The 461,373-nt window shown below is 39.6% G+C and carries 401 protein-coding genes, 32 pseudogenes and 4 riboswitches (2 of these 437 running past the window's edge); of the genes and pseudogenes, 126 read left to right on the top strand and 307 right to left on the bottom strand.

What is annotated here, in order from left to right; translation table 11 throughout:
* The 4 genes from NSQ44_RS07855 to NSQ44_RS07840 all read right to left on the bottom strand — a co-directional run.
* Window positions 1–1,209 carry the beginning of a dynamin family protein gene (locus NSQ44_RS07855; protein ID WP_340856405.1) on the bottom strand. The gene continues 2,397 nt to the left of window position 1, outside the view, so the window shows 1,209 of its 3,606 coding nt (coding positions 1–1,209); it begins with the start codon at window positions 1,207–1,209; its stop codon lies off the left edge, out of view.
* Between the two features lie 443 nt (window positions 1,210–1,652).
* Window positions 1,653–5,096 carry a pyruvate carboxylase gene (pyc, locus tag NSQ44_RS07850; RefSeq protein ID WP_063389662.1) on the bottom strand — a complete coding sequence of 1,148 codons (3,444 nt, stop codon included), beginning with the start codon at window positions 5,094–5,096 and terminating at the stop codon, window positions 1,653–1,655.
* 69 nt (window positions 5,097–5,165) lie between these two features.
* Window positions 5,166–6,338, bottom strand: a complete 1,173-nt coding sequence (locus NSQ44_RS07845; protein WP_066250250.1) for an FtsW/RodA/SpoVE family cell cycle protein — start codon at window positions 6,336–6,338, stop codon at window positions 5,166–5,168.
* Window positions 6,339–6,563: 225 nt separating this feature from the next.
* Window positions 6,564–6,848: a YlaN family protein gene (locus tag NSQ44_RS07840; RefSeq protein WP_063389660.1), complete on the bottom strand. Its 285-nt coding sequence runs from the start codon at window positions 6,846–6,848 to the stop codon at window positions 6,564–6,566.
* Window positions 6,849–7,128: 280 nt separating this feature from the next.
* Between NSQ44_RS07840 and NSQ44_RS07835 the strand changes: the two genes are divergently transcribed.
* Entirely contained in the window at window positions 7,129–7,626 is a 498-nt protein-coding gene (locus tag NSQ44_RS07835) for a peptidyl-prolyl cis-trans isomerase (RefSeq protein WP_340856402.1), read from the top strand.
* 282 nt (window positions 7,627–7,908) lie between these two features.
* Here the strand turns inward: NSQ44_RS07835 and NSQ44_RS07830 are convergent, their stop codons facing one another.
* On the bottom strand, window positions 7,909–9,255 hold the full coding sequence (locus tag NSQ44_RS07830) for a PhoH family protein (protein WP_445659498.1): 1,347 nt from the start codon (window positions 9,253–9,255) through the stop codon (window positions 7,909–7,911).
* Window positions 9,256–9,508: 253 nt separating this feature from the next.
* Between NSQ44_RS07830 and NSQ44_RS07825 the strand changes: the two genes are divergently transcribed.
* Together NSQ44_RS07825 and NSQ44_RS07820 are read left to right on the top strand one after the other, a co-directional pair.
* Complete coding sequence (locus NSQ44_RS07825) at window positions 9,509–10,108, top strand: YhcN/YlaJ family sporulation lipoprotein (protein WP_340856396.1); 600 nt, start codon at window positions 9,509–9,511, stop codon at window positions 10,106–10,108.
* Window positions 10,109–10,658: 550 nt separating this feature from the next.
* On the top strand, window positions 10,659–10,859 hold the full coding sequence (locus NSQ44_RS07820) for a YlaI family protein (protein WP_063389656.1): 201 nt from the start codon (window positions 10,659–10,661) through the stop codon (window positions 10,857–10,859).
* Window positions 10,860–10,946: 87 nt separating this feature from the next.
* On the opposite strand, the gene NSQ44_RS07815 is transcribed toward NSQ44_RS07820, so the two are convergent.
* Entirely contained in the window at window positions 10,947–11,267 is a 321-nt protein-coding gene (locus tag NSQ44_RS07815) for a YlaH-like family protein (RefSeq protein WP_232515525.1), read from the bottom strand.
* A 23-nt stretch (window positions 11,268–11,290) separates the two neighbouring features.
* Entirely contained in the window at window positions 11,291–13,129 is a 1,839-nt protein-coding gene (gene typA, locus NSQ44_RS07810; RefSeq protein ID WP_094245652.1) for a translational GTPase TypA, read from the bottom strand.
* Between the two features lie 149 nt (window positions 13,130–13,278).
* On the opposite strand from typA, the gene NSQ44_RS07805 reads away from it, so the two are divergent.
* Window positions 13,279–13,464: a DUF5325 family protein gene (locus tag NSQ44_RS07805; RefSeq protein WP_063389653.1), complete on the top strand. Its 186-nt coding sequence runs from the start codon at window positions 13,279–13,281 to the stop codon at window positions 13,462–13,464.
* Between the two features lie 462 nt (window positions 13,465–13,926).
* On the opposite strand, the gene NSQ44_RS07800 is transcribed toward NSQ44_RS07805, so the two are convergent.
* On the bottom strand, window positions 13,927–14,721 hold the full coding sequence (locus NSQ44_RS07800; protein WP_144596967.1) for an inositol monophosphatase family protein: 795 nt from the start codon (window positions 14,719–14,721) through the stop codon (window positions 13,927–13,929).
* 163 nt (window positions 14,722–14,884) lie between these two features.
* Between NSQ44_RS07800 and NSQ44_RS07795 the strand changes: the two genes are divergently transcribed.
* The gene (locus NSQ44_RS07795) at window positions 14,885–15,520 is read left to right on the top strand and encodes a YktB family protein (RefSeq protein WP_063389651.1); all 636 of its coding nucleotides are present in this window, start codon (window positions 14,885–14,887) and stop codon (window positions 15,518–15,520) included.
* A 51-nt stretch (window positions 15,521–15,571) separates the two neighbouring features.
* Here the strand turns inward: NSQ44_RS07795 and NSQ44_RS07790 are convergent, their stop codons facing one another.
* Entirely contained in the window at window positions 15,572–16,537 is a 966-nt protein-coding gene (locus tag NSQ44_RS07790) for an NAD(P)H-dependent flavin oxidoreductase (protein WP_340856392.1), read from the bottom strand.
* Window positions 16,538–16,735: 198 nt separating this feature from the next.
* Here NSQ44_RS07790 and NSQ44_RS07785 point away from each other — a divergent pair, with 198 nt between their 5' ends.
* Complete coding sequence (locus NSQ44_RS07785; RefSeq protein WP_063389649.1) at window positions 16,736–18,208, top strand: aminotransferase class I/II-fold pyridoxal phosphate-dependent enzyme; 1,473 nt, start codon at window positions 16,736–16,738, stop codon at window positions 18,206–18,208.
* A gap of 173 nt (window positions 18,209–18,381) precedes the next feature.
* Window positions 18,382–19,311 (top strand): DMT family transporter, encoded by a 930-nt coding sequence (locus NSQ44_RS07780; protein WP_340856389.1) that lies wholly within the window; start codon window positions 18,382–18,384, stop codon window positions 19,309–19,311.
* A 59-nt stretch (window positions 19,312–19,370) separates the two neighbouring features.
* On the opposite strand, the gene NSQ44_RS07775 is transcribed toward NSQ44_RS07780, so the two are convergent.
* A complete protein-coding gene (locus tag NSQ44_RS07775) occupies window positions 19,371–19,580 on the bottom strand; it encodes a hypothetical protein (protein WP_130158509.1) in 210 nt (69 codons plus the stop codon).
* A gap of 466 nt (window positions 19,581–20,046) precedes the next feature.
* Window positions 20,047–20,178 (bottom strand): GapA-binding peptide SR1P, encoded by a 132-nt coding sequence (locus NSQ44_RS07770; protein WP_082830423.1) that lies wholly within the window; start codon window positions 20,176–20,178, stop codon window positions 20,047–20,049.
* A 500-nt stretch (window positions 20,179–20,678) separates the two neighbouring features.
* Here NSQ44_RS07770 and NSQ44_RS07765 point away from each other — a divergent pair, with 500 nt between their 5' ends.
* Complete coding sequence (locus NSQ44_RS07765; protein ID WP_094245636.1) at window positions 20,679–21,053, top strand: hypothetical protein; 375 nt, start codon at window positions 20,679–20,681, stop codon at window positions 21,051–21,053.
* A 282-nt stretch (window positions 21,054–21,335) separates the two neighbouring features.
* On the opposite strand, the gene lpdA is transcribed toward NSQ44_RS07765, so the two are convergent.
* From lpdA to pdhA, 4 genes are all read right to left on the bottom strand, one after another.
* Window positions 21,336–22,751 carry a dihydrolipoyl dehydrogenase gene (gene lpdA / locus NSQ44_RS07760; RefSeq protein ID WP_340856385.1) on the bottom strand — a complete coding sequence of 472 codons (1,416 nt, stop codon included), beginning with the start codon at window positions 22,749–22,751 and terminating at the stop codon, window positions 21,336–21,338.
* 3 nt (window positions 22,752–22,754) lie between these two features.
* Window positions 22,755–24,053, bottom strand: a complete 1,299-nt coding sequence (locus NSQ44_RS07755; RefSeq protein WP_340856384.1) for a dihydrolipoamide acetyltransferase family protein — start codon at window positions 24,051–24,053, stop codon at window positions 22,755–22,757.
* A gap of 74 nt (window positions 24,054–24,127) precedes the next feature.
* The gene (locus tag NSQ44_RS07750) at window positions 24,128–25,105 is read right to left on the bottom strand and encodes an alpha-ketoacid dehydrogenase subunit beta (RefSeq protein ID WP_063389643.1); all 978 of its coding nucleotides are present in this window, start codon (window positions 25,103–25,105) and stop codon (window positions 24,128–24,130) included.
* A 2-nt stretch (window positions 25,106–25,107) separates the two neighbouring features.
* Window positions 25,108–26,229, bottom strand: a complete 1,122-nt coding sequence (pdhA, locus tag NSQ44_RS07745; protein ID WP_340856382.1) for a pyruvate dehydrogenase (acetyl-transferring) E1 component subunit alpha — start codon at window positions 26,227–26,229, stop codon at window positions 25,108–25,110.
* Window positions 26,230–26,744: 515 nt separating this feature from the next.
* On the opposite strand from pdhA, the gene NSQ44_RS07740 reads away from it, so the two are divergent.
* Together NSQ44_RS07740 and def are read left to right on the top strand one after the other, a co-directional pair.
* A complete protein-coding gene (locus NSQ44_RS07740) occupies window positions 26,745–26,879 on the top strand; it encodes a YjcZ family sporulation protein (protein ID WP_082829604.1) in 135 nt (44 codons plus the stop codon).
* A gap of 97 nt (window positions 26,880–26,976) precedes the next feature.
* Window positions 26,977–27,531: a peptide deformylase gene (def, locus tag NSQ44_RS07735; RefSeq protein ID WP_063389641.1), complete on the top strand. Its 555-nt coding sequence runs from the start codon at window positions 26,977–26,979 to the stop codon at window positions 27,529–27,531.
* Window positions 27,532–27,710: 179 nt separating this feature from the next.
* Here the strand turns inward: def and NSQ44_RS07730 are convergent, their stop codons facing one another.
* A complete protein-coding gene (locus NSQ44_RS07730) occupies window positions 27,711–28,481 on the bottom strand; it encodes a Cof-type HAD-IIB family hydrolase (RefSeq protein ID WP_144596957.1) in 771 nt (256 codons plus the stop codon).
* Between the two features lie 375 nt (window positions 28,482–28,856).
* Here NSQ44_RS07730 and NSQ44_RS07725 point away from each other — a divergent pair, with 375 nt between their 5' ends.
* Window positions 28,857–29,066, top strand: coding sequence for a DNA-dependent RNA polymerase subunit epsilon (locus NSQ44_RS07725; RefSeq protein ID WP_063389639.1), 210 nt, complete (start codon window positions 28,857–28,859; stop codon window positions 29,064–29,066).
* Between the two features lie 6 nt (window positions 29,067–29,072).
* Window positions 29,073–30,740, top strand: a complete 1,668-nt coding sequence (rnjA, locus tag NSQ44_RS07720; RefSeq protein WP_063389638.1) for a ribonuclease J1 — start codon at window positions 29,073–29,075, stop codon at window positions 30,738–30,740.
* Between the two features lie 333 nt (window positions 30,741–31,073).
* Here the strand turns inward: rnjA and NSQ44_RS07715 are convergent, their stop codons facing one another.
* From NSQ44_RS07715 to NSQ44_RS07690, 6 genes are all read right to left on the bottom strand, one after another.
* Window positions 31,074–32,318, bottom strand: a complete 1,245-nt coding sequence (locus tag NSQ44_RS07715) for an IS110 family transposase (protein WP_044899849.1) — start codon at window positions 32,316–32,318, stop codon at window positions 31,074–31,076.
* Between the two features lie 804 nt (window positions 32,319–33,122).
* Complete coding sequence (locus NSQ44_RS07710) at window positions 33,123–33,788, bottom strand: potassium channel family protein (protein WP_269467019.1); 666 nt, start codon at window positions 33,786–33,788, stop codon at window positions 33,123–33,125.
* A 27-nt stretch (window positions 33,789–33,815) separates the two neighbouring features.
* Window positions 33,816–34,277 (bottom strand): DUF6884 domain-containing protein, encoded by a 462-nt coding sequence (locus NSQ44_RS07705; RefSeq protein WP_063389636.1) that lies wholly within the window; start codon window positions 34,275–34,277, stop codon window positions 33,816–33,818.
* A gap of 8 nt (window positions 34,278–34,285) precedes the next feature.
* Complete coding sequence (locus NSQ44_RS07700) at window positions 34,286–35,011, bottom strand: NAD-dependent protein deacylase (protein WP_340856379.1); 726 nt, start codon at window positions 35,009–35,011, stop codon at window positions 34,286–34,288.
* Window positions 35,012–35,051: 40 nt separating this feature from the next.
* On the bottom strand, window positions 35,052–35,951 hold the full coding sequence (locus tag NSQ44_RS07695) for a LysR family transcriptional regulator (protein WP_063389634.1): 900 nt from the start codon (window positions 35,949–35,951) through the stop codon (window positions 35,052–35,054).
* 22 nt (window positions 35,952–35,973) lie between these two features.
* Window positions 35,974–36,747, bottom strand: coding sequence for a sulfite exporter TauE/SafE family protein (locus tag NSQ44_RS07690; protein WP_094245630.1), 774 nt, complete (start codon window positions 36,745–36,747; stop codon window positions 35,974–35,976).
* A 223-nt stretch (window positions 36,748–36,970) separates the two neighbouring features.
* Between NSQ44_RS07690 and NSQ44_RS07685 the strand changes: the two genes are divergently transcribed.
* Window positions 36,971–38,008 (top strand): metal ABC transporter substrate-binding protein, encoded by a 1,038-nt coding sequence (locus NSQ44_RS07685; protein WP_094245629.1) that lies wholly within the window; start codon window positions 36,971–36,973, stop codon window positions 38,006–38,008.
* A gap of 265 nt (window positions 38,009–38,273) precedes the next feature.
* Window positions 38,274–39,494 (top strand): MFS transporter, encoded by a 1,221-nt coding sequence (locus tag NSQ44_RS07680; RefSeq protein WP_340856376.1) that lies wholly within the window; start codon window positions 38,274–38,276, stop codon window positions 39,492–39,494.
* 232 nt (window positions 39,495–39,726) lie between these two features.
* Here NSQ44_RS07680 and NSQ44_RS07675 read toward each other — a convergent pair whose 3' ends face one another.
* Window positions 39,727–40,893 (bottom strand): acyl-CoA dehydrogenase family protein, encoded by a 1,167-nt coding sequence (locus NSQ44_RS07675; RefSeq protein ID WP_340856373.1) that lies wholly within the window; start codon window positions 40,891–40,893, stop codon window positions 39,727–39,729.
* Between the two features lie 147 nt (window positions 40,894–41,040).
* On the opposite strand from NSQ44_RS07675, the gene NSQ44_RS07670 reads away from it, so the two are divergent.
* Both NSQ44_RS07670 and NSQ44_RS07665 read left to right on the top strand, forming a co-directional pair.
* Complete coding sequence (locus tag NSQ44_RS07670) at window positions 41,041–42,273, top strand: aminopeptidase (RefSeq protein ID WP_063389631.1); 1,233 nt, start codon at window positions 41,041–41,043, stop codon at window positions 42,271–42,273.
* A gap of 296 nt (window positions 42,274–42,569) precedes the next feature.
* A complete protein-coding gene (locus NSQ44_RS07665) occupies window positions 42,570–43,196 on the top strand; it encodes a LysE family translocator (RefSeq protein WP_339212559.1) in 627 nt (208 codons plus the stop codon).
* A gap of 875 nt (window positions 43,197–44,071) precedes the next feature.
* Here the strand turns inward: NSQ44_RS07665 and ltrA (NSQ44_RS07660) are convergent.
* Window positions 44,072–45,529 carry a group II intron reverse transcriptase/maturase gene (gene ltrA / locus NSQ44_RS07660; protein ID WP_232515578.1) on the bottom strand — a complete coding sequence of 486 codons (1,458 nt, stop codon included), beginning with the start codon at window positions 45,527–45,529 and terminating at the stop codon, window positions 44,072–44,074.
* 705 nt (window positions 45,530–46,234) lie between these two features.
* Window positions 46,235–47,089 carry a DUF4349 domain-containing protein gene (locus NSQ44_RS07655; protein WP_340856370.1) on the bottom strand — a complete coding sequence of 285 codons (855 nt, stop codon included), beginning with the start codon at window positions 47,087–47,089 and terminating at the stop codon, window positions 46,235–46,237.
* 213 nt (window positions 47,090–47,302) lie between these two features.
* On the opposite strand from NSQ44_RS07655, the gene NSQ44_RS07650 reads away from it, so the two are divergent.
* Window positions 47,303–48,469, top strand: coding sequence for an FtsW/RodA/SpoVE family cell cycle protein (locus NSQ44_RS07650; protein ID WP_340856368.1), 1,167 nt, complete (start codon window positions 47,303–47,305; stop codon window positions 48,467–48,469).
* A gap of 83 nt (window positions 48,470–48,552) precedes the next feature.
* Here the strand turns inward: NSQ44_RS07650 and ltrA (NSQ44_RS07645) are convergent, their stop codons facing one another.
* The 6 genes from ltrA (NSQ44_RS07645) to NSQ44_RS07620 form a co-directional block, all read right to left on the bottom strand.
* On the bottom strand, window positions 48,553–50,010 hold the full coding sequence (gene ltrA / locus NSQ44_RS07645) for a group II intron reverse transcriptase/maturase (protein WP_232515578.1): 1,458 nt from the start codon (window positions 50,008–50,010) through the stop codon (window positions 48,553–48,555).
* A 738-nt stretch (window positions 50,011–50,748) separates the two neighbouring features.
* On the bottom strand, window positions 50,749–51,942 hold the full coding sequence (locus tag NSQ44_RS07640; protein ID WP_327855902.1) for an ABC transporter permease: 1,194 nt from the start codon (window positions 51,940–51,942) through the stop codon (window positions 50,749–50,751).
* A complete protein-coding gene (locus NSQ44_RS07635) occupies window positions 51,939–52,628 on the bottom strand; it encodes an ABC transporter ATP-binding protein (RefSeq protein WP_130157972.1) in 690 nt (229 codons plus the stop codon). Before NSQ44_RS07635 ends, NSQ44_RS07640 begins: the two co-directional genes overlap by 4 nt.
* Window positions 52,625–53,752: an efflux RND transporter periplasmic adaptor subunit gene (locus tag NSQ44_RS07630; protein WP_340856365.1), complete on the bottom strand. Its 1,128-nt coding sequence runs from the start codon at window positions 53,750–53,752 to the stop codon at window positions 52,625–52,627. Before NSQ44_RS07630 ends, NSQ44_RS07635 begins: the two co-directional genes overlap by 4 nt.
* 7 nt (window positions 53,753–53,759) lie before the next feature.
* A complete protein-coding gene (locus NSQ44_RS07625) occupies window positions 53,760–54,449 on the bottom strand; it encodes a Yip1 family protein (protein WP_340856362.1) in 690 nt (229 codons plus the stop codon).
* 231 nt (window positions 54,450–54,680) lie between these two features.
* Window positions 54,681–55,586: a hypothetical protein gene (locus NSQ44_RS07620; protein WP_340856359.1), complete on the bottom strand. Its 906-nt coding sequence runs from the start codon at window positions 55,584–55,586 to the stop codon at window positions 54,681–54,683.
* 174 nt (window positions 55,587–55,760) lie between these two features.
* Between NSQ44_RS07620 and NSQ44_RS07615 the strand changes: the two genes are divergently transcribed.
* Window positions 55,761–56,462, top strand: coding sequence for a Crp/Fnr family transcriptional regulator (locus NSQ44_RS07615; protein WP_340856358.1), 702 nt, complete (start codon window positions 55,761–55,763; stop codon window positions 56,460–56,462).
* A gap of 144 nt (window positions 56,463–56,606) precedes the next feature.
* Here NSQ44_RS07615 and NSQ44_RS07610 read toward each other — a convergent pair whose 3' ends face one another.
* The 3 genes and pseudogenes from NSQ44_RS07610 to NSQ44_RS07600 form a co-directional block, all read right to left on the bottom strand.
* A complete protein-coding gene (locus tag NSQ44_RS07610) occupies window positions 56,607–57,053 on the bottom strand; it encodes a transposase (protein ID WP_340856356.1) in 447 nt (148 codons plus the stop codon).
* Complete coding sequence (locus tag NSQ44_RS07605) at window positions 56,986–57,420, bottom strand: 4-hydroxyphenylacetate 3-hydroxylase N-terminal domain-containing protein (protein ID WP_340856354.1); 435 nt, start codon at window positions 57,418–57,420, stop codon at window positions 56,986–56,988. Before NSQ44_RS07605 ends, NSQ44_RS07610 begins: the two co-directional genes overlap by 68 nt.
* 670 nt (window positions 57,421–58,090) lie before the next feature.
* Window positions 58,091–60,207 (bottom strand): annotated as a pseudogene (locus NSQ44_RS07600) (thioredoxin domain-containing protein).
* Between the two features lie 186 nt (window positions 60,208–60,393).
* Between NSQ44_RS07600 and NSQ44_RS07595 the strand changes: the two are divergent.
* A complete protein-coding gene (locus tag NSQ44_RS07595) occupies window positions 60,394–60,597 on the top strand; it encodes a hypothetical protein (protein WP_340856351.1) in 204 nt (67 codons plus the stop codon).
* A gap of 190 nt (window positions 60,598–60,787) precedes the next feature.
* Here the strand turns inward: NSQ44_RS07595 and NSQ44_RS07590 are convergent.
* Together NSQ44_RS07590 and NSQ44_RS07585 are read right to left on the bottom strand one after the other, a co-directional pair.
* Window positions 60,788–61,333: pseudogene (locus NSQ44_RS07590) on the bottom strand (IS3 family transposase); the annotation flags it as partial.
* On the bottom strand, window positions 61,275–61,664 hold the full coding sequence (locus NSQ44_RS07585; RefSeq protein ID WP_340856348.1) for a cupredoxin domain-containing protein: 390 nt from the start codon (window positions 61,662–61,664) through the stop codon (window positions 61,275–61,277). The gene NSQ44_RS07585 and the pseudogene NSQ44_RS07590, both read right to left, overlap by 59 nt.
* A gap of 146 nt (window positions 61,665–61,810) precedes the next feature.
* Between NSQ44_RS07585 and NSQ44_RS07580 the strand changes: the two are divergent.
* Window positions 61,811–62,921, top strand: a pseudogene (locus tag NSQ44_RS07580) (IS4 family transposase).
* 459 nt (window positions 62,922–63,380) lie between these two features.
* On the opposite strand, the gene lgt reads toward NSQ44_RS07580, so the two are convergent.
* From lgt to asnB, 3 genes are all read right to left on the bottom strand, one after another.
* The gene (gene lgt / locus NSQ44_RS07570; RefSeq protein WP_340856345.1) at window positions 63,381–64,187 is read right to left on the bottom strand and encodes a prolipoprotein diacylglyceryl transferase; all 807 of its coding nucleotides are present in this window, start codon (window positions 64,185–64,187) and stop codon (window positions 63,381–63,383) included.
* Window positions 64,166–64,336 (bottom strand): Lmo0850 family protein, encoded by a 171-nt coding sequence (locus NSQ44_RS07565; RefSeq protein ID WP_340856343.1) that lies wholly within the window; start codon window positions 64,334–64,336, stop codon window positions 64,166–64,168. The genes lgt and NSQ44_RS07565 overlap by 22 nt, the downstream gene beginning before the upstream one ends.
* Window positions 64,337–64,997: 661 nt before the next feature.
* On the bottom strand, window positions 64,998–66,887 hold the full coding sequence (gene asnB, locus NSQ44_RS07560) for an asparagine synthase (glutamine-hydrolyzing) (protein WP_340856342.1): 1,890 nt from the start codon (window positions 66,885–66,887) through the stop codon (window positions 64,998–65,000).
* Between the two features lie 207 nt (window positions 66,888–67,094).
* Between asnB and NSQ44_RS07555 the strand changes: the two genes are divergently transcribed.
* Together NSQ44_RS07555 and NSQ44_RS07550 are read left to right on the top strand one after the other, a co-directional pair.
* On the top strand, window positions 67,095–68,279 hold the full coding sequence (locus tag NSQ44_RS07555; protein ID WP_340856339.1) for an IS701 family transposase: 1,185 nt from the start codon (window positions 67,095–67,097) through the stop codon (window positions 68,277–68,279).
* Window positions 68,280–68,576: 297 nt separating this feature from the next.
* The gene (locus NSQ44_RS07550) at window positions 68,577–68,801 is read left to right on the top strand and encodes a hypothetical protein (protein ID WP_340856337.1); all 225 of its coding nucleotides are present in this window, start codon (window positions 68,577–68,579) and stop codon (window positions 68,799–68,801) included.
* A 57-nt stretch (window positions 68,802–68,858) separates the two neighbouring features.
* On the opposite strand, the gene NSQ44_RS07545 is transcribed toward NSQ44_RS07550, so the two are convergent.
* From NSQ44_RS07545 to NSQ44_RS07525, 5 genes are all read right to left on the bottom strand, one after another.
* Window positions 68,859–70,079: an IS110 family transposase gene (locus NSQ44_RS07545; protein WP_044899176.1), complete on the bottom strand. Its 1,221-nt coding sequence runs from the start codon at window positions 70,077–70,079 to the stop codon at window positions 68,859–68,861.
* 501 nt (window positions 70,080–70,580) lie between these two features.
* Window positions 70,581–70,838, bottom strand: a complete 258-nt coding sequence (locus NSQ44_RS07540; protein WP_041846797.1) for a DUF5348 domain-containing protein — start codon at window positions 70,836–70,838, stop codon at window positions 70,581–70,583.
* Window positions 70,835–71,635 (bottom strand): ExeA family protein, encoded by an 801-nt coding sequence (locus NSQ44_RS07535; protein WP_044898957.1) that lies wholly within the window; start codon window positions 71,633–71,635, stop codon window positions 70,835–70,837. Before NSQ44_RS07535 ends, NSQ44_RS07540 begins: the two co-directional genes overlap by 4 nt.
* On the bottom strand, window positions 71,628–72,896 hold the full coding sequence (locus NSQ44_RS07530) for an IS481 family transposase (RefSeq protein WP_044898958.1): 1,269 nt from the start codon (window positions 72,894–72,896) through the stop codon (window positions 71,628–71,630). Before NSQ44_RS07530 ends, NSQ44_RS07535 begins: the two co-directional genes overlap by 8 nt.
* A 135-nt stretch (window positions 72,897–73,031) precedes the next feature.
* Entirely contained in the window at window positions 73,032–73,562 is a 531-nt protein-coding gene (locus NSQ44_RS07525; RefSeq protein WP_094244283.1) for a DUF6431 domain-containing protein, read from the bottom strand.
* 154 nt (window positions 73,563–73,716) lie between these two features.
* On the opposite strand from NSQ44_RS07525, the pseudogene NSQ44_RS07520 reads away from it, so the two are divergent.
* The 3 genes and pseudogenes from NSQ44_RS07520 to NSQ44_RS07510 form a co-directional block, all read left to right on the top strand.
* Window positions 73,717–74,320, top strand: a pseudogene (locus tag NSQ44_RS07520) (C39 family peptidase); the annotation flags it as partial.
* A gap of 174 nt (window positions 74,321–74,494) precedes the next feature.
* Entirely contained in the window at window positions 74,495–76,078 is a 1,584-nt protein-coding gene (locus NSQ44_RS07515) for a multicopper oxidase family protein (RefSeq protein ID WP_340856334.1), read from the top strand.
* A gap of 143 nt (window positions 76,079–76,221) precedes the next feature.
* Window positions 76,222–76,569 (top strand): four-helix bundle copper-binding protein, encoded by a 348-nt coding sequence (locus NSQ44_RS07510; protein WP_082816570.1) that lies wholly within the window; start codon window positions 76,222–76,224, stop codon window positions 76,567–76,569.
* A 57-nt stretch (window positions 76,570–76,626) separates the two neighbouring features.
* Here the strand turns inward: NSQ44_RS07510 and copZ are convergent, their stop codons facing one another.
* The 3 genes from copZ to NSQ44_RS07495 are packed head-to-tail and all read right to left on the bottom strand — an operon-like array spanning window position 76,627 to window position 79,577.
* Entirely contained in the window at window positions 76,627–76,830 is a 204-nt protein-coding gene (gene copZ / locus NSQ44_RS07505) for a copper chaperone CopZ (protein WP_042535809.1), read from the bottom strand.
* Window positions 76,831–76,851: 21 nt separating this feature from the next.
* Window positions 76,852–79,248, bottom strand: a complete 2,397-nt coding sequence (locus tag NSQ44_RS07500; RefSeq protein ID WP_340856327.1) for a heavy metal translocating P-type ATPase — start codon at window positions 79,246–79,248, stop codon at window positions 76,852–76,854.
* Window positions 79,249–79,265: 17 nt separating this feature from the next.
* Window positions 79,266–79,577 carry a metal-sensing transcriptional repressor gene (locus NSQ44_RS07495; protein ID WP_043968499.1) on the bottom strand — a complete coding sequence of 104 codons (312 nt, stop codon included), beginning with the start codon at window positions 79,575–79,577 and terminating at the stop codon, window positions 79,266–79,268.
* Window positions 79,578–79,764: 187 nt separating this feature from the next.
* On the opposite strand from NSQ44_RS07495, the gene NSQ44_RS07490 reads away from it, so the two are divergent.
* A complete protein-coding gene (locus NSQ44_RS07490; protein WP_340856322.1) occupies window positions 79,765–80,472 on the top strand; it encodes a cytochrome c biogenesis protein CcdA in 708 nt (235 codons plus the stop codon).
* A gap of 423 nt (window positions 80,473–80,895) precedes the next feature.
* Here the strand turns inward: NSQ44_RS07490 and NSQ44_RS07485 are convergent, their stop codons facing one another.
* The 12 genes and pseudogenes from NSQ44_RS07485 to NSQ44_RS07430 form a co-directional block, all read right to left on the bottom strand.
* Window positions 80,896–82,134 (bottom strand): redoxin domain-containing protein, encoded by a 1,239-nt coding sequence (locus NSQ44_RS07485; RefSeq protein ID WP_445659497.1) that lies wholly within the window; start codon window positions 82,132–82,134, stop codon window positions 80,896–80,898.
* 173 nt (window positions 82,135–82,307) lie between these two features.
* Window positions 82,308–82,508: an SHOCT domain-containing protein gene (locus tag NSQ44_RS07480; protein WP_340856319.1), complete on the bottom strand. Its 201-nt coding sequence runs from the start codon at window positions 82,506–82,508 to the stop codon at window positions 82,308–82,310.
* Window positions 82,509–82,532: 24 nt separating this feature from the next.
* A complete protein-coding gene (locus tag NSQ44_RS07475) occupies window positions 82,533–83,261 on the bottom strand; it encodes an urease accessory protein UreH domain-containing protein (RefSeq protein WP_340856318.1) in 729 nt (242 codons plus the stop codon).
* Between the two features lie 167 nt (window positions 83,262–83,428).
* Entirely contained in the window at window positions 83,429–84,886 is a 1,458-nt protein-coding gene (gene ltrA / locus NSQ44_RS07470) for a group II intron reverse transcriptase/maturase (protein ID WP_232515578.1), read from the bottom strand.
* A 661-nt stretch (window positions 84,887–85,547) separates the two neighbouring features.
* On the bottom strand, window positions 85,548–86,528 hold the full coding sequence (locus tag NSQ44_RS07465; RefSeq protein ID WP_340856316.1) for a F510_1955 family glycosylhydrolase: 981 nt from the start codon (window positions 86,526–86,528) through the stop codon (window positions 85,548–85,550).
* Window positions 86,529–86,621: 93 nt separating this feature from the next.
* Window positions 86,622–87,177: pseudogene (locus tag NSQ44_RS07460) on the bottom strand (TVP38/TMEM64 family protein).
* Window positions 87,140–87,859: a response regulator transcription factor gene (locus tag NSQ44_RS07455; protein ID WP_063389157.1), complete on the bottom strand. Its 720-nt coding sequence runs from the start codon at window positions 87,857–87,859 to the stop codon at window positions 87,140–87,142. Before NSQ44_RS07455 ends, NSQ44_RS07460 begins: the two are co-directional and overlap by 38 nt.
* The gene (locus tag NSQ44_RS07450; RefSeq protein WP_340856313.1) at window positions 87,837–89,234 is read right to left on the bottom strand and encodes a sensor histidine kinase; all 1,398 of its coding nucleotides are present in this window, start codon (window positions 89,232–89,234) and stop codon (window positions 87,837–87,839) included. Before NSQ44_RS07450 ends, NSQ44_RS07455 begins: the two co-directional genes overlap by 23 nt.
* 862 nt (window positions 89,235–90,096) lie before the next feature.
* Complete coding sequence (locus NSQ44_RS07445; protein ID WP_094245403.1) at window positions 90,097–90,336, bottom strand: hypothetical protein; 240 nt, start codon at window positions 90,334–90,336, stop codon at window positions 90,097–90,099.
* 1,135 nt (window positions 90,337–91,471) lie between these two features.
* Entirely contained in the window at window positions 91,472–92,755 is a 1,284-nt protein-coding gene (locus tag NSQ44_RS07440; RefSeq protein WP_445659526.1) for a cell wall-binding repeat-containing protein, read from the bottom strand.
* A 328-nt stretch (window positions 92,756–93,083) separates the two neighbouring features.
* Window positions 93,084–94,457, bottom strand: a complete 1,374-nt coding sequence (locus tag NSQ44_RS07435) for an IS1380-like element ISGsp2 family transposase (protein WP_044899598.1) — start codon at window positions 94,455–94,457, stop codon at window positions 93,084–93,086.
* 83 nt (window positions 94,458–94,540) lie between these two features.
* Entirely contained in the window at window positions 94,541–95,302 is a 762-nt protein-coding gene (locus NSQ44_RS07430; protein ID WP_340856309.1) for a hypothetical protein, read from the bottom strand.
* Between the two features lie 429 nt (window positions 95,303–95,731).
* On the opposite strand from NSQ44_RS07430, the gene NSQ44_RS07425 reads away from it, so the two are divergent.
* Genes NSQ44_RS07425 through NSQ44_RS07405 form a run of 5 tightly spaced genes read left to right on the top strand, consistent with a single transcriptional unit; the run spans window position 95,732 to window position 99,903 of the window.
* Window positions 95,732–96,457, top strand: a complete 726-nt coding sequence (locus NSQ44_RS07425) for a hypothetical protein (protein WP_340856306.1) — start codon at window positions 95,732–95,734, stop codon at window positions 96,455–96,457.
* Between the two features lie 15 nt (window positions 96,458–96,472).
* A complete protein-coding gene (locus tag NSQ44_RS07420; protein ID WP_066248497.1) occupies window positions 96,473–96,871 on the top strand; it encodes a GntR family transcriptional regulator in 399 nt (132 codons plus the stop codon).
* Window positions 96,871–97,746 (top strand): ABC transporter ATP-binding protein, encoded by an 876-nt coding sequence (locus tag NSQ44_RS07415; RefSeq protein ID WP_094245614.1) that lies wholly within the window; start codon window positions 96,871–96,873, stop codon window positions 97,744–97,746. The genes NSQ44_RS07420 and NSQ44_RS07415 overlap by 1 nt, the downstream gene beginning before the upstream one ends.
* Before the next feature lie 2 nt (window positions 97,747–97,748).
* The gene (locus NSQ44_RS07410; RefSeq protein WP_094245613.1) at window positions 97,749–98,684 is read left to right on the top strand and encodes an ABC transporter ATP-binding protein; all 936 of its coding nucleotides are present in this window, start codon (window positions 97,749–97,751) and stop codon (window positions 98,682–98,684) included.
* Window positions 98,677–99,903, top strand: a complete 1,227-nt coding sequence (locus NSQ44_RS07405) for an ABC transporter permease (protein ID WP_340856305.1) — start codon at window positions 98,677–98,679, stop codon at window positions 99,901–99,903. Before NSQ44_RS07410 ends, NSQ44_RS07405 begins: the two co-directional genes overlap by 8 nt.
* A gap of 89 nt (window positions 99,904–99,992) precedes the next feature.
* Here the strand turns inward: NSQ44_RS07405 and NSQ44_RS07400 are convergent, their stop codons facing one another.
* From NSQ44_RS07400 to NSQ44_RS07390, 3 genes are all read right to left on the bottom strand, one after another.
* Complete coding sequence (locus NSQ44_RS07400) at window positions 99,993–100,796, bottom strand: DNA-methyltransferase (RefSeq protein WP_144598367.1); 804 nt, start codon at window positions 100,794–100,796, stop codon at window positions 99,993–99,995.
* A gap of 873 nt (window positions 100,797–101,669) precedes the next feature.
* Entirely contained in the window at window positions 101,670–103,250 is a 1,581-nt protein-coding gene (ggt, locus tag NSQ44_RS07395) for a gamma-glutamyltransferase (protein WP_340856304.1), read from the bottom strand.
* A complete protein-coding gene (locus tag NSQ44_RS07390; RefSeq protein ID WP_340856303.1) occupies window positions 103,247–104,482 on the bottom strand; it encodes an MFS transporter in 1,236 nt (411 codons plus the stop codon). The genes ggt and NSQ44_RS07390 overlap by 4 nt, the downstream gene beginning before the upstream one ends.
* A 221-nt stretch (window positions 104,483–104,703) precedes the next feature.
* On the opposite strand from NSQ44_RS07390, the gene NSQ44_RS07385 reads away from it, so the two are divergent.
* The 4 genes from NSQ44_RS07385 (at window position 104,704) to ade (ending at window position 108,323) form a co-directional block, all read left to right on the top strand.
* Window positions 104,704–105,180, top strand: a complete 477-nt coding sequence (locus NSQ44_RS07385; protein ID WP_340856302.1) for an Lrp/AsnC family transcriptional regulator — start codon at window positions 104,704–104,706, stop codon at window positions 105,178–105,180.
* An 18-nt stretch (window positions 105,181–105,198) separates the two neighbouring features.
* A complete protein-coding gene (locus NSQ44_RS07380) occupies window positions 105,199–105,765 on the top strand; it encodes a chromate transporter (protein WP_340856300.1) in 567 nt (188 codons plus the stop codon).
* Window positions 105,762–106,301, top strand: a complete 540-nt coding sequence (locus tag NSQ44_RS07375) for a chromate transporter (RefSeq protein WP_340856299.1) — start codon at window positions 105,762–105,764, stop codon at window positions 106,299–106,301. The genes NSQ44_RS07380 and NSQ44_RS07375 overlap by 4 nt, the downstream gene beginning before the upstream one ends.
* A 128-nt stretch (window positions 106,302–106,429) precedes the next feature.
* A riboswitch (purine riboswitch) is annotated at window positions 106,430–106,531 on the top strand.
* 49 nt (window positions 106,532–106,580) lie between these two features.
* Window positions 106,581–108,323 carry an adenine deaminase gene (gene ade, locus NSQ44_RS07370; protein ID WP_340856297.1) on the top strand — a complete coding sequence of 581 codons (1,743 nt, stop codon included), beginning with the start codon at window positions 106,581–106,583 and terminating at the stop codon, window positions 108,321–108,323.
* A gap of 271 nt (window positions 108,324–108,594) precedes the next feature.
* Here the strand turns inward: ade and NSQ44_RS19005 are convergent, their stop codons facing one another.
* From NSQ44_RS19005 to NSQ44_RS07315, 12 genes and pseudogenes are all read right to left on the bottom strand, one after another.
* Window positions 108,595–108,780, bottom strand: coding sequence for a helix-turn-helix domain-containing protein (locus NSQ44_RS19005; protein WP_157727937.1), 186 nt, complete (start codon window positions 108,778–108,780; stop codon window positions 108,595–108,597).
* 426 nt (window positions 108,781–109,206) lie between these two features.
* Window positions 109,207–109,492, bottom strand: a pseudogene (locus tag NSQ44_RS07365) (4a-hydroxytetrahydrobiopterin dehydratase).
* 115 nt (window positions 109,493–109,607) lie between these two features.
* Complete coding sequence (locus NSQ44_RS07360; protein WP_340856296.1) at window positions 109,608–111,122, bottom strand: cobyric acid synthase; 1,515 nt, start codon at window positions 111,120–111,122, stop codon at window positions 109,608–109,610.
* 24 nt (window positions 111,123–111,146) lie between these two features.
* Window positions 111,147–111,323, bottom strand: coding sequence for a hypothetical protein (locus tag NSQ44_RS07355; RefSeq protein ID WP_157727936.1), 177 nt, complete (start codon window positions 111,321–111,323; stop codon window positions 111,147–111,149).
* Window positions 111,324–111,611: 288 nt separating this feature from the next.
* Window positions 111,612–111,749, bottom strand: a pseudogene (locus NSQ44_RS07350) (hypothetical protein); the annotation flags it as partial.
* A 715-nt stretch (window positions 111,750–112,464) separates the two neighbouring features.
* Window positions 112,465–114,330 carry a PTS fructose transporter subunit IIABC gene (locus tag NSQ44_RS07345; RefSeq protein WP_340856292.1) on the bottom strand — a complete coding sequence of 622 codons (1,866 nt, stop codon included), beginning with the start codon at window positions 114,328–114,330 and terminating at the stop codon, window positions 112,465–112,467.
* 13 nt (window positions 114,331–114,343) lie between these two features.
* Entirely contained in the window at window positions 114,344–115,258 is a 915-nt protein-coding gene (gene pfkB, locus NSQ44_RS07340; protein WP_340856291.1) for a 1-phosphofructokinase, read from the bottom strand.
* Between the two features lie 2 nt (window positions 115,259–115,260).
* Window positions 115,261–116,010, bottom strand: coding sequence for a DeoR/GlpR family DNA-binding transcription regulator (locus NSQ44_RS07335; RefSeq protein ID WP_340856290.1), 750 nt, complete (start codon window positions 116,008–116,010; stop codon window positions 115,261–115,263).
* Window positions 116,011–116,378: 368 nt separating this feature from the next.
* Window positions 116,379–116,888: pseudogene (locus NSQ44_RS07330) on the bottom strand (UPF0236 family transposase-like protein); the annotation flags it as partial.
* Between the two features lie 16 nt (window positions 116,889–116,904).
* Window positions 116,905–118,473, bottom strand: a complete 1,569-nt coding sequence (locus NSQ44_RS07325) for a plasmid pRiA4b ORF-3 family protein (protein ID WP_340856288.1) — start codon at window positions 118,471–118,473, stop codon at window positions 116,905–116,907.
* Between the two features lie 380 nt (window positions 118,474–118,853).
* On the bottom strand, window positions 118,854–119,291 hold the full coding sequence (locus tag NSQ44_RS07320; protein ID WP_340856286.1) for a DUF4275 family protein: 438 nt from the start codon (window positions 119,289–119,291) through the stop codon (window positions 118,854–118,856).
* 10 nt (window positions 119,292–119,301) lie between these two features.
* The gene (locus NSQ44_RS07315) at window positions 119,302–120,219 is read right to left on the bottom strand and encodes a tetratricopeptide repeat protein (protein WP_340856284.1); all 918 of its coding nucleotides are present in this window, start codon (window positions 120,217–120,219) and stop codon (window positions 119,302–119,304) included.
* Window positions 120,220–120,303: 84 nt separating this feature from the next.
* Here NSQ44_RS07315 and NSQ44_RS07310 point away from each other — a divergent pair, with 84 nt between their 5' ends.
* A complete protein-coding gene (locus NSQ44_RS07310; protein WP_340856283.1) occupies window positions 120,304–121,467 on the top strand; it encodes a M20/M25/M40 family metallo-hydrolase in 1,164 nt (387 codons plus the stop codon).
* A 58-nt stretch (window positions 121,468–121,525) separates the two neighbouring features.
* On the opposite strand, the gene NSQ44_RS07305 is transcribed toward NSQ44_RS07310, so the two are convergent.
* Window positions 121,526–122,392: a hypothetical protein gene (locus NSQ44_RS07305; RefSeq protein ID WP_340856281.1), complete on the bottom strand. Its 867-nt coding sequence runs from the start codon at window positions 122,390–122,392 to the stop codon at window positions 121,526–121,528.
* 449 nt (window positions 122,393–122,841) lie between these two features.
* On the opposite strand from NSQ44_RS07305, the gene NSQ44_RS07300 reads away from it, so the two are divergent.
* Window positions 122,842–124,044, top strand: a complete 1,203-nt coding sequence (locus NSQ44_RS07300; protein ID WP_340856280.1) for a transposase — start codon at window positions 122,842–122,844, stop codon at window positions 124,042–124,044.
* 236 nt (window positions 124,045–124,280) lie between these two features.
* Window positions 124,281–125,391 (top strand): annotated as a pseudogene (locus tag NSQ44_RS07295) (IS4 family transposase).
* Between the two features lie 167 nt (window positions 125,392–125,558).
* On the opposite strand, the gene NSQ44_RS07285 reads toward NSQ44_RS07295, so the two are convergent.
* From NSQ44_RS07285 to NSQ44_RS07275, 3 genes are all read right to left on the bottom strand, one after another.
* Entirely contained in the window at window positions 125,559–126,065 is a 507-nt protein-coding gene (locus tag NSQ44_RS07285; RefSeq protein WP_340856276.1) for a hypothetical protein, read from the bottom strand.
* 127 nt (window positions 126,066–126,192) lie between these two features.
* Entirely contained in the window at window positions 126,193–128,634 is a 2,442-nt protein-coding gene (locus tag NSQ44_RS07280) for a DEAD/DEAH box helicase family protein (protein WP_340856273.1), read from the bottom strand.
* The gene (locus NSQ44_RS07275) at window positions 128,627–128,953 is read right to left on the bottom strand and encodes a nucleoside triphosphate pyrophosphohydrolase (protein ID WP_015864194.1); all 327 of its coding nucleotides are present in this window, start codon (window positions 128,951–128,953) and stop codon (window positions 128,627–128,629) included. The genes NSQ44_RS07280 and NSQ44_RS07275 overlap by 8 nt, the downstream gene beginning before the upstream one ends.
* 554 nt (window positions 128,954–129,507) lie before the next feature.
* On the opposite strand from NSQ44_RS07275, the gene NSQ44_RS07270 reads away from it, so the two are divergent.
* The 4 genes and pseudogenes from NSQ44_RS07270 to NSQ44_RS07260 all read left to right on the top strand — a co-directional run bounded on the left by NSQ44_RS07270 (window position 129,508) and on the right by NSQ44_RS07260 (window position 132,393).
* A complete protein-coding gene (locus tag NSQ44_RS07270; RefSeq protein ID WP_340856267.1) occupies window positions 129,508–130,449 on the top strand; it encodes a Gfo/Idh/MocA family protein in 942 nt (313 codons plus the stop codon).
* Between the two features lie 40 nt (window positions 130,450–130,489).
* On the top strand, window positions 130,490–130,681 hold the full coding sequence (locus tag NSQ44_RS19000; protein ID WP_420534721.1) for an HAD hydrolase family protein: 192 nt from the start codon (window positions 130,490–130,492) through the stop codon (window positions 130,679–130,681).
* Between the two features lie 263 nt (window positions 130,682–130,944).
* Window positions 130,945–131,127, top strand: coding sequence for a hypothetical protein (locus NSQ44_RS07265; RefSeq protein WP_094245591.1), 183 nt, complete (start codon window positions 130,945–130,947; stop codon window positions 131,125–131,127).
* Window positions 131,128–131,155: 28 nt separating this feature from the next.
* Window positions 131,156–132,393, top strand: a pseudogene (locus NSQ44_RS07260) (MFS transporter).
* Between the two features lie 408 nt (window positions 132,394–132,801).
* Here the strand turns inward: NSQ44_RS07260 and NSQ44_RS07255 are convergent.
* From NSQ44_RS07255 to allC, 3 genes are all read right to left on the bottom strand, one after another.
* Window positions 132,802–134,151 carry an allantoinase gene (locus NSQ44_RS07255; protein ID WP_340856264.1) on the bottom strand — a complete coding sequence of 450 codons (1,350 nt, stop codon included), beginning with the start codon at window positions 134,149–134,151 and terminating at the stop codon, window positions 132,802–132,804.
* 160 nt (window positions 134,152–134,311) lie between these two features.
* A complete protein-coding gene (locus NSQ44_RS07250) occupies window positions 134,312–135,574 on the bottom strand; it encodes a pyridoxal-phosphate-dependent aminotransferase family protein (RefSeq protein ID WP_340856262.1) in 1,263 nt (420 codons plus the stop codon).
* A gap of 20 nt (window positions 135,575–135,594) precedes the next feature.
* The gene (gene allC, locus NSQ44_RS07245) at window positions 135,595–136,842 is read right to left on the bottom strand and encodes an allantoate deiminase (protein WP_340856260.1); all 1,248 of its coding nucleotides are present in this window, start codon (window positions 136,840–136,842) and stop codon (window positions 135,595–135,597) included.
* A gap of 178 nt (window positions 136,843–137,020) precedes the next feature.
* On the opposite strand from allC, the gene NSQ44_RS07240 reads away from it, so the two are divergent.
* From NSQ44_RS07240 to uraH, 4 genes are all read left to right on the top strand, one after another.
* On the top strand, window positions 137,021–138,637 hold the full coding sequence (locus NSQ44_RS07240) for a PucR family transcriptional regulator (protein WP_340856259.1): 1,617 nt from the start codon (window positions 137,021–137,023) through the stop codon (window positions 138,635–138,637).
* Between the two features lie 199 nt (window positions 138,638–138,836).
* A complete protein-coding gene (locus tag NSQ44_RS07235) occupies window positions 138,837–140,144 on the top strand; it encodes a nucleobase:cation symporter-2 family protein (RefSeq protein WP_340856257.1) in 1,308 nt (435 codons plus the stop codon).
* Window positions 140,145–140,164: 20 nt separating this feature from the next.
* Window positions 140,165–140,674, top strand: coding sequence for a 2-oxo-4-hydroxy-4-carboxy-5-ureidoimidazoline decarboxylase (gene uraD / locus NSQ44_RS07230; RefSeq protein WP_340856254.1), 510 nt, complete (start codon window positions 140,165–140,167; stop codon window positions 140,672–140,674).
* A gap of 271 nt (window positions 140,675–140,945) precedes the next feature.
* Entirely contained in the window at window positions 140,946–141,308 is a 363-nt protein-coding gene (gene uraH, locus NSQ44_RS07225; protein ID WP_340856250.1) for a hydroxyisourate hydrolase, read from the top strand.
* A gap of 352 nt (window positions 141,309–141,660) precedes the next feature.
* Here the strand turns inward: uraH and NSQ44_RS18995 are convergent.
* The 14 genes and pseudogenes from NSQ44_RS18995 to NSQ44_RS07165 all read right to left on the bottom strand — a co-directional run.
* A pseudogene (locus NSQ44_RS18995) lies at window positions 141,661–141,732 on the bottom strand (IS3 family transposase); the annotation flags it as partial.
* 290 nt (window positions 141,733–142,022) lie between these two features.
* Window positions 142,023–142,305, bottom strand: a pseudogene (locus tag NSQ44_RS18990) (IS3-like element ISEnfa5 family transposase); the annotation flags it as partial.
* Between the two features lie 168 nt (window positions 142,306–142,473).
* Window positions 142,474–143,004 carry a (2Fe-2S)-binding protein gene (locus tag NSQ44_RS07220; RefSeq protein ID WP_082829479.1) on the bottom strand — a complete coding sequence of 177 codons (531 nt, stop codon included), beginning with the start codon at window positions 143,002–143,004 and terminating at the stop codon, window positions 142,474–142,476.
* Entirely contained in the window at window positions 142,986–145,241 is a 2,256-nt protein-coding gene (gene pucD / locus NSQ44_RS07215; protein WP_340856247.1) for a xanthine dehydrogenase subunit D, read from the bottom strand. The genes NSQ44_RS07220 and pucD overlap by 19 nt, the downstream gene beginning before the upstream one ends.
* Window positions 145,242–145,291: 50 nt before the next feature.
* Window positions 145,292–146,161, bottom strand: coding sequence for an FAD binding domain-containing protein (locus NSQ44_RS07210; protein ID WP_340856243.1), 870 nt, complete (start codon window positions 146,159–146,161; stop codon window positions 145,292–145,294).
* 99 nt (window positions 146,162–146,260) lie between these two features.
* On the bottom strand, window positions 146,261–146,461 hold the full coding sequence (locus tag NSQ44_RS07205) for a hypothetical protein (RefSeq protein WP_340856242.1): 201 nt from the start codon (window positions 146,459–146,461) through the stop codon (window positions 146,261–146,263).
* 143 nt (window positions 146,462–146,604) lie between these two features.
* A complete protein-coding gene (locus NSQ44_RS07200) occupies window positions 146,605–147,630 on the bottom strand; it encodes an XdhC family protein (RefSeq protein WP_340856241.1) in 1,026 nt (341 codons plus the stop codon).
* A gap of 62 nt (window positions 147,631–147,692) precedes the next feature.
* Window positions 147,693–148,391 carry an NAD(P)H:quinone oxidoreductase gene (wrbA, locus tag NSQ44_RS07195; RefSeq protein ID WP_340856239.1) on the bottom strand — a complete coding sequence of 233 codons (699 nt, stop codon included), beginning with the start codon at window positions 148,389–148,391 and terminating at the stop codon, window positions 147,693–147,695.
* A gap of 93 nt (window positions 148,392–148,484) precedes the next feature.
* Window positions 148,485–149,747: an amidohydrolase family protein gene (locus NSQ44_RS07190; protein WP_340856237.1), complete on the bottom strand. Its 1,263-nt coding sequence runs from the start codon at window positions 149,745–149,747 to the stop codon at window positions 148,485–148,487.
* On the bottom strand, window positions 149,713–151,071 hold the full coding sequence (locus tag NSQ44_RS07185; protein WP_340856235.1) for an amidohydrolase family protein: 1,359 nt from the start codon (window positions 151,069–151,071) through the stop codon (window positions 149,713–149,715). The genes NSQ44_RS07190 and NSQ44_RS07185 overlap by 35 nt, the downstream gene beginning before the upstream one ends.
* Window positions 151,072–151,113: 42 nt before the next feature.
* The gene (locus NSQ44_RS07180; RefSeq protein ID WP_340856232.1) at window positions 151,114–152,124 is read right to left on the bottom strand and encodes an ABC transporter substrate-binding protein; all 1,011 of its coding nucleotides are present in this window, start codon (window positions 152,122–152,124) and stop codon (window positions 151,114–151,116) included.
* A gap of 123 nt (window positions 152,125–152,247) precedes the next feature.
* Window positions 152,248–153,588: an FAD-binding oxidoreductase gene (locus NSQ44_RS07175; protein ID WP_340856230.1), complete on the bottom strand. Its 1,341-nt coding sequence runs from the start codon at window positions 153,586–153,588 to the stop codon at window positions 152,248–152,250.
* Between the two features lie 52 nt (window positions 153,589–153,640).
* A complete protein-coding gene (locus tag NSQ44_RS07170; protein ID WP_340856227.1) occupies window positions 153,641–154,483 on the bottom strand; it encodes a creatininase family protein in 843 nt (280 codons plus the stop codon).
* 164 nt (window positions 154,484–154,647) lie between these two features.
* Entirely contained in the window at window positions 154,648–155,016 is a 369-nt protein-coding gene (locus NSQ44_RS07165; protein ID WP_063386888.1) for a Na-translocating system protein MpsC family protein, read from the bottom strand.
* A 176-nt stretch (window positions 155,017–155,192) separates the two neighbouring features.
* On the opposite strand from NSQ44_RS07165, the gene NSQ44_RS07160 reads away from it, so the two are divergent.
* Window positions 155,193–156,530 (top strand): 5'-deoxyadenosine deaminase, encoded by a 1,338-nt coding sequence (locus tag NSQ44_RS07160; protein ID WP_063386887.1) that lies wholly within the window; start codon window positions 155,193–155,195, stop codon window positions 156,528–156,530.
* Between the two features lie 140 nt (window positions 156,531–156,670).
* Here NSQ44_RS07160 and NSQ44_RS07155 read toward each other — a convergent pair whose 3' ends face one another.
* Complete coding sequence (locus NSQ44_RS07155; protein WP_340856224.1) at window positions 156,671–157,468, bottom strand: ABC transporter ATP-binding protein; 798 nt, start codon at window positions 157,466–157,468, stop codon at window positions 156,671–156,673.
* Window positions 157,469–157,688: 220 nt separating this feature from the next.
* Here NSQ44_RS07155 and NSQ44_RS07150 point away from each other — a divergent pair, with 220 nt between their 5' ends.
* Window positions 157,689–158,432 (top strand): DUF3784 domain-containing protein, encoded by a 744-nt coding sequence (locus NSQ44_RS07150; protein ID WP_327855953.1) that lies wholly within the window; start codon window positions 157,689–157,691, stop codon window positions 158,430–158,432.
* Window positions 158,433–158,883: 451 nt separating this feature from the next.
* On the opposite strand, the gene NSQ44_RS07145 is transcribed toward NSQ44_RS07150, so the two are convergent.
* From NSQ44_RS07145 to NSQ44_RS07070, 16 genes are all read right to left on the bottom strand, one after another.
* Window positions 158,884–159,516, bottom strand: coding sequence for a HoxN/HupN/NixA family nickel/cobalt transporter (locus NSQ44_RS07145; RefSeq protein WP_340856221.1), 633 nt, complete (start codon window positions 159,514–159,516; stop codon window positions 158,884–158,886).
* Between the two features lie 26 nt (window positions 159,517–159,542).
* Window positions 159,543–160,391, bottom strand: a complete 849-nt coding sequence (locus tag NSQ44_RS07140) for an urease accessory protein UreD (RefSeq protein ID WP_340856218.1) — start codon at window positions 160,389–160,391, stop codon at window positions 159,543–159,545.
* Entirely contained in the window at window positions 160,355–160,963 is a 609-nt protein-coding gene (gene ureG, locus NSQ44_RS07135; protein ID WP_094245569.1) for an urease accessory protein UreG, read from the bottom strand. Before ureG ends, NSQ44_RS07140 begins: the two co-directional genes overlap by 37 nt.
* 167 nt (window positions 160,964–161,130) lie before the next feature.
* Window positions 161,131–161,814 (bottom strand): urease accessory protein UreF, encoded by a 684-nt coding sequence (locus NSQ44_RS07130; RefSeq protein ID WP_094246483.1) that lies wholly within the window; start codon window positions 161,812–161,814, stop codon window positions 161,131–161,133.
* Window positions 161,807–162,256: an urease accessory protein UreE gene (locus NSQ44_RS07125; RefSeq protein WP_094245568.1), complete on the bottom strand. Its 450-nt coding sequence runs from the start codon at window positions 162,254–162,256 to the stop codon at window positions 161,807–161,809. Before NSQ44_RS07125 ends, NSQ44_RS07130 begins: the two co-directional genes overlap by 8 nt.
* Window positions 162,257–162,267: 11 nt before the next feature.
* On the bottom strand, window positions 162,268–163,977 hold the full coding sequence (gene ureC, locus NSQ44_RS07120) for an urease subunit alpha (protein WP_340856212.1): 1,710 nt from the start codon (window positions 163,975–163,977) through the stop codon (window positions 162,268–162,270).
* Window positions 163,974–164,297, bottom strand: a complete 324-nt coding sequence (locus tag NSQ44_RS07115) for an urease subunit beta (protein WP_063386862.1) — start codon at window positions 164,295–164,297, stop codon at window positions 163,974–163,976. The genes ureC and NSQ44_RS07115 overlap by 4 nt, the downstream gene beginning before the upstream one ends.
* A 13-nt stretch (window positions 164,298–164,310) precedes the next feature.
* Window positions 164,311–164,613 carry an urease subunit gamma gene (locus NSQ44_RS07110; RefSeq protein ID WP_063386861.1) on the bottom strand — a complete coding sequence of 101 codons (303 nt, stop codon included), beginning with the start codon at window positions 164,611–164,613 and terminating at the stop codon, window positions 164,311–164,313.
* Between the two features lie 206 nt (window positions 164,614–164,819).
* Window positions 164,820–165,521: an urea ABC transporter ATP-binding subunit UrtE gene (urtE, locus tag NSQ44_RS07105; RefSeq protein WP_066248741.1), complete on the bottom strand. Its 702-nt coding sequence runs from the start codon at window positions 165,519–165,521 to the stop codon at window positions 164,820–164,822.
* On the bottom strand, window positions 165,515–166,264 hold the full coding sequence (urtD, locus tag NSQ44_RS07100) for an urea ABC transporter ATP-binding protein UrtD (RefSeq protein WP_340856210.1): 750 nt from the start codon (window positions 166,262–166,264) through the stop codon (window positions 165,515–165,517). Before urtD ends, urtE begins: the two co-directional genes overlap by 7 nt.
* Window positions 166,239–167,303 carry an urea ABC transporter permease subunit UrtC gene (gene urtC, locus NSQ44_RS07095; protein ID WP_063386858.1) on the bottom strand — a complete coding sequence of 355 codons (1,065 nt, stop codon included), beginning with the start codon at window positions 167,301–167,303 and terminating at the stop codon, window positions 166,239–166,241. The genes urtD and urtC overlap by 26 nt, the downstream gene beginning before the upstream one ends.
* An 11-nt stretch (window positions 167,304–167,314) precedes the next feature.
* Window positions 167,315–168,217: an urea ABC transporter permease subunit UrtB gene (gene urtB / locus NSQ44_RS07090; protein ID WP_063386857.1), complete on the bottom strand. Its 903-nt coding sequence runs from the start codon at window positions 168,215–168,217 to the stop codon at window positions 167,315–167,317.
* A gap of 24 nt (window positions 168,218–168,241) precedes the next feature.
* Window positions 168,242–169,489 carry an urea ABC transporter substrate-binding protein gene (gene urtA / locus NSQ44_RS07085; RefSeq protein ID WP_063386856.1) on the bottom strand — a complete coding sequence of 416 codons (1,248 nt, stop codon included), beginning with the start codon at window positions 169,487–169,489 and terminating at the stop codon, window positions 168,242–168,244.
* 337 nt (window positions 169,490–169,826) lie between these two features.
* Window positions 169,827–170,624: an energy-coupling factor transporter transmembrane component T family protein gene (locus tag NSQ44_RS07080; RefSeq protein ID WP_340856207.1), complete on the bottom strand. Its 798-nt coding sequence runs from the start codon at window positions 170,622–170,624 to the stop codon at window positions 169,827–169,829.
* A gap of 11 nt (window positions 170,625–170,635) precedes the next feature.
* Window positions 170,636–172,093 carry an ABC transporter ATP-binding protein gene (locus NSQ44_RS07075; protein ID WP_340856204.1) on the bottom strand — a complete coding sequence of 486 codons (1,458 nt, stop codon included), beginning with the start codon at window positions 172,091–172,093 and terminating at the stop codon, window positions 170,636–170,638.
* Window positions 172,094–172,104: 11 nt separating this feature from the next.
* Window positions 172,105–172,686 carry an ECF transporter S component gene (locus NSQ44_RS07070; protein WP_340856202.1) on the bottom strand — a complete coding sequence of 194 codons (582 nt, stop codon included), beginning with the start codon at window positions 172,684–172,686 and terminating at the stop codon, window positions 172,105–172,107.
* A gap of 44 nt (window positions 172,687–172,730) precedes the next feature.
* On the opposite strand from NSQ44_RS07070, the gene NSQ44_RS07065 reads away from it, so the two are divergent.
* Window positions 172,731–173,776 (top strand): IS630-like element ISBs2 family transposase gene (locus NSQ44_RS07065; protein WP_015374552.1). Its coding sequence is split into 2 segments (ribosomal slippage): window positions 172,731–173,234 and window positions 173,237–173,776, totalling 1,044 coding nucleotides; the frame shifts between segments, so codons are not numbered across the junction.
* Between the two features lie 64 nt (window positions 173,777–173,840).
* Here the strand turns inward: NSQ44_RS07065 and tenA (NSQ44_RS07060) are convergent.
* The 6 genes from tenA (NSQ44_RS07060) to NSQ44_RS07035 all read right to left on the bottom strand — a co-directional run bounded on the left by tenA (NSQ44_RS07060) (window position 173,841) and on the right by NSQ44_RS07035 (window position 178,799).
* Window positions 173,841–174,521, bottom strand: coding sequence for a thiaminase II (tenA, locus tag NSQ44_RS07060; protein WP_063386852.1), 681 nt, complete (start codon window positions 174,519–174,521; stop codon window positions 173,841–173,843).
* 17 nt (window positions 174,522–174,538) lie between these two features.
* Window positions 174,539–175,216 (bottom strand): thiaminase II, encoded by a 678-nt coding sequence (tenA, locus tag NSQ44_RS07055; protein ID WP_063386916.1) that lies wholly within the window; start codon window positions 175,214–175,216, stop codon window positions 174,539–174,541.
* Window positions 175,217–175,248: 32 nt separating this feature from the next.
* On the bottom strand, window positions 175,249–176,514 hold the full coding sequence (locus NSQ44_RS07050; RefSeq protein WP_063386851.1) for an acetylornithine deacetylase: 1,266 nt from the start codon (window positions 176,512–176,514) through the stop codon (window positions 175,249–175,251).
* Between the two features lie 124 nt (window positions 176,515–176,638).
* Window positions 176,639–176,739, bottom strand: a riboswitch (TPP riboswitch).
* Window positions 176,740–176,804: 65 nt separating this feature from the next.
* Entirely contained in the window at window positions 176,805–177,473 is a 669-nt protein-coding gene (locus NSQ44_RS07045) for a hypothetical protein (protein WP_063386850.1), read from the bottom strand.
* A 229-nt stretch (window positions 177,474–177,702) separates the two neighbouring features.
* Window positions 177,703–178,158 carry a TlpA family protein disulfide reductase gene (locus tag NSQ44_RS07040; RefSeq protein ID WP_063386849.1) on the bottom strand — a complete coding sequence of 152 codons (456 nt, stop codon included), beginning with the start codon at window positions 178,156–178,158 and terminating at the stop codon, window positions 177,703–177,705.
* Window positions 178,159–178,250: 92 nt separating this feature from the next.
* Window positions 178,251–178,799 (bottom strand): peroxiredoxin, encoded by a 549-nt coding sequence (locus NSQ44_RS07035; RefSeq protein ID WP_063386848.1) that lies wholly within the window; start codon window positions 178,797–178,799, stop codon window positions 178,251–178,253.
* 350 nt (window positions 178,800–179,149) lie between these two features.
* Between NSQ44_RS07035 and NSQ44_RS07030 the strand changes: the two genes are divergently transcribed.
* Window positions 179,150–180,007 carry a mechanosensitive ion channel family protein gene (locus NSQ44_RS07030; RefSeq protein WP_340856199.1) on the top strand — a complete coding sequence of 286 codons (858 nt, stop codon included), beginning with the start codon at window positions 179,150–179,152 and terminating at the stop codon, window positions 180,005–180,007.
* Between the two features lie 97 nt (window positions 180,008–180,104).
* On the opposite strand, the gene NSQ44_RS07025 is transcribed toward NSQ44_RS07030, so the two are convergent.
* The 14 genes from NSQ44_RS07025 to NSQ44_RS06960 form a co-directional block, all read right to left on the bottom strand.
* Entirely contained in the window at window positions 180,105–181,232 is a 1,128-nt protein-coding gene (locus tag NSQ44_RS07025) for an N-acetyldiaminopimelate deacetylase (RefSeq protein WP_066248000.1), read from the bottom strand.
* A gap of 49 nt (window positions 181,233–181,281) precedes the next feature.
* Window positions 181,282–181,992 carry a 2,3,4,5-tetrahydropyridine-2,6-dicarboxylate N-acetyltransferase gene (gene dapD / locus NSQ44_RS07020; RefSeq protein WP_063386845.1) on the bottom strand — a complete coding sequence of 237 codons (711 nt, stop codon included), beginning with the start codon at window positions 181,990–181,992 and terminating at the stop codon, window positions 181,282–181,284.
* 74 nt (window positions 181,993–182,066) lie between these two features.
* Window positions 182,067–182,939: a LysR family transcriptional regulator gene (locus tag NSQ44_RS07015; RefSeq protein ID WP_063386844.1), complete on the bottom strand. Its 873-nt coding sequence runs from the start codon at window positions 182,937–182,939 to the stop codon at window positions 182,067–182,069.
* Between the two features lie 90 nt (window positions 182,940–183,029).
* Window positions 183,030–184,535, bottom strand: coding sequence for an MDR family MFS transporter (locus NSQ44_RS07010; RefSeq protein WP_340856196.1), 1,506 nt, complete (start codon window positions 184,533–184,535; stop codon window positions 183,030–183,032).
* Between the two features lie 183 nt (window positions 184,536–184,718).
* The gene (gene cbpB / locus NSQ44_RS07005) at window positions 184,719–185,174 is read right to left on the bottom strand and encodes a cyclic-di-AMP-binding protein CbpB (RefSeq protein WP_063386842.1); all 456 of its coding nucleotides are present in this window, start codon (window positions 185,172–185,174) and stop codon (window positions 184,719–184,721) included.
* A gap of 218 nt (window positions 185,175–185,392) precedes the next feature.
* A complete protein-coding gene (gene abbA, locus NSQ44_RS07000) occupies window positions 185,393–185,584 on the bottom strand; it encodes an antirepressor AbbA (RefSeq protein WP_066247994.1) in 192 nt (63 codons plus the stop codon).
* A 1,052-nt stretch (window positions 185,585–186,636) separates the two neighbouring features.
* Window positions 186,637–187,653: a FecCD family ABC transporter permease gene (locus NSQ44_RS06995; RefSeq protein WP_445659496.1), complete on the bottom strand. Its 1,017-nt coding sequence runs from the start codon at window positions 187,651–187,653 to the stop codon at window positions 186,637–186,639.
* A complete protein-coding gene (locus NSQ44_RS06990; protein ID WP_340856194.1) occupies window positions 187,650–188,654 on the bottom strand; it encodes a FecCD family ABC transporter permease in 1,005 nt (334 codons plus the stop codon). Before NSQ44_RS06990 ends, NSQ44_RS06995 begins: the two co-directional genes overlap by 4 nt.
* 83 nt (window positions 188,655–188,737) lie before the next feature.
* Entirely contained in the window at window positions 188,738–189,655 is a 918-nt protein-coding gene (locus tag NSQ44_RS06985; protein WP_066247990.1) for an iron-hydroxamate ABC transporter substrate-binding protein, read from the bottom strand.
* Window positions 189,606–190,451, bottom strand: a complete 846-nt coding sequence (locus NSQ44_RS06980) for an ABC transporter ATP-binding protein (protein ID WP_340786710.1) — start codon at window positions 190,449–190,451, stop codon at window positions 189,606–189,608. The genes NSQ44_RS06985 and NSQ44_RS06980 overlap by 50 nt, the downstream gene beginning before the upstream one ends.
* Before the next feature lie 970 nt (window positions 190,452–191,421).
* Window positions 191,422–191,661, bottom strand: a complete 240-nt coding sequence (locus NSQ44_RS06975) for a hypothetical protein (protein ID WP_094245557.1) — start codon at window positions 191,659–191,661, stop codon at window positions 191,422–191,424.
* A gap of 47 nt (window positions 191,662–191,708) precedes the next feature.
* On the bottom strand, window positions 191,709–192,926 hold the full coding sequence (locus NSQ44_RS06970) for an EAL-associated domain-containing protein (RefSeq protein ID WP_445659495.1): 1,218 nt from the start codon (window positions 192,924–192,926) through the stop codon (window positions 191,709–191,711).
* A 908-nt stretch (window positions 192,927–193,834) separates the two neighbouring features.
* Window positions 193,835–195,016 (bottom strand): IS701 family transposase, encoded by a 1,182-nt coding sequence (locus NSQ44_RS06965; RefSeq protein WP_340856192.1) that lies wholly within the window; start codon window positions 195,014–195,016, stop codon window positions 193,835–193,837.
* A gap of 235 nt (window positions 195,017–195,251) precedes the next feature.
* A complete protein-coding gene (locus NSQ44_RS06960) occupies window positions 195,252–196,472 on the bottom strand; it encodes an IS110 family transposase (RefSeq protein ID WP_044899176.1) in 1,221 nt (406 codons plus the stop codon).
* Between the two features lie 653 nt (window positions 196,473–197,125).
* On the opposite strand from NSQ44_RS06960, the gene NSQ44_RS06955 reads away from it, so the two are divergent.
* Window positions 197,126–197,983, top strand: a complete 858-nt coding sequence (locus NSQ44_RS06955; protein ID WP_340856191.1) for a metallophosphoesterase — start codon at window positions 197,126–197,128, stop codon at window positions 197,981–197,983.
* Window positions 197,984–198,112: 129 nt separating this feature from the next.
* Window positions 198,113–199,384, top strand: coding sequence for an MFS transporter (locus tag NSQ44_RS06950; protein ID WP_340856189.1), 1,272 nt, complete (start codon window positions 198,113–198,115; stop codon window positions 199,382–199,384).
* 505 nt (window positions 199,385–199,889) lie between these two features.
* Here NSQ44_RS06950 and NSQ44_RS06945 read toward each other — a convergent pair.
* Window positions 199,890–200,204 carry an ArsR/SmtB family transcription factor gene (locus NSQ44_RS06945; protein ID WP_063389325.1) on the bottom strand — a complete coding sequence of 105 codons (315 nt, stop codon included), beginning with the start codon at window positions 200,202–200,204 and terminating at the stop codon, window positions 199,890–199,892.
* Between the two features lie 140 nt (window positions 200,205–200,344).
* Here NSQ44_RS06945 and NSQ44_RS06940 point away from each other — a divergent pair, with 140 nt between their 5' ends.
* Window positions 200,345–200,821 (top strand): YkyB family protein, encoded by a 477-nt coding sequence (locus tag NSQ44_RS06940; protein WP_340856187.1) that lies wholly within the window; start codon window positions 200,345–200,347, stop codon window positions 200,819–200,821.
* Window positions 200,822–200,835: 14 nt separating this feature from the next.
* Here the strand turns inward: NSQ44_RS06940 and NSQ44_RS06935 are convergent, their stop codons facing one another.
* Window positions 200,836–201,777, bottom strand: coding sequence for a chemotaxis protein (locus NSQ44_RS06935; protein ID WP_340856185.1), 942 nt, complete (start codon window positions 201,775–201,777; stop codon window positions 200,836–200,838).
* A gap of 342 nt (window positions 201,778–202,119) precedes the next feature.
* On the opposite strand from NSQ44_RS06935, the gene NSQ44_RS06930 reads away from it, so the two are divergent.
* On the top strand, window positions 202,120–202,491 hold the full coding sequence (locus NSQ44_RS06930) for a hypothetical protein (RefSeq protein WP_063389454.1): 372 nt from the start codon (window positions 202,120–202,122) through the stop codon (window positions 202,489–202,491).
* A 115-nt stretch (window positions 202,492–202,606) separates the two neighbouring features.
* Here NSQ44_RS06930 and NSQ44_RS06925 read toward each other — a convergent pair whose 3' ends face one another.
* Both NSQ44_RS06925 and corA read right to left on the bottom strand, forming a co-directional pair.
* The gene (locus tag NSQ44_RS06925) at window positions 202,607–203,161 is read right to left on the bottom strand and encodes a TIGR00725 family protein (RefSeq protein ID WP_066247977.1); all 555 of its coding nucleotides are present in this window, start codon (window positions 203,159–203,161) and stop codon (window positions 202,607–202,609) included.
* Between the two features lie 350 nt (window positions 203,162–203,511).
* Window positions 203,512–204,480 (bottom strand): magnesium/cobalt transporter CorA, encoded by a 969-nt coding sequence (corA, locus tag NSQ44_RS06920; RefSeq protein ID WP_198318521.1) that lies wholly within the window; start codon window positions 204,478–204,480, stop codon window positions 203,512–203,514.
* Window positions 204,481–204,589: 109 nt separating this feature from the next.
* Here corA and NSQ44_RS06915 point away from each other — a divergent pair, with 109 nt between their 5' ends.
* Window positions 204,590–205,744 carry an aminotransferase A gene (locus tag NSQ44_RS06915; RefSeq protein WP_340856184.1) on the top strand — a complete coding sequence of 385 codons (1,155 nt, stop codon included), beginning with the start codon at window positions 204,590–204,592 and terminating at the stop codon, window positions 205,742–205,744.
* A 78-nt stretch (window positions 205,745–205,822) separates the two neighbouring features.
* Here the strand turns inward: NSQ44_RS06915 and NSQ44_RS06910 are convergent, their stop codons facing one another.
* Complete coding sequence (locus tag NSQ44_RS06910) at window positions 205,823–207,649, bottom strand: PAS domain S-box protein (protein WP_340856182.1); 1,827 nt, start codon at window positions 207,647–207,649, stop codon at window positions 205,823–205,825.
* 210 nt (window positions 207,650–207,859) lie between these two features.
* Here NSQ44_RS06910 and NSQ44_RS06905 point away from each other — a divergent pair.
* Window positions 207,860–208,905, top strand: a protein-coding gene (locus NSQ44_RS06905) for an IS630-like element ISBs2 family transposase (protein WP_015374552.1) whose coding sequence is annotated in 2 segments (ribosomal slippage) — window positions 207,860–208,363 and window positions 208,366–208,905 — 1,044 coding nt in all. Because the reading frame shifts where the segments join, the coding sequence is not laid out codon by codon here.
* A gap of 306 nt (window positions 208,906–209,211) precedes the next feature.
* Here NSQ44_RS06905 and NSQ44_RS06900 read toward each other — a convergent pair.
* Window positions 209,212–211,287 (bottom strand): peptidoglycan D,D-transpeptidase FtsI family protein, encoded by a 2,076-nt coding sequence (locus NSQ44_RS06900; protein ID WP_063389332.1) that lies wholly within the window; start codon window positions 211,285–211,287, stop codon window positions 209,212–209,214.
* Between the two features lie 345 nt (window positions 211,288–211,632).
* Here NSQ44_RS06900 and NSQ44_RS06895 point away from each other — a divergent pair, with 345 nt between their 5' ends.
* On the top strand, window positions 211,633–212,418 hold the full coding sequence (locus NSQ44_RS06895) for a CAP domain-containing protein (RefSeq protein WP_340856180.1): 786 nt from the start codon (window positions 211,633–211,635) through the stop codon (window positions 212,416–212,418).
* Window positions 212,419–212,554: 136 nt separating this feature from the next.
* Here the strand turns inward: NSQ44_RS06895 and NSQ44_RS06890 are convergent, their stop codons facing one another.
* The 20 genes and pseudogenes from NSQ44_RS06890 to NSQ44_RS06795 all read right to left on the bottom strand — a co-directional run bounded on the left by NSQ44_RS06890 (window position 212,555) and on the right by NSQ44_RS06795 (window position 236,913).
* Window positions 212,555–213,424: an NAD(P)-dependent oxidoreductase gene (locus tag NSQ44_RS06890; RefSeq protein ID WP_340856178.1), complete on the bottom strand. Its 870-nt coding sequence runs from the start codon at window positions 213,422–213,424 to the stop codon at window positions 212,555–212,557.
* Window positions 213,425–213,519: 95 nt separating this feature from the next.
* Window positions 213,520–214,305: an SDR family oxidoreductase gene (locus NSQ44_RS06885; RefSeq protein WP_340856177.1), complete on the bottom strand. Its 786-nt coding sequence runs from the start codon at window positions 214,303–214,305 to the stop codon at window positions 213,520–213,522.
* Between the two features lie 436 nt (window positions 214,306–214,741).
* Window positions 214,742–216,724 carry a methyl-accepting chemotaxis protein gene (locus NSQ44_RS06880; protein ID WP_340856174.1) on the bottom strand — a complete coding sequence of 661 codons (1,983 nt, stop codon included), beginning with the start codon at window positions 216,722–216,724 and terminating at the stop codon, window positions 214,742–214,744.
* Window positions 216,725–218,007: 1,283 nt separating this feature from the next.
* The gene (gene ptsP / locus NSQ44_RS06875) at window positions 218,008–219,723 is read right to left on the bottom strand and encodes a phosphoenolpyruvate--protein phosphotransferase (RefSeq protein ID WP_340856172.1); all 1,716 of its coding nucleotides are present in this window, start codon (window positions 219,721–219,723) and stop codon (window positions 218,008–218,010) included.
* Window positions 219,723–219,989: a phosphocarrier protein HPr gene (locus NSQ44_RS06870; RefSeq protein ID WP_063389338.1), complete on the bottom strand. Its 267-nt coding sequence runs from the start codon at window positions 219,987–219,989 to the stop codon at window positions 219,723–219,725. The genes ptsP and NSQ44_RS06870 overlap by 1 nt, the downstream gene beginning before the upstream one ends.
* Window positions 219,990–220,116: 127 nt before the next feature.
* Entirely contained in the window at window positions 220,117–222,186 is a 2,070-nt protein-coding gene (gene ptsG / locus NSQ44_RS06865; RefSeq protein WP_340856169.1) for a glucose-specific PTS transporter subunit IIBC, read from the bottom strand.
* 170 nt (window positions 222,187–222,356) lie between these two features.
* Window positions 222,357–223,196 (bottom strand): glucose PTS transporter transcription antiterminator GlcT, encoded by an 840-nt coding sequence (glcT, locus tag NSQ44_RS06860; protein WP_340856167.1) that lies wholly within the window; start codon window positions 223,194–223,196, stop codon window positions 222,357–222,359.
* Between the two features lie 217 nt (window positions 223,197–223,413).
* The gene (locus NSQ44_RS06855) at window positions 223,414–224,289 is read right to left on the bottom strand and encodes a cation diffusion facilitator family transporter (RefSeq protein WP_340856164.1); all 876 of its coding nucleotides are present in this window, start codon (window positions 224,287–224,289) and stop codon (window positions 223,414–223,416) included.
* 251 nt (window positions 224,290–224,540) lie between these two features.
* Entirely contained in the window at window positions 224,541–224,687 is a 147-nt protein-coding gene (locus NSQ44_RS06850; protein ID WP_063389342.1) for a YvrJ family protein, read from the bottom strand.
* A 66-nt stretch (window positions 224,688–224,753) separates the two neighbouring features.
* Window positions 224,754–224,972 (bottom strand): DUF2922 domain-containing protein, encoded by a 219-nt coding sequence (locus NSQ44_RS06845; RefSeq protein WP_063389343.1) that lies wholly within the window; start codon window positions 224,970–224,972, stop codon window positions 224,754–224,756.
* Window positions 224,973–224,991: 19 nt separating this feature from the next.
* On the bottom strand, window positions 224,992–225,210 hold the full coding sequence (locus tag NSQ44_RS06840) for a DUF1659 domain-containing protein (RefSeq protein ID WP_063389344.1): 219 nt from the start codon (window positions 225,208–225,210) through the stop codon (window positions 224,992–224,994).
* Between the two features lie 362 nt (window positions 225,211–225,572).
* Window positions 225,573–226,532: a 6-phosphofructokinase gene (gene pfkA, locus NSQ44_RS06835; protein WP_340856160.1), complete on the bottom strand. Its 960-nt coding sequence runs from the start codon at window positions 226,530–226,532 to the stop codon at window positions 225,573–225,575.
* A gap of 96 nt (window positions 226,533–226,628) precedes the next feature.
* A complete protein-coding gene (locus NSQ44_RS06830; protein WP_340856156.1) occupies window positions 226,629–227,324 on the bottom strand; it encodes a thermonuclease family protein in 696 nt (231 codons plus the stop codon).
* A 140-nt stretch (window positions 227,325–227,464) separates the two neighbouring features.
* Window positions 227,465–228,343 (bottom strand): IS982 family transposase, encoded by an 879-nt coding sequence (locus NSQ44_RS06825; protein WP_044899180.1) that lies wholly within the window; start codon window positions 228,341–228,343, stop codon window positions 227,465–227,467.
* A 446-nt stretch (window positions 228,344–228,789) separates the two neighbouring features.
* Complete coding sequence (locus NSQ44_RS06820) at window positions 228,790–230,694, bottom strand: heavy metal translocating P-type ATPase (protein ID WP_340856153.1); 1,905 nt, start codon at window positions 230,692–230,694, stop codon at window positions 228,790–228,792.
* A gap of 405 nt (window positions 230,695–231,099) precedes the next feature.
* Window positions 231,100–231,648 (bottom strand): TlpA disulfide reductase family protein, encoded by a 549-nt coding sequence (locus NSQ44_RS06815; protein ID WP_311067147.1) that lies wholly within the window; start codon window positions 231,646–231,648, stop codon window positions 231,100–231,102.
* Window positions 231,649–231,767: 119 nt separating this feature from the next.
* Window positions 231,768–233,093, bottom strand: a complete 1,326-nt coding sequence (locus NSQ44_RS06810) for an oligosaccharide flippase family protein (RefSeq protein ID WP_340856149.1) — start codon at window positions 233,091–233,093, stop codon at window positions 231,768–231,770.
* Between the two features lie 147 nt (window positions 233,094–233,240).
* Entirely contained in the window at window positions 233,241–234,308 is a 1,068-nt protein-coding gene (locus NSQ44_RS06805) for a Ger(x)C family spore germination protein (RefSeq protein ID WP_340856145.1), read from the bottom strand.
* Between the two features lie 2 nt (window positions 234,309–234,310).
* Window positions 234,311–235,405, bottom strand: a pseudogene (locus tag NSQ44_RS06800) (GerAB/ArcD/ProY family transporter).
* Between the two features lie 23 nt (window positions 235,406–235,428).
* Window positions 235,429–236,913 (bottom strand): spore germination protein, encoded by a 1,485-nt coding sequence (locus NSQ44_RS06795; protein ID WP_445659494.1) that lies wholly within the window; start codon window positions 236,911–236,913, stop codon window positions 235,429–235,431.
* Between the two features lie 265 nt (window positions 236,914–237,178).
* Here NSQ44_RS06795 and NSQ44_RS06790 point away from each other — a divergent pair, with 265 nt between their 5' ends.
* A complete protein-coding gene (locus NSQ44_RS06790; protein ID WP_063389353.1) occupies window positions 237,179–237,688 on the top strand; it encodes a sigma-70 family RNA polymerase sigma factor in 510 nt (169 codons plus the stop codon).
* 61 nt (window positions 237,689–237,749) lie between these two features.
* On the opposite strand, the gene NSQ44_RS06785 is transcribed toward NSQ44_RS06790, so the two are convergent.
* A complete protein-coding gene (locus NSQ44_RS06785; protein ID WP_340858173.1) occupies window positions 237,750–237,953 on the bottom strand; it encodes a hypothetical protein in 204 nt (67 codons plus the stop codon).
* Between the two features lie 135 nt (window positions 237,954–238,088).
* On the opposite strand from NSQ44_RS06785, the gene NSQ44_RS06780 reads away from it, so the two are divergent.
* Window positions 238,089–238,268 carry a YkvS family protein gene (locus NSQ44_RS06780; RefSeq protein WP_340786674.1) on the top strand — a complete coding sequence of 60 codons (180 nt, stop codon included), beginning with the start codon at window positions 238,089–238,091 and terminating at the stop codon, window positions 238,266–238,268.
* A 130-nt stretch (window positions 238,269–238,398) separates the two neighbouring features.
* Here the strand turns inward: NSQ44_RS06780 and queF are convergent.
* The 7 genes and pseudogenes from queF to NSQ44_RS06745 form a co-directional block, all read right to left on the bottom strand.
* Window positions 238,399–238,728: pseudogene (gene queF, locus NSQ44_RS06775) on the bottom strand (preQ(1) synthase); the annotation flags it as partial.
* Between the two features lie 377 nt (window positions 238,729–239,105).
* A pseudogene (locus NSQ44_RS06770) lies at window positions 239,106–239,273 on the bottom strand (preQ(1) synthase); the annotation flags it as partial.
* A gap of 24 nt (window positions 239,274–239,297) precedes the next feature.
* Window positions 239,298–240,026 carry a 7-carboxy-7-deazaguanine synthase QueE gene (gene queE, locus NSQ44_RS06765; protein WP_066247946.1) on the bottom strand — a complete coding sequence of 243 codons (729 nt, stop codon included), beginning with the start codon at window positions 240,024–240,026 and terminating at the stop codon, window positions 239,298–239,300.
* Window positions 240,026–240,463 (bottom strand): 6-carboxytetrahydropterin synthase QueD, encoded by a 438-nt coding sequence (queD, locus tag NSQ44_RS06760; protein WP_063389356.1) that lies wholly within the window; start codon window positions 240,461–240,463, stop codon window positions 240,026–240,028. The genes queE and queD overlap by 1 nt, the downstream gene beginning before the upstream one ends.
* On the bottom strand, window positions 240,463–241,161 hold the full coding sequence (gene queC, locus NSQ44_RS06755; RefSeq protein ID WP_340856140.1) for a 7-cyano-7-deazaguanine synthase QueC: 699 nt from the start codon (window positions 241,159–241,161) through the stop codon (window positions 240,463–240,465). The genes queD and queC overlap by 1 nt, the downstream gene beginning before the upstream one ends.
* A gap of 147 nt (window positions 241,162–241,308) precedes the next feature.
* Window positions 241,309–241,352, bottom strand: a riboswitch (PreQ1 riboswitch).
* Window positions 241,353–241,729: 377 nt separating this feature from the next.
* On the bottom strand, window positions 241,730–242,467 hold the full coding sequence (locus NSQ44_RS06750; RefSeq protein WP_340856135.1) for a metallophosphoesterase family protein: 738 nt from the start codon (window positions 242,465–242,467) through the stop codon (window positions 241,730–241,732).
* Between the two features lie 32 nt (window positions 242,468–242,499).
* Window positions 242,500–243,534, bottom strand: a complete 1,035-nt coding sequence (locus tag NSQ44_RS06745) for a YkvI family membrane protein (RefSeq protein ID WP_340856131.1) — start codon at window positions 243,532–243,534, stop codon at window positions 242,500–242,502.
* 243 nt (window positions 243,535–243,777) lie between these two features.
* On the opposite strand from NSQ44_RS06745, the gene NSQ44_RS06740 reads away from it, so the two are divergent.
* The 3 genes from NSQ44_RS06740 to motB all read left to right on the top strand — a co-directional run bounded on the left by NSQ44_RS06740 (window position 243,778) and on the right by motB (window position 247,628).
* Window positions 243,778–245,898: an ATP-dependent Clp protease ATP-binding subunit gene (locus NSQ44_RS06740; protein ID WP_340856128.1), complete on the top strand. Its 2,121-nt coding sequence runs from the start codon at window positions 243,778–243,780 to the stop codon at window positions 245,896–245,898.
* A 163-nt stretch (window positions 245,899–246,061) separates the two neighbouring features.
* On the top strand, window positions 246,062–246,856 hold the full coding sequence (gene motA / locus NSQ44_RS06735) for a flagellar motor stator protein MotA (RefSeq protein WP_340856126.1): 795 nt from the start codon (window positions 246,062–246,064) through the stop codon (window positions 246,854–246,856).
* Complete coding sequence (gene motB / locus NSQ44_RS06730; protein WP_340856124.1) at window positions 246,849–247,628, top strand: flagellar motor protein MotB; 780 nt, start codon at window positions 246,849–246,851, stop codon at window positions 247,626–247,628. The genes motA and motB overlap by 8 nt, the downstream gene beginning before the upstream one ends.
* A 13-nt stretch (window positions 247,629–247,641) precedes the next feature.
* Here motB and NSQ44_RS06725 read toward each other — a convergent pair whose 3' ends face one another.
* On the bottom strand, window positions 247,642–248,088 hold the full coding sequence (locus NSQ44_RS06725) for a MarR family winged helix-turn-helix transcriptional regulator (protein ID WP_063389362.1): 447 nt from the start codon (window positions 248,086–248,088) through the stop codon (window positions 247,642–247,644).
* Window positions 248,089–248,262: 174 nt separating this feature from the next.
* Between NSQ44_RS06725 and NSQ44_RS06720 the strand changes: the two genes are divergently transcribed.
* On the top strand, window positions 248,263–249,750 hold the full coding sequence (locus NSQ44_RS06720) for an ATP-binding protein (protein WP_340856122.1): 1,488 nt from the start codon (window positions 248,263–248,265) through the stop codon (window positions 249,748–249,750).
* A 205-nt stretch (window positions 249,751–249,955) separates the two neighbouring features.
* Here the strand turns inward: NSQ44_RS06720 and NSQ44_RS06715 are convergent, their stop codons facing one another.
* Window positions 249,956–250,408: a hypothetical protein gene (locus NSQ44_RS06715; RefSeq protein WP_094245532.1), complete on the bottom strand. Its 453-nt coding sequence runs from the start codon at window positions 250,406–250,408 to the stop codon at window positions 249,956–249,958.
* An 88-nt stretch (window positions 250,409–250,496) separates the two neighbouring features.
* Here NSQ44_RS06715 and NSQ44_RS06710 point away from each other — a divergent pair, with 88 nt between their 5' ends.
* Window positions 250,497–251,228 (top strand): ZIP family metal transporter, encoded by a 732-nt coding sequence (locus NSQ44_RS06710; RefSeq protein WP_340856120.1) that lies wholly within the window; start codon window positions 250,497–250,499, stop codon window positions 251,226–251,228.
* Between the two features lie 22 nt (window positions 251,229–251,250).
* Here NSQ44_RS06710 and NSQ44_RS06705 read toward each other — a convergent pair whose 3' ends face one another.
* Together NSQ44_RS06705 and NSQ44_RS06700 are read right to left on the bottom strand one after the other, a co-directional pair.
* Complete coding sequence (locus NSQ44_RS06705; RefSeq protein WP_340856118.1) at window positions 251,251–251,499, bottom strand: aspartyl-phosphate phosphatase Spo0E family protein; 249 nt, start codon at window positions 251,497–251,499, stop codon at window positions 251,251–251,253.
* A 418-nt stretch (window positions 251,500–251,917) separates the two neighbouring features.
* Window positions 251,918–252,232, bottom strand: coding sequence for a YbjQ family protein (locus tag NSQ44_RS06700; RefSeq protein WP_094245531.1), 315 nt, complete (start codon window positions 252,230–252,232; stop codon window positions 251,918–251,920).
* Window positions 252,233–252,411: 179 nt separating this feature from the next.
* Between NSQ44_RS06700 and NSQ44_RS06695 the strand changes: the two genes are divergently transcribed.
* Complete coding sequence (locus tag NSQ44_RS06695) at window positions 252,412–253,038, top strand: 5-bromo-4-chloroindolyl phosphate hydrolysis family protein (protein ID WP_094245530.1); 627 nt, start codon at window positions 252,412–252,414, stop codon at window positions 253,036–253,038.
* Between the two features lie 5 nt (window positions 253,039–253,043).
* A complete protein-coding gene (locus NSQ44_RS06690; RefSeq protein WP_340856115.1) occupies window positions 253,044–254,204 on the top strand; it encodes a toxic anion resistance protein in 1,161 nt (386 codons plus the stop codon).
* A 182-nt stretch (window positions 254,205–254,386) separates the two neighbouring features.
* Here NSQ44_RS06690 and NSQ44_RS06685 read toward each other — a convergent pair whose 3' ends face one another.
* Window positions 254,387–254,881, bottom strand: a complete 495-nt coding sequence (locus tag NSQ44_RS06685) for a methylated-DNA--[protein]-cysteine S-methyltransferase (protein ID WP_340856113.1) — start codon at window positions 254,879–254,881, stop codon at window positions 254,387–254,389.
* A gap of 1 nt (window position 254,882) precedes the next feature.
* Window positions 254,883–257,039: a PAS domain S-box protein gene (locus NSQ44_RS06680; protein WP_340856111.1), complete on the bottom strand. Its 2,157-nt coding sequence runs from the start codon at window positions 257,037–257,039 to the stop codon at window positions 254,883–254,885.
* 174 nt (window positions 257,040–257,213) lie between these two features.
* Here NSQ44_RS06680 and NSQ44_RS06675 point away from each other — a divergent pair, with 174 nt between their 5' ends.
* Complete coding sequence (locus NSQ44_RS06675; RefSeq protein WP_340856109.1) at window positions 257,214–258,215, top strand: acyltransferase family protein; 1,002 nt, start codon at window positions 257,214–257,216, stop codon at window positions 258,213–258,215.
* A 284-nt stretch (window positions 258,216–258,499) separates the two neighbouring features.
* On the opposite strand, the gene NSQ44_RS06670 is transcribed toward NSQ44_RS06675, so the two are convergent.
* The 4 genes from NSQ44_RS06670 to NSQ44_RS06655 all read right to left on the bottom strand — a co-directional run bounded on the left by NSQ44_RS06670 (window position 258,500) and on the right by NSQ44_RS06655 (window position 262,431).
* Complete coding sequence (locus tag NSQ44_RS06670; protein ID WP_340856107.1) at window positions 258,500–259,219, bottom strand: LutC/YkgG family protein; 720 nt, start codon at window positions 259,217–259,219, stop codon at window positions 258,500–258,502.
* On the bottom strand, window positions 259,216–260,649 hold the full coding sequence (locus tag NSQ44_RS06665) for a LutB/LldF family L-lactate oxidation iron-sulfur protein (RefSeq protein WP_063389373.1): 1,434 nt from the start codon (window positions 260,647–260,649) through the stop codon (window positions 259,216–259,218). The genes NSQ44_RS06670 and NSQ44_RS06665 overlap by 4 nt, the downstream gene beginning before the upstream one ends.
* A gap of 18 nt (window positions 260,650–260,667) precedes the next feature.
* Window positions 260,668–261,387 (bottom strand): (Fe-S)-binding protein, encoded by a 720-nt coding sequence (locus NSQ44_RS06660; RefSeq protein WP_063389374.1) that lies wholly within the window; start codon window positions 261,385–261,387, stop codon window positions 260,668–260,670.
* Window positions 261,388–261,684: 297 nt separating this feature from the next.
* Window positions 261,685–262,431, bottom strand: a complete 747-nt coding sequence (locus tag NSQ44_RS06655) for a FadR/GntR family transcriptional regulator (protein WP_327863591.1) — start codon at window positions 262,429–262,431, stop codon at window positions 261,685–261,687.
* Between the two features lie 491 nt (window positions 262,432–262,922).
* On the opposite strand from NSQ44_RS06655, the gene NSQ44_RS06650 reads away from it, so the two are divergent.
* Window positions 262,923–264,692, top strand: a complete 1,770-nt coding sequence (locus NSQ44_RS06650; protein ID WP_340856103.1) for a B12-binding domain-containing radical SAM protein — start codon at window positions 262,923–262,925, stop codon at window positions 264,690–264,692.
* Here the strand turns inward: NSQ44_RS06650 and NSQ44_RS06645 are convergent.
* Window positions 264,689–264,838, bottom strand: a complete 150-nt coding sequence (locus tag NSQ44_RS06645) for a hypothetical protein (RefSeq protein WP_340856101.1) — start codon at window positions 264,836–264,838, stop codon at window positions 264,689–264,691. The genes NSQ44_RS06650 and NSQ44_RS06645 overlap by 4 nt on opposite strands.
* A complete protein-coding gene (locus NSQ44_RS06640) occupies window positions 264,828–264,983 on the bottom strand; it encodes a hypothetical protein (protein ID WP_162877044.1) in 156 nt (51 codons plus the stop codon). Before NSQ44_RS06640 ends, NSQ44_RS06645 begins: the two co-directional genes overlap by 11 nt.
* A gap of 109 nt (window positions 264,984–265,092) precedes the next feature.
* On the opposite strand from NSQ44_RS06640, the gene NSQ44_RS06635 reads away from it, so the two are divergent.
* Window positions 265,093–265,236 (top strand): hypothetical protein, encoded by a 144-nt coding sequence (locus NSQ44_RS06635; RefSeq protein ID WP_340856099.1) that lies wholly within the window; start codon window positions 265,093–265,095, stop codon window positions 265,234–265,236.
* Between the two features lie 166 nt (window positions 265,237–265,402).
* Here the strand turns inward: NSQ44_RS06635 and NSQ44_RS06630 are convergent.
* From NSQ44_RS06630 to NSQ44_RS06620, 3 genes are all read right to left on the bottom strand, one after another.
* A protein-coding gene (locus NSQ44_RS06630; protein ID WP_015374552.1) for an IS630-like element ISBs2 family transposase occupies window positions 265,403–266,448 on the bottom strand; the annotation gives its coding sequence in 2 pieces (ribosomal slippage) (window positions 265,403–265,942 and window positions 265,945–266,448; 1,044 coding nt in all).
* 73 nt (window positions 266,449–266,521) lie between these two features.
* On the bottom strand, window positions 266,522–268,510 hold the full coding sequence (locus NSQ44_RS06625) for a penicillin-binding transpeptidase domain-containing protein (protein WP_445659493.1): 1,989 nt from the start codon (window positions 268,508–268,510) through the stop codon (window positions 266,522–266,524).
* A gap of 43 nt (window positions 268,511–268,553) precedes the next feature.
* Window positions 268,554–269,909, bottom strand: coding sequence for a TrkH family potassium uptake protein (locus NSQ44_RS06620; protein ID WP_340786640.1), 1,356 nt, complete (start codon window positions 269,907–269,909; stop codon window positions 268,554–268,556).
* A 234-nt stretch (window positions 269,910–270,143) separates the two neighbouring features.
* Here NSQ44_RS06620 and NSQ44_RS06615 point away from each other — a divergent pair, with 234 nt between their 5' ends.
* The gene (locus NSQ44_RS06615) at window positions 270,144–270,842 is read left to right on the top strand and encodes a DUF1836 domain-containing protein (RefSeq protein ID WP_340856095.1); all 699 of its coding nucleotides are present in this window, start codon (window positions 270,144–270,146) and stop codon (window positions 270,840–270,842) included.
* 46 nt (window positions 270,843–270,888) lie between these two features.
* On the opposite strand, the gene NSQ44_RS06610 is transcribed toward NSQ44_RS06615, so the two are convergent.
* A complete protein-coding gene (locus NSQ44_RS06610) occupies window positions 270,889–271,113 on the bottom strand; it encodes a hypothetical protein (protein WP_340856089.1) in 225 nt (74 codons plus the stop codon).
* Window positions 271,114–271,194: 81 nt separating this feature from the next.
* Between NSQ44_RS06610 and NSQ44_RS06605 the strand changes: the two are divergent.
* A pseudogene (locus tag NSQ44_RS06605) lies at window positions 271,195–271,701 on the top strand (IS1595 family transposase); the annotation flags it as partial.
* Here the strand turns inward: NSQ44_RS06605 and NSQ44_RS06600 are convergent.
* The 4 genes from NSQ44_RS06600 to NSQ44_RS06585 form a co-directional block, all read right to left on the bottom strand.
* Window positions 271,693–271,908: a DUF6366 family protein gene (locus NSQ44_RS06600; RefSeq protein ID WP_327863593.1), complete on the bottom strand. Its 216-nt coding sequence runs from the start codon at window positions 271,906–271,908 to the stop codon at window positions 271,693–271,695. The pseudogene NSQ44_RS06605 and the gene NSQ44_RS06600 overlap by 9 nt on opposite strands.
* Window positions 271,909–272,246: 338 nt before the next feature.
* Window positions 272,247–273,137 (bottom strand): glycine betaine ABC transporter substrate-binding protein, encoded by an 891-nt coding sequence (locus NSQ44_RS06595; RefSeq protein ID WP_340856086.1) that lies wholly within the window; start codon window positions 273,135–273,137, stop codon window positions 272,247–272,249.
* Window positions 273,138–273,187: 50 nt separating this feature from the next.
* Window positions 273,188–274,048, bottom strand: coding sequence for an ABC transporter permease (locus NSQ44_RS06590; protein WP_340856084.1), 861 nt, complete (start codon window positions 274,046–274,048; stop codon window positions 273,188–273,190).
* Complete coding sequence (locus NSQ44_RS06585; RefSeq protein WP_340856082.1) at window positions 274,038–275,240, bottom strand: quaternary amine ABC transporter ATP-binding protein; 1,203 nt, start codon at window positions 275,238–275,240, stop codon at window positions 274,038–274,040. Before NSQ44_RS06585 ends, NSQ44_RS06590 begins: the two co-directional genes overlap by 11 nt.
* Before the next feature lie 373 nt (window positions 275,241–275,613).
* Here NSQ44_RS06585 and NSQ44_RS06580 point away from each other — a divergent pair, with 373 nt between their 5' ends.
* The 3 genes from NSQ44_RS06580 to ku all read left to right on the top strand — a co-directional run bounded on the left by NSQ44_RS06580 (window position 275,614) and on the right by ku (window position 277,161).
* Entirely contained in the window at window positions 275,614–275,808 is a 195-nt protein-coding gene (locus NSQ44_RS06580) for an alpha/beta-type small acid-soluble spore protein (RefSeq protein WP_063389383.1), read from the top strand.
* Window positions 275,809–275,984: 176 nt separating this feature from the next.
* Window positions 275,985–276,152, top strand: coding sequence for a twin-arginine translocase TatA/TatE family subunit (locus NSQ44_RS06575; protein WP_063389384.1), 168 nt, complete (start codon window positions 275,985–275,987; stop codon window positions 276,150–276,152).
* A 166-nt stretch (window positions 276,153–276,318) separates the two neighbouring features.
* Entirely contained in the window at window positions 276,319–277,161 is an 843-nt protein-coding gene (ku, locus tag NSQ44_RS06570; protein ID WP_340733480.1) for a non-homologous end joining protein Ku, read from the top strand.
* Here the strand turns inward: ku and NSQ44_RS06565 are convergent.
* The gene (locus NSQ44_RS06565; RefSeq protein ID WP_340856080.1) at window positions 277,158–277,685 is read right to left on the bottom strand and encodes a D-glycero-alpha-D-manno-heptose-1,7-bisphosphate 7-phosphatase; all 528 of its coding nucleotides are present in this window, start codon (window positions 277,683–277,685) and stop codon (window positions 277,158–277,160) included. The two genes, ku and NSQ44_RS06565, sit on opposite strands and share 4 nt — an antisense overlap.
* 33 nt (window positions 277,686–277,718) lie before the next feature.
* Here NSQ44_RS06565 and NSQ44_RS06560 point away from each other — a divergent pair, with 33 nt between their 5' ends.
* Entirely contained in the window at window positions 277,719–279,518 is a 1,800-nt protein-coding gene (locus NSQ44_RS06560) for a DNA ligase D (protein ID WP_340856077.1), read from the top strand.
* Between the two features lie 75 nt (window positions 279,519–279,593).
* A complete protein-coding gene (locus tag NSQ44_RS06555; protein WP_063389388.1) occupies window positions 279,594–279,692 on the top strand; it encodes a YjcZ family sporulation protein in 99 nt (32 codons plus the stop codon).
* 133 nt (window positions 279,693–279,825) lie between these two features.
* On the opposite strand, the gene NSQ44_RS06550 is transcribed toward NSQ44_RS06555, so the two are convergent.
* The 4 genes from NSQ44_RS06550 to NSQ44_RS06535 form a co-directional block, all read right to left on the bottom strand.
* The gene (locus NSQ44_RS06550) at window positions 279,826–281,478 is read right to left on the bottom strand and encodes a GGDEF domain-containing phosphodiesterase (protein ID WP_340856074.1); all 1,653 of its coding nucleotides are present in this window, start codon (window positions 281,476–281,478) and stop codon (window positions 279,826–279,828) included.
* A gap of 94 nt (window positions 281,479–281,572) precedes the next feature.
* On the bottom strand, window positions 281,573–282,034 hold the full coding sequence (locus NSQ44_RS06545; protein ID WP_063389390.1) for a MarR family winged helix-turn-helix transcriptional regulator: 462 nt from the start codon (window positions 282,032–282,034) through the stop codon (window positions 281,573–281,575).
* A 198-nt stretch (window positions 282,035–282,232) separates the two neighbouring features.
* Window positions 282,233–283,960 (bottom strand): methyl-accepting chemotaxis protein, encoded by a 1,728-nt coding sequence (locus NSQ44_RS06540; protein ID WP_340856070.1) that lies wholly within the window; start codon window positions 283,958–283,960, stop codon window positions 282,233–282,235.
* A 593-nt stretch (window positions 283,961–284,553) separates the two neighbouring features.
* A complete protein-coding gene (locus NSQ44_RS06535) occupies window positions 284,554–285,909 on the bottom strand; it encodes an aspartate kinase (RefSeq protein ID WP_340856065.1) in 1,356 nt (451 codons plus the stop codon).
* A gap of 772 nt (window positions 285,910–286,681) precedes the next feature.
* Here NSQ44_RS06535 and NSQ44_RS06530 point away from each other — a divergent pair.
* The 3 genes from NSQ44_RS06530 (at window position 286,682) to NSQ44_RS06520 (ending at window position 291,536) form a co-directional block, all read left to right on the top strand.
* Entirely contained in the window at window positions 286,682–287,050 is a 369-nt protein-coding gene (locus NSQ44_RS06530; RefSeq protein WP_340856060.1) for a DUF2294 domain-containing protein, read from the top strand.
* Window positions 287,051–287,398: 348 nt separating this feature from the next.
* Window positions 287,399–288,898, top strand: a complete 1,500-nt coding sequence (locus NSQ44_RS06525) for an NADH dehydrogenase subunit 5 (protein WP_340858167.1) — start codon at window positions 287,399–287,401, stop codon at window positions 288,896–288,898.
* Entirely contained in the window at window positions 288,891–291,536 is a 2,646-nt protein-coding gene (locus NSQ44_RS06520) for a DUF2309 domain-containing protein (RefSeq protein ID WP_340856054.1), read from the top strand. The genes NSQ44_RS06525 and NSQ44_RS06520 overlap by 8 nt, the downstream gene beginning before the upstream one ends.
* 595 nt (window positions 291,537–292,131) lie before the next feature.
* Here the strand turns inward: NSQ44_RS06520 and NSQ44_RS06515 are convergent.
* The 15 genes from NSQ44_RS06515 to NSQ44_RS06445 all read right to left on the bottom strand — a co-directional run bounded on the left by NSQ44_RS06515 (window position 292,132) and on the right by NSQ44_RS06445 (window position 304,789).
* Window positions 292,132–293,427: a hemolysin family protein gene (locus NSQ44_RS06515; protein ID WP_340856051.1), complete on the bottom strand. Its 1,296-nt coding sequence runs from the start codon at window positions 293,425–293,427 to the stop codon at window positions 292,132–292,134.
* An 86-nt stretch (window positions 293,428–293,513) separates the two neighbouring features.
* Window positions 293,514–293,915 carry a MerR family transcriptional regulator gene (locus tag NSQ44_RS06510; RefSeq protein WP_257790178.1) on the bottom strand — a complete coding sequence of 134 codons (402 nt, stop codon included), beginning with the start codon at window positions 293,913–293,915 and terminating at the stop codon, window positions 293,514–293,516.
* Window positions 293,916–294,202: 287 nt separating this feature from the next.
* Window positions 294,203–294,922 carry an AIR synthase related protein gene (locus tag NSQ44_RS06505; protein WP_094245508.1) on the bottom strand — a complete coding sequence of 240 codons (720 nt, stop codon included), beginning with the start codon at window positions 294,920–294,922 and terminating at the stop codon, window positions 294,203–294,205.
* Window positions 294,888–295,397, bottom strand: a complete 510-nt coding sequence (locus tag NSQ44_RS06500; protein WP_340856041.1) for an ECF transporter S component — start codon at window positions 295,395–295,397, stop codon at window positions 294,888–294,890. Before NSQ44_RS06500 ends, NSQ44_RS06505 begins: the two co-directional genes overlap by 35 nt.
* 73 nt (window positions 295,398–295,470) lie before the next feature.
* Entirely contained in the window at window positions 295,471–295,905 is a 435-nt protein-coding gene (locus NSQ44_RS06495; RefSeq protein ID WP_340856038.1) for a bifunctional adenosylcobinamide kinase/adenosylcobinamide-phosphate guanylyltransferase, read from the bottom strand.
* Window positions 295,857–296,480: a histidine phosphatase family protein gene (locus NSQ44_RS06490; protein ID WP_340856036.1), complete on the bottom strand. Its 624-nt coding sequence runs from the start codon at window positions 296,478–296,480 to the stop codon at window positions 295,857–295,859. The genes NSQ44_RS06495 and NSQ44_RS06490 overlap by 49 nt, the downstream gene beginning before the upstream one ends.
* Entirely contained in the window at window positions 296,438–297,235 is a 798-nt protein-coding gene (gene cobS, locus NSQ44_RS06485) for an adenosylcobinamide-GDP ribazoletransferase (RefSeq protein ID WP_340856033.1), read from the bottom strand. Before cobS ends, NSQ44_RS06490 begins: the two co-directional genes overlap by 43 nt.
* Before the next feature lie 77 nt (window positions 297,236–297,312).
* Window positions 297,313–297,645: a hypothetical protein gene (locus NSQ44_RS06480; RefSeq protein WP_340856028.1), complete on the bottom strand. Its 333-nt coding sequence runs from the start codon at window positions 297,643–297,645 to the stop codon at window positions 297,313–297,315.
* On the bottom strand, window positions 297,623–298,750 hold the full coding sequence (locus tag NSQ44_RS06475; RefSeq protein ID WP_340856023.1) for a cobyric acid synthase: 1,128 nt from the start codon (window positions 298,748–298,750) through the stop codon (window positions 297,623–297,625). The genes NSQ44_RS06480 and NSQ44_RS06475 overlap by 23 nt, the downstream gene beginning before the upstream one ends.
* A complete protein-coding gene (locus tag NSQ44_RS06470; RefSeq protein ID WP_063389402.1) occupies window positions 298,747–299,316 on the bottom strand; it encodes a bifunctional adenosylcobinamide kinase/adenosylcobinamide-phosphate guanylyltransferase in 570 nt (189 codons plus the stop codon). Before NSQ44_RS06470 ends, NSQ44_RS06475 begins: the two co-directional genes overlap by 4 nt.
* On the bottom strand, window positions 299,310–300,389 hold the full coding sequence (cobD, locus tag NSQ44_RS06465; protein WP_340856019.1) for a threonine-phosphate decarboxylase CobD: 1,080 nt from the start codon (window positions 300,387–300,389) through the stop codon (window positions 299,310–299,312). Before cobD ends, NSQ44_RS06470 begins: the two co-directional genes overlap by 7 nt.
* On the bottom strand, window positions 300,349–301,332 hold the full coding sequence (gene cbiB / locus NSQ44_RS06460) for an adenosylcobinamide-phosphate synthase CbiB (protein ID WP_340856013.1): 984 nt from the start codon (window positions 301,330–301,332) through the stop codon (window positions 300,349–300,351). Before cbiB ends, cobD begins: the two co-directional genes overlap by 41 nt.
* Window positions 301,329–302,792, bottom strand: coding sequence for an adenosylcobinamide amidohydrolase (locus NSQ44_RS06455; RefSeq protein WP_340856011.1), 1,464 nt, complete (start codon window positions 302,790–302,792; stop codon window positions 301,329–301,331). The genes cbiB and NSQ44_RS06455 overlap by 4 nt, the downstream gene beginning before the upstream one ends.
* A 1-nt stretch (window position 302,793) precedes the next feature.
* A complete protein-coding gene (locus tag NSQ44_RS06450; protein ID WP_340856009.1) occupies window positions 302,794–303,855 on the bottom strand; it encodes a FecCD family ABC transporter permease in 1,062 nt (353 codons plus the stop codon).
* Window positions 303,818–304,789 (bottom strand): ABC transporter substrate-binding protein, encoded by a 972-nt coding sequence (locus NSQ44_RS06445; RefSeq protein WP_340856002.1) that lies wholly within the window; start codon window positions 304,787–304,789, stop codon window positions 303,818–303,820. The genes NSQ44_RS06450 and NSQ44_RS06445 overlap by 38 nt, the downstream gene beginning before the upstream one ends.
* Window positions 304,790–304,900: 111 nt before the next feature.
* Window positions 304,901–305,081, bottom strand: a riboswitch (cobalamin riboswitch).
* 195 nt (window positions 305,082–305,276) lie between these two features.
* Between NSQ44_RS06445 and NSQ44_RS06440 the strand changes: the two genes are divergently transcribed.
* Window positions 305,277–306,722: an N-acetylmuramoyl-L-alanine amidase gene (locus NSQ44_RS06440; protein WP_340855995.1), complete on the top strand. Its 1,446-nt coding sequence runs from the start codon at window positions 305,277–305,279 to the stop codon at window positions 306,720–306,722.
* A gap of 98 nt (window positions 306,723–306,820) precedes the next feature.
* Here NSQ44_RS06440 and NSQ44_RS06435 read toward each other — a convergent pair whose 3' ends face one another.
* The 4 genes from NSQ44_RS06435 to NSQ44_RS06420 all read right to left on the bottom strand — a co-directional run bounded on the left by NSQ44_RS06435 (window position 306,821) and on the right by NSQ44_RS06420 (window position 310,294).
* Window positions 306,821–306,979: a DUF1540 domain-containing protein gene (locus tag NSQ44_RS06435; protein ID WP_065095535.1), complete on the bottom strand. Its 159-nt coding sequence runs from the start codon at window positions 306,977–306,979 to the stop codon at window positions 306,821–306,823.
* A gap of 225 nt (window positions 306,980–307,204) precedes the next feature.
* Complete coding sequence (locus NSQ44_RS06430) at window positions 307,205–307,786, bottom strand: cell wall hydrolase (RefSeq protein ID WP_063389409.1); 582 nt, start codon at window positions 307,784–307,786, stop codon at window positions 307,205–307,207.
* Window positions 307,787–308,090: 304 nt separating this feature from the next.
* Window positions 308,091–308,654, bottom strand: a complete 564-nt coding sequence (locus NSQ44_RS06425; protein WP_063389410.1) for an FAD-dependent oxidoreductase — start codon at window positions 308,652–308,654, stop codon at window positions 308,091–308,093.
* 395 nt (window positions 308,655–309,049) lie between these two features.
* Window positions 309,050–310,294: an IS110 family transposase gene (locus NSQ44_RS06420; protein WP_445659525.1), complete on the bottom strand. Its 1,245-nt coding sequence runs from the start codon at window positions 310,292–310,294 to the stop codon at window positions 309,050–309,052.
* Window positions 310,295–311,297: 1,003 nt separating this feature from the next.
* On the opposite strand from NSQ44_RS06420, the gene NSQ44_RS06415 reads away from it, so the two are divergent.
* The 3 genes and pseudogenes from NSQ44_RS06415 (at window position 311,298) to NSQ44_RS06405 (ending at window position 314,647) form a co-directional block, all read left to right on the top strand.
* On the top strand, window positions 311,298–312,689 hold the full coding sequence (locus NSQ44_RS06415) for a polysaccharide deacetylase family protein (protein ID WP_094245495.1): 1,392 nt from the start codon (window positions 311,298–311,300) through the stop codon (window positions 312,687–312,689).
* Window positions 312,690–313,077: 388 nt separating this feature from the next.
* A pseudogene (locus tag NSQ44_RS06410) lies at window positions 313,078–313,593 on the top strand (IS110 family transposase); the annotation flags it as partial.
* A gap of 175 nt (window positions 313,594–313,768) precedes the next feature.
* On the top strand, window positions 313,769–314,647 hold the full coding sequence (locus NSQ44_RS06405; protein ID WP_340855981.1) for an IS982 family transposase: 879 nt from the start codon (window positions 313,769–313,771) through the stop codon (window positions 314,645–314,647).
* A gap of 266 nt (window positions 314,648–314,913) precedes the next feature.
* Here the strand turns inward: NSQ44_RS06405 and NSQ44_RS06400 are convergent, their stop codons facing one another.
* On the bottom strand, window positions 314,914–315,084 hold the full coding sequence (locus NSQ44_RS06400; protein ID WP_232515507.1) for an NAD-dependent epimerase/dehydratase family protein: 171 nt from the start codon (window positions 315,082–315,084) through the stop codon (window positions 314,914–314,916).
* 195 nt (window positions 315,085–315,279) lie between these two features.
* Between NSQ44_RS06400 and NSQ44_RS06395 the strand changes: the two genes are divergently transcribed.
* Genes NSQ44_RS06395 through NSQ44_RS06385 form a run of 3 tightly spaced genes read left to right on the top strand, consistent with a single transcriptional unit; the run spans window position 315,280 to window position 316,621 of the window.
* The gene (locus NSQ44_RS06395; RefSeq protein ID WP_094245494.1) at window positions 315,280–315,696 is read left to right on the top strand and encodes a hypothetical protein; all 417 of its coding nucleotides are present in this window, start codon (window positions 315,280–315,282) and stop codon (window positions 315,694–315,696) included.
* Window positions 315,697–315,749: 53 nt separating this feature from the next.
* On the top strand, window positions 315,750–316,013 hold the full coding sequence (locus NSQ44_RS06390) for a hypothetical protein (RefSeq protein ID WP_094245493.1): 264 nt from the start codon (window positions 315,750–315,752) through the stop codon (window positions 316,011–316,013).
* Window positions 316,001–316,621 (top strand): IS3 family transposase, encoded by a 621-nt coding sequence (locus tag NSQ44_RS06385; RefSeq protein ID WP_340855971.1) that lies wholly within the window; start codon window positions 316,001–316,003, stop codon window positions 316,619–316,621. Before NSQ44_RS06390 ends, NSQ44_RS06385 begins: the two co-directional genes overlap by 13 nt.
* Before the next feature lie 115 nt (window positions 316,622–316,736).
* Here NSQ44_RS06385 and NSQ44_RS06380 read toward each other — a convergent pair whose 3' ends face one another.
* Window positions 316,737–317,582 carry a hypothetical protein gene (locus NSQ44_RS06380; protein ID WP_094245491.1) on the bottom strand — a complete coding sequence of 282 codons (846 nt, stop codon included), beginning with the start codon at window positions 317,580–317,582 and terminating at the stop codon, window positions 316,737–316,739.
* Between the two features lie 142 nt (window positions 317,583–317,724).
* On the opposite strand from NSQ44_RS06380, the gene NSQ44_RS06375 reads away from it, so the two are divergent.
* Complete coding sequence (locus NSQ44_RS06375) at window positions 317,725–319,098, top strand: IS1380-like element ISGsp2 family transposase (RefSeq protein ID WP_044899598.1); 1,374 nt, start codon at window positions 317,725–317,727, stop codon at window positions 319,096–319,098.
* A 688-nt stretch (window positions 319,099–319,786) separates the two neighbouring features.
* Here the strand turns inward: NSQ44_RS06375 and NSQ44_RS06370 are convergent.
* Both NSQ44_RS06370 and NSQ44_RS06365 read right to left on the bottom strand, forming a co-directional pair.
* On the bottom strand, window positions 319,787–319,954 hold the full coding sequence (locus NSQ44_RS06370; protein WP_157727930.1) for an antitoxin VbhA family protein: 168 nt from the start codon (window positions 319,952–319,954) through the stop codon (window positions 319,787–319,789).
* A 92-nt stretch (window positions 319,955–320,046) separates the two neighbouring features.
* The gene (locus tag NSQ44_RS06365) at window positions 320,047–320,349 is read right to left on the bottom strand and encodes a hypothetical protein (protein ID WP_094245490.1); all 303 of its coding nucleotides are present in this window, start codon (window positions 320,347–320,349) and stop codon (window positions 320,047–320,049) included.
* A 70-nt stretch (window positions 320,350–320,419) separates the two neighbouring features.
* On the opposite strand from NSQ44_RS06365, the pseudogene NSQ44_RS06360 reads away from it, so the two are divergent.
* Window positions 320,420–320,834 (top strand): annotated as a pseudogene (locus NSQ44_RS06360) (transposase); the annotation flags it as partial.
* Window positions 320,835–321,555: 721 nt separating this feature from the next.
* Here the strand turns inward: NSQ44_RS06360 and NSQ44_RS06355 are convergent.
* Window positions 321,556–321,972: a universal stress protein gene (locus NSQ44_RS06355; RefSeq protein ID WP_063389413.1), complete on the bottom strand. Its 417-nt coding sequence runs from the start codon at window positions 321,970–321,972 to the stop codon at window positions 321,556–321,558.
* Between the two features lie 170 nt (window positions 321,973–322,142).
* Here NSQ44_RS06355 and NSQ44_RS06350 point away from each other — a divergent pair, with 170 nt between their 5' ends.
* The gene (locus NSQ44_RS06350) at window positions 322,143–322,700 is read left to right on the top strand and encodes a DUF420 domain-containing protein (protein ID WP_063389414.1); all 558 of its coding nucleotides are present in this window, start codon (window positions 322,143–322,145) and stop codon (window positions 322,698–322,700) included.
* Window positions 322,701–322,759: 59 nt separating this feature from the next.
* Here NSQ44_RS06350 and NSQ44_RS06345 read toward each other — a convergent pair whose 3' ends face one another.
* From NSQ44_RS06345 to dat, 3 genes are all read right to left on the bottom strand, one after another.
* A complete protein-coding gene (locus tag NSQ44_RS06345) occupies window positions 322,760–323,584 on the bottom strand; it encodes an alpha/beta hydrolase (protein WP_340855958.1) in 825 nt (274 codons plus the stop codon).
* A gap of 110 nt (window positions 323,585–323,694) precedes the next feature.
* Window positions 323,695–324,621 carry a dipeptidase gene (locus NSQ44_RS06340; protein ID WP_063389416.1) on the bottom strand — a complete coding sequence of 309 codons (927 nt, stop codon included), beginning with the start codon at window positions 324,619–324,621 and terminating at the stop codon, window positions 323,695–323,697.
* 78 nt (window positions 324,622–324,699) lie between these two features.
* Entirely contained in the window at window positions 324,700–325,539 is an 840-nt protein-coding gene (gene dat / locus NSQ44_RS06335; RefSeq protein WP_339194949.1) for a D-amino-acid transaminase, read from the bottom strand.
* Window positions 325,540–325,685: 146 nt separating this feature from the next.
* Here dat and NSQ44_RS06330 point away from each other — a divergent pair, with 146 nt between their 5' ends.
* Entirely contained in the window at window positions 325,686–326,102 is a 417-nt protein-coding gene (locus NSQ44_RS06330; RefSeq protein WP_340855947.1) for a DUF4395 domain-containing protein, read from the top strand.
* A gap of 63 nt (window positions 326,103–326,165) precedes the next feature.
* Here the strand turns inward: NSQ44_RS06330 and NSQ44_RS06325 are convergent, their stop codons facing one another.
* The 4 genes from NSQ44_RS06325 to NSQ44_RS06310 are packed head-to-tail and all read right to left on the bottom strand — an operon-like array spanning window position 326,166 to window position 329,904.
* Entirely contained in the window at window positions 326,166–326,672 is a 507-nt protein-coding gene (locus NSQ44_RS06325) for an RNA polymerase sigma factor (RefSeq protein WP_094245485.1), read from the bottom strand.
* Window positions 326,673–326,689: 17 nt separating this feature from the next.
* Window positions 326,690–328,648, bottom strand: a complete 1,959-nt coding sequence (locus NSQ44_RS06320; RefSeq protein WP_340855938.1) for a DUF6449 domain-containing protein — start codon at window positions 328,646–328,648, stop codon at window positions 326,690–326,692.
* Window positions 328,623–329,522 carry an ABC transporter ATP-binding protein gene (locus NSQ44_RS06315; RefSeq protein WP_094245483.1) on the bottom strand — a complete coding sequence of 300 codons (900 nt, stop codon included), beginning with the start codon at window positions 329,520–329,522 and terminating at the stop codon, window positions 328,623–328,625. The genes NSQ44_RS06320 and NSQ44_RS06315 overlap by 26 nt, the downstream gene beginning before the upstream one ends.
* Window positions 329,515–329,904 (bottom strand): GntR family transcriptional regulator, encoded by a 390-nt coding sequence (locus NSQ44_RS06310; RefSeq protein ID WP_063389422.1) that lies wholly within the window; start codon window positions 329,902–329,904, stop codon window positions 329,515–329,517. Before NSQ44_RS06310 ends, NSQ44_RS06315 begins: the two co-directional genes overlap by 8 nt.
* 840 nt (window positions 329,905–330,744) lie before the next feature.
* Between NSQ44_RS06310 and NSQ44_RS06305 the strand changes: the two are divergent.
* A pseudogene (locus tag NSQ44_RS06305) lies at window positions 330,745–330,945 on the top strand (hypothetical protein); the annotation flags it as partial.
* Here the strand turns inward: NSQ44_RS06305 and NSQ44_RS06300 are convergent.
* From NSQ44_RS06300 to NSQ44_RS06280, 5 genes and pseudogenes are all read right to left on the bottom strand, one after another.
* Window positions 330,875–331,954, bottom strand: coding sequence for a hypothetical protein (locus NSQ44_RS06300; RefSeq protein WP_340855931.1), 1,080 nt, complete (start codon window positions 331,952–331,954; stop codon window positions 330,875–330,877). The pseudogene NSQ44_RS06305 and the gene NSQ44_RS06300 overlap by 71 nt on opposite strands.
* A 20-nt stretch (window positions 331,955–331,974) precedes the next feature.
* On the bottom strand, window positions 331,975–332,640 hold the full coding sequence (locus NSQ44_RS06295) for a response regulator transcription factor (RefSeq protein WP_340855927.1): 666 nt from the start codon (window positions 332,638–332,640) through the stop codon (window positions 331,975–331,977).
* A 130-nt stretch (window positions 332,641–332,770) separates the two neighbouring features.
* Window positions 332,771–333,291, bottom strand: a pseudogene (locus tag NSQ44_RS06290) (GNAT family N-acetyltransferase).
* 19 nt (window positions 333,292–333,310) lie between these two features.
* Window positions 333,311–333,512: pseudogene (locus NSQ44_RS06285) on the bottom strand (MarR family transcriptional regulator); the annotation flags it as partial.
* 208 nt (window positions 333,513–333,720) lie between these two features.
* Window positions 333,721–334,698 carry an NAD(P)H-dependent flavin oxidoreductase gene (locus tag NSQ44_RS06280; RefSeq protein ID WP_208651366.1) on the bottom strand — a complete coding sequence of 326 codons (978 nt, stop codon included), beginning with the start codon at window positions 334,696–334,698 and terminating at the stop codon, window positions 333,721–333,723.
* A 146-nt stretch (window positions 334,699–334,844) separates the two neighbouring features.
* Between NSQ44_RS06280 and NSQ44_RS06275 the strand changes: the two genes are divergently transcribed.
* Window positions 334,845–335,315 carry a hypothetical protein gene (locus tag NSQ44_RS06275; RefSeq protein ID WP_340855918.1) on the top strand — a complete coding sequence of 157 codons (471 nt, stop codon included), beginning with the start codon at window positions 334,845–334,847 and terminating at the stop codon, window positions 335,313–335,315.
* Window positions 335,316–335,778: 463 nt separating this feature from the next.
* Here the strand turns inward: NSQ44_RS06275 and NSQ44_RS06270 are convergent, their stop codons facing one another.
* The 13 genes from NSQ44_RS06270 to NSQ44_RS06210 form a co-directional block, all read right to left on the bottom strand.
* The gene (locus tag NSQ44_RS06270; protein WP_327848707.1) at window positions 335,779–337,557 is read right to left on the bottom strand and encodes an adenine deaminase C-terminal domain-containing protein; all 1,779 of its coding nucleotides are present in this window, start codon (window positions 337,555–337,557) and stop codon (window positions 335,779–335,781) included.
* A gap of 143 nt (window positions 337,558–337,700) precedes the next feature.
* Window positions 337,701–338,792 (bottom strand): AMP-binding protein, encoded by a 1,092-nt coding sequence (locus NSQ44_RS06265; RefSeq protein ID WP_340855911.1) that lies wholly within the window; start codon window positions 338,790–338,792, stop codon window positions 337,701–337,703.
* Window positions 338,689–339,270 (bottom strand): class I adenylate-forming enzyme family protein, encoded by a 582-nt coding sequence (locus NSQ44_RS06260; protein ID WP_340855906.1) that lies wholly within the window; start codon window positions 339,268–339,270, stop codon window positions 338,689–338,691. Before NSQ44_RS06260 ends, NSQ44_RS06265 begins: the two co-directional genes overlap by 104 nt.
* 35 nt (window positions 339,271–339,305) lie before the next feature.
* Window positions 339,306–339,755 (bottom strand): acyl-CoA thioesterase, encoded by a 450-nt coding sequence (locus tag NSQ44_RS06255; RefSeq protein ID WP_340855903.1) that lies wholly within the window; start codon window positions 339,753–339,755, stop codon window positions 339,306–339,308.
* A 33-nt stretch (window positions 339,756–339,788) separates the two neighbouring features.
* The gene (locus NSQ44_RS06250; protein ID WP_094245477.1) at window positions 339,789–341,372 is read right to left on the bottom strand and encodes a benzoate-CoA ligase family protein; all 1,584 of its coding nucleotides are present in this window, start codon (window positions 341,370–341,372) and stop codon (window positions 339,789–339,791) included.
* Between the two features lie 109 nt (window positions 341,373–341,481).
* A complete protein-coding gene (locus NSQ44_RS06245; protein WP_340855898.1) occupies window positions 341,482–342,282 on the bottom strand; it encodes an enoyl-CoA hydratase/isomerase family protein in 801 nt (266 codons plus the stop codon).
* Between the two features lie 17 nt (window positions 342,283–342,299).
* Window positions 342,300–343,085 carry an enoyl-CoA hydratase-related protein gene (locus tag NSQ44_RS06240; protein ID WP_117017581.1) on the bottom strand — a complete coding sequence of 262 codons (786 nt, stop codon included), beginning with the start codon at window positions 343,083–343,085 and terminating at the stop codon, window positions 342,300–342,302.
* 9 nt (window positions 343,086–343,094) lie between these two features.
* A complete protein-coding gene (locus NSQ44_RS06235) occupies window positions 343,095–343,739 on the bottom strand; it encodes a Phenylacetic acid catabolic protein (RefSeq protein WP_395994395.1) in 645 nt (214 codons plus the stop codon).
* Entirely contained in the window at window positions 343,736–343,966 is a 231-nt protein-coding gene (locus NSQ44_RS06230) for a hypothetical protein (protein ID WP_063388948.1), read from the bottom strand. Before NSQ44_RS06230 ends, NSQ44_RS06235 begins: the two co-directional genes overlap by 4 nt.
* Window positions 343,963–344,289, bottom strand: a complete 327-nt coding sequence (locus NSQ44_RS06225) for a metal-sulfur cluster assembly factor (protein ID WP_066251029.1) — start codon at window positions 344,287–344,289, stop codon at window positions 343,963–343,965. The genes NSQ44_RS06230 and NSQ44_RS06225 overlap by 4 nt, the downstream gene beginning before the upstream one ends.
* On the bottom strand, window positions 344,289–345,224 hold the full coding sequence (locus tag NSQ44_RS06220) for a Phenylacetic acid catabolic protein (protein WP_066251026.1): 936 nt from the start codon (window positions 345,222–345,224) through the stop codon (window positions 344,289–344,291). The genes NSQ44_RS06225 and NSQ44_RS06220 overlap by 1 nt, the downstream gene beginning before the upstream one ends.
* Before the next feature lie 209 nt (window positions 345,225–345,433).
* Window positions 345,434–346,408, bottom strand: coding sequence for an MBL fold metallo-hydrolase (locus NSQ44_RS06215; RefSeq protein ID WP_340855888.1), 975 nt, complete (start codon window positions 346,406–346,408; stop codon window positions 345,434–345,436).
* A 22-nt stretch (window positions 346,409–346,430) separates the two neighbouring features.
* Window positions 346,431–347,306 carry a PaaX family transcriptional regulator gene (locus tag NSQ44_RS06210; RefSeq protein WP_066251023.1) on the bottom strand — a complete coding sequence of 292 codons (876 nt, stop codon included), beginning with the start codon at window positions 347,304–347,306 and terminating at the stop codon, window positions 346,431–346,433.
* 337 nt (window positions 347,307–347,643) lie between these two features.
* Here NSQ44_RS06210 and NSQ44_RS06205 point away from each other — a divergent pair, with 337 nt between their 5' ends.
* Entirely contained in the window at window positions 347,644–348,864 is a 1,221-nt protein-coding gene (locus NSQ44_RS06205) for an IS110 family transposase (protein ID WP_044899176.1), read from the top strand.
* 275 nt (window positions 348,865–349,139) lie between these two features.
* Here the strand turns inward: NSQ44_RS06205 and NSQ44_RS06200 are convergent, their stop codons facing one another.
* From NSQ44_RS06200 to NSQ44_RS06175, 7 genes are all read right to left on the bottom strand, one after another.
* A complete protein-coding gene (locus NSQ44_RS06200; RefSeq protein ID WP_339199470.1) occupies window positions 349,140–349,940 on the bottom strand; it encodes an enoyl-CoA hydratase/isomerase family protein in 801 nt (266 codons plus the stop codon).
* Between the two features lie 122 nt (window positions 349,941–350,062).
* Window positions 350,063–351,538: an aldehyde dehydrogenase family protein gene (locus NSQ44_RS06195; protein WP_420534691.1), complete on the bottom strand. Its 1,476-nt coding sequence runs from the start codon at window positions 351,536–351,538 to the stop codon at window positions 350,063–350,065.
* Between the two features lie 15 nt (window positions 351,539–351,553).
* The gene (locus NSQ44_RS06190; RefSeq protein ID WP_094245472.1) at window positions 351,554–352,753 is read right to left on the bottom strand and encodes a thiolase family protein; all 1,200 of its coding nucleotides are present in this window, start codon (window positions 352,751–352,753) and stop codon (window positions 351,554–351,556) included.
* An 85-nt stretch (window positions 352,754–352,838) separates the two neighbouring features.
* Window positions 352,839–353,564, bottom strand: a complete 726-nt coding sequence (locus tag NSQ44_RS06185) for a 3-hydroxyacyl-CoA dehydrogenase family protein (protein ID WP_066251107.1) — start codon at window positions 353,562–353,564, stop codon at window positions 352,839–352,841.
* Window positions 353,554–354,411, bottom strand: a complete 858-nt coding sequence (locus tag NSQ44_RS06180) for a 3-hydroxyacyl-CoA dehydrogenase NAD-binding domain-containing protein (RefSeq protein ID WP_340855883.1) — start codon at window positions 354,409–354,411, stop codon at window positions 353,554–353,556. Before NSQ44_RS06180 ends, NSQ44_RS06185 begins: the two co-directional genes overlap by 11 nt.
* Window positions 354,412–354,416: 5 nt before the next feature.
* Window positions 354,417–354,581 (bottom strand): PaaD-like zinc ribbon domain-containing protein, encoded by a 165-nt coding sequence (locus NSQ44_RS18985; protein ID WP_420534690.1) that lies wholly within the window; start codon window positions 354,579–354,581, stop codon window positions 354,417–354,419.
* 467 nt (window positions 354,582–355,048) lie between these two features.
* Window positions 355,049–356,341, bottom strand: a complete 1,293-nt coding sequence (locus NSQ44_RS06175; RefSeq protein ID WP_063389432.1) for a homocysteine synthase — start codon at window positions 356,339–356,341, stop codon at window positions 355,049–355,051.
* Window positions 356,342–356,941: 600 nt separating this feature from the next.
* Here NSQ44_RS06175 and NSQ44_RS06170 point away from each other — a divergent pair.
* Window positions 356,942–357,706: an IclR family transcriptional regulator gene (locus NSQ44_RS06170; RefSeq protein ID WP_094245469.1), complete on the top strand. Its 765-nt coding sequence runs from the start codon at window positions 356,942–356,944 to the stop codon at window positions 357,704–357,706.
* 86 nt (window positions 357,707–357,792) lie between these two features.
* Here the strand turns inward: NSQ44_RS06170 and NSQ44_RS06165 are convergent.
* Window positions 357,793–357,891 (bottom strand): annotated as a pseudogene (locus tag NSQ44_RS06165) (transposase); the annotation flags it as partial.
* 58 nt (window positions 357,892–357,949) lie between these two features.
* Between NSQ44_RS06165 and NSQ44_RS06160 the strand changes: the two are divergent.
* The 3 genes and pseudogenes from NSQ44_RS06160 to NSQ44_RS06150 form a co-directional block, all read left to right on the top strand.
* Window positions 357,950–358,144 (top strand): annotated as a pseudogene (locus tag NSQ44_RS06160) (SAR2788 family putative toxin); the annotation flags it as partial.
* Window positions 358,120–358,611: a DUF7878 domain-containing protein gene (locus tag NSQ44_RS06155; protein ID WP_066246766.1), complete on the top strand. Its 492-nt coding sequence runs from the start codon at window positions 358,120–358,122 to the stop codon at window positions 358,609–358,611. The pseudogene NSQ44_RS06160 and the gene NSQ44_RS06155, both read left to right, overlap by 25 nt.
* 230 nt (window positions 358,612–358,841) lie before the next feature.
* Window positions 358,842–360,203: an IS4 family transposase gene (locus tag NSQ44_RS06150; protein ID WP_328101957.1), complete on the top strand. Its 1,362-nt coding sequence runs from the start codon at window positions 358,842–358,844 to the stop codon at window positions 360,201–360,203.
* Between the two features lie 151 nt (window positions 360,204–360,354).
* On the opposite strand, the gene NSQ44_RS06145 is transcribed toward NSQ44_RS06150, so the two are convergent.
* Complete coding sequence (locus tag NSQ44_RS06145) at window positions 360,355–360,699, bottom strand: DUF1653 domain-containing protein (RefSeq protein WP_311067100.1); 345 nt, start codon at window positions 360,697–360,699, stop codon at window positions 360,355–360,357.
* Between NSQ44_RS06145 and NSQ44_RS06140 the strand changes: the two genes are divergently transcribed.
* A complete protein-coding gene (locus NSQ44_RS06140) occupies window positions 360,700–361,272 on the top strand; it encodes an ABC transporter ATP-binding protein (protein ID WP_205419953.1) in 573 nt (190 codons plus the stop codon).
* A 618-nt stretch (window positions 361,273–361,890) separates the two neighbouring features.
* On the opposite strand, the gene NSQ44_RS06135 is transcribed toward NSQ44_RS06140, so the two are convergent.
* On the bottom strand, window positions 361,891–363,480 hold the full coding sequence (locus NSQ44_RS06135; RefSeq protein WP_339199407.1) for a class I adenylate-forming enzyme family protein: 1,590 nt from the start codon (window positions 363,478–363,480) through the stop codon (window positions 361,891–361,893).
* 103 nt (window positions 363,481–363,583) lie between these two features.
* Window positions 363,584–363,985: an acyl-CoA thioesterase gene (locus NSQ44_RS06130; protein WP_340855870.1), complete on the bottom strand. Its 402-nt coding sequence runs from the start codon at window positions 363,983–363,985 to the stop codon at window positions 363,584–363,586.
* Window positions 363,986–364,289: 304 nt separating this feature from the next.
* Between NSQ44_RS06130 and NSQ44_RS06125 the strand changes: the two genes are divergently transcribed.
* On the top strand, window positions 364,290–365,534 hold the full coding sequence (locus NSQ44_RS06125; RefSeq protein WP_445659524.1) for an IS110 family transposase: 1,245 nt from the start codon (window positions 364,290–364,292) through the stop codon (window positions 365,532–365,534).
* A gap of 105 nt (window positions 365,535–365,639) precedes the next feature.
* Here NSQ44_RS06125 and NSQ44_RS06120 read toward each other — a convergent pair whose 3' ends face one another.
* Both NSQ44_RS06120 and NSQ44_RS06115 read right to left on the bottom strand, forming a co-directional pair.
* Window positions 365,640–366,488, bottom strand: coding sequence for a fumarylacetoacetate hydrolase family protein (locus NSQ44_RS06120; RefSeq protein WP_327863087.1), 849 nt, complete (start codon window positions 366,486–366,488; stop codon window positions 365,640–365,642).
* A 46-nt stretch (window positions 366,489–366,534) separates the two neighbouring features.
* Window positions 366,535–367,650: a cupin domain-containing protein gene (locus NSQ44_RS06115; RefSeq protein ID WP_340855865.1), complete on the bottom strand. Its 1,116-nt coding sequence runs from the start codon at window positions 367,648–367,650 to the stop codon at window positions 366,535–366,537.
* 971 nt (window positions 367,651–368,621) lie between these two features.
* Here NSQ44_RS06115 and NSQ44_RS06110 point away from each other — a divergent pair.
* A protein-coding gene (locus tag NSQ44_RS06110; protein ID WP_015374552.1) for an IS630-like element ISBs2 family transposase occupies window positions 368,622–369,667 on the top strand; the annotation gives its coding sequence in 2 pieces (ribosomal slippage) (window positions 368,622–369,125 and window positions 369,128–369,667; 1,044 coding nt in all).
* Window positions 369,668–369,916: 249 nt separating this feature from the next.
* Complete coding sequence (locus NSQ44_RS06105; RefSeq protein WP_340855862.1) at window positions 369,917–370,954, top strand: transposase family protein; 1,038 nt, start codon at window positions 369,917–369,919, stop codon at window positions 370,952–370,954.
* 194 nt (window positions 370,955–371,148) lie between these two features.
* Here NSQ44_RS06105 and NSQ44_RS06100 read toward each other — a convergent pair whose 3' ends face one another.
* Complete coding sequence (locus NSQ44_RS06100) at window positions 371,149–372,522, bottom strand: IS1380-like element ISGsp2 family transposase (protein ID WP_044899598.1); 1,374 nt, start codon at window positions 372,520–372,522, stop codon at window positions 371,149–371,151.
* Between the two features lie 133 nt (window positions 372,523–372,655).
* Between NSQ44_RS06100 and NSQ44_RS06095 the strand changes: the two genes are divergently transcribed.
* Entirely contained in the window at window positions 372,656–372,958 is a 303-nt protein-coding gene (locus NSQ44_RS06095; RefSeq protein ID WP_251249515.1) for a transposase, read from the top strand.
* 317 nt (window positions 372,959–373,275) lie between these two features.
* Window positions 373,276–374,496 (top strand): MFS transporter, encoded by a 1,221-nt coding sequence (locus NSQ44_RS06090; protein ID WP_340855858.1) that lies wholly within the window; start codon window positions 373,276–373,278, stop codon window positions 374,494–374,496.
* Between the two features lie 130 nt (window positions 374,497–374,626).
* Here the strand turns inward: NSQ44_RS06090 and NSQ44_RS06085 are convergent, their stop codons facing one another.
* Both NSQ44_RS06085 and NSQ44_RS06080 read right to left on the bottom strand, forming a co-directional pair.
* A complete protein-coding gene (locus NSQ44_RS06085; RefSeq protein WP_327848182.1) occupies window positions 374,627–375,121 on the bottom strand; it encodes a hypothetical protein in 495 nt (164 codons plus the stop codon).
* A gap of 761 nt (window positions 375,122–375,882) precedes the next feature.
* A complete protein-coding gene (locus NSQ44_RS06080; RefSeq protein WP_340855852.1) occupies window positions 375,883–376,698 on the bottom strand; it encodes a metallophosphoesterase in 816 nt (271 codons plus the stop codon).
* A 68-nt stretch (window positions 376,699–376,766) separates the two neighbouring features.
* On the opposite strand from NSQ44_RS06080, the gene NSQ44_RS06075 reads away from it, so the two are divergent.
* Complete coding sequence (locus NSQ44_RS06075) at window positions 376,767–377,057, top strand: hypothetical protein (protein ID WP_340855848.1); 291 nt, start codon at window positions 376,767–376,769, stop codon at window positions 377,055–377,057.
* A gap of 26 nt (window positions 377,058–377,083) precedes the next feature.
* Here the strand turns inward: NSQ44_RS06075 and htpG are convergent, their stop codons facing one another.
* The 8 genes from htpG to NSQ44_RS06035 all read right to left on the bottom strand — a co-directional run bounded on the left by htpG (window position 377,084) and on the right by NSQ44_RS06035 (window position 386,764).
* The gene (gene htpG / locus NSQ44_RS06070) at window positions 377,084–378,958 is read right to left on the bottom strand and encodes a molecular chaperone HtpG (protein ID WP_340855845.1); all 1,875 of its coding nucleotides are present in this window, start codon (window positions 378,956–378,958) and stop codon (window positions 377,084–377,086) included.
* 303 nt (window positions 378,959–379,261) lie between these two features.
* The gene (locus NSQ44_RS06065; RefSeq protein WP_130156759.1) at window positions 379,262–379,732 is read right to left on the bottom strand and encodes a DUF1641 domain-containing protein; all 471 of its coding nucleotides are present in this window, start codon (window positions 379,730–379,732) and stop codon (window positions 379,262–379,264) included.
* Window positions 379,725–382,670 (bottom strand): formate dehydrogenase subunit alpha, encoded by a 2,946-nt coding sequence (fdhF, locus tag NSQ44_RS06060; protein WP_094245451.1) that lies wholly within the window; start codon window positions 382,668–382,670, stop codon window positions 379,725–379,727. Before fdhF ends, NSQ44_RS06065 begins: the two co-directional genes overlap by 8 nt.
* 12 nt (window positions 382,671–382,682) lie before the next feature.
* Window positions 382,683–383,471: a formate dehydrogenase accessory sulfurtransferase FdhD gene (gene fdhD / locus NSQ44_RS06055; protein WP_340855841.1), complete on the bottom strand. Its 789-nt coding sequence runs from the start codon at window positions 383,469–383,471 to the stop codon at window positions 382,683–382,685.
* A gap of 402 nt (window positions 383,472–383,873) precedes the next feature.
* Window positions 383,874–384,662 (bottom strand): ABC transporter permease, encoded by a 789-nt coding sequence (locus tag NSQ44_RS06050; protein ID WP_063386393.1) that lies wholly within the window; start codon window positions 384,660–384,662, stop codon window positions 383,874–383,876.
* Window position 384,663: 1 nt separating this feature from the next.
* Complete coding sequence (locus NSQ44_RS06045; RefSeq protein ID WP_340855838.1) at window positions 384,664–385,440, bottom strand: ABC transporter permease; 777 nt, start codon at window positions 385,438–385,440, stop codon at window positions 384,664–384,666.
* On the bottom strand, window positions 385,430–386,410 hold the full coding sequence (locus tag NSQ44_RS06040; protein ID WP_311067090.1) for an ABC transporter ATP-binding protein: 981 nt from the start codon (window positions 386,408–386,410) through the stop codon (window positions 385,430–385,432). Before NSQ44_RS06040 ends, NSQ44_RS06045 begins: the two co-directional genes overlap by 11 nt.
* Before the next feature lie 57 nt (window positions 386,411–386,467).
* Window positions 386,468–386,764: a DUF3219 family protein gene (locus NSQ44_RS06035; RefSeq protein ID WP_340855834.1), complete on the bottom strand. Its 297-nt coding sequence runs from the start codon at window positions 386,762–386,764 to the stop codon at window positions 386,468–386,470.
* Window positions 386,765–386,909: 145 nt separating this feature from the next.
* On the opposite strand from NSQ44_RS06035, the gene NSQ44_RS06030 reads away from it, so the two are divergent.
* The 4 genes from NSQ44_RS06030 (at window position 386,910) to cydS (ending at window position 389,948) form a co-directional block, all read left to right on the top strand.
* Window positions 386,910–387,101 carry a hypothetical protein gene (locus NSQ44_RS06030; protein ID WP_339199383.1) on the top strand — a complete coding sequence of 64 codons (192 nt, stop codon included), beginning with the start codon at window positions 386,910–386,912 and terminating at the stop codon, window positions 387,099–387,101.
* A 402-nt stretch (window positions 387,102–387,503) separates the two neighbouring features.
* Complete coding sequence (locus NSQ44_RS06025; RefSeq protein WP_445659523.1) at window positions 387,504–388,811, top strand: cytochrome ubiquinol oxidase subunit I; 1,308 nt, start codon at window positions 387,504–387,506, stop codon at window positions 388,809–388,811.
* On the top strand, window positions 388,808–389,827 hold the full coding sequence (locus NSQ44_RS06020; RefSeq protein ID WP_063386398.1) for a cytochrome d ubiquinol oxidase subunit II: 1,020 nt from the start codon (window positions 388,808–388,810) through the stop codon (window positions 389,825–389,827). Before NSQ44_RS06025 ends, NSQ44_RS06020 begins: the two co-directional genes overlap by 4 nt.
* A gap of 13 nt (window positions 389,828–389,840) precedes the next feature.
* Entirely contained in the window at window positions 389,841–389,948 is a 108-nt protein-coding gene (cydS, locus tag NSQ44_RS18980; protein ID WP_445659492.1) for a cytochrome bd oxidase small subunit CydS, read from the top strand.
* A gap of 63 nt (window positions 389,949–390,011) precedes the next feature.
* On the opposite strand, the gene cydC is transcribed toward cydS, so the two are convergent.
* Entirely contained in the window at window positions 390,012–391,733 is a 1,722-nt protein-coding gene (cydC, locus tag NSQ44_RS06015; protein ID WP_340855829.1) for a thiol reductant ABC exporter subunit CydC, read from the bottom strand.
* The gene (gene cydD, locus NSQ44_RS06010) at window positions 391,730–393,463 is read right to left on the bottom strand and encodes a thiol reductant ABC exporter subunit CydD (RefSeq protein WP_340855826.1); all 1,734 of its coding nucleotides are present in this window, start codon (window positions 393,461–393,463) and stop codon (window positions 391,730–391,732) included. Before cydD ends, cydC begins: the two co-directional genes overlap by 4 nt.
* Window positions 393,464–393,812: 349 nt before the next feature.
* Between cydD and NSQ44_RS06005 the strand changes: the two genes are divergently transcribed.
* Together NSQ44_RS06005 and NSQ44_RS06000 are read left to right on the top strand one after the other, a co-directional pair.
* Window positions 393,813–394,247, top strand: coding sequence for a hypothetical protein (locus NSQ44_RS06005; protein ID WP_117017355.1), 435 nt, complete (start codon window positions 393,813–393,815; stop codon window positions 394,245–394,247).
* Window positions 394,235–394,528, top strand: a complete 294-nt coding sequence (locus NSQ44_RS06000) for a YxcD family protein (protein ID WP_063386402.1) — start codon at window positions 394,235–394,237, stop codon at window positions 394,526–394,528. Before NSQ44_RS06005 ends, NSQ44_RS06000 begins: the two co-directional genes overlap by 13 nt.
* Before the next feature lie 132 nt (window positions 394,529–394,660).
* Here the strand turns inward: NSQ44_RS06000 and NSQ44_RS05995 are convergent, their stop codons facing one another.
* The 3 genes from NSQ44_RS05995 to NSQ44_RS05985 form a co-directional block, all read right to left on the bottom strand.
* Window positions 394,661–395,425: a hypothetical protein gene (locus NSQ44_RS05995; protein ID WP_340855822.1), complete on the bottom strand. Its 765-nt coding sequence runs from the start codon at window positions 395,423–395,425 to the stop codon at window positions 394,661–394,663.
* A 232-nt stretch (window positions 395,426–395,657) separates the two neighbouring features.
* Window positions 395,658–397,232 carry a type I restriction-modification system subunit M gene (locus NSQ44_RS05990; RefSeq protein ID WP_063386404.1) on the bottom strand — a complete coding sequence of 525 codons (1,575 nt, stop codon included), beginning with the start codon at window positions 397,230–397,232 and terminating at the stop codon, window positions 395,658–395,660.
* Window positions 397,233–397,729: 497 nt separating this feature from the next.
* Window positions 397,730–398,137, bottom strand: a complete 408-nt coding sequence (locus NSQ44_RS05985; RefSeq protein ID WP_340855811.1) for a hypothetical protein — start codon at window positions 398,135–398,137, stop codon at window positions 397,730–397,732.
* Window positions 398,138–398,814: 677 nt separating this feature from the next.
* On the opposite strand from NSQ44_RS05985, the pseudogene NSQ44_RS05980 reads away from it, so the two are divergent.
* Window positions 398,815–398,931: pseudogene (locus NSQ44_RS05980) on the top strand (ATP-binding cassette domain-containing protein); the annotation flags it as partial.
* 276 nt (window positions 398,932–399,207) lie between these two features.
* Window positions 399,208–400,347: an IS110 family transposase gene (locus NSQ44_RS05975; RefSeq protein WP_340855805.1), complete on the top strand. Its 1,140-nt coding sequence runs from the start codon at window positions 399,208–399,210 to the stop codon at window positions 400,345–400,347.
* Between the two features lie 210 nt (window positions 400,348–400,557).
* Here NSQ44_RS05975 and NSQ44_RS05970 read toward each other — a convergent pair whose 3' ends face one another.
* The gene (locus NSQ44_RS05970) at window positions 400,558–400,752 is read right to left on the bottom strand and encodes a hypothetical protein (RefSeq protein ID WP_063386410.1); all 195 of its coding nucleotides are present in this window, start codon (window positions 400,750–400,752) and stop codon (window positions 400,558–400,560) included.
* 578 nt (window positions 400,753–401,330) lie between these two features.
* On the opposite strand from NSQ44_RS05970, the gene NSQ44_RS05965 reads away from it, so the two are divergent.
* A complete protein-coding gene (locus tag NSQ44_RS05965) occupies window positions 401,331–402,374 on the top strand; it encodes an LLM class flavin-dependent oxidoreductase (RefSeq protein ID WP_144597521.1) in 1,044 nt (347 codons plus the stop codon).
* Window positions 402,375–402,440: 66 nt separating this feature from the next.
* On the opposite strand, the gene NSQ44_RS05960 is transcribed toward NSQ44_RS05965, so the two are convergent.
* Complete coding sequence (locus NSQ44_RS05960; protein WP_340858162.1) at window positions 402,441–402,656, bottom strand: VOC family protein; 216 nt, start codon at window positions 402,654–402,656, stop codon at window positions 402,441–402,443.
* 1,119 nt (window positions 402,657–403,775) lie between these two features.
* Between NSQ44_RS05960 and NSQ44_RS05955 the strand changes: the two genes are divergently transcribed.
* Window positions 403,776–404,639, top strand: coding sequence for an SDR family oxidoreductase (locus NSQ44_RS05955; RefSeq protein WP_340855798.1), 864 nt, complete (start codon window positions 403,776–403,778; stop codon window positions 404,637–404,639).
* 429 nt (window positions 404,640–405,068) lie between these two features.
* Here NSQ44_RS05955 and NSQ44_RS05950 read toward each other — a convergent pair whose 3' ends face one another.
* The 12 genes and pseudogenes from NSQ44_RS05950 to NSQ44_RS05905 all read right to left on the bottom strand — a co-directional run bounded on the left by NSQ44_RS05950 (window position 405,069) and on the right by NSQ44_RS05905 (window position 422,695).
* Window positions 405,069–405,455 carry a retroviral-like aspartic protease family protein gene (locus NSQ44_RS05950; protein ID WP_327848800.1) on the bottom strand — a complete coding sequence of 129 codons (387 nt, stop codon included), beginning with the start codon at window positions 405,453–405,455 and terminating at the stop codon, window positions 405,069–405,071.
* Window positions 405,445–405,699 carry a hypothetical protein gene (locus NSQ44_RS05945; protein ID WP_327848799.1) on the bottom strand — a complete coding sequence of 85 codons (255 nt, stop codon included), beginning with the start codon at window positions 405,697–405,699 and terminating at the stop codon, window positions 405,445–405,447. The genes NSQ44_RS05950 and NSQ44_RS05945 overlap by 11 nt, the downstream gene beginning before the upstream one ends.
* 914 nt (window positions 405,700–406,613) lie before the next feature.
* Window positions 406,614–408,020: a restriction endonuclease subunit S gene (locus NSQ44_RS05940; protein ID WP_340855792.1), complete on the bottom strand. Its 1,407-nt coding sequence runs from the start codon at window positions 408,018–408,020 to the stop codon at window positions 406,614–406,616.
* Entirely contained in the window at window positions 408,017–409,498 is a 1,482-nt protein-coding gene (locus NSQ44_RS05935; RefSeq protein ID WP_340855785.1) for a class I SAM-dependent DNA methyltransferase, read from the bottom strand. The genes NSQ44_RS05940 and NSQ44_RS05935 overlap by 4 nt, the downstream gene beginning before the upstream one ends.
* Entirely contained in the window at window positions 409,499–412,744 is a 3,246-nt protein-coding gene (hsdR, locus tag NSQ44_RS05930; protein WP_340855782.1) for a type I restriction-modification system endonuclease, read from the bottom strand.
* A 781-nt stretch (window positions 412,745–413,525) separates the two neighbouring features.
* Window positions 413,526–414,818, bottom strand: coding sequence for a TIGR02679 family protein (locus NSQ44_RS05925; RefSeq protein WP_340855776.1), 1,293 nt, complete (start codon window positions 414,816–414,818; stop codon window positions 413,526–413,528).
* 12 nt (window positions 414,819–414,830) lie between these two features.
* Window positions 414,831–418,982 carry a TIGR02680 family protein gene (locus NSQ44_RS05920; protein ID WP_340855771.1) on the bottom strand — a complete coding sequence of 1,384 codons (4,152 nt, stop codon included), beginning with the start codon at window positions 418,980–418,982 and terminating at the stop codon, window positions 414,831–414,833.
* Complete coding sequence (locus NSQ44_RS05915) at window positions 418,972–420,102, bottom strand: TIGR02678 family protein (RefSeq protein ID WP_340858161.1); 1,131 nt, start codon at window positions 420,100–420,102, stop codon at window positions 418,972–418,974. Before NSQ44_RS05915 ends, NSQ44_RS05920 begins: the two co-directional genes overlap by 11 nt.
* A gap of 47 nt (window positions 420,103–420,149) precedes the next feature.
* Window positions 420,150–421,646 (bottom strand): TIGR02677 family protein, encoded by a 1,497-nt coding sequence (locus tag NSQ44_RS05910; RefSeq protein WP_327873826.1) that lies wholly within the window; start codon window positions 421,644–421,646, stop codon window positions 420,150–420,152.
* Between the two features lie 18 nt (window positions 421,647–421,664).
* The gene (locus tag NSQ44_RS18975; RefSeq protein ID WP_063386432.1) at window positions 421,665–421,928 is read right to left on the bottom strand and encodes a hypothetical protein; all 264 of its coding nucleotides are present in this window, start codon (window positions 421,926–421,928) and stop codon (window positions 421,665–421,667) included.
* Window positions 421,876–421,984 (bottom strand): annotated as a pseudogene (locus NSQ44_RS18970) (UPF0236 family transposase-like protein); the annotation flags it as partial. The pseudogene NSQ44_RS18970 and the gene NSQ44_RS18975, both read right to left, overlap by 53 nt.
* A gap of 588 nt (window positions 421,985–422,572) precedes the next feature.
* Window positions 422,573–422,695 carry a hypothetical protein gene (locus tag NSQ44_RS05905; protein ID WP_261308773.1) on the bottom strand — a complete coding sequence of 41 codons (123 nt, stop codon included), beginning with the start codon at window positions 422,693–422,695 and terminating at the stop codon, window positions 422,573–422,575.
* 409 nt (window positions 422,696–423,104) lie between these two features.
* On the opposite strand from NSQ44_RS05905, the gene NSQ44_RS05900 reads away from it, so the two are divergent.
* Both NSQ44_RS05900 and NSQ44_RS05895 read left to right on the top strand, forming a co-directional pair.
* A complete protein-coding gene (locus NSQ44_RS05900; protein ID WP_094245423.1) occupies window positions 423,105–423,623 on the top strand; it encodes a type II toxin-antitoxin system PemK/MazF family toxin in 519 nt (172 codons plus the stop codon).
* Between the two features lie 872 nt (window positions 423,624–424,495).
* Entirely contained in the window at window positions 424,496–424,834 is a 339-nt protein-coding gene (locus NSQ44_RS05895; RefSeq protein ID WP_094245422.1) for a thioredoxin family protein, read from the top strand.
* Window positions 424,835–425,466: 632 nt separating this feature from the next.
* On the opposite strand, the gene NSQ44_RS05890 is transcribed toward NSQ44_RS05895, so the two are convergent.
* Both NSQ44_RS05890 and glcD read right to left on the bottom strand, forming a co-directional pair.
* Window positions 425,467–426,783, bottom strand: a complete 1,317-nt coding sequence (locus NSQ44_RS05890) for a (Fe-S)-binding protein (protein WP_340858159.1) — start codon at window positions 426,781–426,783, stop codon at window positions 425,467–425,469.
* A complete protein-coding gene (gene glcD / locus NSQ44_RS05885; RefSeq protein WP_311067068.1) occupies window positions 426,783–428,195 on the bottom strand; it encodes a glycolate oxidase subunit GlcD in 1,413 nt (470 codons plus the stop codon). The genes NSQ44_RS05890 and glcD overlap by 1 nt, the downstream gene beginning before the upstream one ends.
* Before the next feature lie 133 nt (window positions 428,196–428,328).
* On the opposite strand from glcD, the gene NSQ44_RS05880 reads away from it, so the two are divergent.
* Window positions 428,329–429,459, top strand: a complete 1,131-nt coding sequence (locus NSQ44_RS05880) for a CdaR family transcriptional regulator (protein WP_130157612.1) — start codon at window positions 428,329–428,331, stop codon at window positions 429,457–429,459.
* A gap of 397 nt (window positions 429,460–429,856) precedes the next feature.
* On the opposite strand, the gene NSQ44_RS05875 is transcribed toward NSQ44_RS05880, so the two are convergent.
* From NSQ44_RS05875 to NSQ44_RS05860, 4 genes and pseudogenes are all read right to left on the bottom strand, one after another.
* Complete coding sequence (locus NSQ44_RS05875) at window positions 429,857–430,429, bottom strand: DJ-1/PfpI family protein (protein ID WP_063386439.1); 573 nt, start codon at window positions 430,427–430,429, stop codon at window positions 429,857–429,859.
* Between the two features lie 56 nt (window positions 430,430–430,485).
* Window positions 430,486–431,196 (bottom strand): iron-sulfur cluster assembly protein, encoded by a 711-nt coding sequence (locus tag NSQ44_RS05870; protein WP_327863125.1) that lies wholly within the window; start codon window positions 431,194–431,196, stop codon window positions 430,486–430,488.
* A gap of 52 nt (window positions 431,197–431,248) precedes the next feature.
* Window positions 431,249–432,277 (bottom strand): amidohydrolase family protein, encoded by a 1,029-nt coding sequence (locus NSQ44_RS05865; RefSeq protein WP_340855732.1) that lies wholly within the window; start codon window positions 432,275–432,277, stop codon window positions 431,249–431,251.
* A 230-nt stretch (window positions 432,278–432,507) separates the two neighbouring features.
* Window positions 432,508–432,714: pseudogene (locus tag NSQ44_RS05860) on the bottom strand (NAD(P)-binding domain-containing protein); the annotation flags it as partial.
* 396 nt (window positions 432,715–433,110) lie between these two features.
* On the opposite strand from NSQ44_RS05860, the gene NSQ44_RS05855 reads away from it, so the two are divergent.
* Window positions 433,111–434,310, top strand: a complete 1,200-nt coding sequence (locus NSQ44_RS05855; protein WP_066249901.1) for a GTP-binding protein — start codon at window positions 433,111–433,113, stop codon at window positions 434,308–434,310.
* 20 nt (window positions 434,311–434,330) lie between these two features.
* Window positions 434,331–434,435, top strand: a pseudogene (locus NSQ44_RS18965) (dCTP deaminase domain-containing protein); the annotation flags it as partial.
* Window positions 434,436–434,758: 323 nt separating this feature from the next.
* On the opposite strand, the gene NSQ44_RS05845 reads toward NSQ44_RS18965, so the two are convergent.
* On the bottom strand, window positions 434,759–435,004 hold the full coding sequence (locus tag NSQ44_RS05845) for a DUF7662 domain-containing protein (protein WP_340855715.1): 246 nt from the start codon (window positions 435,002–435,004) through the stop codon (window positions 434,759–434,761).
* Window positions 435,005–435,222: 218 nt separating this feature from the next.
* On the opposite strand from NSQ44_RS05845, the gene NSQ44_RS05840 reads away from it, so the two are divergent.
* From NSQ44_RS05840 to NSQ44_RS05830, 3 genes and pseudogenes are all read left to right on the top strand, one after another.
* Entirely contained in the window at window positions 435,223–436,401 is a 1,179-nt protein-coding gene (locus NSQ44_RS05840; RefSeq protein ID WP_340855709.1) for a phospholipase D family protein, read from the top strand.
* Window positions 436,402–436,727: 326 nt separating this feature from the next.
* Window positions 436,728–437,153 (top strand): annotated as a pseudogene (dcd, locus tag NSQ44_RS05835) (dCTP deaminase); the annotation flags it as partial.
* A gap of 57 nt (window positions 437,154–437,210) precedes the next feature.
* Window positions 437,211–437,423: pseudogene (locus NSQ44_RS05830) on the top strand (30S ribosomal protein S14).
* A gap of 232 nt (window positions 437,424–437,655) precedes the next feature.
* Here the strand turns inward: NSQ44_RS05830 and NSQ44_RS05825 are convergent.
* Window positions 437,656–438,900 (bottom strand): IS110 family transposase, encoded by a 1,245-nt coding sequence (locus tag NSQ44_RS05825; protein WP_044899849.1) that lies wholly within the window; start codon window positions 438,898–438,900, stop codon window positions 437,656–437,658.
* 304 nt (window positions 438,901–439,204) lie between these two features.
* Here NSQ44_RS05825 and NSQ44_RS05820 point away from each other — a divergent pair, with 304 nt between their 5' ends.
* Genes NSQ44_RS05820 through bioA form a run of 3 tightly spaced genes read left to right on the top strand, consistent with a single transcriptional unit; the run spans window position 439,205 to window position 441,853 of the window.
* On the top strand, window positions 439,205–439,768 hold the full coding sequence (locus tag NSQ44_RS05820) for a biotin transporter BioY (RefSeq protein WP_144597546.1): 564 nt from the start codon (window positions 439,205–439,207) through the stop codon (window positions 439,766–439,768).
* On the top strand, window positions 439,768–440,490 hold the full coding sequence (gene bioD, locus NSQ44_RS05815; protein WP_063386450.1) for a dethiobiotin synthase: 723 nt from the start codon (window positions 439,768–439,770) through the stop codon (window positions 440,488–440,490). The genes NSQ44_RS05820 and bioD overlap by 1 nt, the downstream gene beginning before the upstream one ends.
* Complete coding sequence (gene bioA, locus NSQ44_RS05810) at window positions 440,480–441,853, top strand: adenosylmethionine--8-amino-7-oxononanoate transaminase (protein ID WP_340855691.1); 1,374 nt, start codon at window positions 440,480–440,482, stop codon at window positions 441,851–441,853. Before bioD ends, bioA begins: the two co-directional genes overlap by 11 nt.
* 344 nt (window positions 441,854–442,197) lie before the next feature.
* Here bioA and NSQ44_RS05805 read toward each other — a convergent pair.
* The 15 genes and pseudogenes from NSQ44_RS05805 to ltrA (NSQ44_RS05735) all read right to left on the bottom strand — a co-directional run.
* Window positions 442,198–442,302, bottom strand: a pseudogene (locus NSQ44_RS05805) (transposase); the annotation flags it as partial.
* A gap of 236 nt (window positions 442,303–442,538) precedes the next feature.
* Window positions 442,539–443,510: a carbohydrate kinase family protein gene (locus tag NSQ44_RS05800; RefSeq protein ID WP_340855686.1), complete on the bottom strand. Its 972-nt coding sequence runs from the start codon at window positions 443,508–443,510 to the stop codon at window positions 442,539–442,541.
* Window positions 443,511–443,526: 16 nt separating this feature from the next.
* Complete coding sequence (locus NSQ44_RS05795) at window positions 443,527–445,008, bottom strand: glycoside hydrolase family 32 protein (RefSeq protein WP_340855680.1); 1,482 nt, start codon at window positions 445,006–445,008, stop codon at window positions 443,527–443,529.
* 79 nt (window positions 445,009–445,087) lie between these two features.
* Window positions 445,088–446,530 (bottom strand): sucrose-specific PTS transporter subunit IIBC, encoded by a 1,443-nt coding sequence (locus NSQ44_RS05790; RefSeq protein WP_340855672.1) that lies wholly within the window; start codon window positions 446,528–446,530, stop codon window positions 445,088–445,090.
* 96 nt (window positions 446,531–446,626) lie between these two features.
* The gene (locus tag NSQ44_RS05785) at window positions 446,627–447,625 is read right to left on the bottom strand and encodes a LacI family DNA-binding transcriptional regulator (RefSeq protein ID WP_066249868.1); all 999 of its coding nucleotides are present in this window, start codon (window positions 447,623–447,625) and stop codon (window positions 446,627–446,629) included.
* A gap of 907 nt (window positions 447,626–448,532) precedes the next feature.
* A pseudogene (locus tag NSQ44_RS05780) lies at window positions 448,533–449,449 on the bottom strand (hypothetical protein).
* A 320-nt stretch (window positions 449,450–449,769) separates the two neighbouring features.
* On the bottom strand, window positions 449,770–451,419 hold the full coding sequence (gene merA / locus NSQ44_RS05775) for a mercury(II) reductase (protein ID WP_340858152.1): 1,650 nt from the start codon (window positions 451,417–451,419) through the stop codon (window positions 449,770–449,772).
* 60 nt (window positions 451,420–451,479) lie between these two features.
* Window positions 451,480–451,611, bottom strand: coding sequence for a hypothetical protein (locus NSQ44_RS05770; protein ID WP_268753480.1), 132 nt, complete (start codon window positions 451,609–451,611; stop codon window positions 451,480–451,482).
* Window positions 451,612–451,768: 157 nt separating this feature from the next.
* Window positions 451,769–452,167: an Hg(II)-responsive transcriptional regulator gene (merR, locus tag NSQ44_RS05765; RefSeq protein WP_035067772.1), complete on the bottom strand. Its 399-nt coding sequence runs from the start codon at window positions 452,165–452,167 to the stop codon at window positions 451,769–451,771.
* Window positions 452,168–452,615: 448 nt separating this feature from the next.
* Window positions 452,616–452,855: pseudogene (locus NSQ44_RS05760) on the bottom strand (arsenical pump-driving ATPase); the annotation flags it as partial.
* 120 nt (window positions 452,856–452,975) lie between these two features.
* Window positions 452,976–453,755 (bottom strand): helix-turn-helix domain-containing protein, encoded by a 780-nt coding sequence (locus tag NSQ44_RS05755; protein WP_340855666.1) that lies wholly within the window; start codon window positions 453,753–453,755, stop codon window positions 452,976–452,978.
* 290 nt (window positions 453,756–454,045) lie between these two features.
* Window positions 454,046–456,184 (bottom strand): heavy metal translocating P-type ATPase, encoded by a 2,139-nt coding sequence (locus tag NSQ44_RS05750; protein WP_340855659.1) that lies wholly within the window; start codon window positions 456,182–456,184, stop codon window positions 454,046–454,048.
* Window positions 456,177–456,545 carry an ArsR/SmtB family transcription factor gene (locus NSQ44_RS05745; protein WP_340855652.1) on the bottom strand — a complete coding sequence of 123 codons (369 nt, stop codon included), beginning with the start codon at window positions 456,543–456,545 and terminating at the stop codon, window positions 456,177–456,179. The genes NSQ44_RS05750 and NSQ44_RS05745 overlap by 8 nt, the downstream gene beginning before the upstream one ends.
* A 350-nt stretch (window positions 456,546–456,895) precedes the next feature.
* Complete coding sequence (locus NSQ44_RS05740) at window positions 456,896–458,227, bottom strand: IS4 family transposase (protein WP_094245035.1); 1,332 nt, start codon at window positions 458,225–458,227, stop codon at window positions 456,896–456,898.
* A 155-nt stretch (window positions 458,228–458,382) separates the two neighbouring features.
* The gene (gene ltrA / locus NSQ44_RS05735; protein ID WP_340858147.1) at window positions 458,383–459,642 is read right to left on the bottom strand and encodes a group II intron reverse transcriptase/maturase; all 1,260 of its coding nucleotides are present in this window, start codon (window positions 459,640–459,642) and stop codon (window positions 458,383–458,385) included.
* A gap of 608 nt (window positions 459,643–460,250) precedes the next feature.
* On the opposite strand from ltrA (NSQ44_RS05735), the gene NSQ44_RS05730 reads away from it, so the two are divergent.
* A complete protein-coding gene (locus NSQ44_RS05730; RefSeq protein ID WP_340858142.1) occupies window positions 460,251–460,463 on the top strand; it encodes an immunity 22 family protein in 213 nt (70 codons plus the stop codon).
* A 226-nt stretch (window positions 460,464–460,689) separates the two neighbouring features.
* Here NSQ44_RS05730 and treR read toward each other — a convergent pair whose 3' ends face one another.
* Window positions 460,690–461,373, bottom strand: the 3' portion of a protein-coding gene (gene treR / locus NSQ44_RS05725; protein ID WP_144598512.1) for a trehalose operon repressor. Its footprint extends 63 nt past the window's final position; only the last 684 of its 747 coding nucleotides appear in the window; its start codon lies off the right edge, out of view — the gene reads right to left on this strand; its stop codon occupies window positions 460,690–460,692.

Genomic DNA, 461,373 nt, shown 5'->3' with positions numbered 1-461,373 from the left:
CCATACAATTTGCGATTCCACATTTTTGGCCAGCTCTTCATAAAATTGAATAAGTGCATTTCGTTTTGCCTCTTCTGTTTTCTTTTTTGAGAAAAACAAACCTACTTTAAAATCTTTTTTCTGGGTTTCAATTAATTTTGCCGCTTTTTCCCTTGTATCATAAGGCATAAGATTGGCGTTTCTCAACAAACCATCAAGTTCTTGATCAAATGCTGCTTCAAACTGTTTAATGTCTTCATCTATCAGTTTGAGCTTCTGTTCTATTTCCGACAATTTTTGCTGGCTGTTTTGAAGCAGCTGATCAAGCTGATTCCATTCATCCAATGAGAGATGAAGGCTCTCCGCTTTCTCTTTAGACAAATCCTCCTTCATTTGTTGAAGCAAAATTTTTGCCTGCTCCAATACATTTTTTCGCACTAAATGCTTTTTATTATCGACTAGCCCATTTAACCGCTCCTCTAACTGCTTAAATTCGTTTAAAGGATGCTCAGGCGATTTCGTTGTCGTATAATAAATATTTTCCTTTTCAATTCCGATAGCTGTCAGCGAGGCTTCAATGTTTGTTTTAAACGTTGAAAAAGGGATTTCATCTTCTTGATGCTTATCAATTTGGTTGATGATGACGATGATCGGTTTATTCATCTCCCTCAGCTTTGACAAGAAAGAAAAATTCAGCTCCGACTGAACGTGATGATAATCCGTCACATATACGATGTAATCCGCTAAATGGAGCGCCGATTCTGTTCTTTTGCGATGATCGTCATCCGTTGAATCAATTCCCGGCGAATCTGTTAAAATCAGATGTTCACGAATCGTAAAATAAGGCCGTTGAATAAATACTTTTTCAATTTCATTTTCTTGTTTGCACAGCTTGCTGATCAGCTCATTATCCAAATCGTCTTTCGATTCATACATTTTGCCATTAAACAGATGCACACGGGTCAAACGTTCGCCTTTCGCCAGCATGACGATATTGGAGCTGGTCGGAAGCGGACTCGAAGGCAAAATGGTTCCGTTTGCAAGCTTGTTTAACAGCGATGATTTTCCTGCCGAAAAATGGCCCATAAATGCAATTTGGATTTGATCCTGCATCTCTTTTTCAATTAATTCTTTCCATTTTTGTTTATAGGAAGCTTTGACTTCTTTAGGAAGCTTTTCAAATATTTGAATCAAGCTGCTGATTCGTTCTTGCTCAACTACATTTCCCATACCTCAGGCTCCTTTTCGTCAATTCCTCATGTTGATTTTACCATATTGCCCGTAAATGAAGGCAAAAAAATTATTTTCAGGAGCCTGGACAAGAAAAAACCTGCTTCGCTTCCTCCCAAGCGACTGTTAAAAAGCTCAGTTTTCCCATAAAAAAGAGATTGACTGTTTTTTGCCAATCCCCGCTATGTAATATATGAAAAATTTATTTATGAATTTGAATCGACTCGCTTCAAAACATATCCGATTAAAATGCTATAAATCAAAACCGTACTCCCGACAAAAAGCATTGTCATGTCGTCACAGCCTTTCTTGAGAATGATTTTCATCATTAATTAAAGAATAACATGAGTGAAAATCATTTTCAATAGTTTTTTCGAAACGAAGTTTTAAATTTTAAAATCTTACATAAAAAAACCAGCCAAAAATGGCTGGCACAAAATTTATTATTTAGTGATTTCGATTAACAAATCACCTGTTTGAATAGCTTCTCCGCTCTTCACATAAATATCTTTAATAACACCTGCAAATGGAGCTTGAACAGTCGTTTCCATTTTCATTGATTCAGTGATCATTAAATGATCGCCTTTATTTACTTTTTCGCCTTTTTCTACCAAGACTTTAATTACTGTTCCAGGCATAGACGCTCCAATATGTTCAGGGTTTTGCGGATCTGCTTTGACTCTTTGCTGAACAGTTGATTTGATGCTCTCGTCTTTAATGACAACCTCACGCGGCTGACCGTTTAATTCAAAGTACACGATCCGCGTTCCATCAGGCTGCGGTTGGCCAATGGAAACTAGCTTCACAATCAGCGTTTTTCCTTTTTCTATTTCCACTTCAATTTCTTCGCCTAAACGCATTCCGTAGAAGAATGTCGGTGTATCTAAAACAGAAATGTTTCCATATTGTTCATATGTTTTCAAATATTCCGTGAACACTTTTGGATACAGTGCATAAGCGATCGTCTCGTAAGGCGTCGGCTCACGATGGAGCAGCTGCTCCAGTTCTTCTTTTAATGCTTGGAAATTAACCGGCTCCAATAGCTCCCCAGGTCTAACTGTAATCGGCTCGCGGCCTTTTAAAATCACGCGCTGGAGCTCTTTCGGAAAGCCTCCGTACGGCTGGCCGAGATATCCGGCAAAAAATTCAATGACTGAATCTGGGAAGTCAAGCGATTCTCCACGCTCATATACGTCTTCTTCCGTTAAATTGTTCTGAACCATAAAGAGCGCCATGTCACCAACAACTTTTGATGACGGAGTTACTTTGACAATATCGCCAAACATTTGGTTGACGCGGCTGTACATTTCTTTCACTTCCTCCCAGCGGTCACCCAAACCTACAGCCTTCGCCTGCTGCTGTAAATTGCTGTATTGTCCGCCAGGCATTTCATGTACATAAACTTCTGAATGAGGAGCTTTCATGCCGCTCTCAAAGTCTTGATAATATTTGCGAACTTCTTCCCAATATTGAGACAGCTTTTCCAATGATTGAATGTTAACATTCGGTCTTCTTTCCGAACCTTCAAGCGCATAATATAAAGAATTGGCACTTGGCTGAGAAGTTAAACCGGCCATTGAGCTCAACGCCGTATCTATAATATCGACCCCTGCTTCGATCGCTTTGGCATATGTGTAAATGCCGTTTCCGCTCGTATCATGTGTATGCAAATGAATTGGCAGATCGACCGTTTCTTTTAACACTGAAATCAGCTCATATGCCGCCTGTGGCTTCAACAGTCCTGCCATATCTTTAATGCCTAAAATTTGTGCGCCCGATGCTTCCAATTCTTTTGCCATCTGTTTGTAATAATTCAAATCATATTTTCTTCTTGTTGGATCGAGAATATCCCCTGTATAACAGATGGCTGCTTCGGCAATTTTTCCGGTTTTACGGACGGCATCGATCGCAAGGGTCATCCCTTTTACCCAGTTTAAGCTGTCAAAGATTCTGAACACATCAATGCCTGCTTCCGCTGATCTTTCGACAAATTCTTTAATTACATTATCTGGATAGTTTTTATATCCGACAGCATTCGATGCGCGCAAAAGCATTTGCAGAAGCAAGTTTGGCACATGCTTTCTGACAATTTGAAGTCTTTCCCACGGATCTTCTTTTAAAAAGCGATAGGCAACATCAAACGTTGCTCCTCCCCACATCTCAAGCGAAAACAGGTTTGGAAGCAATCTCGCAGTAGGTTCAGCAATCTTTTTAATATCATTTGTACGCACGCGAGTTGCCAACAATGATTGATGAGCATCTCGGAAAGTCGTATCCGTCAACAGCACTTGTTTTTGTTCTTTTACCCATTTAACAAGGCCGTCGACTCCTTCTTTCTCTAAAATTTGTTTCGTTCCTTCTGGAATAGGCTCCGATAATTTTACGTGCGGAATCGGTGGCTCATCAAATACTGGTTTTTTCTTTTTCCCGATGCCTGGAAAACCGTTCACCGTCACATTCCCAATATATGTGAGCATTTTTGTTCCCCGATCTCGTTGTTTCGGGAAAACGAACAGCTCAGGTGATGAATCAATAAAGGACGTATCATATTCTCCAGATAAAAATTTCTCATGTTTAATGACATTTTCCAAAAAAGGAATATTTGTTTTTATTCCGCGAACTCGAAATTCTCTTAAATTTCGAATCATTTTTCTGGCAGCTTGCTCAAACGATAGCGCCCATGTCGATACTTTTACAAGCAATGAATCATAATAAGGTGTAATAACAGCGCCTTGGAAGCTGTTTCCGGTATCCAATCGAACGCCAAAGCCGCCTCCGGAACGATACGCCATAATTTTTCCAGTGTCCGGCATGAAATTGTTCAGCGGATCTTCCGTCGTCACCCTTGCTTGAATAGCATATCCCCATGTTTTAATGTCTTCCTGTCTTGGAATTCCAACTTCCGGGCTGTGAATTGAGTGGCCTTCTGCCACAAGAATTTGTGTTTGAACGATATCTATCCCTGTAATCATTTCAGTAATCGTATGTTCTACTTGAACACGCGGATTTACTTCGATGAAATAAAAGTCATCGCCGGAAACTAAAAATTCCACCGTACCTGCATTGACATAGTTGACATTTTTCATTAACCGTACAGCCGCTTCGCATATTTTATCCCTTAATTCCTGCTTTAAAGAAACGCTTGGAGCAACTTCCACGACTTTTTGATGACGACGTTGGACAGAACAGTCCCTCTCATAAAGATGAACAATGTTTCCATCGTGGTCACCAATGATTTGCACTTCAATATGCTTCGGATTTTCGATCAGCTTTTCTACATACACTTCGTCGCTTCCGAATGCAGCTTTTGCTTCCGATTTAGCTCGTTCATAAGAATCCTTTACTCCAGCCTTTGAACGAACTATGCGCATACCCCGGCCTCCGCCGCCAAGAGCAGCTTTAATGATAAACGGATACCCGTATTCTTCACCAAACTGAATCACTTCATCCAAGCTTTTGACTGGACCGTTGCTGCCTGGAATGACTGGAATTCCGGCCTTTTCCGCCTGATGTCTAGCTTTCACTTTATCGCCAAACATATCTAAGTGCTCTGTTCTAGGGCCGATAAAAATGATTCCAGCTTCTTCGCATTTTCTAGCAAATTCGATATTTTCAGATAAAAAACCGTATCCGGGATGAATAGCATCCACGTCATGAGCTTTTGCAATTTCAATGATACCGTCAATATCGAGATATGCTTCGATCGGTTTTTTTCCTTCGCCAACTAAATAAGCTTCATCTGCTTTATATCGATGATAAGAACCTGAATCTTCCCTAGAATAAATTGCAACGGTTCGGATATTCAATTCATTGCAAGCTCGAAATACCCGAATCGCGATTTCTCCACGGTTTGCTACTAAGATTTTTTCAATTTTTCTGTTCGTCATATAAATCCCCCTTGCAGTGTATATTAGATTTTCAAGAAAATAAAACTAGAGCAGCATATGGCGGAACGATTACATGCTTGCAATTTCTTTTTCTTTTTTATATTGCTCCCGGTAATTGACAAACATTGAAACATTCACTAACAATCCCATCGATATTAATAGTACTAATAACGATGAGCCTCCATAACTGACAAACGGCAATGTAACACCAGTGATCGGGATCAGTCCTGTCACTCCTCCCAAGTTGACGGCCGTTTGAATGGCGATCATGCTTGAAACTCCTACGGCAATCAATGTACCAAACGGGTCGGTGCATTTTCTTGCAATATAGAGGCCTTTTAAAACGATAAACGCCAAAAGCGTAAGAACAAATAATACACCGAAAATACCTAGCTCTTCCGCTACAACGGCCATAATAAAATCAGTGTGCGCTTCCGGCAAATATCCGTATTTTTGCACGCTTTCCCCCAGCCCCAGTCCAGTAAGACCTCCGGATCCGATCGCAATATATGAATTGACGAGCTGATAACCTGCTCCGTCTTCATGTTCAAATGGATCCGTATACCCTGTAAAGCGGGAAAGACGTTCTTTACTAAAAATATCATCGGCCTTAAATAAAATGAGCGGACTTAGCAGCAATAAGAAAAATAAAGCAAGCAATACTAACTTTAACATGTTTTTGATGCCCATACCTGAACATAAAATAATAGACAAGGCAATCATTCCAATAATGAATGATGTCCCAATGTCAGGCTGAAGCATAACAAAAACGCAAATCAATACGGTAAAGATTACCGGAGGCAATGCTCCCTTTCCAAAGTGCCATATGTACGATTGCTTTTTTTCGTATACAGCTGATAAATAAATAATGGCGGAAAGCTTGACAAATTCTCCCGGCTGAATGGCTCTTCCGGCAACTTTAAACCAGCTTTGCGAACCGCCGGCAACATGTCCAAAAATAAATAACAGCCCGAGAACAGCAATCGATCCAAAAAACAAAATTCTTATAAATTTTCCGTTCAGCAGAGCGCGGTACGGAAAAAACATCATTACTAGAAAAGCTATCGTTGCAAGCAGGAGCGAGGACAATTGCTTGCGAAAAAAATAATCGCTTTCCGTATAATACCTCGTGACAGCCATGATCATACTTGAACTGTACACCATGACCAAGCCGAAACCGCATAATAAGAAAACTGCTAAAATAAGCGAATAATCATATGATTTTAAAATTCGTTTCAACATGTTCATCTTCCTTACGACTTGCTGCTCTTCTTGTTGCAAAATAAATACACAGTCATTGTTTTCATAAGTGTAAAGAAAATTTATTTTCTATTATACTTTGAACAATTCATTTTCTCAATGGCAAAATAAAAATTGCGAAGGAACACCTAGTGGAAGGTCGATATGAGAAATGGAAAAGATAAAATAAAAGCCCAAACCTTTTTTTTACCGGTTTGAGCAAGCTTTTTATTTTCGTACAAATGCCTCGTGCAGAGCTGACAGCTCACGCTCAAGCTCATCAAGCAGAGCTTTTCCCTCGCGTTCTTCAATCAGGCCTAGTCTGACAGCAAAGTCAATTTCCCGAGATAATCCGAACATTTGCGTATCTAAAACCTCTTCATAAAGAGGACATTGAGGCATTGTCAAATTGTCCATTTGTACTTTAATCAATTTCATGATTTTATCTGCATCCGCCTTTAAAAGCGAAAGAGCCTTTTCCCGGTGACTAAGAACCATTTCAAATGATGCCATCTGAATCCCTCCGTTCCCCATTAAGGAATCCCTATTCTATCTATTAATATTAAATGTTATAAAGGAAAATTGCAAGGAAACACGCACCCTCCTTCCCTAATAATTTTAAAGTTGTTCATATATATGTATGAACCTTCCAAAAAAATGCTAGAAGAATTTGTCTGATTGATTTGCCGCGTCTGGACTCAGCCGCCTGACTGTCGCTTTTTTGAACTGAAATGGGCAACGGAATGTGACAAAATCCATAAAAGCGCTTATACTTTAACGTGGAGGGATGCTCATGAGCGATATTATTCAAATGAAAGGGAATGTAAAATTTCCAATTACTTTGGACCCAGGTGTTTGGATCTTTGATGACCGCCGCATTGATTTAAATACATATTTTGATCAAGGCCGCAAAGAGGAAAACATAGAAGAGGACTATGTGCAAAAAACAGCAAATCAATGGCAACGGGAGATTCAGGAGGGAGCTGTATTTCCGCCTACTTTAAAAACGGAACAAAAATTTGAAAAAGAAAAGGTGCTTACCGGGACTTTCGGCATGCCGCTTAAACCGTTTTTATCAAATGCTGAACCGTTAACGAACGCCAAAACGGTCGTTTTTGAAACCGAAAACGGCGAAGTCGAAATGCCGATTGAAAAAGCAGAAGAATGCATTTTGGCATTCAGCAAGGAAGGAAAACCGCTAAAAGAAGACGGCCCTGTCCACATCATTTACGGAGATGGCTCGAACCGCCATGATCCAATTAAAAAGGTGAGAGCAATAATCGTAAAATAATTTTTGGGGGTGTCTAATAAGTCGTTTTACGGCTTATTGACGCCCCCATGAATGTTTTAGAAATGTTGATATATTGGTGTTTATGATTTTTGTTTTCAATGGCGATTTGACTTTCTGGACAGTCCTTTTTTTTCCATTGCTCACAATTTGAGCAGAATCGCAAATGTTAGCGCAAAAAATCTTTTTGGATGCTGCAAAGAGCTTAAGATAAATCAGCTGCTGCAAAGCTCACACTTTTATCTCTGACCCCTGAGGCTTTTGAAACTACAACATCTCACTTTTTCATAACAAATCTGCTGCTATTTGCGCCAATTGGGATCGTTCGCCTTTCAGTAATTTTACATGCCCGGCAATTGCTTGATCTTTAAATTTTTCCACTACATAGGTCAACCCATTGTTATATTCATCTAAATAAGGATGATCAATTTGTCCTGGATCCCCCATCAACACAATTTTGCTTTTTTCGCCAACTCTTGTTAAAATCGTCTTCACTTCATGTTTCGTCAAATTTTGCGCTTCATCGATGATGATAAATTGTTCCGGGATGCTCCTGCCGCGAATATAAGTCAGCGCCTCCACCTCGATCGAATTCATACCTGCTAAAATCGCATCAAGCTCGCCAGCTTTTTTCGTATTAAATAAATATTCTAAATTATCCCATATCGGCTGCATCCAAGGCCTCAGTTTTTCTTCTTTTTCTCCCGGCAAAAAACCGATATCTTTTCCCATTGGAACAATTGGTCTGGCGACAAGAAGCTTTTTATATGATTCCATGTCTTCTGTTTGCATCAGCCCGGCCGCTAAAGCCAAAAGCGTTTTTCCTGTACCTGCTTTGCCGATCAAAGTCACGAGCTGAATATCGTGTCTCATTAATAGTTCGAATGCCATCGTTTGTTGAACATTTCTCGGCTGAATTCCCCAAACATGGTCATGCTGAAAAACAAGCTTTTTCAATCTTTTCCCTGTTTTATCGACAATCCCAATGGCAGATGATTTGCCTCCTAAAACATCCTTCAGCAAAATAAATTGATTTGGATAAAAAGGATGATTGGTTATTTCCGACAGCAGCAGCTCATTTTTCTCATAAAATCGGTTTAAGTTTTCCATACTTATGTAAAGGTCAAGAAACCCTGTATAGATATGGTCAATTTCTACTACACGATCGCTCAGAAAATCTTCAGTATGAAGTCCAATCGCATCTGCCTTCACTCTCACTAAAGCATCTTTGCTGACTAAAATTACCGATTTTCCATCTTTCTTTGATTGCTCTTCCAGTGATAAATTTTTGGCTACTGCCAAAATTCGGTTATCATTTGTTTTTTCTACGAAAATCTCCTGCAGATCATGAAACGAACGATGATTTAATTCAATTCTTAAAGATCCGCCGTTTGGCAGAGGAATTTTTTCGTGCAATTTCCCTTGTTCCCTCAACTGATCAATGATTTTTGAAACTTGGCGCGCATTTCGTCCAACTTCATCCATATATCTTTTTTTGGAATCCACCTCTTCAAGAACAACGGCAGGTATTACAACTTCGTGCTCATCAAAGGAAAAAATGGAATTCGGATCCTGCAACAAAACATTCGTATCCAGCACATATATCTTACCCAATCTTTCTTCCTCCCTCATCCGAAATTATTGGAGGCTTCCTTAGCTAAAATATATGTCTTTATGAATAAAGATAGAAGGTTTATTAAACAATAAATAAAGAAAGATGCTGCCAAAGCCGATGTCTTCTACAATCCAGTCGGGAGTTAACTCCGAAAGATTCAGGCTTCTTTATAAGTTTTGTAGCTAGAACCAATGTTATTCGTCAAAGACGGAAGCACGAAATAAGTAATGGACTACTTTACACCTTACTTGTAAGAAAAGGAGTGATAGCATGCGCAGCTTTTTGATGTTTATTTTGCTTGTCAGCTTTATTTTAAACGGTTGTTCCACAAACGAAAATGCACGAGAGGAAAATCGTGGTGAAAACTATTCAAGAACAATTACTGTCAAAGATTCCGTGCGGGAAAATGTTGATCGCAAATCCGGCCAGGAAATCGCCCGCCGCTTGGCAAAAATAGCCGAAAATGTTCCAGATGTAAATGATGCAACTGCAGTTGTTCTTGGAAATTATGCAGTCGTCGGAATTGATGTCGACAAAAAGCTGGATCGTTCAAAAGTAGAATCGATTAAGTATTCCGTTGCAGAATCATTAAAAAACGATCCTTACGGGGCTTATGCTGTAGTTATTGCCGATCCAGACACAAATGAACGAATCCGCCAAATTGGAGAGGAAATTCAAAACGGCCGGCCCATTGGCGGCATTCTAGATGAGCTCGCTCAAATCGTCGGAAGATTGATGCCGGATCTTCCTGGTGACGCGACAGACAATCAACAAAAGCAGCCGATGAATGAAAAAGATCAGCTTCCGAAGTCAAAAAATCAAGAGCTGAATAAAGAACAGCGTGATCAATCAAACCAAAAACAACAATAAAGACATTAAAACGCTTAAGTCCGAAGCTTAAGCGTTTTTCATTGCTTTCAACACCTTTTAGTCAAAATCCGATGATGTTTTATCATATTTAATAAAATAACAACTCATAAAACATTGTTTCACTATCGACCTGCGCGGCTGAAGATCAGTATGTCTATTCATTTTAATAGCTTGACTATCGCCGGATGATTCACGATCCCAAGTCGGAACGGAAATGCAAATGGCTCTGGTTTGGATAAAGAGTATTGACCTGTCTCACAATGTTTTTTGCAATGCTCGAAAGTGGCTCAATAGCTTATTTTTCTGTCTTTTCTTATAGAAATTGTATTGTGTGTAAGTCCTATAAAGCTGCTGCTGGCTTGATTCTTTTGCAAAGTTGCAAAAGAAATTGTGTGAGCGGAAGCAAAACGTGATATACTATGCGAGAGGCGAGCGAGTATAGAGGCGTGTTGTCTGGAAGCAATCCAAACTATCATCGAAGCCTTTTGATGCTGAGACGAACAACGTTGTACAAAGCTTAAAAATTTGATTAGAAAGTGTGAGAAGCAAGATGAAAGTCAAATGTGTTTTATGCGATAAAATCGAAACAATTGATGACGAATCATTGAAGGCAAAACAGCTGAGGAATAGACCGATTCATACATATATGTGCAATACTTGCTATAATCGAATTACGGAAAAAACAAACAAAAGACTATCAACCGGAAAGTTCCGTTTGTACCGCGAAAGAAAAAGGAATGAGCTTTTTTGAGAACAGAAAAATACTCAGAAAAAAGTTAAACAGATGAAGGTGGTGCGCACTGGCACATACCGACATCTGTTTGTATTTTCTTTAAAGCTATGTGTTGTTTTCATTTTTTTTCGAATAGTAAAGCCGAATTTTATATATGCTTAAAATAAGGACAGCGACTACCAATCCTTCTGCAATCGGCAGAAAAATTGCCAAAAACGTCAGCACCGTACAGCCCAAAGCGAGAAATAAATAGATTATAGCAGACTTTAAAATCGGGAGCTTCTTAGCAAATCCCAGTTTATATACAATAATTGATAAAATCAGAATGGTAATATACAAATACCACATTCCGACATCATGCTGCTCATGAACACGGAAAAGACGCGCAAAAAAAGACAGCCTTTCAATTACTTGTTCTTCTGTCACTACGTCCCTCCCCCTTTCACTCATTAGCTTTGACTTGACAGTTTTTTCTTTTTCGCTGCTTTTTCCCTCTCGTTTTTATCCAAGATTTTCTTTCTTAAACGAATCGATTGAGGCGTGACTTCACAATATTCATCATCATTTAAATATTCAAGTGCTTCTTCCAACGACATGATCCGAGCTTTTTTCATTCCGACCGTTTGTTCTTTCGTCGAAGAACGGATATTTGTTTGTTGTTTTACTTTACATATATTCACAACAAGGTCATTTTCACGATTATGTTCACCGACAATCATCCCAGCGTACACGTCTGTTCCGGGTTCAACGAAAATCGTTCCGCGATCTTCGACCTGTTGAATGCCATAAGAGGTAGCTTTTCCTGTTTCCATTGAAACAAGAACCCCTTGACGCCTTCCGCCAACTTGTCCTTTTTGCATAGGCTGATACGAGTCAAACGAATGGTTTATGATGCCGTATCCTCTTGTTAAAGACATAAATTCGGTCGTGTAGCCGATTAATCCGCGCGATGGCACCATAAAAATCAAGCGGACTTGTCCATTTCCGTTATTGATCATGTCGACCATTTCCCCTTTGCGCGCGCCCAATGATTCCATGACAGGACCTGTGTATTCCTCTGGAACGTCCACCTGCACCCGTTCAACCGGTTCGCAAAGTACTCCATCGATTTCTTTTACAATTACTTCAGGCTTCGAAACTTGCAGCTCATACCCTTCCCTGCGCATGTTTTCAATTAAAATGGATAAATGAAGCTCGCCTCGCCCTGATACTATCCATTTATCCGGGGAATCCGTCGGCTCCACTCTTAGCGAAACATCTGTTTGCAGTTGTTCATGCAGCCTTTCTTCGATTTTTCTCGCCGTCACATATTTTCCTTCTCTGCCTGCGAAAGGGCTGTTGTTAACTAAAAACGTCATTTGCAGCGTCGGTTCATCAATCCGAAGAACAGGTAGCGCCTCTTGATGATCAACCGGACAAACCGTTTCCCCGACATTAATGTCTTCCATTCCAGAAACAGCGACAAGATCACCAGCTTTTGCCTGTTCAATTTCCAATCGTTTTAATCCTTTAAATCCAAACATTTTCGTAACACGGAAATGCTTCACACTTCCGTCAAGCTTCATTAATGCGACTTGTTGTCCGACTTTCATCTCTCCGCGAAAAATGCGGCCGATGCCGATCCGCCCAACATAGTCGTTGTAATCCAGCAGCGCCACCTGGAATTGAAGGGGTTCTGAGCTGTTATCAACAGGTGCAGGAATATGTTCGATAATCGCATCAAATAGAGCTTCCATATTTTCATCCTGTTTAGTTGGATCTGTGCTTGCCGTTCCGTTGATGGCCGAAGCATAAATAACCGGAAATTCTAATTGATCATCGTTTGCATCAAGCTCAATAAACAGCTCAAGCACTTCATCGACAACTTCTTCAGGCCGGGCAAACTCTCTGTCAATTTTGTTCACGACGACAATCGGTGTTAAGTTTTGTTCCAACGCTTTTTTCAAAACAAATCTTGTCTGCGGCATGCAGCCCTCATAGGCGTCGACAACTAGTAGCACGCCATCGACCATTTTCATAATTCGTTCTACTTCTCCGCCAAAGTCGGCATGACCAGGCGTATCTAAAATATTAATGGTCGTTCCTTTATATTCAATCGCCGTATTTTTGGCTAAGATGGTGATTCCGCGCTCGCGCTCCAAGTCATTGGAATCTAATGCGCGCTCCGCCACTTGTTCATTTTCCCTGAACGTTCCTGATTGGCGAAGCAATTGGTCAACCAATGTTGTTTTCCCATGGTCTACGTGCGCGATAATAGCAATATTGCGTAAGTCGTTTCTAACTTTCACACTGTCATCTCCTATTTGCTAAACTGAACCTAGGCTATTATACCATAAATACTGTGGAAACGTTGAACGTTTTTCGATAAACTAAAGATGGAAAGAGGCTTAAAGGCTATTAATGGTTTTCGTCTTGGATTGATGAAAGGAGGATGGGAATGGGCAACGGAAAATGGATATTTTGGGTTCTCGCCACCATTGCGGCGCTGCTTATTGTGTCGGTCGGCTTTGCAATAGGGGCTGGCAGCCTGTTGGGAGTAGTTGTTAGCATCATTGGAATTATTATTGTATTTGGACTCGGCTTTACCCAAAAAAAGAAAATGCGAGAGAGAGGATTATTATAAAGAATTTACATCTTGGCATCGACCATTTTATACTTTCAAACGGTTTATGATACATAGATCGTCCCCTCTACTGATAGAGGGGCTTTATTACATGGCATTAGTTTCTTTCAAACCTACAAAGACCCATCTTTTGTTTCACAATATGTTCGGTTTTAGCTAAAACTCATTTACAATAGCCTTTTTTCAAAAGACCAGCCAGAAATGGAATGGATACAAAGAAGTTCCATTTTATGTAAATTTTTAAACAACCCGATTTTTAGCCCTATTTACAAAACGTTGATTGCTACAACATTTCATTGCTCCACACTTGTTCCATTTTTCTCGCCTGCCATCACGATGTGTAGTTTGCCGAACGATACCAACTCTTTCGTATTTTTATAAGAGACTTTTTATACTGCTTTCTTCATGCTTGTTTTTTAGTAAGCTGTGATGATCTATAAGCTGTCAACAGCATTTGCAGCTTTATATTTTCCCTTTAATATACTCCTCGATAATTTGTTGATGAATGGTTTGGTTAGCGGTGAAAATGCTTTGCTTTTTAAGTAAATCGACTGGTTTTCCGTCAAGCGTTGTCGTAACCCCGCCTACTTCGTCGACAAGGATTAAACCTGCCGCAAAATCCCAAGGAGCAAGTCTCATTGTAATATAGCCGTCCAGCTTGCCTGCGGCTACATAGGCAAATTCAAGAGCGGCTGAACCAAATGATCTCGTTCCTCTTAAACGTTTGACAAGCGGACTTAATATTGATGGGTCAATTCGTCTGTTTTCCACCAGCCATGATGCATTCAAGCCGATGATGGATTCTTCTATTGTTTTCTTTTGTAACGGCGGAAGCTCCGTTTTGTTTAAATAGGCGCCGTTCCCCCTTATCGCATGGTACATTTCATCTCTGACGACATCATAAATCAGTCCTATTTGACCGACACCATCCGCAAAAACAGCAACCGAAATGCAGAAATTCCGCTTTTGATGTACAAAATTCATTGTGCCGTCAATCGGATCAATTATCCAAACGATACCGTCCAATGATTTCAATTCATGACCGGAACCTTCTTCTCCTAAAATGCTGTGTTCCGGAAACGTTTTGCGAATATTTTCCCAAAAGAAATGCTCTACTTCCCGGTCAATATTCGTCACTAAATCGTTTGGACTTGATTTCGCTTCAACGACCAGCTTTTGTTGAAATGATTGGCGAATTCTTTCACCAGCCTCATAAATCCATTGCTTTGCTTTTTGATCTATTTCATGCCAGTTCATCTATCTTACCCACTTTCTATTCAATCACCTTTTTTAGCATACTGTAAAGAAATGGAGAAAATCAAGTTTTTCACCTTTTTCATTGCAATATTTCACCCACATTATTTTTCTTTCTCTGTCGGTTTGTGCTACAATGTGGACAAACAACACAAGGAGGATTTTTATGGATTTTGTGCCATTTGTGAAGGAAGATTTTGAAGTTTTTCAAATAGACGGTTTAGAAGCGAGAATGGATGAGCTAAAAAAGCGGGTGCGCCCAAAACTTGAAGCGCTGGGACAGCATTTTGCACCTACTTTGTCTGCTTTGACGGGAGATGAAATATTTTATCATGTAGCAAAACATGCCCGCCGTACCGTTCATCCTCCCAATGACACATGGGTTGCATTTGCAAACAGTAAACGGGGTTATAAGAAGCTCCCTCATTTTCAAATCGGATTATGGAGCACACACGTCTTTGTTTGGTTTGCCATTATTTATGAATCCCCTGTGAAAGAAGAAATCGGAAAACAATTTCTACAGAATTGGCAGCAAATTCGAAAGCAAATTCCTGAAGATTATTTCTGGTCAGCCGATCATACAAAACCAGATGCGGAAAAACAAAAAAATTTATCTGACGAAGATTTTCAACGAATTTTTCAACGTCTGCAATCGGTGAAAAAAGCAGAAATGTTATGCGGCATCAACCTTCCAAAAAATGAAGTTCTCTCCATGAGCAGGGAGCAATTTTTGGAAAAGGTTGACGAGACGTTTAAAACGTTAATGCCGCTTTATCAAATCACACAAAAAAGCACTGTTTAAAAATGGTCAGGATGCGCTGCATCGCTGACCATTATTTCTTTTGAAAAACAATTAAGCAATGCTGGACCATTTCCGCCTTATCTCCTTCGTCTGTTCAATGATTTCGTCAAACAGTTCCGCAACGGACGGAATATTTTTTACCAGCCCTATAGATTGACCGGCCCATGCGTATCCTTCCTCGATTTTGCCTTCATAAATATATTTTTTGTTCGCTTCTCCACTAATGAAATCTTTTAGCGACTCATAATCTCCTCTTTCTCTTTCAATTTCCAAAATTTTTTCGGTCCAATTATTTCGAAGTGCCCGACCTGGTGCCCCTAACGACCTTTTAATAATGACGGTATCAAGTTCAGTACCGTTGACAATTGCTTCTTTATATAACGGGTGTGCATGAACGCATTCCTTCGTTGCAATAAAACGAGTTCCCATTTCAATCCCTTCAGCTCCAAGAGCCAATGCTGCCATTAGTCCCCTCCCGTCCGCAATGCCTCCAGAAGCAATCACCGGAATGGAGACAGCTTCCACTACTTGTGGAATTAATACGAAATTGCCGATATCGTCTTTTCCTAAATGACCGCCGCCTTCCTGTCCGACGACCATCACTGCATCTGCTCCAAGCTCTTCCGCTTTCTCCGCTTGTCTTCTTGCCGCAACGAGAACTAGTTTTTTTACATCGATACCTTTTAATTGGTCAAAAAGCGGAGCCGGGTTCCCGCCAGTGATGGAAATGACCGGCACTTTTTCTTCAATCGCCACATCAAGCATATCGGAAAATGGACGGCCATGCTGACCGATGGCGAAGTTCACTCCAAACGGCTTATCCGTTTTTTGTTTCACCTTCCGTATTTCCTCTCGAAGCGCAGCTGGATTCGGAAGAGACATAGCCGTGATTTGACCGAGCCCTCCTGCATTGCTTACTGCACTTGCTAATTCTGAATACGCTAAATAAGCAAGTCCCCCTTGAATGATCGGATATTTAATCCCTAGCAATTCGGTAATTTTTGTTGAAAATACCATGTTTCCCCCTCCCCATTTCGTATTATTCTTTTTCCACGCATTAAATTCCTTCTTTATAAAAACGTAGCTCAAAACAAAGAGAAGCACAAAGATATTAAAAACCCTATTTAATGCCTTTTGCAGGTTTTAAAGGAAAGTGCTATAATTTCATTTGTTTTTAATTTTGGGGAACCTTTAAAAAGTAGGTGAAAAGGAAAATTGTCACAGCATGATACACCATTGTTTACAGGTCTTTTAGAACATATTCAAAAAAATCCAATTCAATTTCACATTCCCGGCCATAAAAAAGGAGCCGGAATGGAGCCAAAATTCCGAGAATTTATCGGACATAATGCTCTGGCGATGGACTTAATTAATATCGGTCCTTTGGATGATCTTCATTCGCCAAAAGGAATTATTAAAGAAGCACAAAAATTGGCTGCTGAAGCTTTCGGTGCCGATCACACCTTTTTCTCGGTACAAGGTACGAGCGGAGCCATTATGACAATGGTCCTGTCGGTTTGCGGACCTGGAGATAAAATTATTGTTCCAAGAAATGTTCATAAATCGGTCATGTCAGCAATCATTTTTTCAGGGGCTTCCCCCGTTTTTATACATCCTGAAGTGGATAAAAACCTCGGCATTTCTCACGGAATAACGACAGAATCAGTTGAAAAAGCTCTTCAGCAATATCCTGATGCAAAAGGGCTTTTAGTTATTAATCCAACGTATTTCGGAATCTCAGCTGATTTAAAACAAATCGTAAATATTGCTCATTCATATAATGTCCCTGTTCTTGTAGACGAAGCGCACGGCGTCCACATTCATTTTCATGACAAGCTGCCATTATCCGCCATGCAGGCAGGGGCAGATATGGCGGCAACTAGCGTTCATAAGCTGGGAGGATCGATGACGCAAAGCTCTATTTTAAATGTTCGGGAAGGTCTTGTGTCTCCTGACCGTGTTCAATCGATTTTAAGCATGCTGACTACGACATCGACATCCTATTTGCTTCTTGCATCACTGGATGCAGCTCGAAAGCAGTTGGCAACGAAGGGCTATGAATTATTAGAGCAAACGATTCAATTGGCGAATCAGACAAGATACGAAATTAACAAAATTGATCATCTATATTGTGTAGGAGAAGAAATTTTGGGAACGAATGCAACGTATGATTATGATCCGACAAAATTAATTATTTCTGTGAAGGAACTAGGCATAACGGGATATGATGCAGAGCTGTGGTTAAGAGAACAATACAACATTGAAGTGGAGCTTTCCGATCTGTACAATCTGCTCTGTCTGATCACGCCTGGTGATACAGAATATGAAACATCACTTTTAATAAAAGCGCTTCGTGCTTTGTCAAAAGAATTTTCCCATCAGGCAAACAAGCAAGCGGAAGTCTCTGTCCTTCTGCCCGATATTCCTGTTTTGGCGCTGACACCTAGAGATGCTTTTTATGCAGAGACGGAAATGGTGCCTTTTGAACAATCTGTCGGACGCATTATTGCAGAATTTGTCATGGTGTACCCACCGGGCATACCGATTTTCATACCAGGAGAAATCATCACTAAAGAAAATTTACATTACATCCGAAAAAATTTAGATGCCGGCCTGCCTGTTCAAGGTACAGAAGATCCAACTCTTTCCTACATTCGCGTTATTAAAGAGCATAAACCGATTAAATGAGAAATCGCTGAAGAAGCTTTATAAATCCATACATTCGAGGACAAGTCGAAAAACGGATGAAACCAAATTTTGCTGAAGATCGACCATAAAATAATTTTGCTGCGGTAATGGCTAAAACCATTACCGTATTTAATTTATAATAATATTCAATTCTTTTAAAAGGAGCGACAACAATGAAAGAATATCAATTTCCCGTTCCGCCTATTTTTATTTTACTAATTGGTGTTATTTCTATTTCATTTTCTTCTATTTTTGTTAAATGGTCTGATGCACCTGCATCTATATTAGGAATGTATAGACTGCTTTTTACGGTGATCGTTATGCTGCCGTTTCTCCCTTGGAAGAAAATCAAAACAGGAGCTATTAACATTCAATGGAAGGATTGGATTCAACTACTTTTATCTGGAATCTTCCTAGGTTTTCATTTCTTATTTTGGATGGATTCCCTTAGATATACAACAGTAGCAAGTTCAATGATTATAACTACATTAGAGCCTGTATTTGTTATGATCGGAGCTTATTTTATTTTTAAAGAGAGAACAAACCTTATTGGGATTGTGAGTATTATTATAGCTGTTAGCGGTTCAATCATTATTGCATGGGGAGATATTAATCTTTCTACAAAAGCATTATATGGAGATTTCCTTTCATTAGCAGGAACGTTAGCAGTAGCCATTCATATGCTTTTTGGACAAGTATTATGCAAAAAAATTCCAACATCAATATATAGTTTTTGTGTGTTCTTTATAGGTGGATTTGTATTATTGATTTACAATCTTAGTTACGAGATCCCGCTGATTCATTATTCAGTTCATGATTGGGGCATATTTGTACTTCTAGCACTAGTCCCCAATATTTTTGGTCACGCATTATTTAATTGGCTTTTAAAATATTTGGATGCTACGACGATTTCAATGAGTATTTTAGGTGAACCAATAGGGGCAATTATATTAGCATACTTATTTTTAGGAGAAGCTACATCTATTTCCCAAATGATTGGCGGAGCGTTATCTTTAATTGGAGTCAGTATGTTTTTGAAAAATAAAGGACTTTCTAATAAGGAATTGACTACGAATGCTTCTGTAAAAAGTGCTAATACATAACTAAAATATGGACGACGGCCTTCCTGCTTCGTGGGGAAGGTCTTTCATTAAAAAAATAGTTAATAGATGTAATGAAATATTTTTTGATAAACAAACGGTAAAACGGAAGCAATAATTAAACCTGTAACAATTGAAGATATGGTGAAGATGATGAACTCCCGAAGCGTTATTTCTTTCCTCTTAAAAGCGATGATGAATACCCTTATCATAGAAAAGACAGTAATAAATATAATAATTGCCGAAAAGACGCTTGCTGCCATTACCTCCATTGTAAAGCTCCTTTCACAAAAATCCTTTAGCTACATTTTACCGCCTAATGAATGGAATAGACACCACTTTTTATACTTTTATTGCAAAGACATCGATAACAAACTTCGCTATATCGAATTGCTGCCAGTTCCAATATTGGCTGCGAAATTTGTCGTAACTCCAATAAATTTTTCATCCAACCTTTTATGCACAAGTGACATTTGGTATATGTTTCATCAATCTTTACAAACCGCATCGCTGTCGTTTTAACACTTAAAAACCGCAATGACCGTACTTACTGAAAAAGACAAAGGTGAATTGATAAAAAATGAATTCAAACGATGTTTTTCTGTCTTAGCTCTCAATCACAATCCTGCAAGCATCCATTCCATTAAGATCACCAGCATTTGCTTTACATAAAAAAAAGCTGCCTTAAAGACAGCCCATTTATCTTAAACCCCTTTGTTACACGTGTTATTCAATATGTTATTGATGATTGCTTTTTTTACGATTCTTTTCTGTACAGCAATTGTTGCATTTACCATACAATACCGTAACTTTTTCATCATCAAAGAAATGAATTGTTGAATTGCAGTCTTGACAGACAATTGTTCCCATCCTGTATTCCCCTTTTCCATATAGCGTCATAAAGAATAAAGTGGAGACAAAATGACCTGATAGTTATATATTAATATGTCACATTATATTCGTCAAGCAGAAAATTGTATAACACATTTATTTTTTTATGCATTAAAAAATATGTAAATTGATTTTATCCGTTACAATTAAAGTTTTGTACATTTTATATGGGGATGGGGACATTTTTTTGGTTCAAAGTAGCTTTCAAATGACCTTTATCTTTATGATCATTAGCATTACATGATTGCTGAGTATGATCCATTACGTGCATCTAAAGTCTACAACCCAACAACTCAAACATTCGCTCTATATATCATACTTCTCGTACACGATTTGAATTTTTTAATTTGTTTAAATAATATTTTATTTTTGTAACATTTGCATAACATTCAAAAGTGGCGGAATTAAATATGTTAAAATGGCGTTAAGAAAAAATGAACACATTTTACCAGTTTTCTTTAAACGAAAGAGGTAGGACAATGGTGAAATTTATTGCATATACCTATACCGTTGCCGTACTGCTTCTATTGTCATCTTGTATTGCTGATCCGAAAGACGATCACTCGATTTCAAGCTCCGACAAAAAACAAATTCTTTTTTTTACCGACCAAAAAATGATGGAAAAAGAATCAATTTACTACGATGCTTTATTAGATTTAAAAAAACAATTTCCAGAGGAAATGGACAATATGATGATCTACCAAGCTGATCATCCTGAATCTAAACGGTTTAATATTAAAACATATCCTTCCATTATCGTGATGGATCATGACGGCATCATTTTGCATATTAAAGGATCAGTTTCAACAAAAGATGAAATTGTAGAGCCGGTCTCAGAAGTGCTTTCCGAATAATGAGAATGTCGGTTTGAGGTAATTAAGCGCTGAGAAGATTCTTTAGTTAAATAGGATTTGTGCTCAAAATCTCTGCACAACATATTTTTGTGAAAAAAACTTTCACAACAGTGAGAGAATTGTTCCATCATTTATTTTTCATCATAAAGGGGTTGTCCAAAAAGTCAAATCCCCATTGAAAACAAATAATCATAAACACCGATATATCAACGTTATTAAACATTAAAAGGGGCAGTCAATAAGCCGAAAAAACGACTTATTAGACTGCCCCTTTGGGCTGCATTACTTATTTATAATATGAATCGGTGTTCCAAGTGCAAGTTCGGCAGCTTCCATTGCAATTTCTCCTAATGTCGGGTGGCCATGAATCGTCAAGGCAATATCTTCTGCCGTCATGCCTGCTTCGATCGCAAGTCCAAGTTCAGCAATCATATCTGATGCGCTGACACCTGCGATTTGAGCCCCAATAACAAGGCCGTCTTCTTTTCGTGTAATCAATTTTACAAATCCATCGGTTGCATTTAATGACAATGCGCGGCCGTTTGCTGCAAATGGAAACTTAGCTGCCACAATGTCAATTCCTTCGTCTTTAGCCTGTTGTTCCGTATATCCGACAGAAGCCAACTCAGGTTCTGAGAAGACAATGACAGGAATTCCGTTATAATCGATTTCAGAAGGTTTTCCAGAAATCGCTTCTGCAGCAATTTTCCCTTCATATGAAGCTTTATGAGCAAGTGAAGGTCCTGGAACGATGTCGCCGATAGCATAAATATTTGAAATATTTGTCCGGCACTGTTTGTCAATTTTAATGTAGCCTTTTTCATCGATTTCTACTCCGACTTGTTCGAGACCAAGTTCATCAGTGTTTGGTTTGCGTCCTACTGTAACTAAACAATAGTCCGCTTCCACTACTTGCTCTTTTCCTTTCGCTTCAAATGTCACTTTTACTCCGTCTTTTGTTTCTTCAACACCTTTTGCAAGTGCGCTAGTATGAATTTCGACATTTCCTTTTTTCTTCAACGCTCTTTTTACAAGAGCTGTCATTTGTTTTTCAAATCCTGGAAGAATTTCTTTGTCTCCTTCAATAATCAAAATTTCAGTGCCGAAATTCGCATAAGCAGTTCCAAGCTCTATGCCAATGACTCCCCCGCCAATAATAACCATTTTTTTCGGAACTTCTTGCAGGGACAACGCTCCAGTTGAGTCAATGACTCGCTCAGAAAATTTAATGCTTGGAATTTCAATTGGACGGGAGCCAGTTGCAATGATTGCATTTTTAAATTTATACGTTTGAGCTGAATTCTCGTTTATGATTCTGACGGTGTTGCGATCAACAAAATATGCTTCGCCTTTTACAATTTCAACTTTATTTCCTTTTAAAAGGCCTTCAACACCGCCTGTAAGTTTTTTGACGACACTTTCTTTCCAAGCTTGCACTTTAGAAAAGTCTAGTGTTACATTTTCAGCTTTTATTCCTATATCTTCTGATTCTTTTGCCTCTACATAACGGTGTCCTGCACTAATTAATGCTTTAGAAGGAATACATCCAACATTGAGGCAGACGCCGCCAAGAGATCCTTTTTCAACGATCGTAACTTTTTGCCCTAATTGCGCAGCTCTTATTGCAGCCACATAGCCGCCGGGACCAGCTCCTATGACGAGAGTGTCAGTTTCAATCGGGAAATCTCCTACTACCATTTATTACGCCTCCATTAGTAATAATTGGGGATCATGCAATAAACGCTTAATATGGTTAAGCGCATTTTGTGCAGTTGCACCGTCGATCATTCGATGGTCAAAGCTTAAAGACAGCGCCAAAACAGGGGCTGCAACGATTTCTCCGTTTTTCACAACCGGTTTTTCAGAAATGCGTCCGAGACCTAGAATGGCTACTTCTGGATGATTAATGACAGGAGTAAACCATTGGCCGCCAGCGGAACCGATATTGGTTATCGTGCATGATGCGCCTTTCATTTCATTTGGAGTAAGTTTGCCCTCACGCGCTTTTGTTGCCAATTCATTAATTTCTGCAGAGATTTCAAAAATCGATTTTCGATCTGCATGTTTGACAACAGGAACTAAAAGTCCTTTTTCCGTATCAGCTGCAATTCCGATATTGTAATAGTGCTTATGAATAACTTCTTCTGTTTCATCATCAAATGACGTGTTTAATACTGGATATTTTTTAAGTGCCGATGTTAAAGCTTTGACAACATAAGGCAAATATGTAAGCTTAATGCCTTGTTCTGCCGCAATAGCTTTAAATTTCTTCCGATGTGCAACAAGCTCTGTTACATCGACTTCATCCATTAATGTTACATGTGGCGCAGTTTGCTTCGATTTAACCATCGCTTTTGCAATTGCTTTTCGAATACCGCTGATTTTCTCGCGGGTTTCTGGGAATTCTCCTTCAAGGACAACCGGAGCCGGCGCTGCTTTTTCTCCTGCCGATACGCCTGTTGCAGCTTCTTTTTCCACGTTTTCGACAGGTTTTGCTTCTTCTTGTCCACCTTTCAGATAAGCATCAATATCTTCCTTCAATATGCGCCCGCCGTTTCCTGAGCCTTGTACCAATCGAATATCAACGCCTTTTTCACGCGCATATTTTCGGACGGACGGCATTGCAATAACGCGTCGGTTAACATCTACGTCTTCTGAAGCAGACTGTGAAGCGTTGCTTTCCACTTTTTGCTCTTCTGTGGAAGGCTTTTCTTCTTTTGCTGCTTGACCGCTTTCATCGCCTTTTGATTGATTTTCATAACCTGGAGCATCAATTGTGACTAATACTTGACCGACAGTTGCAACTTCCCCTTCATTCACTTTTAATTCTAATACTTTTCCTTTTACAGGGGAAGGGATTTCAACTACTGCTTTGTCATTTTGCACTTCACAAAGAACATCATCTTCATTGATTTCATCACCAGGTTTGATAAACCATTTTACTATTTCACCTTCATGAATGCCTTCACCGATATCCGGCATTATAAATTCAAAAGCCACAGATTTCAACCTCCTAAATAATTTTCAGTTGATGGCCGAAAAGAAGAAAAGATGATGCTCCTCTTTTTAGCCAATTAGAAATTCAATGCTTTTTTAGCCGTTTCAACGATATCTTTGTAGTTTGGAAGCCATACATCTTCCGCTTGTGAGAATGGATAGACAGTGTCCGGAGCTGCCACGCGGAAAACTGGAGCTTCCAAGCTAAGAATCGCTCTTTCATTAATTTCTGCAACAACATTAGCAGCAATTCCTGCTTGTTTTTGGGCTTCCTGCACGACAATCGCGCGGTTTGTTTTCTCTACTGAAGCAATAATCGTTTCTATATCCAGCGGACTTACTGTTCGTAAATCGATCACTTCTGCTGAAAAGCCCTCTTTTTCAAGTTCGTCAGCAGCTTTTAAAGATTCATGCACCATTGCCCCGTAAGTGATGATCGAAATATCTTTCCCTTCACGTTTTATATCCGCTTTGCCGATCGGAATTGTATATTCTTCTTCCGGAACTTCATCACGGAAGGAACGATAAAGCTTCATATGCTCCAAGAAAATGACCGGATCATTATCCCGAATTGCTGAAATAAGCAACCCTTTTGCATCATAAGGGGTGGAAGGAATAACGACTTTTAAACCAGGCTGCTGCGCCATCAAGCCTTCCAAGCTGTCCCCGTGAAGCTCAGGGGTATGAACGCCGCCGCCGAAAGGAGAACGAATGGTGATCGGAGCATGCCAGCGACCCCCGGAGCGATAACGCAAACGCGCCATTTGTCCAGAAATGGAATCCATAACCTCATAAACAAAACCGAAGAATTGAATTTCAGCTACCGGACGAAAGCCTTGTGTGCTTAAACCGATTGCTAAGCCGCCAATTCCTGATTCTGCCAGAGGTGTATCAAAAACTCGGTCTGGGCCGAATTCTTTTTGAAGTCCTTCTGTTGCACGGAACACACCGCCGTTTACACCAACATCTTCCCCAAATACTAACACATTTTCGTCGTTTTTCAGTTCCGTACGCAACGCATCAGTGATTGCTTGAATCATTGTCATTTGCGCCATGCTCACTTCGACTCCTTCTCTTTATAAATTTCATATTGTTCTTTTAGGTTATAAGGCCAGCTTCCTTCTTCAAACATAATGTTGATTAAGTCTGTCACTTTTTGTTTTGGAGTTTCATCCGCTTTTTTGATTGCTTCTTTTATATCTTCTTTCGCCTTTTCGATAACTTCGTTTTCTTCTTCCTCGCTCCACAATCCTTTTGCTTGAAGGAAGTTTCTGAAACGAACAAGCGGATCTTTTGCCTCCCACTCGTCATCAAGCTCTTTTGCCCGATATCTCGTTGGATCGTCTCCAGCCATTGTATGCGGACCGTAGCGGTAGCATAATGTTTCAATTAATGTCGGACCTTCGCCGTTTATTGCCCGTTCACGCGCTTCCTTCACAGCTGCATATACAGCAAGAGGATCCATTCCATCTACTTGTATACCCGGAATTCCAGCTGCAACTGCTTTTTGTGCAAGTGTTTCAGCGGAAGTTTGCACTTCTACAGGTGTTGAAATTGCAAACCGGTTGTTTTGAACGATGAAAATAGCAGGTGCTTTAAATGCCCCAGCAAAGTTTATTCCTTCGTAAAAGTCGCCTTGAGACGTTCCTCCATCACCTGTATACGTAACAGCAACTGCTTTTTTGCCGCGTTTTTTCAAGCCTAATGCCACTCCTGCAGCTTGCACATATTGGGCGCCGATAATAATTTGCGGTGAAAAAGCGTTTACGTCTTCAGGTATTTGGTTTCCATGAAAATGCCCGCGGGAATATAAAAATGCTTGATACAAAGGCAATCCATGCCAAACTAACTGCGGTATATCACGATAGCCCGGGAGAATGAAATCCTCTTTTTCCAAGGCAAAATGAGAAGCAATTTGCGATGCCTCCTGTCCGGCAGTCGGTGCGTAAAAACCTAAACGACCTTGACGATTTAAAGAAATTGAGCGCTGGTCCAACACTCTGGTGAATACCATTCGTCTCATTAATTCCTTTAATTCTTCATCAGAAAGGGAAGGCATCGCATCTTCATTCACGACTTCGCCTTTTTCGTTTAAAATTTGGAACGTTTGGAATTCCTTGCGAATCGCATCAAATTGCTTTTCGCTGTCAACGACAACATTTTTCGCCTTTTTTGCCATTCAACACACCTCTTCGTTTCATTTTCTCAGCCTTTAAATTCATCCATAAAACTAGATTACCCCAAATTGTTCATGGAGACACACATAACGGAGCTTTTATTGCCAAAATCGTCAAGTACATTGCAAGATTGTTTGACAAACTGTATTAATTTTTTTATTAAAAATAGTAATACACATTTAATTCACTTCATAGTGTACACTCTTTTTTCACATGCGTCAATTAATTTGTTTATATTTAAAACAACATATAAAACGTTTTCAAAATTATTGGAAATATTTTTATTTTTAAATCTGTACTAATACAACAGATAATTCTGTATCACTATTACAGATACAGATTGGAGCAAATCATTTATTCGGGGAGCGTGTTGTTTTACCTAATAAAATGAAGAATTTATATAAATAAGGAAGTCTTCTAGGCAAACGTCTATACCTTTATTTTGCTTCATCATACGATGATATAGACATTTGACCTAAATAAGGCGATACAAAGTCCTTATGTGGAGGTGAAAGAGATGCATTATTATTCCAATCCGTCTTATCATTACCCATCATACGGATATTTTCCAGTTTCAAACTGGACATTTGTATTGATCGCTGTGCTTTTTATTTTGCTCATTATTGTTGGGGCTGCCTGCTTAAACTATTAATTGTTGATTGTCCGATTTTCGGGCAAGTCTTTTTTGTTTCTTTTAAAAGATTTATGTATAATGAAATTTGTTGATATAGGTTCAGGAGTGATTAGCAATGATTACAATGGAAGATATTATTAAGGAAGGACATCCAACTCTTCGTCAAGTTGCCAAGGAAGTGGAATTGCCCGCTTCTGAAGAGGAGAAAAAAATTTTAGCGGAGATGCTTCAATACTTAAAAAACAGTCAAGATCCAGAGATTGCAGAAAAATATGGATTGCGGCCTGGGATCGGTCTTGCCGCCCCGCAAATTAATGTATCAAAACGAATGATTGCCGTCCATGTGACGGATGAAAAAGGAAAATTATATTCGTACGGCCTGTTTAATCCAAAAATTGTAAGCCATTCAGTGGAACAAAGTTATTTAACAAGCGGTGAAGGATGCCTTTCCGTTGACAGAGAGGTTCCAGGATATGTTCCGCGTTATGCACGCATCCGCGTCAAAGGGGTTGACCTTGAAGGCAATGAAGTCGACCTTCGTTTAAAAGGTCTTGTCGCTATTGTGTTTCAGCATGAAATAGATCATTTAAACGGCATTATGTTTTATGATCGGATCAATAAAGAGAATCCTTTTAAAGAACCGGAAAATGCAACTCCAATTGACAGATGAAGCCAGAAGTTAGCGCCCGGCATCCAAGCCGCGGAATATTTTGAAGCAAAACGAAAATCCATGCAAAAAATCCCGAATAGTTCTTTCGGGATTTTTTGTTCATAAAGAGAAACTTTTTGTGCACACTACCATTTGAAATCGCCTTTGCAAGGCATTTTTTTTAAGTTTAGCTTCGGGATTTATATCAACTGCAATTGCTTTGCAGCATAAAATATTCCATCTTCATCAACAGGCTTTGTAACAAAATCAGCTACTTTTTTCACATGCGAAACAGCATTACCCATAGCAACGCCTGTTCCAGCAAACGAGATCATTTCTATATCATTCAAACCGTCTCCAAAAGCAACCACATCTTGACGGCTAACGCCAAGCATATCCATTATCTTTTTGATCCCTTCTGCTTTCGACCCTTTTTTTGGAACAACATCAGTTGAAAGCTGGTGCCAGCGGACAAATTTTATCTCTTCAGAAATATTGAACTGTTCTTCTTCTCCTTCTTTGCAAAACAAAAGCGCTTGGTAAATATGTTTTTCTTGAAAATAATCAGGTCTGCACTCAGGATGCGAGAGGTGCAAAGATTTCAAACTTTCATGAATAAACGGATGATCTTCCACATTTGCTTTCATATCTTCTTCACTCAAAAATACAAGCGGGTAATCAGTATTTTCAGTCGCTTCGATTAATTGCTCCAACGCATCGACCTTCAAAGGATTTTCATAAATGACTTCTCCTTCATGCACAACATACTGTCCGTTATAGCTGACATAAGAATGGATTCCGAGCTCTTCTCTTAGCTTTTTAAACATAAAAGGGCCGCGGCCGGTTGAGATGGCGACGTGATGTCCGGCTTTTTTCAAACGGGAGACCGCGTCAAGAGTAGATTCCGGCAAACGTTTATCATGATCCAATAAAGTACCGTCTATATCAAAAAAAATAAATTTTTTCCCCATGTTCAATCTCCTTTTCTCTTTCGTGAAAATCTTATTTATACTAAACAAAACGGTATAGTATGCAAACGCTTTATGTCAATAGAGCTTTTCCACGTTTAGCCATAAAAAAAATAAAAAAATAGCATATAATATTAGTAAATACAATCGGACTCGACTTTGACATCTTAATGAAGGAGGAGTTGATATGTTAAAACGTTTGAAGAAAAAAATTAAAAAACAGTGGAAGCAATTGCTTCGCAGAAAATCGATTGCTTAAAGAAACCGGGCGGCTTTAGCCCGGTTTTCGTTATTTTCAATGAAGGTTGGATTTGCCATCAGAATCGACTATAATAATAAAAGCTAGTTTAACATGGAAAGTAAGGAGAGATTACGCAAATGATGTTTAAAGTTTTTTATCAAGAAAACCCGAATGAACCGCCTGTTCGGGAAAGAACGAAAACATTTTTCGTTGAAGCGGAATCAGAAAGAGAAGTTCGTGAAAAATTAAAAGGCCGCTCCATAAACATAGAATATATTCAACCGATCAGCGGCCCGTTTTATGAATTTGAAAAACAAAGCGAAAATTTTTCTGTATTGGAGAAATGATAGTATATGAAATTTGTAAAAAGAGACCAAGTAGCAGCATTCGCCCTCGGCGGATTGGGCGAAATCGGAAAAAATACGTACGGTGTGCAATTTCAAGATGAAATCATTTTAATTGATGCTGGAATTAAGTTTCCAGAAGACGAACTTCTAGGGATTGACTATGTGATTCCGGACTATACGTACTTAGTAAAAAACCAAGAAAAAATTAAAGGCTTGTTCATCACACATGGCCATGAAGATCATATAGGCGGTATACCTTATTTGCTGCGGGAAATTAATGTACCAATCTACGGCGGTAAACTGGCAATCGGACTGATTCGCAATAAGCTTGAAGAGCATGGACTTTTAAGACAAGCTAAACTAAACATCATCCAAGAGGATGATGTGATTCGGTTCAGAAAAACTGCCGTAACTTTTTTCCGTACAACTCACAGCATTCCAGATTCATATGGAATTGTTGTCAAAACTCCCGCAGGAAATATCGTTCATACAGGAGATTTTAAGTTTGATTTTACTCCAGTCGGGGAACCTGCAAATTTAACTAAAATGGCGGAAATCGGCAAAGAAGGTGTGCTCTGTCTTTTATCGGACAGCACAAACAGCGAAATTCCTGAATTTACAATGTCTGAAAGACGGGTCGGCGAAAGCATTCACGACATTTTCCGAAAAGTAAGCGGCCGCATCATTTTTGCAACATTTGCATCCAATATTCATCGACTTCAGCAAGTAACAGAAGCAGCTGTTAAAAACAATCGAAAAATAGCTGTTTTTGGAAGAAGTATGGAAGCAGCTATCCAAATTGGTCAAGAACTCGGGTACATTCGCTGCCCGAAAGATACGTTTGTTGATGCAAATGAAATAAACCGTCTGCCCGCTCATCGGGTCGTGATTTTATGTACAGGAAGCCAAGGCGAACCAATGGCCGCTCTGTCCCGAATTGCAAATGGAACTCATCGGCAAATCCAAATTATTCCCGGCGATACGGTCGTTTTCTCATCATCGCCCATCCCAGGGAACACTTTATCGGTTTCAAGAACGATCAATCTGCTTTTCCGCGCCGGTGCGGAAGTAATTCACGGGTCGTTAAATGACATCCACACATCTGGCCACGGCGGACAGGAAGAGCAAAAATTAATGCTGCGGTTAATGAAGCCAAAATATTTTATGCCGATTCATGGAGAATATAGAATGCAGATCATGCATATGAAACTAGCTGTCGATTGCGGAGTTCCAAAGGAAAACTGTTTTATTATGGATAACGGAGATGTGCTGGCGATGAACGACCGCGAAGCATCCATTGCCGGTAAAATTCCGTCCGGATCCGTTTATATTGACGGAAGCGGAATTGGCGACATTGGAAACATTGTGTTAAGAGACCGAAAAATTTTATCTGAAGAAGGACTCGTAATCGTTGTCGTCAGCATCAATATGAAAGAGTTCAAAATTGCTGCAGGACCTGACATTATATCGCGCGGCTTCGTTTATATGAGAGAATCCGGCGATTTAATTAAAGATGCCCAAGAACTGATTACTAAGCACTTAAATAAAGTATTGGAAAGAAGAACTACGCAGTGGTCGGAAATCAAAAATGAAATAGCCGATACACTCGCTCCGTTTTTATATGAAAAAACGAAACGCCGACCGATGATCTTGCCAATTATAATGGAAATTTAAGTAATAACTTGTGATCGATCCCTCTTGTGTTGACAGTGGAACATACTGTTTAACATAAGAGGGATTTATTTTTTGCAAAAATGTCCAGTTGTTATTTTGTCGGCTCATAACACGAAGCATCCGGCCGCTCTTGCTTTTTTAGGTAGATGGTTTTAAAGCGGGCAGCCGTCAGCTAAAAGTTCTTATAAAAAACGAAAAAGTGAGTGCTTGCAGAGAAGAAAGACGGAGATCAAAGTCTGAAATAAATACTTTGGGTTCCAAGTAATAAAAATAGGCATAGCAAAACAAGCCATCCATCGATGACTTTATTGGAAATATTTGGTTGATTGATCATCAAGTTGTAACTGCCGTCACTCGAAAACCTTGACTTTTAGCTAATAAAATCGCTTGTTCTACCGTGATCTCACGGTTTACTGGAAGAACGTCTGATTTTTTATATAATTCTGGATTATACGGCTCTTTCTTTTTGAGAATGTTGTATATAGCTGTTAACAGCATTCGGGCAATTGCAATAATTGCTCGTTTGTGACCACGACGTTTTTTAAGTTTTAAGTAGCGGTTTCGAATTTCGGGATGCTTTTCACTTTTGACCACAGCAGTTGCACACTGTACCAAAAGAGGCTTGATGTAGCAGCCAGCTCTCGAAATTCTTACTGACTTTTTCTTGCCGGCACTCTCGTTATTCGTGGGTGTTAGTCCTGCCCAGGAACATAAATGCTTAGCTGTCGGAAACACGTCCATATTAACACCTATTTCCGAAACCACGGCAATGGCGGAAAAAATGTTCTTAAAGGACGGAACAGTTAAGATTAAGTTGATTTCTTCTGTGTAGGACTCGGCAAGAGAAAGGATAATTTTTTCAAGATCTGCTTTACGAGATTGAAGATCTTCATAGTGCTGTTTAATGACCTTTAATTTATCAGCCTGTTCCGGTGTAATATATCCGTCTATGGCGAGTTCCAAATCAGAAAGTTTCTTCTTCATGGAACCGTGAATTAAAGGTTCTATGTCAAAAGTGGTATCCAAGGGATTCCCTAAAATCTTGTCAATAATGTTCATGGAGCTTTTACCGAAGGTATCCGAAACAACATTTCCAAGTTGAATATTAGATACAGTTAAACAGTTCTGAAGACGATTCTTCTCACTCGACATAAAATTAGTCAATTTAAAACGATAACGCATAAGGTCACGAAGCTGTCTGATAGCCAGCGGTGGCATAAAGCTTCCAGCTACTAGATCATGCTTAAATAAATCGGCAATCCATTTGGCATCTTTTTTATCAGTTTTTTTACCACGGATAGCCTTAACATATTTTGGATGTGCAAGAGTAATGTTACAGGAATCCTCTAGAACATTAAACACGGGAATCCAGTATTTCCCGGTAGATTCCATACAAACATCCTTACAGTTATTTTCACAAAGCCATTGTGACAGCTCTTTCAATCCTTTTGTATAGGTAGAAAAGCGATGGCGTTTGTAAGTAGTGACACCTTTGTTGGTAGAAGCAATACAGGCAACAACAAAGGTTTTGTGGACATCAATCCCACAGCATATTGGATAAACAATCTTTAATCCCATAGGGATAACTCCTTTCACGTTATTAAAGGGATAGACAGCATTGACTGATTGCCCAGCAATAAACGAGTAGTTGTTTATACAAAGATAAGTCTGCGTGCTCGAAGTCACACTTATTTGTGCTTGGAAAGGCAATCTACACATATAAACATGCGGTCACCCTGCAACCAGAGTGGCCCACTCACCTCCGCGTGATTTGTAGTTGACTGTTATCCCTATGACTTTAGAATAATAAAAATAACGCCGGTGGCACAATTGTTTCATTACGTTTTGTGCCTTGAGCGAAGCGAAAGGAATGGGTATAAACATGTAAATGAAAAATACCGAAAAGTTTTATGGTTAATTTTTTCGATATACAAGTGTTTAATAGAAGAGCAGAAAGACATTTTATGTACGTTTGTGCCATCATATAAATTTATACGCAATCATTTGAAAAACATTTGATGAAAAAATTCGACTTGGATAATGTCATAATCAGAATTTTTCAGGAGCAGGTGCTGCAAGTGGCAGCAGTAAAGGGAGATAATAAAGAAATCAATTTGTAGTTAAAGAAGACATGTATTCGATTGCCAGAAAAAACAACGACATTCTTGCAATAAGCAAGGATTTTGAGCCGGCAAACAAAAAAAGAATGAGAAGAACTGTCTTTAGGCATTCTAGACAGCTGCTTCTCATTCAATTACCATGTAAGCTTCAAATGATTGTTTTTACTTGACTGGATAAGTTCAGTTCATTCTTCAGTAGATTTTGATTTTGCCCATGCGGATGAAACATTTAAAGCTCCGAAAGAATGTATATAAGTTTTCATTATTCTCCTAGCACTTTCTTTTCAAACCGATCAATATCGACGTCAGCTCCGATGACAATTAAAATATCTCCTGCCTTGATTACTTCTGTAGCTTGCGGCGATACGATAATTTCGTTATTTCGTTTAATCGCAACAATATTGATTCCGTATTTCGCACGAATATCGAGCTCGATGAGAGAATGGCCGGCAATGTTGCGGTTAGCAGCAATTTCAACAATGCTGTGCTCTTCCGACAGCTCAAGATAGTCCAACACATTGTTCGAAAGAAGATTATGGGCAAGCCGCCGCCCCATATCCCGTTCAGGGTGAACAACTGTATCTGCTCCTATTTTTGACAAAACCTTTTCATGATAGTCGTTTTGAGCCTTCACCGTTATATGCTTAACTCCTAGTTCTTTCAACATAATGGTTGTCAAAATGCTCGCTTGAATATTGTCGCCGATGGCTACGATCACATGATCAAAATTTCTGATTCCCAAGCTTTTTAATACGGCTTCATCCGTTGTATCCGCTACAACAGCATGTGAAACAATATTGGCAAATTCGTTTACTCGATCCTCATCCACATCAATGGCAAGCACCTCTGCTCCTTCTTCCGATAACGTTCGGCAAATGCTTCCGCCGAACCGCCCCAACCCGATTACGGCAAACTCCTTTTTCATCAATACTCCCCCATTACAACTTGAATGACATTATTCTTGTATTTCTTGGCCAAAATCAATCGCTTGTTTCAACTTTTGCTGCATAAACCCTATTCCTTTGCAATCGGAAAGAGGATAATGAAAAGCTGTCTTATTTGTAAACACTTGTTCTATATATGGACGGAATTTCTTTCCTCCCAAAAGAACAATATCATCTACATCTAACAAATTTTTTTCAACCGCTTGTTCCTTCAATTGGTTGATTGTCATTAATTCAGGATGCTTTTTCATGCTAAAGGAAACATTGTAAGGACCAGGCACAAAATCATTTGGCCGCAAAAAGCCATGCTTGGCAGACAAAATCACCCATTCATCGAAAAATTTTTTAGCATACGCCTGGCAAAGGCGGTGAAAAACTCCTATATACGCTTTTTCTGCGGAAACAGCACCTGCACTGGGCTCTTTATCCCATACTTTTTTTGTTCCGCAAGGTATGACACAAATCCTTCTCATTTAACATTTCACCTGTTCAATCGATTATTCAATTCATTCAAAAATTGTAAAATATCGTTATGAAAAACAAAATCAGCCCATTCATCGAAGTCTGTTTGTTCTTGGTTGACAATCACTAATACCGCTCCCATCCTTTTTGCCAAAAACGGTATTTCGTTCGCTGGCCGAACTGTTAAAGATGAACCAAGCACGATCATAACGTCTGCTTTTTCACTTTCAAGCTCCGCATCTCTAAAAGCATCTTCCGAAAGCAGCTCTCCGAACAGTGTAATGGAAGGACGAATAAAGCCCCCGCAGCCGCAATAATATTGATTTTTCAAGTATACATCATTTAGAAAGCGTTGGCCGCAATTGTGGCAGTGAAACGTTTGAAGTGTTCCATGAAGTTCAATAACGTTTTTGCTTCCTGCTAAGAGATGGAACCCATCAATGTTTTGAGTAATAATCGATTGAATCTTCCCTTCCTTTTCCCATTTTGCCAGCAAGTAGTGTCCTTCATTCGGAGATTTGCTTTTATATAATTGAAGGCGTTCTTTATAAAATTGAATAAATTCATCACGGTTTGTCTCCATCGCTTCAATGCTTGCCAATTTACTCGGATCCTTTTTGCGCCACAAACCAGTTTTTGAACGATAATCCGGAATTCCGCTGGCAGTGGACATTCCTGCGCCAGTAAATACAACAGCATGTTTAGATTGTTGCAAAAGATCAGCGATTTCGGATATCAAAGCCATCTTTTTTCATCCTTTTTTATTAATTGTGAAAACAATTATTTTAACCTGAACTTACCATTTTTTTATAAATGAAATCAATAAATTCGTCAACAATTTCTTTGCGGAACCGTTCAGTCCGAGACAATATCGATAAATGCCGTTTAATTTCCACATCTTTTATTTTCAATTCATGTAAGTAGCCGTATTTCAGTTCTCTTGACACCGTAATCCTCGGCAAAAAGCCGATTCCCAGCCCGGATTCTATAGCAGCTTTTACAGCCTGCGTGCTTCCTAGCTCCATATAATAATTTATTTTATCTAACACCCCATATTTTTTTAAAGTATTTTCGATAATGAGACGGGTTCCTGAATTTTTTTCTCTCCAGATCATTTTTTCTTTTGCCAGCTCTTCAATGTCAATTTGTTTTTTCTCCTTCAAAGGATGCTCTCTTCCGCATACTAAAATAAGCTCGTCATCGACAAGCTTTTTTACATGAAAAATGCTGTTTTCTACAACTCCTTCTACAAATCCGATATCAATTTTGCGGTCAACAAGCCGATCAATAATGCCCGGAGTATTAGAAATCGCTAATGAAAGCTTTACATCTGGCACTTCTTTTTTAAATTTTCCGAGCAGACTAGGCAAAAGATATTCCCCAATTGTCAACGTCGCTCCGACACTTAGTGTAAAATCTTTGTGTCCGGTTATTTCCTTTACTGCTTCTTTTGATTGTTGAATTTCTTCCACAATATTTTTGGCAATCGGATATAACATTTTGCCGGCTTTTGTCAAAGTCATTTTTCCGTTCGAACGGTCAAACAATGGGGTTCCATAATAATCCTCTAGTTGATGGATTTTTCTCGTAACAGCCGGCTGGGACACATAGACAAGCTTTGCAGCACGGCTGATGCTCCCTTCCTCAACAACAAGACAAAACATTTTTAAACTTTCCAAATCCAATTCGGAATCACTTCCTTACAATTTAAACACTTAAAAACAACTTCATGCTAACACCTATCAGCAAAAAAGACAACATTTGCAAAATCCATTTTCCAGGCACTTTTGTTGATAAGATAGCTCCCAGTTGAGAGCCGATCATCACTCCTATTCCGCCCCACAAGCAGGCCGTCCAATTAACATTCCCTAATGCAATTTGATTCAGCGCACCAACAAGTGAATAGATCGATAATGCAAAAAGAGAAATCGCAGTTGCGTCGTGAGGACGAATCTTCAATAAATAAATTAAAATGGGGACGAGCAACCATCCGCCGCCAATTCCAAAAAAATTCGATAAAGTTCCCAACAAAAGTCCGATGATGAATAAAAAAACAGCTTTTAAACGGTTTCTGCCCTCATTGAAAAAACCTGCTTTCATACTATGTTCCGGCTCTTCCGGAGCTTTTTTTAAAAGCAAAAACATCCCGAGCATGAATAAAGCAGCGGCAAATATCCAATAAAAAAAGTCGGGTGAAATAATTCCCAACAGCCAAGTGCCGATAAACGTTCCCGGGATGGAGCCGAAGATGATCGGCCAACTGATAGAAAAATGAACACGCTTTTGCCGTATATAATTCATCGACCCTGATATGGAATTGAGAAAAACCACAACAAGACCCGTACCAGCTGCAATTTCAGGAGGCAATTTCAACAGCAATAAGAGAGCAGGAACAAACACAAATCCTCCTCCTGCTCCCACCATTACCCCATAAGCGCCTGACAAAAGTCCAAGAGCGAGCAGCAAAACCATTTCCACCATTCAAGTTCACCTCTTTAATATCCTAATTAAAGGGTACCAGTGAGAAGGATTGGTGTGAAATGCTTATTCAACATGGGGTATAACAAAATGTTATAGTTTGTGATATTTTTGTTTTTAGTGCTTCTAGCCTTGCCCATTTAGAAAATGTTATATATAATTAAATCGAAATCATTACGATTTAATACAGCGGGGTACTCATATATTTTGAAAGGAGTTCAAATCGATGAAAAAAGTCTTTTTTGCATTTTTAATGGCAATGCTTGCAATCTTTCCTATCGGCTGCGGCCAAAATAACAACAATGCTTCCGAAACGAACAATCATAATGAGGACAAAAACAATCAAAAAGAAATTGAAATTTATACAACAATCTATCCACTGACAGATTTCACTAAAAAAATCGGCGGTAAATACGTTCACGTCGAGAGTGTTTACCCACCGAATGTAGAAGCCCACACGTATGAACCTACATTAAAAACTTTGGAAGCAATCGCGAAAGCGGATTTATTTATCTATACTGGAGCTGGTATAGAAGGATTTGCCGATAAGGCAGAAAAAACGCTGAAAGACGGCAATGTCAAAATTGTAAAAGCAGCTGAAGGAATCCCATTATTAAGTGCGTCCGAAGATGAACATGACCATGAAAGTGGAGAAGAAGAGCATTCACATCATGAAGAAGATTCAGATCATGAAGAAGAACATGAGAACCAAAACGAAGAGGAACACGATCATGCACATGGAGATGTTGACCCTCATGTATGGCTTGATCCAAATAGGGCCATTACTCTTGCGGAAAACATCAAGAACGCTTTAACGGAAGCGGCTCCTGATCAAAAAGAATATTTTGAACAAAATTTCGCTCAACTTAAACAAGATCTTGAAGAACTGGATCAATCATTTCAAGAAACAATTAAAAAATCGAAAACAAAATATATTCTTGTGGCTCATGCTGCTTATGGTTATTGGGAAGACCGCTACGATATTGAACAAATTCCAATATCGGGATTATCTCCAACAGATGAGCCTAGTCAAAAGCAGCTTGTCAAAATCATTGAACTATCGAAAAAACATCATTTAAAACATGTGATCTTTGAACAAAATGTATCTGAAAAGGTAGCAAAAATCATCCAACAAGAAATTGGTGCCAAATCATTAACGCTACATAATTTAGAAAGTGTTTCGGAAACAGATTTAAAAAACAACGAAGACTACTTCAGCATTATGAAACGCAATCTTGAAACGTTATCTGAAGCTTTAAATTAAATACTATTTGCACGCTTTTAGGGGGCTGTCCAATGAGTCTTTTTTGGCTTATGGATGCCCCCTTTCATGCTTTAGAAAACGTTCATATATCGATGTTTATGAGTTTTTTGTTTTCAATGGAAATTTGACCTTCTAGACAGACCTTTATATATAATAAGTCGACATAATAAAACTACTGTAAACTGTTAAACATTTTTATTTCATATTTTTGTAAAATCAAGTAAAATATTTAGACATACGAATAAATATGAGAGGAGAAACCACAATGGAAGCAGCTGTTCAAAAACAGAATACGGGGCAAATTACATTATACAGAATATTATTTATTATCGGATTTGTTCATCTTCTAAACGATTCGATTCAAGCTGTTATTCCAGCAGTTTTCCCTATATTGGAAAAATCAATGAATCTTACATATATGCAGCTTGGATTCATTACATTCAGCCTTCAGCTAACGGCATCTTTGCTTCAGCCTGCTGTCGGGTTTTATACAGATAAAAAGCCGATGCCTTATTTGCTGCCCATCGGGCTTACGTGTACGTTTTTCGGCATGCTGGGACTTGCTTTTGCACCTAATTATTGGATTGTTTTAGTTTCGGTATTTTTCGTCGGAATCGGTTCAGCCGTTTTTCATCCGGAAGGTTCAAGAGTGGTGCATTTAGCAGCGGGAGAACGAAAAGGGCTCGCCCAATCCATTTTTCAAGTTGGAGGTAATGCTGGACAATCTCTTGCTCCCATTATGACAGCTCTTATTTTCGTCCCTATGGGACAATTTGGCGCGATTTGGTTTACTTTAATTGCCGGCATGGCCGTCATCGTCCTTCTATACATTGCAAATTGGTATAAGGAAAAGCTCGACAACCACCGAAAAAAAACAAGCGCAAAAAAAGCCGTTGTGCAAGTTCCTGCCGCTCGAAAAAAGCAAGTGAAAATTGGACTTATGCTGCTCATCTTCTTAGTTTTTGCTCGTTCATGGTATCATGCAGCAATCACTAATTTTTACCCTTTTTATTTAATTCATGAACATGGACTTTCCATCAGCAAAACACAGCTATATATTTTTATATTTTTAGCAGCAGGTGCAATCGGAACATTTTTAGGAGGGCCGCTTTCAGATCGTTTCGGAAGACGGAATATCATTGCTTTCTCAATGCTTGGATCAGCTCCGCTGGCGGTCATTTTGCCTTATGTGAATGAATTTTGGGCAGTTCCAATAATGCTCATTAACGGCTTTATTATTTTGTCAAGCTTTTCTGTAGTTGTCGTATACGCACAAGAGCTGATGCCTGGAAAAATAGGAACTGCATCAGGCTTAATGGTCGGTCTTGCCTTCGGTTTAGGCGCTTTAGGATCAGTCGTGCTCGGCGCTCTCGCGGACTTATTCGGCTTAAAGCCAGTTATGATCGCGTGCGGCTTTCTTCCATTTATCGGCATGCTCTCCATGCTTTTACCTTCCGATCAAAAGCTGAAAGAATGGGCATCTTAACATTTTTACAAGACAGCATCTACTTTTCATTTGATGTGAAACAAAAGCCAAAGTTGTTTTGACAATAAAAAAAAATTGAATGAAGTTAAAGCCAATGAACAATTTTTGTTCAAATGTAATAAATGAAAGCTTTTATTTGTACTAAGAAACGAATGAACACAGAAAAATAATAAAAGGCGTTTTTCGGCTGTCCATCAACTTTTCAGCCTGAGAAAACGCCTTTTGTGTTCTTTTATTCTTGAAAAGCACGGTCACCGAAAATTTTTAACGTTATATCATCTGCTGGAGGATTATGAAGACCGCATCTGACATCCCGATAGTAGCGCTCCAATGGGAATTCTTTTCTTAAGCTTTGTCCGCCTGCAATTCGCATGGCTAGGTCAACGACTTTGATCGCACTGTTTGTGGCAACATATTTTACGGCAGCCAGCTCATGCCCCATTTGTTCGTGTAAATGCGGCTGTTCATCCCATTTTTTCGCCACACTGTACATAAAATGCCGTGCGCTTGTAAGCTCCAGATCCATTTCAGCTGTTTTTCGCCGCACTTCCGCAAGTTCTGAAATTGGATGAGAAAGACTGGCAGGTTGATACTCTTTTGCATATTTGACAGCAAAGTTTCTTGCGGCGATAGCGACCCCGAGGTAGCAGGCAGGAATATGTAAAAGCCATCCTTTCGGAGTGGAAGGACTGAATGTAGCTTGTCTGATCGAAACGAGAGCGTCTTTTTCGACCTTTACGTTGTGCAGTAATAAATCGTCGCTTCTTGTCGCGCGCATGCCGATTGTATCCCATGTTTCTTTTATGGAAAGCCCCTCTGCTCCTTTTGGGACTAAATATTCGCCAACCTCACCTGTTTCTTCAATTGTTGCGGTTACAATAAAATAATCTAGAATCGGGGCCAGTGATGTGAACGATTTATGGCCATTAATAATCCAGCTGTTTCCTTCTTTTCTTGCCGTTGTTTTTGGTTTTCCGCCTCTTGCAGGACTTCCGGCAGCCGGTTCTGATGCACAGCTATTGATTAATTTTCCTTCAGCGACAATTTCTTCGCAAATGCGCTCAAACGTGCGTTCATCCCATTTTTTTGATTCGGATAAATCCATTACGATTCCATTATGCCACCCTAACGATAAACCTGTTGCGCCATCTCCTTCTGCAATTTTTTCTTGCACAAGCAGAAATTCATATAAAGAAATTTCATTTCCTCCATATTTTTTTGGCACAGTTAATTTCAGAAATCCTTCCGTTTTTAAATCTGAAAAGTTTTCAAATGGAAACGAAGATTCCTGATCATTTTTCGCGGCTCGCTCCGCGAACTTCTCCGCAAGTTTTTCGGCTTTTTCTCTTAATTCTCGATGCGATTTGTTGACAATAACCATTTCATCTAAAAAATTCATATTCTTCACACACCTGTTTCTTTTTCTTTCTTTTCTATCTCTATTGTAGCTCTATTATTCATTTTCGTTAAGCAATCCAATTGGTTTTATTTTAATTTTTTTGGTAAAATACAGAAAAAAATATGTAGGAAATAAAGGAGAATGATGATGACAACTTTCAAACAGCAGCTTGAAAAATATGCAGAACTTGCCGTCAAGGTCGGAGTCAATGTTCAAAAAGGACAAGAATTGTTCATTTCTGCAAGCATAGATGCAAAAGAACTCGTCCGATTTATTGCGGAAAAAGCTTATGAGGTTGGTGCAAGGAATATTCATATCGACTGGCAAGATGATGTTTTAACAAGATTAAAATATGAAAAGGCTCCTGATGACGTGTTTTTAGAATATCCTGAATGGAAGTCTCTCGAAAGAACTGCCCTAGCAGAAAGAAATGCAGCTTTTATTTCTATTGTGTCCCAAAGCCCTGATTTATTAAAAGGCATTCAGCCTGAGAGAATCGCTAATTTCCAGAAAGCGTCTGGAACGGCTTTAAATACGTTTCGCAGATACATACAATCGGATAAAGTCAGCTGGACGGTTATCGCTGCCGCAAGCGAAGAATGGGCGGAGAAAGTTTTTCCAAATGAAGAAAAATCGCTTCGAGTTGAAAAATTATGGAATGCTATTTTTCAAGCAACACGCATTAATGAGGAAGATCCGGTTTCTGCATGGAAAAAACATAATGAAAGTCTTCATCAAAAAGTCGATTATTTAAATGCGAAAAAATATAGAAAGCTCCATTATCAAGCTCCTGGAACGGATTTAACTATTGAACTGCCTGAAAAGCACCTATGGGTGGGAGCAGGAAGCGTTAATGAAAAAGGCGTTTCTTTCATGGCAAACATGCCTACAGAAGAAGTGTTCACAGCTCCGAAAAAAGATGGGGTAAATGGTTATGTGACTAGCACAAAACCGTTAAGCTACGGCGGAAATTTAATCGAAAATTTTGTCATCACATTTGAACGAGGACGCATTACAAATGTAACAGCCGAAAAAGGCGAAGAAATTTTGAAGCAATTAGTCGAAACAGATGAAGGCTCTCATTATTTAGGTGAAATTGCTTTAGTACCTCATAACTCACCGATCTCAAAGTCAAATCTTTTATTTTATAACACGTTGTTTGACGAAAATGCTTCAAACCATTTAGCGATCGGCAGCGCCTATGCATTTTGCTTAGAAGGCGGAAAAACGATGACAGAGGATGAATTGAAACAGCATGGTCTCAACACGAGCATTACACATGTTGATTTTATGATCGGAAGTGCAGAAATGGACATCGACGGCATTCTTCCGGACGGCACACGTGAACCAATCTTCCGAAAAGGAAATTGGGCGTTTTAAAAAAGGGGCGGCTGATCGTTTCTCATGAAAGCCTTGCTTAAATATTGCACAACACTTATCTGAAACTGTATCGTACATCCTTAACGTTTGTTTCAGGCACGTCAGTAAAAGCTCTATATTTCTCGTTTTGCTTATTTGCTGCATCAACATCATCATAGTATTTGTCTTCTTTGAATCGAATCGTACTTTATCATGCTAATGGGCGGTCATTTGACTTTGCCCTTTTCATTCTTATTCAAAGAAAAAAACAGCCAAACTTTATAATGATCCACTATGCGAAAAGGAGAACGTAAAAAATGGAATTGTCCATCATTTTAAGTTTTCTTGCAGCTTCTATTTTATTAACCGTTGCACCAGGACCCGATAATTTATTTGTCATTGCACAAAGCATGTCTTACGGCTTTCGAGCGGGGTTCATCACTTCTCTCGGACTTTGTACCGGACTTATCGGACATACTTTAATCGCATCACTCGGACTGTCAGCCATACTCTATCAATCTACTGTTATTTTTACAGCTATTAAATCTGTCGGTGCGATCTATCTGTTATATTTAGCATGGGAATCTTATAAGGAAGGGAAATCAGCAGTTTCCGGTAAAATAGCAAATGTAAAAAGTCTTTCACTCTTTTCTTTATATAAAAGAGGCATCTTGATGAACCTGTTAAATCCGAAGGTGTCATTGTTCTTTTTAGCTTTCTTGCCGCAGTTTGTATCAACAAACAGCGTCCATGTTCAGCTCGACATGTTTGTACTAGGTCTTATTTTCATTGTACAGGCATTGGTATTGTTTTCCTTATTTTCAGCATTAGCCGGCAAAATAAAAATTCTGTTTCAATCTAAAAAAACAGTTTCTGCTATTCATTACGGCAAATCTATTTTATTTGCAGTTCTTGGTGGAAAGCTGCTTTTTACAAAAATTTAGTAGATACAATGAGGGGGAACGTCAGGAGCGAAATTTTTTTCGCTCCAGTTTTTTTACTCTGCCCCCTACTTCATTTGTTTAGAAGATGAATGTCCGAATCAACATCATTACTTTCCCGCGCATATCTTTCTTAAGGCAGTAAGATCGATTTTTTCAACATGTTTTAAAGCCGTCCAAACTCATTCTTTTTACAGCTTCTTTTGTCTGCTATAATTCTACGTTTATTAATCTATTTGTCCTCCTACATAACTGAATTCTTCCTATCATCCTTCTCCCAAAAACAAAATCGTCAAGCTGAATAATCATCATTCCAATCATTTGAAGGTGTTTATTCATTTTAACCTTCTAATTCGCATATATTTGTACAAATGAGAGGTGAACATGGTGAACGCAGAAAAAACTAAGCCGGCTCTACAAATAAAAACATTTTTTGAACATCGTTTGCAGCGGTTTCTTCAGCATCTTTTTTTATCGATCATTTGCGGATATATTTTATACTACTTAGTTAATTAAATGCAGAATAAACGCAGCGAATTCATAACAAAGAGACTTCACATTTTTAGTACGTGAAGTCCGAAACTGCCCATAATAAACAAACGATGACGAAAGCAAAAGCGCTGCAATCGGTATTTCCAGGGCTTTCCGGAAAGCCAAATCCTCAATATATCAACGTTTCTAAAACAATAATGAGGGCTTCTATTATGCGAAAAAACGAATTAAAGATACCCCTAAAAAAACATGCCTTGGCTCGCAAGCTTCTTTGAAGACGGAGTTAAAAAATTCAAATTATAGAGTAGGGTAACCTCTTTCAAGGCTACCCCCTCATCAAACCGTACGTGCCCTATTAAGGCATACGGCTTACCAATGTGTTACAATTAATACGTCGCTAACCTTTGCGCATATTGCATTTTACGGACACGGTCAGGAGTGTAAAACTCTTGACCCTCTTCTTTCGCTCTTTGTTTACGTCTTTCGAGTTCTTTTCGTTGTTTTTCTTTCATACGTTGAATGTAATTTTCTAAAGTAAATCCATAAATTTTATGATAGTAATACCAATATGCTGGTATTAAACCTATCCTCGCAAAGAATTCATTATTCCATTTTGTTTTCATAAGATGTCCTTTTCTTTGATTTGGATGACTGTGTATCATGGCAACTCTTAACCTTTTTCGTATGTAACCATCTATCGCTAATAACTCTTTTCCAAATGCTTGAAAGAAGCAAGAACTTTTAAATCCAAATTGTGCATTTGCCTTAATTGCTTCATAGATCGTCAGAAAATAGTTTACCTTGCCTCGAATGATTGGATTAACCTGCCCAAGCCATTTCTCTTTGCTGAGTGTGAGTGTTTTCCTTGTCTTTGCTTTTATTTTCTGACGAAAATCTTTCCAAGTTGCATCTTTTGGTTTAGCGATATAGTATGGTTTACCATCCTTTTTGCGTTTTCGCCAATGTTCAAATGTAAACCCTATGAAGTCAAAATCGTCATTATTGAAATCTACAAATTTCGTTTTCTCCGATGAGAGTTCAAGACCGAGTTCCGCTAGTTTCTCTTTCGTGACTTCTGCAGCTTTCTTGATGTCTTCCTCTGTTTTAGCAAACACCAGGAAATCGTCTGCGTATCTGACAAATCGAAAATTGTGCTCAGCCCACATCCAATCAAGCTCATTTAGATAGATATTGGCAAGTAGTGGAGAAATGACACCCCCTTGGGGTGTTCCTGAAGCTGTTGCATGGTATTTTCCTTCCTCCATGTATCCAGCTTTTAACCATTTCCAAATCATGTCTAATACCGTTCCATCCGCAATGTATTTGTTTAACACTCTCATTAAGTTCTTATGCGGAATATTGTCGAAGAAGCCTTTGATATCTGCATCATAAATGTAGTTATATCCTTGTTCGATATTAGCCATGATTATTTGTAGGACGCGCTTCGCGCCTAGATTTGGTCTATAACCACATGACCATTTATGGAAAAAGCCATTTTCGAATTTCGGTTGTAGCACATCTACTAGAGCTTGTTGGACAATTCGGTCTTCAATGTTAGGGATTCCTAAAGGTCTAAGTTTGCCGTTCTTCTTTGGAATGTAATGTCTTCTTACTGGGGAAGGTTTATATTCTTTTCTTCTTAACTTTTGTAAAAGTGAGTTTAGATTCTCATCTAAGTTATATCGATAGCTGTCTATCGTTTCACCATCGATACCGCCAGACCCACCGTTCGCTTCTACCTTATCCCAGGCTGCTTTTAATTTCCTGTCAAAGAGAATTTGTCCATAAATACTATGCCATTTTAAAGTTAACGCACGGTTCATTGCATATTCCACACCTTTCATTGTGTACATTCAGTTCGTTTTTACCGCAGTATCGTTTCCTGTTCGCATTACACACCTTTACAGATGTAGAGCCACAAGGTCGTTCCCCTTCCGTTCATACTTGGTTTGGTCCAAATACTACTTCCGTACTATGGGAACGTCTGACTTCTCCATTCACATTCATCATTTCGGATTGCCCTTATAGATGGATGTCCCTAAGGTAGAATGGAGACCTCACGGGGTCATCGTACCTTCCTTATAAGCATACCCAGCACCATCACTTGATAAGCCATCTCTATTCAGCTGATTTATCGAACAGAGACCACTACTCTCAGTAGAGGACTTCCCATTATTTCCGCATGGTCGTCAACTTACCCTGCCGCTGTGCTTCACGCTTATGCATTTGGGTCTGCCTAACCGACTACGGGTCTCTCGACTTTCCGCATCTCCTTCAGACACCACCTCACGATGATGCCCTAGATTAGTCTTCACTGGTTGTATCAGCACTCCAGTGGAAGGACTTTCACCTTCGAGAAAAAATGAGTCTTCCAGGTTATTCAGAGCCGTGTTTACCATAGGTATCGTGCTCCAGCCTTTAACGACTCATTCAGTGTAGAATCCCTACACAAAGTACGACTGCCCGTCGCACGAAAAAGACCGCACAATTTCATTAATAAATTGTGCGGTCTTCATCATTTTAACAGCTCGATCCATAAGTAAAAAAGATTACTCAGTCTTCTCCTGTTTCTTTTTAAATGTTCGATAGACGAAGAAAAATATAATAAGCGCCAATAAAACAATTGGTAAATTCCCTACAACGAGCACAACAATCCAAGATGCCGCCTGAACAATCCAATGAATGCTTGTCAAAAATTGTTCTTTCGTTTTTTCCCACGTATTAAAATCCTTTGAAAAATTTTCATGAGATTTTATTTCTGTTAATTGCAGTTCAACTGTTGCATAATCTGTTCTATTTTCAATATATTTGATTCTGCCCTTTAATTGTTCAATTTCTTCTTGGACAGCTGCCAAATCTTTCGAAATTTTCAACAAGTCTTCTGTTTTCTCAGCCGACTCCATAAATTTAAGAAGCCGAGCTTCAACCGCTTGCTTCGATTTCAATCGAGAGTTTAAATCGACATATTCTTCTGTTTGATCTTCACCAGTCATTTGCTCCGATTTGACTGATTTGCTTGCCTTTTTCACTTCCTCTATAAATCGTTGAAGTTCATTTTGAGGAATGCGGAACGTTACATATGCCTCGATCTTTCCATTCTGTTCCACTGCATTTGATTGAATGATATAGCCCCCTCTGCTTTCGGCCTTCTTTGTTAAGTTTGCAATCGTTTCATCATAGCTTACCACTTCTGCCGTTATATTCGCAGTGTACATAACTTTTCGTTCGTTTGAGTATGTGCTGGCAGCTGATTTCGCTTCAACTGTTTCCATTTCTCCTTTTTTTTCAATTTTTTTCTCTATCATGGTCTGATCCATTTTAGCACTTTCTACGGATGATTTTTGTTCTGAATTGCTGCAGGCGGCCAAGAAGAGCAGCAACAAACCAATCAAGACTTTCTTCATTTTCATCATCTCCAGTTAATGACAGTTTATGGATTAGACGAAATAATGAAGCAAAGGGATCTTAAATAGATGAATAAAATGTGTGCAAACAAATGAAAGTGTGCTACTATAATAAACGTACTTGCGCTTGAAACCTTTCGCTTTTACCATTCGTCTAACATAAGGAAATTCTACTCTTCTAAAAAAATCATTTTCATAAAGTTGGTGGGCTTCATGGATTCTAACAAAAAGGCGCAATCGCGGTTTGATTATCAATTAGCATTTATTATATTTCTACTATTTTGCGCGAGCTGCGTGGCCATTTACGGAGCGCAAACGACTTCAGGACAATATGCTGTGGATTTTATTTTTAGGCAAATTGCCTTCTATGCAGCCGGCTGTCTTATTGCCGGTGTTGTCATGATGTTCGATTCAGAACAAATTCAAAAAATGACATGGTATTTATACGGTTTTGGAATTTTTCTTCTATTTTTGCTAATGATTGCTCCCGAAAAAATCGCAGAAGAAAGAAATGGCGCCAAAGCATGGTTTACTCTTCCCGGTTTTTCGTTTCAGCCTTCAGAAATCATGAAAGTTTTCTTAATCATTGCGTTGAGCCATATTATTTGCAAGCATCATCAAAAGTATTTGCATCGAACTATTCAAACCGATCTCATTTTGTTATGTAAAATGGGTGTGACGACAGCAGTACCGGTATTGTTCGTTATACTGCAGCCTGACTTTGGGACTGCGCTTGTCATGTTTGCCATTTTAGCCGGCCTTATTCTTGTTTCAGGCATATCTTGGCGGATTCTTACATTAGGGTTCCTCATCGTAACCCTCTTTGCTGCAACAATTTTTTATCTTGTATTGCGAATGCCTGAAGTTCTTGCCAAATATTTAGGTGCCCAGCAATATCAGTTCGGCCGGATTTATGCATGGTTAAATCCCGAAGGATATAAAAGCGATGAAGGCTATCATTTGCTCAATTCTCTAAAAGCTATCGGATCTGGACAAATTTTCGGAAAAGGGGTTGGGCATGGACAAGTATATATCCCTGAAAACCACACCGACTTTATATTCAGTGTGATTGGGGAGCAATTTGGATTTATCGGCACTAGTATTGTCATTAGTTTATTTTTCTTATTAATCTATCACATCATTAAAGTGTCAATTGAAACAACTGAACCGTTTAACAGCTATCTTTGTACTGGTGTCATCAGCTTGTTTGTCTTCCATGTATTTCAAAATGTCGGCATGACGATTGGCCTTCTGCCGATCACAGGTATACCGCTTCCTTTTATCAGCTATGGAGGAAGCTCCCTTATTGGCAGCATGATGGCGATCGGATTGATTTTCAGTATCCGATGGCACCATCGTGTATCTATGTTTTCAAAATAGAGTAGGGTAACCTCTTTCAAGGCTACCCCCTCATCAAACCGTACGTGCCCTATTAAGGCATACGGCTTACCAATGTGTTACAATTAATACGTCGCTAACCTTTGCGCATATTGCATTTTACGGACACGGTCAGGAGTGTAAAACTCTTGACCCTCTTCTTTCGCTCTTTGTTTACGTCTTTCGAGTTCTTTTCGTTGTTTTTCTTTCATACGTTGAATGTAATTTTCTAAAGTAAATCCATAAATTTTATGATAGTAATACCAATATGCTGGTATTAAACCTATCCTCGCAAAGAATTCATTATTCCATTTTGTTTTCATAAGATGTCCTTTTCTTTGATTTGGATGACTGTGTATCATGGCAACTCTTAACCTTTTTCGTATGTAACCATCTATCGCTAATAACTCTTTTCCAAATGCTTGAAAGAAGCAAGAACTTTTAAATCCAAATTGTGCATTTGCCTTAATTGCTTCATAGATCGTCAGAAAATAGTTTACCTTGCCTCGAATGATTGGATTAACCTGCCCAAGCCATTTCTCTTTGCTGAGTGTGAGTGTTTTCCTTGTCTTTGCTTTTATTTTCTGACGAAAATCTTTCCAAGTTGCATCTTTTGGTTTAGCGATATAGTATGGTTTACCATCCTTTTTGCGTTTTCGCCAATGTTCAAATGTAAACCCTATGAAGTCAAAATCGTCATTATTGAAATCTACAAATTTCGTTTTCTCCGATGAGAGTTCAAGACCGAGTTCCGCTAGTTTCTCTTTCGTGACTTCTGCAGCTTTCTTGATGTCTTCCTCTGTTTTAGCAAACACCAGGAAATCGTCTGCGTATCTGACAAATCGAAAATTGTGCTCAGCCCACATCCAATCAAGCTCATTTAGATAGATATTGGCAAGTAGTGGAGAAATGACACCCCCTTGGGGTGTTCCTGAAGCTGTTGCATGGTATTTTCCTTCCTCCATGTATCCAGCTTTTAACCATTTCCAAATCATGTCTAATACCGTTCCATCCGCAATGTATTTGTTTAACACTCTCATTAAGTTCTTATGCGGAATATTGTCGAAGAAGCCTTTGATATCTGCATCATAAATGTAGTTATATCCTTGTTCGATATTAGCCATGATTATTTGTAGGACGCGCTTCGCGCCTAGATTTGGTCTATAACCACATGACCATTTATGGAAAAAGCCATTTTCGAATTTCGGTTGTAGCACATCTACTAGAGCTTGTTGGACAATTCGGTCTTCAATGTTAGGGATTCCTAAAGGTCTAAGTTTGCCGTTCTTCTTTGGAATGTAATGTCTTCTTACTGGGGAAGGTTTATATTCTTTTCTTCTTAACTTTTGTAAAAGTGAGTTTAGATTCTCATCTAAGTTATATCGATAGCTGTCTATCGTTTCACCATCGATACCGCCAGACCCACCGTTCGCTTCTACCTTATCCCAGGCTGCTTTTAATTTCCTGTCAAAGAGAATTTGTCCATAAATACTATGCCATTTTAAAGTTAACGCACGGTTCATTGCATATTCCACACCTTTCATTGTGTACATTCAGTTCGTTTTTACCGCAGTATCGTTTCCTGTTCGCATTACACACCTTTACAGATGTAGAGCCACAAGGTCGTTCCCCTTCCGTTCATACTTGGTTTGGTCCAAATACTACTTCCGTACTATGGGAACGTCTGACTTCTCCATTCACATTCATCATTTCGGATTGCCCTTATAGATGGATGTCCCTAAGGTAGAATGGAGACCTCACGGGGTCATCGTACCTTCCTTATAAGCATACCCAGCACCATCACTTGATAAGCCATCTCTATTCAGCTGATTTATCGAACAGAGACCACTACTCTCAGTAGAGGACTTCCCATTATTTCCGCATGGTCGTCAACTTACCCTGCCGCTGTGCTTCACGCTTATGCATTTGGGTCTGCCTAACCGACTACGGGTCTCTCGACTTTCCGCATCTCCTTCAGACACCACCTCACGATGATGCCCTAGATTAGTCTTCACTGGTTGTATCAGCACTCCAGTGGAAGGACTTTCACCTTCGAGAAAAAATGAGTCTTCCAGGTTATTCAGAGCCGTGTTTACCATAGGTATCGTGCTCCAGCCTTTAACGACTCATTCAGTGTAGAATCCCTACACAAAGTACGACTGCCCGTCGCACAGAATAGGTGTCCAATAAAGTTGGACACCTTTTTTGTTTTGTTTAAAAAACAGATTGTATTAGCATGAATTTTTCTCGCCTATGGAAGGCAGAGCCAGCAGCTTTCTGTATCACTCATATCTTAACGATTCGATTGGATCCAATCTTGCCGCCTTGTTTGCCGGCAATAGTCCAAAGAGAATCCCAATAAACATTGAGAATAAAAGTCCGCCGACGACAACCTGCCATGATACTAATGATGGCCAACCGGCAAAAATGGAAATGATGGATGCAATTCCTGCACCTAATAAAATCCCTAAAGTTCCCCCAATTAATGTTAATGTCATCGATTCAATTAAAAATTGCAGCAAAATTTGTCTCCTTGTTGCACCAAGAGCTTTGCGGATGCCGATTTCTCTCGTTCTCTCGGTGACGGAGACGAGCATGATGTTCATGACACCGATGCCGCCAACTACGAGGGAAATTCCGGCTATGCTTCCGATAATCATGGTCATAATACGGGTAATTTGGCCGATGGATTCTGCAATTTCTTCAAAATTCACCACTTGATACGAATCTTCTGTTTGATGCATGTCGTTTAGCAATTGCTCAGCTTTTTCCCCTGCAGCTTTGATTTCGTCTGCACTAACTGCTTCAAGCGTTACTTGCGTATAATTCGTTTGACCGAAAGCATTTCGATAAGCCGTCCATGGAGTGTAAATTTCCGACATGCCAAAGGCAAAAATTCCTGTCGGTTTTTCAAGTATGCCGATAATTTCGAACGGCTGATTCGATACCCAAACGACCTCGCCAATCGGATTATGTTTTTTAAATAAATCTTCTGCTAGTTGGTCGCTAATAATCGCAACACGTCTGCCGCCTAAAAAATCCGCTTCCGTAAACAGTCGGCCTTTATGAATGTTTAATTGATTGACATCCATATATGCAGCATTGATCCCATAGACCGTGGCATCGATTGTTTCTTCTTTATACCTTATTTGGTAAGAACTTGTCGTGGAAGCAACAACCTGTTTAACTTCAGGGATCTCTTTCAACGCTTCAACATCTTCTTGGGTAAACGGATCCACTAACATTGCGTTCGGATTTGCTTTCAACTCTTCTTCACTTGGTTGATAATACACTTCTATCGTATTGCTGCTGCCTGCAATTTGGGCTTTTAAGGCTTGTTCGCCCCCTTGGCCGATTGCTACAACTAAAATAACAGATCCGACACCGATAATTATTCCTAGCATTGTCAGAATTGAACGGAGCTTATGGGCAAGAATGGAGGAAAACGCCATCCGAAAATTTTCCATCAAATTCATAATGTGCTCCCCCGTCCCAAATCTTCTTGTAAAATTTCTCCATCTCTTACTACAATCGTACGCTTAGCAAATTGAGCCACTTCATGTTCATGCGTTACGACAATGATGGTTGTCCCTTCTTTATTTAGCATTGTAAATTGTTCCATAATTGCTTCGCTTGTTTTCGTATCCAATGCACCAGTCGGTTCATCTGCCAAAATGAGCTTTGGATTATTCACAATGGCTCGAGCTATTGCCACCCGTTGTTTTTGGCCTCCCGATAATTCGTTTGGCATATGCTGGATTCTATCGCCGAGTCCAACCTTTATTAAAGCCTGCTTAGCGAGTTCATCCCGCTGTTTTTTTCCAATGCCGGCGTAAATCATTGGCAGCTCTACATTTTTTAAGGCGCTCAACCGCGGCAGAAGATGAAACTGCTGAAAAACAAAACCGATTTTCTTGTTGCGTATTTTGGCCAATTCTTGATCATCAAGAGACGATATATCCTTCCCTTCAAAATAGTAAGCACCTGATGTCGGGCGGTCCAAACAGCCAATAATATTCATGAGAGTTGATTTGCCGGAACCGGACGGCCCCATAATGGCCACAAAATCCCCCTGCCGGATTTCTAAATTGATGTTTTTGAGCACATCCATTGTTTCTTTACCGTTTCTATAAGATTTCGTCACATCTTCCAGCTTGATCATTTGATTGTCACTTCCACGCCTGCTTTGATTTCATCAGATGGTTCACGAACAATTTCATCATCTTTTGTTAAACCGCTCGTCACCTCAATATATTCATCGGTTGAAGTACCGGTTTTAATTTCTTTTCTTGTTATTTTTCCGTTTTTCACTACATAAACATATTGTTGATCATCATCTTGTTGAACAGCGGTAAGAGGAATGACATTCGCTTTTTTTCTTTCCGTTTCAATTTCCATAATCAATTTAAAGCCAGGCTTCACAGGGATGTTCTGATCTTGGACAAGAACTTCCACTGGATACTGGACAGCCTCGTTTCCTATTTCCGCCGCCATCTCCCCGCCTTGTTGAGGCAAAATGCCAATTTTCAATACTTTTCCTTTCCATTTTGCATCAGGCACCACATCAGATTTTAAAACTACAGGCTGACCTTCTTTAATTTTTAAAGAATCGTATTCAGAAATGACCCCTTCCACTTTCATTTTGTTCAAACTGCCAATATGTATGAGCGGCTTCACATTTTCGCCCATTGCTACTGCTGCGTCTTCATCTACGGTAATCACAATTCCATCAACTTCGCTTTTCACTTCAAGTTCTAAAATCTTCTTTTCTACTGTTTCCAGTTGAATCTTCTGTTGTTTAAGCTCAAGATTCGTCATTTTCTTATCCATTTGCAGTTGATTTTTTTCATTTTCTATTTGCTTTTCTGCTTCTTCTTTACCTACTTGTTTTTTCAATTCTTCTTCTTTTTTCTTCAGATCATCCAACTGCTCATTGATTTGATCTAGTTTGATATAGCTTTGTTCAATCGAAAGCTTGGCCTGTTCCTTTTCAAGCTCTAATTGTTCGTTTTCATAAATGACGAGAGGTGCTCCTTTTTTTATTTTGTCCCCTTCTTTGACAAGGATTTTTTTGATCTTTCCTCTTTCAGCATCATAATAAATTTTTTGTTCATTCATTAATTGAAGAGTACCGGGAATCATAACATTCCCGGTAATTTCTTTTTGCTCCAATTTGACTGTTTCTACAGTCGGATTTTCCTTCGATGCAGCACGAAAAATACTGATCCCAACAAATAAAGCGATGATAACTGCTACTCCTACACCGATCAAAACTTTCTTTCTCATACTATTACTATGCCCCCACTAATGATTGTGTTGCTCCAGATAATGTCAATAGCAGACTGCCAAGAATGAATAAAACGATTGAAATAGTCCATGATGCACCTTTTGACAGTTGACCTACATGATGAAGCCCAAAAGCGGTCAATATTGTTCCCCAAATTCCAAAAATTTCGATAGATGACAAAAATGATCCAAGCGCCCCTTCAGCTCCTACAATACTGTTTAAACTAGTAAATACTTGATTAGTGATGTCTCCTCCACCGACAAAATATAAAATAATCGCATTTAACAGTGTTCCTATTGATGTAACAAGAGAAATAAAAACGGTCATTGAAAACATTTGTTTAAAACGAATTTGTTTTCCGGCAATTTTTACAATGGCAAAAAGGATGAGTGCCGAAATCAATAGTGTAATAAGTCCGCCAATGATACCAGACACAAGTGCACCGACTGCTGTAAATGCGCCGACGTAAGCTGCTCCTTCTGCACCTAATTCCTCTTCCACGATGCTATAGTCGACTGATAACACTGAAAGGTAAGCTGCCAAAGATGAAATAATAATGACAACAATTAATGGAAGCAATACTTTTGGCTGTTGTTTGATCCGCTCAAGCGTCTCAATCGGACTTGTCACAATCCCTAACAACGACGGTTTATCCACTTTTTCATTTGAATGCTGAATGTTCAGTTGCTCACTCATTAAAGTCATCTCCTCCATTATAATGATTATTTTCAATTTATTTTACGAGATTGATAAGAATGAAGTTTCACATTTTTTGAATTTCTTACAAATATTTCGAAAAACTTCCCTTAACATGATGAAAAGACCGCAGAAATACATTCTACGGTCTTTTACAGGTTATTAACTCTTTAGTTATCATTTTGTCCGCATGTTGTTTAGCTCTAATTTGCTCCTGCTTGCCGCGTTTGCTTAAAACGGAGCTTGGGTTTGCTGCGCTGATTGCTGGTTTTGCTGGCGCACTTCATTGACGTTTGTTTGGCTCGCTTGTCCGCTTAACGGATTGAAGCTGAAGCCGGATGATTGCTGCGATTGATACTGGTTCGGTATTTGCTGTGCTGATTGCTGATTTTGCTGGCGCACTTCATTGACGTTCGTTTGGCTCGCTTGTCCGCTTAACGGATTAAAGCTGAAGCCGGATGATTGCTGCGATTGATACTGGTTCGGTATTTGCTGCGCTGATTGCTGGTTTTGCTGGCGCACTTCATTGACGTTCGTTTGGCTCGCTTGTCCGCTTAACGGATTGAAGCTGAAGCCGGATGATTGCTGCGCTTGATACTGATTCGGTATTTGCTGTGCTGATTGTTGATTTTGCTGGCGCACTTCATTGACGTTCGTTTGGCTTGCTTGTCCGCTTAACGGATTAAAGCTGAAGCCGGATGATTGCTGCGATTGATACTGATTCGGTATTTGCTGTGCTGATTGTTGATTTTGCTGGCGCACTTCATTGACGTTCATTTGGCTTGCTTGTCCGCTTAACGGATTGAAGCTGAAGCCGGATGATTGCTGACTTTGATATTGATTTTGCGGTTGTTGAGCTTGGTATACTGCTTGATACTGGTTTTTCGGTTGATAATTTTGCAGCTGCTGTGCTTGACTATGAAGCGACTGAGCCAAATTTTCAATTTGCTGCAAATTTTGCACCGCATTTTGTTCCTTTTGTCCAAATGCTTGTGTCTGTTGTGCTGTAAATTGATTTGAGCTAAACGCTTGATTAGCGTTTTGCTGTTCTTGCTGTTTCAGTATTTTGGCAATTTGTTGAATCTGCTGCAATGCTTGCTGCGCTTGATTTACATACGATTGAATGCGTTGCGGCACTCTTTTTCCCTCCTTATCATTTAAATTCATTTTATTTTTTTGTAATCACCTAATTTTTATTCAAAAAAAAATGTGCTTTACATCACAATTCACCATTTTTTCACAATCAAGATTCCTAGGTTCTGGTAAAATATTGGTATATAGATGGTTTCCTTCTTGAAAGGAGGTTTTATAATGGTCAAACAAGTGGCGGATCCATTCTTAACCGATCCATTGAGTGCTTTGCATGAATATTTCGACGGAATCATAAACGTGAGGGAAGGGACGTATCTTTTTCAAGAAGGCATGGAGGTTCATGAATTATATTGCATCCAATCCGGCTTGGTGCAAATAAGCAAAACAACTTCAGATGGAAGAGAATTGGCGCTAAAGATCTGCAAAAAAGGCGACCTTATTGGTGAATTTTCTTTTTTTTCAAATGATCCGAAGCACATATTTAACGCAAAAGTTTTGGAAAACAGTTCTATTTATTTCATAAAAAAAGAACGATTAGAATGCAAACTGTTTGAAAATCCGAATCTTAGCCTTTCGTTCCTAAAATGGATGAGCGAGCAATATCAAATTACTCAAACAAAATTCCGCGATTTGATTTTAAACGGGAAGAAAGGTGCCTTATACTCCACACTCATACGAATGGCGAACACCTATGGAGTAGAAACTGAAAATGGCATTCTCATCAATATCGACATGACCAATCAGGAGCTTGCGAATTTTTGCGGAGCAACTAGAGAAAGCATCAATCGAATGTTGAGCAATTTGCGGAAAAAAGGCGTAATTTCTTTTCAAAATAAAAAAATCACCATTCACGATCTTCAATATTTAAAAGATGACATCAATTGTGAAAATTGCCCCGTTTCCTACTGCCGAATTGATTAAATTGTAAAAACATCTTATATGCGCCTTGTCTTTCAGAGATGGAGCCGGAACTTTAAACTGGCAAATCGCCAGTTTTCTTTAGGCTCTCTGTCAATTGTGGTGGTGTAAATATTTCCAATACTCTCCCTTTGGAAGGAATGTAGGTTAACCTACATTCCTTCTGATAAGTTGACGCCACAAGATCTTTTTTCGTAATCGCTCAAAGCTTTTGTTGCCATAAGACATTCGTTTGATTACTTTGGTTGTATTATTTACACCTTCAATATATCCGTTGTTAAATGGATACATGAAGGATTGTAAAATCTCTTGTTTCCACCTATTAAATGTTTGTACAACTTTTTTAAATGCTTCGTTTCCAGATTCCTCAACTCTCGTCATCCACGCTTCTAGACCTGTTTTGCAATTTTCCATTGTACTTGTTTTAAACCAGACATCCAGTTCATTCTTTAACTCATAGGCTTCTCTCAAGTCCGAATGGAATGCCAAGAGTTCTTCTACTTGCTCTTTCTCTTTTGGATTGAGCTTAAATGGGGATCGTATGGTTAATAAACGGAACTTCTTTTGTTGTTTTTTTGTACCAATTTCGAGCATTGTCCTCAAAACCTTCGTAATAATCCGCAAACGCTTTCAAATGTGCTGTGAAAGAAGCTTTATAATCAGGGGTGCGCCCCATAAAGCCATAGCTCAGCTTGGCCCATTGTGCAATCGCATCTCTTGCTTCTAAAAGATCTTGAGCATTTTTTGGTTCTTTAAAAAATTTGTGAGTTTGATAGCCTTCTTCAGTAGTCGTCGTTAAAATTTTTCCCATCTGTTCATCATGAAGAGCATCATACATTCTTGCTATGGAGCGAGCAGAGTTTTCGTAGGCAGAATGTGTTGTAACATCATCAATCTTTTCTCCATTTAAATAAACAACCCTGTTATCTCTTAAACTTTCTAAATATTCCTTACCATTCATCATCTTTTATCACCTTCCTAAATGAAAATATAATGAACTGGTATTTCCTCTACGGTTCTATCATATAATTGATTTGAATTTTCAGACAATGACAGCGTTTGTTTAAAAATCATTGAAAACTAAACAATTGTTGTTGAAAATACACAAAAAAGACTGCCTCATTGCCAAACACCAGCATTGCGTCAAAATGGCAACAAGCTGGCGATTTGAGCGTGAGACAGTCTTCTCAAATAATATTCATACATATCTTGGCTTCGATCGCTTCCGGTGAATAGTCTCCAGGCGTCTTTTAATATAATGCTCATACATATCCCTGTCTAATGTACTGAAATGTTGTAATCACATTTCCCGCTGATCTTTCAATGACCTAGCAATGTGAACTTTCTTAATCCCTTGTGCTATCTGGGCATTGCTCTTTATTCCAACATGTTTGCGGCACCGCCGATAAGATCAGCGTTTCTTCTGCGCTGTCAGAAGCCGAATCGTCAGCAATCGGATCAAGTCACCGATCAGAAAGTGCTCTTTAAACTGCAAACGAACGACTCCCCGTTTTCAGGATTGTCCTTTCACATAAAAACCCCAGTCCGAGGCAGACTTTTTCAAAGCATCGTATTAAATGCATCGTTTTTTACTGTCTGCCTGTCGGGGATAATAGTATCGTACATCTTCATTATAAGTTCAATGTATTTATAACTTCCTTTACATCTGTTGTCGGCTGTTGGCAGGCAAAGTTTTCACATATATAAATAGTCGTTTCATTATTGATCATGCGATAATTTTTCGCAAATTCCGCAATTTGTGCAAATTGATTTGGATCTTCAGCAACTAACACTGAAAGTTCCATTGTATACGCCTGTTGAATACGATTCAATAATCTTTTCCTATTGCTGCAATCTTTCGGACCAATAATGACAACCTCTTTTTGCGGCAGCTGTTCCATCAAAAGGCTTTGCAAGAAAAACGTATGACCGCTTGGGTATTGCTCCACTTCTTCTTTAAAAATAGAATACATTTGCTGAACGCTTTCGTGTAAATCCAAATTGCCGGTCAGCCTGCTCAATTTCAAAAGCGCGAAGGCCGCAACGCTGTTTCCTGAAGGGAGCGCACCATCATAAATTTCCTTCTCCTTGACAAGCATTGCTTCACTGTCATGACCTGTGAAGAAAAATCCGCCATTTTCTTGATCCCAAAAAAGATCAATCATTTTGTCAGCAAGTTGTTTACCTTTATGCAAATAAGTTAAATCAAATGTCGCTTCATACATTTCGATATAGGCCCAAAGAAGGTATGCATAATCATCAATGAATGCCTGTTGTTTTACTTCGCCATCGCGATAGCGCACCATAACTCTTCCGTCTACAATTAAATGATTTTCAATAAAATCCAGCGCCTTTTTTGCCATTTCGATATATGCTTCCTGATCAAAAACAGCTCCTGCTTTTGCTAGTGCAGCAATCATGAGAGCATTCCACGCGGTCAGCACTTTATCATCAACATGTGGAAACGGTCTTTCAATTCGTTTTTCAAAAAGCTTTTGTCTCGCCTGCTCCAATTGCTCTTTCAGCTCTTCCAGCCCCATTTGATAGGTAATTGCCGCTTTTTCTTCATTCGTATGAATAAGATTCGGGATATTTTTTCCTTCAAAGTTCCCTTCTTCAGTTATATCGTACATATGACAAAACTGTTCGCCTAATTCCTGCCCGAGAATCTCTACCACTTCCTGTTTTGTCCATACGTAAAATTTCCCTTCCTCCCCCTCAGAATCTGCATCAATGGCAGAATAAAAAGACCCTGATTCATTCCGCATATCCCGTCGGACAAATTCAATGATTTGTTCTGCAATTGTTTTAAATTGAGGGTTTTGGGTCACTTGATAGGCCTCGGAGAATGTATAAAGCAAAAGGGCATTATCGTACAGCATTTTTTCAAAATGTGGAACGAGCCACATGGCATCTGTCGAATATCTGGCAAATCCGAAGCCGATATGATCCCAAATCCCTCCCTTTGCCATTTGCACAAGCGTTTTATTCACAAAATAAAGAGCATTTTCATGTTTAGTCCATTCGTAATATTTCATTAAAAACATGAGCATATGAGGAATGGGGAACTTCGGTGCCTGACCAAACCCTCCATAAATTGTGTCAAAATTGCTTGAAAGCTGATGAAACGTTTCATGAAGAACGCTTTGCTTCAGCTCACCTTTCTTATTTCGACTGGCATTTTTATTTAAAACTTCCGTTATGCGTGCTGCTGTCTTTTCAATTTTTTCATGCTCTTTTTGATAAATTTCCGAAAGCTGCTGCAACACATCGATAAATCCCGGACGGCCAAAACGGCTTTGCTTAGGAAAATAAGTGCCTGCATAAAAAGGTTTTTGATCCGGTGTGATAAATACATTGAGCGGCCATCCGCCTTGCCCCGTAAGAATCTGGCATACCCTCATATATATGGAATCAATATCTGGACGCTCCTCACGATCTACTTTTATGGCGACAAACCGTTCATTTAATATCTTTGCAACTTCTTCATCTTCAAAGCTTTCATGAGCCATGACATGACACCAGTGACATGTAGATATAAGCATCCTCACTTTCATCTTCATCTATTGACCCCGAAGGGTCAGGAATAGCCAATAGACACGAACACTGGCTTACCTTCCCTTTTGGCTCTTTGGAAAGCTTCAGGTCCCCACGGAAACCAATTAACTGGATTATGCGCATGTTGTAAAAGGTAAGGTGATTTTTCATGAATTAATCGATTCGTGTATTTTTTTTCATGTACTGACATCTCTCAACACTTCCTTTTGAATTTTTTTCATTATTTCATTATTGGTTCAAACTAAAAGGAATATTACCATACTTACTTCTAAATTTCACCTGAGAATATTCTGAAAATAATAACTTTTAATCAAGAACTTAGAATATCAAAAAAGCGCTGGTATCATCTTTGAAATTATTCAGAGGTGATACAAAGATGATTAATTTAACCAAAAAGCAAGAAAAGACTATAACATCAAAGTCTGGATACAAAATAAAAATCATTTCTAATAAACCAACTTTAAGTTCTATTAAAAATTTTTCTCTGGCTTTAAGTGCCTATTTAGAAAAGGAAAGTGATAAAAACCATGTGTGGAGAAAAAATTATTACTCAGCTTTCGCAGTCCAAAATCTTGTTTAAATGCTTGATGTAAATGGTTTTGGGAAGTACAAAATGATATTAGGTCAATAAAGTAGACACAAAAATTTATAGATTTTTTTTCGCAGCTACCGCGCTATCGCTTGGTGGCCTTTTAAAAGTAATTACGACGTTGTCCTAATTATTTTTAAAAGGTAAATTTTCGGGGCTAACTATTCTATTAATATGTTCATTAAGCTCCCTTTTTATAGTACATACGTTCGTATTCAGATGGTGAAAAATACTCTGTCGCGGAGTGAATACGTTTATTATTGTAAAATATTTCTATATACTCAAATATGCTCTTTTTTGCTTCCTCCCTTGTTTTATAACGAGTCTGATAGATTAGTTCTTTTTTTATTATCCCATGAAATGATTCAATACAAGCGTTGTCATAACAATTTCCTTTGCGGCTCATGCTACATTTCATTCCGTATTCCATTAGCTTAGCTTGATAGTCATTTGAAGCATATTGACTCCCTCGATCAGAATGATGGAGGATAGAACCCTGTGGTTGTTGACGCTGATAGGCTTGCTTTAATGCACTTAACACTAGCTCCTTTTTCATGGAACAGTCTATATGCCAGCCGACTATTTTCCTTGAATACAAATCCATTATACTAGCTAGATAAAGCCAACCTTCATCCGTTGGAATGTAGGTGATATCAGCTACCCATACTTCATTTGGTTTCGTAACAGTAAAATGTTGGTTTAAGACATTTTCGTGGACCGGATGGTTTATAATTATCCCCTTCTTGAAGGATGGCATTAATGTTTAATTCTTTTGATACCACTTGGCGTAAGCAACCTGCGTTCGGATCTGTTTTAAAGTTAATTTTTGTCGGGACTCCTGCTCTTACTTCTATATTTTGAGGTTCGTATCCAGTAGGATTGACTTCAATCGTAGCAATCTGAAAACCTTCATTTCCTTCCGAAGTCGTTTGAACCTCCGTTGTTGAAGGTTGAGATTGATTAGAGAAGGCATTTCCTTGGTTTTGGACAAATAGCAATACACCAACCACCAGAATTCCAGCAATGAGTGTTAAAGCACTTCCAATGAATCCTCCCATAACCGTTTATTAAAATGTAACTATTTACACTAGCGTTGCATTAATTTAATTCGAAAATTCCGAATTGAAAAAAGTCCATAAAAAAATCCTTTATAATGGATGGTACAGGTGGTCCCTGTCCAAATCCAATATAAAGGATGAAGCCTATGGACAAGGATACACTATTTTCTTCATTTGGTAAATGGGTCACTCCTCTCAATTCTGTTAAATTTACACAAAGAATTGAAGAGATGAAACAAGATAAATATACGAAAAAATTAACCACAAAAGCGTATTTACTTTTGTTTTTGCATGCTCAACTTCAACAACGAGAAGGACTGCGCGCCATCGCCGATGATGCGTTACTGGATGATTTTCAGCGAGAATTAGGATTGACATCTATTAGTGCTTCACAACTTTCTCGAAAACATCGCCAAGTAAAACCCGAATTGCTCGCAGAAATCTTTCTGGATTTAGTGAATCAAATCCGCCAGATGTCCACGAATTCCTCCAGTCAGGTGAGTGGCTTAAAAATCGTGGATTCTACGACCATTTCACTGAATCTGAAAAAATATCAATGGGCTACGTTTCGCAAAACGAAGTCGGGAATTAAGGTTCATTTACGACTGGTGTTTGTCAATGAAGATACGGTTTATCCGGAAAAAATGGTCATGACCCCAGCAGGGAACAATGATCGAACACAAATGGAACAACTGATCGACGAAACAGATGCCATGTACGTGTTTGATCGTGGTTATGTAGACTACGAAAAGTTCGATTATTCCTGTGATAAAGGCCTCTTTTTCGCCTCCCGTCTGAAAAAGAATGCCTATGTTCGATTTCTTGAATCGTTCTCTGTCCCATCCAATTCCTCTATTTTATCTGATTCGATGGTGGTCATTGGGACACCACAAAAACGAACGGAAAATGTCTTTCGATTAATCGAAACATTCGATTCGGACGGGAATCGAATTCGAATCATTACGAACCGATTCGACCTAAGATCCAGAAGAACTTGGTGATATCTATCGTTCTCGATGGGCCATTGAACTATTTTTTAAGTGGATTAAGCAACGTTTAACACTCAAACATCTTTATGGAACGAGTCCAGAAGCTGTAGAAAATCAGGTTTACTTAGCTCTGATTTCTTACTGTTTACTCATTCTTATTCAACTTGAAATGAAATCGAAACATTCTCTCACCCAGATTTATCGTTGGCTTTGCGTTTTTCTTTGGAAACCAAGTACCGTGTGGGTGGAACGAATTCAACGAGAATGAGTGAAAAAAGTCGGCGAAGCGCAGTAGCCATGTAACAATAAAACAAATACATTTATTACCAAATGGATAGTGATCACCTTTAGTTGGTTACTGCCTTGTTTTTCGTTTATTATAAAATATTTTATTCAGAAAATTCTGCATAAAATGTTTTTATTTTTTATGCAACGCTACTGAACTATTTATCATCATAAACAAAATTTTTGATGAAATTGTGAAGAGGACATAAAAATTTTGAGGTTAGTAAAAACACAGGAAGTAATTTCTTTATACTCCGCTGCTAAACCATAAATCTAAAAAATAGTAAATTAAAACATAATACACAGGACAAGGAAAAGTTTTTGTTCAGTTTATTTTGTTTAGATTAGCAAGAGGTTTTTCGCTACAAATTTTTATTAATGAGGTACAAAGGGTTAAAAGAGGCTATCGATCTTTTTTCGATAGCCTAAAAAACAGTTTAATCTAATCTTTATACCTAGCCGTCAAATCTTTTCTAGTTCGTCTGTATAATATAAGAACTGTGCTTGTAATCACTAAAACAACAGATAAAACTTGAGCCATTCTTAAATTATCCGTTAGCATTAAACTATCTGTTCTCATTCCTTCAATAAAGAATCTACCAATCGAATACCATATAACATAAGTCAAGAATACTTCTCCACGTTTTAAGTTTAAACGTTGGAATATCAATAAAATCAGAAACCCTATAAAGTTCCATAGAGACTCATACAAAAATGTTGGATGATAATAACTTCCTTCAATGTACATTTGATTAATGATAAAATCAGGAAGCTGAAGGCTTTCTAAAAACTCTCTTGATACAGGTCCCCCATGTGCTTCCTGATTCATGAAGTTTCCCCAACGTCCAATCGCTTGCCCGAGTATAATGCTTGGTGCTGCGATATCTGCCAATTTCCAAAAGCTCAAATTCTTTTTCTTCGCAAAAACAACTGTTGTTACAATAGCACCTATTAAAGCCCCATGAATGGCAATTCCGCCTTTCCATATAGCTATAATCTCATCGGGGTGTTGCGAATAATACGACCAATTAAAGATGACATAATAAATTCTGGCACATATCAAAGCTATAGGGACAGCCCATAATACAAGATCGGTAAATACTTCTTTTTGTAATCCCCTTTTTACTGCTTCATTAGTAGCAATATATAATCCTAATAAGAGTCCTGTACCAATAATAATTCCGTACCAATGAATACTTAAAGGTCCTAATTCCAGCGCAATTGGATTTAAAGGTTTAATGGTTTCCATTTGCTAAAGTCTCCTTTCTGACCTTTTTTCCATGAATTTTCTTCTAATATAGCAGCTAATATAGCTAGTCTTGATTTCGTTATTTCTGCTGGTATGCCCATCGTTCTAAGACGATTTACGATTTGAAGAACTCGCTTTTCCTTATTCATTTTATTCTAACCTCATTTGGCAGTTTAAAGTTATTTACCGATATCTTGAGTTTAGCAGCTAAATGATTTCATTCTTGTACTTCTTCTGTTAGTGAAGACGTTTCAAAAGTAAAGTTCTTGATTTGATTTATATTCTCTTTAATGCTTGTGATTGAAACAAATATTGTCCGTGTTTAACGCCACCTCTTGCAAATAGACCCTCATTTCATTTGTAACTTTTACAATTTGTTAAAATACAGAAGTAGTTTCTGCAATTAGATGGATGCCGATTGCGACTTCTTTCTGTCCTTCCACAATAGAATTAACTGTTTGACTAACATCATAGATGATTTCATTAAAAATTACAGAATCCGTACTCCTGACTCTTGCCGTTTCAATTTTTGGTTCTTACAGTTTTCATATCCTCTCCTAAATCAATTATTCTAACAACTAGATAAATGTATCTTAATAAATAAATTTGTAGAAAATATGTAGAAAAAGTAACAAAATAATAAAAATAACTCATATTTTATACTCAATCGGCTCATCTTCATGTTAAGAAACGGTAATACTAATCATACTAATTATGGTAACAATTCCAAAAAATAGAAAAGCACACAAAACTAAATTTTTAGAAGCTTGGGTGCAAATAAGAAAGGCAGACAATCGCAAATCAGTCAAATTAGATTGATAGCGACTGCTTATCTACATTTGTAAAATCGTATTTCTTTTCCATGTATACTTGATGCCAAATCATAAAAACAAGGACGGTCCAGATTTTCCGGCTATGGTCTGCTTTATTTCTGCAATGTTCGTCTAGTAAACGATACAATACATCTTTATTAAATAAATGATCGGTTTCGCTTTCTTTTATCATATTTTTCGCCCAGTCGTGCATTTCATTTTTTAACCAATGACGAATTGGCACCGGAAATCCTAGTTTTTTGCGATTTAAAACATGATCTGGAACAATTCCTTCTGCTGCTTTTCGTAAAATATATTTCGTCGTGCTGTTTGCCGTTTTCATTTCTGGAACGATTTTTGCCGCTACTTCAAATACCTTTTTATCTAAAAATGGAACCCGCAACTCTAATGAATGGGCCATCGTCATTTTGTCCGCTTTTAATAAAATATCGCCTCGCAGCCATGTATGAATGTCAATATATTGCATCCGGTTTACAGGAGGATAATGAGTTGTTTCTCTATAAAAAGGAGCTGTAATATTTGTATGTTCTAATTCCCTCTTATATCCTTTTAGCAGCTCTTGTTTTTCTGTCTCGCTATACATTTTCGCATTGCCGATATATCGTTCTTCCATTGGTGTCGTACCGCGCTCAATAAAGCTTTTTCCTTTTATTCCTTCCGGGAGTAGTCCTGCAATCACTCTCAAAGCTGATTTAACCGCACTTGGCATTCGTTCAAAAAGTTCCAATGACTGCGGCTCACGATAAATATTATAACCCCCAAACAGCTCGTCTGCTCCTTCACCGGAAAGAACGACCGTTACATGCTTTCTTGCTTCCCGGGCAACAAAATAAAGCGGCACTGCAGCAGGATCGGCAAGTGGATCATCCATATGCCACATAATTTTCGGCAATTCCTCCATATATTCCTCTGGTGAAATGACATAGCTAATATTCTCAACGCCCAGCTTCTCCGCTGTTTCCTTTGCCACATCAATTTCACTAAAGCCTTCCCGCTCAAAACCGACAGAAAACGTCTTGAGATGAGGATTGAATTGTTTCGCAATTGCTGCAATGAAGGATGAATCAATTCCTCCTGATAAAAACGAACCTACCGGCACATCGCTGCGCATATGCACTTGCACGGAATCGAACAGCGCGTTGCGAATTTCTTTGACAAGTTCATCTTCTGATTTGATGATAGGTTGGAATTTGGCTTTCCAGTAGCGATGAATGGTTAATTTTTCACCGATTTTTTTCTTTATATAGTGACCCGGCTCCAACTTTCGAATGCCAACAGACATCGTCATTGGCTCAGGTACATATTGAAATGTCAAATAATGCTGCAGTGAATCATAATCTAGTAAATCATTTTCAAGCGCGAGCAAAATACTTTTCTTTTCGGAAGCAAAAAACGTACGGTCTCCCTGTTCCATGTAGAAAAATGGTTTTATGCCAAACGGGTCACGTGCCGCAAAAATGGTTTTCTCTTGTTTGTCCCAGATGACGAAAGCAAACATACCCCGAAGCTTTTCTACAGCTTTTTCTTTTTCCGCACTATAAAGAGCAATAATGACTTCGGTATCGGAATGAGTAGTAAATTTATATCCCTTTGCAAGCAATTCTTCTCGCAATTCCACATAGTTGTAGATTTCCCCATTAAATATGATCCAATATCGCTCATTTTCATAGGACAATGGCTGATGCCCTGCCTCAAGATCAATAATACTCAAGCGTCGAAATCCAAAATTCACGTATTCATCAAAAAAATAACCATCATCGTCAGGACCGCGATGAGTAATGATATTATTCATTTCTTGAAACGTTTCTTTCCATTTTTCATCAATGATTCTTGGATGATCATGAATGCAACCAATAAAACCGCACATTATGTTGTTATTCCTCCACTTTATCAAATTTAATTTTATAAATTGTATCAAGGTTTGAGCTAGCAAAATATTATATTTTAAAACTGTACTTGAGCAAATTTACTAACATAAATTTACAAATAAACATAAAAAGGGACATGAACCGATTTCTTGGTTAGAATAGATGTGCTACCAAACTACCCAAACAAGGAGGTTCATGTCTCTCGTATGGATAGATTAGCACATCATCAAGAAATCTACAATACATTATCTTCTCTCGGATTAAAACTTTATTATTCCAAGTCTGTGATGAACCATCTCGTCCACATCATAGATGGAATGCTCACAAAAGGATGTTCTGGTACTCTGACGGATCTCCATCAGTTGAGTTACCATCCGAAACACCGAACGACGTTGAGTCATTTTTTGCACAAAGGCGTTTGGGACGAAAACCGACTTCTTCAAGCCGCACAACAATCCGTTTGTAAGCAGATTCATCGATTAGCGAAACAAACGAATGAGCCGGTTTTCCTGATGATTGATGATACGATTTGCCAAAAGACAAAGCCCTCGTTACAGGCTAAGTCTCCTATTGAAGGGTGTGATCATCATTTTTCACACACCGAAGGCAAATTCGTATGGGGGCATCAAGTAGTCTGGATGATGATTCGTTGTGCTCATCGTGCGTTCCCTTATGCCTTTGCACGTTACGATAAGACATCAGGAATTAGTAAAATCGCTCTCGCACGCCAAATGATCCAATCGCTCCATGGGTGGAACCATCGTGTCTATGTTCTGTTTGATTCTTGGTATACATCGAAATCGCTCATTGAAACGTGCCTAACGAAAGGATGGTATGTCATCGCAGCATTGAAAACCAACCGCATCCTGTATCCACAAGGAATTCGTCAATCCGCCAAAGAATTTGCCCGTTACATCGATGTTTCCGATACCCACCTCGTGACCGTGGGAGGGGAAACGTATCGAGTGTATCGCTACGAAGGGGCATTGAACGACATTCCAAATGCGGTGGTATTGTTTTGTTGGAAAACCGATCAACCGATGACGAGCGAGCATTTGCGTTGTTTTTTGAGTACAGACACGGAACTGAGCGATCAGGCTATTCTTGAATACTATGCTAAACGCTGGTCGATCGAAAGCTACTTTCGGCAAACGAAAGAAACATTAGGTTTCGATCGATATCGAATCCGACATGAGCGAGCCATTAAACGATATTGGGTCATCGTACAATTTACGTATATCTATTGCATGACAGAACATTCAAGTGATTTTTCAACCGGTCTTGCGAGTGTGAGATCGAGAAAAATTCACAATCTCATTGAGTTTATTTATTACGAAGCCCAACGAGGAGTGCCACTAGATTCCATTAAAAAACAGTTACGAGTGGCATAAGGGTATCTTTGTTTGCTTTTTAAAGATGGTAATAAATGTAATGAAATTTACTCATCTACAGTTAAAACTTAATAAACTATAGGTTCCTGTAAATGAACTTTTAATATAAATTATTCCTCCTGAAAATCTGTTGCGATATTCTCATTCCTCTAACATATTAAAACAATAAAATATGGAGAAATTATGGATTTTTAGAGATTGTTACAATAATTACATGATAAGAATCATCTCCATTGTTTCTGCAAATTTAGTTGATAATATAAAAACAGCAAGTTTAACAAAGGAGTTGCAACTATCATGTTAGGGATTATACTTTTTTTAGCCTTTATGATTGTTTCACTTTCTATTTTTCTTTTACGAAAGCCAACCAATGAGAAGTTATATAAACTAGCACTAGGATCCTATATCGCTTTTTTCTTATTGTTTTTAACTCTATTTGTCTATCCTGAAAACAAAATTTGGCAAAAAACAACCCCCACCTATCCTGAAAACAAAATTTGGCAAAAAACAACCCCCACCTAGCCTTTGGAATATAATTTCCAAAGGAAGGTATTAAAGTTTATATATGGTTTAATTCCCTTATGCACCCACTTTTTCTAACTTCACTTCGTACCCTAACCCCTCTAATTTCTTCACCGTTTGACGCACGATCTTTGCTTCCCGTTGACGATCCCAATAGTCTGCCCCTAATTCTTTATACGGTTCCTTCCGAGTTAACAGGTAATAGATGATTTCTAATATCGTTCGTCCAACTGCCATACTCGCTCGATTCGCCCCTCTTCTTGCGGCTATGCGGTGATATTTCGCGGATAAATACGTATCCTTCTTTCTCGCGGCGGCACGGGCACATTCTACTAAACACGCTCTCAGCTTCTTGTTCCCTTTCCTCGTTCGGCTTGATAACCGTTTCCCCGCACTCTCGTAGTTTCCTGGTGCCATGCCTGCCCACGATGCCAGATGGCTCGCTGATGCAAAGCGACTCATATCGGTTCCGATTTCCGCCAAAATTTGTTCCGCACTTTTCCGCCCGACTCCCGGAATCGTATCTAAGAGCTCCAGCGCTTCTTCAAAAGGGCGCGTTCTCTCCTCGATCTCCTGATCTAATCGCGCAATCGCTTCATCTAGGTATTCCACATGCCGCCATTGTTCGGCTAACATCATCCGTTGATGAGGGCCGATTACCCCGTGTAATGCGCGCTGGAGTTCTTCCACTTTTTGTTTCAATTTCCCTTTTGCGAGCTGAGCGATGACCATCGGATCGTTTTTCCCTTCGATCAACGCACGAATCATTTTTCGTGCCGATGCCCCATTGATATCGGAAACAACGGACGACAACTTGATGTTCGCTCCTTCCAATACTTTTTGAATCCGATTCAATTCCCGCGCTCTTTCTTCGATCAAACTGCGACGATATCGAACGAGTTCTCGCAGTTCTCGTTGGGCTCGGTCCGGAATATAACTTCCTTTCAACAATCCATGGCGAAGCAAGTTGGCGATCCACTCGGCATCCTTCATATCCGTCTTCCGTCCAGGAACTGCTTTAATATGCCGGGCATTGACGACAAGCGTTTCGATTTGTTCGAGTTCGAGCAAATTGTACAACGGTTTCCAGTACACGCTTGTCGATTCCATCGCCACGTGCGTCACCCCTTTTTCTTTCAACCAGTTCACAAACTCCAGCAATTCATCGGTCATGGTACCGAATGTTCGTATTTCTTTTCCTTCAGGGGTGATGGTACAAGCGGTAATGGATTTTTTATGCACGTCTACTCCACAACAACGTTCATATAATACCTTCATCGCTTTCCCTCCCTGCTTCATTTCATCTTCAGCTGGTGCAGTAGCCTATGACGAAGCATTCTATCCTGCGTGCTTCCCAACTCGGGAGCGACATTCCGTGGTGCACCAGGCTACTGGGGTCCGTCTATCTTTCGGACTCTTGCGTACCATAGATGCATCGACCTCATGACCCCAGCTGCAAGGAGTTATTTCGACAATATTCGTTTTCATCCTTCCGATGGTGCCGAATTTTTTTCGGCATGGGGGTCTATTATGTAAATTCTGAAAACATGGTCGATGCTATAAAAAATCTAGTACAGAAAACATCATATAAAAATAAAGTTGAAGAGAGAAATCCGTCATCTAGACATTCATGTAAACGAGCACACTATTTCAGCTCATCAATTTCAAATTAATCCGGCTTATCATCTGAAATAATGTGCTTATTTTTCCACTTTATTTCAGAATGTGCAAAAATCAGTTCAAAATATTTCAGTGAATTTTAGAGAAAAGAAAACCCCTCTAAAAAGGGGCATCTAAACGTATATAATCCTGAATGTTAATTCGAACTTTATATATCTCATTAGGATGAAGGATAAACTTCACATCTTGATCTAAAGTAATAAACCAATCCAAATCTTTTTCCAAGAATGCTTTAAAATATCTATTTTGGATTCGCAGTTCAAAATGATATCCCTGCGCAATCCAATAAGCCTGTTGCCCAATCCAAACTCTCCATTCCAACTCATCATGGTTATAAACTAGAATCCCTCGCTTCATAACCCACTATCCTCTATGGCCAATCGGACGACTTCCTCATCGATTTGTTCTTTCTTTAATTGAAAACCAAATAACAAGCTGTTAATCGTTAATGTATTAATGACTCTGGGCCAACCTTGAGAACGTAATGCAATAGCTTCCAATGCTGATTCAGTAAATATCGGCATTTTCGCCCCTGCTATTTTTAGGTGGTGATTGATATATAAAATAATCTCCTCTTTCGGCAAAGGCTGGATTTCATACTTCAGAATGAGACGTTGAGCTAGCGGCCGGTGATGATTCATTGTTAGTCGAGTCTTAAGATGTGTCAATCCTGCCAAAATCAAGATAAACGGATTGGTCGAATCCATTTGAAAATTAAACAATAAGGCGATATCCTGCAAAAATGCATCCTTTGCCATATGCATTTCATCTAGAATAAATACAGGCGTCATTTTTCTCTCTCCAGCCATTCGTTCAATTCCTTGCTGAATCTGCCGAAAAAGGTCTACTTTACGAAACTTTGGCTCCTCCCCTAAACCATAGGCTAATCCACGATAGAAATCCATGACACCGCCTGTAGATAGCGGAAAATAAATGACATGATATAATGACGGATTCAACGTTTCCTTAAATGCTCTTAACGTAAATGTCTTGCCGACACCTGGATCACCAGTAAGAAGACCCATTCCTTTTGATTTCTGTAAATACGTTAAAGCATTTAATGCCCCTTTATAATCAGTCGATAAAAAAGCATCTTGTGGTCGCAAATCCTTTGAAAATGGTTCCCGAGCTAAGGAGTAGAAGGATTTATACACGATTGTTCTCCTCCTTCCTCTCTTCTTCAGCCAGTTGGGTAACAGAAAAAGGAGACCGAACTCGTTTAACATGGGCGTTATCTGTCATGGATACCGGTTTGGCTTCAGCCACTTTCTTGTCATCTTTAAAGATATAAACCCCGGTATCGTCAATTCTTACATCCACTGAATAGCCAATAAAATCTGCCGGGACCTCATAGAGCTGCTTGTTTAAACTGATCGTTCCATCCGCCTTCACTTTCCGTTGTTCTCTCTTCATAAAGATGGAATCGAGAATGGATGTGTCTTCTAAAAACGTGATACTCTCTAATTGAGAATGAAATACTTCATGTGGGGTTTTTCCATCTAATGATGCATGCTCCCTTCGATGATAGTCCTCCTCTAACCATCTCCAGAATCGTTCATTTAATTCTTCTAAGGACTCCACGGGTTCTGCTTTTAACAGCGGATAAAAACGTGTTTGAACCGTTTTAAAAAACCGTTCAATTTTGCCCTTACTTTGAGGGTCATAAGGCTGTGTGTGCGTGAGTGTAATCCCGAGTTGGGCACATGCATACTGCAGAGTTTCAGACCGATAGATTTTTCCGTTATCCGCATAAATGATGGCCGGTTTTCCTCTTCGAATAAGAGCTTCTTTTGTAACAATTCGTAAACCATCGAAGCCTTCTGATGTGAAAAATTGTGCGAATGGAACCAGCCTCGAACAATCATCAATATAAGCAATTAAAAAGGTCTTTTTTACTTTTCCTTTTATTTTGATATAGGGCCCATGAGATAAATCAGCTTGCCATAATATATTCACTTTTTCGTGGGCAAACCGTTTTCTTTCAGGAATTGCACTTAAAATTTTTCCTGAAAGGTTGTGTTTTTTTAATAAACGGTTTATAGTAGAGTATGAGATTTGGTTTCGGTTAATTTCTCCTTGCCGGATGAGTTGTTCATAAAAAACACTCACTGGCATATGGAGAAATTTTTTTCTTATGTCTAAAATATGGTCCTGGTCATCTGGGGATAATCTCCTCGAATTACCTCGATCTGCACGCTTCTTTGGCTTTAAAGCATCAAATCCATTTCGACGATAATTGAGAAGCCACTCTTTTACTGTTTTCACAGCTATTTTCCGTTCTCCATAATAGGGGATAGAGTGGACTTTTCCCTCTAATTCCTCAAAGTATTGCTTGGAATCAACCTGACCATTTAACAAAGGGGCGATGATTCCGTAACGAAATAAAGCTACTTGTTCTCTTTCTTTTTCAGTCATTGATTTATCCTCCTTTTTTTACTAAGAAGGACGACCGGTCATCCATAATCTCATTCTACCTTTTTCTCCATTTTTTGAACACGCAAAAGGTATGTGGGACTAAAAATATTTTTTATCCCCAAAAATATGGCAGAATTAATTTGCCATAAAGTAAGAGGAAAAATGACCCCACGACCTTCGTAAGAAGAGGGATTCTCCAAAATCGCGAATCATTTTCATATATTTTATGGCCTCTTTTTTCATATCTTTGGACAAACCCATTTCCTCCCCTAAATCCACAAAAAAGCTATGAATCCATCTTAATTTTTTTTGATACCGCCTCCAGTAAAAAGCAAGTAACTGTCGGCTTCCTTTAGACTTTTTCTTCTCTAAAAACTGTTCAATTCTCTTTAATATGATTTCTAGACTATGTTGAAAATAAGGGATTAGGAAGTCTGGAATAATAGAAAAAGTTTTTTTACAAGACAAGCAAATAATCCTACAAATAGGAATTTTAACTTCTTTTTCCTCCGCTATTGTATTTCTCCAATAATAGCCATGCCTATGTAGATTGCCCGAAGCCACACAGTTACAATTTGGACACTTGTCAAAAGTTGGAAATTTATTCTTTTTTCCATTTATGGCATATTCCTCAAGACTGATGCCAAAATCATGTAAAATAATCATAAAAAATACTCCCCCGTTCCAATATGCCAAAAATTTAGCACATTTTATGGGTAGAGTATATATCTAAATCTGGAGGAATTTGAAAATTTCACTAAGATTTCGGACGATATATCATGGAAATTTACAACATTCAAAAGAACAAGTCCCGGTTAAATCAGCTCTCATTGATGCCCCCCTTCTCTCGCAACTTCCAGAACTACCAAGGGGGGTGCGAGGTAACAAGTCTGGCAATGCTTTTGAATCACGCGGGAATCAAAGTAGACAAGATGACACTAGCGAAGCAAATAAAGAAAAACCCAACTCCTTATCGAATACATAATGGAAAAGTATTTTATGGACATCCAAATGAAGGGTTTGTTGGTGACATGTATACAATAAAGAAACCGGGATATGGTGTCTATCATAAACCTATAAAAGAATTAGCCGAGATTTATTTACCAAACCAAATCGTTGATTTAACAGGACAATCATTTGAAGAAATATATAAGTATTTGTCTGAAGGTACCCCAGTTTGGGTTATTACCAACACAACCTTTCGTGTACTTCCTCCGTCTGAATTTATTGAATGGCAGACCCCGCAAGGCCCTATAAAAATAACATACCGGGAGCATTCCGTGTTAATCACCGGATATGATGAGAAATATATTTATTTTAATGACCCATTGACAGGTACGAAAAATAAAAAAGCACCTAAGTCTGAATTTATTCAAGCTTGGATACAAATGGGCAAACAAGCTATTACCTATAACCACAATTAACCGGTTATAGGTAGTGGCTTATCTTTTTTATGTCAAACAATAATTTAATCTTCGAACTTCTTCGTTTGAAAAAAATTTTAATATAATAATTTTTTCTCCACAAATTTTGCACATTTATTCTTTATGATGATATCAGTAATAATCCAAATTACATGTTTACGGAGGGATATATGCATGAAGAAATTATTGCTTGGAACCGTTTTAGCGGGAGTTGTTGCGATTGGTGCAGCTTGCTCAAATAATTCTTCGATGCAAGGACACGATATGTCAAACATGAATACGAAGGAGGAAAAAACATCCAAATCCTCTGAAGTAAGTGAGCAACTGCCTTTGGCAACAAACACAGAAGTCTTATCCGGTAAAGAGATTAATCTTACTGCTAAGGAAGCATTATTACAAATAAATGATCAAGTCAAACTTCCGGTCTACACGTACAATGGATCGGTACCCGGTGCGCAAATCCGCGTAAAGCAAGGGGATAATGTGAAAATTGTTTTAAAAAATGAATTGCCAGAACCGATCACGATTCACTGGCACGGCTACCCTGTTCCAAATAACCAAGATGGAGTACCGGGTGTCACGATGGACGCCATTAAACCGGGTGAAACGTTTACGTATGAATTTACAGCAACCGTGCCGGGAACGTATTGGTATCATTCCCATCAAAAAAGCGCCGAGCAAGTGGACAAGGGATTATACGGTACATTAATCGTAGAACCGAAAAATGAAGAAAAAGTCGATCGAGATTATACACTTGTGTTAGATGAATGGATGAGCAATCCGGATGAAGGAAATATGGATATGAGCGGCATGGATCATAGTAATATGAATAATGGAAATAGCTCTGATAATCAACAAATGGATATGAGCAGCATGGGCCATGATATGATGAATATGTACGATATTTTCACGATTAACGGGAAAAGCGGTTCCGCTGTCAAACCTTTAAAAGTGAAGAAAGGCGAAAAGGTGCGGCTTCGCCTTGTAAACGCAGGATACATGTCCCACAAACTTCACCTGCATGGTCATGAGTTTAAAATTGTCGCAACTGACGGGCAGCCGTTAAAAGATCCGCAACCAATCAAAGATGAACTTTTAAATATTGCTCCGGGTGAACGTTATGATATTGAATTTATCGCGAATAACCCGGGTGAATGGTTATTAGAATGTCATGGTGATATGGAAGGTGCCGATGGCATGAAAGTGAAAATTCAATACGAAGACCAGACAAACAATACGGACAAAGCGAACGCAAAAGAAAATCTCCCTGTTGTGGATATGACAAAATACGGAAAACATGAATTAGGTCAATTTACATTAGACCAAAAATATGATGTAGAGTACACAATGGATTTAGGAACAGCCATGGGCAAAGATGGCATGGTCTACACGATTAATGGGAAAACGTATCCTGAAACAGCACCCGTAAATGTGAAGAAAGGAGATCTAGTAAAAGTAAAATTGGTGAACAATTCACCAAAAGATTTACATCCTATGCATTTACACGGACACTTCTTCCAAGTATTAAGTAAAAATGGTAAACCGATTACAGGCGCCCCATTGATTAAGGATACCTTGAATTTAAAACCGGGTGAAGAATATGTAGTCGCATTTAAAGCAGATAATCCGGGAAATTGGATGTTCCATTGCCATGACTTGCACCATGCTTCAGCCGGAATGGTCACAGAAGTAAAATATACCGATTACAAATCGGACTATACCCCAGATCCGAATGACACAACGAATAAAGGTGAATAACAGCTTATCGTAGTAAATAAAAGAGGCTGAGTTCAAAAGGTTAACACCCTTTTGAGACAGCCTCTTTTGTTTTTATTTCCAGTTTATTATTTTTTAGTTAGAAAAAAATAAAAATGAATTTAAATCAAAAGGAGTGATTATATATGACAACGGTTATTGATTCATCATTTCAACAATTTCAAACGTGTATTGATGCTTGTAACAAATGTGTGCAAGCATGTGAAGAATGTCTGACTTCATGTTTAAAAGCAGCTGACGTACAGGCTAGAACACATTGTATCAACATTTTAAGGGATTGTGCAGATATTTGTGCCATGGCGGCTCAATGGATGTCTCGCGGAAGCATGTATGCGAAGGAGTTTTGCCAACTTTGCGCGACAATTTGCGATGCTTGTGCCGCTGAATGTGCAAAATTCCAAGATACACACTGTCAGGAATGTGCCAATTTATGCCGTCAGTGTGCTGAAGAATGCCGTAAAATGTCATCATAATACTATTTGAGGGTGTCTCAAAAGTGATCACTTTTGAGACACCCTCTCTCTTTCATGTTACTTCACATTATATCCTTGCTCTTCAATCGCTTCTTTCAGTTTTTCTACGCTTACTTTTGTTTCATCATAATCTACATCGACTGTACCTTCTTGCAAATGTACTTCGACGCGGCTGACGCCATCCAACGTTTGAAGTGCATTTGTCACCGCCGCTTTGCAATGTCCGCATGTCATTCCTTGTACTTGTAATGTAATCGTCATCATCCATTCCTCCTTAAATGTTTATATTTTCACGCGTTTCAAACGAAGCGCGTTTGTCACAACCGATACAGAGCTAAATGCCATCGCTGCCCCAGCGATCCATGGTTGTAATAACCCAGCTGCAGCGACTGGAATGCCAACGCTATTATAAAATAATGCCCAAAATAAGTTTTGCCGAATGTTTTTCATTGTTTTGCGGCTTAACTCAATCGCTTTCGGAATATGGGCTAAATCCCCACCGACCAAGGTAACATCGGCCGTTTCGATCGCGACATCCGCTCCTGTGCCAATCGCCATCCCAATATCCGCTTTCGCAAGAGCTGGAGCGTCATTAATTCCATCACCGACCATCGCGACTCGTTTCCCTTGTTTTTGCAATTCCTCGACGATTTTCGCTTTGTCTTCCGGCAGCACCTCTGCATAGACATGATCAATGTGCACTTGGTTTGCGATCGCTTCCGCTGTCCGTTTATTGTCTCCCGTTACCATGTACACTTCGATACCCATTTGTTTTAATGTTTGAATCGCTTCTTTGGAGCTTTCTTTTACTGTATCCGCGACAGCAATGATGCCGGCAAGCTGTCCATCGATCGCAATGAGCATGACTGTTTTTCCTTGTTTTTCAAGCTCTACCATTTTATCTTCATGCACAGAAATCTCTACAGAGCGCTCCTTCATCAATTTTCGCGTTCCAATAAGGATGCTTTTTCCGTCAATGACAGCTTCAATTCCGTGGCCGGTAATGGCAGAGAAATGCTCCAATGGCTTAATAGAAATTGCTTGTTTCTTCCCGTATTCAACAATCGCATGAGCCAACGGATGTTCCGAAGCGCTCTCGGCTGAAACGGCATAGTCAAGCATGTTTTCTTGGAATTGTAACACATCTGTCACTTCCGGTTTTCCTTTTGTCACTGTTCCTGTTTTATCCAGTAATACGGCATTGATTTTATGCGTTCCCTCTAGGTACTCACCTCCTTTAAAGAGAATTCCTTGTTCTGCCCCTTTGCCTGTACCGACCATAATCGATGTCGGCGTGGCAAGACCGAGCGCACAAGGACACGCAATGACAAGAACGGCGATGGCCACTTCAAGCGCTTTTGCCAAATCACCCGGCGCAACAAAGAAGTACCATATAATGAATGCAACGACAGCAATTCCGACAACAATCGGTACGAAAATGCCGGAAATGGTATCCGCCATCCGCTGAATCGGGGCTTTCGACCCTTGCGCCTCTTCTACGATTTTAATGATATTGGCAAGTGCGGTATCTTTCCCAACCTTTTCTGCCCGAATGGTGAGTACACCATTTTTATTAATGGTTGCTCCAATGACAGAATCGCCTTCCTTCTTATCAACCGGAATGGATTCACCGGTAATCATTGATTCATCCACGGAGGATACTCCGGCGATGACCGTTCCGTCTACCGGGATTTTTTCTCCTGGCTTGACGAGAATGGTATCACCAATCACTACTTCCTCGAGCGGAACTTTTATTTCTTCCCCATCGCGGATGACAGTAGCTTCTTTTGCCTGCAGGCTCAACAGTTTAGAGATGGCTTCTGTTGTTCTTCCTTTCGCTACTGATTCAAAGTATTTTCCGACAAGTACAAGCGTAATCAGCACAGCACTCGTTTCAAAATACAATCTTGGCATATATTCGGGATTTCCTAATGTTTTGAAAGCTTCGTACAAGCTGTAAAAGTAAGCTGCCGATGTTCCAAGCGCCACTAGTACATCCATGTTCGCACTCTTGTTTCGTAATGCCCGGTACGCCCCGACATAGAAGGGACCGCCGATGTAGAACTGAACGGGTGTAGCCAAAAGAAGCTGGAACCACGGATTCATCAACATGTGCGGCATCGGTAAGCCTATATCAAACGGCATATGAGCAATCATCGTATAAAGCAAAGGCAGTGATAAGATAATAGAAATGGCAAGCTGCCGTTGTTTTTGTTTAAGCAGCTCTTCTCTCCGGCCAGCATCGTCTTGTTCTTCGTTTCGTATCTGCCCCTTGTACCCAAGCTTTTTGATTTTCTCTAAAATATCTTCTACAGATGCAATGCCTTCATTGTATTCTACAACGGCACTGTTTGTCGCCAAGTTTACAGTAGCGCTCGTAACACCTTCCATACGATTTAACCCTTTTTCAATCCGTGTCGCACATGCCGCGCATGTCATCCCTTCAATATCTAGCGTCACTTTTTCTGTCGCGACACCATACCCCAAATTCTCAATTTTCGTTTCGATATCGGCGATCGCTTGCTTCGATGGATCATATTTAATCGTTGCTTTTTCCATTGCCAAATTGACATTGGCTTCTACTCCATCCATCTTATTTAATACTTTCTCAATCCGATTGGCACACGCGGCACATGTCATGCCGGTCACTCTAAGTGTGACATGCTTTTGTTCACTCATAATGCTTCCCACTCCTTTCACTTTGAGAACTGTTTAATGACATCCATTAATTCGCGAATGGATTCTTCTCCGCTTCCTTCGCGAATCGCTTTCGACACACAATGGCCAACATGACGTTCTAGCAAGTTCAATCCTACTTTATTTAACGCTGCCGTGATCGCTGAAATTTGCACTAAAATATCAATACAATAACGATTGTCCTCCACCATTTTTTGCACACCGCGCACTTGTCCTTCAATGCGCTTCAAGCGCTTGATAATGCTTTCGATTTCCTGTTCCGTTCGTGGAACCATTTTTTTATCCATATTATGATCTTCACAATGGTTCATAAAACATCACCTCTTCAATTACATTATACCGGTAATGGGTATAAAGCGCAACTAGGATATCTCACAAATCATGTTCGCCAACAATCCATAATAAACACTAAGTAGGAAAAATCCAATTTTCCACAAAAAATTCACAATTTTATTTTACAGTATCGTTATCAAGATTGAAGAGAGAGGATCGATCAATATGAACGATATCAATGTATTTCTAGCTTTCGGAGCGGGATTACTGTCTTTTATATCCCCTTGTTGTTTACCGCTATATCCAGCTTTTTTATCTTACATTACTGGGGTATCCGTTGATGAAATAAAGAAAGAAAATGGGATGCTTCAAAAACGCGCAATACTCCATACATTCTTTTTCTTGCTCGGTTTTTCCGTCATCTTCATCGCTATTGGTTTTGGGACTTCTGTAATAGGAAAATTATTCGTTAATTACCAAGATTTAATCAGACAAATTAGCGCCTTGTTCATTATCTTTTTTGGTCTCGTCATTTTAGGTGTATTTTCACCTTCCTTTATGATGAAAGATAAACGGTTAGTTTTCCGCAACAAGCCTTCCGGTTATTTTGGCTCTATTTTAATTGGAATAGGATTTGCAGCGGGCTGGACTCCCTGCACAGGTCCAATTCTTGTATCAGTGATCGCGTTAGCCGCTACCAAACCGAGTGCAGCCATGTTGTACATGTTCGCATATGTATTAGGGTTTGCCGTACCTTTTTTCATCATGTCATTTTTTATCAGCAAGTTGAATTGGATAAAAAGATACAACGCTGCCATCGTCAAAGTCGGAGGAGTTCTTATGATTATTATGGGAATTATGCTGTTCTTTGATTGGATGACAAAGATCATTATCTTTTTTACAGGTTTGTTTGGTGGGTTCACAGGTTTTTAACGTAATTTCCGAAAGAAGTCTCCCACCTCAAGGAACGTGAAGGGCACAGCCCAGTGAGTAGGCGGGAGATGAACTTCGGTTGGCGTCAGCCAAAACGCATGATAGAATAAATGTATATCATGTTCTTTGTGAACTGGATATTAGGGGGTTGCATGGAGAAAATCCAATGCGAAAACCAAGCAAAGCCTTCCATGCGTAAAATATCCAAGGCACGAAAGAACTCCGAATCATCGGATGCCTAGGGTTGGAACGACCCGAAGTAACGCTCAGGGAGACGAAATGTTGCTTTCGTCGTGGAGCTGAGAAGCTCCCACTTCAAGCGTTAGCTAAGTGGTGAGTAGTTCACTATACTCCCGAAATCCCCTTGAGTGAATAGTAACAATTTTTGTTATTATCCACTCAGGAGGGATCGTTATTTAATTTTTATTGAATATTCGAGATCATGCGATCCATCGTTTCATAAGACATAGGACCTATATACTTATCTCTAATAACCCCATTTTTATCGATGATATACGAAGTGGGGATCGTTATTGCACCGTATAGATTTCCAATTTCCCCTTGCTCATCAAGCACAACTTTAAATGTCACTCCCTTATTTTTCACAAAATCGTTCACCGCATCAGGACCTCGTTCGCTATTCGTTAAGTTGACTGCCAAAATTTCTACATTGTTATTTTTATTGTTTTCGTAGAACTTTTGCATTTCTGGCATTTCAGCTCTGCAAGGCGGACACCAAGTAGCCCAAAAATTCAATATCACCGTTTTTCCACGCAAATCAGACAATTTTATTTTATCCCCTGTAATTGAAAGTAATTCAAAATCCGGGGCAAATTCTCCTTTATTCGTTCCGATTTTTTCCGAATCCAATGAAGTAGACACGGCCGGCTTTGGTTTGATCTTTCCTGCTTCCTGTTGATTGTTAAAAATAGAAGCTACAGCAATACTTACCATCATCACACCTAAAGCGAGTTGATTGATTGCATTTCTCCGTCCTTTATTCCCTTCCTCAAGAACCGCTTCTCTTTCTCGCCTCTCTAACCAATATGAAATACATATAAAAACGATAACGAGAGAGCCATACAACCACACTTCTTTTGATATGATTCCTGTATTTACAAAATTTTTTTTATACAGGGCTAGTTCGAATTGGATGAGGTGGAACCATATAAGAAAGTGCAATAAAGTTTTTTGAATTTTGACTCGTGATGCTACTATAAAAAAACAAATCGCTACTATTGCTTGCAAAATGATGAAATAATTTTCTGAATTTTCCATTACCTGGATCCATGCAAAAGTACTAAAATAGCCAAAATATACTGGAACCATTGCCCGCGTATAAGAAGCCACAGGAATATTCTGCTTTTTCACGTATAACCAAGTATAGATGGTGATAAAAACAATCGCCATACTAATGCCAACATATCCCCCGTTAAAATAAAGGATTGTCATCGGATTTTGTAAAACTGAATTCGGATGTAAAACGACATAACTAAATTTCCAAATGAGTACACCGTTAATAAAACTGTTCAAAATTAAATCCATGATGTTTCGTTCTATTTTTAATATCTTAATGCCATAATAAAACATAACATAGCTAATCAGTAAGCCGCTTACGAGCAAAAGATTTTCGCCTTGAACTACAATATTGCCGAATTGCAATACGCATCCCTCCAAAATTTTATGTAGTTGGCTTATTATAAAAAAAATATGAATTTATTATGGAGATAAAAAGAAGTTGTTGACAATGCAATCAACAACTTCCTTCATCTATACGAAATGAAAAAAAAGGGGGGAGCAATAGTAAATCGCATCTCCTGTATACAATATAACGACTACAATTTTTTGGATAGCTGTTCAAATTCGTCTAAAGAAATCTCTCCTTTGGCTAATCGTACTTTCAAGATTTCCATCGGAGAAAGTTCTTCTTTACGATCATTGATAAAGCGATATAAGAGATAAAAACCAACGGTGATTAATACAACCCAAAATAACATGATCCCAACCATCATAAAAGAACCTCCAAACATTCCCATTGAGTTTTCCTCCTTTTCCTAACTTTAAAACCAATAAGTGATAGTGTCTAATATACCAAGTAAAACCATCACGATTCCGGCTGTTTTCTGAACAATCCCCCCTACTTGTCTTCCTTTTTTCATTACAGTGCCGCTAAATCCTAAGTACCAAAGGACAAAGATAAAGAAAATAACAGGTACAGAAGTTCCAACGGCAAAGATGCTCGGTAATAGTACCCCATAAGACGTTGAATAGACGAGAGGCATGAGAGTGACAAAAAACAGCACAAACATCGTTGGACAAAAAGCTAATGAAAAGCCAAATCCCATGAAAAACGAACCGATTTTTCCTTTTCGCCATCTCTCAGGCACTTTGAACAAGGTAACGTTCCAATACATTTTAAAAAGCCCTAACAAATATAAGCCTACAAGAATGAGAATGGGACCAATAAGCTTTCTTAACCACGGAAAATACAATGTTAGCGTACTTTGAATCTCTTTCCCCATCAGCCAAACGATGAAACCTAAACCGGAAAAAGCAATAATTTTACCAAAAATAAATAGGAACAACTCTTTCCACGCAATTCCTTTTTGCAAGGACTGATTACTGTATAAAGTGATCGCTCCAAAATTACTAGTGAGTTGACACGGAGCCATCGCTCCCACGATGCCAAGAAGAAAGGCTGACAAAATAGGAATCTCTGTCATGCTATTTGCCATATTAAGAAACGGTTGACTTAGAAAGTTACTTATTTGACTCAAGAACGAATACATCCTTCTTCTCACCTTCTTCTCTATCTGATGTCTATATTGTAGCAATGAATTTTGCAGAAATTGTGGAGTGGTATATTTTAATAGAGTAGGGTAACCTCTTTCAAGGCTACCCCCTCATCAAACCGTACGTGCCCTATTAAGGCATACGGCTTACCAATGTGTTACAATTAATACGTCGCTAACCTTTGCGCATATTGCATTTTACGGACACGGTCAGGAGTGTAAAACTCTTGACCCTCTTCTTTCGCTCTTTGTTTACGTCTTTCGAGTTCTTTTCGTTGTTTTTCTTTCATACGTTGAATGTAATTTTCTAAAGTAAATCCATAAATTTTATGATAGTAATACCAATATGCTGGTATTAAACCTATCCTCGCAAAGAATTCATTATTCCATTTTGTTTTCATAAGATGTCCTTTTCTTTGATTTGGATGACTGTGTATCATGGCAACTCTTAACCTTTTTCGTATGTAACCATCTATCGCTAATAACTCTTTTCCAAATGCTTGAAAGAAGCAAGAACTTTTAAATCCAAATTGTGCATTTGCCTTAATTGCTTCATAGATCGTCAGAAAATAGTTTACCTTGCCTCGAATGATTGGATTAACCTGCCCAAGCCATTTCTCTTTGCTGAGTGTGAGTGTTTTCCTTGTCTTTGCTTTTATTTTCTGACGAAAATCTTTCCAAGTTGCATCTTTTGGTTTAGCGATATAGTATGGTTTACCATCCTTTTTGCGTTTTCGCCAATGTTCAAATGTAAACCCTATGAAGTCAAAATCGTCATTATTGAAATCTACAAATTTCGTTTTCTCCGATGAGAGTTCAAGACCGAGTTCCGCTAGTTTCTCTTTCGTGACTTCTGCAGCTTTCTTGATGTCTTCCTCTGTTTTAGCAAACACCAGGAAATCGTCTGCGTATCTGACAAATCGAAAATTGTGCTCAGCCCACATCCAATCAAGCTCATTTAGATAGATATTGGCAAGTAGTGGAGAAATGACACCCCCTTGGGGTGTTCCTGAAGCTGTTGCATGGTATTTTCCTTCCTCCATGTATCCAGCTTTTAACCATTTCCAAATCATGTCTAATACCGTTCCATCCGCAATGTATTTGTTTAACACTCTCATTAAGTTCTTATGCGGAATATTGTCGAAGAAGCCTTTGATATCTGCATCATAAATGTAGTTATATCCTTGTTCGATATTAGCCATGATTATTTGTAGGACGCGCTTCGCGCCTAGATTTGGTCTATAACCACATGACCATTTATGGAAAAAGCCATTTTCGAATTTCGGTTGTAGCACATCTACTAGAGCTTGTTGGACAATTCGGTCTTCAATGTTAGGGATTCCTAAAGGTCTAAGTTTGCCGTTCTTCTTTGGAATGTAATGTCTTCTTACTGGGGAAGGTTTATATTCTTTTCTTCTTAACTTTTGTAAAAGTGAGTTTAGATTCTCATCTAAGTTATATCGATAGCTGTCTATCGTTTCACCATCGATACCGCCAGACCCACCGTTCGCTTCTACCTTATCCCAGGCTGCTTTTAATTTCCTGTCAAAGAGAATTTGTCCATAAATACTATGCCATTTTAAAGTTAACGCACGGTTCATTGCATATTCCACACCTTTCATTGTGTACATTCAGTTCGTTTTTACCGCAGTATCGTTTCCTGTTCGCATTACACACCTTTACAGATGTAGAGCCACAAGGTCGTTCCCCTTCCGTTCATACTTGGTTTGGTCCAAATACTACTTCCGTACTATGGGAACGTCTGACTTCTCCATTCACATTCATCATTTCGGATTGCCCTTATAGATGGATGTCCCTAAGGTAGAATGGAGACCTCACGGGGTCATCGTACCTTCCTTATAAGCATACCCAGCACCATCACTTGATAAGCCATCTCTATTCAGCTGATTTATCGAACAGAGACCACTACTCTCAGTAGAGGACTTCCCATTATTTCCGCATGGTCGTCAACTTACCCTGCCGCTGTGCTTCACGCTTATGCATTTGGGTCTGCCTAACCGACTACGGGTCTCTCGACTTTCCGCATCTCCTTCAGACACCACCTCACGATGATGCCCTAGATTAGTCTTCACTGGTTGTATCAGCACTCCAGTGGAAGGACTTTCACCTTCGAGAAAAAAAATGAGTCTTCCAGGTTATTCAGAGCCGTGTTTACCATAGGTATCGTGCTCCAGCCTTTAACGACTCATTCAGTGTAGAATCCCTACACAAAGTACGACTGCCCGTCGCACAGCAAAAAGACATGCCTCCGCATGTCTTTTATTAAAAATTTATTTTCCCTTTCGATGCTATCCTTGTCCAGCTTTCACCGTTATTTTTTGTCATGAAAATATCCCCATTCATGGTGGCGATCACAATTTCCTTCTCATTTTTCGGATTAGAGGCCATATACATGATATGGTCTTTTTCATCGAGCGTAGGAACAGAAAGAACTTCCTCTTGTTTTGTGTCTAATGATTGTTTGATTAGGATAGGTTTATCGTTCTCTACAGCTGCAAATACAATGAATTTTTCTTGGAACGCAAACGTCGTCGTATTGATTTTTCGAGTAAACCGTTCAAACGTATTCCCATTATCTCTTGAAACAAAAATTCCTTCCGATGTACTAATTCCGACCATATTTTCGTCCGTTGGGTGGGCAGCAATCGTTCCCGCTGCAGTTTGCGGCAGGCCGTTCAATTGACTTGGCGACCACGTTTTGCCGTCGTCTTTACTGTAAAATACCCCTTGTCCGAGCGTTTTATTTTCTTCTTGGTTCACAACATAAATGGTATGGCTTTTATAGCCAACTGTCATATAATGAAAATCAGATTCTTTATAAAATCCTAAATTCATCAATGTTTGTCCATTATCAAAACTTTTCACAAGACCAAGTGGATTTCCTAAAGATGAACCTTCTTCCGGATGCCCTGATGAATAAAAGCCGTCGTCTGTAGCCGAAAAGCCCATATAATCATGCTTATTAGAAATCGTTTCATACCACTTATTATTTTGGTAAACAAGTAAACCTTCATGTGTAGCAAAGTAAATCGCATTTTGGTTGCCTGCATAACCGATTCCATGTAAATGTTCGAACTTTCCTTCTTTCTTTTCTTTAAAGAAAGGATTATTGGCAACAGATACATTCGATTTTGCTTGTTCTTTGCTTGTAATAAAGGCCTGCTCTTTTTCGTTGGATGATGAACAAGCGCTTAGAAGAAGAATGGATGATGTAATGATGATTGCTTTCGTCATTTTTGTCATGGTCGACTCTCCTTTGTATAATGTAGATTTCGCACATTTTATAACAGAAAGATTTGCAAAATGTATGGAATTGCAAACCCCTTTTTCATTCGTTTAAGCCTTTTTTCGAGTGATTTTCTTCCAAGTAAATATAAATAAAAAAAACAGATAGAAGTGTCGATATCACTTTCCCTTGCCATGTCCAATTCATCACTTGATAAACCGAATATGCCTCTAACAAAAGTGCTGGCAGCTTTCCAAGCGAGCTGGCAATGATAAAGATCAGTAAGGAGGTGTGTCCGATCGCTGCCACAAACGTCACAAGTCCCGACGGAACAAAAGGAAGAAGACGCAAAGACAAAATAAGCGAAAAGGCTTCTACCCCTTCTGCCTCAAGCAAACGTTTCACTTTCGGATAGGAAAACCATTTCGTTTCCGAAAGTTTGTGAAATCCTTTTCGATATAAAACGAAAGAAACAATCGCCCCAACAGCTTCCCCTACAAACGATAAAAAGGTGCCTTTCCAAAAACCGAATACCGCCAAGTTAGCTGCAGTGAGAAATACGCTCGGTACAACGCCTAAAATACTGATCACAATATTGATCGCAATACGAATGAGATAAGCAACGCTTTCATATGTATGAAACAATGTAATGAGCTTCTCTTCCATTTCTTTTTACCTTATCCCCCCATTTATATCCTACACCCCAAACGGTTTGCAGAAATTGATCGATCGGAAAACCGGCTTGGCGGAGCTTCTCGCGAATATTTTTGACATGCGAATCGATTGTCCGTTCTTCTGTATTGGCGTTATACCCCCATAATGTCACGATGAGTTGCTCTCGGCTAAATACCCTGTTTGGATTTTTGAGAAAAAGTCCTAAAATCGCAAACTCTTTTGGCGTGAGAAAAATATCGTGCCCAGCATATTGGACTTTATGCTGCGCTTCATCCCAAACTAAGCCGTTAAACTCCAGTTTCGCTTGTTTTCCTACAGAACGGCGCAATACCGCTTCGATCCGAGCGAGCAGCTCAGATTCGTCAAATGGTTTTGTAATATAATCATCTGCTCCGATTTTCAACCCTTGGACAACATCTGTCGTTTCTCCTCTTGCTGTTACCATAATAATTGGGACATTCGAAAACTCTCGTATTTGTTTGCACATTTCCCATCCGTCCATCTCTGGCATCATCACATCAAGCAAAACGAGGTCCGCTTTATTGTTTTCCAAATAGCGGATCGCCGCTACCCCTGACTCGCATTTCACACAACGGTACCCTTTCGGTGCAAGATACAGCTCTAATAAATCCAACATTCGTTTTTCGTCATCAACCAATAAAACCGTGTACACCTTCATCCCCTCCTGGCAATGTAATGATCATGTTTGTCCCTTTTCCGAATTGGCTCGTTGCGTAAATCGAACCGCCGTGCGCTTCGACAATTTCTTTCACAATCGCCAAGCCTAATCCCGTCCCTCCGCCTGTTCTCGATCTTGATTTATCCACCCTGTAAAATCGTTCAAAAATATGCGGCAAATCTGCTTCAGGAATTCCTATTCCTTCGTCGGAAATCATGATCATCACGTTCTTTTTCTCCATTCTTACATCAATGGAAACGGTAGAACCTTGATGAGAATATTTTAACGCATTGTCCAAAAGATTCATCATCACTTGCTCAAAACGCTGTCGATCAATATGGACAGTAATGTCTTCATCACAGCGGTAGACAAGCGACATATTTTTCGCCTGAAACGCGGGATACATTTTCACGTATACTTTTTTTAAAAAAAGGCACAGTGGAGTTGGCTCTTTCTCGATTTGAAACGAATGTTGATCCATTTTCGCAAGCTCAAACAAGTCTTTCACTAATTTTTGCATATGCTCTGCTTCCTCATAAATAATGGACAAATATTTTGCTCTTTCTTCCTCCTCGAGCGTTGGCCTTCTTGCAATGTCCGCATATCCTTTGACATACGTGAGCGGAGTACGAAGTTCATGAGAAATACTAGCGAGAAATTCGTTTCTTTCTTTTTTTAAGTATTCTAAATCCTTTGCCAATGTTTGAATCGCTTTTCCTAACTGTGCCAACTCATCTTCTCCTTTTACTTGCAGGCGGACAGAAAAGTCCCCCTTGCTCAGTTTTTCGGTCGCTTGTTTCATCCGAATGAGCGGAATCGTAATGACTCTTGATAAAAAAGCAATCGTCATAATGGTCAAAAAGACGGAAAGAATGCCCACGACTAGAAAATGATGTTTTAGCCTATCAATCATGTTTTGAATGGAAGCCGTATGCTGAAACATGTACACATACCCTTTGATCTTGCCGTCAATCCGAATCGGGCTTACTGTCGAAATATACGACTCTCTTTGCCAATTTTTTTGCACAATCATTCCGCCATAGGGAATGTTTTTATTTGATTTTTTTATTACTCTTTTAGCAAATGGTAAAATATGATCTGAAAAATATAGTATCTTCCCCTTGTCATTGGTAATAACGACGTCGGTCTCCGCTTCCGACTCCATCATGGTGACATGTTCTAACGTAGAAGGGTGATAGTTTTTTTCCAATACATCACGGTGATTGTTCCCTCTCGCTAACAGCTGCTGAAATTCTTCATTAATTCTAGCGTTAACGAGTGTCACATATAACGACGCAAATAAAACCGTTTCGATTCCTAACACAAAGACAAAAAATAATAGCCCTAACTTAAACGAAATTTTTCGCACTTTTGTCCCTTCCTTTATAAGAGCTCATTATTGCTTTTATGTAGAGCGCTTTTTATTTTACAACATAAATTTGCAGAATCGATGGATTTTACAGTGAAAAATACACACGAATATTGCCTTGCAAATATCATACAACAATAGGCGGAATCGAGTAGGAGGGAGCGATTAACTCCCGTCCTCTCACACCACCGTACGTACGGTTCCGTATACGGCGGTTCAATTAAGATGATTGACGCAAGTCTTTATAACTTCCGTGAATAGCTGTTCTCTTTATGCCAGTGGTCACTCCACCCTCCAAGAGGTCTCCCACGGGATTCACCGCTTCCTTCCTCAAGTGAGGTACTACGTTTTCTGTGTTCATCATGACTCACTGAATGCCAAGGGCTATTCTCTCTTAATTGTTCGGTCCTTCTTAGTTGTTCTAGACCAACTAATACTATGACCTCTGCTGACTTCTGACTGTTCAGCTATCTATCACTAGATAGGTTACCAAGGTTACTTGGCGTGCCAGCCAGACCTCCCCGGGTAAGTACATGCACTTTCACACCATCTATCCGCCTCATTTACTCGATATGACCTTCGACAGAAAGAGCTTTGTTTTGTTATGCAAACTCACTCAATCATACCTAGCCTTATATGAGGTTCGTGTTCCTCGGACCGGTGTTTTGCCTCCAGCTTCCTTCAGATTCCGCGTCACCACGGACACCCTTTCGTTGAGCTAACCTCTACTTCTGTCTTCGGGGTTCGGGACTTACACCCTATAGTTCATGTACATGCCGGGCGCACCGAAAAAAACACTGTAGTTTTAAGCCTACAGTGTTTCAATAACTGATCTTTACACCATATATCCTTGTTTCATCATTTATTGATTCGTTTTGCTATTATTCATCATATGTTCCATCATTTGATCCATATTTTTAGTATTTCGACACTGTTCATACATTTTTTGTAATTGTTCCTCTGATAAATTTGGATGCATTTGTTTCATCATTGGCAACATTTCTTTCCAATCATTATTATCATTTTTATTTGCTGCAAAAACAGCTGTAGCTAATACAAAAGCTGAAACAAGGACGAACAAACCTGAAATAAGTTTTTTCATTTTCAACACCTCCATCCTTTTCTGGTTTTAGAATAAAGGAAAAGTATGGAGAAAGTGTTCATAAACATTTACAAATTTTTGTCGCGAATTATCATTAGTAATTAGATATTTTCAAAAATCGATTAGAATTTCTAATGGCCTAATGGCTCTGTCATCATAATCATACTTTGTTGCTTACATGTTTCTTAAACAACATGAATCATTACAAATTAGCTTGTAGAAGTTGTATGTGATGATATGCGAATAATTCAAGAACCTTTGATGTTAGTTGAATGCCATATGTTTGCATCATCATATTAACACCACAAGTTTCAAAAATCGAGTAGGAGGGAGCGATTAACCCCCGACCTCTCACACCACCGTACGTACGGTTCCGTATACGGCGGTTCAATTAAGATGATTGACGCAAGTCTTTATAACTTCCGTGAATAGCTGTTCTCTTTATGCCAGTGGTCACTCCACCCTCCAAGAGGTCTCCCACGGGATTCACCGCTTCCTTCCTCAAGTGAGGTACTACGTTTTCTGTGTTCATCATGACTCACTGAATGCCAAGGGCTATTCTCTCTTAATTGTTCGGTCCTTCTTAGTTGTTCTAGACCAACTAATACTATGACCTCTGCTGACTTCTGACTGTTCAGCTATCTATCACTAGATAGGTTACCAAGGTTACTTGGCGTGCCAGCCAGACCTCCCCGGGTAAGTACATGCACTTTCACACCATCTATCCGCCTCATTTACTCGATATGACCTTCGACAGAAAGAGCTTTGTTTTGTTATGCAAACTCACTCAATCATACCTAGCCTTATATGAGGTTCGTGTTCCTCGGACCGGTGTTTTGCCTCCAGCTTCCTTCAGATTCCGCGTCACCACGGACACCCTTTCGTTGAGCTAACCTCTACTTCTGTCTTCGGGGTTCGGGACTTACACCCTATAGTTCATGTACATGCCGGGCGCACCATAAAAAAAACAGCTTGCTCGGCTTGCAAGCTGTTTTGCGTATATATATAAGTTGCAATAAAGAATTTCTGATTGTTCGTTTCTGTTTTACCTCCATACAAGTCGACTTTGATATAACGTGGCGAGTGATCGGCTGGATGGAAAATAAAATTTCAACTTATATAGATTTACGTGCTTCTAATGCCCTGCATGTCCTTCTCCGGTTGCGGGAATAATTTCGAGCTTTTCATCGATGATTCCTTGTGTTTGATAAGAGATGGAACGGAATGTACCAGATAAAAATGCGTGGTTATACGGTCCCACTGTTGGATCATCCGTAAAAGTTGGTTTTAAACGGGCTAAAAATTCGTATACGTCCTTTGTTAATGTCCCATTCTCTAGCCATATTAAAGGTGCGTGCTTTCCTAGATGAGAAAATGGCGCAGCTGCAATCGCTAATTCAGGGGTTTTCGTTGAAATAAATGATACGCCATGCCCCGGATTATTTAGCCCCCAGCCAAATTTTGTTTTTTCATCTTTATAAGTAGCAAAAGAAACGGATTGTTGCACCGGTGTATCGCCTGCGATTCGGACAACGGTGCCAAATGATTTTAGTTCGTTTTCCACTTCTTTAGAGATTACTGATTCGGGACCTAAAAGGTATATATTTGCTTTTCCTTTTCTTTGCTGTAACGCCTCTTTCGTTGGTTGCGGAATGTCATTTGCCGTAACATACAACAACGGTTCTTCCATGTGGGCAATCCAATTGGCAGCTATAAGAGTGTACAATTTTGCCTTATCTTCCAAAGAACCAATCATCACGCTTTGCGGGGTCTTGCCGGCAATGTCGCTGTAAAATTGGTCAATTTCTTTCGCAAACGCAGCCGGATCTGTTTCACTAATTTGTTTCAGCTTAAAATTCTTTAATTTATCTAGTTCACTTTTCCCAATATTTCCCATCACCATAATTTGCGTACCGTCAGCTGTGCCTAAAGGCTGAAGGCGGTTTATTTCCTTTAAGACGGCATCCGGTATTTTTTGATCTTTTGTAAATAAAACAGGGCCGTTGCTCGGATGATGAATTAAGTCTACACTTGCCAATGCGATTTGCCAACTTTCAACGGGCACTAAAATAATTCCGCCGGGCTGGTTTTCTTTATGGGTGGCAGGCCAAACCGTTTGTGAAACCATGACGGATAACTCAATAGGATCATCCGTGTTGATACGAGTAACGTTTTTCGTCGCTGTTACGATCATGTTTTGGCTTGCTAAACGGTTGAATGAGTTTGGCGGCTTCGCGAACTCCATTTCATTTGTTTTGTTATCTTTGTCTTTATCATTGGCGGACATATCCATATTTGCACCATCCATTTCTTTCGAATCATGATCCATCTGATTATGGTCATTGTTTTGATTGTTACATCCGGTAATGATAAAGATAGGTAGCACAGCTACTAGGACTCCCCTAAGTAATTTACTGATCATGTGTAATCCTCCCTGAAAGAATCTTTTCTTTATTGTATTTATCCCCATTTGTTATTACTTTTAAACTTTTCCCAAATTCCATAAAAAAAAAGCCTAATAAAAGGCTTTTTATCAAAAACCTGAATCCGTGATGAATTGAAATCGACTTTGATTTTGTTGTAATTTTGATGGATTGATAATCCATAAAACCCCTTTTATGCTTATGACCTATGTCATCTCTATTTCCGAAAATGGAACAAATCTCTTTTTTAGGTATACGAACCAAAAAAATAGACAAAAAAGCACAGGGAGTGACGTTGGACATCAGTGCCCGAACATTCGTTCGTTATCTTGCCTCTCTCCATTTCTGATAGACGTTCAGTAGGGGCTCGCTATAGCCACTCCTTCGCGTCAGTTTCATCCAGATCTGTCGTGATCGACGGACGAGTCGCCCTGCCATCGTGATCACCGTCTGAATAATCGTCTTGATGCGGCGGCGTTTCACTTTGTGGTGCAACGGATGTCTCGGATCGCTTAATAGATCTTGTCCAATCAGACGAAGAAGATTGTAAACGAAGGCTCCCATGACCAACACGAGCGCATTCGTTTTCATCTTCCCAGATGGAAGCCGCTCTAAATCTAAGTCGCTCTTCAGTTCGCTATGAAACTGTTCGCATGTCGCATGGTCATGATACAACGCGAGCACATCGCTCATTCGAACATGCTCGTATCCTTTGAGCCGCACCCAATAGCTTTCCACTTCATAATCAGGAACGAGCATCAGCTGTCCATTGCGTTCCATCGTCCGTTCCGTCACTTGGGTGACTTGAACGTACGTATACGTGTTTCCATCGATCGCTGCCTTCTGTGGAAGGCATAGCTCATAGGTTTGTACTCCTTCGCTTTGTCCATCATCGACACGTTTGCCCTTTTGCGAAGCGATCTGGAACCAAAGCGCTTTCGATTCTCGGCGTAAGTTTCGCTTGATGACAAAGTCCACGTCTTCCTTTAGGCATACGTGCACATTCGCTTCTGCATCGTTTCCTGCATCCATGCGAACAAGCAGACGAGATGAAGTCAGTTGACGAGCTCGACGGATAGCGGTGACTAAAAACGAGGGCATGTTGTCTTGCACATGTTGTTTCCCTGGACGCAACTCGGCATGAACGAGATACCCTTCCTTCCCTGCATACGCAAACAACGGTGTAAAACCGTCAAATCCTTTATACGTTCGACTGACTCCTTCTTTTTTCGTATCGGAGTTGTCAAATGGGGAACCATCTATATCAAGGGGAAGCCATGTCGTCTTTCCTTTGGTCCAACAAGGGGACAAAGTGGCATGTCGTTGAATCAACAGACGTATGGACTCCTCCCAAAGAATCGTTTCGGTCATCGGAAGACAAGCGAGCTGATCGAGTCGTTGTCGCAAGGTTGGAGAGGAAGGCACGTGCTGAATCCCCATCGATGCCGAAAAGATATCGTCCTGACGATACGCTTCGATATGATCGAAATCCGTTTTTCCTGTGGCAAGCAAGCCAATCATCGAGCGAATGACATCGCTATGGGAAATGTGCACTTCTCGACGAACCGTTGGAAGCCGAAGTGCGTTTACCCGTTTATCCAGTTTCGTTCGATGGAGTAAGTAGCCAACGAGAGCAAGCCCAGCACTTGGGGTAATCGCTTCATCTGTCAATACAAACCGAATCGGGAAATCTTTCATCACATCACCTACTTGATGAAGAATCGTCAACGTCGTTTTCCCTTATCGTATCAACGGTTTGCGACCATTGTAAAGATGTTTTGTCACGGATTCAGGGACGTCATCAAAATAACAAAATCTGCTAACTCTCCATGTCTCTTATAATCATGGGCTCCGTGCCATGGTCCTCTTTGTTCATCACTCGTTTTTGGGGCCAATGCAGTTGAAACCGTAAAGCCAGCTTTGCGAACCTGCGGCAAAATCGTTTCGAGAAAGCCGTTATACAGCTCACGATCCTTTTCCCGAATATGTTCAAAGTCGATATTTAAAGCTTTATATCCTTTTGCTTTCATCGTCTGAATAACGCCATTGATCAAACTTTTAGAGGCTGTTTTATCTGTAAAGATCCGATGAGCAATATCCGGTGAAAAGTTTCCTTCTGTAAAATTGGTGATGACCATCATCGGAATCGCACCGGATTTTTTAGCAGCTGCGAGTGCTTCACTGTCTTCAATTGGAACAAGACTTCCATCGGCGTTCACTCGGTAACTGAAAAAAGCTACATATGATAAATGCTGGCTGACACCTTGTAAGTCAGAAACGGATTGCTGCGGAGTGATCGGCTCAAGAAATCCAATTGAGTTAATAGGTCTTTTGTCGCGGGCCGTCTGATCAGGGTTTACCTTTTGGATTCGTTTTGCTGGAGATTGGCTATGCTGTATCCTAATGAGCGAGCTATCTCCTTCATTCTGAGTTGTCGTTCCTTGCTGTTGATCATAAGAAGCGCCCTGCTTTTTATCATTTCCATTTCCGCATCCAGAAAGAGCGAGCGAAAGGCAGAGCAAAATGACAAATTTTCTCTTCACAACATCTCCTCTTGTTTTTTCTTATACTTCCTAAACAAAAGGATGAATATTCCCGAGTTTTTCACTTCTGTCCATAGATTCAGCAAATATGCGCTGGAAAAAGTATTTAAAAAAAGACTGTCGCAAAATACATAGAAATTTTTCATCTGCTGTTGACCTTTTTTACAGTTCCATTTTGCTGCGTGTTTTTCCGTACATTTTTTTCATCAGCTGCTTCGAATTTTTTTATTTACATCCTGAGCTCCAGAAGTTGCAATTTTTTTGTAGTCCTTCTACATACCGTTTGGAGTTACTTCAAAATTTTTAGAACGAATGTTGTTGATGCCTATCCATACATTTTTTCAAAAAAGACTGGTCAAATTTAACAAAATGTTATATAGTGTGTATATAGATATATACAGTAAAACAGTTCACTTGGAGGAGATCAATATGAACGATTGGAAGGAAGCGTTTTGGCTAGCAAAGTTTGAATTAAAAAAATTGAAATTAGGTTTTGTATTGCTTGCCTTGATGGCCATCATGTTTTCGATGTTTTTCGCCACTGTCATTCCGAAAAATATGGAAAGAAGCACCGTTATGCTAGATATTTTTTTCTTTATTGTATTTGGTTTTGGAACTGCATGGATCAAACCGAAAGAATTTAATCATCAAAAAATAGGCGGCGACTTTTGGGCATCCCCTTTTTTTATTACACTTAGGCAGCTGCCGATCCAAAAGGATGTGCTCATTAAGAGCAGATTTATTATTTTTTTCGCTTTTGCCGTTCCTTACTATTTAGGGGTATCCATTCTTACTTATGCGTTTTCCCCTGATCTTAGAGCAGCGTTGGACTTAAAGGAATATTTCGCATTTATCATGATTTGGATTGGTATCGGCATTCATTTAGGAGCTTCGTTTCCAGCTAGTGATGTCGGCTACCGGCTTTCGACGGTGAGGTTTGCCCTTTATATATTCGCTTTATTCTTTGGATTCATGTTTATCTTTACGATATTTAACATTTTATATGGAAACGGCTTTGTGCCCTTGACGATGCTCATCGCTGAAAAATGGTCTCTAGTAAGTATTATTGCGTCAGTTTTTTTCGCTGCTATAGGCGTGCTCTACTCGCAAAAATATATGTCCAAAAAAATTGAAAAAATGGATTATTTATTTTAAGAAGGAGGAAGTTGAATGGAGCTTCCTATTCAGATTGCAAAAGATTCTCCGGAGCCTATTTATTATCAATTGGAAGAACAAATTAAAGCGCTGATTGCAAGCGGTCAGCTTCCTGCTGGTTCGCCGCTGCCTTCGATCCGCACCCTTTCAAAAGACCTTGAAATTAGTGTGATTACGACTAGACGAGCCTACCAAAATCTTGAATATGAAGGGTTTATCCAGACAACACAAGGGAAAGGAACGTTTGTAGCTGACATAGACGATGCTAAGAAAGAAAAAGTAAAGACAGAAACGGTGTACAAAGCTATTCAAACCGCGGTACAAACGGCGCTCCGCCATGACTATACATTTGCAGAGATTGAGCAAATCTTTCAACAAGTAATGGTTGAATTGCGAGAAAAGGAGGGTTCTTAATGCAGCCTTGGTTAGAAATCATGCAGTTAAGAAAAACGATCGATGATTTTCAATTAGGGCCAATTGATCTTTCGTTTGAGCCTGGAACGATTCATGCACTCATTGGGAAAAACGGAGCTGGTAAAAGTACATTAATGAAAATGCTGATGAATCTTGTGAAAAAAGATGAGGGGCAGATCCGCTTATTTGGTCAATCAATACAAAATCGTGATGAAAGCTGGAAGCAGCACATCTCGTACCTGCCGCAGACATTGATTGGATGCAATTCCTTTAACGGATTGGAATTGATGAAGCTCACTTCCCATTGGTATTCAACATGGGATCAGAAATATTTCGACCAGCTTGTACAAATGTTCGATATCCCTTTAAGAAAGCTATATCGAAATTTATCACAAGGTGTTCAAAAGAAATTAAGCATCGCCTTAACTTTAGCCTGCGATACCGACATTTTGATTCTTGATGAACCAACCGCTCATATGGATATCCCTTCAAAACAAATGCTGATGGATATTCTCGTAGAATGGATGGAAAGAAGCGAAAAGCTGATGATCATTGCCAGCCATCAAACAGATGATATTCGAAAGCTTGCTGATTATCTAATTGTACTGAAAAACGGACAATTGCTTGGAAAATTTGAAAAAGAAGAATTAGCCAGCAGATATAAACGTTACTTTTTGCAGCGGCCTCTGCCAAATAAACCGATACCGGGTGAAGTTGGAAGAAAAGGAAAGCAAATTGTCATCACTCAACAACAAGAAAATACAGAACAGTATTTAATAGAGCATCAATACGATTGGATCAAAGCAGAATCATTAGAGTTGGAAGAGATTATCACGATTATGCTCAATCAACCAATTTATCAGAAAGGAACATAAATATGAACGAAACGGTTTTAACAGTCGAAAAATTAGGAAAATCATTCAAACATCAGCCGATTATCCAAAATATATCGTTTGAAGTGAAAAAAGGGGAAATTATGGCGGTATTAGGACCGAACGGGGCTGGAAAATCAACGATCATTCGAAACATTATGGGGATTATGTATCCAGATGAAGGAAGCATTACATTCCACAATAGCCAAAAAAATATAATCCCGCGCCATAAAATTGGCTATTTGCCGGAAGAACGCGGTTTATATAAAAATGTCAAAGTAATGGATATTCTCCTTTATTTAGCAGATTTAAAAAACTACCCATTAAAAAAAGCAAAAGAGCGGGCTAAAGTCTATTTAAAAAAATTTGGCTTAGAAGGAAAAGAACAGTCATCAATTGATGAACTATCAAAAGGAATGGGACAAAAAGTACAGTTTATCGCTTCGATCCTGCATGAGCCTGAACTGCTCATCTTAGACGAACCGTTTTCCGGATTAGACCCTGTGAGCCAGGAGTTATTTAAAAAAGAAATAAGAAGCTTAGCTAATAAAGGCACAGCGATTCTTCTATCTTCCCATCAAATGAATATAGTAGAAGAGATGTGTGACAGATTATTTATGATCCATCGCGGCCGCAAGGTGGTTTATGGATCGATAGAGGAAGTAAAGAAAACATATGCGAATTTCAAATGTGTCATCCGCGGAAAAAATGACCGCGCCGTACTAGAACAAATTTCTGGCGTTCAACGAATAGAACAAAATGAAGATGTATCAACTCTTTATTTAACAAAAGACATTCAACCTGCCAAATGGTTAAAAAACCTTCCGGAATATATGATAATTCAAGAATTATCGCTTGACCGCATTTCCCTGCATGAAATCTTTATTGATGTTGCCACAGATCAAAATTTATTACAGGAAGCTGGTGAAAATTATGAGTAATACTATAAAAATAGCAAAATGGGAAATAAAGCGGAATTTAAAAAACAAATCATTTATCATCAGCTTGTTTATAACGCCTATTCTCTTTTTAGCTTTTTTCCTGCTCGGAAATCTTGCCAATTCAGATGAGGATCAAAGTGTAACAACTGTTTATGTCAATGATAAGCTGAATATTTTGCCAGCCTTGCAGGAAGCAGTACAGCTTCACAACCTTCCATTCAAGCTTCAGAAAACTGGCATCGCGGAAGATAAGATAGAAGATTTGCTAAAAAATAGAGAGAATACAGCCTATTTGTTTATCGGTGAACAGTCATTAACGGATGGCGTTGTCCCTGTTTACACAAGCGATGTGATTAGCCCGATGTTTGCCAATCAAATTCAGCTGCTGGCAGAGCCGTTAAAAGCTTTGCAGTTGGAGCAGCTTGGTTTATCGAAAAATCAATTAGCAGCCATTTCGAAAGGAATCGTCTTTGAACAATCGACCGTTAGTGAAATCTCAAAAACTGAAGGCGGAGGAGGAGAAACGGAAAAAATTTTAGAACGCATTGTACCAGGGGCCTTTGCCAGCATCATTTTACTATCCATTGTTTTTAGCGGCATGATGATTTTTCAAAGCGCCTCGCAGGAAAAGAAAGATAAAATTGCGGAAATCATTCTTTCATCGGTCACGCCAAAAGACCTCATGCAAGGTAAAATTATTGGTTATTTCCTATTAGGAATGTTACAAGTTGTTGTATTTTTCATTTTTATCATTCCAATCGTTTTATGGAAAATTGATGTTCCGATATTTCACTATTTGTTCGTTCCTCATCTTTTTCTTTTCATCGGGATTGCCCTTTTAGGCTACTTGCTGTTTTCGTCAATTTTTGTCGGCATCGGCGCCACAATGGCAGATATATATACCGCCGGCAACTTTCAAGGATTAGTTATCCTGCTGCCATTTTTGTCATTTGTTTTTGTCGGACCTGTGCTGACAGATCCAAGCGGGCTATGGGCGCAAATCGGCACCTATCTTCCATTCACATCACCCGCTGTTTTGATTCTTCGTTTGTCGATATTAGAGGAATGGCCATGGGCGGAAATTGTCATATCACTTGCAATCTTAATAATAAGTGTTTGGATCTTTATGAAACTAGCTGGAAAAATATTCGAAGTCGGCATCTTAATGTACGGAAAAAATGCCACGCCAAAAGAAATATGGTCTTGGATCAGACAATGATCAAAATAAAAAAATCGGCTAAACGCCGATTTTTTTATGGTTTGGTGAAGATGAATAACATTTGCAAGCTGCGTAGTTATGATCGGTCTTTATTCCCAAAATACCGGTTCGCCTTCGATATGGCAAGGCTTGGGCTGATAGATGTCTTCTTTTGTTTTAAGATAGTGATGAATTCTTTCTACATTGGCTGTAAAAGCATTGCTTGCGATATCGCATCCTAAAAAGCGGCAGTTGTTTTTTATGGCTGCAATAGCTGACGATCCGCTCCCTAAAAACGGGTCGCAAACCGTAAACCCCTCTTCGGCACTTGCATAAATCATCGCTTGGAACAGCTCAACCGGTTTTTGAGTCGGATATTTCGAATGGTGAATTCGTTTAAACCTCCATACATCCGGAAAAGACCGGTTTCTAATTTTGCGGTTGTTTCCGTTCGTAGCAAAAATAATATATTCGTGCCTTCTTCTAAAATAATGCCCCATTCCCATATTGATTTTATCCCAAGTGATGATGTTTTTTACGTCAAAGTACTCTCTCATTAAATGCCCTAAGCTTAATAAAGAAAAAGAATCAAACATGATGTAAATGTGCCCTGTATCTTTTTTCAGCACCCTCTTGCACTCTTGTAAAAAGAGATGATAGTTCTCTTCACTGTCTTCAAATTCCGCAAACCATTTCCCGTTTTCCGTTCCCTTTTGCTTATATTCACCGACGATTCTGCCCTTCCCGAGCTTCAGCTTGTTATTCATTCCAGAATAAGCAGGGTCTGTTACAATCAAGTCGATGCTTTCATCTTTTAAAGACTTTAAAAAGGATATGCAATCATTTAGTTCAATTTTTACTTCGAGATTGTTTCCATATTTAAACGTTCTCACAGATGCAGTTTCTGTATCCATATCCAAACACCCTTTTAAAAATAAACGAGATAACTATTTTATCATACTATAGAAGAACGTACATTCTCAACCGATTTAGCTCGTATCTAGCATTTGGCGCAGCGACTTTCAGTGGATTGTTGTCTTGCCTATTTATTTTAATTTTCGTATTTGGGCATTATCTCGTGCGGATTATCTGATTATCTTATGACCTTCTCCGCATAATCCTCTGGGGACGTTATTTCCTTCTTGATCTCTGTCCAGTTTGCTCGTCCAATCAAAGTTTTCCAACCTACAGCCAAGGTATTTATCATGCACTCCAAAGCTCTCCGGTTTTTTTGTTATTTTGAAACATTTTCAGCACTCACTTTCAGATGTATGTTGCTCAATTGGCTACAGTCCTAAACTGAAGAATAACTTTCCCGGTGTTTCATTCTGTTTCATGAGGATTCAACCATTAAGCCCCTATTTATTCCATATTTAATGACTTCGTCAACGAAGAAAAAAAATAACGGAAATTGGACCAGTATTGCGGAATATAAAATTTCATTTTGCTGTTTGTTTTTGACGAAAAGCAGCAGCTGGAAATCAACGTAAGTTGTTAAGGTTTGATGAAAGATTTAGTCCGCGAAACAGCTTGTTGCAATCGTTGGTGTTTTCGCTTCCCTATATATTTCTACTAAAACCTTTCTTTTGGCTGTAACTTCTCCTAATTTATTTCCAGGGTTGAATATACCGATGTGAGAACCTCTTCAAATGATAAAAGCCTGTAGAATTCCAATAATGAATTCTGCAGGCTTTGCCCTAGCTGGATACTTTCCGTAAACCCTTCTCCAATATATTTAAATATGAAACAACGGATAGCATAAATCCCCGCTTTTTATGAATTCGTCGTTACCAACCGATTGCCGCACCGTCTCCTCTTGGATCAACCCCGCCATGTAAAAAGCTTTGGTCATCAATTAATATGGCGTTGGCATGACCCATTATTTTATCAATCTCATCAACAACTTTTACAAGATGGCCCGCTTTGATCATCGATTCGATCACGTCTTGCGGGATGCGGCCTTCCATCTTCAATTCTTCTGTCTCTTCTCCCCATGTTCTTCCCCACACGAACCTTGGCTCATATATTGCTTCTGCAGGGCTCATTTGATAATCAATCATTCTTGTAATGATAGCTGTTTGTGTTTGCGGCTGTCCTTCTCCTCCTTGTGTTCCGTATAAAATATACGGCTTTCCATCTTTAAAAGCCATTGCAGGCATCAGCGTGTGGAACGTTCTTTTTCTCGGCGCCAAGCAATTGACATGCGAACGATCAAGAGAAAAGAACGATCCTCTGTTTTGCATTAAAATCCCTGTGTCACCAGCAACAACACATGAACCGAATTCAAAATAAAGACTTTGGATAAAGGAAACCGCATTTCCCTCTTCATCCACGACAGCCGCATGAGCAGTGTCGTTCCCAACAGGCTGCGTCTTTACTTCGCTTGCTTTTGTCAGACTGATCGAATCGGCCAGCTCTTTCGCATATGTTTTGCTTAACAATTTATCAAGCGGAATCTGGTAGAATTCGGGGTCTGTCAATACTTGGTTGCGATCTTGAAAACTTTTTTTCAACGATTCTGTTAATAGATGATAATATTCAAAAGAACCGTGCGGAATGGCTTTAAAATCAAAGTTTTCTAAAATATTTAACGCCATTATCCCGACAAAGCCTTGTGAATTGGGCGGAACTTGATATATTGTATAACCGCGGTATGTTCCGCTCAGCGGTTCGACCCAATCTCCTTGATGATCCGCAAAATCATCTTCTATTAAAAGCCCCCCTTTTTCTTGAAGGCTCGATACAATGCGTTTTGTTAACCCGCCTTTGTAAAAATAATCTCTTCCCTTTTCTGCCAATTCTTTCAAAGTATTTGCCAGTTGTTTCTGGATAAATTTTTCATTCAGGTTCGGAATCCGATGATCAGGCAGGAAAATTGATGATGTTTCCGGAAATTCTCGCAGAATTTGAACATTTTTTTGCGTGTTGACATATTGATCCTTTGAAAAAGGGAATCCATTTTCCGCATATTCAATAGCTGGCTCTAAAACTTCCGCCAATGAAAGTCTTCCATATTCTTTTATGATGGCATCCCAACTGTCAACCATACCCGGCACGGTGATAACACTTTGAATGCCGCGAAAAGGAATGGCGGACAAACCTTCGTATTTTTCAAGCGTGGCGTTATAGCCGGAACGGCCGCTGCCGTTATACGCACGAACTTTTTGATCCTTCCTGCTGTAAAACAGCCAAAAAGAATCTCCCCCGATCCCTGTCATGTGCGGATAAACGACCGCTAAGCAGGCGCTGACCGCTACCGCTGCATCGAAAGCATTTCCCCCTTTTTGCAGTATGCGGCAGCCAGCTGCCGATGCTAAATAATGGGGACTGACAACCATATTTTTGGTTCCGATCATTGATTGGCTCATATTGCTTGTTCCTCCCTCGGTTTATTGTTTTGAACGAAATCGGACATGCGTTTTGAACTTTCAGTAAACAGAAATAAGACTGCACCGATGATTAGCAAAACACCTGACAAATAAAAACCGATTTCAAGCTTGCCGGTGATATCGGCAAAATAGCCTGTAATATAAGGGGCAAAAATGGAAGAAAGCATTCCGCTGAAATTGAAAAAACCATACACTTTGGAATACATGGATGACGGCGTAATTTCAGCCATATAAGATATTAATACGGGATCGAGCGCCAGTTTTCCTAGCAGCCCGTAAAAAACTAATCCTGCTATCAGCAACGAATAATTTTCCGCATAAGGGATGACAAATTGGCAAACAGCTCCAGCAACAGCTAAAAAAATGATCAACGGCTTTTTATTTTTTACTTTATCTGAAACATAGCCGAAGAAAATAGCCCCCGGAATCGAAGCCCATGGCACTAAAGAAGATATGATCCCTGTTTGCGAACCGTCTACCCCTTTTACCGTCTGCAAATAATAAGGCAGCCAAGTCAGCATTCCGAAAAATCCATATAAAGAGCAGAAGATGAGAATGTAGACGAAAAGATGATTTTTTGTAAACAGCCGTTTTAAGCTTTGGCCATCTTGAACATTGGAAACTTCTTGTTTTTTTTCATGGCTGGATTGATCGCGAACACACAATCCTATCAAGATGGCAACAATAATAGTTGGAATGGCAAATAGATAAAATGAAAATTGCCATCCTTTGTTTAAGGTGTACGTGAAGTAGCTTGCAGCAATAAAACCAAGAGAAATGCCGAAAGCCATTCCGCTGTTGATCACTGCCGAACCAAGGCCTCTGTATTTTTTAGGGATAATGTTGGAAGAAATTCCGTATTGCGAACCGTAATAGGTTCCTTCTCCAATACCCGTTAAAGCACGCATCAACAAAAACAAAGCAAAAGAAGATGCCAATCCGCTCAAAAAAGTGGTAATGCCAAATAATGTGTAGCCAATTACTAAAACTTTCACCCTTCCAAAACGATCAGCCAAAAAACCTGTTGGAATTTGCATGATCGAATAGGCAATGAAAAACACAGTGGACATTAAACCTAATTGAGCATTGTTTAAATTCCATTGCTCACCTATTTCTCCCATCACTGGTGACAAAATAGTCCGGTCTGCATACATAAATACCCATCCTAGAAAAAATAAGAAAATAACGATAGCTGGATGTGTGCGTTTCATTTTCTTCACCTCTGGCAAGCTTTTTTAAAAAATTTGATTCCATTATAGAAAGCTGCCGAGGAAAGTTCCTTGAATTTGTAAATTTTTTTAACAAAGTTTTTTTCGTTTCGTAAACAAATAAATATTTTCATTTTTTTATAGAAATCATAAAACATATTTTGTATACTAAAAGAAATTATAATTATAAAATTAACTACATAACGAAATAAAGGGTGGTATGAATGGCATTCGAATACAACATTCCGAATTTAGACATAGACCATATTGATAAACAAATTTTAGAGAAGCTGCATGAAAACAGCCGGATATCGTATACGGATTTAGGAAAAGAAATTGGTTTGTCTCGGGTTGCTGTTCAAGCGAGAATAAACAACTTAATCGAGAAAGGAATTATCGAAAAATTTACGACGGTGATCAATCCAACCAAAATCGGCATGCATGTTTCCGCCTTTTTTAATGTCGAAGTAGAACCGCAGTATTTGGAGGAAGTGGCACAAAAATTGGCGGAGGAACATGCTGTTACAAGCTTGTATCATATGACCGGGCCAAGCAAGCTGCACATGCATGGAATCTTTAAAAATAATCAAGAAATGGAAAAATTTTTAACTAAAAAATTATATCCTATGCGCGGCGTCGTCAGTGTTGACTGTCAAATTCTCATTAAACGATACAAGAGCCGCATGGGAATGAAATTATAATGGATGAGGGGGAGGAACATGCAAACATCTTATAAAAATCTTATCATGGCCATGGTGAGAACCGGAATTTTTGGATTCGGAGGCGGTCCTTCCGTCATTCCGTTATTCCGTTATGAGGCCGTTTCCAGATACCATTGGGTAAAAGATGAAGAATTTGCTGAAATATTGGCCATTGCCAATACCTTGCCCGGACCGATCGCGACAAAAATGGCCGCTTACTTAGGATATAAACAAAAAGGGGCATTAGGCGCTATTATTTGCGTTGCGGCACATATTTTGCCTACTTGTTTAGCCATGATTTTATTGTTCAAAATGGTCACGGCTTTAAGCGGTTCACCTGTGATCAACGGTATGATTGCTGCTGTTATGCCGGTGATTGCCGCCATGCTCGGGAAGATGGCTTACGAATTTTCTTCAAAGGCCATGAAAGGATTGGGAAAATGGCTGGGCGTCCTCTTGATGATTGTCTCGTTTTGTCTGCTGCAGGTGATTTCGATTCATCCTGCCATTGTGATTCTGCTGTTTTTAACATACGGAGCTTTCCATTTAAAACGGAAGCGCCAAAGCAAGGAGATGTCGGCATGAAAATTTGGATCAGTTTATTCATCGGGTTCTTTTTGGCCAACATCCTCGGTTATGGAGGAGGACCCGCTTCCATTCCGCTCATGTATGAGGAAATTGTCAATCATTACAAATGGCTGACAAATGCTGAATTTTCCAATATGCTCGCACTGGGAAATGCTTTGCCGGGGCCAATTGCAACGAAGATTGCGGCATACGTCGGTTTTGATGTGTACGGCTGGTGGGGCGCTTTCATCGCCTTGTTTGCAACTGTATTTCCATCAGCTTTCGCTTTGATTCTGTTGTTAAAACTGATTCAGCGCCACCGGGAATCTTTAGTTGTGAAAGGAATGGCCTTGCTTGTCCAGCCTGTTATTGCGGTCATGATGCTGCTTTTAACTTGGGAAATGATGAAAGACTCCGCCCATTCGCTCGGGATAATCCAATCACTTATCATTGCTGCTGTATCGTTCTTTGCATTAGAAAAATGGAAAGTGCACCCCGCCATTCTTATTATGTTATCCTTTGTTTATGGAGGAGTTGTTCTGCCCAATTTTTAAAATCGGTCTGTTTGGAGCACCAGAGAAACTGTGATTCTCAGCTTTTCGCAATACCTGAGAAAATTTTTCTGTCAAGAAATGCACCAACTATCTTGCTTTGTTTCAATTAGAGTCGTATAATCTCTTTTTAAAAATACGAATGATTTTCTCGTATAAGTTTGGAAATACGGTCCAAACGTTTCTACCAAACTACCGTAAATAGTTTGACTACGAGAGACGATACACAACTCTCCCTGTCAAACTCAACGCGCGAGTTTACTACAGAAGGGAAAAGTGAGAATGGACAAAAACATGTTAAAGAAAAGAATCCAAGTGGCTAGCAAACAAATTCCGGCAGACATTGTGATTAAAAATGGAAAAATTGCCGATGTTTTCAATTTAGAAATTTTGCATGGAGACATCGCCATTGCGGACGGAGTGATTGCTGGAATCGGAGAATATGATGGGGTAAACATCATTGATGCCGAGAATAAATTCATCGTTCCAGGTTTCATCGACTCTCATGTCCATATTGAATCTTCGATGGTGACACCGAAGGAGTTCTCCAAAGCAGTTCTGCCCCACGGTGTGACAACCGTTATTATAGATCCGCATGAAATTGCGAATGTCGCCGGGACGAAAGGTATATCTTTTATGCTGGAGGATTCAGAAGGCTTAGATTTAGATGTGTATTGCATGCTGCCTTCCTGCGTTCCGGCGACTTCGTTTGAAAATGCCGGCGCTGTGTTAAATGATGATGAACTTGCACCTTTTTACAAGCATCCTCGGGTGCTCGGGCTTGCGGAAGTGATGGATTTCCCAGGTGTTCAAAATTTAGATGACCGCATCATTGACAAGCTTTTAACGGCATCAGCATATAAGATCGACGGACACGGCGCAGGTCTTGGCATTGAAGGAGTCAATGTTTACAGAGCGGCCGGCATTCAAACAGATCATGAATGTGTGACAAAAGAGCAAGCAAAAGACCGCCTTGCTCGCGGAATGTACGTCATGATCCGTCAAGGATCTGCTGCAAAAAATTTGCCAGAACTAATCGGCGTGGTCAATGAAAAAAATAGCCACCGCTGTCTATTTTGTACGGATGACAAGCATTTAGACGACTTAATTGCCGAGGGAAGCATTGACTACAATATTCGTCTTGCCGTCGAGCATGGACTTGATCCTCTCATAGCGATTCAAATGGCGACGATTAATGCCGCCCAATGTTTCGGACTATCGCAAAAAGGAGCGATCGCACCTGGATATAGAGCAGATCTTGTCATAGTAGATAACTTCAAAGCTTTTACGATTGAAAAAGTTTTGAAAGCCGGAAAAGTGATAGCGGAAAACGGTCAATATATAGGATCTATAGATCAACCAAAACCTTCCGTTTTATCAAGAAATTATGTCAATCTAAACATAAACGAGGTTACAAAAGAACGGTTGGCCATTCACGTAAAAAATAACCAAAAAGCGCATGTAATAGAAATTATTCCGAATCAAATTGAAACGGTTAAAAGAATGATGGAAGTTCCGAGCGACGGTGTTTGCTTCATCCCTTCCATTGAAAAAGATTTGGCAAAACTGGCTGTACTCGAACGCCATAAAAATACTGGAAACATTGGCCTTGCCATTGTAAAAGGATTAGGCTTAATCGGCGGTGCAGTCGCCACAACCGTCGCCCACGATTCCCATAATGTGATCGTTGCCGGCACAAACGATGAGGATATGATCTGCTCCATTCAAGAGATGAAGAGAATCGGCGGTGGGCTAGTAGTTGTGAATGATGGAAAAACGCTCGCCTCTTTGCCGCTTGTGATCGGCGGATTGATGTCAGATCAAGCATATCCAATCGTCGCCCATCAACTCGATGAATTGAACAGCAGCTTGCACAAAGTGAGCAAACATCGGCATTTCAATCTCTTCCTCACGCTCTCTTTTTTAAGTTTGCCTGTCATTCCAGAGCTCAAAATTACTGATTTAGGATTATTTGACGTCACAACGTTTCAGCACATAGAAGTTGCAGCCGAGCACGGCGTTTAAATATCGTGTAAAAAATGATTGTATGGGCTGCAAAACACATAAAAAAAGAAAACTCCGGCAAGGGAGATTGGCTCATCTGCCGGAGTTTCATTTGCCTTTTTTCGCTTAGAGTTTAAATTCTTTAAGCCTGCTAAAGCTTTCCAATACGTGTCAGAAATGATTCATTCATAAATTCACAGGAGATGTTTTTTTACACGCTTGCCCGATAGCTTAACCGTTTTTTCCGCCGGACTTTATCCCGTTCTAAAATCCTTTGCTCGATCAATAGAATTCACCTTTTTGCCAGTTCGCTCCGGTCAAAATCAAACAAATTATACAGCTTGTATGCCATCATGAGCTCAAAGCGCATATATGCATGATTTAAATCAACATTGAGTATTTCTTCAACACGTTCAATGCGATATTCAAGTGTACTGCGGTGTATAAATAATTCTTTCGAAGCTTCGCGGTAAATCAAAAGGATTTGTGCAGCGCTTCGGTCATGCTCATACGATTAAATTCGGCAGGTTGTTTTCCTTCAACATTGTCAATGATATTTTGAATGGTGCTATGACATGATCCGATCACTTAAAAGTTTTCCTTCACCAACATCAACTAACATCCTTGTTGCCTGCTTTGTGTGTGCAAAATTTCGTCATGTTTTTTTATCCATAAATGCAGATTTTCCCCAAAAGACCATATACACGCTTCTTGCAGCTCCGCATCATTTCAGCTGCCCATCTATTCGAGAAAAACAGGGTGCCTTTTAAATCGCATCATTTTTTTGAAAACCGTTCTCCTTCTCAAGAGGAAAGACGTCCCTTATATCGTAACTTATGGTGCGGCGGAAAATGCGGCTTTCTTCACGTCATCCGCTTCACATATAATCCACTTTTTTCCGTTTTTACCCTGCTTTTATTTTTTCATAAGCTTCATCATATTTTTTCGCCAGTTCGAAATCAAGCTTTGTGAGTCCTTTCGCTCTCTGAGACGAAATTTTTACCGTGATGAACTTATAGTCAATAGAAATGAATTACTTCTTCAGAAATGTCCGAAATTTGCCGCACGAATTCGATTTCTTGCAAATCGTCTTGAAAGAGGTACTTTCTTGCAATCCATCGCTCTTCAAGAAGATTCCAATCTTTCATATCTTGTAAAAGAGATTGCACTTCTTCATCTGTTAACCGCATGACCGTTTCCTCCCGGATTTTTATAAAAAAACAGACAGCTAAAATCACAGTGCAAAAAAGATTGCCATATGAATATAAAGAGGCGAACAAACATATCAGATTTCCGTTTATTTTCTTAGAAAAAAGATTTGCTTTGAAACCGTTCCATTTCCCGATAAATACACTCGATGTCCACATGCTTCCGGAGACAATCGGCAAGCCGGTCAAATGCTTCTTCACGAATGTTTTTCATTGATGGCCGCTCATAAATCGCCGGAAGACCTTTTCTTTTTCTTATCAAATTCAAAAATGCCGTCCGAAACTCATCGTTATGAAATATGCCATGAAAATACGTTCCAATTAGGAGGCTGTCTTGGCTTATGCAGCCGTCAACTCCTTCTTCCGTCGTAATAAATGGCGATACGTCCCCTTCATAAGAAGTTGTTCCCATATGAATTTCATAGCCTTCCACCGGCACATTACAATCAGCAAAGTGGGCCATCCCTGTTGTAAGAGTCGTCCTTTTCTCTTTCATCATGGCGGTGCGAATCGGGAAAAAACCGAATCCGTTTGCGCTCCCTATCGATGTTTCTACGTGATAAGGGTCTGAAATCTCCCTTCCGAGCATTTGATAACCGCCGCATATGCCGACAATGACTGATTTTTTCGCTAGATAAAGCTTTTCTATCGCATCCGCAAAGCCGGATTTTCGCAAAAGCAATAAGTCCTCAATTGTATTTTTTGTTCCCGGCAAAATGACAACATCCGGTTCTCTGAGTTCATTTGCCTCCTTTACATAGCGAACATGGCAATCCTTTTCATATAGAAACGGGTCAACATCGGTAAAGTTCGAAATGTGAGGAACATGAATAACAGCAATATCAATCTCGCTAGTTTTCTCATTTGTACGTGGAAACGTATCTAATATGACGGCGTCTTCCGCCTCAATGTTTAAATTAGAAATATATGGTACGACCCCTAAAACCGGTTTGCCCGTATACTCTTCAAACCAGCGAAGTCCCGGCTCCAGCAAGGAAATATCCCCGCGAAACTTGTTAATCACTACCCCAATTACGCGATCGCGATCTTCAGGCTCAAGCAGCTGCAATGTTCCTACTAAACTCGCAAATACACCGCCTCTGTCAATGTCGCCGACAAGAATGACAGGAGCGTTTGTTAACCGGGCAATGCGCATATTGACAAGCTCGCGATCATTTAAGTTAATTTCCGCAGGGCTCCCCGCTCCTTCTATAACGATTCGCTCATATGTACTTGCCAAATGATGATACGCTTCTTTAATCACCTGCAAACCAAGTTCAAAAAATTCCTGCCGATACGCTGCTGCCTTATAATTTTGATACGGCTTACCGTTCACAACAATTTGTGAAGTGTGATCGCTCACAGGCTTGATCAAAATCGGGTTCATATCCGCCGTTGCGACCGTTCTTGCCGCCTCCGCCTGCACTCCTTGGGCGCGGCCGATTTCCTTGCCGTCAACGGTAATATACGAATTGAGTGACATATTTTGTGATTTAAACGGCGCCGTCCGATATCCGTCCTGCGCAAAAATTCGGCAAAAACCTGTCGCAATCACGCTTTTCCCCGCATCGGAATGCGTACCTTGAATCATGATGGGCAATGCTTTATTCATCTGTTTTTCTCCTCTCACAAGCATTCACAAATGTTTCGCAAACTCCGGGTATGAAGCACCGCCGTATGAAAAGGCGGGCCAATAAATCAGGACCGCATGTAAATCATTTATCCTCGAAAAATAAACACGGTGGCTATTTTTTTCATTGATCACGCCGATCAATTCAGGCAAATTTTTGGCAGCAGATCTTTGACGAATCATCACGTACATTCCACGGGAAAGTCGGTCTCTTACTTGCTTTTTTGTCGCACATTTTTAACTCGCCTACATAATGCCAATTTCCCGACATTGCTTGCCGTTCCAACAATGATGATTCTTTTCCAACATTTTTACACGGTAACTTTTTGGTTGGATTCTACTGTTTCAACAACGATGATTTATTTCCAACTCATTCATGCTCCCTTTTCAAAAATTGATGATGACTGAAGTATTATAACATCCTTCATTTTCCGCTAGTATCATGATGCACGAGATGATCAAAAATAATTGCTATGTTGGAACAGATTCTATTTTTACATTTTCTTCTTTTAATTTTTCAAGATTTTCTACCGGCGGTCTAAATATAATGTCCGCATCTCCTGATTGAAGCGCCATTTTCCGCGCATTGGCATCCTCGTTGAAAGCAAATGTTGCTTTTTCAAGCTTTGCTTTGCCATCCCAATACTTTTCAAATCGTTCGACTTCAGCTCTACCCCAGGCTCAAAAGAAGAAATTTTAAATGGCCCCGTACCGATTGGCCTTTTATCAATATCTTTTTCATCAACATCGACAATCGCTGTATTTGGATGTACGAGTTCTGAAGGAAATTGCGGGAATACTTCTTCCGTTTGAATCGTTAACAATTGACCATCGGCTTTCATTTTGCTGATTTTTAATGTCGCTTGAACAGATTGTTCGGTCCTTCTTAGTAGTTCTAAACCAACTAATACTATGACTTCTGCTGACTTCTGACGGTTCAGCTACTTATCACTAAGTAGGTTATGAAGCGCATTTCACCTATCCGCCAGACCTCCCCGGGTAAGTACATGCACTTTCACACCATCTATCCGCCTCATTTACTCGATATGACCTTCGACAGAAAGAGCTTTGTTTTGTTTGGCAAACTCACTCAATCATACCTAGCCTTATATGAGGTTCGTGTTCCTCGGACCGGTGTTTTGCCTCCAGCTTCCTTCAGATTCCGCGTCACCACGGACACCCTTTCGTTGAGCTAACCTCTACTTCTGTCTTCGCGGTTCGGGACTTACACCCTATAGTTCATGTACATGCCGGGCGCACCAAAAAAAGGGGTCAGACCCTAGATCCGAACCCTTAAAAGAAATTTGCTGCTCGTATTAGTCTTTTATTCTTTTACTTCTTTCTTTAAGAAACCGACCATAAGAGCTGTTACAAATGAACCAATTAAAATAGCAAGCACATATAACCATGGACTGCCGCTTATAATCGGGATGACAAATATGCCTCCGTGCGGTGCTGACAAACCAATTCCAAATACCATCGTTAACGCACCGGCAATTGCGGAACCTACGATAATCGATGGAATTACACGTCCTGGATCAGCTGAGGCAAAAGGAATGGCTCCTTCTGTTATAAAGGTTGCCCCCATAATATAGCACGTTTTTCCTGCTTCTCGTTCTGCTTTTGTAAACTTCTTTTTAAACAAAGTTGTTGCAATGGCTAGTCCTAATGGAGGAACCATACCGCCAGCCATAATCGCAGCATGCGGGGCGTAGTTTCCTGCATCAATCATCGCTAAACCGAATGTAAAGGCTGCTTTGTTGATCGGACCTCCCATATCTACAGCCATCATTCCCCCTAAAATCAAACCTAAAAGAACTAAGTTCCCAGTTCCTAAGCCTTCCAGCCAAGCTTTCAATCCATCGTTAATCGCTTTAACAGGATCATTCACCACATACATCATAATAAAACCTGTAATTAAAATACCGAATAAAGGATATAGTAAAACTGGCTTAATCCCTTCTAATGATTGCGGCAGAACTTGAAAGATTCGTTTTAAAAGAACGACTAAATATCCGGCTAAGAAACCGGCAATTAATCCACCAAGAAAACCGGCCTCCCCATTTGCTGCCAAAAATCCTCCGACCATTCCCGGAGCAAATCCCGGACGATCCGCAATACTCATGGCAATAAATCCTGCTAAAACAGGAATCATTAATTTAAAGGCATTTCCACTGCCAATAGTCATCAATGCTTCAGCAATCGGATGGTAAGATGGATCGTTCGGATCGAACGCTTTAATCCCAAAAATAAATGAAATGGCAATCAAGATACCGCCGCCAACGACAAATGGCAGCATGTTTGAAACCCCATTCATGAGGTGCTTATAAAATCCTTTTCGTTCTCCCCGTTGAAACGCTGAATTTGTTTCTTTTCCCGAAGCTTTGTAAATAGGTGCGTCTTTCTTTAATGCTCGTTCAATCAACTCTTTTGGTTGGCGAATGGCTTGTGCAACAGGGACTTCAATGACATGTTTGCCGTCGAAACGGTCCATTTCCACTTGCTTATCTGCAGCCACAATGATTGCGTCTGCCTCTTCGATCTCTTCTGGCATCAGCTTATTTTTGACACCGCTTGAACCATTCGTTTCAACCTTAATGTCAACGCCTAACTCTTTCGCTTTTGTCTTCAAAGCATCCGCTGCCATATACGTATGGGCAATACCAGTCGGACAAGCAGTAACGGCTAAAATTTTTCCTTTTTTAGAATCGGTCTGCTCGCTCTCTTCTTCATTTTCCTTTTCTTTTTCATTGATAATTTCAATGATTTCCTCAGCAGAATTGGCTGATTCAATTTTTTTACGAAACTCTTGATCCATTAACAATGTCGATAAACGGGAAAGTGTTTCTAGATGAGCATTGTGGACGCCTTCACTAGCTGCAATCATGAAAAATAAATGGCTGGGCTTACCATCTAAAGACTCAAAGTCAATGCCTGCTTTTGAACGACCGAATGCGATCGCAGACTGTTTAACTGCATTCGTTTTAGCATGCGGAATCGCTATCCCTTCGCCAATTCCAGTCGTACTTTGAGATTCACGAGCAAGGATGGCCTCCTTAAACGCTTCTTTATCGTGAAGCTTCCCTGCCCTCGCAAGCGTTTCTATTAATTCATTAAGTACTTCCATTTTGGTAGCAGACTGTAAATCTAATATAATCGTCTCTTTCGTTAATAAATCCGTGATTTTCATTATACAATCCTCCTTACCGATAAATTTCCAAGCGAATATTTGGAAGAAGCTGTTCCACGCTTTCCTTTGTACATAAATCTTCTGAAAATGCTGTTGCACTTCCGGCACTGACGCCGTGTTGGAATGCTTTGATCGCGTCATGGTTTTGAATATAGGAGGCTAAGAAACCGGCAACAGTTGAATCCCCAGCTCCTACTGTATTTTTCACGTTACCTTTTGGGACTTTGGCCAATACGGTATGATCAGCATTAATCAATACTGCTCCGTTTCCTCCCATGGTAACGATTACATTCCTTGCTCCTTCACTTTGCAGCTTCTTTCCGTACTTTATTGCATCTTCTACCGTCTCAATGTTTACATGAAACAACTCTCCTAATTCGTGATGGTTCGGTTTTATTAAAAAAGGTCTCATAGGTATCAACCGTTTTAGACTCGGTCCTGATGTATCAACGACAAACGGTATTTCCCTTTCCTGACAAATCGATGCTATCGTCTCGTAAAAATTTTCAGGAACTGTTGGAGGCAAACTGCCAGCAAGCACTAAAACATCATCTTTATTCAAAGAAGAAATTTTTGCTAATAGCTTTTCCTGCTTTTCTTTTGAGATGGCAGGTCCATTCCCGTTAATTTCCGTTTCTTGATCTCCTTTCAGCTTTATATTGATCCGGGTAGGCTCTTCCACCTCAGTGAAATCGATGGCAATATTTTCACTAATTAATGCATTCTTAAGAAAATCTCCTGTAAAACCGCCTGCAAAACCTAATACAACACTATCGATACCAAGGCGTTTCAATACGCGGGACACATTGATCCCTTTTCCTCCCGGGAAGTAAAGTGTTTCTTCCGCTCGGTTCAATTCTCCTATTTTTAAGTGATTAATACGGACGTGATAATCAATCGATGGATTTAAGGTAACCGTATAAATCATGATTATTTCACAACCTTTACTGCGGTTTTGGCTGAAAATTCTTCTAAGATTTCTTGATCAATTTCATCTGTAATAATGACGGCATCATTTAAATCTGTAATTTTTGAAAAGGTAAATTCATTAAATTTTGTATGATCAGCCAGAACAAATGACTTTTGTGAGAGATTCATTGCGAGGCTTTTCACAGCCGCTTCTTCTGGATCAGGAGTTGTATAACCAAACTCAAGGTGGATGCCGTTAACACCCATAAAGGCCTTATCAAAACGATACGATTGCAGCCCCTCTTGAGCTCCCTTACCGATGAGAGCTCTTGTGGTCTTTTTCACATAACCACCCGTTAAATAGGTTTCGATATTTTGTTCAAGCAGTTCTTCCAAATGGGTTAATCCATTTGTTACTACTTTTATTTTTTGAGCAGAAATGTACGGGATCATTTGAAAGGTGGTTGTACCCGCATCAAGATATATACAATCACCATCTTGAATGAGACTCGCTGCATATTGAGCGATCATCCGCTTTTCTTCTAAATTCTTTGTCGATTTTTCGGAGATGCTCAGCTCTTCACTTCTTTGTTGAAATAAGGAAGCTCCGCCATGAACTCTCTTTAACTTTTTTTCTTTTTCTAATTGGCTTAAATCTCTTCGAATCGTAGATTCTGACGAAGAGGTTGCCTCCACCAATTCTTGAATTTTGACGACTCCCTTTTGTTCCAACAGCTCTAAAATGATCCGGTGTCTCTCTGGTGTTAGCAACCTTATCAACTCCCATCTGGATGTTTTCTCTTTCTCTAATTTCATTATAGTGTAAGCACTTTCGAAAATCTATCATTTTTTATCAAAAACATTCAAAAATGGTCGTTTTATGACAAAAATCAGTCACAAACGATCATATGACAAGTCCATTTAATCCAAAACGAGAAAAAAAGGAATCTTCTACATCATGTTCGCCAATAAAATAACCCTTTCTCCTACAGACATCTGTCAAGGAGAAAGGGGAGTCAGTCAAGACTTTGTGGAAATTTTTTTGGTTCGCTGAAAATAGATGTAAGTCATAGGTTAGCGAACCTTTTTTTTGAATTTCATCCGTAAGCGCTTTTGGACTCTCATCCCTTGCCATGACGTTGGAAGCAGACCCGTCCTTTGAAATACTCCCGGCATGCAGTAATCCATGGAGCGCCGTCCCCGTTGATGACAAGAAGATCCCGACACGGATCATAGGCATATTCGTTCATCAAAAATTCCTCGAAGCCTTCCCACACCTCCCTCTTGCCCTCATGGACGTAATGGCGCTGATTCACGAATTCGATCCGTGAGCCGTTGCGCTTCCACCCTTCGTGAACGGTCAGGATTTTGTCTTCCTTGGCCCGTTTTCCCTTCCCTTGGCGAGAGACAAACAGTCCATCGACCTCCACAAACAGCACCCGTCCATATCGCTGGTCCACCGGGCAGTGCAGCGGAACTTCAGCCTCGAGCACCAACTGGCGGATCGCCTCATGGCTCATCACCGGATACCCGACCATCTGGGCAAGCGTATGAGCCGCTTTGCGATAGGAAGAGCACTCCACAGCCAATCCCATCGCCGTTTCTTCTAGAAAAGGGCTGATTGACTGCGATCCATCAAATCTAGACTCCTCCTTGAATCTCATCCTAAAACATTTCAAAAGTTCTGCGGACATGTTCGGACGCAGGAGTCTGCGGCACTTCCATCGTCCGGATCGTCAGTTTGCGCAGCACCGGGGCGAGCATTTGCTTCGTTTCTTTTTTCATGCGGATTTCCCTCGGTATTTTCCCGAGCCGCAGAAGCATGTCCAAAAAGCTTTTTTGCACGCGCATCGCCACATTCTCGATCGGAAGCAAATCGTTATGGATGATAAACCCAGTGTTCACATCCACCGCCAGTACAAATATCGGAAAATACGGGCGCTCCCCGCGCTTCTCTTGAACCGGCCGGTTGATATACCCCGCGTCAAATTCGATGCTGCCATGGTATACTTGTCCAATATTTTTCACCATTTCAATCAACTTCGGATCGACAAGCAGTTCATACGTCGGCGCTTTTTCCTCGACTTCCAGCTTGGCAAGCGGAATGAGATCATCGCGCCAAACGACATTCCCATCCTTCTTTTCACCGATGCGGGCAAACATCTTTTCATCCTGCGGAAACACTGAAAGCGAAAGTTCTCCTTCCCCAGCGCGCCGCGCGACATCCAACGCCTGATCAAGCGCCACTGTCGCCAACTTCGCCTCCTCTTCAGAAATCGTCCACGGATAGTACCCTGGGTCAAAGCTGCGAAACTGCGGCCACTGCTTTTTGCCGCGGAATGTCATGCCTAGGGAGCGGAGGAGCTCATAGTCTTCCTTGCTTAATTCATTTCGGTCAGCAAAGGAAATGAGCACCGCCCGCTGTGTATAAACAGGATCTTGTTCGGGATATGGCTGTTTGAATAAATGCTGCAGACTTTTGTATCCTTGCTCCCCGATATATACGACCATGCCACGCTCTTGGCCAAGCGCGCCAATGACGGAACAATATAAGCGCTCGTTCGTTTCCGGATCGATGACAAGGAAAATTTCATCATCATCCATCCATTGCCACGGCGCTAACCGGTTAAACGCCACCGCTTTTTCCAACAGTGCCCGCCATACGTTGCCTTGTGTGGCCTGCGCTCCCTTCTCCATCTCTTTTCGCGCTTTCTTTTGGATTTCCTTGCCAACTTTTTTGCTCAGTGGAGCCAGTTTTGCATTGACCATTGCTGTCAATTCCTTTGTCTCGATCGCCTCTGGATTCCACCCTTCGCCCATGCTGTCTTCTTCAGGCGCAACACGCACCGCCTTGAGGCAAACTGGATAGACGAGATCTGGCTGCGGCTTCACTATTTTTTCAAGCACGATCTCATGTTCCCAATCGTCGCCGAAGTCATAAATATACAAGCAGCGGTCTCCCTCCTGCACAAGCCAATCGAAAAGCCGCTCCTTATGCTCTTCATAGTCCGCATTGCTCCATCTATCACCGACATCATTGCCGATTTCGATGCGCAGCTTCGTCGTTCCGCGCATCTTCGTGATGTAAAACGTATGCAAATGCCGGTCTTCCCAGTCAAACGCTTTTTGCAGCACGCGATGAAGCTCGGCAAACGTCATATCGCCTGGCACCAATAACCGCCGCCATACCGGCGGGCGAATACCTTTTAACTGCACCTTTAGTTGATAAATCAATCTATTTACCTCCATATCATCGAGAAATTTTCCTTCTTTTCATTCTATCATTTATTTATCACCATTGCTAAGAAGATGGCAAAATGGTACAAAATACGATTGCAAAAAATGATTAACACAATAGATCTTTTCGTCACACAATTCGCACCCAAATTGCGGAACTAAACGAGTGAACGAACCGTTTAACCGGCTGGAAACAAAATAAAGCCAGCTTGCGCATTGAGCTAACGGAAACTTCACTTCAACAAAATCGCCCGACACGAGCGAAAAATCCGCAAGTTATACAGACATCTCCTATTTTAAGAATCTCTCCCATCTACGCTACACTTAGGGTGGGAGATTCCTGCTCTGTCATCTCTATTATCTGCCACCTACTCGATTTATTTGTTGAATCGGAAACCTTCTTGTCTATATTTTCGATAAAAACACGGCCCGCAATAGTATTCATGCGTCTGCACGTACGTCCACGTAAACTGCGGGTCGACGACATACACATCGTGCTCGCGCCGCAAATCTTCCGCCCGCAAATTTTCGGCGTTGACAAGCATATACGCCTCTTCCCTTTCTTGATAAAACAAATAACAAACGAATCGGTTCTCCTCATGAAACGCGCGCATCGCCTCTTTTCCTTCAAGACAAGGCAATTTTTCGTAACTGAATACATGCCACAAAAACTGGTCGAAATCAATCGACTGTTTCTCCTGCGGACTAATGGCATCCGTAAACGCTCGTTCCCAACGCCTGCGAAATTCTTTTCCTTTTCCCTTCCATTCTTCGACTATGATTCCTTGATTTTCCAATCTTTTTCGTATGTTCATTTCCATCTCCCTACTCCCAAGGAAATATATCGCTCGCGCGGCAAAAAATCCGATACGAAACGCCTTGTTTGCGGCGCCGCGCCGCTTTGTTTCCTATCCTTGTCGTTTCAATGATATCATCCCAAAACGGAATGCGCGCGCGCAGCCGCTCAAACATCTTCCGAACGGCGGCATCGGTAACGTCTCTGCCAAAAAACGATTGAAACAATGTTTCGCGGACGTCTTCCCCTGTCATCGGCCGCTCGCTATGCAGAATTGTCGCAAGCGCATAAAACGATTGGTATTCGAGCTTCACCAACTCGCCTGCGTAACGAACGACAAAACCGTCTTGTTCGCTGAGGCAAAGCATCACCTCATGCAGCGAAAACCGCTCCTGCTCGGAAAAATACGTTTCCTCTGTTACAATTTCGTCGCTTTCCAGTGTAATAATGCGATAAAGCGCGCGGTGAAAATCTTCAATGCGATGGAGAAAAATCGCTTGGCGATAGCGCTCGACCGTTTCTTCATCATACGGTCTTGTTTCCATCTTTTCCATTTGCTTTAATGCGTTCAACGCGAGAAAAATGCCGCAATTGACAAGGATCATATGGCTTAACATCGCCTGCGTGTCATTGAGAGGCTCATCCATTGATCCCGAAAGCGCCTGATGAAAATGGCACGCCGCTTCGGCATATCTTCCTTCGTTATAATGCGCCAACCGATAATTCGCAACGGAATGGCTTGGCTTTCGCTTTAACGCCTTTTGTAAATACATTTTCGCCTGCTTCGGATCAGGATTGCTCGACATTTTGAAATACTCGCCAAACCGAACGTACAGATGAATCAACTCATTTTCGATTTCTTCCCGCCGTTTTCGATCTTTTTCTTTTTTCCACTCCGCAAGCAAGCGGCGTTCTTCTTGATGCGGAAAAAACTCGTACTCTTCCACTCCACACTCCCTCCCTTTGTGACGGGGTGTCACACACTGATTTGTACAGTTGTATTGTAACGAATTGGAAAGGAGATGGGTAGTATGGAAAAATGGACAAAACTCATGATTCGGCACGGATTTCATCCGGAAGATGAGGAAACAGGAATTACATCACAATGGCTTGCACAAACATTCGCAACGCTCATCCAACAACGCCAGCACCTTGACGCCATTTCCGAAACGGACTGGATGGAAGCGCTCCAACAAACCGCCAAACAGATGGTTTTTCGTAATGACATTCCAGGAAGAGAAACGCTGGTCGACCCGACGAAAAACGAGCTTCCTCTCATTCAAATCGATCCGTACGTCCGCGGCATCGTCCGCTGGCTGAACATGATGCATATTTACACCATCTACAGCTGCGACGGAGAGGGAGTTCGCCCGGCAACGATTTATTTTCTCGAAGACTTATCCGCCCAGCAGCTCGCCATCATCCGGGCTTGCACCCCGCAGCAAATTCGAATCAAAGCGGAAAAAAGAAAAGCAACCTTATTCTATCAGAGCGGACACATCGATGACCTTTTAACAATGGCCGAACGGTTATACAACGTCTGGCGGAATCCAGAGCTGCTAATGACGTATCGCTTAGAAACATTCAAACATCGCCTATACTCCCTTCTTTCCATAAACGGAAAAAGCGGCAGAGAAGCGATGATTCGGCAAATGCTCTATCGAAAGCTCCAACAAAAAACAGATTGGCGCGAAATCGACGATTACGGAAACTTGCTTGCCGCAGTTTATTGCGGAAACGGCCCGACGATTCTGCTTTCCGCCCATATGGATACGGTTCGCCCGTTTTCACCGAAACGTACGATTATCGAAAGCGGAACCGTACTAAGCAGCTCGCGCGGCATCTTAGGCGCCGACGACCGCGCGGGAATCGCTGTCATTTTGGAAATCATTGATTTCATTCGCCATTCCCGCTTCCAAGGAACACTGAAAATCGCCTTTACCGTCGAGGAAGAAATCGGCTGCCTCGGCTCGCGTAACATCGACCCAACATTTTTGCAAGACGTCGATGCCGCGATTGTCGTAGACCGCCGCGGAACGCGCGATATCGTCACTTCTTACGCTGGCATCGTGCCGTTTTGCACCGATGAATACGGCCGCATTTTCGAAACAGCCGGAGCGCTCGCCGGCATGCCCGACTGGAAAATGACCCATGGCTTACAAAATAAATCTTCAGTAAAAACTAAATATCGATAAAGGATATTTGGTTTTTATAAAACGATATACATTTGTATAAATTCATTTCAATAAAATGTTAACCATTCATATAATTAAAAGAATGCTTTATTAACTTTACAAGCAAATCTTTATGCTCATTAATATCATTCTTAGTCAATCGGATTCGATATGTTCTGTCCCTTTTGCTGTACTCTAATACATCTAAGCCAGATTCCTCAATCCATTCATCAATTTCTTGCAATCGTTCTGACTTCGGTTGAAAAATTATGTTTTGCTTCCGCGGCTTAAATGTCACAAAATTATTAGCTACGCCGTTTTGCTCTAAGCCTATGTAAAACTTATTGTATTTAAGCCTAATATTATTGTTAATATGTTCATGTATTAAACTTAACAGTTCATCTGCAAGTGCAACAGTTTCTGGAGTCGCTTTTTCTTCCCAAAATTTCCGGTCTGTTGGAGTTTGAAACTCTTCATCTTCTTCATACATAGGAAGAGCTGTTTCATCTAAGACAGTAATAAACTGAAGACCGATTTTATCTTCTATCTGTACTGCATTCATTTGAATAGCAATTATAGGAATATTTCCATTGAAGAGACTTATTACGTTTAAAAACCTGCTTGTAATATCTTCAGCAATAATAACTGCCACATGTTCAAATTGAGGAGACCTTTTCCTCTCAATATCCCAATACTCTATCGTTCTTATAATGTGACTTTCGTCCGTTTTTCCCAATTGTAGTTCCACTTCATATCGACGATTATTATCATCTTGAAACAAAAAATCAAGTCGCCCTGCCCTAGGCTGTTTCCGCTCCATGTCTTTCAATTCAATCTCGCCCAATCCGAGTATGGATGGGTCCTCAGCAATTTTTTGTTGTACCCATTTTTCATTTATTTGAGGGTGGTCTTTTAAAGAAATTTTTTCCAACTTAATGTATTCCATAACTACCTCCTTGATTTATATAGGTTACTTTAATTTCCGAATTACAAAGTGGTGCTAAATTGATTACTATTTGCATTACCTTGATTACTAACCAAACACTTAGCAACGGAGAAGATGACTTACTCATGGTGTATCACCTCAATGACACTATATGCGTGTGTCATTGAAGGACTGCCCTTTAAATTTTACTTATAACTACGTACCAACATTTTTTAGGACGGTTTCTTTGTTTGCAAATACTACGCATAGCATCTACAATATGTAGCATCATATCACTCTTCTGGTTTAAATAGAATTTTCTCTGCTGTCTGCTTTATTGTTTGAGCATTTTGCATATTTTTTGACCCAAGAGCCATAAGGATTTCAAAGACATAAAAAAGGACTTCACCCCTAAAATGTAGAATTTTTGAAGTGACGAAACCACAAAAATTCAAAAGGAGGAAGTCACTTTGTATATTCTACAAGAAAGTCTATTTTCCTTTGAAGAATTGCAAAAATTAGAGTCAAAAGAGAAATTACCTATCTTTTTTAGCTCGCTTGATTTACGCCCTTATGCTAAACAGTTGAGAAGTTCTTCACCCCGAGGGGCTGACGGTCATTCCAGAGAAGGGATTCTAAGGGCTCTCATCGCTGCCCCACTCGAAGGCATCGACACCTTTACCGCCCTTCATCATCGATTGGATAAAGACCTTCGTTTCCGTTATCAATGCGGTTTATCGATTGATCGCCCCGCACCGTCTATCTCCACTCTCAGCCGGTTTTTTGCGGCACTTACCAAAAAAAAGCTGGCTGAAAAGATCTTCCTTGACTTGGTACAGTTAGCTCAGGAGGAAGGAATAATTGACGGCAGCCACCAGGCCATCGACAGTGCCGCCATTGATGCCTATGAAAAGAAACAGCCCAAAAAGCGTAGTGAACAAACGGGTAATGCCAATTGGGGCGCAAAATATGATTCCTTCGGCAATAAAATTACCTGGTTTGGCTATAAGATGCATCTTTCAGTCGATACCGCAAGCGAACTGCCAATGGCCATAAAAGTAACCCCTGCCCATGTGAACGATGGAGAAGTCGCACCAGAATTAATCGAGCAAGTGGCAGAGCGTACCAAATCCAAAATTGAATTTCTGATCATGGATGGCGGATATGACCAACTAAAAAACTATGAATCAGCCAAAAACATTGGAGCGCAAGCCATTATCCCACTCAATTTGCGCAACGAAAAAGAGCCTCCTGAAGGGATTTCTTCCAATGGAACTCCGCGTTGTTCCATGGGTTATGAAATGACTTATTGGGGAGCTGATAAGGACCAGCTCAAGTTCAGATGTCCTCACGCAACCGGCAAAGTGGATTGCCCATTAGGAATGGCAGCCTGTTCATCTTCCAACTATGGAATGGTGGTAAAAGTCGACATCAAAAAGGATGTGCGCCGATATTCCAATCCGCACCGTGATACAAAACGTTGGAAAGAGCTTTACAACGAGAGGACAAGAGTAGAACGCTGTAATTCAAGAATGAAAAGCTACCTTACGGCGAACTCCCTACATGTATGGGGAATTGAAAAAGTAAAGACCCATATTTACCTGAACGCTATTGTATTACTTGTTTCAGCGCTAGCGATGGCAAAGGAAAATAAAGGGAAGAAAGCCGCTTAAAAAAAATTCAATGTGAAAAATTCTGTAGGTATGCCCGAAAACAAGATTATTGTAATATTTTGTAAAATAACATACTGGTAGCTATTTGTCGAGTGCTTTATTTTTTATACTTTTATCCACTAGCGTTGCATTAATTTAATTCGAAAATTCCGAATTGAAAAAAGTCCATAAAAAAATCCTTTATAATGGATGGTACAGGTGGTCCCTGTCCAAATCCAATATAAAGGATGAAGCCTATGGACAAGGATACACTATTTTCTTCATTTGGTAAATGGGTCACTCCTCTCAATTCTGTTAAATTTACACAAAGAATTGAAGAGATGAAACAAGATAAATATACGAAAAAATTAACCACAAAAGCGTATTTACTTTTGTTTTTGCATGCTCAACTTCAACAACGAGAAGGACTGCGCGCCATCGCCGATGATGCGTTACTGGATGATTTTCAGCGAGAATTAGGATTGACATCTATTAGTGCTTCACAACTTTCTCGAAAACATCGCCAAGTAAAACCCGAATTGCTCGCAGAAATCTTTCTGGATTTAGTGAATCAAATCCGCCAGATGTCCACGAATTCCTCCAGTCAGGTGAGTGGCTTAAAAATCGTGGATTCTACGACCATTTCACTGAATCTGAAAAAATATCAATGGGCTACGTTTCGCAAAACGAAGTCGGGAATTAAGGTTCATTTACGACTGGTGTTTGTCAATGAAGATACGGTTTATCCGGAAAAAATGGTCATGACCCCAGCAGGGAACAATGATCGAACACAAATGGAACAACTGATCGACGAAACAGATGCCATGTACGTGTTTGATCGTGGTTATGTAGACTACGAAAAGTTCGATTATTCCTGTGATAAAGGCCTCTTTTTCGCCTCCCGTCTGAAAAAGAATGCCTATGTTCGATTTCTTGAATCGTTCTCTGTCCCATCCAATTCCTCTATTTTATCTGATTCGATGGTGGTCATTGGGACACCACAAAAACGAACGGAAAATGTCTTTCGATTAATCGAAACATTCGATTCGGACGGGAATCGAATTCGAATCATTACGAACCGATTCGACCTAAGATCCAGAAGAACTTGGTGATATCTATCGTTCTCGATGGGCCATTGAACTATTTTTTAAGTGGATTAAGCAACGTTTAACACTCAAACATCTTTATGGAACGAGTCCAGAAGCTGTAGAAAATCAGGTTTACTTAGCTCTGATTTCTTACTGTTTACTCATTCTTATTCAACTTGAAATGAAATCGAAACATTCTCTCACCCAGATTTATCGTTGGCTTTGCGTTTTTCTTTGGAAACCAAGTACCGTGTGGGTGGAACGAATTCAACGAGAATGAGTGAAAAAAGTCGGCGAAGCGCAGTAGCCATGTAACAATAAAACAAATACATTTATTACCAAATGGATAGTGATCACCTTTAGTTGGTTACTGCCTTGTTTTTCGTTTATTATAAAATATTTTATTCAGAAAATTCTGCATAAAATGTTTTTATTTTTTATGCAACGCTACTGACTCGAAAGGGATTTCATTTTAAAACTAAATCCCATCGCAGATGGACGAAATACATGGCGATGAATAAGCATTTCATCCATCGCTTCATCTTCTAATAATTGTTTTGTTTCAATATGATTTTCTTCTTCATTAATAACATCAAAAGTGGAACCGAATGGAACAAGCTTCCCAGTTAGATAAAGGGCCATTGGTGCTTTTCTACGACCGAGAGTTTCATTTTCTTCAAATGGACCAACGAGAAATTTCTCTAATTCTGAAAGAATCGTTGAACGCATTTGAACATATTCATTCACATCTATATGAGTCTTATAAGACTGTAAGTTTTCCCCCTTCTTAAGTCTTACTTTTTGGTTTTCAACAACAAAAATATCATTGTATTCTTCCACAAAGCGCTTAATGGTTTTATCAGTCCAAAAACTTCCTATATTTTTAGCATCTTTAAAATCTAATTCTTTATTTTCCTGTAAGTATTCTAGTAACTTCTTTGCTCCTGGCTTCATCGAATCCCTCCACATATAGTAAAAAATGCCTAAAATTATCGTATCGAAAACATAAGAAAAATGTTGTCGAATCGTGTCGGTATAAATAAAAACAGAAGCGTGTATTAGCTTCTGTTCTCATAAACAATTATTTATTCTTTCTCTCAAAATACACATGCAACCTGTACTCACAAATCTCCTTCGTCCATTGGTATAAAATCTCTTCGTCTTCCGGTCCGATGGAAAATGTTAAAGAAAACACATTGTTGTCAAAGGAAAGAAGTCCGTTTGAACTCCCGCTCCATTTCGTCATCGGCATTCTAGCGATAAGTTTGCTTACTTTTTCTTCATCGTAAACCCATAGCCGTTTTGTTTCCTTGTCTGAAAAATCAATGCGCTTCCGGTATTCTTTCTCGGTTAGATAGCGATGGAAAAATGGTGCTGCCTCTTGCGGCGTAATCGGCAAATGCCATCGTGAAGAACCCCGTTGAAGCATCGCCTGTAAAACAACCATTTTGTAGCTTTTTGTCATCGGAGTGCGTTCTACTTCCACTAACCATGATTCATACTTTGAGAAAATTTCTTTCTCTCGTTCTGACAGCTCCCCAGCCCAATAAAGAAATCCGATATACGATTTAAACTCTGATTTATATTCAGACGCCTCACTTCTTCCATAGAGATGAAGCTGCAAGTATGTCGGGCGATAACCGAGTTCCTGTTTTAGTTGTTGATAGTCAAATAATAGTTTCTCACGACGCGGCTGGCGTTTTTTCCGCATTTCCTCTAATAGATTAATTGCTCGTACATCGAGGTGAATCGAACAATTTTTTGGAACAGTTGGGATCAGTGACGCTTTTTTCTTTTTACCTTCCCCACGTTCCGTATCAAACAACGCTAATTTCACGTCTGCATTGCGATAGTTTCCGATTAAATCGATAATGACGCAATAATCCTTTCCTTCATACAACCGAAGTCCGCGGCCCACTTGCTGGGTAAACACGGTAAGCGACTCCGTCGGCCGGACAAACAGCAACGTATCCACCGATGGAATATCGACGCCTTCATTAAATAAGTCCACCGTGAAAATGGCATCTAATTCTCCTTTTTCCAGCATTGCAATTGCCCTGTCGCGAGGAATGTCTGTCTGTTTAGAGTGAAGGCTGACCGTTCGATAATTTCGTTTTCGAAAATATTCCGATAAAAAGTCGGCTTGCTTGATCGATGAACAAAATACAAGCGTTCTTGTTTTCTTATATTTCTCCCATGCTTTTAAAATCTTGTCCGCCATTTCTTCCCTTAGCTGCACTTGAAGCAGTTCTGCCTCATCATAGCGGTTGCCGAGCCATTTGATCTTGGAATAATCCGTATCGTCGTAAACACCGTAATAACGGAATGGGGCAAGCCATCCGCGCTGAACCGCTTCGATAAAATCAATTTTGTACGCCACGTTGCCATCGCAAATGGCATATACATCTTTATTATCTTTGCGATCTGGCGTTGCCGTAATCCCAAGTAAAAATTTTGGCTGAAAATAATTCAGTACTCGCTGATACGAACGAGCGGCAGCATGATGAAATTCGTCAATCACAATCAAGTCAAAGGCATCTTTGGCGAATGCTTCTAAATGTTTTTTCATGCTTAACGTAAAAATCGAAGCAAAGATTATATCAGCTTTTTTTTCTTTCACGTTTCCGTCATAAATGCCAAACGTTTTGTTAGGCATGACGCGTTGAAACGATTTTTTCGCCTGACGAAGAATTTCTTCACGATGTGCGATAAACAGCGCTTTTTGAAAATTGCGGGCAAAAAATGCGGCTAAATACGTTTTCCCAAGTCCTGTCGCCATGACAACCATCGCCTTGTCGTAGCCTTCTTCGTAAGCCGCTTCCAGCCGCTCGAGCGCTTCCACTTGGGCAAAGCGCGGCTGAATCGTTTCGTATGTGACCGTTGCTGGATCGTAAATTACGTCATGATCACGTTCATTGATTTCCGTCTCCGCTTTATCTACTGGAAGCATTAATTCAACTTCTTCCGATTCCGCCCACGTTCGCGCAAGATTCGGATGCCGTTGGTGATAGTCATGATACTGCTTTTCATAGTCCTTTAACGTCTCTTCGTTCACTTGTACTGTTTCATCAGCGTAAAACAGCTTCAAAAACTCTTCCATTGACTCTGCAAATACGTTTTCATCGACAGTTTTATCCAACCTGATGTTCCATTCGATTCCCTCTGTCAGCGCCGATTTCGATAAGTTGGATGAGCCGACAATAAAATAGCCGCTCGTTGTATTTTCAAATAAATATGCTTTTGGGTGAAAAGATACTCCCCTGCTTCGCCATAATCGTACCTCGATGTCCGGATGAATAGAGATCAGCTCACGAAGCGCTTCCGGCTGGGTGACAAAGAGATAATCGCCAGCGCAAATTTTAATATCCGCCCCTCGTTCCGCCGCTTTTTTCAATGTTTCTTTCAGCAGGCGGACACCCGATTTCATCACGAACGAGGTCAATATGTATATGGTTGACGATGTTTCGATATGTTCCTGTATCTTTTCGATAAGATTGCGTTGAATTAATTCGACCTTACTCATCGTGTACCTCGACTAAAAAGATTTTTTCTTTAAATCCTCCCCGCTTCTCTGCTTTTTCCGCTCGAATTTGTTCAACGCGTTCGATCGACGATCCGTGGCATTCGGCAAGAGCATGAATAATTTCCAGCACATCCGCCAATTCTTCCAGCGCTGTTTCATTATCACTCGCATTCATATATTCTTCTAATTCTTCAAATGCTTTTTTTCGCAGCTCTTTGCGATATTCGTCATCTTCCAATATTCTCGTTGTAAATGTCTTTCCCGTTTGTTCAATAATTTGCGGAATTTTATCACGGACAAGTTTGTTGTATACTGGCATTCTATCCTCTCCTATTTTTATTTTCTCTTTACATATTCTACAAGATTTTTCCCTTGTTTGAAATGTGCACTTTTCTGCCCGAGTCAAAGGATTACCAAGCTGCTTAAGCAAGTCGTGAAGCAACTTCTCTAAATATTCGTAACTTTTTCTTCCGTTTCCAAAATTCCATACCGTTCTTTTCAATTTCCTGCCCTGCGTGTTCGGTGCCAAGGCAATCCCGAACCGAATAATCTTAAGGGTACCAATAATACGGCCAGTATAAATGTAATGGTCGGTCCGATTGACCAAGCGAGTTGGGTTGCTCCCACTCTGAATGCCTGTTTATCCTTTTCAGAAATTCGATCAAAACAGAAAAGCAGATGAAAAGAAACTGTCGTTTACTCTTTTTTTCGGGACTTTTCAGACAGCTCTTACCATGTTAATATGTTTTGGTTTTTATTGACATGGAGTTTTAAGTTAGTTCAAAAAACAGATAGTCGAATAAAAAGCTGCTGCAGAACATGTTATAATATGATATTCATGTACAAATATGAACAATAAAGGTGGGATTCGTTATGAGATTTGGTATTATAGGAACAAACTGGATTACCGACCATTTTATAAAAGCTGCAAGCGCACACCCGGAATTTTCTCTCGGCGCTGTTTATTCGAGAACAATGGAAAAAGCAAAAATGTTTGCCGAAAAATATCAGATAAAACACGTGTACACCAACCTTGAAGAAATGTTTCAAAGCGGCAATATTGACGCCGTTTATATTGCATCCCCCAACAAATTCCATGCCGAACAAAGTATTTTGGCCATGAAAAATAGAATTCACGTTCTTTGCGAAAAGCCGGCAGTAACGTCCGTGCAAGAAATGGATGAGGTCATTCAAACAGCCAAAACTTACAATACCATGTTTATGGAAGCGATGAAATCAACCGTTACACCGACCTTTTTAAATTTAAAAAAACATCTTGACGAAATCGCTCCGATCAGACGATTTGTTTTCCATTACAATCAATATTCTTCACGATATGATAAATATAAAGAAGGAATTATTGAAAACGCCTTTAAACCGGAATTAGGAAACGGTTCGAAAATGGATTTGGGTGTATACTGCTTAGCACCGATTGTTCATCTAGTCGGCGAACCAAAATCCATAGTAAAAAATCACTATTACTTATCCACCGGTGCAGACGGTCAAGGGAGTATGATTTTACATTATGATAATTTTGAAGCAGTCGTCATGTATTCCAAAATAACAGACTCCTTTTTCCCTAGTGAGATCCAAGGAGAAAAAGGTGTTATTGAAATTGACAAAATCAGTGATCCGAAGAAAGTTGTCATCAAATATCGAAACGGTGAAATAAAAGATTTAACCGTGGAACATAAATTTGAAACGATGTATTATGAAGTAGAAGAATTTATAAACTGCGTGAAAAACGACAAAATTGAATCCGATATAAATAGTCATGAACGGACAAAACAAGTTGTGAAGCTGTTGACGATGTAGTGAAATTCCTAACGCCAGTGGAAAAATGCTAATGAAATGAATCGCAATCGACTTAGACGGCACAATTTTAACAAATGATCATATGATTAGCGAACGAAACCGTGAAGCAATTGTAAATGCACAAACAAAGACAAAGCCTCTTTACCCATTTAAAGGCAGAAGAGGCTTTCTATTTTTCTCTCCGCTATTTTCTTTTCCGCACGTTCAATCATTGTTGGCACGGCTCTTTTGAAACATAAATAATTGGCAATTTAGCTGTATGATAAATAATGGCCTCCAAACTTCTCTCTTTCGTATTTCTTGCAATTCCTCATAGTGAAGATAAAAACGGATACGGGCATCACGTCATTATTGGTCATGGAGACTTGCAATTCCTTATAGTGAAGATAAAAACCCCAAAAAAGTGTTATATACGCATTTCATTTTTTATGCTTGATTGATTATTTTCAGGGAAACTTTGCCAATCCTTTGATTTGCATCGGTTGAACAGAGATTTTGGCACGATTGGGGGGCGCCGACAGTTGGCATATTCAAATCACTGGGACCGTCTTCTGTAAAATAACCACCATCTCGGAATATGAACTGATTTTTGCCGCGATTGACGGAGAAAAATATTGGAAAAAATGGCTTGACTTAAACATCCAATTCGGTAGAATAGAAAAAATATTGAATCTTTAAAATTTTGAAGTTAGGAGACTAAACTAAAATGATGTTACGATTTCACTATGCTTGGGTTATTTTATTTGTCACGTTTTTATCTCTTTTAGCCGTTCAAGGTGTTCGTCTTTCTTTCGGGGCTTTTGTTGAACCTTGGGAAAGGGAATTTTCAATGGACAGAGGGACGGTATCGCTAATTTCGACATTAAGCTTTATCGTTTATGGACTTTCCCAACCATTTATAGGAAGGTTAGTTGATAAATTTGGGCCTCGTATAATCCTTTCTGTCAGTACTTTTTTGGTGGCAGTTAGTATTCTATTAACAGCTTTTGTCCATCATCCATGACAATTGTTTATTCTATATGCCATATTTGTATCACTTGGGGTTGGCGGAGCGTCAAACGTGGCTGCAACAGTAGTCGTTACAAACTGGTTTAATGAAAGACAAGGATTTGCTTTAGGGATTGTCGAAGCAGGGTTTGGTGCCGGACAAATGCTGTTGGTATCAGGATCTCTATTATTAATTCAATGGTTGAATTGGAAAGCAACGGTCATCATCTTGGGATGTTTTTTAATGATTGTTGTGTTTCCAATTGTCCTGTTAATTTTACGAAACCATCCTAATGAAAAAGGTATGTTGCCAATTGGCGGAATGGATCAAGAAGAAAGCACAACTGAACAGCCAAGTAAATTCAATGATTTTTCAATTTGGGATGCTTTCGTAAAAAACAATTTTGGTTCTTGATTTTACCATTTAGCGTTTGCGGTTTTACCACTACAGGTTTAATGGATACACATCTTATCCCTTATGCCCAGTTGTGTGGAGCTCCAACAAGTGCGACTAGTGCAGCAGTAACTATATTGGCCGCTTTTAATATTGTAGGAATACTATTTTCTGGTGTGTTAGCAGATCGCTGGAGCAGTCGAAAAATGCTCATCTGTCTATATGTTATACGGGCATTATCGTTGTTTATTCTATTCTATAGCTATAACCCTCTGCTTTTAATTGTTTTCGCTATCGTTTTTGGATTGGTTGATTTTTCCACTGTTGCTCCTACGCAATTGTTCACGCAATACTTTAAACAACACTCTGTTGGTTTTATCATTGGTTGGCTATCTTTCAGCCACCAAATTGGATCAGCACTAGGAGCCTATGTGCCGGGTTTACTATACAGTTACCACAGGAATTATAATGTTGCTTTTTATTTTTCAATAATCATATTAGTCATTTCAGCAATCCTCACTTTCTTTCTTCCTGAATTTTCTAAAGAAAAGGTAACGATTTAGGAGAAGGCATCTATGCGTTTTTTTGGAGACCTCGAAACCTGTTGTCACTCGGCAAAAAAGCTGAACAAATTCGTAAGACTGACCTATTCATTTATTTATTGGGCCAACCTCAATATTCGCAGATCCCCTGTTCACATTTTTATTTACCTAACCAAACTTCCTGTTTCGGTTTTCCGACAAGTCCTTTAAGGCTGCAGATAACGTGCTAAAAAAATTTTGAAAACTTTTCACGGAACATGATTGCAAAATGGAGGATACGGAAAACGTTCAAAAAAAAGCTGTCCAGAAAGTCAAAATCCATTGAAAACGAAACATTATAAACATTGATATATCAACGTTTCTAAAACATTAAAGGGGCGTTTATAAGCCGGAAAATCGACTTATTAGACAGCCCCCTTACCCTTTCCATCATAACTTCAGCCATTGGCCAAGAGGCTTGGAAGCCCGTATGCGCCCGTTGTCAAATACCAATTTCCCCCGTTGAAATGTCGCAAGGATTTTGCAAGGAAATGTATGATTGACATATAAACTATGCTTGTGTTTTTGAAGCAAACTGTTTTTCTCGACTGTGAAGGAATCTTTTAAACTTATAATCACAAAATCTGCGTCTTTTCCTTTTGCAATTTCCCCTTTTTTCCCGTCCAATCCAAATCGTTTGGCGGGTCTAGCAGATGTCCAATGAATCAGCTTCGGAAAAGGAATGCGATAGCGAACCGCTAGTTCGATCATCGCCATCAATGTAAATTGTCCCCCGCTGATTCCTCCCCAAACATTGAAAAAATTCGTTTCATCTTCTTTCAAGCTCCATGGCGACGGGGAATGGTCGGATGCGACAAAGTCAATCTGATCTTTTAAAAACAAATCAACCAATTTTTTTTGGTCGCTTAATTCGCGCAATGGGGGAGCGCATTTTGCAACCGCTCCAAGCTTTTTCGTATGTTCATGGTCAAACAAAAGATAATGCGGGCACGTTTCCAATGTGACATCAAGTCCTCTTTTCTTCGCTTGCTGGATTTCTTCAACGGCTTCTGCACTGCTGATATGAACGAAATGCAAAGAACAGCCGGTCTGTTCCGCAAATGTAATGGCTTTTCTGACAGCTAGCCATTCCGCAGCAATCGGTCTTGATTGTAAATAATCGTCCGGACCGAATTTTTCTTGCCGCTCTTTTTCTCTCTGCAAAAATTGCACCATTGCGCCGTCTTCTGCATGAAGAGCCAAAATTTTACGCAAGCCGGCGATCGTTTTCATTCCATTCAAGAGCGTATTATCATCAACCGCTGCGAACTCTTTATTGCCGCTCGGAGACATGAAAGCTTTAAATCCGACAACTCCTTTTTCCGCAAGAGGCGCTAAATCATTTTTATTGCCCGGAACAAGCCCGCCCCACAATCCAAAGTCAACGAATGACTTTTCCTCGCCTATTTTTCCTTTTTGTTGAAGAGCTTCAAGATCAGTTGTAGAAGGGACACCGTTGAGCGGCATATCAAAAAACGTTGTACAGCCGCCCGCTGCAAGCATAGATGAACCTGTTGAAAAGCCTTCCCAATCCTCTCTGCCCGGTTCATTGAAATGAACATGGACATCAATCAATCCGGGAAAAACGTATTGGCCTTCCGCATCCCAAACGACATCGGCTTCCCCGTCAATGTCATCGCCAATTTCAACAACAATGCCGTCTTTAACAGCTAAATTTGTTTTTTTCACTTCGTCATGAAACACAACGCTGCCGTTTTTGATAAGAGAATCATATTTCACTCGAACCATCTCCATTTCTTATCATTAAAAAAATGGCATCAGCTGAATTTTATATAGATCAATGGACTGAACGCTTTCTCTTCCGTCTGAATGAATTTATCAATTTCTCAACCGATTGCAAAAATGAATGATGATCAAAATTTTGCGCCATTGACACAATTTATCGATGAACTACACTAGAAAAAGCTGACTCCTTTCTTTGTTTTCCATACATACTCAGCGCTGCTTGTGCTCCTTCACCTCTGTTTATGCGAACACCGTGATAGATGAGAACTGCCTCCAATGCTGTCAGCAGCTTGAGAATATTTTCTTTGCGGCAGCTGTAGCCCATTGTACCGATCCTCCAGATTTTTCCGTGGAGCGGGCCAAACGAGCTGGCAATTTCAATCCCGAATTCATCCAGCAGCATGCGGCGCACGGATTCTCCATCGACGCCCTGCGGAATGTTGACGCATGTGACGGTCGGCAGTTTAAAGCGTTTATCGCCGAACAATGTGAGTCCCATTGCTTCCAGCCCGGCCATTAATGCCCGTTCATGGAGACGGTGGCGTGCAAATCGATTATCCAATCCTTCCTCCATAATAAGCCTCAAGCCTTCACGCAATGCGTAAAGCATTGATGTAGCTTCCGTATGATGATTTAATCGCCGCGGGCTCCAATAATCTTGAAGCTGGCTTAAATCAAAATAGTTGCTAATAATTGTTTGACCTGAGGCCATTTGCTGATCCAATTCCGTCCGAATTCCTCTTTCTACTTTTTTACGCGACAAAACGATTTTTTCAATTCTGTCATTATATGTGATGGGAGCCATCCCTGATGGAACCGATAAGCACTTTTGCGTCCCGCCGATCACGCCGTCAAGCTGCCATTCGTCGACATTCACGTCCGTTCCTCCAATTGTCGCAACCGCATCGACTACAAGAATTACATCCATCTCCCGGCAAGCTTTCCCGATCTCCTCAAGCGGCTGCATGCACCCCGTTGAGGTTTCTCCATGGACGATCGCGACTATTTTCGGCTGAACCTTCTTTATTTCTCTAATTACTTCCTCCGGGTCAAACACCGTTCCCCATTCACGCTCAATTGTAGTGACATCAGCCCCGTAACGTTCGCATATTTCGGTTAATAAATAGCCGAACCGGCCATATATTGGGATCAGCACTTTGTCGCCCTGTTCGATAATGCTCGCCAGCATCGCTTCAATGCCCGATCTGGAGGTTCCATCGATAGGGAACGCCCATTTGTTGTCCGTACGAAATAAATAGCGAAGCATTTCCATTACTTCATTCATGATCGAAGTAAATGCAGGATCAAATTGGCCTAAAATCGGCGTACTCATCGCCTGCAAAACTCTCGGATCGACTTCAACAGGCCCCGGTGTCATGATCGTTCTATTAGGTGTCTGTAGAGGCAGAAATTTCATTTCGTCCACAATCCTTTCTTTTAATATGCCAATCTATATAAATAATCGATTAAAAACTTAACGCCGCTTTCTAAATGAGCAGCTGCGGTATATTCCTTCGGCGAGTGGCTGATTCCGTTATGACTCGGGACAAAAAAAAGCGCAGTCGGACAATAGGTTCCGAACATTTGCGAATCATGTCCCGCTCCGCTAACCAAGATTTCATGAGACAGATTTTGCTCTTCTGCAATTTCTTTTGACAGCCTCAGCAATTGTTGATCCATTTTGACCGGCTTGACGTTCAGCCATTCATTTAACAAAATATCGACATTGTATTGTGCGCTCACATTTTTAAAATGACGTGAAAATGTTGAACAAAATTGCTCCAATAGTTCTTCCTCGTGATGACGGATATCGATCGTAAAAACGACTTCACCTGCAATCACATTCGGAACGTTAGGTTCAACCTTTATTTTGCCAACGGTCACTCTTAGTTGGTCGCACACCTGTTTGGCTTGTTTCATTAAATAGGTAATCAGTTCAGAGGCAATGGCCACCGCATCTTTCCGGCAGGGCATCGGGGTTGTTCCTGCGTGGTTGCTTTCACCGACAACCTTTACTTGATAGCGGCGCTGTCCAACAATGTCGCTGACAATGCCCAACGATTTTTTCTTTTTTTCTAACACAGAGCCCTGTTCGATGTGCAGCTCAATAAAGCATTGAATATCGTTTCGAAATGGCTGGCGAAATCTTTCCTGTCCAAAACCGCATTCATTCATTGCTTGCACAAACGAAATCCCTTTAGAATCAACAATTTTTTGTATATGTTTAAAAGAGCGCCTCCCCGTTACAGAGCCTGACCCCCAAAATGTAAGCGGAAACCGGCTGCCCTCCTCTTCACATAAGGATACGACCTCAATCGTTTTTTTTGGTGTTCCAAAACGCTTTAATAAATAATGAGTCGCCAACAAGCCGGCAATAATGCCGTATGCGCCGTCATATTTTCCTCCTTCAATAACCGTATCGATATGCGAACCAGTTAAGATTGTTTTGGAGGATGGAGATGATCCTTCTGCTCGGCCGAACAAGTTGCCGACGTCATCAAAATATGGAGCTAATCCGCATTCCTCCATTTTCTCCTTCAACGCTTCCTGCGCTGACAGCCATTGTTCGCTATATAACAGCCGGGTAACTCCGCCTTTTTCCGTTTTACCGAATGTTGCAAGCCATTCGATCAGCCTTTCAACTTCCTCTTCAAGCTGAATGGGCCCAAGTAAATGAACTGTCATGTCTCTTCCCTCTTTTCTATTCAAAATAAGCAAATATCCTTGTTACATTTTGTTCCATAAAATGTGAATTTACTTTATTTTATCGTTATTCTTTTTCATATACATTGGCAATTTTGATATAAATTTCACCATCTTTTGTGCATGTTCACTAAAATTTGAAGACAAAGGGGCTGAAAAAATGAAAATTTCCGAAATATTAAAAATTCCCGTTATGAAAAATGCCAAGCTCATCGCCGGCCATAACGGAAAAGATCGAGAAGTTTTCAGCGTCAATATGATGGATGCACCGGATATCATCGATTTCCTGAAACCGAATGAACTGCTTGTAACAACTGCCTTTCATTTAAAAGACAATCCGAATGATCTGCTCGCACTCATCAAAAATATGGCGGATCAGCAATGTGCAGGGTTGGCAATTAAAATGAAGCGATTTTTGGAAGAAATTCCGGAGGCTTGCCTGAAGTATGCAAATGAAAAAAATTTCCCAATTATTGAATTGCCGATTGAGGTTACGTTAGGAGAGGTTGTGAACCAGACATTAAGCTATATATTGGACAAACGGACAAACGAATTGCTCAATGCGATTGAAATCCATCAGCAATTTACAAACCATATTTTAAGAGGAAAAGGGCTCGTCTCATTACTGGAAAATTTGGCAAACTTGATCGGCTGTCCAATTTTACTGTTGGATCAGCACTTTCAAATGATTGCTTCTTCATCTTCCGTTTCATCGAGTCTGCCGGAAATCGAGGAAATGTACACAGACGGATTTCGCTTTTTCTTACAGCCAAGCTCTTACACTTGTTTTTCCATTATTTCTAGTAAACGAACTGTTTCCGTTTTTCCCATTTACACTCATGAAAGCAACAGCGGATGTTTAATTGTTTTTGATGCCATTCCTTTTCACAGTCCTTCGCTTGTGTTGACGATCGAACAAGCGACAAATGTCATTTCATTTGAATTGATGAAAAAAAATGCTCTTAAACAACATAAACGAAAAGTTCAAAATGAATTTTTTATCAATTTTACAGATGGCGCCTTTCAATCAAAAGAAGAGATTGTCATTAAAGCAAAAGAATTTAAAATTCGCAATGATCAATCGTATTTTTGTGCAGCAGGAAAATTGGATGAAAGAAAAAAATCTTTAACGTTTACACAATTCCATAAAGAAAATGAACGGATTTTTGAATTTATGGAAAAAGAAGCTGATGCGTTCCCAAATCCTGTTCATTTTTTTGTGAAGGGGAACGTAGGCATTTTGCTCTTCCCGATTCAAAAATCATGGCTGGAGCTTCATTCTTCCATCATGCCGTTTTTAAAGGAATTGCAAGCGAAAATTAGAAGCAGGTTCCAACGGACTGTCTCATTCGGCGTCGGCAGTCTTTGCCAACAATTTTTAGATGTAAAAAAAGGCTATAAAGAAGCGTTGGAAGTGCTGGAAGAAGAACAGTATTCCGGAAATCAAGAATTCATTCAAATTCATAAGAAAAAAGATATTTATACGCTATTGAAAATGATTCCAAAAGAAGAGCTGATTGATTTTTACGAACAGATTTTGACAAACCTTTCAGACCCGGCAGACACTGAAAAACAGGCTCTGCTGCAAACGCTGTTTTTATTTTTGGAAAATCATTGTCAAATTTCTGAAACAGCCAAAAAACTTTTCGTTCATCGCAATACGGTGATCTATCGATTAGAAAAATGCGAGGAGCTCATCGGAAAAAGCTTAAAGGATCCAGAAGCCACTATTAGCCTCCGCTTGGCATTCCGCATAAAAAATTTGCTTCAATTATAAAAAAATTGAGGCAAGAGCTTTAGTAAATGAAAATGTAATTTGTCTATAAAGCTTTAGATACATTAACTAAATTTTGCAAAAACGATTATGTAATTCAACCAATGACTTCACTACATCGTTCTTTTATTATGAAAAACAAATAACATCTAGTGTTAGATTTTTTTACATAAGAGGAGGAGAGGTCACTTGACAAACCAAAATGGAGGAACTCATTTTTTTCACTTGGTTGCAGCATGTACTGGCGATGTATGCAGGCGCCATTGTTGTTCCTCTTGTTGTCGGAGGAGCGTTAAACCTTTCGACGCAGGAGCTGTCATATCTAGTTGCGATTGATTTATTGACATGCGGAATCGCCACCCTGCTGCAGGCGTTCAAAACAAAATATTTCGGCATTGGTTTACCTGTCATATTAGGTGCTTCATTTGTTGCTGTTACACCGATGATCGGGATCGGAAAAGAGTACGGCATCAATGCAATCTATGGATCGATCATTGCCGCAGGAATATTCATTATTCTTTTTGCTCCGCTCTTTGGCAAAATAACAAGATTATTGTTCCCGCCGGTCGTGACAGGTACAGTTGTCACCCTTATAGGACTGTCCTTAATACCGGTCGGGATTAAAAACATGGCGGGCGGTGCAGGAAGTCCGAAATTTGGCGATCCGGAAAATTTGCTCCTTTCATTTGGGGTTTTTCTTTTGATTTTGTTTATGAATCGATTTTTCACAGGCTTTTTTCGGGCAATCTCTGTGCTTATCGGGATTATCGCGGGTACGGTCACCGCGGCTTTTATGGGAGAGGTTGATGTGAAAGAAGTAATGCAAGCTTCATGGATTCATTCTCCGAAATTTTTGTATTTCGGTACACCTACTTTTGAGCTTGTGCCGATCTTTACAATGACATTAGTGGGCATTGTCATCATGATTGAATCGACTGGCGCCTTTTTAGCCCTAAGCAAAATTTGCGGAAAAGATCTTAACGACCAAGATCTTGCGCGCGGATATCGTGCCGAAGGATTGGCTTTCATCATCGGCGGTTGTTTGAACGCTTTCCCGTACAACACGTTTGCTCAAAACGTCGGACTTGTGCAGCTGACAAATATAAAAACGAGAAGTGTTGCGATCGTTGCCGGCTTTATACTTGTCACCCTTGGATTTATTCCGAAAATTGCTGCTTTTGCCACGATGATCCCAACATCTGTATTAGGGGGAGCAATGGTGATCATGTTTGGCATGGTCGTTGCTTCAGGCATTAAAATGTTAAGCACTGTTGATTTTCAACAGCAAAGCAATTTGTTAGTAATTGCCTGCTCCATTTCCCTCGGATTGGGTTCCACAGTTGTTCCTGATTTGTTTGCACAGCTGCCGCCTATGCTGCGAATTCTTTTTAGTGATGGGATTATAACAGGCAGTCTTACAGCCATCTTTTTAAACTTATTTTTTCACCATTTCTCACTGAAAAAATCTTCTGCTGCCGAACAGTTAAAACCGACAACGATCAAATTTTAAAAACGAAAGGAGAAAGCCGAATGGACATAGAACAAGTTAACCAACTCAGTGCGGCTGAATTTATTGAGAAGCTAGGCGGGATATTTGAAGATTCAACATGGGTGGCAGAAAAAGCAGAAAAATTCCGCCCGTTTTCTTCCGTGCAATCGCTTTTTTCCAAAATTGCTGAGATCGTGGATCAAGCTGACGAACACGAAAAATTGGCGCTTATTCGCAATCACCCTGCTTTAGGCGCAAGAACAAAAATGACCCGATTTTCGCAAACAGAACAACAAAAAGCGGGGCTGCAAAAACTGACAGATGAAGAATTCGATCGATTGTTAAAATTAAACGAAACGTATATGGAAAAATTTCAATTCCCGTTTATTTTGGCTGTGCGCGGCAAAACAAAGCAGGAAATATTTGCATCGATTGAACAGCGAATCAAAAACAATGCGGAAGCAGAGATAGAGCAAGCAATAGCAGAAATTAAAAAAATTGCCTATTTTCGACTGAAGGATATAGTGAAAGAAGAGAGAAACCTATGCTGACACGTACATTCCATTTTGATAGAACAAATTGACTTTCGTTATTTTTGATCTTTTGCACAGTACGAAGCCATATTCTTTTTAAGCTCCATAAATGGCGGTACAGCTGAATCTGCTGAGAAATAATAACAAAAGAAATTACACGCTGGTTAAATAGTGAAAGAAAGCCGTGATTCAAATGCCATGCCCCGTCAGACAAGCGCTTCCAAAGTAACAAAACGGGCTTCCAAAATGAAAAACGAGACAAATAAAAAGGTCAATAAGGAGATGGAGTATGAAAGGATTAACAACACATATTTTAGATTTAACTCACGGTACGCCTGCACAAAACGTCAAAATCGAGCTGTTTTCTATTACAGATCAAAACGAAACGGAAAAACAGCTGCTCAAAACCGCATTCACAAACGAAAACGGTCGGGTTGACGAACCGCTCATCACTGTGCAGCAATTAACACCGGGAACTTATGAACTTCTGTTTTACATTGGAGATTATTTTAAAAACAAAGGTTTATCCTTGAAGGAACCGCTGTTTCTTAATCACGTCGTCGTCCGCTTCGGCATTTCTGATGCAAATACCCATTACCATGTTCCATTGCTTATTTCACCGTGGGGGTATCAAGTGTATCGGGGAAGTTAATCGGATACAAATACTTTCTTCAACAACGTCATGAAAAAACGGGGCCTCCCAAAAGTCAGTTACGCTGACTTTTGGGAGGCTCCCTTTATTTAAAAAAACAAAAAAAATCGTCTAGTTGGTAGAATGGAATCCGTCAAGGAAAGCACTTGACCGCTTCCATCTACCAACTTAGTGGTCTGCAAGCTGACGAAGGAGCTACTCTAGATTGAGTATCAATCTCGCTAACTTATTTCCGGAATTGTGTGAACATCACAGAATATGGTGATGAGACAAAGAAAATAACTTTCTTAAAGGGATTGTCCAAAAGTTGAACTGTCCCCTGTCAAGCAGACAGTGGAAATCATAAATTGCTTTAAACGGCTTGAGCTCTAAATTCTAATGGGCTTAAGCCGTTTAATTTTTCTTGATCGCGTTTGTTATTATAAAACTCTTAATCGCTTGTTGTAACGCTTTAAACGTTTCATATCGTTTCAGATCATACCTTTCACACGTTCAGGTTGCCCAAAAAGATTCCATTGGGGCGTTTTCCATGCAGCGTCCCACTCTTGACATACTATGTGTTCGCTTTGCTTCGATTATTCGCTTCTTAAGCCCATGAGATGTACTATAAATCAAAAGTTGTTTATGTTCTTTTAAACTTGTGATAGATTAAGTCCTGAATGTTGTGTAAAAAAGCAGCGGTGATGTGATTTGCCAGGAATCTAGGGCAGGGTTGGACTTGACCCTTGCGATAGCGTGATCAACTGTTTGAAACACAAGTTGATGATTGTTCGAATGCCCTAATACATAACTATACAGATCTAGAATTGCACTCAAATACGCTTTTTTACCGTTTCCTATCTTGAATTCCGTGACATCCGTCAGCCATTTTTCATTTGGCTTACTTGCTAAAAAATTTGCGATTTAATACATTCTCAGCCACATGCACCGCTGATGATGAAACGTAACGGTTCTTTTTACAACGAATTACAGATTGAATACCGGTTGTTTTCATCAGGCATATATTCGTTTATGGGTCACTTATTTTCGATGTATGACGAATTTCACTCGGCGATAGCCATAAATTTTTAACGCTGCAGACAAGGAAACAAGCCGAAAAACGCTAAAATCTATAATTTCTTTCAACTGATCATGTTAAAAAAAATCGCCGAACTGCTCCGCCTTCTTAACATTTGCTGTCTAAGCGAGAAGTTTCTTTTTCAGCAAGCTTTTGAACTGCTCTAATAATACCGGAGTAGCCTGTGCATCGGCAAAGATTTCCTGATAAACCGTCAACTATTTGCTGACTAGTTGGATTCGGATATTGATCCAAAATCGCTTTGACAGCCATAATCATTCCTGGGGTGCAATATCCGCATTGGAAACCTCCCTCTTCCAAAAACGCCTGCTGAATCGGATGAAGCCCTTTTTCCGCAAGTCCTTCAATTGTAACAATTTCTTTTTCATTTGCTTGATAAGCTCTGACTAAGCAGGCATTCACTAGCCTGCCGTTCATGATGACAGAACAGGCGCCGCAGCGGCCAATTCCGCAGGAAATCTTTGTGCCAGTCAGATGCAGCTGCTCTCTTAAAATGTCAACTAGCCGTGCGGCCGGATGAATCTCAAGCTCTTTCTTTTTGCCATTCACAAAAATCGACATGCGCATTCGTTCTTCAGACGGTAATTTTATGCTTGCGCTCATTTGCTTGTCAGCCATTTGCTCATCTCCGTTTCCATCATCTTATTGACGATTTCTTCCCTTGATACCGGCAGCTTATTCACCCAGATGCCAGTCGCATCATAAATGGCCGTTGCGATGGCAGGGGCAACAGCAACCGTGCCAATTTCCCCGACGCCTCTTGGCCCATATTCATCCTCTTCGCACAACTCCTCGATTGCGGTGATGTCAATCGAAAGGGGAACATCTTTTATCGTCGGAATTAAATACGTATCAAAGTTTTCCGTTACATATGTTCCGTTTTCCATCAGCGCTTCTTCCGTTAATGTATAGCCTAACGCCATCACGGATCCGCCTTCAATTTGTCCCAAATATCCTTGCGGAAAAATAACAGGACCAGCGGCAACGGCTTGCTCTAATTGTTTTACACGAACAAATCCAGTTGCCAGATCCACTTCCACCTTAACAGCACAAGCTGCAAACGAATATAAAAAATGTCCGCCTGGTATGGAGCAAGGGGTTGTCGGAAAGTCAAATCGAGTTTCAATGATCAGCGGCTTGTCTATCGTTTGTTCCGCCAGTTCTTTGTATGAAATCAGCAGCTCATCTTGGTGCCAAACACCTTTTTCGCCTATTTTTAATTGACTGACGGGAACATCCGTACATTGCGAGGCTCTTTCCACCAGGCTGTTTTGAAACGGAGCTTTCATCCGTTGAATGGCTTGCCAAACCATGCTCGTACCCCTTGAAGCAGTGGATGAGCCTGAACGCGGGACTTTGTCCGTATCGCCGATGACAATGTATAAATCCTCTCGGGAGCAGCCTATTGCTTGAATGGCAATTTGTTCAATCACTGCGAGCAAGCCTTGGCCAAATTCTTCAAACCCAAAAGCAATTTCGATTTTTCCTTCCTCGTTCAATGAAATTCTCCCTCCAGCCGGATCTAAACGTCCATAGCCCAGCCCTCCGCCGTGCATGGTGATTGCCACTCCGACGCCTGTCTTAATCAAGCCGTTATGATCTTGTTTTCGGCAGCTGTTCAATAGTTTCGATTGGCTGATCTGTTTTAAAACTTGTTGAGCGCCGTCAGTTGGGGCGATTTTTTGCCCGACAGGACCGGGATCATGTGCCTGGCGCAGATTTTTTTTTCTGAGTTCAAGCGGACACATTCCAAGCTTGACCGCCAAGCGATCGATTTGCCCTTCCAGTGCGAAGGTTACTTGGTTTCCTCCAAAGCCTCTAAATTCACCGGCAACGCCGTTATTCGTAAAAACCGAATAGCCTTCAACTTGAATATTTGGGATCATGTATGGGCCTATCGCATGTTCAACCGCAAAATCCAATACTGCGGGGCCTAACGTTGCATATGCGCCGGTATCCGCTATAATTCGCACTTGATGGGCGATGATTTTGCCGTTTTTTTTCGCACCTGTTTTCATTTTAATTTTCATCGGATGCCTTTTGATTCCTGACCGCACCGATTCCCTTCTCGTTTGATGAATTTTTACAGGAAATCCCGTTTTCAGCGCCAATAAGGCTCCGTACGGCTGGATGTTTAATTCGTCTTTTCCGCCAAAAGAGCCGCCAAGCGGGCTTGAGACGACGCGGATGTCTTCTTCCGGCATATTTAAAATGCGGGCTAATTGATAGCGGTCTTTATATCCATGCTGAGTGCCGGCATACACCGTCAAAGTGCCGTCTTTTTCCGGAACAAACACTCCGCCCTCTGTTTCCATGTACGCATGCATTTGCCTTGGAAGTTGATACGTTTCCTCCACAATACAGTCGCATGATTGAAATGCTTCTTCCACATTGCCGCTTTGATAAGATGCTTGGTGTAGGATATTCCCGTTCGGATGGAGCTGCGGAGAAGAAGGGAGCATAGCCTGTTCCGGATCATCAACAACCGGCAGCGGCTCATATTCCACTTCGATCAGCTGAAGCGCCGCTTCGGCGATTTCCTCTGTTTCCGCAGCAACAGCCGCGACAGCATCGCCGACAAAACGAACTTTATCTTTGCATAAAACAGGCTGATCAGGAAAGATTAAGCCAAACCCGTTTAAACCTAAAACATCCTTGCTTGTAATGACAGCCCGAACTCCCGGCAATTCCTCCGCTTTTTCCGTTGAGATCGAAACGATATTGGCATGCGGATATTCGCTTCGCAAAATTTTTGCAAACAGCATATTCGGAAACGAAAGATCTGTTAAAAACTTTAAATGTCCAGTTACTTTTTCTACTCCGTCCGGTCTGATGCACACTTGTTTCAATCTCAATCCCTTCCCTTCTTCATAATCCAAATTGAAAAAGCTCGTATTTGAATATATTAATCTTTCTCCTCTAATTTTTTTAATTCTGCTATGACTATGTTGGCGGCGACCCGCCTGCGGTAATCCGCTGAAAAAAAAGCATCGCCGACAGGTTGAAATTCAGAAAAGAGCGCCTCATGCACCTTTTTTAGCAAAGCGGACTCAACCTTGCGTCCGGCCAGCAATTGCTCCGTTATTCTTAATCGCCTTGGACGATTCTCGCCTCCGCCTGCTGCCAACCGCGCAAAGTCAATTGTTCCGTTGTCATTTTGGCCGATTATCCCTGCAATGGTGACGACAGAGCCTGAAAACGCCTCTCTCCTCCCAATTTTTTGATAAAAATGGACATATGATGGCGGACCTGAAATTTCCGGCACCACTATTTCCGTTATAAGATCATCCTTGAATTCTTCATTCAACCAATGATCTAAATCGATTTTTTTTATGTCGTCCCCATCAAAACAACCGATTTTCGCTTCCATCACTAACAGGGCGGGGATGGCATCACCAATTGTTGAGGCGACGTTTCCTCCGATCGTTCCAAGATTGCGCACGGCTGGTGCAGCAATGGTCTTGACAGCTTTGGTCAATAAAGGCCATTTCGCTTTTATAATGGGATGGCGGAGGCAGTCAGCCAATCGGATAAGCGCCCCCAAGTGAAGAAAGTTTTGGCCGCCATCTTCTTTTTCATATATCGCTTCTAAAATTTTTATGTTCTCAAGGCTGATTAAATGAGATGGCTGCGGTGCTCCTTTTTCCCATTTTGTTTGCCATAATGTTCCGCCGGCTATAAAGTGTGATTCTAATTGCAATAGCTGCCGCAATCGCCATGCTTCTCTTAAATCTGTTGGCATCCATATTTTTGAGGACAATGTTTTCAACTTCATCCCCTTCCTTTGATAGTAAAATAACGTGCTTTTGCAACCATATTGCGATAAGAAACGGAAATGGCTTGTTGACGTCCGCATTTGACCGATTGTGCACCATTATCGCCTGTCCGCTTCCTTAAATAGGGATAACAAAATCGGCGGACTCGGCAAGCGATCCAGCTTGGCAGCATCCTCATCAAACAACTTATTGCTGCGTATCAAGTTTCGTATTGAAAAATGAGATCGTTGATGATTTCCAGTTGAATAAACGGCTGTTTGGTGCAATTGCACCGCTTGCTCTGCTATCGACTTTTCCAAGCCGACTGTAAAAGAACTCTAAAAAGGGGCTTGACAAGTTTAGATACAGCGTCGGTACATAACCATCGGTTCGTCTATTGGTCAAGTGAACTTTGGCATTCCGATTAGCACCTGGCTTTTTGTGAAATGTGATTGCGGCTTCATTATGCACGCACCTTATGAGGAGATCGAAGCTTTTTCAATTGAATTAATTCTGCTAAAATGCTGATCGCGATTTCTTCAGGGCCTTCTGCCCCAATAGACAAGCCGACAGGTGAATGAACGTTTCGGGGAATTTCCTGGTCTCCCAGCAAGCGTTTTGTCCGTTCTTTTGAACCGATGACCCCGATATATCGCAGGTTTTGCTGCAACAACAGCTTTAAAAGCTCTTGATCCTGTTGAAATTGGTGTGTCAGCAGAACAACAAAATCGCGGGGGGAAAAAGATATTTTCGTTGCCGCTTCCCGCGGGAAAGCGATGATAAGCTGATCGGCATCAGGAAAACGCCATCTATTGCACAACGCTTCTCTCCAATCACTAACGATAACCGAAAAACCGGTCCGTGAAGCGAAATGCGACAGTGGTACAGCATCCGAACCGGCACCGAAAATAATCAATCTCGGTTTAGGCTCAAATCGCTGAACATAAACATATGAGGACAGTTCATTGACCCAAACTAATCCGCTTTTCTCTTGCTCAGCTATGGCATCGATTTGTTTCGGCACCGCACCAGCCCATTCCCCGAACGTTTCCGTGTCTTCTGTAAAAAATAAATAATTGATTACGGAAAAATTTTTGCCGAGTTGTTTTACGATGAAAACGTCCTTGCCGTTTTGAAGCAAATCATGCATCCGGGATAAATGCTTTCGCAAACGGTCATCGATGCACTCCAACAGGATGCGTATGACGCCGTTGCAGCCGGCGCCTTTTCCCCACGACAAGTCATCTTCGCTTTTCAAGTCATATACGATACATTGCGACTCGCCCTCAAGCAAAAGCTTCGCCCTTTCTTGCAGGTCATTTTCAAGGCAACCGCCGCTTATTACGCCGATTGTTTCCCCATCCTCCTGAATCAGCATTGCTGCTCCTTCTTTTCGGTAAGCGGAGCCTTCCACATCAATAATAGTGGCTAGCACAGCTTTTTTTGGCTCAGTTGTTGCAATCTTTAAAATTTCATGGATATAGTCCATAACAATTCCCCTTCTTATGAAAGAAAAGTAATGAGAATGATTGTTTTGTTCAAACGCAATCATCAGCTGTTTCTTTCTCTTTGCATGCACAATGCGTTGGCAATATACGCCACGTTTCTCCCCAGGCGACCGGCCATTTTTAATTCGTCATCAGACGGCTTTCGCGAACCATCAGGGCCGGCTAAAACTGTTGGTCCATACGGAGTTCCGCCAATGGGGGCGTCCGTTAAATATTCCGGATTTTGAGTATAAGGTAATCCGATAATGATCATTCCGAAATGGAGAAGCGGTACGATGGATGTTAAGATGGCCGCTTCATGCCCGGAATGAATGGAACCAGCGCTTGTAAAGATGCCCGCGGGCTTTCCCTCCAGTACGCCTTCCACACAAAGGTCGCCGATAGTTTCTAAAAAATATTTAACTTGGGACGGCATCGATCCAAAATACGTCGGAAATCCCCATATCACTCCATCTGCCCAGTGGAAATCTTCTATTTCCGCTGTTTTAAATATTTTCTGCTTTTCGCTTTCACGCTCATAATTTTCTTTTCTTTTTCCAATTTGAAATGTTGCGGAAATTCCGTTTTTATCAATCATCAACGGATTTTCTCTAATAGCCGGAATTAAACGATCAGTAAATTCGGGAATTTTTACACATCGTACATCTGTTTTCTCAATCGCCTTTGCTCCTTCGCAAACTGATTGCGCCATTTGTCTTATATGTCCGAAAGCACTATAAAAAACAACTAAAATATTTGCCATAAAGCTTTCTGCTCCTAACCTTTTAAAATTACAAATAAAAACCGATTTGAATATTTCTATATCAGTATTGGGACAGAATCAAAGCCTTTTAAATTACATATAAAAAACGGTTTCCATCGGATTGGTGTGAAGCAAAACTCTGCCCTTCTTTATCACATAGCGGCAATGGGGCTGAAGGCGAATCAAATCTATAGCATGATCAACCGGGAACGTAATGATATTTGCTTCATTTCCTACCTTTATTCCGTAATCGTTGATTTGCAGAGCTTTAGCTCCGTTTATCGATATCATGTTAATCAATTCCTCCAATTCCTTCATTCCCGTTAAATGACCTGCATGAGCAGCCATATGTGCAGCCTGCAATATATTCCCGTTACCTAACGGATAAAACGGGGTCATGATATCGTCATGGGCGATGCAAACATTGATATTTTTTTGCAGCATCTCTTTTATTCTCGTAATCCCTCGCCCTTTAGGATAGGAATCATATCTTCCTTGCATTGCCGTGTTGATCAGAGGACAAGCTACAATATGAATTTTGGAACTCGCAATCAAATCTAATAATTTGGCAGCATAATTATCCGGATAATAGGCCATTGCACACGCATGACTTGCAGTCACTTTGTCCTCCAGTCCTGATGAAATCGCCAATGATGCAACTGTTTCAATAAACCTCGATTGCGGATCATCGATTTCGTCACAAAAGAAATGAAGAAATAGGCCGTATTTTTCAGCCAAAGAAAAGCAGAATCGAATGGATTCGATCCCTTCCTCCCTCGTTCTTTCCAAGTGAGGAACAGCACTGACCCCGTCAGCGCCCAGCTTGATTGCTTCAAGCATCCGTTCCTGATTTTCCGGACATGAGAATAAACCATTTTGAGGAAAAGCAATGATTTGCAAATGGATGATATCCTGCAAGTCTGATTTCAGCTTCAGCAATGTTTTGAAAGCAACGAGACGTTCATCGGAAATATCTGCGATCGCTCTTACATATAAAACACCGAATTTCATTAACTGATTCAGCGCCTTCCTGGCTCGCTCGTAGACATCTTCCATCGTCAAAGTTTGCTTCCGTTCGTTCCATAATAAAATTCCTTCTAATATCGAGCCGCTTTGATTCCAGCTCGGCTCTCCGGCAGTAAATGCCGTATCAAGATGAATATGTGGTTCGACAAATGGCGGCATGGCTAAATCTCCACAGCCGTCTATCACTGCTTTTCCTTGCAGGGGATAAGGGGAAATTTCAGCAATGATCCCGTTTTGAATCCCGATAAAATGATGCCTTTCTTGATTGGGCAGTCTGATATTTTCTAATACAAGGTCATACATATTGTAAATTCCTTTCAAATTTTGCATATTGGCTTTCCGTCTCGTGCTGATACATCAACAACTGGCGATCGTTCCAATGTTCAGCTTTTTTAGATTGATAGAGCAGTTTTCCGTTTCGAAACACATATCTTTCAACAGGCAGATTCGTAAAGATGTCTTCTACTGATCTAGCTTTTAATAGAACGAAGCTTGCCTTCGTTCCGCATCTTACACCGTAATTTTTTAAATTTAATAATTTTGCCGGATATTCGGTAATCATCCGAATAATTTGTTTTAGGCCTTCACCGCTTCCTAAATGGGCAACATATGCAGTTAGCAAACCGATTTGCAGTAAATCCGCCTTCCCGAATGGATGAAATGGATCATGAACATTATCGGAAGCAGCCGCAAGCGTTGCCCCGCTTTGCAAAATTTCATGAATTCTTGTGACGCCGCGGCGGACAATCCCTTGATCAAATCGACCTTGCAAGTACATATTGGCACCCGGCAGCGTCACCGCTCCAATTTGTGCCGCCGCCATCCGTTCAATTAAAGAAAGAGCTTTTTCTTGTTCCATTGGCGCCAAAGAGCAAAGGTGGCCGGCTACAACTCGATTGTGAAATTGCCGCTCCATTGTTTTTTGGATAATATAATCCAGTGTGCATACGTTCGGATCATCACTTTCATCTACATGCAAATCAATCGGTTTGTCGTACTTTTCTGCCAACGAAAACAAACCGTCAATTTGCTTCTCATGGTTTTCAGCTAAATGAGGAGCTCCGCCAATTCCATCAGCCCCCATTTTGATCGCTTGTTCAATCCATTCCAGCTCTCGTTTTGAATCGTCGTCAGGCAGTAAAAACATTGGAATGACTTGAATCGTAATGTATTGTTTTAATTTTTCTTTTACGTTTAAAACAGCTGTCAACGCCCGGAACACGACGTCTTCCCCTAAAGGCAATTCAAAATTGACATGTGTGCGAATGGCTGTTGTACCATGGCTTAGTGCATTCAGTGCAGTTTTCATCGCCCGATACTCAATTTCTTCCACCGTAAAATGGGGAGATTGCTTCCGGTAATTTATTACTGCTTCTTGAAGCGTCCCGCTTGCGTTCGGAACTTTCCTGAGAGAATAGGCTTTATCTAAATGCATATGAGCATCAACAAAGCCGGGCAGCAACACATATCCTTGACAATCAATGAATGAATCGGAGGATGAGTTAAGGGCATCTAAAGTTTTAAAGTCTTCGCGCTGAAGATAAGAAGGCTGCTTTGTGATTTTTTCATATCGATCATCGTTAATGATGATTTCAAAGAGAGAACCAGGATCTTCAAGCGGCAGACAAACATTCAGCAAATGCAGTTGACTCATAGCTTTCTCCCCTTTTTGTCCAACTTGCTCCGAGGCGCATTTTTAATTTTTCGCCAAAAATTCGTTCGTGTAGGCATTGGCGATATCTTCTTTCTTTTTAATTAAACCTAGTTCATAGAGTTGATTTTGCAAGGTGTTCCACCGTTCTTGAGACATATAGCCGAAGCCGTGATCTTTCGCATCGTGCCCGAAAATTAAGTTCAGCTGCTGTTCAGCCCCATATTCGAGCGCCTCCATTGATAAATCAGGATTATATTCATGTATAAAAGGATTTACTTCATCCGAATGATCTTTATAATACTTCCACCCTTTCGTTGTCGCTTCCATAAACCGTTTGACGAGATCAGGTTTTTCTTTGACCATTTTTTCGGTTGTAAATATTACATTGCCATAAGGCTGGTAGCCGGAATCGTGTATGAGCAAATATTTCGTTTCGATTCCTCGCTGCTTTAAGGCGAAAGGCTCCGCCGTAATGTAGCATTGGGTAACTGACTCTTTATTCTCTATAAATGGAGTCAGCTGTCCGCTATATGCCATTTCTTTCACATCGTCGAGCTGATAAGCCTTTTTTATATATGCCCAGTACCCTGTTCCAGGTGCCGTGTACACCGTTCGCCCATTCAAATCGGAAAAATCTTTAATATTTTGATCAGCATGGTACAACAACGCCTGCGGATTCACTTGAAAAATGGCTCCGATCGCCACAATGGGTATTCCTTTATCGCGAGCTAATAAAATATCGTCAGCTTGAGTGATTCCAAAATCGGCTTCCCCAGATGCCACTATTTGAATGGGGGAAACTTGCGGCCCGCCTGGCTCTATTGTCATATCAATGCCTGCTTCTTTATAAAAGCCTTTCATCAAAGCTGCATAGTTGCCTCCATGTTCCGGTTCGGCAAACCAGTTCGTGACTTGCTTCACTTTTTCCAATTTTTCTGAGTCCTCTTTGACTTCTTCGTTATTAGTTGAAGCTGATTGGCTGCCGCATCCAGCTAAAAGAACGAGCAGAAATAAAATGAAGATTTTTGTATATCCCTTCCCTTTTGCCTGCATACGAATCCTCCTACTATTTTTGATATTTTTCTAGTTACATTTCTGCTTCATGCCAAGAACCTAGTGCCGATAATAAGAACTTTTTTCGGTATATTTCAGCCGTTTCAATTCATTTTCCCATCGTTACACTTGTGCATAAGAGGTGACGTCCGCTATTTTTCCTGGATTCAGCAAATGAAACGGATCATTTTTTTGCTTGATTTTTATGATTTCATCCATTCGTAAACTCCAACCACCGAATCCCAACAAATAAGTATGCGGATCATGCACTTTAGCTCCTATATTCAGGAAAAATTGTATGATTTCATACAGCCGTTTCTCGCTTGTAAAGCGAACGACCGGCAAGGCCGTTGGAATAATTGTTCCGTTTCTTTTTATAAATTCAAAATGAAGAAGGACTTCTTCACCAAATTCCTTTTTTAACAAATGGACTTGATGATAAAGGTGTTGAATATCAAACTCAACTTGTAAGTAAGTAATATTGTCTTCATTTTTGCAGGCCCACAGCGTGGAGTGGTTCCAAGTAAAATCCGAAAGGCGGACCCCTTTTCGATACTGCTTGGCAGGAATGGTATGTGCCAATATTCCTTTATGTTCGGAAACGAGTTCGACAAATTCACTTTTTGCTTTTTCATCGACCTCAATCATCGTTAACGTTTTTTCAGGCAAAATATATTGTTTTAAAGGAGCGAAATGCTTTGTCAAAGCTCCTTCACATACTGATAAGAGCCTTTTTTTCATAGTTTCTATGCCCGAAAATTGATGGGCGAAATTTATCGCTTCATCTAAATGGTCATGAAAAACCATTGCTTGCATCCAATCTGTTTTCTCCTCGATTGGCAATTGCAGCTCTGTCATGACACCTAAAGTTCCGTAATTGTGAATATATTGCTCGAGTTTATCGCCTGAAACAACAATTTTTCTCGGCTTTTCCTCAATTGTGTAAACGGAAGCGCTGTGCACATTGCCGTCCCACAAATTGCCCCATGTAATGGAGCCGATTCCTCCCGATCCTCCCGCCACAAAACCGCCAATCGTTGCTTGAATATATGTGCTCGGCATAATTCGCAGCTCTTTTCCGCTTCGCTCTAATATCCGTTCAAGTTTGCCGATTCTTATTCCCGCCTGTACCGTTACAGCGTTTTCGCCGATTTCAAGTACTTGATGAAACCTCGTCATGTCGATCACAATACCGCCTTGAAGAGGTACGGCCTGACCATAATTTCCTGTTCCAGCACCTCTGACCGTAATCGGAATTTTTCTTTTTACGGCGAATGATATTAACGAAACTAATTCCTCTTCTGACTCCGGAAAGGCGATGCAATCGGCCAGTTTATCCTTTAGCTTTTGTGCGAGAATGGGTGAATACCAATAATAATCTTTAGAAAATTTTCCTCTTGAAGCTGCATCGAACAGAACTTTTTCCTTCCCTAAAAACTGCTGTATTTCTTGTTTCCAAGCCATGCTTCCACACCTCCAAAGTTTTCTTTATGTTTGAAACAATTGATCATCCATTCTATGTCAAAGGACTGTACTGCTTTTCGGAAGAAATGTTGATGAGATCATCCATTTCGAATTCCGCCATTTCCCGCAAAACAACCGCCAGCTTTTCACCCAAACGGTTGGCGATGATTTCTCCCGTTTCTTTTGAAGCTTTTTTTGCATTTCCTAAAACCCCGGATTTCGAAATATCTTCCATCCTCCAAGCAACATAATGGCTGCCTTTTAATTGAAGATGCTGTGCGCTCTCCGGAAACTGGATGAACTCATCGGGACAAAGCTCTTTTTTCACCCAATCGGTTTTGAAGGAAAGAATGAAGGATGTTTCGATTTCTCCCCCGTGGATTCCGTATGCAGCCTCTTTTTCCTCAATGAGATCCTCTGAGACATTGAAGTCATAGCTGTTCAATCGGAAAGTCATCAAACCTGTTTCAATGCGGATATCGCGGGCAACGGAATTGAGTAAATCATGGTTTCCTCCATGTGAATTAAATAAGACGAATTTTCTAAATCCGCTTTTTTTCAGACTTGCGGCAATATCCTTGATCATTGCCTCTAAAGTGCTCCCTGATAATGAGATGGTTCCTGCATATCCGAGATGTTCGATGCTTTTGCTGTACGCAATTGGAGGCAAAATCCAAATATTATCTTCTTCTTTTAAATGTTTGCAAGCTGAATGCAAAATCCCCTCCGCTATTAAAGAATCAGTAAATACCGGTAAATGAGGCCCATGTTGTTCAACTGCGCCAACCGGCAAAATGATTAAAGCATTTTGCTTTGGCAATTCAGCAATTTCCTTACTCGTTAATCTTGCAAAAAATTTCTGTTCAAATGCTTCTCCCAGGTAGCGAAATTCCATGCCGTTTCCCCTCCGAACAAATGATTACTTTTGTGAAAAAAGAAAAGCCGCAGGAAAAGAAAAACAATAAGTTTTTTCTTTCCTACGGCTTGTTTCCATCCCGTAAACAGGATCAAAACAATACCGAATAATCTATGGATAACCTAAAGGACGGAAAACGTCCTTCAAGCTAACTCATTTTTTTTAAGAATAATTGTCATGCATGCTGAGCCAGTGGAAGGATCATAATCTTTTAAAACCGAAAAAACGTTTAGTCCGACAATTGTTTCCATTTTATATTTAAATCGCTTTTTAAATTCATCAATTAATAACGAATCTGCCCACATTGTCAAAGCTCCATCTACTTTTTCAAGAATTTGCAAAGCAGGATCCCGTTTATGCAACCCGAAAATTAAAATTTTTTCATCCGTTACTTCAACTCGCAGTTGAATCACACCTGTTTGAAAAATTTCTTTATTTACTTCGTTGTAAATTCTCGCAATATCTTTTTTTAATGATTGCCTCTGTTCTGTCAAAAGGCTTTTGTCTTTCAAAAAACCACCTCTTTTCTTAAAAATGATTTTACAATTTTTCAAAATGTTTGATTATTTCTTTGTTAAGTTTTTTTCCACATTTTTTTATTTTTGTCATAAATTCTTACACATTTATTGAATTTACCTGCATACATTCTTAAAATGAATTTCAATACTTATAGCAAGGAGAAAGGAATATGAAGAGCCTGTTGATCAAAAACGCACAAATTATTACGATGAATCATGCGGATGAAATTTTCACGGGAGATATTTTCATCGAAAATGGCATCATAAGCAACATAGGGAAAAATCTTGCATGTGACGCCGATCAAATCATCAATGCAGAAAATCGGACCGTCATTCCGGGCTTCATTCAAACCCATGTTCACCTATGTCAGACACTTTTCCGCTCACGGGCGGATGACTTAGAATTGTTAGATTGGCTGAAAAAACGAATTTGGCCATTGGAAGCAGCACATGATGAGGAATCGATCTATTATTCTGCATTGCTCGGCATTGGAGAATTGATTGAAAGCGGGACCACAACGATTGTCGATATGGAAACCGTTCACCATACAGAAGCAGCGTTTCAAGCGATTGCAGGAAGCGGAATCAGAGCTTTATCAGGCAAGGTGATGATGGATCGTGGCGACGATGTGCCAATGGAGCTTCGCGAAAAAACAGCTGATTCTCTCCAAGAAAGCGTTGATTTGCTTGAAAAATGGCATATGTTTGCAAACGGAAGAATTCAATATGCCTTTTCTCCCCGATTTGTCCTTTCATGTACAGAAGAACTGTTAAAAGAAGTTCAACGGCTTTCTGAAATATATCAAGTAAAAGTTCATACTCATGCAGCGGAAAATCAGGAAGAAATCATGCTGGTTGAACAGCAGACAGGGATGCGAAATATCGAATATCTTGACTATCTTGGACTTGCCAATAAACGATTGATTTTGGCGCACTGCATCTGGCTGGATGAAAAAGAAAAGAAAATCATTAAAGACAGAGGAGTAAATGTTAGCCATTGCCCCGGGTCTAATTTAAAATTAGCTTCAGGAATTGCGGATATTCCCGGGCTGATGGAAATGGGAGTTTCGTTAAGCTTAGGCGCAGACGGAGCGCCTTGCAACAATAATTTAAATATGTTTCAGGAAATGAAGCTTGCTGCCCTCATCCAAAAGCCGAAGCACGGCCCTTCCGCAATGAAAGCAAAAGAGGTATTTAAAATGGCGACCATCGGCGGGGCAAAAGCGGTCGGATTGGAAAAAGAGATTGGCAGTATTGAAATCGGCAAAAAGGCAGATTTAGTGATTCTAAATTTACATCATTTTCATACTTTCCCTTCCTTTGAGGCTGATCCGATTTCGCGGATCGTTTATTCTGCTTCAAGGGATAATGTAGAAACAACCATTATAAATGGGGAGATTATAATGGAAAACAAAAAAATAAAAACACTCGACAAAGAAATTGTTTTAAGAGAAGCAGACCGCTCGATCAAAAGAATGCTCAAAAAAGAAAAAGCAGTTTTCCACTGAAATCCGAAAAAGGGACTGTCTTAGAAAGTCAAAATCCATTGAAAACGAAACATCATAAACATTGATATATCAACATTTCTAAACCATTAAAGGGGCGTCTATAAGCCGGAAAATCGACTTATTAGACAGCCCCACTCTCCCTATAACAATCTATTATGATTGTTTTGCAAAAGCTTCGCATAATATCGGCCATGAAAATTTTCCACCTCGATGCCTGCTTCAAAAAAGTCTGACAATCGTTCACTTGAAAGCAGCTCTTCTGTTCTTCCCTCAGCAAAAACCTTTCCTTCCTTTAATAACAGGGAATTGGTGAAGCAAGGTAAAATTTCTTCAACATGATGCGTCACGTACAGGATCGTTGGCGCATTGGGCCTTTTGGCAATTGTTTCAATCAGCCCTAAAAGCTCTTCTCTCGCCAATAGATCAAGACCATTGCACGGCTCATCTAAAATAAGGAGCTTCGGCTGAGGCATAAGCGCCCGCAAAATCAGCACTTTTTGCTTTTCCCCTTGGGAAAGGCTGTCATATGTACGCCCACTTAGTTTTTCCACCCCGAATAGCGTCATCAAAGACCGCATCTCTTCTAAATCGTGTTCATCCGGTGTTTCATATAAGCCGATTGACGCGAATTTTCCGCTCAAAATAACTTCTTCAACAAGATCATGTCCGTAAATTTTTTCTTGGAGCGATGAGCTGACAAGACCGATTTTTTTCCGAACCTCGCGAAAATCTGCCTTGCCAAAAGTAAATCCAATGACGGAAACCGTTCCTTTTGAAGGAAACAAATAGCCGTTTAACAAATTGAGCAATGCTGTTTTCCCCGCTCCATTTCTTCCTAAAATACACCAATGCTCGCCTTCATCAACATTCCAATTTATATTCTCCAAAATATATTTTTTGTTGCGAATGAGCGAAACATTTTCAAGTGCAATCACCATACGCTTGCTCCTCTCCATACGTTACATTATAATTATTATTCCAAAAATTTCTGTTGAAGGAAAGAGAGGATCATTGAAAAATCTGATTTTTCCATCAAAAGTGTTTCCTTCTTTCTTCAGATTGGTTTAGTTCCATTAGGTATTTATGCGAGTGAAACATTTGTAAGATAAAACCGTAGAAATAATCAAAATGTTTTGTAAAGCGTAAGGGGGAAGCATTGTGTCAACAGATACGATCGTTTTTTTAATCACTATGGGGTTCACACTTATTATACACGGGGGCCTGACGTATTTAGTCGTAAAGAAGCAGGATTACAGCTTAATATCGGGCTTCTACAACAGACCGGAAGAAGAACAGCAGCGATTAATTGAAAACGGTTATCCGCAGGCAATTGGTAGATTGCTGCTTTATACGTTCATCATTTTGTTCATTTCGGTCATTTTAGCACTTTTTCAAATCCCATATGGATTTGAAATAGGCATGCTGCTGTTTCTCATCGTACTGCTCGGCGGTTCGATCTATGTACAAAAATATGAACTAAAGCATAAACGGAAAAAATATTATTGGATTACCGGAATTATTGCGGCTATTGTGATCACATTCGTTATCGTTTTAGGCTATTTGGGACTTGAGGAGCATGATGTGATCATAAATGACCGTCAGTTAAAGGTAACGGGTTTATATGGGGTGGAATGGCCGATTGATGAGATTGACCGTGTGAAGCTGTTGGATGAACTTCCCGATGTCGTTGCCAAAAGTAATGGCTTTGCGGCTTTTAATCGTTTGAAAGGATCTTTTCGGCTAAAAGAGCCGTACGGTGGAGGAGGAAAATTGTTTGTTTACAAAGGGCGTGCACCGTATGTATATATCGAAAAAGATGATGATTATATCATTTTGAATCAAAAAGACGGGAGCGAAACGCAAAAGCTGTATGACCAATTACTGGAAAAGATAAGCGAATGATAATTGTGCACATGGAACCCTGATCTACAAATATATAACGGAAACTTTTCAGTGGTCGCCCGTAAGAGATATTTCAGACTTGAATTCTTCCCATATATGAAATATGTCGTGTATTTTTTTATGTTTAGTAGAAGTACGGACGTATTCATTGAATACTTCGTTGCCAAAGAGGATTTCTTCGTTGGGGGACATGACAAAATAGGGAAAGGGGATTTGAAATTGAACGGCTGAGCTCATCTAACCACCTCTATCTCACAGTTTCGCGGATTTTTTAGGTTGGCGATTTTTCGCCTCTTTACATATATTTGATTTACGAACCAGTTTCTACAAAAAATGTGGATGATTATTAAAAGAATACAATACTTTAATGATTTAGTAAATAATCCCAATACACATGAAAAAACCCATTTGGATGGAGTGATCCAAACGAGGTTTTAAGCAATTAATCGATTTATATAAACAATCCGTCTTTAAAGCCGATTTCATAAATATAAAAGATGCCGTATAATATACTAATTGCTCCGGCAAGCGAGCAAATGAACGGAACATATTTTTTGACTTTGCTTCCGAGAATAAACGGCAGGCCGAGAATGGTTGTAAAACAAAACATGCCGATGATCGTCCCGACTCCGAAAATGCAGATGTATAAAAACGCTTGAAAATAGCTTTCAACAGTTGTCATCGTTAACAGCACCATTGCCGCGCTTCCTGCCAAACCGTGAATAAAACCGATGATCAATGATTTAATATTTGTATATTCCGTTTCATCGTTTCGCGCCAGTTTGTGCCTGCCATCGCGAAGACTTAAAATTCCTAAAATCACTAACATAATCCCGACGAATAATTCCAATGTCAATGAAACCTTCTCCGGAATAGCTGTTTTTAATCCGATCACGATCATCCCGATCAACAAAAGGGTAGCGGTGTGTCCAATTCCCCAATATATTCCTGTTAAACTGGATTTCTTTAAAGTTTTTGTCCTGCTGGCAATTGTGGACACAGCAATCACATGATCCGGTTCAGTTGCATGTTTCATCCCGAGAATCAATCCGAAAAAAAGCACGGATAAAAAATTGACTGACACATTTTTCACCTCTTCTATTTATCTCTTTAATATTTTCGTAATAGGATTGGAGGTTCTTTTAATAGATAAGCTCTCGCCAATCGGTGAACTTCCAAAAACAGCCCCTCAATGTGATCGGTATGGTTTCCTAAAATTCTAATCATAAAGGCAGATGGCAAAAATCTTGAAATGCCGATCCGTCCATCAAACGGTCCTCCCTGCAACTGGCATGAAATCTTTTCCATTAATTTATCATCCACTTCGTCAGAAATAACGAGGAACGAACCGTAATGTGTATAGCCTTCCATATTCAATAATTGATCAATTCCCTGATCCCCTTGTTGATAAAAATGATCGAACAAAATCAATCGATTTTCCTTATAAACTTTTAATTTCAGCCGAATTGCATCGAAACAGAACGGCTGCCCGGTTTCAGACCAGCCCGGCGTAATAATTTCTTTGTACAAAAAGGCTGCACCCTTTTCCATATGGACGATGGTTTCCTGCTCAAAGCGGGCCTGTTCATAAACGATCAGCGGATCTGACAAATATTCCAGCACGCTGTCTTTTTGCAATGTAAACAAGAATTTCTGCTTGACAGGCTTTTTCGGTGTTTTATAAATTTTCGTTGAAGATTGGGACGTCACCGCAAGCTTTGCCTTTTCACCTAAGGAAATTTCTTGTGCGTATTCATCCCCGTCTACACATCCGCCGCCGACATGAATCACATACACGATTGGAATCGACGATTCCGTATAGACCGGCTTTGTCATTTTCAAAGCTCCTTGAAAAAAGTGATCCGTAATTACGGTCCGCTCCCCTTTTTGCTCCGCGCGAATCTGCAAAATTCCTTCCATTTCTACAACCCTGCCAGCAGCGCATTTCGCTTGATCCAATCGATCACATTTTCTAAACCAATTTCTTCCTTTAAATTAGTAAAAAAGAACGGCCGCTCCCCCCGCATCATTTTCGTATCTTGTTCCATGATTTCAAGACTTGCACCGACATAAGGAGCGAGGTCGATTTTATTGATGATAAACAAATCAGACTTAATCATCCCTTGTCCCCCTTTTCTTGGGATTTTTTCCCCTTGGGCAACATCAATGATATAAATGGAGAAATCGACTAATTCCGGGCTGAAGGTTGCCGCTAAGTTATCTCCGCCGCTTTCAACAAAAATCATATCTAAATCCTCGTGTCTTTCTTTTAACTCATCAATCGCCGCAAAATTCATCGATGCATCCTCACGAATGGCCGTATGGGGACAGCCGCCTGTTTCGACGCCGATAATCCGATCCTCCGGAAGAACGCTGTTTTTTATTAAAAATAAGGCATCCTCTTTTGTATAAATATCATTAGTGACAACGGCAACACTGAATTCCTTTGACAAATAGCGAGTCAATTTTTCCACTAGCAGCGTTTTGCCGGCTCCTACCGGCCCTCCAATTCCGATTCGTATAGGTTCCATTATGACTGATTCGGGATTAGCCCCAAATCTTTCCCCCCTTATCTTTTGATCAAGCTTTGCAGTTTTTTTTGAAAAGAAGCAGATCGCTTCTTTCGCTTTCCAGCCTTTTCGCTTCAGCCAAGCAAGCAGAGAGTTTGTAAAAATAATGAAACTCTGAAAACAGTCTGTTAAGACATAAAAAGTCTTACATGCAATTGCTCATGCCTCATTTGTGCAATTTCAAGGCCAGGTGATTGCGCACCTAAATCGTCGATCGATAGTTTGCCAATTTTTAAAACAGCTCTCCTCACATCCTCCTGCAAATCTTTTAATAGCAGCTGCCCTTCTTTTTGACCGATCGGAATGCCGCGGACTCCGTTTTGTACAAGCGTTTGAATAGTGGAATACAAATACGTTACAAGCGTTGTTTTTTCATCCGCTCCTATTTTTATCCCGACAATGGCAAAAACGAGAGCCGCATGTCCGTAAAGCTCCTTCGCTTTTATTTTTTGAGCATATTGTTGCAGTGTTGAATGAGGGTAAATATTTAAACAAAGCTTCAGCATTTGCTCGCCAATTCTTCGGTTCCCTTCTTTCGTTTCTTTAGCCATTGAGCTGGCGTAAAGAATCTCATCCAGCTTCCAAAGCTCCTCTTGTTTCCCTTCTTTTTCAAATTGATATGCAAGCCGGCAAGCCAGTCCGTCCGTATAGACGAGCTGCTTGTCAATGTACGTTTTTAAAAAACTTTTAAATGTACTTGCATCTTTTATTTTCTGCTCAACAATATATGTTTCGAATCCGAACGAGTGGGAGAAGGCTCCGGAAGGAAAGTTTGAATCGCTTATCTGCAATAAAGGCAGCCAATCAATCATGGTGATGATGTCCGACATATCGAAAAGGTTGTTTTATTTTTCGTTTCTCCCGTTTGCAAGCAATGTTCAGCTCGTTTGCAAGTTGTTCTACAAGATGATCGTATTGCACGATCATTTCATTTCCTTCAAACTGAGCCGGCAAATGTCTGTTGCCGATTTGATGTGCAATTTCTCCCATCTCTTTCAGCGTAGCCGGACAAATGACAAGGACATCTTCAGGCAGGACAGAAATAATGATCATATTGTTTTCATCTTCATATAAAATGTCACCATCTGCCAGCTTCTTTTCCTCCTTTAAACGAATCCCTATTTCGTTCCCGTGGTCTGTTTTCACTCGTTGAATTCTTTTGAGCAGATCATCGCTTCTTAAATAGACGCGCTCCACATGTTTTTCCTTTACTGCTTTTGCATAAATATTTCCAAGTGTTTCTTTAATAATCATCCGTCTTCACCTCAAAACAGAAAATATCTTTGCGCCATCGGAACAACTTCAACCGGCTGACAATTGATCAATTCACCGTCCACCTTTACCTCATACGTTTGTGGATCGACTTCGATAGAAGGAGTTTCACCATTAAAAACCATGTCCTTTTTCGTCAATGTACGAACTCCTTTGACGGTTTTCACGATTTTTTGCAACTTTAACTTTTCGGGAATGCCGGCTTTTATTGCTGCTTTTGACAAAAATGTGATCGATGTTTGTGAGACAGCTTTGCCAAATGATCCGAACATCGGACGGTAATAAACAGGCTGCGGAGTTGGAATGGATGCATTTGGGTCTCCCATCAAACTATAGGCAATCATTCCGCCCTTGATGATCATTTCCGGCTTCACCCCAAAAAAGGCCGGATTCCAAACAACTAAATCCGCCAATTTGCCGACTTCTACAGAGCCGACATATTCAGATATTCCGTGGGCAATCGCAGGATTGATCGTATATTTTGCCACATATCTTTTCACTCTGAAATTGTCATGATCTTGGCCGTCTCCCTTTAAGGAGCCCCGCTGCTTTTTCATTTTATCTGCGGTTTGCCATGTCCGCGTAATCACTTCGCCGACCCTTCCCATCGCTTGCGAGTCGGAACTGATCATGCTGAATACGCCAAGGTCATGAAGAATATCTTCCGCCGCAATCGTTTCTTTGCGAATGCGGGAATCGGCGAAGGCGATATCTTCAGGAATAGCCGGATCCAAATGATGGCAAACCATCAGCATATCTAAATGTTCCTCGAGCGTGTTGACTGTAAACGGTCTTGTCGGATTTGTCGAAGAAGGCAAAACGTTTGGCAGGCTGGCCATTTTCATAATGTCCGGGGCGTGTCCCCCGCCTGCGCCTTCTGTATGGTATGTATGAATGACCCGGTCTTTAATCGCTGCAATGGTGTCTTCTACAAAACCGGCTTCATTTAACGTATCTGTATGGATGGCAACTTGCACATCATACTCGTCAGCTACGGATAAACACTGATCGATCGCCGCCGGTGTTGAACCCCAGTCCTCATGCAGTTTTAAACCAACTGCACCTGCTTTGATTTGCTCCTCTAACGCTTTTTTTCCGGATGAATTTCCTTTCCCTAAAAAGCCGAAATTCATAGGAAAATGTTCAACTGACTCCAGCATTCTATAAATATTCCATTCACCCGGTGTACAAGTCGTTGCATTTGTCCCTGTTGCAGGCCCCGTTCCTCCTCCTATCATTGTTGTAATTCCAGATGTCAAAGCTGTTTCAATTTGCTGAGGGCATATAAAATGAATATGGGTATCGATTCCGCCTGCCGTAACAATCATTCCTTCTGCCGCAACGATTTCGGTTGAAGCTCCGATTACCATTGTGACGCCATCCATTAATAATGGATTTCCCGCCTTTCCGATCGCGGCAATTTTCCCATCCTTTATGCCGATATCCGCTTTATAAATACCTGAATAATCAATAATAATGGCGTTTGTGAGAACAAGATCCATCACGTCTTTCCTTTCGGCAAATGGATGCTGTCCCATTCCGTCGCGAATCACTTTCCCACCGCCGAATTTTACTTCATCTCCGTATACGGTAAAATCTTTTTCGATTTGAATGAAGAGTTCCGTATCAGCCAATCTAATGCTGTCTCCAGTTGTCGGGCCGAACATATCGGCATATTGTTTGCGCGGCATTTGAAAACTCATTTGTCCGCCTCCTTTGTCAACGGTCCGTTCGTCAAATTATTTAGACCGTACACTTCTTTTTTTCCCGAAAATTCAACGAGCTCTACGATTTTCGCATCGCCCGGCTCAAACCTTACCGCCGTTCCGGACGGAATGTTTAAATGCCTGCCGAACGCCAGCTGCCGGTCAAATTCGAGCGCCCTGTTTACTTCAAAAAAATGAAAATGCGAACCGACTTGTACTGGACGGTCCCCTCTATTGACAACATTGAGCTTGATCGCCTCTTTCCCTTTATTGCAAACAATCGGAGCTGATTTTAATCGATATTCCCCTGGAATCATTTTTTCACCTCTTTCACCGGATCGGATCATGGACGGTTACAAGCTTCGTTCCGTCTGGAAATGTTGCCTCCACCTGGATATTTTCGATCATTTCCGGAACGCCTTCCATCACATCATCTCTAGTTAAAATTTTTGTGCCATATTGCATCAACTCCGAAACCGTCCGTCCTTCCCTTGCGCCCTCCATAATCTCATATGTGATGATGGCCACTGCTTCCGCATAGTTCAGCTTCAAGCCTTTTCTCTGCCTTCTGCGCGCTAAATCTGCAGCAACAACGACCATCAATTTTTCCTGCTCTCGGGCCGTCAGCTTCATAACACCCTTCCTTTCTAACAGACAATCAAAAATAACACGATTTTCTTACATTCCATTTCCCTCAATGGGTTGAAGATAAAATGTGTTTTTATGTTATTTTTTATTACAAATATAATTCACATCATGTGAAACACCAAGTGTTATGTCATATTTTTTAACATAGAAAATTTAAAAAAATTTTTCTAGGGGGAGGAGGAAGTTTTAAATTAAACTACTAAATATTGTTGAATGTCTTCAATATTTGTGTTTTTTACTACACCCTTTGATACAACAGTTCTTTTGTCCAAAATATAGTATTCATCAGAACAGGCAAATGCTGAATCTATGCTGTGCTCAACTAAAACGACGCCAATTCCTTTTTTGGACGCAATTTTTACAATGACCTCCTGTATTTGCTCTACTATAGATGGTTGAATACCTTCCATCGGTTCGTCCAGCAATAATAGCTCGGGCTGCCCGGCAAGAGCCCTCGCAATGGCCAATTGCTGCTGCTGCCCGCCGCTTAAATCTCCTCCTTTTCTCTTCAACATTTCCTTTAAAACAGGAAAAAGCTCGAAAATTTCCTCTAAAACAAGCGTTTTTTCTATCTTTTTCGAAACAGCTTCAAAGCCTAAAATGAGATTTTCTTCTACAGTCAGCGAAGAGAAAATCTCCCTGCCTTGGGGAACATATCCGATTCCTTTTTTTGCCCTCCTTTCCGGAAGCTCATGTGTAATTTCCTGATCATTCCAATAAATAGTCCCGTCCATCGGCTTTAACAATCCAATAATCGTTTTGATCAATGTTGTTTTTCCCGCCCCGTTTCTTCCAAGAATGGAAACGACCTTTCCTTTTTCAACTTCAAGATGGACATTATTCAACACCATCGTTTCATCATATCCTGCTTTCAAACTAGATATTTTTAGCACACCTTTGCCTCCCTTCCTAAATAAACCTCTGCAACAAGCTCATTTTGCTGCACTTCCTCCATGGAACCTTCACACAAAATTTTCCCTTCATGCATAACTGTTACCTGTTCAGCAAAATTCCGAACAAAATCCATATCATGTTCAACAATCAGCACTGCGCAATTCTCAGCTATTTCTTGAATAAACAAGCCGGTTTTTTCCCTTTCCGCCCCAGTCATGCCGGCAATCGGTTCATCAAGAAGTAAAACTTCCGGTTTTTGCAGCAGCTGCATGCCGATTTCAAGCCATTGTTTCTGGCCGTGGGACAGCAAGCCTGCTGGGTCATAAGCTCGATCTAAAAGATCGGTTCTCTCAAGCATTGCCGTAATTTCGTCTTTTTCATCCGCGGTTAATTTCGCCTTCATAACGGAAACAAGATTTCTATTTTGTTTGATCGATAACTCCATGTTTTCAAATACGGTTAATTCAGTAAAAACGGACGGATTTTGAAATTTTCTAGCGATTCCATGCCGAACGATTTCGTGTTCTCTCCGCTTTGTCAAATCTACTCCTTGAAACATCACTTTTCCATCTGCTGCTTTTGTTTTGCCGCAGATGACATCAAGAAGAGTCGTTTTGCCCGCACCATTCGGACCAATTAAAAAACGAATTTCTCCGTGATGAACATCTAAATTGACACCTTGAAGCGCTTTAAAGCCGTCAAAATCAACAATAATATCATGACACGACAGAATCGGATTCACCTTTTTTCACACCTTTTTCAAAAAATTTCGCAATACGCTTTGGAAAAGCTTCGAACAACCCGGCAATTCCTTTCGGGAAAAAAACAACGATCAAAATGAATAGAATGCCTAAGCAGAAAAGCCAAACATCCGGATATGTTTCACTGAAAAAGCTTTTGGCTCCGTTTGTTAAAATTGCTCCGATTATGGCGCCGAATAACGAATGACGGCCGCCGATGGCTACCCATAAAACCATTTCAATTGAAGGGATTATATCCATCATCGAAGGAGAAATGAGACCGACCTGCAAAACAAACAACGCGCCAGCTATTCCGGCAAACGAAGCAGATAAACTGTAAATAAACACTTTAAAAACAGCCGGATCAAATCCTAAAAACCGAAGGCGGTTTTCGCCGTCCCGAATGGCAATTAATACATGGCCAAGTCTGCTTTTGGTAATCCAAACAGATAACATAAAAATGGCAAACAAAGCGAAAACGGTAATAGCATATAAAACAATTTGTACCATTGGTGAGGATAAAGAAAACCCAAAAACGGTGCTAAAATTGGTTAGTCCGTTTGTACCGCCTGTCAAATCCTGTTTGGCAATTAAAAGTGTGACGACGACAACAACGACTGCCTGTGACAAAAGAGAAAAATAGACGCCTTTGATCCGGTTTTTAAACGTAAGCATGCCCAAAACCGCTGCCAGCATAGCTGGTATGAAAATTGCTGCCATTATGGAAAAGAAAGGATTAAAGAAGGGCTTCCAAAACCACGGAAGCTCCTGCACTCCGTTCCATTCCATAAAATCCGGCAACGCTCCTTTTGAAGCCTCCAATTTTAAATACATCGCCATGCAATAAGCTCCAATCCCAAAATACACGCCGTGACCTAAGCTTAATATCCCGGTGTACCCCCAAATAAGACAGATTCCTACTGCAATGATCGCATAGCAAAGAAATTTTCCGAGCAACGCTAAGCGGAATTCGGTTAAATAAAACGGGGCCAGAAGTAAAATCAGGAAAAATAACAGATAAATCATTTGTTTTCTGCGCATAATCCGTCCTCCTAATCCAATGCCCTTGTGCGATAAGAGAAAATACCTAACGGTTTCCACTGCAAAAATAAAATGATCACTGCAAATACAATGACTTTTGCCATCGTGGCGCCGAAGGAATATTCAACAACAGTGCTAAGCATTCCAATGCCAAATGCGCCGATAATCGTCCCTTTCAATCCGCCAATTCCTCCTAAAATGACAACCATAAACGCATCGACAATATAGTACGTTCCAATTGTAGGGCCGATCGGTCCTAATAAAGTTAAGCTACAGCCAGCGATTCCGGCTAATCCAGCTCCGAGAGCAAAGCCTAGAGAATCTATTTTTCTTGTAAAAATCCCTAAACAGGAGGCCATATTTCTATTCATCGTGACCGCTCTTATTCTCAAACCGGTAGACGTTTTGTTTAAATAATAATAAAGCAAAGCGATACAAACGATTGACAGAGATAAAATCAACAACCTTTTATAAGGCAATGTAATGCCAAATATTTGCCAGCCTCCATCCATCCAAGCAGGTGCAACAACCGCAACATTCGGAGCGCCAAATATGGATCTGGCAATCTGCTGTAAAATCAAACTAATTCCCCAAGTGGCCAAAAGACTGTCTGTTGGTCGATTATATAGAAAACGAATGATTCCTTTTTCAAGCAGATAACCGATAAATGAAGCAACGAGAAATGAAATCGGTATAGCAATAAAGTAGTAATAATTAAACAAGCTTTCCGGCAAATATTTAGAAAAAATGAGCTGCATTACATAGGTTGCATACGCACCGACCATAATTAATTCACCGTGGGCCATGTTGATGACATTCATTAAGCCAAACGTTATAGCTAAGCCAAGGGCGATCAATAACATGATCGACCCAAGGCTCAACCCGTTAAACAGTTGACTGATGAAAATTGACAAGCTGTTCACTCCTATCAATTTAGATTATTCATTATTTTTAGATAATTTTTCCGCCCAAGAATAGCTTTTTAAATACGGATCCGGCTTTACCGGCTCACCAGAATTCCAAATTTCTTTAAATTGGCCGTCCGGTTGAATTTCGCCGATTCTTACTGTTTTCCACAGATGCTGATTCTCGCCTTCTATTTTTACCGTGCCGCCCGGAGCTTTGTACTCGATTCCCTTCGCAGCTTCCTTGACCTTTTCAACCTCAAAAGATCCCGCTTTTTTTACTGCTTCTGCCCATAAATGAACAGCTATGTAAGCCGCCTCAATCGGATCATCCGTTACACGCTCTTCACCATAAGCTTCTTTATATTTTTCAACAAACGCTTTGTTTTCTGGTGTATCCGTTGTCTGGAAATAATTCCATACCGCTAAGTGGCCTGCTAATACTTCCCCGCCGATTCCTCGAATTTCTTCTTCAGCAATGCTAACCGACATCACAGTAACATCCTTCGATGTGATTCCGGCATCCTTCAATTGTTTGAAAAAGGCGACATTGCTGTCTCCATTTAATGTATTAAAGACTACGTCAGGTTTCACTTTTTTCATTTTATTGATGACCGTGCTGTAATCAGTATGTCCTAAAGGTGTATATTCTTCGACAACTACTTCTCCGCCTTCAGCTTTTAATTGTGCTTTAATAATACTGTTTGCCGTGCGCGGAAACACATAATCCGAGCCAATTAAAAAAAACTTCTTCCCTTTATTGTTTAACAGCCAGCTGACAGCAGGCACAATTTGTTGATTGGTGGTCGCCCCCGTATAAAAAATGTTCGGAGAAGATTCCATTCCTTCATATTGAACGGGGTACCAAAGCAAGCCTTTATTTTGTTCGACTACCGGCAGCATGGCCTTTCTGCTTGCGGAAGTCCAGCCGCCAAAAATCGTCGCTACCTTATCCTGTTGCAGTAATTTCTTTGCTTTCTCAGCAAAAGTCGGCCAGTCAGATGCGCCGTCTTCAATAACCGGTTCAATTTTCTTTCCTAAAAGCCCGCCTGAGTTGTTAATTTCTTCAATCGCCATTAATTCTGCGTCCTTTAAAGAAACTTCACTGATCGCCATCGTGCCGCTTAATGAATGGAGAATACCGACTTTCACAACATCCGTTTCATTTTGTTCGCTATTCTGTCCATCGCTTGATTCCTTTTCCTCTAAAGCAGAAGACATGGCACATCCACTTGCGAAAATTACAGAGAAAATCGTTAGAAATAAAAAAATTTTTTTCATTATTGTCCCCCTTTTTAACACTTTATGTAATTTTATATAACAAAAATACCGATTCCCTTTCCTTCATACAACAAATACGGAAAAAATGTTAACATGATTTTTCAAAAAAAATACCTCTAGGTGTTTCCCCTAGAGGCTCTTTTTCATCAAACAAACTCATTCACTTTTTGCTTCAAAATGGTTTACTTCTTGTTCCTTTTCAGAAAAAAATTGTTTGACACTGTCCATCGTTTCCTAAGTTGGGACAATCACTTTACTTGGATGCTTTCGGGACTATTCAATCATTTAAATCTACCATGCAGCGATTATGAAAAAGCATTTTGCAGCCGTCTGCCATTTATTCAATATACCTTACATCTGTAACCGGGAAAAACGGAAGCATCTGAGCTGCATAGTAGCTTAACAAAATAGCGATTATAAAATAAAGGACAAAGCAAAGATCGTATTTGGAAAACCCGATTTCGTAGTAAAACGTTCTTTTTGTGTCATTCGAAAATCTTTTCGCCTCCATCGCTACAGCAATTCTGTGCGCTCTGCGAATGCTTTGCGATAGCAGCGGAATCGAGTATGCTTTCAATTTATGAAAAAAATTCGCTAAGCCTTTTCTTTGTTCAACACCTCTTACAATCATCGCTTGCCGTATTGTTTGAAACTCTTCGATCATAATAGGGATTAAACGAATGCCTGCCATAAAGCTGTAAGCATATTTAGGCTTTAACTTTAATTGCTGCATTAACGAATAAAATAAAAAAACCGGTCTTGTCGTTAACGAAAACATTAACCCAAGCAGAGCGAAGATAAGGGCACGAAATCCTAAATGAAGACCGCGATAAAAGCTTTCTTCTGTAATATGGATCAGCCCCCATTTCCACCATGTTGTCTCACCTTTTCCAAAAAAGATCATGGAGGTAGCAGTCGACACAAAAATAAGCACGAATGGAATCAGCAATAAAAGTATGCGCTTCATCGGATGACCGGTAAAAAAAGCAAATAAAAGAAAGGCGGAAACTGTGTAGTTAATTAAAAAATTAATGTTGTGAATAAACAGAACACTAATAAATAAAACGATCAGAAACAATAGCTTTAAGCTCGGGTTGATTTTATGCAGCCATGTTTCTTTTATGTCAAAATCCATTGTAGATCCTCCTATATCTGAACATACATCTGCTCATCCTCACAAGAATGAATTTCGTCCTCTACAAGCTTCCCGCCTTCGATCCGCCAAACTCTTGTCGCCATATGCTTTGCTATTTGTTCATCATGTGTCACCATCAAAATGGTAGACCCTTGTTTGCGATAATGTTCTAAAAGCTCCAGAAGCTGAAATGTATTGGATGAGTCTTGCCCAAAAGTCGGTTCATCTAAAAGCATGATCGGCTGTTTTTTAATGATTGAAGCGGCAACACTCAATCTTCTTTTTTGTCCCATTGAAAGCTGATACGGGTGTTGATGCCGGTGCTTCTGTAAATGAAATAATTCGAGCATTTCTTCTACTTTTGTTCGAATTTCTTCTTCTTTCATCCGTTCAATCCTCAACGAATAAGCAATTTCATCGTAAACTGAATTGGTGACAAATTGAAATTCCGGATTTTGAAAAACGAACGACAGCATGTTGGAAAGCTTTTTTATTTTCTTTGCTTCTTTTTCTAACAGCAAATAAGTGCCGGTCGTTTGTATAAACTGCATCAATGAATGTAACAAAGTGCTCTTTCCGGCGCCGTTTTTCCCCACTATCGCAATCCATTCACCTGCATGAACCTTTCCATACGGTACATCGATTTTGACTTCCTTCTTTCGATATCCTTTAAATTGCTCAAGCTCAATCACGACCTGTTCTTTTAAAGAGGTTTTTTTGTAATACCCCTGCTTATCACGAAGATAATCCTCCCATACACCGGGATACCAAATGCCGTCTTCGCGAATTTCTTTCCGATACCGAGAAAAAATTTGTTCTTTCGGACCGTCTGCGACGATTTGTCCTTTTTGATTAAATAAAAGTATGCGGTCGACAAAGTCAAGAACATGATCAATTTTATGTTCAACGATGATAACTGTTTTATCTTGAGCTGCTTGTTTCATCGTGTCCCATACCGCTTTTGTCCCTTCCGGATCCAGCATTGCAGTCGGCTCGTCCAAAAATAACACGTCTGGATGCAATGCTAAAACAGTGGCGATCGCCAGCCGTTGCTTCATCCCGCCTGACAATGATTGAATGCTGATATGAAGATCATCAAAATGAAGGCCGACCATTTCCAGGTAAACTCGCATTTTTTCATGCATTTGTTCTCTTTGCACTTGCAAATTTTCCAAAACAAAAGCCATTTCTTCATCTACATACGGCATGCAAAATTGCGTGTCAGGATCTTGAAACACATATCCCCAAGATGACGGAGTCAAGATTTTTTCTGCTTTCATCGGCACTTCAATAGATTTTGGAATTAAACCGCTTAGCACTTGCAAAAACGTCGATTTCCCACAGCCGGAAGGACCAAAAAGCAAGACTTTTTCTCCCTTATAGAAAGAAGAGGATACATCCTTAAAAAGCAAGGATTCCTCTCCAGGATATTTTAATCGTAAATTTTTCACTTCGCATACTAGATCCATGTTTGCCACCTCTAGTTCAGTGCGTCATAATCTTCATGCGACGCAGGTCTTACTAAATTAGTCACTCCTGTTGCTTCCAAAGATTTCACTAGATAATAGGCAAACGCGCCGGCAATAATGATTGAGCCAATCAATCGAGCTCCAATGAATAATAGCAAGTTCCAAAATACTAAGTCATCTATATAGCCTTTATAAAGATCCATAATTAGCGAACCAGCTGCTGAAGCGGCTGCAGCCAGCATGACAACACCGATATTAAACTTTTTATATCGAAAAATCGCAAAAATGATCTCTGCAAATAGTCCTTGGACGATTCCGTAAAGAAGAACCTCTATGCCGAATTCAGAGCCGGTTATAAATTCTGCAGATGCCGCTGCTGTTTCCGCTATCAGCGCTACTCCAGGCTTGCGAATAATAAGAAAGGCGACCGTCGCAGCAATAAACCACATACCGTATATGAGCTGGTCGACATGCAGCCCGATCGGCTTGACCGCATAGTAAAGCGGTCCCCATAGTTTATAAACAATTCCAAAAACGATCGAAATAACAATTGTTACTATATAAATTGAAATAAAGGTTTTCTCCCGTTCCACGGCGAATAAATACAAAGAGAAAATAGGGGAACGGAGAGAAAACTATGATGCCAAATCACAAAGACGAGATCGAAAAGTTGTCCACTGCCATGAAAGAAGCAAAAAGTAAACGAGCATATGAACGCTACCAAGCGATTTATCTTCATTTGCAGGGATATACCAAAGGAGAAATCGCAACGATTATTGGTCGATCCAAGAAAACTATTTATAACTATATTCATGCCTACGCCCAGCGCGGTCTTGATGGACTGGAGATGAAATACTCACCTGGCGCCCCACGTCGATTGACCCCTGAGCAGGAAAAAGAGCTGGCTTTGATCATTGAACATCAGCTCCCCGTAGATGTGGGATTCGAAGCAAAATATAATTGGACGCTTGCGATAATCGCTGAACTCATTCAACAAAAGTGGGGGCCAACATACACGCTTCGCGGAACAAGTGACATTCTGCATCGGTTAGGGCTAAGCTATACGAAACCGACCTATACACTAGCCAATGCCGATGAAGAGAAACAAAAAGAATTCGTCGAAATCACCTTCCCTGAAGTAAAAAAAAACTGGTAGATGGGAACATCGCCCATGTCCTCTTTCAAGATGAGTCGATGATTCGTGATTACCAAGCGATTCAAAAAACATGGTTTGTCAAAGGAAAACAACGAATCATTCCGACGTTTGGAAAACATCAAGGGCTGAAGCTGATTGGCACGTTGAACTACGAAACAGGGGAAGTGTTTTGCATCGAAGAAGAACGCTATGACGCGGAAACATTTCTTCGATTTCTTCAACTTGTGTTAGAACGCTATCCCACAGGCAAAATAGTGATGATTTTAGATAACGCTCGAATTCACCATGCCAAACTCATTCAGCCATTTTTAAAAGAACACGAAGATCGGTTAGAGCTCGTCTTTTTGCCACCATACAGTCCGCAATTGAACTTGATTGAAGGGCTATGGAAATGGCTGAAATCAGACGTGATTTACAACGTGTTCTATTCGAGTGTGCAAGAAATTAGAAAGAATGTCCAAGCCTTTATTCAGCGAATCAACCAGAAACCAGAACAAACGATCGATCGTTTGTGTGTTCAGTTGTAAATCTTTAATTCAACTTATATAGAATGTCTGTCAGTTTTAATCCTTTCATTATGATCAAACTCCTTTATTGACTGATTTTTGGTTCCACTTCCCATTTTTCTAAACGGTAAGCCATTTCCCAAAACGCTAATTCATATTGACTGCTGATGATAAAATGCTCTTCCATTCTTTTTAGATCGGCTTCTATCGTTTGTTGTGCGATTTCATCCAGCCTGTCAATTTGTTCTTCGACAAGCTGCTTAAACCAATCGCCCCCATAAGCCGCAATCCATTGTTGATAAATCGGTTCTTTTGGCTTCGCATCTTTTAATTTTTCGCCAATTTCGTAATATAGCCAATAGCACGGAAGTATTGCAGCAATAATATCGCCTAAGTGACCGTTGATCGCCGCGCGATATAAATGGGAAGTATAGGCGTACGCCGTTGGGGCCGGCTTAAAATTCGCCTTCTCCTCCTCTGTGATTCCCAGCTGTTTGGCAAATGTTTCATGAAGAGATAATTCCGCTTCAAATGTTCCTTGTGCATGCTGAGCCATTCGCGATGTCGTATATAAATCGTTTGCTTTTGCCGCTCCATACGATTGCACTTTTGCAAAATGGCTTAAATAATACGAATCTTGTAAAACGTAATAACGAAAACATTCAAGCGGCAAACTCCCATCGGCAATACCTTTTACAAATGGATGATCGAAGCTGGCCTGCCATATCGGATCTGCTTTTGTTCGAATTTTTTCAGTAAATTTCATGTTCATTCTCTCCTATATTAAGAATTGATTTCGATTGGCCACATTTCTTTTCGTTCAGACATTTCCCAAAACATATATTCGTATTTGCTCGTTGTGACAAAAATATCTTCCAGCCATTTCAATTCTTCTTCCCGTTTTCCTTCTGCAAGCTCATTCATTAAATCTTTCAGCCATTTTGCCAATTCACCGAATTCTGTTGATGCGTACATTTTTACCCACTCGCCGTAAAACTCATGTTCACTGGCACCAGGAATCTCATGTAAGCGTGTGCCGATTTCATAATAGCTCCATGTACATGGAAGGACTGCGGCAACCAGTTCTGCCAATGATCCTCGCTGCGACACATTTAACATATAGCTCGTATATGCAACGGTTGTAGCAGCAGGCTGAACTTGTTCTAATTTTTCCTTCTCTATTCCTATTCTTTCAGCGTATTGACGATGCAAATCCATTTCCACTTTTAACGTCGAATGTAGAAGATCAGCAAAAACTGTCATTGTTTGAAGATTGTGAGCCTTTAAGCTTCCAAGGGCAAACAGGCGGCAGTATTCGATTAAATAAAGATAATCCTGCTCCATAAAAAAGCGAAATTTGTCGATATCCAGCGTCCCATTGCCGATTCCTTGAACAAACGGATGATGGTAACTCGCTTCCCAAATCGGTTTTGCAGTTTTATACAATCGGTCTGTAAACATTTGAATTACCCCTTTCGCAGCTTTTGTAATTGTCATCGTTTTTTCTGATACCAATCAAATAAAAACGCGATCAGCGATTTTGTAAATGTTTTTAATTGGGGGATGGACAGCTTTTCATTCACCGAGTGTGCATCTTCAAGCGTGCCCGGTCCATATAAAACGACGGGAATTCCCGCTTCACTCAGCCAGCCGCCGTCTGTCACAGTAGGGGACATCGTCAGCTTTGCTTCCTCATTAAATGCCAGTTTATGTGCTTTTTGTAATGTTTTCACTCCGAGTGAATGTTCGTCATATGAAAAAGCTGGGAAAATTTCTCCTCGATCTTCAATCATCGATGTGCCGCCCCATTTAAATTTCGGAGGATATTTCCGAAGCCATGGATCAGCCATTGCAACATGATGGATATGTTCTTCAATTTCCCGGATCACCTCTACATAATGCTCTTCCGGGTAATAGTGAACGGTAATCCAAAGGGAACATTTATCGGCCACAAAAGCGGCGTGCCTTCCACCTTCAATCACTGCAGGATTAATTGTGGCAGAACCAGGCGGAAAGCCTTTGCTCGTTTTCATCACTGCCCAATGCTGTTCAAGCTCTCGCAGTCCTTCAATAATTTTCATCATTTTTTCAATCGCGCTTGCCCCAAAAAGCTTCCCGCCGGCATGAATCATTTGTCTTCTCGTGCCATCGTGAAATGTCTCGGGGCTTTCAATCGTAATCCAGCCCGTGATCACCCCGCCTTGCCCTTGTATTTCACAGTTGCTTGAATCGACAACGATGGCAAAATCAGCTCGATATCCCCGGTCGCAGCACGATTTTGTTCCTGCTTCGCCTACTTCTTCACCGACGACGGACTGAAAAATGATATCCCCTCCCGGCTCAATGCCGTTTTCTTGCAGCAGCTTTAATGCAAACAGACTGGCAGCCATTCCCCCTTTCATATCCGCTACACCGCGTCCGTATATGTAATCCCCTTTAACCGTTGCCTCAAAAGGAGGCGTTAGCCATTCTTCTCCCTCTTCGATTGAAGCGACATCAATATGCCCGTTAATAATTAAACTGTGGTAATATTCTGGATCTTTTCCTTTTTTCGTTCCTACTACGACTGGATCTTGTTCATATAAATCCCATTGATCAATGGAAAAGCCGATGTCTTCCAAATATGAGGCGACATACTTTTGAGCCTCTTTTGCATTTCTTGCCGGAGGGCTCGGCGTTTCAAACGATACGAGTGTTTTTAGAAGATTCAGAAGTTCTTCTTCCCTTTCATCAATTTGCTGAAATAGCGTTTGTAACACGTTGTCTCCCCTTTCTTAACATTTTGTTTTGAAAAATGGTTTGCCAACCAGTCTTGTAATGCAAAAAGCCCGTTCCCAATATAAGGGAACGGGCAAGTATATACAAAACCCATAGACAGGTTTCGATATTACTGCACCACTTCCCTACGCTAGTATGATCTAGATCAGGTTCAAAGGGTCAAGGCACACGCCTTTCTCAGCCTTTCGGCTCCCCTAGTGGTATGTTAATATTATGAAATTTTCATTTAATTTCATTAAATCATAAAATATAGAAAAATACAAGCTAACGGTTAATTGATCCTTTTTGCTGTCTTTAATAATTCACGATAACCAATTCGAGTAAATTGCAAATGTTGATCAATATAATTAGCCTTTTTCAAATGCTCGATGGATTGTTCAGAAAAACTGCCGCTAATTTCCTGAAACCTTTGATTAATTTCCACTAACGAATGATTTAATATAAAATCCGCATCAAGCAGCAGGACAATCCGCTCGATCTCAGGATCTCTTTTTAAAATCAAGTTGGCAATCCGGCCTTTCATGAATGCCAGCTCTTGTTGAAGCTTTGAAGCTTCATCCTCTTTTTCTCTAATTTTGGCTCGGTACTTTTGTTTTTCTTCCTCTTCGATACCGGCTTTTGTTAATAGCTCCTCCAACAATTGCGTTTTATCAAGCTCCAGTTTATTTAATTGCTGTTCTTTTCGCGCCATTTCTGTTTCATCAGGCAGCTTTTCGGTTTGAATAGGCTCTTTTCGTTCTTCTTTCATCTTTATCATATAGTCTATTTTCCGATAGACAAGGAAGGCGAGAACAACTAAACATCCATTTAATAGCAGAGATATAAAACGCACGACGACGTCGTTAAACGCAAGCAAATAAAATAGGAAAAGGATAACGATGACAGCCAAAAGCACCTTTAATAGATTCATAATGGAAAAAGTTTGTGATTGTTTTGCCATCCACCTATGCTCCTTTTTGTTCAAACTAGCATCATTTATTATAGCATGTTGTGATTTGGAATGTGAATCATTTCTTTAGGATTGAGAGCTGGAAAAAGGATGTCAGATGAATGGTAAATGGAGATGCTTATCTTTTGAAAGCTTCGAAGCAATAAAAACAAGTCCTTTCAAAGCCGGAAAGGTATTTCTAAAATGAAAAACCACCTGCAATGTTTTGCAGATGGTTGAATCATTCAGCGTTTTCTGTTTCCGCTAACACCCGATTAACACGTTTTTCCAGCATTTTCATTCCGCTTCCTCCTGCTTGGAAGTGGCGAAGAATGCCGTTTTTGTCAAAAACATAATATGCAGGTACATATTGATTTTCAAAAGCATCGGTTAATTTATGTTCGTTGTCAACAAAGATCGGTTGCGTAATCCCGTGTTCTTCCGCTACTTTTTTAATATCATCAATATCTAAATCCTTTTCGGAGCGAGGCATATGAACAGCTACTACGTTCAGTTTATCTTTATATTGATCGCGGAACTCATTTACTTTCGGCATTGCTTCTTTACACAAATGGCAGCTGATTGACCAAAAATGGATTAATGTTGGTTTTTCACCGATTAATTGCTCTTTCGTTACTTCGCCATTCAGCCAAGTTGTTGCTCCGACTAATTCAGGCATTGGCTCACGTAATTTCATTTCCGCTTCCTCCTTGAAGAATGAATATCAAAAAAATAATCGTTTGAAAAAAGGCCTAACGTACTGCTAGGCCCTTTGAATGAAAAGCTTCATTATACTTTAAGCGTTTCTTGACCAGGCTTCCAGTTTGCTGGGCAAAGTCCGCCAGTTTGAAGCGCTTGAAGTACACGCAATGTTTCATCAACATCGCGGCCAATGTTGTTATGGAATACTGTTTGATATTGAAGTTCGCCTTCTGGATTGATGATGAACAATCCGCGAAGAGCAACTCCTTCTTCTTCGATTAAAACGCCGTAGTCTCTTGATACTTGATGATTTGTATCTGCTGCAAGCGGATATTTAATATCGCCTAAACCGTTCTCTTCGCGAGGAGTTTTAATCCAAGCTAAGTGTGTGTGAATTGTGTCAGTTGATACACCAATCACTTCTGCATCAAGATCTTCAAATTCTTCATAACGGTCAGAAATAGCTGTGATTTCAGTTGGACAAACGAAAGTGAAGTCCATTGGATAAAAGAAAAGAACTGTCCATTTTCCTTGTTTCATGATTTCTTCCAAGCTTACTTTACCAAACTCTTTGTTTGGCAAAACGGCATCCATTTCAAAACGTGGAGCTTGTTTACCAACCAAACGCTCTGCCATTATGTAACCCTCCATTTTAAAATTTTATTTTAAAGGAAACTTTTTGATCGTTTCCTTCAAAAACAAATGAGAATGAATTGAGTATTTTCTCAATATCCTTCCTCCGATTACTATTATATATAACAACAAAATTTTAGTCAATTTTAAGTAATAATTAATTTAAATAATCTGTTTTACATTTTCATTGCGGTGAAGAGAACAATAATACTATTTCCAATTTTCGCCGCTATCATTAAAAAAATGTAACAATCATTGAAAATTCCTTTTTCTATGCTAAACTTTCAACTGTACATTCAGTTTAACACGATCCCGTCAAATAACCAAATGATTGGCTTGAAAAGAAAGGGGAAATGGTTTTGAACTTTTTTGAATCTATTGATTGGGCTGATCTGGCTTTAAAATCAGGAGAAGTTTTGGCCAAGCTTATTGGAATTTACATTGCATATATTATCGTCAAATCAATCGGCAATAAAATTATTCACAAAATGTTTGAGGGGCTTGAGAATCGGAAGGAAATTTCCACCACGCGGGCTAAAACGCTGCAAACATTAGTTTTGAATTTCTTTCATTATGCCCTGTTTTTCATTTTTATTGTTACCGTTTTTCAAGTGTTTGGCTACAATGTCACAGCGCTTTTAGCCGGGGCTGGGGTTGTTGGTCTTGCGATCGGCTTTGGAGCTCAAGGGCTCGTCAGCGATGTTGTGACAGGATTTTTCCTTCTCCTAGAAAAACAACTTGATGTTGGAGATTATGTCACTACAGGCAATTATTCAGGCATTGTGGAAGCTGTCGGTTTACGAACAACGCAAATCCGAGGCTTTGATGGCACATTGCATTATGTTCCAAACAGGCAGATTGTCGGCCTTTCCAATCATTCTAGAGGAAATATGCAAGCCCTTGTGGATATCAGCATATCGTATAATGAAGACTTAAATCGGGTCATGTCCATTCTTCAAGAAGCTTGCGACCAATTTGCAAAAGAAACTGAAGAGGTTGTGGAAGGTCCGGACGTTTTAGGCGTGCAAAATTTCGGCACGTCTGATGTGATTATCCGCATCATCGCCAAAACGAAAAACATGGAGCAGTGGGCTGTTGAAAGAAAGCTCCGGAAACGGCTGAAAGAAGTGCTTGATGAAAACGGCATCGAAATTCCGTTCCCTCATCAAGTGATGATTCATAAGAACGAGCATCAAAAGGAAAGAGGATGATCTCTCATCCCCTTTCCTTTTTAATTATGACTTCGTGTTTGTATAGAACGTATTTCTAATTTTTTTCTCTTGCTTTATGCAGGAGGCTATGAATCTTCTATTTATTGCCTTTCCATTCAAAATATTGACAAATAAGATCGACCGCTTTAAAGATTGCTTGTTCATTTGGTGAAAGCTTCGCATGATGAAGGCCGTAAGGAGAATCAACTCCAAGCCAAAACATAAATCCCGGAATTTTCGCCAGCATATAGCCGAAATCTTCCCCAGTCATCGCTTCTTTGCATACGTGGAGTTGAACTTCTGTTTCATTCTGGACAAACTCCATAAATTCTTTTGATAACGCTTCATCATTCCACACTTGATAATACATCGAACCCCAGTCAATTTCTGCTTTGCATTGGTAGCCGATTTCTATACCTTTGACCATGTCTTCAATCCGCTTTTTCACTTTTTCCATCGATTCGACAGAAAATGTGCGAATCGTTCCTTCCAATCTGGCATGATCGGCAATTATATTTTGTATCGTGCCGCTTGCAATTTTTCCAATGGTAATTACAGCACTTTCCAAAGGATCTATATTGCGGCTAACGATGGATTGCAGTTGGGTGACAAGGGCGCAAGCAGCGACGACCATATCATGTGTCGTGTGCGGAAAAGCGGCATGGCCTCCCTTCCCGGTTAAATCGATAAACAACTCGGACGTATTGGCAAAAAGTAGTCCAGGCTTCATTCCGATAGTTCCAACCGGAAGCTCCGGAGCAATGTGAAGCGCAGTGATCATATCCGGCATCCATTGTTGCATAATCTCGCTGTTTAGCATCGGCTCTGCACCGCCAGGCCCTTCTTCTGCCGGCTGAAAGATGAATAGCAGATCATCTTGAATCGGATGATAGGCGAAATGAGTTAAAACCCCCAAAGCGATCGTCATATGAAAGTCGTGACCGCAAGCATGCATCAAGCCTGGATGTTCTGATTGAAATGAAAGCCCCGTTTTTTCTTCAATCGGCAATCCATCAATATCTGTCCGGTAGGCTATCATTTTTCGAGGATTTGTTCCATGGACCTTCACGAAAATACCTGTTCTCCATGTTTTCACTTCAAGCCTTTCGTTCGGCAGCGAATGAATATAATCTAATAAATATTTTTGTGTTTTATGTTCTTGAAATCCGAGTTCAGGTATTTTATGCAAATCACGGCGAATGGCAATAAGCGCATCCTTATTCATATGAGTCCCCTCCTAAAGGATAAGCGTGGACGCTGTCCACGCTTCGAATTTAGAGCTGCCGCAATTCTTGCTTAATTTCAATTTTCGCTTTCGTTTTTTCGTCAATATCTTTAATTTTTTTCGCAGGAACACCTGCAACAACTGTGTACGGTTCAACATCTTCCACTACAACAGCACCAGCTGCAACAACCGCGCCTTTTCCTACCCTTACACCTTCTAAAATGACGGCGTTTGCTCCGATCAAAACATCATCTTCGATTACGACAGGTTTTGCAGAAGGCGGCTCAATTACACCAGCTAAAACCGCTCCGGCACCAATGTGGCAGTTTTTACCAACCGTTGCGCGGCCGCCCAATGTTGCATTCATGTCAATCATCGTTCCTTCACCAATGACGGCTCCGATATTGATCACTGCCCCCATCATGATAACCGCATTATCTCCGATTTCCACTTGATCACGGATGATTGCACCTGGTTCAATTCTCGCTTTTACGCCTTTTAAATCAAGAAGCGGGATCGCTGAGTTCCGGCGGTCATTTTCAACAACATAGTCTTCAATTTTATCTTTGTTTTCTGCTAGTGCTTGTTCAATTTCAGACCATTCTCCAAAGATGATGCCTGTGTTTCCAGTAATAAATGTTTTGGACTGTTCTCCAAAGTTGATTCCTTCTAATTGACCTTTTACATAAACTTTTACAGGAGTCGTTTTTTTACTGTTTTGTATAAATGAAATAATTTCGTTTGCATCCATCATTTTCATCGCAATACTCCTCTCTGTTTTTCTGTACCCCCATTACTGTATCAAAGAAAAGAATCAATTGACAAGCAAATTTATCATTCATTAATAAATTGATGGACGATTTCCATAAACGCCTGCACTTGTTTAAGCTTTAACGATGATTCATGCCCGATCAACCAAGTATCCCTTTTAATCGGCTTTCCTTCATGATCAATGAGCGGCAGTCGAAAGATCGAACCATCCTTTTCATCAATGCTGACAGAAGGCAAAATCGCAAAGCCGATACCATGATACGCCATTTGCTTGCACGTCTCGATCTGATCAACGACAATTGTCCTTTTTGGCGGGTTTTTAAATTGCCTGTGCCACCATTCTTGTATTTCTTGATAGTATGTAGAATCACTTTTAAATTGAATAAAGGGCCGCTCTGTGTGTACTAAATCATCGATGCTTTGAATTTCTGTGTCAACTAAATACAAAGTATCTTCCAGCAAATGCTGTTTAAACCCTTTCCAATCAGGGTTTCCGCGTATGATTCCGATATGAATATCATCTTCATATAAACATTTTAATATTTCGCTTGACCACCCGGTTATAAGTGAAATTTCCGCCTGAGGGTATTTTTGTACATATTTTTTCAAAACTTTTGGAAGCCAGTGCTGGCCGATTATAGATGCCACTGCAAGCTTTAACGTCCCGTACACTTCTCCTTCCAAAACAGAGATTTCCTCTCTTACCTTCTCTTCCTTTTCAATCATTTCTTTTGCAAACTGGACAACTTTTTCTCCTGCCGGTGTAAGAGTCAATCCCTTTTGTGAGCGCAAAAAAATTTTAAATCCCCATGCTTTTTCGATCGACTGAAGACGCTGCGACAAAGCAGGCTGGGAAACAAAAAGTCGGTCAGCCGCTTTTCTCATATTTTTTTCTTCAGACAAAGTCACAAGGATTTGCAATTCCGAAATTTGCATCGCTAAACCCTTTCCTTAGTGGATTCAATAGTTCAAAAACATTATAAAATATTTTTGCTTCTCCGTCATAACAAGTTTAGCAAAAAACATTCATTTTAATTCTCTCTTCGGAAGAAAGAAAATAAAAAGAACGCTCAAAATTGCTAATAAAAAGACGACGAAATAAACATGGTGAAGAGCAATGCTCAAACCAGACTCAAGAACCTCTTTTATAGGACCGGAAAGATCTGATTCTGGATTCAATAGGTTGTTGGCCGAATCAATGTTTAAGTTTTTTCCAGCACTATGCTCCTCCAAATATGTTTGCAGCTTGCTGTTTAAAATCCCGCCGAGCAAAGCGGCGCCTACGGTGTTGCCGAGATTTCGCATAAACATATTGGTGGCGGTGGCAATCCCGCGTTCTTTCCAATCAACTGCCGATTGAATCGATACAATGAACGAGGTCGATGTCAGCCCCATTCCGACGCCGAGTAAAAAAGAGCCGATCATAGCATGAACAGGTCCGTCATCTGCTGAAAGCATAACAAAGACAAGACTGCCGGCCAATAAAAAAATGCCTCCTAAAATTGATGTGGCACGAAAGCCGGCTTTTAAATAAATCCTCCCCGCTACTGTTGAAGCAATCGGCCATCCGATTGACATCGTTGTCAGCGTGAATCCAGCCACCATTGCCGATTTTCCCATAACACCTTGCACAAATGTCGGCAAAAAGGTGGAAATGCCCATAAGCATCATCCCGGTCGTCAAGGACGTTACATTCGCAAGCAAAATGGAGCGATTTTTCCAAAGCGAAAGCGGCATCATCGGATCATCGGCCCGATTTTCCTGAAAAATAAACAATATAAAGAAGCAGCATGCAACAGCTAATAACGCCGCAACCTCCCAGGAAGTCCAAGACCAGCGGACTCCTCCTTCGACAAGGACGATCATCAACAAGCTGATCGCAATAAGCATGAACATGGCGCCTGCATAATCAATGCTCGACTTTTTCTTATCAATGCGTTCATTCAAAAACAGACCGATTCCTGCCATTGATAAAATGCCTAAAGGAACATTCACCCAAAATACAAACTTCCAGCTTATGTACTCAACGAACAAGCCACCTAAAACGGGACCGATTATTGCAGAAAATCCCCATACACTGGACAAATATCCTTGTATTTTGGCTCTTTCTTCTACAGTATAAATATCGCCGACAATTGTTGTGGCGACTGGCATCACAGCTCCGGCTCCAATCCCTTGTATAAAACGGTATATAATTAAAGTTTCCATCGAATCGGCGAGACCGCAAAGCACAGAGCCAATTAAAAAAATAATGATGCCAAAAGCAAAAATCGGTTTTCTTCCAAACAAATCCGCCAATTTACCATATATTAAAATCGTTACGGAATTCATTAGTAAATAGGAAGAAAAAATCCAGCTATATTTTGAAAAACCGCCAATTTCTGCGACAATGGCAGGCATTGCTGTGGAAACGATCGTTGCCTCAACTGCAGCCATAAACATCGCCAGCATGACGGCAGCTAAAACGAACGGACGCTTTGTTTCTTTATGGTCTAGTTTTCCCCTATCTTTGTCAATAAGCGCCTCTTTCATCACGATCACCTCATTTGAAAATCACTTTCAATCGTTTGTAAGCATGGATTCATTTTGCCATAGCATTCGCATTCGTTCAATTGCTTTCCCAAAAAAACAATATCTATATTTTCATTATTTGAAGGTTGGATGGATTCGAAACTATTGAGCCAATATGAAATAAAAACGCCGGCAAGGGCGTTTTTATTTGGGAAACCTGGAATTTAATATCATTAGTTGTTTATGGAGCTTTTTTAAGATGACCCTTCTTGTAAAAATCCCCTCTAAAACACCGTCCTCATTCGTTATACATACAAACGTATGATTAATAACGAGCTTCAGCGCCTTCATCCAATCATCCGATACATTCAATCTGGAAACATCTTTGTTCATTACTTCTTCTACTTTCATATTTTGCAAACGCTCAAATTCGATTCGTTCCAATCCTAAAATTGAATCCATGATCAAATTCGTCGTAATCAGCCCGTGCAAGCGATATTGAGCATCCAAAACCGGAACAGCTGTATAGCCTGTTTTCGTCAACACTAATAATGCATGCTCTAAGTTATTTCCCATTTGGACATGAGCCACTTTGTCTGCAGGTATCATCAAATCTTTAATCGAAATATTTGTAAATTCTTCAGAAAAAACTTTTGTCATTCGTTTCTTCCTCTCACTTTGACATTTCATTTTAATCATAACATATGATCTGGAAAATGTGTTCCATTTACCAAAAAGAAACTTCCTATTTTATGATATCATTATGTAAGCGTTTTATCACGCGATAAACTTACATTTCTGCGAAAAGCGATGCTCTTGCAAAGAGCATCGTTCAGATGCCTCTCATACTCAAAAACTGGTCCTCACAAGGATACAGGTTACGTATGCGAACGGATTTTGTCATAAAGCTCCACTAATTTTTTGTATGTACATAAATCAAACTCTTTTTTTCCGCATTCAATATCATTGATTTCGCTCACAACCAATTCAATCGCAAAATGGTTGCGAAACAAAATTGCGACAAGCAATTGCTTTTCTTCTAGAGACAATACCGGTTGAACAGCTCGCATCGTTATTCATCCTCCAGTGCCTTCATTTTAAAAAACATCCTAACCATAACATATAATGAGCAGCTTTAAAATTATGTCGAAATTTGCTTACATCATGAAAAATAATATTCCTTTTTTCGCAGCTTTCAATTACAAGAAGCTGGAAATCGAATCAGAAGCCCGAAGCTGGAGCATGTGCAGATTGTTTTTTGTTTAATTAACCAAGTCGATTAAATGACATCACCGTTCGAACCGCTGCATTCAGTTCCTCTGGCTCCGGCAATTGTGTTTATTTACACTGATTCTAAATGATAGATACGTTTCTTCGCCAATAAAGTGTTGGAACTGATGCGAGGGCTTCTCCCCTTTGAAACCGTATGCTCTCTCTGTTATATGAAAAGATTTGATTGAAATGAAATGGGAAACATGGACCCATTGCTCAATAAATCACATGAACTTAAGAGCATCTTTGAGGCGGAAGCGAACAATGAAGCCAGCCAACCTTTCTCAAAAATAGTTGAGCTAGAGCAAAAGAACATGTAGAGCTGTATTTCCGTTCATTCTGTACGTCAGACAGCTCGAATTAGGACAAAGAGTTGAAAGATGCTAATCAATGCGTCATTAGGTGGGAAAAATGTTCAATTTTAAATCATCACGGTTGAAGCTCTTGTAGACAAAAATACTCTTTATAAAAGGCTGCACATAAAACAAAGAAGAAAAAGAAGCTGTCATTACCTTCAGTAAAATGTTCGATCAACTGCCAAACTTCTTGAATTCTGCTAAAAAATGAGCATTTAAAGAGAGTCTATGAGGCAAACTTTTTCACACTGACAAAGGCAGGAACGGCGGAGGGAGATTTCAGCCCTCCTGACGCCCAATTTTTATTAAATAAGGCATCAATTTGTCTTACTTCCAGCCAGATGTATTACGGAGTATCATGTAAGCAAATAGATGCCGTCTAGCTAAAAAAGGATGAACAGCCAGCCGACACATAGGAGTAATGGAAGATTTCTAAATTACTATCAGCTATTTTATTCCTGTCCTCATTCTTTTCTAAACGAAATGTGCCTCGATTATGATGATTTTTTCAATAAAATATAGATAAAGTAGGGCGCCCCGATTAAAGCTGTCATAATGCCCGCTGGGATGCCGTCGGGAAGTGCGATGTTTCGCCCGATTGTATCGGCCAGTAGTAGAAGCCACCCTCCCAACAAAATCGCAATCGGAAGATAAAGTTGATTGCGGGGACCAATCAGTGACCGTGCTAAATGGGGTGCCAAAAGACCGATAAACGCTACACCTCCCGTTACAGAAACCGCAGCTGCGGCAAGCCCGACAGCAGCCAATAGAAGCGTAATTCGCTCCCTCTCAATCTTCAAGCCAACCCCGACAGCAGTAGGATCGTTTAAACTTAATAAATTTAATTGTTGAGCTCTGAAAGCAATAAACGAAATCAAAATGACAATCCAAGGTAAAATTGCCAAAATAAACGGCCAATCTGCCCCCCAAACGTTCCCTGCCAGCCATTTGGCGATAAAATCAACTTTTTGCCGTTCTGCAGAAGAAATAATGACGATCATGGTTCCTGATAAAGCCATGGCGAAGCCGACACCGATAAGGACTAATCGAACGGGGTTTAAACCGGCATTTCGATCATAAGAAAAAACGTAAATAGCCCCTGCCGTTAAAAGAGCGCCGATAAAAGCTGCGACTGGCAGTAAATACACAAATGAGCCGACATCAGTTGGAAAAAATAAAAAGAACACTGCAATAGCTACTCCTGCTCCGGCATTAATCCCAATGATCCCCGGCTCAGCCAAATCGTTTCTAGTAATATCTTGAAAGATCGCCCCGGAAACCGCCAAAGCCATTCCTGCCAATAAGGTCACAATGATCCGCGGCAAGCGGACGGAAAATAAAACGAACTCCTCTTTAAACGTCCCGTGGCCGAGAATAGTTGGAAGCAAGCGATTCATCGAGACGGAGGAGGTGCCTAATCCCATTCCGATGATGGCCGTTGCAGCAATTAAAAGAATCAGAACAAGTATGATCAGCCGCTGCTTTTTTACAATTGCCGGATGTATGATCATGTGATAGCTTTCCCCCTTTTTTGCACAATGAACAGGAAGAAAGGCAAACCTAAAAAGGAAACAATGGCCGCCACCGGTGTTTCGTAAGGAGCATTAATCGTTCTGGCAAGCGTATCAGCGATTAATAAAAAGCAGGCGCCGAATATCGCAGACATTGGGAGAATATAACGATAATCGGCCCCTACGACCGAACGGACGATATGCGGAACCATTAAACCGATAAATGCCATATTCCCAACAAGGGCTACAGATGCACCAGTAAGCAATATAATGATGATAAACAGCACCATTTTTATTTGTGCCGTTTTTTGTCCTAACCCGACTGCCACTTCTTCATTTAAACTTACAATGGTCAGCTGCCTTGAGAAAAAAAGAGAAATGGTGATCCCAACGAGAGCAATCGGTATGAGGATCTTGAGCTGTTTCCATGTTGCACCGACAAGTCCTCCAGCTGTCCACATCGAAACATTTTTGTAAATATTAAAATATAAGCTGATTCCTTCCGCGACGGCAAAAAGAAAAGCAGACACAGCAGCCCCCGCTAAAACGATTTGAAAAGGAGAAATCCTTCCTTTTTTTACCGCACCGATTCCAAAAACTAAAAAGGCGCCAGCTGCTGCTCCAATAAAGCACACAATGGTCATACTAAAGTAATTTGCGTTTGGAAAAAGGGCAATTGTCAAAGCGAGTGCAGCATTTGCTCCGGCTGTCAGCCCTAATAATCCTGGATCTGCTAATGGATTGCGAGTCAATCCTTGCATGATTGCTCCGGCTACTGATAAAGAAGCGCCGACAAAAATAGCACCGACTTCGCGCGGAAGACGAATTTCCCGAATCATATCAATCGTCTTACCAGCCGCATCTGTCGTTAGCACAAGCCAAACATCTTTTACACTAGTGTCTGCCGCTCCAAACACCATCGCTAAAAAAAACGAACCAATCAGCAAAATGACTGCGAATATGAATTTAAAGAAAAATGAAGCGGAATCGTTTTTTAGCATACATCTCATCTCTTCTATTTTTCTATTTTATAGATGGAAAGAAGAGAAATTCATGCCTGCTGAATTTCTCTTCTTCTAATTACTTATTTTTTTCCAAGAAATTTTTCTCGAAAGAATTCAAGCTGATATTCCAATGTCAGTCGATCATTGAAATAAAATTCATTAGCATTTACTTCAAACACGCGATTGTTTTTGACAGCCGGTATGTTTTTATAAGTATCTGTTTCTTGGAAAGAGTTATCAGCATCCGAATACTTGCTGACAATTAAATAATCCCCTGCAAAATCCGGAAGCACTTCAGTCGATAAAGCATAATAACCTTGTTTTAAAGCTTTTTCTTCCACTTTTTTAGGCATTTTTAGCTTCATGGCTTGGTATAAAATTTCTGTTCCTCTTCCCCAGTTGTTCCCAAACACATATAATTGCTTATCAAAACTTTCAATGACTGAAACAGTTGCATCTTCCCCAATTTTCGCGCGAATTTCTTCTCCTGTTTCTTCAGCTCTTTTTTTGAAATCCTCGACCCACTCTCTTGCTTCTTTTTCCTTATTTAAAAGCTTGCCGATTTCTATATGCTGTGTTAAATAATCGACTTTTCCATAAGTAAACGTAACAGTAGGCGCTATCTTTTTCAGTTTATCTACATTTTTAATCGTCGATAATCCGATGATTAAATCCGGATTTAGTTCAATGATTTTTTCTAAATCTTCATCAGATACTTCTGCAACATCTTTCAATTTGTCTTTCCAGCGTGGATTCATTTTTGACCATGAATCAACACCAACGAGATTTACTCCTAAAGACATCACATCTCCGGCAAATGACGAGAGAACAACGACTCTTTTAGGATTAGCCGGGACTTCAACAGGACCGTTTTCCGATTGATATGTAATCGTTTCAGGTTTTTCTTCTTTCTTTTCAGCGCTGTCTTCCTTTTTATTACCACAAGCGCTAACTATGAGAACCAACAAGAACAGAATTGGAATAAGACGTTTTTTCATGATTTTCTTCTCCTTTTATTAGATTGTACGTGATGCATATTGGTTTATCTGTTCGGGGATCCCGTCCTATTACAGCATCAATTTGAAATACTTCTTTCAGCACGTTGCAGTCGATTACTTCGTCACTCGTCCCGGCTTTGATAATTTGTCCGTCTTTCAATGCTATAATATAATCGGCAAAACGAGCTGCTTGATTGATATCATGAAGCACCATGACGATTGTCCGCCCCTGCTCTTTGTTTAACTGCTGTAGAAGCTCTAGTACTTCAAGCTGATGCGCCATATCTAAATAAGTGGTCGGTTCATCCAAAAAGATGATGTCCGTTTCTTGAGCAAGCGCCATCGCTATCCAGACACGCTGTCTTTGACCGCCTGACAGCGCATTGACTGGCTGGTGTTTAAAATCGGCCGTTTTCGTAACTTCTAAAGCCCAGTTTATGACCTCAAGATCTTTTTTTGTTAATCTGCCGAAGCCTTTTTGATATGGGTAGCGGCCGTAAGATACAAGCTCTCCAACGGTAAGGCCGGCTGGACTTTCTGGTGATTGAGGAAGTATGGCCATTTTTTTCGCCAGTTCTTTCGTATCCTGCTTTAAAATACTCTCGCCATCAAGAATAATTCGACCGGATTGGTGCGGAATAATCCGAGTTATCGCTTTCAACAAAGTGGATTTTCCACAGCCGTTGGAACCGATTATCGTTGTAATTTTTTTATCTGGAATTTCAATTTTCATATCTTTCACAATCAGTCGATTGCCATAGGAAATTTGTAAACGATCTGTGTATAGGCGGATCATGGAAAACCTCCAATTTATTCTAAATTGATAATGATTATCATTTTCTTATACAAATATAATATAATACCACCCTTTCTCCTTGTCAATTATCAATTTTTTTAAGAGAATCGAGTAGGAGGGAGCGATTAACTCCCGTCCTCTCACACCACCGTACGTACGGTTCCGTATACGGCGGTTCAATTAAGATAATTGACGCAAGTCTTTATAACTTCCGTGAATAGCTGTTCTCTTTATGCCAGTGGTCACTCCACCCTCCAAGAGATCTCCCACGGGATTCACCGCTTCCTCCCTCAAGTGAGGTACTACGTTTTCTGTGTTCATCATGACTCACTGAATGCCAAGGGCTATTCTCTCTTAATTGTTCGGTCCTTCTTAGTAGTTCTAAACCAACTAATACTATGACCTCTGCTGACTTCTGACGGTTCAGCTACTTATCACTAAGTAGGTTATGAAGCGTATTTCACCTATCCGCCAGACCTCCCCGGGTAAGAGTGTAATCTTTCCTTCCATCCATCTGCTTCATTTACTCTGTATCACCTTCGGCAGAAAGGGCTTTGTTTTGTCTTGCAAACTCACCCAGTGATACCTAGCCTCATATGAAGTTCGTGTTCCGAGAGACCTTAAAGTTTGCCGCTCGCTTCCTTCAGATTCCGCGTCACCACGGACACCCTTGCGTTAAGCTAACTGCTACTTCTGCCTTCGGGGTTCGGGACTTACACCCTATAGTTCATGTACATGCCGGGCGCACCAAGAAGAAACCCGGCCTCCAAAGCCGGGTTTCTCGTCCGAATGTGTAACAAAGGGGGAGCGGGGGTTTAGCCGCGATGTTTCACTTCAAGACGTCTGTGAACTACTTCGTCTTACATTTATAATGATAATGATTATCAATATCGATGTCAACACTTTTTATAAAAAAATTTTTCAAAACAAAATTTCCTTTAATAGAAAAAACCATAACGCGAAGTTATGGCTACCAAGTAGTTGAAAAGCTAATATAAAAAATATAAAAAAGCGCAAATGCAATCAGCACGATATAAGCAATAAAAATCGGATTTCGAATATACGGGCGCTTTTCAACTTTTTCGCTTACTTCTGTATCATACTCGCTTTGCCTTTTTTCCATCTGGCTGCCCACTTGTAACGTATAAAACAGGCCAACAAGCAAAACTAACAAAAAAACACCGCCGAAGATCAAATTCGTAAATTGCATAAAAACCCCCCTTTTTCTCTATTATTTGAGAAAAAAGGGGGGTTTATTCAAAGGAGACCGTCTTGTTCATATAAATAAGAATATGGAATATCGATAAACAAATAATGATCGTCATCAAGCGGATAGGAAAACGTGCGGATCGTCTCCCCTGTTTCGATATCACTATACAAATCACTTAAAAACCCTTTTTTGTTGACGCGCATGCGAATAATATTTTCTAAAAAGTACGGGCGCCAGCTCCAATTTTTCATATAATATTCTTTTTGAAAAATCCATCGGTCTTCTTTTCGGAAAATATTTCCTGACTTTTGAAACCCGTTTTCATCACAAATATAAATACGAAAGCTCATGTCGCCAAGCTCTTCTGCTAAATGGGTAATTAATTCGTCAAATTGGCTGACAGCTTTTTTATATTTGTTCACTAGTTGTGACACCCGCTGATGAAACTGGTCGGAATATGAATAAAGTGTTTCAAGCTTTTTCTTTTCAAATTGAATGAAATGGTTGAATTCCTGCTGCAGTCTTTCTTTTAGAACACATCGATCAATAAATTCTCTTTCCGGATAATGAAGATAATATCCTTGATAATATCTTCCGCCATTTTTCCACGCATATTGCAATTGAAAGTTTGCCTCGATGTCTTCATATAAAAGCGTCGCACCGATTTTGCGCGCAAGTAGTGAAATCGAAAATAAAACATCGAAATACGATTGGCTGGGTGAAGCTAATTTTAATGGCTGCAAATCGATTTTCAAAATATCAGGAGATAATAACCCAATGCGGTCCAAATTGCTCGATTCTTTCCCAATATTGTCAATCGCAATTTTGATTCCGTAAGTCCGGTAATAAGTGAGCAAATGATGGAGCTGTTCGATATCTCCTAAATAATTGTGTTCCGTAATTTCCAGAACAATCCGGTTTAAATCAAGCCCTTTCTCTTTTTCTTCCAGCAGCAAATTTAAAAAGCTTTCGCCGTGATCGATCATAAGCAGATTTGGATCCCTGTTTATAAAAATGAAAAGATCATCATCCAGTTCTTTCATTTCCTCCAATGCTTTTTTGACGACTGTATCATCTACTTCCATTCGGTATTCTTCAGGGATCGAATCATCATGGAAAAAAAAGCCTAAGCTTTTGTATTCCCCTTCCATATGAATTCTGCCTAAAATTTCGTAGCCAATCACCTTTTGTTCATCTGCGCTAAAAATCGCCTGATAATAAGGCACAATTTTTTCGGTATTAGTTATGACATCTAGTGGGTCCATGGGCATCTCTCCGCTTCTTGTACTCTCATATGATACATGATTATAACATTATTTGGAACATTAGAAAATGTTGAAGAACCTTTTTTGCGCATTTGCTACATTCCCATTTTTACATAATTGGAAAGAGGCCCATCCTGGATGCAACGGTTGGCCTCTCAATTGATTTTATGTTTTGCGCCCGCTTCCACAATCAACAAAGTAGTTTGTTTTTTCAATGACCATACAAGCAGAAAACCGAGCAATAAAAGAACAGAGAGCAGAAACATTCCGTTTGCATGAAAAATAGCCGAAAATCATCGGACCGAAGGAAAACAAAGAAATTAGAGTGTTCTGGCTAAAATACCGATAGAGATATACAGGAATGAACGAAAAACAATTAACGGCATTAATCTCAACAATTTACAATCTGTTTGAACGAGTTTCATCAAGGCTTCAGCACTGCTGCTTTTGATCTACGACTTTGCAAATGAAGTGATTGCTTTCATAAGTATGACGGGTCCAGATAAAACTATTCATCAAAATGACTTTTTTCTACACGGAGAAAATCGTCTAAGCAGAAAATATATTCAAAAAGATGGAGTTTTTCTCTTGCTGATTCGAATAGGGGATTTTGAGGTGTCCTCTAAAATTATTTGAATTAGTTATTCAACATAAACGAATTTACTTTTTCTTTTTATCAATTTCAAAACTAGACTGTTGATTTTTATTGGTTTTAAATGAATCAGTATCATCATTTCATTAATAATCATTGACTCATTATTATTTTTTTCCATATCTTTTCATTCAATAGGTTTTATGAAAATATTTATCATTACCAATACCTTCTCTTTGCAAATTTTTTATTTTACTGTAGTTGAGCAATTTTAATTACAATAATTACCATGTAAAAGAGACAAACAGGGTACCCCTTATGCCACGTGGAGCTGTTTTTTCACGGTATCAATGGGAATATTTTGTTTCGCTGCACGGTAAATGAACTCCACGAGGCTATGTCCTTTTCTCTTGCGCAGAAGATCGAGCCCATCAGAAAAATCGCTGTTCGACTCGAACATGCTGTACACGTAAGCAAGCTGCACCAAGATCCAGTAGCGTTTCACCGCCCGACGTTGACGAACGCGGTACCCATCGAGCTTCAGCTGGTCTTTCGCTTGTCGAAAAAAGCATTCGATCGACCAACGCTGGGCATAGTAGCGCAAGATCTCTTCATCGCTTAGCTCCCGGTCGGTGCTCAAGACGCAGTGAAGATGTTCAGGTGTCATCGGCTGATCGGCTTTCCAAGCCAACAACACAACGGCATCATCGAGACCTTTCAGCGATCCCTCGTAGCGATACACGCGATAACGCTCTTCTCCCACCGTGACGAGATGAGTGTCGTTCGGTTCGATATAGCGGGCAAACTGTTTGGCTTGGATGGCGATGCCTTTTGGATAAAGAACCCGATTCGTCTTGAGCATTGCGATTACGTGGAATCCCTTTTTCAGACAAGCTTCCACGAGCTTTTGCGATGGATACCAAGAGTCCATCAGCACATAAACAGGACGGTGTACATCCAAAGAAGAAAGCATCTCGATCGCGAGTTCCCCCTTGCTTTTCCCAGCCGCCTTGTCGTAGAGGCGGAACGCAAAGGGAAAAGCCTGGGTCATCGTATGAACCATGAGCCAAACGAGAGAATGTCCCCAGATCGACTTTTTCTCTGTGTGAGAATAGTGCCAATCACACCCTTGAATGGCGTGCGTTGCCTGTGACGAAGGCTTGGTTTTTTGGCAAATCGTATCATCGATCGAAACAAAAAGGGGTTGATTCTCCTGTTTGGCGATGCGTTCGACACGACGAAGCATCCACTGTTGAAGTTTGCGAAGCAGCGTCTCTTCATCCCAAGGGCTTTTCGTGAAAAAATGGCTGAGTGTCGTTCGATGATTGGGGTGAAAGCTCCAATGATGAAGATCGGTCAACGTTCCAGAAAAGCCTTTCGTGATCATCGCATCCACGATATGAACGAGATGCTTCATGACAGGTTTTGAAAAATAAAGTGCCAACCCCAACATCGTGAAAAACTTGTGGATTCCTTGATGATGTGCTAATCTATTCATGAGACATGAACCTCCTTGTGAATAATTTTGGTGACACATCTATTCTAATCAAGGAATCGGGTTCATGTCTCTTTTTTTGTTTGGTTGTAAATTTATGTTAGCGAATTTGCTCATCTACAGATTTTATTTTTTGCTCTATCCTGAAAACAAAATTTGGCAAAAAACAACCCCCACCTAGCCTTTGGAATATAATTTCCAAAGGAAGGTATTAAAGTTTATATATGGTTTAATTCCCTTATGCACCCACTTTTTCTAACTTCACTTCGTACCCTAACCCCTCTAATTTCTTCACCGTTTGACGCACGATCTTTGCTTCCCGTTGACGATCCCAATAGTCTGCCCCTAATTCTTTATACGGTTCCTTCCGAGTTAACAGGTAATAGATGATTTCTAATATCGTTCGTCCAACTGCCATACTCGCTCGATTCGCCCCTCTTCTTGCGGCTATGCGGTGATATTTCGCGGATAAATACGTATCCTTCTTTCTCGCGGCGGCACGGGCACATTCTACTAAACACGCTCTCAGCTTCTTGTTCCCTTTCCTCGTTCGGCTTGATAACCGTTTCCCCGCACTCTCGTAGTTTCCTGGTGCCATGCCTGCCCACGATGCCAGATGGCTCGCTGATGCAAAGCGACTCATATCGGTTCCGATTTCCGCCAAAATTTGTTCCGCACTTTTCCGCCCGACTCCCGGAATCGTATCTAAGAGCTCCAGCGCTTCTTCAAAAGGGCGCGTTCTCTCCTCGATCTCCTGATCTAATCGCGCAATCGCTTCATCTAGGTATTCCACATGCCGCCATTGTTCGGCTAACATCATCCGTTGATGAGGGCCGATTACCCCGTGTAATGCGCGCTGGAGTTCTTCCACTTTTTGTTTCAATTTCCCTTTTGCGAGCTGAGCGATGACCATCGGATCGTTTTTCCCTTCGATCAACGCACGAATCATTTTTCGTGCCGATGCCCCATTGATATCGGAAACAACGGACGACAACTTGATGTTCGCTCCTTCCAATACTTTTTGAATCCGATTCAATTCCCGCGCTCTTTCTTCGATCAAACTGCGACGATATCGAACGAGTTCTCGCAGTTCTCGTTGGGCTCGGTCCGGAATATAACTTCCTTTCAACAATCCATGGCGAAGCAAGTTGGCGATCCACTCGGCATCCTTCATATCCGTCTTCCGTCCAGGAACTGCTTTAATATGCCGGGCATTGACGACAAGCGTTTCGATTTGTTCGAGTTCGAGCAAATTGTACAACGGTTTCCAGTACACGCTTGTCGATTCCATCGCCACGTGCGTCACCCCTTTTTCTTTCAACCAGTTCACAAACTCCAGCAATTCATCGGTCATGGTACCGAATGTTCGTATTTCTTTTCCTTCAGGGGTGATGGTACAAGCGGTAATGGATTTTTTATGCACGTCTACTCCACAACAACGTTCATATAATACCTTCATCGCTTTCCCTCCCTGCTTCATTTCATCTTCAGCTGGTGCAGTAGCCTATGACGAAGCATTCTATCCTGCGTGCTTCCCAACTCGGGAGCGACATTCCGTGGTGCACCAGGCTACTGGGGTCCGTCTATCTTTCGGACTCTTGCGTACCATAGATGCATCGACCTCATGACCCCAGCTGCAAGGAGTTATTTCGACAATATTCGTTTTCATCCTTCCGATGGTGCCGAATTTTTTTCGGCATGGGGGTCTATCTTTCAAATTTCTATCTTTCAAATTTCTGTTATTAATAAATCTTCTTGCATCATTTCCTCTTACAATAGGTTTTTCCCTTAAAGTGACACCATTTTAATCCTCCTTCCTTAATAGCAATTTTACTAGAAATTTAAATCATTACATAGCTGCCCTTTATGTTTTATGAAAATTACACCATTCATTTCTCAATTCCTAAAGACTTTCTCGCTCCAGCAGAAGAGTTAAACCTTTTTCATCATATTTTCCAAATGATTGTTTTAATGTTGTCCATAGATGATAACAAAATAGTTAATCAGAAAAAACGTGCATGTGAAGATTTGTCAAAAAACATTAAACAAGATGTTGAAAGTTTTATGTTATAATTTTTTCGATTGCTATAAAAACTGAAATGGTTGGTAAGAATGAATAAGTTGACAAGAAGACAATTTTTAAAGCATTTTTTCTGGACGGCTGCGTGCAGTTTATTCGCGAGCAGCGGTTTATACATCTACTCAAGATATATTGAACCGAGAAGACTAGAAATAAAAAAAATAAATATTTCTCATCCAAAAATACCAAAAGGTTTTGATGGTTTGAAAATTGTTCAATTCAGCGACACACATCTAAATAACGACTTTACAATTGCAAATCTGGAACGGATCGTCAATCAAATCAATCGTCTAAACCCGGATATAATTGTTTTTACTGGTGATTTAATCGATGAGCCGAACAGTTATCCCGCTGTGCATCAGATTGCCCCGATTTTAAAACGCCTCCGTGCCGACTTCGGGAAATTTGCAATTTATGGAAATCATGATCACGGCGGATACGGCACTGATGTTTATCGCAATATATTACAAAATGCAGAGTTTCATTTACTGCAAAATGAAAAAAAAGAGATACAGCTGATTGACGGAAGCAAATTGATTGTCGCCGGCCTTGATGATGTCATGCTTGGAAGACCTGATTTTCATCAAACAATGGGCAATATTGACAAAAACTATTTTACTATTCTTTTAGCCCATGAACCTGATACAGTGCTTCAAGCAAAAAATTACAATGTTGATCTCCAATTATCTGGACACAGCCATGGAGGACAAGTAAAAATCCCTTTTATAGGTCCGCTTTACACGCCTCCTTATGCAAAATCCTTTTCGGAGGGCTTTTATACTGTTGATCATACGAAGCTTTATGTCAATCGCGGGTTGGGCACAACTAGACTGCCCTTTCGTTTTTTGGCAGTTCCAGAAATCACCTTGTTTACATTATATTCCAAATAATCCTCTCTTTTAACCGGCTTAAAAGTACTTGGCTTTCCGTTTCTCTAACCAAAATATGAAAAAAAGATGTTCATATTGAATTAGGTAAATTATAATAGCTACTGTAAGTGTCAGTTAAGGGGAGTCGCAATGGATATTTTTAAAAACCGCAATTTTGTCAAATTGTTTTTTGCAGCGCTTGCTTCACAAATGGGTTCAACAGTTGGCAATATGGCGTTTGCTTTTTATTTGTTGGAGCATTTTAGCAGCAAACCTTATTACGCAACTATTGCTGAGCTGATGTATTCTTTGCCGACTGTATTTGTTTTTGTCATTGTCGGTGTAGTAGCAGACCGCTTCGATCGAAAAAAGGTGGCAGAGAACTGCGACTGGATTCGTGCAATTATGACTGCATGTTTGTTTTTCGCCTTATTTACAAATTCGATTCCGCTCATTTTTTTCATCTTGTTTTTGCGGAGTGCTGTCACGAAATTTTTTTATCCAGCCGAGTCTAGTTTAGTACAAGCTATTTTGCGAAAAGATCAATATGCGCAAGCTTCAGGTTTGAATCAAATACTTTTCAGCATTTTTTTAGTGTTTGGTGTCGGATTAGGGGCATTGGCTTATCGAACAGTTGGAATTCATGGGGCCGTATTGGTTGATTTAATAAGCTTCGTTCTTTCCGCCTTGCTCATTCGCTCGTGTAAAATCCCTAAATCAGCAAGGCTACCAAACGGTCGAGTGTCATGGAAAGGTTTACATATATCATCCGCTGTTTCCGACTTTTTGGAAGGTATTCGGTACATTTTACATAATCGGCTTCTAACGCTCATTATTTTTGGATTTTTCATTTTCGGCTTTGTTCAAGGAAGTTTTGCCGTTCTTCCGTTATTTACAATGAAATATGATCTGGCACCGAATTCTTATGAAATGTATTCATCTTTATTTGCCATTTTTCTCGGTGCGGGTCTTTTAGTCGGCAGCACAGTTTCAACATTTTTTGCTAAAAAAATAAAACCGTTTCCAATGTTTGTTACACCGATATTTTTGACAAGCATTTTTGTTTTTCTCCTTGGTTTTGTGGATGAAGTAGAATTTTACTTGTCGATTATTTTTTTGATCGGCATGTGCATCGGTCCTGTGAACGTAGCAATTGGCGGTTGGATTCCGAATATCGTTCATCCAAAGCTAATGGGACGTGTCAGCGGATGGATCGACCCGTTAATGATGTTTGCGCAGTCTGCTACGCTTTTATGTATTGCACTATTGTTTCCAAACATCATTCGAAACATCGATTTATTTTATTACGGTATGGCTCTTATCATTCTTTTCGTCTTTTTCTTTTATATGATCTTGATGCCGAAATATTTAAAAGAAAAACGGCATCGGCTAGGTAAAAACACAATCAAATCGGTTTTATAACAAAAATGTGTTTGACAGTCAGACTTATACTCCCAATCATGTGGATCATAGTGGATGAGAATTCATCCTACAACCGCATTGATTGGGAGTTTTTTTGTGATAATTCGTTTGAAGGAAAGGGATAATAATAAACTTTACCGAAGAAATTCATCATTAGTTTTTGCTTCTACCCTCAAGAAAACTTCGACTAAACGTATAACAAGCAAAAAAGGGAGTGTCTAATAAGTCGTTTTTACGGCTTATTGACGCCCCCATGAATGTTTTAGAAACGTTGATATATCGGTGTTTATGATTTTTTGTTTTCAATGGCGATTTGACTTTCTGGACAGCCCCCTATCATGTTCCGAAAGAAATTCGAATCTTTTACAGAATGTGAAATAAATAAATAATAAATGAATGAAATCAGCGCCGCAGCCATAAATTATAAAAGATGACCCCGGCTCCATACCGAGATCATCTCTTAACCGTTTAATCCCCTGATCAAACTGCCCACTCGACTCCCATTTTAATTATGCCGAGCATGGTCAATGGTTTGCTCTAGTATTTTTTTTACATGCTCATCATCATGTGAATAGTAAACGGTCGTTCCTTCCCTTCTAAATTTGACTAAACGCAAATTTTTGAGAAACCTCAATTGATGGGAAACGGTTGATTGCAAAAGCTCAAGCTCGGCAGCTATTTCATTCACAGAACATTCTTGTTTTTCCGCAAGTAAATGTAAAATCCGAATTCTAGTCGGATCCGATAACGCTTTAAACGTTTGCGACACGATAAAAAGCGTTTCTTCGTCGATATCTAGAAATTCCTCTTTTCCGCTCATGACCCACCCTGCTTTCTAAAATATTTCATAATAACTATTATAGGCATAATTAATAGACTGTAAAAACTGGTTGCATTTTCTATTCATGAAAGTATAATGTAAATAAAGATTACGGAAAATAATGAAAAAGGAGAGACATCATGGACGATATCAGTCATTATAAGCTACGGGATGAGACGCCGGAAAATATAGCACGAGCCATCTATGTTGTCAATCGGCATGCAAAAACAGCGCCAAATCCTAAATATTTATATTATTTAAAAAAGAAGGCGCTGCAAAAACTGATTACTGAAGGAAAAGCAACAAAGAAAGGACTGCATTACTCAAAAAATCCAAAATTAAGCAAACAGCAGTCAGATGTTCTGGTGTCGGCAGGAAATTATTATTTTCATATGCCTCCTACAAAAGAAGACTTCCAAAACCTTCCTCACTTAGGTTCCTTAAATAATTCATACCGAAACCCGAAAACAAATCTATCATTGTCAAAGGCAAAAAATTTATTGGAGTATTATATCGGTATGGATAAAGCGAATCGACCGCTTTCTTCTCCCAAACGGTTCCATCGTCATACATATCAAAAACCGGTGTTTAAACGATTAGGCGAACGGTATGATTGAGTAAAAAGAGAGGCTTATTCAGCCTCGTCTTTTGATTCATCATCTTCTTCATTTTTAAATAACAATTCATCGATTTGCTCAATCAAGTGATGGACCTCAGGTTTGCTAATTTGGGCATTTGCACCTACCTGTTGTCCTTTATGTTTTAAATCATTCGTAATCAATGAGGAAAAAATCACAACCGGAATATGATCCAGCTCTGGATTTTCCTTAATTCGCTTCGTCAAATGCAATCCGTCAAGCTGCGGCATTTCGATGTCCGTAATGACTAAATCAACACGCTCCTTAACCGGTTCGCCTTCATTTACAATATTCTCTAAATAGTCCAGTGCATCCTTGCCGTTTTCAAAAAACTCAATCTGTTGAAATCCCGCCTCCGTCAATGTGTCGTTCAACAATCTGCGCAACAGCGGAGAATCCTCGGCAACGACAATTTTTTTATCAGATCTGTCCCTCTTTTCCAGTTTTTTCGCTTTTTCCTGCTGGATTCCGGACTCAGGATTAATTTCAACAACGATTTTTTCAAAATCAAGCATTAAAATCATTTCGTCTCCCATTTTGACAACGCCGGTAATTTGAGTTTCCAATCCTTGATACATTTCAGAAGGCTTTTCAATTTGCGACCAAGACACACGATGAATTTGGGTTACTTGATGGACGCGAAACACAACTTTTTGTTTGTTAAATTCCGTTACAATCAGCTTATCTTTTTCGCTGGGCTCGCAATTCGGATCGCCGATCGCCTTCGGTACGTTAACTACCGGGAGCACTTCTCCTCTTAATTCAATAATTCCTTCAACGTATGGATGGACGTGAGGCACGCTCGTTACAGGAAGAGGCTGAATGATTTCTTTTACTTTCATCACATTTATACCGAATTTATTCGAGCCGACGAGAAACTCTACAAATTCCAACTCGTTCGTACCGCTTTCAAGCAAAATTCCCTTTTCGTTCATATCTTTCTTCCTTCCGTCTAATATTTGCGAACGTTTCTTCTTCATTTTTTTATATCGGTTTTATTCTTTGTTCATTTAATACTTCTTTCGCTACAAATCGATGGGAAATAAGTCTGAACAGCGTTACTCACAAAAATGTAAATGATACATTTCATTTCGACAAAGACGACTTGATTTCCTTTTTTTATAAAAAACTTTTATGTAGGTCAAACACCTTAAAAGTGAAGTTGCATATGTTATGGTGAACAACTGAAAAGTGAAAGGAGCATGAACGTGTATCCATTCTATCGACAAATCCTCCCGGGAGTTCAACAGCCAGAATTTTTTCCGGGCTTTCCAGGGATGGGTGGAGGATTTCCTTCGTTTCCTCCTACGGGGACTGGTCCCGGTTTCCCTCCATTCGGCCCTCCTGGAATCGGCGGAAGTCCGAGTGACGGTTTTGGACAGCAGCAAGGACCGCCTTCAGGACCGCCTCCAAGTTTTATTCCTCAAGAATCACCCGGAGTCGGAACATTTGCAGTTGATCCCGGAGGCATTAGAAGATGTTTACATCGTTTTACATTTATCCGATTAACAAACGGCAGAAGCTTCTGGTATTTCCCTGTGTTTGTAGGACAAAGATCCATTGCCGGGTGGCGCTGGAGACCTCGTCAAAATCGATGGGAATATTTCGGCATTGATTTAAACAGAATCTCTTCCTTCTCATGTTTTTAAGGATAGCACTCGGGGCAGTCTAATAAGTCGTTTTTGGCTTATGGACTCCCCTTTACTATTTTAGAAACGTTGATATATTGTTTTCAACCGATTGGACTTTTTAAACATCCGCATGCTAGTCACCTATTAAACCGGTATTTTTATCGGGATCAACAGGGTTGTAAATGGATTGAAAAGCAAGATCTACAGCTGATTTAGCCGTTTTAGCGAACTGAATTTCGACTGTTCTCCGCTCATCTAAATAACAGCCTTCAAAGGCGATTTGCTTCACGGTGTTCGACCATCCTCCTGAATTTTCAACGATGATGACACGTTTTTTGTTCATATATGCGGCAGACAATTCTCCAAGCGTTCCATTTCCTCCTCCAATCATAATGATGGCATCTGCGGAATGAACAAGCAAAACGCTTCTGTAATCAAAACCTAATCCAGTATTAATCGGAATATCAATAAATTCGTTTGCTGCCTGTTTGTCGTCTCCAGCCAAAATACCTACGACAAGGCCATTTGCTTGTTTGGCCCCTCGTGAAACTGCCTCCATCACTCCGCTTCCGCCGCCTGTCAAAAGAACAGCTCCTCTTTTAGCAATTTCTGAACCGATTTCTTCAGCCAGGAGGCGGACATGTTCCGGAATCAAGCCGGATTGACCAATTACTGCAATTCTCTCCATCATAAGCCTCCATTTCAAATTTTTTGCTGTTTTATATTATAGAACGAAGCTTGTGAACAGCTTGTATTGCTGTCACTGTTTAGCCTTTTATAAAAAGAGTTCCTTTTGATTGTTTACCTTACAAAAGAATTTGAGGGGGCGCATACTGAATTTTTCTTACTCTCGCCTTTGTTTTCCTTTTTAGCTTCTATGTATGCTTGTCAAGTCTTTCAAAGACGCTTTATCGATAAATTGAAAGAGCAATTTTCCGCCTTTCATTGTTAAATTTTGCACTCTTCAAGTTTCTTTTTTATAATGTGCAAAAACTTACCCATCCTATTTTTTACGAAGCTGTCCGCATTTTTTGACCGCTACAATTTTGGACCTTTATGAAACCGGAACCAACCCATTTTATAAAAAATATAAAGCATTCCTGTTCCGATGAGAGCCATGACTCCTAATACAATATAATAGCCATACTTCATTTTCAGCTCGGGCATATATTCAAAATTCATTCCATAAATTCCTGCGATAAACGTAAGAGGCATAAAAATAGACGAAATAACCGTCAATGTCATCATAATCGTATTCATCCGGTTTGAGTTGTAAGATAAATAGCTGTCCCTTATATCAGCCGCAAGCTCCCGATTTGCCTCCGTCATCTCGACAAGCTTGAGCAAATGGTCATAAACATCATAAAAATACAAATCTTCCTCCTTCATTTCGTTCAGCCTGTTGGACGAGATGATCCGGTACATCAAATCCCGCATCGGAATGATTGTTCTTCTTATTTTTGATAATTGAGACCTGATGGAAAAAAGCTCTTTCATTAACTCATTGATCGATTTGTTTTTATTGTTTTCCTCAATTTGATTTAATAAATCTTCCAAATGGTACACGGGCGGAAAGAAATCATCAACGAGCTTATCAGTCAATTGATGCATGATTTTCATAGGCCCTTTTTTTAAAGAATCGTCTTTTTTGATTCGCAGCCAAATGTTGTTTAGATCTCGAATGGCATTTTTGTGAAATGTGACGATTCCTTTTTCGTTTACAAATAAGTCAAGCTCTTCCGGTTCAAGCGTCTGTTGATGAATTCCGTGCAACACAACAAACATATAAGAGTCATAAAAATCTATTTTCGGCCGTTCAACATTTTCGACACAATCCTCAATGGACAAAGGATGAAAATGAAAAAATTTCCCTAGCAATCTAATTTCATCTTCCGTCGCCTTGTAAAAATCGACCCAGTACCAAAGAACTTCCTTTTTTCGAATCTCTTTTAATGCCACATCATATTTAGCTTCCAAATCAGTTGTAATGACTAATGTTCGTATCATAGACATCACACTTTCTAATTTTTTTTGGACATAAATTTAGTTTACCAATAAAAGCTTGGGACAAACATGATAAAATATAAAACGACACTTATTAAAGCAGGTGATTTGTATGGAACATTTGATTAACCAAAATGTAAAAAACATTGCGATTTCCGGCATTCGAGCTTTTTTAAACATCGTTTCCAACTATGACGATGTCGTTTCGCTAACGATTGGTCAGCCTGACTTCCCAACGCCTTCACATATAAAAGAAGCGGCAAAACAGGCAATTGATAACAACTATACAACGTATACGCATAATGCTGGATTGATCGATGTAAGAGAAGCAGCATGCCAATTTGTACATAAAAAATATCATCTCTCCTATGATCCTGGTTCGGAAGTGATTGTTACAATCGGGGCCAGCCAGGCGATTGATATAGCGCTTCGAACGATTTTGGAGCCCGGGACGGAGGTAATGCTGCCAGGTCCTGTTTATCCGGGGTATGAGCCAATTATTCAATTGTGCGGAGCAATACCCGTTTATGTTGATACGACAAAAAACAAATTTAAATTAACTGCGGATTTGATTAAACAAAATATAACAGAAAAAACCCGATGCATAATTTTGCCTTACCCGTCCAATCCGACAGGCGTTACATTCACTGCAGAGGAGCTGATAGAGATTGCCGATGCCGTTCGCGGGAAGGATATTTTTATTTTAGCGGATGAAATTTACAGTGAATTAACGTATGATGCACCTCATACCTCGATCGCTTCTTTTTTGCGGGAGCAGACGATCGTCGTCAATGGACTTTCCAAATCGCATAGCATGACTGGATGGCGGATCGGATTTCTTTTTGCGCCGAAAGATATCACAAAACATATGTTAAAAGTGCATCAATATAATGTTTCATGCGCTTCGTCGATCTCTCAAAAAGCTGCTTACAACGCTTTAACGGAAGGGTTTCATGATGGTCAAATAATGAAAAAAGAATATGAAAAAAGATTGGAGTACGTATACGGTCGTCTCGTTGCAATGGGATTTGAGGTTGTTAAACCAAGCGGAGCCTTTTATTTGTTTCCTTCGATTCAATCATTTGGACAAAGCTCTTTTGATTTTGCTTTGGAGCTGGTTGAGAAGGCTGGTGTAGCGGTCGTCCCGGGGAGCGCTTTTTCCAAATTTGGAGAAGGGTTTATCCGCATCTCTTACGCTTACTCGACAAAAGAGCTGGAAAAAGCTTTGGACAGGCTTGAGCATTTTGTGCAACTGAAAAGAAAATAGAAGGGGGTGTCTAATAAGTCGTTTTTACGGCTTATTGACGCCCCTATTAATGTTTTAGAAACGTTGATATATCGGTGTTTATAATTTTTTATTTTCAATGGCGATTTGACTTTCTGGACATTCCCTTTGTTTTGGCAACTTAATTGTGAAAACGGTGCCTTTTTCGCTGCTCGACACATCGATCGTGCCTTTATGATTTTCAACAATTTTATATGTGATCATTAATCCTAGACCTGTTCCTTTTTCTTTTGTCGTTAAAAAAGGCTCCCCTAATCTTTCTAGCAGCTCTTTCGGTATCCCCTCTCCTTCATCTTTTATTTCAATAATAATGGAAAAATTTTCTGATTTAGTAGAAATTGTCACTGTTCCTCCATTTGGCATTGCTTCAATTGCATTCTTAATGAGATTAATAAAAACTTGCTTCAATTGGTTTTTATCGCAAACAACTTCTTGATTCTCATCAGAAAATTTTTTCTCAATCACAATATTTCTTAATATTGCTTCCGTTTCCAGCAGTGTAACAACTTCGCGTAAAATTGTTTTGACATTTGCTTTTTCAAAAACCGTTTCTTGCGGTTTCGCAAGCATCAGCAATTCACTCAAAATCATTTCAATTCGATTCAGCTCTGAAAAAATGATTTCAAAATATTGATTATCTTTTTCGATTTCACCATGCATCAGCTGTAAAAAACCTTTTATTGCTGTTAACGGATTGCGTATTTCGTGGGCGATACCTGCTGCCAGCTGCCCTGCAACAGAAAGCTTTTCAGAGCGAATCATCAATTCTTCCGCATGTTTATGTTCAGACAAATCTCGTAAAATTATTTGAACCGCCGGTTCGCCAGAATATGTTGTCGGAATGCAAACCATTTCGGTATGGACAATTTTTTTCGAATATGTATACCAGCTTTGCTTGGTCACGATTGTTTCCGTTCTTCCGTTCGTTATGTCATCTAATTGATCTTTGACATGCTGATGATATTCCGGGTGTAAAAAATGATAGATGCTTTTGCCCAATACGTCCGGATAATCTTGCGCACCGAAAAGCTTGATCCCCGACTCATTCATAAAAACCCATTTATCATTATGAATCACTGCAATTGTATCGATGGAATTTTGAATCAGCCTTTGATACTTTTCCCTGCTTTGCTGCAAAATGCTTTGGTATATTTTTTTGGATGAAATATCGGTAATGACAAGCAGTTCTGCTTGTTCGCCTTTATATGATATAAGCACGCTCTTCAACTCAACATAGATCTTGTTCCCGTCCAAAGATGTCCAAATTTGTTCTAAAATTCCGCTATCAATTCCTTTGTGAAGATTTTCAATCGTTTCATGGACAGATTCGTGAAACATTTTGTCAATAAATTGGAAAACCATTTTTCCAACAATATCTTCACTGCTAGTCGCCACAAGCAGCTTAACAGCAGCCGTATTAGCATATTGAACTTTCCCTTTTTTTGAAATTATGAGCGGGCACGGAAGCTCGTGCACAAAATCAAGAGCACCGTCAGCACGTATCGGATTTACTTCTTTGGGAACTTCATCTATCTTGTCATCCGCCAAAGTGACAGCAAACTTTAAGACAAATTCTCTTTGATCCTTGTTCAAATGATTGTATATAACATCAACTGACGTTTTCATCCAAATATAGGATCCATTTTTTTGCAAAAAACGGAAGGAACAAGGAAAGATATCATCTCCATGATATAAAAAGCTTTCAAATATATTTATATCTTCTACATGCAAGTATTCTGAAAGATTGGAACCGATTAGTTCTTTTTGTTTATATCCGAGCACTTTCAAACAATTTGAGGAGATGTATTCAAAATAGCCTTCATTAGAAATAACCGAATAAATGATTTCTGTTTGATTGTGCACACCCTTTTGTATTTGTTGACTCATCCCTGTCCCCCCTATTACTACCCTTTCCAGAAAGAAAAAGTCTATCTTGCTCATTGACCTGCTACTTTTTGTCCACCTAAAATTTTAATATAGTTTTACAAAATAAACATCTAAAAATGTGTCAATCTTACTATATAAACTGAAATAAAGGTTTTCTCCCGTTCCACGGCGAATAAATACAAAGAGAAAATAGGGGAACGGAGAGAAAATATGATGCCAAATCACAAAGACGAGATCGAAAAGTTGTCCACTGCCATGAAAGAAGCAAAAAGTAAACGAGCATATGAACGCTACCAAGCGATTTATCTTCATTTGCAGGGATATACCAAAGGAGAAATCGCAACGATTATTGGTCGATCCAAGAAAACTATTTATAACTATATTCATGCCTACGCCCAGCGCGGTCTTGATGGACTGGAGATGAAATACTCACCTGGCGCCCCACGTCGATTGACCCCTGAGCAGGAAAAAGAGCTGGCTTTGATCATTGAACATCAGCTCCCCGTAGATGTGGGATTCGAAGCAAAATATAATTGGACGCTTGCGATAATCGCTGAACTCATTCAACAAAAGTGGGGGCCAACATACACGCTTCGCGGAACAAGTGACATTCTGCATCGGTTAGGGCTAAGCTATACGAAACCGACCTATACACTAGCCAATGCCGATGAAGAGAAACAAAAAGAATTCGTCGAAATCACCTTCCCTGAAGTAAAAAAAAACTGGTAGATGGGAACATCGCCCATGTCCTCTTTCAAGATGAGTCGATGATTCGTGATTACCAAGCGATTCAAAAAACATGGTTTGTCAAAGGAAAACAACGAATCATTCCGACGTTTGGAAAACATCAAGGGCTGAAGCTGATTGGCACGTTGAACTACGAAACAGGGGAAGTGTTTTGCATCGAAGAAGAACGCTATGACGCGGAAACATTTCTTCGATTTCTTCAACTTGTGTTAGAACGCTATCCCACAGGCAAAATAGTGATGATTTTAGATAACGCTCGAATTCACCATGCCAAACTCATTCAGCCATTTTTAAAAGAACACGAAGATCGGTTAGAGCTCGTCTTTTTGCCACCATACAGTCCGCAATTGAACTTGATTGAAGGGCTATGGAAATGGCTGAAATCAGACGTGATTTACAACGTGTTCTATTCGAGTGTGCAAGAAATTAGAAAGAATGTCCAAGCCTTTATTCAGCGAATCAACCAGAAACCAGAACAAACGATCGATCGTTTGTGTGTTCAGTTGTAAATCTTTAATTCAACTTATATATTTAAAATGTTTTTTCGACTTTTTCCACTGCATTTCCTTCCCTATAAAAAATATGTATGTATCAACATTTTAAAAAATACTGGCCAAAAAAGGGCTAGTTTTTTTTGTCTTATGCGGATTTTTCGGTTATTTTGCGGTTTTTGCGGCATGTGCGAATTTCGAACCGTTTATCGAAAAATCTTTATGCGAATGCGGCATCGTTCAATTTATATGAATGGTTTTCGATAACTAATAGAAAAGCCATCGCTCGTTAAAAAGCGACGGCCCTTCTATATAATTTATTTTTTATTGCTCGTCATCATTTGATTTTGCATTGGAATTTCCGGCGTATTCTTTCTGTAAATCGATGTATGCTTTTACAATATCTCTCGCTATACGTTTATTCACATCTTCGCTTCCGGTTCTTTTTGTCCAAGGGACGACAACACTGAAAGCAACCTGCGGATCTTTAGCAGGATAATAGCCGATAAATGTTAAATTATAAACGTCTGTCCCCCAGTATTGGCGCTTCGTACCATAATAAGTCGTTTCCGCTGTTCCGGTTTTGCCCGCAACATTTAATCCATGTAACTGAGCGTAAGCTGTTCCGCGTCGAGTATTCGTCACTAGATAAAAGCCTTGTTGGACGCGTTGAATATCCTCTTCCGTATTGTTTATTCGGTTTAACACTTTTACCGGCATTTCTTGAGCAATCGGTCCGAGCCCATCGTCAGTCGGTTCAAGAATTTCTGTTACAAGCCGCGGCTTGACACGGTATCCGCCATTTGCAATCGTTGAAACATATTGGGCCATTTGCAGCGGTGTGTACGTATCAAACTGACCAATGGCAAGGTCAAGCAATTTCCCTCTGTCAATTCCAGGATCAGATTGCTGCCCTGCAGACTCCTGCGGGAGATCAATCCCTGTCGGAACCCCTAAACCAAATTGGGCATAGTAATTCCGCATCTTTTGAAAATCTTCGTCTTTAGCTGGAAAACTTCTTCCCGGATAATATTGTATACCAGCAATTTTCATAGCGATATGGAACATATAAACGTTTGAACTTCTTTGCAACGCTGTTAGGTCAGATACAGCCCCCATATTTTGATAAGAAGATTTTTCCGGAGTCCCTTTTAAACGAATTGGTGCGTCATAAAAGACGGTTCCGTGTCTCAGACCAAATTGATATCCTGCTAAAACTGTCGCACCTTTAACGGTAGAACCCATTTCATATTGCGTCCCAAATGCACCGTAATCAAAGTTCAACATCTCTCCGGAATCGTACATTCGTCCGACCATCGCCAAAACGTCTCCTTTATACGGATCCATCATGACAACGAAAGCGCGGTCAACTAAATAATTTCCACGTCCTCTTGCTGCTTTGATCTGCTGATCAACAATTTTTTCAATTCTTTTTTGCAGTTCGATATCGATGGAAAGTTTTAAATCGAATCCTCTTCTGCCGTCATCAATTTCCTTTTGTGAAATCGTATTTCCATCTTTATCAGATATATATTGAACTTTTGCTTTTCTTGGGTTTAGATAATCCTCATATTGCTGCTCCAAATAGCTTTTTCCAACTCGTTCATTTCGGGCATAGCCTCGAGCTACAAAAAATGATTTATTGTCTTCTGGTATCCCTTCTTTTGGAGATGAGATTTTCCCTAAAATCGTTTTAAATACGTCATCATAAGGGTACACCCTTTCCCAATCTGTGATGACATCGACACCCGGAAGATTTTCCAGCTGTTCCGCAACCCTTGAAACTTCTTCTTGGCTTAAGTTCGTTGCGACAATCTGCGGCTCATACGCATATCCGGATGAAAATTTCGTATATAAAGCGGCAAGCTCCAATTCTTTTGGATCCTTCTCGATTTTTTTAATTTCTTCTTCCGGAACCCGTTCAACCTGAAGTGGATATGTTTCCTTAGGTTCTAATTTTTTCTCTTTTTCCGTCAATAAGTTTTCTGCCTTTTTTGGATTTTTGGCTATCCAATAATCCCGCAAATCTCTTTCTCTTAGAAAAGATGTGTCGAGATCAATCAGCTGTGCTAATTTTTTTGCTGTTTCCAGCTTGTCTTTCGTTTTGGTCGTCTTCTCCACCGTATAGGTCACAGCAGGAACATTTTTGTTGTCTACAACGATTCTCCCGTTTCGGTCAAACATTTTTCCTCTTGGTGCAGGATATTGCGCAACATTCACTTCTGTCCGGCTGACTTCTTTCGCATATTCTTCACCCTGAACAATTTGAACGATGCCAAGGCGGACGACAAGTGCGGCAAATAAAAGAAAAACGATAAAAAAGAAAAAATTGATACGAAAAATTCTCGCTTTCCTTTGCCGTTTTGTCTCAGAAGGAGTTGTTTCCGCTTCTTTTTTCACGAAGGAATCTTCCTTTCTTTTCTAATATACATCATGTTTCAGTCGACTCATGAACTTGTAAATATATTGTAACATACATTACAAAGTTTTGTTTTCTATACAGATTGTCAACCCCTAATTCTTATCAATTTATAGACATTTTGCTTAATTTTGTCACTTCTTGAAGGAAGTATATCATATATTCCCTCGGTTGGAACCCTATAATTTCAACAATTACATGATAATGTTTATAAACTTAAAATCTATTATTTGTCAATGGAAGAAATAGATAAAAATATGACAAAAAACGCATGTTATGATAGTTTCGTAAATTACATGAACAAATTTCAAGGAGGTAGAAAACGCATGAAGAAATCTATTATTGCTTCTATTGCAGCAGCTGCCGCCATTTTCACTGCAGGCGCCAGCACAAATGCCAATGCAGCTGAAATTCAAAACCAACCAGTTCAAATCAAAAGCTACGTACAAACTTTCGGACCTTATCATATAAACGAAGATCAATTGAAACAGCTCATTCAATCAGCTGATTCAAAAGAATTGCAAAATCTATTAAACAACTGTTTACAAAATCCAAGCATAGAAGCAAATAATGCTATAAAAGAAGCAATTAAAAGAAACACAAACCAGCCTGCGAACAAGCAAGCTGTGAAAAAACCAGCCCAAACTACTCAAAAAACAACTCAGCCAGCACCATCTGCCAATGACAAAGCAACCAACAACCAAACGCCAAAACAATCACAAACCGCTTCATCCGTAAATGCATATGAGAAAAAGGTAGTTGAACTAACAAATGTTGAGCGGCAAAAACAAGGTTTGAAGCCTCTTGTTTTAGATGAAGCTTTAAGCAAGGTAGCTCGTGAAAAATCTTTAGATATGCAAAGAAACAAATATTTTTCCCACACAAGCCCGACTTACGGATCTCCGTTTGACATGATGAAAAAGTTCGGCATTTCCTTCAGAACAGCAGGGGAAAATATTGCAATGGGGCAGCGTACTCCTGAAGAAGTTGTTAATGCTTGGATGAACAGCTCTGGCCACAGACAAAACATTTTAAATCCTAACTTTACTCATATCGGCGTTGGTTACGTAAAAAATGGAAATTACTGGACACAAATGTTTATTGGAAAATAATAGATCGGACAGTTCACTCATTTCAACTGTTCAAAAAGTGTGGGGGATATGCCCCCACACTTTTTTTGAAAATTAATTGCTGAGAAAAAGAAGAAGCTGACTAAAATTGTGTGACTTGAAAGAATGATGTGCGTTTTTATTTTTTCCACAGCTTATATAATGCATGTATTCCGCTATTTTCTTCTCCCATTTCAGCCAGTTTTTCATACAAGCTTCTCGCAAGCTCAAGCCCTGGTACGTCTAATTCCATTCTTCTTGCTTCCTCTAAAGCAATGTCCATATCTTTTATAAAGTGCTTGACATAAAATCCAGGCTCAAATTGATTCGAAAGCATTCTGGGCGCATAGTTCGACAAAGACCAGCTTCCAGCTGCCCCGGAGGAAATGCTTTTCAACACCTTATCTGGATCCAGCCCCGCCCGAACAGCGTAGGCAAGCGATTCACAAACACTAATGATGCCGGCAGCAATCGCAATTTGGTTGCACATTTTTGTATGCTGCCCCGCACCGGCTTTTCCTTGATAAACAATATTTTTTCCCATTTTCTCAAAAATTTCAAAACATTCATCGAACGTCTCTTGATCTCCTCCGACCATAATCGATAACGTTCCATTTTTTGCGCCGACATCTCCTCCTGAAACAGGCGCATCTAAAAAGGAAATGCCTTTTTCCTTTGATTTTTCGTATATTTTTTCGGCAAGCGATGGTTTTGTCGTTGTCATGTCAATACATATAGCTCCTGGATAGGCATTGGCTAAAATTCCATTTTCACTAAAATAAACTTCTTCAACATCTTTCGGGAAACCAACCATCGTGATAATAACATTCGCATCTTTTGCGAGATCTTTGATCGATTCTTTCCAAGCAGCACCTTGATTGATCAAATCTTCGGCCTTTTCTTTTGTCCGGGTATAAACCGCAAGCGGATAACCCGCTTCAAGCAAATGACGTGCCATGCTTTTTCCCATTACTCCAAGCCCAATAAAACCGATTGTTTTTTTTGACATATTGTACACCCTTTCCCCATTTCAGTGTATACGGCTTAGTAATGAAGCTGTTCTGCTATGAAACGCTTGCATTTCAGCTTTCAGTGCACACCCGATTAAATGGACTTTACTAAACCGCCGTCAATCAAAAAGGTTTGTCCAGTCATATATGTATTCAAGTCAGACAGAAGAAACAGCACATAGTTCGCAAATTCATTCGGTTCTCCGTAGCGATTGAGAGGAATCGCTTCCAAATATTTGTTCTTGATCTCTTCTTTCGGAATACCGAGCTTCGCTGCATTCCATTCTTCCAATTGATCAATCCGTTCTGTTGCAATTCTGCCGGGTGACGCCGTGTTAATTAAAATATTGTACTTTGCAAATTCTGTTGCTAACGTTTTCGTCAGCCCCACAATTCCTAAGCGAAACGTGTTGGATAAAATTAAACCCGGGATCGGCTCCTTCACGGAAGAAGAGGCAATATTTACGATTTTCCCTCCTCTTTGTTTCATATGCGGAAGAATCTCGCGAATGGTACGGATATAGCTGAGCAAGTTTAATTCAAAAGCATTTTGCCAATCTTCATCAGTCATTTGCTCAAACCCTCCTGCAGGGGGACCGCCAGCGTTGTTAACGAGTAAATCAATTTTGCCAAACTCTTTTATTGTCTGTTTAACTAGCCTGCTAATTTCCTCTTTTGAAGTAATGTCTGTTTTAATAAAGGCTGCTTTTCCTTTTCCAAGCGCATTTAATTGATTTGCCACGTCTTTTAGCTTTTCTTCATTTCGGCTTGTGATCATCACGTCGGCTCCTTCTTCCACAAGCCTTGTTGCAATCGCTTTACCTAATCCTTGACTTGATGCCAAAACAAGTGCTGTTTTACCTTTGAAACCGAAATCCATTGACATTCCATCCTTTCACCTTTTCTTTCATCTTATCATGATCTTATCAAAATGTGGGAACTTTCGTTTTACTCCCATTCTGAATTTTTAAACGGCATAGAGCTTCTTCTGTTTGCTCAACACTGTCAAAGGCGGCTTGCGAAGGAGCGTTTAAGCTTGTCTTCTTTCTCTCGAAGTAGTATGTCCAAAATTCAAATCTCAAAGGGAGCTTTAACCCATGCTTTTTCTTGACATCAACTGTTATGGTTTTCTTACCTGCCTGCTCATCTAGGTGAATTGCATTAAATCAAAAATGAAGAAGGGGCTGTCCAGAAAGTCAAATCCTTATTGAAAAACAAAAAATCATAAACATCGATATATCAACGTTTCTAAAACATAAAAGGGAGCCTGTCATAAGCCGAAAAAACGACTTATTAGACAGCCCCCTGCATATTTTTTATAACTTAAAGCGTTCTACTAAGCCTTTTAAACGGTTGCTTTCTTCGCTTAACGATTCCGCTTTTTCCGCAACCATTGAGAATGCTTTGACCTGCTCGTTCGTTGTTGCACTGACTTCTTCCGCAGAGGCAGCTAGCTGCTGGGTTACTGCAGAAATATTTTCAATCGATTCGACGACTGTTTCTTTTTGCTCATTCATCCGATCGATCGCATTTAATGTTGATTTAATGCCATTAAGCAAATCTTCCATTTTAATTGCAATTTCATGAAACGCATTGCCCGTCACTTGAACAGCTTTGTTTTGTTCTTCATGAATTTTCTTCGAACGCCTCATTGCATCGTAGGCATTTTTCGTTTCAATTTGGATTCCTTCAATCATATTTTTAATGTTTTCTGTCGCTTTTGCCGATTGTTCAGCAAGGTTTCTTACTTCCTCAGCGACAACTGCAAATCCTTTACCTGATTCACCTGCTCTTGCTGCTTCAATACTTGCATTTAAAGCGAGCAAGTTCGTCTGATCTGAAATTTTGGAAATGGTCGACACGATATCAGAAATTTTTTCAACTCGATCTACAAGATTTTGTAGTACGGATTGGACCATCTCAGATTCTTTGTCAGCCTCATTTGATTTTATTTGAAGCTCATTTAGCTTTTCTAAACCATTATAGCTGGCATTTTGTGATTCGTAAGATAAATTTTCGACATTTTTTACATCATTGTTTACTTGTTGAATACAATCTTCTAATTGTTTGATTTGTCCGTTTATAATTTCCGTACTGTTTGCCTGCTCACCTGAGCCTTTTGCAATTTCCTCAATTGCAACGGAAATTTCCTCACTTGACGCAGTAGCTTCTTCCGAAACCACGTTTAATGTTTGAGCAGATTGCTGCAGCTCCTTCACGGATCCGTCCAGATCGAGGAGAATTTGTCGGATGTTATCGGTCATCTTCGTAAAGCTATTAGCCAATTTCCCGATTTCATCTTTATTTTTCACTGTTAATGTTCCGGATAAATCCCCTTCAGCCATTTTGTCGGCGTTTTTAGCCAAAAGCAAAATCGGCTTTGAAATGCTTCTCGAAACAAAACTAGTGATGAAAAATGCCACAATCAATGCAGCAATAATAATGGAAACGTTAATGCTCCGGATTGTGCGGGCTGTTTGCTCCAGATTTGCATCCGAATAAACTACACCGATTTTCCAATTTAGTTCCGTGATCGTTTCAAAAATAATGGTTGAATCTTTTCCATTTTCTTTTATAGAAGCTATACCTTGATTTTGGTTTTTAATCGGTGCCATAAGACCGTTGTTTTTATATAAATTTTTTCCGGTCATTTTCGGATGAGCGATGGCAACTCCATTTCTATCAAGCAGGAATGTATACCCTCCAAAGCCAGCTTCCACTTGCTTAACAAATTCATTAAACGTTGTTAAATTAATATCAATTCCAATAACGCCAAGCAACACCCCATCCTTTGTAATGGCCTTTGAGGCGGTAACAACATATTCTCCTTTTTCCGCATCACGATAAGGCTCTGACCACGAAACAAAGTTTGGTCTTGTTACAGCGCTTTTATACCAAGGGCGTGAATTAATTATAAAATCTTCCTTTAAGTTTAACTCAGGTTCTGCAGCAACAAGAGTCTTAGTGTTGGCTACATAGACAGACCGGACCAATTGATTAGCGCTTAAAAACGATTGAAACGTTTCCTTTACGGACTGTAAAGATTGATCGTCATTTTTTTCAAGCAGCTGTGCGATTTCCGGTTCATTGCTGAAAAGCAGCAAAATTCTTTCATATTCCTGCATCTGTAAAAGCAGGTTCTTTTTCGCTTGCTTAACAATCGATTGCCCCGTATGAAACGCATCTGATTTAATGTTCTTTTGAACAAAATAATCAGACGTGAAAAAAACAACCAAAAGTGAAAAAATTAACAATGTGGTGATGAGCGCTGTCAATTTCCACTGAAGCTTTTTAAACATTTGTTCCATCTCCTACATAAATCTTTATTTAATAAAAATAATTAAGAAAACTTATACGTTTTCTAATGTATATATCGGCAATCTGATTTATCTTTTTACAAAATGAAACTAATTATCTTTTTCATATTTCCAATTGGCTTTGTTTTTGGGAGCGATCTTACATAAAAAAAAGCATAGGCTGCATGTGTTTCTTCTTAAAAAAAAGATACCACCGTAGCGGTGCCGGCTGTGAAAAAGAAAAAAAGTTTTAGCAAATTGGAGGAAAGTAACAAGAAGAGATTCGGATATCGAGGGCTTCAAATTTTTGCATTTGCAAACTTATCCTAATTTATATCGTGATACCCCGTCGTTTTAGTTGCTCAAACTACAAAAAGCTTTTTATGAACTGCAGCTGCTGTGTTTTGCTTTCTATCGTTTGCATCAAATTAGCTATACGCTCGCTGCAAATCATTTTTATATTTTGATGGACTTTATCGGGATAATAAAGCGGATGTAAAAATCAAAAAATGCTGATGATCTGCGTTTTTCATACTCCATTTTACTTAGAGCCGAAATTCTTTTATATTCACCTTCCGTAAATAAATCGGTTCTTGCATCAATCGAGTAGGAGGGAGCGATTAACTCCCGTCCTCTCACACCACCGTACGTACGGTTCCGTATACGGCGGTTCAATTAAGATAATTGACGCAAGTCTTTATAACTTCCGTGAATAGCTGTTCTCTTTATGCCAGTGGTCACTCCACCCTCCAAGAGGTCTCCCACGGGATTCACCGCTTCCTTCCTCAAGTGAGGTACTACGTTTTCTGTGTTCATCATGACTCACTGAATGCCAAGGGCTATTCTCTCTTAATTGTTCGGTCCTTCTTAGTTGTTCTAGACCAACTAATACTATGACCTCTGCTGACTTCTGACTGTTCAGCTATCTATCACTAGATAGGTTACCAAGGTTACTTGGCGTGCCAGCCAGACCTCCCCGGGTAAGAGTGTAATCTTTCCTTCCATCCATCTGCTTCATTTACTCTGTATCACCTTCGGCAGAAAGAGCTTTGTTTTGTCTTGCAAACTCACCCAGTGATACCTAGCCTCATATGAAGCTCGTGTTCCGAGAGACCTTAAAGTTTGCCTCCAGCTTCCTTCAGATTCCGCGTCACCACGGACACCCTTGCGTTAAGCTAACTGCTACTTCTGCCTTCGCAGCTCGGGACTTTCACCCTATAGATTACACCCATGCCGGGCGCACAAAAAGGAGCCGATTCAGATTAAACTGATCGGCTCCGTACCTTTTATATTTGGAACGTTTTTTTAACAAAAGAAACGACTTCTTCCGTTGTTTGCATAGAAAGAACTTTTTCTTTAAAGCTTTCTGCTTCCTGTTTTGAAAGCTTTTTAATTTGTGAACGCGCAGGCAAAATAGATGTTGCGCTCATGGAAAATTCATCTAATCCAAGTCCAAGCAGAAGCGGTATAGCAATCGGGTCTCCTGCCATTTCTCCGCACATTCCAACCCATTTTCCTTCCTTATGAGCTGCATCGATCACAATGGAAATTAATCGAAGGATGGCCGGATTATACGGTTGATACAAATATGAAACCCGTTCATTCATCCGGTCTGCTGCCATTGTATATTGAATTAAATCATTTGTTCCAATGCTGAAGAAATCAACCACTTTGGCAAATTGATCCGCCATAACAGCAGTTGATGGAATTTCAACCATTATTCCAACTTCGATATCATCAGCTACTTCAATACCTGCTTGAACAAGTTTTTCTTTTTCTTCGAGCAGAATAGCTTTCGCTTGATGGAATTCATCGATTGTCGCAATCATTGGAAACATGATTTTTAAGTTTCCATATTTGCTTGCGCGAAGCAGCGCTTTAAGCTGTGTCCGAAAAATATCTTGCTTTTCTAAACAAAGGCGGATGGCGCGGAATCCAAGAAAAGGATTCAGCTCCTTTGGAAGATTCAAGTAAGGAAGCTCTTTGTCCCCGCCGATATCCAATGTACGGACAACAACAGGTTTTCCTTCCATTCTCTCAAGAACTGTTTTATATGCCTCAAATTGTTCTTCTTCTGTAGGCATTTGGTCTCGTCCCATGTATAAAAATTCCGTTCGGTAGAGACCTATTCCTTCACCGCCGTTGTCAAGAACACCTTGTACGTCATTAGGCGTGCCAATATTAGCGGCAAGCTCGACACGATGTCCATCCTTCGACAACGTCGGTTCGTCTTTTAATTTAGCCCATTCCGCTTTTTGCTCTTCATATTTTTCTTTTTTCTTTTCATATTCGGCAATACAATCTTCACTTGGATTTATGATTACTTGTCCTTCAATCCCATCAACAATGACTAAAGCACCGTTTTCAATTTTGGCGGTAGCTTCCTTTGTTCCGACAACAGCAGGGATTTCCATAGAACGAGCCATGATCGCAGAATGGGATGTTCTTCCTCCAATATCAGTTGTAAATGCTTTAACAAAATTTTTGTTTAATTGCGCAGTATCAGAGGGTGTTAAATCTTCTGCAACAATAATGACTTCTTCATTAATTAAACTTGGATTTGGGATTTGAACGCCTAATAAATGGGCTATAACCCTTTTCGTGACATCCCGAATATCCGCTGCTCGTTCACGCATATACTCATTTTCCATCGCTTCGAACATCGCAATAAATTGATCAGCTGTTTCCCTCATCGCAAATTCAGCGTTTACAGCTTCGTTTTCGATTTTCTCTTTGACTGGATTTAACAGCTCAGGATCGTTCAAAACGAGCAAATGCGCTTCAAAAATCGCTGCTTTATCCGCACCAAGCCTTTCTTCTGTGCTGTTTTTAATTACCTCGAGCTCTGCTTTGGCGCTTTCGACAGATTGTTCAAAACGCTCAATTTCTGCTCGAATATTTTGTATTTCTTTTTTTGATACGGTTAAATCCGGTTCTTCTAGACGGTATGCCTTCGCAATAGCGATACCGTTTGATGCTGCAATCCCAGATAGCTGTATCATTATTCGCCTAACCCTTCTTTTTTGATTGTCTCTTCAATCGCTTGCAGTGCATCATTTTCATCAGCACCTGATGCTGTAACTTTAATGGTTGCTCCTTTTGGAATACCTAATGACATAACTCCCATAATAGATTTTAAGTTTACTGTTTTTCCATTGTATTCCAAATTAATGTCGGCTTCAAATTTGCTTGCCGTTTGCACTAATATAGTCGCAGGTCTTGCGTGAATTCCAGTGTCAGCGGTAATGTTGAATGTTTTTTCAGCCATTTGCATCAATTCCTTTCTGCTATTTTCTTTAAAAATTTTATCAGTGCATGTCGAGTTGTGCAAGCTGATAATCAATTATTTGTGAAACCAGCCTTGTCCGATTTAAACAAGGCCGGTTTACTAACTGCTACCGAATGGCAATAATGTTTTCTTCGCCCTTGTTTACTTTGCCTACTTTTTTCAATTCAATTGCTTCACCTTCTTTTAAATTAGTGAAGACAATCGGCGTCATAATAGAAGGAGAATGATTTTTAACATATTCAAGATCCACTTCAAGAAGTTTGTCACCCAATTTTACAGTATCGCCTTCTGAAACGAAAATGTCAAATCCTTTTCCTTTCAATTTTACTGTATCAATACCAAAATGGATCAATATTTCATGGCCAGAATCAGACTGCAAGCTAATAGCATGTTTCGTTGGAAATACATTTAACACTTTACCGTTAACAGGAGAGACGACGATACCTTCTTCAGGTACAATAGCAATCCCATCTCCCATCATTTTTCCAGAGAATACTTGATCCGGTACTTCTGTAATCGGATGAAGAGTACCTGTCATAGGCGATGAAAATGTTAAGCTTTCGCTTTGTAATTCTTCCGGCATAACATTTTCCACTTGTTCTTTAACTTCCTGCTCTGGAGAATGAACTTTTTCTGCTCTTGGAGTTCTTCCATTCATGATGTCTTGTATTTGAGTTTTTAAATTGTCCGATTTAGGGCCAAAAATTGCCTGGATGTTGTTGCCCACTTCTAAAACACCTGAAGCGCCGAGCTTTTTCAAGCGTTCTTTATCAACTTTCTTTTGATCATGAACAGATACGCGCAGCCTTGTGATACATGCATCAAGGTGCTGAATATTTTCATTTCCGCCAAGCGCCTCTAAAATGTTATATGGAAGATCTCCGGCTTTTTCGCTCTCCTGCTCATCATCAGACGTTTCAACACTTGCATCTTCCCGTCCAGGAGTTTTCAGGTTGAATTTTCGGATGGCAAATCGGAAACCGAAATAGTAAATGACCGCAAATACAAGCCCAACTGGGATAACGAGCCACCAAGCTGTTCGATTCGGAAGGACGCCAAATAATATAAAGTCGATCACTCCGCCTGAAAAAGTCATTCCAATTTTAACATGTAAAATATGCATGACCATAAAGGATAGTCCTGCAAATATCGCATGAATCGCAAACAAAAGCGGTGCTACAAACAAAAAGCTGAATTCAATCGGTTCTGTAATTCCTGTTAAAAACGATGTTAACGCGGCAGAACCCATAATCCCTGCGACCACTTTTTTATTCTCGGGTTTGGCTTCGTGATAAATAGCGAGTGCTGCGGCAGGGAGACCGAACATCATAAACGGAAATTTACCTGTCATAAACGTTCCAGCTGTTAATTCCACACCGTCCTTGATTTGGGCAAAGAAAATGGCCTGATCGCCGCGAACAACGTGCCCTGCTTCGTTTACATAAGAACCAAATTCATACCAAAAAGGAGCATAGAAAATATGATGTAATCCAAACGGAATCAATGAACGTTCAATCACACCGAAAATAAAAGCGGCGAGCGTTTTGTTCGTCTCAAGTATTCCTTGAGAAAACTGGTTTAATGCCCCTTGGATCGGCGGCCAAATAAAGTACATCGCAATCCCTAATAGAACAGCGGACGCAGCTGTCACAATTGGAACAAACCGCTTCCCGGCAAAAAATCCTAAATATTGCGGAAGCTCAATTTTATAATATTTGTTGTACATATAAGCAGCTATGATACCTACTATGATCCCGCCAAACACACCTGTTTGCAAAGTCTCAATTCCGAGAACGTTTGCAAACGCTGGATCAGAACTAATATCTTTAGGCATTTGACCCAAACCTGTTAAAATACCGCTCATTGTAACATTCATAATTAAGTAGCCGATGACTGCTGCAATCCCTGCAACTCCATCGCCGTTTGCAAGACCGATCGCAACGCCGACTGCAAATAACAACGGCAGGTTGGAGAATACAATTTGCCCAGCTTGCTCCATGACGCTTGCGATAAGCACGATCCAGTCGTTCGTTAAAGCAGGAATTCTATCTGTTAAATCCGGATTTTGCATAGCATTACCAAATGCAAGCAAAATACCTGCTGCAGGAAGAAGTGCTACCGGCAGCATAAGCGCGCGTCCTATTTTTTGTAAAACACCGAAAATTGATTTAAACATAACATGACCTCCTTATAATTATCATTTGACAAATGCAGCAAGAATAATCGATGTTTAGAAAAAACAAAAAAGGCATGGTGAAACAAGGCGTCAACTGTACGAAAACAAATCCCTATACAGTACACCTTGCTCACTCATGCCTGATCGAATCAGTAACACGTGCGCAAAATTTATTCTTTTTTTGCTATTCGATATAAATGCATCGTTAAATAAACAGCTTCTGCTTCATCAATTTGTTTTTTCAATACTTGCTGCATCATTTTAATCATTTTCCATGCAACATTATAGCATAGAGGATATTTTTTTTTCAACAATAAAGCTAATTCTTCTGGTTCTTCCGTTTTTTCCTCTTTGAGAACCCTTTCAATTGTTGCCTGAAGATGCCTTACAAGCCGCAAATAATTAAAGCTTTCTTTATCAAGCTGGATGTTTAAGGAATCTTCTGCAACTTCGATTAACTGACTAATAAGCTGAGAATGGCGGTTCACTTCAGAAATTGATTTATGCGTTATGGCGCTGTGAATGTGGAGAGCGATGAAACCGATCTCACCTTTTGGCAGCTTGATTTTCAGCTTATCTTCAATAATGGACACCACTTCACTAGCAATATTATATTCTTTCGGATAAAGCACTTCAGTCTCTGATAAAAAAGGGTTTTTGATGTCCATCCCCTGCTCGATCCTCTTAATTGCGAACGTAATATGGTCTGTTAAAGCTATATGAATATGTTCATTCAGAGGAAGTCCGACTTTCTTTGAAATGTGGACAATACAGTCTGAAACAACTTCTATCATCTTCTCGTTTGTATAAGGAAGAAGTTTTTTATATTGTTCCTGTTCTTGTTCGTTTTTCAGCACAAATATCTTTTCAACTGTTTCGTTGGAAATCAGCTCCCCCCTTTTTTTTCCGAAACCGATTCCTTTTCCAATCAAGACGACTTCCTGAAAGGTGTCGTGGTCAGCTATTAATACATTATTATTCAACACCTTTTTTACTTTAAAGGACCCCATGTTTAAAAAGACGCTCCTTTACCAGAAATCTATACAATCGTACAAAAAAAGAACGGGGAGGTCAATGCATTTTGCACTCAGCAAAAGCAAAAAAAATTTACAATCGAACACCTAAGACTGGTGGTGAGGCATCTAAAATGGAAATAGAAAATTTAGTTTTTTTCACCTTTCTCGGCAGTTCATACTTTCCTTTCCAAAAATGAAGAGTCCGTTTTTTTCAACTGTCGCCTTTTAAAGGTTCTATATGCACATGTACGTTCGTAATATTAAATTCTTCCGTCAGCCTTCTTTCCACTTCATCACAAATCGCATGGCTTTCAACGACATTTAAATTAGAATGAACTTTAATGACAACATCAACATATACGGTGCTTCCGACATATCTGGCTTTAATATCTTCAAGCGATTGAACCCCGGGTATATTGTTAATTGTTTCTTTATATTTGTCTAACTCCTTCTCTGAAAATCCGTCCGTTAAGGAATGAACCGCTTCTTTGAAGATATCCCAAGCAGTTTTGCAAATAAGCACTCCGATGATCATCGCAACAACTGTGTCCATCCATGCGATATGAAATTGCGCCGCCAAAATCCCTAGGAATGTTCCGACACTAACATATGCATCGGATCGATTGTCCATAGCTGCTGCCGTGAGCGCTTGACTTTTTATTTTTTTCGCAAGTCTTACATTAGATAAATAAACGGAAAACATGACGATTGCAGAGCCGATAGCCGTCCATGCCGCGATCAAATCAGGTGATTCTGTTTTCGGGTTTATGATTGATTTTGCTCCTTCAGTAAGAACTTCAAAACCGACCATGACCATAATCAATGATGCAATTAAAGACGCAATGGTTTCTGCCCGAAAATGTCCATAGTGATGATCTTGGTCAGGAGGACGCTGCGATATTTTTAATCCAACTAAAACCGCGATCGAAGCAATTACATCAGTCCCGTTGTTCAGTCCGTCAGCCATTAAAGCTTCCGAATGAAAAAAATATCCGACCGCTATCTTTACAACGGTCAACAAAATATAGGCTGCAATGCTGATCCATGCTCCCCGTTCACCCATTTTTAAATTTTGATAAACTTCCACCTTCCACTAACTCCATTCGTTTAGTCTGCCATTTATACTATCAAAAAAACATGTAAAGGTCTATACATACAGATTATTTCCTTGTTACAAAAGGTTTAATATCAAAAGGTTTTTCTGAAATCAAAGCGAACATTCCAATATGGAGATTAGTAAAACAAGGAAAAATATAAATTATTTCATTTTTTTACATTACATTAAAAAAATATAGCAACCAAACTTTTTACAGTTTGATTGCTATCAATCGAGAGAGATTAATTTTCTTTTTGTGTCAAATAAACCGGGATCATTTGAATCGAATGGTTTAGGTCATCAAGCTTGCCTTCAATCCGGTGAAGCAAATAGAGTGTCACAACAATAGGAAAACCGACATCGCTGATAAACGACAGCCAATCGTGCAAACCAATCCCTCCCTTTATGGCATCTGAAATCCGGCCTGTTCCCGAACCGGAAACAGGCCGCTTCCGTCAGCTCATCGTATATTCTGTCACCGTTTGCTCAATAATTCTGGCTCCTTTTTTTGAAACGAGCGAACCACCAGAAGAAGTAAAAACATTTGATTGAATGATTGTTTCCATAGCTTGACCAATTTGCTCTGCTGTTAATGAATCCTTAGGTTCATCAACATTAATTCTGACTGTCTTTCCTTCCGTATTGGCAAAAAGAAGATCGAGCGATTTAGACATTTTTTCACCCCCAGATTACTTATGCATTAATTTGATGCGTATCGTTTCGTTCCACTTTGGCAAGCGGCATTTTTTGAAGACTGGCAATTGCTTGGGCTGCTCTAAGCAAATCATCTGCACTAGCTGACGTTTTAATATTGCTGTAATTTTTATAGCGATACAGCGGCTTGCCGGAATGATCAAAACCTTCTTCAAAAACAAGACGCAATTGGGATTTGACCGGTTGAACCTCAGCCATTTGCTCGCACCTCCTTTCACCTTCTTTATATAAAGAAATGAAAAAAAAGGGGCAGCAAATATGTAAAAAAGGTGAAAAAAAGAAATGAAAACAGAGCCCTGTCGTTGCAGACAACAACGGCTGTTGATGCCGTTTTGATCATTTCCAATAAACGGAATCTCTTTGGTTTCGTCAATATTTTATTTGGATAAAACTAAATGTTAGGGTAATGAATTTCATCAAAATTAAAAAAGCATTTACGAAGTGCTCTCTTATTATGAAAGTGGTCAAACCCCATTAAAAAGGAGACTTCGTAAATGCAAAACTATTGTGTATCACAAAACGGAACGGATGAAAAAATAAAAGAGCGGTGTCCGCTCTTTTTAAATAGAAAGCTGTTTTGACAACGTATATAATTCTCCGATTGGTTCGCTCTTTTCTTTCAATATCTCTTCAATATCATGATCAACGATTTGGTTTTTCTGTATTCCGACTGCTCTTCCGCCTTTTCCTTCTAACAGAAGCTCAACTGCTCTCGCTCCCATTCTGGAAGCAAGAACTCTATCAAATCCAGTTGGAGAGCCGCCGCGCTGAATATGTCCTAATACCGATACTCGCGTCTCAATGCCGTATTTTTCCTTTAAAATATCGGCAAGTTTTGATGCGCTCATAACTCCTTCAGCTAACGCAATAATAGAATGTTTTTTCCCGCGTTCAACACCATGCTCCAACCGCTTGACAATATCATCTAAGTCAAACGATCTTTCAGGGATTAAGATCGTTTCAGCGCCTCCAGCTACTCCTGTCCAAAGCGCTATATCACCAGCATGCCGCCCCATCACTTCGATTATAAAAATCCGCTCATGGGATTGCGCTGTGTCCCTAATTTGGTCCATTGCCCTTACAACCGTATTTAGAGCTGTATCAAATCCGATCGTGAAATCTGTTCCTGGAATATCGTTATCGATCGTTCCAGGCAATCCAATGCAAGGGAAGCCTTTTTCCGTCAGCTTCAAAGCCCCTCGGTATGATCCGTCTCCGCCAATTACAACAAGACCTTCAATTTCAAATGATTTTAATTGTTGAATCGCAAGAAGCTGTCCTTCTTCTGTTTTAAATTGTTCAGAGCGCGACGATTGGAGAATCGTGCCGCCGCGGTGAATAATGTCCCCTACAGAGCCAAGCTCTAATTTTTTTATGTCACCGTTAATTAATCCTTGATATCCATGGTATACTCCATAAACTTCCAACCCATGAAATATCCCTTTTCTTACAACTGCACGTATTCCAGCATTCATCCCCGGAGAATCTCCGCCAGACGTTAATACAGCTATTCGTTTCATTCTATCACCTCATTATGCAGTTCAATAATTGCTGCCATCTCATGTTTTATAAAATGTATTATATCAAAAAATTTTCCCGCTTAAATGATTTTCTCGTTATTCAGCTTTTCGAAATCCGGCTTCTTTTGCTTCCTCCTCTGTACAAAACATCATTTCTGGTTTTGTTATATAATAGTGCCTGCTGCCAGGCATATGGTATATTTTTTCACCTTTTGAATTAATGTTTCCTTTTATGTCGCAGCCCTCTTTTTTGTCGTCTTGTCCAATCTTATCATTAAATCCATCGTCTGTGACATAGTTTTCTATACTCCAGATTCCGATTTCTTTGTGCTGGGCTTTTTTTTGAACATCCAAAAAACGGTCTACATATTTTGTATTTGGCTGATGAACGTATGCGACGCGGGCTAGCCCGTTTTCAAGCAGCATTTCATTAAACATTTGTCCGTTTATATATAAATAAACAAGTAATCTTCCATACTTGTCACGTTCTCTAACGCCAAGCTCTAATTCAACTTTTTTGTCTGACAGCATTTCTTTTGCAAAATTGCTTGCTTCGATTGCAAATGGCTGCACAGGCTTCGTTGGGTGTACAGATTCAGGAGTATCGACAAGAAGAAGTCGGATTGTTTCTTTTTTATTGTTGACGATGACTTTCATCGTATCACCATCGACGACATCAATTACTTTGGCTTCCAACCGATTGTTTACGGCTGAATCATCTTTTTGCCAAAGCTCCCATCCGAAAAATAATGCAAGCAAACCAAAAAATAAAACAATCCATTTTCTCCACATGATGTTCTTCCTCTCTATTGTGTCCATTCAATGAAATATCATTTTAAGCGAAAAGAACATTCATATCAATAAGAAATGTGGAGGATTTTTCACCTTCAAAGTTATTTTAAATGTTGTTTACCCGTGGTGCTAGTTGAGCGCTAGCGCTCAACTAGCCCGAGTGTTACAAGCGAATACACCAACAAGATGCCATCTAGTGCCACTTCAAATCCTGAAATCGTATTCGCACGAATGTCTGTCATACGATACTGGTCAATAAGGACGGAGAACACCGTTTCGATTACTTTCCGTTTTTGTTTGAGCCATGTCTCCCATGACTCCGATGGGCGGTGTTTCTGGTTTTTGCGAGATGGAGTCCAAAAAGCGATTTGGTACGCCTCATACAACTTTTTTTGCAATTCACTACTGATGAATCCTTTGTCACCCAAGTTATAGGGGTGAGGAATTTGAGTCATGACGGTTTCAGCTGCAGTTCGATCGTGACAGGACGCCTCGGTTACCACGTATCCCATAGGTAGCCCTTGGTCTGTCACTTGAAGATGAAACTTAAACCCATAGTACCACTGCTTTTTCGATGCACAAAATCCAATGTCAGCGATGCCTTGAAATCGTTTGACACGGTACATTCTTGCGGCATGGCACAACTCGATTGGCATGCTATCTACGACCGCATAGGCATGGTGTTGCCCACGTTTCGCCAGTTCATGACGAATCCATTTGATCGCAAAGCGCAGCGCTCGGCAACGGCGATTGTATCGAGAACGTTCGAGAAAACGTCCATCCGTGAACAAGTTCCCAGTAACAAAGCGATGCCATGCACGTTCGGAAGAGAAGCCAAGCAACTTTCCTAACAGATGAATGGCAATGATCACTGCGTCTTCTTGTTTCGCCAAATGACGATTGCGGCGTTGAAGATAGCATTGAATGTGTGACAGCTGGGCAGAAACAAAAAAGAAAATGGCTGCATATTGTTTTTGAATTTTCGCTTTGTCTGTTGTAAAATGAAAGTGCTCTTGCATGGGGATTCTCCTTTCGAATGTTTGGTCGCACTTTCATTCTACAGGAGATCCGCAGGCAAGGGCTATTTTATGCTTACTCGATTTTATCTAGCACCACGGGTGTTGTTTACATTTTTCTCGGAATATTTTATAAATAAAACCATTCTAGTATAATAATAATGGTAAAGCAATCGGGGGAGTTAAGGAGTGTATTTTTTGTGACATTTATCAAAAGAAATATCGTCCCGATCCTCTGCTTGGCGGCATTTTCGTCACCCATAATCGGCATGATGTTAATTGATGTGTATTATTACAGTTCGGTAATCGGGTGGGTGGTTGGATTCATTTTTATTGTAGCTGCATACATAATTGTAACGAAACGACCCGATGACTCTGAACCAAATGACTTTTTAAAAGAAAATAAAAGGCGGATCATATAGCTTAATCCGCCTTGTTATTCTTCTTATTTATGATCTTAATAGCCGCAATCCATTTAAAATGACAAGTATGGTGCTTCCTTCGTGGCCAATGACTCCGAACGGCAAGTCAATGACTTGAAGGAAATTAGCACATATGAGAAGGGCGACGACCGATAGAGAAAAGGCAATATTTTGTTTCACAATTTTGTTCATTTTTTGCGACAATTCGATCGCTTTGATCAATTTCGTTAAATCGTTTTTCATTAATACAACATCTGCTGTTTCCAAAGCAACATCCGTTCCCTCCCCCATTGCTATACCGACAGATGCTGTTTTTAAAGCTGGTGCGTCATTGATACCGTCGCCGATCATCGCCGTTACGCCGAATTGTTTATTCAACTGCTTTATTCGGTCAACTTTGCTTTCAGGCAGACATTCACCGTGAAATTCATCAACGGATGCCTCTTTAGCAATGGCTTCAGCTGACGCTTTCGTATCGCCCGTCAGCATCACCGTATAGATGCCTTTGCTTTTCAATTCATCCATCAAATTTTTCATATCAGGTCTAAGTACATCTTTTAAAGCGATGCTTGCGGCAATTCCTTTTTCGTCTTTAACATAAACAACCGTTTTCCCTTGTTTGTATAATTTCTTGGAAACAGAGTTTTGAAATTGTTCAGCCTCTTCTTTTCCGACAAACGCAGCTTTCCCAACGAATATTTTCTGCCCGTTCCAAGAAGCAGAAACTCCAAACCCTGAATGTTCATCCACTGATACCCATTCATCTTTCAGTCCTTTTACATTTTCCTGAATATAAGCTGTAATAGCTTTGGCAAGAGGATGGGAGGATTGCCGCTCAATATTGTAAACTGCTTGTAATAGCTCTGTTTTTTCGACGTCTGGGCGTACGATTATGTCCGTGACGATCGGCTCGCCTTTTGTCAAAGTTCCCGTTTTATCAAACGCGACCGCCCGAATTTTATTAAGACGCTCTAAATGTACGCCCCCTTTAAACAAAATGCCGTTTCTTGCCCCGTTAGAAATAGCGGATAACGTCGCCGGCATGATCGAGGCGACGAGCGCGCACGGGGAAGCCACTACCATAAACACCATCGATCTGTAAAAAGCTTCCTGAAAGCTCCAGCCTAATAAAAATGGAGGAGCAATCATCAAAACAGCCACTGCAATAAGCACACCTTTTACATACGTTCCTTCAAATTTTTCAATAAATTGCTGGGACGGAGATTTTTCAGATTGGGCGTTTTGCACCAGTTCAATAATTTTTTGAAAAAGCGTTTCCGATGCTTTTTTCGTTACGCGAACGGTGATCGATCCATTTACGTTTACAGTCCCTGCATACACTTCACTTCCAGGCTCTTTCTCAACCGGGATGGATTCGCCCGTTATAGCTGATTCATCCACTGTCGTATGACCATTTATGAGCTGGCCATCCACCGGAATGCGGTCCCCGGGCTTCACAATGATCAAATCTCCAATCGATAAAGTGGAAACATGCACTTTTTCTTCCCGTCCATCTACTAAAAGCAGCGCTTCTTCAGGCTGCAATTCCATCAATGAAGAGATCTCCTTGTTTGTTTTGTTCATTGTATACGTTTCTAATGCGCCGCTTAGGGCAAAAATAAAAATTAAAATCGCTCCTTCAAGCCAATAGCCGATGATTGCCGAACCGATAGCAGCAAAAACCATCAGCAGCTCTACATTCAACTTGCCTTCGCGGATCGTTTCTTCAATTCCCTCTTTAGCTTTGGCAAATCCCCCTATAACGAATGCGAAAATAAATAAAATCGTTGATATGATGTTGAAATCATCTCTGCTAAGCAGCCAAGCGAAAAAAATGAGAACACCTGACACAATGGCCGCAATCATTTCAACATGCTGTTTCAACCCTTGAAATAATCCCGTATTATGAAACATCTTTGCTTCCATTCTCATTTACAACCTCCTAACTGAGAATAAAATTCAGCTTCACTTCTATTGAATTCCATATGCTATTCTTGGTGACTAGTAAAAAAACTATTAAAATATCAACATCTATATGTATATTATATATCAACAATTATTTTTTTCAAGTAATAATTATATTAATTTTAAATTAATAATTAATATTAATAATTATTATCATTCTCAATCACGGTTTTTACAGATCAAAAACGCAGGCTGGAAAATCGGTCGATTCATATGTTAAGCATTAAAATTCTATTTTTTAAAAAAGGAAGGGGCTGTCTAATAAGTCGTTTTTACGGCTTATTGACGCCCCCTTTAATGTTTTAGAAACGTTGATATATCGATGTTTATGATTTTTTGTTTTCAATAGGGATTTCACTTTATGGACAGCCTCTACAAATCGGTTAAACGTTTTAATTGTTCGGTTGTTACGGGACCAATGATTTTTTTAAACACCTGTCCTTGTTCATCGATTATAAAAGTAGTGGGAATGACCATAACCTTGTATAATTTCATGACTTCGCCTTTTTCATCAAAAAGCACAGGAAAATCAAATCCGCTCTTTGATAAAAAAGACTTTACTTCTTCTTTTCCCCCTTCTTCTGAAGTAATGTTAATTCCTAAAAACGCGACGTGCTCAGAATCCGCTTGTTCATAAAAACGTTGAAGCTCAGGCAATTCTTCCTTACATGGAGGGCACCACGTCGTCCAAAAATTGATCACGACCTTTTTCCCTTTAAAATCCGAAAGTTTTACCATCTTGCCGTCAGTTGTTGGCAAAACAAAATTGTTAGCGGGCACTTTCGAATTTTCTTTCGTTATTATTTCTTTCATGGTTGTTTTGCTCGGTGCATTTTCTTGTTTCAAATCGCTCTCTTGACATCCTAAAAACACACATGATATAAGCAGAAAATGAAAAAGCAAGGCAGCTGTTTTTTTCAAAACGCTTCCCCCTTCATGAGAGCACTATTTTTTTCCATTCAATGATGGAAAAATGATGACTTTCGCTATTTCATACTTTATTGCTGCGATAGATCACAGTAGAGACAACCTGGAAAATCTTAATGAACACGTTTTTCCTTCAGCGACCAATAGCCAATGCCGATTTTTTGGCATATTGTCATATAATGCATTAACAATTGCAGCAATCCTCCTGCATTGAGCCCGATAATAACTCCTGACATTTGCCATTCTGGCTGCGATCCAAGCAAAAAGATGACGACAAACGAGATAAAATGTGCCCAAACCGTATGAAACAAAGCATCCTTTATTAAATTCAGACCGATCAAATACGCTTGCAGCGGAATGATCAAAAAGTGGGTAAAAAAGTACGGCCATAAAAGCTTTAAAAAAAGTGTTGCAGTAGTTCCGTTGACAAACAAACTTGTAAGCGGCTCAGCAAAAGCAAACATAATCACAATCGCAGGTATTCCGTAAAGCATTGTCATTCCGAGCGATTGCTGCAAAAGCTTCTTTAAAAGTTCCTGGTTTCCTTTAGCAAACGCTTCTGATACAGTTGGGATCAAAATCGTTAACAGTGCATGGGCGATAAACGCGGGAAAAAAGCCGATCGTCATCGCAACTCCGGAAAGCAGACCGAACTGTTCTGTTGCTCCAACCTCCGAAACACCTGCTGCCATTAATGCATATTTGATTAAAAACGGCTGAATCGCATGTGTCATAGAATGAAAAATGCGCAAAATTGTCGTCGGAACAGAGACACGAAATAAACTCCGCCGGATCAAAGCTGTTTTGGATGAAGCGAGCGTGCTTTTTTTTAGTTCTTGCGCCTGATAGACATAAACGGTAAGCAAATAAAGAACAATAACGGCTTCGCTTGCAATAAATGAGCTTAACCCTGCAATGACAGACATTTCAGGAGAAAATTCAAACAGGTTGAACAGCAAAATGAGCAGAATAAGCTGAACAAGCTTGCGGAACCCATTTGCAAATGCAATTTTCCCCATTTGCTGCGTGCCCATTAAATAGCCTCTTGCAATAGAGGAAAAAGAAATCATCGGAACAAGCAGTACAAATAAAACCGTAACGGAAGGATGATAGCTTTTTAGCGGCGGAAGAGCAGGAAACAGCAAAAAAACAATTAAGCTGAAGCAAATGCTGATCCACAAAGTTAGGCGAAAAGCATATTTCAACATTGGCCAATGGTACGACTTTTCAGTTTCCGCCACATATTTTGAAATAGATATCGGCAATTCAAAGCTTGCTAACACGATAATGAAAAACATAATAGGCATGATCGACATATAGTGGCCGATGCCTTCTTCACCAAGTTCCCGCGTCAATACCATGTTAATCATAAAATCAAAGCATTCCCCTAGAAACGAAGCAACGATTAAAAGCAGAGCTCCCTTAAAAAATGTTTTCATTTTTCCTCCCTCTTTTCTTATTTCATGCATATGAGACAAGTTCAAAAACATGACAGAAGATCGGAAGAGGGAGGAAAATTTTTAGTCAGCCTTTGTTATTTCGGTTTCTCGTTTCATTGGCAAAACGAAGCAATCAAATATTTAGAATTATTGCACCACACCAGTTTCAGTAATTTTTACATCCGCATGCACATCGACTTCCATCTTGGAATAAATATCCCTCCAATTTTTCACTTTTCTTAAACCTCTCGCATGGCTTAAAATTTCTTCTCCTAATCCAACCGGATCAATGTTTTTCTCTTTAAACATATCGATCATCTCCATACTGTTCTTCACAATTTCCTTTTCAAACGCTTTTTCAGCTTTTTTTAAGATTTCCGGACGAACAGTCCCTTCCGAATATTCGCGTAGATACCCTTCAATTTCCAGCTCTATCGTTAAATGGAACGGATTTTTTTCATCGATGTTCGATCTTCTTTTCGAACGGATGCTTTCTATAGATGCTTTATTTCCATCATCTATTGTGATCGTATGAATTCCTTTAACATATCGATCGGAAAGAAGCTTAAAATAAAAAAGCTGATCATTTTCGATTTCGCCAACCATTTTGTCCTTTTGAAACAAGGCAAGTCCAGTTATTTTGACATGGTCGTTTTTCTTTTCTAATAAAGGTAAAGAAGGGTCTTTTCCTTTCATGCGAAAGTTGCGCAAATATGTGTGTAAATTGATAATCGGCAAATTTTCCCGGTGCATATTATGCTCCACTAAATTGCGAAAGTACGTGGCAGTCCCCTGTTGTCCATATTTTCCTTCCAGCAAATTTTTCGCTTCACCTTTGCAGACCGCTAAAATAACCTTTGAACCGACGCTTGCATCTCGTTCAAGCGAGTCGACATATTTTTCAATTCCCTGTTTTGCTACGTCTTCACTGTAAAGAGCAAATTGCAATTTTCCATAAACTAGAGGGGCTGGCGACTCCTTTTGCAAATCGGAAATCAGATCCCTGCTTAAATCTGATTCGACCGTCATCACCTTGCTGTCGACCGGCTGCTCCTTTTTATATTCAGGAGCAACAATGGTTCCTTTAATTTTATTGCCTTCGCCGACATCGTATCCAATAACCATCACTAAATTGACATCATCAATAATTTCTTTATCCAGACATCCATAAAGCATCAGCATGAACAACATAATGAAGGAGAGAATTTTCCACATGTTTATGTTCTCCTTTTCCATAAATCCCGTGCAAACGTAATGAGGTATAAAACCGGAATATAGCAAAATACAATACCAAGAGCATACGTATTGATGATCTTATTTAATAATTGAATATCTTCTTTATCAACAATGACATTGACTATAAAAAACATGACGACCAGAACAGAAATGATTGCCTTCTTTTCTGTTATTCCAAAAATTTCTGTTATACCTCTTTTGGCGCTCCACAACATGACGCAAATATTCGGCAAGATGACGAGAGACCAGGAAGCAATGCCGATATATTCGAATCTTTCAACAAAAGGAAGTTCAACAATTTTCCACATCGCTAGCGTCGCCCATTTATTGCGCAATATTTCTTCTTCCGCAGAATAATAAACGACCGAAACAATCATGATGATGATATATGAACAGGTTGTAAATAAATTTCCAATATGAGCCCATTTTTGGGATTTGTCAATATTTTTGACAAAGGGGTAATACAAAAAAAGAGTTTCAAAACCAATAACAGTTATGACCATCTGCATCGTTCCCATGAAAATTTCCTGAGGTGAATGATCCATAATTGGCAAGAGGTGCTGAAGATCTGCAAAACGAGTCGGGAAAATTAAAAATGTAAGAAAAATCTAAAGCGGCAGAACCACTCCAAAAAAAGCAAATCCGGTTACTACCCGAAATCCACCGTTAAAAATGTAATAAAGCAATCCCATAAAAATCGCGGTATAAATCCAAATATTTAAATCTTCAAACATCCACACCTTCAAAATTTCAATATATCCTATTAATATGGCGCAGCTTACAAGAAAAAAATAGATGATCCAAACAATGTTCAATCCCTTGCCGACCCATTTTCCAAACAAATCGTGCTGCAGTGTCATTAAGCTTCCGCTTGAACGTTTCAAAATTTGATAGATCATCCAAATGTACAGATGAACAATTAGACCGATCAAAATAACTGAAATCCATGAATCATGTCCCGCATACTTGACGACATTTTTTTGAAAACCTAATACACCGATGCCGAATTGAGTGCTGTGCACTAAATAAAAAACGAGCGGTGCGGAAACTTTATGACGTTCTGCTATTTGCGCCAAGTTGGATTCCTCCTCTTCCGCTGTTATTCATCAATATCTTTATTTTCCCTCGATTTCTCTTCATCCATTCGCTTCGGCTGCTCCGTCCGCAGCTGTTTCGGACGTTCATTCATCATTGAAAACGGCATACGCAGGAATGCATCCTTTAAATCGGTAATTCTCGGAGGATAGATTGGCTCCAAAAAAGGACGTCCGAGAGAAGTTAATCGTAAAAGATGGGTCGCTAAAAAACAAAAGCATAAAACGATTCCTAAAAGACCGTACATTTCGGCAAACATGAGAAAAGGAAAACGCAAAAGCCTGATCGTATTGCCCATTTTATAGACAGGTGTTGTAAATGATGCTAATGCAGCAAGAGCTACAATGATGAGCAAAATATTGCTTGTTAAACCTGCTTCCACACTGGCTGTTCCGATTACAATCCCCCCGACGATGCCGATCGTTTGTCCAACCTTTGTCGGCAGCCGGGCGCCCGCCTCACGCAGCAATTCGATCGTTCCTTCCAAAAACAGCGCCTCTAAAAAAGGCGGAACTGGGACCTCCCTTCTGGATGTGACAAAATTGTTTAGTAAATCAGTTGGAATTAACTCATAATGATAATTTAATACAGCTACATAAATCGGTGTTGCCAATATGGAAAAGGAGACAGCAAACAGGCGGATAATACGGAAAAAGGAAGACAAAATCCAATTTAAAAAATAATCTTCAAACGATGCGAAAAATTCGACAAGAGTTGTCGGACCGATTAATACATGGGGAGAGCCGTCCACAATGACCGCTATTTTCCCTTCCGCCAAAATGGAAACTACACGGTCCGGTCTTTCCGTATCCAACAGCTGAGGAAAGGGAGAATTATGATTGTCAGAGATCATTTCCGTAATGTACGAACTATCATTCACTTGATCAATTTGGATATTAGAAATTCTTTGCCAAACCGTAAATACATTTTCCTCATCCGCTATGCCTTCTATATAGATGATCGCTATTCTCGTTTGCGACAGCCTGCCAATTTTTAAAGTCCGAATGCGCAGCTCTTCAATCGGCAATCGTTTTCGAATTAAATTAATATTGGATTCAATGGACTCAACAAACGCCTCTTTCGGACCGATGACCGTAAATTCCACTTCCGGGAGTGTAACTTCTCTAGCTTTGTTTAATTTTGCATTAACGAGCAAGCACGGAGATCCATATTCGCTTAGCGAAATCATAACAAAGCCTTCCAACAGCTTTTCCTTCATTAAATCCGTATCAATGGTTAAAAAAATATCTTTAACCGGTAAAATGTTTTTTAGTTCTTCTAATGACTGCCAATATTTTGAGTGAATCGGCTTTAAAATGTTTTCATTTAATATATTTACATCCACTAACGTTTCAAAATATGAAATCCAATATTTGATATGGCTTGTATTGACGTCATATTGAATAAAATCAGTAGAACTGCGGAAGACAGCAAACAATTTTTCAATTGAATCTTTTCTTTTCCAATTTTGCTTATACATTCGGCTCATTCATCCCACCTCTTTCCATTATTTTTTCAAGTCATCTTTTTATTTATTCAATTAAATTTCTTCTATAGAAATAATGAGAAAAATGGTGAAAACGGAGGAGGCTGAAACGAAATAATTGCATTTTCCTATATAGAAAATTGAATTTCCCAGACAATTGGACGCGTATCATCTTAATCATGATGATTCGCTCAAATGATTTACACCGTTTACGATTGTATTACCGCGGAAAAAAAAAAGAGCGCGCTCTTTGAAAGGATGCGCACACGTGGAAAAGAATCAATCATTTGAGGAGATGCTAACTGCTTTTCGCCCTTTAATTTTTCACATTATGAAAACTTTAAATATTTATACAGACCAAGACGAGTTTTTTCAAATAGCAGCGATCGCCCTCTGGAAAGCAAGCATCAATTATGACGAACAGAAAGGACGGTTTGCCACTTATGCTTATGCAACGATAAAAGGCTCGCTCATGACAGAATTAAGGAAAAAACAAACATATAAAGAAAGGCATGTTCTTCATGCGAATGACATAATAGCTGCTAAATTGGAATTTTTTCCATATACAGACATTGAAGCAAGAGATTTATATGAACGGATTGCCCCCGCTTTATCAGATGCTCAACGAATTTGGTTTACCATGTATTTTTTTGAAGGAAAAACTCAGAAGGAAATTGCAGAGGAGCTAAATGTCACAGTCAATAAAGTAAAAAATTGGAGAAAAGGAGCATTAAAAAAATTGAAGAAATATGCCGTAAAGGCACGGGAAGAACAGTGAACAGTCTTTAATAGCAGTTTTTAAGAGGAAGATGTGCCAAAAATTAAGAAGCTGACATCGGTCAGCTTCTTGGATCTTTTGTATATCGGTAAACAATGCTGCCACCGCGTTTTGCTGTTCCATGAAAATGTTTAAAATCTTCCCTTTCGATCAGCACTTTGCGAAACACCATAAAATCTTCCTTTGATACACAATATTCTTCCAGTTCTCCATCACGAAGCTTGTTTAAAATGTCTTGTATCTCTTGATTTGTCAACTCGACCATCTCCTTTTCTATGAAAAACAGTCTACCGAGCAATGGAAACTTTTTACCTATTTTTTTGCGATTGTCCAAAAAAACTTTACAATTCTAAAGAAATCATGCAAAATATTTGAAAATCCATAAAAAAGGAGAGAACAAATGAAAATTGCTGAAGTTGGAGATGTTATTGAATTTAAAGACGGTCTCAAAGGAATTGTCGAAAAAGTAAATGAAAATTCCGTCATCGTCGATCTTACGTACATGGAAAACTTTCGGGAAATGGATCTGGAACAAAAAACAGTAGTTAATCATAAAAACTATAAAATTGTCGAAAAGTAAAACGGAGAATTGAATGCTCCGTTTTACTTTTTCTTATATTAAAGAGTTTAGTGCCATTTCAAGAATTTTTTACAATTAACGCAAGTTTCGGCAGGTTCTTTTATCAAAAAAACGCCTCAAGCGACTTGCTTTATCGGTTGTCCACTTTTTCCGGGTACAAATCATGGTTCATCATACGATACTCCGCCATTTTCTCGTATTTTGTTCCAGGACGTCCCCAATTGACATAAGGATCAATAGAAATACCGCCGCGCGGCGTAAATTTTCCCCATACTTCGATGTAGCGGGGCTCCATGATCTTGATTAAATCATTCATGATAATATTAACACAATCTTCATGGAAATCGCCGTGGTTGCGGAAGCTGAACAAATAAAGCTTCAGCGACTTGCTTTCCACACATTTTTTGTCTGGAATATAGCTGATATAAATGGTCGCGAAGTCCGGTTGTCCGGTGATTGGCCTCTGTTTTTCACAAACAGGTGGACTATATCATATTCTTATTCAACTGCGATATTGAATAAGAACCCTTGCGCTTCCACCAAGATAATATATGCTGTCATCTTGGTGTACTCTACTCTCTTCCTCCAACACTACTCTTACTCGCTTCATGCTGGAGTGATTTCGATAGTCTCTGCACCTTCCTCAAATTTAAGAAGAAGATTCCCTTAAATTTGAGGCTTGGCTCAGGGTTGGAAAGATAATGGGAATAAGAGACAAGAACATGTTTTTCTTTTATTCGATCACAATTGCCATTTTCGCTTTTTACTCCATTATCCTCTTCCCCTGAATTCACAAGGTTTATCCGACAGTGTCGCCACTGAAGTGTGCCCTTATTGACACAAGCTGGTAAACTCCGGACAATTGAACTTCACGAAATAATCGCGGTCTGGATGTTTATTATCGAATACTTCCAACACTTCTGGGCTGTATTCAAATAAATATTTTGTATTTTTGTTGCCTAACAGCGTCAGATCTTTCAATTCATCATCTTTTCTTCCAGCCATCTTTTTTCATCCTTTCCTATTCATTTACACTCCGCGCTTGTTTCCCCAAACAAGTGCATGAAGCTGCGGCAAAACTCGAGCATCGTTCATTTCTTTTGATTGAACAGTCAATTCGATCAGCCATTCTAATTTTTCTAAAAGTTGATTTCTCAGGAGGTGATCATTTTGTTCGTTTACTTGATCATTTCCAGGCTGCAAATAAAATGAAATATTTGGATAGCGAAGGTGGACGTTTTTCGCGTAATCAAAATCTTCCTCATTAAAAACAACAACTTTTAGACTAACATTGTCTTTCCGTCCGCCATCGATCAGCCGCTTCATAATGTCATCAAGCACAGTAAAGTTCGTTTTCATCCCTGAACTAGGAGGCTTGGGAGATAGAGTTAAATCATCGATTAGTAAAAACCAATCTTGATAACGGCTTCCCTGTGTCTCCAATGCAGTGCGAAATCCTTGCTCCCTTAAAAGGATAATCAATTCATCCAATCCTCTAATCAATGCCGGATTTCCGCCCGAAATGGTGACGTGATTGAAGCGATCGCCGCCAAGCTCAATAAGATCGTCCAAAATTTCCGCTGCTGTCATTTGTTTAATTTCATCTTTTGCTGAACCGTTCCACGTAAAAGCTGAATCACACCAGCTGCATGAATAGTCGCAACCGGCCGTTCGGACAAACATTGTTTTTTGTCCGATCACCATTCCTTCCCCTTGAATGGTCGGTCCAAAAATCTCGATGACCGGTATTTTTTTCATTATTTCATCTCCCTTTTCGGACGGTACACAACATAGCTTGTCGGCGTTTCTCTGACAAACACCTGCAAGCATTTCGGTTTATTCGGGAGTACATTTAAATGATCCTGGACAATTTCCCAAATTTTCCGCGCAACCACTTCTGTCGTTGGAAAGTCTTCGCTGTTTTGACCATTGAATACATCCGTATGGTCATTGAGCAGCGTATGGTCAAATCGATCATGAACCCATTTTTTTAAATGCTGAAAATTCACAAGGAATCCTGAATCATCAAGCTGATCACCGCAAATAGTGAGATTGACGAAATACGTGTGACCATGTACACGGGCGCATTTCCCCGCTTTTTCATGCGGGATGTAGTGTGCAGCAGATATTTGCATATCTTTATTCAGCTCATAACTATAACTATGAAAAACTTGCGGATAAAATTGATGAAGCATCACGTATTAGCTCCTTTTTCAGCCAAATATTGTTCCAATCCCCTTTTTCTCAATAAGCAAGCAGGACATTCGCCGCATCCGTCGCCAATAATACCGTTATAGCACGTCAACGTTTTTTCGCGAATGATATCGAACACCCCTAACTCATCGGCAAACTTCCACGTTTCCGCTTTATTGATCCACATAAGCGGCGTGTGAATCACAAAATCCTCTTCCATCGCTAAATTAATCGTTACATTGCAGGATTTTACGAACACGTCCCGGCAGTCAGGATAGCCGCTGAAATCCGTTTCACATACACCTGTCACAATATGTTTCGCTCCCAGTTGTTTCGCCAAAATGGCGGCAAATGTCAAAAAAACTAAATTCCTCCCCGGAACAAAAGTGTTGGGAAGCTCTCCTTCCTTTTGTTCAATTTCCATATTTGAACGTGTTAATGCATTCGGCGCCATTTGATTTAATAAGGACATGTCCAGCACATAATGAGGTATGCCGGCTTCGTTCGCAATGTTTTTCGCTGCTTCAATTTCCTGTGCATGCCGCTGATTATAATGAAACGTGACAGCGGTCACCTCATCAAATTGTTTCTTCGCCCAAAACAAACAAGTTGTACTGTCTTGTCCTCCGCTAAACACAACGACCGCTTTCTTATTATCCATTTGAAAACGCTCCTTTCTGAAAAAAAGAAAGCCATTCACACTGCCTAGCTTAAACAGAAACTGATGCTTCTTTTTCTGCTACAGTGGCGGAAGCAAGCTGTTCAGAAGCCTTTCGAAATCATCATAAATCTATTCAACTTCTAAACCTTTCGCAAACATTGAAAAAACTATATCCCAAGGATATAGTTTTCCTTAGTTTTTTATAGAGGGTGTGCTAGAACCTCTCCCGTTTTTTTCGAAACGGATTTTTATTCAAGTTGTATCTTATTATATCATACAGAATTGTTTATGCAAACGGCATGCTCCAACTGGAGTCACTCAAGACTTTGTGGGCAACTTTTTTAATCCCTATTTTTTGATAGCGAAATCACTTTTTTCAGGGTACTCTTTTGGTAAAAAAATCTTCTTTTTTTAAAAAGCAGGATTGAGCCGAGCGTTTGTGGGCAATTTTGTATCCTCTAAATGTAGTCCATGATCATTCTACCAGGAGCAGCCGCACTTTCTCATATTACTGCCACACTTTCCCTTTCATTTAATGAGCAATCAGAGTTCTCATTAAATGAAGGCGCTAATTTTTGCCTACAATAATTTTACTTATACCTCCGCATCATGCCTTTTCCAAGCCTCTGTAGCGTGAGGTCGTTAATTCCTGAATATACTCTTTTAGTTCCGGCATTTCTTTTTTTCTAGCTAATTGAATGGCAAGGTCAATATCATATGGAACACGTATGTGCTGAATCGAAAAAGGAGCCCTTTTCTCCGAGTTGAACATGCCTTCCAAAATGCAGTAGGATGCTTCGGGCAGGTCCAGCGGATTACCGACACTGCCTGCATTAAAAAGCGTTTTGCCGGATAAATGCTGTATAAAGGCATTATGAACATCACCGTATCCGACAACATCCGGCTCCTTCGTTCCCAAACCGGTTTCAACGCTGTTTTCAAACATGGACAATCTTTTTTCAATCGAATCCCAAGGCTGTACCCTTATCCAGACGCTGAAAGGGGATGCATGAAAAAGCCGCAGCCGGCGGCCGCTCATATAAAAATCAATGGAAAACGGGAGGCTACGCAAATATTCTATGTCTTTTTGCGACAACTGATTTTGATGCCAGCGAACGACATCGTTTACATCTTCCCTTGTAATCAGCTCGTCCCAGTTTCCTTTTAAAACAAAATCGCAGGAGCTGCGGATGATATCGATCGCTTCTTTTGATTCAGGTCCTTTTCCGACAAGATCCCCTAAACAAAAAATTCGATCTACATTTCGCAAGCTTATATCTTTCAATACAGACGACAACGCCGGAATATTCCCATGTATATCAGAAATGACCGCGATTTTATCCAAATAAACTCCTCCTTCATTTCCCTACTATTTTATCATGATTTGTTATCGTCTGGAATTTTTTTGAACATTAATAATATGAAAAAGGCAATGCTCATATACCCGAACAGCGGATAAAGCGTGGAAATGAGCTTTCCGTATCCTATCAGGCTGACTAAATAACATAATAATAGGATGAAAATGACACCAGCGATTTTTGCCAAAGGCTTTTCCGATGATAATTGCCGTTCCAAACCATACAGATTGCCGATCAACGATGAAAATATTTCTCCAAAAATAACAAGGATGTATATGTAATAAAAGCCTGAAAACAGCTGCTTGACAATTTCAGCCATTGGGATTTCAAAAAGCCCGGCGTCCGGCAAATGCAGAAGGGAGAAATAGCTGGAAAATAAAATGAAGCTTAATCCGAGACCGCCTACAACTCCGCCCAATTTAATGGCGCTTTCATCCTTTATTTCGTTTGCGAGCGGAACAAGTACAGCCTGAGCAAGAGAGAGATTAAAAGAAACATATAAAAAGCTTGATTTGACTGGTTGAAACACTCCATCCAACGATAAATCGATAAAATCACCCCTTATGATGGCTTCAATGGAGATGATCAGGCTAAACAAAATAAAAAGCGGAACAACCAATAGATTGACGGAAGACAGCCCTTTGACTCCAAACGAAATCACAGCAATGGAAAGCACAATCGTTAAAAAAATTCCAAATTGCTTTGAAAGCGACAGTTGCTCTTCAAAAATCGCCCCCGCCCCCGACAGCATGACCGATGTGATGCCAATCAGCATCATAAACATCAAGCCGTTGACTACATAAGCTGACAACGTCCCAAACAAAAATTGGTTCAACTGCAAATACGAAGATGCATTAATTCGTCTTCCGATCAACATCATTTTCGTTCCCAGCCAAACAAATAAAACGGCAGAACAAATAATTCCAACAATTCCTCCGGCGCCGTATTTTGAAAAAAACTCAACGATCTCTTTTCCCGTTGCAAACCCTGCACCGATGACAGTGCCGATATAGACAGAAGCTATTTGAAGTGCCAATACCCATTTATTGCTCATGTTTCACCCACCTTACTTTATCAACAATATATGGACAAGAAGGGAAAAAAAGACGAAAAAAATTTATAAAAAAGACTTGAAAGTCAAAAAAGGTCAAAGTATAATAAAGTCAGAAAAGGTCAAACAGTGAATCTAACTATTGAATGATTGAGATTGTCTCTTTGATTCCAAAAGGTCAAAGAAAGTCAAAGAAGTTTCTTCTTTTAGTCAAAGTTAATCAAAGTCAAAAAGGAGGAATGCTATATGTTGTGTGAAAATTGCCAAACAAGAAAAGCCAATGTTTTATTAAATGTACAAATCAATCACAACAAACAAGAAATGCGTCTCTGTCAAGAATGCTATCAACAATATAAACAAAAAATCCCAAGTGGTTTTTACGGATTCAGCGGTTTCGATGAATTATTTCAATCATTTATGCCAAACTCTTTTGAGAGCTTTGACCAAGCTGTTCAAGCACAACCGAAATCAGGGGGCGGAAAACAGAACGGCTTCCTCGATCAATTCGGCCGAAATTTAACGGATGCTGCAAAAGCTGGGTTGATTGATCCTGTCATCGGCCGCGATGATGAGGTAAGACGAGTGATTGAAATTTTAAATCGACGCAACAAAAATAACCCGGTTTTAATCGGAGAACCAGGCGTAGGGAAAACAGCTATTGTGGAAGGACTAGCCTTAAAAATTTCTCAAGGAGACGTTCCGCAAAAATTAAAAAATAAAGAAGTTTATTTGCTGGATGTTTCATCACTTGTCGCCAACACGGGAATTCGCGGACAATTTGAACAGCGGATGAAGCAGCTAATTCAAGAATTGCAAGCCCGGAAAAACATCATCCTGTTTATCGATGAAATTCATCTTTTAGTCGGCGCCGGTTCTGCGGAAGGTTCTATGGATGCCGGCAACATATTAAAGCCAGCGCTCGCCCGCGGTGAGCTTCAAGTTGTCGGAGCAACAACTCTAAAAGAATACCGGCAAATCGAAAAAGATACAGCCCTTGAACGACGCTTCCAGCCGGTTATTGTGAAAGAACCTTCCATTGAAGAAGCGATCAGCATTTTAAAAGGAATTCAAGAAAAATATGAACAATACCATCAAGTCAAATATTCAGAAGATGCGATTAAAGCTTGCGTCACACTATCTCATCGATATATTCAAGACCGCTTTTTGCCTGACAAAGCCATCGATTTAATGGATGAAGCTGGTTCAAGATTAAACTTAAAAGCCGAGCCGGCTAATGAAGCAGACATCCACGAGCGGCTTAAACAAATTGCCCATGAAAAAGAAAAAGCGCTAAAGGAAGAACGATACGAACTTGCAGCTAAGCTTCGCGACGAAGAAGCTGCCCTTGAAAAGCAGCTTGAACAAGGAAAGGACAAACAGCAAGCAATCGTTCAAGTAGAAGACATTCAAAAAATCATCGAAGAAAAAACCGGCATACCAGTCGGCAAGCTGCAAGAGGATGAGCAAGCAAAAATGAAACATTTAGAAGAAAACTTGGCGAAAAAAATTATCGGCCAAGAGGATGCTGTCCGGAAAGTGGCAAAAGCCATTCGCCGCAGCCGCGCTGGATTGAAAGCAAAAAACCGACCAATCGGATCCTTCCTGTTCGTCGGCCCGACTGGCGTTGGAAAAACGGAATTGTCGAAAACATTAGCTTTGGAGCTGTTCGGTTCAAAAGATGCCATGATTCGCTTGGATATGAGTGAATATATGGAAAAACATTCTGTTTCAAAATTAATCGGCTCGCCTCCAGGCTATGTCGGACATGAAGAAGCAGGACAATTAACGGAAAAGGTTCGTCGCAACCCTTACTGCATTATCCTGCTGGATGAAATTGAAAAAGCTCATCCAGATGTACAGCACATTTTCTTGCAAATATTAGAAGACGGACGCTTGACAGACAGCCAAGGCCGCACCGTCAGCTTCAAAGATACGGTCATTATTATGACCTCTAACGCTGGAGCAGGTGCAAAACAAGTTCACGTCGGTTTTAACAGCACGGTGGAAAAAGAATCAAGCATCCTTGAATCTCTCGGTTCATTCTTTAAGCCTGAATTTTTAAACCGTTTCGATGCCATTATTGAATTTAAACCGCTTGATAAAGAAGATTATTTGAAAATAGTTGATTTGATGCTTGAAGAAGTTCGGAACACGTTGAAAGAACAAAACATTTCATTGGACGTAACAGAAAAAGCAAAAGAAAAATTGGTAGAAATCGGCTATCATCCATCGTTCGGCGCTCGTCCGCTTCGCCGCGTCATTCAAGAACATATTGAAGACAAAATTGCAGACATCCTGTTGGACGGTGAAGTGCACAATCATTTAATCGCCGACGTAGAAAATGAAGAAATTGTTATTCGTTCATAACAGCTGCCCTAACAGTCCATTAGGGCAGTTTTTTTATTTGGGAGCAGCATCGCAAAAATCGATTCCGATGAATGTGTCGTTTATTTTTTTATCAAATATAAAATTTTCGTCTTTCTTTGTCGATATAATAATTGAATATAGAAAGAAGAAGGATTTGATGAACATGGACAAAACATCTATTATCGGCATTTTTTTAGGAATTATGGCAATTATTGTCGGCATGGTTTTAAAAGGTGTCAGTATTTCCGTTTTAATCAATCCGGCAGCTATCGTCATTATTATCATCGGAACGATTGCTGCGGTCGTTATTGCCTTTCCGACAAATGAAATTAAAAGAATACCGAAATTATTCCGCGTCTTATTTAAAGACACACAAACTTATACGATTCAAGAGTTGATTGTCCTTTTCTCTGAATGGGCGCAAATCGCAAGGAAAGAAGGATTGTTGGCGCTGGAAGCTAAGCTTCAGGAAATAGATGACCCATTTTTAAAGACCGGTTTAAGCATGGCTGTGGACGGTCAGTCTGCCGAGTTCATCCGAGATGTTATGACAGAAGAAATCAATGCAATGGAAGAGCGGCATGAAGCAGGCGCCGCCATTTTTTCTCAGGCCGGCACGTATGCTCCGACTCTTGGCGTATTAGGAGCTGTATTAGGTTTGATTGCCGCACTAGCCAATTTGGAAAATATTGAGGAGCTCGGACAATCGATCAGCGCCGCGTTCGTTGCTACTTTGCTCGGAATTTTTACAGGATATGTTTTATGGCACCCGTTTGCGAACAAACTGAAACGGAAGTCTCAGCAGGAGGTGCTCGTCCGCCAGGTGATGATCGAAGGCATTCTATCCATTTTAGAAGGACAGGCACCGCGGACGATTCAGCAAAAATTGGCATTTTATCTTCCTGAAAAAGAGCGGGCAAAGATTTCTGATGAAGGAAGTGTTGCGTCCGATGCGTAGCAGAAAAAAAAACCGCAATGATCATCATACAGATGAAAGCTGGCTTATTCCCTATGCCGATATTTTAACCCTTTTGCTTGCGCTCTTTATCGTTCTATTTGCTCTCAGTTCCATAGATGCCCAAAAATTTGAACGTTTAGCAAGAGCTTTCAATTCCAATTTTGACGGAGGCATAAGCGTTTTAGAATATCCGAGCCCTCTACCACAACAAGAAATGGAAAACATCGAAGAAAACAAGCAAAATGGAAAAGTGCAAAATGAGCCTCATGACAATGATGAATCGGGAAACAGCGATCAAGAGGAATTAGCGGAAGTTCAAAATCGGTTTAATCAATACATTGAAGAAAACAACTTGAAAAACAATATTAAAACATCACTAAACGAAGAGGGTTTGTTAATCACGATTCGGGACGATATATTGTTTGATTCGGGCAGCGCCAAAGTGAGAAAAAAAGATGAAATTTTGGCTACTGACATTGCCAAAATGCTCGCCATGGACAGTACCCGCAACGTGGTTATCAGCGGACATACAGACAATGTACCGATTCATAATTCAAACTTTGATTCAAACTGGCATTTAAGTGTTATGAGAGCCGTAAATGTGATGAAAATTATTTTAGAAAACAAAAATCTCGACCCAAGCAAGTTCAGTGCGAAAGGATACGGCGAATACAAACCCGTTGCTTCCAATGATACAGCAGAAGGAAGACAAAAAAACAGACGGGTGGAAATTCTAATTCTTCCAAACAATAAAAAAGCGGAGCCGAATTAAGCCGGTTCCGCTTTCATTTTTCTTTCGCATGGTACCCTACTTTTTTTAATAGATTAATCGCTGTTTCCTTCTCATCTTCTGTCAAAATATTCACGATCGAATCAATCATCTCTTGATGAGAAGGAAAGATTTCTTCAATCCATTTTCTCCCCTTTTCCGTTATTGCCGCATATGTGACACGGCGGTCTTTAGGGCATGCTTTTCGAACTAACAGCCCTTTTTGCTCTAATTTATCAATAACATACGTAATGCTGCCGCTAGCTAAAAGAATTTTTCCGCCGATTTGTTGAAGTGGCTGATCTCCTTTATGATACAAAAGCTCTAAAACGGCAAATTCCGTTAAGTTTAATCCATATGATTGAATGTGCTTGCTAACTTGATCATTCATTGCGCGATAAGCACGTGAAAGAACGATAAAAAATTTTAGAGATTTTTCAATACTGCTGTTTTCCTTAGCCAACTTTCATCATTCCTTTAGTATTTCAATGTCTTGAATTATAATAGTGAAACTTCTCATTATTGTCAATCACTGCATAGAAAATTTCAGAATAAAAAAACTTTTTTTAACCCCGATCTTCTTTCAAAAGATCATGCTATAATAAAAAGGTTGATGAAAAAGAAGGAGTTTAAAGAAATGCTGGACTTAACACATCGCCATAAGGTTTTGCTTTACATTTTGATCGTAATCCTGCCCACTTTTCTGATTTCGTTTATCATATGGGAAAAACAAAAAAATATTCTCTTTTCGAAACATGAAAAAGAAGCCGTATATATGCTAGACATTCATCAAAGTCAAATTGACCGCTTAATCTCGGAAACAAAAACGAGAATGGAAACAATGGCGTTATTCATAGATCAAGAAAATAATCCAAACCAAATTCAAAGAGCTCTAAAAGAAACCCTACAACAAGAACCCCGCTTTACCGGCCTTTATATCGCAAATGCAGACGGAACAATAAAAATCGGCACTCAACCCGTTTCATTACATCATGACATCTCTTCGGAAAAATGTTTTCAATCTGCACTCGCAACAAAAAAGACTGCTATTTCAGAAGTTCACGATAAAAAGCTTATCACGATCTGCACCCCGATTGTAAATCAGCAAAAAGATGTAAATGGCGTTTTATACGCCACATTAAGCATAAACTATATACAAAATATTATGAATGTACTGAGCCCAGATTTATATATCGTGGTGAGCGACACGAAGAACAACTTTCTTTTCAGTGCAGGCGAAAAAGAAAAGGACGCTTCCGAAAAATCTGTTCAAACTGATATTACCCAGCTTCCATGGGTGCTGAAAGCGTCGATCGCTCCGGTCAAGCCGTTGGAAATCTCTCAAGTTGTTTTAACTTATGCCGCCATTGTATACATTTTTTTTAATATTATTTTTTTGTTGATCCAATATTATTTGCTGAAACGTAAAGCAAGATTGGAAGAAGAAAAAATTAAAGCGCAAAAGCTTGAACTGGTCGGTACTCTCGCTGCCAGCACAGCGCATGAAATCCGAAATCCTTTAACTGGAATTAGCGGTTTTATTCAACTGTTAAAGAAAAAATATCAGTCAGAAGAAGATCAGCATTATTTTTCCGTCATTGAAAAAGAGATCGACCGAATCAATGAAATTGTGAGCGAATTTCTCGTTCTCGGAAAACCAACCGCTCATAAACACAAACTGTACGACTTAAATCAGATTATCGACGAAGTCATGCCGATCATTAAATCGGAAATCAATCTCCATCGAACAAATTTTCAAGTTCATATGGATCGGCATAATCCTATTCGGATTTATTGTACAAAAAATCATATTAAACAAGCTTTGTTAAATTTAACGAAAAATGCTTTAGAAGCAATGGACATGAACGGATCTTTAGAATTGATTGTCAAAAAAGAAGCAAATCTTGCAGTTATCAAAGTGATCGATACAGGGAAGGGGATTCCTGAAAAAATGATGGAAAAAATTTTTGACCCATTTTTTACGATGAAAGACAGCGGCACCGGACTTGGACTGGCAATATGCAAACGCATTGTCGATATGTATGGCGGCACCATTGAGATTGAAAGCAAATTGAATGTCGGCACAACCGTGACGATAAAGCTGCCGCTATCAAATAAAAGCTGAAGCTCGATGTGATTCGTAACTAGGCGAAAAATAGCCTTCTTGTTCTAATGTAAGCCGCATCTAAAAATGCTTGATGATGCATTTGATGCAGGATTGGTAGAAACCGATGAAAGCGACGGTTTCTACCTTCTTTTATCTATTTTTGAATCAAAAACCGATTAGAGGATCGGGGCTAAAAAATACTGAGTCGTAGCCAATCATTTTCTTATGATGAATGATATCTTGACATGCGGCTTCCGCTTTTTCCTTTTCTTCCTTTTTGAGAACGTGTTTTTCCCATTATTTTTACTGCACCTTTATAAACGATATAAATGCTCAAAAAAGCGAAGAACAGAGCGAGAAATCCCCATAGTCCTTGCACTATATCTTCAAATTCCATATTTCCTCTATTCGTTATTTTTTGTTGAATCTCAATGGCAAACACTATGACAACTAGTACGGTCATTGTATAAATAAACGATATACATAAAATGCCGAATTTTGCTATATATTTAAATACCACATGTGTAATGAAAAAGATAACCATGCCGAAAATGCCGATGATCCAAAAATGCAGCTGTTTATCTGTTAATTGAAAACCAGCCATTTCTACTAAATGGATAATATTGTCATGAAAATCATTAATCAATTCAACAATGAACAAGAGCGCTTCTTTCATATAAAATCTCCTTCTATTGATAAAATAACAAATCTATTATAAAACATTATTATCAAAATTTATTTTTTCTGAAAAGGGGTACGATTTTATGTACGACGTATATATTGGGAGTTTTTTATCAGCAATGTCTACAAGTTTAGGGGCTGTCCCGATTCTTTTTTTGCAAAAAACGATTAAACATAGAGGAAGAGATTTATTATTAGCATTCAGCGCTGGAATTATGATGGCTGCTTCCATGAGGGGGTTGATACCTGAAGCATTAGCAAACGGAAATATAATGAAAATGTGCATCGGATTAATACTTGGAGTGCTTATATTAACAATTTTAGAGAAAAATATTCCTCACATTGAACTGGAGCATACAAAAGAAGGAATACAATTTGACGAAAAAGCATTGCTCATTATCTCGGCAATCACCTTACATAATCTCCCCGAGGGTCTATCTGTCGGAGTAAGTTATGCCTCAGAGAAACAAGATTTAGGTCATCTAATTGCTCTTGCAATCGGGCTGCAAAATGCACCAGAAGGCTTATTAGTTGCGCTTTTTTTAATCAATCAGAACATTTCCCGCATCAAAGCCTTTTTCATTGCAACGTTGACAGGAGCGATCGAGATTGTCACATCTCTAATAGGGTTTTATTTAACAACATTTGTTGAATCTTTAGTTTCTTACGGTCTTGCTTTTGCTGCAGGAGCAATGCTTTTTATCATTTATAAAGAATTGATTCCGGAAAGCCACGGCGATGGTCATGAATTGACTTCGACATATTCTTTTATTTTCGGAATTTTATTTATGGTTGTGCTGACTGAACTTTTTTAAGCTTGTCAAATATGTGTTTTCTTTATTTTTCAACCGTTGCAACAAAAGGATTTGTTAATGTCCATTTCATAGGGTGGAAAATCGATTGATTTTTCTCATCGCTGCTTACCATTTGCTGGTATTTGTTTAAAAGCTTGTCCAGTTCTTGGCTCAGCTCAATCGTCTCTTTGCTGTTCATACCGTTTACTTGAGCCATCTCAATCATTTTTTGCCTTTTTATTATGATTTCTATGAACAGCTTTTCTTTGCCCAGCTCTTCTTCCGTTGCCATTTCTCATATCCTCCTTCCAAATCTCGCGGTCTAAAGACACGCACTCGGTTATTATTACAGATTCTACTATTTTTGTAAATAGATTCGCAAATTTAGACAATATTTTTACACAAGTATTTGACAATCCTCTTTAATATTTACGTAAGGAGGATTGTCAAAACATTCATACAGTCATAAAAAGCTTATCCAAAAGCCTTTTTAAAAGAAAAAATTCGACTTCTTTTTTACTCGCTGACAACAGACCAAAGCTTATTGCCTCAATAACCGCTGCCGTTTTATAGGTCGAAGGACAATATTTGAGCAATGATAAGATGCTTGTTTTCTATTTAAAATATTGTCGGAAATTTCTTTCCTTTCATTAAGAAAAGCTGCGCTTATTTCTATCCTCACAATGACAAGCCTAAAAAACAGCGCAATTTTATCGGATTTTTACAGCTGTTCCAGTTGCTACAACCATCATCATCCCATCTCGTAATGTTTCAAAGTCAAGATCCACTCCAATCACAGCATTGGCTCCCAGATTTTTAGCTTTCGCTGTCATTTCTTCAATAGCTACTTCCCTTCCTTCTGAAAGCTTGCTTTCATATGCGCCGCTCCTGCCGCCGACAATATCCGTAATGCCTGCCAAAAAATCGCGGACAATGTTTGCCCCAAGAATGGTTGTACCGCTGACAATCCCCAAGTATTCTTCAATTTCCTTTCCTTGCAAAGAATTGGTTGTTGTAATAATCATGGATTTCCCTCCATTATTTATTTTTGTACTTTATTACGTTTGAAAAAACGTTTCGTTCCATTCCGATTCACAAATCATTCTACTTTTTCTCTAAATTGTAGTAAAATTGTAGTAAAAAGCGAAACCTTGCTTTCCGTTTGTTCGTAAATTTATTAAACAATGCTGACAGGGGTAGGATCATGAAATCGATATTCTTGTTTTTCATAAGAAGTTTTATTGCTGTTTGTTCGATGTCTGTTCTTTGGTTTGCCTTGTTTTTAGGATTTGACCAAGCTTTCATTCAATCGTCTTTGTATGCTGTTGCAGGCGGTATTATCGTCTATTATATCACCAAATGGCTGCAAAAAAGAAATTGGCTGAAGCAAAACGGATTGACAGCCAGTGAATACAAATATGTACAGGAAAATTTAAAAGAAGCAAGACAAAAAATTGCCCGACTGCAGCGCACCTTATTTAGAGCCCGATCGCTCGGAACGATTCAGCAGCTAGTCGAAGCAATCAGGCTTTCCAAACGTATATATCATGTCGTTGAAAAGGAGCCGAAACGCTTCTATCAAGGCGAATCATTCTTTTTCTATCATTTAGATTCTTGCGTGGAGCTTGCAGAAAAGTATACGTTTCTTTCCGCCCAGCCGATCCGCGATCAGAACGTTAAATCATCATTGGAAGAAACGAAACAGATGTTGAATCAAATTTGCGAATCATTGGAGAAAGATTTAATCACCGTTTTATCGAATGATATCGACCATCTTCAATTTGAATTAAATGTTGCGAAAAAACAAACAACGAAATGGAAAGATAGGTGATTACGTTGGAAGAAAAGAAAGAGTTGGATCTATTAGATGATCTATTAAAGGACCCATTTGGAGAAAAAGAAGATAAGCCCGCATCACCTTTAGCAGTCGGCGAAGAAGAACAGCCGAAAAAATTTATCGACATGCTCTCACAGGAGCATAAAGCAAAGGCTGCACAGCTGGCAGCTCAAATTGATTACAAAAACCGGCATTCGATCGTCCAATTTGGGGCTTCCGCTCAGCAAAAGCTCTCCAGTTTTTCCCACGAAATGCTGGACTATGTTCAAAAAAAGGATATCGGGCCTATAGGCGATATTTTAAAAGAGCTGATGAGCAAACTCGAACAAGTAAACCCGGAAGAATTAAAACCGGAAAAACGAAACTTCTTCTCTCGTCTTTTCAAGAAAATATCTAGTTCGATCAATGAAATTTTATCCAAATACCAAAAAATCGGGGCACAAATCGAACGCATTACAGTCCGGCTGGAAAATTCAAAAAAAGCGCTGATGTCCGATATTCAATTGCTCGATCGTTTATATGAGCATAATAAGGAATACTTTCACGCGCTAAACATTTACATCGCTGCTGGTGAATTAAAATTGGAGGAACTCCATACAAAAGTAATACCGGAATTGCAAAAAAAAGCGGAAACAACTGGAGATCAAATGGCGGTTCAAGAAGTAAACGACATGCTTCAATTTGCTGATCGGTTGGAAAAACGGATCCATGATTTAAAGCTATCTAGGCAAATTACAATCCAAACGGCTCCGCAAATCCGGATGATTCAAAATATGAATCAAACATTAGCGGAAAAAATCCAATCCTCCATTTTGACGTCTATTCCTTTATGGAAAAACCAAATTGCGATCGCTCTCACCTTATATCGGCAAAAAGGAGCACTGGAGGCCCAAAAACAAGTGACGAAAACGACGAACGAGCTGCTTTTGAAAAATGCAGAAATGCTGAAAGCAAACACAATTGAAACAGCCAGGGAAAATGAACGAGGCATCGTCGATATTGAAACGTTGAAAAAAACACAGGACGACCTAATTTCAACAATCGAAGAAACGCTCAGGATCCAACAGGAAGGACGTCTAAAAAGGCAGCAGGCTGAGCAAGAACTAATGCAGCTCGAGAAAGACTTAAAAACGAGACTATTGCAATTGAAACAAGAATAAAAAAGACAAACCGGGATGATTTTTATAGAGGAAAGATTTTACACATATACAGCTGTTGAGTGATTTCGTCCAAGCTTTTTTAAATGCTCATGCAGAACCGGCACGGCATTTACATCATATAAACAGCAAATTTTTTAAAAAACTCTGCGCAGGCATCGCAGAGTTTTTCATTTTGAAAGGTTCTATGATGCCCAATTTTTGCATTGCTCTAATTGCAGCAAAAAAGCTTTTTTATCCGTTTGATTGCCTGCATAGCCTATAAGCGCTCCGTTTTTGCCAATCACCCGATGGCAAGGAATTATGATCGGGATAGGATTCGCTTTATTGGCTTGGCCAACTGCCCGAACAGCTTTCGGATTTCCGATCCCATCTGCAACATATTGATAGCTTCTAGCTTCACCGTATGGAATGTTCATCAACTCTTTCCATACTTTTTGCTGAAATGAAGTGCCTTTTGGAAAAATGGGAAGGGAAAATATTTTTCGTTTCCTTTGAAAATATTCCTTAAGCTGTTTCGCTGCCTCTTCCAATAGATCCGTTTTATGTTCCACAACTTTTGAAGATGCCAGAAGCTCTGTAAGCTCCTGCTCGTCCATCAACAAAGAGACAATTCGATTCTTTTCCTCTATAATCCCGATCGTTCCAATAGGGCTGTTCATTGTATGCAAAAAGTACATCCTACACACCTTCTTGACCATTGATAGGGAGCGAAATATAAAATGTCGTTCCATCCCCTACTTTGCTTTTGACATCAATTTTCCCATTGTGCTCTTTAATAATTTTGTAGCTTACCATAAGACCTAGACCTGTTCCCCGCTCTTTCGTTGTATAAAACGGCTCCCCAAGCCGCTTCAGTTTATTTTTTGGAATGCCTGGCCCTTCATCTTGAATGGAAATTTGAACCCGGTGATCATCTTCTTTTGTGATCGAAACATAAATATTGCCTCCATTTGGCATCACTTCGATTGCATTTTTTACTATGTTAATAAAAACTTGTTTTAATTGATTGGGTTCGCAAAATATATCCGGCACTTCCCCATAGTCTAAATGAATTTGCACATTTACTAGAATAGCCTGTGCATTTAATAATTCTATCGTATCTTTCATGATTTTCACAATATTTTTTTGTTCAAATCGAACAGCTTGAGGCTTCGCCAAAATAAGAAATTCATCAATGATTGATTCAATTCGCTTCAGCTCAGAAGTAATGACATTGAAATACATGGAATAATCTTCTTTTATGCTTCCTTGCAAAAGCTGGATAAATCCTTTTAACGCTGTCATTGGATTGCGGATTTCATGGGCTATTCCGGCTGCCAATTCCCCAACAACATTGAGAGTGTCCGATTTTCTCAGCCGCTCTTCGATTTCTTTTCTTTCAGTGATATCGCGAAATATAACTAAATTCATATTTTCAATAATGTGGCGTTTAAATGAACATTCGAGAATTCTTTCCTGCTTATTTTTCACCGTAATCGCAAATTCTTTCGTCAACCCATCCATTTTCCAATCACTTTTAAAATGAATGGGAAAAAATCGGAATATGCAATCACGTCCAATTTGGTCTTGTGTTAATCCTAAAATTTGCATTGCAGCAGGATTGGCATCAACAATCACCCAATCATCATTAAACAGAAGAATGCCGTCCATCGCTCCGTTAAACACATTCCGAAATTTTTGTTCACTTTCACGCAATTCTTTTTCCATTCGTTTCCGGTCACTGATATTTCGCAATATGGTCATATGGGTTTTTTCCTTCGGGTTGTATTTTGATGTGAATTCGAGCTGCTTCTTTTGTCCGTTCGGCATGTAAAACATTAATTCTTCCCGGATGGCACCGGATTTTAAATATTTATCTTTCACCTGCAAAAACTTTGGATCATTTGCATTGATAAATCGCATTAAATTGCTTTTCAACAGTTCATCAAAGGGGAGTTCAAATATGCGACAAGCCCATTGATTCGCGCGTATAATATTTCCAAAATGATCCCAAATAAGGATGGCATCAAGAGCATTTTCAAAAATTTCTCTAAACCTTTCTTCACTCTTCAAAATTTGCTGTTCCATAAGCCTCTTCTCTGTAATATCGCGCAATATCGACATGTAAAATCCTTGTAAAATGTTTGACGTGGTCGTAAATTCAAAAATTTTTCGCGTTCCGTCTTTTAATCGGACAGGCATTTCTCCTTTCATTTTTCCTTTTTCAAACAATACTTCATAAAAATATTTTTTCATTTTCTCATCTTCGATAAAATCTGAAAATTTATAGTTTTTGAGTTCATCACTCGGAATGCAAAAGCTTGTACAAAATGATTGATTGGCATCTATAATAAATCCTTCGTAATCAAAAATGACAATGCCGTCAACAGCACGGTCAAATAAATCCGGAAACAGCTGTTCATTGATCGATCGTTCCAGTTCAAGAATTTTTTTCGAAGAAACATCCCGAAAAATAGCAAGATTGTATGTGCCGTAAATGTTCTCAATGATGCTGTATTCAACATATTTGATTCGGCCGTTTTCCAGTTTTAACATGAGTTCCGCATATTGCTGTTTTTCATGATCAGAAAAATTTTTTATAAATTCGTTTCCTGGCAGAGCTGCTACAAAATCATCTATTGACTTCTCTAGTATGACTTCTTTTTCCATTTCAAAAAGGCGGCATGCTGACTGATTTACTTGAAAAAACTTGCCGTGATGATCTAAAAGCACCATAGCATCTATTGATCGATCGAAAATTTCGTAATATTTTTTTAATTTTTCATTTTCTTGTTGCGCTTTTTTTAAACGCTTTGCCAACAAATCTTCTTCAATGGCTGCAATGTTTTGCTTCAAACTTCCCACCTCTCATTTTAACACTCTCAATATATTTACATTTTCTACAAATTACGTTAGAATCCTTCATGCACTGTCAATTTAGTCAATTCGATGTACCTTTCAGTACGACTGTTTACAAAATGTTGAATTTGTCTTATATTTTAAATCGAAACTTTTTTTGAAGGTGATAACATGAATGAGAGGAACAGCTACTTTGATAACGCCAAGTTTATATTAATTCTTCTTGTCGTGTTCGGCCATTTTATTCGATCGATGATTGAAGACAATTACATTATGATGAACATATACAAATTTATTTACACGTTTCATATGCCTGCGTTCATTTTAATTTCCGGCTTTTTTGCCAAAGGGTTTAACAAACAGGGATACGTTAAAAAAATAGCCAAAAAACTCATTTTGCCATATTTCATTTTTCATGGCATCTATACAGTTTATTATGTTTTGATTAAAGGCGACAATCTGCTCCATTCAATTGATCCTTTGAATCCGCACTGGTCCCTCTGGTTTTTAATAAGTTTGTTTTTCTGGAACGTCATGCTGATCCCGTTTTCCAAATTGAATAAATTGGTCGCTTTAGGACTTTCGCTCTTTATCGGTATTGCAGCTGGATATTTTGATTTCATCAGCAACTATTTGAGCTTGTCACGTACACTAGTCTTTTTTCCTATTTTTTTAATAGGTTTTTATTTAAAGAAAGAACATTTTGCCATGATGACGAAGCTGCCTGCAAGATCTTTAGGGGCAAGTGCTCTGTTGCTTACATTTGTGACGTATTTCTATTTGCCTTTTGAGTATGAGTGGCTGTTCGGTTCCATGCCTTATTCAGCTTTTGGCGAAACGGATATCTTTTCAGGGCTGGTGCGGCTCGGATTTTATTTTCTTACTTTGATTACGACGTTCGGATTTTTCTCGTTAATACCGAAAAAGCGTCAATTTTTCACTGAATGGGGCACAAGAACTTTTTACGTTTATTTATTGCACGGATTTATCATTCAATCGTTCAGAGACAGCGAACTTGAAAGCTGGCTTACAGAAATAGAAAGCATCACGGTATTCGCCATTGTTTCAATTGTCGTTACATTCTTGCTGTCGAGCCGCTTTGTCAAAACGATCGCACAGCCAATCATTGAACTTCGAGCGACAATGCTAAAAAAAATAGTAAAAGGCTTATAAGACCGGGGCTGACGCACACAGACAGTCACATCACATAAATAGAACGGCTTCTAATAGCTTTTCAGAAATAGGTCTTTTCTACAGTCCGAGATGCTGAAACAACAATCTAGAGTAGTTAGAGAAATAACTTCAAAGGCGTCGCAGTTCCTAAACTTTCTAACTTTAAAAACAAGTCATAAGTCAGAGGTCCTAGCGGGGTATGGAAAATTCGAACATTTGCCAAAAAAATCTGGCGAGGCCCCTCGATGGACTTCGCCAGATGTTCAATTTTTTAGTCAATCCATTCAGCAATCTTCAATAATGAGATAGGCTGTTTTAATTGGCCCATGTACGCCAACCACTAAGTTCATTTCAATATCCGCTGAATTGCTCGGTCCTGTAATAAAATTAATGCAGGAAGAAATCGTTTCGCCTTTTTCCACCATTTGATGAAATTTTCTGGCGGCCTGTGTCATTCTAGGGAGGATCGTGCTTTTCGGAATAATGGAAATATACGTTGTCGGCAAAAGGCTGACCGCCCTTCCTTTCCCTCCCCCATTCAACAAGACAACCGTTCCGGATTCAGCCAGTGTATAATCGCTGAACGTAATTCCGATATTTGCACTTTCCGCAATTTGAATATTTTCTTTTCCAAGCTCAGGATCCCATATATGCACGTCTGTTCCTTCGTTTGGCAATTCCTCCAATAAAAAAGGCATCAGCCCGAATGCTTCAAACCGATGATCGTCCCACGTCACAATCGGACCGCCTCCATAAAAAGCAATCGCCTCTTTCAGCGTATTTTTCAATGATTTGGAAGTCGTTCTGTATACATCGACATGAACATTTTTACATTGTTTTATAAATGCATCAACCAGTTCGTCGGAAGAATAACCAGCAAGTGTTTTTTCTTGAGGGTGAAATGACCAGCTGGGCCGTTCCACCCCTTCCTTCCGGGGATTTCGTCCTAACCTTTGAGCTATCGTCTGCAAAAACGAATCTCGATTTTGAATCGTTCCGTTCATGAACGATCACCACTTTCTTTTTTACGATTGTGAAACCATTCGCGAAAGCTGTTTTTTTCCGGTGCCGGGAAATCACGTATGGACGTCCAATTTTTCAAAGGACCTGGTCCATTGGAAATTTTCCCGTCTTTCGAAAACGGTTTGAGGGCTGCTGGCGCCAGTTTTGTTCCCCACTGATACAGTTTTTGATTCGATGCTCCTATTCCAAATGCCTTCATCGCCAGCTTCTCGCTTATTGGCGCTCGTCCTTCCCGCTCGACAATTACTTGCCGATGCTTATGGAGAAGTTCATGAAGCGGAATTTTTACGGGGCATGCTTCCGTACAAGCGGCACATAGTGTGGAAGCATAAGGCAACTCCTTAAAATCATCATAACCGCCAAAAAGCGGCGTCAATACAGCGCCAATCGGACCTGGGTAAATCGATCCGTACGAGTGGCCGCCTATATGCCGATATACAGGACAGACGTTAATGCACGCTGCACAACGAATGCATTGAAGAACAGGCTGGAATTCAGTTCCTAAAATTTTGCTTCGTCCGTTATCAACAATCACCAAATGGAATTCTTCCGGTCCGTCAACATCCTCTTTTTGTTTCGGACCAGTTAAAACCGTTATATAGCTCGTTAATTTTTGACCGACTGCACTCCTTGTCAAAAGACTGACAAGCACATCAAGTTCTTCGAATGTTGGAACTATTCTTTCCATCCCCATGACAGTTATTTGTGTTTTCGGAATGGTCGTCACCATGCGGGCATTTCCCTCATTTGTCACTAAACAAAACGATCCAGACTCGGCAATGGCAAAATTGCATCCTGTGATGCCGACATCCGCTGTTAAAAATTCCTCCCTAAGCATTTTTCTCGCATGGAGTGCAAGCTCCTCAGGCTTTTCTGTTTTCTCATACCCAAGTTTTCGCTGAAACACATCTCGAATTTGCTCCTTATTTTTATGCAGGGCTGGGGCTACAATGTGCGAAGGCGGATCATGATCATCAATCTGCAATATATATTCGCCTAGATCCGTTTCAATAACTTCACAGCCCGCTTCCTCCAAACATTGATTCATATGAATTTCTTCCGTCACCATCGATTTCGATTTGACAATTTTGCGAGCCTTTTTTTTCTTGATAACACTTTGGATGTAATCGTTCGCTTCCTCCGCTGTTTGAGCAAAAAAAACATGTCCGCCTCTTTTTGCAACATTTTCGCTTAACTGGTGTAAATAATAGTCCAAATTTTCCAATGTATGCTTTCTGATTTGTTCACCGAGCGATCTCCATTCTTCCCAATTGCCAAGCTCTTCAGCAGCTTCCAGACGTCTTTTTCTCAGCCTTTCTTGAGCATCTTGGACTGCATTTCTCATAAAATCGTTTTCAATATTTTTTTGCACCCTTTGATCAAACGGCTGATCCGAAATTTTCATTGCCATCCTGCTTTCCCCCCTCCATTATTCGATACTGTTTAACACTTCAGCAATGTGCATGACCTTCACTTGTTTATTTTTCCGGCTTATTCTCCCCCCGATATTCATTAAGCAGCCGCAGTCTGCCCCGATTAAATAGTCGGCATCGGTTTCCTCAATATGCCGGACTTTTTCATCAACCATTTGTTCAGATATTTGTTCCATTTTGACGGAAAACGTTCCGCCAAAGCCGCAGCAATCATATGCATTTGGAAGCGGAACCAATTCAAGCCCCTTCACGTTTGCCAGCAATTTAAATGGTGCCTCCTGAACTCCAAGAAGACGGGTCATATGACATGATGTATGATAGGTTGCTTTTCCTTTTAATGTTGCGCCCACATCTTCCAAATTTAAAACATCTACAATAAACTGTGTTAATTCATACGTCTTATTTGCAAGCTTTTGCGCCTTTTCTTTCCAAACCGGATCTTCATCAAAAATGTGCGGATATTCCTTAAACATCGTGGCACATGATCCGGAAGGTGTGACAACATAATCGGCATGTTCAAAGGTGAGAATCATATTTTTCATCGCTTCTTTTGCCGCTTGAACATATCCGCTGTTATAGGCAGGCTGTCCGCAGCAAATTTGGCTTTCCGGAAATTCTACTTCGCATCCAAGTCTTTCTAAAAGCTCAACTGTTGCTTTGCCTACTGAACCGTTAAATACATCCACTAAACATGTGACAAATAATGAAACTTTCAATTTTCTCCCCCTGTCTTGTGAAACAGTTTCAACTAAGATAACCCTTTTCTTTTCACTTTATCGCTTTTTTTATCTTTAGTCAACAGGTCATCTGATGACTAGAAAGGAATATGCTTACTTTATTCATAAAAAAAGCCGCCAGCATCTTTGAGATGTCAGCAGCTATCCTTTGTCGAAGCGGACCAAACGGGTTTCTCCCGAAAAATTTTTTATTACCGCAAAAAACAACAGTTCTTTTGTCAGTTCAAGTCAGAGGCGGCATGTGTAAAAACGCTTGCATCATATGTCAATTCCTAGTTAAAAAGACTCTGTTTTAGCCCCTGTTTTTATGTGAGTATTATGATGTTTTTTCAAAACCTTTTCAACATTTGTCAGGTGTGCGAGCATTAAATGCTGTGCTTCTTCCGCGTTTTGTTGTTCAATTGCTGTAAAGATGGCTTTATGCTCTTGAAAAATTCGTTCTGCGGTTACTTGCTCTGAATAAAGCCAAATTTTTCGTGTTTCCCGCATCGTTTCAACAATCATGTCAGCTACATTGTTCATTAAGCTTAATAAAATGGGGTTTTGCGTAGCGGCTGCGATCGCTTTATGAAACTTCCAATCCGCTTTTTCTCCTAATTCTTCATCGTTTATATGGATAAGCATTTCGTCAAGCGCAGCTTTCATATCATGGAGATTTTGCTCCGTCCGCTTTGCTGCAGCAGTAAATGCAGCACCGACTTCTAATATTTTTCTAACCTCTAATAAATGTTCAATATCTTTCATATTCATTAACGCCGCTGTCGAAAGAGAAAACGTGAATGACATGGGATCAAACTCTTTTACAAACGTTCCTTCCCCTTGTTTCATTTCAACAATCCCCATTGCTCTTAATGCGCTTAATGCTTCACGAATCGCTGCACGGCCGACTTGAAAATTTTCAGCAAGCTGATGAACGGATTCCAATTTTTCTCCAGGTTTTATTTCTCCTTTTTTAATCATATCTAAAAGGGCTTCCGCCACTTCTTCATAAAGCTTTCTCGGTTTGATTTGTTTATATTCCATTTGCTTCACCCCAAAGTTCAACTAAACAAAATGAAGTCCAAAATATCGGTACATTTATTTTACTGGAAAAGACTTATAAAAATCAAAGTGTTGGCGAAAAAATAACAGCGTCTAACCATAAACTTTTTCTTTTTTGACAACTTTTTTGGATGGAATCATAGACCTGTGTCTCCGAAATCGCGCAAATGACTGAATGAAACTTCATCATAAAAAAAGAGAAATTTGTCTAAACTCTTAAACAATGCTTCATCCGTTACGAACGTCTAATATGTAACTCACTTTTACTGTACCAGTTAAAATGACAAAAACACTCGACGAATATGCTTTATAGCTGTAGACTTGTTAAGGTGATTGATAGAAACGGAAAAGAACGCGTACGAAAAACTTATCAAAAGGGTGAATCCCTGCTTCTTCTTATTTGAAAAGAATATGTTACAATAATGTAGAAAATCGCTACTTCTCAATATCCATTATGAAAAAGGTGTGGAAATATGAACATCATTGTCAGTTCATTAAATGCCAAATACATTCATATGAACTTGGCTATACGTTATTTAAAAGCATATGCCGAGCCAGAATTTCAAGTTCAAATGGCAGAATATACGATAAAAGATCCCGCGATGAACATTGTAACAGATTTGTTTCGAAAAAAACCGGACATAATCGGTTTTAGCTGTTACATATGGAACATTGCAGAAACAATCAAAGTGGCGAAAATACTGAAAAAAATAATGCCGGAAACCATCATTGTCTTTGGTGGGCCTGAAGTATCCTATGATACGAAAGAATGGCTTGAAAAAATCCCAGAGATTGATTTTATTATCGTAGGAGAAGGGGAAGAAACGTTTAAGCAGTTTTTGCGGGAAGCACATGGAAACCAAGAATGGGAAAACGTGAGCGGTTTAGCTTTTCGAAAAGACGGAGCAGTCATTGTAAATCCGCAGAGGAACAAAATTGATCTGCGAATGATGCCGTCGCCTTTTCGATTTGAAGAAGATGTGCCACATCTTAGCAAACGGATTGTTTATATTGAAACGAGCCGCGGCTGCCCCTTCAACTGCCAATTTTGCTTATCTTCCATTGAGGTTGGGGTTCGTTATTTTGATCGGGAGAAAATCAAGGAAGATATTCGCTATTTAATGAAAAACGGTGCGAAAACAATTAAATTTGTCGACCGAACGTTTAACATCAGCCGGAAATATGCGATGGACATGTTTCAATTTTTAATTGATGAACATGTTCCGGGCGTCGTGTTCCAGTTCGAAATAACTGGCGACATTATGCGCCCGGAAGTGATTCAGTTTTTAAATGACAACGCACCGAAAGGACTTTTCCGATTTGAGATCGGCGTTCAATCAACAAACGATTTCACAAACGAATTAGTGAAACGTAAGCAAAACTTCGCAAAACTGTCCAGAACGGTGACGATGATCAAACAAGGTGGAAAAATAGATCAGCACCTTGATTTAATTGCCGGACTTCCTGAAGAAGACTACAACTCTTTTCGAAAAACTTTTAACGATGTGTTTGCATTAAGACCTGAAGAACTGCAGCTTGGTTTTTTAAAAATGCTCAGAGGGACTGGTCTTAGAATTGGAGCTAATCATTTTGGCTACGTGTATATGGATGAACCGCCATACGAAATTTTAAGCAACAACGTTCTCTCTTTTGAAGATATTCTCAAAATTAAACAGGTGGAAGATGTTCTTGAGAAATTTTGGAACGACCATCGAATGGACGCGACAGTGGAATATTTAGTAGAAGAAGTGTTTGAGACGCCTTTTGATTTCTTTCAAGAATTTGGCGCCTACTGGGATGAACGCGGATGGGCAAGAATTGGTCATCAGCTCGAAGATTTGTTTCGAAGATTATTTTCGTTTATTCAAGAACGCAAACGAGAACATTTGCCAACTGTTGAAGGGTTTCTGAAATACGATTATTTGCGCAATCAGAAGCAAAAGCCGCGAAAGCCATGGTGGGATGAAAAGCTTAAAAAACAGGAGCAATCAGCAATCTATCAATTTATCCTGTCCAACCCTGAAATGCTTGGAAAAACCTTTTTAAATCTGTCTCTTTCGGAAAAAGATTTATATAAGCATACGGTTTTAGAAATTCTTCCATTTAATCCTGAGCTGTATTTGCAAAAAAAGATATTAGTAAAAGAGCCGGCAATTTTGTTAGTTTATTACAACTATAGCGATCACCAGCCGCATATGTTTTCTTTTCCGTATACTGCGCTGAAAAAGGTGAGGGAAGCTTAACATCCCTCACCTTTTGTTTTTGTTTTTCTTTTGTTTTCTTCTAAAATATCGTAAATTTTCGCAGCATTAAAATCTCCCAGTTCATTGCCAAATTCCAAATCTTGTTCCACATCTTTTTTGTTCTTTACGTTTTTATTATGTTCCATGTGCTTTCCCCTTTTTTGAATTTCGGTTAGCCCCTTTCATCGGGTCTTCATCTGTATAGGATGCTGAAAATTCTTTTTCAGGAAGGCTTTCTGTCGGTGTTTTGCTCGTTTTTTCTGCTTGATTATATGCTTGTTTCCTCTTCAATCTGCATCCTCCTTTCTTTTTTATCTTTTTCAGAAACAAACCATTTATTCAGCTGTTTCTATAAAAGATGGAAAAAGGGATGTGCTTCCATATGGATGCCCGATCGTCAATGCTTAAGTTTTTTCTTGCTCCGCAAGGGTATTTTGTGCTTCTTTTTAACGGGTTAAGCGGCAATTTTGATGCTTTATACTTCAAGCTATTCGGCAATTTTGAACCGTTTTCTGTTTTGCAGCTAAAAAAAGTGATGATTTAGCACTTTGTTTGCATAAAAAAAGAACCGCTCTTATTTGGCGTAATTTCGGAAAACTGCCAAACAATGAAAGAAGCGATTCATGACATCACTGAAATTCGTTTATTCTATTCATCTTCGCAATGGATGGTTGACCTTTTTTACTTTCTATATAAGTTGAATTAAAGATTTACAACTGAACACACAAACGATCGATCGTTTGTTCTGGTTTCTGGTTGATTCGCTGAATAAAGGCTTGGACATTCTTTCTAATTTCTTGCACACTCGAATAGAACACGTTGTAAATCACGTCTGATTTCAGCCATTTCCATAGCCCTTCAATCAAGTTCAATTGCGGACTGTATGGTGGCAAAAAGACGAGCTCTAACCGATCTTCGTGTTCTTTTAAAAATGGCTGAATGAGTTTGGCATGGTGAATTCGAGCGTTATCTAAAATCATCACTATTTTGCCTGTGGGATAGCGTTCTAACACAAGTTGAAGAAATCGAAGAAATGTTTCCGCGTCATAGCGTTCTTCTTCGATGCAAAACACTTCCCCTGTTTCGTAGTTCAACGTGCCAATCAGCTTCAGCCCTTGATGTTTTCCAAACGTCGGAATGATTCGTTGTTTTCCTTTGACAAACCATGTTTTTTGAATCGCTTGGTAATCACGAATCATCGACTCATCTTGAAAGAGGACATGGGCGATGTTCCCATCTACCAGTTTTTTTTTACTTCAGGGAAGGTGATTTCGACGAATTCTTTTTGTTTCTCTTCATCGGCATTGGCTAGTGTATAGGTCGGTTTCGTATAGCTTAGCCCTAACCGATGCAGAATGTCACTTGTTCCGCGAAGCGTGTATGTTGGCCCCCACTTTTGTTGAATGAGTTCAGCGATTATCGCAAGCGTCCAATTATATTTTGCTTCGAATCCCACATCTACGGGGAGCTGATGTTCAATGATCAAAGCCAGCTCTTTTTCCTGCTCAGGGGTCAATCGACGTGGGGCGCCAGGTGAGTATTTCATCTCCAGTCCATCAAGACCGCGCTGGGCGTAGGCATGAATATAGTTATAAATAGTTTTCTTGGATCGACCAATAATCGTTGCGATTTCTCCTTTGGTATATCCCTGCAAATGAAGATAAATCGCTTGGTAGCGTTCATATGCTCGTTTACTTTTTGCTTCTTTCATGGCAGTGGACAACTTTTCGATCTCGTCTTTGTGATTTGGCATCATAGTTTTCTCTCCGTTCCCCTATTTTCTCTTTGTATTTATTCGCCGTGGAACGGGAGAAAACCTTTATTTCAATTTATATAGCTTTGAAAATATTTTTTACTTTCGAAACCACGTAATGGCTTCCTCCGCGATCTTCAACACGTTCAATCATCATCGTTATTAAAAGATCTTTTTTATCCGCATCAACAGCAACAAACCAACCGTTTTCCTGACCTTTTTCTCCTTTTGCCGCTTTCAGCTCTGCCGTTCCTGTTTTTCCAGCCAGCTTCAATCCTGGAGTTCGAGGTTTATACGCCGTTCCGTTCGGATCCTCCACCACTTGAATCAAATCTTGAAAAATCAAATTCGCATGTTCCTTTGAAACAACATGGCTTTTCCAATTGGTTGGTGTCTTCTCTTCTTCTTTTATTAATACGGGCTTAATCATGTTTCCGCCATTGATAAATACTGTAAAGGTGTATGATAAATGAAAAGGAGTGATTTGAATTTGTCCCTGTCCATATCCAGAATCGGCTAAAAGCACTTCATTATCCATACCGTTATTTGCAATTTTCGATGTTTCAACAGGAAACGGAAAATCAATTTTTTCATTAAATGCAAAGGACTCTAGTCCTTTTATAAATTTTTCGGCTCCAATATTTAAAGCAGCCTGGGCGAAGTAAATATTATCTGAATAGGCAAGAGCAGCGCGCAAATCAACTTGTGTTGCAGGGGATGGAACCCGCTTAATATAATAATTGCCCCAGCTCCCGTCTTTTTGCCAAGTATCTTTTGGAATGGAAATCTTTTTATTCGGATCAATCGTTCCGGTATTGAGCCCAATCGCTGCTGTGAGCGGCTTTAAAACAGAACCAGGTGTATACAAATTTTTGAACTTAGCCATAAACGGTTTATTCGGATCATCTTTTTTCTTCTTGTATTCCGTCAGAAAATCGTTCGGATCATAGGACGGCGCACTGACCATAGCCAGAGTTTCTCCGGTTTTTGGATTGATTGCGACACTTGCACCGGAATCAGTTGATAATTCTTTGTAAATATTTTGCTGAAGATCAGCATCAATTGTAAGGTAAATATCGTTTCCGTTCTCAGCTTCTTTTTTGGCGATCACTTCATCTGTTCCTTTTACTTTGATGATCCAACCTGTCGTTCCGTGCAGCTCATCTTCAAAAACTTGCTCCAATCCAGCTGCGCCAATTTGCTCAGAAGAGCTGTACCCTTTTTCCTCATATTTCTCAAGCTCTTCTTTATACATTGACCGCAAATAGCCAGTCAAGTGGGCAGCGCTCTCGCCAAAAGGATACATTCTTCCCGTTACATTTTTTTTCTTAACGGAAGGAATGGCTAAAAGTTTGTTGACAAGCTCTGTATCAGCCGGATTTACGATTTTCAGCGGGACGAATGAGTCCTCCTTCACCCAGCCTTGGGATAATTTTTTCTCAATTTCCTCCTTGGAAACTTCAAGAAGCTTCGCTGTTTGTTCCAAAATGGTTTCTTTTTGCTCCTTCATTTCTCCCGGTACTACACCGATTTCAAACAACAGGCCATTGATGGCAAGTCCTTTTCCATTTCGGTCAAAAATCTCCCCTCTTTCCGGCACGATCGGCTGGATGGAAATTTCTTCTCCCTCATCAAGCTGAGGAAAAATAAAGGAAGGATTCCATTCAATTCGCCAATCGTTTCCATTATCGGTTTCTTCTTTTTTTAAAACGGCTTTGTTTTCAAAGCTTATTTTCCCCGCTAATGTTTCCATTGAAACAGCAAATGGGAATGTAATATTTCCGTTTTTATCAGGCTTTATTTCTTCTTTCGGTTTCTTGAAGTCGATTTTCAGCTGTTTCACACCTGAATCTTGATATATTTTTTCATAGCGGGAAACAAATTCGTCTTTTTTGATATTTTTTTTCACATTGGCAGTCAATTGGTCATACATTTCCGAAAAATTTTGGTCTCTCCAATTGGCAACAAAGTCTGCAAAACGATCCTCCGGCTTTGGATCTTTAGAACATCCCGAAAAAAGCACCAGCACGACAAAAACACTAAAAAAAAGCTTTCGAATCCGCACAAAAATTCCCCCTCTCCCCTATGATTTTATGACAATCCCTTTTTTATCCAATAATTACCCGCTCTTTCGGATAATGATAATTGGCTTCCTTCCTCTGTTTTCCAATTAAAAAGATAAACGATAAAATGCCGATCCGACCAATAAACATCATGATCATGATTATGATTTTTCCGATCGGACTAAGTTCAGGTGTAATGCCAAGTGAAAGCCCTGTTGTTCCAAAGGCTGAACAAACTTCAAAGATAATTTCCATTAACGTAAACCGTTCTGTTGCAGATAATATGACAATCGAAGTTAAGCACAAAATAACAGAAACTGTCATAACGGCAATTGATTTTTTTATATCATCTGGGTGTATTTCCCGTTTAAATACTTTCACCGTGCTGGAGCCTTTCGCAAAATGAAAGGCAACTAGCAAAATGACTGCAACGGTAGTCGTTCTGACACCGCCACCCACAGAGCTTGGCGAAGCACCTATAAACATAAATATGGACATAATCAGCAAAGTCGTCTCGCTGAACATGCTGACATCCATTGTATAAAGCCCTGTGCTCCTTGTGGTAGCTGATTGAAACAGAGCATAGAAGAAAGATTCGAGAAAACTTTTATCAGATAAATAATTGCCTGATTCTATTAGATAGATCAGGATTGTTCCAATAACGACCAATGCGAAAAATGTCACAGTTGTCAATTTTGTGTACAAAGAAAACCGGTATGTCCTTTTTGTTCCAATTGTCAAAATAAAGTTTTTTGTCTCAATCAAAACTGGAAATCCGATAGCTCCCAGCGTCATTAAAATAATATGAACCATTTGGACAAAATAATCATGTGCAAAAGGTACGAGCGACGAACCGCTTATATCAAAGCCGGCATTCGTTGTGGCGCTGATGGCAGAAAACATGCCATGCAAATAAGCTTCCTTCCATTCCGGAAAATATTTTAAATAATATGTGCCTAATATGATGGTGCCGATCAGTTCAATAATCAAAATCATCAACATAATTTGCCTCATTAAATTTACAATGCCGGACAAATTCAATTGATTTTGATCAACCATGATCAACTGACGTTCCCTTAAGCCTATTTTTTTGCCTAAAACGAACCAAAACAATGTGCCCAACGTCATGATGCCGATGCCGCCAATTTGGAGAACAATCATTAAAATAAAAATCCCCGGAACGGTAAACGTATCAATGATTGAAACAGTTGTCAGCCCTGTTACACTTACTGCACTAACAGCAGTAAACAATGCATCCAAAAACGTCCATTCGGCATCCGGTTTGTGAACAAACGGCAAACTGAGCAAAATGACCGCAACAGTGATAGCTAAAAAATAAAAAATAGCAAGCATCTGAGCTGGTGATAGTGAAACTAATCGATTACGAATATTTACTAGCATCCTTGTTCAATCCTTTTTTTTACTGCTCATACTATCATAAAGAAAGTACAAGTTTTTTTAAAGAGGTTTTTCCAATTTTGATCATCGAAACTGAAAATTTGTTATTGTGTCAATTTCTACAAATTCATACTCAAGAAACATTTATCTGAACTTATTAATTCCATATAAAAAGCTTGTTTTTTTTATATCTTTTTATTAAAAATAAGGGTAGGCTGTTTAATAAAGGGGGATGTTATGGGAAAAATTCAATTGCGTCGTTCCGTTATGGTTCAATTATTACTATCTTTAAAAGGAATACACGAATTATCCCCTGAAGAAGTGATGAAACAACAATTGCCCTCTGATCAAACAAACCAAATACCTGGCTTCATCAAAAAATTGAGCAAACAAAGAGACAAAGGGGAGCTTGGACTGTCAACGAATGAAATCGTCATCTTAGGAAATTTTTGCGAACTAACTTCCTTGAAATCAACTTCCGTTCAAAATTGGGTCAAGCGTGATATAAAAGAAATCATCGGTCCTCCTGAACTTGGAAAAAAATACTCGGTCGAACAAGCTGCTTTATTGTTAATTGTAAAAGATTTAAAAACCATATTCGACTTTGAAACTGTCCGTTCCTTATTGATGAAAGTTTTTAATACGATTTCCGACCGGAATGATGATTTAATCAGTCCGTTAATGTTTTATAAATTATATACAGATGTGTTGGAACAAGTAAAAAATGTCGAGATCGACAACAATCGGCAGTTTGAAAAAAAACTTTTCGTACAAACAAAAAGGCTTCTTCAAAAGCAAAATTCTTTATCGGAAGCTCAAATCGACAGCATTTGCCATGTGACGGTTGCTGCCGTATTGGCTGTTTTAACGTATCATTTTCAAACAAGGGCAAAAGCGTTCATTGATAAAGAAAGCGAATCGACAAAAAATGAATAATAACTAACTTTTAGATCGGGAATTGCGGTTGTGCAATTCCCGAACGTTATTTTCGGGCTTGACTACTTTTAGCCGAACCTTTTATGTAAAATTCGAGCGCCCTCATGTCTTCAAGTAATTCCTTTTTCATTCGTTCAAAAGCTGTATAACGCTCGTATGTAAAATCCATTTTTTCTTCTATCATCTTGACCATTTCATGAAAATGGTTTGAAATTCTTTGTAAGCTATTTTCCATCATGTTAAGATAAACATCATTTTTTTGATGATTCAAATAAGTCCCCTCCTTATAGCAGCCAATACCTATATAATAACAAAGAAACAGCAAAGGGCAACATTTTAAGGGAGCGTGAAATCACATAGAAAAGTTAAGAAATGTGGCAAGAAAGACAAGAAAAGAGGGATTTCTAATTTTACAATTGCAGTTATCGCAGCACAAGATAGAAATGGCAATATGATTTCTCGAAAAACAGGAACAGGGCGTGTTCAAACTGAAGAAATTGAACTGTGATAGGTGAGTTTATTTACCCTTCCGCTTTGCTATGCACTGATACAGCAACGAATTATAAGAATCTTGCCAAATTGAAGGGGGTGTTGGTCAATGAAAGCCAAAAGCAACGTGTTAAGGTAGGAATTTATCTTATTCAACACGTTAACAATTTCCACAATCGCTTGAAAGGTTGGGTGGAAAGGTTATAAAGGGTTGGAACTCGTTATTTGGATCACTGCCTTTATTAGTTCCGTTGATTAATAAAGAAAGGATTTAACATTTGATAAACGTGTTATTTCAGCTTGTCAAAAATCAAATTATACAACTAAGAAATGCATAATAAAAGACCTCAAAGCACTCTCCTTACTTTAAGAATATTGATGCGGCTATAAAACCTATTATGATCGCAAGGATAAGTATTCCAGTACCCTTCCAACCTAAACTACCTACTAAATCAGCAAGGTTTCCAGTTTCAGCTCTATTAAACGCATCGTTTATATTTCCAGTTGGGTTTCGTATTAATTCTTCTCGTCTTAGTCTTTCTCTTCTTCTTCCAGGTGTTTCTTTGTCTTCGCTCATTATCACACCACCATTTTTTGTAATACTAACATATGTTCTTTATACTCTTTACATAAATCTTACCTTAAGGTTTATAACATAATTTTAACACATTTAGGTATTTTAACAAATTTTCATATAAAAAATCTTTTAGAGAACAGCCTTTACTAAAAATAAACAATTGAAATGATCAAAACTAAAGGCGCTCCGGACCATGTAAAAATGATAAAAGGGGGTGTCTAATAAGTCGTTTTTACGGCTTATTGACGCCCCCCATTAATGTGTTAGATATATCGGTGTTTATGATTTTTTGTTTTCAATGGCGATTTGACTTTCTGTACAGCCCCTCTTAAAATAGATCATTCCACACCTTTTGTCCATTCTGCCACTTTACCTTGATTTGCTTCGACCCAATCTTCTGCTGCTTTAGCAGGATCACTGCCTTCTGAAATTTCCAACATGACTTGTTCAATATCTTCAGCAGTCCATGAGAATTGATCCAAAATTTTATATGCTTTCGGCATATCTTCTTTTAATCCCTTTCGAACGAATGTGGATATATGTTCTTCTTTCCCAAAGGAGCCTTTCGGATCTTCCAAAAATTTTAAGTCATATGCAGCAAATTTCCAATGCGGGGACCAGCCTGTAACGACAATTGGTTCTTCATTTTTATAAGCTTCCCCTAAAGCCGTTGCCATAGCTCCGCTTGAAGATGTTTGGACTTGCCAGCCTTTTAGGCTTTCATATGTTTTAACAGCGTTTTCCGCTGATTTTACAACGCCCGCTCCAGGTTCAATGCCTGTAATCGTTTTGTTTAATTTGCCAGCATATTGATCGAGCTCTTCAATTGATTGAATGTCCATATATTTCGGAACGACGAGCCCGATTTTCGCACCCTCCAAGTTTGGACCTAAATCCTCCAGCTGATCTTTATATTCTTCATATAAATCTCCGTGAGTAGCCGGCAGCCAGGCGGCAACCATGCCGTCTGCCTCACCTTTTGCAACAGATTCCCACATAACAGCATTATCAACAGGTGTAATGTCCACATCGAATCCTTGATCCTCTAAAACTTTTTTGATGACATGGGCGGAGGCGACTTCCGTATCCCATTCCACGTAAACCAATTTTATTTTTCCTTCATCTGCCGCCCCCCCTTGAGATCCCCCGTTTGATCCGCAGCCAGCCACTAAAAGCGACAAGGAAATTCCGGCAACAAGTCCTAGGCGTTTCCAAATTCGTTTAAACATAAATATCAAAACTCCTTTTTAATTTTTCAATTCGAAAAGAGACCAACTTGCTATACATGATCATGCTTCTTGTTCATGCTTTGAGTGAAGCGGTCGATAATGATGGCTAATATGACAATACCGATACCTGCAACAAATCCGGGACCAATTTGAGCGCGCTGCAAAGCGGATAACACGTTTCTTCCAAGACCCGGCGCTCCAATCATCGAGGCAATGACAACCATTGATAATGCCAGCATGACGGTTTGATTGATTCCGGCCATAATTGTAGCTCTCGCCATCGGCAGTTCTACTTTAAATAGTTTTTGAACTGCTGTGCTACCGAATGCATCAGAAGCTTCAATCAATTCTTTCGGCACCTGGCGAATTCCTAAATTCGTAAAACGAACGGTAGGAGGTGTCGCGAAAATTAATGATGCAAACACTCCCGGCACCATGCCGATGCCAAAAAAAGCAACGGCAGGTATTAAGTAGACAAATGCAGGCATCGTTTGCATAAAATCCAAGATAGGAGTAATCATTGCTTCCGCTGTTCTGCTTTTAGACATTAAAATACCTATTGGAATACCGATGATGACGGATAATAAACTTGCAATCAAAACTAAAGTAAATGTACTTATTAAATGATCCCAAAGCTCTTGGTTGTAAATAAACCAAAGGCCGACGATGGAAAATGCCGGCAGCCCAAACTTTTTTCCGCTTATAAAAAAGGCAATAATGGCAATGATCAATATGACTAGAACAGGCGGCACAGCCCCCAACAAATCCGCCACATATTCCATTAAATCCTCAAAATATTTTTTTAACGGATCAAACAAAAACGAAAAAGAATTTGTCACCCAGTCCGTAAATTGTTTGATCTTTTCCGCAACTGGAATTTTCGGAACAAAATCCAACACATTATTCAGCACTGTTTGTGCTCACCTCGCTTTCACCTGCAAGAGCCGCGATGACTGACCCGCGAACGATGATCCCTATTAATTTTTCCTTTTCGACCACTGCTACTGGTATCGGCGAGTCGTGGATGACCGTAAAAATATCATACATTGGTGTGTCCTTTTCAACCTTCGGAACATTTGTCCGCAATATTTCTTCAATATCACGAACACCTTTTTTTCTTGCTTCTGATGCATCATCAGCTGTTACATAACCTTTTAGATTTCGTTTGCTGTCAACAACGAAAATGGTGGATATCCCTTCTTCTCTCATTCTTTCCAATGCAACACGCGGTCCATGCTTTTCAATATTGATCGTTTCGGGCCGTTTCATAATATGCTGCGCCGTCAAAATTTTCGATCTGTCTACATCTTCAACGAATTTTTCGACATAGTCGTTTGCCGGATTCATTAAAATCTCTTCGGGCGTACCGATTTGCACAATCGCTCCGTCTTTCATTAAGGCAATCCGGTCTCCAAGCCGCAAAGCCTCATCTAAATCATGTGTAATAAATATAATGGTTTTCTTCATCGTCCCTTGAAGATCGAGCAATTCATCCTGCATTTCTTTTCGGATAAGCGGATCCAAGGCCGAAAAGGCCTCATCCATTAACAGCACTTCAGGATCATTTGCCAATGCTCTCGCAAGTCCTACGCGCTGCTGCATTCCGCCTGACAGCTGATTAGGCTTTTGCTCCAAATATTGTCCTAATCCGACCATTTCAAGCGCTTTGATTGCCTTCTCCCTTCGTTCTTCTTTTGGGATCTTTTGAATTTCAAGTCCGAATTCTGCATTTTCTAAAACCGTTCGGTGCGGAAATAGGGCAAATCGTTGAAAAACCATGCTGATTTTTTTTCTCCGCACCTCTCGCAATGATTTTTTATCCATTTTTGATAAATTGTCCCCGTCGATAAAAATGCTTCCTTTAGTCGGTTCAATCAACCGGTTGAGCAATCTTATCAATGTGGATTTGCCGCTTCCAGACAACCCCATAATGACGAAAATTTCTCCAGCCTCAACGGAAAAGGAAGCGCGATTCACTCCCACTGTATGTCCGGTTTTTTGTAAAATTTCATGCTTTGAAAATCCTTCATCTAATAGCTTCAATGCTTGAGCGGGGTTTTTACCAAAAATTTTTGTTAAATTTTTTACCTCAATGATCGGCATTTTTTCACCCCTTTTTATAAAATTCAATATTTTCAAAATAATACGCCGATAACATTTTCATACTAAGCTTTAATAGCTCATAATAAAAATATGTAAACCCGAACAATTCGTTTCTTTATAAGTATAACTAATTTTTCTTGATGGATACAAACGCGGTATATAGTTGATATCTCTTATATTTAATGGTCAGCTTGTACTGAATAGTTTTTTTATATAGTTTTCTTACATTTCCTTTTATATGCTGGTAAATTCATACCAATATCAACATTTTACGGTCAACTACACCGTTTATTTTTAACCAACAAGTTCCACACATCAGATCACTTCTTTTTTGCAAACTATGCGTAAACAGGCAAAAAGGAGTTGAATTCGAATGGCAAGGCGAAATCAATTAATTGTTCCAGGAGTTGAACAAGCTCTTGAACAATTTAAAATGGAAATCGCACAAGAGTTTGGTGTCCACCTTGGTTCAAATACTACCTCCCGCGCAAACGGATCTGTTGGCGGAGAAATGACAAAGCGTTTAATTGCACAAGCTCAGGCTGATTTTAGCGGAAAACAGCCTTAAAATAGACTTTTGTAAATAATACAAACATTTTATCCTTTCCCATGTTCCGTCCAAATGCTTCATTATTCATATTGTTTAGGGTAAAATGATGTTGGATGATGTTTCATAAGTTTTATTTGTTCATGTTCCGATTGCATAACGGCATGAAATGGAACATTTTTTAGGAGGAATAGAACATGGGAATTGGTTGGACAGAATTTATTTTAATCATTTTCGTTGCACTTTTGCTTTTTGGACCGAGCAAGCTTCCGGAGCTTGGAAAAGCAGCAGGAAAAACGCTGCGGGAATTCAAGCTGGCTACAAAAGGAATTCTTGACGAAGAAGAAAAAAATGAAAAAAAATAATTGGTTCAACCGTAAAATCGGCAAATTGCCGATTTTTTTCTTTTTTCGAAATTTGTATGAACCGGTTTTCGAGTATGCAACTTACATTTTTTAACACAAATCATTCTGATCCTTTCGCAAAAAATAAAGAGAAAGAAAAGGTAACTTACGGAAAGGCGGAATGAATATGCATACGATGTGGAAAGGTTCCATATCCTTCGGGCTCGTCAACATCCCGGTCAAACTGTTTTCTGCTACAGAAGACAAAGATATGAAATTTCGTCAGCTTCACAAAAAATGCCATACCCCAATTCAATACGCAAAACGTTGTCCAAACTGCGACGAAGAAGTTGGCAACGATGACATTGTGAAAGGGTTCGAATATGTACAAGGCAAATTCATCATTTTAGCAGATGAGGAATTAGCAGCTCTGAAGGAAGAAAATGAAGACAAAACGGTTGAAATCGTCGATTTCGTGAATTTGCCGGAAATTGATCCGATTTATTTTAACCGGTCATATTATATCGGTCCAGGCGAAAACGGACAAAAAGTGTATGCATTGCTTCGTGAAGCATTGAAACAATCAGGGAAGATTGGAATTGGAAAAATTTCAATGCGCTCTAAACAACAATTGGCTGTCATCCGGACATATGAGGACGTCATTTTAATGGAAACGATTCATTATCCAGATGAAGTGCGAAACGCCCGTGACGTTCCCGGGGTTCCTCAAAATACCAATATTGAAAAAAAAGAGCTGGACGCTGCCATGCTGCTTATCGATCAGCTGACAACAACGTTCCAACCGGAGAAATATCAAGATGAATACCGTTTACGGATTCAAGAAAAAATTGAAGAAAAAGTGCAGCAAAACGAAACAAAAACGGCTGAACCGTCTCCAAAAAAGAACGTGGTCGATTTAATGAGTGCGCTTGAGGCAAGCATCGAACGCTCAAAATCATTAAATAAAAAGGGAGAAGAAAAAAGCGGAGCAGCAGGTAAAAAAACGAAAACGACCCGCAAAAAAGCTTAGCTTTGCCGGACAATAAAGCGGGCGGCCGACAGCAAATCCGGAAAATGAAAATCAGCTATTTTTTCTTGATGGTGGCTGCCTACTAATATCGTTTTAGCTCCTGCAGCCTTTCCGGCAGCGATATCCACTTCACGATCACCAATCATATAACTGTTCTCTATATTGATGTTATATTTCTTTGCCAAATCAACAATCATCTTCGGCTCCGGCTTACGACAGGCGCAGCCTTCTTTCGGTGCGTGGGGACAATAGGCAACCTCTTTAATCGTTCCGCCTTTTTTTTCAATTTCACGAACCATTTTTTCATGGATTTTGTGGAGCATTTTTTCTGACATGTATCCTAATCCGATTCCGCCCTGATTTGTGACAACGAAAACGTCAAAATTGGATCTGTTCAAAAGCGCAACAGCTTCAGCTGCTCCTTTTAGCAAATAAAAATCTTCAGGCTTATTTACGAAACGGACACGATTGGTCATCACTTCATTTACAACGCCGTCTCTGTCTAAAAAAACTGCATTTTTCACAAATCTATCCTCCAATCTTTAAGGGTGAACACTATGCAACCGATGATGCCGACATTATCTTTCCATATTCCGGAAGGGGAGCAATGGCTATATGAGCCAAAATATGATGGTTTTCGCACGATATTGCAAGCGGACGAAGACCGTATTTCTCTCATGAGCCGAAATGGAAACGATTTATCCCCATCGTTCCCGGAAATTAAACATTTTATCGAAAAACAAATAGAAAAATGGCGTCCTTTTTTTCCGCTTGTTTTGGACGGAGAGCTTGTTATGCTCAAAACAGCTTTTTCCGCTGATGTTGCCTCTTTAAAAAGAAAATGGAAAAGAAAAAGCGATGAAACGACCGAAGCATATAAGCTTCTCGTTTTCGATATACTTTTGCTGCAAGGAGAGGATATAACAAAAAAACCCCTTTCCAGCCGAAAAGAACTACTATCCTCCGTATTTCAACAACTCGGTTTACCGTTGCATGTTAGTCCAGAGAATCCGGTCCCGATCCAAATGATTCAAGCATATCATCAGTTTTCCCAATTATGGGAAAAAATTGTCCAGCATGAAGGAGAAGGCGTTGTTTGCAAACATATGTTAAGCACATATGAGAACAAGAAAAGAACATCACAATGGCTGAAAATCAAAAACTTTAAAGAAGCGCTCTTTTTTGTCACTGGATTTGATTCAAACAACGGCTACATACATATTTCTGTTCATCATAAAGGAGCAATTGTGCAAGCCGGCGTTTTTTCTCACGGTATGCCTGACAACCAAAAACAAGCGTTGTTGGAGATTATAAAAAAGAAAGGAAAAAAGGAAAACCATCTATATACTATAGAGCCGGCCATTTGCATGAAAGTACGGTTTCTTTCCATTGACAGCGGCAGTTTAAGAGAACCTTCTTTCCATTCCTTTGCATTGGAACATGATTGGAGAGACTGCACTTTTTTGCAGCTGAAAATGGCTGAAGCCAATGTCAAAGATGTGGCTGTCACACATATTGAAAAACCTCTTTGGCCGAAACATGATATACAAAAACAAGATTTTTTGCTTTATTTATTGGAAATTTCCGATTATATGCTTCCATTTTTAAAAGACCGCCCCTTAACGGTGATCCGCTATCCGCACGGTTTGTTGGGAGAAGCATTTTTTCAAAAAAATTGTCCTGATTATGCCCCGGAATTTATTCAGACAAAAACAATCGACGGGATTCATTATATCATTTGCAATGACAAAAAAACGCTAATGTGGCTTGGCAACCAGCTCGCAATTGAATTTCATATCCCCTTTAATACGTGGAAGGAAAAACAGCCGGCAGAAATTGTATTTGATTTAGATCCGCCGTCGAAAAACGAATTTCATTTGGCTATCTATGCTGCAAACAAGCTGAAGGAATGTTTAGATCGGTTTGAGATTGCCTCCTTTCCAAAGCTTTCCGGAAACAAAGGAATTCAAGTTCATATTCCGATCGGCACCAACATTTTCTCATATGAGGAAACGAGGCGGTTTACGTCTTTTTTCGCTAATTATTTAGCCGAACAGCATCCGAACGAATTTACGATTGAACGCTTGAAGAAAAACCGGGGCAGCCGCCTTTATATTGACTTTTTACAGCATGCAGAGGGAAAAACGATCATTTCACCTTATTCCGTCAGAGGAGTCGAAAATGGAACGGTTGCCGCTCCGCTTCATTGGAATGAAGTCAATGAACAGCTTGACGCTGAATCTTTTACAATGGACTACTGCATCAACAGGGTAAAATCAGGTATTTGTCCAATGAAACATTATTTTTCCATCGATCAGCATGAAAAAATTAAAGCCATCGTCGAGCATTTATTATGAAAACCGCCCATACAACTTGAGCTTCTTCAGCATAGTTTATAACTGAAATAAAACATTTCACAAGGAGGTTTTCATATGTCTGGAGTATCTGGAGGATACGGCGGAGGCTTTGCGTTAATCGTCGTTCTGTTCATTCTTCTCATTATTGTCGGTGCATCTTGGTGGGGATGGTAAATATTACATTTGGGCTTTTTCAAAAAAGCCAGAGCTAATTCGTTCGTTGAAACCGGCAAAATTGCCGGTTTCACCTGTTAAAAGCAGAATATTTTTTTAAGAGCAATCAATCGAAATCCAACGATCAAGATTTTCAAATGAACAATTGCTTTTTCTTTTCAGGCCAATTTTGCAAAAGTTGGAATGCTTCATCAGATGAAACAGGCTTGCTGAAATAAAAACCTTGCATTTGAAAACAATGGTGGCGATTCAGAAAAAATACTTGTTCTTTTTTTTCGACGCCTTCCGCTACGATGGAAAGCTTCAAATTTTGCGCTAGAGCAATGATCGTTTTTACAACGACATTATGGTCGTGCTCTAAATAAATGTTTTGAATAAAAGAACGGTCAATTTTAATTTTATCTAGCTTCAGCTTCGTTAAATAGCTGAGCGAACTATAGCCTGTTCCGAAATCATCGATGCTCAGACCTATATTTAATTTCTTTAACCTGCGGATGATTTCCAAAAACCATTCAAAATTGTACATTGGGACGGTTTCGGTAAATTCAAGCTCAAAGCATTCAGGCGGAATTTCATACATCGTCAAGTAATCCGTAATCATTTTCACAACATCATGCTGGTAAAATTGTTTAATAGATAAATTGACACTGATTTTCAAGTCACGGAAGCCCTTATCTCTCCATTCCTTTAATTGCTGGCAAGCTTTTTCCATGCTCCATTTGCCGATTTCTACGATAAGCCCTGTATCTTCCGCAATCGGTATAAATTCTGAAGGGGGAATCATCCCAAGCTCTTTATGTTTCCATCTGAGCAGCACTTCAAAGCCGGTAATTTTTTTTTCTTTTGTATCGACGATCGGTTGATAATATAAACATAATTCTCTTTTTTTCACAGCTTTGTAAAGCTCATTTTCTATAAAAATTCTTCTTTCGATCGATTTGCTGTTATGATTATTAAATTGGGCAATGCGCTCGTTTTTTTCTTTCCCCATTTTGATAGCAATTTCACTATTTTTAATTAAAGTTTTCGGCGTTCTTCCATGAACCGGGTAAAACACGATGCCAATGCTATAATCGTAATAAATTTCCAAATCGTTGATGACAAGTATATCTTCCAGCTTATTGATACGATGCACAATATCACGAATCATCTCATCTTTATTTCCAACATTGTAAACAATAACTAAAAACTCGTCATTTGACAGACGACCTATAAAGTATGTATCGGGAAAAATATTTCTTAACTGCCTTGCAAATGACTTAATCACTTCGTTACTAATATCTTTCCCAAAAATTTCGTTTATGTATTTATAGCGGTTAATTTGAAACTTCACAACTGCAGCAGGATTTTTTTCTGTTTGGCATAAATACTCTAGACGGTTGAAAGTAGCTTGTTCATTTGGCAGCTTTGTCAAATCGTCAAATTGCGTTAAATATTGAATCTTCTCATCCGCTTCCTTTACTTTTGAAATATCTCTTATAATCAGCGCATAACCATAAAAAAAATTATTGCTATATAAAGGAAGGCATAAGATGGACGAAGGCGTTTCCTCAACAACTGCCTCAAAAGTTGCAGGTTCGCCGGTTATCCTCACCTGTTCAAAAAGATGCTGAATCTCTTTTCTGGATGAAGTATGAAAAAAATGATAAATCGAACCTTTCTTTTGCAAAAAATGCGCAGCCATTCGGTTGCCTTCCTTGACCAATCCGCTTGGATCACAAAAAACGATCATATCAGGGTGAAATTGAAAAATGAGGTCATAAAATTGTTGAAAAAGGCGATCCATTATTTTAACACTTCCTCAACTATGGGTTCTCATTTTTTATATCGGTATAAACATAGCTTTATTCAATAATTACATAGAATTTCATTCATAAAAATTATCGAAACAGCACACTATTGCTGGAGTCTGCAGCTTTTTTTAACAGTTCGATCAATTGCACTTGTTCTTCTTCGGATAGGCCGGAAAAAACTCTCGCCATCCTTAAGGCGCGGATCGGATATATTTCATCAAAATATTGGCGCCCCTTCTCCGATAAATTTGCATAAACTGACCGTTTATCTTTCGGATTTTTTTCCCGATAAATCCATCCGTTTTTTTCAAGCTTGTCAATAACATAAGTTACATTACCGCTGACAAGTAATAGTTTTGACCCGATTTGCTGAAGTTTTTGCGGACCCTTTATGTACAGAAGTTCCAATACAGCATATTCGGTTGGATTCAAACCATGCTCCTTGCTGTCTCGATTGGCGTGATCCGAAACGTTTTTATACGCTTTTGCAAGCGTATGAAATAAGTTTAAAGCCCTCTCCATTTCTTCTTGAGTATAGGAAAAAAACATTTCCAATCCCCTTTTCCATTTTTTATTTTATAATGCTCATTTTAATGAAAAAAACAGTTTATGTAAACGCTGTCATTTTAGAAGTTCGCTCTATAATGACAGACAGTTTCATTCTTTTTCTTTAAAAAAAGCGTGCGGGCAAGCACGCTTTCCAGTCCATTCATCCTTTTATTTTGTCATACGGTTCGTAAAAATTGATTATTGAACTTGAAACCTTTTCACTAAAGATTGCAAATCTCCAGCTAGATTTGACATGGATTCGGCATGTGAAGCAATGGTTGCCGCAGATTCATTTGCCGTTGCTGCTGAAGCTGATGTTTGTTCAATACCTGCAGCCGCCTCTTCCGATATCGATGCGATGTTGGAAATCGAATCATTAATCGATTCGCTCGTTGATAACATGTCAGTTAAATCATTTTTAGCATTGTTGATTCTTTCGGAAATTTCTTTAATCGTTTCTTTAATTTGTTGAAATGCTGCACTCGTTTCGTTCATTGATCCCATTCCCGATTCTACTTGTTGAAATCCTAATTCAAAGCTTTTCGTCACTTTATTCGTCTCGCCATGGACTTCTTCCACAATTTTTTGAATATCCACAACGGAATTGGAAACTTGTTCAGCCAATTTTCTGACCTCATCTGCTACTACTGCAAATCCTTTTCCATGTTCCCCCGCTCGAGCCGCTTCAATCGCTGCATTTAAGGCGAGCAAATTGGTTTGATCAGCTATGGATTGAATAACTTCAACGAGTTTGGAAATTTGTTTTGAGCGTTCATCAAGTTTTTTAATTTTTTTCATATTGCTTTGCATGCCTGTAAATATATAATCAAAAAGTTTTTTCGATTGATCCATCAGCTTGCTGCCATTTTCCGTCAACTCGAGCACTTCTCTCGATTTATCAAACATCTCTTTTCCATTTCTGTGTATTTGATAAATCTTTTCCATGTACATCCCCATTGCTTCAGAAAGCTCTGATGCAGAATTAGCTTGTGATTCGGCACCAACCGACAGCTCTTGCATCGTCGCAGCTATTTGGTTGCCCCCTTCTTTTAGCTCTTTAGAGGAAGAAAGCAAATCGCTGCTTTGTTTTGACATAGTATCTGAAGCATGATATATGTCTTGCACGATCTTTCGAAGCTGATTCCCCATTTCGTTGACAGATTCCATCAATTCGCCGATTTCATCCTTCGACTTTATTGATAACGGTTCCAACATTAGATTTCCCTTTGATATTTGCTCCATTTGGCCGGCGATTTTGATCAAAGGATTCGTAATGGAACGAGCCATTTTAAAGGACATGATGAAACCGATTAAAAGTATGGAGGCCAAAACGGCTAATATGATGATGATAGATAGATTGCTAAGCTGAATCATATTATTTCCGCTTTTGATTACATCGTTTTGCCGATCTGACATCACTTTTTCAAATTCTTGAATAATCGTTTCCCCAAGCGGTTGTACACTTTCTTTCATTTGCTTTAAAGCATCATTCTTTTTCCCCATATCATAGTCAAATAAAACCTCGTGTCGGACAAGCAATTCCCATTGGTGGCATTTCGCAACTAAATCCTTCATTTGCTGTGAAGAATTCAATTCCAATAACTGCTTTTGAATCTCGCTGCTCTGTTTTGCCAATTCTTCGTATTTTTGACGAATGTCTCGATCTCCGTATAGAAGAAACTGGTTGATTAATGAAATGCGTTCTGCGATATTGTATCTCATTTTCTCGTTTTGGATCAGTCCTTCTACATCTTCCTTCATGATGCTTTCCGTATGATTTGTTAAATTTTTTATTACCCCAAAATTAATAACGGCCATTAAACATGTTAGCAGCATTAATATTCCAAAGCTTCTGAGCAGCCTTCTTCTCAATCCACCTTGCTTTTTGGAAATAGTGATCCCTGTCACTGTTTTATTCTTTTTCATATGATCTACGATCCCCTTCCCAAACCCCTTTTTTATTTATATCGGTGCAAATTTTATCATTTTTATAGAATAGTAAAATAGAACCAGTTTCATATTCAATGCTTCTAACAACTAGCTTTTAGGAGGTATGGGATCCGTTTAAGTGACATCAATAACTTTTTTCCAAAATTTGTTTGTCTATTGTTTATCCTACCAAAGAAGAAACAACGCGACTCTTTTCTATTTCCCTTTTTACAACAAACCAGTATTATCTTACGACTAATTTTGAATTTGCAAGCATTATTGGGGACGAGAGGATGACAGCAGTGTTGCTTGACCGCCTCACTCACCGTTCACACAATCCCTTTTTTAATTTGTGTGAAATCGCAGACATAAAATCGCCATATGTTTTCAATAAATGAACCGACCATTTTAAGGTCATGATTTATGCAATTGGAACGGAGGCATGAACTTGCTATTTTCAAAGAAAAAGCCACTCATTCATCAGAAAAAAAGTACCGGATCTCTATAAATGTCTTATCTTTTCCAACAAAAAAAACCGCCTGCAGACAAAAAATCCAATTTGTCTGCAGGCGTGGACAATTTTGATTAAGTTATTTAGTCCCAAAAAACTCTTCATATAACGCTTGTACGGCTTTCTTTTCATCCGTTCCTTTTACGCCAAACATCATGCTCACTTCTGATGACCCTTGATTGATCATTTCAAGGTTCACACCGCTGTTTGCAAGCGCTGTTGCAGCTCTGGCCATCGTTCCGACATTTTTCCGCATTCCTTCGCCAACAATCATAATTACCGCTAAATCATAAGCAACTTCTATATTATCGACTTCCAGTTCCTTTTTGATCCGCTCTACAACTTTCCGTTCTGTTTCCGAATCAAACTGATCCTGGCGCAAAATGACAGAAATGTCATCAATTCCAGAAGGTGTATGTTCATATGACAGCCCAAAATCTTCTAAAATTTGCAACAATCTTCGGCCAAAACCGATTTCTCTGTTCATTAAATATTTATTGACATAAATGCTGCAAAAACCGGTATCACTAGCGATACCCACGACAGGGCCGTTAGAATCTGTTCGTTCATGTACAATTTTTGTACCAGGAGCCGATGGATTATTGGTGTTTTTAATATTTACCGGGATTCCTGCACGGAATGCCGGAATAAGTGCTTCGTCATGAAATACTGCAAAGCCAGCGTAAGATAACTCACGCATTTCTTTATATGTAAGCTCCCGAATTTCTTTTGGATTTTCAACAAAATTTGGATTTACAGAATAGACCGCATCTACGTCCGTAAAGTTTTCATATATTTCCGCTCCGACCCCGTTGGCCAAAATAGAACCGGTTATATCGGAACCGCCACGTGAAAAGGTGACGAGCTTTCCGTCTTTTGAATAGCCGAAAAATCCAGGAAAAATCAGAATTCCTGAGCGATCACGAAGCTTTTTTAAATTTTCATAGGCTTCCGGAAGCACTTGTGCATTGCCTGGTTCATCGCTCACAATAAGCCCTGCTTCTTTAGGATTCACATAATGGGCTTCAACTCCGCGCGATTGAAAATACACAGTGATCAGTTTTGCATTATTATCTTCACCGCTGGCCTTCACCGCATCCATAAAACGAGCAGGATTTGATTTGTCCCCATGTAAAATTTCTTGCAAATCAGCAGAAATTCGATCAATAATATCATTAGATAATCCTAATTCTTTAGCAATTTCAACATATCTGTTCACAACAGCTTCATATGTTTCCTTTACGCTGCCATTGTTCAAATATTCTTCCCCGCACTTTATTAATAAGTCGGTCACTTTCACATCTTCTTTAAATCTTTTGCCAGGAGCCGAAACAACGACAATTTTTCTTTTCGGATCAGATGTGACGATGTCGAACACTTTTTTAATTTGTTGTCCTGATGCAACGGACGTTCCACCAAATTTTACAACTTTCATATTTACTACAACCCCTACCAATAATTTTAGCAATATTTTATAAAATTCCATATAAATCTTATTATCTCTTTTCATGCTGATTGTTGCAATAGTTTTTTCAGTGCCTAAATGTTCATTACAGTAAAACTCTCGTTCTTAATTAGTTGCGTTCACGGTGCGTTTCCTCATCAACAACCTTCTTCTATGACTTGAAGAAGAATCAAGTCTTTCATATCTTCTAGTATATCACCCAAGAAGAAAAATTAGATCATGTTTCAATCGTTTCACCAGATCCTTTATGGTTGAAATACGCTGTTTTAGCGCTCAAAGAATACATCTCGCCGTACAGCTTTGTTTGGTTGGAACATTTTCCGATATTTTTTGCAGCGAAAACCTGTATCTTTGTCAATGATAAAACGCTGAACAGGTTACATCTCGGATGTTGAAAATTGTTATCGTTCGATGGTTAATGGCTACTGCTTTTTTCGACAACTGGGGACGTGCTCCCTTTTACGCTCTAGAAACCTTAAAAGATGAGTGACGACTGGGCCTCGGGTAAACGGTGTTCTTATCCATATGCTTTACAATCTCTTTTGGATTCCTAAATTGATGATGGAATTGCCATTTCAAAATGATTGATTCAAACAAAGAATGATTTTTTTCTAGCAGCCAAAGCCGATAATGATTATAATAATGATTATTGATCAAAAAAGGGAATACGAATCGTATCAGTCGTTTTATCATTTTCGAACTTTAATTCCTTGTCATGTACCTGTTAGAGAGGTGAAACATCATGAATCAATCAAAAGGCAGTATCGAGGCTGAAATCAGCAAAGCATTAACAAAATGGGAAAAAGATTTTCTTGGACGCGGATCTGTGTCCGTCAAAACGGATATTTTGCGGGATATGATTATTGTATCGCTGCAAGGTATTCTAACCCCAGCGGAATATGCCCTCTGTGAGTCTAAAGAAGGGATGTTGTCTGTGAAACAAATCCGCTCCAGTTTAGTCGAATCCGGGGTTGAAGAGCTGAAAGAGATGATTTTTCAAATTACAGAAGAGAAAGTAAAAAGTTTCCATACGGACCTTAGTACTCAAACCGGGGAGCGAATTATGGTGTTTAAATTGTTTCAAAATTTGGAAAAGAAACTCCTTAAATAAACATAAACGCTTTTTCTATAAATCTCTAAAAAAATACGTGCAATCTTGAAAACGATGATGTATAATGAAAACAACTTTTTTTGAAAAAATACGAGAGAATTGCCAAAGTCGGCAGACCTTCAAAAAACCTACGGAATCTATTAGTAGGTTCGTTGAAGGTAAACCGACAATGGGAAAACTGAAACGGGAGATCTAAGCCAATCGAAATTGGTTTAAGGTAAACCGGCTATCGTCATTTTTAGGCAAAAGACAGTCATTTTCTTGAGAAAGGCTGTTTTGCTTAGAATGACATAGCCGGTTTTTTCTTTCAAAAAGGTCACACAAGAGGAGGAACCTGATTTGCAAGAAATGTTGGTTTTCGGATGGCTGGCAGCATTGATGATCGTGCTCATAAGCGCATTGATTTATCTGCATCCTCGTGTGCCCGACTGGTATGTACATGTTCACGTTGGCCTGCTTCTTTTGCCGATTGCTTCGGCATTCTTCGGGTGGATTTATTCTGGCGCGGAAATAAAAGCCGGACCATGGCGGTTCGACACAATTAGCTGGATGATGGCGGTCTATATTTCAACACTCGGCTTTATCATCCAGCGGTTTTCCATTCGATATTTGCATGGGGATCGAGTCTACCGGCTATATTTTCTATTCTTGACATGGACAACCGGCTCTGCCGCAAGCACTTGGATGACTGATGATCTACGCCTGTTTAGCATTTTCTGGGCTATGCCTCTTTTCGGTCTTGTCTTTTTGACGGCTTTAAAAAAAGAATGGCGGCCGGCAAAAGCTGAAGCGGTGCAAATGGGAACAATGTTTTTTGTTTCTTCCCTTGCGGTATGTGCAGTGTCTGTCTGGCTGTTTCATGCGACTGGAGAGTGGAAGTTATCGGGCGCTTTATCAACGGATAAGTTGTCTCATCTTAAATGGTGGGAGACAGCCGGAATAAGCTTGCTGCTTATTTTGGCGGCCATCATTCCTGCCGGGCAATGGCCTTTCCACCGTTGGCTGCTTGAATCTGCGGCAACGCCGACGCCGGTTTCGGCTGTGATGCACGCTGGTCTTGTCAATGCCGGAGGACTTTTGCTTTGGCATTTCTCACCGTTGTTTACGGACACAGTCACACACGCTCTCCTTCTTCTAATCGCGTTTATTTCCGTCATGATCGGTACCGGCGTCAGTTTCGTTCAAGTAGATTATAAACGTCAACTAGTCGCCTCAACGATGGCACAAATGGGTATGATGCTTATTCAATGTGCATTAGGCGCTTACGAGGCGGCAGTCATTCATCTTATTTTGCACGGCTTTTTTAAAGCGACTTTATTTTTACAGTCCGGTTCGGCTGTTCCCCGTCCGGGACATTCGGCACAAACATTGGTGCACAAAAAAGGACATAGGTTTGTCGGCACGATGCTTGGCTTGGCACTTGGATTCGGCTTCTGGTCCGTTTCGCCGGAAGAGCCGGCGCGCCTATTGAGCGCTTTGCTTCTTGGTTCGTCCATGACGATTGCATGGAGCAGATTTGCGCTTTTCAGAGAAGGCCGATGGCTTGGGTTGGCACTAGCAGCGATACTTGCATTTATTTCAGAAGAAGTGCGCAGCGGACTAATGACCATGCTGCATAAAGTAGAGGCTTCTCACTTTGCGCCTCCGCTTGCCCTTGAATGGTTTGCTTTCATTCTGTTTATTGTTTTCTCATTGGCGTTAACACAGTTCTTTAAACACCGTTCTACCGGTGTTGCTGCCCGATTTTATATGCGGCTTGTCCATTTTAGTGAGCCTAGTCTGCCTGCAGTTGAACGGCACCCCTATTACTTACATGCATATTTGAAGGAGGAGAAGACTCATGAGTAAAACAGTGATTTCACTTGAACGTCCTGAAGAGCAAAGTAAACGAAATAAGAAAGATGTGTCCCGCTCTATTCTTCAGCTCGTGGAACAGGCATGCGATGCAATTGCTCCTCTTTGGCCGATTTCAACATTCATTGCACGGCATCCGTGGATGGAACTTGAACATATGCCGTTTACCGAAGTAGCTGAGCATTTTCAACAAAACCTGCATGTTCACCTGTATCCGACAATACCGGTTGTACGCAAAGCTCTCGCTAGAGGCGAAATCGATTCCTCCTTCGTTGAAAAACAGCTGGAGAACTGGCTTTCCGAGCAGTCTCTGCCCGTTCATCGCCACAAAGCGGAACAGTTGTGCCGTGCACTTTTGTGGAACGAAACCGTACCGCATGAATGGTTAGATTCATCAGAACTGAACGAGCTGGCGGCGGAAATAGCCGAGTGGATCGGTTCCACAAATGCAGCGGTGGTGAAACCGATTAGCGCCCGTATGAAAAAGCTAGACGAACGGCTTGATCAACAAATGATCAAATGGTGCAAACTATATTTGGATGAAAATCAGGCTGCATGGGCAATGCCATTCCGGGAACAGGGATTTTATCCTGCTTGGCAAAAACTTATCCAAAACGATCCGGCTCTTTCAAAAAAAGAGAGAAAACGCCTAGCTGACTGGCCGGAAGATGCGGAAACAGCACTGTTGTTTTCACTGTCGCTGCTTAATATAGAGGATGAAAAGGCAAAAGACTATTTAGAATCTCATCTTCTTGCACTGCCGGGATGGGCCGGGATGTTAAAATGGCGTTCGCAGCAAAGTGAAGAAGGCTACCAACTGTTAGTTGATTATTTAGCCATTCGTCTTTCGTTAGAATGGGCATTTGCCGCCCCTTACTTGCCGCTGGAACAGGAGAAAAAGGCTGACGTTTCAAGTTTACTTCCCCTTTTGGCCGCCTGGATTCATTGGGGGGGAATGTCTGTAGATGAGTGGAAACAATTGTCGAAGGATGAAATGACATCCTATTTATTGTTTGCCGACCGGTTTTGGCGGATCAATCGTCATCACCTTTGGCTCGAGGCATGGGAAGAGACGTACGAATCCCGGGTGCAAGAAAAAATTGCATCCCGACCATACATTGAACAAAAAGAGCAGGCCGCCGTCCAGCTTCTTTTCTGCATTGATGTCCGTTCCGAGCCTTTTCGCCGTCATTTAGAGGAATCCGGTCCATTTGAAACGTACGGTTGCGCAGGATTTTTCGGTTTGCCGATCCGAACACGTGAACTTGACAGCGACCATACCCATCCTTCTTGTCCTGCGATCATTGAGCCGCAGCATGAAATTTACGAATCAGCACAAGATGATGCTGCAAAATACCGTCGTCGGCTGAATGTATTTCAGTTCATCGGGGGCACCTTTAAAAAAATGAAAAAACATGCATTAGCGAGTTTATTGCTTCCAGAAATGAGCGGCCCATGGCTTGGTTTGCATACAATCGCCAGAAGCATTGCCCCTAGATGGGCGGGCCATTTTCTCCAGCAAGCTGAAAAAACTGCTGAACGGAAGCCACCAACAAACTTGTCATTGCATTATGAAAAATCTTGTTCATCATCCGGTTTACCCATCGGGTTTACAACGGAAGAACAAGTTCAGTACGTAAAACAATTGTTAACAAATATCGGGTTAACATCGTCTTTTGCCCCCCTTGTCGTTATCTGCGGTCACGAAAGTATGACAACGAATAACCCGTATGCCTCCTCCCTTGATTGCGGGGCGTGCGGCGGAACAGCCGGAGCTTTTAATGCCCGCGTGTTTGCAAGCCTTTGTAACTTGCAGGAAGTTAGAGAAGGCCTGATGAAGGAAGGGATCTTCATTCCAGATGAGACCGTATTTGTGGCAGCGGAACATATCACAACAGTCGACGAACTCTGCTTTCTCGATTTGCCAACCTTATCGAAAAAGGCAGAGCAGTCACTCCATTTACTAAAAGGAAAGCTAGAAGAAGTGAGACAGAAAGCAAACGCCGAACGGCTGGCGAATCTCCCTTGCACTGGCAAGTCGAAAAATCCGGTAACAGAGGCGAGCCGCCGTTCCGTCGATTGGAGCGAAATCCGTCCTGAATGGGGATTGGCTGGAAACGCAGCCTTTATTATCGGCCGCAGGACGCTTACAAAACATTGCCATTTAGACGGGAAAGTGTTTTTACACAGCTATGACTGGCGAAAAGACCAATCCGGCGAAGCACTTGAAAATATCATCTCCGGTCCAGCTACGGTCGGGCAATGGATCAATTTGCAATATTACGCATCAACCGTTGCACCGCATTATTACGGAAGCGGCAGCAAAACTACGCAGACGGTTACAGGTGGATTCGGGGTGATGCAAGGAAATGGGAGCGACTTGCTTTCCGGTCTTCCGTGGCAGTCGGTTGCTTCTTCCGACGGGGAGCTGTTCCATTCCCCCCTTCGTTTACTCTTGATCATTGAAGCACCGCGTTTTTATATCGAGCGGCTGCTCCGGGACAATCCCTTTTTCCGTCAAAAAGTGAAAAACGGATGGCTCCGTCTTTCTTCCATTGAACCTGAAACAGGGGCTTGGTTAAAATGGAAGTTTGATAGGATTCATGGCGAGTTTTATACCGAGCCAATTTGAAGTGACCCTTGTGGAGTAGCAAGAATAAAAAGCTATTGAAGCAGTATTAAACCGTTGATTGTTGTTAAGTGGACATATTTGTCGTACAGGAGAACCCTGATCGAAAAAAGTACAGATTGGAACACTCTTCCTTAAATTCTCCGGAGAAGTTTTCTATATTTTTCTAAAACAATCTTGGGTTCATTTTGCAGTTATATTGACTTGATGAACCCGTGATCACTATGTAAGAGGAAGCCGTCTACTCTCCATTCTTTTTTGTAAATGTCAAAGCAAAACATGACGTTTTCAAAAAGTTGTGAAGTGAAAATCAGGCTGTCGGATTGTTTCCCGACAGCCTTTACTGTTGTTTGGAATCTTTATTCATTCGCCGCTTAAGTTGAAGTTGATAACCACGTTAATGACTAATAAAGAACAAATGGCTTGTATGGAAGAGCTTGTTTCTGAAAATCTCTTCTGCAAAAACAAGATTTTCTTTTATATATAAAAAGAATAGTAAAGAATCTCTGCCACAATGATAGCGGTGGATCTTAATTTGATCTTATTGTTTTTTTATTGTCCTTCAAAAAAGAAAATCTTTAGTACCATCTTCGTTATTTCATGATTCTCTTTCAGCAATTTCAACCGTTTTAACATGAAACCCGTCCATGTCTAAAATTTTAAACGAATATTGGTCATAATCAATTTCATCTCCGACTTTCGCATCCATCTTTTGGGTTAAAATCCATCCGCCGATAGTATCAACATCGGACTCTTTAATCTGGAGGCCAAAAATATCATTGACTTCTTCTATCAAAACTTTTCCATCGACAACCGTTTTCGAATCAGTAATTTTCTTAATTTGCGGCGTTTCATCCGCATCGAATTCATCGCGAATTTCCCCGACAATTTCCTCCAAAATATCTTCGACTGTCACTAGACCAGCCGTCCCGCCGTATTCGTCAATTAAAATGGCCATATGAATGCGTTCCATTTGCATTTTAACCAATAGGTCATGGATCGGAATGGTTTCAATGACATGTATGACTGGCCGCACATATTCGCCCACCGTTTTTTCTCCTTGGATACCTTTGACATAGTCGGTGAGCACTTCCTTCATGTTTACGATTCCGATCATATTATCTTTATCGCCGTTAAATACAGGATAGCGCGTATAATGCTCCTCCATGACAATCTCAATGCAGTCTTTTAATTTCATGTCTTTGTCAAAAGCAACAATTTCTGTTCTTGGAACCATGATTTCTTTTGCAATGCGGTTGTCAAACTCAAAAATGTTGTTGACATATTTATATTCAGATTGGTTTATTTCACCGCTCTTATAGCTTTCGGACAAAATAATGCGAAGCTCCTCCTCTGAGTGGGCAATGTCATGCTCCTTAGCTGGTTGTAATCCAAATAATCCTGTCAGCAATCGAGCGGATCCATTTAACGTTTTGATAAACGGTTTCATGATTTTGTCAAAAAGAATGAGCGGGCGGGCAAACCTTAATGTAATTTTTTCCGCCATTTGAATCGCGAAAGTTTTTGGCGCTAATTCCCCAACAACTACATGCAAAAATGTAACTACTGAAAACGCTACAACAAAGGATAATAAGGCTGTTACCGATTCAGGCAGGTTGAAGTATTCAAAAACTGGATGCAATAAATGTTCGACCGTCGGTTCGCCAATCCAGCCTAATCCTAATGCAGTAATCGTAATCCCTAGCTGACAAGCTGATAAATATTCGTCTAAATTGGATATAACCTTTTTAGCTGCAATCGCTTGTTTATTTCCTTCCGAAATGAGCTGATCAATTCTAGAAGTACGGACTTTCACGATTGCGAATTCAGAAGCAACAAAAAATGCTGTAAGAGCAATTAAAAGCGCCACAAGCACTAAATTCAATATTTCCAAATATTCTCCTTACTGGTTAAAATCAGTAAGGAATACACCTCCTGTAATCTTACTTTTATTTAGTATTTTCTTAAAAGCGAATATGATTAATAATAAATTGCCAGCAGCGCCCTCACCAAATTGGCACTTTGCTTAGACAACTTTTCCCTTATGATGGTGTGCTGTTCCCTGTTCATATGATCCATCAGTTGCTGCATGTCTTTTATTTCTTTTTCAAGATTTTGCATAAGTTGGGCAATATGGTCGACATGCATTTCCAAACTTTTATTTGATAGTTTTTTTGATTGCAACATATCAATGATATCTTTAATTTCATAAAGCGGACAGTTCATCTTTTTATACCGCTTCACCATTTCAATCGCTTCAACCGCCTCTTCATCATACAGGCGATAATTGGAATCAGAGCGCCGCGGGTGCAATAAGCCGATCTTTGTATAATAATCGATCGTTCGCTTTGATACGTTCGTTCTCTCGGCTAACTCTCCAATTCTAAAATACTTCCCAATACATTCACCCCTGCTGATAGAATTATTTTTAATTTACAAAAAATTAACCGTACAGTCAACGTTTTAGTTTTGGAAAACAAGCAAAAAGCTTTTCATTTATGTCTAACTTACTTTCACAGTTTGATTTTTAGTTCAAGGCCTATTTAGGAACTGTTTCAAAAATAAATTTCATTTTGTAAAAAAATTGGTTAGCAAAATGAAAGTCACTTTCTCCTTTTGGCAAAATACAGGAAACAAGTTAATAGTTTGGGCTCATGATTTTCGAACCCTTATTTTGTATTAAGTTGGAAAAAATGCCCGCCTGCCGCTTTGGCAATGTCTTCGGTTCGGTCTGGATGAAACGAGATTAAAAAACATGTGGCAGGTCCGGCCGATTTTGTCATATCAATTTCTGTTGAAGTGATTTGGCAATAATCTAACTTGTTTTCTTCACAAAGCTTTTTCCATTCATATTGAACTCCTTTTGAGCCGATCGGAACGATTTCAAACACATACGGCAATTCCAATAGTTTTTTTATGATTGGCAGAGGCCCGATTTCATGTTTTTTTTCGATTACTTCGCCTCCGCACAGCGGTTTTCCGATGCAGGCAAATTTCGCGTGGCTTGGCGTTTTCCGAACCTTGATGTCTGCTCTTCTCACCTTCCCGATGACCATGATCGCAAAAGCGGACTGAACCATCTTGAAATTGCTTTCTGTGCTTCCGGTTATGGGAATCGGTTCGCACTTAAGTTCCGAGAAAAGGGTTTGACAGCCTTTTTGCAAATGAGACCATTCTTCTTCACCGATGAGGTTTTGCATGACGATAGCAAGAGGCTTTGCCCCCACTGTTAAACATTCGGATAAAGCTACTCTTAAACCATAATAAGCGACCGTTTCATAATCAACTTTGACGTAATCGAACAATTTTTGTCCCACACCGCCGGAATTGTCAGCGGCAATCACAAGATCTTCATCATTTGATATCGGAATCATGATAACGTCTCTCATGGCGGTGAACCCCTTTTTGTTTTTCTAAAATAGGAACAAGTTTTATGGTTACGATATGACCAATCATTAAATTGATAGCTGTACCGATGATCAATCCCGGCAGCAACCCGAAATAAAAGCCTTTCCCGATCAGAAAGGAAAAAGGAACTGCAGCTAAAAAACCATTGGCGATAAAAAAGAAAACGGCTGCTGCGTATTTGTTTTTTCTGTAAATCACCCCAAATGCCCAAACAAGCAAAAACATTTCGACTGCAATCATTGCATGAAGCGCTCCTAACGGAAAACCAGCGAGATAGCTGGACATGATATGGCCAAAGAAAGCCGCAACAGCTCCCGCAACCGGCCCTAATAGAACAGCGGCTACAAGGGCTGGAAATGAATCAAGCGCAACACTTGAAATATATGCGGGAATTTTTATAAATGCCCCGACAACGGAAAAGGCAATAAACATTATCAAATACGCATATTGTTTCATTCTGTTCCCTCTTTCTTTTTAATTGCGCAATCTTCCCATTAATATAACGAATGAAAGAAGTTTAACCGTACGTTTATTTTAATCTTTCACTGATTCCATACCAAATCATATCGACGCGTCCTGCTTTCGCAATCAATTGTTGGAGGCAGCTCCCGCATGCATCCCGCCACTTGCGTTCCAATGGGTCAATTGGAACAACGCCTTTTGTCATATCATTGGCAATAATAATGACTGTTCCTCTCTTTTTTACTTCCCACTCATGCCAGCTGAAAATCATCTTTTCCCATTTTTTTTGCCAGTCCGACGATTGATCGATCAGATGAAAAATATATTGTTCAATTCCTTCAATGACCGTTATTTTTTGAAAATGCTCCGTCTCATAAATTTCAGACACTTTGGTTTTCTTTACGTAGCCGCAAAACCATTTGCAAGCGCCGGATTGCAGCCGGTAATGCTCTTTCACCCATTTTCTTTTTCCGTTGAACGCTCCGCCGACAACAACATGCACCGCTTTCCCCTCCTTACATCTGTTCGCTTTCCTGTCAATGAACAATACGCTCCATGATCCAAGCGCCATTGCCAATATGATGATCCTTCGGGTCCATACCGATAAAGGATCTCACGAATGACGCCGCCATGAGTGATCATTGCAATGTGGGAAATGGTTTCATCAAAAAAATAGGTGACCGTCTTTTCCCACCCTCTTTTGACCCTTTCTGAAAATGTTGGATACGATTCTCCGTTTGGCACTTCATGATGCAGCATATCGCGAAGCCAGCTTTGATAGCGGGCATCTCCTTTCAGTTCGGAATAGGTTTTCTGTTCCCAATCGCCGAAATTCATTTCCCTAAGTTCTTTTAAGGCAACGAATTTTTGTTTTGGGTAAATGATGCCGGCCGTTTCTGCAGCGCGTTGCAAATCGCTTGCTATTACCAGATCAGGAGCTTTTGGATAATGGCTTTTTTCCAAAGCTTTTTTTCCTTCTTCACACAGCGCTTCATCCGTCCAGCCGATATAGCGTTTTTGTCTATTTGCTTCTGTCAACCCATGACGTATAAGAGTAACAACCACGTTACCATCCATAAAACTGTCTCACTCCCTTCAATCACTGCTCCAAAGGAATCTCCTGTTAAGCCGCCGAACGATTGAAGGAAAAACCGGCGGGCGTACATATAAAGAAAAATAGACGATAAAGCCATCAAAAGATAAACGGCAGGTAAACCCGGGATCATGGGGACGGCGATGAAAAAACATAACAAATAACCGATCAGAACGGCGAAATCTTTTTTGGCAAGCGTTTTAGCAAACAAGTACCCAAGCCCTTCCCGTTTCGCCATTCCCGGACCATCAATCATTAGAGCGCAAACGATGAGACGGGAAAAAAACGGAATGAACATAGCAAACCAAAAATTGTCGATTGCGCCGATGATTTCCGCCATAAACAAAAAGCGAAAAGCTGACAAAAACAGCAGCGCCAACACCCCAAACGTTCCCACTCTGGGATCTTCCATAATCTTCAGCCTTTTTTCCTTGTCGCGAAAAGAAAAATAGGCATCCGCTGTATCTGTAAAACCGTCAAGATGAATGCCGCCCGTTATCGCCACAAAATAGAATAAAAGAAAAAGAGCGCAAGCCCAATTGGACAGCGTTGTCCAAGATTTTGCCATATACATGATCAAACTCCCTGTCAAACCGATGAAAAACCCGATCATCGGCAAACTTAACACCGCGAATTTGATCCGTTTCTCATCTATTGGGATCTCCCTATGAATCGGAATGATCGTGAAAAACTGGAGCGCAAGAAAAAAACCTTCCATTATTTGTCTGGCTGTTCTCATCTCATTTCCCCCACGATTGGATGATGTTGAGCAAATCGTCCATATGGATATGGTTTTGGACATGTCGGGCAATCTGTTCATACTCTTTTGTTTTTTCCTTCTTCAACCATTTTACTTGTTTTTTCAAGGCCTTTCCGTTTTCGAATTCTGTTGAGCCATTCCGTACGGAATTCATAATTGAAAAAATTGTGATGAAAATACGTGCCAATCACCCTTCTAGAGTCAATTACCGCGCCATCCGTCCCGTCCGAAAGCTTCATAAAAGGCCGCACTGCTTGCGAAACAATCGGTTCGGTTACGCCTAAATGAATTTCATACCCTTCCACGAAAAACTGGGGAAAACCTGATTGCGGATGAATAACCCCTTTGTTCCGCACCGTTTTTTTCTCATGATAAAATGTTGTGTCCACTGGGAGGATGCTGAATCCTTCTGCATAACGTCCTTTCACCCCTGTATCCGACCCCTGTATCCGATCCGGCTTTATCATACAAGTATCTTGAAAGCATTTGATAACCGCCACAAATACCGATGATCGTTCCGCCCGTTTCGTTGTATGGTTTAATCTTTTGAGCCAAGCCGCTATTTTTCAATTGTTGCAGATCGTGAATCGTGCTTCTCGTTCCCGGAATCAAGAGGGCATCCGGTTCGCCGAATTCATCCGGGCCGGACACAAGTCGGATGGAAACATCTTCTTCAAATAAAAACGGCTCAACGTCCGTATAATTGGATATATAGGGGAGCTTTACCACCGCAATGTCAATTTCTCTCCTGTTTTGGTTGGCAAATCGTTCGGTGAGCGACAAAGAATCTTCGCCTTCGATCATATGTCCGGAAACATAAGAGACCACCCCTAATACTTTGATGCCCGTCCGTTCCTCCAGCCATGGCACACCGGGTTGAAACAAGCTGAGATCTCCTCGGAATTTGTTGATGATAATCCCCTTTACCCGGCTACGTTCTTCTTCGGAAAAAAGTTCAAGCGTCCCGATAATGCTGGCAGACACGCCGCCCCGATCGATATCTGCCACCAGTATCACCGGAACGTCGGCCAGTTCGGCCACTTTCATGTTGACAAGTTCCCTGTCTTTCAAGTTGATTTCAACAGGACTTCCTGCCCCTTCCATCACGAGAAAATCATATTGTTCCGACAGCTTTTCCAGTGAAAGCTGAATCGCTTCCAGCCCTTTTAGATAAAATTTTTCGCGGTAAGCTTGACCGCCTAATGTTTCATAGCTTTTGCCAAGTAAGACGATTTCCGAAGTGCAATCGCTTTTCGGTTTCAATAAAATCAGGTTCATATAGACGGAGGCCGCCGTGCCGGCGGCTTCTGCCTGAATTCCTTGAGCCCTGCCGATCTTCCTTCCATCCAATGTGACATATGAGTTGTTTGACATATTTTGTGATTTAAACGGAGCAACCTTGTAGCCAAGTTGGTGAAAAATAGCACAAAATGCCGTGGCAATGAAACTTTTGCCAACATCAGAAGCCGTTCCCTGAATCATGATCCCTTTCATTGTAGTTCTCCCTTCATAGCAACTGGAATGCCGAATTCCATTCTGACCGCCAAATCCGCACGTTCAACGATTTGTTGATGGAGATGGCCGAGAAGGCGAACATATTGGAACACTGCATTTGACCGCGCTGGAAATTCCCAGTTGACCTCATTGGAGACGATGCAAAATAGCTCGCAGCTTTTTTGCAGCTCAGATAGATCACGGATGATTTTTTCCAACACATATTGGCGAAAAGAAGCGGCCTGCCATCGTTCACCATGTTGTTCATGAAAAAAAAGTTCGTTCGTCAACAACGTTGTTAAACAGTCCAGCAGCACAAAATCATTTTTTTGCAGTTTTTTCGACAACTTGCCGACATCATTCGTCTGTTCAATTGCCAGCCATTTTTCTTTGCCTTGGGCTCTTTTTAGCTGGTGTTGCAATATTCGTTTTGTCATTTCTTCGTCTGATGGAAAAGAGGTTGCAATATAAACAAGGCGGTTGGCCTGATTCTTTTTAACCGTCAAATAATGTTCGGCCCACGAACTTTTCCCGCTTCTCACCCCGCCGGTCACAAAGATCAACACTTGTCCTTCCACTCCTTAAGCGCTGAAAGAAGCCGGTCGTTTTCTTCTTTTCTCTTAACCGCCAAACGAATGTATTTGCCGGAAAGCCCGTTGAAATTGTATGTATGTCTAGGCACTATACCTCTTTCCAATAAAAAGCGGATCAAAGGCAGCATATCTTTTTTTGGCTGCTCTCTTAACAAATAAAAATTGACAGAGCTGTCCGCCACCACAAAACCAAGTTCATGGAGATGTTCAAACATTCGCTTCCGTTCTTGAGAGATCATTCTTTTTGTTTTTTTAACATAGTCTTCGTCCTTTAATGCTTCTATTCCCGCCCTCTGTCCAATGGCGTTGACGCTCCAATGCACCTGAAATTTTTTTAGTCTCCGGATGACCGTTTCATCGGCAAGCAAAAAGCCGAGTCTTAAACCTGCAATGGCATACATTTTGGTCAAAGAACGCAAAATGATTACATTGGAAAAAGATGATAAACAATTCAGAATTGATACGTTTTCCAAGGCGAAATCATAGAATGCTTCGTCCAGAACGACAAACGCATGCTTCTTTTTGGCATCACGAATGATTTCCAATAATGTTTCCCGGTTAAATACTTTGCCTGTCGGATTGTTGGGGTGGCAGAGGAAAACCGCTTTTTTCCCGGAAAGAGCCGTTTTTAGCTCCTCAACGTTCAACTCCCAATTGTCTTCCTCTTTTAAAACATAGGATGAAATCCTCTTTGAGAACGGTTCGCATGCTTTTCGGTATTCTGAAAATGCCGGTTCCACGATCAATACGTCTTCATTTTGCAGCAAGGCGGCTGCAATGATAAAAATAAGTTCTGCGGCACCGTTTCCGATTAATATATTTTCAGGCGAAACATTTTCCTTTCCGGCAATTACCGCTCGCAATTCCCTTATATCAGGGTCTGGATAATCGGCAACAAACGGAAAAAAGTGATCCCAGTTTTTGCGGATGCATTCAGGCGGGCCGAAAGGATTGATGTTGACGCTGAAATCGATGATGTTTTCCGGCATCCGGATGTTCAATGATTTATAAAGATAAGATGGATTGGCTCCATGTGATGGCAGCATCGAAGCATACACCTCCGATCATGAAAAATAGCAAGAAAAACCTGTCTGTTTTTTTCATAATATCAATGGCCTCTGGAATATGTTTTGCTTCTAGAGAATAAACCCCGTCTCCCAATTTAGGGCGATTAGAAATTTTCCCTTGATAACGGTTGATTCCCCCTAATGATACACCCAGCAAAGCAGCCATGGCGCTTTCAAGAAATCCGCTGTTGGGGCTGGGGTGTTTGCGTGCATCCCTTTTCAGAATGGAAAAGCATTCCCGCTTTTGAATCCCTTTTACCGGATGATTGACAAGTACCATGATGAAAGCTGTCAGACGGCTCGGAAGGTAATTCAACAAATCGTCCAGCTTGGCGGAAGCAAACCCGAATTCAGCGAACTTCTCGTTTTGATAGCCTACCATCGAATCCGCAGTATTGACGACCCTGTACAAAACCGCAAAAGGAGCTCCGCCGAACAGCGCCCAAAAAAGCGGTGCGGTAATGCCATCGCTCGTATTTTCCGCTACCGTTTCCACCGTTCCCCGAACGATTTCCGATTCTGGCAAATCTGCCGTATCGCGGCCGACAATCCATGACAGCTTTTCTCTTGCCGAAACGAGATTTTTTTGGCAAAGCGGTTCATAAACTGCCAAAGCTGCTTCCCGCAAACTTTTTTCCGCTATCATAAAAGAAATGATCACCGCTTCCGCAAAAATGCCCGCTGCTGGGTGAAGCCTAGAGAAAAATGACACAATTGAAAAAGCGGCCAGCATAAAAAATAAACCGACCAGCATGATCATCGCCATACCTTTTTCTTTCTTAAAGCGCCCTTTGTTGAGGCGCCGTTCGCAAAACGCAATAGACCAGCCAAACAAGCGGACGGGATGGGGGGCATTTTTCGGATCCCCGATGATTTGATCGATTACAAACGCCAGCATGATCGCAATTACATGTTCTGTCATGTCCTTCCCCTTCTTTTTTTATTTAGCTGAATCGCTTGAATTGTACTCTCATATACCCCCCTGCCGATCAATCTTCCAAGTGTTGTGATCGTGCCAGCGTGCTGATGAAAAATGCCCTTTTGCGTGGCAGCCACCAATATGCTGTCTGTGGAAGTGCCTGTTGCAATCGTATTGGAGACAGGATCCAACACTTTTTCATCAGCCAGCGCCTTCGTTTTGGCTTCTGTTGCCGTCATCACACTTTCAATAAATGCTTGATCAGATAACCGTCCGTTTATCAAAATCCATGTATTGATCGTCCCTGAAGCTATGCCATTCCGTTTTATACTATTTGCTGCATCCACTGCATTGGAAAGTCCTGCTGTCACAACAATGACAACGGAGACTCCTTCTGCTTCAAGCTCGCTGACTACCCCATCTTCCAAACAAGCCGCTGTCATCATGGCGACTGTTGCATGTTGATCAAACCCGTTTTTCTGCAGAAAATCGGCCATTTCCGAACGGCTGTCTTGACAATTGTAGCTTTTATCGACATGACGGTTGACAAAAGTGCTGTGCCAGCCAAATCCTCCGCCAATAATGGCAGATGAAAGGGTTTTGAGCGGCGATGCCGCTTTTAAATAGATGAGTTCCTTCGTCTGAACAATGTCCTTTTTTGTCACTTTATATGTTTCTTCCTGTTTCTGTTCGGGTATAAGCAGCATTTGCGGGCGGGCAAGCTCCGGATGTGATTGTTTGACAATCGAAACACCATACACCTGTTCAATCGTTTTTTCGTTCATCACGACAGATGGATTATCAACGGCAACCGCTTTTCCATCTTTTAATAACAGCAGTTTGTCACAATAAAGGCTTGCTAAATTCAAATCATGAAAAATTGAGACAACCGTTAATCCATTTGATTGTGTCCAATTTTTCAACTGATCAAGCATGATTTTTTGATGGGAAATATCAAGATGGTTCGTGGGTTCATCTAATAAAAGCAAAACGGGGTTTTGTGCAAGAGCCTGCGCTAAAAAAACCCTCTGTTTTTCCCCGCCGCTTAATTCATTGATCGCTTTATTTTTTAAGTGGGAAATATTCGTCTGCTCCATGGTCTTTTGGATGATTTGTTCATCTTCTCCCGTCAACCGCTTGAAGAAACCCGTTTGAAAAGGATAACGGCCGAGCGCCACTGTCTCCCAAACGGTATAATCAAACATTTGCGTTGGGATTTGCGGCAATGAAGCGATGTTTTGCGCCAATTTTTTCGGAGAATAAGCAGAAAGAGGTTTGCCGGCAAGCTCGATCGTCCCGCTTTTAACCGGAAGAATCCCGCTGATCATTTTTAATAGTGTCGTCTTTCCACTCCCGTTTGGCCCCAAAATGCCAAATATTTCCCCTTTTTTTACTGAGAAGGAAAGGTTTTCGATAATCTTTCGCCCTTCATAGCCTCCCGAAATGTTCTTGACTTGCAGCATGTTACCCTCTTCTTTCCATTCTTTGTTTCATTAAAATAAAGGCAAAGCTGGGAGCGCCGATCAAAGCCGTGATCACACCGATCGGAAGTTCTGTCGGCGACACGATCGTTCTTGAAACGAGATCCGCCAAAATTAAAAAAGCGGCGCCAAAAATGGCGGACAGAGGAAGAAGATGCCGGTAATCATTTCCCCAAAGCAGCCTGTTTACATGTGGGATGACAAGACCGACAAACCCGATTGTTCCGCTGATGGCAACGGCTGCACCAGCTAAACAAGAGGACGATGCTAAAATAAACAGCTTTCTCCTTTTTACATGGACCCCAAGTTGCTTCGCCTTTTCTTCGCCAAAGGACAGAGCGTTTAATTCTGTTCCGTTTACAAAAATCAAAATGGACCCGATTAAAAAAAACGGCAAAAGCATCAAAACGTATCCCCAGCCGCGCATCGCAACGCTTCCTAACAGCCAGTTGACAATTTGTCGCAATTCTTCTCCTGTCAGGGCAATCATCAACGAAATGAAAGCACTTAAAAAGGAACTTAAAATAATTCCGGTCAGCACAATGGTTTCAATCCTCATCGTTTTTTCAATGAAATTGGCGAACAAAATCACAGCCAAAATCGTTAAAAAACCCATAAAAATGCTGACAACCGGCAAAGTGAATGAGCCGAAAAAAGGAATTTGAATGCCGAAAAAAAGAACAAGTACAGCACCTAAAGAAGAACCTGATGAAACACCGAGCGTATAAGGATCTGCCAAAGGGTTTTGCAAAAGCCCTTGATAACAAGCCCCCGCCATTGCAAGCGAGGCTCCGACAAGTCCGGCTAAAACGACACGAGGAAGTCGAATATCAAGCACAATGCTTTTCATGCTTTCATCAATGTCCGGCGCCAAACCGGTATGAAACAGTTGATTGAAAATTATTTGGAAAATATCCTTAAACGTGATGTGAAACGTTCCGATAGAAATTCCTAAAAAGACGGAAAAAATAAGAAAACAAGCGGTCGCCGTATAGGCGACCACATGTTTATTTTTTGTAGACATCCGGATAAATTGCTTTCGCAAGTTCTTCTACTCCTTCAACCAATCTTGGGCCTGGGCGGCTCACCAAGTCGGAATGCACATCGTAAACCCGTTTATTTTTCACCGCTGATACATTTTCCCATCCTTTTCGTGCCAACACCTGGTCAACAGCTTTATCGACGTAATAGCCGTATGTCGTCACAATGACGTCTGGGTTCAGTTTTACAACGGCTTCTTCCGTCATTTGCGGCCAGCCTTCTTGATCGCCCGCTGCATTTTTTGCTCCAATGATCGTTAGCATTTCATCCATAAACGTTCCTTTTCCCGTCGTATAGATTTGTGGTGCGGGATTCACTTCGACAAAAACAGACACTTTTTGATCATCCGGAATCGTTTTTCCTTTTTCTTGAATATCCGCCAGTTTCGTTTTCATCTCAGCCACAATATCTTCGGCTTTGTCACTTGTCCCTGTAATTTTGCCGATTGTTTGGATGGAGTCATACACTTTATCAAATGATTGGGCATCTTCTACTACAAAAACATTTATTCCTGCATCTTTCAGCTGCTTCAGCCCTTCCTGCGAGTTATGGGCGCTGGAAGCATGCGCTAAAACAAGATCCGGTTTTAAAGAAATAATTTTTTCAACATTAAATTCCATCCCGCCAACCTTTTCTTTGTTTTGAACATCTTCCGGATAGTTGTCATTATCACTTACACCGACAATTTGTTCACCCAACCCTAAAGCATAGGCAATTTCAGTATTGCTTGGAATTAGCGAAACAATCCGCTCCGGTTTTTCCTTGATTGTTACATCTTCACCTAATGCGTCCTTCACTGTAACTGGGAATAATTTGGATGTTTGTTCGCTCGCGTTGCTGTTATTTTCTTTTTGTTCTGCATTATTCGTTTGTCCGCAGCCAACTAGAAGTCCAATTAAAAGCAATAACGATAAAAACAGTGCAGAAAACTTTTTCATGACGTTCCTCCTCCAATAAAAAAACATCTTCTTTTTTTGATAAGAAGATGTCTGAAAACAAGCATATCGCTTTGTTCTGTTTTCAAACACCTCCCTATCCTCGTAGGGTTTTTAGGCGTGATCAAACAGGCAGGTCTCCTGGCTCATGGTCATCGCTCCCTGAACCTTCCCGTAGACACAGTGGCATTTTCAGGTTGCTCCCATTCACAGTGGCGGGACCGCGTTGGATTTTCACCAAACTTCCCTTTTAAGCTGGCAGCTATGTGCCGGCACCTGTTTGCTTTTGAATGAAATTGTCGACGAATGTAATTATACATCATTCAAATCCGTTCTGGTAGAAGAAATGTGAAAATGCTATGTCAAGTTTTATATTGGACTTTTTATAAGGTTTTCAATTCAACCGTGTTGATTTGAACCGATTACCGTAAAAATGAATAAAATTTTAATGGATGGGTAATTGATTTTAGGAACGAAGGAGGATCCATAAGTGACAGTCGTTCTTTTAGACCCAGGCCACGGTGGAAGTGATCCTGGTGCAACATTTAGAAGCTATGAAGAAGAAGACTTTACGCTGACTATTGCCTTAATAGCCAGAGACCATTTGCTAGAAAACTTTCAAGTAGATGTCGTGATGACACGAACGAACGATCGCACTGTCAGTTTAGAAGAAAGAACGAGTTTGGCAAACAGACTAAATGTCGATTTTTTCTGCTCCATCCATGTCAATTCAGGGGGCGGAACAGGATTTGAAAGCTATATTTACAACCGCGGTGCATCTAATAAAACGATTCAATACCGTTCCATCATTCATAATCATATTATGAGCGTAATCGGGCCAAAATATAACGTACAGGACCGCGGAAAAAAAAGCGCCAATTTTTTTGTGTTGAGAGAAACGAAAATGCCCGCGGTTCTTTTGGAAACATTATTTATCGATAATCCTAACGATATCAAATTGTTAACCTCTTCTGCTTTTATAAGTGATTTTGCCGCCAGTGTGGCGGAAGGAATAGGAAAAGCCCTTAATTTAAAGAGAAAGGCAAGCACAACAAAAAAGCCGTCGACAAAACCGTCGGCTCCTGTTTCAAACAACACGCTTTACAAAGTGATTGCCGGTTCCTTCAAAGAGCGTAAAAATGCAGAACAACGCGTAAAGGAACTGAAGGGAAAAAACGTGGACAGTTTTATTTCACCTGCTAATGTTAACGGCACAAGTTTTTACCGTGTTCAAGCAGGGGCTTTTCAACATTTGGAAAATGCGAAGGAGCAACTGGCAAAACTTGTGCAGCTGGGCTATAAAGATGCTTTTATTTTAACTCCCGAAGAGCAGCGAGCAAATCCGCCAAGGCAAAATCAACTAGCCAGCTTGCTGTCTACATCAGAGCCGCAAGCATCCGCTACAGAAGACATTTCTATTTTAGGAGAACCGCTTTTATCAGGAACATTGTTGGATCAGTTCGTAAAAAATACGAATCCAGATGCACCTCAACTGGGTGATTTATATATCCAATTAAGCAAACTATACGGAATACGCGGTGATATCGCTTACGCACAAGCCATTCATGAGACGAACTATTTTCGCTTCACCGGGGTTGTCGACCGCAGCCAAAACAATTTTGCCGGAATTGGAGCGACAGGCCCGAATGTCCGAGGAGCAAGCTTCTCCACACCAAGAGAAGGAGTTCTCGCTCATTTGCAGCACTTGTTTGCTTATGCGACAACAAAGCCTCTTCCAAGTGATGAGCCGCTTGTAGATCCAAGATTTCATTATGTGAAGCGCGGATCAGCTACCACTTGGAAAGAATTAAATGGAAAGTGGGCAGTTCCTGGAGATCGTTACGGAGAAATGATTTTATCGATTTACCGTTCCAACCTTCAATTCGCTGTTCAACAGCTTTCCTCCATGATTGCGGAATTAAACAAACATGTATGATCATTTTTTTAATCTATTTTCCAATTAACGTGAATAAAATTGAAAATCATTATCAATAATAAAAGAGAGCCGAAATGGAATTCGGCCCTCTCCATTATTTAGAAAGTTTCCGGTTCAAAAGTTTTGCAATCCGTTTCCTTTTGATCTTTGGCGGTTTTCCCCGAATGGCTGACAACATAAATGGAATCAGCTGAACATCTATTTCCATCCGCCCAATATTTGCAGTTGTTTACTTCACATAAAACGTCTTGTGCCATCGCATGTCACCTCCCAATTATAGAATTGCCATCGGAAGGTGTTTTGATACGACACAAATAGTTTTTGACAATGACAATTTTTTAAAAATATGCATCACATGGAAAAAAAGTATGACGGGATGAAAAATATTTTAATCCAGCGTCCTTGCTTGATTCGATTTTTTTCATAAGGAACGGTTGTGCTGGAATAAAAAATAAAGAAGCTGCTGATAAGCAGCAGCTTCCTTATTTCGCAAAGACGTGATCGCCTATCACAATTGTTGTGTTTTTAGTTCGAACCCATTGGTCGTCCGTCTTTTTCGGATTATAAAAATACAGGGAGCCTTGACCTAAACCGTGGAATGCCAAAGCTTCATTTACTGCTCTTTTGGATTCCTCACTTGCAGGCTTGTTAATCTCTCCATTTGCTACAGGAGTAAATTGGCGATCTTGATAAATAACCTCTGTAATTGTATCAGGATATAAAGGGCTGTCTACGCGATTTAGTACAACAGTGGCAACCGCAACTTTTCCTTCGTATGGTTCTCCTTTTGCTTCTGCTTCTACTAATCTAGCCAATAAATCTTTTTCACTTGCTGAGATCGTTGGCGGGATCGTCAACTCTTCTCCAACATATAGTTCATCAGTTGTTTTATTGTTAACGGATTTTAGTTTTTGAACTGAAACCCCGTATTTTAGACCAATTTTCCAGAGTGTATCTCCTTCTTTCACCGAATAGGCAGCGCTTGCCTCACTTCCTTGTCCGGTGAAAACAATGGCAGCAAGAGCAATAAATGAGGAGAAGATGAATTTTTTTATTTTCTTCATAAATCCTACCTCCTTTTTTTCGCTCTCTATTACCCTAACATCTTCTAATCTAGAATTCATTAAAAAATCTTTTCATATTATTCATAAATATTCCAGCAAAGGTTCGGCGTTTACTTATGTCTTTTGGAAACATTTTGCTGAATACACTGTACTTTGTTCTTTTAGAAACTCCCTGCACAAGAGATATTTTTCCATAACAATTTCCCATTGGTATAAAGTTTTACATATTTTGGACTTACACCTATATTCGAGTTTTAAATCATAAAAAAAGACAAGACAAATGAATGTCCTGTCTTTTTTGAAATTAATTTTTCAATATATCATGATCGACGTACCGTTCGCCATTCAGCTCGCTGATGACATTGATGGCCACTTTTGCACCGTCACCTGCGGTAATGATTGTATGTACACTTACGCCAGCAGCTGTACCTGCTGCCCAAATTCCGTCAATATTTGTTTTTCCATTTGAATCCACATCGAATATTGTTTTGATGCGAGGCTCTGTTCCGTCTTTTGTTTTTAATCCAATTTTCTCGGCTAAATCCGTCAATACTCCTGTCGCTAAAATGACATGCTTCGCTTCATACGAACCGCCATCGGTTTTGACGACGTGTCCATCCTGTTTTGTTTCAATTGTTTCCACTTGCTCGTTTTTTATTTCTGCTCCAAACTTTTCCGCCTGTTTTTTCCCAATATCGATTAAATCAGGACCTGTAATTTCTAAAACACCATAGTGGTTTTCGATCCATGCCCTTTTCGTCATTGATTTATCGTGATCTAAAACTAATGTTTTCTTTCCAGCCTTCGCCGTAAACAACGCAGCACTTGCCCCCGCAGGACCGGCACCAACAATAATCACATCGTACATCTAAACTCCTCCTTTGCAAAAAATGTTTATAATTTTATTGTAAGCGCAATCGAAAAAAAATGTAAAGAAACTTGCTTACCAATTCTGAACATTAAAAAATTCATATATAATCTCCCTTCTCCAACTGAACATAAAACCTTTTGTAGGCTGGAGGTCCCGAAGTAAAAACCGCTTATCCCCAACTGATCTATTTTAAGAATACAGTAAAAAACGCTATTAAAATTCGCTATGCGGCTTCCGACACCCCAATGTGCAATGTTCCACAAAACTGCTACATAAGTTCGCCGGAGGAAGAAGTCTGAAATAAATACTTTGGGTTCCAAGTAATAAAAATAGGCATAGCAAAACAAGCCATCCATCGATGACTTTATTGGAAATATTTGGTTGATTGATCATCAAGTTGTAACTGCCGTCACTCGAAAACCTTGACTTTTAGCTAATAAAAGAGCTTGTTCTACCGTGATTTCACGGTTTACTGGAAGAACATCAGCTTTTTTATATAAATTCGGATTATATGGTTCTTTCTTTTTGAGAATGTTGTAGATAGCTGTTAAAAGCATACGTGCAATGGCAATAATTGCTCGTTTGTGACCACGACGTTTTTTAAGTTTCAAATAGCGGTTTCGAATTTCGGGATGTTTTTCACTTTTGACTACAGCGGTGGCACACTGTACCAAAAGAGGCTTGATGTAGCAGCCTGCTCTCGAAATTCTTACTGACTTTTTCTTGCCGGCACTCTCGTTATTTGTGGGTGTAAGTCCTGCCCAGGAACATAAATGCTTAGCTGTCGGAAACACGTCCATATTGACACCTATTTCTGAAACCACGGCAATGGCGGAAAAGATGTTCTTAAAGGACGGAACAGTTAAGATCAAGTTCATTTCCTCTGTGTAGGACGCGGCAAGGGAAAGAATGATTTTTTCAAGGTCAGCTTTACGAGATTGAAGGTCTTCATAGTGCTGTTTCATCACCTTTAATTTTTCAGCCTGCTCCGGTGTAATAAATCCGTCAATGGCTAACTCCAATTCAGGCAGTTTACTCTTCATGGAGCCGTGGATTAAAGGTTCAATATCAAAAGAAGTGTCTAAAGGGTTCTTAAGGAGCTTTTCAATGATGTTCATAGAGCTTTTGCCGAAGGTATCTGAAACAACATTTCCAAGCTGGATGTTAGACACGGTTAAACTGTTTTGAAGACGGTTCTTCTCACTTGACATAAAATTAGTCAGTTTAAAACGATAGCGCATAAGGTCACGCAGCTGTCTAATCTCAAGTGGTGGCATAAAGCTTCCAGCCACAAGGTCATGCTTAAATAAATCAGCAATCCATTTGGCGTCTTTTTTATCTGTTTTCTTGCCACGGATCGCCTTGACGTACTTAGGGTGTGCAAGAGTGATGTTGCAGGAAGCTTCAAGTACATTAAACACAGGAATCCAGTATTTCCCGGTAGATTCCATACAGACATCCTTACAGTTATTTTCACAAAGCCATTGTGACAGCTCATTCAATCCTTTTGTATAGGTAGAAAAGCGATGGCGTTTGTAAGTTGTAACTCCTTTGATTGTTGAGGCAATACAGGCAACAACAAAGGTTTTGTGGACATCGATTCCACAACAGATAGGGTATACAATTTTTAAGGCCATAGGGAATGATCCTTTCAGAGAATTATAGGGATAGACAGCATTGACTGATTGCCCAGCAATAAACGAGTAGTTGTTTATACAAAGATAAGTCTGCGTGCTCGAAGTCACACTTATTTGTGCTTGGAAAGGCAATCTACACATATAAACATGCGGTCACCCTGCAACCAGAGTGGCCCACTCACCTCCGCGTGATTTGTAGTTGACTGTTATCCCTATGACTTTAGAATAATAAAAATAACGCCGGTGGCACAATTGTTTCATTACGTTTTGTGCCTTGAGCGAAGCGAAAGGAATGGATATAAACATAAAAGTCAGTATAAGACACTCCTTTGGCGATTGGCATTACAAACGAAACTTAGTCGTAATCCATATTATGCAAATTCAGGTGAATTTTTTCAGCAGACTGAACCATATATTAAAGAAAGAGCGTCTAAATATATTAGTTGGAAACTTCTAGAATGGAATAAATCATCATTTACTTAAAAAAATAGGGAAGCTTTCGTTTAGCAACAAAAAATTTATTTATGAAATGAACATTACAACGGCTCTGCTAGCAGCAACTCGACCATTCAACATCTTGAATATTTGATAAATATTTTACGCATTCTCTCGGCTTCTTTATTCACCACTAGATCGTCACGAAACAGGTTGAGATAAAGGGTTCGAACGACAACTAACATTTAAAATAGATCCATACCTCTTTACGAAGCTTTCAAAAAAGTTTGGTGAAGCGCATATCCAAACCGAAGCAATGAATGAAATGACAAGAAGATAAAGAAACATCAAGTACATGATTCAAGCTCAAGAAAACGAACTGAAACAATATATTTATGATGATATTTCGAATTTCACAAGGATCGTAGAAATGGATGGATATAAAAGCCAATTTTAAAAAAATTTATTAAAAATGGAAAACAGCTTTGACATCTTTTCATCCTGATAGTACTCTATATTCGTTGACATTTTACATACGGCATTTATTTAAAGAAGGCAGTGAACATTAGTGAAATCGTTTGTATGGAAAATAAGCGGCATCGTTTTCATTTCGATCATTTTCATTTTTTTAATGTCTTTTTATTACAAAACATTAAGGGTACAGTCTGTCCCAGCAAATGGAAGCAAACAAATAGAAAAATCGCAATATGATGGAGTTGACTTAATTTCAGATATTGAGGATAAAAAAGAATTCCATTCCGCCATACACTATCCGAGATTTCAAAGCAGCAAACTGAATGCATCCATCCAGTCTTACGTCAAAGAAGAGAAAAGACGGTTTCACGAACAAATTCAATCCCAAAAATGGCGCTTGTTTAAAGATCCGTCGAATTTTTCTCTGACTTTTCGCCTCTATCCGGTCACAGACAGCGTCTATTCTTTTGTTTTTACTTCGGAAAGCCATTCAGATGGGGAAAAAGAAAGTAAAGACTTTAAAATCTTCATAGTCGATTTGGCAGCAGAACGTTTTATAAACAGCCAAGACATTCTTGAAATCGATGAAAAAACAAAAGAAAAGCTGCATGTTCAATTGACGGACCAGTTTCTTCAATCAAAAAAATATAAAAAAAGCTTTAGCAAAAAGAAGCTTAACAAGTGGCTCAATCACCCATATAACGATTTTTCCAATATTTATTTGACAAACAAATTCATTGTTTTCAAGTTTCATAGCAATGAAGTAACAGAAGGTGCTGAAAGTCCTGAAATTTCCATTCCTTTAACGAAAGGAAAAGAGTTATTGACAGAGGAGTGGCGGAAGCGATTATGGATGGAAGAAAACAAACCAAAAAAAGCAGAACCATTGCCGAAAAAACCTCCTATCCAAAAAGACGAGCCGATCAAAAGCAAAAAAATAGTTGCTCTAACATTTGATGACGGACCTCACCCAAAATATACAACAGAAATTTTGGATTTATTAAAATCGTATCATGCAAAAGCCACTTTTTTTGTGATTGGTCAAAGAGTTAATTTTTATCCTAATATTGTAAAAAGAATAGGTTCGGAAGGACATGAAATTTGCAACCACAGCTTTAGCCATAAAGATTTTACAACTTTAAAAAAAGAGAAAATACTTGAAGAAATAAATATGACCGATCAAGAAATTTTCAAGGCATCGGGCTTAAAAGCGAATTGCGTCCGCCCTCCATATGGGGCTGTTAATCAAAAGGTCAGATCAGCTATTGAAAAGCCTATCATTCTATGGACTGTAGATACATTAGATTGGAAAACGGATGACCCAAAAAAAGTACTTAAAATCGTTCAAGCCAAGACAAAAAACGGTTCCATCATTTTAATGCACGATATTCATTCATCCACAGTAGAGGCATTGAAGCTAATCTTGCCATATTTAAAACAACAAGGTTATGAGTTTGTAACTGTATCAGAGATATCAAAAAAATGAAATCCTCGTCACATGCAGTTGGCGACCGAAATATGAAATGCATACAATGCCTATTCTTATAGTGTTGAATGCGATCCGCTTCCCAAATCTATGGAAACGTTCAACAGAAATTTTGAAAGCTGAAACGTTTGATGCCTATTTTAATGAAAAACATACTAAGATTAGTAGCACAGACCACGGCCATGGTCTGTGCTACTATTTTTTTATAGTAGAAGTGGAGAATAGGTCGTGACAGCCCCAGAACCTTGAGTTCGTATGAAAAACTGGCCTACTTCACTGCCCTTATAAGAATCAGTTTCAGTATGTTGGATCCTTGAGATCGTGTATAAGAAAAGGGAATCGATAAGGTGAAGTGAAGACTTCTACATAAAAATCAGGAGGAATGTATATGAAAAGCGTCATTGCTTTTGATGTCAGTATGGGAAAAAGTTATATGGTGATTTATAACGCTGCACGTTCTTGTATTTTTGAGGGGGAAATTTTGCATAATCGCCCCCATTTTGAACAGCTAAATAAACGAATCATCGATTTAGTACAAAAAGATGGACAAGTTCCAGCCATTGTATTTGAAGCAACAGGCGTGTATTCCCGACCATTAGAGCGCTTTATGAATGATCACGGTTTTCCGTACTGTCTGTTAAATCCCCTTGAATCAAAGATTCAAACGGCTACTATGCGCATTCATAAAACCGATAAAAGTGATGCCCACCGTTTGGCCCAAACTCACTTTACAACCGAACGGCGCATAAAAAAACCGCAGGACCACTACTTCGACCAAATGCGTGCGCTTTCCCGATACTATCATGAATTAGACGAAGAATTAGCGATGCTTCGAAGTAGAATGCACACTTTACTACAACTGACTTTCCCAGAAATGGAATCGCTGTTCACACAAAAATCCGATAAGCACTGTACGAATGCCATATGCTTCTACTTGTTTAGCTTTGTTTTCCCAGTCATATACAGTCTTACCTAAAACCCGTGGTGCTAGATAAACTTGATCAAGCATAAAAATAGCCCTTGCCTGGCGGATCTCCTTAAAATGAAAGTGCGACCTACCATTCGAAAGGAGAATCCCCATGCAAGAGCACTTTCATTTTACTACAGATCGGACCAAGATTCAAAAGCAATATGCCGCCATTTTCTTTTTTGTCTCCGCTCAACTGTCATTGATTCAGACGCATCTTCAACGCCGCAACCGCCATTTGGTAAAGCAAGAAGATGACGTGATCATAGCGATTCACATTTTGGGGAAGCTGCTTGGCTTTTCTTCCGAACGGGCATGGCATCGCTTTGTCACCGGAAATTTGTTCACAAACGGGCAGTTTCTCGAACGTTCCCGATACAATCGCCGTTGCCGGGCGCTGCGCTGGGCGATGAAATGGATCCGCCATGAACTGGCGAAACGCGGCCAACATCATGCCTATGCCGTGGTCGATAGCTTGCCGTTAGAGTTGTGCCATGCTGCGAGAATGCATCGTGTCAAACGGTTTCAAGGGATCGCCGACATCGGGTATTGCGCTTCAAAAAAGCAATGGTACTACGGGTTGAAACTGCACCTTCAAGTGACCGATCAAGGTTTGCCAATGGGATATGTGGTGACGGAAGCATCCTGCCACGATCGAATCGCAGCCGAAAGCGTGATGACCCAAATTCCTCATCCCTATAACCTCGGGGACAAAGGGTTCATTAGCCGTGACTTGCAAAAAAGGCTGTACGAAGAATACCAAATGGCGCTTTGGACTCCGTCTCGAAAAAACCAGAAACATCGCCCGTCCGAGGCATGGGAGAAGTGGATCCAACAAAAACGCAAAGTGATCGAGACGGTGTTCTCGGTTCTGGTTGACCAATACCGGATCACAGAGATTCGAGCGAATTCCATGATCGGATTTGAAGTAGCGCTCGACGGCATATTGTTAGCCTATTCGCTGGTCACACTAGGGCTAGTTGAGTTCTAACGCTCAACTAGCACCACGGGTACCTAAAAAATCATTTGATGTTTCTAACGAAGCTTCCGTATATACATCATTTATTGATGGTGGATAAATACCGATTGCACTTGCATTGATAAATATGGCTGGTTTTTTAGGCAATAGTGAGATTATTCGTATTAACTCATCTGTTGCTACCATCCGACTGTTATAAATTTTTTTCTTATGGTTCGTATTCCATCTTCCATCGTTTATTGAAACCCCTGCTAAATTAATAAATACATTGGCATCTCTTATTTCATTTTCAGGAGAAATCCCTTCTTCAAGCCATTGTATATAATAAACATTCCCTGAAGTTTTTTTGCCTTCCTAGTTAAGATAATAATTTTATGTCCTTCATTAAGAAGGAGCTCAGGCAATTTCTGTCCGATAAATCCTGAACCACCAGCAATAACGATCTTCATTTTATTCCTCCCTCTATAAATGTTCTTTTCAAAATTATTTAAATAATTTAAAGTAAAAAAATCTAATTCTCTTACTTTTTATGGAAATATTTAAATCTAATTATAGCCTGTTTCCTTAATCATCAAGATTTTAAGACATATATATGGTATTATTAGGATAAAAATAAAAATTATTTATTTTAAGGAGGTAAAATCATGGTATTAGAGACCATCCCTATTTTATCCGTATTATTGATTGGATTTGCCACTTTTCTTATCCTGAGTGGAAGAAAGAAAAGAAAAGATTCGCTTCCTTTGTTATTTCTTATTTTAAATGGGGTATTGCTTGTAGCAATGCTAACCTTTTTTGTTAACTACCTCAGGAACACCAATATCTTTTCTAATACTCCAGCTTGGTTTTTCTGGTCTTTAATCATTCTAGGTCTTGTAATCGAGATATTCTGTCTATACAAAAAATATGTTCCTGGTCAGATCATTGCTTCTGCAACTCATTTATTCGTCGTGTTTCCAACAATCTTTTCAATTGGAATCATCTTGTTACTATTAGCTGTAATTGAGTTAATCATAGCAATTATCAATCTAAAAAAAAGAAACTATGGATTAGCAAGTTAAATGGAAATAAATAACAATCATCTTTAGAGGAGATCAAGTGGAAAGCTATCGAGATGAAACAAGCAGGGTATACCAACCGAGAAATTATGGAGACGTTAGGGATTAAAAATAAGACGCAGATGACATGGATGAGATGGTATAAACATGGCGAAACTCATCGGTTTTCTCAGCCTGTAGGGAAGCAATATGTATGGGGGAAAGGGGCACAGGAATTAAATGAAATGGAACAGTTCAAAATGCAAAACCGTCAGCTAGAAGCACAATTGGAAACCTTAAAAAAGTACAAGGAACTAGAGAGGAGATGGTGCCAGAAGTAGTGGTCCAAGTTGTAAGAGAGTTAAAAGACAGATATCCTGTTATCCTTATCTGTTCTTGTTTAGGAATTCCAAGATCGACATATTATCGATGGGAAAAGAAATGGGAAGAGTTCATGATGGAATCAGAGTTAGAACGGTTGATTCAAGAAATTTGTGTAAAGAATCATTATCGTTATGGTCATCGCAAGGTAAGAGAAGTCCTACGGCTTAAATATGGAATCAAGTTGAATCGCAAAACCGTACAAAAAATCATGCAAAAACGGAATCTTCAATGCCGTGTGGAGAAAAAACGTCAAAATTGGATCAATGGAGAAAGTAAAATCATCGTACCGAATCGTTTAAACCGTGATTTTACGGCTTCTCAACCAAATGAAAAGTGGGTAACGGATATCACTTATTTGCCGTTTGGTACCTCGATGCTTTACTTGTCAACCATTATGGATTTATACAATCATGAGATTATTGCCTATCAAATCAGCGACCGACAGGATGTTCAGCTAGTGTTAAAGACACTAGAAATGGCCGTAAAAGAGCGACAACCAAAACAAGTGTTACTCCATAGCGATAATTCGAATTCAGGCCAAATTAAACTACCTGTCTCCTATTGAGTTCAGGAAACAGGCAGCATAGGTGTTTTTTCTGTGTCTCAAATAGGTGGGTCAGTCCAACCGTGACATTGATATTAACAAGGCGATTTTTTTACCTGACAAGAGGTTAATTTTCTTAAATTAGAGCAGTACTATAACTTAACCAACTTGAACATCCACCACTTGCATAGGTTGAAACATTACCGGATGCACTTCCATTGTAATAAACAGTTATGTTATTCGTATTGTAATATACATAGGTAGTCGGTTGACCTACGCAAAATGCACTATTACGCATAGTTGATTTGGTTTTTGCCTGTGCATTTCTGCCACCAACAAAAGCATGTGAAAGATTGTGGCTGCTTTCACTCCATCCAGTTGCTGTAAGCCATTCTCTTCTATCTCTTGCAGTGTAGGAAGTTACGGAACTACCATTATAATTAAATGTCATCTCGGTTTCTACTTTATTAACTTGAAGATTAATAGGATCGACCCATTTAGTTCTATAAAATCTAGTTTTACTTGCCATTATCTCTATACTAGAATTTTCATCTAGGGTTATGTGTTCAGATTCAGACGTAGCCGTTGTTACTCCCTCTTGTTCAGCAAAATCATCAACATCATCTGAAATTCCTATTTTAATTAAAATTTTGTTTTCTTTTTTATTATAGGCATATGGAGTAGCAACAACAGCTCTATCTTCCTCAGCGGTTTTAGTTATAGTGTAGTCATACTTATATGTTTTATACTCGTCAACATATTCACCTTGAACTTCGTAATATCGAACCTCTTCTTTAATTTCACTTAGTAGGGTTTTATTACTTTCTACAAATTCTCCATCAAATTCATCGACACTATGTATTTCTTTAACATTACCTTCAATCCAAAATGATTCATTTGCGGCATTACTAGAACTTGGAAATGAAAATGCTAGTCCAAAAATTAGAGAAAGAAATAAAAAACTACCAAATAATTTCTTCATTGTATCAAATCCCCCTTTTATGATTTATTTTCCAAAAAAATATTAACCTGAATCCGTGACAAAACATCTTTACAATGGTCGCAAACCGTTGATACGATAAGGGAAAACGACGTTGACGATTCTTCATCAAGTAGGTGATGTGATGAAAGATTTCCCGATTCGGTTTGTATTGACAGATGAAGCGATTACCCCAAGTGCTGGGCTTGCTCTCGTTGGCTACTTACTCCATCGAACGAAACTGGATAAACGGGTAAACGCACTTCGGCTTCCAACGGTTCGTCGAGAAGTGCACATTTCCCATAGCGATGTCATTCGCTCGATGATTGGCTTGCTTGCCACAGGAAAAACGGATTTCGATCATATCGAAGCGTATCGTCAGGACGATATCTTTTCGGCATCGATGGGGATTCAGCACGTGCCTTCCTCTCCAACCTTGCGACAACGACTCGATCAGCTCGCTTGTCTTCCGATGACCGAAACGATTCTTTGGGAGGAGTCCATACGTCTGTTGATTCAACGACATGCCACTTTGTCCCCTTGTTGGACCAAAGGAAAGACGACATGGCTTCCCCTTGATATAGATGGTTCCCCATTTGACAACTCCGATACGAAAAAAGAAGGAGTCAGTCGAACGTATAAAGGATTTGACGGTTTTACACCGTTGTTTGCGTATGCAGGGAAGGAAGGGTATCTCGTTCATGCCGAGTTGCGTCCAGGGAAACAACATGTGCAAGACAACATGCCCTCGTTTTTAGTCACCGCTATCCGTCGAGCTCGTCAACTGACTTCATCTCGTCTGCTTGTTCGCATGGATGCAGGAAACGATGCAGAAGCGAATGTGCACGTATGCCTAAAGGAAGACGTGGACTTTGTCATCAAGCGAAACTTACGCCGAGAATCGAAAGCGCTTTGGTTCCAGATCGCTTCGCAAAAGGGCAAACGTGTCGATGATGGACAAAGCGAAGGAGTACAAACCTATGAGCTATGCCTTCCACAGAAGGCAGCGATCGATGGAAACACGTATACGTACGTTCAAGTCACCCAAGTGACGGAACGGACGATGGAACGCAATGGACAGCTGATGCTCGTTCCTGATTATGAAGTGGAAAGCTATTGGGTGCGGCTCAAAGGATACGAGCATGTTCGAATGAGCGATGTGCTCGCGTTGTATCATGACCATGCGACATGCGAACAGTTTCATAGCGAACTGAAGAGCGACTTAGATTTAGAGCGGCTTCCATCTGGGAAGATGAAAACGAATGCGCTCGTGTTGGTCATGGGAGCCTTCGTTTACAATCTTCTTCGTCTGATTGGACAAGATCTATTAAGCGATCCGAGACATCCGTTGCACCACAAAGTGAAACGCCGCCGCATCAAGACGATTATTCAGACGGTGATCACGATGGCAGGGCGACTCGTCCGTCGATCACGACAGATCTGGATGAAACTGACGCGAAGGAGTGGCTATAGCGAGCCCCTACTGAACGTCTATCAGAAATGGAGAGAGGCAAGATAACGAACGAATGTTCGGGCACTGATGTCCAACGTCACTCCCTGTGCTTTTTTGTCTATTTTTTTGGTTCGTATACCTAAAAAAGAGATTTGTTCCATTTTCGGAAATAGAGATGACATAGGTCATAAGCATAAAAAGGGTTTTATGGATTATCAATCCATCAAAATTACAACAAAATCAAAGTCGATTTCAATTCATCACGGATTCAGGATTAATATGAAAAGGAGGATTTTGTAAACTATTATTTTTAAAAAAAAAAAAATAAATTCACTTTTTTCTCATTTTTTTTGAAAATTAATCTTCCAATCCAAACTATTCCTCCGCCAAGAATTAGCAGAAATAAAATTTAAACAACTTGGAAAATAATATCTCCTACAAACATAGGTAGATTCTCCTTTCACAGATGAGAATGATCATTTTCAAATTAAAACCTACTTGGGATCGCATAGTTTCGGTTGATGAAAGGAATAAAGTTATTAAAATTTGTCATGCAGATTATTTAAGAACTGGTGAAAGTAAATAGTCAAGTTTAGAGGAAAGTTTGTAAATTCAATTACAGCTTTCCTCTTTTTACTTGTCTACTTCCATTTTTTTATATAAATCATTTTAATGGTCTGTTCTATTGAAAATTGGGCTCAGTAGTCCTGCAATTTTTTACTATATAAGAAATTGGCATTATTAATTTTTAAATTTACTTATGTTTTGCTATTTCTAATGCTTGTTTATGAAATTCTTCTTCGGTAATTTCGCCTTTCAAAACCTTTCGTATTAAAGCTTCTTGTTCAGGCGTTAAATATAACCCTTCTATGGCATTGGTAGCTTTTACATATTTCCAGGCCTCTTCACAAATTTCGCACATCTCATCATTACCTACCTTTCAAGTTCTATGTTTTTATACCGTTGCTTGGATCCCCTTTTTCGTTTGGTTTGTTGCTGCTGGCGTTTTCGTTCCTAGGTCATTTCAATTGCGGCTTGCTCAATTCCTTTTAGGACTGCATCTGATAAGCCTAGTCCTTTTTCAAAAGATTCGATTTGTCCTTTAAATTCAGGAACTCTCGCTTCCATTTTGCCGAGCTGATCCACTTGTTTTTCAAAGTCCGTTCTTCCAGAAACGCCTTCATTCTCCATGTAGAATTTATAACGGTCACGGGCAGCAACGGCATCTTCATACTCTTGTTTGATGGACTTGGAGAAAAGCATCTTCCCTTTTAGGAACGGGTTATGCTCCAATGGCTTGCTGCTTTTCGTAATCACTTAGATAACCTTCTGCGCGCTCTAAACGTGACCGGTTCTGATCCACACGGTGAATTTCCCCTTGTAGAATGAATATCAAATATTAATCAGTATTCCTGGTATAGGGAAAAATACAGCCGTTCGTTTGATTGGAGAAATAGGCGACATGACACGCTTCGAAAATCATAAGCAACTCAATGCCTATGCAGGAATGTGATATAAGGCGTTTTCAATCAGGCACATTGTTTTACAAAGATAAAATCAATAAGCGTGGCAACAGTCATCTGCGCAAAATCCTTTATTTTACGATTCAAAATATGATCCGCCAACGACGCTTTGGACACAATCATTTTGTAGAATACTACGACAAATTAAAAACGCAACCCTATAACAAATGTCATAAAGTTGCGTCCATCGCATGTGTGAATAAGTTATTGAAGTGCCTTTTCCACCTTATTACACACAATTTAACGTACAATTACGAAATCGCTTCAGTATCTTCGTAATTGTGTAGGAAAAGTATAACATAATGGGGCTAGCGAAAAAAAGCAAAAGTCGTTAGGTCTATTTGGCATGCGAAAATATTTTTTTGGCGGAAGGGGTACCCCTTCCGCCAAAAAAAGATTAATGATCTCAAATAATTATTGATAAACCTCTTGACTAATCGTAAGAAAAATGATCTGTCCTGCTAAAGAAGCTTTGCAGCGGAAATGTGTGAAAAGGAAAAGGGATTTTAAAGCGATTCCCATAAAAAGATGTTCCAGTATTTTAACGTTTGCACTCATTTTTGGCCATAAAAGCAGGGATCCAAAAAGGTCAGCATTTTGGGTCCCTTTCTTTTGTCAAGTCGTAACAGCTGTTGCCGGTTGAGGTACACAATAGAGCAATTGATTTGCTTTTCCTTGCAGAAAGTTGATTGCTTATAAACCAGACGTCGTTGCTCTAAGTTTTTCATTTAATGCACAAATACGTTTATATGGCTATTATTCATGGGCAGTGCATGCCGCAAACCGCCTTTCTTGCTGCAGCAATTGTAAAGTATTCCCAAAACAGCTTCTGCTGTAATTTAAGGCATATTGTTATTCCCTGCAGTGCCCATCCCCTCTTCATTTCATCCTATCCAGTAATGATCAAAAGCTTTGAACAATTTCTCCCTTTCACTTTATAGTAAACAAAAAAAGCCCATTTTAGCTCGTATGTAAATTAAAATGGACAAATTTCTTATTTTTATTTAATGATTAAGACTGGACAGTGAGCCTCTTGGGCTACTTTTCGGCTGACGCTTCCCAACAACGTTGCTTTAAGCGCGCCTTTTCCTGCACTCCCCATTACAATGATGGAATAGTCATGTTCTTTTGCATAATCCGTAATAATTGTTGCTGGCTCTCCTTGGAAAATATGTGTTTCATGCGGGACGTTGCTTTCAGTAAGGAATTCAATCGCTGGTTTTAAAATCGCTTCGTTCTCTTCATCAATTAATTTGGAAATATCAACAAAATAATACTGCTCTGTAAATCTTAAATTATTGACATGCAAAATCGTGATTTTTTCAGACCCAACTGTTTTGGCAAGTTTTACAGCATGCTCAAGCGCGCGTGTAGAATGGGCAGATCCATCCATAGGAACTAATATTTTTTTGTACATCCTCATCCCCTCCAAAAGAACTATTTTTTCTTTATTTCCATTTTATCAAAATTTTTCTAAAATTTAAGTAGAGATTTGTCAAAATTTCGATTTTCACCACTTTGTCACTTTTAAATTCATTTTAAAATGATAAAATATACAATGAGAAAATTTATGTTAGGAGGAAAAAAATGGACTCCATCCAAAACTATGAACAGCCTCACAACAAAAAAAATTACACCGGCATTGTTGTGACACTGTCAGTGATTATAAATGCCGTTATTTTACTGTTATTTTTCTCTCCTCTCGGATATCGAGGCGAAGTCCATTTTGATTTGACGATTTTCCCAAGACTTAATGCGATTTTTAACAGCTTTACGTTCGTCTTTCTGCTCGCTGCTCTTTATGCAATTAAAAAGAAAAATATCAAAGTACACCGGAACTTTATCATCGCAGCGTTTACAACGACCACCTTATTTTGTATTTCTTATTTAACCTATCATTTTTTGCAATCTGAACCGACCCGTTATGGCGGCGAAGGATTTATGAAAACATTTTATTTATTTATTCTTACTTCCCATAGTATATTAGCAGCCGTCATTGTTCCGCTTGCATTGTTTGCCTTTTTCTGGGGAATGTCAAGACAGGTAGAAAAACACCGGAAAATTGTTCGCTGGGCGATGCCGATTTGGCTATACGTCTCATTTACTGGTGTTCTTGTATACATCTTGATTTCTCCTTATTATTAAAAAAAGAAGGTTGACCGAGCTGTCCGGTCAACCTTCTTTTTCGTTTAGAAACTCTTTCATTAAATAATCTTTTTTTTTCGATCATCGTTTAACTTTCTTTGCCGTTCAAGCCATTCTCCTGTTTGTTGAAACAATTCGGTTGAATGACAAATAGACGAAAATGTATGGTTTCCGCCGATAATGAGTGATTTTTCAACGCTGTTAGCCCTTTTTTTGAAGCTTTTTTCATACAGGCAAGCATAAGAAGGAGAAATGACTTCATCTTCTGTTCCGTGGGCAACGAATACGTCACCTGTAAACGATTTTGCCTCTTGTAAAGGAGTGTACTGTTCAAGCGAGCGGAAAAATGTTTTCGTTAAGGAATAGCCTTCATAATCAACATATTGGCTTGATTCTGCTTCTTCTAAGCCTTCCTTTCCAACTATGGCGGCTATATCTTCAAATGGCCGACCGACCGCTCCCCAAATCGCCAAATTCTTCACGCGGTCATCCCGTACAGCTGTGAGTGTCGCCACTGCTCCTCCTAAACTATGGCCAAGCAAATATAATTCATGTTTGTCGATGAAAGGAAGCTTTTCAACAAAATCGATAACATGAATCGTTTGTTCAATAAAGCGGTCGAGGCCGTAAGTTCCGTAAATACCGCTGCTTTCGCCGCAGCCTTCGTAATCAAACCGCAAAACGGCAAAGCCGAGCGAAGCAAAATGATCAGCTGCTTTGACAAACAATCGGTTGACACCTATTCGGCTTCCTACAAAACCGTGGCAAATAACAACAACTGGAAATTTTTTGTTGTTGGTTAGAGCTTTCGGTATATGCAATGTGGCAGCTAACGATGCCTGTTGGCTCGGAATATAGTACATTTTTTCCATAAAATTAACCACCTTTAATCGTTCGTTTTTTTTATTATAATGTTTATAATTCCGATAAGTCAAGTATGTTTTTAGGTATTTAAACTCAAAAAAAAAGCAATCTTAACAGTTTGCTTTTGCACCTATTTCGGTAAATGATTGAGAAAATTTTGATACGCAAATCCTTTCACTTCGTCCTCATTATAATATTTCAACAGTTCATTGATCAAGTTTTGTGTTTTTGCCGCATTTTCCAATCCTATTACTTTTTGCTCAATTCCGTCAAAATCAGAGCCAAGTCCGATTTGTTTCACTCCGCCTAGCATGCAAAAATGGTCGATATGTTTGATTACATCTTTGATTGCTGCCTGATCATTAGTTGTTAAAAATTGGGGGGCGTACACGATGTGAATGGTACCGCCTTTTTGAAACATTGCCCTTGCCTGTTCATCGGTTAAATTGCGCTGATGATCACATAAGGCGCGGGCGTTTGAATGGGTCGCAATCGGATAATCCGCAAGCTCGATTACATCCCAAAACGCACGCTCGCATAAATGGGAGACATCAGTGAAAACGCGATGCTCATTGTTTGCTTTTATGATTTCCTTGCCAAATGCTGTTACACCAGCGCCTCGTTCTTCAAGTGCTCCATCAGCTGCCAGATTGGCATAATTCCATGTCAATCCAACTGATCGAACTCCCAGCTGATAAAGAAGTCGAAGTTTGTAGAGATCTCCGCCAATCGCATCAACACCTTCGAGAGTCAGCATCGCCCCAATTTCATGTTCCTCAAGCTTATAAAAATCAGACCAATCCTTTATTTGCTTCATTTCCGGATTGTTTCCAAGCACTTCTGTAAAAAACAGATCGATTTGTTCAAGCGCCGCTTGGAATTTGTATTCAGTTTTTATTTTTTGATCGATAAAAACGGCAAAGCATTGAACCTTAATTTTACCTTTGATCAATCTTTGTTTATTCGTATCCAAATACGAGGCGTTAGCAAACTTCAGCTTTCCTTTAGCATTCGCCAGCTTCATCAGCGCATCACAATGAAGATCAATAATATTCATGTTTTCCCCCTGTTTTTTATGATAAAAAAAAGCCTGGCAGGAAAGATTTCTTGCAGGCTTTTACAATCAATAAGCTCGTTATTCGTTTGCGATGTTTTCTTGGAATTTTTGATAAAGTGTTGTCGCGATCTCACCCGGTTTTCCCGTGCCAATTTTTTGCCCGTCTACGGTCACGATTGGTAAAATTTCAGAAGTTGTGCTCGTAATGAAGACTTCATCGCTTTCAAGTACATCCTCTTTCGTAAACTTTTCTTCTACTAATGTTAAACCTTCTGTTTCAATGATCGATTTTACCGCCATTCTTGTAATTCCTGACAATATATGCTTTGATAGCGGCGTCGTATAAATTGTTCCGTTTTTGACGATGAATACGTTGGAGCTCGACCCTTCCGTCACATATTCATCACGGACTAAAATCGCTTCATAGCTTCCTTTTTCATGGGCGGTTTGTTTAGCTAAAATATTCGGCAATAAGTTAAGCGATTTAATATAGCAATTGGCCCACCGCTCATCGTCATGGAATATAGCAGAAACGCCGTTCTCCCGCAAATGATGGGGCAATTGCTTTGCAGGTCTTACGGTCATCGTTGTTGAAACAGAAACATCTGGAAACAAATGATTTCGAACGGCCACTCCGCGCGTAATTTGCAAATAGACGTCGCAATCTGTTAATGCTGATTTTTCAATTGCTTCTTTTATCAGCTGTTCATATTGCTCCAATGTTTGATCGAGTTTTAATTTAATCGCTTCAGCACTTGTCTGTAACCGCTCTAAATGCTCGCGCAGCATAAACGGCTTTTTGTTATAAACGCGGATCACCTCATACACTCCGTCGCCAAACTGGTGTCCTCTTTCATCAATCGGGATCACCGGTTCATTGAGGTCAACAAAGCGACCATTTACATAACCGATTGACATTTTCATATCCCCCTAATTTCCATAATATCTACCAACCATTGTAACATATTTATATGAATGGAGGCTTGATCAAAATCAAAAAAGTGCAATGCCTGCACATTTATGATATAAATATCATAAAACATATATGGAAAGGTGGGATTTCCATGGACGGCATCCCTCGTCCTCTAGTTAGAACGAATCAATGGACAATTGTTTTGTCTGTTTTGATCACTTGGATCACAAACGAGCCGCTTTTTCTTCTTATTCCGCTTATTGCTGGCTTGATTGGACTCATTTTTGGTATCAATCCGATTATGGCGGCCGCTAAAACGTTTTTACGAAAACCACATTCGTCCTATCATTTAGAAGACAGATCTGATCAGCAATTCAATCAAATCATTGCCTGCACATGCTTGCTGCTAGCTTTTATCGGATTTTCTTTTCATATTGATGTTTTAGGATATATTTTTTCGATTTTAGTTTTTTCAGCGGCTTTCATTGCGATTTTAGGATTTTGCATCGGCTGCTTTATCCGGTTCCAATGGAAGCAGTATCAATATCGAAAAGCGAAAAATTCATAAGCTTCTCCCCTGATTTTAAAAATCTGGGAAAAGACGTAAAAAAGGGGCAAGAGCACCCGAACTTTACATCGCATCTTTCAACGACACTTTCAGCGTGCGTCTTGCCCTGTGAAGCCTAGTTTTAACTGTTCCTTTCGAAAGCTTTAGCTGTTGAGCTAATTCCTGTTCTTTTAAATCATAATACAATTTCAATTCTAAAATTTCGCGGTATTTCGGTTTTAGTTTCCGAATTTCTTGAGAAATGGTCTCTTTCAGCCATTCATATTCTGCTGTTTGTTCCACATTGCCCCCTTGACTGATCAATAATTCATCAAGGGGGCACGGCGTTTTCTGTTCCTTCCGAAGAAAATCTATCGCAGTTCTCGCTGCTACTGTACCGAGCCAACCAGAGATTTTTTCCATATCCTCAATTTGTTCAGCCTTTTGATAAAATTTCAAAAATGTTTCCTGCAATACATCTTCTGCCAAATGTACATCTTTCGTTATGGAAAAAGCAATCCGGTACACTTTTTTATAAAACATACAATAGATGTCTTGAAAGCTCTCTTGAGCGGATATTATATCATCCATAATTATCCAATCCTTTTTTATTTTTTTGCCTGTTTCTTGATCGATTCAGCTATTTCTGGATGAGCAAAGCTGCCAACCTCATAATTTCCATTTTTATAAACAATGAACATAATATTTTTTCCTGAAGTCGATTCTGTTTCATCTTGCAAGCATTGCTCAATCAACTGTTTATCTACAATTTTGACCGTTTGCGGATCTTGTTCAATTTCTTTTAGCATATTTTTATAATCCAAATCGTGATTGATGTTATTCTCCGTTATGAGTACATATTGGACATCATCAGCTGTCACTCTTACGTTTTTAACCGTTCCGTTATTCTTCATCCATTCATCGAACTCTTTAAAGCTTTTTTTCCATGGAATGAATAATTGCTTATTATTTTTTAAAATGATTTCAATTTCTCCCCAGTCTTTTCTTTCATCGGTCATATCTTCATATGTAAGATTCGTGATGTCATTTTTTAATGCTTTTAATGCTTTTGCTAGTTGATCAGAATTATTGGCAATATCCACTTTTTCAACATAGTAGTTTGGATAGTTAGAATGAAATACTATTTGTTCAACATCTTGATCGTTTACGTCTAGAACTTCATAGGTTGCTTTTTTATATTCCTTCGATTCATAAATCTCCTTCAAATATCGTTCGAACGATTTCCGATCAACTTCATATTGGCGGATCGATTTGCTTCCATTTTTTAAATAATAGACGATAAACAACGATTCAGGTTCGGAAACATCTTTGGATCTATTTTCGGCAACGATTTCTGTATGCAGCTTTTGAATTGCTTCGATTATTTCCGGTTCCTGGTAGATAAACTTATTAATCATCTCGTCCTCGTAATACCAATAATTGCTGAAAAATACCGATTGTATTTCTGCAACTCTCGGAACCTTTTTCTCATATCCTCCCGCACCAGAACCGGTCAAAATGAATACGAGTATCACTGCAATAAAATAAATAAACAATCCTTTGAAATTAGGCTTGATTCGCCACGTCTGCTGCAAGATCATTTCAGCTATAAAATAACCGATGAGTGTACCAACTACATATCCGGTACAAATCCATAATAAGCTTCCGCTATAGTCAATAATGCCAAAATACATCCCACCGAGCAGCATCGTACAAAAAGTGGCGCCATATTTAAAAACTGGTTTAAGCTTCCAGTAAATAACGGCTTGTGACACATATTCGACTGGCCGCCGTGTGTACAGAAGCAAGGAAATACAGCAAAACAAGGCTGCTAGCAATAAATAAACGGCGATTTCCCACCAAGAGAAAGGCTGGAATTCGAGGGAAATCAGCCTCGTAAGCGGTGAAAAAAATTCGATCCAAAGATTATTATTCAAATAATAGCCGCTCGGAAATCCAAACAAAATGTATTGCAAATTGTACACTATAAGTTGATAAACCCCGAAAGGAAACAATAAAATAATCAATGTCAATATGGCTTGAATCGTGCTAATTCCTGTCAGCATGGCAGAGAAGGTGCCGATAGAAAACAATAATAGCGTATAGGCTAAATAAGTACAAAACCATCTAACAAGGTTCAAATCACGAAAATAGCTCGACAAATCAAACACCTGTATAAAAACGGCCAATATTAGAGAAGTAATCATGACAGGTACGATTAAAAACACAACACCCGTCAGCCAATGATGCCAAAAAAGCATTTTCCGATTAATCGGAAGACTATGAAGAAAATCGCTGGATTGCTTTACATGCAGGAACCGAAACAAAAAAATGGACATAAGCACAGGTATCACGATTAACATGAATAATTGAAGTTCTTGTGCAATGGAAAACAAACTTTCATATATGTTCTCTTCATTATAATTCTCTCTCCCGGAAAACAACACCGCAATTTCCATCGGTACTGATAGAATTAGACCGATCAAAAACGCTAGTCCTACCCAACCGACAGAACGGAAATTTTGAATTAACAGCTCTTTTTTAAATAAGGATGTTTTCGATTGCATATCCTTTTTCCCCCATTTCATAAATAAAAATTTCCTCCAATGTAAGCGGGAGCAAATCGAATAAAAGAGGCTTAAAGCTTTTTATATAGCTGGAAAATTCATCAGCATTTCCTTTTACAATGAATAAATGCACGCTGCCTCTTTGTTCCTGATAGACAATTTGAAGCTGCTGCAGCATTTCCGAAGGAACGCTTCCTTGAAAGGCAATTTGCACTTTGTGTATATTCGACTTTAGGTCATCCAAATTCCGTTTTATTAGCAGTTCACCTTTATGCAAAATGCCGATATGGTCGCTTATATCCTCTACTTCCTGCAAGTTGTGGGAAGAGACGATCACAGTCATTTCTCTCGCTGCCACATCTTGGATGATTATATTTTTCATTTTTTTCCTCATGACCGGATCTAAACCGTCAAACGGCTCGTCTAAAATGAGCAGTTCAGGCATTGCGGAAAAAGCGAGCCAAAATGCCACTTGACGCTGAACTCCTTTTGACAGGCGATAAATTTTTTGCTTAAGATCTAGATCAAATACATCCTGCAATGTTTGAAATCGTTCTCTGCTGAAGGATGGATATATGTTTTCATAAAAATTCGCCATCTGTTTGATCGTATAATGAGGGAAAAAATAAGGAATATCTGTAAGGAATATGAATCTTTGCTTAATGTCTTCATTTTCAAATACAGGTTTTTTATCAATTAAAATGTCTCCCCTATCTTGTTTATACAAACCTGCGATCAGCTTCAACAGCGTCGTTTTTCCAGCGCCGTTTGAACCTAGAAGCCCGAAGATGGTTCCTTTTTCAATTTGTAAATCGATGTTAGATAACACAGTCGCATTTTGAAATGTTTTATATACCTTTTTGACTTCAATCATCTCTTTTTCCCCCTTGATGATCTTTGATAATTTCCTCCATGATCTGCAGGAGCTCATCAGATTGCATCCCTAAAAATAATGCTTGTTGTGCTAATTTTTGCAAATTTTCTTTAACCATTTTCAGCTCTTCCTGATTAGATGCCTCAATTTTCTCCGAAACAAAATTTCCTTTTCCCTGAATCGAGTAAATATATCCGATCCTCTCCAGCTCACGGTAAGCTTTTTGAATTGTATTTGGATTCACCGTCAATTGCTGCGCAAGCACTCTGACGGAGGGAAGTTGTTCTCCCCCTTTCAGCACTCCGCTTACAATCATCTCTTTTATTTGATCGACAAGCTGTTCATAGATCGGTTTTCGGCTTCGAAAATCTATATCAAGCATTTTCCCGCAGCCCCCACATCTGTATTAACTGTATTATAATTCTTAATACAGATAAATCATACTTTATTATAAAAAAAATGACAATACTTTCTGGAAAAATTTTTTTGCGTCAAAAAAGCACAGTTTTTTACGCTGTGAAAGACTGTTGTCCTTTTTCAAAGTTTGATTTATATGATTGTGCTATTTAAAACAGTGAGTACATCTCTTCTAAACTATTTTCTGTCTGTTTGTAACTGGCAGATGTTCAAAACTTTTATTTGTTTGCCAACCAATGGACAGACGATGAGAAGCACCGCCATCAACCGAAAAATTGGATTATAGTTTTCAAGCTTTTCCCAGGAAATTTTTTCTTTTGAAACGAACCGTAAGATAATGATGAACTGAGTTTTCCGCATCTGCTATTTTTTAAACGATTCTTCCTGCCGATTTTCAAATGTTGGAACAAACGATAAGTACATCTTTTCCAAACTGTACCGACATTCCCAGAATGTTTCTTGTCCATTTTCGTCCATCCAGCCTGCTTCCCGATTGATTAAAGTGCACCAGAAAAGGAGTTTACTATATAAAAAAATAGTAGGAGATTCAGCATGTATTTATCCTTGTTGCTCTCAAATGAGGCTTCAACAATGTGAAACCCGAAAAAAACATATTAAGATTAGTAGCACAGACCACGACCAATGTCTGTGCTGCTATTTTTTTAGTAGAAGTGGAGAAAAGGTCGTGACAGCCTAAAGAACGATAGGTTCGCATTGAAATAACTGGCCTACTTCACGGACCTTATAAGATCAGGTTTAATATGTTGAATCCATGAGATCGTGGATAAGAAAAAGGAATCGTTAACGCCAACGACGCATTGGAAACAATCATTTTGTAGAATATTACGACAAATTCAAAACGCAACCTTATAACAAATGTCATAAAGTTGCGTCCATCGCTTGTGTGAATAAGTTATTGAAGTGTCTCTTCCATCTTAATACACACATTTTAACGTACAATTACGAAATCGCATCAGCAACTTCGCAATTTTCAGGAAAAATATAACATATTTGATGAACGCAAAGATTATGATGATGAAGCCGGTAGCCCAAATAAACTTTAATGTCGGCACAGTTTGTTCCCATAAGTTCACATTACGGCCTACGACAGTCCAAAAAGGGCTGTAGCTACCATCTTCTAGGGTCCTTTGATAAGTCTCAATCCAATAAAAGCGATAATTGAAAAGGTTGACTTTTTCCGAGTATACTTCCGATTTCTCCTGTTTCATGAATAATGGGGGAATCAATTGATTTAAATTGGCTGGATTTATGACCGCTTTCCGCAATGCATTCTGTTCCTCGTTATTCGGATTACCTAAATTATTTGGAATGATCTCTGCCGTTTGGTCATAATAGGGTAAACCTTTTTTATTTTCATAATTCGTTTCATACACAATTACGTCGCCAGGAACACCACTACTTCTACTTAACTCTCCATTTTTGTTAAACTCATCTGCATACATTCTATGTACGTAGATTGTTTTAGGAATCATCATTTCATTATCCAACCAAAAACCCTCTACATAAACCGCATATCCTGATAAGTCCCCAACTTTTTCAGCCTTTGGTGCAGCATATAAATAATCTTCAATCTCTTGACTTTCTTCATCACTAAACCAGTCTTCAGGATTAATATAAGCGTAATCGGTGTAATAATTATTTCCAACCACTTGTGAAGTATAGCTGGCAGTCCAATAAGGGTTGGTATTATATACTAGTTCGTAATCTCCCGTAAAAAAAGCCAATTCTGTATCTGGTTCCAAATATAATGTATTAACCAATTCTTTTCTTACTTTGGTGATATCTATAATTTGATTGTTACTAACATAGTCTTTAATGATTCTTTCTATACTGGTGCTTAAATATAAACCGTCCGTTTGAAGGTCCATCATGGCGATTTTCTTTTGCTTGGATAAAAAAAATGTGCTAAACGCCAACATTAATATTAGATAGATAGCTAGTAACAAACTAAAGATACGTAAATAGATTTTTCTCTTTGGATGATCCCTTTTCATTCATTCACCTCAAGCTTGTATCAGTATCCTTTTTTGAATACGGTTTTGATTTGGGATGAAGCACTGCCTAAAGCTTTTCGTAATTTTTTTACATGGTTGTCCACTACCCGTTCATTGCCTTCAAAATCATATCCCCAAATCCGGACAAGCAACGTCTCCCTGCTAACGACTTTACCAGGATGGTCCATCAAAATTTTTAAAATGGCAAATTCTTTTGGTGCAAGCATTACCTCTTCATGATTGACAAACACCGTATATCGGTAAGGATCTAATGTAATGCTTCCCGCCTTCATAATTTCATGCCGCACCATTCCCTTTGCTCGCTTCAATAAAGCATTGGTTTTGGCATACAGTTCAGCCAACGAAAAGGGCTTTGTGACATAGTCGTCGCATCCTAGCTGGTAGCCGTATAAACGGTCATTCTCCGCTTCCCTTGACGTTAGAAAGATAATGGGAACATCGCTCGACTTTCGAAGTTCCCGGCAAAGGGTAAATCCATCCAACTCCGGCAGCATCACATCAAGAAGCACCAAATCATAATCGTCGCTATACAATTTTTGTAAGCCTTCCTCTCCATCTTTCGCTGCATTTACGATAAACGTCCCGTTGCTTTTTTCGGTGAAATAATCTGTTATAATTTCTCGTATTTCCTCGTCATCTTCTACTAAAAGCAGATTGAAAGCCATCTCCATCCCTCCAATACCAAGGTAACATACAAATTTATCCTTTTTGTATCCTTCTGAAAATAAAAAACCCCCGCATTTGGAAAACAGCCAAAATACGAGGGTTCTCCCAAAACTATTTCTTTGCTCCACATCAACCTTCCAATGTTTTAACCATAATGTAATCCGTTTGCTCCTCATCGCCCAAATAAAAGACATGGGAGCCAGTTTTAACAAATCCCATTTTCTCATAGAAACCAATGGCATTTTCATTCTTTTCCCAAACCCCAAGCCAAATTTTTTTCTTATTTAATGCCTTTGCAATTTCAACAGCTTTATTAAACAAACATTTGCCGAGTCCATATTTTTGAAAGGTTTGTCGAATATAAATGCGTTCAATTTCCAGGTATTCTTTGCCCATCTTTTCCGTTTGTGCATCATCCACATTGACCTTCAAATACCCCACCACTTCCTTATCAACGATTACAAAATAAAATTGTGAGTGCTTATTGGCTAGTTCCTTTTCAAGCTGTTCCAAATTGAAAGCTTTTTCCAAATAGGTTTCATATTTTCTGGGGAGTTTTGGTCTTTAAAAGATTCATAAAAGGTTTCCCTGCCGACCTTTTGCAATGTTTTGATATCTTCAAGGGTGCATCTTTTTATTTCAATGGCCACACAAAATCTCTCCTTGCCGCTAATAATTTCGTTTATTCCCTTTTTTGACGTATTCCCAATCTTTTTCTACATTTTTTCTTACTCGCTAAAAGATGGAATAATGATTCCACTTCTGTTTCAGAAAGTCCTTTTAAAGCCACGGCATTGGAATAGTCATGTTCTCTTTTAAGCAATGGATAAATGTTTTTTCCCTTTTCGGTTGGGTATAATTTTTTAATTCGCACCAAATTAAGTTGTAAACGCACTAATGGAAACTTCATCCGCACGAAATAAGGTTGTAAACGCACTAATGGAAACTCCATCCGCACGAAATTAGGTTGTAAACGCACTAAAAGAAGCAGCTTCCGAACCAAATATAAATGCAAACAAAAAACTTCCTATGTTTAACAGATGCGAGAATCTGTCTACCATTAGGAAGTACTGCATATTTTATTGATTCGCATATACGGCTCTCTTTTGAATTAACTCCTCATAGGCTTGATGATATTCTTCGTATAATCGATCCACCAGCTGCTCTGTAGAAGTAATTTCTTTGATAACCCCAATTCCTTGGCCGCTTCCCCAAATGTCTTTCCAGGCTTTTTTGCCGGCTTCTTTAAAGTTCATGGCTGAAGGGTCGCTTTCTTTCAAATTATTCGGGTCCAAGCCGGCGTTAATGATGGAGCCTTTCAAATAGTTCCCATGTACACCTGTAAAGAGATTGCTGTAAACAATATCTTCTGCAGAACTATCCACAATCATTTGCTTGTATTCCTCCGCCGCCCGGGCTTCATGGGTTGCAATGAATGGAGAACCAATATATGCAAAGTCGGCTCCGATTGTTTGTGCAGCTAAAATAGAGTGTCCGCGTGCAATCGCTCCCGATAAAGCTAATGGACCATCAAACCATTCCCGAATTTCTTGTACAAGAGCAAACGGGCTTTGGGTTCCAGCATGTCCACCAGCTCCTGCCGCCACTGCCACCAGTCCATCTGCCCCTTTTTGAATGGCTTTTTTGGCAAAGGTATTATTAATGACATCATGGAATACAAAACCGCCATAACTATGGGCAGCCTCATATACCTCTTCCCGTGCACCAAGGGACGTAATAATAATAGGAACTTTATACTTAACGCAAAGTTCCATATCCTTTTCTAAACGGTCATTCGTTTTATGAACGATTTGATTAATGGCAAAAGGTGCAGCAGGCTTATCCGGATTTTTGGCATTGTAACTGGCGAGTTCTTCCGTAATTTCCGCAAGCCATTCATCCAATTGACTAGATGGTCTTGCATTCAATGCCGGCATAGAACCCACAATTCCTGCTTTACACTGGGCAATCACTAGCTTTGGTGTACTAATAATAAACATCGGTGCCCCAATCACGGGAAGACGCAAATTTTGCAACACTTTAGGAACATTTCCCATCCAAACCCCTCCTTGTTTAACTATATTATACATACTATACTTTACTGAATCTATATTATTTTCAGTAAATATAGTTAAGGCGATTCATCTCCCACTTACTTCGCTTCGTTGAAGTGGGAGTCTTCTCGCCTAATGAAGATAAACAAATGCGTGCAATGACGAGATATTATGATGAATTAAGTAGTGAAATGACGCATTTATATAGTCGTTTACATGCGATTCTACAATTGAGTTTTCCTGAGTTAGAAAAGCTATTCAGTAAACGTTCTGCTTTATTTTTGAATGTCGTTCAATTATACTCTCATCCGGATCATGTGTTAGTTTGTTCAAAAACAGTGATTCGTAATCGTTTAAAAGCCAACACAAGAAAAAACTTATCATTGGCACGTGCTGAAGAAAAAGGGATCGCTTTAATCGAAGCAGCAAAAGAAGCGTATCCAGCAATTTCAAAAGATGATATTCGCTGTGAACAAGTGCGGGATTATGCCAAACGGATTGCAGACTTGAAGGAGAAAAGAGATCAACTTGTCCAAAAGATGGTTAAATTATCGACACACATTTTTACGTACAATTACGAAATCGCATCAGCAACTTCGCAATTTTCAGGAAAAATATAACATATTTGATCTAGTGAAAAAAACAAAAATCGTTAGATCTATTAGGCATGCGTAAATTTATTTAGGAGGAAGGGGTACCACTGCCTCCTAAATAAATCCACTGAAACAAATAGTTACGAAAAACTCTTGACTAATTGTAAGAAGGGGCTCTCCGTTGAGTTCCTAAAATGAAGGATTTTGGAGAAATACTGCTGTGAAGGACAAAAATAATCGAATAAAATTTGTAAATGGCCTTCATAGAGGCAATGAGGTCCAACAAGAAGCAATTGTATATGCTGAAAACCGAATTCAGAAAGAGAGCATAAGAAAAGTCCTTCATAAGACTTCTGAAGGATATAAACAAGATTGGAAAAATGGCCTGTCCGATAAGTTCCTAAAATGAAGGGGCTTCAAAAAGTCAGTTAACTCTGACTTTTTGGGCTGCCCCCCCTGGAGGAAACGGCTCAGCTCTCTTTTTCTAGTTTTACTTCGCGATTTGATCTTTTATTGGTTCCGCTTTAAGCAGCATTTCATTTTTCTTAACATCATACAAACCAAATGGAATAAGACGAAGACCGGGCAAGAAATCACAAGTTAAAAACAATAGCGTATATAAAATGTCATGGAATAGGAATCCTCTTTGCTGCACGGCTGCTAACAGCTCATCATGATATCGAACAGCTTGATCAAATGATGAATCGTCCGTCATCATGCCGGTAAATGGAAGAGGTATTTCAACCACAATGTCCTCGCCATCAACAATGACGATTCCTCCTCCTAGTTCATGCACTCTTTTAGCCGCCTGGGCCATCGCTTTTGGATTTCTTCCGATCACAAGCAATTCTGTTGTAGTATTGTAAGTTGACGCCATCCCATCTAGATGAACGGCAAATCGTTCTAATATCGCTTTCGACACCCACTTTCCGTTCCGGTCAATTAACGATGCATACAATAAGCCTTCTTCACCGGAAATATCTGCGAATCCCTCTGCTTCTGGAAGCTTAACATCTTTTCGCTGCGTAATGACATTGCTTTTAAAATAAGCGACCGGAACAGTTTGTTCAGTACTTGAATATGGGTAACGGTACAAGTTTAAATCGTCCAAAAGTTGCTTCGAAAACGCAAATGGCTCCCGGACAACATATTGATTCCAATTTAGTTTTGGTGTCGACACAAGCAAATTTCCTTGCTCGGCTACGACTTCACCTCTTGAAATGACGATATCCGGCCGAAAATATTTCAAATCTGGAAGAAGTAAAATGTCTGCCAATTTTCCTGGAGCAATCCCGCCGATATAATCATCTAAGCGCAAATAAACGGCTGCATTGATCGTAGCCATTTGCAACGCGTTTATGACCGGCACTCCTAATTCTACAGCTCTTCTGATCAATCCATCGACAAAGCCTTCTTTTTCGATAAACCCAGGGTGCGGACCGTCGGTTGTCATCGTAATTCGATGTGTACTGACTTTCCCTTCTGTAATCATTTTTATAACTTCAGGGAAATCAGGGCGAAGCGAGCTGTTGCGTAAAGTCGTCCACATTCCCAACCGCAGCCTGTCCAGCGCCTCTTTTGCCGTTATTGCTTCATGACAAGCACTGACTCCGCTCGCAGCAATGGAAATCAATTTTTCATATGAACAGCCCGCTGTATGACCGTCCACGACTTTCCCTTTCTGTTTTGCCACTTCAATTGTATCAAGCAAAAAGGAATCAGCCTGATACAAAAGCGGCCATCTTGTGACCTCCGCTGTTCCGACAACTTCTTCTAATTCTAAAAGCTCTTGGACATCCTTTTGATTAAACCATTCCCTTTCTCCTTTGAAATCCGCTTGCGAGACAAGCCGGACAAGCCAAAGAAAATTGCCCGGAAGGTCTTTCAAGTCTTTGACCATTTTTTTAAATCCAGCAGCTCCCATATGCAAATAAAAAAACAAATTGTCATTTACCGTTGTCGTTGTTCCAAGGGGAAGAACTTTCCTAGTCATACTAACAGGATTGTAGATGACCCACGGATGTGCATGCGGTTCAATAAAACCTGGTGAAACATACATCCCTTCTGCATCAATAATTTTTGTATGTTCATCGGAAAGGACATCCCGTTCGCCGACATATGCAATGGAGTCTTGATAAACAGCGACATTTTGCTTCAACAATTCTCCTGAATAGACGTTGATCACCGTACCATTTTTGATAATTAAATCTGCGGGCCTCCGTCCTTGAGCCACTTCAATTAATTCCGATCTTGACGCTTTTTGTCTCAACAGTTTCACTCCTACTCTTTTAAAAAATGTTATGAAGAAGCCGTAGGTCATCAATCGGATGTCAAATTTTTCAGAAGGTTGATTAACTTTATGATGAAGGAAGATCAAACATATGTCTACCGTTTGATCTTCCTTGCATGAAATTATCGCAATTCTGTTTGCAAATCTTCTTTTAATTTTTTCTGAAGTTCTACTTTTTTAATTTTTCCGCTCGGCGTCATTGGCAGCTCATCGACAAAAACAACTTTATCCGGTATTTTGTAGTCAGCAATTTTTCCTTTTAAATAATTTTTCATCGATTCTTCCGTTTCCAAAGCTCCGTCTTTTAATTTTACCGCCGCACATGAAATCTCTCCTAAAACAGTGTCAGGCAGCCCGATAATGGCTACTTCTACTACATTCGGATGCTTATAAAGAATTTCTTCAATTTCTCGAGGATAAATGTTGTAGCCGCCGCGGATGATCATTTCCTTCTTCCGTCCAACGATGCGGACATAACCTTGTTCATCAAGCGTCACTAAGTCACCTGTATAAAGCCAGCCATCTTGATCAATGGCTTCTTTCGTTTTTTCAGGCATGTTAAAGTAGCCTTTCATGACATTTAACCCGCGCACAGCAAGTTCGCCAATTTCTCCAGTCGGTACAGTTTGGCGATTCACATCAACAACTTTAATTTCAACTCCTGGAATCGTTCTGCCAACCGTTTCTGAACGAATGATGTCACTGTCTGTAAAGCTTGTAATTGTCACAACTGGAGATGTTTCCGTTTGACCATAGGAAATAGTTATATTGCATCCCATCTCATTTCTAATTTTTTTCACGACTTCGACAGGGCATGGTGCTGCCGCAATAATACCTGTTCTTAACGAAGATAAGTCATAGGATTTGAATTGAGGGTGATTTAATTCCAATATAAACATTGTCGGAACTCCATGGTGTATCGTAATCTTTTCTTGTTCAATCATTTTTAATACAGCTTCCGCTTTAAATTGCTCCATAAACACCATTTTGGCACAGGCAGTCACAGCTGCCAGTATGCTTGGAACCATGCCAAACACGTGAAAGACAGGAACGACCACTAAAAATACGTCATTTTCGTCGCATTGAAGCGCCTCCACTGTACATGCGGCATTATGGACAAAATTTAAATGCGTGAGCATGGCACCTTTCGGAAGTCCTGTTGTTCCTGAAGTATATAAAATGGAAAACACATCTTCTTTCGGATCGATGGACACTTCCGGCGGCAGCTTCGACTGTCCTATTTTTCAGCAAATCTTCAAAGGAATGGTGACCATCTTCTTGAAACCGCACCGTAAACACCATTTCTAAAGCGCTTTCATTACTTTCCATTAAAGATTTTACCGTATGGAAATGGCCATGCTCTTCTACCACAAAAATTGCTTTTGCACCAGAATTGGCCACTATATAAGACAATTCTTCAACACGATATCGCGTATTGCATGGAACTAATATGGCGCCTATTTTTGCAATTGCAAAATATATGGCAAGAAACTCATGCCAGTTCGGCAGGCATGCAATGATGCGGTCTCCTTTCCCTATACCGAGCTGGTGGAAAGCGGAGGCGATGGAATCGGACATTTGTTTGATATCTTTGTAAGTTAAACGTTTATAGCCATCGTAAATGAATTCTTTATCAGGATAGCGCTTATATGCTTTTTCAAACACATCATGAATGGATACGTTAAGATCCACGCTACTCTCCTCCATTACATTTTTTCAATGTTCATTTATGCGCTGAGCCATGGATTGATCTGAGCCCGTTCACCAAACCCGTCTTCTTGAAGCAATTTTTTCACCTCTTCAGGTATGGGCACTGCAAATTTTTTTCCGTTTTCTTCTTTCACCCACCCCCTGAGCTCATATCCGTGCCCGGTTCTTGTATCTTCACGATATACTTCATGCTTTAGTTTTATTGTTTTCCGGTTCACTTCCATTACTTCTGTTTTAATTGTGATAATGTCGTCATAATATAACGGCTGCTCAAACGTACAGCGGACATCAAGCAGCGGAAGAATGATGCTGTATTCTTTGATGAGTTTAGCCGGAGCAAGGCCGATACTTCTAAAAAATTGATGCCCTGCAATATCAAACCATTTAAAATAATTCGGATAGTATACAATGCCGGCTGCATCCGTATCTCCAAAGTTCACCCTGAGCTGAAATTCGTTTCTTTTCAAATGTACGTACTCCTTTCAATGCTATGTCTTAAACTATTGAGCTGAATTCGATTTTAATAATTCCCGAAGTTTAAAACGCTGAATTTTTCCTGTTGCTGTTTTCGGAAGTTCGTCAATAAATTCTATAATTCGCGGGTATTTGTAGTGGGCCAGCTGCTGCTTCACGAAGTTTTTTAATTCATCTTCCATTTCTTTGGAGGGCGTTCTATCTTTTAAAACAACATATGCTTTTGGAATGACAAGATTATTTTCATTTTGCACGCTGACAACTGCAGCTTCCAGTACATTTTCATGTTGAAGAAGGCAATTTTCGACTTCTACAGGCGATACCCAAATCCCGCCAACCTTCAGCATATCGTCGGAGCGCCCGCAATACCAAAAATATCCTTCTTCGTCTTTATAATATTTGTCACCTGTATGAAGCCATTCTCCGACAAATTTTTTCTTGTTTTGCTCATGAAGGTTCCAATATCCATGTGCGATGCTGTCTCCGCGAATCAACAAATCTCCCATTTCATTTGGAGGCAATTCCCTGCCCATTTCGTCGACAATTTTTGCTTCATAACCAGGAACGACTTTTCCAGAGCTTCCTGCCTTTACATCTCCAATCCGATTGGATAAAAATATGTGGAGAGCCTCTGTTGAACCAATTCCGTCTAAAATATCGACATTGTACATTTCTTTCCATTTGCGGTAAAATGCTTTCGGAAGCGCTTCTCCAGCTGATACACAAACTCTGAGCGAGCTCAAATCGAATTGTTTTCCCGTTCGCGACACATAATCAATCATCGCTCCATATAAAGTCGGAACCCCAAAGAAAATGGTCGGTTTGTACGTTTCAATCGCCTGAAACATTGCTTCCGGAGTTGCGCGTTCTTTCACTAATACAGTTGAAGCTCCTGCTCCTAAAGGAAAGTACATTCCTCCGCCAAGGCCATAGGCGAAAAACAGTTTAGATGCGGACAAGCATCGGTCTTCTTCACTTATATGCAATATTTTTTTCGCATATGTGCTGAAAGCATATTCCATATCATGCTGCAAATGGATGACGCCTTTTGGATTACCGGTGCTTCCGGAGCTGAACAGCCAAAAGGCCTGATCGTCCTTGTTCGTCATGGCTGCATCAAGCTTTTTGCTTGCCCTATTCATCAGTTGGAGGAAATTTAAATGTGTGCCTGATTGTTCGCTTTCACTGTCCGGAATGATAATGATATCCTTCAAAAAGCAAAACCGTTCTTTGTAAACTTCAATCTTTTCCCAAATATCTTCATGGATGATTAAGCCCTTTGCCCGGCTGTTGTTTAAAAAATATTCATAATCGGATGGCTTCATCATGGTGTTGACGGGAATGGGGACAGCACCAATTTTTATGGCGCCAAAAAATGAATAAATAAATTCGGGTGTATCGTGGCAAACCATTAAAAGGCGGTCTTCCAATTTATAACCGAGCTCACGGAGCATGTTGCCTGTTTGATTGACTTTCTCCTGCAATTCATTATAGTGTATGCGCTCATCGCGATAACAAATGGCTATTTTATCGCCCAAACCTTTCTCTACACTTTCATCAATGAACCGCACTGCCGCATTGTAAAGCAAACCTAATCCGCGGAGATCCATTTTTTCACCATCCTATATATCAATTTTTTGAATAGATGAAGCGGCATTGAAGCCGCCTGAAGAAGATATATATTCAGGAGGCTTGACAATATATATGAAAAGCTAACGTTTATATCCCTTTCCAATTTGGTTTTCTCTTTTCTAAAAATGCGCTTAATCCTTCTTTTGCATCCTCGGAGCGGAACAACAAGTTTTGCAGCTCTCCTTCGTAGCGGATGGCTACGTTCAATGGCATTTCCTTCCCGTTCATGATCGACAGCTTGATGTTGGAAACCGCATAGCTTGCGCTTTCAGCTATCCTTCTCGCATACTCGAGCGTCCGCTCTCTCGTTTCCGCCTGCGGGAACACTTTGTTGACGAGACCAATGTCCAGCGCTTCCTGCGGTGTCAGCGTTTCCCCTGTAATATTCATATCCAGCGCTCTCGAATACCCGATCAACCGCGCGAGCCGCTGCGTTCCTCCCGTTCCAGCCAGCACCCCAAGCGATACTTCCGGCAAGCCGATTTTTCCTGCTTCATCTCCCATGAATCGCAGATCGCAGCCTAGCGCCATTTCCAATCCTCCGCCGACTGTATGCCCTTCCAAACAGGCGATATATACTTGCGGCGAACGGGCGATTTTATCCAGCGTTTCATTACAGAACAGGCAAAACTGTGTTTTATAACGCGGATCCGCTGCTTTTAAGAAATTGATATCCGCTCCTGCCGAGAAAAATTTCGGCACATCGCTCATCAGCACGACCACTTTTATGTTTGGATCGAAGCGAAGCTCATCGATCACTGCGTTGAATTCTTGGTAAAACTCCAGTCCATAGGCATTCGTTTTATTGATGTGAAGATGGATTTCCGCCACTCCGCTGTTTTTGACCACCGTTAAATTTTTGTTAGCAGTTGTTTCAACTGTCATCATTATTCTCCTTCCATTGTTCATTTATTATTTGAAAAATCAGGTTTGCGTTTTTCTTGAAAAGCCGCCAATCCTTCTAAACGATCCGGATGATAAATCGTTTTTTGATAACAATCCCATTCCGCTATCAGACCCTTTTCCATTAGTTCTCGAGCAAAACTGTCGACAGCCTGCTTCGCTAAACGGACAGAATAAATTGAATTTTCCGAAATTTTTTCCGCTATGTTAAGCGCTTTCAATTCTGCCTCGCCAGCTTCACAAATATATTCGACAAGTCCTATTTCATAAGCTTTTTCGCCATTTATTTTTTCAGCTGTAAAAATAAGCTGCTTGGCCCTGCCGATTCCTACTAATTGCGCCAGCCGTTGAGTGCCGCCGGCTCCCGGGATTATTCCCCAAGAAACTTCCGTCAACCCGATGAGCGCCCCTTTTTCCATGACACGAATGTCACAGGCAAGAGCAAGTTCACATCCCCCTCCAAGAGCCAATCCTTTTACAGCCGCAATCGTCGGCATTGGCAAAGATGAGATATTTGTAAATGTTTTCCTGAGCAATGCGACATATTCTTCCACTTCTCGTTCGCTCATGGACTGCCTTTCTTTTAAATCCGCCCCTGCACAAAACGCTTTGCTTTCACCTCCCGTAAAAATAACTGCGCTTACATTCGAATGATCTTTTATCGTGTTTATCGCATAAGAAAGATCTTTTACTAAAAATTTGCTTAATGCGTTGGCACGTTTTGCGTTATTTAATTGAATGATAGCCACTTTGTTTTGAATTTCTAAAAGAACGCCTGATTCTGACATGAGCATCACTCACTTTGCTTGAACAAGCTGTTCCGCATTTAATTGCTGCAGCCGTTTTTCAAATTTTTCCGTGAACGAGGGAGTTTCCGGGAAATAACCTTCCTTTTTCAATTCTTCACTTTTTTCAACTTTTGCAAGCCAAGCCTTTGCTTCCTCGGCAGCCTCCCTTAATGCTTCTTGAAATCTGTAGGGGACAGCTCCTTGATCAAGAAGAAGTTGTTTTGCCCAATTTTCTGCATAGATGATATGATCGTGTTGTTCGCGGACAAGCTTTTGAATCCGTGAAGCAACCTTGGAATGACTTGTTTTTAACACCGTTTGAAAGACGATATCGATTGCGGCATTGATTGCATATAGTGAAGCAATGAGAGAAATCCAGTTTTGAACGTTTACAGCTGTTTGAAAAGCTTTTCCTGTTTGTGCTTGAATGTCAGGCTTCTTGCCTTTTACCCCTTTTAAATCAAAACACCAATTGTACAAAAGTCTTGCATGCCCCAGTTCTCCTTGAGCCATAGCTATAGCAGACAAGGTCGCTTCCAAATTTGGACCGCTTACACCAACTTCCACTAAACGGTCGCCAAGCACATATTTGTTATCCGCTATTGTCTCCAGCAATTCAATCAAAGAATGCGTTCCTTGTTCCATTACGCTCACAATGCTTCAGCTCCTTTCTCTGAAAATAGCCAATCAGGTTTTTTCACCCAATTCAGCTTGTTTCGTTCCACGACAACCATTTCGGTCCAATCCTCTTCGTCGTACGTAAACGTTGCATACACTTTTGCCAGCTCGCTGTTTTCTGCTTCTACCGTGCCTATATGCATTAAGTTGTCTCCCCGATTAATGCGGGCAAAAATATCATAGGTTATTTTTTCTGCGATCATTTTGCACTTACACCCCAATACTTTAATTTTTCCCTTCCCTCTGGGCTAAGACGGTCGACCGTCCATGGAGGATCCCATACGACATTTATGTGTACTTCCTTTACTTCTTCTTCTGCAAGAAGCCGATTTTTTATATCGCTTTCAATCCATTCCATGCAGGCGCAGGAAACGGCTGTGTATGTCATCGTCACATGCACTTCCCCGTCATTCATTTGAATGTCGTAAATGAGCCCCATATCGACAACGCTTATTGGGAATTCAGGATCCATCACCTCTTTCAGCGCCTCCCAATATTTTTTCGTATCCACAGCTTGTTTTTGCATCATACCACCTCTTTTCTCAGCTGTTCTAATTCTTTTGCCCCTTTTTGAATTCTTCCTACAAACCTTTCATTTTGCGGCCCTCTTTGTTTAAATCGTTTAATGACGTTTTCCCATGTGTCCGGCTGGTCGAACAGCCATTTTTTATTGACTGGATCAAATTTACAAGGGAATGGGACATCGAGCACATATTTTCCTTGTTCTTCATCATAATGAGCTGGAACTTTTACTCCAATTGATTCACAGAATGGAACTGCTGTCGACAGCCATTTTTGACGGAGCTCATCGTTTGTTCTTCCTTTTAAGCGGTATTCAAGCTGTGCGGATCTGGATTTTAAACGGTCTTCTACACCAAAAAATTCAAGCGCCATTAAAAACATCCAATCAACCGCTTTTTGAACTTCCTCTTGCAATTTCGGATCATTCATGGCTGTTCTCATAATGATTTCACCATTTCTAAGATGGAACAATTCTTCTTTATCAACTTTCACTAATGCGCGTTTCCATGGCCCGTAAGATGTATGCTCAAACGCATCCCCAAGCAGTGTGTAGCCGGCGCGGTCAAAGAACGCATTAAACACTCCAAGCTCAATCCAATTTGACAGTTCAAAGTCAAAGGCATAAGGGTTTTTCCATTTATTTGGGGCTCGATTGTACAATAATTCGTCTGTATCTTCGCCCAAATCTTTCAGTAGCCTGAAAGCAATATGTGCATGACCGATTTCATCCTGCATAATGGCGAGTGCTGTAATTTTGTTATTTAAAGTGGGCGCTTGATCATAAACAGTAAGGAGCGGCGGCACACTTAACAATTCTGTATCTCCGACAATAATCAACGTCTGTTTTAATGCCTTTAAATATTCCTCATTCATGTCACCGACGCCTTCAACAATAAAACCGTTTTGAATTTTTTCTTTTAAAAGGGCTGCCTGATCCATTTTTTCACCTCTTTTATATTACGTTTTTATTTATTTCGTCTGTTTAACATAATATTATTTTACAACCGCCTCTTTTGTCAAGAAAAAATAGAAAAATCAAATTTTTTTGTTAATTTAAAAAATAAAAGGTTTTTCTCCTTTCTTTCGTTCTTGTCGTTTTTACGACCGCAAAAAAAGCGCATAGCTTTTTGCTATGCACTTATCCATTATTATTTATTTTGTTTATAAAAGACAATATCGTTACGATTCTCTTTTTTAATTTGCCCTGTGAAAACTAAATACTCCAAGTGCGACAAAGTTTCTGCGATCGCAAACCGCCATTGATGCGAATTCAAGCTTTTGTGCTGGAATAAATCTTGGGCAATGTCATAGGCGGTACGGCCATCCTTCGCAAGTCGAAATATTTGATCCAAGCGCTTTTGATGATGCTGGATGATTTCTGATATTCTGTCGTCAACTCGTTCGATCAATGCCCCATGGGCAGGAAGCGCCAGGTCTACCTTCAATTGCTGTATTTTTTCAAGCGAAGATATGTAGTTTCCAAGCGGATTTTTGCTTGAACCGGGCCATATGCTAATGTTCGGAGTAATTTTATCCAAAATATGATCGGCTGCAAGCAGCAGTCTTTCTTTTCTTTGATAAAAGCAAATGTGTCCATCGCTGTGACCAGGTGTCGGTATAACTTCCCATTTTCTTTCGCCTAGAATGACCTCGTCATCCTCTAGAATCGTCAATTCCGGAAACGTTACATGCTTTGCCAAACTTCTCATACTTTCTTCAATTTCATCCGCAAGATCTTCCGGTGTACCGTTTTTTCTGCACATTTCACCAATTTGCTCCGCCTGGCTGCTGTTTTTTCCCCAAACACGCTGCGCCATGGCAAAATCTTCTTTGCTTATATAAGCTTTTGCTCCTGTTCTTTCCTGCATCCACCCTGCCAATCCGAAGTGATCAGGATGAAAATGAGTGAAATAAATCGAATGAATCTGTTCATAACGAACATTCATTTGTTTCAATACTTGCTTCCAAGCTTCAATCGCTTCGGTATTATGAAATCCAGCATCAACAAGGCTCCATCCGTCTGCATCGCGCACCATATAACAATAGATGTATTTCATCGGAAAAGGGATTGGAACCGGAATGCGATATATATTTTTCCCGATTTGTTCAATATTGACCACCATTATGCACCTACTTGCTTTTATTTTAAACAATGTCCATAAAAGGGTTGATCGCTCTGTCCCGATTCGCTTCCAATTCACAATCGGGAGCTTTTTCAAATAAAGTTTCAAAATATCGAATAGCAGGTACAGACAAAAGCTGATGTACATTGAAAAACAGCTCTCTAGCTTTTAAGCCGCTCCAGTCAGCAGGCAGCAGGTCGTTCGGAAACCCCGGGTCGATAAAGAAAAAGCTGCGATATTCATGAACAAGCTTCGTTCTCTCAATAAAACATTCTTGATCTGATAATTCATTATTCCAAATGCGTTCCTTAAAATCATCATACTTTTGCCGGTATTGATCAATGAATGATTCATACTCTTTGGCAATTTCGTCAAAATTCCATCCTCTATGAATCAACTCATGATTATCATGGGATACTACTGAACTGGAAGTAAATAAAATCACATACGGCTCGAGATGGTAATCTTTTATAAACTCCATCACCCGATCTTCAATAGGGTTTGGACTTGCCCACGTACCGTGCGAAATCAAGCCGAATCCCATGAGGCTCAGCTCTTTTCGAATTTGATTGCGAAGCTCCCTTTTTTCTTCCGGGACCGAATAGGTCAAAATTCTCCAATTCCCATCCCATTTGTAATTTCTCATTGAATAAACGCGGGCAAACCCGTCCATCATCGTTCTCTTCCCTTTATTTGTAAGAGAATAATAGCTTTTATTGCCAATTTTGCGAACTTTAAAAAAGCCTTGCTGAACCATTCTTAACGTGGCTCCCCGTATCGAAGATTCAGAAATGCCGAAATGGGACATCATTTGAATTAAGCTGCCAATCCAAACTTCTGTGCTGTAATGCTGAATGTACTCACCGAATAGTGTAAACATTAATGATCTTGGCTTCATTTTCTTACACCCGTCTTTTTCCTGAATTTTGCTTTTATTTTTATTATGCTGGATGGAATTCCATTTTTACAAGTTTTTTCTTCAAGATAGACCCCCATGCCGAAAAAAATTCGGCACCATCGGAAGGATGAAAACGAATATTGTCGAAATAACTCCTTGCAGCTGGGGTCATGAGGTCGATGCATCTATGGTACGCAAGAGTCCGAAAGATAGACGGACCCCAGTAGCCTGGTGCACCACGGAATGTCGCTCCCGAGTTGGGAAGCACGCAGGATAGAATGCTTCGTCATAGGCTACTGCACCAGCTGAAGATGAAATGAAGCAGGGAGGGAAAGCGATGAAGGTATTATATGAACGTTGTTGTGGAGTAGACGTGCATAAAAAATCCATTACCGCTTGTACCATCACCCCTGAAGGAAAAGAAATACGAACATTCGGTACCATGACCGATGAATTGCTGGAGTTTGTGAACTGGTTGAAAGAAAAAGGGGTGACGCACGTGGCGATGGAATCGACAAGCGTGTACTGGAAACCGTTGTACAATTTGCTCGAACTCGAACAAATCGAAACGCTTGTCGTCAATGCCCGGCATATTAAAGCAGTTCCTGGACGGAAGACGGATATGAAGGATGCCGAGTGGATCGCCAACTTGCTTCGCCATGGATTGTTGAAAGGAAGTTATATTCCGGACCGAGCCCAACGAGAACTGCGAGAACTCGTTCGATATCGTCGCAGTTTGATCGAAGAAAGAGCGCGGGAATTGAATCGGATTCAAAAAGTATTGGAAGGAGCGAACATCAAGTTGTCGTCCGTTGTTTCCGATATCAATGGGGCATCGGCACGAAAAATGATTCGTGCGTTGATCGAAGGGAAAAACGATCCGATGGTCATCGCTCAGCTCGCAAAAGGGAAATTGAAACAAAAAGTGGAAGAACTCCAGCGCGCATTACACGGGGTAATCGGCCCTCATCAACGGATGATGTTAGCCGAACAATGGCGGCATGTGGAATACCTAGATGAAGCGATTGCGCGATTAGATCAGGAGATCGAGGAGAGAACGCGCCCTTTTGAAGAAGCGCTGGAGCTCTTAGATACGATTCCGGGAGTCGGGCGGAAAAGTGCGGAACAAATTTTGGCGGAAATCGGAACCGATATGAGTCGCTTTGCATCAGCGAGCCATCTGGCATCGTGGGCAGGCATGGCACCAGGAAACTACGAGAGTGCGGGGAAACGGTTATCAAGCCGAACGAGGAAAGGGAACAAGAAGCTGAGAGCGTGTTTAGTAGAATGTGCCCGTGCCGCCGCGAGAAAGAAGGATACGTATTTATCCGCGAAATATCACCGCATAGCCGCAAGAAGAGGGGCGAATCGAGCGAGTATGGCAGTTGGACGAACGATATTAGAAATCATCTATTACCTGTTAACTCGGAAGGAACCGTATAAAGAATTAGGGGCAGACTATTGGGATCGTCAACGGGAAGCAAAGATCGTGCGTCAAACGGTGAAGAAATTAGAGGGGTTAGGGTACGAAGTGAAGTTAGAAAAAGTGGGTGCATAAGGGAATTAAACCATATATAAACTTTAATACCTTCCTTTGGAAATTATATTCCAAAGGCTAGGTGGGGGTTGTTTTTTGCCAAATTTTGTTTTCAGGATAGGGAGCCTTTTAATCTATTTTTTTATAAGTCTGAAGCTGTTTAAATCGACTCTGCCGATCAGAAAAAAACTGCCTCCTCCTTGAGGAAGGCATATGACTTGTCTTTAAATATCCGCATTATTTTCTGGATGAAAAAATACCGGCCGTTTATGGCCGATATGTTGCGTCCTTCTTTTTTATATCCCTTTCCAATTTGGTTTTCTCTTTTCTAAAAATGCGCTCAATCCTTCTTTTGCATCCTCGGAGCGGAACAACAAGTTTTGCAGCTCTCCTTCGTAGCGGATGGCTACGTTCAATGGCATTTCCTTCCCGTTCATGATCGACAGCTTGATGTTGGAAACCGCATAGCTTGCGCTTTCAGCTATCTTTCTCGCATACTCGAGCGTCCGCTCTCTCGTTTCCGCCTGCGGGAACACTTTGTTGACGAGACCAATGTCCAGCGCTTCCTGCGGTGTCAGCGTTTCCCCAGTTATGTTCATATCCAGCGCTCTCGAATACCCGATCAACCGCGCGAGCCGCTGCGTTCCTCCCGTTCCAGCCAGCACCCCAAGCGATACTTCCGGCAAGCCGATTTTTCCTGCTTCATCTCCCATGAATCGCAGATCGCAGCCTAGCGCCATTTCCAATCCTCCGCCGACTGTATGCCCTTCCAAACAGGCGATATATACTTGCGGCGAACGGGCGATTTTATCCAGCGTTTCATTACAGAACAGGCAAAACTGTGTTTTATAACGCGGATCCGCTGCTTTTAAGAAATTGATATCCGCTCCTGCCGAGAAAAATTTCGGCACATCACTCATCAGCACGACCACTTTTATGTTTGGATCGAAGCGAAGCTCATCGATCGCTGCGTTGAATTCTTGGTAAAACTCCAGTCCATAGGCATTCGTTTTATTGATGTGAAGATGGATTTCCGCCACTCCGCTGTTTTTGACCACCGTTAAATTTTTCTTTTCTATTGCTACTGTATCTGACATTGCAATTCCTCCTTTATTTATACGTTTAATATTTTATCGTTTCATAAACATAATATACTAAATATTCTAATAATTCAATAGAAATTATATTTTTTTTAAACGATCTTTTTTTATACATATAATTAGAGTCCAAAGAGATTTAATGGTTTGCTGCCGATATAAGAAACGACGCTTTTCGTTTCCGTGTACAAATTCAATGTTTCCAATGCCAGCTCCCGGCCAAATCCCGATTGCTTATAGCCTCCAAAAGGTGTTCCAGGAAATGCAGAAATTGGCGAATTCACCATAACAATGCCTGCCTTTATTTGTGCCGCAACACGGTGTGCCTTTCCATGATCGTTCGTCCATATAGCCGAACCTAATCCAAAAATGGAATCATTTGCTTGTCGGATCACATCTTGCTCGTCGCTGAATTTCATAACAACTACGACAGGCCCGAAAATTTCCTCTTGTGCAACTCTCATATCATTTGTGACATCCCCGATAACCGTCGGCAAATACCAATACCCTTTTTCATACTCTCCGCCTTCCGGTATTTTGCCGCCATATAAAATTTTTCCGCCCTCTTCCAACGCTAATTTCACGTAATGATCAATTGTTTGCTGATGACTTTTGGAAATGACGGCCCCCATATGCACGCCTTCATCAAACGGATTTCCTACTCGTATACGGGAAGCTTTTTCGATAAATTTTTCCATAAATTCATCATAAATGTTTTCATGAACAAACAAGCGGGATCTTGCTTCACAAGATTGTCCTGTGTTGTAAAAAATTCCATAAAGCGAACCGTTTACGGCTCCTTCCAGATCACAATCGTCAAAGACGATGTTCGGTGATTTTCCTCCTAATTCCAAAGTTACCCGTTTTAACGTTTCAGAAGCGCGCTTCATAATGTCCTTTCCGGTTTCCGTTTCGCCTGTAAACGCAACTTTGTCGATTCCAGGATGCTCCGTCATATATGGTCCGATTTCAGACCCGCTGCCTGTAATGACGTTCAGGACTCCTGCCGGAACACCTGCTTCATGGCATATTTCCGCAAGCATATAGGCTGTAATTGGAGTGTAGCTAGCAGGCTTCAAGACAACAGTGCAGCCGGCAGCCAATGCAGGCGCCACCTTCCAAGCGGCCATCATAAGCGGATAATTCCAAGGAATAATTTGACCGCATACCCCGACCGGCTCTTTAAGAGTATAGTTAAAAAAGCCGTTTGGAACTTGATTGACATCACCTTGGAGAGTTAAGCATGCAGCGGCATAAAATTCAAAATCTTCAATCGCCTGCATAATTTGACCCTTGGCAGCAGCAACGGTCTTTCCGCTGTTTAATACTTCAACGCGAACCAATTCTTCAAATCGCTCTCTCATCATTTCCGCTATACGGTTTAACAGGCGAGCTCTTTTCGCTGCCGTCATTCTCGGCCATTTGCCCGACTCAAATGCAGCACGGGCTGCCTCCACCGCTTTGTCAACGTCTTTCTTTGTTGCTTTGGCTACCGTTGCTATGACTTCGCCGGTTGCAGGATTATGCGTTTCGAATACTTCTCCGTTTGAGCTGTCTACATATTGTCCATTAATAAAAAGCTGATAGTGTTTTTTCATATTTTTCATTCCTTTCTATATTTTTTCGACAATCGTGGCGATTCCTTGCCCGACGCCTATGCACATCGTCGCGAGTCCATATCTAACGTCTCTTCTTTTCATTTCATGAACGAGAGTGGTAACAATTCTCGCCCCGCTGCAGCCAAGAGGATGACCTAAAGCAATTGCTCCACCGTTGACATTCACCTTTTCCATATCAAATCCCAGCTCCTTAATGCAGGCAATGGATTGGGATGCGAATGCTTCATTAATCTCGATTAAATCCAGTTGGCTGATAGATAAACCAGTTCTTTGCAGCACTTTTTTCGTTGCTGGAATCGGGCCAATCCCCATATAAGATGGATTCACCCCAGCGACAGCGGAGCCGACAATCCGTGCCAGCGGCTTAAAGCCAAGTCTTTCTGCTATCGATCTCTCCATGATTAAAAGTGCGGAAGCGCCGTCATTGATTCCAGAGGAATTTCCAGCGGTCACTGTTCCGTCTTGAACAAAAGCAGGCTTTAATTTATTCAGCTTTTCCAAAGTCGTATCAGGCCTCGGATGCTCATCTCTATCTACTATCGTTTCTTCCCCTTTTTTCCCTGTTATTGTCACCGGAACAATTTCATCTTGAAAACGCCCTTCTTGTATCGCTTTTCCGGCTTTTTTATGGCTTTCCAACGCAAATTCATCTTGCTCCTGCCTCGAAATTTGATAGCGCGCAGCTACATTTTCAGCCGTCTCGCCAAGACTGATCGGCGGATACATTTCCGCTAATTTATCATTGACAAGCCGCCAGCCGAGAGTTGTATCATAAAAAGTTGGCGTGTCCCTCATTCCAGAAAGCTGCGGCTTCATCATGACATATGGAGCTCTTGTCATGCTTTCGGTTCCGCCTGCAATATAGACGTCTCCCAATCCGCCTTGAATCGCCAGCGCTGCTTGATTAATTGCTTCCAGACCCGATCCGCATAAACGGTTGACGGTCACGCCTGGAACCGTTTCAGGCAAACCCGCAAGAAGCACGGCCATTCTTGCCACATTGCGATTATCTTCTCCGGCTTGATTAGCGCAGCCAAAAATTACATCCTCCACATCGGAAGGATCAATCGGATTTCGCTTGAGCAGCTCTCTTACGACGTGAGCTGCCAAATCGTCCGGGCGGACCTCTCTTAATGCCCCGTTGAACCTGCCGATCGGGGTTCGGACAGCATCAACAATCACAGCTTCTTTCATTTTCTTACCCCCATTTTGACCGTTTTTTCAGGCATTTTGATTCATTTTGAACCTTTCCCGAAGTTACCATCATCAACCGGAATTTTTAATCATATTGATAAAAGCCTCTTCCCGTTTTCTTTCCGAACCATTTGGCATACACCATCTTTTTGATAAATGGAGCAGGCCGGTAGCGGTCCTCCCCTGTTTCTTTAAACAGTCCGGCTAAAACAGCATAAACATCATCAATACCGATATGATCCGCCCAGCGAAGGGGGCCCATCGGGTAATTCGTTCCTTTCATCATTGCTTTGTCTATGTCCTCTGCACTTGCAACACCTTCTGTTAAAGCAAAAGCAGCTTCATTAATAATTAATGATAAAATTCTAGGAAATACTAATCCTACACCGTCTTCCACTACTTCGACCTCTTTTCCAACTTCTTCAAAAAACTGCTTAGCTTTCTCAACATTTTCTTTTTCGGTTTGCAAAGCCGGTGCAAGTTCGACAAGTTCACAATCTTCCCAAGGGAAAAATGCGGCAAATCCGACTAATCGTTCAGGATGTTGGAGCCAAGAAGCGGTTTCTGTTGCTGTTACACCAAGACATGTAGACAAAATGACCGTTTCCTTTGGCAATGTTTTTTCGATTTCGACCAATAGTTTTTTCTTTTGGTCGATGTCGAGATTTGTCGTTTCGATCACAATATCAAAATTTGAATGAACAGCCGATTGATCTTCGAGCTGATGGCCAGTTTCGCGCAATTGCGCTATGATCGAATCGGCTAAAGAGCCTTCTCCAGCTACTTTTACAGTGAATGATTTAGTTTTCATAGCGATAATATCCTTCACCGGCCTTTCTGCCAAGCTTACCTGACTGAACCATGCGCTGCTGCAAATAATGCGGACGAAATCTTTCCTCTCCGAAAAAACTATTGTAGACGGTTTCCGTTGTGGAAAAATTCACATCAATACCAATTAAATCTTGCAGTTCAAAAGGACCCATTTTAAAACGTCCAGCCTTTTTCATGATTCTGTCAATCTGTTCGGGCTTCGCCAAACGTTCACCTGCAATTTTCAATGCTTCATTGTAAAAAGGACGGGCAATTCTGTTTACAATAAATCCCGGTGTGTCTTCGCAAACAACCGGATCTTTATGAAGAGAAAAGACAAATTGTGCAAGCTTTTTCAACGTGTCCTCAGATGTTTTCACCCCTCTTACGACTTCTACTAAAGGCATTAGCGGAACCGGATTAAAAAAATGAAGACCTGCCACTCTTTCCCCTGTTTTGGTAACGCTTGCAATTTCAGTGACAGAAAACGATGATGTGTTGGTGGTTAAAATGGTTTGTTCTGGACAATGTTCATCCAGCGCTTGGAAAATGCCTTTTTTAATATTGATTTTTTCCGGAACTGCTTCAATCACAAGATCACACGCTTTCATCAGCGATAAATCGGTGCAAGTCTCAATTCGTGATATTGAATCTTGAAACGTTTGTTCCTCCATTTTTCCCTTTTCTACTAATCTGTTAAGGCGTTTTTTAATTTGAGTAAATGCTTTCTGAACGATCGCATCATTTAAATCATAAAGCAATACACGAAATCCATGCTGCACACACGTTTGGGCAATGCCAGAGCCCATCGTTCCGCTTCCTACAACTCCAACCGTTTGGATCGTCAAACAGACTACACCCCCTTGTTCAAATCATTTTGCCATCTTATAAATTCAAAAACGCTTTTACATTGGTTGCAGTAATATTGAGAAACGAGCTGAGCAGTGCCGAAAACAGCTATTTTCTTAACATTTGTAGAATCGCAAAAGGAACAATGCACCACATATTTGTCGGACACCGGTGTCACCTCTCTGTTATATTACGTTTTTTTTACTATCGTTTATTTAACAAAATATTAATAAAAACAACATGTTCTGTCAACGAAAAAATTAAAATGTTATTTATTTTCTGGAAATTAAAATAAAAACCCGGTTTCTCCTTAGAGATACCGGCTATAATCAACATATGTAACATTTATTCATTTTTACCTATAAATGAAACGAGAGAATTTTACAGCGAGGGGGGTTTTGACGACAGCTAAACCGCGGCAGTTTTCTTTCTAGTTTCATACTGCTATGAGCGCTGGTTTCGGGAAACGGTAATATGCAGAGGATGTCCACAAGTCCATAAAATAAAAGTAGAGAAAAACAGTCGTTTTCCTCTACTTCTTTCGATATGAAAGCAGCTGAAGGCTGCCTGCTGCTTTTCAGTGTGAAGTGGGCTTATGCCGCAATCCCTGCAAAATTTTTATCTGGCGATACGATCTTAAGCTTGGCTTGCTCGAATCGCTTGTTCCAGATCGTAAATAATGTCATCAACCGATTCCGTACCGACTGATAACCGGACAAGACCAGGTGTAACACCTGTTGCCAGCTGCTCTTCGCTCGTTAATTGCTGATGAGTCGTGCTGGCAGGATGAATAATCAACGATTTCGAATCGCCGATGTTGGCAAGGTTTGAAAATAATTGAACCGAATCGATCAGTTTTCTTCCTGCATCAACGCCGCCTTTAATTTCGAATGTCAGAATGGCTCCCTGACCTTTCGGCAAATATTTTTGTGCAAGTTCGAATGAAGGGTGATTTTTCAAGCCTGGATAGCTGACAGATTCGACCGCTTCATGCTCAAGTAAATAATTCGCAACTGCAAGCGCATTTTCACTGTGGCGCTGCATTCGCAAATGAAGCGTTTCAAGCCCTTGCAAGAATAAAAATGAATTGAATGGAGAAAGTGAAGCTCCAAGGTCTCTCAACAGCTGAATGCGCGCTTTCGTAATATAAGCAGCTTCACCAATGTCATCAGCATAAACGAGACCATGATAGCTTGGGTCCGGCTCGGTGAACTCAGGGAATTTGCCGCTTCCTTTCCAATCAAACTTGCCGCTGTCGACAATGACGCCTCCGATTGAATTTCCGTGTCCTCCAATAAATTTCGTAGCCGAATGAACAACTATATCTGCGCCGAATTCAATCGGACGGAGCAAGTAAGGGCTTGGAATTGTATTGTCAACGATAAGCGGAATTGAATGTTTATGAGCGATTGCTGCCACCGCTTCAATATCAAGCACATCCCCTCTTGGGTTTCCGATCGTCTCGGCAAATATTGCTTTTGTTTTTTCAGTAATCGCTGCTTCAAGATTTTGCGGATCCGTCGTATCGGCAAATTTTACCGTGATGCCAAACTTCGGCAAAGTATGTGTGAACAAATTATAGGTTCCGCCATATAAGCTAAATGAAGAAACAATTTCATCGCCGCTTCCAGCAATATTCAAAATCGAATAAAAAACAGCAGCTTGTCCAGATGAAAGCGCCAGCGCCCCAATTCCGCCTTCAAGCGCAGCTACACGCTTTTCAAATACATCAGTCGTTGGATTCATGATCCTTGTGTAAATATTTCCTTCTTTCTTTAAACTGAATAAATCTGCCCCATGCTGACTGTCTTCAAATACATACGAAGTCGTTTGGTAGATCGGAACAGCTCTCGACAAAGTCGTCGGATCAGGCACCTGTCCTGCATGTACAGCTAGCGTTTCGGGCTGAAGTTTTCTTTCGTTTGACATAGTTTATTTCTCCCTTCAATTCTAAACTTATATATTCGTAAAATTAAACATACTAAAATAATAGGTTTAATTATATATAAATAAAATGTACTGCTTGTTCAGCCGGATGTCAATTACTTATCAAAACTTTCAAAAATTTTTTAGACTTCTTCAGTATAGCATAAAATCTCAATTGGAAGATAAACTTTTTGGATATCATTTCATGTAATGGAATGCTTTATAAGTAACCTTTCCTCGTATTTTCATTTGATAATAATTTTCCAATCTACTTATTCTTTTTTAAAGGGAATGCAGGATGAGTAAAAGGAATAAAGAATATACTGAGAGCAGTCCGAAAATGAAATTTCTTAAATTGATGCAATAAAAAAACAGTTTGCCATCATTAAGCAAATGGCGAGGAACTTCATTTTTCTCTTCAGACTTTTTAAGAGGATTTTTCTCGCATCCCGGACAAATTTTTTATCCTTTCACACTTCATCTATTGCTAGTTTATATTTTCATTGACAAAGTCTTAGTAGTTTTTTGAAAATATAGAAAAAATTTTGTTGAAGTGGTAAAATAAGATGAAGTATGCCTATCAGTTGAAGGATGGTTTTAGCAATGACAGAAAATAAAAAACATGCACAAATTCAGTCTTTGCTTGTAGGATTCTCAATTATTGACCTGATTGCCAAAAACGGCAGTCCGATGAAATTTAACGACATTCATCATTATACTAATATAGCAAAAAGCAATTTATATAAATATTTAAATACCCTTACAAATCTCGGTGTCCTTCATCGGGATAAAGGAAGCGGCTTATACTCTTTAGGGAGCACGCTCATTCAATATGGAATGGCAGCTGTCAATCAAGAGGACCTCATTGGCAAAATCACGCCATTTTTGCATGAAATTAATGCCAAATCGAAAGAAACGACTCTCCTTGCCGTATGGACAACAAACGGCCCAATGATCGTCAAAATGATCCATAGTCATTTAGGGCTTAACTTAGGCGGACAGGTCGGAACAATCCTTCCGATCTCCTCGGCAGCCGGAAAACTTTTTGCGGCATTTAAAAACGATCCAAGTGTAAACGTTTGGAAGGAATCGGAGTTGTCAAAGCTAAGCAAACAGGCGAAAGACGAGCTAATGACAGAGTTTCAGCTTATTGCTGATCAAAAAATATCGTTTGCGCAGGAAGCTTTAGCGCCAAGCATCGCTTCTGCCGCCATTCCGATTTTTAATTTTGAGCGGGAAATTTTAGGGTCTATTATTGTTGTCGGCTTTGAAAAATCGATTCCAGACACTATCGAACATGAACTAAGCGAATATTTGCTTATAAAAGGAAAAGAAATTTCCGCCGTTTTCGGATGGAAAGAAGAATAAAAACATCCATGAGTAATTTTACTCCCCACCCATGCATGAAAATCCATCTCGGTTTCTTTTTTTCATGCCATGACTGGGCTTAATTCATATTTGGCGGCTATTTCATTGACGGTTTGCTCTTCACGCAACACCTCAAGAACCACCTTAGCTTTAAATTCTGCGGTATATCGGTTTCTTTTTTTCATGGTATCATTATAACTTATTTATCACGCTCATGTGTCTCACCTTATGGGAGCATTATAATCCACCGCTAGAGGATGGATTAAAGAAGCATTACAAAAAGCCAAAGTTTCTGATTTTAAAATAAATGATAGTGAAAAGTTATCATTTAGATTCGAAGTCAACTTAGGGAAAAAGATTGGAACTAAAGGTGAAACAAAAATAAGAATAGTGATAGGATATGATGGTAAGATATGGACAGCATTTCCAGTAAAATAACTTTTGAATACAATTTTGTAGTTGATAATGGAATTATTTCAAATAAAGATAAACGTGATGTTCCTACCATATTAGCGGTAGAAGCTACACTTACAATAAAAATCAATAATGAGTTATACTTTGAAACAGAACTTGCTATTTTAGAATTCTATAAAGCATTATACGAATGGAAAAACAGAGTCACAGATGAACATATTCCAGAATTCCATTATTATACGATTGAATATGACGATTATGAAGATGGTGCTATTCTGTCTTTAATTCCATTTTCAAATAAAGCAAGAGTGAAATCTATTTGGGCAGAGCAAGATTTGTACAATGTTTTTGATTTAGACTATATCGTAAGGGAATTTATTCAATTAGAGCAAAATCTAAAACGAGATATAGAAAATTACTTTGGAATCGAATTGAAAAAATTCATAAAACATATCCCTTTGATGAAAGGTCCTTATTCGGATGATTATTAGCAATAAAAGAGAGACTTGAATTAAACAAGTCTCTCTTGCTCTTTTCAAGAAAATATTAATATTAATAACTCAGCTTTCGCAGTCCAAAATCTTGTTTAAATGCTTGATGTAAATGGTTTTGGGAAGTACAAAATTATCATTTGACATTTTTTAAAACATAAAGAAAGACACCTATTCTTTTGGTAAAATATTGGTGACGAAAACAAATCCAAAAGAAAGGTGCCACCATTATGATAACGAATAAAGACTACTTTGCGCAATTACCAAAAGAAATTAAACAAGGATTTTCCGAATTAAATATTGGATATCATTTAAGAAAAGCGAATATTACGAAACTTTCCGGGTATTCTTGTCTTACTGTTTTCAAACTGATTTTTCTTTTAGTCTTCCAATATAAGAACTGGTTTCGTGCTTTTATGAGTAAACGATCTCAGGATCTGCCCGGAAAGGATACAGTCTATCGCTTTTTAAATACACCAACCTATCATTGGAGAAAGTTTCTGCTTTCATTAAGCAGTGAAATGATCCGTCTGCTTCAACCATTAACTTCAAAAGATCGTGTCACAGCTTTTGTGATTGATGATTCTGTCTTTTCAAGAAACCGTAGTAAGTCGGTTGAACTGTTGGCTAAGGTTTTTGATCACTCTACCCATCAGTACTTGAAAGGGTTTCAAATGCTTACCCTTGGCTGGACCGATAGTTTTACTTTTATTCCCGTTGATTTTGCTCTTCTAAGTTCACCGAAAAAGGAAAATCGCCTGCAAGAAATCAATACCAATATTGATAAACGAACATCTGGCTATAAGCGTCGCCAGGAAGCTCTGAAATCAAAACCGGACGTGGCTTCAGCTTTACTTGATCATGCGCTTGAAAAAGGGATTATAGCTGACTATGTTCTCATGGATTCCTGGTTTACACAAGCGCCTTTAATTGAGAAGATTACGAACAAAGGGTTATTTGTCATTGGCATGGTGAAGCAATTAAAGCAGCGATACGTTTACAATGGTGAACGTTTCACACTGAATCAACTTTACAAATTGGCAAAACCTCACATGGGTAAAAAAGACATTCTCGGATCCGTTTATGCTACTTTAGACAATGGAATTCCAGTAAAAATTCTATTTGTACGAAACCGTAATAAACGGAGCGAATGGCTTGCCATTCTCAGCACAGATACAACATTAGAAAATGAAGAGATCATTCGTATTTACGGCATGCGTTGGGACATTGAAGTCTTCTTCAAATGCAATAAATCCCTTTTAAATTTAGAGAAAGAATTCCAGGGACGTTCCTACGACATGTTAATTAGCCATACAACCATTGTTTTTACACGATATATTCTCATTGCTTGGCAAATGCGAAAAGAGGAGGATCCTAAGACGATTGGCAACCTTTTTTACATCCTTTGCGAAGATGTAAAAGACATAGATTTTATTACTGCCCTTCAATCACTTATTGACCTTTTCCAAACTTTGGCGGAAGCCGAGGTTTCTTTGAACATGGACATCTTTAAAAATCAAATGAATAAATGGTTGGCCACTATACCTAATTATATCAAGCAATGCTTAAATATTTCTGTGTGCGAAAGTTGAGTTAATAATTAATGAATTTTTCGGTTTGGTTTTTTAACTTCATTTCTTTTGCTAATTAATCCTGTCCCGCAACAGAACCAGCAAGTTTCTAATTGAAATCCTAATATTCCTGTTCCATCACAAGCTTTACATCATTCTTTATTATCTTCTGTCATATGTTTTCCTCTCCTTCTACCGAAAAATGTTTCAATGCAAACCGTTTAATATACCGCCCGTCTTTTTCTTTGTAACCAAAGAAGTCATCCACTTCCCTCGCCCAAACTTTATCTGTTCCATAATTAGCTTCGGATTGGTAAATGACATGCGGTAAATCAGAGTCGATAAGCCAAACACCATTATGAAAATATAGCGGTATGTCCCTATCGTTTTCATAATAACGAGCTGTTCCTTTAGGTACTAAACAACTCTGGTCTTCAACTTCGTTTAAAGGTAAAGCAATGCATTTGAACTGATAATCGTTTCCTTTATAATGTGTGTAAATATCGTTTCGAATCATATGAAGTCTCCTTTCTACACTATCTCTTGTTCTATCAAGCAAGGTGAATTTGTCGTATTCAGCGGAAAGAGCGGCAGCGGAAAAACGACACTTTTAAATATAATAGGAGGAATTGAAAAGGTAGATGCAGGGAAAGTATTTATCGACGGCTTAGATCTTTCGAAAAACGATGATATTCTTAAGGCATATAGAGAGAAGCTCGGATTTCTTTTTCAAAACTTTGCATTAGTAGAAAATAAGACTGTTGAAGAAAACATTCTGATGATCGACAAGAAATATAGAAACAATACCACTGTTTCAGCAGCATTAGAAAAAGTTGGATTGAATGGTTACGAAAAAAGAAAAATATATACTTTGTCCGGTGGAGAACAGCAAAGAGTAGCCATTGCGCGTCTGTTTATGAAAAAATGCAGTATTATATTGGCAGATGAACCGACAGGAAGCTTGGATAAATATAACGCCAATCTAGTGATGGAACATGTAAAAGAACTTAATAGATTAGGAAAGACCATTATATTGGTTACACATGATGAGGAATTAAAAAAGATGGGAGATGTTATCATTGAATTATAAAAAAAATTGTTGTCATATTTTCTTTATATTTCGGCATTCACACTTATGCCAATGGCCAATTGGTGAAAACATATGCGAAAGGATTCGAACAAAACCCATTAGGTGATTATGCGAAAAACGAATCAGATATGGTTCTTACAGTATATGAAGCTCCCCTTTCCCAGACATATACCAATTTATCAGTAAGTAATAGCAAAGATAAAGTGGATTTAATTGTTTTGACCCCTCTTTATATGGTCTTATTGTAAAAGATGATGAAAATATCGCAACTTAATCAAATTGAAGTAAATGACAGATGATGAAAAATATAAACATATTCTTCAAAAAAAGCAAAATGCTATTAACGAAATAAAATCCGTGGCAAAAAAAGAATGGGGTTTAAACTTTTAAAATGAAAAAGAGAACTAGCTCACAAAACATGAACTAGCACCTATTAAAAGAACCCTTATGCGTTTTTGTTCAGAAAATAAGATCTGCTGGTGCAAACATCGGGGCAGCTTTTTAAAAAAGGTTTCTCAGACTTTTATTGATCTTTTGTGAGTTCTCCTCACGTTTGACCGAAGCATGTCGTTTAAAACAGGCAGACAGCCTTTGTTCGTTGTCTGCCTTGATACATGCTTAATTTTCAGATAAGGATGCTGCTTCTGCTCTGACAAGCCCTTTTGAAATTTTTCCGGACGGAGTGGTCGGCAGTTCATCTTTAATCACTAAATATTCTGGAAACTTATACTTTGCAAATCCTTTTTCCTGCAAATATTCTTTAATTTCCTCCAGATCAATCGTTTCATTTTCTCGCAAAGAGACGAAGGCGCAGCCCCGTTCGCCTAGACGAGGATCCGGAACACTGACGATTGCCACTTGTTTGATTTTCGGATGCATTTGCAATGCTTCTTCAATTTCTGAAGCATGATATTTTAATCCGCCGCGGTTAATCGTATCTTTCGTCCGTCCGACGAAATGAAGGTACCCTTTTTCATCAAGCCAGCCTTGATCCCCTGTTAAAAAATAGCCGTCTTCCGTAAACGACTGGGCGGTTACTTGCGGATTTTTATAATATTCAATAAATAAGCTTTCTCCTTTAAAAGCGATTTCTCCTATCTCGCCCGTCGGAAGCGGTTTGTGCCGCTCATCTACAATGATGACTTCCCCGACCGGAGCCGGTCTGCCAACTGTTTCCCAAGTTAATGAAGCTTCATCGCCCGGACGAGTAAAGGTTCCTGCACAAATTTCGCTCATGCCCCACTGAGCAGCTACATCGCAGTTTAATGTAGCCCTAAGATCTTGAACCATTTTCGCCGGTATTTTTGTTCCCCCAGTTAAGATAAGCCGAGGATTTAAACCGCTTACATTTTGCTGTTCGCACTGTCTTAATAAGTCAATTAAATGTGCGGGTGCAGCAGTCAAAAAAGATACTTGTTCTTTTTTCAATAAGTCGATAATTTCATTTGATTTATATTCTCGATAAAGTAAATGCTTCGCTCCATATCGAAGGCTAATGATAATCATCGGCAGTGAAAACATGTGGCATAATGGAGTTAAACATAAAATGGTATCATTGTCCGTTATTTGATACTCCTTGCCATTTAGCAGATGGCACGGAACAAATGTCCGGAATGTATGAAGAACTCCTTTAGGATTGGACTCAGTACCTGATGTAAATAATATGATGCACGGATCATCAAAAGCCGGTAAGTTTTCATGTATGTCTTGATCAGAAACGGAATCAGGCTCTGATTCAAGCAAAGCTGTGATACTTATGCTGCGGTCATTCTTCTTTTCCCCTGCCACCAAAACATGCTGTAAATGAGGAAGCTGAGCCTTCAATTCATGAGCAAGTTGTTCATGATTGAATCCCTTCCAATTGTCAATTGTTACAAACGCTTTCGCTTCACAATGTGAAAGCATATATTGCAGCTCTTTTTTCCGGTAGTTTGGACTGAGCGGATTAAACACTAACCCAATTCTCGATGCAGCAAGATGTACGACAACAAATTCCCAGCAATTGGGCAGCTGTGCAGAGATGGCATCACCTTTCTTCAAACCTAGCTGTATAAAATGCCTCGCCAATCTTAATGACAATTGATTCAAATCTTCAAAAGTATAGAAATTGTCCCCTTCTGCAAAAGCAACACGGTCTTTAAATTTTTTTGCCGATTCCTCAATCAATTCATGAATCAGCACATTTTCAGTCATCCGGTTTGCTGCCATTCAAATCCCTCCCATCAAAAAGTAGACGGAAAACCGCCTTCTTACATACATGGCGGTTTTCCGATTGAGTTTGTCAACAACAACCTTTGCCTTCAGCTTAAAATTAAGACAAAAGGATGTTTTTGACATGTTCAGGAACAGGCACTGCTTTTGGCCGATCTTCTGCGACAGATGTCCATGCTCTCACTTCATGGCCTTCTGCTACAACTAGATCCCCTTTTTTAAACGTATGCTTGATTTTGAAAACTTTGTTGTTAACTTCTACTACTTCAGAATGGACAGCTACCTCATCATCATAAAGAAGAGGTGATTTAAACTGGCAAAATGCTTCCAAAAGCGGTGTAATGATCTTTTCATCCGATTGCAGCTTCGCCACAGGAAAGCCTGCGGAGCGCAACAATTCATGCGAGGCTTGATCCATCCACCGGTAAAAATTCGGGTAAAACACGATGCCAGCAGCGTCTGTATCTCCCCACACTACTCTAAACGTATAAATATTTTTCATGTTTATACCCATTCCTTTCGCTTCGCTCAAGGCACAAAACGTAATGAAACAATTGTGCCACCGGCGTTATTTTTATTATTCTAAAGTCATAGGGATAACAGTCAACTACAAATCACGCGGAGGTGAGTGGGCCACTCTGGTTGCAGGGTGACCGCATGTTTATATGTGTAGATTGCCTTTCCAAGCACAAATAAGTGTGACTTCGAGCACGCAGACTTATCTTTGTATAAACAACTACTCGTTTATTGCTGGGCAATCAGTCAATGCTGTCTATCCCTTTAATAACGTGAAAGGAGTTATCCCTATGGGATTAAAGATTGTTTATCCAATATGCTGTGGGATTGATGTCCACAAAACCTTTGTTGTTGCCTGTATTGCTTCTACCAACAAAGGTGTCACTACTTACAAACGCCATCGCTTTTCTACCTATACAAAAGGATTGAAAGAGCTGTCACAATGGCTTTGTGAAAATAACTGTAAGGATGTTTGTATGGAATCTACCGGGAAATACTGGATTCCTGTGTTTAATGTACTTGAAGCTTCCTGCAACATCACTCTTGCACACCCTAAGTACGTCAAGGCGATCCGTGGCAAGAAAACAGATAAAAAAGACGCCAAATGGATTGCTGATTTATTTAAGCATGACCTTGTGGCTGGAAGCTTTATGCCACCACTTGAGATTAGACAGCTGCGTGACCTTATGCGCTATCGTTTTAAACTGACTAATTTTATGTCAAGTGAGAAGAACCGTCTTCAAAACAGTTTAACCGTGTCTAACATCCAGCTTGGAAATGTTGTTTCAGATACCTTCGGCAAAAGCTCTATGAACATCATTGAAAAGCTCCTTAAGAACCCTTTAGACACTTCTTTTGATATTGAACCTTTAATCCACGGCTCCATGAAGAGTAAACTGCCTGAATTGGAGTTAGCCATTGACGGATTTATTACACCGGAGCAGGCTGAAAAATTAAAGGTGATGAAACAGCACTATGAAGACCTTCAATCTCGTAAAGCTGACCTTGAAAAAATCATTCTTTCCCTTGCCGCGTCCTACACAGAGGAAATGAACTTGATCTTAACTGTTCCGTCCTTTAAGAACATCTTTTCCGCCATTGCCGTGGTTTCGGAAATAGGTGTTAATATGGACGTGTTTCCGACAGCTAAGCATTTATGTTCCTGGGCAGGACTTACACCCACAAATAACGAGAGTGCCGGCAAGAAAAAGTCAGTAAGAATTTCGAGAGCAGGCTGCTACATCAAGCCTCTTTTGGTACAGTGTGCCACCGCTGTAGTCAAAAGTGAAAAACATCCCGAAATTCGAAACCGCTATTTGAAACTCAAAAAGCGCAGGGGTCACAAACGAGCAATTATTGCCATTGCACGTATGCTTTTAACAGCTATCTACAACATTCTCAAAAAGAAAGAACCATATAATCCGAATTTATATAAAAAAGCTGATGTTCTTCCAGTAAACCGTGAAATCACGGTAGAACAAGCTCTTTTATTAGCTAAATCCCAAGGGTTTCGTATAATTACTGTTGCAACCTAACCTTTATATCCAAATATTTCCATCAAGGTCATCGATCGATGGCTTATTTTACTATGCCCTCTATTTCAGTGGTCGCCCGTAAGAGATATTTCAGACTTCCACCTTCTAATTCTCATCTGCAAATTTCACGTTTACGGAAAATTCCCCCACACTTCCAACTTGAATGCGGACGACATCTCCATCACGGATCGGTCCGACACCTTCAGGAGTTCCGGTTGCGATAATATCCCCAGGGTTTAATGTCGAATAAGTCGATGCGACTTCCAAACATTTATAGCAATCATAAATTAAATGCTTCGTGCTTCCGTCCTGGCGCAATTCTTCATTGACCCAGAGCTTCAATGAAAGATCATTTGGATTTTCAATCTCATCAGCCGTCACGATCCATGGACCGATCGGTGTGAATGTATCAAATGATTTTCTCCATGTTCTCTCTTCATTTCCCCGGATGGAAATGTCCAATAAGGCGAAATAGCCGAAAATATAATCTTTTGCATCTTCATATTTAACATTTTTCGCTTTTTTGCCGATGACATATCCGAGTTCTGCTTCATGATCTGTTCTTCTGTCTTTAAATGGAAGCAAAATCGGATCGGACGGACCTGAAACAGATGACGGAGCTTTTAAGAACAGCGCAAGTTCTTCAATCGTTCTCGGAGCGTTGTTAAATTGTTTGTTCATCTCCTCTTGGTGTTTTTTATAGTTAACAGGAGCAGCCCATATTTTGCTTGGTGAAGGGACAGGCGCTCTAAAAACCACTTCTTCAAGATCGTACTGTTTTCCTTCTTGAGCTGCCTTTTCCAGTGTATCTTTTAATGAATCAAAATTTTCCATCAGCCTTACTAATGATTCATGCGGATTTGTTTGATCCCAGTCAGCGGTAGTTGTTACATCTGAAACTTTTTGGCCTGCTACGATTCCTAATCGATTATCATTAAAAATGGCAATTTTCATAGGCACACTCCTCACTTAAATCGCTTCTGTACAATTTTTAATCTATTTACGGGCCTGGAGTAAATACTTTTTCAATTTTTTGATGTCCTTCCGGATGGGCCTCTTCATATTCTAATCCAAGAATGTCCATAACCGGCTTATCATTGAATGAGAACAAATAGGCGTCCTCCGATCCTTCATTGACATGCTCATGCCAGCTCCACGGCGGCAGAATGAAGAAGTCTCCTCTTTCCCATTCAAATTTTTGTCCGTTAATGACTGTAGATCCTTTTCCTTCAAGAACATGGTAAATGGCGCTGTGCACATGGCGATGCGCTTTCGTATGCTGGTTCGGCAGCAATCTTTGCATCATCGAACCGATTCTTTCATCTGCCGATCCTCCTGTTGTCGGATTGATGTATTCAATCGCATAACCATCATACGGATCTTCGTTTTCCTTTGGCGATTTACTCATTTGCTCTAAAACATATTTGGCGCGCTCCCATTTGTAGCCAATAATAGGAGAAGGATACCCAGGCTTTTCTTTTTTGCCTTTCGGAACGAACGCACCTTTTGCAAATTTTTCAGTTGAATAATTTTCAGGCGGCTGTTCAGGGTAAAATCCATTTTCATAAGGTTCGAAGAAAGAAGCAGCCAAATTTTTCACAAGTCCTACATCCAAACCGTCCAGCCAAATCATCGGTTCAGTTCCTTCATGTTTATGTTCATGCCATGTCCATGCAGGAGTAAGAATCATATCTCCCCGTTCCATGTACACTTTTTCCCCATTCACAGCTGTATAAGCTCCAGAACCTTCAATAATAAAACGGATCGCTCCTTGAGAATGGTGGTGCGAAGGAGCAAATTCCCCCGGCAGCAATAGCTGGATTCCGGCATACAACGTATGTGTCCCATATCCGACTAATCCATGTTTTAATAGATTAGGATTTTGCAAATAAACAACGCGCCGCTCAGCATCTTTTCCAGGTTCTAAAATTTCTCCCGCCTTCATAACATAATCGCGGATCGTTTTCCACTTCCATAAATATGGCTCCACATCATGAACAGGCTCTTTTGTCACCATGTGTCCTAAATCATACCATAGCGGACCTAAATAACTATTTTTCATCCCATCGTAATATTCTTTTAATTCTGTGTCCGTGATGACTTCTTTTTTGCTCATAGGAAACCCTCCCGAAAAATAAAATTGATCCAAAACTAATGATCATGTATGCGTTTCCATCAATCCTAAAAAAAATTTTTATTTGTTCCTGATATAGGGAACTTAATTACTTAATTCGATATTAAAAAAGAAAATTAATATTGTCAATAGTCAGAATTTATTTTCTAAAAACCGGGCGGATACCTCACTCAGCAGTGCGCGTGCATTCTTTCCTCATTTCAATTCATCTGCTTAATAATTGTCTTTTCGCGCTAAAAAAAAAGCTTACAGAAAGTTTCGTTCTATTAAACTTTCATGCAAGCCTCATTTGTTTTGATTATAATCTTCGCTAAAATTCTGATACTCCAGTTTTTTCTTCTCCATTGAATGGTTACACCGAACTTTCCGCCTACAGCGTAGGATCAACTGGCATAGCAGCAGCATCATAGTTTCATAACTGTTGAATATTTCTCAATACTTCGTGCAAAAAATATTTTGGATCATTGTATATAACCTGAATTACCAATTGATCGACCTCGTGAAATATGAACCAATAAAAGGAGGACGCAATGCTTTACTGCCGGACAATGTATTTTTTATTAACTTTTTTAAACTATTCACGTACTTTCCACTTAATGAAGATAAATTGTAACAATTCCACGGTTTTTCTCTATGTTAGGTCAACTTCCGTAATCGGATAACGAATCTTCTGCCGTTTTTTTAAAACTTATTTGTTTTTCCTCTCTTTTCCGCTCACATTCACCCGCTGATTTCGAAAACTTATTTTCCTAGCTCCTGTTTCATTGAAAGATTTCCAATGGCATGGAAGTCGATTCCTTCATTCTGGGAAATATTAAATCCCAAAATATCGAATATTTTGTTTTGAAATAGAATATGTTCCATTTTGAATACTATATAAATTGAAATAAAGGTTTTCTCCCGTTCCACGGCGAATAAATACAAAGAGAAAATAGGGGAACGGAGAGAAAACTATGATGCCAAATCACAAAGACGAGATCGAAAAGTTGTCCACTGCCATGAAAGAAGCAAAAAGTAAACGAGCATATGAACGCTACCAAGCGATTTATCTTCATTTGCAGGGATATACCAAAGGAGAAATCGCAACGATTATTGGTCGATCCAAGAAAACTATTTATAACTATATTCATGCCTACGCCCAGCGCGGTCTTGATGGACTGGAGATGAAATACTCACCTGGCGCCCCACGTCGATTGACCCCTGAGCAGGAAAAAGAGCTGGCTTTGATCATTGAACATCAGCTCCCCGTAGATGTGGGATTCGAAGCAAAATATAATTGGACGCTTGCGATAATCGCTGAACTCATTCAACAAAAGTGGGGGCCAACATACACGCTTCGCGGAACAAGTGACATTCTGCATCGGTTAGGGCTAAGCTATACGAAACCGACCTATACACTAGCCAATGCCGATGAAGAGAAACAAAAAGAATTCGTCGAAATCACCTTCCCTGAAGTAAAAAAAAACTGGTAGATGGGAACATCGCCCATGTCCTCTTTCAAGATGAGTCGATGATTCGTGATTACCAAGCGATTCAAAAAACATGGTTTGTCAAAGGAAAACAACGAATCATTCCGACGTTTGGAAAACATCAAGGGCTGAAGCTGATTGGCACGTTGAACTACGAAACAGGGGAAGTGTTTTGCATCGAAGAAGAACGCTATGACGCGGAAACATTTCTTCGATTTCTTCAACTTGTGTTAGAACGCTATCCCACAGGCAAAATAGTGATGATTTTAGATAACGCTCGAATTCACCATGCCAAACTCATTCAGCCATTTTTAAAAGAACACGAAGATCGGTTAGAGCTCGTCTTTTTGCCACCATACAGTCCGCAATTGAACTTGATTGAAGGGCTATGGAAATGGCTGAAATCAGACGTGATTTACAACGTGTTCTATTCGAGTGTGCAAGAAATTAGAAAGAATGTCCAAGCCTTTATTCAGCGAATCAACCAGAAACCAGAACAAACGATCGATCGTTTGTGTGTTCAGTTGTAAATCTTTAATTCAACTTATATAGAATCAAAATGAACACATGTTAATGAAATTTATTATTTAAATAGTGAATATTTTAATAGAAAGCGGTGAAAAACAATGGATAGCCTTCGTTTCACCGCTTTCTTCATACCATGTGCAGCCCTGAAGAGTAAAAATTCTTCGAGATAATTCCACCTAAACTTTGCCAAATATGTGATAATAAGGGTATGTAAAAAACCTAATATATTGGCATTTGGGGGGGATTTTTTTATGGTAACGAGGAAGGAAAAGCGTGAAAAGGAAAAAGAGGTAAATTATTTATTCGAGTTGCTAAAAACACAAAATCACTTTTTTAAAAATTTAAACAAATTGCTCAAAACTATTGATGATCCAAGGCACCAAAGCTATATTACCTATGACACGGAAGTCCTTTTGATGATGGTTATTTTGAAAAATGCATGCAACTTAAAAAGTATGCGCGAAATGACAAACGAATTTAATAAGGAAGAGTGCATTAAAAATTTGGGGAAATTGTTGGGGAATGAAGATTTGGAAGAACTGCCCCATTATGACACAATCAATGATTTTTTGGCACGAGTGAACCCGGCAGAACTTGAAAGGATCCGAATCGATATGATCAAGAAATTATTCAAAAAGAGGTGTTTTGAATCCTATCGTATCAATGGGAAATACTGGGGTATTGCCATAGATGGGACCGGTATTTTTACTTTTGACAAAAAACATTGTGAACACTGCCTGAAACGGGAGCGCAAATACATAGACAAGGAAACGGGTGAAGAAAAAATAAAGACCATCTACATGCATCATGTCTTGGAAGCCAAGTTAATTGTGGGAAATATGGTACTAAGTGTGGCCTCCGAGTTTATTGAAAATGAATCAGAGGACGTGGAAAAGCAAGATTGTGAGTTGAATGCTTTTTATCGACTGACTGCTAGACTGAAAGACACCTTTAAAAAACTGCCTATCTGTCTGATTGCCGATAGTCTTTATGCCTGCGAAAATGTATTTAAACAATGCAAGGCGAATAATTGGAACTACTTATTCCGTTTTAAGGAAGATCGTATTAAAAGCATCACCGATGAGTTTCAAGCGTTAAAAAATATGGAAGAGGAGGAAGGCAAGAAAGCCAATGTGGTAAAGATACGTGAAAGCGAACAGCGAGGGGAAATCACCTGGGTGAACGATATTGATTACAGAGGCTTTGGGGTGAATGTTTTCGAATGCGAATTAGAAGATGAAAAAAGAAAACAAAAATTTACCTTTATCACAGATATCCTGAATCCGTGATGAATTGAAATCGACTTTGATTTTGTTGTAATTTTGATGGATTGATAATCCATAAAACCCTTTTTATGCTTATGACCTATGTCATCTCTATTTCCGAAAATGGAACAAATCTCTTTTTTAGGTATACGAACCAAAAAAATAGACAAAAAAGCACAGGGAGTGACGTTGGACATCAGTGCCCGAACATTCGTTCGTTATCTTGCCTCTCTCCATTTCTGATAGACGTTCAGTAGGGGCTCGCTATAGCCACTCCTTCGCGTCAGTTTCATCCAGATCTGTCGTGATCGACGGACGAGTCGCCCTGCCATCGTGATCACCGTCTGAATAATCGTCTTGATGCGGCGGCGTTTCACTTTGTGGTGCAACGGATGTCTCGGATCGCTTAATAGATCTTGTCCAATCAGACGAAGAAGATTGTAAACGAAGGCTCCCATGACCAACACGAGCGCATTCGTTTTCATCTTCCCAGATGGAAGCCGCTCTAAATCTAAGTCGCTCTTCAGTTCGCTATGAAACTGTTCGCATGTCGCATGGTCATGATACAACGCGAGCACATCGCTCATTCGAACATGCTCGTATCCTTTGAGCCGCACCCAATAGCTTTCCACTTCATAATCAGGAACGAGCATCAGCTGTCCATTGCGTTCCATCGTCCGTTCCGTCACTTGGGTGACTTGAACGTACGTATACGTGTTTCCATCGATCGCTGCCTTCTGTGGAAGGCATAGCTCATAGGTTTGTACTCCTTCGCTTTGTCCATCATCGACACGTTTGCCCTTTTGCGAAGCGATCTGGAACCAAAGCGCTTTCGATTCTCGGCGTAAGTTTCGCTTGATGACAAAGTCCACGTCTTCCTTTAGGCATACGTGCACATTCGCTTCTGCATCGTTTCCTGCATCCATGCGAACAAGCAGACGAGATGAAGTCAGTTGACGAGCTCGACGGATAGCGGTGACTAAAAACGAGGGCATGTTGTCTTGCACATGTTGTTTCCCTGGACGCAACTCGGCATGAACGAGATACCCTTCCTTCCCTGCATACGCAAACAACGGTGTAAAACCGTCAAATCCTTTATACGTTCGACTGACTCCTTCTTTTTTCGTATCGGAGTTGTCAAATGGGGAACCATCTATATCAAGGGGAAGCCATGTCGTCTTTCCTTTGGTCCAACAAGGGGACAAAGTGGCATGTCGTTGAATCAACAGACGTATGGACTCCTCCCAAAGAATCGTTTCGGTCATCGGAAGACAAGCGAGCTGATCGAGTCGTTGTCGCAAGGTTGGAGAGGAAGGCACGTGCTGAATCCCCATCGATGCCGAAAAGATATCGTCCTGACGATACGCTTCGATATGATCGAAATCCGTTTTTCCTGTGGCAAGCAAGCCAATCATCGAGCGAATGACATCGCTATGGGAAATGTGCACTTCTCGACGAACCGTTGGAAGCCGAAGTGCGTTTACCCGTTTATCCAGTTTCGTTCGATGGAGTAAGTAGCCAACGAGAGCAAGCCCAGCACTTGGGGTAATCGCTTCATCTGTCAATACAAACCGAATCGGGAAATCTTTCATCACATCACCTACTTGATGAAGAATCGTCAACGTCGTTTTCCCTTATCGTATCAACGGTTTGCGACCATTGTAAAGATGTTTTGTCACGGATTCAGGAGATATAAAAATCACAAAAAACAATGCAAAGAAACTGATGAACGCTGGCAGAAGCCGCTGGAGAATAGAGAATGAGGGGTTTAACAGACAAAAAAACCTGCGCTACCACATTGAACACGCAAGCAGCCAAGATTACAATGCCATGAAAAATCACTACCTATTAACCCAAATTACAGAGATTATCATGGTGTTACATGAGCATGGGTCAAAAATATTGAGAAGCATGAAGAAAACGATAAAAGAAATATCCTCGCGATTGTTAGAAGCCTTCCGTGGGCAAACACTAACAGACGAGGATATCGCACAACTGGGAAAACCTATGCAAATTAGGTTTACCTAGCGAATTAATTGTACCAAAGGATGTGATGTTTGGCAAAGAAAAAAAGTTATCCACAACAAACAAAAATAAGTTATCCACATTTTTTAAAAAAATAAGCAAAATTGGTTCTTTTTGACCCTTTTTGTAAATAAATTTAACTGGAAAATTTTACCAACTGCGGATAAGTCGTAATTGCATAATACTACCGAAAATTGATAAATTTACTCCTCATAGCTGTACCATGTGCACGATTCTTTTATTTTTTTAAAAAAAGGTGTACAATTAGTTTGTTGTTTAAAAAGTCTGAAAAAATGATTTTTTTCAAAGAAGGGACAAATATGGAAGAAGCAAAATTATGGACGAAAAATTTTTTTAGTATTTCAATTTGTAATTTTTTTCTTTTTATGAACTATTATTATTTGCTGGTCACCTTGCCGATCTTTGTCATTCAAGATTTAAAAAGCAGCGAAGCTGAGGCTGGCTTAATAGCAATGGTTTATTTATTTGCTGCGATCGTGACTCGCCCGTTCGTCGACCAATTTATGGAGAAGCTTGGAAAACAAAAAATGCTGATTATTTCCTTGGTCATTTTCTTGATCGCCTCTATTTCTTATTTATTTGTCAGTTCAATTGTCTTATTATTGATCATTCGTTTTCTTCATGGAATCGGTTTCGGGATCGCGACTACCGCAACAGGGGCGATTGTGGCAGATATCGTGCCGGAATCGAAAAAAGGGGAAGGAATGGGATATTTTATTTTATCTTCCAATGTCGCCATGGTGATTGGACCATTTTTAGGGCTTACCTCGTTAGATCATTGGGGTTCTTTTGTCATGCTCGTCATTGCCCTTATTTGTTCCGTTGGGGCGCTTTTGACCGGGGGAATAGTTAACCTGCATGAAATGAAGCCAAAACTAAATAAAAGAGAACTTTTCAAAGTGAATTTCAGCTTTGAAAAACTTGTAGAAGTATCAGCATTCCGCATTGCGTTGATTGCTGCCTTTTTAGCTTTTGCTTATTCGACTGTATTATCGTTCGTCTCCGTTTTTGCGGAAAAAATGAATCTTGGCGCCGGTTCGAATTTATTCTTCGTCGTGTATGCAATCGTTTTGCTCATTTCCCGGCCGTTTACCGGAAGGTGGTTTGACCGATACGGCGCAAATGTCATTGTTATCCCATGTATCGTTTCATTTGCCTTTGGATTATTTATATTGAGCATGGCAAATACGTCCTTCATATATTTGTTAAGTGCAGTATTTATCGGTCTTGGATGGGGAACCTTGTTTCCAAGCTTCCAAACAATGGCTATACAAATTGTCCCTCCACAGAGAAGAGCGGCTTCTCTCAGCACCTTTTTATCGATCTTCGACATCGGCATCGGCCTCGGATCGTTTTTAACTGGAGCAATTGTTGTCTTTACTGGATTTACATCTTTATATTTTTACACTTCGCTTTATGTGTTGGTAGGTTTAGTTTTATATTGCCTCTTTGTACAGCATCGTTTTGCCAGAAAGCCGAAAAGTTTGGAGCACGATCGAAAATCTTCTCTTCAACAATAGCCCCCTTTAAGCAATGGGGGCTTTATCATTGCTTTAATCCTATTTACTCCGAGGTTTTATCTAGTTGAATTAATCATCATCAGTGCTTTTTGGGGGTTATTGTTAGAAATATTGCAGCTAACCAGACTCACTATTTTGCAGCAAAATTTTCTGATGACGCCTCCTGTTCGATATATTGTTTAACTAATTTATAGCAATCATCGATATGTTTATTTCCTAAATATTTCATCGTTGCAAAGCTGATCCCGGCCGAAACCCCTATTCCAATGAGAGGAATAAGTTTGCTCGTCTGTTTTGCCGCCATCCGGGTTGCAGCTTTTTTCACCAAGCTCAGCACCAATTTTTTGCCAATTGTTCTTCCGATGAGTTCATTTCCTAATGAAGTTGCCAGTACGATAATGAGCTCTTTTGTTTTCGCATCCAATTGATCAACTTGCTCTTTTGATAAACCAAACTTTTGATTAATTTCATTTAGCAGATCTTTCACAAGTGCAGCATCCACCGTCACATCAATACCCGGAATTGGAACAGCTGCAGCAATAGCAGAAACAGATGAACGTCTATTCACTAATTTACGGCATTCTTCCCGAATTTGATCCAATTGTTCGATCGTTTTTGGCAGCATTAAAAAAACCTCCGTTCCTAAATCATTTCTTCTGTCATCGCTTCAATGACTGCGGGCTATGTAAAAAGAAGGCGACAAATTTAATCACCAGCCAATTCAAAGGGAAACGGCAATAAGAACGTTGCAGCCGCAAATATTTTTGAAATCTTTACTTTCTCCCTTTAAAGCTCCTGCTAAAACTTGCGATTAGAAATAGTTTTTGCTTTTTCTCCATTAAATACCCCAATCGTGAAAAAAATCTTTTCTCCGCCTCCTTATAGGAAGAGTATACCATGTTTATAGGCGTTCAGAAATAAAGTCATCGACAAAAAAACCGGAGAAACGAATGAAAGGATGAAGTTAAAAAACTAATAAGCGCTCACAAAAAATTCTTTGTGAACTCAAGATCGTTGAAAATTCCGATTGATCAACACGCTGAACAATGGAACAGCAGCAAGTTTTGCCTCATTAAATTTTACAATGGGATCAAAAGGTGTGATTGCTTTATATTTTTTCATCGATTCATGCATTTCTATTAGAGGAAAAGCGTAATTTAACTTTAGCTATTAGCAAATGTGGATCTTAGTAGATTTTGTGATTAACCTTTTATAAATAACAAATAAACGGAAAGCTGACTTAATTAAAGATACAAGAAAATAAACTCTTTTTTGCAAAAAGAAAAAAGCAGGAGTTCATCCTGCTTTAGCTATTGAATCATCTTCTACATAGCAGGGAAAATTTTACAATCTTAACATTACAATTTTAGAGATATGTCAAAAATACTATAAAAATTGATGAAACGTAATTTCAGGGCGGCTGCCAATTCGGATGTTCACTCCTGTTTGTCCAAGACCTTCACTTATATAAAACGGCCGCTCGTTATGGTAATGAAGTCCTTTAATAATGTTCATTCTTGGAAGCTTGCCTTTGTAAAAAAGATGGTATGGCTTTGGCAAATTGATTTGTCCGCCGTGGAAATGACCGGACAGCAAGTAATCAAACGGAATGTTTTCCATTTCAAGAATAACGCTTGGATCATGGGTCAGCACTAATCGCATTCCTTCTTCTACTCCGTGAAAAGCTTTTTGAACATTACTGCGGTTTGTCGTGTAATCATCAATGCCAATAATATTCAAGCATTCTTCTTCAAGCTGAATGGTCACGTGCTCATTTTGTAGTGTTTTTATCCCGTAATGCTGCAGCATTTTTTTCAAAGTTTCAAAGTCTTCTTCCTTTAAAACATAATCGTGATTGCCGAACACAGCATACGTGCCGTACGTTGGATTTGTTTTTCTCAATACTTCCAAGTATGCGGAAAGTTTTGGGATGCTTCTCTTCCGGTCGAGAAAATCACCTGTCAGTGCAATAAGATCAATTGGTTCTGCTGAAATCAGCTCAGCTAATTCCTTTGGGCTGATCGATAAGTTTTCTAGGTGTAAATCAGATAGTTGGAGTATTTTTATATTCTTTGCAGAAGCTTTCCTATCGGGGCAGCGAACTGTGATTTTCTTAACAGCTACATCCTTTGTATTTTTATTTCCTTTTATTAAAAAGAATATGAAAAGTCCAAGAAAAAATAATATAACAAAAAATAGCATAACCAAACTCCTCTCTCCCCAAAGTATAACGAACTTTCTCAAACGATCCTAGTGGGAGTTAAAGGAATTTGAAAAAAACTCTTAGCTGCAAAAAAGCTCAAACTATTAACAAACCTGCCTTCCGCCTCTGCCGGAAAGACAGGTTTGCCTTTCTTAATTATTTTGCGCATGTCCATACGTTAAAAGCTAAAACAAGCATTCATTTTCATATCTGCGAAATCCATCCGCTGCATGCCTTGCTGCACTTTTGCATCAGTCAATCGGTTCTTTGTGCTTCTTTATCTATAAATCGTGCACCTTTCAGCCAGCTAAGTTTTTCCGGTTGTGGCGCTGAACTCTGCAAATTGTTCAAGCTTTGACAAATCGCTGGATGTGCCCTGGATTTTTAAGAAACCATAATTTTACAAATGTCATTCGTAAACTCAACAGGATCTTGGACTGGCAGGCCTTCAATTAGCAAAGCCTGATTATATAAAATGTTTGTGAACAGCTTCAGCTTCTCTTGATCGTTTTCATACGCTGCTTTTAGCGTTTGAAAGACTTCGTGATCTGTATTAATTTCAAGCACTTTCTCCGCTTTAATGTTTTGGCTGTTCGGCATAGCATTTAATACTTTTTCCATTTCAATAGTGATTTCGCCGTCTGTTGATAAACAAACAGGATGTGTTTTTAACCGTTTTGATGCTCGCACATCCTTTACTTTATCACCTAAAATGCTTTTCATTTGTTCGAACAGCTCTTTATGTTCTTTTTCAGTTTCTTTTTTGTTTTCTTCTTCGCTAATTCCTAAGTCGCCGCTGGAGACTGATTTAAATTCTTTCTCTTTATATGTCATTAACATTTTGATCGCAAATTCATCGATATCCTCTGTCAAATACAAAATTTCATAGCCTTTATCTGCAACCAGCTCGGTTTGCGGTAGCTTTTCAATTCGTTCATACGAATCGCCCGTTGCATAATAAATATATTTTTGCTCCTCAGGCATTCTTGATACATATTCTTGTAAGGTGACAAGTTTTTTCTCCTTTGAAGAGTAGAACATAAGCAAGTCTTGCAATGTTTCTTTATTTGCGCCGAAATCGCTGTAAACGCCATACTTTAATTGTCTGCCAAATGCTTCATAAAACTTTTCATATTTTTCTCTTTCATTTTTTAATAGGTTTTCTAGTTCGCGTTTAATTTTGTTTTGAATGTTTTTCGCAATGATTTTCAATTGCTTGTCATGCTGGAGCATCTCTCTTGAAATATTTAACGATAGGTCCTCAGAATCAACCATTCCTTTAACGAAGCTGAAGTAGTCAGGCAGTAAATCCGGGCACTTGTTCATAATTAACACGCCGTTGGAATACAGTTCAAGCCCTTTTTCATATTCTGCTGTATAGTAATTAAATGGCGTTTTTTCCGGAATATATAAAATCGCCTGATAGCGAACCGTCCCATCTACGCTAATATGAATATGTTTTAACGGTTTATCAAAGCCATAATGCTTTTCGGCATAAAAGTTTTCATAATCTTCATCTGTCAGTTCACTTTTATTTTTCCGCCAAATCGGAACCATGCTGTTGATTGTTTGTTCTTCAACAACCTCTTCAAATACGTTCTCGTTCTCATTTTTCGGTTTTTGTACTTTGACATCCATTTTGATCGGATAGCGGATGAAGTCGGAATATTTTTTAATGATTTGTTTTAACCGATATTCATCAAGAAATTCGTCATAGTTGTCATCTTCAGTATTCTCTTTGATTTTTAGTATGATCTCCGTTCCGACCTCTTCCTTCTCATATGGTTCGATTGTAAAACCATCAGCGCCTTTTGATTCCCATTTATATGCTTGATCGCTGCCCAGCGCTTTACTGATGACAGTGACAACATCCGCAACCATAAAGGCGGCATAAAAGCCAACGCCGAACTGTCCAATAATGTCATAGCCGTCTTTTAATTCGTTTTCTTTTTTAAAGGCGAGCGACCCGCTCTTAGCAATCGTACCAAGATTTTCTTCCAATTCCTCTTTTGTCATGCCTATGCCTGTATCAACGATTGTGAGCGTTCGCTTTTCTTTATCTGGAATAACTTTTATGTAGTATTGATCCTTTTGAAAGGTTAACGAATCATCAGTCAGTGCTTTGTAATAAATTTTATCGATCGCATCGCTTGCATTTGAAATTAACTCCCTCAAAAAAACTTCCTTTTTTGTATAAATGGAGTTGATCATCATTTCTAATAACCTTTTCGACTCGGCTTGAAACTCTTTTTTTTCCATGACCGCCTCTCCTTTCTAAAAAGCGTATGTGCAAAATTAAGATAAAAATTAGCACTCTAATCAATCGAGTGCTAATCATCATTTTTTTAATAACAAATATTTAATTTTATGTCAACTCCGAATGATTGACCGCTTTGCACTTTTCTTGAGTTTTTCTTTACGAACGATAGGCAACAGTCGTTTTCGAATGAGAAGGGCTTTGTCTTTCCACATAATGGTTACAAATTTCTTTACCAATCAGGATGTTTTTTGCACAAAAGCATTCCCTCGCAATTTTCAAGCTTCACTTTTATTGCCAATCCTTTAAGATTTCCCCATTCCTCTTAAAAAATGAAGAAGCATAGTAATCGATCGGTTGATGTCAGGATCTTTTAAAGCCGATAGCAATTGGAAAATAGAAGTTGTTTCTTCTTTATTGACGCTTGCCGCAGCTTCTTGTATTCCAGCATTCATTCTTGTCGTCATTACCTGCAGCTTTTCGAGATCGATTGTTCCCAGCAGCATCAACAGATTGACGATATTTTTTAAAACATCAATGTTCGGTTTTCTGCTGACTTCCTTAACCACGTTTTCTAGTACTTGATCTTTCCGCGCTAAAAGGGCATTGGCGATTTCCAGAACACCTGCATCGTGAAGCTTCCGTAAACATGCTATGCCTTCTAAAACTGCCTCTTTATTGTCTGCTAACGCTTGCTCGATTTCTAATAAATTTTGCTTTCTTTTTTCTTCTTGTGACACTTCGATTTTTTTGATGGTTGTAATTGGTTTAGCCATGTATTTTCACCTTGCTTCCGGGAAACGTGTAGTCGCTGCGCTCCCATTTCTTCTCTACTTTGACCCCAATTTGCGGATTTCTTTTTCCGTTTCGATGGTTGTTTGGACGAATTGGGGAGTCTCCTTTTTCCTTCAATACGACCATTTTGACGGCAATTTCTTTATATGCCGGTGTGTTCGTATCGCGGTCAGCATGATTGCCTGTTAAACGATTAATAGCCAATTCGCCCGTATCATTCAATGGGATAAAGATTTCATGCTTTTGCACGCGATCCGTTATGTGAACAGGGCCTTTTACAGAGCCGTATTTAGAAATAAGCTTGACAATGGCTCCTTCTTGAATACGGCGTTCTTCAGCCAATTCTTTCGAAATTTCTATAAAAGCGTTCGGGGTTTTCCGGCTGATTCCTTGTGATTTATACGTCATGTTCCCTTCATGGAAATGCTCTAGCAAGCGCCCGTTGTTCACGTGAAGATCATACTCTTCATCTACATCATATAAATAATCGACTTGAAGCGGATAAAGCTGTGCCTTTCCATCGGCAAACGGGAATTGATCTTCATAAAGAAGCGGCGAGTCGGTTCCATCTTTCTCAACAGGCCATTGCAAGCTTGAAAATCCTTCTAAACGGTCATAGGAAACACCGGCAAAAAGCGGTGCGAGCGACGCCGCTTCTTCCATAATTTCTCCAGGGTGCTGATAATCCCAATTGAAGCCCAGCGCTTTCGCCAGCATACAATAAATTTGCCAATCAGGCTTCGAATCTCCAAGAGGCGGCAATGCTTCATACAATCGCTGAATCCGGCGTTCTGTATTGGTAAAAGTTCCTTCTTTTTCTAAGCTTGGACTGGCCGGCAGCACAACATCTGCATATTGGGCCGTTTTTGTTAAAAATAAGTCCTGCACAACGAAAAATTCCAGCTTTTCAAAAGCGGCGCCGACTTGATTGATATTGGCATCGACAATCCCCATATCTTCGCCAGTCACATATAATGCCTTCAAAGCGCCTTCATGAATCGCTTTAACCATTTGATGATTGTCTTTTCCCGGATTTTTAGGCAATGTCACGCCCCAAGCTTTTTCATAACGGCTGCGGACTTTTTCATCCGCTACCTTTTCATATCCCGGGAAAAAGTTCGGCATGCTTCCAAAGTCGCTGCACCCTTGAACATTGTTATGGCCGCGCAGCGGATAGGCTCCAGTGCCCGGTTTGCCGTAATTGCCTGTCACTAATAACAAATTGGAAATGGCAGTACTCGTATCACTTCCACGCTGCTGTTGAGTGACTCCCATCGCCCAGCAAATGACCATTGTTTTAGATTGATGAATCGTTTCAGCAACCTTGATCAGCGTGTCCTTGGAAATTCCCGTCACTTCTTCCGCATATTCCAACGTAAACGGCTCTAAGCTACTTTTATATTGTTCAAAGCCGTTCACTCGTTCTTTGATAAACTCTTCATCATGCCAATTTTGGTCAATGATGTATTTCGTTACAGCTGACAGCCAAACAAGATCCGTTCCCGGCTTTGGCCTGATAAACATATCGGCCCGCTCCGCCATTTCATGCTTTCTTAAGTCAAACACGAGCAGCTTTTGTCCATAAAGTTTTTGCGCTCGTTTGATTTTTGATGCCAAAACCGGATGCGATTCCCCTGTATTGGCGCCAATAATGATGACAAGATCAGAGGAAGCTATGTCAGAAAAAGATCCTGAATCACCGCCATAGCCGACAGTGCGAAATAGTCCGACCGTTGCTGGAGATTGACAATATCTTGAGCAATTATCAACATTATTCGTTCCTATCACTTGACGGGCAAATTTTTGCAGCAAATACGATTCTTCATTCGTTGCTTTGGAAGAAGCTATAAATCCTAAAGCATCAGGGCCATGTGCATCTTTTATTTCTTTAAACCGTTTTGCAACATATCGAATCGCCTCATCCCATTCAACTTCTTTAAAATGGTCGCCTTCCCGGATCAGCGGTTTTGTCAGCCGTTCTTCACTATTGACATAATCCCAGCCGAACTTTCCTTTTACACAAGTGGAAATTCCGTTTGCCGGCGATTCCGGTGTTGGTTCAACTTTTAAAACTTTTCTGTCTTTTGTCCATATATAAAATGAACAGCCAACTCCGCAGTATGTGCAAACTGTTTTCGTTTTCTTGATCCTTTCCTTGCGCAGCTCAGCTTCTGTATCTGAGATGGCCATTAGCGAACCGTATCCTGTTTCCACTTCCTTCGTCAAATTAATCATCGATCGTAATGTACCAGGTTCTACATTTGTTAAAAAGCCGGCTTCCCCTAACATTGATTTTTCCATTAAGGCATTGCACGGACATACAGTTACACATTGGCCGCAATTTACGCAGCTGGACTGATCAATCGGCACATCGTTGTCCCAGATCACACGAGGCTGCTCTCTGCTCCAATCAATCGTCAATGTTTCATTTACTTGAACATCTTGGCACACCTCTACACAGCGTCCGCATAATATGCATTGATTTGGGTCATATCGATAAAATGATCCTGAATAATCCACTTCATACGGTTTTGGTTGGAACGGAATGCTTTGATGTTCAATGCCTAAAGCTTTAACCGTATTATGAATTGTACAATCTCCATTGTTTTTATCGCAAACTGTGCAATATAATTCATGATTTTTTAAAATTTGATCCATCGCTAATTTTTGAGATTCTTTTACTTTAGAAGTCTCTGTTTCAACAACGAGTCCTTCTTGGACTTTGTAGCTGCAGGCTCGTACAAGCTCCCCGTTCACTTCCACCATACAAGTATCACATGTTTGAATTGCGCCCAAGCTTTCATGATAACAAACGTGCGGTACATCCATTTCATGTTCGAGCAAAGCCTGCAGAAGATATTGATTTTCCCTTGCGGTTATTTCTCCCCCGTTGACCGTAATCGTTACATTTCCCACGATACGTTCCCCCTGTTATTTTGTTATTCTGTTGCTATGTGTATAAATGTTCATTTTATTTTCCCGTATAAACCCAACAGTCGTAATGTTTAAATCTTCTGCCAATTGAAGTGCCAAATTTGTTGGAGCCGATTTTGATAGAAGTATACCGCATCCAATTTTCGAAACCTTCAGCACTACCTCTGAGGAAATCCGCCCGCTGAAAGCGATGATTTTATCATTTAAAGAAATGCTTTCGTTTAGACAGAAGCCATATAATTTATCTAAAGCATTATGTCGTCCAATGTCAGAAAATGTCTTAATCAATCCCTCTTTTGAACATAATGCCGCATGATGAATGCCTCCAGTACGCTTAAAAGCCGATGAAGCTTCATGTAACATTTCCATTAACTGAAAGCATTGTGCGGCAGAAATCGTCATGCTGCTCAAAATCGTTTTCGCTGTTTTCACATCATTATAAAAATAAAACTGTCGGCTTTTTCCGCAGCAGGAGCCGATAAAGCGTTTGGAAACAAACTCTTTCTTATCCCCTATCGGCTGATGCAAATGAACATAGGCAAACCCCTTATCCTCATCAATTTGAAGCGCTTTCACATCTGCTTTTATGCGGATCATCCCTTCTGAAGCTAAAAAGCCTAAAACAAGCTCCTCTACATGGGACGGCGAGCATACTAATGTGGCGAATTCCTCATTGTTCACAAAAATTGTTAACGGATACTCTATCGCAATTTCATCTATCACCACTTTCTTGTTTTGATGATCAATTTTGATTATTTCTCTTTTACAAATAATTTCTTTTTCCATAATGGGAACCTTCCTTTTTAATCACACCTCTAAAATAAAATATTCGACAGAAGCAGAAAAAATCCTTTTCTTCTTTTTTCTCTATTTGTCCATACAAGGAAACTGTTTCACTGGAAAAACCTAAGCTGGGTCAGGCTGGGAAAAATGAGGGGAGAAATATATATCTTTCAAGCGACATCGACTGATTTTGGCAGACTGCTTGTTCGAAAAAATCATCCAGTGATCATTGTCTTTTATCGTGCCAAACAGCTGGGGAAGAGCAACTGAAAAACTGTAACCCCTCTGCTTTTTCATCTATCCATCTAATAAGCTATTCGGTCATTCCTTAACCAAAATCTACCGTTTGCATTTATTAGCAAATTTTTCACATTCTCTGCTGCCATTTTTCAATGCACGGAATATTTAACTGCTTGCACTTGTGTACGATCGGAGCGCATACCGCCAGAACCGGCGCGATATCCATAAGAACAGCCCGGCAAGTACAACGGATAGGATTGTTGTCATCCCGTTCCATTTTCCAAGCAAAGACAACGCCGGCGTGCTTGTAATAAAGGCAGCTGGCAAAATGTATGTGAGCACGATGCGAAGCCAGCCTCTATACATTCCGATTGGAAACCGTGTTGTTTCAAAAAATGAATTAAAAACAAACGATAGATCATCGATACGAATAACCCAAAAGGAGGTGGTCATCAGCATCATCCACAGCGCGTAAATCAGGACAAGCGAAGATCCGATACTAATGAAAAACATCACTGCATCCATTATTGTCGGCATATAATGTTTTTGTATTAACGCATAGATGATCAAGCCGATGCCAAGAAGCACATCAATTAAGCGCCAAAACACTAAATGGCGGAAGCTGACATAAAACATGCTGTCGACCGGCTTTGTCAATACATAATCAAACGTCCCCATGCGAATATGCTGCAGCAGACGGGACATGTTGGGCCGCAGGGCAAAATCAATCAATCCTTGCAGCGTATTGAATATACCAAGAAGCAGCAGAACATCCGCATATTTCCAACCGCCGAGGTTATCTGTTTGATAAAAAAATACTTGAATTGTCAAAATAGCCATCCCAATGCCAAACAAACTCGACAGGAAATTCCCTAAAAATTCGCTGCGATATTCGAGCTCCTCCACTAAACAAGTCCGAAAAAATTCACAAAAAATGCGCCAATGTCTTTTCACATTATCCCCCCACAGCTTGGTTTTTCCTTAGACCAGCCTTCCAAAGCAACAATACTGCAAGCATAAAAAACATGCTCCAAACTGCAGCCCATCCAAATCCGTACACAATATCCATCCCTTGGACGCTTCCGGTCAAAATTTCGATTGGAAACCCGACCATATATCGAAAAGGCAAATAAAAGCTGATCGTTTTCAAAAACGGCGGCAGGAGCGACATCGGGGCAATGCGGCCCGACAAAAAGAGAGACACCGCTTCAAACATGCCATACAAAGCCGTCACTTTTGTCACCCAAAAACCTAACAGACCAAATGTGTAGCTGAATAAAAAACGAATGACCGCTGCCAATAAAAGCGCACAAAAGAATAACAGCCACTGCGCCGCACCTATTTGATCCAGCCGCAGCGCCGGAATAAAGACCGCCAAGAGGCCCCATGCCGGAATTAAAATGACGAAAAATAACGCTTTATACACAATATTTTCAGCAATGGCCCAATGTATCGGGTGAAACGGACGGACAATTTGATAAGAAAAGGTTCCCTCCCTTATTTCCCGCTCCAATTCCCAAACGTCCCAAGCGCTTGTCATGCGTTCAACAAAAATCAATGCCGCAAAGTAAAAAATAAACGCATTCTCCTGATCAGGATCAATATTCATCCAGACCATCATCGTGATCAGCGGCTGAACCATGGCTCCTGTCATCCACACGATCGTCGCCAGCCGGTAGGCAAACATCTCCACATATTTCATGCGAAGGAGAACAGAGTATTTACGAAACATGTGCATCCTCCTGAAACGCGAGCGTTATCACTTCTTCCATCGGCGGATCTTCTATATTTAAATCGCGAACATCAAACTGCTGCAAAAATCGGGAGGATACCTCGTGAATGCGTTCCCTTGGCACACGAAGCGTTACTTTACCCTCTTTTGCATCGACTAATTCGCCGTATGCATCCCATGAAATATCGGGAATGGACGAAAGCTGAACCTCTAGCAATTTATACGGCGTCAATTTTTCCGTCAACATGTCCAATTCACCATCATACAACAGCTTCCCATGATTAATAATGAGCACCCGATCGCACAGCGCTGTCACATCGCCCATGTAATGCGATGTCAACAATACTGTCGTTCGGTGCTCGCGGTTATATTGTCCTATAAAGCGGCGGACTTTTTCCTGCGTATGGACATCCAAGCCGATCGTCGGTTCATCCAAAAATAAAACCTTCGGCCGATGCAAAAGCGCGGCTGCTAATTCGCATTTCATCCGCTGTCCGAGAGACAAACTCCGCGTTGGTTTCGTCAAGAGCTCTTCTAACTCCAATAGTTCGACAAGCTCATCCAACGTTTGCCGAAACGCACGGTCTTCTATTTCGTATATCGCTTTATTGACGAGAAACGTTTCCATCGGCGGAATATCCCATATGAGCTGGCTTTTCTGTCCCATGACTAAACTCATGATCTTCTTAAATTCCGCTTTTTGTTCAAACGGTACATATCCGGCAACTTGAATGCTGCCGGAGCTTGGATAAAGCAAACCGGCCAGCATTTTAATTGTCGTTGTTTTCCCCGCTCCGTTCGGCCCTAAAAATGCGACAATTTCTCCCGAAGGAATGGTAAATGAAATGTCTCGCACCGCTTCCACAGTACGAATTTCCCTCTTAAACAAACTGCGTACAGCACCCGTCCACCCTGCTTGCCGAACGTGAACTCGAAATTGCTTGTACAAATGCTCTACATGAATTGACATAGTGCCTCCCTCTGTTTCTTCGAACACCATGGGATTACGCCATTGAAACAATCATTGTTAAATCGACTCAATTAATTCTAATCGAAAATCACCAACCTGATTTTTTTTGTACAAATTCGTCACAGAAGTGGAATAATTTTGTATCGTCCCCCTAAAGTTCAGGTCTCTTTCAGGAACTGACACATCAAACGTTTGCTGATACAGCAGCGTCGTAATATCATGATATTCATCGCTTCTCACCTTAAAAGCAAAACGAATTTTATGTAATGGCTCACCGTTTGGTTGATGAACCACTTCCTCTTCATACTCCTCTACTTGTATCTCTACACCATTCAATATTACTTTCTTCACCATACGATCCATCCCTCCTTGGCAGCTGTTTATAAAAAATCATAGCACGAACGCTTCCTGCCCACAAACTAGCATGCTTATGAATATACAGCATAAATTCGAAGCTGTTTTGACTCTATTTACCCAGATGAACAGCAGCTAAAAACCCGTGCGATTTAGAACGGACTATGTAACATTTTTGATTTTATATAGTCAAGATGAATGCAGCCGTTTTTTATTTGCCAAAAAATATACATTTAGAGGCGGCAGCAACAATCCGTTCGATTACGGATTCAAACGTTCTGCCAATTTCGCAGCCAAACATAAACAGAATCTGATTGGCTGCTTTCAGGCTTTTTAAGCAAGGGAAAACATGGATTTTTTTCACAGGACTTAACCCAATATTTTCTTAACCCGGCAGATAATCCGATATGATTTGAAAATCATGTATATTCTTTAAATATTTGTACAAACATTATGTTGAGCAATGCTGATTTTTTCAGATTTTGTAGATGGTACAGGCTGCTTAAAATGCTATAATATGGTATAAACTAAGCAAAATAGCCAATGTTCACATATTGTTCATTCTCTCTATATACATTTGTCAAAGAGAATTGACAAAAAGCACATTTTTATAAAGTAAAATGAAATTATATTGTATTGGTTCATCCTGATCATATACTCATGACCGGTTTCAAAGATTTATCCCATTCAAAAGGAGGAAATAAAATTGTTATTTGAAGACCCCGTATTCAGCAGTCGAATGCTGACTATCCTTACACTTTCTTTTCACGCTATTTACGCAACCATTGGGGTAGGCGTTCCGTTGATGATCATGATTGCCCAGTGGGTTGGGATCAAAAAAAATGACGAACATTATCTTTTAATGGCTAGACGTTGGGCGCGGGGGTATGTCATCACCGTAGCTGTCGGCGTTGTAACAGGAACTGCGATTGGACTCCAGCTGTCATTGCTCTGGCCGAATTTTATGGAACTTGCCGGAAATGTGATCGCATTGCCACTTTTTATGGAAGTATTTGCTTTTTTCTTTGAAGCAATCTTTCTCGGAATTTATATGTACACTTGGGAACGATTTAAAAATCAGCGGAAGCACCTGCTCTTTCTGATTCCTGTCTCCCTTGGCGCCACCTTTTCTGCCTTTTTTATTACCATCGTCAACTCTTTTATGAATGCGCCACAAGGGTTTGACATTGTAAATGGTGAACTCATCAATGTCAATCCGCTGGGTGCGATTTTTAATCCGGCCATGCCGACAAAAGTCGCACACGTAGTCGCAACCGCCTTTATGACAGCCGCCTTTACGCTGGCATCTATTGCAGCATTCCAATTATTAAAAGGCTCCAACCATGTTTATCATAAAAAAGCCTTGTTTTTAACTATGAAAATAGGACTGATTTTCTCCATTGCAACAGCTGTTATCGGAGATTTTTCCGGCAAATATTTAGCTGAGTACCAGCCAGAGAAATTGGCGGCAGCGGAATGGCATTTTGAAACAGAAGGAAATGCTCCTCTAGTCATGTTTGGTATTTTAGATGACGAACAAAACATTAAATATGCACTTAAATTCCCATATTTGCTCAGTATTTTGGCGCATGGAGATCCAAATGCAGAAGTTATCGGACTAGACCAATTTTCAAATTTTGAATCTCCTCCGCTTTATATTCATTATTTTTTTGATATTATGGTATCCATTGGCGTTTTCATGATTTTATTAGCACTTATCTATTGGATTGGAGTGAAGCGCGGATGGGCTTTCATCAACCAAAAATGGTTCCGCATGCTCATTGTGCTCGGAGGGCCTCTATCTTTTATCGCGATTGAGGCTGGCTGGTGGTTGACTGAATTTGGCCGCCAGCCTTGGATCCTTCGCGGAATTATGACAACGGGTGAAGCAGCAACTTCAAGCGGCCATGTAGGTCTTATGCTCATTCTTTTTGCCATTTTGTATTTGATTTTAGGAATCGGCACGATTGTGATTCTTCGCCGGTTGTTTAAAAATAATCCGGTGGAAAGAGAGCTTGAAAATCGATTAGGCGGTGAGCAGTCATGAGCTTGGAGATTATTGGGATATCCGTCCTTTGGATCTTTTTGTTCGGCTATGTGATCGTTGGATCCATTGATTACGGCGCTGGATTCTTTAATGCTTACAGCATTTTGAGTGGCAAGCAGCATATATTGTCCAAAATTATTCAACGCTACCTGTCTCCCGTTTGGGAGGTAACCAATGTATTTTTCGTTTTCTTCTTTGTTGGGATTGTCGGTTTTTTCCCAAAAACCGCATTTTATTATGGGACAACTCTCCTTGTTCCGGGAAGCATTGCGATTATTTTGCTTGCCATTCGCGGGTCTTATTACGCATTTGAAACGTATTCATCAAAAGGACATAAAGGGTATGCCTTTATGTATGGATTGTCTGGGTTATTGATCCCTGCATCATTATCTGTCGTCTTAGCCATTTCTGAAGGCGGGTTTGTCTCGATGGTGGATGAGCATCCAGTTTTAAACTACGTAGCATTATTTAAAAGCCCATTATCTTGGAGCATCGTCGTTTTAAGTATTACGGCCGTCCTTTATATTTCAGCTGTTTTTCTTACATGGTACGCGAATCAAACTGGTGATACAGACGCAACGAATTTAATGAGAAAATATGCTCTTTTCTGGGCATTTCCTTTAATCATAACAGCTTGCGGCATCATTTATGAACTGAGCTATCACAACCAAGAGCATTTTGAACGCATCCTTAATTTATGGTGGATGTTCGCTTTATCGTTTCTTTTATATGTCGGGACTGTCTGGCTCATTTGGAAAAGAAAAAATTATGGATTGGCATTCGGATTGTTAGTAGGTCAATTTCTGTTAGCTTTCTTTGGATATGGAATCTCCCATTATCCGTACTTGCTTTATCCATATTTGTCCATTTATGACAGTTTTACAAACGAAGCTATGGCCATTTCCCTGATCATCGTTTTTATTTTAGGATTAGCCCTTTTGCTCCCTTCCCTTTATTTACTAATAAAACTGTTTCTGTTCGATAAAGATTATGTGAAAGGGCAAAACGCAAAATAAGGAGTGTGGAACGATGAAGACTTTTTTAATTACGTTTGCCCCCTTTCTCGTGCTATTCGCTGCTGCAGCTTTATCATTTTGGACAGCAGTGAAAGATGACCTCATATCCAAAAGAGGATAAAAATTGAAGCAAGCTTAGAAATCAATCGAAAAAAGCCGACAGTTTGCTCCATGTCGGCTTTTTTTAATTTGCTGTAAAGACACTTTGTTCAATTTGCTTCATTTGATAAAAGTATCCTTTTTTGTTCATCAATTCTTTGTAGGTTCCCGCTTCTACAACAGCTCCTTCGTCCATAACGATAATTTGATCCATGTTTTCCAGTCCGGCCAGACGATGACTGACAAGGATGACGGTATCATTTTTAGCAGCTTCAAACAGATGATGATAAATAGACTGTTCCGTTAAAGCATCCAAAAATGATGTCGGTTCATCAAGTATCCATAGCGGAGCTTTTTTCAACAATACCCTAGCGATCGCCAGTCTTTGCTTTTCCCCGCCTGATAAATTTCCTCCTCTTTCTAACAACGGATCGGCCAAAGAAAGATAGTCAAGCTTCACCTTTTTCAGCACATCTTCCAAGTCTTCGTCATCCACTACATCTTTAGCAATCATTAGGTTATCGCGAACGGTACCGTAGAAAAAGTGGTTGTCCTGCAAAATAACGTTCGCATTTTTCCAAAGGCTTTCTTCATCTAATTGATCGACCGGGATGCCGTTGATCCGAATCACCCCTTGATAGTTTTTATAAATTTTTAATAAAAGGGCCAGCAAGGTCGATTTGCCCGAACCACTAGGTCCGACAATGGCTGTTTTCGATCCTGCCGGAAATGTAATTGAAACATTTTTTAAAATTTCACCAAATAAATGAAAGGTGACATTCTCCATGACAATTGATGGAGCTTGTTGACCGGGAAGCTCCTTCATTTCTTTCTCATCAGACGTTTTTACAGAAGAGTCTTGATGCGTGGCGTCTGATAGTCTTGCAGCAGCTTGACGGCTGTCCTCTAAATAACTTGGAAAAGCAGCCATCGGTGCCGCATGTTCAAAAACAGTTAATGAAATCATTACAAGCATGGCAAGAAAAATACCATCTAATTGACCGCCTGCAACGAAATAGACGCCAAGCAAAAGAATAATCCAAGAGACAATTAAAGATACAAACGTATTGACAGATTGACTGAAGAGGTTATGGATTGCTTCACGTTCCTGTTCTTTCAAATAAGCATCGGAGCGTTGGGTAAGCTTCTCTTGTTTATGCTCAAGCTGTTGATAAATTTTTAAATCGCGAAACCCATAAAAAAACTCCGTAACTTCTGTCGATAAATTCCCGCGGCTTTGCCGAACATGACGCTCTACTTTTTTTAGTCTGAAAGCAAAGTAAGCCGGAATTAGGACAGTGGTGAAAATCAAACCGATACATAACACCAAGGCAATATAAAAGGAAAAGAACGAAGTGAAAAAAATGGTCCATAAAAATATGAGAGTGGATACGATCGGCGGATAAAAAACACGCAAAAAGAAGTTTTGCAGCGTTTCCACATCGCCGACAATTCTGGAGAGGAGATCTCCGCTCCGATATTTAAGAAAAATCGCGGGCACCAATGGCTCCAGCTTTTCAAAAAAAGAAACTCGCAACCGGCTTAATATATTGAATGTGGCGCGATGAGAAAAATAACGCTCCCCGTAACGGCTGCCGGCACTGATAAACCCTAACAGTTTTATACACGCTATGAAAACAGTCAGCGTGTAAATCGGCGGTGCAAGAGCTGCTTTAGAAATCAAATAGCCGCTTGAAGCAAACAAACTCACTGTCGCGATTCCTGTTATAAATCCGAAGAGAATGGACAAAAAAAGATCTTTCTTTTCTGTTAATGTCAGCTTTGTAATAAATAGCAAATCTTTCATTTTGCCATGCCTCCTTGTTGGAGCGTTGTCATTTTCCTGTACGCTTCAACTGATTTCAGCAATTCTTTATGTGTTCCGGATGCGATGAGTTCTCCATTTTCCAAAAAAAGAATTTTATCCGCATTTATAATGGTATGAAGCCGATGAGCGACGGTAATGACGGTGGAAGATTGAGCTAATTCCTTTATGGAATCCTGCAAAATTTGTTCTGTTTGAAGATCCAGTCCGGTCGTCGGCTCATCAAACAATATAATGGATGGTTTTTTCAAAAACGCTCGTGCCAGTGCAATTCGTTGTTTTTCCCCTCCGGAAATTCCCCTTCCTCCTTCTCCAATAGGTGTATCAAAACCATTTTCAAGTGATTGGACAAGCTTTAAAATCCCTGCCTTTTCGGCTGCTTGTTCGATTTCCTCTCTCGTTGCATCGAGTTTTCCTCCCAATGCGATATTTTCCGCAATCGTTCCAGAAAAAAGATACGGATTTTGCGAAATATAGCTGATTTCATCGAACCAGCTCTTTTCGTTCAAAGCAGACCGCCGAATTCCGTTCATATAAATTTCCCCTTCAGTAAGCGGAACAAGACCTGCAATCACATGTAATAAAGTCGATTTCCCAGCGCCGCTCTTTCCGACAATTGCCACTTGCTCAAACGGACGGATTTCAGCATTTATATTTTTTAAGGCAAACCTATCTCCCTCGTAACGAAATCCCGCTCCTTCTATACGAATGGTCGGCGGTCCTTCACCTTTTGGCAAAACTGCCTTCCCCCATTTTACTGGCTTTCCGATTGCGTTTAGCTCCTCTTCAATCTTTCTTGCCGCCCCCATACTTCCCCTGCCTGCATGAAAGGCGCTTCCTAAATCTTTCAGTGCATTATAAAACTCAGGAGCTAGAATCAGCATGAAAAACGCGGTAAAAAAAGAAATGTTTTGAAAAATAATTAAGCGAATCGCCACATCAAGAGCAATCAATCCCATACTAAGCATGGAAATGAACTCCAGCATAAAAGAAGAGGTAAAAGCAATTTTCAATACTTCCATCGTCGCATCACGAAAGCCATAGCTGCTTTTTCTGATCGCTTCTTTCTGCTGTTTCGCACGGTTGAACAGCTTAAGGGTTGTCAGCCCTTGCAAAGTGTCAAGAAAATGTCCCGATAAAGCGGTCATTTTCTCCATTTGCTCCTCCGATTTCTTTTTCGTTTTGTAGCCAATGATGATCATGAATATCGGTATAAATGGCGCTGTGATCACCATGATTAATCCAGTAAATGGATGGCTAGCAAACACAACGAAAAGAATGAGAAGAGGTATGATCGACGTTTGAACTGCCTTTGGAATATAAATGCTAAAGTAGCTGTCGATTTCATCTACCGCATCCAGCAATACACTTGCTTTTTGTCCTGTTTTCCCTTGCAGCGATACTTGCAGCGGGTTGCTTGAAAATTTATTTAATAAAGATTGGCGAAGATCTTTTTTCACTTTGGACGCTATTTTAATTCCTGTTAAACCGCTGAAATAATGGGATGCAGTTCTGGCCAACAGAACAATGAACAAACCTAAAAGCAACTGAAAAACATCAGCAAAAGACTGTTTCTGTAAAAAAATGCGATCGACAATCGCCGCAAAAAAATAAGCTTGTCCAATAATGGCAGCACCAGAGATGAAAGCAAGCACGATTAGCAACATCAATTTTGTTTTCTGCTTAAAAGCCAATTTTTTTAGCTGAACCATCCTTTCATGCCTCCCAAAAAAACACGTCCATAGATACGTTTGATGAAACTTGAAGAAACTCTTTTAACATGGCAGCCCAAACGTTTTACAGTTCGCAAATACTTTCAAACAAGTATACATGATAAAATATATTCAAGTAAAACAACGGCCTCACCATTTTTTTAAAGTCTTCTATTCTTAGTTTACAGCATTGTAATAGTTGAATAACATGCTTAGATGAAAGAAAAATTTTTATTCGTTTATATAGAAAAGATATCAAATCGTGAAACTAATTTGATTTTCTATCGTATATAACATTGAAACTGAGTTCACAAAAATACAAATACTTTCATATAGGGGGAAGTCGAAATTGAAAAAATTATTAGCAGCTTTGTTTACTTTCGCGCTTATTTTTTCACCTGTTGGAAATGTTGTTTTTCAAGATCATCCAACGATAGTAGAGGCGAAGTCATACAAATCAGGGAAAAAAAGCTTCAATTTGAATAAAAATACTACAACGAACAGTTCGAATTTCCAAGATAAAAAGGCAAACACTCCAAAAAATCAATCTGCCGCCTCCAAAGGCACATTCTCATCAGGAGGATTTTTCAAAGGCCTTATGTTAGGAGGGCTTGCCGGATTATTATTTGGCGGACTGCTAGCAAACATGGGTATATTCGGTTCAATTTTAGGTTTATTCATTAATTTGCTGGCAATCGTTATTCTCATCTCGATCATTCGCAAAATTTTCGTCCTGATCAAACATAAAAAAGAAAAAGAGGCTGCAAATCCATGGAAAAGCTGATCATTCCGGAGCAAGATATTATTAACGCCATCTGCGTGTACATTTCCCGAAAAAAACAAATAAAGCCGGAAGAAGTTGTAGTGGAGCTGATGTATGACGACGATTACGGCTTTTCTGCCGAAGCGTATGTAAACGACCGAAAGCAAGTACTTATTACCGCAAACATCATCGAAGCTCTGCGTCTTTGGCTCGATGAATTTTTAAACGAAGACCCGTACGCTGGGATTGAACTTGTGTTGGATGATGAAGAAGGAATTATTGCCATCGTCAAAGGAAGATAAACGAACAATCCTTAAAAATAATCAGCACAAATTCGGCTGACTATGGATTGCGCTGGAACATTATGAAAATGTTTCGGCGCTTTTTCATGTTTCCAATTAAAATCCACTCTGAATCAAAAAAAAAACTCTATTTTATTGATTTTTTAAAATGCGATGAATCTCTTTAATCTCTACCCCGTATTCAACTGAACGTGCTGACAATTCCTCAATCACACGCTGCTGACGTGCTACAAATTGTTCTAAATTCTCATAAGTTTTATGGATTCCTGTAATTTTTCGTTCGATATTTTCCATTTTTACTTCTAATCGGGATTGTCCTTCTTTTAGTTCTTTCAGCTCTTCCTTCATATATTTTTGCTCAACTGCTAAACGAGACTGACCTTCCTTTAGCTCTTTCAGCTCTTCCTTCATACCTTTTTGCTCAACTGCTAAACGAGACTGACCTTCCTTTAGCTCTTTCAGCTCCTTCTTCATATCTTTTTGCTCAACTGCTAAACGAAACTGACCTTCCTTTAGCTCTTTCAGCTCTTCCTTCATACCTTTTTGCTCAACTGCTAAACGAGACTGACCTTCCTTTAGCCCTTTCAGCTCTTCCTTCATACCTTTTTGCTCAACTGCTAAACGAGACTGACCTTCCTTTAGCCCTTTCAGCTCTTCCTTCATACCTTTTTGCTCAACTGCTAAACGAGACTGACCTTCCTTTAGCTCTTTCAGCTCTTCCTTCATACCTTTTTGCTCAACTGTTAAACGAGATTGTCCTTCTTTTAGTTCTTTCATCCCTACTTTTAGCTCTTTCAACTCTTCTTTTACACCTTGTTGTTCGGCTGCTAAACGGGATTGTCCTTCTTTCATTTCTTTTAGCTCTGATAATATTAATTTTAACGCTTCTTCCATCATATGAAACCTCCATCATGATTCATTTATAATATCCTCTAAACGTTTCTACATAAAATAATAGAACAAATGTTTGGTTTTGTGAAGAAAAAGTTTCGTTTTAACTTCTTCTTTTATAATGATTATAATACACTTTTCTCTGACAGAAAGGTCTTAATACCACCTTTTTTCCTCGATTAATCTTTATTAGGAAATTTTCGAAAGCACCGATAAAAAAATTTCACATTTTCTCAGATCATTCATTTTTTTCCCTTTTGAATACTAAGTTTGACTTTTCCCCATTCCGATACATCAGCTCCTCCAGGTTTTGTTTGATTTTTTCTTGTAGTTTGTTCGATTCTTCAAATTGTTCGAGCAACCGTTTCGTTAGTTCGGCTATTTTTTGCTCAAAAGGAATGTCTTCTTCTTCTTCTGCCTCTGTTCCGACGTACATGCTTGGTGTCAGTTTGTAGTCGTTTTGTTGTACTTCTTCAAGTTTTGCAATTTTACAGAAACCTTCAATATTTTCGCAGCTTTTTGCATGTTCATATTTAAATGCTCGATAAACTGATGCGATTTTATCAATTTCTTCTTTAGACAATGCTTTTTGCTTGCGGCTGACGGGCTTTCCCATTTTTCGGGCATCGATAAACAAAATTTTGTTTCTTCGAGCACGGTAACCGTTTTTTCCATCGCGGTTTTTGCTTAAAAAGAACAAACAGCACGGTATGCCTGTTGTGAAAAACAGTTTTTCCGGCAATTGGACAACGCAATCGATGTACCCTTCATCCACCAATATTTTCCGCACTTCCTTTTCTTCCTTAACATTCGTTGTCATTGCGCCATTTGCCATCACAAACCCTGCTGATCCTGCATCATTTAAATGGTATAAGAAATGCTGCATCCACATATAGTTTGCATTGCTGTTTGTAACAGGCCCGATCAAGCGTGGATCGCTTTTCGATATTCTGTCCGCCCCCCAATCTTTTTGATTAAACGGCGGGTTGGCAATCACATAATCAGCTTTTAATTCAGGAAATTGATCGTTCAACAGCGAATCTCCCAGCCGTATTTCCGCATTGATGCCATGAAGCAATACGTTCATTTTTCCAAGACGTACTGTCGTGACGACATTTTCCTGTCCGTAAAATAAAAGAGACTTTTTATTCGGCGCATACCTCCCGCTTTGAATAAACATTCCACCGCTTCCACACGCTGGATCAAACACGATACCTCTTTTTGGTTCAAGCATCTCCACCAGCAATTCCACAATACAGGATGGGGTAAAAAACTCGCCGCCTCTGTTCCCTTCTGACGAAGCAAATGAACTAATAAAATACTCATAAGTACGACCGAGTATATCTATGCTGTCTTCCGAGCTGCCACTAAACACATCACGTGAAAAAATTTCAATTAATCCAGCAACATTTTCTACCGGCAAGTTCAAGCCTTGATAAATTTGCGGCAGCACCCCTGTCAATTCTGGGTTTTCTTCCTCGATTCGCTTCATCGCATTATCGAGAATTTCTTTAATATTCGGCTGTTTAGCATTTTTCATTATATAGTGCCAGCTTGCTTCCTTCGGGACGACAAACACATTTTTATCTCTATATTGATGAGAATCTGAAACGAAACCTTGCTGCATTTCTTCATTTTCCGCAAAAATTTGCTCCAACTCATTGCAGCTCTGTTCATATTTATTCGAAAGATAGCGCAAAAAAATAAGCGGCAGTACATAATGTTTATAGTCAGCTGGAGCCACGCTTCCGCGCATTTTATTAGCTGCTTCAAATAATTCTTTTTGGAAATCAATCTCTGCTTTAACCGCCATGGTTTTCCCCCTCTAAATCTTGCTGTCGATTCATTGTATTTTAAAAATATTTTAGCATAATCTGTCTTCCTCTTTTTCAAAACAAAAGAGCGGCCGCATGCTTTGGCCGCAATAAGAAACAAAATAAATTTTCGAATTTCCACAATATGAACTGTCGATTGATATCCTCTTCCTGCAAACTTTTGGGCATTTATGTTCTTCATCAATTCTGAATTTGGTTGAAAAAATAATACCCTTTCTACATATGCTGCTTTAATCAAGAAAAACGTGCCAGTGCTTTTTGCTGAAGGCATAAAAAAATTTCATTGACAAAATTTTTAAACTTTCACTGCATCCATACAGCAGCTTTCTTTTCCAATCTTCTCGATCATTTACGCGCTCACCATTTTATAACTAGATCGTAACCCGGGCTGAAAGAAAGATGCTTTACAGTCCTACAATTTTTTGCATTTTCACATTTTTTTAAGAAACGCACCGTCCCTATCATCTTAATAGTTTCAGAAATAATTGGATGCTAAAATAAATTCCAAACGATAAAAAAATAGGTTACCTGTCATGTTTCCCTTTAAAAAATGAAGGAAAAGTAAAATCTCCTTTATTATTTTCCATACATGAGGATGTAACAAATTGACCCTTGAAGAACCGTCACGGTTCAGCTTTTTATACTTGTTTGTTGTCTCCAATAATTTACGTAAAGCATATTCAAACTCTTCGTGCGATAATTGCTTAGTAGCCAATAAATAGTAAAGAACGTCAAATGCAATGGGTATCGTATCAACTTGAATATTTACATCAACATTTACATCTGAATTCCCGCTCGAATCAATGGAAGATTTATTTGATTGAGGGATTTGGGTAGAAGCATTCCGTAACCAAGAGAACTCTCCTTTATCTAAATGTTCCATAACATTCTCACCCTATATTATAGGCGGGACAAAAAAGACATCTCACCCACATTTAATTATGCTCAATTAATCTCTTTGCTCTTGGTTTTGATCTTGATCAGATTCTGCTTTCGACCGAACTTTTGCATCAGAATCGGAATCAACATGAATAGTTTTGGGGAATAGTAGGTGTAGGGTTGGAGTTGCTCTTCGTTGATGTCGATTACTTCTCTTGATGAGCGAAAGCGCAGTAGCTGAGAGTAAGCGTACAAAAAGGGAGCGCTGAAAATAGTGTGCTTTAAGCAATGTCGAGAAAAACTTGACACATACATAAAAAACTGCCCTCAAAAATTCTAAAGAGGGCAGTTGAATATTCAATACATCCGCTAAAACCTTCTTAAAAGAATCACAACCATTCTTTATAGGGCATATCCAAATAGAATGAAATGTCTTCCCTCATTCAGGAACAGTTAAACTAGTTGGACATTATTTTGTAAAACCAATTGAGAAGGTTAATGAAAAGCATGTAGCTGCTCTTTGAAAAGAAATAAGAAGGGCTCTTCGATGCTTTAACTTATTTCCAATGGCGACGAAATGGCTGGTACAGATAAAGCCCTCAACAATTCCTAGGAAGCCGCTCGTAAAACTGCGGAGAATTATTTTAAAGAAAGTTGATTTTAGCTGAAAAAATGAACTATTACCCAAGTCAACTTTCCGGAGGACAACAACAGCGCGTGGCAATTGCACAAGAGCTTGCTATGGAACCAAAAGCGATGTTATATGATGAATCGACATCTGCCTTTGATCCCGAATTACATCTTGCAATCTGCGGATAAAAAACAATCATGAATTTTCATTCACAACCCTGGCATGAAAATGGATATTTCTTTCCCATAATGTAGATAACACAAACAGTTAACAATACGTAGGCTTTTATGGTGGATGATACCCTGAATAAAAAACTGTTTGAGTGGATTTGGTGAACAACCCATTGTTAGCTCATTCATTTGGAATGATGACTACGTACAGAAAAATGCTTATATTTCAAATTCACTCGCTGTTTGTGAATCTACTTTATGGGAGGGATTATATTGGATGTACTGATGACACGTTGTGCAGGATTAGATGTACATGCTGAAACAATTGTTGCTTGTGTCATGATTGGCGAACAGGACGATGAATTATTCATTGAAACAGAAACTTTCCCCACTTTAACAAAGGATCTCTTTCGTTTACTAAAGTGGTTGGAAAACCATGGCATTACGCACATTGCGATGGAAAGTACTGGGATTTATTGGAAACCTGTTTATAACATTTTGGAGGATTACTTTGATATTACATTAGCGAATGCTCAAAGAATCAAGAATGTCCCTGGAAGAAAAACAGATGTTTCGGATGCAGAGTGGATTGCGAAGTTATTGCGTTATGGACTGATTGAAAAAAGTTTTGTTCCACCAGAAGATATACGAAACCTTCGTGATTTAACTCGGCTTCGTAAAAAATGGATCGGCCATTTGACTTCAGAAAAAAATAGGATTCTGAAAGTATTAGAATGCTCAAATGTTAAACTAAATTCAGTTATTTCAGATGTGTTTGGTGTTTCTGGAAGAAAACTTCTATCCAAATTAATTCAAAATGGATATGTTGATTCCATTGATGTAGAAAATAGTATTCACGGAAGAATGAAGCACAAAAAACAAATGATTACAGACTCTTTATTCGGTACTTTAAACGATCATCAAATCTTTCTAATCAAACAATCTTGGCAACACATCGTTTATTTAGAATCATTAATCAGCCAAATCGAGGAAAGAATAGATGAAATTCTGAAGAATTATAAAGAAGAAGTGGAGTTATTACTAACGATTCCGGGTATTAAAAAGGATTCCGCAGCAATTATTATTGCAGAGATTGGGGTGAACATGGAACAATTTCCTACCTCTCAACACTTAGCGTCTTGGGCCGGAGTTGCTCCAGGAAATCATGAAAGTGCAGGAAAACGAAAGTCAACTAAAACGACTAAAGGGAATCCTCATATCAAAACTGTACTGTGCGAAGTAGCATGGGCAATCTCTAAAAGTAGGAATCGTTGGTTAGCTGCTAAATATTGGTCGATTGCTGCAAGAAGAGGAAAGAAAAAAGCACTCGTTGCCATATCGCATCGAATGCTTCGAATCATTTACTCTATGCTAATTAATAAGGAGCCTTATAAAGAACCTTTAATTAATTAGTATAACCAAAGAAGAATAAGTTTAAACAAAGTTACCTTCCATTAGGTAGCTCTGCTTTCTTATTGTCTTTTTTAGGTTATTTATATATTACCCTCAATAGATTGAAGCTATTCATGGGCTAAGTGGAATTAAATTATTTTCACAGAAAAAAGCCGCCTTAAAGTCATTCTAAAATGACCGTTTAAGACAGCTCGTCGAAAAAATTTTCGTTTACCAATAGTACGGATAACCGCCATAAAATCCTCCGTAATACGGCGGATAAAACGGATATGGCCGCGGTCCTACCAGTGCACTACCTAAAAAGCCGCCGAGCAAGCCGCCAAAAAACGGTGCACCGAAGAAAAAGGGGTTCCGCCCTCCGAAGAAAAAGGGTCTCCTTCCGAAAAATTGACGTTCCGGGTACATTTTCCATACCTCCCGTTGTAACAATTTACATCTCAATATTTTTTATGCATTCGCCACGGCTTTTGTATGGGCATATGTTGGATATCCGGCAAACGTCAAGATTTATTTTAAATAGATGGAAGAAAGAATCCCTCCGCTCTCAGCATTCTAAAGAAGCCTCTATGAAGATACGTCATGATTTTTGGGTTCCACAAAATGCCCGTTTCCGGGAGAAAAATGCTTTTGGATAATAGACAGGCGTTATTCCCAGTCTGGAAGCGAACAACGGATATGAAAAGCACCGTGCGGTTTTCCCGCTCCGCTAATGAATCAAAAACGTTGGGACAGCGACAAAACACACCAGCATTCCCTCTCCATAAGCGAATTAGGGAAAAATCTTGGGGCATCTCGTCTTCCCTGTCAGCTAAATTTTTCTTACGATAAAATTGTCCGAAACGAACTTCCCATCCATAGCAAAACACCCTTGAGGAAAGGCGGTTGCTGCCTTAAGCCCTTTTTATTGCCTGGCGTCGAATAAATAGGGTAAGATAAATCTAACATCGGTATGAACGAACAGTAATCAAAGGAGGGGCCAACGGATGGAAATCGGCATTTACACATTTGGAGAACGGACGGTTGATCCGGAAACCGGTCAATTGATCAGCCCGGGGGAACGGCTGCAAAACTTGATGGAGGAAATTGAACTAGCCGATCAAGTCGGACTGGATGTGTTCGGCATTGGTGAACATCATCGTCCCGACTACACCGTATCGGCTCCAGCGGTAGTGCTTGCCGCTGCCGGGACCCGCACCAAACGCATTCGGTTGACCAGTGCAGTAAACGTCTTAAGCTCTGACGATCCGGTGAGGGTGTTTCAACAATTTGCCACCTTGGACCTGCTCACTCAAGGCCGCGCTGAAATCATGGTCGGCCGCGGTTCGTTTATCGAATCCTTTCCCCTTTTTGGCTACGACCTGAAAGATTATGACGAGCTTTTTGAAGAAAAGCTTGATCTGCTGCTCAAACTGCGGGAATCCGAACGGGTCACATGGGCGGGAAAGCATCGTCCGTCGCTGGACAATCTAGGGATCTATCCGCGGCCCCTGCAAAATCCGCTTCCGGTTTGGATAGCCGTTGGAGGAACCCCGGAGTCGGCCGTCCGTGCAGGCATGCTCGGTCTTCCGATGGCACTGGGCATCATCGGTGGTCTGCCCGAACGGTTCGCGCCCTTTGCTCAATTACACCGGGAGGCAGCGCAAAAGGCGGGGCACGAAACGCCGCACCTCAGTATCAATTCACATGGTTTTCTCGCCGATTCGTCGCAGGAAGCAGCTGACATTGCATTTCCAGCGTTTAAAACGATGATGGATCGGCTGGGACGGGAACGCGGTTGGCCGCCATTGACCCGGGAGCAGTTCGAGTTCTCTCTTTCCTTACGGGGCGCCAATTTTGTCGGCAGCCCTGAGCAGGTGATCGAAAAAATCTTGTTCCAGCATGAAATTTTCGGCCACGATCGATTCCTTCTGCAATTGACCGTCGGCACGCTGCCGCACAAAAAAGTGTTGCGTGCCATCGAACTGCTGGGTACTAAAGTGGCACCGGCCGTCAAGCGGGAAATTGCCCGCACAAATCGGAAACCGTAACCGGTATCCGCTAAAAGAAGCTAGCAGCAACGAAAAGGTTTCGGCTGGGCAACAACGGGTGCTGAATCAATTTAATCGATGGACCTTTTCATACTTGTTTCCGCAAGGATCCTGAAAATAAACCGCATAATAAGTCGGGCTGATCGGGAACTGCCAGGGACCGCTGTCGATGGTGCCCCCATATCGAACAACAAGCTCTGCAATCCGGTCCACCTCCTCCCGGTCATGCGCCCAAAACCCGATCAAATTCTCGTTTGGCTTATGATTGGGATCTTCCGTGATAGTGAAATTTTGAGGATAATCACTCTATTAAATGATCAAACCTTTTTCTTTCCATCAGACAAAATGAACGAACGGATGCTCTGCATTTCTGCCATCACCAACCTCAAGGGACAAAGAGTCCAAGTAGGAATCGTAGCCCCTTCAAACTTCACAAAATATACAGAATCAGGATTATCGAGATAGACTTATAACTCATGACAAAGAGAACCGATAGAAATCCTTGCCCCTGCAAACTTCGTAAAAACAAATCAGAATCATCGAAATAGACTTATAGCATACGACATAGAGAACCAATGGAAATCCTCACTCCAACTAACTTCGTAAAATAAACCGAATCAGGATTATCGAAATAGACATGTAACTCACCACAAAAAGGGCAAGTGGCAATCGGCTCCCCTGTAAACTTCGTAAAACCGGATCAGGTTTATCTAGAAGATCTATAACTTACGATTTTGAAAGACTTCCATCGATTTGTCGCTTTCAGCTATATTTTCAGTAAAGCTCCCCGTTTCAATACCTCCACCGATTTCAATATGGATCGGCAATCTGATGTTGAGCCCTCTCCTTCAAAAAATTTTATGAATTGCTCACCTACATTTTAACAGAAAATTCAGAATATTAAACCGTTGTTTTGGAGTATTTTTTCCTCAATTTAAGAACTTACCCCAGATCCCCTGTCCTTATGTGAATGTAACAAAAACTGTTTAAGAGGACAAAAAATCTCTATCATATATAAAAAAAACACGAAGCATCATAGGTTTATCTAGTTTAGGGAAAGAGAAAATAACTTTTTCATGAGTTGAACAACAGGGGCAAACTATTAAAAAGCTAAAAAGAGGAGTTGACTTGTAAAAATTTTGATTGCACGGCCTTATCTATGATAGGCGCGACAAAATGATAGGAGGCATTCACCTTGTTTAGCAGCACAGGCATAAGATTTGATTTACATTTTTGATGCAATTATAATGGTGAATGGTGGGCAAGAATGGCCGAAATACATAATAAACAGTCATTCCTCAATCCAGTCTTCAATTGCGGCCGCCTTCGTTTATTTTTGGCTTCGCCACCTAGATGATGTTATTTATTCAAAAAATCTTTAGAAAAAAAGGAGAAATGTTTATGTCAATTGCGGTTACTGGTGCTACTGGTCAACTCGGTGGGCTTGTGATTCAACATTTGCTCAAAAAAGTTCCCGCCAGTCAAATCATTGCCATCGTGCGTAATGTTGAAAAAGCCTCTACTCTTGCCGATCAAGGCGTGGAAGTTCGCCATGGCGACTATAATCAACCGGAATCTCTTCAAAAGGCTTTTGCAGGTGTCTCCAAGCTGCTCTTTATCTCAGGTCCGCATTATGATAATACGCTTCTTATCGTTCAACATGCAAATGTCGTAAAAGCTGCCAGAGATGCGGGAGTCAAACATATTGCTTACACAGGGTATGCCTTTGCTGAGGAGTCATTAATTCCCCTTGCATACGTTGATTTAGCAACGGAATATGCCATCCGTACGACCAATATCCCGTATACTTTCCTGCGTAATGCCTTATATACGGACTTTTTTGTAAATGAGTGGCTGCGCGCATCCATAGAGTCTGGAGCAATTGTTACGAATGCGGGAAGCGGGATCGTTAATTCAGTAACACGCAATGAACTTGCTTTGGCTGCCGCAACGGTTCTTACAGAGGAAGGGCATGAAAACAAAACGTATAACCTTGTTTCCAATCAACCGTGGACCTTTGACGATCTTGCCCAAATTCTCTCCGAGGTTTCCGGCAAAAAAGTCGTGCATCAGCCTGTCTCATTCGAAGAAGAGAAAAATTTCCTCGTAAACGCTGGTGTCCCTGAGCCGTTTGCTGAAATTACGGCAGCGATCTATGACGCGATTTCCAAAGGAGAAGCGTCCAAAACATCAGATGATCTGCAAAAACTGATCGGATCCTTGACCCCTCTGAAGGAAACCGTAAAACAAGCCCTGAAAATATAAGAATTGACCAAATGACATAAAATGAAAAAACAGAACATCCAATGGCTGCAAACTCGTGACCTGCTTTATCTTAGTTCGGTAGCAAAAAAACAAGAGATGTCAAGAGTGACATAGCTTAAACTTTTAGGAATCAAGCTCAATTAAAAACTCGGGACGGACATTCCGTTTCGAGTTTTTAATTGAACAGGATAAAGATGGTTGCAAGTATAATCATATTTGACTTAGTGTTAACAGAAGATGTTGTGATTAGGTATTTCAATATAATTCAGATTTCGAAGTCAGTGAATCTTTACTTCACCAATTGCTAAATGCGGAATGAAGAGGAAAAAGATCGGAATTTTAAACAGAATTTTCTGAATATAAATCAAAAAAAGAGTCGGATGATGCACAGTGGCACGAATTCTTTTTTGAATCACAGACACCTATCCTTTATTTTGGACCGGAACGGTACATTTCTAATTTGTCTAGGTCTAGAACAAGTCCAGCGTCTAGCAATATATCTAATCCTAACAAACCGTTAATCCCTTCATAGTCCATCCCACTAAAATCAATCTCATACTCTCTCAGTTGAAAAGAACCTAATTTAATAGAGTCCAATTTCTTCGTAAATGCGTGCTCTTTTCCTCCGATTCCGTAATAAGTAACAATATGATCGCCCATCTCTACTCGTAAATTAATATCCTCTACTACATTTTGAGAAATCAGTGTTTTGACAGCACCAGTATCAATGACCATATTATCAATCAACTTAGACCTTCCTTGATAAACAATTTCTATCGATGTAAACAACAACCCATCACGATATTCAATCTGCATAACGAAAATTTCCCCTCAGACCAATCGTTCCACGAACTTTTAAGACAATCTCCTTGTGACTAGTGTGATAAACAAGCTGATCCCCTTTTGATTGCAGTAACTCACGAGTTGCATCCTCATCCGAAACCGTTTCAATGACAGCCACCTCTTCAATAATCTCCTGATCACCCTGTAAATGAGACTTCAATACCTGTAATTTCACAAATTGGTTCGGATACAGTGAACGCACTTCCTGCCATTCCATCTCCATCACCTCAACTTGTTCTTTTAATTGATTATATCACTACCCGAAAACTGAAAAAAGAATAGGCACCTCTGATGCAATATGCATCACTAGCGGAAAGATAAAAATTCATTTCGCCGAATGTTTTACATTTATGCATTTAACGATCGTACATACTACTTGTAGGATTCGATGTTGGTCAAAGAGTCGGAGTATATTGATAAAACCAGCGTTCTGCTGTTGTGTAAGCGAGTTATAACAAGCGAGCGACTTCTTGAATCGTTTTTCCGATACGTAACTGGGCGACCCACAATATTGAAACGATTCCGTTGCGATACTGTGAGACGGAAGACCCGGATAGGAAACAGTAACTGTAAGGAAACAGGCTTGGCAGCGATGTCTTTCTATGGAAAGCTCAACCCAGTATAGCCATGAATCCATTGTTTTCGTTTCGATGACATGTTAGTTGTCCGTCCGAAGCAAGTCGGGCAGATCGGACAATGAGGAGGGGAAGTTCAAAAATCCAGCGTTCTCCCTATTTTCGTTCTCCTTGAATAAGAAAGCCTGTAAATTATATGCAAAAGAAGTTTGATTTATCAAGGTTTTTTAGCTGTTGAAAATTAACTCCGTTCATTAAATTTAACTTAAAAAAATAATTACGTTAGCAAATGTGTTAGCAAGAAAGTAAGTATGTGGTCTGTTGTAGTTAATATGCGTAGTACAAATAACAGAATGACGAAGACAATGTTGAATGAGTGTACTATCCCGCTTCACAACTTTGCGCAATGAAAAAAGAGGGGCTGTCCAGAAAGTCAAATCCCTATTGATAACAAAAAATCATAAACATCGATATATCAACGTTTCTAAAACATAAAAGGGGGGCCGTCAATAAGCCAAAAAACGACTTATTAGACAGCCCCTCCTACATAAATATTTTATTTAGATTTTAACACTTCCTTTAACAACTCAATCGCATGTTCATCGGTTGGATCGTTCGTACCGAGCTCGCCACGGAAGGCTTTATATAAAATCGAATTTTTTAGTGAAATCAATTCCGCTTCCAATTGTTCAATTAAAGTTTGTTCTTCAATTAAATTATTTAACATTTTATCTAAAATTTTAACTATTCTTTTCCACTCATTCTTTGGTGGAAGCGGGAAAGGGAGATCATTCATTTTTTTTGGTGATACCCTTGGAAGATTAATACCATTACTATTTGAAACTGCATAATCTATAGTCGATGGAAGTCCCAAATAGTAGTCTAAAAGTTGATTAAGATATTTATGTTCAGTCCTTAATACAAGTATATCCGTAGAAGCTACACCATCGAAATCAACAACTGCATGCTTATTCAAATAAGGACGAAGCTTTCCATATAATACATCTCCCTTTTTAAAAACAACCTTTTTACTCTTAATGTCTTTAGCTAACTCAGTATGAGATATACCTCCACCTTTTATTAAATGCTCTAAACCTACATAGGTTTCATTTCCAACTGGTAGTACCTGTTCTTTAATTTGTTCAAAAATAGCACCTGTTTTTACCCACACCCAATTCTTTGGCACTTCATATGGTTGCTCTTCTTTTGGAATAAGATCTTTTTCTTTTATGTCATTTGATGTTTCTAGCATACTCTTCTCGTTAGGATCGTTTGTACCTAATTGTCCCTTAAACGCCTTATCTAAAATCGCTGCCCATTGAAGCTCAAAAGATTCTTTTACTTCTTCAATCAACCGCTTTGCTTCATCAATTTTAGCAAAAAGTCGCTCGATTTTCTCAGCAATGCGTTTTTGTTCGTATTTTGGAGGCAATGGGAAAATAAATTTTTTTACATTATTAACGGAAAGATTTGGTTGTGCTGAACCATTGTCATGAATTTCTATCATCGATTTTCCTAATCCGCTTATCAGATAGAAATATAAATAACTATTGTTTACATCATTATTTGGTCTCAGAATAACAAGTGATGAAGCAATTGCGCCTTTATCGATACCTCTAACTATAGCTGCCTTACCTAAAGTTCCTCTTAAACAATATAAAACATCATTATTGATGACTTTCCCACTTCGCAATGAATCATACTTCTCATTTGAAATATAATTCATTTTTTCCATGTTTATATTTCCACTTTCTAGATGCCCTGCATTTATAAAAGGGATTCCATGTTGAACGAAATCTTTTTTTGATGGGTAACCTTTTCCCCTATCACCATTAATAAAATCGACAACATTTCCTAATCTTGTCCACACCCAATTCTTCGGGAGTGGATACGGTTGCTCTTCTTCCGGCACTAATGCTTCTTCTAGTAGTTCTTCCATCAATTTTTGTTTCTTTTTGCTCATTTTTCAAGCACCTCAGATGTTTCTGCCACTTTCAGAATTTCTTTAGAAGTCGCTTGGTAGCTATTAGGTTGTTCGACAGCTTTTAACTCGGCAATGACTTCGTTTAGTAACGAAATCGCTAGTTCTAATTTTTCCACCGCTTCTTCTGCAGATTCGATTGGGTCTGGCAAGTTTTCGTAGACGGACAAGGATTCATCAGCAATTAGACCAATATCCAAGCTGTCGCCTTTTTTCGCAATTTCTTCACGTGTGAACACATTCCAGCGCTCGTCTTTGACTTGGCTGCGATCTTCTGCCGTATAAGCCTTGATAAATCCTTCAAAATGTTCTTTCGTTAGCGGATTCCGTTTGCCGAAGGAAGGCATATTCGTGCGTAAATCGTACACCCATACTTCTTTTGTGTTGCCGACATCTGTTGTCCCGCGGGTGAAGAATAAAACGTTCGTTTTCACTCCTTGGGCATAGAAGATGCCAGTTGGCAAGCGTAAAATTGTATGTAAATTACACTTATCCATTAAGTCGCGGCGAATGTCGGCTCCTACCCCGCCTTCAAACAAGACGTTATCTGGAAGGACAACCGCGGCGCGAGCTTTGCCGTTTGCCTTGAGAGCGCGGTAAATATGCTGCAAGAAATTCAGCTGTTTGTTCGATGTTGTAAAGGTGAAGTCAGTTCGTGTTGCCCGCTCGCCGCCTTTTTTTGTTCCAAAAGGCGGATTCGTTAAAATCACATCAAAATTTTTCAAACTTTCACCTAGTGAAGAGAGGGTATCGCCTAACAAGATTTCCCCATGAATATCATGAAGCAACGCATTCATGACCGCTAAGCGATGCGTATCTCTGACAAGCTCCACTCCTGAGAAAGCTTTATATTTTTGGAACTCTATTTCTTCTTGTGACAAATCAAAATAATCATCCGTTTGCTCACGAATATGACGATCCGCCGCAATCATAAAACCGAAAGTTCCAGCAGCCGGGTCATGGCAGCGTTCTCCCGGCTGTGGGTTCACAAGTTCGACAATAACATCAATAAGGACGCGAGGCGTAAAATATTGCCCCGCACCTGATTTGACTTCACTCGCGTTTTTTTCTAACAGCCCTTCGTATAAATCCCCTAATCCTTCTTGCTTCGCATTGTACCAATCTAAGTTATTGATGGATTGAATAATTTTTTCCAAATTCTTTGGTTCTCTAATATTAGATGTCGCATCTGTATAAATTTGTTTTAATAATTCATTTTCCTCTTTTCCTAAATCAAGCAACAGCTGTTGATAATGCTCTTTCAGTTCAATTCCGTCTTTTTCTACTAACGAATCCCAACGATATTTTTCAGGAATCATATATTCTTGACCGGTTTCTTTCATCATTTTTAAGAACAGCAAATACGTTAGCTCTGTCACATACTGGTGATACGTAATGCCGTCATCACGAAGCACGTTACATAAATTCCATAGTTTTTGGACGATTTCTCTGTTGTTCATCTACGCTTGCTCCTTCTTTTGGTGATAGTTATACAAATTATCATTAATTTCGCGAACAATTTGTGCTAATTGTCCATCGAAAATTTGATTTAATTGTTTAAAGCCTCCACGGCTCTTAAAAGGTTCATATTCAAAAGCCTTTTCAGGGTCCGGATGAAGAACATATTCTTGCAGCAACTGCTTTTCAATACGTTCCAGCCATTTCTTTTGCACAGGCGGCCACGCTTTCATTTGGTAAATTTTCTTCATGGCGTGTTTAATTCGTTCTTCATGACTAATAAGCGGATCGCCTAAAGCCTGCTGGCGGATGAAAGCGATGATGTCCGCTGCGATGTCTTCATTTTTCGCCTCGCGCCAAGCTGCTTGTAATTTTTTCTCGGAAAAACCTTTCTGGTCCAATTCAAGCAATAATTTTTTTAACTCTTCTCTCGTTAATTCAGTTGGACGTTGACATACAATCATTAGCGCAGGGATTTTGTTCATATTGTTTCGGATAAACTCTCCAAATGATTGTAAATAATCATCCGGTTTTTCAGCATTTCCATATCCGCGTTTAACTTCAATAAGTTCATCTTCATGCGTGGAAATATATTGTTTATTTTCCCGATAGCGATTTTCATCCATATAACGGAACATCGATTTATACTCTTTTAACTGTCCAGTTAATTCAACAGGATTCAAGTTTTTTACCCAATCTATAAATTCATCAACTGTTTTTCCACCAGATAATACTTTAAAGTCTTGGTGCTGCTTATCTGACCATTGGCGTTTTTTTCGTTGGATTTTGGCAATAATTTGTTCTTGTTGATGCTGAAGGTGTTCTTCTTTTTCTAAACCTTCTAATTCTTCTACTAATTGAGTCAGTGAAATATTTGGTCGAGTGACAACAGGCTTCATGCTTGTATATGGTTTTAAAGACTCATAGATTCCAACCGCATCGAAAATATTAAAGTGATCTTTTCGGATTTCTTCACATCTTCTCGTTGCTCGGCCTAGCATTTGCTCATAAAGAATCCGAGAGCGAACGCGGCGCAAGAAGACGAGATTTGTAATTGCTGGAACATCGACACCTGTCGTTAGCAAATCCACCGTCACAACAATAGTTGGATATTTTTCATTTTTAAAGCGTCGAATCGCACCTGATGGATCTTTAATAGAGCCTGTAATTTTCATAATCGCATTGTCTTCGACTTCACCGTATACTTTTTCAAATTCTTCTTTTAAAAGACGTACGACTAAGTCTGCGTGATCATCTGCCGCTGCAAATATCAATGTTTTGCCTTCATCGTCAGGAGAAATATAATTCGTCAACTCTCGTATAATAACACGATTAAAGCTTTCTGTGATAACTTTTGTATTAAAATGTGCAACCTCAATATTCACTTCATCTTCAAGGTATTCTTGTGAAATTGTGCCGGAAACCGTATCATATACGTCGACTGTTTCACCTTTGGCCCAAGTGATTCCTTCCTTTTTTAATACCGTTTCAAATTGATACGGTGGTTCATGGTCGACTAAATATCCATCGACGACTGCTTCACGATAAGAATAAGTGAAAACCGGCGGTCCAAAAATTTCTGTAGTATGCAGCGCAGGAGTTGCTGTTAAACCAATGCGAACGGCATCAAAGTAATCAAGTACTTTTCGATATTTGCTTACATAATCATTGTGATCTCTTATTTCAATTTCTATGTCATTCATCTCTTTATCTAGTGTATAGCCTCGATGGGCTTCATCGACAATAATGCAATCATATTGATCAATCGATGGAATGTCTTCTGTTTTCTCGTTGTAGAAAATGCGTTTTAACATTCCTTGTACGGTAGCGATATGTACTTTTGTTTCATCATCTGGTTTTTGATCGTATAACGATTGTAAGCTATAAATTTCAGTGAACGTATGGAAATTTTCCAGCTTACTTTCTTTAAAAGCGCTTTCCGCTTGTTCTCCAAGAGCTTTTCGGTCGACAAGGAATAATATACGATTAAAACGCTTTGCTTTGATCAATCGATAAATGAGACCAATCGCCATTCTTGTTTTCCCTGTTCCGGTTGCCATGGCGATTAAAATGCTGCGTTTTTTCTCTTCCAATGCTTTTTCGACCGCTTGAATAGCTTTGACTTGATAGTCTCGTAATTTAAGATAATCAAATTTTTCATCACGCAAAAATTGCTCCGAACGTTCCGTATCTTTTTCTAATAGATTTTTCAGTCCTTGAGGAGTGTACCATCCTTGAAGTGGTCGCGGGTGATTCGTTGATTTCCGCGCATCTAAAAACCAAATGCCTGACTTTTGTTCTAGCTGTTTTAAAAAGGGGCGGCCATTGGTTGCGAACAAAAATGGAACATAGTAATCTCCCCATGGTTCATGGATCACTTCATGACCATGCCGAACAATAAGCTTTGCATATTCTTTTGCTTGCTCAATGTCAGATGGGATATCTTTACTAGCACGTTTCGCTTCAATGATCCCTACTAGCTCGTTGCCAATAAATAAAGCATAATCAGCGTAACCATGTTTTAAAGGCCACTCCGCAATCGCCATGTTTTTTCCTTTTTCCGGACGAACTCCTTTTGAGAAACGCAGCTTTTCTGAATCAGCCTCCCAGCCAGCATCTCGCAATTGCTGATCAATGAGAATGCGGGTTTCGGCCTCTGTCAATTCAAAGTTGGCGACTGCCCGTTGTGAATATTCACGTCGTTTTTGTTTCTCTTCATTGCTAATATATAGCTGTTCCTTTCGGATCTTCTCAAGCTCTGTTTCCAAATGAGCAAGCTTTTCTTCGTATGACTTAACTACATGGTTCAATTCATCTTCTGATATAGATGTTTGCGGTGTCGGTTCGATATATTCTGGAGCTTGAAATGACCAATCGCCATACACTTCCATAAACCAAACCGCAATTCGAAACGCCATATGCAATAAAGCTTTTGCCTCATTTACTTCACCATAGCTCGGATTATGTACCGCTTGATTCCCCTTCAAACGAATGACCGTAAATAAGTCATATATTTCTTTCGGCAGAATTTGCTCATAAAAAAGAATTCTCAGACGCTCCTGTTGATCAGTTCTACGTTCTTCCTTTATTTCTTCTAACGCTAAAATATATTTTGTTATAGTTTCAGCAAATTTTCTAAGCTCACTTATCGCCACATTTGGATTTTGATAGACATTTCGTTCAGCTGTTTCCCCAACACGGGCGAGAACTTCCCATTTTTCTTCTAAAAAGCGAAAATTTTGCGACATATACACACCTCACCCATAAGAACATGTATATAGTGCTATTTTATCATAAATTTTACAATATATATCATTTCCAGTCATACATCTATTTAATAGAGTTAAGTCCGTACAATTGTGTAAAAATGGATGGGTCTAAAAATACTAGCCAATTTCAAATCCGATCCTTTCAGATGCTTGAGCTTGTAAAATCTGGTTTATTTTAACCGCGAATTTTTTGAATTTCCTTGAAAGAGTTGATGCAAAATTTCTAAATCTAGATTAATCTTGTTTTGGTACTTTCAAATCTTTTCTCCATTAGAGTTTGGCGGTCCAACTTAATTTCAACTGAGTGTTTTTATTTCCTTTGGTACATTTGCTTTTGCTGGCATTGGTATTGAATTGTAACTTATTAAACATATATGATAACTTCTTACAATCATCGCATTTATAGAAACCATCCAAAATTTCTTTCAATTAATAAACCCCTCTAGCTTTATATAAGTATAGGAAGAGCTTCCACGGCAATATTAGAGCAGCTGCAAAATAATTCGCTTTTCTTTCCATTTCAACATAGGAATTATGGACCACTTGCACCAAAATGAGCAAGCTCATCATATATAGACATCGGGTTAATTTAAAACCAACAAGAAGCTTAAAACCTCAAATAATGAAATATGATCATATAAACTCGAAAAGTAAGTACGTCTATCCAAACGTGTATTTTCTTTACTATGTAACCACCTGTCCCCATTCGCACATTGTTAGCAAATCGAATGGGAACAGACTCGCAAATCATGTTTCCAGCCTAATCCCACATGTGGCGACAAATATCTTCATAAAGCTTCTTCAGGATTTCTTCTTGATACCCAGCTTTTTTTATTTCCCGCATTTTCTCTTTGATCGGCTGCAATTCTTCGATCGTAACAGTTTCTAGTTTCGCTACTCGGTCATCCGACAACAAAACTTCTGGAGATGACGCTAAGTAATCTTCTAATTGGAAATGCCATAAATGAATATGCTCCTGATTCCGCTCCTTTAATCGCTGCGCCATTTTTAGTCCTTCAGGATCAAAATCTCCAGAATAATATATTTGACAACCTTCTTGGATGATTAAGTCTATTAACATCAGTGACGCTAGTTTAAATTGCCCATTTGTGCAAATCAGCGGCGGGAAAGCGTCAGGAAATAAATCCAACAAAGCGGAAAATACGCCTGAGTTCTCAACGACAAATACGGTCTGCCCCTTAGCAGGATATGCACGTTTTAACTTCAATATTTCCCGCAATGGCACATTGAGTACTGTATTGGTTTTTACAGCAGAAGCAAACACAGAATGAATTCCCTGTTCCGTTTCTGTCAAAATTCCCGCACATGTCACAAAGTTTAAAATATCTTCCCGTAAAATGCCAAATGATTGCAGGAGCTCATTGACTTCCTCGACTGAGGATAAGTCATAGTCTTGATCAGAGTAAAATTGAAGTGCATGAAGAAATACTTTTCCTTGAAACGTATGTAAGTCAAATGCGTGCGGATCTTTTAGCACTTTTTGTGAAAAAATTGAAAGACGTTCATAATCACCTTTTTTCGGCAAATGTTGAAGCGCAGTGCACACATTCTTTAAAACAGTCTCCAAATGTTCCCGATCTTGCGAATAGGCGATATGAATAAAGCGGTTTTGGGGAGCTGATTCAGTTATAAAAGAGAGAAGCCTTGCTTGTTCGGGATATTGATGAATAAGGTTTTGAAAAAATTCTTCTTTTTTCTTCCGATCTGTTTCCCTCTTCTCTTGATTGGTTGTAATGTCTTCACCAAAATAATTCTCAAGTAACGTAACGAGCGGTATACCGGCAAAGCGCGTTTTCTCTAATTGTTCGGCAAACATTTTTAATGAAACCGAAGGAGTAGATTCTTGATGAAAATCCTTCCCAAAAAACGCCCCGAGCGCTTCTTTTTCTTCAAATGAAAAACCGTCTAATTTGACCGTTCCGCCGATTCTCCCAAGTGATTGATATTTCTTTTTCATCAGCAGAAAAAGGCGGTGAAAGCCGGGTTCACCGCGAAAAAACTCAACAGCATCCGCTACTTTTTGTTCCAACATGAACCATCCTTCCTATATGGATGATGTAAAAGTAAATTCTTCATCCAGATTTGACGCAAGTCGTTTCACTTTTCCATCCCAATGATAACGAATAACCGTAACGTACGGTGCATTTTTCGGACGAACTAGCTCGCAAATAGAAAGCGATGGTACCGTGTCGTAGTCTCCCCAAAGCGCCTGAGAGTTCATGATATAGTTAAAACCAAGCTCTTCGACTAAAGCAAACATATCACGAATGTTATTTTCATCAACGCCGGCAAACGCTTCATCTAACGAAATAATATATGGAGCATCCTCTGCAGCCTCTTGATATCGTGAATATGCCGCGGCAAAAAGAGGAATATACATCGCCATCGCCTTTTCTCCGCCGCTAAATTTATAAAACTTTTGGTTCGTTAATTCCCGCTTTGGTTCATTTGTTTTTTGGTAATAAAGCGTAAACGAGAACCACTTTCGGTAATCGAGCACTTCTTTAATGACTTGGTGAAGCGTATTGCCCTGCCCACTTTCTTCAAGCATTTCTCTCGCTCGGTTGATTTTTGAGCGGAAATGCATCGTAACCCGCTGCAAATCTTCTTCCTTTAGCAGCCGCGAATTCATTCGCAACAATTCGACTAAATCTTTCGTGTCCATTTCTTCTTCGGTTTCCGCGGTCTTCGGCTTCCATTGAATTGAAAACGTCAGACCTGAAGAAGTATCACGTTTTTCCATTAATGCGTTCATATCTTTAACCCAGCGTTCGGCACGCTGTATACGGCTTCGCAATATTCGCCCGATCGTTTTCAAAATAATATCTTCATACAATTCGCGATCCTGTTCGTTAATATATTCTTTTTGCAGCAATATATCTTTTTCAATCTCTTCTAACACAAAATATGGTGTGACGCGTTGACCTTTATAATCAAGCAAAATGATGATACGTCCTGCTTTTTCCTTCCAATCGTTCGCTTTTAGCTCCGATTCCTCATCTAATGAAAGCTCGACGAACGGATTTTGTTTGTTCCAATCGGCAGGTTCCTGTGTCGGACGATATTCGATTAAATTCGGTTGTTCTTGGAAAAATATTCGGTTTAATCGTTCGGTGACAGAAAGTCGTGTATTCTCTTTTAATACAGAACCATATTTCTTGGAAATGTCTATTGCTTTGTCCAAAAGCGAGCCTGTTTCATTTTCGTCAACAAACACTAGCCCTCGTTCCAATTCTTTGGCAAATATCTCTTCCCATGCTTGGACAAGAACCTTTGCAAATTCCAGTTTTCTCTCTAAACTGCTTAATTTGTTTTCCATGTTTGAAAGCTGATTCCCGATGTCTGCTTGCTTCTTAATTTTCTCAGGAATTTCCGTTGTTAAAAACGTTAATCGTTCTCGAATCTGTTGAATCTCTTGGCGAATATGTTCCGCTCCCATTTTCGTTAACATCGATTCGATATGCTCAAGTTCAAGTGATACCCGCTGTTGTTGATCGAGAAGAACATTGATTTCGCCTTTCGCTTCGTCTATTTCGTTTTGTAATGTTTCAAGCTGATCATTTAGATTTTTGATCATTTCATCGGTGTGCACAATGTTTCCATGCGTAATTTGTACGTCATTTAACTCTTTTAAATATGATTTCATATAAGACAAAGCATCTTCATACCCTTTTTTTGAAAACTTAAGGTCCAGTCCTTCTGTCTTGTTGCGCAAAGTATTTTTCACTTGCTGCCATTCTCGAGCGATTTGTCCGAGTTTTTCATTTTTCCTTACTGTTTCTTGTTCTTTGCTTGCTGCCAGGAGTTTCGTTTGCTCCCACTGGTCATAGGCATATTTGACATTTTTGTCAGTTGGAAACAATTGAAACCCTTCCGTAATGTGGCGGATTCGTTCATCAATGGCTACCAGCTGCTCTCGTTTTTCTCTGAGTTGAGTGTTTAAAAGCTGTAATTCTTCCTCAAATTGCTGAATTTTCTCAAGACGCAGCCGTTTCCGTGCGGCTCTTCCAATATACTTTGCCTTTTCCCTTTCAGGGGCATGTCCTTTTAAAAGTCCTAGTGAATATTGTCCGGCTTCGTTAATGACAAAATATTCGTTACCTTGCTGTTCGTCCGATACGATAATACTGCGCAATACCGCTTCGATTCGTTCCTTAGTAACACCTGAGTCATTCTCTACATCAGGTTTTAAATAATCCTCTAGCGTGTGTGCCATCATTGCCGGGTTTGGCATGATTACTCGATCATATTGGATATCTAAATCCGCTTCCACAATTAAAGCGTCGAGCAATCCAGCATGATTTAATGTAGATTCGATCCGTTCCCGCAACTCTTCAGAAACGTGCTCCTGAAACTCCACCGCCGCATATAACGGAACAAAAGGTATTCCTTTTTCTTTTAGCGACGCCCTTGTTTGCACCGTTTGCATGTCTCGTTCTGGTTCTGGATCTTTTTGTTCCTTCCAATAGCGTAATTTTTCTTCCGTTTCACGAAATTCATTTTCTATCAATTTCATTTCATGTTGTTTTTTAATTTTTTCCGCTTTCCACGATTCTAAAGATTGATAATATTGATTCGTAAACGGTTGTTTCACCTCTTCGAAATGATAGCGCTCATAAAGCTCATTCAACCTTTGTAAAAATACTTGAAATGCTTCGTCATCCACCTTTATATCCGGATACATTTTGCTCCATTCAAACACGCTTTCCTGCAAACGGGATTTTTCGTCTTCAACCAGTTCATACCATTTTTTCTCTTCATTTTTTAGTTGGTCTAATTCCCTATTTAATTCGCCGAGCTCTTTATACGTTTCTTCATAACGTAATTGAATTTCATCATGTTCTTTCCAAAGTCCGTTAATTTGCTCCAGTCGATCAAAATGTGCATTAGCTTCCCGCTTCCATACGGTAAAATCAAATTCATATTCTCGGTTCCGCTGAAAATCTTCTTCGTTGATTGTATGCTCGGAAAAAGAGCTTTCTAACGCATCGTTCCGCATCATTTCTAACTGTTCTGTTAGCTTTTTCAATAACTGTTCGAAACGTTCTTCATACATGTTTAAGTTTTGTTCAATTTTCCGTTCTTGCTCTCGTTTTTCATCTATAAATCTTTCTTTCTTTTTGAGCTCTTTGTTTATATTCTGCAGTTTTTCCGCTGTTTCATTACGCTTTTCTTCTGCCTGAAACACTTCATGATTGGATAAATCAAGTTCCCGTTTACGCAGCACTTCTTGTTCAATCGATAATTGTTGAGTCTCTTCTTTCAATGTCGCAAGTGTTTCCTCATATTCACGATGTTGTGCGACAAACTGTTTCTTTTCTTCAGCTAACTTTTTAAAGCTTTTTTCCGATTTTACATATTCATTCGCTTTCTCAGCCAACATATACTCATTGTAAGTCGAATAATGCTGGCAAAGATGCTTTAGAGCCTTCTCGTCTTTTTCAAGCTGTTCTAATTGTTGTTTTGCTTGATCCATATTTTCTATCGTTTCTGACAAGTGTCGCAGCTCTTCATCTGTAAGTGCTGGCAGCGAGCTTTCTAATATTTCGTAGATCACAGTTGGCTTAAAATCTTTTGAAAGCTTCGGACTGCGTAATTGAATGAGTAATTCAATCAATTCGTGGAACGCATCAAGCGACTCAAATCGAAAAATATGTTTATTCACTAACTCCATATATTCACGTTGCGAATCAACAACCGTACCGCCTTCACCAATAACAGTGATCAACTCCCGTTTCGTTAAAGGAATTTTTTGCGTCTTCCCGTCTGTCTTTTCTTCTTTATATAAACGCAAGTCTTTGCCGATGCGCCGATTGTCAAAAACGACAAATCCCCAAAAATCCATATTTTTCTGCCGTTTTGCCCGTAAGCCGATACCCGTTGTGATATATTGTTCAGAGTTTTTTCGCTTATATTCTAAAAATAAATAGCCTGTTCGTTCGTCCCTGTCGACGAGTTCTTTTTCCCCAAGCAAGTAATCTTCCATTCTTCTAGCTCGGGAACCGAACGGATCGAGGCGATCAGGACTCTTTTTTCCATCAAGCAGAACCGGAAGAAAACTTTGCATCGTCACCGATTTGCCGGAGCCGTTGCTTCCACGCAATAGAAGTTTTCCGTCTGCGAAATGAAAAAATTCTTCATCATAATACCAAAAATTTAACACTCCCGCTCGATATAACTCCCATTTACTCGTCATCTTCATTCGTTCCTTTCATTAGAAAATCATCAGGATATGTTCCGACTAATCGACCTAAAAGGGGGTAGAGAATAATCATCCCAGTCTCCGCTTCACGTTCTGCCATTTTCCACTCCTTTAATGCACTCAATACTTCATCAGAAAGCTGAGAGATTGTCATGTCGCGGTATGTTTTACTCCATCCTTCGGAAAATTCGTCACGGCATTTTTTTAACAGACCTAAAAAATCATTTGGTGTTAAGCGGATTTGTCCATATTCATCAGGCATGTGAACATCAAGATGCTGGCGAATCATTTTGGAAAAATGAAGAATAATCTCCGAAGTACCTTTTTGATCTGGAAACAGCGTATAGCGGCTTTGACGTTCCGGTAAAGTTAAAAGTGCCGCATTTTTAAAAAGTTCATAGTGATAATCAGTATGTTTTTCAATATCTTCCCGCAAGCGATGGCGAAAGTTTCTTAAATAATAAAAGTCAGGATCGTCTTTTTGTCTTCGATAAATGGCTGGCGATAAAAATAGTTGCCGATATATCCGATGGCGGCGATAGTCTTGCGGGGACGCTTTCCATTCTTCTTCTAAAATCTCCTCTATCGTTTCATATTGAAACAAGTCTTTCGGATATGATCTCATAAAATAGCGGGATACAACGGGAACTTCATAGAGTGCTTCATGGTCTTCTTTATTTGCAAACCCTTCAAGATCCCCATCGACGCGTTTTACGATACCAATTTGCTCCGACGTCCTCAGCACCCGAATGAGCGACTTCCGATGTTGATAATTCGTCCAATCGATTGGCAGTTCCCCGGGATACATCGCTTGAATCTCTTCACATAAATCGGACAGAAGAAATTTCTCATCGACGGCTTTGCTCTCTAAATATGCTAATAAGCAGCAAAACAAGGCATAATCTAATATATCTTGAAAATCTTGAATACCCATCCACGATTCTGGCTCAGCCGGGATTTTCTCGAGCTTTGCAAAATAGCGGTGAATGATTAGCCGATATCCAAACTTTTCTTGCAAGTAACGTTTCAATACTTTTTCACGTTCTCTAATCTTTTGATAAAGCTCTGGTTCCTCTTCCCGGACAATCCAGAAGTTTTCAAACAGGGCTGTCATGGCTTCTTTCGCTTTTTCATCAAACCCTTGCTCCGTCTTTTCCAATGTTACATCTCTCCCTTTTCGAGGACATAAAGTTCATAATTCGGCATCGTAAGTGTACCGTCAGAGGCTTTCAATTGAATCGAGGAAGAATCCTTTTGCAAGATTTTCACTTTCCACCCGTTTTCCGTTTTTACGACTCCGTCTTGTTTTGTCATTGATTTTGCTATCCAGCTTAACAATGTTTTTCGAATGTGCGGTTCGATCACCGGCAACTCTCGTAATACGATTTTATTGTCTTGAATGAGGTTCTCTAACTCTTCTTTCTCACGTTTTTTCTCCAGTAAAAATTTCTCCTTCATCTCCTGTTTCTCTTTTTCATGTGTTTCGATCGCTTCCGGCTTTTTCTTTTCACGGTAATGGCGAACGCGAGGCTTTACCGTCCATTCTGTCGGCTCTTCTTCCCAAATATCACGATAAAAGTTTTCTGTTGCATCGTTCTCTGTTATGAGATGCTTTGTATGGAAACAGCCGAAAACAACAGAGGATAGTCGGTGGGCATCTACTAAACTCGGAAGCTCGGAAAACCACTTTGCTAAATGGAGAAAATCTTTCTTGCGGCTGCGGAAATTGTGATGACGTTCCCCCAGCCTTTGCACGACCCGAGTCATGCGGCGAATGGCTTCATTCGTTTGGTGCTGAAGAAAATACAATTCACTTTCACGTCCTTCTCTGCCTAAAAACCATTCTTTTAGACCTCTCCACTTTTCGAATAAATCTTCTTCAAGTTGTTCTTTCGTCACTTCCATTTCTTCTAATCGAGGAATCGTCATTTGATAATCAGCAACAATTGCGACTAGTTTGTGAACATCATCTTCTCTGATATCTTCCAACAACTTTTCAATTTTTAACGATGTTTTCTGTAAGGCAACGATGAAATCGCGTAAATATGTCGTAAATTTTTCTTTATATACAAGAAAGGCTTCCGACATCATTCGTTCTTCCGTGTTCTCACTGTTAAGGTAAGCGATGTAATCCGCAGAATTTTGAATGATTTTTTTGAAATAATCGAATGTTTCTTCCCAAATTTGATTAATCTCTTCTCGTTTTTCTTGAAAATCGTTTTGTATAATATTTTCTATTCGAACGAGTGAAGAGTATAAACGGTCAAAACGCGTTTTTTCTAAAGATCCTCCGAATGAATCACCTAGCTTCTCTAACGTGCGGATCATCCTCTCAATTTCAACCGTGTAAGGACTGCATTGATAACGAAACCGTTTCTTTTTAAATTCTTCGATTGTGCGAATATTCACCGTCTCTTGCCGAGCAATTAAGTTTTTCCATTTGACAAGCTGATCTAAATCCTGCTGGAGATCGTCTTCCGTATAGTTCTGAAACTCCTCATGTTCTTTTAAAAATGCAAATACTTCTTCAGGAAACAAATATTGCCGCATTCGTTCATGCTGCATATAAAAATATCGTAAAATCGCCCGATAGCGATAAGCATTGTCCGTTGCCAAATACTTTGCCTCAGAAATCGGCTTCAGCCATGAAGAATCCATTATGCATCACCTTATAAATTATGTTTTTATTTCTATTGTAATAGATTTGCAGAGAGATTGAGACAAGATTTTGATGGGGATTTTTTTGCTGTTTTGATTTTTTGGGTATATTTCGTTTTTACGATCTGTTTTGTAAGCGTTCGCCAACCATCTCATCCTGTTTGTATGTGCCTCTTTTGTTTTTTTAAATCCTTTCAACACTTTTAATGCTTGTAAATCGGTGTTCCTGCCGTTTTCCGAAATACTCCCGGCAAGCGGTGATCCACGCGGTTCTATCTCCATTCAGAAAACCAGTCCATCATCGGGTCATAGCTGTATTCTTCCATCATAAACCTTTCAAGCCCTACCTACACCGGCTCATTTCGTCTGATGCACATAGCGACGTTTGTTTACCAAGGGCACTCGTGATCGATGTACTCCAACACCTGTTGAAGCAGTTCCCCGAAGGTTTCTTGAATCATCGAAAATAATTCCATTTCGATCTCTTTTAATGTTTGCTCACCTCTCTTTTCTCCTTGTGTTTGGTTTGTGCACTTATCACAATACAGGAAGAGAGTCCTTTTTGCATTTATTTTGCCTTTCCCCCTACTATTTAAGAGAAACTCCTGCTTCTAACGGAAGGATCTTATCTTTCTCCAACAAACATTTTACTCATACAGAGCGAAGATGCATATGAATGCTAATTTAATAAATGTACAATTTTGATTCTCGCATGAATACTGAACTTGAGGGAAAAGAGGATGCATGCGAAATGAACAATCACAAAAGAGATGAAGAGACCAAAACACTTTTTCTTCTTTTGCTCTTCCTCTTTGGCCACAGTGATCATTTTGCGTGTCCCCATGGATTCCTTTAGAAACCGCATAAGAAGTTCATCCCTTTCCTTTATGTATTTCTGTTGTTGATCTAACCTCATCATGAGTACTTTAGCAGATCGTTTTGTTTGGCACCATCACTTTTAACGTTTGTATATTATCGTTATAACGATCTAATTCCCGTTTTGTCTTCATTTCGCAAACTGCTACGTTTGATTGTCGAACACATGCCATTACTGCTTCTGCCGCTTGTTTCTGGCGTCATATCGCTGCTCTGTTTTATCTCCATAAAACGCTTCAAGAGAATATAATGTCTTTTCTAAATAGCCTCGCTCCCACCCGCGTCTTGCTTGGAGAATGAGAGCATACTTTCTTAAAGCAGATTCCTTCATTCTTAACTAGGTACACACGTCTCTCGGTTCAATCAATATTAGTCCTTCGTCTATATCACTAGTCAAAACACCGATACATTCTGTTATAACACTGTTATATAATCATTCTATTGATGTTTCGGCATACCTGCAAACGACAAAATGATGGGAATGTATAGCGAAAAAATATTGAAGCTTTAACAAACTTTAAGATCATGACGTGATACAATCATGAGTGTAACGGTATAAAACAAAGGGAAAGGGAGAAGAAGATGGAATCAGATGCAGTAAAACGTGAGCGATTACGTTTAAAAAAAGCTGACAAAAAAGCTAAACTAGACGAATGGTATCCCAATAAGATCACATTAGCTAATGAATGGATTGAGAATGAGCAAACGCAAATGAAACGACTGATCGTTCAAGGGGCCATTTTCACTTGCGAACTCGGGGAAAATATCGGCACAGAGCAAAACGGAGAACGACCGGTGCTTGTCCTTTCTAATAACAGAATTAACCGTACATCCGGTAATGTTAAGATAGCTCCGCTGACTACAAAGTTAAAAACCAAAATTATAACAGATCGGAAAGGAAAAACAAAGGTATCGCCAAAACTTGCGACACATTATTTTCTCAAAAAGGAAGTCTATCCGTTTTTAACGCAGACTTCCGCCGTAAAGGTGGAAGAATTAACGACAGTCAACAAAGTAAGGCTAAAGCAACATATCGGCAATATATACAAGGATGATTTAAATAAGATTATGAACCGTGTAAAATGGGTATTTAATCTGTAACGTATTTACAACGTATTGACAGTGTATTGATCATGTATTGACATTTCCCAAGGTTTTTTCTATACTTAGAATACAAAATAAGTTGTCTGTCTCGTCACAGACCATTTCACACGTGAAAAAACGTGGATTCGTTTGTGTTTTCCAACGGAGAGGAGCCTAAATGGTTCCTCTCCTTGCATAATATCAGCAAAAAGCTCATAACTTAATGATAAGTTGCCTGCCGCGTCGCAGGCCATTTCACCCCGTCAGCGGGGGATTTCATGTTTTTTTGCCCCAGTACTTAGGTGCTGGGGGTTAATGTATTTATTGGAGAAGATTTCTCTCGAAGAAAATCTACATAAAGGTCTGCGATGTTGAATGATTCCGCATCAAAGCGGCTGAATGACTTGTGTAATTCAACATAATTAATGTACGTGTTCACTTACAAGGGGTAGAAAAGAGCATCCGTTGATTTTGCTGCCAGCTGCCTAATAAATAGAAAAAGGTATTTTTGCCCAGCAGATCAACGAACAAGAACAATACAAAGGGCAATAAGTTAAAATTTCTTTGTTATATACAAGAAAGACTTCTAACATCATTCGTTTTTCCGTTTTCTTTCCTGTTAAGGTAAGCGATATCATTCGCACAATTTGAAATCATCGAACGTTTACTCTCAAATTTGATTCATCACTTCCAGTTTTTGTTCATAATCAGTTTTTCAAATATTTCTATTCAAACGATTAAAGAATAGAAGCCGTCAATACACATCTTCTAAAGCCCCTCCAAGTGAATCTCCCGCTTCTCAACGTGTGAAGCATCTGTTCAATTTCTTTATACCTTCCTATGGTATAATGAAGTAAGTTTTTTGATCATGAAAGGAGACGAAATGAATTTTGCAGACAAACCATGATTTATTTTCCATAGAAGATGTCGAGCAATTTATTAATAGTCATCATTTGGCATTTATATATATATCCAAAACAAATTGCAGTGTTTGTCATGCTTTGCTGCCAAAGGTGGAAAAAGTGCTGGCTGAGTTTCCAAAAATTCAAATGGGCTTTATCAATGCGGATGATATTCCGAACATAGCCGGTCACTTATCCATATTTACCGCACCTGTTTTAATTTTATATGTCGATGGAAAAGAGGTTTTGCGAGAAGCGCGGTTTGTTCATGTTGAACAATTTAAGGAGAAAGTGAAGAAAATTTATTTTTTAGCAGAGCAATCGTAACTTGTTTGCGGGTGAAGGCACCTTTTGGCTGAGATGTTTCACAGAGGCGGAATGCTAACTAATGTATTCCATGAGCGGAGTCTTCTACACATAGGGGCTGTCTAATAAGTCGATTTTCCGGCTTATAGACGCCCCTTTAATATTTTAGAAACGTTGATATATCAATGATTATGATGTTTCATTCTGGACAGCCCAAAAAATATTCTTGTTCTAAAAGGGAATGAATCTGCTTAAAGTTAGACTGGATCATCAAACGAAAGCAAACTTGCCAACGCCGCAAGCAAAATCTCCAATGACGAAAATGAAGTCTGGAATAAAAAGAAACGTTTAGTTATTTCATTCATGAAAAATCTATATGTTCTCACAACCGTAAAATCTATCTTGATGGCGGTTGAAATAACGGAATGCATGCGCGGTACATTCCGTTTCTTTTCTTCATTTTATGTTGAATTTAACTTAAAATCAGACACAGATGCTTCCGAAGGTCTGAGACACTTGAGTAGAAGCTACTTCAAACAAGTCCGTTTCTTAGAGAAAGTCCTCCCCCATAATCATCTGAACAAAAAACTGCAGCTTAGCAATTAACCATTCACATTAAGTTTCAAAATTACATCAAATATAGTGCTTGTTCGTTATTTCGCTGCTTCTAACAATAGATCCACAATATGAACAGCTTTTACATCCTTTAATCCTTCTCTTTCAATTCCTAGCTTCATTTGCATGAAACATCCTGGATTAGCTGTTACTATTGTAGTGGCACTGGTTTTTTTCATTTTTTCCATTTTCTGATCTAAAATTTCCATGGATGTTTTCGGTTCGACAATGTTATAAATGCCTGCAGAGCCACAGCAGCTATCGGCATTTTCCATTTCTGTGAATGTTACTCCTTTAATTGAACGAAGCAATTCTCTAGGAGCTTTTGACGTTTTCATGACGTTTCTCAGGTGACAGGAATCTTGATATGTGACGACTTGTTCAGGAAGTGAAAGGCGAAATTGTTTGTGAAAATCAAGCTCATATAAAATGGACGTAATGTCTTTTATTTTTGCAACAAATTTTTCAGCGCGCTCTGACCATTGCGGATCATCTTTTAATAAGTGATCATATTCAATCAAGAAAGCGCCGCAGCCACCTGCGTTTGTTATAATATAATCTACTTCGTTTTTTCCAAACGCTTCAATATTTTGTTTTGCTAATTCTTTCGCTAGTTCTTTTTCTCCGCTATGACCGTGCAAAGCTCCGCAGCATGCTTGTGTTTTAGGAATAACAATTTCACACCCGGCTTTTTGCAATAATTGAATGGTTGCATGATTTGTTTCGAGAAACAACGTGTCCATTAAACATCCGGAAAAGAAAGCAACAGTTGCTTTTTTCTCTCCTTTTGGCGGGAAATATTCAGATCGCTGTTTCAGTGTCTTTCTCTCAGGAACATCAGGCAATATCTTTTCCATTTCCCGGAGATGATATGGAAACAGTTTCATAAATCCTATTTTACGTGCCGCTTTTTGAAGTCCAGATTTTTGATAAAATCCAACTAAGCTAGTTATGTTGATTAAATTACTTTTTTTAGGAAATAGTTGTTTAAAAACCACATTTCGAACTGCCCGCACAGGTAAAGAATGCTTTTTATTTTGGTTCATTATGTCTCTTGCTTCTTCTAATAAATGTCCATAATTCACACCTGATGGACAAACCGGCTCACACGCACGACATCCTAAACACAAGTTTAAAGACTTTTCAAATTCATCATCCGGTTGAAGGACCCCATCATAAACTGCCTTCATTAAGGCAATTCTTCCTCTTGGTGATTGGCTTTCTTTATATCCAGACACAATGTAAGTTGGACAAGATGGCAAACAAAAACCGCATCTCATACAATTTAACAGCTCATCTTCGTCCATGCGTTCCTTGAAATCTCTTTGGATATTTTGCTTTTCTGATTCTGTCATCATTTTGAGATCACCACTCGTTTTCGTGTATCCTTTGCAAATAATTTCCCAGGATTCATAATATTGTTTGGATCCAATGCAGCTTTGATCGACTTCATCACATCGATGCCAGATTTCCCTAGCTTCCATTCTAAATAAGGCGCTTTCATGGCTCCTACTCCATGTTCTCCAGTAATTGTTCCTCCCAGTTCAATGGCCTTTGCAAATATTTCAGCAAAAGCTTTTTCCACCCGTTCCATCTCATCTTTCTTCCGAATATCTGTCGTGCAGGTAGGATGAAGGTTTCCGTCTCCCGCATGACCAAACGTGCATATTTTTACGTTATGTTTTGCGGCTATTTCATTAATGGCTTTGACCATTTTGGCAATTTCTGATCTTGGAACAGTCGCATCTTCTAAAATGGTAGTTGGTGCCAGTCTGGCTAATGCGGACAAAGCGGTGCGTCTCGCTGTTCGTAAAGCTTCAGCTTCTTCTTCTGACTGGGCAATTTGTACAGATACGGCGTTTTCACTCCTGCATATTTCTTCCATGACCTTCATATCTTTACTCACATTTTCAGGCGTTCCATCTTGTTCAATCAGTAATACGGCTTGAACGTCTGTTGGCAGTCCGATTTGTGAATAGTCCTCCACTACTTTTAGCGTCGGCTGATCTAAAAACTCTAAAGTTGCCGGAATTACTTTATTGGCAATAATTTTCGATACGGAACGCGCAGCAGCTTCTAAATCTTGAAATAAAGCAAGCATTGTCTTTTTTGATTCAGGCAGTGGGATCAGCTTTAATGTCGCTTCTGTAATCACTCCTAACGTTCCTTCAGAACCTATAAATAAGCGTGTTAAATCATACCCTGCCACATCTTTCGCTAGCTTTCCTCCTGTTCGAACAATTTCCCCATTAGGAAGAACCGCCTCTAGCCCCAGCACATAATCACGAGTTACTCCATATTTCAGTCCTCTTAATCCTCCAGAATTTTCGTTAATATTTCCCCCAATTGTAGATATTTTCATTGAGCTTGGGTCTGGTGGATAAAACAAACCTTTTTGTTCCACCGCATGGATTAAATCAAGTGTGATAACTCCCGGTTGACATGTGACGGTTAAGTTTTCCTCATCGATCTCTAAAATTTTGTTCATATGTTTAAATAGAAGAACGATTCCTCCTTCAACAGGACAAGTGCCGGCGCATAAGTTCGTACCAGAGCCCCGCGGAACAATCGGTATTTTATTTTTATTACATAATTGCAATATTTTAGATACTTCCTCTGTATTTCTAGGCGAAACGACCGCATCCGGAATCGATTGAAAATTTGGAGTCGCATCATACGAATATACTAACCTTTCAACTTCCGAATCTTCAAAATTTTCTTCTCCTACAATATTTATGAATTCCCTCTTTATATCAGGAGCAATCATTCAAACCCCTCACTTTTATTCTTTTCGTTTTATTATAAAGAATGAGAGTCATATTATCTATGTATGATGATATAATTAACATAGCAAAAATGCCTTTTTTATTGTCTTTTTAACCAAAAGGGTGGTGATACAGATGCAATTATCCCCAAAGCTGGCTGCTAAAATTATTTCAGAGGTTCAGGACGTAGTCAAAGAGGATATCATATTAGTTGATATTAATGGGATCATCATATCCTCCACTGATGAGAGTCGGATCGGCTCTTTTCATGAAGGAGCTACGATTGTTATTAAGTCCAAACAAAAGCTTTACATTGATCAAATCAAAGCACAAGTGCTGAAAGGCGTCAAAGCAGGAATCAATATGCCCATTATGTTTCATAAGAAGGTAATTGGAGTGATCGGAATAACTGGCGAACCGAAACAAGTGGAGCCTTATGCGGACTTAATTAGAAGAATGACAGAGCTCATTATACAAGAAGCATATTATACTGAAAGAAACGAATGGGAAATAAGAGGAATAGAATCGTATCTTTATGAATGGATCAATGCTTCATCTGTGGATAAAGATTTTTTAGAGCGCGGGTTTATGTTAGGCATTCCTGTGTATGACACTCATGTTTGCACACTCATGGAATTGGAGATACACACATTAAATAATTACGATATTCATCGAATTCAAAAAGAAATCATAGAATTGTTTTATTCTATCTTCGGGAAAGAAAAACATTTTATTGTTCGATGGGGGCAAGAGCGCTTTTTAGTATTAAAAAAGATGGATGCTTCTTATAAACAAAATTATTTTTACAGTCAGTTAAACGATTTAAAAAAAAGATTCGAAAACAGATACAAAAGCACTTTAGCTATTGGCATAGGAAAAACAGCTTGCAAACACATGATCAATAAATCTTTTAAAGAAGCACAAAAAGCATTAAAGGTAGCGCGAAAAAATAAAGGCATTGTATTTTATGAGGATCTTATATTAGAAATCATCTTGGAAGATATCCCATCAGAGATGCAAAAAGATTTTTTGAAGCAAACCATTCATATGATGGAAAAAGATCAAATTCTAATCGAAACGTTACAACACTATATGAACAATAATCAATCGATCAAAAAAACAGCAGAGGAAATGAATATCCATATTAATACACTGCACTACCGTTTAAATAAAATCGAAGAGCTGACAGGAATTAACCCTAAAACAACAGAAGGAATTGTCATATTTTATATATCGTTACTGTTATTAAATTCTTTAAACCGTTAAGTCCGTATAATTTGATCGAAACGGGAGTGAATGAAAAAAGACAATCGGCAAATGTTGTTCGGGGAGACGACCGTAAGGAAAAATTTGGGATTGCTGCCATACACCAAGCATTAATTCCATAGTGTCTTTTAATGGGCAATTTCCTTTTAGACAAGTAATTAAGAACTGCTCTAAATGTGGAGAACGTCTGGACACATGTTTGACATTCCAATGATTTTCTCTAACTGTCTCATTTGAACGTCACTCAAAATCATCCTCATTGGATTTCCTCCGCTTACATCTTGGATTCGATGATAAACGTATTTTTCCTGATGAAACAAAAAATCCCGAATATCGAACTTTTTTCAAGTATCCGATATTCGGGTTGCATTTTCAAATACATCAGCCCTTTTATGTTTTAAACAGCAGACTTTTCTCTTACATTCAACAATTTAAAGAATTCTCTCATGAATCCCGGTAAATCCGGCCAAGCGTGGCCCGATACAATGTTACCATCCACATGAAGCATTTTTTCCACATAAGTAGCGCCTGCTGCTTCCACTTCTGGTCTACAAGCAGTGTAAGCTGTCATCTCTCTTCCTTTGATATATTCTCTTACAGTTGTTAAGACTAATTGTCCATGACAGATCACCCCAAGAGGTTTATTTTCTTTTAAAAAGTGAGCAGCAATTTCCTGAACCTTTGGATTCATACGAATATATTCAGGCGCACGCCCTCCTGGGATAATTAATCCATCATAGTCGGCAGGATTAATCTCATCTACTGATGCATGAGATTCGATTTTATATGCCCATTTTTCTGTAAAAGTCTCCATTTCAGGAAGGAAATCATGGACAACCGTCTGGAGCTTCTTTTTAACAGGTGAGGCAATTGTACAATTAATATTTTCTTCAATACAACGATAATAAGGATAAAACACTTCTAATGCTTCAGCAGCATCGCCAGTAATAATAAGAACATTTTTACTCATCTTACATCACCTTTCCTTTTATTATGAAATTATTTGTACGCTGTAAAAATTATGAATCATTTTGCCAAACTGCCTTCATAAGCAGCAGACAAATTATATCGTGCCTCCAACAATCCCCGGCAATAATGCGCATTAAACTCCATGCTCAACCTTGTCAGCTTGGCGCCTTTCAAGTAATCTGAAAACTCTTCTTCAGTCAATGGTTTCCCTTCTGGAGTTGTTATGGCAAATGTACTTGAGTGGTGGAATACTTTTTTCTTCTCCAAATATTTTTCTCTTAACAGCCTCCCTTCTTCAGGCAGGGACAGTTCATTCAGTTCTTGTAGAGATAAAGACGTAATTTCTTTCTTTGACATTCCTATTTTTAGTAGATATTTCATCAGTTTCTCTTGCCTTGCATAGTAGGCTTTTATATCAAAAGTTTTGCGCAATTCTTCAAGATCTCCGTCAGATACATTATGGAAGACTTCGCGAAACGATTTTCCTGCTGATGCTCCGTGATTAATTTCATCGGATGCGCAATGATCGAGTAAATGAACTTGAACCGTTTTTACCCATTCAATCTCAGATACATATTTCCTTATATCTTCAGCCATGATGTAGGCAAAGTTAGGAGAGCACCAATAAGTTGGAAGGCGAAAGACTACTTTAACATGATTATCCTTAACGATGACTTGATCGATAAATCCCAACTCTGTTAACGGCTGATCCAGTTCAGGATCATACACTTTTTCAAGCATGCTATATACTTGCTTTTCTTTATCCATTACCTCGCTTTCACCTCCCTTTTAAGTTTTTTCATCAACTATTCTCTATTCGTCACGCTATACGTTTGGATAATTGACAATTTTTTAATTTTTCTTTTTGTTTTTCGATATCAATGTTATATAATCTCGCTGCATTTCCTGCTAAAATATTTTTTTTCACTTCCAAATCAAATGTAACTCCAGTTTCTTCTTGTATATCCTCTGGAAGCTCATATTCAAGAAACTTTTCAATGATCCACTTCGGTTCCCATATAGCATAATCACTTCCAAAAATGATTCGGTCTTCATCAAGCCAATACAACAATTCACTTATAATGTGAGCAAAATAACGAGGTCGAGTATGAATTAAAGCAATGGCAACTGACAAACCTGCATAGACATTTTTCTCTTGTGTAGCAATCCAACAAAAATCTTCTAATCTTGGAAGTCCTACGTGTTCGACAATAAAGTTCAGTTCAGGGAAACAACTTGCTGCATCATCAACATCTGCTACGTCAAATGCATCCCGATTTAAAGGAGTGATCGTTGGACCCTTATGAATATGAATATTTCTTATCCCCAGCTCTTGGCATTTTTCAAGATATCTTTTTGACCAGTCATCAGATAGTTTATAGCCCTTTGAATTACCGTACCAATCAGCTGTATATAACTTGACACCTTGCCAGTTGTATTTTTCTTTATTTTCTTCTAATTTTTCTAAACCTCGTTCACCATGTCGGGGATCGAATGTTCCATTGCAAATAAAACGATTAGGGTACTTTTTTGAAAGTTCCTCATTTGCATCAAAATTACCAAAACCATTTTTATAAAACTCTTTTAGAAGAACTGGTTGGAAAATCGCCATATCCACATATCCTTCCATAAACACGTCATTCACAAGTTTTTCTGGAGAATACTTTACGAACTCATCTTTCGGCCACCAATATTCTTTCGGACTTAGATTTTTGTGATAATCATAAAAACAACTAATAAATTGTTCTCCGTGGATATTCAATTGATTCTCCTTGCTTCCATCCCATAAGGCAATGTGTGCATCAATAATAAAAATTTCTTCACCATTAGATGCTTTAAACAATTTCATTCCCCCTCACATGAGATTAATTAAATAATTGAAATCGCTATCATTTTTTACGAATATTCATTGATGTTTATCAGGTAATAATACATTATTTTCTTTTTATTCAGAAAATTTTAATCAAATTATACTTGGTTCATCCTCAATTTGATATATTCACTTAAACAAAAAAATAACCATTTCTCCAGCAATTTTTTGGGTGATTAAACAAATTTTTTATAATCAAAAACAGACAGCGAAACAGCGTTTAAATCTAATGCACCAAATCCTTGTCCTGTGAACGATGGCGTAATAAATCTCATCTCCTTCGGCTATTGCATAAACGGTGACCCAATACGGTCACGCTCTAAAATTCCGAAATTTTTCATTCCTAATTGTTTTAATAATATCCCCATTCCAATCCCGGCAGGACCCGCTCCTACGATTAGAATAAAAGGGTTCATCTCTTTTCCACTCCTTGAAAATAGTAAAAACTATACCATCTAAAACGGAATTTGTGAATGGATAATCTTTTTTCCATTTATAAAAGCATTGTGCACATCGATTTCAAGCTTCCAGAAATTGTTCATGATGTGTATTGTACGTTTGTTTTGTAGAAGACCTTTCTCTGAAGTACTTTTTGGCAGCTATGTTTGCGTTCTGCTTTTACGTATATCTTTTAATATTCGGCTTGCGGCATTCTAAATCAATACTCCCACAGTTTATTTTGCATTTACGAAAAAAATATGTTTAAATATTATATAAATCGTAATGATTACGATTTATATAAATTGGTTTTCAATTATCTCGAACCGATCTGAGGTCAAAGAAAAACTTTAATTGTTGAAAGGAAGATGACAATGGATAAAAAAATACCTGTGACCGTTTTAAGCGGCTACTTAGGAGCAGGGAAAACTACCATTCTGAATCATATTTTACAAAATCGCCAAGGGCTCAAGGTAGCCGTTATTGTGAACGATATGAGCGAGGTCAATATTGATGCTGAATTAGTCAAACAAGGCGGAGAGCTTTCAAGAACTGAGGAGAAGCTAGTCGAAATGTCAAACGGATGTATTTGCTGTACATTAAGGGAAGATCTATTAATTGAAGTAGAAAGGCTCGCTAAACAAGGAAATATCGATTATATCATTATTGAATCGACTGGAATTAGTGAGCCAATCCCAGTTGCTCAAACTTTTTCATATATTGATGAAGAACTAGGAATCGATCTGACGCGCTTTTGTCGATTGGATACGATGGTGACGGTTGTAGATGCCAATCGATTCTGGAAGGATTACCAGTCAGGTGATCGGCTATTAGATAGAAAGCAAGCGTTAAGTGAAGACGATACTCGTGAAATCGCAGACCTTCTTATTGACCAAATTGAATTTTGCGATGTGCTCATCTTGAATAAGTGTGACTTGGTGTCTGAAGAAGAATTGGCAAAGCTGGAAAAGGTATTAAAAACATTGCAGCCAAAAGCGAAACTTATTCGTACTGTCAAAGGTGAGATTGATCCTCGAGAGATTTTAAACACTGGACTATTCAATTTTGAGGAAGCAAGCTCTTCAGCTGGATGGATCAAGGAGTTAGAGCAAGGGCATGATCAGCATACACCGGAAACTGAAGAATATGGAATTTCTTCCTTTGTTTATTCAAGACGTTTGCCTTTCCATTCCGAGCGCTTTTACAATTGGCTTCACTCCATGCCCGAAAATATTGTAAGGGCAAAGGGAATTGCATGGTGCGCAACTAGAAATAACCTTGCCCTTTTGATGTCACAGGCAGGACCTTCTGTTAGTATTGAACCGATCTCTTATTGGGTCGCTTCTTTACCGAAAGAAGAGCAGCAGCAAATTTTAAAAGAAAACCCTCATTTGCTGGACGAGTGGGATGATCAGTTCGGAGATCGGCAAACAGAATTGGTATTTATTGGAATAGATTTACGCCCTGAAGAAATTATAAAGGAATTGGATAAATGTTTACTAACCGACGCTGAGTTTGATCAAGACTGGTCTACTCTTCCAGATCCATTCCCTTGGAATTTACAAAAAGTGTAACTGGAGGAAGGAAAGAAGGAATGATTTTATCTGGAAAAACTATTCTTGAGAAAATACAACATAAAGAATTGGTCATTGATCCCTTAACAAAAGAGCAAATTCAACCTGCTTCAGTAGATTTGCGCTGTTTAGTGCAAAATAAAAGTACAGAGTTCTGCAACAAAAAAGTGCAGAGCTTCATGGCATAAAAAAAGGCTTGCCAGCTCCTAAAATACCCTCTACTGTTTAAGGTTGTGAAGAACAAAACAGTGGAGGTAATGAAAGGATGCTAGCAATGCATGAAATTCATCATATCAACATTTGCGTGAAAAGAAAGGGTTATCGCTTTCCGAAATATAAATAAAAAACTACTTCATTTATAAATTTGTATTAGTTGTTTGTTAATGTTCTAACAGACTAACAAATTCTTCTTGTTTTTCACTGATTACACGATTTAAAACTAATACCTTTAATCATTGATTGTTTTGTGGAATGTAACCTTTTTACCAAGTTCAACCGTATCTACTTTCCAGCCATAGTCCATCCATCCTTTTGCTTGACTATTGCCGTAGTGATTTGCCCACCATTCTCTATATTTTGTTGCAGAAGGCGGTAATTTGAATCCGAGAATGCTCTCAATTTCGTCAATAGTGATTGTAATAGTTGATACATCTTGTTTGTTGAGGTATGCCCCTAATGGTTGATATATAGTCATTTTTAACCTCTCCTCTCCATTTTTTTACTTTATCCTATAATATACAGCTTCAAGGTGACAAGTAAATGAATATTGGGGGTATAGAAAAAACAATAAAATCTAGAGATAACGATATAACGAAGAATTGAAGGATTAGAACTACATCTCGTTGAATTAGGTTACAGGAAATGTTTGTTGAAAAATCAAACTAGGCAATGTGAAAAAAGAGGTGGTGAACCATGTCAGTTCATTTGATTACCAATGATTTATTAGATCAATTTAATGAGTTGCTGGAGATGACCGAAGCGAAGCTCAATATTGTTTCTCCTTTTATTGGTATGCAGACTGCTTCTAGGTTGGCGGACTGGCTCATTCAAAATCCTAATGTAAAATGTAACATAATCACCCGATTTTATCGGGAAGAATTCATTGAAAATGTCAGTAGTGTCTTTGGTCTTGAAAAGTTACTGCACGCTGGGGCAAAAATATATGCTTTGATAGATTTACATTCTAAACTGTATGTGTTTGATTCTCATTCTGCCATCATTGGTTCGGCAAACTTTACTCACGGAGGTTTTGTATCAAACCATGAGATTGCTGTTTTACTGAGCAATGAGCCAGAAATTGCATCCAAATGTATAGAATACTTTGATGATTTATTATCAAGGATTGAAAATGCAGGGGGAGGTTTAGTTACACAAGAATGGATTGATGAGGAAAAAGAGGCAATTCGTAAAATAGCTCCTAATAGAAAGGATAAATCCGTTACTTACTCGAACGAAGCAAAAAAGGGCGTGAAGCTTTCTAAGATTGTTAAACCAGATTCTTTTGAAGAGTTTATCCAAAGTACGCCAAAGATTAGCTTAACACATGAAGAAGTTTGGCTGAAATTTGAAGGGACTGGGGAAGACCGCATTCCTAATCATTTGAATTACCAAGAAATGAAGGGTGTGCGGAAAAGAGATCTTAATCGAACATTTTTTCCAACAAGACCAAGTGGTATCAAAAAAGGTGATTTGTTATTTTTGACTATTGTTAGCTACGATGAAAATAATCAACCAACTCCGATGATTGTTGGATATGCTCGAACAGATGGTTATAATCATGACAATGTTGCTGTTGCCAGTGAAATAAAAGAAGAACCTTGGAAAGAAAGGTTTCCATACTATGTAGAGTTTACAGATGGTAAAGCTATCAAGGCTCCAATTAAGAATGGCATTCGTTTAATTGACTTATATGCTAGTCTTGGAAAAGCAACGTATCCTTCATTACAACAAAAGTCAAATGTTAGCTTAAAAACATTACACAGTATGCATTTTAGAAGGTCACACATTCGTATTACAAGTGAAGCAAGGGACTATCTGATTAAAGAGCTAGATAAGTTGTTTACTAGATATGGGTATATTCAGCTCGGATAAGTATCAATAGTAAAGGGCGATAAGCAAATAGAGACTTATCGCCCCGTTAGAAGTGATAATCATTTATCAGTTACATAAGTTCTTGCCGAATAAAAGTAATTTTTGTGTTAGTTAATTCATCTATTAGGGGTATCCCAAACAGTTGAATATCTTGATTGTCTAAAAATTCAAGGAACTCCTTTATCTCATCCTGTTCTTTAATTAGATAACTCTTATTCAAAACAGCAATTCCAAAGAAATATCCTTTGGAGATTTTGAATTCGGCTGCGGATAGGAAAGCCTTGCTTCTCCTTTCTGAAAGAACCAAGCTGACATAACATAATACTGATTTGCGCCTTGGAAATCATTTTCTTGTGATGGATGAGCACACCAATGCTCATCTATCATTAGAGGCGAAAGCGAAATATAAAGAAGTAGTGGCTGAAAACGAGAAAATTGTCATTCCCCCCTTCTCTTTCTTGCTTGCTACTACTATAGAAACCATCGAGCTGCCGGAAAATCTTACTGCTTTCGTAGAAGGAAGAAGCTCGATCGGCCGCTTAGGGCTATTTATTCAAAATGCCGGTTGGGTTGACCCGGGATTTAAAGGACAAATCACGTTGGAACTGTTTAACGCGAATCGCCTACCGATCGAATTAACGATAGGAAGAAGAATTTGTCAGATTATCATTTCTAAAGTTGATCAAGAAGCAGAACCATACAGCGAAAAATATTTATTTCAAAAAGAAAAGCCGAATTTTTCAAGACGATGATGTCACGCAATAATGAGGAATTTTCAATAATAAATGATATGACAGGAAGGACGAACATTGGCTAAAAAATCAAAAATAGCGAAAGAAAGAAAAAGACAAGAATTCGTTGTTAAATATGCTGAGCTAAGACGAGAGCTAAAGTAGAAAGAGGACTATGAAGCACTTCAAAAGCTCCCCCCTATCCGTCTAAAAAATCGTTGTGAAATTACCGGAAGGCCAAGGGGCTATCTCCGTAAAAATGCTTCAATGACAAAATCGGTCTTTCGATGATTGCTGTTATAGTTGGCAAAGTTCCCTTCATTAACCTCCTTCTTTTTTAATATGTTAACCAAACAGAATTTTAGGTTGACATTTCTATCATTCTTCTTGCATAATAAAAAACAAATATTGTATTAGGAGGAAAAGTCTGAAATATCTCTTACGGGCGACCACTGAAATAGAGGGCATAGTAAAATAAGCCATCGATCGATGACTTTATTGGAAATATTTGGTTGATTGATCATCAAGTTGTAACTGCCGTCACTCGAAAACCTTGACTTTTAGCTAATAAAATCGCTTGTTCTACCGTGATCTCACGGTTTACTGGAAGAACGTCTGATTTTTTATATAATTCTGGATTATACGGCTCTTTCTTTTTGAGAATGTTGTATATAGCTGTTAACAGCATACGTGCAATGGCAATAATTGCTCGTTTGTGACCACGACGTTTTTTAAGTTTTAAGTAGCGGTTTCGAATTTCGGGATGCTTTTCACTTTTGACCACAGCAGTTGCACACTGTACCAAAAGAGGCTTGATGTAGCAGCCAGCTCTCGAAATTCTTACTGACTTTTTCTTGCCGGCACTCTCGTTATTCGTGGGTGTTAGTCCTGCCCAGGAACATAAATGCTTAGCTGTCGGAAACACGTCCATATTAACACCTATTTCCGAAACCACGGCAATGGCGGAAAAGATGTTCTTAAAGGACGGAACAGTTAAGATTAAGTTGATTTCTTCTGTGTAGGACTCGGCAAGAGAAAGGATAATTTTTTCAAGATCTGCTTTACGAGATTGAAGATCTTCATAGTGCTGTTTAATGACCTTTAATTTATCAGCCTGTTCCGGTGTAATATATCCGTCTATGGCGAGTTCCAAATCAGAAAGTTTCTTCTTCATGGAACCGTGAATTAAAGGTTCTATGTCAAAAGTGGTATCCAAGGGATTCCCTAAAATCTTGTCAATAATGTTCATGGAGCTTTTACCGAAGGTATCCGAAACAACATTTCCAAGTTGAATATTAGATACAGTTAAACAGTTCTGAAGACGATTCTTCTCACTCGACATAAAATTAGTCAATTTAAAACGATAACGCATAAGGTCACGAAGCTGTCTGATAGCCAGCGGTGGCATAAAGCTTCCAGCTACTAGATCATGCTTAAATAAATCGGCAATCCATTTGGCATCTTTTTTATCAGTTTTTTTACCACGGATAGCCTTAACATATTTTGGATGTGCAAGAGTAATGTTACAGGAATCCTCTAGAACATTAAACACGGGAATCCAGTATTTCCCGGTAGATTCCATACAAACATCCTTACAGTTATTTTCACAAAGCCATTGTGACAGCTCTTTCAATCCTTTTGTATAGGTAGAAAAGCGATGGCGTTTGTAAGTAGTGACACCTTTGTTGGTAGAAGCAATACAGGCAACAACAAAGGTTTTGTGGACATCAATCCCACAGCATATTGGATAAACAATCTTTAATCCCATAGGGATAACTCCTTTCACGTTATTAAAGGGATAGACAGCATTGACTGATTGCCCAGCAATAAACGAGTAGTTGTTTATACAAAGATAAGTCTGCGTGCTCGAAGTCACACTTATTTGTGCTTGGAAAGGCAATCTACACATATAAACATGCGGTCACCCTGCAACCAGAGTGGCCCACTCACCTCCGCGTGATTTGTAGTTGACTGTTATCCCTATGACTTTAGAATAATAAAAATAACGCCGGTGGCACAATTGTTTCATTACGTTTTGTGCCTTGAGCGAAGCGAAAGGAATGGATATAAACATGAAAATCAAGTCGATGGTGTTAATTGCTCTTTTTGCGGCGTTAACGGCGATTGGTGGGTTTATTAAAATCCCTATTCCATATGTCCCATTTACGCTGCAAATTGTATCTGTTTATTTAGCTGGGTGTTTGTTAGGCCCGAAACTCGGAATGTTAAGCCAGCTTGTTTACGTTTTGATCGGACTGGCAGGTGCGCCTGTTTTTGCGGAAGGAGGAGGTCCAAGTTACATTTTTAAACCTACATTTGGTTATTTACTAGGTTTTGTGTTAGGAGCATACGTCAATGGCTGGTTGATTAAGAGATTTCAATTGGTAAAAACATTTTCTATTTTCCTCGCTAATTTCGCCTGCCTTCTTGTAGTGTATCTTCTTGGCTGTCTTTGGTTATATGGAGCAATGAAATTTATTTTCGATAAGTCGTTAACGATTGCTCAAACATTATTATTTGGTTTTGTGATTCCTATACCGGGAGATATTTTCTTATGTATCCTATGTTCCATCATCGCAGCGCAGATTCTTCCACGGACGAACTTTTTGATTCATAAACAAGGAGTTGCATCTTAATGGGAAAAGCGATTTTTATCACAGGGACCGGAACAGAAATTGGCAAAACGATTGTCACTTCCATTCTATTTCTGGTATTGAAAGAAATGGGAGTGAAAACAAAAATATTTAAACCCATTCAAACAGGTGTATTAGAAGAGAGCGATTCTTTTGCCGATCAATATTGGTATGAAGAAGTGATCGGAGAAGAAAAAGGCTCTACGGGGATGTATTATATGGAGCCTGCTGTTTCCCCTCATTTAGCTTCAGAGATCACAAATACTACGATTCTGCCAAATGAAATAAAAAATAAAATTTTAGAATTAAAAAATCAATACGATGTTGTTCTAGTAGAAGGAGCAGGCGGACTCGCGGTTCCGCTCATTGAACATTCTAACGGATTTTATATGACAAAAGATTTAATTCAAGAATGTGAATTGCCAACAATTCTCGTGTCTTTGGCTGGATTAGGGGCTATACACCATACACTCACAACTGTAAATTATGCCGAAATGCACGACATTAAAATCCTCGGGCTTATATTTAACCATTTTGACCAATACAATATGATTCATATTGATAATGTACGGACTATACATAAGATGTTGAATCTTCCTATCATCGCTAAATTGCCAACAATGGACTCGTTGTCTAAAGACAGTCTTACTCAATTAGCCAAAACATTGATATCCAAGCAAGAACTTAAGAATGTATTGTCAGGGGGATTAGAAATTGAAGTATAGCTACGAACAGTTAGAACAACTTGATAAACAATATGTATGGCATCCTTTTACCCAAATGCAGTCTTATATCGAAGAAAAGCCGCTCATCATTGAAAAAGGAAAGGGAAGCTACCTTTATGATGTCGAAGGAAAAAAATATTTAGACGGTTATGCATCTTTATGGGTAAATGTTCACGGACACAGTGACCCTGAATTAAACGAAGTGCTTCATGAACAAATTGAAAAAATCTCTCATTCTACGCTTTTAGGGTCCGCGAATGTTCCTTCCATTTTATTAGCAAAAAAACTAGTGGAAATTTGGGCAGGAAATTTATCAAAAGTATTTTATTCCGATACAGGGGCTGCTGCCGTTGAAATTGCATTGAAGATGGCATATCAGTACTGGCAAAACATTGACCCTGTCCGCTACAAGGATAAAAACAAATTTATCTCATTTAAAGAAGCTTATCACGGGGATACCATTGGTGCTGTAAGTGTTGGCGGAATGGATTTATTCCATCGAATCTTTAGGCCGCTATTGTTTGAACGAATTGAAGTACCTTCCCCATATGTATATAGAATGGACGAATATGGCGATGAAAAGGAAATTGTGAATTATTGTTTAACAAAGCTTGAGGAAACGCTTGAACAGCATCATTCAGAAGTCGCGGGTATGATTGTCGAACCGCTCGTTCAAGGAGCGGCGGGTATCATTGTACATCCGAAAGGGTTTTTAAAAGGTATTGAAAAGCTTTGCCGCAAATACAATATTTTGCTTATTTGCGATGAAGTGGCTGTTGGATTCGGCAGAACCGGAACATTATTTGCCTGCGAACAAGAAGATGTCCAGCCTGATATTGTTTGCTTAGCCAAAGGCATCACAGGAGGATATTTACCGCTTGCGGCAACATTGACAACAGAAGAAATTTATTCTGCATTTTTAGGAGATGTTCATGAAAATAAAACCTTTTTCCATGGTCATACATATACGGGAAATCAATTATCTTGTTCTGTTGCGTTAAAAAATATTGAGTTGATCGAAAAGAGAAACTTAGTTTCGGATGTCCAACGAAAAGCCCATGCGTTGGCAGGTAAATTGCAAAAGCTTTATGAACTGCCGATCGTCGGTGATATTCGTCAAAAAGGACTCATGATTGGCATCGAAATCGTCAAGGATAAGAAAACAAAAGAAATATTCGACCGCTCGGAGCAGATTGAGCATAAAATTATTTTAGAAGCTAGAAAGCGCGGTCTCATTATCCGACCATTAGGTCCTGTCATCACGTTTATCCCTGTTTTGGCGATGACCGATGATGAGCTAAAGACCGCTGTTGATATTATTTTTGATTCGATTGCGGAAATGGTAAGCATCAAGCAGTTTTAAGATGAAGGTACTGTATCGCTGCAAGGGGATGTCTAATAAGTCGATTTTTCGGCTTATAGACGCCCCTTTAATGTTTTAGAAACGTTGATATATCAATGCTTATGATGTTTCGTTTTCAGTGGATTTTGACTTTCTGGACATCCCCTTCTTACCTCTAGTCAAGTATTTTTTAGTAAAACTATTTGTTTCAGTGGATTTATTTAGGAGGAAGGGGTACCTCTTCCTCCTAAATAAATTTACGCATGCCAAATAGACCCAACGATTTTTGCTTTTTTCGCAAGGTCAAATATGTTATCCTTTTCCTACACAATTACGAAGTTGCTGATGCGATTTCGTAATTGTAGGCGACTATGTAATATTTCCCCCTCATAAATACAAATCTGAGCAGAATTATAAATAACCATATAGCTCTTTCCCATACTAACATCAAAGGCAATGACACTTTGCATAAACCTTCCTCCATTATTTGTAGAAGCCTTTATATAACCTTAATGATTCCCTTTTCTTATCCACGATCTCATGGATCCAACTATTAAATCTGATTCTTATAAGATCCGTGAAGTAGGCCAGTTTTTCATTGCGAACCTATCGTTCTTTAGGCTGTCACGACCTTTTCTCCACTCCTACTAAAAAAATAGCAGCACAGACCTTGACCGTGGTCTGTGCTACTAATTTTAATATGTTTTTATTTACATGAAATGAAGTTAAGGATTTCTTCTTTTGTCGGTAAGGATGAAATGGCACCTTTTCCTGTTGTTGTGATCGCACCGCTTGCATTGGCAAAGGTGAGGATTTCTTGATGGTGCTTATTTAATACATCTATTAAGTTATCATGGTTTACTTCTTTTTCGAGTAGTTTATATAAAAAGCCACCGATAAAGGCATCTCCTGCACCTGTAGTATCCTGAACCTCAACTTTGAAACCAGTTGATTCATATTTGGCATTCTTCGTGTAAAGGTCGGCTCCATTAGCTCCTTTTGTGTAAATAACGGCTTTTACATCACCTGTGAATAAGTTTTCAATCGCCTCTTTTTCATTAGTGATTCCTGTGATAAACGCTAATTCTTCATCGGAAATTTTGATGATATGTGCTTTCGGAATAAATTCTAAAATCGTTTGTCGACAATCCTCTGCACTGTTCCATAGTGGAAGGCGAACGTTTGGATCAAAGCTAATGATTCCCCCATTTTCTTTAACAAGTCGAATTGCTTTTTCATGGGCTTTTTTCATTGGGCTTTCGACTAGATCGACGGAGCAAAAATGTAAAATATCTCCTTTAGCAAACCAACTTTCTTCAATTTCATCTTCTGAAAGCAAAAGATCTGCAGAAGGATTGCGATAGAAGGAAAAATCACGTTCACCATCATCGCGCAGCGAAACAAATGCTAATCCTGTATTCGCTTCCTTTGTTCGCTTTATTTTATCTGTTTTCACACCGATTTTTTGTAACTCTTCAATTAAAAAGTCACTAAAGGCATCCATTCCAAGCTTTGTGATCATTGCAGATTCTGCCCCAAATCTCGCAACAGCTGCTGCAACGTTTGCTGGGGCTCCCCCAGGTGCACGTTTAAAAGATTGAACATCCTTTAATGCTTTGCCTTTTTGCATTGGAATAAAATCAATTAACACTTCACCAATTGAAAATAAGCGCCCCATTGTCTACACCTCCCTTTTAATTCATAGTGGATAAGTTATATTTCGTTGTGTCTAATGTAACTTTTCCGTTTCGTGCAAAGAAGCGAATATCTGTGCTTTCAGGTCTTGGAAAAATTCGGCTCGTAAATACTTCAACGCCGTCATTGATAAAAATTTCGACAGAAGACGTATCAACAAACAGATGAAGCTTTAACGTATCCCCTTCAACGCTGCACGTTCTTGTTGTTCCATATTCTTTAGCTGGAACCTCGCCTGAATGAGTACGGTCTAAGGTCACTTTTTGTTCCTTTCTGTTATAGGAGATGACCGTTTTTTCATCATTACATGACCGGAATTCAATCCCGACTTCATCTGCTTCCATGTTCGTAAATTCACAAATAAGTTCATACGTCGTCCCAGTGAATCCTGCATACATTTTTTTCTCATCATCGAGAATATCTTTCACATTTACCGAATCTTGTCGCAATGCTTCTAGTTCTTTTACAGGACACTGAATAAGCTTTCCATTTTGAACGGTCAACTCTCTCGGTAATGTTAGACAATGAGCCCACCCATCCTTATCAGTTGGATACTCGATTTCGGGAAGACCCATCCACCCGACTAAAAGGCGACGTCCCTTATGGTCAATTGTCGTTTGTGGTGCATAAAAGTCAAATCCACGGTCTAACTCAACAAACTCACCGTGTTCAAAAACTTTTGTCTTTAAATCTAGTGTGTTCCCTAAAAGATAACCAGATTGATAGATATTTTGAAATTGATCTCCCTTTGGCTCTAACCCTTGTGGTGAGAAGATCAGTACACCTTTTCCATCTAGTTCAAAATAATCGGGACATTCCCACATAAATCCAAATTCCTTTAAGTTTGTTTGAACCTCACCTTCAAATGTCCAATTTTTTAAATCAGGTGATGAATAAAGAACAATACAACCTGTTTTGTTTTCCCTCTGTGCCCCGATGACAGCATAAAAAGTGTCATTTTCCTTCCAAACTTTCGGATCGCGATAATGATCGGTATAACCTTTTGGAACTTCTTTAATAACCGGCTCTTGTAATTTTTCAATACGTCCATTTTCATTCATTACCGCTAAGCATTGATATGGATGACGAACCCAATTTTCATCTCTTGTATTTCCTGTATACATTAAATGGAGCTTACCGTCATGACAAATAGCACTACCTGAATAAGCTCCGTGAGAATCAAAATAATCGTTCGGCTTAATACCAATTCCGACATTTTGCCAATTGACAAGATCTTTTGATTTTGTGTGATACCAATATTTTAATCCATGAACAGGACCTAGCGGAAACCATTGATAAAACAAGTGATATTCTCCGTTAAAATAAGAAAAACCATTTGGATCATTTAAAAGTCCCGTTACTGGTTGAATATGAAATTTCTGACGCCAAATGCTTTTGTTGACTTTTTCTTTTAATGCATTCAATTCTTCTTTTGTCGCTTCTTCGATTCGGCGATACCGTTGTTTTCTTGTCCATTCCATCTTTAAACCTCAAACTCCTTCACGATGTAAACACAGGGCCTGACCTCTTTTTAAGGATCAGACCCCAATATTTAATTTATTAAGATGCTTTTTCTGCTACTTGTTCTTTTTTCGCTGCACGTTTCGCTAAAATGATGGTTGTTACGAATGCAACGATGAATGAAATAACCATTCCAATTACGTATGGAGCTATGGAATCTGGACGAATTGAAATAATACCTGGTAAACCGGCTGCTCCAAGCGCAACAGCTTTTACTTTAAAGATCGTAATAAATGCGGATGATATAGCTGCACCTGTAATAGCACCAATAAATGGATAACGAAGTTTCAAGTTTACACCAAACATAGAAGGCTCTGTAATTCCTAAAAGAGCCGAAATACCAGCTGCGGATGCAATACCTTTAATTTTCTTATCATTAATAATCATAAAAACAGCTAATGTTGCTGCACCTTGAGCTACGTTTGACATAGCCGCAACAGGGAAAATAAACGAACCACCTGTTTTAGCAAATTCTGCTAACAATTGTGTTTCAACTGCAATAAAGCTATGATGCATACCTGTAATAACGATTGGGGCATAAACTAAACCGAATAACGCACCACCAATGAGTCCCGTAGTATCATATAACCAAACAAGTCCGTCTGTTAATAAGTTACCTGCAGAACGAGTAATCGGTCCTACTGCTGTAAACGTTAAAATGCCTGTAATAAAAATCGTTAATAATGGCGTTAATAAGTTATCAAGTGCAGACGGAATATATTTGCGTAAGAATTGTTCTGTTTTCGCTAAAATAAAGGATGATGCTAATACAGGTAATACAGTCCCTTGATAACCGACTTTTTCAATTTCAAATCCGAAAATACTCCAAACTGGAATTTCACCGTTCGCTAAGGCGCTACCATAACCCCAACCATTTAATAAATCAGGGTGAACCATTAACATACCTAAAGTAGCTCCTAAGTACGGGTTACCACCAAAGCGCTGTGTAGCGGAGAAACCAATTAAAATTGGTAAAAAGACAAATGCCGCATTGGCAAATGTATTAATAAGTGCTGCTAAGTCCGCTATTTCTGGATATGCATCAATGAGGGACTTACCTTCAATAAATAGATCCTTTGCCGTTAATACGTTATTAATTCCCATTAAAAGACCGCCAGCAACAATGGCAGGAATAATCGGAACGAAAATATCAGAAAGTAGCTTCACTAAACGTTGAATTGGATTTAATTTTTTCGCTCCAGCATCTTTCACATCTTTTGTAGACATTTCTTGAAGTCCAGTTAATTTGGTCAATTCTTGATAAACTTTGTTAACTGTACCTGACCCTAAAATAATTTGGAACTGTCCACCCGTTGAAAAAGTTCCTTTTACATCGTCCATTTTGTCAAGCGCTTCTTGATTTATTTTACTTTCATCATTTAAAACTAGACGTAAACGTGTCGCACAGTGAGCTGCAGCAGAAATATTATCTTTTCCACCAAGAGCTTCTAAAATTTCTTTTGCGATTTGATCGTATTTCATAGCTTCCTCCCCCATTTATTTAGTGGAACCGGTTCCATTTTTCGCGATTTAGGAACCGGTTCCTAACTTTATTAAATGGAACCGGTTCCAGTCTGATTATAAGTCATTAGGAATGATGCTGTCAACGCTTTCTCGTTCAATAATTTCATATTTTGATAATGTTCTTTTTGGAACTGACTCCTCATTGACAAGCTTTACAATGTTTTGCGCTGCCATCTTTCCAGCCTCTTTAAAAAACAGTTTTACTGTTGTTAGCCCTGGGTGAATAATTTCCGTCACATCATATCCTCCAAAACCCGTAATAGAAACATCCTTTGGAATGCTCAATCCTTTTAATTGTGCTGCCCTTAAAGCACCAAGAGCAATATTATCCGTTGCACACACAATGCAAGTCGGCTGAAATCCTTCTAGCATTTCTGTTACTCTTTGTTGAGCAGCAAACATATTAAAACCTGTTTCAAAATAACGAACCTCACATCCTTCCGCTTCTGCTATTGCCCTTTTAAAACCTTCCTTTCTTCTTACTCCAACTGCTACATCCTTTTCGGTAACACCTAAGTAAGCAATTTTTCGATGCCCTTTCTCTAATACATATTTTCCAATTGCATAGCCTGCTTCCAAATCATTATGAATCAGACTATGTACATCCGGATGTTCTTGACCAACAAGAAGAATCGGGATGTTCACCTTTTCAAATGCCTCTAAATGTACTTGTGTAATTTGAGTAGCAAGTAAAATAATTCCCGCAACTTTTTGACTAGCCAGGCTATAAATCGTTTCAATTTCACGTTCAATTTGCTGATTCGTATTGGATATTAATAATTGAAAATTCAACTCTTTTAATTGTTCATCAATCCCAATTAAAGTATGCGATGCTGCATAGGAATCTAATCGCGGAACAATCGTTCCAATAAAATATGTTTTCTTAGCCTTTAAACTTTGTGCAAAAGGATTAGGTGTATATCCTGTTTCTTTAATGGCAAGTTCAATTTTTCTTTTTGTTGCTTCACTAACAGATCCACCATTTAAGTAGCGAGATACAGTGCTTTTGGAAACTCCCGAAATTTTTGCTATATCTGCGATTGTTTTATTCATTCCTAGTCCACCTCAAAAATGAGTTCTCTTTTTTTATTATAATATTAAACCCATTTTTAATGCATGGGGTAACAAAATAAGCATTCGAGATTTAAAATCCTGTGCTCCGAATCGAGTAGGAGGGAGCGATTAACTCCCGTCCTCTCACACCACCGTACGTACGGTTCCGTATACGGCGGTTCAATTAAGATAATTGACGCAAGTCTTTATAACTTCCGTGAATAGCTGTTCTCTTTATGCCAGTGGTCACTCCACCCTCCAAGAGGTCTCCCACGGGATTCACCGCTTCCTTCCTCAAGTGAGGTACTACGTTTTCTGTGTTCATCATGACTCACTGAATGCCAAGGGCTATTCTCTCTTAATTGTTCGGTCCTTCTTAGTTGTTCTAGACCAACTAATACTATGACCTCTGCTGACTTCTGACGGTTCAGCTACTTATCACTAAGTAGGTTATGAAGAGTACTTCACATATCCGCCAGACCTCCCCGGGTAAGTACATGCACTTTCACACCATCTATCCGCCTCATTTACTCGATATGACCTTCGACAGAAAGAGCTTTGTTTTGTTATGCAAACTCACTCAATCATACCTAGCCTTATATGAGGTTCGTGTTCCTCGGACCGGTGTTTTGCCTCCAGCTTCCTTCAGATTCCGCGTCACCACGGACACCCTTTCGTTGAGCTAACCTCTACTTCTGTCTTCGGGGTTCGGGACTTACACCCTATAGTTCATGTACATGCCGGGCGCACATAGAAAGGCTATCGGTGGTTTTCCGTTCCGATAGCCTAAAACATGACGTTTAACTTTATAACCTAGTCACCAAATCTTTTTATGCGGATAAACGAGATGCCTACGAAGAATAGAAAATAGGTCCTCTCTTCGAGTACATGAATTCTTTTATCTCCTTTACATTTGCATTACCTTTCTACTTCGCTTCATCTCCATCTTTTTATATGCTAACACCGAAGTAAACAAGAATACACATGTAATCAACGAACCTAGCGGCAACATGGCTACGATATGATCAGGAAAGACAAACGGGAGCAGTGGAAAGGCGTACACAGCCGGGACACGGATGCCAACAATACGTAACAGAATAAGCATTAAAATCATATCTAACAGGGTGGCCAATATCCACGAATCAATAGCAAAGTACAACAGCGTTCCGACAGTCGCAGATATGGTCAATACAAGCCCTTGTTTAAAAGCCATTTTTCCGTTGTACATCGGCTTCTGAAGTGACTCATACACAACAACGAGAATCGGCGGGATCACTGCCAGTGGGTAGCCAGCGAGCCAGCTAAACCCATCCACACGAAAATCAGCACTAAGAATACCAGCATGTACTTGTACTGTATCTTCACTTTCTTTTCAAGTCCTTTATTCAATCCAAATTTGAGAACTCCAAGCATCAATATAAAGGTAAAAATAAAAACGGATATAATAAATGACCATTCATTTGCATTTGTCACCACTGGCAGTAAGCCCGTTGCAATGGACGGTCCCAAATTTGATTGAATGATACGTAAAAAGAGCATTAAAAGTATAAGGGTAAGGCTTACTTTTCCTAAATAAGAAATGTGTAGTTGATTCACTGCGAAACCGATCACTGCCGTGATGGACGGCGCAAGAAAAATTTTCGATGGTTGCCTGATCCATCCTGCTTCTCGGTACACCCACATGGCAATCGCCATTGCCGCAACTTCCGGCAAAATAATTTCGTGATCTTTCAACATCACCGAAGCCGTAATCATCGCGATAATGAATGTAATGCTAATGATATATGAAATCATCGTTACTTTCTTTGAAACAGTTGAATCCATGTTTATATACTCCTTTTGTTCATATGATTTCCATCATACTGTTTCGATTCTAATAGAAATCGACAATGATGCTAATGAAAATGTTTTAATTTGGAGTGTTTATCAAGTAAACGTCTCTCCAATCAGTTGGAGAGCTTCTGTTCCCATAAAAAATTCCCTTCCAATTTTCCATCTTCCCTCCTTGTCCTTGATTGGGGAATTTGATGGTACATTCTATTCTAACCAAGGAATCGGTTCGTATCTCTTTTTCTGCTTCATTGTAAATTTGCTCAAGTACAGTTAGAATAATCAAAAATCCTATATGTTTATGAAAAGGAGCTTTAACTAGCACAACAAGATAATTTTTTAACATCTTTATCAAATGTTAAGGCAACCAATTTCAATCCCTCTGCCATCGTTAAATATGGTGCAAGGCATTCCCGCAAATCTTCCACCGTTAGACCAAATTTTACAGCTAATGTGGCTGCATAAATCACATCACCAGCATTTTCGGCAACAATATGAACACCTAGCACTTTTAATGTTTTTGCATCAGCAACAAGTTTAAATACACCTGTCGTTTCGCGATTCACAAGCGCTCTTGGAACTGCATCAAGTGGTAAAACAGAAGTTCTCACCTCGTATCCTCTTTCTTTAGCTTGCTCCTCAGTTAATCCTACCGTAGCAATCGATGGACTAGTAAATATAACAGCCGGAACAGTATCAAGATTTACTTTTCTCTCCAAGCCATCGATTGCATTATCGGCAGCAATTCCACCTTGGTATGCAGCAACATAAACAAATTGCGGTCCCATTGTTACATCTCCGGCAGCATAAATTCTAGGATTGGAGGTTCGTAAATAGTCATCAACTTTAACTTCACCGCGAGAACCCACTTCTACGTTTGCAGCTTGAAGATTTAGTGCTTCCGTATTTGGCTTGCGCCCCGTAGCTACAAGTAGCTGCTCAGCTTCAATGATTTTCTTTTCACCATGAACAGTAACATGAATTTGTTTCATATCTCCATTCTGTTCTACACGCTCAAATGTAGCACCGGTAATAACATGAATGCCTTGTTCTGTTAATGCTTTTTCTACAGCTTCTGAAATTTCAGGATCATATTCTTTAAGAATTCTTTGGCTACGCTGCATTAACGTTACTTCCACTCCTAAATGGTGAAAGAGCTGACCTAACTCCAATCCGATGTATCCTGAACCAATAACAGCAAGACTTTTTGGCAGTTCTTTAAGCTCTAACAAAGAAGTGCTTGTTAAGTAGTCAACATCTTTTAATCCCGGAATATTAGGAATCAATGGGGAAGCTCCTGTTGCGATTAAAAAGCGTTTAGCTGTTATTTTATTCCCGTTTACTTCTATTGTTTTTTCATTGACAAATTTTGCTTCTCCCTGTATTAGTTCAAACCCATATTCATCAATTAAATCAACATACTTTTGCTGACGTAATTCTCTCACCAGTTCATCTTTTTGTTCCATTAGTTTTTTCAAATCTACCGAACCAGCTGAAGTATTTAAACCAAGGAATGGATTGTTTTTTGCTAAATGATTGATTTCTCCAGAACGTAGCAGTGTTTTTGATGGAACACATCCAATGTTTACACAAGTCCCACCGATGGTACCACGCTCAATCATCGCCACTTTTGCCCCATATTCCACTGCTTTAATAGCAGCAGAAAAAGCTCCTCCCCCAGAACCAATGACAATAAAGTCATAATCATAATCACCTTCATCATCACCAACAACGGAGCTTTTTTGTTGATGAATAACTTCAGCTTCACCTGCCTTATAATTAACCTTATTCACAGCTTCTTTGGCTTTCTCGATACCTATATGTTCTGGCAATTCGAAAACAGCTTCTCCACGGCGAAAATTTACATCTACATTTTTAGCTCCTATGCTGTTTAGAGCTGTTTCAACGTGCCTTTCACACCCAGTACATGTCATACCTTCCACTTGTAAACGATATTTACGAATTGACAAATGAAACACCTCCTATTGTTTAACACCATATCCTAATTCTAAGACGGTATTTTTTTAAGTTTTTACATCTGTTTTTGAAGCATCAAACACAACTTTAGCTGTTCCTTGGGAACCTTCTGTAATGGTTACTTCCACTGTTTTTACACCTTCTACACGTTCAAGAGCACTTTTGACAACACAGGACAACTTGAACAATCCATTTCAGTAATGGTAAAGGTAGCACTTTTAGTATTATTTCCATTCGCTGTAGTTTCTACATTATTTTCGTTACTACAAGTCGTAATAATGTAACAAGTGTTCCGATCACTATAAATGTCTTATTTTTCATTGATATCTCATTTCTTTAATCATCAATCAGAGATTCAATAATTGGACATTCATGTAGTTGCTCTTCATTCGGACAGCTTTCTTTTAATTTATTCAACATATTTTCGATACGCTTTAAATCTTTAATTCGTTGTTGAACCTCACCTATTTTTTGAGAAACAAAGCTATACATATCCGCACATCGAACCTCATCCTTATCAACAACACCAAGTAATTTATGAATTTCACTTAGAGAAAACCCTAGTTCCTGCATACGTTTAATAAAACCAATGCGCTTCACAGTCTCTTCCGAGTACATTCGATACCCTGAATCTGTTCGTGAAGTTTCTTTGATTAAGCCTTTTCTCTCGTAATATCTAATGGTTTCTTTATTAACGTTACATTTGTCAGCCAGTTCACCAATACGATATTTCATCTTATCACCCCTAGATAAAGTATAAACCCTGTACCATAGTACAGGGTCAAATGAATTTCGAAGTTTTTATAGCTTATTAAAATCTACTTTCGTTAATTTATGTTTAAACAACTTTTTTGTCCTCATTACTTTGGTCTATTAGCAATTCAACTTTTTAACAACATTGATTTAAGCCTAATAAGACGAATTGAACGCCTTTTCCCGTTTCTTCCACATCAAGTGTAACTCTCTCGATGATAGAAGCCACTTTCTCATCCATCGCTACCCGAATACCATTAATAATCTCCAACCGATCTGTGGTTTGCAGAATAAAGACAAACTCCTTCTTTACCGTGTTTCTTTAAAATATCTTGTAGTGCTTGTTTCGCTTGATCAGTAATCACCATATTTCTCTTCCCCTTTTCTTAATCGATCGTTAGTCGCTATGCTTTTGGAAACAAACGTTTTAATGTTTCTTTCGTTTCGATGTATCAAGGTTGGTTAACAAGTTGGTAAATTCATTGAAAGCAGCAATTTCTACTGTACAAGCCCCCGACAATTGTTCCTCCATTGAGGCAACAACAGAATCCGGTAACTTTTTGCGATAGGGACCCACAACTTTTTCTCGATAGGCTTTGATTGTTGCTTCCGGATCTAGATTGCAAGCAAACAAATTTTGTTTCAGTTCGTTTGTTAACTCCATTTCAAATCCTTATTTATTTGATAAGTAAAAAAGACTAACGACTCGAGTCGTTAGCTAACACTGTTTCGTCAACTGAATTCAGGATTTGTTCTAATTTGGTTCGGATCGCGTTTTTAAGCATGGATCTTAAATTTTTTTATACTTCTTCTTAGTCAATGGACAAATATATTCTCCATCATCAATAACCTCGTTTTTTAACTCTCCATCTTCATTGAAAAACAACGTATATATTTCGTTGATTAGTTTATTTTCTTGCTGTATGTAGTTTATTGTTTCACTTTTGTATCCCTTGATCACTTTTTCGAAAATCATTTTAAAATCTTCAATAGACATCTCTTTCTTTAATTTGCACTCCATTGTTTTTAGTGTTTCATTACTACTTTCTTGTTGATTTTTCTTTATTAATTCTTGATACATCTCATCCATTTGCTCATATAAACCCATTAAAAAAGCATTTTCTTCTTCCAGCTTTTGAATTTTAACCGTTAACTCAGTGATTTGCTCGTAAACCAAGTTCAACTCATCCTGCATATTAATGAGTTGATTTTCTAATTGATTCTTCTCCTCCATGAGCTGTTTCATTAATTCTTCCGAGTGAGTGCTATCACCTTTAACTTCTTCAGAATCCAATTTATTATGCTTTTCACGATGGTCATTCGCCAACATTGAAAAAGAGTTTTCTACATACCATTCATAAACTCCCATTACTTCAGGCAAACCTGGTCTCTGTTCTTCAATAAACTCGAATAAATCATCGTGATAAATTCGCCAACCCTCCTTTCGATTTGCCGAACGTTCTGCTTTAATCTTTCCTTCTCTGATCCAACGAGTAACCATTTGAATTGAGTCAGTAATGTAATATTCCTGAAGTATTTTTAGTGCTTGGTGAACATTATATACTTCCATCTCCTTCTCCCCCGCTCAAAATTATTTAAAATAAAAATATGTTGGTAATGTTATACCTATGACATTACCTAAGTAATTTTAGGAAAATAAGAAATGCTTGACTTTAAGCGCCAAGCATTTTTATTAAAATCCCATTTAATTAATTAAGATCTCTAAAATTTAGGTCATTTGTTTTGTTAGTTTTGACTGTTTTTAATCAGGGCTTTGTTAAATTTCAATGTTGATTTTTAAACCACACAAAAAGACCGAAATAAATTCGGTCTTTTTGTGTGTCTTCTTCAACTATTGCATTATTCTTTCACATTTAGCAATCGCATGCTGTTTAATGTTACGATTAATGTTGCTCCCATATCCGCAAATATCGCTAACCATAACGTTAACCAACCAGGCACAATTAACAGTAATGACAATGCCTTAATCCCTAAAGAGAAAGTAATGTTTTGCTTAATAATCGCTAAAGCTTTGCGGCTCAATTTAATCGTATATGGCAATTTGCTTAAATCATCAGACATTAAGGCAATATCGGCTGTTTCTAGGGCTGTATCGGTTCCAGCACCACCCATTGCCACACCAACGGTTGAAGCTGCAAGAGCTGGTGCATCGTTCACACCATCTCCAACCATCGCAACACTTCGATACTTGTCGCGAAGCTCTTTGATGAAATTCAGTTTATCTTCTGGAAGTAAATCGGCTTTAATATCGGAAACACCGACTTGTTTTCCGATGGCTTCGGCTGTTCTTTGGTTATCTCCCGTCAGCATCACCGTTTTTTCAATACCGACTTGATGAAGTTTTCGAATAACCTCTTTGGATGATTCTCTTATTTCGTCTGCCACGGCAATTAACGCCAGAATTTCTTTTTCCGTCCCTAATACCATGACCGTTTTCCCTTGTATTTGAAGGGTTGTAATTTGTTCTTTTATTTCTGATTGGATGCCATTTGGAAGAAGTTCTTCAAAAAGACCTGGACTTCCGACATAATACATTGCGTTATTTACTTTGGCTTTGACCCCTTTACCTGTAATGGATTGGAATTCTTCAACCGATACATCATTAAAATTCAATCCATCTTCTTCTGCTTTTCTTATAATGGCGGAAGCAAGTGGATGTTGTGAGCCTTTTTCAATGGCTGCTGTAATGGTCATTAGTTCATTTTCATTGCCATTATAAGTGACCACATCGGTGACGGAAGGAATACCTTTTGTTAATGTTCCTGTTTTATCAAAAGCAATCACTTTTAAGTTTCCTGCTTCCTCTAAATAAATACCACCTTTAATTAACACACCGTTTTTCGCTGCATTTCCAATGGCAGTTACAATCGAAACAGGCGTGGAAATAACCAACGCACACGGACAACCAACCACTAATACAGCTAGACCTCGATAAATCCATTCGCTCCAATCAGCACCCATAAATAATGGAGGAATAACGGCTAGTAAAAGAGCAAAAATGATAATGGCTGGTGTATAGTATTTGGCAAAACGATCTACAAACGCTTGAGAAGGTGCTCGTTCTGCTTGAGCTTCTTCCACTAAATGGATGATTTTCGAAAGAGTTGTATCTTCCACTCGTTTTGTCACTTTTACTTCCAATAACCCTTCTTCATTCAATGTTCCTGCAAAGACTTCATCACCGACTGTTTTGGTTACTGGAACACTTTCTCCCGTAATGGCAGCCTGATTTAGCGTAGATGTACCCTTGATGACGATTCCATCCATCGCTAATTTCTGACCAGGCTTTACGATCATAATATCTCCGACTTGAATATCGTCAACAGGGACCATCATTTCTTCATTTCCGCGACGAATTAATGCTTCTTTTGGAGCAATATCCATCAACGATTCAATGGATTGACGAGCTTTATCCATGGAATAACGCTCTAAGGCTTCGCTAATGGCGAATAGAATAACAACCGTTGCACCTTCTCCCCATTCACCAATCGCTGCAGCTCCTAAAATCGCCACTGTCATCAGCGTATTCATATCAAAATTCAATCGAACTAGGTTTTTGAAACCTTTTATAAATAACGAATATCCACCGATTAAAATTGCTGCAGCATATCCAATTGTCGCAAAGATATGCTCTTCTCCGTATTGCTTCCCTAAAAACCAACTGATCACAAGCAAAACGGCGGAAATATACACTTTAATGTTCTCTTTTTGCTTCCAAAAAGGTTCACGCTTGACTGATTTTTCTTTATCTTCCCGAACCTTTAAGTTTTCAAAAGCTCCTGCTTTTTCTAATTCTTCGATGGTTGTTGTACCCCAAACGGTAATTTTAGATGCTCCAAAGTTTACTTTAGCATCTTGAACATCTGGCAATGATTTTACATTATTTTCAAACTTTGCCGCACAGTTTGCACAAGTAAATCCTTGAACACGGTAGGTTTTCGCTTCTGATTTAGATAATTTTGCTTGTTGTTCAGACACGGACTTTCACCTCTTTCTCATGTACTAACGCAATCATGATTAACTGCTTAATATGGTCATCATCCAGCGAATAAAATGCTAGCTTTCCTTCTTTTCGATACTTTACAATCCCTTGTTTATAAAGAGTCCGTAAATGATGGGAAGTGGTTGCAACAGAAGCCCCAATGATATTGGCAATATCACATACACATACCTCTTTATCTTGGCAAAGTGAATAGACAATTTTTGCCCTATTTTCATCTGCCAGTGCTTTAAACAACAGGACAACACTGGATATATCTTCTTTTTGCAATTCCCCTTGTATTCGATTGACTTTTTCTTCGTCATAACAATAAATTTCACATGTATCTTTCTTACTCATTCATTATCCCCCTTTCATATTCAAATTTCCGTTTGAATATATTATACCCCATTTCTTTTATTATTCAAATATTTATTTGAATTAAAAACAAAAAAAGAATGGAATTTAAAAAAATCAACCCAATATTTACCGTGCGATTCATTTAATTAGCTACATCAAAAAATTCTATTAGATAAAAATCGAGTAGGAGGGGGTGACTAACCATACCCGTCAAGTTAGCGGTATAAAATTTTTTAGGATGATACGCATGTTCGAAAAATCAATCAAAGGATGAAGAGAAAACCAAATGCTGGGCATGCCAAATAACCCTCAAGAAGAGGGTTATTTGGCATTTATATCCATGACCCACACTACCATATCCCCAATTTCTTTAAAAGATCCGATACCGTTTCCTCTCCTTTCCTTCGGTCTTTCCTCGCGTGTTTCCTTAACAGAGATAGGAGAGATGGAAGGGCGGTTTCCATCGCTTGGGGATGCAAAAGAAACCGATGCCAATACGATTGGAGGATATTAAGCGCTTTCCATTCACTGATCTCGATTCCCTCCCGTTGATGCCAATACCTTCGGGCTTGGAACAGAAGAGTCTGCGTGACTAAAATGGCAATCAATGTCCCATATAAGTGGCATTCGAATCGTTCCTTCTTCATCTTTTTGACACGGTCAAGATCAAATAAGGATTTCCAGCCCTTAAATAACAGCTCCACTTGCCAGCGCAGCGAATACAGCTCATAAACTTGTTGCGCATCAAACGATTCTTGTGGTAAATTGGTCAGTAAGATGTGATATTTCTTTTGTTCAAGGGTTTGGCGTGACAGCGCCTTCCCTTTCTTTTTTTCCTTTTTCCGCACGTACGCCAGCCGTTTTTCCCATTCTTCCGCCGTGAGACGGCGAAAAATCAGACGCGGAACATACAGGCGTTGGTGTCCGATATACACGTGTTCCACTTCCACGGCTTCCCCCTCGCCCAATCGATTTCCTATCGATTCCCAATCCCATTCGTGCCACTCCCCGTCCTGTTTGATATAGACTTTGATATCGGAACGCAACCGGGTAATATAATAAGCACCTCGAGCATCGATCTCCGCCAGCGTGGCGAGTGAAAAAAACCCCAGATCCCGAATGCAAAGGTCATTCGGTAAAATCGTGTGCTGGGTATGATAAGCAAAACGGGCATCGGAATCATTGGCCTGTTGGACGCACAGCTGAAGACAGGTTCCCGATAACAGCTCATACTCAAATTGGATTTTGGCGCCAGATGAAACCGAACCTTGATAGTCCTCACCATAGTCGGCCGGAAGTAAAAAACTGGTAGAGTCTAAGATCCGCAGACGGGTGAAACAAGCGCGATACGTCTCGGTGATGGAAGAGAGTGCCGGACGTTGATGCATCAGGAGAGTAAAAAAGACCTCTTTTAAAAACGCCACGGCACGAGGCGTAAACCGCTGATTCAGTCCTTCATTCGAGAGAGAGCAATCATGCCAGAGCGCCAAATCGGCACACAACCGCTGAAGCGACTGACAGGCGAGCGATCCGTCTCCCCAAGCACATAGCGTCAGAAAGGCTTCCGCTGTTAATGAACGCTGCCGCTGAATGAATCCGACTTTCCGTGCCAGACGGGTCAGTTCTTCAGAGGAGAAGAGTTGACGAATCGTTTTTATCCATGCCTTCATCTTTTTTGCCATCAAAAAATAATCCTTTCCAACGATGATTTTCGTTAGAAAGGATACCATGTTTTTGGCGCTGAAAAAAGATCAAATTCTTAACTTGATGGCTATGGGGTGACTAACCCCCGACCTTTCACACCACCGTACGTACCGTTCGGTATACGGCGGTTCAATTAAGTATGACGTAGTGCTTGATATCTTTCGAATAGACTTCTTAACCCTCGACGCTTCCAATAGGAGTTGTCGAGGGTTTTGTGTAGAATGGGACTGCAGGCAATCCGCCAATATTTCTTGCGTGTATTGCCCCATTCGAATGCTTTATGGCTTGGAACCCCTAATCCTCTGAGTTTCCGAATTCTTGTTTTCGGGGTTTTCCATTCTTTCCACAAACACATCCGAAGCCTTCGTCTAATCCATTCATCAAATTCTTTGAACTTACTTGGTGTTTCTGCCAAGGCAAAATATCCACACCATCCCATTAAATACTTGTTCAGTTTCTCAATCCTTTTCTCCATTGGACACGGTTTCGACCTTGATGTAATTTCACGGATCTTGTTCTTCAAACGTTTCACACTTTCGTTCGCAATCCGTACCTTTGGAGTCTTATTGAGTGTGAAGCTGAAACCGAGAAACTTCCGTTTCCAAGGACGGTCTACCGCCGATTTCTCTTTATTTACCTTGAGCTTTAACTCCTTCTCGATAAAGTTCGTAATGGAATTCATGACACGAATTCCTGCTTTCTTTGTTTTCACGTAGATGTTACAGTCATCCGCATACCGAACAAACTTATGTCCACGTTTCTCAAGCTCCTTATCCAATTCATGAAGCATGATGTTTGATAAAAGTGGACTAAGCGGGCCGCCTTGAGGCGTTCCCATGTCCGTTTCCATTACCACTCCATTGATCATCACGCCTGATTGAAGATACCGGCGAATTACCTTCAGTAGAATTTGATCTTTGATCGTTTTCGCCAAGATCCCCATCAGTTTGTCGTGATTCACCTTGTCAAAGAATTTCTCTAGGTCTATATCGACTACCCAACGATATCCTTCTTTGATATAACCCTTTGCTTCCCTAACCGCATCATGTCCCCTTCTGCCTGGGCGGAAACCATAGCTATGGTTCGAGAAGGTCGGATCAAAAATTTTCGTCAACACTTGGGCAATCGCTTGTTGGATGAAACGATCCGTCACGGTAGGGATCCCTAGAAGCCTTACTCCACCGTTCGGTTTCGGGATTTCGACCCGACGGACGGGTAAGGGCTTGTAGGTTCCTTCTCTCAACGACTGTCGAATGGAGTCCCAATTTTCGTAGAGGTGTTTTCGTAGGTCTTTTACGGACATGCCATCTACTCCGTGACTTCCTTTATTCTGTTCGACTCGTTTCAGTGCCGCCAGGAGATTTTCCCGTGACAAAATCATTTCCATCAACATTGATATCCTCTCCACGTGAACGAATTCTTCTATTTGTGCCATCTTCTGCTCCACCCTCTTGAAGTCCCCCGTGGGATTCACCACTTCCTCCTTCAAGTAAGTCCTATCGGATTGTCTGCTTCCACACAGAAGATGAACGCCTAGCGATTCGTTCTCCTTAATTGTTCAGTCCTTCCTCTTCCATCTCGAGCTTGAAAGAGTACTATGACCTCTGCTGACTTCTGACGGTTCAGCTACTTATCACTAAGTAGGTTATGAAGCGTACTTCACATATCCGCCAGACCTCCCCGGGTAAGTACATGCACTTTCACACCATCTATCCGCCTCATTTACTCGATATGACCTTCGACAGAAAGAGCTTTGTTTTGTTTTGCAAACTCACTCAATCATACCTAGCCTTATATGAGGTTCGTGTTCCTCGGACCGGTGTTTTGCCTCCAGCTTCCTTCAGATTCCGCGTCACCACGGACACCCTTGCGTTAAGCTAACTGCTACTTCTGCCTTCGCAGCTCGGGACTTTCACCCTATAGATTACACCCATGCCGGGCGAACCCATAAAAAATCCCTTGAAGCCTTGTGGCTCAAGGGATTCCGCTCGATGATTCCGACTGGTCTCAAACCAGCAACCTCCACCCTGTCAAGGTGGCGCTCTCACTAAAGAAGATGGAGATTTACTACCTTCCGAATTTGAAAAAGACTTTAACATTGATTACTACAATGAAGATTTTAGAGAAATAGAATTCTATGATGAGCCATCGATTGATTGCCGTGTTCTACTTGAAGGCTTTTCTTATGATGAGGAGAAAATTCAAAATTTATAGAGTTTTGCGGTGATCGTTTAAATCAAGAAGCGAACTCAGTTCTTTTACTTTAAACTTTCAATATAATGGAAATGTCAATGAAAAAATCAGTTTAGATTTCTAGGAGCCGTGCAATATAAGTAATTATAAACACCTTGAATGAGTGTTCGACACTCTTTCAAGGTCAGCTTGTCAACAAAGTCTACAAGCTGAGTGGAGAAAAACAATTCGTTTTTCTCCACTGGCTTCATTTTAAGGACTTATCGGACATCCCCGGGTGATGAGTACGCCGCGCAAAATCAACAAACCGAAATTTATCGAGCCGATGTCTCGATTCGGTATACTGAAACAAGCTCGCATCTTCTAAGTAGACAAAATTTTTCACCACTACTACATGCTCGTAGCCGTTTAAATCCATATATTTTTGATCCTCAGCTGTCACTCGGTCGACAAACATTTCTTTTTTCGCAAAGCTAATGCGAAGCTTTAATTCATTTTCGACATATTCATAAATCGAATTTTCACAAATGCCGCGCGTCAATGTTGGAACGAATTTTTGGCAAAGAAAGTCCTTGTCTAAAATAATTTTCTCTTCTTCTATTTCCCTAGCACGAATCACTTTCCAAACTTTCTCCTTATTTTCGGTTTCCAATTGTCTTTTAATATATTCATCAGGCTCGATCAATTCCAGTTCATGTACGATCGTTCTTGCCGGCTTGTTCATTTTTTGCGCCAATTCTTTAAAGCTGACAAGTCCAGAGACAGGAAAATCATATTTTCCTACATCTAACACAATCGAACCTTTTCCTTTTATTTTTTGAATATAGCCATGCTCTGATAAAAGATTGAGCGCTTTGCGAATCGTCTCACGCGATGTTTGATACCGCTGGGACAATTCATTTTCAGAAGGCAGCTTTTCGTTCGGCTGAAA

This window comes from Aeribacillus sp. FSL M8-0254, assembly GCF_038008845.1.
In the GTDB taxonomy this organism is placed as follows: Bacteria; Bacillota; Bacilli; order Bacillales; family Aeribacillaceae; genus Aeribacillus; species Aeribacillus composti.
The sequence above is the reverse complement of the archived record's forward strand: the minus strand, read 5'-3'. Positions and strand labels throughout refer to the sequence as shown.

Coding starts and splice junctions, on each gene's coding strand:
- NSQ44_RS06935 (WP_340856185.1), bottom strand. CDS start 201,777: ATGAACGAAAAGGGAATTTTGCTTGAAAGCGGTACGAACGAGTTGGAA.
- NSQ44_RS07595 (WP_340856351.1), top strand. CDS start 60,394: ATGATTAATTTAACCAAAAAGCAAGAAAAGACTATAACATCAAAGTCT.
- NSQ44_RS06885 (WP_340856177.1), bottom strand. CDS start 214,305: ATGGATTTCGGTTTCAAAGGTAAAACAGCACTTGTTTTGGCATCAAGT.
- NSQ44_RS06710 (WP_340856120.1), top strand. CDS start 250,497: ATGTACGACGTATATATTGGGAGTTTTTTATCAGCAATGTCTACAAGT.
- NSQ44_RS06245 (WP_340855898.1), bottom strand. CDS start 342,282: ATGATGACAGTTGAAACAACTGCTAACAAAAATTTAACGGTGGTCAAA.
- NSQ44_RS07515 (WP_340856334.1), top strand. CDS start 74,495: ATGAAGAAATTATTGCTTGGAACCGTTTTAGCGGGAGTTGTTGCGATT.
- bioD (WP_063386450.1), top strand. CDS start 439,768: ATGGGAAAAGCGATTTTTATCACAGGGACCGGAACAGAAATTGGCAAA.
- NSQ44_RS06000 (WP_063386402.1), top strand. CDS start 394,235: ATGGAAAAGCTGATCATTCCGGAGCAAGATATTATTAACGCCATCTGC.
- NSQ44_RS06065 (WP_130156759.1), bottom strand. CDS start 379,732: ATGGCTAAACCAATTACAACCATCAAAAAAATCGAAGTGTCACAAGAA.
- hsdR (WP_340855782.1), bottom strand. CDS start 412,744: ATGTCGCAAAATTTTCGCTTTTTAGAAGAAAAATGGGAAGTTCTCGCC.
- NSQ44_RS07425 (WP_340856306.1), top strand. CDS start 95,732: ATGAACGATTGGAAGGAAGCGTTTTGGCTAGCAAAGTTTGAATTAAAA.
- NSQ44_RS05790 (WP_340855672.1), bottom strand. CDS start 446,530: ATGAAATACGATCAAATCGCAAAAGAAATTTTAGAAGCTCTTGGTGGA.
- NSQ44_RS06085 (WP_327848182.1), bottom strand. CDS start 375,121: ATGCTGCCAAAAACGATCGAACAATTGGATCAAATTCGGGAAGAATGC.
- NSQ44_RS06195 (WP_420534691.1), bottom strand. CDS start 351,538: ATGAAAAAACACTATCAGCTTTTTATTAATGGACAATATGTAGACAGC.
- NSQ44_RS06840 (WP_063389344.1), bottom strand. CDS start 225,210: ATGGCTGAGGTTCAACCGGTCAAATCCCAATTGCGTCTTGTTTTTGAA.
- NSQ44_RS07585 (WP_340856348.1), bottom strand. CDS start 61,664: ATGGGAGGATTCATTGGAAGTGCTTTAACACTCATTGCTGGAATTCTG.
- NSQ44_RS07080 (WP_340856207.1), bottom strand. CDS start 170,624: ATGGATTTTGACATAAAAGAAACATGGCTGCATAAAATCAACCCGAGC.
- NSQ44_RS07690 (WP_094245630.1), bottom strand. CDS start 36,747: ATGGTGGAAATGGTTTTGCTGCTCGCTCTTGGACTTTTGTCAGGCGCT.
- NSQ44_RS05870 (WP_327863125.1), bottom strand. CDS start 431,196: ATGGATAAAGAAAAGCAAGTATATAGCATGCTTGAAAAAGTGTATGAT.
- NSQ44_RS06870 (WP_063389338.1), bottom strand. CDS start 219,989: ATGGCTGAAAAAACATTCAACATTACCGCTGACACTGGAATTCACGCA.
- NSQ44_RS07640 (WP_327855902.1), bottom strand. CDS start 51,942: ATGAATTTGATGGAAAATTTTCGGATGGCGTTTTCCTCCATTCTTGCC.
- NSQ44_RS06665 (WP_063389373.1), bottom strand. CDS start 260,649: ATGGCAATGAAAATTTCGGATCAGCCGTTTGATCAAAGGGTGCAAAAA.
- NSQ44_RS06145 (WP_311067100.1), bottom strand. CDS start 360,699: ATGATTCGAAACGATATTTACACACATTATAAAGGAAACGATTATCAG.
- NSQ44_RS05945 (WP_327848799.1), bottom strand. CDS start 405,699: ATGGAATGGCAGGAAGTGCGTTCACTGTATCCGAACCAATTTGTGAAA.
- NSQ44_RS07830 (WP_445659498.1), bottom strand. CDS start 9,255: ATGAGGGAGGAAGAAAGATTGGGTAAGATATATGTGCTGGATACGAAT.
- NSQ44_RS07490 (WP_340856322.1), top strand. CDS start 79,765: ATGAACGATATCAATGTATTTCTAGCTTTCGGAGCGGGATTACTGTCT.
- NSQ44_RS07540 (WP_041846797.1), bottom strand. CDS start 70,838: ATGAAGCGAGGGATTCTAGTTTATAACCATGATGAGTTGGAATGGAGA.
- NSQ44_RS07025 (WP_066248000.1), bottom strand. CDS start 181,232: ATGAATAAGGATGCGCTTATTGCCATTCGCCGTGATTTGCATAAAATA.
- pyc (WP_063389662.1), bottom strand. CDS start 5,096: ATGACGAACAGAAAAATTGAAAAAATCTTAGTAGCAAACCGTGGAGAA.
- NSQ44_RS07615 (WP_340856358.1), top strand. CDS start 55,761: ATGGTCAAACAAGTGGCGGATCCATTCTTAACCGATCCATTGAGTGCT.
- NSQ44_RS06100 (WP_044899598.1), bottom strand. CDS start 372,522: ATGAAAGATTTCCCGATTCGGTTTGTATTGACAGATGAAGCGATTACC.
- NSQ44_RS05915 (WP_340858161.1), bottom strand. CDS start 420,102: ATGACAGCCCTGTTTGAAAACTTCTGGATTGTCCGGGAAGAGGAACCA.
- NSQ44_RS06540 (WP_340856070.1), bottom strand. CDS start 283,960: ATGAAAAAGAATAAAACAGTGACAGGGATCACTATTTCCAAAAAGCAA.
- NSQ44_RS06545 (WP_063389390.1), bottom strand. CDS start 282,034: ATGTTTTTTTCCTATACTCAAGAAGAAATGGAGAGGGCTTTAAACTTA.
- NSQ44_RS05840 (WP_340855709.1), top strand. CDS start 435,223: ATGTCAGTTCATTTGATTACCAATGATTTATTAGATCAATTTAATGAG.
- NSQ44_RS06645 (WP_340856101.1), bottom strand. CDS start 264,838: ATGGAACATAATAAAAACGTAAAGAACAAAAAAGATGTGGAACAAGAT.
- lpdA (WP_340856385.1), bottom strand. CDS start 22,751: ATGGTAGTAGGAGATTTCCCGATTGAAACTGACACTCTCGTCATAGGA.
- NSQ44_RS06190 (WP_094245472.1), bottom strand. CDS start 352,753: ATGAAAGAAGCTGTGATTGTTGATGCTGTCCGAACCCCGATCGGCAGG.
- NSQ44_RS07390 (WP_340856303.1), bottom strand. CDS start 104,482: ATGAAACGCACACATCCAGCTATCGTTATTTTCTTATTTTTTCTAGGA.
- NSQ44_RS07705 (WP_063389636.1), bottom strand. CDS start 34,277: ATGAGAAGGATTTGTGTCATACCTTGCGGAACAAAAAAAGTATGGGAT.
- NSQ44_RS06430 (WP_063389409.1), bottom strand. CDS start 307,786: ATGAAGAAAATAAAAAAATTCATCTTCTCCTCATTTATTGCTCTTGCT.
- NSQ44_RS07200 (WP_340856241.1), bottom strand. CDS start 147,630: ATGGACTATATCCATGAAATTTTAAAGATTGCAACAACTGAGCCAAAA.
- NSQ44_RS06940 (WP_340856187.1), top strand. CDS start 200,345: ATGGACGATATCAGTCATTATAAGCTACGGGATGAGACGCCGGAAAAT.
- NSQ44_RS05845 (WP_340855715.1), bottom strand. CDS start 435,004: ATGACTATATATCAACCATTAGGGGCATACCTCAACAAACAAGATGTA.
- NSQ44_RS06040 (WP_311067090.1), bottom strand. CDS start 386,410: ATGTCAATTCATGTAGAGCATTTGTACAAGCAATTTCGAGTTCACGTT.
- NSQ44_RS05910 (WP_327873826.1), bottom strand. CDS start 421,646: ATGGATTCTTCATGGCTGAAGCCGATTTCTGAGGCAAAGTATTTGGCA.
- NSQ44_RS06155 (WP_066246766.1), top strand. CDS start 358,120: ATGGACAGCATTTCCAGTAAAATAACTTTTGAATACAATTTTGTAGTT.
- NSQ44_RS07445 (WP_094245403.1), bottom strand. CDS start 90,336: ATGAAAAAACTTATTTCAGGTTTGTTCGTCCTTGTTTCAGCTTTTGTA.
- NSQ44_RS06695 (WP_094245530.1), top strand. CDS start 252,412: ATGAAATCGATATTCTTGTTTTTCATAAGAAGTTTTATTGCTGTTTGT.
- NSQ44_RS07250 (WP_340856262.1), bottom strand. CDS start 135,574: ATGAAATTTCTGCCTCTACAGACACCTAATAGAACGATCATGACACCG.
- NSQ44_RS05935 (WP_340855785.1), bottom strand. CDS start 409,498: ATGAACAACAGAGAAATCGTCCAAAAACTATGGAATTTATGTAACGTG.
- NSQ44_RS06825 (WP_044899180.1), bottom strand. CDS start 228,343: ATGCAAGAGCACTTTCATTTTACAACAGACAAAGCGAAAATTCAAAAA.
- NSQ44_RS06845 (WP_063389343.1), bottom strand. CDS start 224,972: ATGTCTAAATCGCTCGATCTTCTTTTTGCCAATACGGAAGGAAAGACA.
- NSQ44_RS07275 (WP_015864194.1), bottom strand. CDS start 128,953: ATGCCAGTATACAACAAACTTGTCCGTGATAAAATTCCGCAAATTATT.
- cobD (WP_340856019.1), bottom strand. CDS start 300,389: ATGCTGCCATCACATGGAGCCAATCCATCTTATCTTTATAAATCATTG.
- NSQ44_RS06490 (WP_340856036.1), bottom strand. CDS start 296,480: ATGGATGGTAACGTGGTTGTTACTCTTATACGTCATGGGTTGACAGAA.
- NSQ44_RS07670 (WP_063389631.1), top strand. CDS start 41,041: ATGACAACTTTCAAACAGCAGCTTGAAAAATATGCAGAACTTGCCGTC.
- NSQ44_RS07725 (WP_063389639.1), top strand. CDS start 28,857: ATGATGTTTAAAGTTTTTTATCAAGAAAACCCGAATGAACCGCCTGTT.
- NSQ44_RS07820 (WP_063389656.1), top strand. CDS start 10,659: ATGAAAGTCAAATGTGTTTTATGCGATAAAATCGAAACAATTGATGAC.
- NSQ44_RS07770 (WP_082830423.1), bottom strand. CDS start 20,178: ATGGGAACAATTGTCTGTCAAGACTGCAATTCAACAATTCATTTCTTT.
- NSQ44_RS06615 (WP_340856095.1), top strand. CDS start 270,144: ATGGGAAAAATTCAATTGCGTCGTTCCGTTATGGTTCAATTATTACTA.
- NSQ44_RS06890 (WP_340856178.1), bottom strand. CDS start 213,424: ATGTCAAAAAAAACAATCGGTTTTATTGGGCTTGGAGTAATGGGAAAA.
- NSQ44_RS06810 (WP_340856149.1), bottom strand. CDS start 233,093: ATGAAAACATTTTTTAAGGGAGCTCTGCTTTTAATCGTTGCTTCGTTT.
- NSQ44_RS06375 (WP_044899598.1), top strand. CDS start 317,725: ATGAAAGATTTCCCGATTCGGTTTGTATTGACAGATGAAGCGATTACC.
- pdhA (WP_340856382.1), bottom strand. CDS start 26,229: ATGGCAAAAAAGGCGAAAAATGTTGTCGTTGACAGCGAAAAGCAATTT.
- NSQ44_RS06425 (WP_063389410.1), bottom strand. CDS start 308,654: ATGTACGATGTGATTATTGTTGGTGCCGGTCCTGCGGGGGCAAGTGCT.
- NSQ44_RS07550 (WP_340856337.1), top strand. CDS start 68,577: ATGTTAGGGATTATACTTTTTTTAGCCTTTATGATTGTTTCACTTTCT.
- NSQ44_RS07355 (WP_157727936.1), bottom strand. CDS start 111,323: ATGATTCGTCAAAGATCTGCTGCCAAAAATTTGCCTGAATTGATCGGC.
- NSQ44_RS06925 (WP_066247977.1), bottom strand. CDS start 203,161: ATGGAGAGAATTGCAGTAATTGGTCAATCCGGCTTGATTCCGGAACAT.
- NSQ44_RS06620 (WP_340786640.1), bottom strand. CDS start 269,909: ATGCTAGTAAATATTCGTAATCGATTAGTTTCACTATCACCAGCTCAG.
- NSQ44_RS06045 (WP_340855838.1), bottom strand. CDS start 385,440: ATGTTTCGTAAATACTCTGTTCTCCTTCGCATGAAATATGTGGAGATG.
- NSQ44_RS07110 (WP_063386861.1), bottom strand. CDS start 164,613: ATGAAGCTGACGGCCCGAGAGCAGGAAAAATTGATGGTCGTTGTTGCT.
- dat (WP_339194949.1), bottom strand. CDS start 325,539: ATGTCAATCGGTTATGTAAATGGTCGCTTTGTTGACCTCAATGAACCG.
- NSQ44_RS06175 (WP_063389432.1), bottom strand. CDS start 356,341: ATGTCAAACGAAAGAAAACTTCAGCCCGAAACGCTAGCTGTACATGCA.
- NSQ44_RS07525 (WP_094244283.1), bottom strand. CDS start 73,562: ATGATTATTTTACATGATTTTGGCATCAGTCTTGAGGAATATGCCATA.
- cydS (WP_445659492.1), top strand. CDS start 389,841: ATGAAGACTTTTTTAATTACGTTTGCCCCCTTTCTCGTGCTATTCGCT.
- NSQ44_RS06205 (WP_044899176.1), top strand. CDS start 347,644: ATGAAGGTATTATATGAACGTTGTTGTGGAGTAGACGTGCATAAAAAA.
- NSQ44_RS07410 (WP_094245613.1), top strand. CDS start 97,749: ATGAACGAAACGGTTTTAACAGTCGAAAAATTAGGAAAATCATTCAAA.
- ureC (WP_340856212.1), bottom strand. CDS start 163,977: ATGAGTTTTCAAATGCCGCGCAAACAATATGCCGATATGTTCGGCCCG.
- wrbA (WP_340856239.1), bottom strand. CDS start 148,391: ATGGCAAATATTTTAGTTGTTTTTTATAGTGCTTTCGGACATATAAGA.
- NSQ44_RS06310 (WP_063389422.1), bottom strand. CDS start 329,904: ATGCTTGATATAGATTTTCGAAGCCGAAAACCGATCTATGAACAGCTT.
- NSQ44_RS06805 (WP_340856145.1), bottom strand. CDS start 234,308: ATGTGGAAAATTCTCTCCTTCATTATGTTGTTCATGCTGATGCTTTAT.
- ade (WP_340856297.1), top strand. CDS start 106,581: ATGGACAAAAACATGTTAAAGAAAAGAATCCAAGTGGCTAGCAAACAA.
- NSQ44_RS07035 (WP_063386848.1), bottom strand. CDS start 178,799: ATGGCAGAGCGTTTGGTTGGTAAACAAGCTCCACGTTTTGAAATGGAT.
- NSQ44_RS06185 (WP_066251107.1), bottom strand. CDS start 353,564: ATGAAAACTAAATCATTCACTGTAAAAGTAGCTGGAGAAGGCTCTTTA.
- NSQ44_RS07220 (WP_082829479.1), bottom strand. CDS start 143,004: ATGGCTGACAAGCAAATGAGCGCAAGCATAAAATTACCGTCTGAAGAA.
- ltrA (WP_232515578.1), bottom strand. CDS start 45,529: ATGAAAGGTGTGGAATATGCAATGAACCGTGCGTTAACTTTAAAATGG.
- glcD (WP_311067068.1), bottom strand. CDS start 428,195: ATGATTGCTCCTGATATAAAGAGGGAATTCATAAATATTGTAGGAGAA.
- uraH (WP_340856250.1), top strand. CDS start 140,946: ATGAAAGGATTAACAACACATATTTTAGATTTAACTCACGGTACGCCT.
- NSQ44_RS07610 (WP_340856356.1), bottom strand. CDS start 57,053: ATGCTCGAAATTGGTACAAAAAAACAACAAAAGAAGTTCCGTTTATTA.
- NSQ44_RS06785 (WP_340858173.1), bottom strand. CDS start 237,953: ATGGTCGAGTTGACAAATCAAGAGATACAAGACATTTTAAACAAGCTT.
- urtA (WP_063386856.1), bottom strand. CDS start 169,489: ATGAAAAAAATTTTTTTATTTCTAACGATTTTCTCTGTAATTTTCGCA.
- NSQ44_RS07345 (WP_340856292.1), bottom strand. CDS start 114,330: ATGAAAATCACGGATTTATTAACGAAAGAGACGATTATATTAGATTTA.
- NSQ44_RS07130 (WP_094246483.1), bottom strand. CDS start 161,814: ATGATTGATTGGCTGCCTTTATTGCAGATAAGCGATTCAAACTTTCCT.
- ptsG (WP_340856169.1), bottom strand. CDS start 222,186: ATGTTTAAATCAATTTTCGGTGTTTTACAAAAAATAGGACGCGCGCTT.
- NSQ44_RS07795 (WP_063389651.1), top strand. CDS start 14,885: ATGGATTTTGTGCCATTTGTGAAGGAAGATTTTGAAGTTTTTCAAATA.
- NSQ44_RS07740 (WP_082829604.1), top strand. CDS start 26,745: ATGCATTATTATTCCAATCCGTCTTATCATTACCCATCATACGGATAT.
- glcT (WP_340856167.1), bottom strand. CDS start 223,196: ATGGGGTCCTTTAAAGTAAAAAAGGTGTTGAATAATAATGTATTAATA.
- NSQ44_RS07010 (WP_340856196.1), bottom strand. CDS start 184,535: ATGAAAGAGGCGCTTATTGACAAAGATAGGGGAAAACTAGACCATAAA.
- NSQ44_RS07380 (WP_340856300.1), top strand. CDS start 105,199: ATGCAAACATCTTATAAAAATCTTATCATGGCCATGGTGAGAACCGGA.
- NSQ44_RS06685 (WP_340856113.1), bottom strand. CDS start 254,881: ATGTACTTTTTGCATACAATGAACAGCCCTATTGGAACGATCGGGATT.
- NSQ44_RS06340 (WP_063389416.1), bottom strand. CDS start 324,621: ATGAATATTATTGATCTTCATTGTGATGCGCTGATGAAGCTGGCGAAT.
- NSQ44_RS06670 (WP_340856107.1), bottom strand. CDS start 259,219: ATGAACGGAACGATTCAAAATCGAGATTCGTTTTTGCAGACGATAGCT.
- def (WP_063389641.1), top strand. CDS start 26,977: ATGATTACAATGGAAGATATTATTAAGGAAGGACATCCAACTCTTCGT.
- NSQ44_RS06080 (WP_340855852.1), bottom strand. CDS start 376,698: ATGCTATTTTTTGTTATATTATTTTTTCTTGGACTTTTCATATTCTTT.
- NSQ44_RS06210 (WP_066251023.1), bottom strand. CDS start 347,306: ATGAAGCCAAGATCATTAATGTTTACACTATTCGGTGAGTACATTCAG.
- NSQ44_RS06535 (WP_340856065.1), bottom strand. CDS start 285,909: ATGAAAGTTGTAAAATTTGGTGGAACGTCCGTTGCATCAGGACAACAA.
- NSQ44_RS06240 (WP_117017581.1), bottom strand. CDS start 343,085: ATGTCAGAATCAGGCGTTCTTTTAGAAATTCAAAACAAAGTGGCTATC.
- cbiB (WP_340856013.1), bottom strand. CDS start 301,332: ATGACAGAACATGTAATTGCGATCATGCTGGCGTTTGTAATCGATCAA.
- NSQ44_RS06355 (WP_063389413.1), bottom strand. CDS start 321,972: ATGTACAAAAAAATATTAGTTCCTATGGATGGATCTGCCCATTCTACA.
- NSQ44_RS05825 (WP_044899849.1), bottom strand. CDS start 438,900: ATGGGATTAAAGATTGTTTATCCAATATGCTGTGGGATTGATGTCCAC.
- NSQ44_RS07530 (WP_044898958.1), bottom strand. CDS start 72,896: ATGACTGAAAAAGAAAGAGAACAAGTAGCTTTATTTCGTTACGGAATC.
- tenA (WP_063386852.1), bottom strand. CDS start 174,521: ATGAAATTTACTGAAAAAATTCGAACAAAAGCAGATCCGATATGGCAG.
- NSQ44_RS07210 (WP_340856243.1), bottom strand. CDS start 146,161: ATGAAGTTGAAAACATTGTCCTCAAAAATATGGATGCCAACAGATTTA.
- ltrA (WP_232515578.1), bottom strand. CDS start 50,010: ATGAAAGGTGTGGAATATGCAATGAACCGTGCGTTAACTTTAAAATGG.
- NSQ44_RS05785 (WP_066249868.1), bottom strand. CDS start 447,625: ATGAATAAAACAATCGCAGATATAGCAAAAATTTCGGGAGTTTCCAAA.
- NSQ44_RS05740 (WP_094245035.1), bottom strand. CDS start 458,227: ATGGCAAAAAAGATGAAGGCATGGATAAAAACGATTCGTCAACTCTTC.
- NSQ44_RS07385 (WP_340856302.1), top strand. CDS start 104,704: ATGGCATTCGAATACAACATTCCGAATTTAGACATAGACCATATTGAT.
- NSQ44_RS05875 (WP_063386439.1), bottom strand. CDS start 430,429: ATGAGTAAAAATGTTCTTATTATTACTGGCGATGCTGCTGAAGCATTA.
- NSQ44_RS05745 (WP_340855652.1), bottom strand. CDS start 456,545: ATGAGTAAGAAAGATACATGTGAAATTTATTGTTATGACGAAGAAAAA.
- NSQ44_RS06995 (WP_445659496.1), bottom strand. CDS start 187,653: ATGATCATACATCCGGCAATTGTAAAAAAGCAGCGGCTGATCATACTT.
- NSQ44_RS06910 (WP_340856182.1), bottom strand. CDS start 207,649: ATGAGTCAACAAATACAAAAGGGTGTGCACAATCAAACAGAAATCATT.
- NSQ44_RS05970 (WP_063386410.1), bottom strand. CDS start 400,752: ATGTACCCGGAACGTCAATTTTTCGGAAGGAGACCCTTTTTCTTCGGA.
- queD (WP_063389356.1), bottom strand. CDS start 240,463: ATGCTTCATCAATTTTATCCGCAAGTTTTTCATAGTTATAGTTATGAG.
- NSQ44_RS07655 (WP_340856370.1), bottom strand. CDS start 47,089: ATGAAGAAAGTCTTGATTGGTTTGTTGCTGCTCTTCTTGGCCGCCTGC.
- NSQ44_RS06580 (WP_063389383.1), top strand. CDS start 275,614: ATGGCAAGGCGAAATCAATTAATTGTTCCAGGAGTTGAACAAGCTCTT.
- NSQ44_RS07835 (WP_340856402.1), top strand. CDS start 7,129: ATGAGCGATATTATTCAAATGAAAGGGAATGTAAAATTTCCAATTACT.
- NSQ44_RS05755 (WP_340855666.1), bottom strand. CDS start 453,755: ATGGAAGTATATAATGTTCACCAAGCACTAAAAATACTTCAGGAATAT.
- NSQ44_RS06895 (WP_340856180.1), top strand. CDS start 211,633: ATGAAGAAATCTATTATTGCTTCTATTGCAGCAGCTGCCGCCATTTTC.
- allC (WP_340856260.1), bottom strand. CDS start 136,842: ATGACAGTTCATTTACTTGGGCCCATTCAGCTTGAAGAGGAAGTTGAA.
- ku (WP_340733480.1), top strand. CDS start 276,319: ATGCATACGATGTGGAAAGGTTCCATATCCTTCGGGCTCGTCAACATC.
- NSQ44_RS07190 (WP_340856237.1), bottom strand. CDS start 149,747: ATGCAAAATTTGAAAGGAATTTACAATATGTATGACCTTGTATTAGAA.
- NSQ44_RS06585 (WP_340856082.1), bottom strand. CDS start 275,240: ATGCCGATCATTGAGGTAAAAAATTTAACAAAAATTTTTGGTAAAAAC.
- NSQ44_RS07040 (WP_063386849.1), bottom strand. CDS start 178,158: ATGAAATTACGTGAGCCAATGCCTGAATTAGTCGGAGCAACAACTTGG.
- NSQ44_RS06405 (WP_340855981.1), top strand. CDS start 313,769: ATGCAAGAGCACTTTCATTTTACTACAGATCGGACCAAGATTCAAAAG.
- copZ (WP_042535809.1), bottom strand. CDS start 76,830: ATGACGATTACATTACAAGTACAAGGAATGACATGCGGACATTGCAAA.
- NSQ44_RS07320 (WP_340856286.1), bottom strand. CDS start 119,291: ATGAACATACGAAAAAGATTGGAAAATCAAGGAATCATAGTCGAAGAA.
- queE (WP_066247946.1), bottom strand. CDS start 240,026: ATGAAAAAAATACCGGTCATCGAGATTTTTGGACCGACCATTCAAGGG.
- NSQ44_RS07155 (WP_340856224.1), bottom strand. CDS start 157,468: ATGGTGATTGCACTTGAAAATGTTTCGCTCATTCGCAACAAAAAATAT.
- NSQ44_RS07160 (WP_063386887.1), top strand. CDS start 155,193: ATGAAGAGCCTGTTGATCAAAAACGCACAAATTATTACGATGAATCAT.
- NSQ44_RS07840 (WP_063389660.1), bottom strand. CDS start 6,848: ATGGCATCATTTGAAATGGTTCTTAGTCACCGGGAAAAGGCTCTTTCG.
- NSQ44_RS06130 (WP_340855870.1), bottom strand. CDS start 363,985: ATGAAAAATATTTATACGTTTAGAGTAGTGTGGGGAGATACAGACGCT.
- NSQ44_RS06295 (WP_340855927.1), bottom strand. CDS start 332,640: ATGGCTTTCAATCTGCTTTTAGTAGAAGATGACGAGGAAATACGAGAA.
- NSQ44_RS05985 (WP_340855811.1), bottom strand. CDS start 398,137: ATGGAACATTTAGATAAAGGAGAGTTCTCTTGGTTACGGAATGCTTCT.
- NSQ44_RS06655 (WP_327863591.1), bottom strand. CDS start 262,431: ATGGAATATAAACAAATCAAACCGAGAAAGCTTTATGAAGAAGTGGCG.
- NSQ44_RS06560 (WP_340856077.1), top strand. CDS start 277,719: ATGCAACCGATGATGCCGACATTATCTTTCCATATTCCGGAAGGGGAG.
- NSQ44_RS06745 (WP_340856131.1), bottom strand. CDS start 243,534: ATGAGCAATAAATGGGTATTGGCACTTCAAATAGCTTCTGTCTATATC.
- NSQ44_RS06115 (WP_340855865.1), bottom strand. CDS start 367,650: ATGAGCAAAAAAGAAGTCATCACGGACACAGAATTAAAAGAATATTAC.
- NSQ44_RS07030 (WP_340856199.1), top strand. CDS start 179,150: ATGGTTTTGAACTTTTTTGAATCTATTGATTGGGCTGATCTGGCTTTA.
- NSQ44_RS07175 (WP_340856230.1), bottom strand. CDS start 153,588: ATGGCTTGGAAACAAGAAATACAGCAGTTTTTAGGGAAGGAAAAAGTT.
- NSQ44_RS07845 (WP_066250250.1), bottom strand. CDS start 6,338: ATGTTGAAACGAATTTTAAAATCATATGATTATTCGCTTATTTTAGCA.
- NSQ44_RS05855 (WP_066249901.1), top strand. CDS start 433,111: ATGGATAAAAAAATACCTGTGACCGTTTTAAGCGGCTACTTAGGAGCA.
- NSQ44_RS06325 (WP_094245485.1), bottom strand. CDS start 326,672: ATGGATGATATAATATCCGCTCAAGAGAGCTTTCAAGACATCTATTGT.
- NSQ44_RS07495 (WP_043968499.1), bottom strand. CDS start 79,577: ATGAACCATTGTGAAGATCATAATATGGATAAAAAAATGGTTCCACGA.
- motA (WP_340856126.1), top strand. CDS start 246,062: ATGGACAAAACATCTATTATCGGCATTTTTTTAGGAATTATGGCAATT.
- NSQ44_RS07805 (WP_063389653.1), top strand. CDS start 13,279: ATGGGCAACGGAAAATGGATATTTTGGGTTCTCGCCACCATTGCGGCG.
- NSQ44_RS07765 (WP_094245636.1), top strand. CDS start 20,679: ATGGTGAAATTTATTGCATATACCTATACCGTTGCCGTACTGCTTCTA.
- NSQ44_RS06380 (WP_094245491.1), bottom strand. CDS start 317,582: ATGAAGAAATTATTTGGTAGTTTTTTATTTCTTTCTCTAATTTTTGGA.
- asnB (WP_340856342.1), bottom strand. CDS start 66,887: ATGTGCGGTTTTATTGGTTGCATTCATGATCATCCAAGAATCATTGAT.
- NSQ44_RS07555 (WP_340856339.1), top strand. CDS start 67,095: ATGGATAGATTAGCACATCATCAAGAAATCTACAATACATTATCTTCT.
- pfkA (WP_340856160.1), bottom strand. CDS start 226,532: ATGAAACGAATAGCTGTATTAACGTCTGGCGGAGATTCTCCGGGGATG.
- NSQ44_RS06675 (WP_340856109.1), top strand. CDS start 257,214: ATGAATGAGAGGAACAGCTACTTTGATAACGCCAAGTTTATATTAATT.
- pfkB (WP_340856291.1), bottom strand. CDS start 115,258: ATGATTTATACGGTTACCTTAAATCCATCGATTGATTATCACGTCCGT.
- NSQ44_RS07360 (WP_340856296.1), bottom strand. CDS start 111,122: ATGAATAAAGCATTGCCCATCATGATTCAAGGTACGCATTCCGATGCG.
- NSQ44_RS05820 (WP_144597546.1), top strand. CDS start 439,205: ATGAAAATCAAGTCGATGGTGTTAATTGCTCTTTTTGCGGCGTTAACG.
- NSQ44_RS05880 (WP_130157612.1), top strand. CDS start 428,329: ATGCAATTATCCCCAAAGCTGGCTGCTAAAATTATTTCAGAGGTTCAG.
- NSQ44_RS07625 (WP_340856362.1), bottom strand. CDS start 54,449: ATGAGTGAGCAACTGAACATTCAGCATTCAAATGAAAAAGTGGATAAA.
- NSQ44_RS06955 (WP_340856191.1), top strand. CDS start 197,126: ATGAATAAGTTGACAAGAAGACAATTTTTAAAGCATTTTTTCTGGACG.
- NSQ44_RS06215 (WP_340855888.1), bottom strand. CDS start 346,408: ATGGTGGTCAATATTGAACAAATCGGGAAAAATATATATCGCATTCCG.
- NSQ44_RS05900 (WP_094245423.1), top strand. CDS start 423,105: ATGGAATCAGATGCAGTAAAACGTGAGCGATTACGTTTAAAAAAAGCT.
- NSQ44_RS06960 (WP_044899176.1), bottom strand. CDS start 196,472: ATGAAGGTATTATATGAACGTTGTTGTGGAGTAGACGTGCATAAAAAA.
- NSQ44_RS07240 (WP_340856259.1), top strand. CDS start 137,021: ATGAAAATTTCCGAAATATTAAAAATTCCCGTTATGAAAAATGCCAAG.
- NSQ44_RS06595 (WP_340856086.1), bottom strand. CDS start 273,137: ATGTTTAAACGAATTTGGAAACGCCTAGGACTTGTTGCCGGAATTTCC.
- NSQ44_RS06980 (WP_340786710.1), bottom strand. CDS start 190,451: ATGATCCGCCTATACACAGATCGTTTACAAATTTCCTATGGCAATCGA.
- ureG (WP_094245569.1), bottom strand. CDS start 160,963: ATGGAACCTATACGAATCGGAATTGGAGGGCCGGTAGGAGCCGGCAAA.
- NSQ44_RS06125 (WP_445659524.1), top strand. CDS start 364,290: ATGGGATTAAAGATTGTTTATCCAATATGCTGTGGGATTGATGTCCAC.
- NSQ44_RS06965 (WP_340856192.1), bottom strand. CDS start 195,016: ATGAATAGATTAGCACATCATCAAGGAATCCACAAGTTTTTCACGATG.
- NSQ44_RS07420 (WP_066248497.1), top strand. CDS start 96,473: ATGGAGCTTCCTATTCAGATTGCAAAAGATTCTCCGGAGCCTATTTAT.
- NSQ44_RS07715 (WP_044899849.1), bottom strand. CDS start 32,318: ATGGGATTAAAGATTGTTTATCCAATATGCTGTGGGATTGATGTCCAC.
- htpG (WP_340855845.1), bottom strand. CDS start 378,958: ATGGAAAAAAAAGAGTTTCAAGCCGAGTCGAAAAGGTTATTAGAAATG.
- abbA (WP_066247994.1), bottom strand. CDS start 185,584: ATGCGAGCTGTTCAACCGGTATTGTCTCTAGAAGAAAAGCAATTGCTT.
- NSQ44_RS06475 (WP_340856023.1), bottom strand. CDS start 298,750: ATGAAAGGGATCATGATTCAGGGAACGGCTTCTGATGTTGGCAAAAGT.
- NSQ44_RS05920 (WP_340855771.1), bottom strand. CDS start 418,982: ATGACGAGTAAATGGGAGTTATATCGAGCGGGAGTGTTAAATTTTTGG.
- NSQ44_RS06390 (WP_094245493.1), top strand. CDS start 315,750: ATGAAACAAGCAGGGTATACCAACCGAGAAATTATGGAGACGTTAGGG.
- NSQ44_RS07480 (WP_340856319.1), bottom strand. CDS start 82,508: ATGGGAATGTTTGGAGGTTCTTTTATGATGGTTGGGATCATGTTATTT.
- NSQ44_RS07730 (WP_144596957.1), bottom strand. CDS start 28,481: ATGGGGAAAAAATTTATTTTTTTTGATATAGACGGTACTTTATTGGAT.
- cbpB (WP_063386842.1), bottom strand. CDS start 185,174: ATGACAAAAGTTTTTTCTGAAGAATTTACAAATATTTCGATTAAAGAT.
- NSQ44_RS06950 (WP_340856189.1), top strand. CDS start 198,113: ATGGATATTTTTAAAAACCGCAATTTTGTCAAATTGTTTTTTGCAGCG.
- NSQ44_RS07675 (WP_340856373.1), bottom strand. CDS start 40,893: ATGAATTTTTTAGATGAAATGGTTATTGTCAACAAATCGCATCGAGAA.
- NSQ44_RS05940 (WP_340855792.1), bottom strand. CDS start 408,020: ATGAGCAAAAAGAAACAAAAATTGATGGAAGAACTACTAGAAGAAGCA.
- NSQ44_RS07800 (WP_144596967.1), bottom strand. CDS start 14,721: ATGAACTGGCATGAAATAGATCAAAAAGCAAAGCAATGGATTTATGAG.
- NSQ44_RS06280 (WP_208651366.1), bottom strand. CDS start 334,698: ATGGGAAATGTTCCTAAAGTGTTGCAAAATTTGCGTCTTCCCGTGATT.
- NSQ44_RS05995 (WP_340855822.1), bottom strand. CDS start 395,425: ATGATGGAAGAAGCGTTAAAATTAATATTATCAGAGCTAAAAGAAATG.
- NSQ44_RS06575 (WP_063389384.1), top strand. CDS start 275,985: ATGGGAATTGGTTGGACAGAATTTATTTTAATCATTTTCGTTGCACTT.
- ltrA (WP_340858147.1), bottom strand. CDS start 459,642: ATGTTGATGGAAATGATTTTGTCACGGGAAAATCTCCTGGCGGCACTG.
- NSQ44_RS07375 (WP_340856299.1), top strand. CDS start 105,762: ATGAAAATTTGGATCAGTTTATTCATCGGGTTCTTTTTGGCCAACATC.
- NSQ44_RS06530 (WP_340856060.1), top strand. CDS start 286,682: ATGAATCAATCAAAAGGCAGTATCGAGGCTGAAATCAGCAAAGCATTA.
- NSQ44_RS07435 (WP_044899598.1), bottom strand. CDS start 94,457: ATGAAAGATTTCCCGATTCGGTTTGTATTGACAGATGAAGCGATTACC.
- NSQ44_RS07605 (WP_340856354.1), bottom strand. CDS start 57,420: ATGAATGGTAAGGAATATTTAGAAAGTTTAAGAGATAACAGGGTTGTT.
- NSQ44_RS06740 (WP_340856128.1), top strand. CDS start 243,778: ATGTTGTGTGAAAATTGCCAAACAAGAAAAGCCAATGTTTTATTAAAT.
- NSQ44_RS05890 (WP_340858159.1), bottom strand. CDS start 426,783: ATGACAGAATCAGAAAAGCAAAATATCCAAAGAGATTTCAAGGAACGC.
- cydD (WP_340855826.1), bottom strand. CDS start 393,463: ATGGTTCAGCTAAAAAAATTGGCTTTTAAGCAGAAAACAAAATTGATG.
- NSQ44_RS06550 (WP_340856074.1), bottom strand. CDS start 281,478: ATGGATCGCCTTTTTCAACAATTTTATGACCTCATTTTTCAATTTCAC.
- NSQ44_RS06930 (WP_063389454.1), top strand. CDS start 202,120: ATGGGTGGAGGATTTCCTTCGTTTCCTCCTACGGGGACTGGTCCCGGT.
- NSQ44_RS05800 (WP_340855686.1), bottom strand. CDS start 443,510: ATGGGGCGCTTATTTTCAATTGGTGAAGTGTTAATTGATTTTATTCCA.
- tenA (WP_063386916.1), bottom strand. CDS start 175,216: ATGTTTACAGACCGATTGTATAAAACTGCAAAACCGATTTGGGAAGCG.
- NSQ44_RS07415 (WP_094245614.1), top strand. CDS start 96,871: ATGCAGCCTTGGTTAGAAATCATGCAGTTAAGAAAAACGATCGATGAT.
- NSQ44_RS05990 (WP_063386404.1), bottom strand. CDS start 397,232: ATGGCGGTTAAAGCAGAGATTGATTTCCAAAAAGAATTATTTGAAGCA.
- NSQ44_RS06105 (WP_340855862.1), top strand. CDS start 369,917: ATGGTAACGAGGAAGGAAAAGCGTGAAAAGGAAAAAGAGGTAAATTAT.
- fdhD (WP_340855841.1), bottom strand. CDS start 383,471: ATGGAAAAAGAAATTATTTGTAAAAGAGAAATAATCAAAATTGATCAT.
- lgt (WP_340856345.1), bottom strand. CDS start 64,187: ATGGAAACCATTAAACCTTTAAATCCAATTGCGCTGGAATTAGGACCT.
- NSQ44_RS07510 (WP_082816570.1), top strand. CDS start 76,222: ATGACAACGGTTATTGATTCATCATTTCAACAATTTCAAACGTGTATT.
- NSQ44_RS06650 (WP_340856103.1), top strand. CDS start 262,923: ATGAACATCATTGTCAGTTCATTAAATGCCAAATACATTCATATGAAC.
- NSQ44_RS18975 (WP_063386432.1), bottom strand. CDS start 421,928: ATGGAGATAGAACCGCGTGGATCACCGCTTGCCGGGAGTATTTCGGAA.
- NSQ44_RS06455 (WP_340856011.1), bottom strand. CDS start 302,792: ATGCTGCAAGTCAAGAACATTTCGGGAGGCTATGAAGGGCGAAAGATT.
- NSQ44_RS06985 (WP_066247990.1), bottom strand. CDS start 189,655: ATGAAAAAACGTCTTATTCCAATTCTGTTCTTGTTGGTTCTCATAGTT.
- NSQ44_RS06600 (WP_327863593.1), bottom strand. CDS start 271,908: ATGAGCGAAGACAAAGAAACACCTGGAAGAAGAAGAGAAAGACTAAGA.
- NSQ44_RS07285 (WP_340856276.1), bottom strand. CDS start 126,065: ATGAAGCCAGGAGCAAAGAAGTTACTAGAATACTTACAGGAAAATAAA.
- NSQ44_RS07750 (WP_063389643.1), bottom strand. CDS start 25,105: ATGGCGCAAATGACAATGATTCAAGCAATCACTGATGCGTTGCGTACG.
- rnjA (WP_063389638.1), top strand. CDS start 29,073: ATGAAATTTGTAAAAAGAGACCAAGTAGCAGCATTCGCCCTCGGCGGA.
- NSQ44_RS07775 (WP_130158509.1), bottom strand. CDS start 19,580: ATGGAGGTAATGGCAGCAAGCGTCTTTTCGGCAATTATTATATTTATT.
- NSQ44_RS05955 (WP_340855798.1), top strand. CDS start 403,776: ATGTCAATTGCGGTTACTGGTGCTACTGGTCAACTCGGTGGGCTTGTG.
- NSQ44_RS07630 (WP_340856365.1), bottom strand. CDS start 53,752: ATGAGAAAGAAAGTTTTGATCGGTGTAGGAGTAGCAGTTATCATCGCT.
- NSQ44_RS05905 (WP_261308773.1), bottom strand. CDS start 422,695: ATGGCATGTGTTCGACAATCAAACGTAGCAGTTTGCGAAATGAAGACA.
- NSQ44_RS07465 (WP_340856316.1), bottom strand. CDS start 86,528: ATGACAAAAATGACGAAAGCAATCATCATTACATCATCCATTCTTCTT.
- NSQ44_RS06715 (WP_094245532.1), bottom strand. CDS start 250,408: ATGAAAGAAGCGCTCTTGTTCATTGTTGAATTGATTAATGATTTTCAT.
- NSQ44_RS07700 (WP_340856379.1), bottom strand. CDS start 35,011: ATGGCTTTGATATCCGAAATCGCTGATCTTTTGCAACAATCTAAACAT.
- cobS (WP_340856033.1), bottom strand. CDS start 297,235: ATGAGAACAGCCAGACAAATAATGGAAGGTTTTTTTCTTGCGCTCCAG.
- ggt (WP_340856304.1), bottom strand. CDS start 103,250: ATGAGCCAATCAATGATCGGAACCAAAAATATGGTTGTCAGTCCCCAT.
- NSQ44_RS07045 (WP_063386850.1), bottom strand. CDS start 177,473: ATGGCAAAACAATCACAAACTTTTTCCATTATGAATCTATTAAAGGTG.
- dapD (WP_063386845.1), bottom strand. CDS start 181,992: ATGAAAATGATGGATGCAAACGAAATTATTTCATTTATACAAAACAGT.
- NSQ44_RS06970 (WP_445659495.1), bottom strand. CDS start 192,926: ATGGACCCACTAGATGTCATAACTAATACCGAAAAAATTGTGCCTTAT.
- NSQ44_RS07280 (WP_340856273.1), bottom strand. CDS start 128,634: ATGAGTAAGGTCGAATTAATTCAACGCAATCTTATCGAAAAGATACAG.
- NSQ44_RS06020 (WP_063386398.1), top strand. CDS start 388,808: ATGAGCTTGGAGATTATTGGGATATCCGTCCTTTGGATCTTTTTGTTC.
- NSQ44_RS06505 (WP_094245508.1), bottom strand. CDS start 294,922: ATGAGAGACGTTATCATGATTCCGATATCAAATGATGAAGATCTTGTG.
- NSQ44_RS06420 (WP_445659525.1), bottom strand. CDS start 310,294: ATGGCCTTAAAAATTGTATACCCTATCTGTTGTGGAATCGATGTCCAC.
- NSQ44_RS06915 (WP_340856184.1), top strand. CDS start 204,590: ATGGAACATTTGATTAACCAAAATGTAAAAAACATTGCGATTTCCGGC.
- ptsP (WP_340856172.1), bottom strand. CDS start 219,723: ATGATACAGCTATCTGGGATTGCAGCATCAAACGGTATCGCTATTGCG.
- NSQ44_RS06300 (WP_340855931.1), bottom strand. CDS start 331,954: ATGAAAAGGGATCATCCAAAGAGAAAAATCTATTTACGTATCTTTAGT.
- merR (WP_035067772.1), bottom strand. CDS start 452,167: ATGAAATATCGTATTGGTGAACTGGCTGACAAATGTAACGTTAATAAA.
- NSQ44_RS05925 (WP_340855776.1), bottom strand. CDS start 414,818: ATGTTGGAACAAAAAGTAGCGGATGCTGTTGAGTTTTTTCGCGGTGAA.
- NSQ44_RS07170 (WP_340856227.1), bottom strand. CDS start 154,483: ATGGAATTTCGCTACCTGGGAGAAGCATTTGAACAGAAATTTTTTGCA.
- NSQ44_RS07405 (WP_340856305.1), top strand. CDS start 98,677: ATGAGTAATACTATAAAAATAGCAAAATGGGAAATAAAGCGGAATTTA.
- NSQ44_RS06525 (WP_340858167.1), top strand. CDS start 287,399: ATGTTGGTTTTCGGATGGCTGGCAGCATTGATGATCGTGCTCATAAGC.
- NSQ44_RS05865 (WP_340855732.1), bottom strand. CDS start 432,277: ATGAAATTGTTTAAAGCATCTAATGGTGAAGAAATTTTTATTATTGAT.
- NSQ44_RS06140 (WP_205419953.1), top strand. CDS start 360,700: ATGAAGTCTCCTTTCTACACTATCTCTTGTTCTATCAAGCAAGGTGAA.
- NSQ44_RS07665 (WP_339212559.1), top strand. CDS start 42,570: ATGGAATTGTCCATCATTTTAAGTTTTCTTGCAGCTTCTATTTTATTA.
- NSQ44_RS06555 (WP_063389388.1), top strand. CDS start 279,594: ATGTCTGGAGTATCTGGAGGATACGGCGGAGGCTTTGCGTTAATCGTC.
- NSQ44_RS07115 (WP_063386862.1), bottom strand. CDS start 164,297: ATGATTCCAGGGGAATATCGATTAAAATCAGCTCCGATTGTTTGCAAT.
- NSQ44_RS06025 (WP_445659523.1), top strand. CDS start 387,504: ATGCTGACTATCCTTACACTTTCTTTTCACGCTATTTACGCAACCATT.
- NSQ44_RS06700 (WP_094245531.1), bottom strand. CDS start 252,232: ATGATTATTACAACAACCAATTCTTTGCAAGGAAAGGAAATTGAAGAA.
- NSQ44_RS07475 (WP_340856318.1), bottom strand. CDS start 83,261: ATGTATTCGTTCTTGAGTCAAATAAGTAACTTTCTAAGTCAACCGTTT.
- NSQ44_RS07650 (WP_340856368.1), top strand. CDS start 47,303: ATGGATTCTAACAAAAAGGCGCAATCGCGGTTTGATTATCAATTAGCA.
- NSQ44_RS06830 (WP_340856156.1), bottom strand. CDS start 227,324: ATGTGGAGAAAATGGATTGTTTTATTTTTTGGTTTGCTTGCATTATTT.
- NSQ44_RS07180 (WP_340856232.1), bottom strand. CDS start 152,124: ATGCAGGCAAAAGGGAAGGGATATACAAAAATCTTCATTTTATTTCTG.
- NSQ44_RS06035 (WP_340855834.1), bottom strand. CDS start 386,764: ATGGTGAAGAAAGTAATATTGAATGGTGTAGAGATACAAGTAGAGGAG.
- NSQ44_RS07565 (WP_340856343.1), bottom strand. CDS start 64,336: ATGAATAAGGAAAAGCGAGTTCTTCAAATCGTAAATCGTCTTAGAACG.
- NSQ44_RS06150 (WP_328101957.1), top strand. CDS start 358,842: ATGATAACGAATAAAGACTACTTTGCGCAATTACCAAAAGAAATTAAA.
- NSQ44_RS07680 (WP_340856376.1), top strand. CDS start 38,274: ATGGAAGCAGCTGTTCAAAAACAGAATACGGGGCAAATTACATTATAC.
- NSQ44_RS06400 (WP_232515507.1), bottom strand. CDS start 315,084: ATGAAGATCGTTATTGCTGGTGGTTCAGGATTTATCGGACAGAAATTG.
- ltrA (WP_232515578.1), bottom strand. CDS start 84,886: ATGAAAGGTGTGGAATATGCAATGAACCGTGCGTTAACTTTAAAATGG.
- NSQ44_RS06135 (WP_339199407.1), bottom strand. CDS start 363,480: ATGGCAGCAAACCGGATGACTGAAAATGTGCTGATTCATGAATTGATT.
- NSQ44_RS07635 (WP_130157972.1), bottom strand. CDS start 52,628: ATGATCAAGCTGGAAGATGTGACGAAATCTTATAGAAACGGTAAAGAA.
- NSQ44_RS05795 (WP_340855680.1), bottom strand. CDS start 445,008: ATGGAATGGACAAGAAAACAACGGTATCGCCGAATCGAAGAAGCGACA.
- NSQ44_RS06275 (WP_340855918.1), top strand. CDS start 334,845: ATGCGTGCAATGACGAGATATTATGATGAATTAAGTAGTGAAATGACG.
- NSQ44_RS05965 (WP_144597521.1), top strand. CDS start 401,331: ATGGAAATCGGCATTTACACATTTGGAGAACGGACGGTTGATCCGGAA.
- NSQ44_RS07185 (WP_340856235.1), bottom strand. CDS start 151,071: ATGAGTCAACTGCATTTGCTGAATGTTTGTCTGCCGCTTGAAGATCCT.
- NSQ44_RS06090 (WP_340855858.1), top strand. CDS start 373,276: ATGGAAGAAGCAAAATTATGGACGAAAAATTTTTTTAGTATTTCAATT.
- NSQ44_RS06445 (WP_340856002.1), bottom strand. CDS start 304,789: ATGAAAAAGTTTTCTGCACTGTTTTTATCGTTATTGCTTTTAATTGGA.
- NSQ44_RS07685 (WP_094245629.1), top strand. CDS start 36,971: ATGAAAAAAGTCTTTTTTGCATTTTTAATGGCAATGCTTGCAATCTTT.
- NSQ44_RS06250 (WP_094245477.1), bottom strand. CDS start 341,372: ATGGATCTCCGCGGATTAGGTTTGCTTTACAATGCGGCAGTGCGGTTC.
- NSQ44_RS07015 (WP_063386844.1), bottom strand. CDS start 182,939: ATGCAAATTTCGGAATTGCAAATCCTTGTGACTTTGTCTGAAGAAAAA.
- NSQ44_RS06435 (WP_065095535.1), bottom strand. CDS start 306,979: ATGGCACAAGACGTTTTATGTGAAGTAAACAACTGCAAATATTGGGCG.
- NSQ44_RS06095 (WP_251249515.1), top strand. CDS start 372,656: ATGAACGCTGGCAGAAGCCGCTGGAGAATAGAGAATGAGGGGTTTAAC.
- NSQ44_RS05950 (WP_327848800.1), bottom strand. CDS start 405,455: ATGCAGATTGAATATCGTGATGGGTTGTTGTTTACATCGATAGAAATT.
- NSQ44_RS06225 (WP_066251029.1), bottom strand. CDS start 344,289: ATGCAAAAACAAGCTGTGGATACGAAAAAATATTGGGAGGCGCTGAAA.
- urtC (WP_063386858.1), bottom strand. CDS start 167,303: ATGCGCAGAAAACAAATGATTTATCTGTTATTTTTCCTGATTTTACTT.
- NSQ44_RS06720 (WP_340856122.1), top strand. CDS start 248,263: ATGCTGGACTTAACACATCGCCATAAGGTTTTGCTTTACATTTTGATC.
- corA (WP_198318521.1), bottom strand. CDS start 204,480: ATGATACGAACATTAGTCATTACAACTGATTTGGAAGCTAAATATGAT.
- NSQ44_RS06370 (WP_157727930.1), bottom strand. CDS start 319,954: ATGTGCGAAATTTGTGAAGAGGCCTGGAAATATGTAAAAGCTACCAAT.
- NSQ44_RS06945 (WP_063389325.1), bottom strand. CDS start 200,204: ATGAGCGGAAAAGAGGAATTTCTAGATATCGACGAAGAAACGCTTTTT.
- NSQ44_RS06230 (WP_063388948.1), bottom strand. CDS start 343,966: ATGATCGCAGAAAAAATAACCTATGATATTTTTGCCCGCATTAATCGG.
- uraD (WP_340856254.1), top strand. CDS start 140,165: ATGGACATAGAACAAGTTAACCAACTCAGTGCGGCTGAATTTATTGAG.
- NSQ44_RS06350 (WP_063389414.1), top strand. CDS start 322,143: ATGGACTCCATCCAAAACTATGAACAGCCTCACAACAAAAAAAATTAC.
- NSQ44_RS06780 (WP_340786674.1), top strand. CDS start 238,089: ATGAAAATTGCTGAAGTTGGAGATGTTATTGAATTTAAAGACGGTCTC.
- NSQ44_RS06795 (WP_445659494.1), bottom strand. CDS start 236,913: ATGAGCCGAATGTATAAGCAAAATTGGAAAAGAAAAGATTCAATTGAA.
- NSQ44_RS06820 (WP_340856153.1), bottom strand. CDS start 230,694: ATGAGAATGGAAGCAAAGATGTTTCATAATACGGGATTATTTCAAGGG.
- NSQ44_RS07790 (WP_340856392.1), bottom strand. CDS start 16,537: ATGGTATTTTCAACAAAAATTACCGAATTGCTAGGGATTAAATATCCG.
- NSQ44_RS07825 (WP_340856396.1), top strand. CDS start 9,509: ATGCGCAGCTTTTTGATGTTTATTTTGCTTGTCAGCTTTATTTTAAAC.
- NSQ44_RS07500 (WP_340856327.1), bottom strand. CDS start 79,248: ATGAGTGAACAAAAGCATGTCACACTTAGAGTGACCGGCATGACATGT.
- NSQ44_RS06120 (WP_327863087.1), bottom strand. CDS start 366,488: ATGAAAATTGCCATTTTTAATGATAATCGATTAGGAATCGTAGCAGGC.
- NSQ44_RS06635 (WP_340856099.1), top strand. CDS start 265,093: ATGCTTAAGTTTTTTCTTGCTCCGCAAGGGTATTTTGTGCTTCTTTTT.
- NSQ44_RS06395 (WP_094245494.1), top strand. CDS start 315,280: ATGGTATTAGAGACCATCCCTATTTTATCCGTATTATTGATTGGATTT.
- NSQ44_RS07780 (WP_340856389.1), top strand. CDS start 18,382: ATGAAAGAATATCAATTTCCCGTTCCGCCTATTTTTATTTTACTAATT.
- NSQ44_RS07545 (WP_044899176.1), bottom strand. CDS start 70,079: ATGAAGGTATTATATGAACGTTGTTGTGGAGTAGACGTGCATAAAAAA.
- NSQ44_RS07125 (WP_094245568.1), bottom strand. CDS start 162,256: ATGATTATTAAAGAAACACTTGGAAATATTTATGCAAAAGCAGTAAAG.
- NSQ44_RS06705 (WP_340856118.1), bottom strand. CDS start 251,499: ATGGCAACGGAAGAAGAGCTGGGCAAAGAAAAGCTGTTCATAGAAATC.
- NSQ44_RS06200 (WP_339199470.1), bottom strand. CDS start 349,940: ATGTCAGATACAGTAGCAATAGAAAAGAAAAATTTAACGGTGGTCAAA.
- NSQ44_RS06975 (WP_094245557.1), bottom strand. CDS start 191,661: ATGCAATTTACGAATTTGATCTTCGGCGGTGTTTTTTTGTTAGTTTTG.
- NSQ44_RS06170 (WP_094245469.1), top strand. CDS start 356,942: ATGACAGAAAATAAAAAACATGCACAAATTCAGTCTTTGCTTGTAGGA.
- NSQ44_RS06330 (WP_340855947.1), top strand. CDS start 325,686: ATGGACGGCATCCCTCGTCCTCTAGTTAGAACGAATCAATGGACAATT.
- NSQ44_RS06500 (WP_340856041.1), bottom strand. CDS start 295,397: ATGAAACAATATGCGTATTTGATAATGTTTATTGCCTTTTCCGTTGTC.
- NSQ44_RS07235 (WP_340856257.1), top strand. CDS start 138,837: ATGGAGGAACTCATTTTTTTCACTTGGTTGCAGCATGTACTGGCGATG.
- NSQ44_RS06520 (WP_340856054.1), top strand. CDS start 288,891: ATGAGTAAAACAGTGATTTCACTTGAACGTCCTGAAGAGCAAAGTAAA.
- NSQ44_RS07270 (WP_340856267.1), top strand. CDS start 129,508: ATGAGATTTGGTATTATAGGAACAAACTGGATTACCGACCATTTTATA.
- motB (WP_340856124.1), top strand. CDS start 246,849: ATGCGTAGCAGAAAAAAAAACCGCAATGATCATCATACAGATGAAAGC.
- NSQ44_RS06880 (WP_340856174.1), bottom strand. CDS start 216,724: ATGTTTAAAAAGCTTCAGTGGAAATTGACAGCGCTCATCACCACATTG.
- NSQ44_RS07400 (WP_144598367.1), bottom strand. CDS start 100,796: ATGGATACAGAAACTGCATCTGTGAGAACGTTTAAATATGGAAACAAT.
- NSQ44_RS07305 (WP_340856281.1), bottom strand. CDS start 122,392: ATGGAATACATTAAGTTGGAAAAAATTTCTTTAAAAGACCACCCTCAA.
- NSQ44_RS06315 (WP_094245483.1), bottom strand. CDS start 329,522: ATGATTGAAGTCAAAAAGGTATATAAAACATTTCAAAATGCGACTGTG.
- NSQ44_RS07310 (WP_340856283.1), top strand. CDS start 120,304: ATGGAAAAATGGACAAAACTCATGATTCGGCACGGATTTCATCCGGAA.
- cydC (WP_340855829.1), bottom strand. CDS start 391,733: ATGAAAGATTTGCTATTTATTACAAAGCTGACATTAACAGAAAAGAAA.
- NSQ44_RS06220 (WP_066251026.1), bottom strand. CDS start 345,224: ATGGATCAGGCAGCCCTTTTAAAAGAAAAAATTCAAAACGGTTTTATT.
- NSQ44_RS06320 (WP_340855938.1), bottom strand. CDS start 328,648: ATGCAATCGAAAACATCCTTATTTAAAAAAGAGCTGTTAATTCAAAAT.
- NSQ44_RS06990 (WP_340856194.1), bottom strand. CDS start 188,654: ATGCTAAAAAACGATTCCGCTTCATTTTTCTTTAAATTCATATTCGCA.
- NSQ44_RS07075 (WP_340856204.1), bottom strand. CDS start 172,093: ATGGATCTAGTATGCGAAGTGAAAAATTTACGATTAAAATATCCTGGA.